399 protein-coding genes and 5 pseudogenes (2 of these 404 running past the window's edge) are annotated in these 461373 nt (G+C 66.0%); 177 read left to right on the forward strand and 227 right to left on the reverse strand.

Annotated features, from left to right (window positions below):
- The 4 genes in view from ACIBK2_RS21365 to ACIBK2_RS21380 are tightly spaced (each overlapping or abutting the next) and all read left to right on the forward strand, a layout consistent with a single transcriptional unit that may run on beyond the window.
- A protein-coding gene (locus ACIBK2_RS21365) for a hypothetical protein (RefSeq protein WP_396969287.1) crosses the window boundary here: on the forward strand, window positions 1-68 show its final stretch. The gene continues 1882 nt to the left of window position 1, outside the view; 68 of the gene's 1950 nt are visible here — the last part of the coding sequence; its start codon lies off the left edge, out of view; the stop codon is at window positions 66-68.
- Window positions 69-1568 (forward strand): hypothetical protein, encoded by a 1500-nt coding sequence (locus ACIBK2_RS21370; protein ID WP_396969288.1) that lies wholly within the window; start codon window positions 69-71, stop codon window positions 1566-1568.
- Window positions 1565-3034 carry a glycosyltransferase gene (locus ACIBK2_RS21375; protein ID WP_396969289.1) on the forward strand — a complete coding sequence of 490 codons (1470 nt, stop codon included), beginning with the start codon at window positions 1565-1567 and terminating at the stop codon, window positions 3032-3034. The genes ACIBK2_RS21370 and ACIBK2_RS21375 overlap by 4 nt, the downstream gene beginning before the upstream one ends.
- Window positions 3031-4707 carry an ArnT family glycosyltransferase gene (locus ACIBK2_RS21380; protein WP_396969290.1) on the forward strand — a complete coding sequence of 559 codons (1677 nt, stop codon included), beginning with the start codon at window positions 3031-3033 and terminating at the stop codon, window positions 4705-4707. Before ACIBK2_RS21375 ends, ACIBK2_RS21380 begins: the two co-directional genes overlap by 4 nt.
- A 4-nt stretch (window positions 4708-4711) precedes the next feature.
- Here ACIBK2_RS21380 and ACIBK2_RS21385 read toward each other — a convergent pair whose 3' ends face one another.
- Both ACIBK2_RS21385 and ACIBK2_RS21390 read right to left on the reverse strand, forming a co-directional pair.
- The gene (locus ACIBK2_RS21385; RefSeq protein ID WP_396969291.1) at window positions 4712-5857 is read right to left on the reverse strand and encodes a beta-mannosidase; all 1146 of its coding nucleotides are present in this window, start codon (window positions 5855-5857) and stop codon (window positions 4712-4714) included.
- 115 nt (window positions 5858-5972) lie between these two features.
- Window positions 5973-7133, reverse strand: a complete 1161-nt coding sequence (locus ACIBK2_RS21390; protein ID WP_396969292.1) for a PucR family transcriptional regulator — start codon at window positions 7131-7133, stop codon at window positions 5973-5975.
- Between the two features lie 152 nt (window positions 7134-7285).
- On the opposite strand from ACIBK2_RS21390, the gene ACIBK2_RS21395 reads away from it, so the two are divergent.
- From ACIBK2_RS21395 to ACIBK2_RS21435, 9 genes are all read left to right on the forward strand, one after another.
- The gene (locus tag ACIBK2_RS21395; protein ID WP_396969293.1) at window positions 7286-7663 is read left to right on the forward strand and encodes a hypothetical protein; all 378 of its coding nucleotides are present in this window, start codon (window positions 7286-7288) and stop codon (window positions 7661-7663) included.
- Between the two features lie 388 nt (window positions 7664-8051).
- Window positions 8052-9395 (forward strand): DegT/DnrJ/EryC1/StrS family aminotransferase, encoded by a 1344-nt coding sequence (locus ACIBK2_RS21400; protein ID WP_396969294.1) that lies wholly within the window; start codon window positions 8052-8054, stop codon window positions 9393-9395.
- Window positions 9392-10561, forward strand: a complete 1170-nt coding sequence (locus tag ACIBK2_RS21405; protein WP_396969295.1) for an MFS transporter — start codon at window positions 9392-9394, stop codon at window positions 10559-10561. Before ACIBK2_RS21400 ends, ACIBK2_RS21405 begins: the two co-directional genes overlap by 4 nt.
- Complete coding sequence (locus ACIBK2_RS21410) at window positions 10558-11508, forward strand: sulfotransferase (RefSeq protein ID WP_396969296.1); 951 nt, start codon at window positions 10558-10560, stop codon at window positions 11506-11508. Before ACIBK2_RS21405 ends, ACIBK2_RS21410 begins: the two co-directional genes overlap by 4 nt.
- A 4-nt stretch (window positions 11509-11512) precedes the next feature.
- A complete protein-coding gene (locus ACIBK2_RS21415) occupies window positions 11513-12352 on the forward strand; it encodes an SDR family NAD(P)-dependent oxidoreductase (RefSeq protein WP_396969297.1) in 840 nt (279 codons plus the stop codon).
- A gap of 50 nt (window positions 12353-12402) precedes the next feature.
- Complete coding sequence (locus tag ACIBK2_RS21420) at window positions 12403-13278, forward strand: family 3 encapsulin nanocompartment shell protein (protein ID WP_396969298.1); 876 nt, start codon at window positions 12403-12405, stop codon at window positions 13276-13278.
- Between the two features lie 9 nt (window positions 13279-13287).
- Complete coding sequence (locus ACIBK2_RS21425; protein ID WP_396969299.1) at window positions 13288-14619, forward strand: NAD(P)/FAD-dependent oxidoreductase; 1332 nt, start codon at window positions 13288-13290, stop codon at window positions 14617-14619.
- 10 nt (window positions 14620-14629) lie between these two features.
- Entirely contained in the window at window positions 14630-15349 is a 720-nt protein-coding gene (locus tag ACIBK2_RS21430; protein ID WP_396969300.1) for an aspartate/glutamate racemase family protein, read from the forward strand.
- 165 nt (window positions 15350-15514) lie between these two features.
- Entirely contained in the window at window positions 15515-15988 is a 474-nt protein-coding gene (locus tag ACIBK2_RS21435; RefSeq protein ID WP_396969301.1) for an SRPBCC family protein, read from the forward strand.
- Between the two features lie 76 nt (window positions 15989-16064).
- On the opposite strand, the gene ACIBK2_RS21440 is transcribed toward ACIBK2_RS21435, so the two are convergent.
- Genes ACIBK2_RS21440 through ACIBK2_RS21455 form a run of 4 tightly spaced genes read right to left on the reverse strand, consistent with a single transcriptional unit; the run spans window position 16065 to window position 54099 of the window.
- Window positions 16065-17312, reverse strand: coding sequence for a PP2C family protein-serine/threonine phosphatase (locus ACIBK2_RS21440; RefSeq protein WP_396969925.1), 1248 nt, complete (start codon window positions 17310-17312; stop codon window positions 16065-16067).
- The gene (locus ACIBK2_RS21445) at window positions 17312-18118 is read right to left on the reverse strand and encodes an alpha/beta fold hydrolase (protein WP_396969302.1); all 807 of its coding nucleotides are present in this window, start codon (window positions 18116-18118) and stop codon (window positions 17312-17314) included. The genes ACIBK2_RS21440 and ACIBK2_RS21445 overlap by 1 nt, the downstream gene beginning before the upstream one ends.
- A gap of 48 nt (window positions 18119-18166) precedes the next feature.
- Entirely contained in the window at window positions 18167-38830 is a 20664-nt protein-coding gene (locus ACIBK2_RS21450) for a non-ribosomal peptide synthase/polyketide synthase (RefSeq protein ID WP_396969927.1), read from the reverse strand.
- Window positions 38830-54099: an amino acid adenylation domain-containing protein gene (locus tag ACIBK2_RS21455; RefSeq protein ID WP_396969303.1), complete on the reverse strand. Its 15270-nt coding sequence runs from the start codon at window positions 54097-54099 to the stop codon at window positions 38830-38832. The genes ACIBK2_RS21450 and ACIBK2_RS21455 overlap by 1 nt, the downstream gene beginning before the upstream one ends.
- 479 nt (window positions 54100-54578) lie before the next feature.
- Here ACIBK2_RS21455 and ACIBK2_RS21460 point away from each other — a divergent pair, with 479 nt between their 5' ends.
- Window positions 54579-57884, forward strand: coding sequence for an AfsR/SARP family transcriptional regulator (locus ACIBK2_RS21460; protein ID WP_396969304.1), 3306 nt, complete (start codon window positions 54579-54581; stop codon window positions 57882-57884).
- On the opposite strand, the gene ACIBK2_RS21465 is transcribed toward ACIBK2_RS21460, so the two are convergent.
- The 5 genes and pseudogenes from ACIBK2_RS21465 to ACIBK2_RS21485 form a co-directional block, all read right to left on the reverse strand.
- On the reverse strand, window positions 57777-58346 hold the full coding sequence (locus tag ACIBK2_RS21465; RefSeq protein ID WP_396969305.1) for a VanZ family protein: 570 nt from the start codon (window positions 58344-58346) through the stop codon (window positions 57777-57779). The genes ACIBK2_RS21460 and ACIBK2_RS21465 overlap by 108 nt on opposite strands.
- A gap of 72 nt (window positions 58347-58418) precedes the next feature.
- Complete coding sequence (locus ACIBK2_RS21470; RefSeq protein ID WP_396969306.1) at window positions 58419-59822, reverse strand: PQQ-binding-like beta-propeller repeat protein; 1404 nt, start codon at window positions 59820-59822, stop codon at window positions 58419-58421.
- Window positions 59822-61210, reverse strand: a complete 1389-nt coding sequence (locus ACIBK2_RS21475; RefSeq protein WP_396969307.1) for a hypothetical protein — start codon at window positions 61208-61210, stop codon at window positions 59822-59824. Before ACIBK2_RS21475 ends, ACIBK2_RS21470 begins: the two co-directional genes overlap by 1 nt.
- A gap of 186 nt (window positions 61211-61396) precedes the next feature.
- Entirely contained in the window at window positions 61397-62422 is a 1026-nt protein-coding gene (locus ACIBK2_RS21480; RefSeq protein WP_396969308.1) for an alpha/beta fold hydrolase, read from the reverse strand.
- Between the two features lie 30 nt (window positions 62423-62452).
- A pseudogene (locus ACIBK2_RS21485) lies at window positions 62453-62584 on the reverse strand (DUF664 domain-containing protein); the annotation flags it as partial.
- Between the two features lie 93 nt (window positions 62585-62677).
- On the opposite strand from ACIBK2_RS21485, the gene ACIBK2_RS21490 reads away from it, so the two are divergent.
- The 3 genes from ACIBK2_RS21490 (at window position 62678) to ACIBK2_RS21500 (ending at window position 65428) form a co-directional block, all read left to right on the forward strand.
- On the forward strand, window positions 62678-63259 hold the full coding sequence (locus ACIBK2_RS21490; protein WP_396969309.1) for a helix-turn-helix domain-containing protein: 582 nt from the start codon (window positions 62678-62680) through the stop codon (window positions 63257-63259).
- Between the two features lie 96 nt (window positions 63260-63355).
- A complete protein-coding gene (locus tag ACIBK2_RS21495) occupies window positions 63356-63847 on the forward strand; it encodes an SRPBCC family protein (protein WP_396969310.1) in 492 nt (163 codons plus the stop codon).
- Between the two features lie 33 nt (window positions 63848-63880).
- Window positions 63881-65428 carry a long-chain-fatty-acid--CoA ligase gene (locus ACIBK2_RS21500; RefSeq protein ID WP_396969311.1) on the forward strand — a complete coding sequence of 516 codons (1548 nt, stop codon included), beginning with the start codon at window positions 63881-63883 and terminating at the stop codon, window positions 65426-65428.
- Window positions 65429-65446: 18 nt separating this feature from the next.
- On the opposite strand, the gene ACIBK2_RS21505 is transcribed toward ACIBK2_RS21500, so the two are convergent.
- Window positions 65447-66901, reverse strand: coding sequence for a cytochrome P450 (locus ACIBK2_RS21505; protein ID WP_396969312.1), 1455 nt, complete (start codon window positions 66899-66901; stop codon window positions 65447-65449).
- A 209-nt stretch (window positions 66902-67110) separates the two neighbouring features.
- Here ACIBK2_RS21505 and ACIBK2_RS21510 point away from each other — a divergent pair, with 209 nt between their 5' ends.
- The 3 genes from ACIBK2_RS21510 to ACIBK2_RS21520 all read left to right on the forward strand — a co-directional run bounded on the left by ACIBK2_RS21510 (window position 67111) and on the right by ACIBK2_RS21520 (window position 69714).
- Window positions 67111-67335, forward strand: coding sequence for a ferredoxin (locus tag ACIBK2_RS21510; RefSeq protein ID WP_396969313.1), 225 nt, complete (start codon window positions 67111-67113; stop codon window positions 67333-67335).
- 82 nt (window positions 67336-67417) lie between these two features.
- Complete coding sequence (locus ACIBK2_RS21515) at window positions 67418-68260, forward strand: hypothetical protein (protein ID WP_396969314.1); 843 nt, start codon at window positions 67418-67420, stop codon at window positions 68258-68260.
- A complete protein-coding gene (locus tag ACIBK2_RS21520; RefSeq protein WP_396969315.1) occupies window positions 68257-69714 on the forward strand; it encodes a cytochrome P450 in 1458 nt (485 codons plus the stop codon). Before ACIBK2_RS21515 ends, ACIBK2_RS21520 begins: the two co-directional genes overlap by 4 nt.
- On the opposite strand, the gene ACIBK2_RS21525 is transcribed toward ACIBK2_RS21520, so the two are convergent.
- From ACIBK2_RS21525 to ACIBK2_RS21580, 12 genes are all read right to left on the reverse strand, one after another.
- A complete protein-coding gene (locus ACIBK2_RS21525) occupies window positions 69674-70390 on the reverse strand; it encodes a TetR/AcrR family transcriptional regulator (RefSeq protein WP_396969316.1) in 717 nt (238 codons plus the stop codon). The two genes, ACIBK2_RS21520 and ACIBK2_RS21525, sit on opposite strands and share 41 nt — an antisense overlap.
- 69 nt (window positions 70391-70459) lie before the next feature.
- A complete protein-coding gene (locus tag ACIBK2_RS21530) occupies window positions 70460-71416 on the reverse strand; it encodes an MlaD family protein (protein ID WP_396969317.1) in 957 nt (318 codons plus the stop codon).
- Entirely contained in the window at window positions 71413-72375 is a 963-nt protein-coding gene (locus ACIBK2_RS21535; RefSeq protein WP_396969318.1) for an MlaD family protein, read from the reverse strand. Before ACIBK2_RS21535 ends, ACIBK2_RS21530 begins: the two co-directional genes overlap by 4 nt.
- Before the next feature lie 20 nt (window positions 72376-72395).
- Window positions 72396-73487, reverse strand: coding sequence for an MlaD family protein (locus ACIBK2_RS21540; protein WP_396969319.1), 1092 nt, complete (start codon window positions 73485-73487; stop codon window positions 72396-72398).
- Window positions 73487-74464: an MlaD family protein gene (locus ACIBK2_RS21545; RefSeq protein ID WP_396969320.1), complete on the reverse strand. Its 978-nt coding sequence runs from the start codon at window positions 74462-74464 to the stop codon at window positions 73487-73489. Before ACIBK2_RS21545 ends, ACIBK2_RS21540 begins: the two co-directional genes overlap by 1 nt.
- 29 nt (window positions 74465-74493) lie before the next feature.
- Window positions 74494-75492 carry an MlaD family protein gene (locus ACIBK2_RS21550; protein ID WP_396969321.1) on the reverse strand — a complete coding sequence of 333 codons (999 nt, stop codon included), beginning with the start codon at window positions 75490-75492 and terminating at the stop codon, window positions 74494-74496.
- Window positions 75489-76514, reverse strand: coding sequence for a hypothetical protein (locus ACIBK2_RS21555; protein WP_396969322.1), 1026 nt, complete (start codon window positions 76512-76514; stop codon window positions 75489-75491). The genes ACIBK2_RS21550 and ACIBK2_RS21555 overlap by 4 nt, the downstream gene beginning before the upstream one ends.
- Before the next feature lie 7 nt (window positions 76515-76521).
- Window positions 76522-77391 (reverse strand): MlaE family ABC transporter permease, encoded by an 870-nt coding sequence (locus ACIBK2_RS21560; protein ID WP_396969323.1) that lies wholly within the window; start codon window positions 77389-77391, stop codon window positions 76522-76524.
- The gene (locus ACIBK2_RS21565; RefSeq protein ID WP_396969324.1) at window positions 77391-78254 is read right to left on the reverse strand and encodes an ABC transporter permease; all 864 of its coding nucleotides are present in this window, start codon (window positions 78252-78254) and stop codon (window positions 77391-77393) included. The genes ACIBK2_RS21560 and ACIBK2_RS21565 overlap by 1 nt, the downstream gene beginning before the upstream one ends.
- Window positions 78255-78318: 64 nt before the next feature.
- Entirely contained in the window at window positions 78319-78975 is a 657-nt protein-coding gene (locus ACIBK2_RS21570; RefSeq protein ID WP_396969325.1) for a hypothetical protein, read from the reverse strand.
- A 146-nt stretch (window positions 78976-79121) separates the two neighbouring features.
- Window positions 79122-79967 carry an SDR family NAD(P)-dependent oxidoreductase gene (locus ACIBK2_RS21575; protein WP_396969326.1) on the reverse strand — a complete coding sequence of 282 codons (846 nt, stop codon included), beginning with the start codon at window positions 79965-79967 and terminating at the stop codon, window positions 79122-79124.
- Window positions 79964-81517, reverse strand: a complete 1554-nt coding sequence (locus ACIBK2_RS21580; protein ID WP_396969327.1) for a flavin-containing monooxygenase — start codon at window positions 81515-81517, stop codon at window positions 79964-79966. The genes ACIBK2_RS21575 and ACIBK2_RS21580 overlap by 4 nt, the downstream gene beginning before the upstream one ends.
- A 176-nt stretch (window positions 81518-81693) precedes the next feature.
- Between ACIBK2_RS21580 and ACIBK2_RS21585 the strand changes: the two genes are divergently transcribed.
- The gene (locus tag ACIBK2_RS21585; RefSeq protein ID WP_396969328.1) at window positions 81694-82920 is read left to right on the forward strand and encodes an FAD-dependent oxidoreductase; all 1227 of its coding nucleotides are present in this window, start codon (window positions 81694-81696) and stop codon (window positions 82918-82920) included.
- 65 nt (window positions 82921-82985) lie between these two features.
- On the forward strand, window positions 82986-83567 hold the full coding sequence (locus tag ACIBK2_RS21590; protein ID WP_396969329.1) for a TetR/AcrR family transcriptional regulator: 582 nt from the start codon (window positions 82986-82988) through the stop codon (window positions 83565-83567).
- 14 nt (window positions 83568-83581) lie between these two features.
- Here ACIBK2_RS21590 and ACIBK2_RS21595 read toward each other — a convergent pair whose 3' ends face one another.
- Together ACIBK2_RS21595 and ACIBK2_RS21600 are read right to left on the reverse strand one after the other, a co-directional pair.
- A complete protein-coding gene (locus ACIBK2_RS21595; protein WP_396969330.1) occupies window positions 83582-84043 on the reverse strand; it encodes an SRPBCC family protein in 462 nt (153 codons plus the stop codon).
- A 58-nt stretch (window positions 84044-84101) separates the two neighbouring features.
- Window positions 84102-84878, reverse strand: coding sequence for an alpha/beta fold hydrolase (locus tag ACIBK2_RS21600; protein WP_396969331.1), 777 nt, complete (start codon window positions 84876-84878; stop codon window positions 84102-84104).
- Between the two features lie 157 nt (window positions 84879-85035).
- Between ACIBK2_RS21600 and ACIBK2_RS21605 the strand changes: the two genes are divergently transcribed.
- Entirely contained in the window at window positions 85036-85311 is a 276-nt protein-coding gene (locus tag ACIBK2_RS21605) for a hypothetical protein (protein ID WP_396969332.1), read from the forward strand.
- On the opposite strand, the gene ACIBK2_RS21610 is transcribed toward ACIBK2_RS21605, so the two are convergent.
- From ACIBK2_RS21610 to ACIBK2_RS21625, 4 genes are all read right to left on the reverse strand, one after another.
- The gene (locus ACIBK2_RS21610) at window positions 85228-85620 is read right to left on the reverse strand and encodes a nitroreductase/quinone reductase family protein (RefSeq protein WP_396969333.1); all 393 of its coding nucleotides are present in this window, start codon (window positions 85618-85620) and stop codon (window positions 85228-85230) included. The genes ACIBK2_RS21605 and ACIBK2_RS21610 overlap by 84 nt on opposite strands.
- A 206-nt stretch (window positions 85621-85826) precedes the next feature.
- Window positions 85827-86177 (reverse strand): hypothetical protein, encoded by a 351-nt coding sequence (locus ACIBK2_RS21615; RefSeq protein ID WP_396969334.1) that lies wholly within the window; start codon window positions 86175-86177, stop codon window positions 85827-85829.
- A 22-nt stretch (window positions 86178-86199) separates the two neighbouring features.
- Window positions 86200-86994: an adenylate/guanylate cyclase domain-containing protein gene (locus ACIBK2_RS21620; protein WP_396969335.1), complete on the reverse strand. Its 795-nt coding sequence runs from the start codon at window positions 86992-86994 to the stop codon at window positions 86200-86202.
- A 29-nt stretch (window positions 86995-87023) separates the two neighbouring features.
- Entirely contained in the window at window positions 87024-89639 is a 2616-nt protein-coding gene (locus ACIBK2_RS21625; RefSeq protein WP_396969336.1) for an AAA family ATPase, read from the reverse strand.
- Between the two features lie 272 nt (window positions 89640-89911).
- Here ACIBK2_RS21625 and ACIBK2_RS21630 point away from each other — a divergent pair.
- From ACIBK2_RS21630 to ACIBK2_RS21645, 4 genes and pseudogenes are all read left to right on the forward strand, one after another.
- Window positions 89912-90073: pseudogene (locus ACIBK2_RS21630) on the forward strand (carotenoid oxygenase family protein); the annotation flags it as partial.
- Window positions 90074-90178: 105 nt separating this feature from the next.
- A complete protein-coding gene (locus tag ACIBK2_RS21635; protein WP_396969337.1) occupies window positions 90179-90634 on the forward strand; it encodes an ester cyclase in 456 nt (151 codons plus the stop codon).
- A 15-nt stretch (window positions 90635-90649) separates the two neighbouring features.
- Window positions 90650-91006 (forward strand): hypothetical protein, encoded by a 357-nt coding sequence (locus tag ACIBK2_RS21640; RefSeq protein WP_396969338.1) that lies wholly within the window; start codon window positions 90650-90652, stop codon window positions 91004-91006.
- A 79-nt stretch (window positions 91007-91085) separates the two neighbouring features.
- Window positions 91086-92099 (forward strand): hypothetical protein, encoded by a 1014-nt coding sequence (locus ACIBK2_RS21645; protein WP_396969339.1) that lies wholly within the window; start codon window positions 91086-91088, stop codon window positions 92097-92099.
- Window positions 92100-92106: 7 nt separating this feature from the next.
- Here ACIBK2_RS21645 and ACIBK2_RS21650 read toward each other — a convergent pair whose 3' ends face one another.
- The 6 genes from ACIBK2_RS21650 to ACIBK2_RS21675 all read right to left on the reverse strand — a co-directional run bounded on the left by ACIBK2_RS21650 (window position 92107) and on the right by ACIBK2_RS21675 (window position 96481).
- Complete coding sequence (locus ACIBK2_RS21650) at window positions 92107-92487, reverse strand: PLD nuclease N-terminal domain-containing protein (RefSeq protein WP_396969340.1); 381 nt, start codon at window positions 92485-92487, stop codon at window positions 92107-92109.
- A gap of 304 nt (window positions 92488-92791) precedes the next feature.
- Window positions 92792-93688, reverse strand: coding sequence for an aromatic prenyltransferase (locus tag ACIBK2_RS21655; RefSeq protein ID WP_396969341.1), 897 nt, complete (start codon window positions 93686-93688; stop codon window positions 92792-92794).
- 122 nt (window positions 93689-93810) lie between these two features.
- Window positions 93811-94317 (reverse strand): hypothetical protein, encoded by a 507-nt coding sequence (locus ACIBK2_RS21660; protein WP_379281599.1) that lies wholly within the window; start codon window positions 94315-94317, stop codon window positions 93811-93813.
- 323 nt (window positions 94318-94640) lie between these two features.
- Window positions 94641-95102 carry an SRPBCC family protein gene (locus ACIBK2_RS21665; protein WP_396969342.1) on the reverse strand — a complete coding sequence of 154 codons (462 nt, stop codon included), beginning with the start codon at window positions 95100-95102 and terminating at the stop codon, window positions 94641-94643.
- Window positions 95103-95229: 127 nt separating this feature from the next.
- Entirely contained in the window at window positions 95230-95562 is a 333-nt protein-coding gene (locus ACIBK2_RS21670; protein ID WP_396969343.1) for a plasmid stabilization protein, read from the reverse strand.
- Window positions 95563-95737: 175 nt separating this feature from the next.
- Window positions 95738-96481 carry a class I SAM-dependent methyltransferase gene (locus tag ACIBK2_RS21675; RefSeq protein WP_396969344.1) on the reverse strand — a complete coding sequence of 248 codons (744 nt, stop codon included), beginning with the start codon at window positions 96479-96481 and terminating at the stop codon, window positions 95738-95740.
- Between the two features lie 80 nt (window positions 96482-96561).
- On the opposite strand from ACIBK2_RS21675, the gene ACIBK2_RS21680 reads away from it, so the two are divergent.
- From ACIBK2_RS21680 to ACIBK2_RS21710, 7 genes are all read left to right on the forward strand, one after another.
- Window positions 96562-97134, forward strand: coding sequence for a CGNR zinc finger domain-containing protein (locus tag ACIBK2_RS21680; protein ID WP_396969345.1), 573 nt, complete (start codon window positions 96562-96564; stop codon window positions 97132-97134).
- Window positions 97135-97603: 469 nt separating this feature from the next.
- On the forward strand, window positions 97604-98533 hold the full coding sequence (locus ACIBK2_RS21685) for a TauD/TfdA dioxygenase family protein (RefSeq protein ID WP_396969346.1): 930 nt from the start codon (window positions 97604-97606) through the stop codon (window positions 98531-98533).
- 243 nt (window positions 98534-98776) lie between these two features.
- Window positions 98777-99421, forward strand: coding sequence for an ABC transporter permease (locus ACIBK2_RS21690; protein WP_396969347.1), 645 nt, complete (start codon window positions 98777-98779; stop codon window positions 99419-99421).
- The gene (locus ACIBK2_RS21695) at window positions 99418-100716 is read left to right on the forward strand and encodes an ATP-binding cassette domain-containing protein (RefSeq protein WP_396969348.1); all 1299 of its coding nucleotides are present in this window, start codon (window positions 99418-99420) and stop codon (window positions 100714-100716) included. Before ACIBK2_RS21690 ends, ACIBK2_RS21695 begins: the two co-directional genes overlap by 4 nt.
- On the forward strand, window positions 100713-101444 hold the full coding sequence (locus ACIBK2_RS21700; RefSeq protein ID WP_396969349.1) for an ABC transporter permease: 732 nt from the start codon (window positions 100713-100715) through the stop codon (window positions 101442-101444). The genes ACIBK2_RS21695 and ACIBK2_RS21700 overlap by 4 nt, the downstream gene beginning before the upstream one ends.
- Window positions 101441-102421 carry a glycine betaine ABC transporter substrate-binding protein gene (locus ACIBK2_RS21705; RefSeq protein ID WP_396969350.1) on the forward strand — a complete coding sequence of 327 codons (981 nt, stop codon included), beginning with the start codon at window positions 101441-101443 and terminating at the stop codon, window positions 102419-102421. Before ACIBK2_RS21700 ends, ACIBK2_RS21705 begins: the two co-directional genes overlap by 4 nt.
- An 80-nt stretch (window positions 102422-102501) precedes the next feature.
- Entirely contained in the window at window positions 102502-103371 is an 870-nt protein-coding gene (locus ACIBK2_RS21710; protein WP_396969351.1) for a type II CAAX prenyl endopeptidase Rce1 family protein, read from the forward strand.
- 2 nt (window positions 103372-103373) lie between these two features.
- Here ACIBK2_RS21710 and ACIBK2_RS21715 read toward each other — a convergent pair whose 3' ends face one another.
- Entirely contained in the window at window positions 103374-103820 is a 447-nt protein-coding gene (locus tag ACIBK2_RS21715) for a nitroreductase/quinone reductase family protein (protein WP_396969352.1), read from the reverse strand.
- A 279-nt stretch (window positions 103821-104099) separates the two neighbouring features.
- On the opposite strand from ACIBK2_RS21715, the gene ACIBK2_RS21720 reads away from it, so the two are divergent.
- Window positions 104100-104975, forward strand: a complete 876-nt coding sequence (locus ACIBK2_RS21720) for a siderophore-interacting protein (RefSeq protein WP_396969353.1) — start codon at window positions 104100-104102, stop codon at window positions 104973-104975.
- A gap of 29 nt (window positions 104976-105004) precedes the next feature.
- Complete coding sequence (locus tag ACIBK2_RS21725; RefSeq protein WP_396969354.1) at window positions 105005-105919, forward strand: NmrA/HSCARG family protein; 915 nt, start codon at window positions 105005-105007, stop codon at window positions 105917-105919.
- 19 nt (window positions 105920-105938) lie between these two features.
- Here the strand turns inward: ACIBK2_RS21725 and ACIBK2_RS21730 are convergent, their stop codons facing one another.
- The 3 genes from ACIBK2_RS21730 to ACIBK2_RS21740 form a co-directional block, all read right to left on the reverse strand.
- Window positions 105939-106397, reverse strand: a complete 459-nt coding sequence (locus ACIBK2_RS21730) for an SRPBCC family protein (protein WP_396969355.1) — start codon at window positions 106395-106397, stop codon at window positions 105939-105941.
- A gap of 316 nt (window positions 106398-106713) precedes the next feature.
- A complete protein-coding gene (locus ACIBK2_RS21735; protein WP_396969356.1) occupies window positions 106714-106914 on the reverse strand; it encodes a hypothetical protein in 201 nt (66 codons plus the stop codon).
- Between the two features lie 67 nt (window positions 106915-106981).
- Window positions 106982-107755, reverse strand: coding sequence for a GNAT family N-acetyltransferase (locus ACIBK2_RS21740; protein WP_396969357.1), 774 nt, complete (start codon window positions 107753-107755; stop codon window positions 106982-106984).
- Between the two features lie 133 nt (window positions 107756-107888).
- Here ACIBK2_RS21740 and ACIBK2_RS21745 point away from each other — a divergent pair, with 133 nt between their 5' ends.
- Complete coding sequence (locus ACIBK2_RS21745) at window positions 107889-108686, forward strand: class I SAM-dependent methyltransferase (RefSeq protein ID WP_396969358.1); 798 nt, start codon at window positions 107889-107891, stop codon at window positions 108684-108686.
- A 9-nt stretch (window positions 108687-108695) separates the two neighbouring features.
- Here ACIBK2_RS21745 and ACIBK2_RS21750 read toward each other — a convergent pair whose 3' ends face one another.
- Genes ACIBK2_RS21750 through ACIBK2_RS21785 form a run of 8 tightly spaced genes read right to left on the reverse strand, consistent with a single transcriptional unit; the run spans window position 108696 to window position 120107 of the window.
- The gene (locus tag ACIBK2_RS21750; protein WP_396969359.1) at window positions 108696-110411 is read right to left on the reverse strand and encodes a fatty acyl-AMP ligase; all 1716 of its coding nucleotides are present in this window, start codon (window positions 110409-110411) and stop codon (window positions 108696-108698) included.
- Window positions 110408-111148, reverse strand: coding sequence for a 4'-phosphopantetheinyl transferase family protein (locus ACIBK2_RS21755; RefSeq protein WP_396969360.1), 741 nt, complete (start codon window positions 111146-111148; stop codon window positions 110408-110410). Before ACIBK2_RS21755 ends, ACIBK2_RS21750 begins: the two co-directional genes overlap by 4 nt.
- Window positions 111145-111903 (reverse strand): thioesterase II family protein, encoded by a 759-nt coding sequence (locus ACIBK2_RS21760; protein ID WP_396969361.1) that lies wholly within the window; start codon window positions 111901-111903, stop codon window positions 111145-111147. The genes ACIBK2_RS21755 and ACIBK2_RS21760 overlap by 4 nt, the downstream gene beginning before the upstream one ends.
- Window positions 111900-112967, reverse strand: coding sequence for an HAD-IIIC family phosphatase (locus ACIBK2_RS21765; RefSeq protein WP_396969362.1), 1068 nt, complete (start codon window positions 112965-112967; stop codon window positions 111900-111902). The genes ACIBK2_RS21760 and ACIBK2_RS21765 overlap by 4 nt, the downstream gene beginning before the upstream one ends.
- Before the next feature lie 22 nt (window positions 112968-112989).
- Window positions 112990-114147 carry an acyl-CoA dehydrogenase family protein gene (locus ACIBK2_RS21770; protein WP_396969363.1) on the reverse strand — a complete coding sequence of 386 codons (1158 nt, stop codon included), beginning with the start codon at window positions 114145-114147 and terminating at the stop codon, window positions 112990-112992.
- Complete coding sequence (locus ACIBK2_RS21775; RefSeq protein ID WP_396969364.1) at window positions 114147-114410, reverse strand: acyl carrier protein; 264 nt, start codon at window positions 114408-114410, stop codon at window positions 114147-114149. Before ACIBK2_RS21775 ends, ACIBK2_RS21770 begins: the two co-directional genes overlap by 1 nt.
- A gap of 52 nt (window positions 114411-114462) precedes the next feature.
- Entirely contained in the window at window positions 114463-115305 is an 843-nt protein-coding gene (locus tag ACIBK2_RS21780; protein ID WP_396969365.1) for a 3-hydroxyacyl-CoA dehydrogenase family protein, read from the reverse strand.
- A complete protein-coding gene (locus ACIBK2_RS21785; protein WP_396969366.1) occupies window positions 115302-120107 on the reverse strand; it encodes an SDR family NAD(P)-dependent oxidoreductase in 4806 nt (1601 codons plus the stop codon). The genes ACIBK2_RS21780 and ACIBK2_RS21785 overlap by 4 nt, the downstream gene beginning before the upstream one ends.
- Before the next feature lie 596 nt (window positions 120108-120703).
- Between ACIBK2_RS21785 and ACIBK2_RS21790 the strand changes: the two genes are divergently transcribed.
- From ACIBK2_RS21790 to ACIBK2_RS21835, 10 genes are read left to right on the forward strand one after another with little or no spacing between them, the layout of a single operon-like run.
- Complete coding sequence (locus tag ACIBK2_RS21790; protein ID WP_396969367.1) at window positions 120704-121930, forward strand: 4-hydroxyphenylacetate 3-hydroxylase N-terminal domain-containing protein; 1227 nt, start codon at window positions 120704-120706, stop codon at window positions 121928-121930.
- Window positions 121931-121957: 27 nt separating this feature from the next.
- A complete protein-coding gene (locus tag ACIBK2_RS21795; protein WP_396969368.1) occupies window positions 121958-122980 on the forward strand; it encodes a methyltransferase domain-containing protein in 1023 nt (340 codons plus the stop codon).
- A complete protein-coding gene (locus tag ACIBK2_RS21800) occupies window positions 122973-123953 on the forward strand; it encodes an arginase family protein (RefSeq protein WP_396969369.1) in 981 nt (326 codons plus the stop codon). Before ACIBK2_RS21795 ends, ACIBK2_RS21800 begins: the two co-directional genes overlap by 8 nt.
- Window positions 123946-125064, forward strand: a complete 1119-nt coding sequence (locus ACIBK2_RS21805; protein WP_396969370.1) for a pyridoxal phosphate-dependent aminotransferase — start codon at window positions 123946-123948, stop codon at window positions 125062-125064. Before ACIBK2_RS21800 ends, ACIBK2_RS21805 begins: the two co-directional genes overlap by 8 nt.
- Window positions 125051-126193 (forward strand): acetyl-CoA carboxylase biotin carboxylase subunit family protein, encoded by a 1143-nt coding sequence (locus ACIBK2_RS21810; protein WP_396969371.1) that lies wholly within the window; start codon window positions 125051-125053, stop codon window positions 126191-126193. The genes ACIBK2_RS21805 and ACIBK2_RS21810 overlap by 14 nt, the downstream gene beginning before the upstream one ends.
- Complete coding sequence (locus tag ACIBK2_RS21815; protein ID WP_396969372.1) at window positions 126194-126871, forward strand: GNAT family N-acetyltransferase; 678 nt, start codon at window positions 126194-126196, stop codon at window positions 126869-126871.
- A 40-nt stretch (window positions 126872-126911) separates the two neighbouring features.
- Window positions 126912-128144 (forward strand): cytochrome P450, encoded by a 1233-nt coding sequence (locus tag ACIBK2_RS21820; protein WP_396969373.1) that lies wholly within the window; start codon window positions 126912-126914, stop codon window positions 128142-128144.
- The gene (locus ACIBK2_RS21825; RefSeq protein ID WP_396969374.1) at window positions 128144-129088 is read left to right on the forward strand and encodes an NAD(P)-dependent oxidoreductase; all 945 of its coding nucleotides are present in this window, start codon (window positions 128144-128146) and stop codon (window positions 129086-129088) included. Before ACIBK2_RS21820 ends, ACIBK2_RS21825 begins: the two co-directional genes overlap by 1 nt.
- A 21-nt stretch (window positions 129089-129109) precedes the next feature.
- Window positions 129110-130306 carry an MFS transporter gene (locus ACIBK2_RS21830; RefSeq protein WP_396969375.1) on the forward strand — a complete coding sequence of 399 codons (1197 nt, stop codon included), beginning with the start codon at window positions 129110-129112 and terminating at the stop codon, window positions 130304-130306.
- On the forward strand, window positions 130306-131619 hold the full coding sequence (locus tag ACIBK2_RS21835) for a cytochrome P450 (protein WP_396969376.1): 1314 nt from the start codon (window positions 130306-130308) through the stop codon (window positions 131617-131619). The genes ACIBK2_RS21830 and ACIBK2_RS21835 overlap by 1 nt, the downstream gene beginning before the upstream one ends.
- Before the next feature lie 394 nt (window positions 131620-132013).
- Here ACIBK2_RS21835 and ACIBK2_RS21840 read toward each other — a convergent pair whose 3' ends face one another.
- From ACIBK2_RS21840 to ACIBK2_RS21880, 9 genes are all read right to left on the reverse strand, one after another.
- Window positions 132014-132787, reverse strand: a complete 774-nt coding sequence (locus ACIBK2_RS21840) for an ATP-binding cassette domain-containing protein (protein ID WP_396969377.1) — start codon at window positions 132785-132787, stop codon at window positions 132014-132016.
- Window positions 132784-133602: an ABC transporter ATP-binding protein gene (locus ACIBK2_RS21845; protein ID WP_396969378.1), complete on the reverse strand. Its 819-nt coding sequence runs from the start codon at window positions 133600-133602 to the stop codon at window positions 132784-132786. The genes ACIBK2_RS21840 and ACIBK2_RS21845 overlap by 4 nt, the downstream gene beginning before the upstream one ends.
- A complete protein-coding gene (locus tag ACIBK2_RS21850) occupies window positions 133599-134495 on the reverse strand; it encodes an ABC transporter permease (protein WP_396969379.1) in 897 nt (298 codons plus the stop codon). The genes ACIBK2_RS21845 and ACIBK2_RS21850 overlap by 4 nt, the downstream gene beginning before the upstream one ends.
- Window positions 134492-135442, reverse strand: coding sequence for an ABC transporter permease (locus ACIBK2_RS21855; protein WP_396969380.1), 951 nt, complete (start codon window positions 135440-135442; stop codon window positions 134492-134494). The genes ACIBK2_RS21850 and ACIBK2_RS21855 overlap by 4 nt, the downstream gene beginning before the upstream one ends.
- Window positions 135443-135452: 10 nt before the next feature.
- Window positions 135453-136979: an ABC transporter substrate-binding protein gene (locus ACIBK2_RS21860; protein WP_396969381.1), complete on the reverse strand. Its 1527-nt coding sequence runs from the start codon at window positions 136977-136979 to the stop codon at window positions 135453-135455.
- 132 nt (window positions 136980-137111) lie between these two features.
- On the reverse strand, window positions 137112-138128 hold the full coding sequence (locus ACIBK2_RS21865; protein ID WP_396969382.1) for a TauD/TfdA family dioxygenase: 1017 nt from the start codon (window positions 138126-138128) through the stop codon (window positions 137112-137114).
- Between the two features lie 18 nt (window positions 138129-138146).
- The gene (locus ACIBK2_RS21870; protein WP_396969383.1) at window positions 138147-139325 is read right to left on the reverse strand and encodes a hypothetical protein; all 1179 of its coding nucleotides are present in this window, start codon (window positions 139323-139325) and stop codon (window positions 138147-138149) included.
- Between the two features lie 99 nt (window positions 139326-139424).
- Window positions 139425-141020, reverse strand: a complete 1596-nt coding sequence (locus ACIBK2_RS21875; RefSeq protein ID WP_396969384.1) for an NAD(P)/FAD-dependent oxidoreductase — start codon at window positions 141018-141020, stop codon at window positions 139425-139427.
- The gene (locus ACIBK2_RS21880) at window positions 141020-141451 is read right to left on the reverse strand and encodes a hypothetical protein (RefSeq protein WP_396969385.1); all 432 of its coding nucleotides are present in this window, start codon (window positions 141449-141451) and stop codon (window positions 141020-141022) included. The genes ACIBK2_RS21875 and ACIBK2_RS21880 overlap by 1 nt, the downstream gene beginning before the upstream one ends.
- Before the next feature lie 284 nt (window positions 141452-141735).
- Between ACIBK2_RS21880 and panC the strand changes: the two genes are divergently transcribed.
- Genes panC through ACIBK2_RS21895 form a run of 3 tightly spaced genes read left to right on the forward strand, consistent with a single transcriptional unit; the run spans window position 141736 to window position 144478 of the window.
- Entirely contained in the window at window positions 141736-142569 is an 834-nt protein-coding gene (gene panC, locus ACIBK2_RS21885) for a pantoate--beta-alanine ligase (protein ID WP_396969386.1), read from the forward strand.
- Window positions 142570-142597: 28 nt separating this feature from the next.
- Window positions 142598-143581: a hypothetical protein gene (locus ACIBK2_RS21890; protein ID WP_396969387.1), complete on the forward strand. Its 984-nt coding sequence runs from the start codon at window positions 142598-142600 to the stop codon at window positions 143579-143581.
- 21 nt (window positions 143582-143602) lie between these two features.
- Window positions 143603-144478: a P1 family peptidase gene (locus ACIBK2_RS21895; protein WP_396969388.1), complete on the forward strand. Its 876-nt coding sequence runs from the start codon at window positions 143603-143605 to the stop codon at window positions 144476-144478.
- Between the two features lie 16 nt (window positions 144479-144494).
- On the opposite strand, the gene ACIBK2_RS21900 is transcribed toward ACIBK2_RS21895, so the two are convergent.
- The 7 genes from ACIBK2_RS21900 to ACIBK2_RS21930 form a co-directional block, all read right to left on the reverse strand.
- Window positions 144495-145217, reverse strand: coding sequence for a LuxR C-terminal-related transcriptional regulator (locus ACIBK2_RS21900; protein WP_396969389.1), 723 nt, complete (start codon window positions 145215-145217; stop codon window positions 144495-144497).
- Complete coding sequence (locus tag ACIBK2_RS21905; RefSeq protein ID WP_396969390.1) at window positions 145214-146581, reverse strand: cation:proton antiporter; 1368 nt, start codon at window positions 146579-146581, stop codon at window positions 145214-145216. Before ACIBK2_RS21905 ends, ACIBK2_RS21900 begins: the two co-directional genes overlap by 4 nt.
- Before the next feature lie 117 nt (window positions 146582-146698).
- Complete coding sequence (locus ACIBK2_RS21910) at window positions 146699-147175, reverse strand: PaaI family thioesterase (protein WP_396969391.1); 477 nt, start codon at window positions 147173-147175, stop codon at window positions 146699-146701.
- Entirely contained in the window at window positions 147172-147981 is an 810-nt protein-coding gene (locus tag ACIBK2_RS21915; RefSeq protein WP_396969392.1) for an alpha/beta fold hydrolase, read from the reverse strand. Before ACIBK2_RS21915 ends, ACIBK2_RS21910 begins: the two co-directional genes overlap by 4 nt.
- Window positions 147978-149759: a long-chain-acyl-CoA synthetase gene (locus tag ACIBK2_RS21920; RefSeq protein WP_396969393.1), complete on the reverse strand. Its 1782-nt coding sequence runs from the start codon at window positions 149757-149759 to the stop codon at window positions 147978-147980. The genes ACIBK2_RS21915 and ACIBK2_RS21920 overlap by 4 nt, the downstream gene beginning before the upstream one ends.
- 108 nt (window positions 149760-149867) lie before the next feature.
- On the reverse strand, window positions 149868-151436 hold the full coding sequence (locus tag ACIBK2_RS21925; RefSeq protein WP_396969394.1) for an NAD(P)/FAD-dependent oxidoreductase: 1569 nt from the start codon (window positions 151434-151436) through the stop codon (window positions 149868-149870).
- 25 nt (window positions 151437-151461) lie between these two features.
- Window positions 151462-159924, reverse strand: coding sequence for an SDR family NAD(P)-dependent oxidoreductase (locus tag ACIBK2_RS21930; protein WP_396969395.1), 8463 nt, complete (start codon window positions 159922-159924; stop codon window positions 151462-151464).
- A 683-nt stretch (window positions 159925-160607) separates the two neighbouring features.
- On the opposite strand from ACIBK2_RS21930, the gene ACIBK2_RS21935 reads away from it, so the two are divergent.
- The 4 genes from ACIBK2_RS21935 (at window position 160608) to ACIBK2_RS21950 (ending at window position 165265) form a co-directional block, all read left to right on the forward strand.
- Complete coding sequence (locus ACIBK2_RS21935) at window positions 160608-161198, forward strand: hypothetical protein (protein WP_396969396.1); 591 nt, start codon at window positions 160608-160610, stop codon at window positions 161196-161198.
- Between the two features lie 701 nt (window positions 161199-161899).
- The gene (locus ACIBK2_RS21940; protein ID WP_396969397.1) at window positions 161900-162442 is read left to right on the forward strand and encodes a hypothetical protein; all 543 of its coding nucleotides are present in this window, start codon (window positions 161900-161902) and stop codon (window positions 162440-162442) included.
- A gap of 5 nt (window positions 162443-162447) precedes the next feature.
- Window positions 162448-163659, forward strand: a complete 1212-nt coding sequence (locus tag ACIBK2_RS21945; RefSeq protein WP_396969398.1) for a DUF6545 domain-containing protein — start codon at window positions 162448-162450, stop codon at window positions 163657-163659.
- Window positions 163660-163774: 115 nt separating this feature from the next.
- Entirely contained in the window at window positions 163775-165265 is a 1491-nt protein-coding gene (locus ACIBK2_RS21950) for a flavin-containing monooxygenase (protein ID WP_396969399.1), read from the forward strand.
- A 28-nt stretch (window positions 165266-165293) separates the two neighbouring features.
- Here the strand turns inward: ACIBK2_RS21950 and ACIBK2_RS21955 are convergent, their stop codons facing one another.
- Window positions 165294-166247 carry a bile acid:sodium symporter family protein gene (locus ACIBK2_RS21955; RefSeq protein ID WP_396969400.1) on the reverse strand — a complete coding sequence of 318 codons (954 nt, stop codon included), beginning with the start codon at window positions 166245-166247 and terminating at the stop codon, window positions 165294-165296.
- A gap of 182 nt (window positions 166248-166429) precedes the next feature.
- Window positions 166430-167809 (reverse strand): acyl-CoA dehydrogenase family protein, encoded by a 1380-nt coding sequence (locus tag ACIBK2_RS21960; RefSeq protein WP_396969401.1) that lies wholly within the window; start codon window positions 167807-167809, stop codon window positions 166430-166432.
- 131 nt (window positions 167810-167940) lie between these two features.
- Here ACIBK2_RS21960 and ACIBK2_RS21965 point away from each other — a divergent pair, with 131 nt between their 5' ends.
- Window positions 167941-168666, forward strand: a complete 726-nt coding sequence (locus tag ACIBK2_RS21965) for a hypothetical protein (protein WP_396969402.1) — start codon at window positions 167941-167943, stop codon at window positions 168664-168666.
- A 13-nt stretch (window positions 168667-168679) separates the two neighbouring features.
- Here the strand turns inward: ACIBK2_RS21965 and ACIBK2_RS21970 are convergent, their stop codons facing one another.
- Genes ACIBK2_RS21970 through ACIBK2_RS21985 form a run of 4 tightly spaced genes read right to left on the reverse strand, consistent with a single transcriptional unit; the run spans window position 168680 to window position 174148 of the window.
- The gene (locus ACIBK2_RS21970) at window positions 168680-169381 is read right to left on the reverse strand and encodes an SDR family NAD(P)-dependent oxidoreductase (protein ID WP_396969403.1); all 702 of its coding nucleotides are present in this window, start codon (window positions 169379-169381) and stop codon (window positions 168680-168682) included.
- 55 nt (window positions 169382-169436) lie between these two features.
- Entirely contained in the window at window positions 169437-170852 is a 1416-nt protein-coding gene (locus ACIBK2_RS21975) for a phytoene desaturase family protein (protein WP_396969404.1), read from the reverse strand.
- Complete coding sequence (locus tag ACIBK2_RS21980; protein ID WP_396969405.1) at window positions 170849-172654, reverse strand: DUF3556 domain-containing protein; 1806 nt, start codon at window positions 172652-172654, stop codon at window positions 170849-170851. Before ACIBK2_RS21980 ends, ACIBK2_RS21975 begins: the two co-directional genes overlap by 4 nt.
- 30 nt (window positions 172655-172684) lie before the next feature.
- On the reverse strand, window positions 172685-174148 hold the full coding sequence (locus ACIBK2_RS21985; protein ID WP_396969406.1) for a class I adenylate-forming enzyme family protein: 1464 nt from the start codon (window positions 174146-174148) through the stop codon (window positions 172685-172687).
- A 165-nt stretch (window positions 174149-174313) separates the two neighbouring features.
- Between ACIBK2_RS21985 and ACIBK2_RS21990 the strand changes: the two genes are divergently transcribed.
- The 4 genes from ACIBK2_RS21990 (at window position 174314) to ACIBK2_RS22005 (ending at window position 179567) form a co-directional block, all read left to right on the forward strand.
- A complete protein-coding gene (locus tag ACIBK2_RS21990) occupies window positions 174314-175612 on the forward strand; it encodes a PucR family transcriptional regulator (RefSeq protein WP_396969407.1) in 1299 nt (432 codons plus the stop codon).
- 241 nt (window positions 175613-175853) lie between these two features.
- Window positions 175854-177545 (forward strand): PHA/PHB synthase family protein, encoded by a 1692-nt coding sequence (locus ACIBK2_RS21995; protein ID WP_396969929.1) that lies wholly within the window; start codon window positions 175854-175856, stop codon window positions 177543-177545.
- Window positions 177546-177555: 10 nt separating this feature from the next.
- On the forward strand, window positions 177556-178389 hold the full coding sequence (locus ACIBK2_RS22000) for an alpha/beta fold hydrolase (RefSeq protein WP_396969408.1): 834 nt from the start codon (window positions 177556-177558) through the stop codon (window positions 178387-178389).
- Window positions 178386-179567: an acyl-CoA dehydrogenase family protein gene (locus ACIBK2_RS22005; protein ID WP_396969409.1), complete on the forward strand. Its 1182-nt coding sequence runs from the start codon at window positions 178386-178388 to the stop codon at window positions 179565-179567. Before ACIBK2_RS22000 ends, ACIBK2_RS22005 begins: the two co-directional genes overlap by 4 nt.
- A gap of 4 nt (window positions 179568-179571) precedes the next feature.
- Here the strand turns inward: ACIBK2_RS22005 and ACIBK2_RS22010 are convergent, their stop codons facing one another.
- Together ACIBK2_RS22010 and ACIBK2_RS22015 are read right to left on the reverse strand one after the other, a co-directional pair.
- A complete protein-coding gene (locus ACIBK2_RS22010) occupies window positions 179572-179766 on the reverse strand; it encodes a ferredoxin (RefSeq protein WP_396969410.1) in 195 nt (64 codons plus the stop codon).
- Between the two features lie 26 nt (window positions 179767-179792).
- A complete protein-coding gene (locus tag ACIBK2_RS22015) occupies window positions 179793-181013 on the reverse strand; it encodes a cytochrome P450 (RefSeq protein WP_396969411.1) in 1221 nt (406 codons plus the stop codon).
- Between the two features lie 28 nt (window positions 181014-181041).
- On the opposite strand from ACIBK2_RS22015, the gene ACIBK2_RS22020 reads away from it, so the two are divergent.
- Both ACIBK2_RS22020 and ACIBK2_RS22025 read left to right on the forward strand, forming a co-directional pair.
- Window positions 181042-181734, forward strand: a complete 693-nt coding sequence (locus ACIBK2_RS22020) for a TetR/AcrR family transcriptional regulator (protein WP_396969412.1) — start codon at window positions 181042-181044, stop codon at window positions 181732-181734.
- A gap of 331 nt (window positions 181735-182065) precedes the next feature.
- Window positions 182066-183337, forward strand: a complete 1272-nt coding sequence (locus tag ACIBK2_RS22025) for a metallophosphoesterase family protein (protein WP_396969413.1) — start codon at window positions 182066-182068, stop codon at window positions 183335-183337.
- Here ACIBK2_RS22025 and ACIBK2_RS22030 read toward each other — a convergent pair.
- From ACIBK2_RS22030 to ACIBK2_RS22040, 3 genes are all read right to left on the reverse strand, one after another.
- Window positions 183334-184494, reverse strand: a complete 1161-nt coding sequence (locus tag ACIBK2_RS22030; protein WP_396969414.1) for a hypothetical protein — start codon at window positions 184492-184494, stop codon at window positions 183334-183336. The genes ACIBK2_RS22025 and ACIBK2_RS22030 overlap by 4 nt on opposite strands.
- A 1-nt stretch (window position 184495) precedes the next feature.
- On the reverse strand, window positions 184496-185587 hold the full coding sequence (locus ACIBK2_RS22035; RefSeq protein ID WP_396969415.1) for a hypothetical protein: 1092 nt from the start codon (window positions 185585-185587) through the stop codon (window positions 184496-184498).
- A gap of 225 nt (window positions 185588-185812) precedes the next feature.
- Entirely contained in the window at window positions 185813-187045 is a 1233-nt protein-coding gene (locus ACIBK2_RS22040) for an ROK family protein (RefSeq protein ID WP_396969416.1), read from the reverse strand.
- A 101-nt stretch (window positions 187046-187146) separates the two neighbouring features.
- On the opposite strand from ACIBK2_RS22040, the gene ACIBK2_RS22045 reads away from it, so the two are divergent.
- Both ACIBK2_RS22045 and ACIBK2_RS22050 read left to right on the forward strand, forming a co-directional pair.
- Window positions 187147-188673, forward strand: a complete 1527-nt coding sequence (locus ACIBK2_RS22045) for a carboxylesterase/lipase family protein (RefSeq protein ID WP_396969417.1) — start codon at window positions 187147-187149, stop codon at window positions 188671-188673.
- A 61-nt stretch (window positions 188674-188734) separates the two neighbouring features.
- Window positions 188735-188923, forward strand: coding sequence for a hypothetical protein (locus ACIBK2_RS22050; RefSeq protein WP_396969418.1), 189 nt, complete (start codon window positions 188735-188737; stop codon window positions 188921-188923).
- 38 nt (window positions 188924-188961) lie between these two features.
- Here ACIBK2_RS22050 and ACIBK2_RS22055 read toward each other — a convergent pair whose 3' ends face one another.
- On the reverse strand, window positions 188962-189939 hold the full coding sequence (locus tag ACIBK2_RS22055) for a DUF1295 domain-containing protein (RefSeq protein WP_396969419.1): 978 nt from the start codon (window positions 189937-189939) through the stop codon (window positions 188962-188964).
- A gap of 179 nt (window positions 189940-190118) precedes the next feature.
- On the opposite strand from ACIBK2_RS22055, the gene ACIBK2_RS22060 reads away from it, so the two are divergent.
- The gene (locus tag ACIBK2_RS22060) at window positions 190119-190697 is read left to right on the forward strand and encodes a QsdR family transcriptional regulator (RefSeq protein ID WP_396969931.1); all 579 of its coding nucleotides are present in this window, start codon (window positions 190119-190121) and stop codon (window positions 190695-190697) included.
- A 51-nt stretch (window positions 190698-190748) separates the two neighbouring features.
- Window positions 190749-191192 (forward strand): annotated as a pseudogene (locus ACIBK2_RS22065) (SDR family NAD(P)-dependent oxidoreductase); the annotation flags it as partial.
- Between the two features lie 18 nt (window positions 191193-191210).
- Here ACIBK2_RS22065 and ACIBK2_RS22070 read toward each other — a convergent pair.
- Entirely contained in the window at window positions 191211-191747 is a 537-nt protein-coding gene (locus ACIBK2_RS22070) for a cupin domain-containing protein (RefSeq protein WP_396969420.1), read from the reverse strand.
- 124 nt (window positions 191748-191871) lie between these two features.
- Between ACIBK2_RS22070 and ACIBK2_RS22075 the strand changes: the two genes are divergently transcribed.
- Window positions 191872-192453, forward strand: a complete 582-nt coding sequence (locus ACIBK2_RS22075) for a TetR/AcrR family transcriptional regulator (protein WP_396969421.1) — start codon at window positions 191872-191874, stop codon at window positions 192451-192453.
- A gap of 86 nt (window positions 192454-192539) precedes the next feature.
- On the opposite strand, the gene ACIBK2_RS22080 is transcribed toward ACIBK2_RS22075, so the two are convergent.
- From ACIBK2_RS22080 to ACIBK2_RS22120, 9 genes are all read right to left on the reverse strand, one after another.
- Window positions 192540-193928, reverse strand: coding sequence for a dihydrolipoamide acetyltransferase family protein (locus ACIBK2_RS22080; protein WP_396969422.1), 1389 nt, complete (start codon window positions 193926-193928; stop codon window positions 192540-192542).
- A gap of 21 nt (window positions 193929-193949) precedes the next feature.
- A complete protein-coding gene (locus tag ACIBK2_RS22085) occupies window positions 193950-194933 on the reverse strand; it encodes an alpha-ketoacid dehydrogenase subunit beta (RefSeq protein WP_379281517.1) in 984 nt (327 codons plus the stop codon).
- A gap of 188 nt (window positions 194934-195121) precedes the next feature.
- Window positions 195122-196213: a pyruvate dehydrogenase (acetyl-transferring) E1 component subunit alpha gene (pdhA, locus tag ACIBK2_RS22090; RefSeq protein ID WP_396969423.1), complete on the reverse strand. Its 1092-nt coding sequence runs from the start codon at window positions 196211-196213 to the stop codon at window positions 195122-195124.
- Window positions 196214-196223: 10 nt separating this feature from the next.
- On the reverse strand, window positions 196224-197675 hold the full coding sequence (gene lpdA / locus ACIBK2_RS22095) for a dihydrolipoyl dehydrogenase (RefSeq protein WP_396969424.1): 1452 nt from the start codon (window positions 197673-197675) through the stop codon (window positions 196224-196226).
- Window positions 197676-197837: 162 nt separating this feature from the next.
- On the reverse strand, window positions 197838-199034 hold the full coding sequence (locus tag ACIBK2_RS22100) for a PucR family transcriptional regulator (RefSeq protein WP_396969425.1): 1197 nt from the start codon (window positions 199032-199034) through the stop codon (window positions 197838-197840).
- A 23-nt stretch (window positions 199035-199057) separates the two neighbouring features.
- Window positions 199058-199393 (reverse strand): hypothetical protein, encoded by a 336-nt coding sequence (locus ACIBK2_RS22105; RefSeq protein ID WP_396969426.1) that lies wholly within the window; start codon window positions 199391-199393, stop codon window positions 199058-199060.
- Between the two features lie 18 nt (window positions 199394-199411).
- A complete protein-coding gene (locus ACIBK2_RS22110; protein ID WP_396969427.1) occupies window positions 199412-200362 on the reverse strand; it encodes a hypothetical protein in 951 nt (316 codons plus the stop codon).
- Between the two features lie 189 nt (window positions 200363-200551).
- Window positions 200552-201829, reverse strand: a complete 1278-nt coding sequence (locus tag ACIBK2_RS22115) for a family 1 glycosylhydrolase (RefSeq protein ID WP_396969428.1) — start codon at window positions 201827-201829, stop codon at window positions 200552-200554.
- A 157-nt stretch (window positions 201830-201986) separates the two neighbouring features.
- On the reverse strand, window positions 201987-202613 hold the full coding sequence (locus tag ACIBK2_RS22120) for a MerR family transcriptional regulator (RefSeq protein ID WP_396969429.1): 627 nt from the start codon (window positions 202611-202613) through the stop codon (window positions 201987-201989).
- Window positions 202614-202735: 122 nt separating this feature from the next.
- Here ACIBK2_RS22120 and ACIBK2_RS22125 point away from each other — a divergent pair, with 122 nt between their 5' ends.
- A complete protein-coding gene (locus tag ACIBK2_RS22125; RefSeq protein WP_396969430.1) occupies window positions 202736-204025 on the forward strand; it encodes a YhgE/Pip domain-containing protein in 1290 nt (429 codons plus the stop codon).
- On the opposite strand, the gene ACIBK2_RS22130 is transcribed toward ACIBK2_RS22125, so the two are convergent.
- Window positions 204026-204403 carry a hypothetical protein gene (locus ACIBK2_RS22130; protein ID WP_396969431.1) on the reverse strand — a complete coding sequence of 126 codons (378 nt, stop codon included), beginning with the start codon at window positions 204401-204403 and terminating at the stop codon, window positions 204026-204028.
- Between the two features lie 175 nt (window positions 204404-204578).
- On the opposite strand from ACIBK2_RS22130, the gene ACIBK2_RS22135 reads away from it, so the two are divergent.
- Both ACIBK2_RS22135 and ACIBK2_RS22140 read left to right on the forward strand, forming a co-directional pair.
- Window positions 204579-205274, forward strand: a complete 696-nt coding sequence (locus tag ACIBK2_RS22135) for a hypothetical protein (protein ID WP_396969432.1) — start codon at window positions 204579-204581, stop codon at window positions 205272-205274.
- A gap of 86 nt (window positions 205275-205360) precedes the next feature.
- Window positions 205361-206215, forward strand: a complete 855-nt coding sequence (locus ACIBK2_RS22140; RefSeq protein ID WP_396969433.1) for a class II glutamine amidotransferase — start codon at window positions 205361-205363, stop codon at window positions 206213-206215.
- A gap of 32 nt (window positions 206216-206247) precedes the next feature.
- Here the strand turns inward: ACIBK2_RS22140 and ACIBK2_RS22145 are convergent, their stop codons facing one another.
- A complete protein-coding gene (locus ACIBK2_RS22145; protein WP_396969933.1) occupies window positions 206248-206730 on the reverse strand; it encodes an SRPBCC family protein in 483 nt (160 codons plus the stop codon).
- 3 nt (window positions 206731-206733) lie between these two features.
- Window positions 206734-207072: pseudogene (locus ACIBK2_RS22150) on the reverse strand (ArsR/SmtB family transcription factor); the annotation flags it as partial.
- 157 nt (window positions 207073-207229) lie between these two features.
- On the opposite strand from ACIBK2_RS22150, the gene ACIBK2_RS22155 reads away from it, so the two are divergent.
- A complete protein-coding gene (locus tag ACIBK2_RS22155; RefSeq protein ID WP_396969434.1) occupies window positions 207230-207622 on the forward strand; it encodes a hypothetical protein in 393 nt (130 codons plus the stop codon).
- 8 nt (window positions 207623-207630) lie between these two features.
- On the opposite strand, the gene ACIBK2_RS22160 is transcribed toward ACIBK2_RS22155, so the two are convergent.
- Entirely contained in the window at window positions 207631-209100 is a 1470-nt protein-coding gene (locus ACIBK2_RS22160; protein ID WP_396969435.1) for an APC family permease, read from the reverse strand.
- A 111-nt stretch (window positions 209101-209211) separates the two neighbouring features.
- Between ACIBK2_RS22160 and ACIBK2_RS22165 the strand changes: the two genes are divergently transcribed.
- From ACIBK2_RS22165 to ACIBK2_RS22175, 3 genes are read left to right on the forward strand one after another with little or no spacing between them, the layout of a single operon-like run.
- Complete coding sequence (locus ACIBK2_RS22165; protein ID WP_396969436.1) at window positions 209212-209943, forward strand: hypothetical protein; 732 nt, start codon at window positions 209212-209214, stop codon at window positions 209941-209943.
- A gap of 59 nt (window positions 209944-210002) precedes the next feature.
- Complete coding sequence (locus ACIBK2_RS22170; RefSeq protein WP_396969437.1) at window positions 210003-211001, forward strand: NlpC/P60 family protein; 999 nt, start codon at window positions 210003-210005, stop codon at window positions 210999-211001.
- Window positions 211002-211010: 9 nt separating this feature from the next.
- On the forward strand, window positions 211011-211706 hold the full coding sequence (locus ACIBK2_RS22175) for a peptidoglycan recognition family protein (RefSeq protein ID WP_396969438.1): 696 nt from the start codon (window positions 211011-211013) through the stop codon (window positions 211704-211706).
- Here ACIBK2_RS22175 and ACIBK2_RS22180 read toward each other — a convergent pair.
- From ACIBK2_RS22180 to ACIBK2_RS22190, 3 genes are all read right to left on the reverse strand, one after another.
- Entirely contained in the window at window positions 211703-213088 is a 1386-nt protein-coding gene (locus tag ACIBK2_RS22180; RefSeq protein WP_396969439.1) for a cytochrome P450, read from the reverse strand. The genes ACIBK2_RS22175 and ACIBK2_RS22180 overlap by 4 nt on opposite strands.
- 55 nt (window positions 213089-213143) lie before the next feature.
- The gene (locus ACIBK2_RS22185) at window positions 213144-214343 is read right to left on the reverse strand and encodes a PucR family transcriptional regulator (protein WP_396969440.1); all 1200 of its coding nucleotides are present in this window, start codon (window positions 214341-214343) and stop codon (window positions 213144-213146) included.
- A 254-nt stretch (window positions 214344-214597) separates the two neighbouring features.
- Window positions 214598-215227 carry a TetR/AcrR family transcriptional regulator gene (locus ACIBK2_RS22190; protein WP_396969441.1) on the reverse strand — a complete coding sequence of 210 codons (630 nt, stop codon included), beginning with the start codon at window positions 215225-215227 and terminating at the stop codon, window positions 214598-214600.
- Window positions 215228-215329: 102 nt separating this feature from the next.
- Here ACIBK2_RS22190 and ACIBK2_RS22195 point away from each other — a divergent pair, with 102 nt between their 5' ends.
- Entirely contained in the window at window positions 215330-216706 is a 1377-nt protein-coding gene (locus ACIBK2_RS22195) for an ABC1 kinase family protein (RefSeq protein ID WP_396969442.1), read from the forward strand.
- 32 nt (window positions 216707-216738) lie between these two features.
- Entirely contained in the window at window positions 216739-217239 is a 501-nt protein-coding gene (locus tag ACIBK2_RS22200; protein WP_396969443.1) for a cupin domain-containing protein, read from the forward strand.
- Window positions 217240-217245: 6 nt separating this feature from the next.
- On the opposite strand, the gene ACIBK2_RS22205 is transcribed toward ACIBK2_RS22200, so the two are convergent.
- Window positions 217246-218247, reverse strand: a complete 1002-nt coding sequence (locus ACIBK2_RS22205; protein WP_396969444.1) for a zinc-binding dehydrogenase — start codon at window positions 218245-218247, stop codon at window positions 217246-217248.
- A gap of 107 nt (window positions 218248-218354) precedes the next feature.
- On the opposite strand from ACIBK2_RS22205, the gene ACIBK2_RS22210 reads away from it, so the two are divergent.
- On the forward strand, window positions 218355-218882 hold the full coding sequence (locus ACIBK2_RS22210; RefSeq protein WP_396969445.1) for a PadR family transcriptional regulator: 528 nt from the start codon (window positions 218355-218357) through the stop codon (window positions 218880-218882).
- Window positions 218883-218981: 99 nt separating this feature from the next.
- Here ACIBK2_RS22210 and ACIBK2_RS22215 read toward each other — a convergent pair whose 3' ends face one another.
- A complete protein-coding gene (locus ACIBK2_RS22215) occupies window positions 218982-220292 on the reverse strand; it encodes a M14 family zinc carboxypeptidase (RefSeq protein WP_396969446.1) in 1311 nt (436 codons plus the stop codon).
- 187 nt (window positions 220293-220479) lie between these two features.
- Window positions 220480-220659 (reverse strand): hypothetical protein, encoded by a 180-nt coding sequence (locus ACIBK2_RS22220; RefSeq protein WP_396969447.1) that lies wholly within the window; start codon window positions 220657-220659, stop codon window positions 220480-220482.
- A gap of 273 nt (window positions 220660-220932) precedes the next feature.
- Between ACIBK2_RS22220 and ACIBK2_RS22225 the strand changes: the two genes are divergently transcribed.
- On the forward strand, window positions 220933-222252 hold the full coding sequence (locus ACIBK2_RS22225) for a matrixin family metalloprotease (RefSeq protein WP_396969448.1): 1320 nt from the start codon (window positions 220933-220935) through the stop codon (window positions 222250-222252).
- A 63-nt stretch (window positions 222253-222315) separates the two neighbouring features.
- Here the strand turns inward: ACIBK2_RS22225 and ACIBK2_RS22230 are convergent, their stop codons facing one another.
- Complete coding sequence (locus ACIBK2_RS22230; RefSeq protein WP_396969449.1) at window positions 222316-222960, reverse strand: TetR/AcrR family transcriptional regulator; 645 nt, start codon at window positions 222958-222960, stop codon at window positions 222316-222318.
- A 106-nt stretch (window positions 222961-223066) separates the two neighbouring features.
- On the opposite strand from ACIBK2_RS22230, the gene ACIBK2_RS22235 reads away from it, so the two are divergent.
- The 5 genes from ACIBK2_RS22235 (at window position 223067) to ACIBK2_RS22255 (ending at window position 228333) form a co-directional block, all read left to right on the forward strand.
- Window positions 223067-224101, forward strand: coding sequence for a medium chain dehydrogenase/reductase family protein (locus ACIBK2_RS22235; RefSeq protein WP_396969450.1), 1035 nt, complete (start codon window positions 223067-223069; stop codon window positions 224099-224101).
- A 53-nt stretch (window positions 224102-224154) separates the two neighbouring features.
- A complete protein-coding gene (locus ACIBK2_RS22240; protein ID WP_396969451.1) occupies window positions 224155-224751 on the forward strand; it encodes an ABC transporter permease in 597 nt (198 codons plus the stop codon).
- A gap of 28 nt (window positions 224752-224779) precedes the next feature.
- Complete coding sequence (locus ACIBK2_RS22245) at window positions 224780-225196, forward strand: Dabb family protein (RefSeq protein ID WP_396969452.1); 417 nt, start codon at window positions 224780-224782, stop codon at window positions 225194-225196.
- A gap of 141 nt (window positions 225197-225337) precedes the next feature.
- Complete coding sequence (locus ACIBK2_RS22250; protein ID WP_396969453.1) at window positions 225338-226504, forward strand: FAD-dependent oxidoreductase; 1167 nt, start codon at window positions 225338-225340, stop codon at window positions 226502-226504.
- A gap of 182 nt (window positions 226505-226686) precedes the next feature.
- Window positions 226687-228333: an MFS transporter gene (locus ACIBK2_RS22255; RefSeq protein WP_396969454.1), complete on the forward strand. Its 1647-nt coding sequence runs from the start codon at window positions 226687-226689 to the stop codon at window positions 228331-228333.
- Between the two features lie 137 nt (window positions 228334-228470).
- Here ACIBK2_RS22255 and ACIBK2_RS22260 read toward each other — a convergent pair whose 3' ends face one another.
- The 9 genes from ACIBK2_RS22260 to ACIBK2_RS22300 all read right to left on the reverse strand — a co-directional run bounded on the left by ACIBK2_RS22260 (window position 228471) and on the right by ACIBK2_RS22300 (window position 243409).
- Window positions 228471-228896, reverse strand: a complete 426-nt coding sequence (locus tag ACIBK2_RS22260; protein ID WP_396969455.1) for an acyl-CoA thioesterase — start codon at window positions 228894-228896, stop codon at window positions 228471-228473.
- A 3-nt stretch (window positions 228897-228899) separates the two neighbouring features.
- On the reverse strand, window positions 228900-234632 hold the full coding sequence (locus tag ACIBK2_RS22265) for an SDR family NAD(P)-dependent oxidoreductase (RefSeq protein WP_396969456.1): 5733 nt from the start codon (window positions 234630-234632) through the stop codon (window positions 228900-228902).
- Between the two features lie 3 nt (window positions 234633-234635).
- Entirely contained in the window at window positions 234636-235658 is a 1023-nt protein-coding gene (locus tag ACIBK2_RS22270; RefSeq protein WP_396969457.1) for an enediyne biosynthesis protein, read from the reverse strand.
- Window positions 235655-237619, reverse strand: a complete 1965-nt coding sequence (locus tag ACIBK2_RS22275; protein WP_396969458.1) for a CRTAC1 family protein — start codon at window positions 237617-237619, stop codon at window positions 235655-235657. Before ACIBK2_RS22275 ends, ACIBK2_RS22270 begins: the two co-directional genes overlap by 4 nt.
- On the reverse strand, window positions 237616-238632 hold the full coding sequence (locus tag ACIBK2_RS22280; protein WP_396969459.1) for a DUF1702 family protein: 1017 nt from the start codon (window positions 238630-238632) through the stop codon (window positions 237616-237618). The genes ACIBK2_RS22275 and ACIBK2_RS22280 overlap by 4 nt, the downstream gene beginning before the upstream one ends.
- A gap of 76 nt (window positions 238633-238708) precedes the next feature.
- Window positions 238709-240226: a hypothetical protein gene (locus ACIBK2_RS22285; RefSeq protein ID WP_396969460.1), complete on the reverse strand. Its 1518-nt coding sequence runs from the start codon at window positions 240224-240226 to the stop codon at window positions 238709-238711.
- Window positions 240223-241161 (reverse strand): hypothetical protein, encoded by a 939-nt coding sequence (locus ACIBK2_RS22290; protein WP_396969461.1) that lies wholly within the window; start codon window positions 241159-241161, stop codon window positions 240223-240225. The genes ACIBK2_RS22285 and ACIBK2_RS22290 overlap by 4 nt, the downstream gene beginning before the upstream one ends.
- Window positions 241162-241163: 2 nt before the next feature.
- On the reverse strand, window positions 241164-242363 hold the full coding sequence (locus tag ACIBK2_RS22295; RefSeq protein ID WP_396969462.1) for a cytochrome P450: 1200 nt from the start codon (window positions 242361-242363) through the stop codon (window positions 241164-241166).
- Between the two features lie 14 nt (window positions 242364-242377).
- Window positions 242378-243409, reverse strand: coding sequence for a polyprenyl synthetase family protein (locus tag ACIBK2_RS22300; RefSeq protein WP_396969463.1), 1032 nt, complete (start codon window positions 243407-243409; stop codon window positions 242378-242380).
- Window positions 243410-243516: 107 nt separating this feature from the next.
- Between ACIBK2_RS22300 and ACIBK2_RS22305 the strand changes: the two genes are divergently transcribed.
- Window positions 243517-244845 (forward strand): cytochrome P450, encoded by a 1329-nt coding sequence (locus ACIBK2_RS22305; RefSeq protein ID WP_396969464.1) that lies wholly within the window; start codon window positions 243517-243519, stop codon window positions 244843-244845.
- A 4-nt stretch (window positions 244846-244849) separates the two neighbouring features.
- On the opposite strand, the gene ACIBK2_RS22310 is transcribed toward ACIBK2_RS22305, so the two are convergent.
- The 11 genes from ACIBK2_RS22310 to ACIBK2_RS22360 form a co-directional block, all read right to left on the reverse strand.
- The gene (locus ACIBK2_RS22310; protein WP_379281463.1) at window positions 244850-245182 is read right to left on the reverse strand and encodes a VOC family protein; all 333 of its coding nucleotides are present in this window, start codon (window positions 245180-245182) and stop codon (window positions 244850-244852) included.
- 35 nt (window positions 245183-245217) lie between these two features.
- Window positions 245218-245940, reverse strand: coding sequence for a PIG-L deacetylase family protein (locus tag ACIBK2_RS22315; RefSeq protein WP_396969465.1), 723 nt, complete (start codon window positions 245938-245940; stop codon window positions 245218-245220).
- A complete protein-coding gene (locus ACIBK2_RS22320) occupies window positions 245937-247388 on the reverse strand; it encodes an aminotransferase class I/II-fold pyridoxal phosphate-dependent enzyme (protein ID WP_396969466.1) in 1452 nt (483 codons plus the stop codon). Before ACIBK2_RS22320 ends, ACIBK2_RS22315 begins: the two co-directional genes overlap by 4 nt.
- On the reverse strand, window positions 247388-248140 hold the full coding sequence (locus ACIBK2_RS22325; protein ID WP_396969467.1) for a VOC family protein: 753 nt from the start codon (window positions 248138-248140) through the stop codon (window positions 247388-247390). Before ACIBK2_RS22325 ends, ACIBK2_RS22320 begins: the two co-directional genes overlap by 1 nt.
- Window positions 248141-248156: 16 nt before the next feature.
- Entirely contained in the window at window positions 248157-249119 is a 963-nt protein-coding gene (locus ACIBK2_RS22330) for a VOC family protein (protein WP_396969468.1), read from the reverse strand.
- Between the two features lie 2 nt (window positions 249120-249121).
- Window positions 249122-249922: a VOC family protein gene (locus ACIBK2_RS22335; RefSeq protein ID WP_396969469.1), complete on the reverse strand. Its 801-nt coding sequence runs from the start codon at window positions 249920-249922 to the stop codon at window positions 249122-249124.
- Window positions 249923-249928: 6 nt separating this feature from the next.
- Window positions 249929-251011: an NAD(P)/FAD-dependent oxidoreductase gene (locus ACIBK2_RS22340; RefSeq protein ID WP_396969470.1), complete on the reverse strand. Its 1083-nt coding sequence runs from the start codon at window positions 251009-251011 to the stop codon at window positions 249929-249931.
- Window positions 251012-251024: 13 nt separating this feature from the next.
- Window positions 251025-251984 (reverse strand): hypothetical protein, encoded by a 960-nt coding sequence (locus ACIBK2_RS22345; protein WP_396969471.1) that lies wholly within the window; start codon window positions 251982-251984, stop codon window positions 251025-251027.
- 238 nt (window positions 251985-252222) lie between these two features.
- Window positions 252223-252987: an ABC transporter permease gene (locus tag ACIBK2_RS22350; RefSeq protein ID WP_396969472.1), complete on the reverse strand. Its 765-nt coding sequence runs from the start codon at window positions 252985-252987 to the stop codon at window positions 252223-252225.
- Window positions 252977-253966, reverse strand: coding sequence for an ATP-binding cassette domain-containing protein (locus ACIBK2_RS22355; protein ID WP_396969473.1), 990 nt, complete (start codon window positions 253964-253966; stop codon window positions 252977-252979). Before ACIBK2_RS22355 ends, ACIBK2_RS22350 begins: the two co-directional genes overlap by 11 nt.
- Window positions 253963-254661: a helix-turn-helix domain-containing protein gene (locus ACIBK2_RS22360; RefSeq protein ID WP_396969474.1), complete on the reverse strand. Its 699-nt coding sequence runs from the start codon at window positions 254659-254661 to the stop codon at window positions 253963-253965. The genes ACIBK2_RS22355 and ACIBK2_RS22360 overlap by 4 nt, the downstream gene beginning before the upstream one ends.
- Before the next feature lie 3 nt (window positions 254662-254664).
- Here ACIBK2_RS22360 and ACIBK2_RS22365 point away from each other — a divergent pair, with 3 nt between their 5' ends.
- Together ACIBK2_RS22365 and ACIBK2_RS22370 are read left to right on the forward strand one after the other, a co-directional pair.
- A complete protein-coding gene (locus ACIBK2_RS22365; protein ID WP_396969475.1) occupies window positions 254665-254931 on the forward strand; it encodes a hypothetical protein in 267 nt (88 codons plus the stop codon).
- A gap of 185 nt (window positions 254932-255116) precedes the next feature.
- Entirely contained in the window at window positions 255117-255512 is a 396-nt protein-coding gene (locus tag ACIBK2_RS22370) for a VOC family protein (RefSeq protein ID WP_396969476.1), read from the forward strand.
- Window position 255513: 1 nt separating this feature from the next.
- Here the strand turns inward: ACIBK2_RS22370 and ACIBK2_RS22375 are convergent, their stop codons facing one another.
- Together ACIBK2_RS22375 and ACIBK2_RS22380 are read right to left on the reverse strand one after the other, a co-directional pair.
- Entirely contained in the window at window positions 255514-256737 is a 1224-nt protein-coding gene (locus ACIBK2_RS22375) for a cytochrome P450 (protein WP_396969477.1), read from the reverse strand.
- Window positions 256738-256741: 4 nt separating this feature from the next.
- Window positions 256742-258817, reverse strand: coding sequence for an FAD-dependent oxidoreductase (locus tag ACIBK2_RS22380; RefSeq protein ID WP_396969478.1), 2076 nt, complete (start codon window positions 258815-258817; stop codon window positions 256742-256744).
- A 179-nt stretch (window positions 258818-258996) separates the two neighbouring features.
- On the opposite strand from ACIBK2_RS22380, the gene ACIBK2_RS22385 reads away from it, so the two are divergent.
- Both ACIBK2_RS22385 and ACIBK2_RS22390 read left to right on the forward strand, forming a co-directional pair.
- Complete coding sequence (locus ACIBK2_RS22385) at window positions 258997-259479, forward strand: ester cyclase (protein ID WP_379281448.1); 483 nt, start codon at window positions 258997-258999, stop codon at window positions 259477-259479.
- Between the two features lie 38 nt (window positions 259480-259517).
- Window positions 259518-260030 carry an ester cyclase gene (locus tag ACIBK2_RS22390; protein ID WP_396969479.1) on the forward strand — a complete coding sequence of 171 codons (513 nt, stop codon included), beginning with the start codon at window positions 259518-259520 and terminating at the stop codon, window positions 260028-260030.
- Here ACIBK2_RS22390 and ACIBK2_RS22395 read toward each other — a convergent pair.
- The 6 genes from ACIBK2_RS22395 to ACIBK2_RS22420 form a co-directional block, all read right to left on the reverse strand.
- The gene (locus ACIBK2_RS22395; protein WP_396969480.1) at window positions 260023-261618 is read right to left on the reverse strand and encodes a class I adenylate-forming enzyme family protein; all 1596 of its coding nucleotides are present in this window, start codon (window positions 261616-261618) and stop codon (window positions 260023-260025) included. The genes ACIBK2_RS22390 and ACIBK2_RS22395 overlap by 8 nt on opposite strands.
- Entirely contained in the window at window positions 261611-262567 is a 957-nt protein-coding gene (locus tag ACIBK2_RS22400; protein ID WP_396969481.1) for an LLM class flavin-dependent oxidoreductase, read from the reverse strand. Before ACIBK2_RS22400 ends, ACIBK2_RS22395 begins: the two co-directional genes overlap by 8 nt.
- 12 nt (window positions 262568-262579) lie before the next feature.
- Window positions 262580-263812, reverse strand: a complete 1233-nt coding sequence (locus ACIBK2_RS22405) for a cytochrome P450 (RefSeq protein WP_396969482.1) — start codon at window positions 263810-263812, stop codon at window positions 262580-262582.
- Window positions 263813-263884: 72 nt separating this feature from the next.
- On the reverse strand, window positions 263885-264913 hold the full coding sequence (locus ACIBK2_RS22410; protein ID WP_396969483.1) for a ParB N-terminal domain-containing protein: 1029 nt from the start codon (window positions 264911-264913) through the stop codon (window positions 263885-263887).
- A gap of 577 nt (window positions 264914-265490) precedes the next feature.
- A complete protein-coding gene (locus ACIBK2_RS22415; RefSeq protein WP_396969484.1) occupies window positions 265491-265985 on the reverse strand; it encodes a hypothetical protein in 495 nt (164 codons plus the stop codon).
- 187 nt (window positions 265986-266172) lie between these two features.
- A complete protein-coding gene (locus ACIBK2_RS22420) occupies window positions 266173-267291 on the reverse strand; it encodes an MCE family protein (protein ID WP_396969485.1) in 1119 nt (372 codons plus the stop codon).
- A gap of 213 nt (window positions 267292-267504) precedes the next feature.
- Between ACIBK2_RS22420 and ACIBK2_RS22425 the strand changes: the two genes are divergently transcribed.
- From ACIBK2_RS22425 to ACIBK2_RS22440, 4 genes are all read left to right on the forward strand, one after another.
- Window positions 267505-268158, forward strand: a complete 654-nt coding sequence (locus ACIBK2_RS22425) for a TetR/AcrR family transcriptional regulator (protein ID WP_396969486.1) — start codon at window positions 267505-267507, stop codon at window positions 268156-268158.
- A complete protein-coding gene (locus ACIBK2_RS22430; protein ID WP_396969487.1) occupies window positions 268155-269576 on the forward strand; it encodes a CoA transferase in 1422 nt (473 codons plus the stop codon). Before ACIBK2_RS22425 ends, ACIBK2_RS22430 begins: the two co-directional genes overlap by 4 nt.
- A 116-nt stretch (window positions 269577-269692) precedes the next feature.
- On the forward strand, window positions 269693-270541 hold the full coding sequence (locus ACIBK2_RS22435) for a hypothetical protein (RefSeq protein WP_396969488.1): 849 nt from the start codon (window positions 269693-269695) through the stop codon (window positions 270539-270541).
- 13 nt (window positions 270542-270554) lie between these two features.
- Window positions 270555-271313, forward strand: a complete 759-nt coding sequence (locus tag ACIBK2_RS22440; RefSeq protein ID WP_396969489.1) for a hypothetical protein — start codon at window positions 270555-270557, stop codon at window positions 271311-271313.
- Window positions 271314-271339: 26 nt separating this feature from the next.
- Here the strand turns inward: ACIBK2_RS22440 and ACIBK2_RS22445 are convergent, their stop codons facing one another.
- The gene (locus tag ACIBK2_RS22445) at window positions 271340-272557 is read right to left on the reverse strand and encodes an alpha/beta hydrolase (RefSeq protein ID WP_396969490.1); all 1218 of its coding nucleotides are present in this window, start codon (window positions 272555-272557) and stop codon (window positions 271340-271342) included.
- Window positions 272558-272643: 86 nt separating this feature from the next.
- On the opposite strand from ACIBK2_RS22445, the gene ACIBK2_RS22450 reads away from it, so the two are divergent.
- The gene (locus ACIBK2_RS22450; RefSeq protein ID WP_396969491.1) at window positions 272644-273099 is read left to right on the forward strand and encodes a MarR family winged helix-turn-helix transcriptional regulator; all 456 of its coding nucleotides are present in this window, start codon (window positions 272644-272646) and stop codon (window positions 273097-273099) included.
- Window positions 273100-273381: 282 nt separating this feature from the next.
- Here ACIBK2_RS22450 and ACIBK2_RS22455 read toward each other — a convergent pair whose 3' ends face one another.
- The 4 genes from ACIBK2_RS22455 to ACIBK2_RS22470 form a co-directional block, all read right to left on the reverse strand.
- Window positions 273382-274488 carry a sensor histidine kinase gene (locus ACIBK2_RS22455; protein WP_396969492.1) on the reverse strand — a complete coding sequence of 369 codons (1107 nt, stop codon included), beginning with the start codon at window positions 274486-274488 and terminating at the stop codon, window positions 273382-273384.
- A complete protein-coding gene (locus ACIBK2_RS22460) occupies window positions 274485-275318 on the reverse strand; it encodes a response regulator (RefSeq protein WP_396969493.1) in 834 nt (277 codons plus the stop codon). Before ACIBK2_RS22460 ends, ACIBK2_RS22455 begins: the two co-directional genes overlap by 4 nt.
- Entirely contained in the window at window positions 275315-277042 is a 1728-nt protein-coding gene (locus ACIBK2_RS22465; RefSeq protein WP_396969494.1) for a protein-arginine deiminase domain-containing protein, read from the reverse strand. Before ACIBK2_RS22465 ends, ACIBK2_RS22460 begins: the two co-directional genes overlap by 4 nt.
- A gap of 94 nt (window positions 277043-277136) precedes the next feature.
- The gene (locus ACIBK2_RS22470; protein ID WP_396969495.1) at window positions 277137-277718 is read right to left on the reverse strand and encodes a TetR/AcrR family transcriptional regulator; all 582 of its coding nucleotides are present in this window, start codon (window positions 277716-277718) and stop codon (window positions 277137-277139) included.
- A gap of 281 nt (window positions 277719-277999) precedes the next feature.
- Here ACIBK2_RS22470 and ACIBK2_RS22475 point away from each other — a divergent pair, with 281 nt between their 5' ends.
- From ACIBK2_RS22475 to ACIBK2_RS22490, 4 genes are all read left to right on the forward strand, one after another.
- Window positions 278000-279226: an NAD(P)/FAD-dependent oxidoreductase gene (locus ACIBK2_RS22475; protein WP_396969496.1), complete on the forward strand. Its 1227-nt coding sequence runs from the start codon at window positions 278000-278002 to the stop codon at window positions 279224-279226.
- A 110-nt stretch (window positions 279227-279336) separates the two neighbouring features.
- Window positions 279337-279720: a hypothetical protein gene (locus tag ACIBK2_RS22480; protein WP_396969497.1), complete on the forward strand. Its 384-nt coding sequence runs from the start codon at window positions 279337-279339 to the stop codon at window positions 279718-279720.
- 34 nt (window positions 279721-279754) lie between these two features.
- Window positions 279755-280723, forward strand: a complete 969-nt coding sequence (locus ACIBK2_RS22485; protein ID WP_396969498.1) for a family 43 glycosylhydrolase — start codon at window positions 279755-279757, stop codon at window positions 280721-280723.
- Window positions 280724-280828: 105 nt separating this feature from the next.
- The gene (locus ACIBK2_RS22490; RefSeq protein WP_396969499.1) at window positions 280829-281704 is read left to right on the forward strand and encodes a hypothetical protein; all 876 of its coding nucleotides are present in this window, start codon (window positions 280829-280831) and stop codon (window positions 281702-281704) included.
- Here ACIBK2_RS22490 and ACIBK2_RS22495 read toward each other — a convergent pair whose 3' ends face one another.
- Complete coding sequence (locus tag ACIBK2_RS22495) at window positions 281705-282148, reverse strand: pyridoxamine 5'-phosphate oxidase (RefSeq protein WP_396969500.1); 444 nt, start codon at window positions 282146-282148, stop codon at window positions 281705-281707. It lies immediately after the preceding gene.
- 36 nt (window positions 282149-282184) lie between these two features.
- Window positions 282185-282538 carry an ArsR/SmtB family transcription factor gene (locus ACIBK2_RS22500; protein ID WP_396969935.1) on the reverse strand — a complete coding sequence of 118 codons (354 nt, stop codon included), beginning with the start codon at window positions 282536-282538 and terminating at the stop codon, window positions 282185-282187.
- 119 nt (window positions 282539-282657) lie between these two features.
- Here ACIBK2_RS22500 and arsM point away from each other — a divergent pair, with 119 nt between their 5' ends.
- Complete coding sequence (gene arsM / locus ACIBK2_RS22505; RefSeq protein WP_396969501.1) at window positions 282658-283512, forward strand: arsenite methyltransferase; 855 nt, start codon at window positions 282658-282660, stop codon at window positions 283510-283512.
- Here the strand turns inward: arsM and ACIBK2_RS22510 are convergent.
- From ACIBK2_RS22510 to ACIBK2_RS22560, 11 genes are all read right to left on the reverse strand, one after another.
- Entirely contained in the window at window positions 283506-284303 is a 798-nt protein-coding gene (locus tag ACIBK2_RS22510; protein WP_396969502.1) for an inositol monophosphatase family protein, read from the reverse strand. The two genes, arsM and ACIBK2_RS22510, sit on opposite strands and share 7 nt — an antisense overlap.
- Before the next feature lie 23 nt (window positions 284304-284326).
- Window positions 284327-286039, reverse strand: a complete 1713-nt coding sequence (phnE, locus tag ACIBK2_RS22515) for a phosphonate ABC transporter, permease protein PhnE (RefSeq protein WP_396969503.1) — start codon at window positions 286037-286039, stop codon at window positions 284327-284329.
- Window positions 286036-286848 (reverse strand): phosphonate ABC transporter ATP-binding protein, encoded by an 813-nt coding sequence (phnC, locus tag ACIBK2_RS22520; RefSeq protein ID WP_396969937.1) that lies wholly within the window; start codon window positions 286846-286848, stop codon window positions 286036-286038. Before phnC ends, phnE begins: the two co-directional genes overlap by 4 nt.
- Before the next feature lie 5 nt (window positions 286849-286853).
- The gene (locus tag ACIBK2_RS22525; RefSeq protein ID WP_396969504.1) at window positions 286854-287801 is read right to left on the reverse strand and encodes a phosphate/phosphite/phosphonate ABC transporter substrate-binding protein; all 948 of its coding nucleotides are present in this window, start codon (window positions 287799-287801) and stop codon (window positions 286854-286856) included.
- Window positions 287802-287982: 181 nt separating this feature from the next.
- Entirely contained in the window at window positions 287983-289203 is a 1221-nt protein-coding gene (locus ACIBK2_RS22530; protein ID WP_396969505.1) for an alpha-D-ribose 1-methylphosphonate 5-triphosphate diphosphatase, read from the reverse strand.
- The gene (locus ACIBK2_RS22535) at window positions 289200-289952 is read right to left on the reverse strand and encodes an ATP-binding cassette domain-containing protein (RefSeq protein WP_396969506.1); all 753 of its coding nucleotides are present in this window, start codon (window positions 289950-289952) and stop codon (window positions 289200-289202) included. The genes ACIBK2_RS22530 and ACIBK2_RS22535 overlap by 4 nt, the downstream gene beginning before the upstream one ends.
- A 25-nt stretch (window positions 289953-289977) precedes the next feature.
- Window positions 289978-291822: an alpha-D-ribose 1-methylphosphonate 5-phosphate C-P-lyase PhnJ gene (locus ACIBK2_RS22540; RefSeq protein WP_396969507.1), complete on the reverse strand. Its 1845-nt coding sequence runs from the start codon at window positions 291820-291822 to the stop codon at window positions 289978-289980.
- Window positions 291822-292940 carry a carbon-phosphorus lyase complex subunit PhnI gene (locus ACIBK2_RS22545; protein ID WP_396969508.1) on the reverse strand — a complete coding sequence of 373 codons (1119 nt, stop codon included), beginning with the start codon at window positions 292938-292940 and terminating at the stop codon, window positions 291822-291824. The genes ACIBK2_RS22540 and ACIBK2_RS22545 overlap by 1 nt, the downstream gene beginning before the upstream one ends.
- A gap of 1 nt (window position 292941) precedes the next feature.
- Entirely contained in the window at window positions 292942-293514 is a 573-nt protein-coding gene (gene phnH, locus ACIBK2_RS22550) for a phosphonate C-P lyase system protein PhnH (RefSeq protein ID WP_396969509.1), read from the reverse strand.
- Window positions 293515-293952, reverse strand: a complete 438-nt coding sequence (locus ACIBK2_RS22555; RefSeq protein ID WP_396969510.1) for a phosphonate C-P lyase system protein PhnG — start codon at window positions 293950-293952, stop codon at window positions 293515-293517.
- Window positions 293949-294707 carry a GntR family transcriptional regulator gene (locus tag ACIBK2_RS22560; protein ID WP_396969511.1) on the reverse strand — a complete coding sequence of 253 codons (759 nt, stop codon included), beginning with the start codon at window positions 294705-294707 and terminating at the stop codon, window positions 293949-293951. The genes ACIBK2_RS22555 and ACIBK2_RS22560 overlap by 4 nt, the downstream gene beginning before the upstream one ends.
- 204 nt (window positions 294708-294911) lie before the next feature.
- Between ACIBK2_RS22560 and ACIBK2_RS22565 the strand changes: the two genes are divergently transcribed.
- On the forward strand, window positions 294912-295448 hold the full coding sequence (locus ACIBK2_RS22565) for a GNAT family N-acetyltransferase (RefSeq protein ID WP_396969512.1): 537 nt from the start codon (window positions 294912-294914) through the stop codon (window positions 295446-295448).
- A 146-nt stretch (window positions 295449-295594) separates the two neighbouring features.
- Here the strand turns inward: ACIBK2_RS22565 and ACIBK2_RS22570 are convergent, their stop codons facing one another.
- The 4 genes from ACIBK2_RS22570 to ACIBK2_RS22585 all read right to left on the reverse strand — a co-directional run bounded on the left by ACIBK2_RS22570 (window position 295595) and on the right by ACIBK2_RS22585 (window position 298757).
- Window positions 295595-296737, reverse strand: coding sequence for a DSD1 family PLP-dependent enzyme (locus ACIBK2_RS22570; protein ID WP_396969513.1), 1143 nt, complete (start codon window positions 296735-296737; stop codon window positions 295595-295597).
- A complete protein-coding gene (locus ACIBK2_RS22575; RefSeq protein ID WP_396969514.1) occupies window positions 296734-297702 on the reverse strand; it encodes an ornithine cyclodeaminase family protein in 969 nt (322 codons plus the stop codon). Before ACIBK2_RS22575 ends, ACIBK2_RS22570 begins: the two co-directional genes overlap by 4 nt.
- Complete coding sequence (locus ACIBK2_RS22580) at window positions 297699-298349, reverse strand: transcriptional regulator (protein WP_396969515.1); 651 nt, start codon at window positions 298347-298349, stop codon at window positions 297699-297701. Before ACIBK2_RS22580 ends, ACIBK2_RS22575 begins: the two co-directional genes overlap by 4 nt.
- Window positions 298350-298529: 180 nt before the next feature.
- The gene (locus tag ACIBK2_RS22585; protein WP_396969516.1) at window positions 298530-298757 is read right to left on the reverse strand and encodes a hypothetical protein; all 228 of its coding nucleotides are present in this window, start codon (window positions 298755-298757) and stop codon (window positions 298530-298532) included.
- 136 nt (window positions 298758-298893) lie between these two features.
- Here ACIBK2_RS22585 and ACIBK2_RS22590 point away from each other — a divergent pair, with 136 nt between their 5' ends.
- The 9 genes from ACIBK2_RS22590 (at window position 298894) to ACIBK2_RS22630 (ending at window position 310160) form a co-directional block, all read left to right on the forward strand.
- Window positions 298894-299817 (forward strand): LysR family transcriptional regulator, encoded by a 924-nt coding sequence (locus ACIBK2_RS22590; RefSeq protein WP_396969517.1) that lies wholly within the window; start codon window positions 298894-298896, stop codon window positions 299815-299817.
- A 72-nt stretch (window positions 299818-299889) separates the two neighbouring features.
- Window positions 299890-300390, forward strand: a complete 501-nt coding sequence (locus ACIBK2_RS22595) for a nuclear transport factor 2 family protein (RefSeq protein ID WP_396969518.1) — start codon at window positions 299890-299892, stop codon at window positions 300388-300390.
- Window positions 300391-300527: 137 nt separating this feature from the next.
- Entirely contained in the window at window positions 300528-301871 is a 1344-nt protein-coding gene (locus ACIBK2_RS22600; RefSeq protein ID WP_396969519.1) for a S8 family serine peptidase, read from the forward strand.
- 94 nt (window positions 301872-301965) lie between these two features.
- Window positions 301966-302373, forward strand: a complete 408-nt coding sequence (locus ACIBK2_RS22605) for a hypothetical protein (RefSeq protein ID WP_396969520.1) — start codon at window positions 301966-301968, stop codon at window positions 302371-302373.
- 15 nt (window positions 302374-302388) lie between these two features.
- Window positions 302389-303048 carry a guanitoxin biosynthesis heme-dependent pre-guanitoxin N-hydroxylase GntA gene (gntA, locus tag ACIBK2_RS22610; protein WP_396969521.1) on the forward strand — a complete coding sequence of 220 codons (660 nt, stop codon included), beginning with the start codon at window positions 302389-302391 and terminating at the stop codon, window positions 303046-303048.
- Between the two features lie 109 nt (window positions 303049-303157).
- A complete protein-coding gene (locus tag ACIBK2_RS22615) occupies window positions 303158-305182 on the forward strand; it encodes a hypothetical protein (RefSeq protein WP_396969522.1) in 2025 nt (674 codons plus the stop codon).
- A 35-nt stretch (window positions 305183-305217) separates the two neighbouring features.
- Window positions 305218-307344, forward strand: a complete 2127-nt coding sequence (locus ACIBK2_RS22620; protein ID WP_396969523.1) for a hypothetical protein — start codon at window positions 305218-305220, stop codon at window positions 307342-307344.
- Between the two features lie 14 nt (window positions 307345-307358).
- Complete coding sequence (locus tag ACIBK2_RS22625) at window positions 307359-308432, forward strand: hypothetical protein (protein ID WP_396969524.1); 1074 nt, start codon at window positions 307359-307361, stop codon at window positions 308430-308432.
- 45 nt (window positions 308433-308477) lie between these two features.
- Window positions 308478-310160 (forward strand): ABC-F family ATP-binding cassette domain-containing protein, encoded by a 1683-nt coding sequence (locus ACIBK2_RS22630; RefSeq protein ID WP_396969525.1) that lies wholly within the window; start codon window positions 308478-308480, stop codon window positions 310158-310160.
- 34 nt (window positions 310161-310194) lie between these two features.
- On the opposite strand, the gene ACIBK2_RS22635 is transcribed toward ACIBK2_RS22630, so the two are convergent.
- Window positions 310195-310539: an STAS domain-containing protein gene (locus ACIBK2_RS22635; RefSeq protein ID WP_396969526.1), complete on the reverse strand. Its 345-nt coding sequence runs from the start codon at window positions 310537-310539 to the stop codon at window positions 310195-310197.
- A gap of 194 nt (window positions 310540-310733) precedes the next feature.
- Between ACIBK2_RS22635 and ACIBK2_RS22640 the strand changes: the two genes are divergently transcribed.
- The gene (locus ACIBK2_RS22640; protein ID WP_396969527.1) at window positions 310734-311093 is read left to right on the forward strand and encodes a helix-turn-helix transcriptional regulator; all 360 of its coding nucleotides are present in this window, start codon (window positions 310734-310736) and stop codon (window positions 311091-311093) included.
- Window positions 311094-311103: 10 nt separating this feature from the next.
- Here ACIBK2_RS22640 and ACIBK2_RS22645 read toward each other — a convergent pair whose 3' ends face one another.
- The 3 genes from ACIBK2_RS22645 to ACIBK2_RS22655 all read right to left on the reverse strand — a co-directional run bounded on the left by ACIBK2_RS22645 (window position 311104) and on the right by ACIBK2_RS22655 (window position 314065).
- A complete protein-coding gene (locus ACIBK2_RS22645; protein WP_396969528.1) occupies window positions 311104-311970 on the reverse strand; it encodes an SAM-dependent methyltransferase in 867 nt (288 codons plus the stop codon).
- A 153-nt stretch (window positions 311971-312123) separates the two neighbouring features.
- Window positions 312124-312618 carry a helix-turn-helix transcriptional regulator gene (locus ACIBK2_RS22650; protein WP_396969529.1) on the reverse strand — a complete coding sequence of 165 codons (495 nt, stop codon included), beginning with the start codon at window positions 312616-312618 and terminating at the stop codon, window positions 312124-312126.
- Window positions 312611-314065 (reverse strand): FAD-dependent monooxygenase, encoded by a 1455-nt coding sequence (locus ACIBK2_RS22655; protein WP_396969530.1) that lies wholly within the window; start codon window positions 314063-314065, stop codon window positions 312611-312613. Before ACIBK2_RS22655 ends, ACIBK2_RS22650 begins: the two co-directional genes overlap by 8 nt.
- 112 nt (window positions 314066-314177) lie before the next feature.
- Between ACIBK2_RS22655 and ACIBK2_RS22660 the strand changes: the two genes are divergently transcribed.
- Entirely contained in the window at window positions 314178-315167 is a 990-nt protein-coding gene (locus ACIBK2_RS22660; protein ID WP_396969531.1) for an Lrp/AsnC family transcriptional regulator, read from the forward strand.
- Between the two features lie 107 nt (window positions 315168-315274).
- On the forward strand, window positions 315275-315937 hold the full coding sequence (locus ACIBK2_RS22665) for an NAD(P)-binding oxidoreductase (RefSeq protein ID WP_396969532.1): 663 nt from the start codon (window positions 315275-315277) through the stop codon (window positions 315935-315937).
- Here ACIBK2_RS22665 and ACIBK2_RS22670 read toward each other — a convergent pair.
- The gene (locus ACIBK2_RS22670) at window positions 315926-316459 is read right to left on the reverse strand and encodes a QsdR family transcriptional regulator (protein WP_396969533.1); all 534 of its coding nucleotides are present in this window, start codon (window positions 316457-316459) and stop codon (window positions 315926-315928) included. The genes ACIBK2_RS22665 and ACIBK2_RS22670 overlap by 12 nt on opposite strands.
- Before the next feature lie 135 nt (window positions 316460-316594).
- Between ACIBK2_RS22670 and ACIBK2_RS22675 the strand changes: the two genes are divergently transcribed.
- The gene (locus tag ACIBK2_RS22675; protein WP_396969534.1) at window positions 316595-317458 is read left to right on the forward strand and encodes an SGNH/GDSL hydrolase family protein; all 864 of its coding nucleotides are present in this window, start codon (window positions 316595-316597) and stop codon (window positions 317456-317458) included.
- Window positions 317459-317464: 6 nt separating this feature from the next.
- On the opposite strand, the gene ACIBK2_RS22680 is transcribed toward ACIBK2_RS22675, so the two are convergent.
- Both ACIBK2_RS22680 and ACIBK2_RS22685 read right to left on the reverse strand, forming a co-directional pair.
- On the reverse strand, window positions 317465-318106 hold the full coding sequence (locus ACIBK2_RS22680; RefSeq protein WP_396969535.1) for a hypothetical protein: 642 nt from the start codon (window positions 318104-318106) through the stop codon (window positions 317465-317467).
- 147 nt (window positions 318107-318253) lie between these two features.
- A complete protein-coding gene (locus tag ACIBK2_RS22685) occupies window positions 318254-319018 on the reverse strand; it encodes an LGFP repeat-containing protein (protein WP_396969536.1) in 765 nt (254 codons plus the stop codon).
- A gap of 172 nt (window positions 319019-319190) precedes the next feature.
- On the opposite strand from ACIBK2_RS22685, the gene ACIBK2_RS22690 reads away from it, so the two are divergent.
- Together ACIBK2_RS22690 and ACIBK2_RS22695 are read left to right on the forward strand one after the other, a co-directional pair.
- Window positions 319191-319547, forward strand: a complete 357-nt coding sequence (locus ACIBK2_RS22690) for a hypothetical protein (protein ID WP_396969537.1) — start codon at window positions 319191-319193, stop codon at window positions 319545-319547.
- A gap of 86 nt (window positions 319548-319633) precedes the next feature.
- The gene (locus ACIBK2_RS22695) at window positions 319634-320008 is read left to right on the forward strand and encodes a pentapeptide repeat-containing protein (RefSeq protein ID WP_396969538.1); all 375 of its coding nucleotides are present in this window, start codon (window positions 319634-319636) and stop codon (window positions 320006-320008) included.
- A 10-nt stretch (window positions 320009-320018) separates the two neighbouring features.
- Here ACIBK2_RS22695 and ACIBK2_RS22700 read toward each other — a convergent pair whose 3' ends face one another.
- The 4 genes from ACIBK2_RS22700 to ACIBK2_RS22715 all read right to left on the reverse strand — a co-directional run bounded on the left by ACIBK2_RS22700 (window position 320019) and on the right by ACIBK2_RS22715 (window position 323983).
- A complete protein-coding gene (locus tag ACIBK2_RS22700; protein WP_396969539.1) occupies window positions 320019-320993 on the reverse strand; it encodes an endonuclease/exonuclease/phosphatase family protein in 975 nt (324 codons plus the stop codon).
- Window positions 320993-322078: a TIGR03857 family LLM class F420-dependent oxidoreductase gene (locus ACIBK2_RS22705; RefSeq protein WP_396969939.1), complete on the reverse strand. Its 1086-nt coding sequence runs from the start codon at window positions 322076-322078 to the stop codon at window positions 320993-320995. Before ACIBK2_RS22705 ends, ACIBK2_RS22700 begins: the two co-directional genes overlap by 1 nt.
- Before the next feature lie 41 nt (window positions 322079-322119).
- Complete coding sequence (locus tag ACIBK2_RS22710; protein WP_396969540.1) at window positions 322120-323247, reverse strand: phosphotransferase family protein; 1128 nt, start codon at window positions 323245-323247, stop codon at window positions 322120-322122.
- An 88-nt stretch (window positions 323248-323335) separates the two neighbouring features.
- A complete protein-coding gene (locus ACIBK2_RS22715) occupies window positions 323336-323983 on the reverse strand; it encodes a TetR/AcrR family transcriptional regulator (protein WP_396969541.1) in 648 nt (215 codons plus the stop codon).
- 283 nt (window positions 323984-324266) lie between these two features.
- Between ACIBK2_RS22715 and ACIBK2_RS22720 the strand changes: the two genes are divergently transcribed.
- The 3 genes from ACIBK2_RS22720 to ACIBK2_RS22730 all read left to right on the forward strand — a co-directional run bounded on the left by ACIBK2_RS22720 (window position 324267) and on the right by ACIBK2_RS22730 (window position 326847).
- Window positions 324267-325211, forward strand: coding sequence for an SDR family NAD(P)-dependent oxidoreductase (locus ACIBK2_RS22720; protein ID WP_396969542.1), 945 nt, complete (start codon window positions 324267-324269; stop codon window positions 325209-325211).
- A gap of 92 nt (window positions 325212-325303) precedes the next feature.
- Complete coding sequence (locus ACIBK2_RS22725) at window positions 325304-325756, forward strand: hypothetical protein (protein WP_396969543.1); 453 nt, start codon at window positions 325304-325306, stop codon at window positions 325754-325756.
- A 98-nt stretch (window positions 325757-325854) separates the two neighbouring features.
- The gene (locus ACIBK2_RS22730; protein WP_396969544.1) at window positions 325855-326847 is read left to right on the forward strand and encodes an NADPH:quinone oxidoreductase family protein; all 993 of its coding nucleotides are present in this window, start codon (window positions 325855-325857) and stop codon (window positions 326845-326847) included.
- 60 nt (window positions 326848-326907) lie between these two features.
- Here ACIBK2_RS22730 and ACIBK2_RS22735 read toward each other — a convergent pair whose 3' ends face one another.
- The 5 genes from ACIBK2_RS22735 to ACIBK2_RS22755 form a co-directional block, all read right to left on the reverse strand.
- On the reverse strand, window positions 326908-327903 hold the full coding sequence (locus ACIBK2_RS22735) for an RNA polymerase subunit sigma-70 (protein ID WP_396969545.1): 996 nt from the start codon (window positions 327901-327903) through the stop codon (window positions 326908-326910).
- Between the two features lie 90 nt (window positions 327904-327993).
- Window positions 327994-329901 carry a M3 family metallopeptidase gene (locus tag ACIBK2_RS22740; protein WP_396969546.1) on the reverse strand — a complete coding sequence of 636 codons (1908 nt, stop codon included), beginning with the start codon at window positions 329899-329901 and terminating at the stop codon, window positions 327994-327996.
- A 72-nt stretch (window positions 329902-329973) separates the two neighbouring features.
- Window positions 329974-330831, reverse strand: a complete 858-nt coding sequence (locus ACIBK2_RS22745; RefSeq protein ID WP_396969547.1) for a hypothetical protein — start codon at window positions 330829-330831, stop codon at window positions 329974-329976.
- Between the two features lie 553 nt (window positions 330832-331384).
- Entirely contained in the window at window positions 331385-332560 is a 1176-nt protein-coding gene (locus ACIBK2_RS22750) for a P1 family peptidase (protein ID WP_396969548.1), read from the reverse strand.
- A 3-nt stretch (window positions 332561-332563) separates the two neighbouring features.
- Window positions 332564-333181 carry a TetR/AcrR family transcriptional regulator gene (locus tag ACIBK2_RS22755; RefSeq protein WP_396969549.1) on the reverse strand — a complete coding sequence of 206 codons (618 nt, stop codon included), beginning with the start codon at window positions 333179-333181 and terminating at the stop codon, window positions 332564-332566.
- A gap of 116 nt (window positions 333182-333297) precedes the next feature.
- Here ACIBK2_RS22755 and ACIBK2_RS22760 point away from each other — a divergent pair, with 116 nt between their 5' ends.
- Window positions 333298-334707: an APC family permease gene (locus ACIBK2_RS22760; protein ID WP_396969550.1), complete on the forward strand. Its 1410-nt coding sequence runs from the start codon at window positions 333298-333300 to the stop codon at window positions 334705-334707.
- Here ACIBK2_RS22760 and ACIBK2_RS22765 read toward each other — a convergent pair.
- The 4 genes from ACIBK2_RS22765 to ACIBK2_RS22780 form a co-directional block, all read right to left on the reverse strand.
- On the reverse strand, window positions 334695-335681 hold the full coding sequence (locus tag ACIBK2_RS22765) for a helix-turn-helix domain-containing protein (RefSeq protein ID WP_396969551.1): 987 nt from the start codon (window positions 335679-335681) through the stop codon (window positions 334695-334697). The genes ACIBK2_RS22760 and ACIBK2_RS22765 overlap by 13 nt on opposite strands.
- A 110-nt stretch (window positions 335682-335791) precedes the next feature.
- A complete protein-coding gene (locus ACIBK2_RS22770; RefSeq protein ID WP_396969552.1) occupies window positions 335792-337297 on the reverse strand; it encodes a sugar ABC transporter ATP-binding protein in 1506 nt (501 codons plus the stop codon).
- Entirely contained in the window at window positions 337294-338361 is a 1068-nt protein-coding gene (locus ACIBK2_RS22775; RefSeq protein ID WP_396969553.1) for a sugar ABC transporter substrate-binding protein, read from the reverse strand. The genes ACIBK2_RS22770 and ACIBK2_RS22775 overlap by 4 nt, the downstream gene beginning before the upstream one ends.
- 30 nt (window positions 338362-338391) lie before the next feature.
- A complete protein-coding gene (locus ACIBK2_RS22780) occupies window positions 338392-339420 on the reverse strand; it encodes an ABC transporter permease (RefSeq protein ID WP_396969554.1) in 1029 nt (342 codons plus the stop codon).
- Window positions 339421-339591: 171 nt separating this feature from the next.
- Between ACIBK2_RS22780 and ACIBK2_RS22785 the strand changes: the two genes are divergently transcribed.
- The 3 genes from ACIBK2_RS22785 to ACIBK2_RS22795 are packed head-to-tail and all read left to right on the forward strand — an operon-like array spanning window position 339592 to window position 341622.
- Complete coding sequence (locus ACIBK2_RS22785) at window positions 339592-340401, forward strand: SDR family NAD(P)-dependent oxidoreductase (RefSeq protein WP_396969555.1); 810 nt, start codon at window positions 339592-339594, stop codon at window positions 340399-340401.
- 10 nt (window positions 340402-340411) lie between these two features.
- Window positions 340412-341212 (forward strand): molybdenum cofactor biosynthesis F family protein, encoded by an 801-nt coding sequence (locus ACIBK2_RS22790; protein ID WP_396969556.1) that lies wholly within the window; start codon window positions 340412-340414, stop codon window positions 341210-341212.
- Window positions 341213-341226: 14 nt separating this feature from the next.
- Entirely contained in the window at window positions 341227-341622 is a 396-nt protein-coding gene (locus tag ACIBK2_RS22795) for a nuclear transport factor 2 family protein (RefSeq protein ID WP_396969557.1), read from the forward strand.
- Window positions 341623-341685: 63 nt separating this feature from the next.
- Here ACIBK2_RS22795 and ACIBK2_RS22800 read toward each other — a convergent pair whose 3' ends face one another.
- The 3 genes from ACIBK2_RS22800 to ACIBK2_RS22810 all read right to left on the reverse strand — a co-directional run bounded on the left by ACIBK2_RS22800 (window position 341686) and on the right by ACIBK2_RS22810 (window position 345766).
- On the reverse strand, window positions 341686-341868 hold the full coding sequence (locus ACIBK2_RS22800; RefSeq protein WP_396969558.1) for a hypothetical protein: 183 nt from the start codon (window positions 341866-341868) through the stop codon (window positions 341686-341688).
- 707 nt (window positions 341869-342575) lie between these two features.
- Window positions 342576-343496, reverse strand: coding sequence for a helix-turn-helix domain-containing protein (locus ACIBK2_RS22805; RefSeq protein ID WP_396969559.1), 921 nt, complete (start codon window positions 343494-343496; stop codon window positions 342576-342578).
- Window positions 343497-344245: 749 nt separating this feature from the next.
- On the reverse strand, window positions 344246-345766 hold the full coding sequence (locus tag ACIBK2_RS22810) for a GMC family oxidoreductase (RefSeq protein WP_396969560.1): 1521 nt from the start codon (window positions 345764-345766) through the stop codon (window positions 344246-344248).
- A 125-nt stretch (window positions 345767-345891) separates the two neighbouring features.
- On the opposite strand from ACIBK2_RS22810, the gene ACIBK2_RS22815 reads away from it, so the two are divergent.
- The gene (locus ACIBK2_RS22815; protein ID WP_396969561.1) at window positions 345892-346566 is read left to right on the forward strand and encodes a GntR family transcriptional regulator; all 675 of its coding nucleotides are present in this window, start codon (window positions 345892-345894) and stop codon (window positions 346564-346566) included.
- A 127-nt stretch (window positions 346567-346693) separates the two neighbouring features.
- Here ACIBK2_RS22815 and solA read toward each other — a convergent pair whose 3' ends face one another.
- Genes solA through ACIBK2_RS22835 form a run of 4 tightly spaced genes read right to left on the reverse strand, consistent with a single transcriptional unit; the run spans window position 346694 to window position 352083 of the window.
- Window positions 346694-347815, reverse strand: coding sequence for an N-methyl-L-tryptophan oxidase (gene solA, locus ACIBK2_RS22820; RefSeq protein WP_396969562.1), 1122 nt, complete (start codon window positions 347813-347815; stop codon window positions 346694-346696).
- Window positions 347816-347833: 18 nt separating this feature from the next.
- Window positions 347834-348967 (reverse strand): tyramine oxidase subunit B, encoded by a 1134-nt coding sequence (locus ACIBK2_RS22825; protein WP_396969563.1) that lies wholly within the window; start codon window positions 348965-348967, stop codon window positions 347834-347836.
- Between the two features lie 13 nt (window positions 348968-348980).
- Complete coding sequence (locus ACIBK2_RS22830; RefSeq protein WP_396969564.1) at window positions 348981-350618, reverse strand: amidohydrolase; 1638 nt, start codon at window positions 350616-350618, stop codon at window positions 348981-348983.
- Window positions 350611-352083, reverse strand: a complete 1473-nt coding sequence (locus ACIBK2_RS22835) for an APC family permease (RefSeq protein WP_396969565.1) — start codon at window positions 352081-352083, stop codon at window positions 350611-350613. Before ACIBK2_RS22835 ends, ACIBK2_RS22830 begins: the two co-directional genes overlap by 8 nt.
- 147 nt (window positions 352084-352230) lie before the next feature.
- Here ACIBK2_RS22835 and ACIBK2_RS22840 point away from each other — a divergent pair, with 147 nt between their 5' ends.
- The 9 genes from ACIBK2_RS22840 to ACIBK2_RS22880 all read left to right on the forward strand — a co-directional run bounded on the left by ACIBK2_RS22840 (window position 352231) and on the right by ACIBK2_RS22880 (window position 361858).
- Window positions 352231-353715 (forward strand): fumarylacetoacetate hydrolase family protein, encoded by a 1485-nt coding sequence (locus tag ACIBK2_RS22840; protein WP_396969566.1) that lies wholly within the window; start codon window positions 352231-352233, stop codon window positions 353713-353715.
- Window positions 353697-354392 (forward strand): GntR family transcriptional regulator, encoded by a 696-nt coding sequence (locus tag ACIBK2_RS22845; RefSeq protein WP_396969567.1) that lies wholly within the window; start codon window positions 353697-353699, stop codon window positions 354390-354392. Before ACIBK2_RS22840 ends, ACIBK2_RS22845 begins: the two co-directional genes overlap by 19 nt.
- A gap of 15 nt (window positions 354393-354407) precedes the next feature.
- Complete coding sequence (hpaE, locus tag ACIBK2_RS22850; protein ID WP_396969568.1) at window positions 354408-355934, forward strand: 5-carboxymethyl-2-hydroxymuconate semialdehyde dehydrogenase; 1527 nt, start codon at window positions 354408-354410, stop codon at window positions 355932-355934.
- Between the two features lie 20 nt (window positions 355935-355954).
- Window positions 355955-357061 (forward strand): 3,4-dihydroxyphenylacetate 2,3-dioxygenase, encoded by a 1107-nt coding sequence (hpaD, locus tag ACIBK2_RS22855; protein WP_396969941.1) that lies wholly within the window; start codon window positions 355955-355957, stop codon window positions 357059-357061.
- A gap of 11 nt (window positions 357062-357072) precedes the next feature.
- Window positions 357073-357858, forward strand: coding sequence for a 2-oxo-hept-4-ene-1,7-dioate hydratase (gene hpaH, locus ACIBK2_RS22860; protein ID WP_396969569.1), 786 nt, complete (start codon window positions 357073-357075; stop codon window positions 357856-357858).
- The gene (locus ACIBK2_RS22865) at window positions 357843-358649 is read left to right on the forward strand and encodes an HpcH/HpaI aldolase/citrate lyase family protein (RefSeq protein WP_396969570.1); all 807 of its coding nucleotides are present in this window, start codon (window positions 357843-357845) and stop codon (window positions 358647-358649) included. Before hpaH ends, ACIBK2_RS22865 begins: the two co-directional genes overlap by 16 nt.
- Window positions 358650-358675: 26 nt before the next feature.
- Window positions 358676-360088 (forward strand): aldehyde dehydrogenase family protein, encoded by a 1413-nt coding sequence (locus ACIBK2_RS22870; protein WP_396969571.1) that lies wholly within the window; start codon window positions 358676-358678, stop codon window positions 360086-360088.
- 110 nt (window positions 360089-360198) lie between these two features.
- Window positions 360199-361206, forward strand: coding sequence for a hypothetical protein (locus ACIBK2_RS22875; protein WP_396969572.1), 1008 nt, complete (start codon window positions 360199-360201; stop codon window positions 361204-361206).
- Window positions 361207-361258: 52 nt separating this feature from the next.
- Complete coding sequence (locus ACIBK2_RS22880) at window positions 361259-361858, forward strand: TetR/AcrR family transcriptional regulator (protein WP_396969573.1); 600 nt, start codon at window positions 361259-361261, stop codon at window positions 361856-361858.
- A gap of 53 nt (window positions 361859-361911) precedes the next feature.
- On the opposite strand, the gene ACIBK2_RS22885 is transcribed toward ACIBK2_RS22880, so the two are convergent.
- Window positions 361912-362265: a nuclear transport factor 2 family protein gene (locus ACIBK2_RS22885; protein WP_396969574.1), complete on the reverse strand. Its 354-nt coding sequence runs from the start codon at window positions 362263-362265 to the stop codon at window positions 361912-361914.
- Between the two features lie 133 nt (window positions 362266-362398).
- On the opposite strand from ACIBK2_RS22885, the gene ACIBK2_RS22890 reads away from it, so the two are divergent.
- Both ACIBK2_RS22890 and ACIBK2_RS22895 read left to right on the forward strand, forming a co-directional pair.
- Window positions 362399-363208 carry a helix-turn-helix transcriptional regulator gene (locus ACIBK2_RS22890; RefSeq protein WP_396969575.1) on the forward strand — a complete coding sequence of 270 codons (810 nt, stop codon included), beginning with the start codon at window positions 362399-362401 and terminating at the stop codon, window positions 363206-363208.
- A 106-nt stretch (window positions 363209-363314) separates the two neighbouring features.
- Window positions 363315-363734 carry a helix-turn-helix domain-containing protein gene (locus ACIBK2_RS22895; RefSeq protein WP_396969576.1) on the forward strand — a complete coding sequence of 140 codons (420 nt, stop codon included), beginning with the start codon at window positions 363315-363317 and terminating at the stop codon, window positions 363732-363734.
- Between the two features lie 20 nt (window positions 363735-363754).
- On the opposite strand, the gene ACIBK2_RS22900 is transcribed toward ACIBK2_RS22895, so the two are convergent.
- A complete protein-coding gene (locus ACIBK2_RS22900; protein WP_396969577.1) occupies window positions 363755-364609 on the reverse strand; it encodes an NAD(P)-dependent oxidoreductase in 855 nt (284 codons plus the stop codon).
- A 394-nt stretch (window positions 364610-365003) separates the two neighbouring features.
- Between ACIBK2_RS22900 and ACIBK2_RS22905 the strand changes: the two genes are divergently transcribed.
- Window positions 365004-365468 carry a nuclear transport factor 2 family protein gene (locus ACIBK2_RS22905; protein WP_396969578.1) on the forward strand — a complete coding sequence of 155 codons (465 nt, stop codon included), beginning with the start codon at window positions 365004-365006 and terminating at the stop codon, window positions 365466-365468.
- On the opposite strand, the gene ACIBK2_RS22910 is transcribed toward ACIBK2_RS22905, so the two are convergent.
- Window positions 365465-366673 (reverse strand): hypothetical protein, encoded by a 1209-nt coding sequence (locus tag ACIBK2_RS22910; RefSeq protein WP_396969579.1) that lies wholly within the window; start codon window positions 366671-366673, stop codon window positions 365465-365467. The genes ACIBK2_RS22905 and ACIBK2_RS22910 overlap by 4 nt on opposite strands.
- A gap of 169 nt (window positions 366674-366842) precedes the next feature.
- On the opposite strand from ACIBK2_RS22910, the gene ACIBK2_RS22915 reads away from it, so the two are divergent.
- On the forward strand, window positions 366843-367460 hold the full coding sequence (locus tag ACIBK2_RS22915; protein WP_396969580.1) for a TetR family transcriptional regulator: 618 nt from the start codon (window positions 366843-366845) through the stop codon (window positions 367458-367460).
- Between the two features lie 21 nt (window positions 367461-367481).
- Here ACIBK2_RS22915 and ACIBK2_RS22920 read toward each other — a convergent pair whose 3' ends face one another.
- Window positions 367482-368471, reverse strand: a complete 990-nt coding sequence (locus ACIBK2_RS22920) for an alpha/beta fold hydrolase (RefSeq protein WP_396969581.1) — start codon at window positions 368469-368471, stop codon at window positions 367482-367484.
- A 230-nt stretch (window positions 368472-368701) separates the two neighbouring features.
- Between ACIBK2_RS22920 and ACIBK2_RS22925 the strand changes: the two genes are divergently transcribed.
- The 3 genes from ACIBK2_RS22925 to ACIBK2_RS22935 are packed head-to-tail and all read left to right on the forward strand — an operon-like array spanning window position 368702 to window position 370420.
- Window positions 368702-369310: a TetR/AcrR family transcriptional regulator gene (locus ACIBK2_RS22925; RefSeq protein ID WP_396969582.1), complete on the forward strand. Its 609-nt coding sequence runs from the start codon at window positions 368702-368704 to the stop codon at window positions 369308-369310.
- A 22-nt stretch (window positions 369311-369332) separates the two neighbouring features.
- Window positions 369333-370085, forward strand: coding sequence for a phosphohydrolase (locus ACIBK2_RS22930; protein ID WP_396969583.1), 753 nt, complete (start codon window positions 369333-369335; stop codon window positions 370083-370085).
- 20 nt (window positions 370086-370105) lie between these two features.
- Window positions 370106-370420: a putative quinol monooxygenase gene (locus ACIBK2_RS22935; protein ID WP_396969584.1), complete on the forward strand. Its 315-nt coding sequence runs from the start codon at window positions 370106-370108 to the stop codon at window positions 370418-370420.
- On the opposite strand, the gene ACIBK2_RS22940 is transcribed toward ACIBK2_RS22935, so the two are convergent.
- The 3 genes from ACIBK2_RS22940 to ACIBK2_RS22950 all read right to left on the reverse strand — a co-directional run bounded on the left by ACIBK2_RS22940 (window position 370392) and on the right by ACIBK2_RS22950 (window position 373564).
- A complete protein-coding gene (locus ACIBK2_RS22940; protein ID WP_396969585.1) occupies window positions 370392-371822 on the reverse strand; it encodes a lipase family protein in 1431 nt (476 codons plus the stop codon). The two genes, ACIBK2_RS22935 and ACIBK2_RS22940, sit on opposite strands and share 29 nt — an antisense overlap.
- A 140-nt stretch (window positions 371823-371962) precedes the next feature.
- The gene (locus ACIBK2_RS22945; protein WP_396969586.1) at window positions 371963-372775 is read right to left on the reverse strand and encodes a hypothetical protein; all 813 of its coding nucleotides are present in this window, start codon (window positions 372773-372775) and stop codon (window positions 371963-371965) included.
- Window positions 372776-373030: 255 nt separating this feature from the next.
- Window positions 373031-373564: a CAP domain-containing protein gene (locus ACIBK2_RS22950; RefSeq protein WP_396969587.1), complete on the reverse strand. Its 534-nt coding sequence runs from the start codon at window positions 373562-373564 to the stop codon at window positions 373031-373033.
- 411 nt (window positions 373565-373975) lie between these two features.
- Here ACIBK2_RS22950 and ACIBK2_RS22955 point away from each other — a divergent pair, with 411 nt between their 5' ends.
- Both ACIBK2_RS22955 and rph read left to right on the forward strand, forming a co-directional pair.
- A complete protein-coding gene (locus tag ACIBK2_RS22955; protein WP_396969588.1) occupies window positions 373976-374881 on the forward strand; it encodes a hypothetical protein in 906 nt (301 codons plus the stop codon).
- A 701-nt stretch (window positions 374882-375582) separates the two neighbouring features.
- Complete coding sequence (rph, locus tag ACIBK2_RS22960; protein ID WP_396969589.1) at window positions 375583-378177, forward strand: rifamycin-inactivating phosphotransferase; 2595 nt, start codon at window positions 375583-375585, stop codon at window positions 378175-378177.
- Between the two features lie 4 nt (window positions 378178-378181).
- On the opposite strand, the gene ACIBK2_RS22965 is transcribed toward rph, so the two are convergent.
- Both ACIBK2_RS22965 and ACIBK2_RS22970 read right to left on the reverse strand, forming a co-directional pair.
- The gene (locus tag ACIBK2_RS22965; RefSeq protein ID WP_396969943.1) at window positions 378182-379021 is read right to left on the reverse strand and encodes a collagen binding domain-containing protein; all 840 of its coding nucleotides are present in this window, start codon (window positions 379019-379021) and stop codon (window positions 378182-378184) included.
- 24 nt (window positions 379022-379045) lie between these two features.
- Window positions 379046-381355: pseudogene (locus ACIBK2_RS22970) on the reverse strand (MMPL family transporter); the annotation flags it as partial.
- Between the two features lie 324 nt (window positions 381356-381679).
- On the opposite strand from ACIBK2_RS22970, the gene ACIBK2_RS22975 reads away from it, so the two are divergent.
- A complete protein-coding gene (locus ACIBK2_RS22975) occupies window positions 381680-382984 on the forward strand; it encodes an FAD-binding oxidoreductase (RefSeq protein ID WP_396969590.1) in 1305 nt (434 codons plus the stop codon).
- Window positions 382985-383076: 92 nt separating this feature from the next.
- Here the strand turns inward: ACIBK2_RS22975 and ACIBK2_RS22980 are convergent, their stop codons facing one another.
- Window positions 383077-383562 carry a cupin domain-containing protein gene (locus ACIBK2_RS22980; RefSeq protein WP_396969591.1) on the reverse strand — a complete coding sequence of 162 codons (486 nt, stop codon included), beginning with the start codon at window positions 383560-383562 and terminating at the stop codon, window positions 383077-383079.
- Between the two features lie 147 nt (window positions 383563-383709).
- On the opposite strand from ACIBK2_RS22980, the gene ACIBK2_RS22985 reads away from it, so the two are divergent.
- Window positions 383710-385224 carry a flavin-containing monooxygenase gene (locus tag ACIBK2_RS22985; protein WP_396969592.1) on the forward strand — a complete coding sequence of 505 codons (1515 nt, stop codon included), beginning with the start codon at window positions 383710-383712 and terminating at the stop codon, window positions 385222-385224.
- A 20-nt stretch (window positions 385225-385244) separates the two neighbouring features.
- On the opposite strand, the gene ACIBK2_RS22990 is transcribed toward ACIBK2_RS22985, so the two are convergent.
- A complete protein-coding gene (locus ACIBK2_RS22990) occupies window positions 385245-386054 on the reverse strand; it encodes an IclR family transcriptional regulator (RefSeq protein WP_396969593.1) in 810 nt (269 codons plus the stop codon).
- 98 nt (window positions 386055-386152) lie between these two features.
- Here ACIBK2_RS22990 and ACIBK2_RS22995 point away from each other — a divergent pair, with 98 nt between their 5' ends.
- From ACIBK2_RS22995 to ACIBK2_RS23030, 8 genes are all read left to right on the forward strand, one after another.
- The gene (locus tag ACIBK2_RS22995; protein ID WP_396969594.1) at window positions 386153-386656 is read left to right on the forward strand and encodes a cupin domain-containing protein; all 504 of its coding nucleotides are present in this window, start codon (window positions 386153-386155) and stop codon (window positions 386654-386656) included.
- A complete protein-coding gene (locus tag ACIBK2_RS23000) occupies window positions 386653-387531 on the forward strand; it encodes an alpha/beta fold hydrolase (protein WP_396969595.1) in 879 nt (292 codons plus the stop codon). The genes ACIBK2_RS22995 and ACIBK2_RS23000 overlap by 4 nt, the downstream gene beginning before the upstream one ends.
- Complete coding sequence (locus ACIBK2_RS23005; protein ID WP_396969597.1) at window positions 387528-388478, forward strand: hypothetical protein; 951 nt, start codon at window positions 387528-387530, stop codon at window positions 388476-388478. Before ACIBK2_RS23000 ends, ACIBK2_RS23005 begins: the two co-directional genes overlap by 4 nt.
- Before the next feature lie 186 nt (window positions 388479-388664).
- Window positions 388665-389684, forward strand: a complete 1020-nt coding sequence (locus ACIBK2_RS23010) for an aldo/keto reductase (RefSeq protein ID WP_396969599.1) — start codon at window positions 388665-388667, stop codon at window positions 389682-389684.
- A 263-nt stretch (window positions 389685-389947) separates the two neighbouring features.
- Window positions 389948-390622, forward strand: a complete 675-nt coding sequence (locus tag ACIBK2_RS23015) for a hypothetical protein (RefSeq protein ID WP_396969601.1) — start codon at window positions 389948-389950, stop codon at window positions 390620-390622.
- Between the two features lie 137 nt (window positions 390623-390759).
- Window positions 390760-391257: a MarR family winged helix-turn-helix transcriptional regulator gene (locus tag ACIBK2_RS23020; protein ID WP_396969603.1), complete on the forward strand. Its 498-nt coding sequence runs from the start codon at window positions 390760-390762 to the stop codon at window positions 391255-391257.
- Window positions 391258-391266: 9 nt separating this feature from the next.
- Window positions 391267-393849, forward strand: a complete 2583-nt coding sequence (locus ACIBK2_RS23025) for an MFS transporter (protein ID WP_396969605.1) — start codon at window positions 391267-391269, stop codon at window positions 393847-393849.
- Entirely contained in the window at window positions 393846-394667 is an 822-nt protein-coding gene (locus ACIBK2_RS23030) for a YceI family protein (RefSeq protein ID WP_396969607.1), read from the forward strand. The genes ACIBK2_RS23025 and ACIBK2_RS23030 overlap by 4 nt, the downstream gene beginning before the upstream one ends.
- 389 nt (window positions 394668-395056) lie before the next feature.
- On the opposite strand, the gene ACIBK2_RS23035 is transcribed toward ACIBK2_RS23030, so the two are convergent.
- Window positions 395057-395797: an SDR family oxidoreductase gene (locus tag ACIBK2_RS23035; RefSeq protein WP_396969609.1), complete on the reverse strand. Its 741-nt coding sequence runs from the start codon at window positions 395795-395797 to the stop codon at window positions 395057-395059.
- A gap of 26 nt (window positions 395798-395823) precedes the next feature.
- Here ACIBK2_RS23035 and ACIBK2_RS23040 point away from each other — a divergent pair, with 26 nt between their 5' ends.
- Window positions 395824-396435 (forward strand): TetR/AcrR family transcriptional regulator, encoded by a 612-nt coding sequence (locus ACIBK2_RS23040; protein ID WP_396969611.1) that lies wholly within the window; start codon window positions 395824-395826, stop codon window positions 396433-396435.
- Between the two features lie 28 nt (window positions 396436-396463).
- On the opposite strand, the gene ACIBK2_RS23045 is transcribed toward ACIBK2_RS23040, so the two are convergent.
- On the reverse strand, window positions 396464-396832 hold the full coding sequence (locus ACIBK2_RS23045) for a winged helix-turn-helix transcriptional regulator (protein WP_396969613.1): 369 nt from the start codon (window positions 396830-396832) through the stop codon (window positions 396464-396466).
- 49 nt (window positions 396833-396881) lie between these two features.
- Between ACIBK2_RS23045 and ACIBK2_RS23050 the strand changes: the two genes are divergently transcribed.
- Complete coding sequence (locus ACIBK2_RS23050) at window positions 396882-397238, forward strand: DoxX family protein (protein ID WP_396969615.1); 357 nt, start codon at window positions 396882-396884, stop codon at window positions 397236-397238.
- A 9-nt stretch (window positions 397239-397247) separates the two neighbouring features.
- Here ACIBK2_RS23050 and ACIBK2_RS23055 read toward each other — a convergent pair whose 3' ends face one another.
- On the reverse strand, window positions 397248-397760 hold the full coding sequence (locus ACIBK2_RS23055) for a hypothetical protein (RefSeq protein WP_396969617.1): 513 nt from the start codon (window positions 397758-397760) through the stop codon (window positions 397248-397250).
- A 141-nt stretch (window positions 397761-397901) separates the two neighbouring features.
- On the opposite strand from ACIBK2_RS23055, the gene ACIBK2_RS23060 reads away from it, so the two are divergent.
- Together ACIBK2_RS23060 and ACIBK2_RS23065 are read left to right on the forward strand one after the other, a co-directional pair.
- Complete coding sequence (locus ACIBK2_RS23060) at window positions 397902-398375, forward strand: GNAT family N-acetyltransferase (protein WP_396969619.1); 474 nt, start codon at window positions 397902-397904, stop codon at window positions 398373-398375.
- 32 nt (window positions 398376-398407) lie between these two features.
- Window positions 398408-398911, forward strand: a complete 504-nt coding sequence (locus ACIBK2_RS23065) for a hypothetical protein (protein WP_396969621.1) — start codon at window positions 398408-398410, stop codon at window positions 398909-398911.
- A 72-nt stretch (window positions 398912-398983) separates the two neighbouring features.
- Here ACIBK2_RS23065 and ACIBK2_RS23070 read toward each other — a convergent pair whose 3' ends face one another.
- Together ACIBK2_RS23070 and ACIBK2_RS23075 are read right to left on the reverse strand one after the other, a co-directional pair.
- Window positions 398984-399448 (reverse strand): DUF6299 family protein, encoded by a 465-nt coding sequence (locus tag ACIBK2_RS23070; protein ID WP_396969622.1) that lies wholly within the window; start codon window positions 399446-399448, stop codon window positions 398984-398986.
- A gap of 295 nt (window positions 399449-399743) precedes the next feature.
- The gene (locus ACIBK2_RS23075; RefSeq protein WP_396969624.1) at window positions 399744-400028 is read right to left on the reverse strand and encodes a hypothetical protein; all 285 of its coding nucleotides are present in this window, start codon (window positions 400026-400028) and stop codon (window positions 399744-399746) included.
- Between the two features lie 81 nt (window positions 400029-400109).
- On the opposite strand from ACIBK2_RS23075, the gene ACIBK2_RS23080 reads away from it, so the two are divergent.
- The 4 genes from ACIBK2_RS23080 to ACIBK2_RS23095 all read left to right on the forward strand — a co-directional run bounded on the left by ACIBK2_RS23080 (window position 400110) and on the right by ACIBK2_RS23095 (window position 402396).
- Window positions 400110-400760, forward strand: coding sequence for a hypothetical protein (locus ACIBK2_RS23080; protein WP_396969625.1), 651 nt, complete (start codon window positions 400110-400112; stop codon window positions 400758-400760).
- Window positions 400761-400858: 98 nt separating this feature from the next.
- Window positions 400859-401257 (forward strand): DUF4870 domain-containing protein, encoded by a 399-nt coding sequence (locus ACIBK2_RS23085; protein ID WP_396969626.1) that lies wholly within the window; start codon window positions 400859-400861, stop codon window positions 401255-401257.
- Between the two features lie 260 nt (window positions 401258-401517).
- Window positions 401518-401979: a phage tail protein gene (locus ACIBK2_RS23090; RefSeq protein ID WP_396969628.1), complete on the forward strand. Its 462-nt coding sequence runs from the start codon at window positions 401518-401520 to the stop codon at window positions 401977-401979.
- Between the two features lie 129 nt (window positions 401980-402108).
- A complete protein-coding gene (locus tag ACIBK2_RS23095) occupies window positions 402109-402396 on the forward strand; it encodes a hypothetical protein (protein ID WP_396969630.1) in 288 nt (95 codons plus the stop codon).
- A gap of 36 nt (window positions 402397-402432) precedes the next feature.
- Here the strand turns inward: ACIBK2_RS23095 and ACIBK2_RS23100 are convergent, their stop codons facing one another.
- A complete protein-coding gene (locus ACIBK2_RS23100) occupies window positions 402433-403185 on the reverse strand; it encodes an alpha/beta hydrolase (protein WP_396969631.1) in 753 nt (250 codons plus the stop codon).
- 151 nt (window positions 403186-403336) lie between these two features.
- Here ACIBK2_RS23100 and ACIBK2_RS23105 point away from each other — a divergent pair, with 151 nt between their 5' ends.
- Entirely contained in the window at window positions 403337-403714 is a 378-nt protein-coding gene (locus ACIBK2_RS23105) for a winged helix-turn-helix transcriptional regulator (RefSeq protein WP_396969633.1), read from the forward strand.
- Between the two features lie 161 nt (window positions 403715-403875).
- Here ACIBK2_RS23105 and ACIBK2_RS23110 read toward each other — a convergent pair whose 3' ends face one another.
- Window positions 403876-404790, reverse strand: coding sequence for a LysR family transcriptional regulator (locus ACIBK2_RS23110; RefSeq protein ID WP_396969634.1), 915 nt, complete (start codon window positions 404788-404790; stop codon window positions 403876-403878).
- A gap of 86 nt (window positions 404791-404876) precedes the next feature.
- Between ACIBK2_RS23110 and ACIBK2_RS23115 the strand changes: the two genes are divergently transcribed.
- The 3 genes from ACIBK2_RS23115 (at window position 404877) to ACIBK2_RS23125 (ending at window position 407090) form a co-directional block, all read left to right on the forward strand.
- On the forward strand, window positions 404877-405713 hold the full coding sequence (locus ACIBK2_RS23115; protein WP_396969636.1) for an LLM class flavin-dependent oxidoreductase: 837 nt from the start codon (window positions 404877-404879) through the stop codon (window positions 405711-405713).
- Window positions 405714-406332: 619 nt separating this feature from the next.
- The gene (locus tag ACIBK2_RS23120) at window positions 406333-406797 is read left to right on the forward strand and encodes a hypothetical protein (RefSeq protein WP_396969638.1); all 465 of its coding nucleotides are present in this window, start codon (window positions 406333-406335) and stop codon (window positions 406795-406797) included.
- The gene (locus tag ACIBK2_RS23125) at window positions 406785-407090 is read left to right on the forward strand and encodes a transcriptional regulator (RefSeq protein WP_396969640.1); all 306 of its coding nucleotides are present in this window, start codon (window positions 406785-406787) and stop codon (window positions 407088-407090) included. Before ACIBK2_RS23120 ends, ACIBK2_RS23125 begins: the two co-directional genes overlap by 13 nt.
- A gap of 93 nt (window positions 407091-407183) precedes the next feature.
- Here ACIBK2_RS23125 and ACIBK2_RS23130 read toward each other — a convergent pair whose 3' ends face one another.
- The 5 genes from ACIBK2_RS23130 to ACIBK2_RS23150 all read right to left on the reverse strand — a co-directional run bounded on the left by ACIBK2_RS23130 (window position 407184) and on the right by ACIBK2_RS23150 (window position 413696).
- The gene (locus tag ACIBK2_RS23130; protein WP_396969641.1) at window positions 407184-408026 is read right to left on the reverse strand and encodes an alpha/beta fold hydrolase; all 843 of its coding nucleotides are present in this window, start codon (window positions 408024-408026) and stop codon (window positions 407184-407186) included.
- Between the two features lie 222 nt (window positions 408027-408248).
- A complete protein-coding gene (locus ACIBK2_RS23135; protein ID WP_396969643.1) occupies window positions 408249-410051 on the reverse strand; it encodes an ABC transporter ATP-binding protein in 1803 nt (600 codons plus the stop codon).
- The gene (locus ACIBK2_RS23140) at window positions 410048-411871 is read right to left on the reverse strand and encodes an ABC transporter ATP-binding protein (protein WP_396969646.1); all 1824 of its coding nucleotides are present in this window, start codon (window positions 411869-411871) and stop codon (window positions 410048-410050) included. The genes ACIBK2_RS23135 and ACIBK2_RS23140 overlap by 4 nt, the downstream gene beginning before the upstream one ends.
- A gap of 81 nt (window positions 411872-411952) precedes the next feature.
- The gene (locus tag ACIBK2_RS23145; protein WP_396969648.1) at window positions 411953-412675 is read right to left on the reverse strand and encodes a GNAT family N-acetyltransferase; all 723 of its coding nucleotides are present in this window, start codon (window positions 412673-412675) and stop codon (window positions 411953-411955) included.
- A 133-nt stretch (window positions 412676-412808) separates the two neighbouring features.
- Window positions 412809-413696: a helix-turn-helix domain-containing protein gene (locus tag ACIBK2_RS23150; RefSeq protein WP_396969650.1), complete on the reverse strand. Its 888-nt coding sequence runs from the start codon at window positions 413694-413696 to the stop codon at window positions 412809-412811.
- Between the two features lie 321 nt (window positions 413697-414017).
- Between ACIBK2_RS23150 and ACIBK2_RS23155 the strand changes: the two genes are divergently transcribed.
- A complete protein-coding gene (locus ACIBK2_RS23155; protein WP_396969651.1) occupies window positions 414018-414980 on the forward strand; it encodes a hypothetical protein in 963 nt (320 codons plus the stop codon).
- Between the two features lie 235 nt (window positions 414981-415215).
- Here ACIBK2_RS23155 and ACIBK2_RS23160 read toward each other — a convergent pair whose 3' ends face one another.
- The 3 genes from ACIBK2_RS23160 to ACIBK2_RS23170 all read right to left on the reverse strand — a co-directional run bounded on the left by ACIBK2_RS23160 (window position 415216) and on the right by ACIBK2_RS23170 (window position 418776).
- Window positions 415216-416685, reverse strand: coding sequence for a HEAT repeat domain-containing protein (locus ACIBK2_RS23160; RefSeq protein ID WP_396969653.1), 1470 nt, complete (start codon window positions 416683-416685; stop codon window positions 415216-415218).
- A gap of 160 nt (window positions 416686-416845) precedes the next feature.
- Entirely contained in the window at window positions 416846-417541 is a 696-nt protein-coding gene (locus ACIBK2_RS23165; RefSeq protein WP_396969655.1) for an SDR family oxidoreductase, read from the reverse strand.
- Between the two features lie 35 nt (window positions 417542-417576).
- Entirely contained in the window at window positions 417577-418776 is a 1200-nt protein-coding gene (locus ACIBK2_RS23170) for an acyl-CoA dehydrogenase family protein (protein WP_396969657.1), read from the reverse strand.
- 115 nt (window positions 418777-418891) lie between these two features.
- Between ACIBK2_RS23170 and ACIBK2_RS23175 the strand changes: the two genes are divergently transcribed.
- Complete coding sequence (locus ACIBK2_RS23175) at window positions 418892-419923, forward strand: helix-turn-helix domain-containing protein (protein WP_396969659.1); 1032 nt, start codon at window positions 418892-418894, stop codon at window positions 419921-419923.
- Window positions 419924-419929: 6 nt separating this feature from the next.
- On the opposite strand, the gene ACIBK2_RS23180 is transcribed toward ACIBK2_RS23175, so the two are convergent.
- The 8 genes from ACIBK2_RS23180 to ACIBK2_RS23215 all read right to left on the reverse strand — a co-directional run bounded on the left by ACIBK2_RS23180 (window position 419930) and on the right by ACIBK2_RS23215 (window position 428138).
- Window positions 419930-420370, reverse strand: a complete 441-nt coding sequence (locus ACIBK2_RS23180; RefSeq protein ID WP_396969945.1) for a response regulator — start codon at window positions 420368-420370, stop codon at window positions 419930-419932.
- A complete protein-coding gene (locus ACIBK2_RS23185) occupies window positions 420370-421896 on the reverse strand; it encodes a CHASE3 domain-containing protein (RefSeq protein WP_396969947.1) in 1527 nt (508 codons plus the stop codon). The genes ACIBK2_RS23180 and ACIBK2_RS23185 overlap by 1 nt, the downstream gene beginning before the upstream one ends.
- A gap of 206 nt (window positions 421897-422102) precedes the next feature.
- A complete protein-coding gene (locus ACIBK2_RS23190; protein WP_396969661.1) occupies window positions 422103-422792 on the reverse strand; it encodes a hypothetical protein in 690 nt (229 codons plus the stop codon).
- Window positions 422793-422940: 148 nt separating this feature from the next.
- On the reverse strand, window positions 422941-424545 hold the full coding sequence (locus ACIBK2_RS23195; RefSeq protein WP_396969663.1) for an alpha/beta hydrolase: 1605 nt from the start codon (window positions 424543-424545) through the stop codon (window positions 422941-422943).
- A 379-nt stretch (window positions 424546-424924) separates the two neighbouring features.
- Window positions 424925-426160 carry a glycosyltransferase gene (locus tag ACIBK2_RS23200; protein ID WP_396969665.1) on the reverse strand — a complete coding sequence of 412 codons (1236 nt, stop codon included), beginning with the start codon at window positions 426158-426160 and terminating at the stop codon, window positions 424925-424927.
- Window positions 426160-426801 carry a TetR/AcrR family transcriptional regulator gene (locus ACIBK2_RS23205; protein ID WP_396969667.1) on the reverse strand — a complete coding sequence of 214 codons (642 nt, stop codon included), beginning with the start codon at window positions 426799-426801 and terminating at the stop codon, window positions 426160-426162. Before ACIBK2_RS23205 ends, ACIBK2_RS23200 begins: the two co-directional genes overlap by 1 nt.
- A 95-nt stretch (window positions 426802-426896) precedes the next feature.
- On the reverse strand, window positions 426897-427214 hold the full coding sequence (locus tag ACIBK2_RS23210; protein WP_396969668.1) for a hypothetical protein: 318 nt from the start codon (window positions 427212-427214) through the stop codon (window positions 426897-426899).
- Between the two features lie 603 nt (window positions 427215-427817).
- Window positions 427818-428138: a hypothetical protein gene (locus ACIBK2_RS23215; RefSeq protein WP_396969669.1), complete on the reverse strand. Its 321-nt coding sequence runs from the start codon at window positions 428136-428138 to the stop codon at window positions 427818-427820.
- Between the two features lie 277 nt (window positions 428139-428415).
- Here ACIBK2_RS23215 and ACIBK2_RS23220 point away from each other — a divergent pair, with 277 nt between their 5' ends.
- Window positions 428416-428601, forward strand: coding sequence for a hypothetical protein (locus ACIBK2_RS23220; RefSeq protein WP_396969671.1), 186 nt, complete (start codon window positions 428416-428418; stop codon window positions 428599-428601).
- Between the two features lie 66 nt (window positions 428602-428667).
- Here the strand turns inward: ACIBK2_RS23220 and ACIBK2_RS23225 are convergent, their stop codons facing one another.
- Both ACIBK2_RS23225 and ACIBK2_RS23230 read right to left on the reverse strand, forming a co-directional pair.
- Window positions 428668-429960, reverse strand: a complete 1293-nt coding sequence (locus ACIBK2_RS23225) for a DoxX family protein (RefSeq protein ID WP_396969948.1) — start codon at window positions 429958-429960, stop codon at window positions 428668-428670.
- A 44-nt stretch (window positions 429961-430004) separates the two neighbouring features.
- Window positions 430005-430544, reverse strand: a complete 540-nt coding sequence (locus ACIBK2_RS23230; RefSeq protein ID WP_396969673.1) for a M15 family metallopeptidase — start codon at window positions 430542-430544, stop codon at window positions 430005-430007.
- Between the two features lie 143 nt (window positions 430545-430687).
- Here ACIBK2_RS23230 and vanR-Sc point away from each other — a divergent pair, with 143 nt between their 5' ends.
- A complete protein-coding gene (vanR-Sc, locus tag ACIBK2_RS23235) occupies window positions 430688-431362 on the forward strand; it encodes a VanSc-type vancomycin resistance response regulator transcription factor VanR (protein ID WP_396969675.1) in 675 nt (224 codons plus the stop codon).
- A gap of 10 nt (window positions 431363-431372) precedes the next feature.
- Complete coding sequence (locus ACIBK2_RS23240; RefSeq protein WP_396969676.1) at window positions 431373-432434, forward strand: sensor histidine kinase; 1062 nt, start codon at window positions 431373-431375, stop codon at window positions 432432-432434.
- Window positions 432435-432460: 26 nt separating this feature from the next.
- Here the strand turns inward: ACIBK2_RS23240 and ACIBK2_RS23245 are convergent, their stop codons facing one another.
- A complete protein-coding gene (locus ACIBK2_RS23245) occupies window positions 432461-433492 on the reverse strand; it encodes an LLM class flavin-dependent oxidoreductase (protein WP_396969678.1) in 1032 nt (343 codons plus the stop codon).
- A gap of 99 nt (window positions 433493-433591) precedes the next feature.
- Here ACIBK2_RS23245 and ACIBK2_RS23250 point away from each other — a divergent pair, with 99 nt between their 5' ends.
- Window positions 433592-434059, forward strand: a complete 468-nt coding sequence (locus tag ACIBK2_RS23250) for an SRPBCC family protein (RefSeq protein ID WP_396969680.1) — start codon at window positions 433592-433594, stop codon at window positions 434057-434059.
- A 280-nt stretch (window positions 434060-434339) separates the two neighbouring features.
- Here the strand turns inward: ACIBK2_RS23250 and ACIBK2_RS23255 are convergent, their stop codons facing one another.
- The 3 genes from ACIBK2_RS23255 to ACIBK2_RS23265 all read right to left on the reverse strand — a co-directional run bounded on the left by ACIBK2_RS23255 (window position 434340) and on the right by ACIBK2_RS23265 (window position 436066).
- On the reverse strand, window positions 434340-434492 hold the full coding sequence (locus ACIBK2_RS23255; protein ID WP_396969682.1) for a hypothetical protein: 153 nt from the start codon (window positions 434490-434492) through the stop codon (window positions 434340-434342).
- Between the two features lie 4 nt (window positions 434493-434496).
- Entirely contained in the window at window positions 434497-434721 is a 225-nt protein-coding gene (locus ACIBK2_RS23260; RefSeq protein WP_396969684.1) for a hypothetical protein, read from the reverse strand.
- A gap of 178 nt (window positions 434722-434899) precedes the next feature.
- On the reverse strand, window positions 434900-436066 hold the full coding sequence (locus ACIBK2_RS23265; RefSeq protein WP_396969686.1) for a helix-turn-helix domain-containing protein: 1167 nt from the start codon (window positions 436064-436066) through the stop codon (window positions 434900-434902).
- A 250-nt stretch (window positions 436067-436316) separates the two neighbouring features.
- Here ACIBK2_RS23265 and ACIBK2_RS23270 point away from each other — a divergent pair, with 250 nt between their 5' ends.
- Together ACIBK2_RS23270 and ACIBK2_RS23275 are read left to right on the forward strand one after the other, a co-directional pair.
- Window positions 436317-436865: an acyl transferase gene (locus tag ACIBK2_RS23270; protein WP_396969688.1), complete on the forward strand. Its 549-nt coding sequence runs from the start codon at window positions 436317-436319 to the stop codon at window positions 436863-436865.
- Window positions 436866-436923: 58 nt separating this feature from the next.
- Entirely contained in the window at window positions 436924-437877 is a 954-nt protein-coding gene (locus tag ACIBK2_RS23275; protein ID WP_396969689.1) for a cytochrome c oxidase assembly protein, read from the forward strand.
- A gap of 145 nt (window positions 437878-438022) precedes the next feature.
- Here the strand turns inward: ACIBK2_RS23275 and ACIBK2_RS23280 are convergent, their stop codons facing one another.
- From ACIBK2_RS23280 to ACIBK2_RS23300, 5 genes are all read right to left on the reverse strand, one after another.
- Window positions 438023-438682, reverse strand: coding sequence for a hypothetical protein (locus tag ACIBK2_RS23280; protein ID WP_396969691.1), 660 nt, complete (start codon window positions 438680-438682; stop codon window positions 438023-438025).
- Window positions 438683-438785: 103 nt separating this feature from the next.
- Window positions 438786-439805 carry an iron-siderophore ABC transporter substrate-binding protein gene (locus ACIBK2_RS23285; protein ID WP_396969693.1) on the reverse strand — a complete coding sequence of 340 codons (1020 nt, stop codon included), beginning with the start codon at window positions 439803-439805 and terminating at the stop codon, window positions 438786-438788.
- A gap of 14 nt (window positions 439806-439819) precedes the next feature.
- Window positions 439820-440641: an ABC transporter ATP-binding protein gene (locus tag ACIBK2_RS23290; RefSeq protein WP_396969695.1), complete on the reverse strand. Its 822-nt coding sequence runs from the start codon at window positions 440639-440641 to the stop codon at window positions 439820-439822.
- Between the two features lie 29 nt (window positions 440642-440670).
- Window positions 440671-441711, reverse strand: coding sequence for a FecCD family ABC transporter permease (locus tag ACIBK2_RS23295; protein ID WP_396969697.1), 1041 nt, complete (start codon window positions 441709-441711; stop codon window positions 440671-440673).
- Window positions 441708-442724 (reverse strand): FecCD family ABC transporter permease, encoded by a 1017-nt coding sequence (locus ACIBK2_RS23300; protein ID WP_396969699.1) that lies wholly within the window; start codon window positions 442722-442724, stop codon window positions 441708-441710. The genes ACIBK2_RS23295 and ACIBK2_RS23300 overlap by 4 nt, the downstream gene beginning before the upstream one ends.
- 233 nt (window positions 442725-442957) lie before the next feature.
- Here ACIBK2_RS23300 and ACIBK2_RS23305 point away from each other — a divergent pair, with 233 nt between their 5' ends.
- Window positions 442958-444751, forward strand: coding sequence for a multicopper oxidase family protein (locus ACIBK2_RS23305; protein WP_396969701.1), 1794 nt, complete (start codon window positions 442958-442960; stop codon window positions 444749-444751).
- A 249-nt stretch (window positions 444752-445000) separates the two neighbouring features.
- Window positions 445001-445252, forward strand: coding sequence for a hypothetical protein (locus tag ACIBK2_RS23310; protein ID WP_396969703.1), 252 nt, complete (start codon window positions 445001-445003; stop codon window positions 445250-445252).
- Between the two features lie 15 nt (window positions 445253-445267).
- Here the strand turns inward: ACIBK2_RS23310 and ACIBK2_RS23315 are convergent, their stop codons facing one another.
- Entirely contained in the window at window positions 445268-445762 is a 495-nt protein-coding gene (locus ACIBK2_RS23315; protein ID WP_396969705.1) for an SMI1/KNR4 family protein, read from the reverse strand.
- 297 nt (window positions 445763-446059) lie between these two features.
- On the opposite strand from ACIBK2_RS23315, the gene ACIBK2_RS23320 reads away from it, so the two are divergent.
- Window positions 446060-446791 carry a hypothetical protein gene (locus tag ACIBK2_RS23320; protein WP_396969707.1) on the forward strand — a complete coding sequence of 244 codons (732 nt, stop codon included), beginning with the start codon at window positions 446060-446062 and terminating at the stop codon, window positions 446789-446791.
- A gap of 506 nt (window positions 446792-447297) precedes the next feature.
- The gene (locus ACIBK2_RS23325) at window positions 447298-448149 is read left to right on the forward strand and encodes an alpha/beta hydrolase (protein WP_396969708.1); all 852 of its coding nucleotides are present in this window, start codon (window positions 447298-447300) and stop codon (window positions 448147-448149) included.
- A gap of 208 nt (window positions 448150-448357) precedes the next feature.
- Here the strand turns inward: ACIBK2_RS23325 and ACIBK2_RS23330 are convergent, their stop codons facing one another.
- On the reverse strand, window positions 448358-449347 hold the full coding sequence (locus ACIBK2_RS23330; RefSeq protein WP_396969710.1) for a helix-turn-helix transcriptional regulator: 990 nt from the start codon (window positions 449345-449347) through the stop codon (window positions 448358-448360).
- Window positions 449348-449459: 112 nt separating this feature from the next.
- Between ACIBK2_RS23330 and ACIBK2_RS23335 the strand changes: the two genes are divergently transcribed.
- The 3 genes from ACIBK2_RS23335 to ACIBK2_RS23345 all read left to right on the forward strand — a co-directional run bounded on the left by ACIBK2_RS23335 (window position 449460) and on the right by ACIBK2_RS23345 (window position 452486).
- Window positions 449460-449927 (forward strand): VOC family protein, encoded by a 468-nt coding sequence (locus tag ACIBK2_RS23335; RefSeq protein WP_396969712.1) that lies wholly within the window; start codon window positions 449460-449462, stop codon window positions 449925-449927.
- Window positions 449928-450249: 322 nt separating this feature from the next.
- The gene (locus ACIBK2_RS23340) at window positions 450250-452037 is read left to right on the forward strand and encodes a HEAT repeat domain-containing protein (RefSeq protein WP_396969713.1); all 1788 of its coding nucleotides are present in this window, start codon (window positions 450250-450252) and stop codon (window positions 452035-452037) included.
- Between the two features lie 113 nt (window positions 452038-452150).
- The gene (locus ACIBK2_RS23345; protein ID WP_396969715.1) at window positions 452151-452486 is read left to right on the forward strand and encodes a hypothetical protein; all 336 of its coding nucleotides are present in this window, start codon (window positions 452151-452153) and stop codon (window positions 452484-452486) included.
- Window positions 452487-453179: 693 nt separating this feature from the next.
- Here ACIBK2_RS23345 and ACIBK2_RS23350 read toward each other — a convergent pair.
- Window positions 453180-454877, reverse strand: coding sequence for a hypothetical protein (locus ACIBK2_RS23350; protein WP_396969716.1), 1698 nt, complete (start codon window positions 454875-454877; stop codon window positions 453180-453182).
- A 236-nt stretch (window positions 454878-455113) separates the two neighbouring features.
- On the opposite strand from ACIBK2_RS23350, the gene ACIBK2_RS23355 reads away from it, so the two are divergent.
- Window positions 455114-455608 (forward strand): histidine kinase, encoded by a 495-nt coding sequence (locus tag ACIBK2_RS23355; RefSeq protein WP_396969717.1) that lies wholly within the window; start codon window positions 455114-455116, stop codon window positions 455606-455608.
- A 59-nt stretch (window positions 455609-455667) separates the two neighbouring features.
- On the opposite strand, the gene ACIBK2_RS23360 is transcribed toward ACIBK2_RS23355, so the two are convergent.
- The 5 genes in view from ACIBK2_RS23360 to ACIBK2_RS23380 are tightly spaced (at most 36 nt apart) and all read right to left on the reverse strand, a layout consistent with a single transcriptional unit that may run on beyond the window.
- The gene (locus ACIBK2_RS23360) at window positions 455668-457332 is read right to left on the reverse strand and encodes a dipeptide ABC transporter ATP-binding protein (protein WP_396969719.1); all 1665 of its coding nucleotides are present in this window, start codon (window positions 457330-457332) and stop codon (window positions 455668-455670) included.
- On the reverse strand, window positions 457329-458195 hold the full coding sequence (locus ACIBK2_RS23365; protein WP_396969721.1) for an ABC transporter permease: 867 nt from the start codon (window positions 458193-458195) through the stop codon (window positions 457329-457331). The genes ACIBK2_RS23360 and ACIBK2_RS23365 overlap by 4 nt, the downstream gene beginning before the upstream one ends.
- Window positions 458192-459202, reverse strand: coding sequence for an ABC transporter permease (locus ACIBK2_RS23370; protein WP_396969723.1), 1011 nt, complete (start codon window positions 459200-459202; stop codon window positions 458192-458194). Before ACIBK2_RS23370 ends, ACIBK2_RS23365 begins: the two co-directional genes overlap by 4 nt.
- A 36-nt stretch (window positions 459203-459238) precedes the next feature.
- Window positions 459239-460840, reverse strand: a complete 1602-nt coding sequence (locus tag ACIBK2_RS23375; protein WP_396969725.1) for an ABC transporter substrate-binding protein — start codon at window positions 460838-460840, stop codon at window positions 459239-459241.
- Between the two features lie 32 nt (window positions 460841-460872).
- Window positions 460873-461373: the 3' portion of a biotin carboxylase N-terminal domain-containing protein gene (locus ACIBK2_RS23380; protein WP_396969727.1), read on the reverse strand. The gene runs 1440 nt beyond the window's last position; the window shows 501 of its 1941 coding nt (coding positions 1441-1941); its start codon lies beyond the right edge, outside the window; it ends in the stop codon at window positions 460873-460875.

Genomic DNA, 461373 nt, shown 5'->3' on the forward strand with positions numbered 1-461373 from the left:
GCGCCGCCGTGGTGCTACTCGGGGTGCTGGCCGGGCTGGTCGTACTGGTGCGGCGCGGCAGGCGGTAGATGTCCGCCGACTCGGCAGTACGCGGACACGCCCGCGGGACCGTCACCAGAATCGCGGCGCGCCTGGTGCTGATCCTGCTGGCCACCGCCGCCGCGTTCTGGACCACCTGGGTCCGGCTGGTGCACGACACGTGGACCGGGTCGAGCATCGGGTTCGTCTTCGTCCTGCCGGTGCTCGCGATCTTCTCCGCGATCGGCATCACCCTGCGCCGCGGGCCGGAACTGCCCATTCACGACCGGCAGACCGATCTGATCGTCGGCGTGATCGGGCTCGGATTGTCCGCCTGCACACTGGGTTTGCTGACACCGCGCTATCGCTATCTGTACGAGATGTTGCACCTGGACCTGCTGGCAGCCTGGCTGTTCGTCGTCTCCGCCTGCATTCTGTTGTTCGGCCTGCGCCCCACTACTCGGTACTGGCCGTGCTGGCTGCTGCTGCTCGCCGCGTTCCCGCCGCCGTACCGGGCCATGCGCGTCATCGTCGGCGGCGGCAGCGTCTCGGCAGGCGCGACGATGCTGCTGTTCGCCGCGTTCGCCGCCGCGATCGCGGTGGGCCGCACCAGAACCCGCGCCTGGGTCGGCGCGGGGCTGGCGTTCGCCGTGGGTTGTGCGGTGCTCGTAGTGCTGCGGATCTGGTTCCCGACGGCGCGCGTACTCGTCTATCAGGCGGTTCCGTCGGTGGTCGCGGTGCTGGTCGTCGCGGCGGTGATGTACGTGGACTGGCGTCGCCGCCGCGGTATTTCACTCACCCCGCTGGACCGCGATCTGGACCCCCTCACCGCGCCGCAGGCCTGGGCCGCCGCCGGTACGGTGGCCGTCGCCGCGATTCTGATCATGATCATTCCGATTCCACCGGACTACGACCGCACCTTTCCGGAACGGCCCGGACTCGTTGTCGCACAGCCGCATACCGTGCCACCCGGCTGGGACCAACTCAGCGAACGGCAATATCCCTGGGCGCAGAACTACTTCGGCCAGGGCACCTCGATGACCAGGCAGCTGCTGCGCGCCGAGGAACCCAACCCGCTGTGGGACAACGAATCTCGCCGTCGCCGCCTCGTCATCGACACGGTGCGCGCCAAGGACCAGTACGCGATCGATCGGTACCCGGAGTTCGTGCTCTACAACATGCCCCAACCACGGATCAGCCCGCCGACCCGAATCGATCTCGGCCACGGCATCACCGCCCGATTGAACACCGTGCTCGACGATCGACGGCTGCTCAGTTGGACGTGGCTGACCTGGAATTGGAGCGGCACCGACGGTTCGGAGCGGATCAGCCTGATCGCGGCCGACAACCACGAGTCCGATGCCGCGTTCCCGCCGCCGCAGCCCTCGATGCTCGGCATCTTCGAGAACTTCCTGCATCAGTTCCTGCGCGGGAAAGCCGTGGTGCTGGACTCCGAATCCGAGGACGTCGACTCCGATGCCGAGCACAAGGACCGGGACATGCTGCTCTCCGTCGCACGGGCCATCGTGGCCGGAACCGAGGCGAAGTGACGACGGCCCGCGCCCCCGAACCAGGGTCGGCCAGTGCCCGTGCACTGCATTCCGCCGTGCACGGCCTGCGCGAATCCGACCCGATGGCGTCCGCCTCGGTGGCTTTCCTACCGTGGCAACGCAATACCGCGCTGGGCCTGGTGCTGCTGATCGCGGTGTGCGCGGTGTTCTTCCCGATGGGCACCTGCACCGTGCTCGTCGCCCTGTGCACCCTCGGCTACCTCACCGCGATGGGCGATCGAATACTGATCTTCCAACGCGGCATGGCCAGGGACGCGATCATGACCGTCAGCGATGAACGCGCGCTGGCCTTGACCGATGCGGAACTGCCGCCGTACACGATTCTCGTTCCGGCCTATGGCGAACCCGAGGTGGTCGGCGATCTGATCGGCGCGATGACGGCGCTCGACTATCCCAAGGACCGCCTGCAGGTGCTGCTGTTGCTGGAGGAGGACGACTCCCCCACCATCGAGGCGGCCCGGCGCGCCGGCATCGGCACCCTGGACAGCGTCGACCACGTCACCATTGTCCTTGTGCCGGAAGCACAACCGCGCACCAAGCCCAAGGCCTGCAACTACGGCCTGCATCAGGCCACCGGCGATATCGTCACCATCTACGACGCCGAGGACATCCCCGATCCGCTCCAATTGCGCCGCGTGGTGGCGGCTTTCGCGGATCTGCCACCCGACGTGGTCTGCATCCAGGCCAAGCTCGCCTTCCACAACGGGCGCCAGAATCTGCTCACCGCCTGGTTCACCGCCGACTACGGGCTGTGGTTCGGCTTCCTGTTACCCGGGCTCATGCGCAGCAAAGCGCCGATTCCGTTGGGCGGCACCTCGAATCACTTCAAGCGCGATGTGGTGACCGATATCGGCGCTTGGGATCCGTACAACGTCACCGAGGATGCCGATCTCGGTGTCCGCATCGCGGTATCGGGCTATCGGACCGCGGTGATCGACTCGACCACCCTGGAAGAGGCCAATCCGGATCCGATCAACTGGGTGCGGCAGCGGTCCCGCTGGTACAAGGGCTATCTGCAGACCTGGCTGGTGCACACCCGGCGGCCGATCCGGTTGTGGCGCAGCATCGGCACGGTCAGCTTCATCCGATTCACGCTGATCCTCGCGGGCACCCCGATCATCGCCTGCCTGAATCTGGTCTTCTGGTTCATCACACTGTCCTGGATTCTCGGCCAGCCCGCGGTGATCGGCCAACTCTTCCCCGCCTACGTCTACTTCCCCTCGCTGATCGCGATGATCATCGGCAACGGGGCGACCATCTACATGAATCTGCTTGCCTGCCGGGAGAACAACCGATCCGACCTGCTGGTCGCCTGCCTGACCGTGCCGCTGTACTGGCTGCTGATGAGCATCGCCGCGGCCAAGGGCTGCTACCAGCTGGTGCGCAATCCGTCCTACTGGGAGAAGACCTTTCACGGCCTCGGCACCAAGGAGGACAGCGAGTGAGATCACGCTGGATCTTCGTCGCGTCGACGCTGCTGTACCTGGCCGCGGGCACCTGGTTGAGCGCGGGCAACGGTTTCCTGATGGGCGACGCGCTCAGCCGGGTATCCGCCACCCAGGCAACGCTGTTCAGCCGGGATCCACATCTGTCGGCGATCGGATTCGTCTTCACGCCGTTGACGTCGCTGGCCCAGTTGCCGATGGTCGCACTCGCGCAATGGTTTCCGGGCATCACGGTCTGGGGACTGTCCGGTGTGCTGATGTCGGCGTTGTTCATGGCAGGTGCGGTGGTGATGGTGTTCGGCATCGGCACCGATCGCGGTGCGCCGCTGTGGCTCAGCGGTGGCGTCGCGCTGCTGTTCGCGATCAACCCGATGGTGGTGTTCTACGGCGCGAACGGGATGAGCGAGGCGCCGTTCCTGTTCTGCCTGTGCTGGGCGATACGCAGGCTCATCCGGTGGATGCGCACCGACGACGCGAACGACCTGACGGCGTGCGGTATCGCGCTCGGGCTCGCCTACCTGACCCGGTACGACGCACTGGCACCCGCGGCCGCCGCGGGCGCGCTGGTCTTCGTAGGCACCTATCGGCGTAGTCGCGGCGAGAGCCACCGATGGCATTGCGCCGTTATGGATTTCATCCTCGTCGTGCTACCGGTGGCGGCCGCGTTCGTGGTGTGGGCGGCGACCAGCTGGTTGATCACCGGGCAGGCGTTCCAGCAGTTCAGTTCGCAGTACGGAAATTCGTCGATCCTGCAGCAGTCGAGTTCTTCGGCGACCGAAACCACTGCGGCACTGGAGTACTCGACCGCCGCGACGCTCATCCTCGGACCACTACTGCCGCTGCTCGTTCCGACCGTCGGTGCGCTCGCGGTGCGCAGGCGCGACGCGCAAGTGGTGGTGCCGATTCTGCTGTGCGGTTCGGTGCTGGCCTTCCAGGCTTTCAGCTACGCGAGCGGCTCGACCTTCGCATTCCTGCGGTTCTATGTGGCGGCGATACCGCTTGCCGCCGTCTTGGCACTGCAGGTGGCACCCGTGCGGGGATTTCCGCCGAGCCGCAGGCCCGGCAGGCACGCCGCGACCGCCGCACCGGAACCGGAACCGATCTCCGGCAAACACCGCGTCCGAGTGGGCTGGGGCACACCGGCCGTCGGCATGGCGCTGACCCTCGTACTGCTGACCGGCGCGATTCCGTTGACGGCGTGGGGAATGTCGAGCCATGCCATCTCCGTGCAGGAGTACTCGCTGGGCGCGGTGCTGTTCCCGGATCCGGACAACGCGTCCGAGCGCCGGGCCGACGAACGCCGGATCGCCGCCACGTTCGCGACCGAGCGACGGCTGGCGAACTACCTCGACGCCATGGACCTGCCGCGCGGTGCGGTGCTGATGGATACCGTGTACGGCTTCGCCGTTGTCGTCGCATCGCACCGGCCCGACCAATTCGTGGTGCCCTCGGATCGCGATTTCGTCCGGGTCCTCAACCGGCCCGCCGAACGCGGCGTGAAATACATTCTCGCCGTGCCGAACAAGGGACGCGGCACCTCGGACGCGGTGAATCGACGCTATCCCACCATCTACGAGAACGGCAGCGGCATCGCGACATTGGTGCTCGAGGTGCCCAATGACGGTGCGGGTCAGCCGGAGTGGCGCGTCTACCGGGTACTCGGCGCGGACTGAGCGCTCAACCCACGGTGGTTCGCTCGGCGGCCAACGACCAGAGCGGATCATCGGGACCGACGTCGAAGGTGCACTGATCGGGTCGCGGGTCGGGCACGAATGCCCAGATCAGCGCCCCCGCCGACCCGGCCGCGCGTTGCGCGACGAACTTCGCGTCCAGGTGCGCGCGGCGGTCTTCGAGACTGCCGCAGGATCCGGCCTCTTCGCCGATCTCGGCCACCAGCAATGGTTTTCCCAGTTGGGCCGCCTGGCGCAGCCGAACACCCAAGCCGTTCCACTGATCTCCGGGCAGCGAGTCACGGGTGTAGTCGTGGTACTCGACCACATCGATCTGCGGGGACGCGCTGACCGTGCGGAACTCATCGCCCTGGGTGCCACACTGGCCGCCGCCCGCATACCCGGCGAAGATCAACCGGTGCGGATCCAGTTCGCGCACAATGGTTCCCGCGTCATCCATGAACTTGCGCAGCACCGCCGCCGCGTCCGGCGGGCAGGTTCGGGCGGGCAGATCGCAGTGATTTCCGGTGCAATTGCTGGGCTCCGGTTCGCCGACGAGTTCCCATCCGGCGAGTACCGGAACACTCTTCCACCGATCCACGGCGGCCTTGGTCCAGTCACGGAAGCTCATCACGGCCCGCCCGGGGACCGGACGGACGGTGGTCCAACCGTTGACGTACCACTGCCGCTGTTTGAACTGCTCATCCGCACAACCACCGTCCTGCGGTGACAGCACCGGCAACACGACCTGCCGGTACTTCTCGGCCGCGGCGAACACCGCGTCCGCCGCGCTGAAGTCCACTGCGCCGGTCCGCTTGTTGATCGCCAACGCTTGGAACAGGTTGAAGCGGGTCAACGAATTGGCAGGCAGCGCACCGAAGTAGCTGTCCAGGTCGGTCTGCGCGCCACACCCGAAGTTCACCGACCAGTTCGTCGCCAACTGTGGTGCGTTGAACCCGGCGGGCCACCACGGCGCACCACGCAGTCGCAACCCTTGCGGCGAGGCCGTGACCACCGCCTCCGCCGCAGGAAGCGTTGACCGCGGCGGTCGTCCGTCTTTCGGCGCGAAGGGATGATCCGAACAACCACACACCCCGAGCACCAGACCGACGACAGTCAGCAGACCGGCGAGACGAGCCCTCTCGGCAGCCACCGCCCGGCCTAACAGGCCGACTCGACTGTGAAACCCGGGCAATCGTGCGCATTACACGTGGTCACAGGCTCACGCTACGCGAATCCGACGGCCATCCGCGCTCGACACGACATCGCTACCCGTTGTCGTACTGCCAGCTGCGCAGCGCCCACCACCAGCGCAGGGTGTACTGGACGGCCCCCGGCCCAGGCGGTGGCTCGAGTGACATCCCGGTCAGTTCACGCAGTCGGCGCAGCCGATATTTGACGGTGTTGCTGTGCACGTGCAGCGCACTCGCGGCGGCGTCGAGCCGGTTGTCGTGATCGAGATAGGTGAGTGCGGTAGCGACCAGCTCCCGGTGGAATCTGTCGTCGGTCGACAACGCGTCCAGCAGTGGCGCGGCAATCAGCCGGTCGAGCTCAGGCGCGGCCTGCCGGGCAATGTCGAGGGTGACATCGGCGGCCAGATCGCCGAGCTGCACGAGTCCCTGCAAGCCGAGACGCAGTCCGGTGTCGCGTGCCGCGCTGCACAGTCCGTATGTCCCAGGCAGCTCTGCCACCGCGCACGCCGGACTGGCCACCACCAGCGTTGCGCCGACGACCTCGGCCGGCGGCAGACTGGCGACCACCCCGCAGAGCATCCCGTTGACCAGCCCGAACAATCCGCCGCGCCCGGCGAGCCGCGGTTCGAGCCGCTGCGCGGTCTGCACTCCATATTCGGCGGTAACCAGACAGTGCGCGCGACCCGCAGGATCCAGCCCGACTCGACGCAGCTCGTCGAGGTCGAGATCGGCCTCACCGAGCATGAGCTGACGAAGCAGCTGATTGCGTTGGTCACGATCGGTGCGGGCCAACCGCAATTCGGTGGCTCGATGCGCCCGGGTGGCTTGGTGTTCCTGCTCGATAGCCAACTCGTTCAGTTCGATGACCAGATCGACGAGCGCGTTCGGATCAGAGCCCGCCTTGCGCAAATACTCGACAAGGGCCGACAGCGCCACGGCAGTGCCGACATGCATGCCCTCGTGCAACGCCTCTAGAGGCACGCCCTGTTCGGCGCGGTCGGCGCCGAGCTGCCGCGCCAAATCCAGCTCTTCGACCGAGAGCGGACGTTTCTCGGCCAGCGACCGTAGCGTCGAAGTGGCCATCTTGCGCAGGTAGCCGGATCTTTCGTCTTGGGGCAGCGCCGCTAGGTGGGTGGACCCGGGCGGGATCGGCGCTACCAGTGGACCGAGCCGGTCCAGATCCGCACTCAACTCCCCGACGAGCTTCCGCAACGCTTGCTCGGCCAGGTCGCCCATCGCAGCCTCCGTTGTCGCTGATCGACAAGTTTCGGATTCAACGTTAGCCCGCACCTCACTATTAGCGGAATGGTTGCTGGAGGTTTCATTGATGCAGGCCAATAAGAGCCTCTGCACATCAATCCAGTCCCCGCCAGGAAAGTGAGTTCCGCATGAATGTTCGAACCATCGTCCTCGCCGCCACCACCGCCGCTACCGGTGCGGTCGCCGCCACCGTGATCGGTGCCGGGACCGCCTCGGCCGCCGTCCCGATCGCCGCCCCCGACGAGGGCCTCTACGGCGTCCAGCTCTCCCCCGGCGAAACCCAGGCCCTGGCCAACGGCCCGATCCCGGCCCTGATCAACCAGACCGTCCCGAAAAGCAACATCAGCGTCGGCGTCGAGTCCGACTCGAACCTGGACCAGGACGAAGGCTTCGTCTACGCCTCCCTGCGCGAGGTCATCGGTGAAGCCGCCAACCGCCCCAACGGCAAAGTCGACCTCCTGCTCGCCCCCGGCCCCGAACTGGTCATCTTCCAAGACTGGTCCTGACCCCGCCCGGCTGGATCGCGATCGTCGGAGGGGAATGCTCGCACCACAGCCGTGCTGAACGTTTCTCGGCAGCGGTCGGCGCGTAGGTCACCACGTTCGACCACCGAACGGGCCTACGCGCCGATCGAATACACAAACCTGAATCCCGAATCGATCGCTATCGATCAACATCGCACCCACCAAGGGGCCATATTTGGCCAACCGGACAAGTTGATCTCGGGCAAGCCCCAAGATCCGATGTCATTGCCGAGCAATCGATTTCGGGTATCCGGAATGAAATCTCGGTGTACCGTTTGCCCGAAACGTCCTGCCGCGTTTCGGAGGAGCGCGGCGGGCGATGCGAGCAGTAGCTCGCCGAGTTTTACGGGTAGTTGGGCAGGGAAATACAATGGCGGACAACGAAGTCGACCATTCGGCGGCAAATCGGCAGTTGACCGGCGCGCGGAATGCCGCCGATACACAACTCGCCCTCGACGGGGGAAATCCCGTTCGATTGGAACCTTGGCCGACTTACGACCGCGGTGCGGTGTGCGTCCACCCCGAAGATGAGGAGGCGGCGCTGCGAGCGATCCGCAGCCACCTCTACTTCAGGTACGACTACCGGCCCGCGCACGAGACCGAGTGCGGCCAGTTCGAAGCGGAACTGTGCCGCTATTTCGACTGCAAACACGCATTGGCCACGTCGAGCGGCACCACGGCCTTGGCGCTGGCCATCATGGCCGCGGGCATCGAACCCGGCAGCCTGATCGCTTGTCCCGGTTTCACTTTCGCCGCGACGCCGAGCGCCATCATCCTCGCCGGTTGCACGCCATTCCTGGTCGACGTGGACGAAAACCTCCACTTGGACGTGGCCGACCTACGCAGCCGGTGGACCCCGCAGGTCAAGGCCATCATGGTCGTGCACATGCGCGGCTTCGCCGGGGATATGGCCGCGCTGATCAGTTTCGCCGCGGAAATGGGTGTGCCGGTATTCGAGGACGCGGTCCCGGCACTCGGCGCCGAACTGGGCGGCCGCAAACTCGGCACCTTCGGCCTCGCCGGCGCCTTCAGCACCCAGTCGGACAAGGCGCTCAACAGCGGCGAGGGCGGTTTCCTGCTCACCGACGACAGCGCCCTGTTCGCCCGCGCCACCGTGCTTTCCGGCGCCTACGAGGGTCGGCTACGGCGCCACTTCCCGGATGGCGAACCACCGATCGCCACCGACCTCGACCTGCCGCTGCTCAGTTTCCGGATGGACGAGATCCGGGCCGCACTGCTGCGCGCCGAACTCGACAGGTTGCCGATCCGGCTGGCCGCCTTCCGACGCAACTACGATTACGTCGCAACAGCATTGGCCGATATCGCGGGCATTCATATCCGGCGGCCCGTAGCGCCCGGCGCCTACCTGGGTGAGGCGTTCATCTTCCTGGTTCCCACCGGCGCCGCGCAGTGGTTCGCACGAGCGCTGTGCCACGAGGGCATCGAAGCCCGCAACCTGGGCTCGGACGCCGACCACAATATCCGGGCCTTCTGGAACTGGCGGTTCATGTTCCCCGGCATGGACACCGCGGCCATCAAGGAGCTGCTGCCCAACGCGACGAGCTATTTACAACGGGCAGTGGACATTCCGCTCTCCTCGACGCTGTCGGAGGCGGACTGCGACCATCTCGTCGCGGCGGTGCGCAAGGTCGTCGGCGCGCTCGCGGCGACCACCGACGAAGGCACTAGTTCCGCGTGGGCCGGACACCGATGACGGCCCCCTCCGAAACGGGAGCGTTCCCACGCCTGGCCCTCGCCGGCGTGTTCGGCGGACTGTTCTGCGGATACCTCGGCCTGTCCGCGGCGATCCCGGTGCTGCCCGCCCACGTGCGGGATCAGTTCGGCGCGGGCGATCTCGCGGTCGGGCTCGCGGTCACCGCCACCGCGCTCACCGCGCTGCTCACCCGGCCGATCTTCGGCGGGCTGGCCGACCGCCACGGACATCGCACCGTCATGCGGTTCGGCGCGCTCGCCATCGCGGCGGGCGGGCTGCTCTACTTCCTGCCGATCGGTTTCGCGGGCCTGATGGTGGCGCGGCTGCTGGCCGGTGTCGGCGAGGCGGCGCTGTTCGTCGCGGGCGCGGTCTGGACCGTCTCGCTGGCGCCGCGCAGTCGGCGCGGTCAGGTGATCGGGCTCTACGGCGTCGCCATGTGGGGCGGCATCTCGCTCGGCACCGCGCTCGGAGCGGTGTTGCGGCACTTCGGCATTGACGCGGTGTGGGCGTTCTGCGTGGCGGCACCGCTCGTCGGTCTCGTGCTGATCAGCATCGTCCCACCGCAACCACACGTCGAGTCCTCGGGCGGCGGACGCGGACTGATGTTGCGGCCCGCAGTGCTGCCCGGTCTCGGCCTCGCACTCGGGGCCGCGGGTTACGTCGGCCTGGCCGCGTTTGTCATCACCGGCCTGCAGGAACGCGGAATCGACTCGGGCGTCATCGTTTTGAGCACCTTCAGTGCCGTGTACGCGGGCACCCGTCTGGTCATCGGCCACCTGCCGGACAAGCTCGGACCGCGCCGCGTCGCATCCTGGTGTGGCGCAGGCGAAGCCGCGGGACTGCTGATCATCGCCTGGGCACCGAACCTGCCGCTGGCGGTGCTCGGAGCCGTGGTGATGGGTGTCGGGTTCTCGCTGCTGCATCCCTCCTTGGCCCTGATGGTCATGAACAACACCGAAAGCTCCAAGCAGGGTGCGGCACTCGGCGCATACACCTCGTTCTGGGATCTGGGCCTGTTCGTGTGGGGCCCGGCCACCGGCGCGATCGCGGCCGGCTTCGGCTACCCCGCCGTCTTCGTGGTCGGCGCGGCCTGCGCGCTCGCGGCCTCACTGCTGGCCATGACGATCCGGCAATCGGTACTCACGGAGAAAACGGTCGATAGATGACGAACACACCATCGGGCAAGGCACCGCTGAAGGTCCTGTGCATCACCGGCTGGTGCCGCAACGGCAGCACCATCATCGGCAATATCCTCAACGAGATCCCCGGTCTCTTCCACGTTGGTGAGCTGCACTTCCTGTGGAAGAACGCGGCGGGCCGTGGCGTGAACGAGGACTGCGGCTGCGGGCGAAAGCTGGTCGACTGCCCGGTCTGGTCGACGATCCTGCCGGTCGGCCAGCCCGCGGGAACCACCTTGGTGGCGCACGCCGACACCGTCATCGGGCGTCAACTCAGCAGCGTCCGAACCCGGCACACCTGGCGGGTGCTGCGGGGCCCGCGCAGCGAGCAGCTCCGCGCGCATGCCGCCTTGATGACCGAGATCTACCAGGCCATCGCGAAACGCACCGAGTCGCAGGTGATCATCGATACTTCGAAGGTCCCCGGTGAAGCGGCACTGCTCGCGTACCTCGACGGCATCACCCCGTACTACGTCCATCTCGTGCGCGATCCCCGCGCGGTGGCCCAATCATGGAGTAAGCCAAAGGAATACGTGTACGCCATGGGGCCAGGCAAGAGCACCGGCTACTGGTCCGGCTTCAATCTCGCCTCGCACGCGATCACCAAGCGCTATCCGGAACGGTCGATGTTCCTGCGGTACGAGGACTTCATCGCCGATCCGGCGGGCACGATCGACCAACTGCTGCGACTGATCGACAGCGACACCGCGGCCAACCCGGTCACCGATCGAACAGTCGAGTTGCACACCAATCACACGGTCACCGGGAATCCGGACCGGTTCAACATCGGCGCCACCGTCGTCCGTCCGTCCGACGACTCCTGGCGGACCAAGCTGCCGAAGTCGGCCAGGCGAACGGTCGCGGCACTCTCGTGGCCGCTGGCGCGCCGGTACGGATACGAGTTCGGCACAGCGGACTCGAACGGAAAGGGCTAACCGAGTGGATCTGGGTCTGGAGAACAAGGTCGCCCTGGTAGCGGGCGGATCGAGCGGCATCGGGCTTGCCATCGCCAGGGAACTGGCCGTCGAGGGTGCGCACGTCGCCATCGGTGGGCGCGACCCCGAGCGCCTCATAGCGGCGGAGCGAGCCGTCAAAGAGGTTGCGCGGGGCCGGGTACACGCGACCAGCGTGGATATCACCGACAGCGCGGCAACCCACCGCTGGATCGACGAGGTCACCGCGGAATTCGGCGGCCTGCACATCGTCGTCGTGAGTGGCGGCACGCCGCCGACCGGCAATGCGGCCAACTTCGAGATATCCGACTACCGAGCGGCGGTCGACGGGGTGTTGCTGCCCGCCGTCGACTTGGCGCTCACCGCATTGCCCTATCTGCGGAGTGCGCGCTGGGGCAGGCTGCTGTTCGTCGCGTCGGAGACGGCGAGCGTCCCGATCAGCGGTCTGGCCATGTCCGGCGTCACCCGCGCGGCCATCGTGCGGTTCGCCCAATCCCTCGCCGCCGAGGTGGGCCGGGACGGTGTCACGGTCAACGTGCTCGCACCGAGCGCGACCCGCACTCCCCTACTGGAACGCGTTGCGGCACAACAGGCTACCGACGGCGCGGTCGAAGCACAGTTCGACGCGATGGGCACGCACACGGCCGTCGGCCGGATCGCCCGCCCGGAGGAGATGGCCGCCGTGGCCGCCTTCCTGGCGAGCGCACGGGCCTCCTACCTCACCGGCACGGTCCAGTTGGTCGACGGCGGCGCGAGCGTGCTCGGCCCGACCTCGGCGCACCTGCCCTGGGAAGCCGAAGTCACCGGCTCCGCGAAATCGGAGTGAACAGCACAGCTCTCGGCACCGTTTGCCGATGACAGGGAAGGAATCACTACATGCTGAAGACCGAAGGCATCAAAGAGACGTTGGCTCAGGTCGTTTCGGACCGAAAGAAGGAGCTGTCGCCGGGGCGGATGTTCGTCGAGGCCTGCCAGAAAGACGGCCTCGACGCGTCGGTCGAGTACGACGTGACCATCACCGACACCCTGACCAGCTCGCGGCGCAAACCGCGCTACCCGGCGCGCAATGTGCTCAAAGCCATTGACCTGTCCCGTGATCCGCGCAAGTTCTATTGGCACGAGAGCGCGCCCAGCGCGGAGGACGCCCCGATCGAAGGCGCCGAGGTCCGCCGCGAACTGGCCAGCCGGTTCCACAAGTCGCCGATCCCCGAACTACTCCCCACCACGGCCTGGGTGCAGGTGCCGCCCGAAATGTGGGAGGACCCAGAGACTTTCGAATCGTTCATCAACTATCGGCTGATCGTCCGGCTCTGCACCGCCGAGAACTACACGATTATCAGCGGCGAGGGCGGCCTGCTCAACATCCCCGGCATCGCACGGATAACCAACCCCGGCCCCTTCGCCTCGACGATCCTGTGGGCCTGCAACGAAGTCGAGCAGATGGGCGGCACCGCCGACGGGCTGATCATCAACCCGGTCGACTACTACCGCGCCTTGGGCACCAGCCGCCTGATGGATGATCTCGAACAGAACGGCGTTTTCATCTGCCGTACCCGCCTTGTCGAGCCGGGCAGCGCCATCGTCGGCGACTTCGGCCACGGTGCACAGCTTTTCGATGCGGGACGTTCGGTGATCCGGTTCGCCGAGCCGCCGCCGGGGACCTTCGCCGAGCCGGGCGACGCGGTCATGGCGGAGATCTACGAGCGGGTTGTGGTCAACCTACCCACCAATTTCTTCGTCGTGACCGTGTAGGTCGGATCCGTGACGAGTGAGGAGGCGGCTCCCGTACCCGAGGGGACGGCAGCCGGCGAAGCCGGCGGGGTGGGTGAATACAGCGACCCGGATGTGGTGGTCGTCGGCGGCGGGGTCGCCGGGTTGTTCTGTGCCTATCATCTGCGCCGCGGTGGGGCCACGGTCACAGTGCTAGAGCGTGGCGGATTGGGTGGGCCGCAGTCATGTTCGTACGGGAATACCGGTTTCGTTGGCACCCATGGTGCCGCGCCACTGGCCGAACCGGGGATGCGTTCGCTTCGTTCGCTCAGCATGCTGAGCGCGGACGCGCCGTTCTACGTCAAGCTGCGCGCGGACCGCGAATTATTGTGCTGGCTCCGGCATTTCGGGCGAGCCTGCACCCCGACTGCCGCAGCGGCCGGGTTCCGCGCATTGATCGGGATGAAGAAGCGCAGTCTCGAAATACTGCTCGAACTGTGTGAATCACCAAGTATTGCCACCACTTTCGAGTCGCCGGGCATCGTGCTGGCCTACAAGACGGCACAGGGCTTCGCCGACGCCAGCCGGGCCGTCTCGCGAACCGTGGCCAACGGAGTACCGCTGCGCGTCCTCGGCCCCAGGGAACTCGATGAGCTCGAGCCTAAGACCCGCTTCGACATCTACGGCGCCCTGTACAACCCCGAAGGTGCGTATCTGCACGTGCCGGAGTTCGTCGTCGAATTCGGCCGGACGCTGCGCGAGATGGGTGTCGAGATCTGCGAACACACCGATCTGACCGGCTTCGAGGTCAAGGCGGGGAAAATCGAACGGCTGCAAACGAATCGCGGGGATCTTCGCCCCCGCGATGTAGTCATCACCGCAGGCGCGTGGTCCACCGAGTGCGCACGCATGGCGGGGATCGACCTGACGCTACAACCGATCAAGGGTTACAGCGTCACCATGGACATGCCGCCCAGTGGCCCCAGTCGGCCGGTACTGCTGAGTGAGGGCCGCATGGCGATGGTGCCGCTGGGTGACCGGCTGCGCATCGGCGGCAGGCTCGAGCTCGCCGGGATGAGCACCGCCGTCTCCGAACGGCGCGTACGCGGAATGCTGCGTACCGTCAACGAGTACCTGCCCGACCTGGAGGAAACACCGACCCGCGAGACCTGGAGCGGCTTGCGTCCCTGCACGCCGGACGGGGTCCCGCTGATCGGCCGCACCGGCCTGCGCAACCTGCTGATCGCCGTCGGCTACGGCCACATCGGCATGGGCCTCGCACCCGCAGGCGGCGAACTCATCAGTCAAATCCTGGCCGGCCAGGATCCGACCATCGACCCCAACCCCCTACAGCCGGACCGTTTCGACAGCACCATCTCTTAAGGCGTTACCAGTGATCGAAAACCCAGGTGTCAAGGGCGACACCACCATCGGCGTCCTCTGCCTGGACACCGCATTCACCAAAATCCCCGGCCACATCCGCAACCGCGCCACCTTCGACTTCCCGGTCATCTACCAGGTAGTACACGGCGCAACCCCCCAACGAATGGTCACCGAGGCCGACCCAACTCTCCTCGAGCCATTCATCATCGCCGCCAAGGAACTGGAAGCCCAAGGGGCAGCGGCAATCACCAGCGGCTGCGGCTTCCTCGTCATCTTCCAACAGCAACTGGCCGACGCCGTCCAAATCCCGCTCTACAGCTCCAGCCTGATCCAGGTACCGATGGTGCACCGAATGCTCGCCGCGGACCGAAAGGTCGGCCTACTGGTCGCGAAAAAGGAAGCCCTCACCCAGCGTCACCTGCGGGCAGTCGGCGCCGAGTCGGTACCGATCTGCGTCGCAGGCATGGACGCGCAACCAGAATTCCGCGAAGTAATCCTCGAGGGCCGCCGCGACAACCTCGACGCCGACCGCCTAGGCCATGAGGTGCTGCACGAGATAGACCAACTGGCCGCCGCCAACCCCGAGATGGGCGCTCTGGTCATCGAATGCACGGACCTCGTCCCCTACGGGCACGCCATCCAGAGCCGCCTCCGCATCCCGGTCTTCGACATCGTCACCCTCACCGAGATGGTGCACCGCAGCCTGAGCCACCGACCATTCCGCGGTTGAGGTAGGGCCGTGCCGGCCTGATGACCGAAAACGTCTCGGAGACAACCGTGTCCCCGTAAGATTGCGCCCGCCATGCGCATTTGAATGGGGTTTGCGCAGGATACAAGTGGCACAACAGTTCTTGGCCGCACCGACGTGCGATCAGGACGATCAAGGAGGGGAACTATGTCTGCGCCTGTACAACCGTTGTCTGTGGATGTCGGCATGCTCATTCGTCGTGCGCCGCACGAGGTTTTCGAGGCCCTGGCCGACCCGGCGACAACAACCAGGTTCTGGTACACGAAGAGCAGCGGCCGCATGGTCGGGGGTGCCGAACTCGTCTGGGAATGGGAAATGTACGGTGCCTCGCGAACGATTCAGGTAGAAAAGTCCGAACCCGACAAGACCATTCGCTTCGCTTGGAACAACTATGCTCCCGACGAGTCCACCACTGTCGAATTCTCGCTCACACCGTACGAGAACGACACGACGTACCTTCGTGTCACCGAGTCCGGATTCACCGGTGACCTCGATACGAGAATCGCCAATCTTCGCGATTCCACCGCAGGATTCGCTTTCATGCTCTGCGGTTTGAAAGCCTGTCTCGAACACGACGTGACGTTGCAGCTGACCCTCGACGAGCATCCACCGAACTTGTAGGGCCGGCGGCCCGACCTGCGTCTCCAGATCGACGACGGATCCGGCAGTGCTCTTGTGGCAGTGCGTAATTCGCTGATTATGAGTGACCGCGGCCGGGCGGGATGCTCAGCGCCAGCAATGCGGTGTCGTCGTCGACGCCTTCCCCGAACTGCACCAGCAGGTCCGTCACCGCGCTGACAACTCCGGGTGCGGTCGTCGGGGCCAGCGCGCCCAGGAAGGTCAGTAGCTCGTCTTCGCTGTGGCGAACGGAGCCGTTGGTGCGTGCTTCGGTGAGGCCGTCGGTGTAGAGCAGCAGGGTGTCGCCCGGGTCGAGACGGAATTCGATGCTGGCGAAGTGGGCGTTGGGTAGTGCGCCGACCAGTTGGCCGCCGGGGATGTCGAGGAAGCGGGAGCTGCCGGTGGCGGTCAGTAGGGCTGCGGGCGGATGGCCGCCGCTGGCAAGAATGACGTTGCAGCCCTTGGCATCCGGGGTCAGCTGACCGTAGATGACGGTGCAGAAGCGGGGGTCGATGCCGTGGTATTCGTGGTTGAGCACGGTATTGAGGATGGCCAGTGCCGCTACCGGATCCGGGTCGGAGGCGGCTGCGGCGCGCAGGGTGTAGCGGGCCAGCGACGTGACTGCGGCGGCGGGGGCGCCCTTGCCGGAGACGTCGCCGAGGAAGAACCCCCACGTGTCCCCGGCCAGGGGGAACAGGTCGTAGAAGTCGCCGCCGACCTCGTCGATGGAGGCGGGATGGTAGTAGGCCGCGACTTCCATGCCGGGGATCGTCGGCAAGGTGGGCGGGAGCAGGGTTCGCCGCAGCGTAGTGGCGAGTTTCAGCACGCGGTCGCGTTCCCGGTCGGCGTCTTGGCGGGCGCGCAACAGTTCTTGTTCATAGGCACGGCGGTCGCGGGCGTCGAAGATGGTGGTGCGGATCAGCTGGGCGGTGCCGTCGGCGCCGGTCTTGACCACCGAGGTCACCAGGACCGGTAGTCGAGTTCCGTTGGCGGCCTTCAGTTCCAGCGCGAGGCCGCCGATCTCGCCGTGCATGCTCAGTGTCGGCGCGATGTGTGTCTCGTGATAGATCCGTCCGCCGACGCTCAGCAGGTCGGTGAACCGTCGTCGGCCGACCAGCTCGTCGCGCCGGTAGCCGAGCCAATCCAGCAGTGTGCCATTGATTTTGGCGATCGTGCTGTCCATCAGCGTCGAAAGATAGCCGCACGGGGCGTTTTCGTAGAGGTCTTCGGCGCTGTCTTCCAACAGCGCGGAGAACGCCGGATTCGCACCGGAATCGTCGGGGTCGCCGCAACCACCGCCGCCGCGGTCGTCGTCGGTCTGGCGGATCACGGCGTGCTCGCCGCCGCGAACTCCGTTATCGCTCGGATGGTGTCCTCGGGTGCGCTCAACTGCGGGCAATGTCCGGTCGAGTCCAGCGTCACGAGCGTGCTGCCGGAGATATGGTCGCGCACGAACCGGCCGACCTCGGGCGGGGCGATGGCGTCCTCGCGGCTCTGGATGATCAGCGTCGGCACGGTGACGTGCGCCAGATCGGCGCGGTTGTCGGACAGGAATGTGGTCTGCGCGAAAACTCGGGCGATCGCCGGGTCGGTGCGGCAGAAGCTCTCGGTCAGCTCCGCCCCGAGCTCCGGCCGGTCGGGATTGCCCATGATCACCGGCGCCATCGTCGCCGACCAGCCCAGATAGTTGCTGTCGAGCGATTCGAGCAGTTCGTCGATGTCCGAGCGACTGAACCCACCTCGGTAGTCGCCGTCGTCGATGTAGCGCGGGGAAGGCGTCAGCAGCACCAGCTTGGCGAACCGGTCGGGCTCACGCACCGCCGCGAGGACAGCGATCATCGCCGATACCGAATGCCCGACCAGCACCACATCCCGCAGTTCCAGCTCGGCACACAGGTCGACAATGTCGGCGGCGTACCCGTCGAGCGTGCTGTACCGCTGCGCGGACCAGGCCGTCAGATCCGACTTGCCCGCACCGACGTGATCGAACAGCACCACCCGGAATCGCTCGGCCAGGGCGGGCGCGACGAGCCGCCACAAATTCTGGTCGCATCCGAAACCGTGCGCGAGCACCACCGTGGGACCATCGGCTCGACCGATCACCACGACATTGTTCTTGCTGCGCACATCCACTTGTCCATCCTGCCACCTCGCGGCCCGGACAACCGACGCGGCAGCCGATCAGAGCAGGTTGTTCAGCAATCGGCCTACCAGATCCATGTTTTCCGGGCGATCGAAATCGCCGTGGGCACACTCGACCTCTAGTACGTCCACCCGGCCGCCGATATGGCCGTGCCAGGCTTGCTCGAGGTCGGCTTGGAAATCGACCTTTCGATTGCCTTCCTCGTCCAGAGCCGCGCCGAAAATGGTCATGTCGCCGTCGTAGAACGGTGAGGTGTAGCCGTCGAGCAGTTTGCTGTTGTTGATGAGCACCTTGGTCGCCTGCTCCACCAACCGTTGAATATCGGGAGATTCGAGCTGGTCACCGAATCGGTCGGCGGCCCAAGCTCGGATGCCTGCCATGGCGTCGTCTTCCGACACGTCGGCGTCAGCGGCGGACGCGACCGGCGGTTTGCTGTCGAGGATGCCGAGGAAACCAACCTGTACCCCGCGCTGCGCGAGTTCGCAGGCCAGCGCATGCGCGAGGATTCCGCCGTAGGACCAACCCAGCAGATAGACCGGGCCTTCTTCTTGGAAGCTGAGGATGTGGTCGATGTAGTCCGCCAGCATTTCCTGGAAGGATTCGGCGACCGGGCCGCCGTCCAGTCCGCGGGATTGAATGGCGAAGACCGGCCGTTCGGGCAGGTGCCGGCCGAGCTGCTGATAGAACCAGCCGAGGCCGCCGCCGGGATGCAGGCACCACAGCGGATTGCGCGATCCGGAGCTCTTCAGCTTCAGTACCGGATCGAAATCGGTACCCGCGGAAGCACCTTCGTCGAGCCTGGTCACCAATTCGGCGACGGTTGGTGCATCGAATATCACCCGTACCGGGACCTCTGCTCCCAATGTCACCCGAATCCGACTGGTGAGACGGGTAGCCAGCAGAGAATGGCCGCCCAGGGCGAAGAAGTCGTCGTCGATACCGACCCGGTCGAGTCCGAGGATTTCGGCGAACAGTTCGGTCAGCGTCTGTTCTCGCTCGCTACGTGGGGCACGGAATTCCTTCGCGGACACCAACTCCGGGTCCGGCAGGGCCTTGCGATCGAGTTTGCCGTTCGCGGTCAACGGCACCGAGTCGATCACGATCACCGTCGCGGGCACCATGAATTCGGGCAGCCGCTCGGTCAACCATCGACGCACCTCGGCGGCGAGCAGACCCGCGTGCGGGCTGTTCGCGTATGCAGCGGGATCGCCGACCGGTGACCGTGCGATGTACACGTCGGCCAGCGAACGGCCCTGCGCTGTCACGGCGTCGAGGAACACGGCATCCATGTGGCCAGGTTCCGTGGACCACGTGACCGCCGTGGTGTACCCGAGTTCCTGCCCGAGTACGTGCAGGTCTTCGGGCAGCAAGCCAACGTCCATCCGAGCGGCGTGGTCGGCGACTATTCCTTCGAAACTCACTGCAAGCGGGGCTGTTTGCCCGGCGGCGGTCACCGGCTCGCCGGTTCGGATGCGCTGCGTGGCTTCGATTTGGCCGGTCAGCCCGGCGTGCGGGATACCGGTGACCCGAACACCGTCCTGGCGTCGCGTGCGCAAGAACGCACGCAGCCAAACATGGTCGCGGAACTCGACCTTCGGTGTGTCGGTCACCGACACCGGTGACGCGGGAGCCTTGTGCAGGACTACGTCGTATCGATACCGGGTCAGCTCGTTCACCGAGAATCCGCGTTTGAGTTCGACATCGACGGCACCGAGGTCGAGCACGCGACGCAGAGCCAGGAAGTAGTCCGGTGCCAGCAGCAGTTCCTGTTCCGCGGTGATGTCGCGACGCACTCGATCAGCAACGACTGCCGGATCCTCGCCGCCGTTGCGCGCGATCTGCACGGCGGTGGTGAACTCCGCCAGCAGCGCCAGATTGCGGACGTCGCCGACGAACACCGCACCGCCAGGAGCCAGCAGCCGCAATACCTGCTCGAGGACGCGGCGCAGATACCTTTCACCCGGGAAGTACTGGATGACGGAGTTCAATACCACTGTGTCGAAATAGCTTTCGGGCAGTCCGTCAGTGTCCTCGGCGCTGCGCACACTCAGGAAAACGCGATCGGCCAACTCGCTGTCGAGGTCTGCCACCTGTTGGCGCAGCGTGGCGATCGTCGCTGCGGAGAAGTCCGACGCCCAATACTCTTCGCAGTCGGGTACCAACTGCGACATCAACAATCCTGAGCCGACACCGATTTCGAGCACGCGCCGCGGTTTCAGTTCGCGGATCCGGTCGACCGTGGTCGACCGCCATTCCCGCATCTGCTCCAGCGGAATCGGCGCCCCGGTGTAGCTGCTGTTCCAGCCACCGAAATCCGCACCGAAACCGGCACGGTCCGCGCCGCCGACCTCGACACCGGTGTCGACACCCGAATACAGGTCGTCATACACGCGACGCCACTGGCCGACGAGCTCATCTTCACCGGCCACCGGCCCGGCCTGATCCGCGACTACATATCCGACCAGTTGCTTACCGCCGGTGTCGGTGTCATGCACCACGACCACCGCCTGGGATACCGACGGATGCTGCGCCAGCACCGTTTCCACTTCACCAGGCTCGACCCGGAACCCTCGAATCTTGACCTGGTCGTCGATCCGACCGACGAACTCCAACTGCCCGGTGGTATTCCACCGCACCACGTCACCGGTGCGATACACCCGACCACCAGCCGGATCGAACGGATCGGCCACAAACCGCGCCGCGGTCAACGCCGCCCGGCCACGATAGCCACGCGCCAGCTGGGAACCGGCAACATACAGCTCACCGGCAACCCCCACCGGAGTCGGCACCAACCGCCAATCAAGCACGTACACCCGCGTATTGGCCACTGGCGTACCGATCGGCACCGCACCATCGAGTTCGCCCACCGCGTCGTAATCAGTCACGCACACCGTGGTCTCGGTCGGCCCGTAACCGTTCATGACCTGGACACCGGCACACTGCGCGGTCAGCTTCCGGACAACGGTCTCGGTCACCTCCGCACCACCGACGAGGACCCGACGCAACGTCCGCAACGGATTGTCGGGCAACGATTCAACGTGATCGATCAACGCCAACATCATCGGTGGTGTCGCGAACATCTTGGTCACCGAACGGCTTTCCACCAGCCGCGCGATCTCCACCAGATCCGAACGCTGTTCGCCGGCCAGCACCACCGTGGCGCCGCCACACAGCGCGGGCCAGATTTCATAGGTCGAGGCATCGAACGCGATCGAAGAATGCGCGAGCACCCGATCCTCGGCGGAGGTCGGCCACGCCGAAGCGACCAGGCTCACCACATTGCGATGCGTGATACCAACACCTTTGGGAATACCGGTGGAGCCGGAGGTGTAGATCACGTACGCCAGGTTCTGCGGTCCGACCGCGACAATGGCATCCGGACCCGACGCGACGGTCTCGAGCGTGTCGAGACACAGACGAGGTGCTGCCGTGTCGGGCAGCAGTTCCTCAGTGGCGGAGTCGGTCACGACGACCACCGGTGCAGCGTCGGTGAGGATGAACGACAACCGATCCGAGGGATACCCGGGATCGATCGGCAGATACCCACCACCGGCCTTCAACACCGCCAGCAACGCCACGACCAGTTCCGCGGATCTGGGCAAGGCGACCGCGACGACATCATCTGGACCCACTCCGCGCGAGATCAATACGCGCGCAAGCATGTTCGCGCGAGTATCGAGGTCCCGATACGAGAACTCGGTATCGCCACAGATCACCGCGGCCGCATCCGGAGTACGAGCGACATGGGTCTGGAACAGCTCGACCAGGGTGATGTCCTGAACGTCGACCGAGGTGTCGTTCCACCCGTCCAACAGCAGGTCACGTTCGTCAGTATCGAGCACATCGATCGACCCCACCGGCATACTCGGCTCCGACACGACCTGCCGCAGTATCCGTGCCCACCGCGCCACCATCGCTTCGACCGTGGACCGATCGAACAGCTCGGTCGCGTATTCGACGAATCCGCCCCACTGCTGACCGGCGGGCGCGTCGGCGATATTGAAGAACAGGTCGAACCGCGAGGTCGCGATGGACGCGTCGTAGGGTTCGACCCCGACTCCCGGCAGGTCCATCGTCGGCAGGGTGTTGTTCTGAAATGCCAAGGACACCTGGAACAATGGATGATGCGCCGCCGACCGCGTCGGGTTGAGCAATTCCACCAGCAATTCGAACGGCGCGTCCTGATTCTCGTATCCGGCCAGCGCTTTCGCCCTGACCTCGCCCAGAATCTCGGTAAATGATGCGGCGGGCGCCACTTTCGCTCGTAGCACCCACGAGTTGACGAAGAACCCGACCAGATCGGTCAACGCCTCGTCGGTGCGCCCTGCCACCGGCGCGCCGATCGGAATATCCTCTCCCGCACCGAGTTTGAACAGCAGCACCGCCAAGGCCGACTGCAACACCATCGACACCGTGGCACCCGCGCGAGCGGCCAATCGTTCCAGTCCCGCCCTGGTGTCGGCGTCGATGCCGAAGACAACCATGTCACCGCGATAACTGGCGACTCTCGGCCGCGGCCGATCAGTCGGCAGCCGCAGCTGCTCCGGCAGACCGTCGAGCTCACTACGCCAATAGTCGAACTGCTGCGACAGCACGCTGTCGGGATCGGTCTGCGAGCCCAGCAGGTCCTGCTGCCACAACGTGTAGTCCACGTACTGCACCGGCAGCGGTGACCACCCCGGCGCCCGATGCTCGGCGCGCGCGGCATATGCCACCGACAGATCCCGCAGCAACGGTGACATCGACCAGCCGTCACCGGCGATGTGGTGAATCAACAGCACCACAACGCACTCGTCCGTGCCGTATCGCACCACCGTGACCCGAATCGGGATCTCCGTGGACAGGTCGAACCCGTAGCGCACCGCCCCGATCACCGCCGCTTCGACTTCGGCGGGAGCCACATCGGTGACGCTCACCGGGACCTCGACGCTGCCGGCCGCGAGCACCCGCTGGGTCGGGACACCATCGACTTCGACGAAGATCGTGCGCAGACTGTCATGCCGCGCAACGACATCACCGACCGCGGCGGTCAACACCGACACGTCCACCCCACGCAGCCGCACCGCCAACGGAATGTTGTAGGTCGCCGAGGGCCCCTCCAGCCGATGGATGAACCACAACCGCCGCTGCGCGAACGACAACGGCACCACATCCGGGCGCGGCCGAGCCAGCAACGCCGGACGCATCCGCACCCCGGCATCGAGCCGACTCACCAACTGCGCCACCGTCGGTGCGTCGAAGACCGTCCGAATCGGCACCTCGACGCCGAGCACCACCCGGATCCGACTGATCAGCCGGGTAGCCAGCAGCGAATGACCGCCCAGCTCGAAGAAGCTGTCGTCGACCCCGACCTGCGCCAGCCCCAGGACCTCGCCGAACAATTCGGCCACCATCCGCTCCTGGAGCGTGCCCGGCGCCCGATACGCCACCGAGGACACCAGCTCGGGCACGGGCAACGCGGCCCGATCCAGCTTCCCGTTCGCGGTCAGCGGCACCGCGTCGATCACCAGTACCGCGGCGGGCACCATGAACTCCGGCAGCCGCTCAGCGGCGAACCGGCGCACCTGGCCGCCATCGATGCCGTCGGCGACCACATATCCGATCAGCTGCTTGCCACCGACGGCGGTGTCGCGAACCACCACGACGGCTTGGGACACCGAAGGATGTTGGGCCAGTGCGGTTTCGACCTCGCCTGGTTCGACCCGGAAGCCCCGGATCTTGACCTGATCGTCGATCCGGCCGACAAACTCCAACTCCCCCGCGGCATTCCACCGCACCACGTCGCCAGTGCGATACAACCGCCCAGCGGCCGGATCGAACGGATCGGCCACAAACCGCGCCGACGTCAACCCCGCCCGACCGCGATAACCCCGCGCCAACTGCGCACCGGCCAAGTACAACTCACCGGCGACCCCGACCGGCACCGGCGCCAACCACGAATCCAGCACGAACGCCCGCACATTGGCCAACGCGGACCCGATCGGCACCGAGCTGCTCTCGAACCGTTCCGCAGGTTCGAACGTCCGCCGGATCGCGAAAGTCGTTGTCTCGGTTGGCCCGTACACGTGCACGATGCGGGTGTCCTGGCACATCCGCAAAGCGCGCTCGAACACCTCGGTCGGCATCTCCTCGCCGCCGGTCCACGCCTGGCGAAGCCCGGCGAGCGCCTCGGGGCAGTGATCGATGAACAGCTCGAACAAACGAGTGGTGAGAAATGCCCCGGTGACCCCACTCGCCACGAGCAATCGGCCGAGCGCCGCGATGTCAGTGCGTTCCGACGGCGCGACAACTACCCGGCCACCGCCCAACAACGGAACCCATATCTCATAGGTGGACGCATCGAAGGCGACCGACGAATGCACCAGCACACTGTCGTGCGCACCGCGCCAATCCTGCTTGGTCGCGAAAGCCACCACATTGCGGTGTGTGACGGCAACACCTTTGGGCACACCGGTGGAGCCGGATGTGTAGATGACGTACGCCAGATTCTGCGGCCGCACCGCGATAATTCGATCCAGACCTGGCCCGTCCGGTGCCAGTGTTTCGAGATAGAGGTGTGGTGTTTCCGAAGCGGGCAACAAACGTGCCGTAGCGGAATCGGTCACGAGAACAACCGGGGCCGCATCGCCGAGGATGAAGGACAACCGATCCGAGGGATAAACCGGATCGATCGGCAGATACGCGCCACCGGCTTTCAACACCGCGAGCAATGCCACGATCTGGTCTGCCGAGCGGGGCAACGCCACCGCGACCACGCTATCCAGGCCGACCCCACGCGAAACCAGCTCCCACGCAAGGCGATCGGCACGAAGGTCGAGGTCTCGGTATGTCAGCTCTTCGTCACCGTAGACAACCGCGACCGCATCCGGAGCGGCGGCAACCTGCGACTGGAACTGTCCGATGATGGTGGTGTCCGGAATATCGGCGGCGGTGTCGTTCCACCGACGCAACACCAGCTCACGTTCCTCGCTACCGAGGACATCGACCGCTCCCACCGCGACATCCGAATCGGTCACGACCTGCTGCAATATCCGCACGAACCGGGCCGCCAGCGCTTCGACCGTGGTTCGATCGAAGGAATCGGTGCGGTACTCGAAATGCAGTTGCAAGGCCGGGGCGGCATTGGCCACGACCGTCAGGGGATAGTGCGAGGGTGTCTTGGGTTGTACGTCGGTGATCACGACACCAGTTGACGCCGCGGCCGCACCTATTCCGGTCTGATCGACGGGATAGGACTCGAACCCGATCAGGGTGTCGAACAGGACATTCAACCCGGTCGCCTGGTGGATATCGACCAGCCCGACATGATGATGGTCCAGCAGCGCCGCTTGGCGGGCCTGCAGCCCGGTAAGCACATCGGTGAGCGTGTCGCCGGGACCGAACCGCACGCGCACCGGCACGGTGTTGATGAACAGCCCGACCATCGAATCCACACCGGCCAGCACCGGTGGCCGGCCCGACACGGTCACGCCGGTGATCACGTCGTGGCGGCCGGTCGATGCGGCCAGCAGAATCCCCCACCCACCTTGCACGACGGTATTCAGAGTGATCCCGAGGGCCGTAGCCCGGCGGCTCAGCGCCAGCGCAGTCTCCTCCGGCAGCGGGACGTCGACCCGCGCTACCCCGCCCGCCACGGCATTCCCGGCCTTGGCCGCAAGGAGCGTGGGCTCGCGCACACCGTCGAGTTCCCGGGCCCACGCCTGGACACCCGCCTGGGAATCCTGCTCGCGCAACCACTTCAGGAACTCTTTGAAGGCGGGCGGCTGGGGCAACGCAGTGGTCGAACCATAGAGGCCGAACAGATCTCGGATCAGCAGCGGCAGCGACCAGCCATCCATCAGCACATGATGGGCGGTGAACACCAGCTCCGAGCGATCGTCGGCCAGCAGCACCAGCGTCAACCGCAGCAACGGCGGCACCGTCACCTCGAAATGCGTGTGCTGATCCTCGATCAGCAACCGCTCCGCCGCCGCACCGCGAGCGGTCTCGTCCAGCTCACGCAAATCCAGCACACGCCAGGGCAATTCAACACCGTCGACCACGACCTGCACCGGATCACCATGTGCGCCAGCGACAAAGCCCACTCGGAGATTCGGATACCGGTCCAGCAGCCCTTGACCGGCCGCCCGCATCCGCTGCGGATCCACTCGTCCGGCCAGCCCGAAAACGACCTGCATGTGATAGGCGTCGAACCCCGAGCCCGCGAATACCTGATGGAACAGCAACCCCGACTGCATCGACGTCAACGGCCACACATCCACCAGCTCGCGATACCGAGCCTCCAACACCTCGATCTCACTCTGATCCAACGGCGCCAACAGATCCGACGACGTCAGGCCACCCGCACCCGTCATAGTGGCGTGCTGGGCCAACCCCATCGCCGCGCTCCGCCACAGCTCGGCAAGCTCCCGAATCTCGTTGTCCGCCAATACTCCAGCAGGCGCGGCGAATACCGCCCGCAGTACCGGCCCCGCGTCGGTATCGACCACCAACATGTTCACAGTCAGCGCCGACATCGCGGGCATCGCCGGATCCACCGGCGTGATCAGCTGTCCGACTTCGGCCGAGGGTGTCCAGCCCGCGCCGCGCAGCCGTTGCGGCAGCAGGTCCATCGAGGTGACCCGGCCCAGGTAGTTGAAGCCGATCTGGCCGGTCGAATACTGTTGCAGCGCAGCGGCGGTCTCGGGATTGAGGTATCGAAGCAACCCGTATCCGATGCCCTTGTCGGGCACGCCGCGCAGTTGCTCCTTGACCGACTTCACCAAGGCACCCGCGGCCGGACCACCGGCGCACAGCTGCTCCCACTCCGAGGCCGACGCGGCCAATCGCACCGGGAACATACTGGTGAACCAGCCGACGGTGGTCGAAAGATCGGCGCCGGGCACGGTGTCCTCTTCGCGGCCATGGCCTTCCAACCGGATCAAGACCGAGTCGGCACGCGCACCGTGCTCGCCGCTCCAGCGAGTCACCGCGGCGGCCAACGCCGCCAGCAGCCCATCCTCGACGCCGCCATGGAACACCGCGGGCAACGTGGTCAGCAGCGGTTCGGTCACCGACGCCGGAATCTGGACCTGCACATGCTCGACAGTGGCCATCACGTCGACCGTGGGATCCAAGGCCCGACTACCCAAGATCGGATCGGGTCCATCGAGAACCGAAGACCACCAAGGCAACTCGGCTACCCGCTCCGGTCGGGTCGCTTGCTCGACCAATCCGTGCGCCCACCGCCGCATCGATGTTCCGGTCCCGGTCAGCACCGGAGGCAGTCCGGCCGACACGTCCTGCCACGCAGACGCCAAGTCCGGCAACAGAATCCGCCACGACACACCATCGACCACCAAGTGATGGGCCACGATCGACAGCCAGCCCGGCCGGGTGTCTCCGGCATCGAACCACACGAACTGAACCATCACCCCGGCAGCAGGAGCCAACCGTTCGACCGCCGCCCCCACCTGCGCCACGATCGCCTCGGCCCTAGAGCCGTACTGCTCCTCGACGGCCGCCATCTCGACACGATGCAGCAGCCGATCCACATCCACGCCGCCCGCCGGCTCGACCTCCAGCCCCGCGCCACGCTCGTCATCGACCAACCGCGACCGCAAGACATCGTGTCGATCGAGCACCGCGGCCAATGTCGCCACCAACCCCGCTCGATCGATACCCACCGGCAGATCCAGCGACATCGACTGCGTGAAACTGTCGAATCCCGCGCCGAGGTCGCGCACGAACTGCGCCACCGGCAGCAGCGGCATCCACCCGGTGCCACCACCGGCCAGCTCCGCCAACACGGGACCGGTCACCGCACGGGTGTACGCGACCGCCGCCAATGCCGCTGCCGTCCGATGCTCGAACACCTCCCGCGGACTGACCTCCACCCCCAGCTCGCGCGCCCGCGACACCACCTGGATCGAGCGGATGCTGTCGCCACCCAGCTCGAAGAAGCTGTCGTCCACGCCCACCCGAGGCACGCCGAGCACCTCGGCGAACACACCGGCCAGTACCTGCTCCTGATCCGTACGTGGCTCGCGATACGCCACCGACGAGCTCAGCTCCGGATCGGGCAGCGCCTTGCGGTCGAGCTTGCCGCTCGCGGTCAACGGCACCGCGTCGATCACCAGCACCACCGTCGGCACCATGAAGTCCGGCAGCCGCTCGGCGGCAAACCGACGCACCTCTCCCCCGTCGAGTCCATCAGCACTCGATCGGTCGGCAACTACGTATCCGATCAGCTGCTTGCTGCCAGTGCCGCGTGCCACCACTACCGACTGGGATACCGACGGATGCTGTGCCAGAATAGTTTCCACGTCGCCGAGCTCGACCCGGAAGCCGCGGATCTTGACTTGATCATCGACCCGGCCCACGAACTCCAACTGCCCAAAGCTATTCCAGCGCACGACATCACCGGTGCGATACAACCGACCACCGGACGGATCGAACGGATCAGCCACAAACCGCTCCGCTGTCAGACCTGGCTGACCGCGATAACCACGCGCCAATTGGGCACCGGCGACGTACAACTCACCGGCAAGCCCGACCGGAACCGGCATCAACCACGGATCCAACACGAATGCCCGGGTGTTGGTCACCGGGGAACCGATCGGAACCACCGCGCCGACATCCTCGGGCACGCGACAGGCGGTCACATTGACCGTCGCCTCGGTCGGGCCGTACAGGTTGTCGATTCGCTCGATCCCGCACGTGTCCTTCAGCGCGCCAACCAGTTCCGCGGTGAGCGTGTCCGCACCGGTATTCACCTGCCGCAAACTCCGCAAAGGATTGTCCGGCAACGACTCCACGTAGTCGACCAACGCCGACAGCAACGGTGGCGTCGCGAAAACCTTCGTCACCGCCAGGGTCTCCACCAGCCGCGTGATCTCCACCGGATCCGACCGCTGCTCACGGGCGACAACCAAAGTCGCGCCACCGCACAGGGCAGGCCAAATCTCGTAGGTCGAGGCATCGAACGCGATCGACGAGTGCACCAACACCCGATCCTCCGGACCGGACGACCACGCCTGGGCCACCAGGTTCACCACGTTGCGGTGCGTGATACCAACACCCTTCGGTACACCCGTGGAGCCCGACGTATAGATCAGATATGCCAGATCCGCCGGCCGCACCGCAACCGAACCGGTCCACGCCCGCGCATCGGCGGTGTCGAGTGCATCGATGTAGAGACGCGGTGTTGCGCTGTCGGGCAACACTTCCGCGGTAGCGGAATCGGTGACGACGACCACCGGCGCGGCATCGGCGAGCACGAACGCCAGCCGATCCGAGGAATAGGCCGGATCGATCGGCAGATACCCGCCACCAGCCTGCAATACCGCCACCATCGCCACGATCAGCTCTGCCGACCGAGGCAACGCGACCGCGACAATGGTGTCGGGCCCCACTCCGAGCGCGATCAGCTCATGCGCCAAATAACGAGCGCGAGAGTCGAGTTCGCGGTACGAGGTTTCGATATCAGCGCAGACGACGGCAACCGCATCCGGGTTCGCGGCCACTCGCGCCTGAAACAGCTCGACGACCGTCACATCCGGGATGTCGGCCGCGGTGTCGTTCCACCGATGCAGCACCGACTCACGTTCGTCGACGCCGAGGATATCGATCGATCCCACCGGAATAGTCGGGTCCGACACCACCTGCTGCAGTATCCGCACGAACCGCGCCGCCAGCGCCTCGACCGTGACCCGATCGAACACATCGGTGCGATATTCGAGCCGAAGTTGCAGCGTGGGCGCGGCACCCGCGACGACCGTGAGCGGGTAGTGCGTGGGCGCGTTGGGGCGAAGGTCGGTAATGGCGATGCCGCTGGTGTTCGCGGCCGCACCGATCCCCGCCTGGTCGACGGGATAGGACTCGAACCCGATGAGCGTGTCGAACAGGACAGGCAACCCGGTCGCCTGGTGGATATCGCTCAGCCCGACGTGATGATGGTCGAGCAGCGCGACCTGCCGGGCCTGCAAGCCTTGCAACACGTCACTGAGCGTGTCGCGGGGACCGAACCGCACGCGGACCGGCACGGTATTGATGAACAGTCCGACCATCGAATCCACGCCCGCGATGGCAGGCGGACGCCCCGATACGGTGGCGCCGGCGACCACGTCGTAGCGACCGGTCGATTTCGCGAGCAGGATTCCCCACGCGGCCTGCACGACGGTATTCACGGTGATCGAAAGTGCACCGGCCCGCCGCTGCAACGCCGAAGCCGTTGCCGCCGTGAGCGGTACCTCGACCTGTTCGACCTCGGCACCCGCAGCGCTGCCGGTTGTACTGGCGAGCAGTGTGGGCTCGTACACGCCGTCGAGTTCGTCCATCCATGCCTGCACACCGGCATGGGAGTCTTGCTCGGACAACCACTTCAGGAAGTGCTTGTATTCGGGCGCTTGCGCCAACGCCGAAACGTCACCACCGGACCCGTAGAGCCGCAAGAGGTCCCGCAGCAGCAGTGGCAGCGACCAGCCGTCCAGCACCAGATGGTGCGCGGTGAGCATCAGCTCCGAGCGCTGCTCGGTCATCAGCACCAGCGTCAACCGCAGCAGCGGCGGAACCGCCATCTCGAAATGCGTGTGCCGATCCTCGATCAGCAACCGCTCCAACGCCGCAGCACGATCGGACTCGCCAACATCGCGCAGATCGGCCACCCGCCACGGCAATTCGACACCGTCGACGACGACCTGCACCGGATCACCAACGGCACCCGCGACAAAGCCCACCCGCAGGTTCGGATACCGATCCACCAGCCCCTGCCCGGCCTTGCGCATCCGCTCGGGATCCACCTGCCCGGACAACCCGAACACGACCTGCAGGTGATAGGCGTCGAATCCCGAATCCGCCATCACGTGGTGGAACAACAAGCCCGATTGCATCGAGGTCAACGGCCACACATCCGCCAAACTCGGGTAGCGAGCCTCCAGCACCTCGATCTCCCGCTGCCCCAACCGCACCAACGACAGGTCCGACGGCGTCAAACCACCGGCACCCGACGTGCCGACATGCTCCGCCAACCCCAGTACTGCGCCCTGCCACAGGTCCGCCAGGTTCGCGGTCTCGGTCTTCGACAGCACACCCCTGGGTGCCGCGAACACCGCTTGCAGTACCGGCCCTTCGCCGGTGTCGATGACCATCGCGTTGACGTCCAGCGCCGCCATTGCCGACATCGCCGGGTCCGGGGCCGCAATGGATCCCGGGCCACCCTCGGCCGGGGTCCAGCCTGCGCCCTGCAGCCGTTGCGGCAACAGATCCGTGGCGGTCAACCGTCCGAGGTAGTTGAATCCGATCTGCCCGCTCGGCAGCTGTTGCAGCACAGCGGCGGTCTCGGGGTTGAGATAGCGCAGCAACCCGTACCCGATGCCCTTGCCCGGCACCGCACGCAGTTGCTCCTTGACCGACTTCACCAAAGCACCCGCGGCCGGACCACCGGCACAGAGCTCGTCCCACTCGGTTGCCTTCGCGACCAACCGCACTGGGAACATACTGGTGAACCAGCCGACCGTGGACGAAAGATCGGCACCGGGAACCGTGTCCTCTTCGCGGCCATGGCCTTCCAACCGGATCAACACCGATTCCGCGGCCACACCGTGGTTGTCGCGCCAGCGAGCAACCGCCACTGCCAGGGCCGCCAGCAATCCGTCCTCCACGCCGCCGTGGAACGCCGTCGGCAGCGCGGTCAGCAACACCTCGCTCGCCGCCACCGGAATCTGCACACTGACGTAATCCACGGTCGCCATGACATCGACGTCCGGGTCGAGCGGCCGTGCGCCCAGCATAGGATCGGGCCCGTCGAGAACCGTATGCCACCAAGGCAATTGCTCTACCAGCTGCGGCGCAGAGGCCTGTTCGACCAACCCGTGCACCCAGCGCCGCATCGACGTTCCGGTCCCCGGCAACACCGGAGACAGCCCCGCCGACACGTCCTGCCATGCGGACGCCAAATCCGGCAACAGAATCCGCCACGACACACCATCGATCACCAGGTGATGAGCCACGATCGACAGCCGGCCCGGCCGGGTGTTTCCAGCATCGAACCACACGAACTGCACCATCGCCCCCGCCGCGGGAGCCAACCGACCTACTGCCGCCAGGACTTCCTCGGCGATCACCTCTGAATGCTGTTCGGGGGCAGTTATTTCAACGCGATGCAGCAACCGATCCACATCGATCGCCCCCACTGGCTCGACCTCGAGCCCAACGCCACGCTCGTCATCGACCAACCGCGACCGCAAAATACCGTGCCGATCGATCACCGCGGCCAACGTCGCCAGCAAGCCCGCGCGATCGATTCCGCTCGGCAGATCCAGCAGCAGCGACTGCGTGAAGCTGTCGAATCCCGCACCCGACTCCCGCACGAACCGAGCCACCGGCAACAGCGGCAGCCAGCCCACGCCCGCACCGGCCAACTCCGCCAAGACCAGGGCAGGCGCCCGCCCGCAAGCCACCGTGGCCAAGGCCGCCGCCGTCTGGTGCTCGAACACCTCCCGGGGACTGATCTCGACCCCGAGCTCCCGTGCCCGCGACACCACCTGAATCGAGCGGATGCTGTCACCGCCGAGCTCGAAGAAGCTGTCGTCCACACCGACCCGGTCGAGCCCGAGCACCTCGGCGAACACCGTGGTCAGGATCTTCTCCTGGTCGGTACGCGGTGCCCGATACCGCGCCGACGAAGTGAGCTCCGGCTCCGGCAACGCGGCCCGATCGAGCTTTCCGTTGGCAGTCAACGGCACCGAGTCCAGGACAAGCACGGCCGCAGGCACCATGAAATCGGGCAGCCGCTCGGATGCGAACGCGCGCACGGCCGCACCGTCGAGTTCGGACCCGTCGGCGACCACATACCCGATCAGCTGCTTGCCGCCGTCGGTGCCGCGCGCAACGACGACGGCCTGCGATACCGACGAATGTTGCGCCAGAACAGTTTCCACTTCACCGGGTTCCACCCGGAAACCGCGGATCTTCACCTGATCATCGATCCGGCCCGCGAACTCCAACTGCCCGGCGGTATTCCAGCGCACCACATCCCCGGTGCGATACAACCGACCACCGCCGGTCGGATCGAACGGATCAGCCACGAACCGTGCCGCGGTCAGCCCCGCCCGGCCAGGATAGCCACGCGCCAACTGCGCACTGGCCACATACAACTCACCGGCGACGCCCACCGGAACCGGCATCAACCACGAATCCAGCACGAACACTCGCGTATTGGCGACCGGAACACCGATCGGCACCACCGCGGCCGACCCACCTTCGGGCGTGACGAATGCCGTCACATCGACCGTCGCTTCGGTCGGACCGTAGAGGTTATCGACCCGCACGCCGCCGCAGCTCGCACGCAGGGCCTCGACGAGCCCCGAGGTGACCGTGTCGGCCCCGGTGTTCACCTGCTGCAGACTCCGCAATGGATTGCCGGGCAACGACTCTACGTATTCGACGAGTGCCGCCAACAACGGAGGCGTCGCGAACATCTTCGTCACCGAGCGGTCCTGCACGAGCCGCGTGATCTCCACCAGATCCGACCGTTGCGCACTCGCCAGCACCACTGTGGCACCACCGCAGAGGGCGGGCCATATCTCATAGGTGGAGGCGTCGAACGCGATCGAAGAGTGCACCAGGACGCGATCATCGGGACCCGCCGCCCATGCCTGAGCAACAAGGTTGGCCACGTTGCGATGCGTGATACCAACACCTTTCGGTGTGCCCGTCGATCCGGAGGTGTAGATCACGTACGCCAGATTCTGTGGTCGCACCCGGACAGTGCGCTCCGCACCGGACCAGTCGTCGTTCGTATCGAGGCACAGGTGTGGCGCTTCGGTCCGCGGCAACGCCTGTGACGTCGCGGCATCGGTCACGACGACGACCGGCGCGGCATCGGTGAGGATGAACCCCAACCGATCCGAGGAGTACCCGGGATCGATCGGCAGATACCCACCACCCGCCTGCACCACCGCCAGCAACGCCACGATCAGTTCCGCGGACCGCGGCAACGCCACCGCGACAACGGCGTCAGGACCCACCCCACGCGAAATCAATACTCGCGCAAGCCGATCAGCGCGAGTGTCGAGCTCCCGGTAGGTCAGCTCCGTTTCCCCGCAGACCACAGCCGTCGCGTCCGGGGTCGAGGCGACCTGTGCCTGGAACAACTCGACCAGAGTGCTTTCCGCGACCTCGACGGCGGTGTCGTTCCACCTGCTCAGCACCACCTCGCGTTCATCGGCCCCGAGCACCTCGACAGATCCCACCGGTGCACTCGGATCCGACACCACCTGCCGCAGGATCCGCGCCAACCGCGTCACCATCGCCTCGACCGTGGACCGATCGAACAACTCGGTCGCATATTCGACGAACCCGCCCCACTCGTGACCAGCGGGCGCATCGGCGATATTGAAGAACAGGTCGAACCGCGAAGTCGCCATGGACACGCTGTACGGCTCGAATCGCACCCCGGGCAGCGCCAAGGTCGGCAGGGCGTTGTTCTGGAATGCCAACGACACCTGGAACAACGGATGATGCGCCGCCGACCGGGCCGGATTGAGCAACTCGACGAGCAATTCGAACGGGACGTCCTGATTCTCGTAGGCCGCCAACGCCTTCGACCGAACCTGACCCACGACCTCACTGAACGACGCATCCGGAGCGACCGCCGTGCGCAGCACCCACGTGTTGACGAAGAAGCCGACCAGATCGGACAGCGCGTCGTCGGTGCGACCGGCGATCGGCGAACCGATCGGAATATCCTCCCCCGCACCGAGTTTGAACAACAGCACCGCCAACGCCGACTGCAACACCATCGACACCGTCGCACCCGCACGACCGGCCAACCGTTCCACGTCAGCCCGCAGTTCCGCATCGATGGCGAACGGCACGACATCACCGCGATAGCTGGCCACCCGCGGCCGCGGCCGATCCATCGGCAACCGCAACTGCTCCGGCAGATCATCGAGTTCGGCACGCCAGTAGTCGAACTGCTGCGACAGCACACTGTCCGGATCAGTCGACGAACCCAACCACTCTTGCTGCCAGAGCGTGTAATCCACGTACTGCACCGGCAACGGCGACCACTCCGGCGCCCGATCCCCGAGGCGAGCGGCATAGGCCACCGACAGGTCGCGCAACAACGGCGCCGCCGACCAGCCGTCACCGGCAATATGGTGAATCAACAGGACCAGCACGCACTCGTCGGCTGCACACCGAAACACAGTGGCGCGTATCGGAATTTCCGATGAGAGGTCGATTCCGTAACGCACTGCGGCGATCACTGCCGCGTCCACCTCGGCGGGATCTACGTCAGCGACGTGCACAGGCACGTCGACACTGTCGAGCACCCGCTGGGCAGGGACACCGTCGGCTTCCACGAAGATCGTGCGCAAACTCTCGTGCCTGCCGACGACATCCCCGATCGCGGCGGCCAACACCGACACGTCCACCCCGTGCAGCCGCACCACCATCGGCATGTTGTAGGTGGCAGACGGCCCTTCCAAGCGATGGATGAACCACAACCGCCGCTGCGCGAACGACAACGGCACCACATCCGGACGCGGCCCGGCCAGCAATGCCGGACGCAGCTGCGCACGGTCGCCGAGCCGGGTCACCAACTGCGCCACCGTCGGCGCATCGAAGATCGTCCGAATCGGTACCTCGACGCCGAACACCACCCGAATCCGGCTGGCCAACCGGGTAGCCAGCAGCGAATGCCCACCCAGCGCGAAGAAGCTGTCGTCGATACCGACCCGCTCCCGTCCGAGGATTTCGGCGAAAAGCGCCGCCAGCATCTGCTCCTGGAGGGTATTCGGCGCTCGATACGCCGCCGTCGACCTGAGCTCAGGGACTGGCAAGGCCGCGCGATCGAGCTTGCCGCTCGCGGTCAGCGGCACCGAGTCGATCACCAGCACCACCGACGGCACCATGAAGTCGGGCAACCGCTCGGACACGAACCGGCGGACATCCGCACCGTCGAGTTCCGGTGCACCCGGATGCCCGTTGCCTTCGATCGAGTTGGTTCGATCGGCGACCACGTACCCGACCAACTGTTTGCCACCGTCGACCGCGCGCGCCACCACCACCGCTCGAGATACCGAAGGATGTTGCGCCAGAGCCGTTTCGACCTCACCCGGCTCGACGCGGAAGCCGCGAATCTTCACCTGATCATCCACGCGGCCCGCGAACTCCAACACGCCCGCCGAGGTCCACCGCACCACATCACCGGTGCGATACAGCCGTCCACCAGCCGGATCGAACGGGTCAGCCACGAATCGCGCCGAAGTCAGCCCGGCCTGTCCGTAGTAACCGCGCGCCAACTGCTCACTGGCGACATACAACTCACCGGGAACCCCGACCGGAACGGGCACCAACCACGAATCCAGCACGAACACCCGAGTGTTGGTCACGGGCATGCCGATCGGCACCACCGCACCCACCACATCATCGGGCACGCGATAGGCGGTCACGTCGACCGTCGCCTCGGTCGGACCGTAAAGGTTGTCGACCCGATCGACCCCGCACTTGGCCTTCAGCGCGTCGACCAGCCCCGAAGTGAGTGTGTCGGCACCGGTATTGATCTGCCGCACACTCTGGAACGGGTTGTCGGTCAACGACTCCACATGATCCACCAGCGCCGACAGCAACGGTGGCGTCGCGAAAATCTTCGTCACCGACCAGGTCTCGACCAGCCGGGTGATCTCCACCAGATCCGACCGCTGCTCGCCCGCGACAACCAACGTCGCGCCACCACACAGCGCAGGCCAGATCTCGTAGGTCGAGGCATCGAACGCGACCGAGGAATGCACCAGTACCCGATCTTCGGCACCGGCCGACCAAGCCTGAGCGACGAGGTTCACCACGTTACGGTGCGTGATACCAACGCCTTTGGGGACTCCGGTAGAGCCGGAGGTGTAGATGACGTACGCCAGATTCTGCGGCCGCACCGCACTGGTCATATCCAGACGCACTTCATCGACATCGGCGGTGTCGAGATAGAGGTGCGGTGTTGCGTTCTGTGGCAACACGTTTGCCGTCGCCGAATCAGTCACGACAACAACCGGCGCGGCATCGGCGAGCACGAACGCCACCCGGTCCGAGGGATACCCCGGATCGATCGGCAAGTACGCACCACCGGCCTTCAGCACACCGAGCACCGCCACGATCAGCTCCGCCGACCGCGGCAACGCCACCGCGACAATACGATCCGGGCCGACGCCGCGCGAGTTCAGCACGCTCGCCAACTCGTCGGATCGCGCATCGAGTTCCCGATAGGTCAGCTCGGTGCCTGCACAAGCAACCGCCACCGCGTCCGGTGTCCGATCGGCCTGCGCCCGGAACAGGTCGACCACCGTGACGTCCGGATCAACCGGTGCGGTGGTGTCGTTCCACCTGTGCAACACCAGCTCTCGCTCACCGGCGTCGAGGACATCGATCGACCCCACCGGAACATCGGCTTCCGACACCGCGAGCTGCAGTATCCGCACCAACCGCGCCACCATCGCCTCGATGGTGGACCGATCGAACAGGTCGGTCGCGTATTCGACGTACACATCCCACCCGGCCGGGGCATCGCCGACGTTGAACGTCAGATCGAACTGCGAGGTCACCGCCGCCAACGCATACGGCTCGAACTCCACGCCCGCCAACTCCAGGGTGGGCGCGGTGTTGTTCTGCAAGCTCAGCAGCACCTGGAACAGCGGATGGTGCGACGCCGACCGGGCCGGGTTGAGCAACTCGACAAGCAGCTCGAACGGAACGTCCTGATTCTCATAGGCCGCCAACGCTTTCGCCCGAACCTGGCCGACGATCTCCGCGAACGACAACTCCGGCGCGACCGCGGCCCGCAACACCCAGGTGTTGACGAAGAACCCGACCAGATCGGTCAGCGCGTCATCGGTCCGACCGGCAATCGGCGAGCCGATCGGAATATCTTCACCGGCACCGAGTTTGAACAGCAGCACGGCCAACGCCGACTGCAACACCATCGCAACTGTCGCACCCTCGCGGGCGGCCAATTCCTCTACCGCCGCGCGAATTTCGGGTTCAACCCGGACGACCACCATGTCCCCGCGATAGCTGGCCACCCGAGGCCGTGGCCGATCGGTCGGCAACCGCAATTGCTCCGGCAGCCCGTCGAGCTCACCTCGCCAGTACTCGAACTGCTGCGACAACACACTGTCCGGATCGGACTGCGATCCCAGCAACTCCTGTTGCCACAGTGTGTAATCCACGTACTGCACCGGCAGCGGCTCCCACGCGGGCACCCGCCCCGACCGCCGAGCCGCGTACGCCACCGACATATCCCGCAGCAGCGGCGCCATCGACCAGCCGTCACCGGCAATGTGGTGGATCAACAACATCACCACACACTCATCGACCGCGTATCGAAAGACGTTGGCGCGTGCCGGAATTTCCGTCGACAGATCGAAGGCATAGCGTGACGCCGCGGTCACCGCCACAACCAACTCGGCCGGATCCACGTCGGTGATCGTCACCGGCACCTCGACACAGTCGGCGGCGATCACCCGCTGACCGGGCACCCCGTCGACTTCCTCGAAGACCGTCCGCAGACTCTCGTGCCGCTCGACCACATCACCGACCGCGGCCGCGAACGCCGCCGCATCGAACGCGCCGGTCAACCGCACCGTCACCGGCATGTTGTAGGTGGCCGAGGGTCCCTCCAGCCGGTGGATGAACCACAACCGCCGCTGCGCAAACGACAATGGGATCATCACAGACCCACCTCTCGATTCATCCGGCGAAGCGCCGGTCGGCGCGATGGCGCCAGCTGGGACCAGCGACCCGCGAGCTGGGCGACCGTGGCCGCCTCGAACATCACCTTGATCGGCACCTCGACACCCATCACCGCCCGAATCCGGCTGGCCAGCCGGGTCGCCAGCAGCGAGTGACCACCCAGCGCGAAGAAACTGTCGTCCACACCGACCCGGCCGACGCCGAGTATCTCGGTGAACAACTCGGTCAAGGTCTTTTCTCGTTCGGTCCGCGGGGCGCGATATTCCCGCGCGGACACCAACTCCGGATCCGGCAGCGCCGCGCGATCGAGCTTGCCGTTCGCCGTGAGCGGCACCGCGGCGATCACCATGACCACCGCCGGAACCATGAAATCGGGCAGCCGCTCGGCCACAAATCCGCGCACGCTGGCAGGCAGGAGGGTGTCCTGCGGATTGTTCGCATATGTGGCCGGATCAGCAGACGCGGCGGACGACACGTACACGTCGGTCAGCAATCGCCCCTCGGTTGTCGCGGTGTCGAGGAACACCGCGTCCATGTGCCCCGGTTTCGTGGACCAGGTGACCGCGGTGGTGTACCCGAGCTGCTGACCGAGCAGGTGCAGGTCTTCGGGCAGCAAGCCCGCGCCCGCTCGATCCATGGTGGAGTTGAGGATTCCTTCGAAATCCGCTGCGCGCGGGTCGTTTTGCCCACCGGTCGACACCGAGTGACCGGTCTGGATTCGATGCGCGGCCTCGATCTGCCCGGTCAGCCCGACATGCGGGATTCCGGTGACGCGGATGCCGTCCGGGTGTTCCGTGTGCAGCAGCGTGCGCAGCCAATCGTCGTCGCGGAACTCGACTTTCGGCGTATCCGCCACCGACAGTGGTTTCGGTGGACTCTTGTGCAGCACCACGTCGTATCGATACCTGGTCAGCTCATTGACCGAGAATCCGCGCTTGAGCTGGATATCGATGGCATCGAACCCGGTCGCCCGGTCGCACAGGGCCAGGAAGTACTCCGGTGCCAGCAACAGTTCTTTCTCCGCGGACATGTCGCGACGGACTCGATCCTCCACCACCGCAGGGTCGTCCCCGCCGTGGCGACTCAGGTGTACCGCGGTGGTGAACTCTTGCAGCAGCGCGAAATTCCGCACATCGCCGACGAACACCACGCCACCGGGAGCCAGCAGCCCCTGCACCTGCTCGAGCACCTGACGCAGATACCGTTCGCCCGGGAAGTACTGCGCGACGGAGTTCAACACCACCGTGTCGAAGTAGCCTGCCGGCAATCCGGTGGTGTCATCCGCCGCCTGAGCGTTCAGCACGACACGATCGACCCAGCCGGCGTTCAGCTCGCCCAGCTGCTGCCGCAGTGTCGCGATGGTCGCGGCCGAGAGATCCGTCGCCCAGTACTCCGCGCAGTCGGGCGCCAGCTGCGACAGCAGCAGGCCGGATCCGACACCGATCTCGAGTATCCGCCGCGGACCCAACTCCCGGATGCGATCCACCGTGGCCGCGCGCCACTCCCGCATCTGCTCGACCGGAATCGGCGCGGCCGTGTAGCTGCTGTTCCAGCCGCCGAAGTCCGAACCGAACCCGGTGGGCCGCCGGTTGCCGTTCCCATTGCCATTTCCGTTCCCGTTGGCCGCTCCGGCGTACAGGTCGTCGTACACCCGACGCCACTGCCCCACCAGTTCGTCCTCGGCCACGACCGGTCCCGATCGGTCGGCCACGACGTAGCCGATCAGCTGCTTGCCGCCGACGTCGGTGTCGCGTGCCACGACTACCGCCTGGGACACCGAAGGATGCTGCGCCAGAACAGTTTCGACCTCACCGGGCTCGACCCGGAAACCCCGGATCTTCACCTGATCATCGATCCGGCCCGCGAACTCCAAGACTCCGGCCGACGTCCACCGCACCACATCACCGGTGCGGTACAGCCGACCACCGCCGGTCGAGTCGAAGGGGTCGGCCACGAACCGGGCCGCGGTCAAGCTCGGCCGACCGCGATAGCCCCGCGCCAGCTGCGAACCCGCGACATACAACTCACCGGCAACACCGACCGGAACCGGCACCAGCCACGGATCCAACACGAAAACCCGCGTATTGGCTACCGGCAAGCCAATGGGAACAGCTCCGTCGAGGTCATCCACCGCGTCGTAGTCGGTGACACACGCCGTGGTCTCGGTGGGCCCGTACCCGTTCATGACCTGAACATCGGCATACTTCGTGTTCAGCTTGCCGACGACATTCGCGGTCAGCTCCGCACCGCCGACGATGACCCGACGCAGCGTCTGTAAAGGCTTGTCGGGCAACGTTTCCACGTGATCGGCCAACGCCGACAGCAATGGCGGCGTCGCGAACATCTTCGTCACCGACCGACTCGCGATCAGCCCGGTGATCTCCGCCAGGTCCGACCGCTGCTCACCGGCCACCACCAGCGTGGCGCCACCGGCCAGGGCAGGCCAGATCTCGTAGGTCGAGGCATCGAACGCGACCGACGAATGCACCAGCACCCGATCGTCCGGACCGGTCGACCAGGCCGATGTCACCAGGCTCGCGACGTTACGATGCGTGATACCAACGCCTTTGGGGACACCGGTCGAGCCGGACGTGTAGATCACATAGGCCAGGTTCTGCGGCCCCACCGCGACAACCCGATCCGTACCGGACCGGTCCCACGCATCAGCGCTGTCGAGGTACAGATGCGGAGCTGAGCTGTCGGGCAACAGCTTTGCCGTGACCGAGTCGGTCACGACGACGACCGGAGCGGCGTCGGCGAGAATGAACGCCAGCCGATCCGACGGATAGGCCGGATCGATCGGCAGATACCCACCACCGGCCTGCAATACCGCCAGCAAAGCCACGATCAGATCGGCGGACCTGGGCAGCGCGACCGCGACAATGGTGTCGGGGCCTACCCCACGCGAGATCAGCACACGCGCCAATTGGCCGGCGCGGGTGTCGAGTTCGCGATAAGAGATCTCGGTTTCACCACAGACAACCGCGACCGCGTCCGGTGTCCGCGCGACCTGTGCCCGAATCAACCCCACCATCGTGTCGTCGACGACCGAAACGGCGGTGTCGTTCCACCGATGCAGCACCCGCTCGCGTTCGTCGGTATCGAGCACGTCGATCGACCCGACCGGAGCGGCCGGATCCGACACGATATGCCGCAGTATCCGAACGAGCCGGCCCACCATCGCCTCGACCGTCGACCGGTCGAACAGCTCGCTCGCGTACTCGACGAGCCCGTTCCACTGCTGACCGGCGGGCGCGTCGGCGACGTTGAAGAACAGGTCGAACCGCGCGGTCGCGGTGGTGGCGATGTACGGCTGGATCCGCGCCCCCGACAACTCGAGATCCGGCAGCGTGTTGTTCTGGAATGCCAAGGACACCTGGAACAACGGATGATGCGCCGCCGAACGAGCGGGATTGAGCAACTCGACCAGCAATTCGAACGGGACGTCCTGATTCTCGTAGGCCGCCAGCGCTTTCGACCTGACCCGAGCCAGGAGCTCGCTGAACGACGCCGCCGAGGACACCCTCGCCCGCAGCACCCAGCTGTTGACGAAGAACCCGACCAGATCGGTCAACGCCTCGTCGGTGCGACCGGCGATCGGGGATCCGATCGGAATATCCTCCCCCGCACCGAGTTTGAACAGCAGCACCGCGAGTGCCGACTGCAGCACCATCGATACCGTCGCGCCCTCGCGAGCGGCCAAACGCTCCACCGCGGTACGAATCTCGGGATCGATCCCGAACAGCACCATGTCCCCGCGATAACTGGCCACCAGCGGACGTGGCCGGTCCGTCGGCAGCTGCAACCGCTCCGGCAATTCGTCGAGTTCGGCCCGCCAGTAGTTGAACTGCCGCGACAGCAGGCTGTCCGGATCGTCCGCCGAGCCGAGCACCTCGTGCTGCCACAGCGTGTAGTCCACATACTGCACCGGCAACGGCTCCCACGCCGGTGCTCGATAGTCGAGGCGCGCGGCATACGCCTCCGACAGATCCCGCAGCAGCGGCGTCATCGACCAGCCGTCACCGGCGATGTGATGAATCAGAATCACGGCGACACATTCGTCGGCATCGCTGCGAAACACGTTGGCGCGGATGGGAATTTCGGATGACAGATCGAATCCGTAGCGCACCGCGGCGGTCACCGCCGCATCCACCTCGACGGGAGCCACCTCGGTGAGGTGCACCGGCACCTCGACGCTGTCGAGCACCCGCTGCGACGGCACCCCATCGGCATCGACGAAAACCGTCCGCAGACTCTCGTGCCGCGCGACCACATCACCGATCGCGGCGCGCAGGACCGATACGTCCACGCCGTGCAACCGCACCGCCAACGCCATGTTGTAGGTGGCCGACGGCCCTTCCAACCGGTGGATGAACCACAGCCGCCGCTGCGCGAACGACAACGGCACCACGTCCGGTCGCGGCCGCGCCAGCAATGCGGGGCGCACTTGCACTTCCGCATCGAGCCTTGGCACCAACTCCGCGACCGTCGGCGCGTCGAAGACCGTCCGGATCGGCACCTCGACGCCCAACACCACCCGAATCCGGCTGACCAGGCGGGTGGCCAGCAACGAGTGACCACCCAGCGCGAAGAAGCTGTCGTCGATACCGACCCGGTCGAGTCCGAGGATCTCGGCGAACAGATCGGCCAGGACCCGCTCCCGCTCGGTGCGCGGGGCTCGGTATTCGAGTGCGGTGCCGAACTCCGGGTCCGGCAGCGCCGCCCGATCGAGCTTGCCGCTCGCGGTCAGCGGCACGGCGTCGATCACCATCACCGTCGCGGGCACCATGAACTCGGGCAGCCGCTCGGTCACCCACCGGCGCACCTCGGCGGCCAGCAGGCCCGCGTGCGGGTTGTTGGCGTATGCGTTGGGATCGTCCACTGGTGTCGTCGCGGTGTACACGTCGGTCAGTGGTTGGCCCTGTGCGGTCGCGAGATCGATGAACACGGCGTCCATCCGGTCCGGCTCCGCGGACCAGGTGACCGCGGTCGTGTAGCCGAATTGCTGTCCCAGCTCGTGCAGGTCCTCAGGCACCAGGCCCGCGCGGTCGGTGCCGGTCTCGAGAACTCCCTCGAAATCGACGCCGAGTTCGTCGGTGGTGGTGCCGGGCAGACCCGCCCGGATTCGGTGCGTGACTTCGACCTGCCCGACCAGCCCGGCGTGCGGGATCCCGGTGACCCGAATGACGTCGGCATGTCGGGTGCGCAGCAGGGTGCGCAGCCAATCATGGCCACGGAAACCGACTTTCGGCGTATCGGCGACCGACAGTGGTTTCGTCGGAGCTTTGTGCAAGACCACGTCGTAGCGGTATCGGGTCAGCTCGTTGACCGACAGGCCGCGTTTGAGCTGGATGTCGACGGCATCGAATCCCGTTGCGTCACTGCACAACCCCGCGAAGTACTCCGGTGCCAGCAGCAACTCCTGCTCGGCGGCGATGTCTCGACGGACTCGATCTCCGACCGCGGCGGGATCATCGCCACCGTGGCGACTGATCTGGACCGCGGTGGTGAACTCCTCCAGCAACGCGAGATTGCGCACGTCGCCGACGAATACCGCGCCACCGGGGGCCAGCAGTCGCACTACCTGTTCCAGGACGGCGCGCAGGTAGTTCTGGCTGGGGAAATACTGAATGACGGAGTTGATAACCACAGTGTCGAAATGACTCTCGGGCAGCCCGTCGGAGTCGTCGCCCGCTTGGGCCCGCAGCACGACACGCTCGGTCCAGCCCGCGTCGAGTTCGGCCAGCTGTTGCTGCAGCGAGGAGATGGTCGCGGCCGAGAAGTCCGTCGCCCAATACTCTTCGCAGTCGGGTGCCAACTGCGACATCAGCAATCCTGAACCGACGCCGATTTCGAGCACGCGCCGCGGATTCAGTCCGCGAATCCGGTCGACCGTGGCCGACCGCCATTCACGCATCTGCTCGAGCGGAATCGGTGCGCCGGTGTAGCTGCTGTCCCAGCCGCCGAAGTCCGAACCGAACTCCGTTACATCACCTGAGACACGTTGGGTGCCATCGTCTTTACTGATCTCGATGCCGGAGTACAGATCGTCGTACACCCGACGCCACTGCCCAACCAATTCGTCTTCACCGACGACCGGCCCGGATTGATCAGCGACCACATACCCGACCAGCTGCTTGCCGGTGTCGGTGTCGCGTGCCACCACCACCGCCCGAGCCACCGAAGGATGTTGCGCGAGTACCGTTTCGACTTCGCCCGGCTCCACCCGGAAGCCTCGAATCTTCACCTGGTCATCGGCCCGGCCCGCGAACTCCAACTGGCCCGAGCTGTTCCAGCGCACCACGTCCCCGGTCCGGTACAACCGACCACCGGACGGATCGAATGGGTCGGCCACGAACCGCGCCGCCGTCAGCCCCGGCCGACCGTGATAACCACGCGCCAACTGGGCGCTAGCGACATACAGCTCGCCGGCCACGCCGACCGGAACTGGCACCAACCACGAATCCAGCACGAACACCCGCGTATTGGCGACCGGTGCACCGATCGGCACCACCGCGCCCACCACGTCGTCGGGGACTTGATAGGCGGTCACGTCGACCGTCGCCTCGGTCGGGCCGTACAGGTTGTCGACCCGGCCGACCCCGCACTTGGTCTTCAGCGCGCCGACCAGCTCGGTGGTGAGCGTGTCGGCACCCGTATTCACCTGCCGCAGATTCTGGAAGGGGTTGTCGGACAACGACTCCGCGTGCTCGACCAATGCCGACAGCAGCGGCGGTGTCGCGAACATCTTCGTCACCGACCGGGTTTCCACCAGGCGGGTGATCTCCACCAGATCCGAACGCTGCTCACCGGCGACTACCAATGTCGCGCCACCACACAGTGCAGGCCAGATCTCGTAAGTGGAGGCATCGAAGGCGACCGAGGAATGTACAAGCACCCGATCCTCAGGGCCGGTCGTCCACGCCTGGGCGACCAGGTTCACCACGTTACGGTGGGTGACGCCAACGCCTTTCGGAACTCCGGTGGAACCGGACGTGTAGATCACGTATGCCAAGTTCTGCGGTGCTACGACAGCCCTGTCCAGACCTGACCAGTACTCCGCGTCGACTGTATCGAGTTGCAGGCAAGGAGTTGTCGTGCGTGGCAGCGATGGCGCGGTAGCGGAGTCGGTCAAGACGACCACCGGCGCGGCGTCGGCGAGGACGAATCCCAGCCGATCCGAGGGATAGGCCGGATCGATCGGCAGATACGCTCCACCGGCCTTCAACACCGCCACCAGCGCGACGATCAGTTCCGCCGACCTCGGCAACGCGACCGCGACAACACCATCCGGCCCCACCCCACGTGAGGCAAGGACCCCCGCCAGCCTGTCGGCTCGGACATCGAGCTCCCGATAGGTCAGCTCGGTATCCGCGCAGACCACCGCGACCGCGTCCGGCGTTCTACCGACCTGGGTCTCCAACAATCCGACCAGCGTGGTGTCGGGTATCGCAACGGTGGTGTCGTTCCAATGATCGAGTACCAGTTCGCGTTCGATGTCGCCGAGCACATCGATCGACCCCACGGAAACCTCCGGGGTCGACACCAACTGCTGCAGCAAGCGCACCAACCGCTGCACCATCGTCTCGACCGTCGACCGATCGAACAACTCGATCGCGTACTCGACGAACCCGTCCCACCCGGCACCCGCGGGCGCATCGGCGATATTGAAGAACAGGTCGAACCGCGCGGTCGCGGTGGACGCCGGGTAGGGCTCGATCCGCACACCCGAAAGGTCGAGGGCGGGCAGTGTGTTGTTCTGGAACGCCATCGTCACCTGGAACAACGGGTGATGCGCCGCCGAGCGGGCCGGGTTCAGCATCTCGACGAGCAGCTCGAACGGAACATCCTGATTCTCGTACCCGGCCAACGCTTTCGCCCTGACCTGGCTCAAGAGCTCGGTGAACGACGCCGCCGGAACGACGGTCGCGCGCAGCACCCAGGTGTTGACGAAGAACCCGACCAGATCGGTCAACGCCTCGTCGGTGCGACCGGCAATCGGGGCTCCGATCGGAATATCTTCTCCGGCACCGAGTTTGAACAGCAGCACAGCCAGCGCCGACTGCAGCACCATCGATACCGTGGCACCCTCACGGCCGGCCAATCGTTCCACCGCGGCGCGGATTTCGGGATCGACGCCGAACGGCACCACATCCCCGTGATAGCTCGCCGCGCGCGGACGCGGCCGATCCATCGGCAGTCGCAACTGCTCGGGCAGTCCGTCGAGCTCCGCGCGCCAATAGTTGAACTGCTGCGACAGCACGCTGTCGGGATCGGTGGCAGAACCGAGCAATTCCCGCTGCCACAACGTGTAATCCACGTACTGCACCGGCAACGGCGCCCACCCGGGCTCCTGATCCTCGAGACGCGCCGCATACGCCACCGACAAGTCACGCAGCAGCGGCGTCAACGACCAGCCGTCGCCGGCGATGTGATGGATCAACAGCACCAGCACGCACTCATCGGTATCACGACGGAATATGTTGGCGCGCAATGGGATTTCCGACGACAGATCGAATCCGTAGCGCACCGCCGCGGTCACCGAAGCAGCCAGCTCGGTGATACCGACGTCGGTGGTCCCGACGTCGGTGGTCCCGACGTCGGTCACCGCGAACGGGATCTCGACGCGATCGGCGTCGATAACCCGCTGAGACGGCACGCCATCGGTCGCGGCGAAGACCGTACGCAGACTTTCGTGCCGGGCAACGACATCGCTGATCGCCGCACGCAACGCCGCGATATCGGCCCCGTGCAACCGCACCGCCAGCGCCATGTTGTAGGTGGCCGACGGACCCTCGAGCCGGTGGATGAACCACAACCGCCGCTGCGCGAACGACAACGGCACCACGTCGGGACGTGGCCCGGCCAGCAGTGTCGGGCGCACTTGGACACCCGCATCGAGCCTGGTCACCAACTGCGCCACCGTCGGCGCATCGAACACCGTCCGGATCGGCACCTCGACGCCGAGCACCACCCGAATCCGACTGGCCAGACGGGTGGCCAGCAGCGAGTGACCGCCCAGCTCGAAGAAGCTGTCGTCCACGCCGACCTGGTCACGCCCAAGGACTTCGCCGAACAACTCGGCCAGCACCCGCTCCCGCTCGGTGCCCGGCGCTCGATACCGCACCGAGGACACCAGCTCCGGCTCCGGCAGCGCCGCCCGATCCAGTTTCCCGTTCGCGGTCAACGGCACCGAGTCGATCACCATCACCACCGACGGCACCATGAACTCCGGCAACCGATCCGCCACGAACGCACGCACCTGGGCACCGTCGAGCGCAGTCCTGCTCGCATGGCCGTTGCTCGCGACCGGGATGGTTCGATCGGCGACCACATAGCCGACCAACTGCTTACCGCCGTCGGTCTCGACCGCTACCACTACCGCCTGGGCTACCGAAGGATGTTGCGTCAGTGCGGCTTCGACTTCGCCAGGCTCCACCCGGAAGCCACGGATCTTGACCTGATCATCGACCCGGCCCACGAACTCCAACTGCCCGAACGTATTCCAGCGCACTACATCACCAGTGCGATACAACCGGCCGCCGGTCGGATCGAACGGATCAGCCAAGAACCGGGCAGCGGTCAACCCGGGCTGATCGTAGTAACCGCGCGTCAACTGCGCACCGGCGACGTACAACTCACCGGCCACTCCCACCGGGACCGGCAGCAGCCACGAATCCAGCACGAACGCCCGCACATTGGCCAATGCGGAACCAATCGGCACCGAGGCACCGCTGTCGGATTCGCCGTCGGCCGCGAATACCGTAGTGAACACGGTGGTTTCGGTCGGGCCGTAACCGTTGAATACCCCGATACCCGCAGTGCTCGTTTGCAGTCGGTGCACCAAGCCCGAGGTGAGTTCGGCGCCTCCGACGATCACCTGGGTCAAGCTCCGGAACGGGTTGTCGGGCATGGCCTCGACCTGGTCGAGCAGCACCGACAGCAAGGCCGGTGTCGAGAACATCTTCGTGACCGACCGAGCAGCGACCAGCCGGGTGATCTCGGCAGGGTCCGAGCGCTGCTCGCCGGCCAACACCACGGTGCCGCCGCTGATCAGCGCGGGCCAGATCTCATAGGTGGAGGCGTCGAAGGCAACCGAGGAATGCACCAGGACTCGTTCGCCGGGACCGGTCGACCACGACTGGGAGGCCAGGTTCGCGACGTTGCGGTGTGTGACAGCAACACCTTTGGGCACGCCGGTCGAGCCGGAGGTGTAGATCAGATAGGCCAGATTGCCAGCCCGTACAGTGACGGCCTTCGCGCTGCTGACCGCATCGAGTTCATCGACGTAGAGGTGTGGTGTCCTGTTGCGGGGCAGGGTGTTTGCCGTGACACGATCGGTGAGGACGACGATCGGGGCTGCGTCGGCAAGGATGAACGCCAGCCGATCCGAGGGATATGCCGGATCGATCGGCAGGTATCCGCCACCAGCTTTCAGCACCGCCAGCAATGCCACGATCAACTCCACCGACCGGGGCAACGCCACCGCGACAACACAATCCGGACCCACGCCGCGCGAGATCAGCACCTGCGCGAGCCGATCAGCCTGAATATCGAGGTCCCGGTACGACACCTCGATGTCCGCATAGACGACCGCGAGCGCATCCGGGGTCGCGGCAACCTGCGCCTGGACGAGCCCCACTACAGTGACGTCCCCGTCGGCAGCGACTGCAGTGTCATTCCACCGGCGCAGCACCAGGTCACGTTCGTCGCCGTCGAGCACGTCGATCGACCCGACCGGGGCCTTCGGTTCCAGCACCAGCTGCTGCAGTATTCGCACCAGCCGCCGCGCCATCGCCTCGACCGTGGTCCGATCGAACAACTCGGTGGCGTATTCGATGTATCCGTCCCAGCCGAGCGCGGCCGGGGCGTTCCCGTTGTCCCGCACCGCGACGGCGTCGCCGATGTTGAAGGTCAGATCGAATCGGGACGTGGTGACAGGCGCGATATATGGCTCGATCACGACCCTCGGCAGCTCCAGGATGGGCACGGCATTGTTCTGCAACGTGAGCAGTACCTGGAACAGCGGATGGTGTGCCGCCGAGCGGGCCGGGTTGAGCAACTCGACCAGCAACTCGAACGGGGCGTCCTGATTCTCGTAGGCCGCCAAAGCTTTTGCCCGGACCTGGCCCAACAGCTCGGTGAACGACGCGGCCGGTTCGACGGCGGCACGCAGCACCCAGGTGTTGACGAAGAAGCCAACCAGATCGGACAGCGCGTCATCGGTGCGACCGGCGATCGGTGAGCCGATCGGAATATCCTCCCCCGCACCGAGCTTGAACAACAGCACCGCCAACGCCGACTGCAACACCATCGACACCGTCGCGCCCTCGCGACCGGCCAACCGTTCCACGTCAGCTCGCAGTTGTGGATCGATGCCGAACATCACCGCGTCACCGCGATAGCTGGCCACCCGTGGCCGTGGCCGATCGGTCGGCAACAGCAACTGCTCCGGCAAACCGTCGAGTTCACTACGCCAGTACTCGAATTGCCGCGACAGCACACTTTCCGGATCGGTCGACGAACCGAGCAATTCTTGTTGCCACAGTGCATAATCCACGTACTGCACCGGCATCGGCTCCCACTCAGGAGCACGCCCGTCCCTACGCGCGACATACGCCGCGGACAGATCCTGCAACGTGACCGTCGCCGACCAGCCATCACCAGCAATGTGGTGAATCAGCAACACCAGCAACCATTCATCGGCACCGCACCGAAACACGCTGGCCCGCAGCGGTATCTGCGTGGACAGGTCGAACCGATGCGCTGCCGCCTCGGCCACCGCAGCGTCGACCTCGGCCGGTCCCACGTCGGTCACCGTGATCGGTACCTCGACACCAGCATCGAGTACCTGCTGAATCGGGACACCATCGACCTCGACAAAGATCGTGCGCAGACTTTCGTGCCGGGCAACGACATCGCCGAGCGCGGCCGCGAAGGCCACCGCATCGAACGCGCCCGTCAACCGCGCGGCCAACGGCATGTTGTAGGTGGCCGACGGCCCCTCCAACCGGTGGATGAACCACAACCGCCGCTGCGCGAACGACAACGGCACCACGTCCGGCCGCGGCCGGACCTGCAGCGTAGGCCGCATCTGCACCTCGGTATCGAGCCGAGTCGCCAACTGCGCCACCGTCGGCGCATCGAACACCGTCCGAATCGGCACCTCGACGCCGAGCACCACCCGAATCCGACTGATCAGCCGGGTGGCGGACAACGAATGACCGCCCAGGTCGAAGAAGCTGTCGTCCACACCTACCCGGTCGAGACCGAGCACCTCGGCGAACAACACGGCGAGTGCACGCTCACCGTCGTTGCCCGGCGCCCGGTACGCCATCGAGGAGGCGAACTCCGGTGCAGGCAACGCGGCACGATCGAGCTTCCCGTTCGGTGTCAACGGCACCGAGTCGATCACCATCACCACGGTCGGCACCAGGAACTCCGGCAGCCGCTCGGCGGCGAACCGGCGCACCTCGGCCCCATCGAGCCCATGCCCAGCGTGGCCGTTGCCCGCGACCGAGCTGCTCCGCTCGGCGACCACATACCCGACCAGTTGCTTGCCACCCTCGGTGTCGCGGGCCACCACCACCGACTGCGACACCGAAGGATGTTGCGCCAGTATCGTTTCGACCTCGCCGGGCTCCACCCGGAACCCACGGATCTTCACCTGGTCGTCGGCGCGGCCGACGAATTCGAGCGCCCCGCCCCAGGTCCACCGGACCACATCGCCCGTCCGATACAACCGGCCACCGCTCGGATCGAACGGGTCGCCCACGAACCTGCTCGCGGTCAACCCCGCCCGCCCGTGATAGCCACGCGCCAACTGCGCACCGGCGACATACAGTTCACCGGCGACGCCGACGGGAACCGGCGACAACCACGAATCCAGCACGTACGCCCGTATGTTCCCGAGCGGAGACCCAATCGGGCTACCACCCCTGGTGACATGCGCAGCCGACAGCTCGAGTTTTGTGACATGCACAGTGGTTTCGGTGATCCCGTACATGTTCACCAGTGCGGGCAGGTCGCTATGATCGGTCGAATACCAAGGCTGCAGGTGAGCCGGGTTCAAGGCCTCTCCACCGAAAATCACCATCCGCAAGGCAGATTCGGTAGTGCCACAAGCTGATCGTGCCTCCGCCAGCGCATAGAACGCGGAAGGAGTCTGATTGAGGATCGTCACGCCCTTGCCGACCACCAGGTGCCACAAGTCCGCGGGCGTGCGCACCACGTCCCACGGCACGACCACCACCCGCCCGCCGTGCAGCAGCGCGCCCCAGATCTCCCAGACCGAGAAGTCGAAGGCTTGGGAATGGCACCACGCCCAGACATCATCGGCACCGAACTCACACCAGGGAGCGGTGCTCAGGAAAAGTGAGGCCGCATTGCGGTGGGTGACGGCGACGCCCTTCGGCGTTCCGGTGGAACCGGACGTGTAGATCAAGTACGCGAGATTGCCGGGTCGCGGCATAGCCGGCCGGTCCACCACGGACCTTGCCACCTCGGCCTGGTCGACAAAGATGTGGGGAACCTTGCTGTGCGGCAGCGCTTTCGCGGTTTCGACGGCGGTGAGCACGGCGATGGGCGCGGCATCGTCGAGGACGAACGCCAGCCGCTCAGCCGGATAGGTCGGGTCGATCGGCAGGTACGCGCCACCGGCCTTCGACACCGCCAGGATCGCGACGATCAGTTCCACCGATCTCGGCAAGGCTACCGCGACCACACTGTCCGGCCGCACGCCACGCGAAATCAGTGTTCGCGCAACGCCGTTCGCCCGCTCATCGAGCTCCCGGTAGGAGAGCTCGACCTGACCGGACACCACCGCCACCGAGTCCGGCGCCTGCCGCACCCGATCCTCGAACAACCCCACCAAGGTCGCATTCGGATCGACCGGTACCGCCGTGTCGTTCCAGGCCTCGACCACCAACTCGCGATCGGCACCGAGCACATCGACCGACCCGATCGGTACGGCCGCATCGGCTATCGCCTGCCGCAGATAACGAGCGATCGATCCCAGGTAACCCTGCACGTCATCGTCGGTATAGAGCTGGGCATCCCCCTCGATCCGCAGGTAGCCACCGCGAGACGACTGCCGCTCGTAGTAGAAGACGATCGTCAGATCCCCGCTGTTGCCCGCCGAATAGACCTGGAGATCGGCTGTCCCGCTCGCCATCTCCAGCGCGCCGAAGAACGACATGACGTTGATCACCGGGCCGAACGGATTCCCTTGCGTGTTCGGCATTTTCAAGTCGCGGCGGATGTCCGACAACCCGTATCTCAGGTGGTCTCGGGCGCCCGAGATGGTGCGGTGGATCCGTACTGCCAGGTCCCCGAGCGAGAGGTCCCGGCTCGACTCGACCAGCATGGGCACGGTGTCCGAGAGCTGGCACGGCGTCCTGCCTGCGACGCCGATTCGATTGGAAACCGGTATCTGCAAACAGAATTCGTCGCGCAGCGCATAGCGCTGGATCGCCGCCGCCGCGACGGACATCAACAGATAGGGCAGCTTGACGCCGACCGACTGCGCGACGCTCATCAGCTCGCCGAGCTCTGCGCCGGAAAAGCCGTGGGTACAACCGATTCGGCCCGGCGCCACGCCGTCGGCAGCGCTGCCGGGCAGTCGCAGCGGGTCGATGCCGGCCGGGATCTGGCCGCCCCAGTAGTCCCGATCCGCCGCCTGCTGGGTGCGGCGATACTCGACATCGCTGTCGATGATGTCGTCGAGGCGCGCGAAACCCGCTGCCGCGATGGGCTTTCCGGCCGCCAGCGCACCGTACACGTCGAGCACCCGCTGGGCCCAGGTGGCCACGCCGACGCCGTCCATGATGATGTGGTCGAAGCACATCGACATGATGTAGTGGTTCTCACCGACCTCGAGCACCGCGACACTCAGCAGCGCGTCGTGCTCGAGATCGAAACCGACCTCACGTTCGTGGGCCATGTAGTCGAGTGCGGCCTCGACCGGATCCCGCTTCTCGGTGAGATCCAGGTAGGACGGCGTCCAATCCGTGGTGTCCCGCGCAACCTGCATCGGCCCGTCCGCGCCGCGAACGAAATTCACCGTGAGCGCCTCGGATTCGGCGAACGCATGGCGCAGCGCGGTGAAGAAATGATCCAATGCCAGTTCGGCGCGAATGTCGACGTAGATAATGCAGTTATTAGGAATATCCGCCAGCTCGTGCGCTATCCACAGTTCTTTCTGAATAGAAGTCAGGCTGCGCAGCAGTGATTTGTTTCCCGATTGCATGGCAAACTCCCTCGCTTATCACCTTTGCCGGGCGGTACCGATCTGCAGCTGGCCGAAAGAATTCGTTTTCGGCGATACCGACCCTCGGCACGTGCATCGCCGGATAGCACCGCAACGCGCCCTACTGACCCCGACTCCGTTCCCCCCGAATCACCGTGCGCGACAATCCTGCCCGCAGCCCGCGACATCACGAATGGACACCGCAACCGGTACACCGCCTGGTCGCGCCGACAAGTGGGCGCTTGACCATAACTAGGTGCACGGTTGCGCAACCCACCGTCAGTCGACGGCCGCAGACGTCGGACCCCCCGAAACATGCTGTCGCACACTCGATCAGGATGTAGCAGGCTGCATAACTGCGGCTGTACTAGTGCGTAAATGACTGGTCAAAGTGGTAACTATCCCTCGATCCCGCGTTGAGCGAGGCCGCCGCCCCCTATGCTCATCGCTGGCAGCACATGGTTCAGGAGGGCTTGTCCATGGCGCATACACAGATCAGATATGGCGTGCTCGGCTCGTTCACGGCATGGTGGGATGACCGTGAAATCGAGCTCGGTCCTGCGAAGCAGCAGGCTGTGCTTGCGGCATTACTGCTAGAAATGAACCGTCCAGTATCGATGAACGCGATCATCGATGGCGTATGGGGCGAACACCCACCGAGTGACGCGCGCAACGGAGTACAGACTTACGTCAGCCGCCTGCGCCGGGCCCTGGCACCGCGCCGCCGGGTCGCCGAACCCGCACTGGTGCGGGCGGATACGGGATACGTGCTGCACGGCGACCCGTCGCTGTCCGACCACGTCGCGTTCGACCGGCTCATCGCGACCGCCGAACGATGCAGGCGCGACGCCGACCTCGCCGCCGCGGCCACACATACCGACGCGGCGCTGGCGCTATGGCGCGGTGAACCATTCAGCGGTCTGGCGGGTCCGATCATCGAGGCCGAACGCCGGCGCCTGCAGGAGCGCTACCTGGCCGCGCTCGAGCACCGCGCCGGGATCAAACTGGCCCGCGGCCAGCACGCCGAGGCCGTCGCCGAGCTCGCGCCGCTGGTCAGCTCCTACCCACTGCAGGAACGGTTTCGGACGCTGCTCATGCTCGGGCTGTACCACTGTGGCCGCCAAGCCGAGGCGTTGATGGTCTTCCAGGACGCGCAGCGGCGGCTCGCCGACGAGATCGGGATCGAGCCGGGGCGCGAACTTCGCGAACTGCACCGGCGGATCCTGCGCGACGAGATCGAACCGCCGGTCGAGGCGCCACCAACACAGACCGGTCGGAATGAATCCGGTTACGGTGGCGTAGATTTCACCGATCTCGACCAGAAGTCGCCGTGGCCGTCCGCCAACGTGGCCGCGGAAATAGCCCCCGCGATCGCGTCTGCCGTCGGCAGAACAGAGACTCGACCCGAGAGCCGAAACCAGTTGCCCGGCGATATCGCGGATTTCACCGGCCGGACCGCCGAAATGGGTCGGCTGCTCACCGACATACCGCCGGAGTCGGCCCGGCCGACCGTTTTCATCCAAGCCATCGACGGCATGGCCGGAGTCGGCAAAACGACGCTGGCGATTCATGCCGCCCATCAACTCAGTAACCAGTTTCCCGACGCCCAGCTGTATCTCGACCTGCATGGGCATGCCGCCGAGAGCGCGCCGATCGATCCGATGGTGGCGCTGGACCGCCTGTTGCGCGCGCTAGGGGTGCCCAGCGAGTCGATACCGCCGGACCTGGATGCCCGAGCGGCGTTGTGGCGCACCGAAATCGCGGCACTGTCGGCGCTACTCGTCTTGGACAATGTCGCCGACGCCGCGCAGATTCGACCGCTACTCCCCGGTACGCCGAGCTGCCTGGTGCTGATCACGAGCCGGCGTCGGCTCGTCGATCTAGAAGTCGCCAAATCCCTGTCGCTGGACGTGCTTTCGCCCGAGGACGCGACGGCGCTGTTCGCCACCATCGTCCATGACGATCGCGTGCTCGCGGAGCCAGATGCCGTGGCCGAGACCGTTCGGTTGTGCGGTTATCTTCCGTTGGCGATCCGCATCGCGGCCGGTCGGCTGCGCGCGCGGCCGGTGTGGCCGATCGATCGGTTGGCGGAACGGCTTCGACATCCGAGCAATCGGCTCGAGCATCTGTCCGCGGGATCGCGGAGCGTAGCCGCAGCGCTCACCGCCAGCTTTCAAGACCTGCCCACCGACCAACAGCGGGCGTTCGGACTGCTCGGACTGCACCCCGGTCGCGACTTCGATACCTATGCCACCGCCGCCCTGGCCGATATCGGCATCGATGCCGCCGAGCAGATTCTGGAGGCGCTGGTCGACGTGCATCTGCTGGAACAGGTTGTCTCCGAGCGGTATCGGTTTCACAACCTGGTGCGCGATTACGCCGCGACACTGGTCGAACCGTCCGATCTGGACGGCGGTGCGGCACTGACGCGACTGTTCGACTACTACCGGTATGCCGCGTGGGCGGTCGGCAGCAAAATCCTGCCGGATCGGATCAGTCGTATCGTCGACCTGCCGAGGCCGGTGACGCCGATGCCCGCGCTGGCCAGTCATCAGGAATGCGTGGCCTGGTTGCACAGCGAGCGGCTCAACCTGCTCGCCATCGCACGCGAGGCGACCAGGGGGCGCTGGTCCGACTACACGGGGCTGTTCTCCGAGATTCTGTGGTGGCCCTATGTGACCGGGCTGCGCTGCTCCGACGACGCCATCACCTTGCACTTCGATGCGGTCGAAAGCGCACGCACCAGCGGTGAACAGGCAGAAGAGTGCCGGCTGCTGGTCAATCTCGGCTACACGCTGTGGCGGATGCGGCATTGTCGGCAGGCTTTGGTCGTGCTCAACGATGCCGTGCGGCTGGCCCACGGCATGGGCGACTTTGCCAGTGCGGCAAGGGCTATGCACCACAGCGGGCTGGTCTACTTCCGCCTGGCCCGGTATCGGGATTCCCTGATGGGTTACCACCAAGCCCTGTCGTTGTCGCGTTCGTCCGGTGACAAGTTCATGGAGGGCTACGCGCTACAGGGCTTGGGGCAGGTCCATGAGCGGATGGGTCTCTACGATGACGCGTTCGACTATCTGCGGCAGGCGGTGCGCCTCGCCGACGAGACCGGCGATCCGTACCTGCGCTCCTGTGCGTTGATGCGGATCAGCGACACCGATATGCGGGTTGGCAGATATGACGACGCGCTCGTGCACCTGGAGGACGCGCGGAAGTCGCTGACGCCGATGCCGTCGAATACGTTGTTCCACAACTACTTTTCGATTCGACTCGGCAATGTCTATTGCGCGGTGAAGCAGTACGACGCGGCGCTCGACAGCCTGCGGACGGCATTGGCGCGGGCCGAGCGGAACAATGATCTGATCCTCAAGTGCTGCACGCATCTCGGTATCGGCGATGTCCATCGTCGGCAGGGCCAGTATCGAGAAGCGCTCGGCCACTACGAGCGGGCGCTGCACATCGCCTACGCGTCCGGTTCGCCGTATGAGGAGGTGCTCGCCTTCGATGCCATCGCGACGGTCAATTACTGCTCGGCGCACTTTTCCGTGGCCAGGCAACGCTGGAAGGCGGCACTGAAGATCGCTGCCGGTCTTGGTATTCCGGAAACCCAGCGCATCGCCAACCACGTCTCCAGCATCGACTCGACGTTCCTCGCGGTCACGGCAACGCGCGCCGCCGAACTACGCTCGGCCGAGTTCCGCCGTGCCGCGGACCTGATCCGCAGCGGTATCTCGCCCGCGCAGCGCGCGTCGGCGATGGCCGCGATGGTCGATCCAGAGGTGCACTGACAGGGCGGCCAGGTAGGCGCCGACCGCATTCAACAGCACGTCGTCGACCGAGGAGTGGCGGCCGATGGCGAGGGCGAACTGCAGCGTCTCCACCAAGATCGACGCGCCTGCTGCCACCAACAGGATGCGGTACGGGCGGGCGAACCAGGGTAGGCGCAGTGGCAGCAGGAAGCCGAGTGCGGCGAAGACCAGCAGGTTGCCGCCGAACTGTTCGATCACCCGGTCGTCGGTCAGTTGTTCGGCCAGGTCACGCAGCGGTACGAGATTCAGTGAGCGTCCAGTTCCCTTGGGCGTGAGGATCATCCACAGCCACGGGACGGTACCCAACACCATCCCGACCTCGCACAGTGCGGCTCGCCGGCCGCGCCACCGAGCGAGCCACCATGTCGCCACACCGGCTACCGGTATGGCGGCGATAGTGGCCAGCACTACCCCACCCCACGTCTCCCACGTTCCGTTCACTTGGCCAGTCTCACCCAGATCACTTGTGCAACAGGTCGCCTACACCGACCCTGCACACAATCCACACTCTTATCACTCGATGGGGCGCAGACCGATCATGGTGTGAGCGGCGGCGTAGGTGTAGCGGCCGTTGTGGTGGGCGGTCAGTTGGCCGCTGCCGGTGATGGCGTCGGGGTTCTTGTCCACCGCGCGGAATGGGATGTCCCAAGTCATGGTGCCGGATTTCGGGTCGATGGCCCACAGTCCGGTGGAGTCGGATTGGATGACTACCTGTCCGTCCCATGCGTTGATCGTGCCGTAGCGTTCGGTCTGGATCTGCCACAGCCTACGGCCGGTTCGCATGTCCAGGCCGGTCATGGTGCGTGCGTCGCTATCTCGGAGTATCGCGGTGTCGCCGACGATCGCGGTGGCGGTGCCGATCGTCGCATTGCCGTTGTCGCTGTTCGTGTTGCTGAGCTTGGTGATGAGATCGGGGCTGGTCCAGACGAGGTTTCCGGTGCGGCGGTCGTGCGCGCCGTCGGCGAGCAGGACGGGAATGGTGTCGTCGGTGGGCTGGTCGAGCGAAAGGTAGTGGGCGGCTTCGTTATTGCTGCTGGCGAGGACCTGCCCGGTGCGGTCGAGGACCGTACTGCCGGTGATGTGGTGCGCGGCGCAGTCGGAGTCGGTGCGCACGACCAACGCCGTGCTGGTCGCAGCGGTGCGGGAGCACCCACCCAGGTTCGAGGTCCAGGTGGGTTCGCCGGTGCCGAGGTCGAAACCGGCGACCTGGACGCCGAGAGTGAGCAGGCCCTGTCCGTGGGACACGTCCAGCACGTCAGGGTCGATGTCGTCCCAGCCGGTGCCCATGGCGAACGGGCGGGACCAGTTCGCATCGAGATCGGCGAGCGTGCCGGAATGCACACGCACATCGTCGGACTCGACATCACCTTCGGCGACGTACACGCGATCGGCTGTCGTCGCGAGCGCGAAAACATTCCAATCCGTGGGTGTTCGGGTGACCTTTCCGCTGGCGATGTCGTAGCCGATCACGGCGGCCGGTGCGGCGGACGGGCCGGTGAAGCAGACAAGACTGCCGTCGACCGGAGTGCGGCCACAACCAGCGAGGTCGGCGGCCGGGGTCTGCCAGCGCACCGCGCCGGTCGCGGCATCGATGCCGACCATCTTCGGATCCTGCAGGTGCATGCCACTATTCGAGGTAGCGAGCACGGTGACGAGGGTGTCGCCCGCGTCGAGGAATCCCGGGCTGCTCATATCGTATTCGGTTCCGCCCGTGGGATCACGGAACTCCGCCTTCGCGCCGCCGTGGGTGGCGGCGGCGTCGACCGACCACGCGAGACCAGGCGCCGACTCCGCGGTTCCGGTGATCTTCTTTGTGCTGTCGGCAGGCTGCATCAGGACGACAACGGCTCCGGCACTTGTTATTACGGCAGCTGTCGCGGCGATGATCAGACCACGCAAACCTGGAATTCGCGCCATCACCGCACCTCCAGACCCGGGTTCACGGCGATCGACTCCAGTTGCTCGAATGACAACGGGTCAGCGGGCCATTCGGCGGTGGAGCGCACTTCGACCCGGGTGCCCGACTTGCGGGTGGTCGTGACGGTGCGAATCGTCTCCGAAACAGGTTGTGCGTCAGGTTGATTCGGAGTCTTCATATTCCGCGACTCTCGGTTCTCGACGACTGTACCGTCCGGCAATTGCCGGGAGGTGGCGCGGTCACCACCGAACTCCGACGCCATGGCGGATTGCTCCGGCGGACGCTGTCCCACAGTGATTGCGATGCTCAGCCGCGACTGCCGCCCCGGCGTGATTATCCGAACGACCTGGCACATCCCGCTCGCCATGGTTGCCGGTCGTAGTTGCCCCAGCGGCCGATCGAGGGTGAGGCCGTCGAGCGGGATCTGCGCCAGCACGGCATTCAAGCGGTGCGCGGCGTCTTCGTCGATCTTGCCGGCGTCTTTGTCTTTCGTGCCGCCGATCTCCGGCCAGGTGCCGCAGGATTCGGGCACGTCCGGCGTACCCGATGGCACCGATGCGGTGACGCGGAGCCCCGGGGCGGTGGCGACGGCGGCGAGCTCGTCGACGGTCAGCGGCACCGTGCCGGAATGGCTGCTGCCATCGTTGCCGGCGTCGGTGGCATAGGTAGTGACGACCGTGCCGTCGGTCAGATACGCGTCAGCGGAGCGGGTGCGGGTGCGGACCTTGCCGACCTGGTACCAGGTGTCGTGCACATCGACCGTCGTGCCGTCGGCGAGGTGCCTGCGTTCGTCCAGATCGCCTGCGACACAGTGCGGCATGGGCGCTGCGGACTTCCGGACCGACACAATCAGGTCACCCGCTTTGCCGCCGCGGAGAAGTCCGCCGCTGGCCGTGGTCCAACCGCCGAAGTCGGGACGCTCACCGGACCCGGTGTCCGGATCGACGATGGGCCGGAAGAACAGCGACTGTTCGAGGGAGGCGAACGGGAAATCGACACCGTCCGGCAGCGCATCCTGCAGCGCCCGCGACATCGCGACCGCCTTCGGTCCGGAGAACCACGGATACGCGGGGTTGTCGTAGCCGAACTTGTCGATCGCAGCGTAGCCCGTCAACGTGCCGTCGCCCGGCGGATCGACCACATCGCAACCCGGAATATCCACCGGAAACACCACGGGCGGAGTGACATACGTGCGGTCCACCGCGGGCGCGGGCTTGGTCGTAGGCACCGGCGCGGTCGTCAACTCCGGCTCCGGCTTGTGCAACAACCCGCTGACGATCACGCCGCAGGCAACGATCGCCACGCAGGTCAACGCCACCGTCCACCCGGTCATCGTCCGCGACGGCTCCTTCGCCTCGCGATCCTCGCCGCTTTCCATCTGCTGCATCGCCCCTACCTGTTGATATCCACCAAACGCGGAACCCATCCAGACGCGCCCCAGCTGAGCCACTGGTCGTCGTGCAAGATAGCCCACCGGGCTGACATCCTTCCTGAGGACTACCTTCTGGCACGCGAACGACCACCGAATCAAGAGGAACGTGCAGGTCAGATGTTTGGCAGTGGCATTGGCAGATCAGCCGTCGAGGAAGCTCAGCAACTCCGCAGTCACAAACTGCGGGTTCTCCTCGACGAGCCAGTGGCCGGCATGCGGAACGTCCACAGCGCGAACGATGTTGATCATGCGAGGAGCTGCAGTGGATTTGATCGCGTCGAGTTGGCCCTGGGCGGTCATGAGCAAGGTGGGGACACTGGTCGGGGGTGCAGCCACGGTGTCTCGGACGTCCTTGTCGAGGGCGCGGTAGAGCTCGAAGCCGTCGGACAGCGTCTCGGGGCGGCTGTAAGTTCGTGCGTACTCGGTGATTTCGGCGTCGGTGAACGGGGATCGGTCCGAGGTACCACCGAAAGCTGTTCCGCCGAAGGAGACCTGGGGGTAGAACAGCGACAGGTATTCGCGGACGTCGTCACTGACTACGGCCTCGGGGACTCGGCGTTGCGAGTGGAATGCGATGTGCCAGCTCAGGGTTCGGTAGGTGGCGGCGTCGATCGCCGGGCCGGGTAGTGGCAGGTCCAGGTAGCCGAGCCGGGCGGTGTCCTCGGGGAATTGGGTGGCGTATTGGTACGCCACGGCGGCACCGAAGTCGTGGCCGATGACCCGCGCGTCCCGTATGCCGAGCTGATCGGCGATCAGGGTGTGCACGTATCGGGCCAGGGTGGCTTTGTCGTAGCCGGTCGGCGCACCGATGCTGTCGCCGAGACCGGGGAGGTCGATGGCGTAGACGGTGTGATGTTCGGCGAGAGCGGGCATGATCGGCCACCAGCCGAACCAGGTCTGCGGCCAGCCGTGGATCAATACCACCGGCGTTCCGGTGCCGCCGGTTACATAGTGCATGCGAACACCGCCGACATCGGCGAACTCGTGCCGGAAGGTCTTCTCGAACTGCGGGTCGTTCTGGGTAGCGACGGCGTAGGCGGGAACGTCGGCGGCCGATGTGGCGCAAGCCGCGGTACCGATGGCGAGCAGGAGTGCGAGCGCGATGGTCGCCACTGCCCGCGCGGATCGAAGGGAGCGGTGCGATGACGGCCGTTGTGCGGTGATCATGTAATCCTTTGCTGGAGAGAGTGTTCGGAGTTAGCGTCCGGTCGCGCCGTCGATGAGTTCGCGGAGGATGTCGGCGTGACCTGCGTGGCGGCCTGCCTCTTCGATCATCTGGACCAGCGCCCAGCGGACACTGGGAGCCGGGCTGTCCGGCCGCGGCCTCGGACGGTTGCGGCGAAAAGCGGTCGGCATGCGCCCAGCTTCGCCAGAACCACCTCGATTTGGCACGCAAACTTGCGGTTCCGGCAAGATGGTCTCGTGGACCGCGAGACCGAAGACGTACTCGACGTGGTCGGCCCGCGCCTGCGCGCGCTGCGCCGCGACCGCGGCATCACCCTGGCCGACCTCGCGGCGACGACCGGCGTATCGGAAAGCACCCTGTCCCGGCTGGAAAGCGGACAGCGGCGCGCGACCCTGGAGTTGCTGCTACCGCTGGCCCGCACCTACGACGTCCCGCTGGACGACCTCGTCGGCGCCCCACGCACCGGCGACCCCCGAATCCATCTGAAGCCGATCCACCGCCACGGCATGACCTTCATCCCGCTGTCCAGGCGACCGGGCGGCACCCAGGCGTTCAAGATGCTCATTCCCGCACAACCGAAACCGCTGGAGCCAACGCTGCAGACACACGAAGGTTTCGAGTGGCTGTACGTACTCAACGGTCGCCTGCGCCTCGTGGTCGGCGAGCGCGATCTGACCTTGCCGCCCGGTGAGGCAGCCGAGTTCGATACGTCCTTGCCGCACTGGCTCGGCAGCGCCGACGGCGGCGTGGTCGAGCTGCTCATCCTGTTCGGGCTGCAAGGAGTGCGTTCGCACGTGCGCCCCCCGGCCAAGTCCTGATCTGCCGATCGCGCGGCTTTCATTAGTTACGTTGACGTAGCTACGTCAACGTAACTAGCATGTGGCGGCAAGACACCGTCGGTAGAAAGTTCGCCCATGACTCCCCGATTCACGCTCGATCCGGTCGACGAAACGTTCTTTCGGACCGCTCCCCTGACGTGGCGTTTCGTGGTCGATCTCGCGGCCGGTCCCGACGACGTGTGGGCCGGTCTGACCGCGCGCCGACCGTTGTCGTGGTGCCGGATGCTCACCGACGTGCAATTCGCCGGTACCGGCCCCTACGACGAAACCTCCACTCGGATAGCCGAAGTCGGCAAGATCGTGACGCTGCACGAGCAGTTCTTCCGATGGAGCGACACCGACCGGCGCCACTCGTTCTACGTGACCGAGTCGAACCTACCGGTGTTCCGGTCCTTCGCCGAGGACTACCAGGTCGTGCCGACGTCGACCGGCAGTCGGCTGATCTGGACGTTCGCCATCGTGCCCCGTCGCGGCTTCGGGCCCGCGCTGCGACTCAACCGGGTGCTGTTCGCCTCGCTGGCGGCCGATACCCGACGGCACTTCGGCAAGCCACCCATCACCGCGTGACGAACAAGTCCGACTGATAGACAAAGGATCTCGATGGAAATCACGACGTCGCTGCACCGGCTGCGGCAGACCGACCCCGGCAAGGCGCACACCATCTTCGGCGACCGGGTGCGAACAGTGGCCGAATCCACCGATCGCATCGCCCGATTCGCGGGCGCGCTGCACGCCCTCGGGGTGGCCGCCGGCGATCGGGTCGGGATCATCGCGCTGAATTCCGACCGCTACCACGAGTACCTGCTCGCGGTCCCGTGGGCAGGCGCGGTGGTCAACCCTGTCAACATCCGCTGGAACCCGGCGGAGATCGTCTACTCGCTGCGCGAATCCGAGACCAGGGTGCTGCTCGTCGACGACGCGTTCGCGGCGATCCTGCCCGCCTTGCGGGCACGATGGAACGGCCTGACCCAGGTGATCTTCTGCGGTGACGGCGAATTGCCCGAGGACACAGTGAGTTACGAGCAACTCATCCTCGACACCGACCCGGTCGAGGATGCCCGGCGCGGCGGCAGCGACCTGTACGGCCTGTTCTACACCGGCGGCACGACGGGTCATCCGAAGGGCGTCATGCTCAGCCACGACAACATGATGGTGTCGGCGATGGGCGCGATGGCCACGATCGGCGGAAGCACTGATGGCGTCCGACTTCTGCACGCCGCCCCGATGTTTCACATCGCCGACATGGCCGCCTGGGGTATGGGGATGCTCAGCGGCGCGACCCACGTCATGGTGCCCGCGTTCACTCCGGCCGGCGTCCTCGACGCGATCGGCAGGCACGCCATCACCGACACCCTGCTGGTCCCGACCATGATCCAGATGCTGGTCGACGCACCGGCGGCGATCGACGCGGACCTGTCCTCGGTGCGGCGCGTGCTGTACGGCGCCTCCCCGATTTCCCAGGCGGTACTGGATCGGGCGCGAAAGGCGCTCCACGGGGCCGGATTCGTCCAGGTGTACGGAATGACGGAACTCGCGCCTATCGCGACCGTGTTGTCCCCGGCCGACCACGAGAACCCCGAGCTGCGGCGCGCGGCGGGACGTCCGGCGGCCCATGCGGAGATCCGGGTCGTCGATCCGGACGGCAACGAGGTGGCGCGCGGTGCGGTCGGCGAGGTAATCGTCCGCGGCGGAAATGTCATGCGGGGCTACTGGAATCGGCCGGCGGACACGGCCGAGGCGGTGCGCGACGGTTGGATGCACACCGGCGACGGCGGGTACATGGATGAGCGCGGCTATGTGTTCATCGTGGACCGCATCAAGGACATGATCGTCACCGGCGGCGAGAACGTCTACAGCGCCGAGGTCGAAAACGCCTTGGCCAAGCACCATTCCGTCGCCGCGTGCGCGGTGATCGGCATTCCGGACGAGAAGTGGGGCGAGCTGGTACACGCCGTCGTCGTTCTGCGCCCCGACCAGCAGGTGGCCCCGGACGAGCTCACCGCCTTCTGCCGCAACCACATCGCCAACTACAAGGTCCCGCGCAGCGTCGCGTTCGTCGATGAGCTCCCACTCTCCGGTGCCGGCAAGATCCTCAAGCGGGAGCTCCGAAACCTGCACTGGGACAACAGCAGCCGCCAGGTCTCCTGACCTCGACGCCGAGATTCGTCAGCCGAGCCGCTCGAGCCGTACCGGCAGGCCGTCGAGCGGCACCGGTACCGGCCCCGCATGCCAGTGCGGCGCGTACCCCGCGGGGACTGACCAGCGGTAGGTGCGCAGCATCTCGTGCAGCAGCGCTTTGACTTCCAGAATCCCGAAGAACATGCCGATGCACTTGTGCGCGCCACCACCGAACGGCATCCACGCGTAGCGATGCGACTTGTCTTCCCGGCGTTGCTCACTGAACCGTTCGGGATCGAAGGTGAACGGGTCGGTCCAGTATCGCGCGTCGAAGTGATTGGGCTGCGGGTTGATCGCGACCAGCGCGCCGGCGGGCAGGCTGTGTCCGAGAACTTCGGTGTCCTGCACCGTCATTCGCGCCAGCGACGGAATCGGGGCGACCAGCCGCAGCGCCTCCTTGATCACCAAATCCAACGTTTCGAGCCGGTCGAGTGCGTCGATGTCGGGTAGCTCGTCGCCGAGCAGTAGCGATTCCGCGCGCGCCCGCTCTTGCCATTCCGGATGTTCGGCCAGATAGAACGCGGCGGCGGTGCTTGCGATGGTCGAGGTGTCGTGCGCCGCCATCATCAGGAAGATCATATGGTTGATGACGTCGGTGTCGGTGAACCGCTCGCCGTCGTCGCCGACCGCGTGGCACAGGATCGAGCACAGGTCCGCACTGGCAACCGCGCGTTTCTCCGGAAGCATTGCGGCGAAATGCCTTTCGAGGATCTTGCGGCCGTTGATGCCCCTGGCCCATCGACCACCCGGCACCGGGAATCGCACGATGGCCGTGCCGCCACGTACCGCATCCACGAACGCGCGGTTGATCCGCGTCGCGTCGGCACCGGCAACTCTTCCGGTGAACGCGTTGTTCGCGACATCGAGTGTGAGATGTTTCAACGCCCAGTAGAGGCGAACGCTCGGCTTCGCGGACCACGCGGTGACGCCGTCACGCAGGGTCGGACCGAATTCCGCGACATAGCCTGCCAACCGGTCAGGGGTGAACGCCTGCTGCAAGATTCGGCGATGCAGGCGGTGCTCGCCGAAGTCCATCAGCATGATGCCACGCTCGAAGAACTTCTCCATGAAGAACTTCCAGCCTTCGGTCGAGAAGGCCTTGCCCTTGTTGACAAGCGCGGCCTGCGTGGCATCCGGGCCGGACAGGATGATGACCCGGCGACCGAAAATGCTCGTCCACGACACCGGCCCGTATTCGTCGTACTGGCGCAGCATCGCCGCGCGACCGAATCTCAGCATCTCGAGCGAATGGCCGAGCACGGGCATCCCCGCGTCACCGCGAATCGGCTCGAGACCGATCCCGTCAGGCACCGCGGCGAATTCCCGGACCGGCCAACGATGATGCAGCCATCGCTCGTCCACCGCCCGCGGCAGCGGGAACGCGGTGAACGGCACTACCCGCTCGCGGATGTCCTCGACGACCTTCTCCACCGTGCCGGTCATGGTTCCTCCTGCGCCCGCGGCCCCGCGAGATTCCCGGCGCCGATGCCTCATTCCAGTTTAGCTACGTAAGCGTAGTTACGAAGACGTACGGCAAGAATGGTCGATAACTTGCCGCGTCGCCAGCTATTGACGTGCACCGATATCATGATTGACAATCATCACTGTCATTTTGTGCGGGCTGTCGGCCCGCGGTCCGGCGAGGAGCACACGTGGGTAGCACCGTCGAGGTCGATCAGGAGCTGTGCCTTGGATCGGGCTATTGCGTGCATGCGGCACCCGAAGTGTTCGGGCTGCCCGATGATGTGGTCGAGCTGCGTACCGGCACCGGTGGTTCGGGGCCGGTCGAGGTGCCAGGCGAACTGGTCGAGGCGGTGCATTCCGCGGAATTGGCTTGTCCCGCAGCGGCGATCACGCTGCGCAACCGGGCGGGCTAGGCGGCAAACCGGCGTAATCGCCGGTACCGCAACCACTCACCGTGTCCGTGCGACCTGGCCGGTCTACGAAAGGGAACGAATCATGCACCAATACTTGGCAGGCACCTGGAGTCCGCCGCCGATCACCGAGGCCGGACCCGTCGCGGCGTGGCTGTTGCTCGGCGTGGCTATCGCCTCGGTGGTGGGCACGATCGGATCCGCGATTCTGCTGCGCAAGGATCGGGAAAACCTGCTGCTGTTGGGGCTGATCACGCTCGGCGCGCTGGTGGTGTTCTCGTTCTATGTCGAGCCGTGGCTCGATTTCATCGGCGCGACAACGTATATGACGAATGTCTTCGATCCGGTGGTGACCATCGTGGCTCGGCCGATTCCCTGGCATGTGGTGCTGACCTATACCGGCGGCATCGGAATCGCCACGCTCGGTGCGTATCTCATCATCATGAAGGGTCGCCCGGCGCGAGATCTGTTCCTTTGGGCCGCGCTGATCTCGGTGCCGGAATGCATCGGGGAGATGATCAGCTGCCACTACGGCGTGATGCTGTACTACGACAACAAGGCGTTGGTGTTCGGGATCCCGTTGCCGAGTCTGGTGCAGAACGGTGGCATGTTCGTGCTCATCGGCTGGGTGCTGGCCGCCTCGCTGCCGCATCTGCGCGGGTGGCGACGGCTGGTCGTTGTCCCGTTCATCGCGCCCGCTGTGTATTTGGCGTACACGCTCCTGTGCACCCTGCCCAGCTACTACGCGATTCACAACGACGCCTCCCCCGCTGTGTCCTGGTCGTTGGCCATCGTGTCCACAGTGCTGAATCTGGTTGCCGTGGTCTTCGCCGCATACTCGCCGACGGTGCAGCGGCTACGCGACAACGTTCAGCCCACGAGCTCCAGTCCCGAGGTCGCCGGCACGAAAGCCGAGGCGCGAGTATGACCGCCGCCGTGCCGAACAAGTTCGGGTACGCCCGCAATCCGGTTCGAGGAGTCCGCAAGACCGTGCTCGCCCGGCGCCAAGAACTGAGCCTGCCGCCGGGACCGAAGGGCCGGTTGATGACCGGGGTCCTGCGGGAGTTCCGTGCGGATCCGTTCGAGTACCTGCGCGGCTGCGTCGCGGAGTACGGCGATGTCGTGCACGTGCCGTTGCCGATCCACGACCTGGTCGTCGTGAACACCCCGGACCTGGTCAAATACATCATGGGCGATCCGACCCGGTACAGCATGGTCGGACCGTACGCGCCGATCGCGACCCGCATCATCGGCGGCACCATTCCCTTGCTGGAAGGCGACCAGCTGCGCGAGCGGCGCAAGCTGATGACGCCGATGTTCAAGCACAGCTCCCTGAACGTGCTGGCCGATGAGATCGTGGACGAGTTCGCGACGCGCATCGACAAGTGGGGTGACTGGGCCGATAGCGGCGAGGTGGTCGATCTACAGCATGAGATCGCGTGGCTGACGATGCCCGCGTTCATGCGGGCGATGTTCGGGTTCGTGCCTTCCGACGCGGAGATCGGGCAACTCGATCACGACCTGCGCATGTTGCTGTCGTCGTTCGCCGCGGCGATATTCCTCACTCCCCCACCGAAGTTCGTGCCGTTGCCCGGCCGCGACACCTTGCCGCAGGCGTGGCGGCGCATCACCACCTGGATCGAAACCAGGATCGCGCATCGCCGGGCCAACCCGATCGAGGGCACCGACATGCTGCAGGTGCTCATCGACGCGCGTGACGAGCACGGAAAGCCGCTCAGCCACCGGGATTTGGTCGCCGAGCTGGCCATCATGATCGCCGGCGGTTACGAGACGGTCGTCGCCTCGGTGTCCTGGACGCTCGCGCTGCTGCAGGACAGTCCCGACGATCGAGGCCGCTTGATCGCCGAAGTCGATGCGCTGGAAGGCAATCGGCCCACCTATGCCGACTTGAAACGGCTTACGTGGACCAAGGCGTGCTTCGACGAAGGCCAACGGCTGCAAGGACACCCGTTCCATCCGCGAATCGCCTTGCAGGACGACGTGATCGCCGGTCACTCGATTCCGAAGGGGACGCTGGTCGGGGTGTCGGTATACGCGCTGCACCGCGACGAACGGTGGTGGCCGCATCCAGACACCTTCGATCCCACCCGGTTCACCGATCGCGAGGTGATCGCCCAGCGGCCGGTGAACGCTTTCATTCCGTTCGGATCAGGTCCGCACCGGTGCATCGGTTCCCAATTGGGTTATATGAACGCCCAATTCATCCTCGCCCTGTTCCATCAGCGCTATCGGATGCACACCGAACCCGGCTGGACGCCGAAGCACGCGTCCACCTTCTCCACCACCATCGAAGGCGGCCTGCCGGTCCGGCTCGAACGGGTCAGCGCCGATTCTTCTGCCATGCCACGGTTTGGTCGATGAACGTCAGCAGATAGTCGACCATCTCCTCGGCCGATAGCTCCAACCGCTTGTCGATCCAGGCCATCAGCAGTTCGGCCGAGGCGCCGGAGATGGCGATCATGTTGATGTCGCCGACCACCGGCTCGACCGCGGCGGGGCCACCGCTCTGGTAGCGCGCGAGAAGTGGGCCTGCGATTTCGGCCAGGTCCACTTCTTGCGCGTCCGGGTTGTCGTCGAGCCACATCGTCATCAGCCAGGTGGTGGCGTAGAGCATCTGCTGACGCAGCATCGCCAGGGTGCCGCCGGCGCGCACGGTCTCCACGAACAGGATCCGCCCCACCCTGGGGTCCTCGTCCACGATCGCCACCAGTTCCTTGACCACCGTGCGCAACCGGTCCTGCCCGTCGTCGACGACGATGGCTTTGCCGAACAGCCGCATCGCGACCTGCATCGCGACCAGCTCGACCACCTCTTGCGCGAAAACGTCGAGGCTGGCAAAGCTTTGATAGAAGTAGCGTTCGGTGAGCTCGGCGCGGACGCAGACATCACGCACCTTGATATCGGTGATCCCGACCTCACCGATGACCGAGATGCCCGCCTCGATGAACACCTCGCGCCGGGCCCGGTGGCGGTCCTCCTTGCTCATGCCCGCGAAACGATGCGGGCGTCTGCTGCCTTGCTTGGGTTGCGCCGCCATGGGCCTGATTATCGTCTGGTCCCCGCGGCGTCCACCGGCACCGTCCGTAGGCCCGTGTGTCACGGCGACCTACTTCGGCCCCGCGACCCGCAGGGTGACCGAGCCGGGCACGGCGACCGCGGCCATCGCGGAGTCGAGCAGCCGGCTGACGTCGACCGAACCCATGGCCGCGGCGCCGGACTGGACGGCGGGTAGCAGCGGCGTGGACAGCTTGGCGACGTCGCCGCCCACCCGGTCCTCGAAACGCTGTAGTCCGGAGAAGAAGGCGAGTGGGCCGATCTCGACGACGCGGGGATAGTCGTTGCTGTGCATCATCTCGATCGAGGTTTCGGCCATGGCCGCGAAGCCGGTGCCCGCGTTGCGCAGCGGATCGCTGACCGCGGCGATCGCGGGCCCCGTGCCTGCGCTGCGGTCGAGCAGACTTTGACTGTCGGCGATGAGGTCACGGATCGGGCCGTAACTCATCAGCAGTGTGGTGGTGAGCAGGGTGCCGAATCGCGCGAGGTTGTTGGGCACCATCGCGTCGGCGGGCAGCGCGGACTGCAGTTCGCCGACCAACGCGTTGACCTTGTCGGGTGAGGTGTCGTTCAGCAGCCGGGTCAGCGCGGCCGACAGTTCGCCGAAGGTCGCGGGCGCGGTCGCCGTATCGGTCCGAATGTGTTGATGGTCAGCGATATACGGGCCGTGCTCGGTGTTCGGGGCGATCGCGAGATAGCTTTCGCCGAGCGCGGATAGGCTCTCGATGCGGAAGCTGCTGTCGAGCGGTATCCGGTACGCCGCACCGAATCTGAACTCGATGCCGACCTCGCGGGCCGAGGACTGGACCTGGGTCACCTCGCCGATCGGCACGCCACGCAGCAGCAGCTTAGAGCCGGGTAGCAGGCCATTGGCGTCGGCGACCGCGAGGGTGGCGTGGTGCTGATTCGACGGCGCGAACCAGTGCACGCCCTGACCGCCGATCGCGGTGACCGAACCGGCCAGCAAGGCCGCCAGCGCGACGATCGACAGGATGTTGGTGACTTTCATCGGATCGCTCCCAGCATGCGCAACAGGTTCTCGACCTCGGCGAGGTGTTCGGTGCCGTCGCCGGTGACCAGGGACGTGACGTCGACCCGGGGTTGTCGAGCGAACGGGAGCACGGTGGTGTGCAGAAAGCGTTGCAGCGCAGCGGCGGTCGAGGGCACGCCGGCACCGGTTTCGCCGACGCCCTCGGCAGTCGTCGCCAGTGCGTCGATCATCGGGACCAGCCAGAACCCGCCGGTGTAGACGCTGCCGACCGAGGGCAGCAGAATCCCGATGTGGCCGATCAGGATTCGCTGGTTTTCCCAGAATTTCATGGTCTCCGGGGCGAAGCTCTGGGTGAGGTCGGCGCTGCGGTCGTTGGCGACCTGGACGACGCCCGCAGCGTTGGCCAGTAGTCGGTCGATCTCGGCGGTGCTGGCGGCGAGGCTACGCAGGTCGATGGCGACGGTGGTGGCGACCTTGCGGGCATCGTCCGGTGTCTGCGGCAAGGCGGCGCCCACGGTGGTCATCGACGTCTGTAATTGTTGCAGCGATCCGGTACCGAGAAAGTTGGCGAGGACCGCGAGGGTGTCTTCCAAAGGTGCTGGTGCGGTGGTGTGGTCGAGGGTGATGCGGGCATTCGGTGCCAGTGCACCTGCGGTGGCGTCGGTCGGGCGGTCGATCTGCACGTAAGGGTCGCCGAGGACGGTGTCCTGCGTGATCGTGGCGCGACTGCCGACCGGGATGACGACGCCCGCGTCGACGTCGACCCGGACCGCGACCACCGCGCCGGCCAGTTCGACGCGGCGCACCGAACCGACGCGCGCGCCGTCGAAGGAGAGTTTCGCGCCCTCGGGAAGGTTGAGCGCACTGGCGAATTCGACGGTGATCGGGTAGCCACCGCCACGGCTCGGCAGCGGCAACTCGGCCGGGTTGTAGGAGCAGCCCGCCAGGACTACTGCCATCGTTGCGGCGGTTGTCATTGCGCGCCAGTGGTTTCGCGTCATCGAGGCAGGCCGCCGCGCAGGACCAGTTGCAGCAGTTCGACATCCGCGACGGCCGGTTGACCCGCGACCGTGTCGCAGCTGCCGGGGACCGCCGCGTTGAGCATGGCGCACAGCGCGCCGGGGTCAGGAGCGGCGATCTGGAATCTAGGCGGTACCACCGAGATTCCGTGGTCCGCCCCGGCCGTCAGTGCGCCCACGGACTGGGCGAGCACCGGCAAGGACGCCGCGAGCCGCTCGATGCTGTCTTCCTTGGTGGCCGCCAGATGCAAGGCGGTCGCGACCGCGTCGAGGCCGGGCCACAGGTAGGTGCCGAATCGCAGCTGGATGTCCAGGATGAGATTCATAGCGTTGGGCAGGTAGTGGAAGATCTGGGTGATGGCCGGGAAGACTACGGTCGCAGAGGATTCCAGGCCGTCGGGTGCGGTGCGCATCGCGCTGTCGATATCGCCCCACCGATCCTGAGCCGTCGCGACCAGTGGTTGAGCATCGGCGATCAGTTGGCCGAGGGTCGAGATCATCGCGTCTGGCTCGGCCACCGCGCGGGCGGCGGTCGTCAGCGCGGCTCCGGCGGCGGGCCCGTTGCCCGCCATTTCGGTGCCGACCGCGGTGAGTGCGCGGTCGACAGGATTGTCGGCACCGGAACGACCGAGTCCGTTGACGAGTGCGGTGGTTGCTGCGGTAATTTCGGAGATGCTCTTCGCGGTTGCCGTGTCGGACAGCGCGATGCACCGGCCGGGCTCCAGTCGCGGGCCTGCCGTGTAATTGCCGACCATCTCCAGTTCGCGGTCGGCGAGGATGGTCCGTGACCTCGTCACCGCCTTCACCGCCGCCGGAAGTTTCCGGTCGCCATCGATCGCGAACGTGACTCGCACGCTGGTGTTTTCGGGATCGATACGTGCCACGGTCCCGATCCGCACGCCCATCTGAGTGACGAAGTTGCCGGGATAGAGCCCGACCGCATCGGACATGATCGCGCAAAACCCTTGGGTCATCCGCGAATCGGTGCCCGTGGTCACCGTCGCCGCGACGGCGGTCACGGCGATCGCCGTGACAGTGAGCGCGAGCAGCCGGCGATGCCGTCGCCACATCAGCAGCTCCGCCCCGGGATCGGCACACACAGGTCGGTGGCCAGCACCTGGCCCGCGCCGACCAGCCGGACGCCGTCGGGACCCAGCAGGGTGCTCAGGTAGGTCATGAACTTCTCCAGATCACCGATCAAGGTCGGGACGTCGGTGCCGACGCCGCGCAGCGCCTCGTCCAATTGCGTTGCCGCGGCGAGTACTTCCTCGCGATGGTTCGCGTAGAAGGTGGTGACGGAATTGAGCGAGCCGAAGATCTGGGCCAGACCCCGATACGCCTGGGTGAACCCGACTTCGGTGTCCTGCAACACCTGCAGCACGATCGCCGCCTTGCGCAACATGTTGAACAGCTCGTCACGGTGCGCGTTGAACGTGCCCAGGTACTCCCGCGACACCGTCAGCGTCGACTCGACCTGCTGACGTTCGCGCTGCAGGACGCCGGACAACGCCTGCAGACTGTCGATGATCGACTTCACCGAACCCGGATTCTGTTCCAGACCGGTGGCGACCCGATCGAGACTGGCACCGATATCCGGCGCGTTCAGCGCGGCAACCTTCGCGGGCGCGTCACGGACCAGGTCGGGCAGGCTGTAGGGCGGGTGGACGCGCATGCGAGGAATGGTGCGGGAACCGAGCGGGGTGTCGCCCGCGGAGACGAGCGCGACGTAGTAGCCGCCGACCGCGGTGAGCATCCGGATATCGACGCTGGTGTCCGCGCCGAGGTAGATGTCGCGGCGAATCTTCACCTCGACGCGGACGTGGTCGGCTTGCAGCCGCACGTCGGCGACGGTGCCGACCGTCACCCCGGCGACGCGGACGTCCTCGCCGCCACGGACTGCGGCGGCATCGGTGATCTCGAACGCGACCGTCTGCCGCTGCGGCGGGTTCACATACAGCATGACTGCGGCGATCGCGACGATCAAGGCGGTCAGCAGGGCGAGTGCGCCGAGCAGCACCTGTCTGCCCTCGGCGCTCAAAGAACGCACGTAAGTCCTTACCCTGCTGGCGGTTTCATTCAGCGGCGACATAGCACCACCTGCTGTCCGCCGAGCAGCACCTGCACCATCGGCGGCAAGGCGGCGGGGCCGTTGCCGCAGTGCGTGTCGATGGTCTTGGTCGCGGTGACCGGCTCCAGACCGGCGATCAACTGCGGCAGTAGGCGCAGCACTTCCGGCGCGTCCGCCATGCTCGACAGGGCGGTGGACAGCAGGGCGTCGATGTCGGTGCCTTCCCGCAGACCGATGCCGGTGAGCAGCCGGTTGACGGCGCCGACGAACGCTGGACCGTACTGGGCGGTCGAGTAGAAGTGGTCCAGCACGGTCATGGTCTTGTCGATGGCGAGGTCGAAGCTCTCGATGAACTCCACGACCCGCTCCGAACTGCCCCGCATCGTCTCAGCGACCTGCGCCATGTTGGCAACCAGGGTGGCGATGACCCGCTGACGGTCGGTGGCGTAGTCGGCGATGGACCGGATCCCCGCCGCCAGGTCCGCGGCACCAGCCCCGTCGCCGTCCAAGAGCGCGACCAGGCTCGCGGCCAATTTGTTGACGTCGTCGGGTTTCAGCGTGGCCAGCACCGGTTCCAAACCGTGGAACAGCGTGGTGATGTCGAACGATGGTGTCGTCATCGCGGCCGGAACGTGGGTGACCGTCGGGCCGGTATCGGCGGTCGCGGTGAGATCGAGATAGCGTTGGCCACTCAGGTTTTGATATTTGACGGCCAGTTTCGTGCTCGCTGTCACTCGATGTTCTTGTTGCAGTAGGAATCCCACGGCCGCGGTGTTGGTCGGGCCGCTGCGGCGGATATCGATCGAGGTGACCTTGCCGATCTGCACGCCCTGGCGACGCACGTCCGATCCGACCTGCAGCCCGGAGACATCGGTGAAATCGGCAGTATACGAAGCGGTTTCGCCGGTCACCGGATTGCGCAGGATGTTCACCGCGCCCACGAACAGGACGACGGTCACGGCCGCGACGACGATCATTCGCCACAGCGATTGGCGCGTCGTCTTCATCGGCCACCCCCGGGAAGCTGCAGCCCGGCGGCGAGCACGGGGATCGACTCCGCGGCGAGCCGTACCTTCAACGACTTGTCCCCTTCCGGTCCGCTGTAGGCCGAATCCAGTCCCGCGAGTACGGACTCCAACTGCGGCATGAATTGCGCTTTTCGCATCGACGCCGACATGGCCTCGGAGAGCGTGCGAATGATTTCGGTCAGCGGCGTGAAATCCGCGGCGTGCGAACCGAGTAACGTGCCCACCGGGCCGAAGAAGCCGGTGGCGATCAACTGCATCGTCTGCTCCATCGGCCCGAATTCGTGCACCACCGACTGCGCGGAGGGCATCCCCCACATCGCGGACTCCGCGGTGATGGCGTCGTCGAGGAATTTCGGGGCCGGGTCCATGATGGCGTTGATGGCGCGCAGCTGGACGTCGGGAGTGCTGCGTTGCGCTTCGGCGATCGCGTTGGCGGTGACGAAACCCGCCTCGATCAGTGGGGCCAAAGCCGTTGCATAGTCGGCGATTCGGCCGATCACCTCGACCATGCGGTCGGTGAGTACGCCGTTCACGATCTGCGAGGAGCGCGTCAGCATTGCCGACATGGTGAAGTTGCCCTGCGCGCGACGGTCCAGGCGTTGCCCGTCCGCCAACGGTCGCCCGCCACTGCCGGGCAGCAGGTTCAGGCCCGTCACACCGAAATAGTTCTGCGGCCGGTAGTCGAAGGCCAACGCGTCGGTCAGGCCCTCGATCCGGCTGCCGCGCAATCGGATTCCGAGCTCGACGCCACCCGCACCGCTGCTGGCGACGGTATCGATCCGACCCACCGGCACGCCGCGCAACAACACTCGAGAGCCCTCGGTGATGCCCTGCCCGAGATATGGCGTACGGATGGTGATCTGGATCGAGTCGTCGGTATCGCGCTGCGGCATCCGGGCGGCGGTCACCGCGGCCAGGACCACGACCAGCACGGTGGCGAGTCCGGCGAGGACAAGGATTCGCCGCTGCCGTCGCGGCGATCCGGCCAGGAGTTCCGTCATCTGATCCTTACCCTACGAACACGAATTCCGGTGTCACGCCCCACAACAGGACGGTCAGCAACAGGTCGAGCAGGATGATCGCGACCAGGCTGGCACGGATGGCACGGCCGCTCGCGATCCCTACTCCGGCGGGCCCGCCCGTGGCGAAGTAGCCGAAATAGCAGTGGATGAAAGTGACTACCGCACAGAACAACACCGCCTTGACGGTCGAATACACGACATCGGTCGGGTTGAGGAACTGCTCGAAGTAGTGGTTGTAGGTGCCGACCGACTGGGTGTGCAGCACGGTCACCACGGTGCGGCAGGTGAGGAAGCTGATCAGCAGTGTCGCTAGATAGGCCGGAACCACGCACAGCATGCCACCGATCAGCCTGGTGCCGACGACAAACGGAATCACCCGCACGCCAAGCGATTCGATGGCGTCGATCTCCTCCGAGATCCGCATCGCACCGATCTCCGCGGTCATCCGGCAGCCCGCCTGGGCGGCGAACCCGATACCGGCGATGATCGGCGCCATCTCCCGGATATTGGCCATGCCGCCGACCACACCCGACAGCGCGCCGAAACCGATCAGATCCAGCCCGGCGAACGCCTCGATCGACACCACCGCACCGATCGCGACACCGAGGATCAGCATCGTGGAGACCACGCCGCCGTCGACGATGAGCGAACCTCGCCCCCACGCGAGATTGTTCAATGTCCGCAGCGTCTGCGGGCGATACTGGCGCAGCGTGACCGGCACGAGCCACAGTGTCCTGGCCACGAAGACGACAGCGCGGCCGATCTCCGCCAGGAAGTTACCCGCCTGCCGCGCAACCTTGTTCCTGGCCCGGGCGACTCGCGGGAACGGGCTGTATCGGGACGGTGTCGTGGACATCATGCGATCCGGCTCGGCAGAAACATCGTCTGCAGCTGAGTCAGCAACAAGGCCGAGAAGATGATCATGGTCACGCTCAACACGACGGCCGAGTTGACCGCGTCGGCGACACCGCGCGGGCCACCGCGCGCCTCCAGACCGCGCAGCCCGGCGATGATCGCGACCAGCACGGCGGCCACCGCGGTCTTGACGACTGCCACCGCGAGATCGGTCGTGGTGGCGAACGCACCGAACGACGCCCAGAAACTGCCCCGGCTGACATCGCTGACCCCCACCGCGACCGCATAGGCGGAACCGACACCCACCGTGACGATCACGATGAGCAACACCGGCGCGATCGCCAGCAACGCGAGCAGGCGCGGAACCAGCAAGCGCTGCACCGGATCAACGCCCATCACCCGCATCGCGTCGAGTTCTTCCCGGATCGCCCGCGCACCGAGATCGGCCGCGATCGCCGAGGCCGCCGCCCCGCCGAGCAGCAGGCCCGCGGCCAGCGGCGCACCCTCGCGGATGATGCCGAGGCCACTGGCCGCGCCGGTCAGCGAGGTCGCGCCGACCTGTTGCACCAGTCCGCCGACCTGCACCGACACGACCGCACCGAATGGGATGGCCATCAAAATCGCCGGCACCGCCGTGACTTTGAGCAGATGCCAGGCCTGCTGCACGAACTCGCCGAACGGAAGTCGGCCGCGCGCAATGTCATTGACCAGATAGCGCAGCATCGCCACCGACAACATGACGGATCGGCCGATCGTCGCCGTGCTGGTGCACACGGTGCCGACGAGGTGGTCGACCAAGGTGTTGGGCGCGTCGGCGAGCCGACTGCGCCGGGTACTGCCGGCGACCGCAGGAGGGTCGGCCATCGGTTCGGCGGCTACAACGTTGTGGCCGTTCAACACTGGCAATCCGTCCGCTTGTTGGCGATTACTACTTGCCGCTCAGCGCGGTATCGATGCCACCGACGTCGGTGATCTTCCACCCCGCGTTCTTGTCGACGGTGACGGTGTAGGTCGCGGTCGACTGAATCCCGTTGGGCGCCTGGGTGTTCTTGGTCAGCACGCTGACGAAGCAGTTCACCACGAACACACCGTTCTGCTCCGAGCGCACTGTCGCCGTGATCGGCGTCGGCGTCGAAATCCATTGCAGCGGGACGATGATCTGTTCCATCGACGCGGCCGCCTGCTTCAGCTTGTTCGCCAGTTCCGGCGAGGTGTTGGCGGTCAGCCGAGCCGACCAGTCGTCGAGCTTGCCGAAGTTCATATCCGCCGCACCGACCGAATAGTCGCTGGCGACCCGTTGCGCGTGCTGACGGTCGTCGGCGGCCGCGCGCATCGAACTGACCTCCGCCCGCGCCGCATCGAGCTCGGTGCCATTGCGATGCATGCCCCAGGCGAGCACACCCGCGACGACTACCAACACGGCTATCGCGGCTGCCAGCGCGACAGTGCTCAGGCGGATCGAAATGGTGCCGTCCGAGCCGGCGACGCGGTGGCGAACCGGATTATCGGCCTTCGATGGTTCGAGTTCCGGTTCGGCACTATCCGGCTGTGGCTCCTCGACATCCGCGGTTGTCGTCTGTGCCATCTCGTTCACCTTCCAACACCAGCTCGATCACTGTTCGGGTGGTCCAGAACGGTGAGTCACATATTTTGACAACCTGCGATGTCATTTCAACGGGAATCTAGCAGCTATCGAACGCGTCGGCCAGGAAAACCAGCGAACTCGCAGCCTCACAGCTCGAGCCCGCGCTTGGCCGCCTGCGCGGAGCCGAGTCTGGCCACGAACGCATTGAGGTCCTGGTACCGGCCGCCGAGCAGTCGTGGCGTCAGGTCGTACCCGTAGGCGTCGGCACCGATCAGGATGCGCGCGGAGTTGCGTTCCACGCCGCGCAGGATCACCGTGGCGGCCCGCTGCGCGGTGGTCCATGCGTACCTGTCGAAAGCGGCGGTCACTTTCTCGTGGTTGACCGCGTTCAGTCCGCGCATATTGCGGGCGATGTCGGTTTTGATCCCGCCCGGATGCACACAGCTCACACCGACCGGATGTCCGGCGATCCGCATCTCCTGACGCAACGCTTCGGTGAAGCCGCGCACCGCGAATTTCGCCGCGTTGTAGGCACTTTGGGTGGGCGTGCCGATCAGACCGAAGACACTGGAGAGGTTGACGAGGTGACCGTCACCCGAGGCGATCAGATGCGGCAGAAAGGCTTTCGTGCCGTAGGCGACGCCCCAGAAGTCGATGTTCATCACCCACTCGAAGTCTTCCCAGCTCATCTCCTCGACGCGCGCGGTCAACGCCACACCCGCGTTGTTGATGACCAGGTTCACCGCGCCGAAAGCGCCGAGCACTTCCTCGGCGTTGGCGTACACCGCGTCGCGGTCGGCGACGTCCAGAACGTAGGTAGTCGCCTGTGCACCAATGGTTTTACACAGAGTCGCGGTTTCAGCCAGACCGTCGGCGTCGATATCGGACAACGCCAGTCGCGCACCGCGCCCGGCCAGGTCCACCGCCAGCGCGCGACCGATGCCCGACCCGGCGCCGGTGATGACCGCGACCTTGTCGCCGAACCCCTTCATCGGGCTGCCACCTTCTCGCCGACCAGCTGAACGGATCCGAGCAGTTCGAAGTCGGCGGGCTCGACCCTGCGGGTCTGCAGCCAGTACTCCCAGGTGAATCCTGGCCACACGGTCCGGTTGACGCCCGCCGCGTCGAGATACCAACTCTGGCAACCGCCGGTACTCCAGACGCCACGGTTCAGCTTGCGCTGGATCTCGTCATTGAATCGATCCTGTACCGCTCGACGCACGGTGAGCGCCTCGACACCGCTGCGCTCGACCAACGCCATGGCGTCCATCGCGTACTTGATCTGCTGTTCGATCATGAAGATCACCGAGTTGTGGCCGAGACCGGTGTTGGGACCGAGCAGGAAGAAGGCGTTCGGGAAACCGGCAACGGTGATACCCAGGTGGGTTTCCATGCCGTGCTCGGCCCACTGCTCGGCGAGCTTCCCACCGTCCAGCCCGACGACGTCGAGCCGGTGGAACCCGCCGGAGATCTCGAATCCGGTGCCATAGATGATGGCGTCGACCTCGCGCTCCACCCCGTCCGCCGAGATGATGCCGCGCTCGGTCACCTCGGCGATCCCCTCCGTGATCACGGTGCTGTGCGGCTTGGCCAACGCCGGGTAGTAGTCGTTGGAACCGAGAATGCGCTTACAACCGATCCGATAGTCCGGCACCAGCTTTCGCGCGAGTTCCGGATCCTTGATCGACCGCTCGATGTTGCGCCGCGCCAGCTGTTCGAGCGGCTTCATCAGGTTGGTGTGGCCGTTGAGGCCGATGCCGAACGCTTCCCAGGACCAGTAGATCCCGTCGCGGGCCACCCGCCGGGTCGCCGGTACCGCACTGAACAGCGTGCGCACCGCGGGCGGGATGGTGATGTTGGTGCGTGGCAGCACCCACGGTGGGGTGCGCTGGTAGAGGTGCAGCTCGGCGACGTCATCGACAATCTCGGGCACGAATTGGATGGCGCTGGCACCGGTTCCGATCACAGCCACCCGCTTGCCGCGCAGGTCGTACTCGTGGTTCCACTGCGCCGAGTGGAAGGTGGTGCCCGAAAACCTCTCGATACCGGCGAGTTTCGGGGTATTGGGGACGTGTAGCCCGCCGATCCCGGAGACGAGGAACTGCGCGATGTACTCGTCGCCCTGCTCAGTGCGGACGTGCCAGCGTTGGGTGGCCTCGTCCCACGCGGCGCGGTGCACGGCCTTCCCGAAATGGGTATTGGCGCGCAGGTTGTGCTTCGCGGCACGGCCTTTGAGGTATTCGAGGATCTCCTCCTGGCCGGACCACATCTTGGACCAGTGCGGGTTGGGCTCGAAGGAGAAGGAGTACATGTGCGAAGGGATATCGCAGGCGCAACCGGGATAGGTGTTCTCGCGCCAGGTCCCGCCGTACTCGGTGGCCTTCTCCAGGACGAGGAAGTCGCGGCGGCCGCGGCGGCCGAGCTGGATGGCCATCCCCATGCCGGAGAAGCCGGCACCGATGATCAGCACGCGGGTGCGATGCACGCGACCTCGGGCCTGCTCGCCCTCTTCGGTCTGAGTCTTCGTTGAATCAGTTGTCACTATCGCGGTCCGCCTGCTCTTACCGGCTTTAGTTACGTGGACGTAGCTACGTTAGCGTAACTATTGCGAGTCGACAAGATGACATGACCACCTTTTCCCTCCATGTTGGCATAAGTACGCTACCGTAGCTACGGTAACGTACTTACTGCATGAACCCGTCAGACATGGAGGTCGCAATGGGGAATCAACCGTCGGACACCGAGCCCTGCGTCGTCGTCGGCGCCGGCCCGGTCGGCTTGATCGCTGCACTCGCGTTGGCTCGGCGTGGACTGAAAGTCGTTGTCCTGGAAGCTGAACCGCAGGATCGAGTGCGACCGGGCAGTCGCGCGATCGCGTTGATGTTCCCGACGCTACGGCGTCTGAACGAGATCCGGCCTGGGCTCGGTCAGCAGATCATCGATGCCGGAGTGCTGCCGACCGGCTACGAAGCCTATTACGGCGGTCGTCGGGTGTTCAATCAGCAGCTCGCGCCGTTGCGCAAGGCGCTCCCGCACCTCGCGAGCAGTCTGCCGCAACGCGAGACCGAGAAGATCGTCTTCGCCGAATGCCTCGCGCACGGTGTCGAATTCCGTTGGGACGCACCGGTTCAGGACCTCGACACCAGCCGCGACGGCGTGACGATCACGCTGACCGACGGCGAGCAACTCACCGCCTCCTATGTGATCGGCGCGGACGGCGCACGCTCGGTGACCCGCAAGGCGATCGGCGTCACCATGGAGGGTGTCACCGACCAGACACCGTTCATCATCGTCGACGTCGACGAACACCCCGACGGCACAACACCGATGGACGGCTACTTCCACTACCACGACCCCGCCCTCGACGGACGCAACGTCATGCACATGCCATTCGCCAGCGGCATGCGCATCGACCTGCAGTGCCTGCCCGACGATGACGTGGACTATCTGTCCAGCCCCGACGGTGTGCGCGAGTGGGTCTCGAAGGTGGTCGACCCCTGGTACGGCGACCACATCCAATGGATCTCCACCTACCGCTTCCACCAGGTCGTCGCCGATTCCTACACCGACATCCACCGCCGCGTTCTGCTGGCCGGCGAAGCAGCACACCTGTTCTCCCCCTGGGGCGGACGCGGCCTGAACTCCGGTGTCTTCGACGCCACGGACGCGGCCACCGCGATCGCACAGGCCACCGATGCCGCGACCCCAACTCGACGCCGCGAGATCATCGAACGCGCCGCCGACGACAGCAGGCGCTGGGGCATCCACAATCGCGACATCTCTTCCAAGGCCTTGCGCCAGATGCGCGGCAATGACCGAACCACGCAGGTCAAACGCGCCATCGCGGCAAGACTCGCCCCGGTCGTCTGGCCCGCGGGTGCATGGCTCGCCAATGGACCCCTGCAGGTCCCGGTGCCGCGCCCGGGTGCACGGGCCTACTACTGAGAGCCGCTGGCGTGCAACGGAGTTCATCCACCAAGCGTCCCCGCCAGCCGCGGATGCTCCTCGAAGTGCGCCGCGAACAGGTCCTCGACGCGGCGCTGCGACTGCTCAACCAGCATGGGTACGCGGCGCTCACGATGGAGGCCGTCGCGAAAGAGGTCGATCTGGCCAAACCCCGGGTATACGCGGCATATCCGGGGTTGGAGCCGCTGCTGGTCGCGTTGCTCGAACGCGAGGAGGAGCGGGCGCTGACGACGCTGGCGGGCGCGATGCCCACCTTCGAGACCACCGCCGAGTTCGACGACATCCTGATCGAGGCGATGACCAACCTCATGACTGCCGTCACCGAGAATCCTGCCTCGTGGCGGCTGCTGCTCTTGCCGGCCGACGACGCTCCCCCGCAGGTCCGCGACCGCTTCGAAACCGGCCGCCGCTTCGCCCTCGCGCAACTGACCGCACTGCTGGAGTGGGGCCGCGATCGTCGCCGTGGCCTCGCTGAACTCGACCTGGAACTGACGGCGATCTCGCTGCTGGCGATGGGTGAGCAGGCCGGGCGGATGGCGCTTTCGGAGCCGGACACCTTCACCCCGGAGCGCTATCGGCAGTTCACCCGAACCTTGCTCGACCATATGTCACCGCTGCCGAAGTAAGCCGCGGCGCGGACCTAGCGGGGATGCTGCGGGTCGTCGATGCGAATGGAAGCTATTGCGGCGTCGATGATCTGATTGAAAGTGGTCCGAATGATCGGTGCCGCCAGGGTGGTCAGCACCTCGGACGCCAGGAGCATGCGGACGGTGAACGTCGTTGTCCAGGTCAGTTCGGTGCCTTCGGCCGTTTCGCGCAGGGCGATCCGGCCTTCCTCGTGCTGGGTCGCGGGGATGGAGCGCAGGATTCGATATTCGAACGAGTGCGGCGGATCGTAGGCGGTGATCTCCTCGCGGAACCAGGCCAGGCCTGCGATGATCTCGCGGATCGCGCCGAGGCCGTAGGGTGCGTCGGCCCCAGGTTTGACCAGGGTCGAGCGCACGATGAGCGGCGCGCCGGTGTAGGTGCTCGCGTCGCTCAATGCCGCGAAGACCGCGTCGATCGGTGCGTCGATGGTCCGGTGGATGGTTACTGTGCGCATGCGGTCGTCCTTCGGTCAGTGCGGAATCGGCACTCGGAGTGAGTTTTCCGAGTGGACGTCAACCCTTTGCAGCCACTCCGGTGGTGGCGAGGATTGTCGCGGCGACGAGTGCCGGGTCGTCGATCATCGGTACGTGACCGACGCCGGGCAGGATCTCGAAGTGCGCCTGCGGTATTCGTTCGCGGGCGATCCGGCCGTTGACATCAACGGGCAAGATGGCGTCGTATGCCGACCAAGCGAGGGTGATCGGGCAGGGCAGCTCGGGCAGCGGCGCCACCTGTTCGTGATTGCCGAGTAGGTCATCGATAACCGTGCAGCCGAGGAGGTCTCGCGCCGCGTCGAGAACTTGCGCGGGCGTGATCCGATCTGCCCGGCGCGCGATGTCGCGCATTCCGATTCGCCGCACGAGTCGCGAATGTACTGCGAGAGGCTGCATTCGGTGAGTCAGGCGGGTGAGTGCGATCATTCTGCGCAGCTTCTTCACGCCCGCGGTCTGTCCGGTGGCACCCGCCTCCCAGAACCCGGCGGGCGAGAGCGCGCACACAGTGTCGGCCCGCCCTCGACGTGCCAGTTCGATGGCGATCCAGCCGCCCAACGAGTTTCCCGCCAGGTGAGCTCGCTCGAGCCCGAGGGCGTCCAGCGCGCGTTCCGCGTCGTCGACCAGATCACTGATTCGAGCAGGACGCCGGGCGACCGGTGCGCCTCCTCGGTGCCCGAGAGCGGTCAGGGCGACCACCGCACGATGTGGCTCGAGCAAGGGCGTTACGTCCTGCCACGCCTTCGCCGACATCGTGATGCCATGCAGCAGCACGAGCGGAGGTTTATCGGAGATCATCAGCGGCCCTTGGCAATCCAGTCGTGCAGCGTGCGGGTATCGCAACCATGGCGACTCACACCGGCGATTACTCCGGATCGTAGACAGTGAAGATAATGAATGCAACAAAAGAGTCGCATATCGTTGCATTCATTCAAGCCGGACTACAGTGACCTGCATGAAGCAAAGCATCGGCGGCCTCGTCGCGGCCGGGATCCTGGGCGGCGCGGCGGAGCCGACCGACCGGACGGTGGCGAAGATTCTCGATGCCGTGGTCGTGGAGGCGGCGGCGAGCGGGGTCGCGCGGTTGAAGATCGATGCGCGCCTACGCCCGACGTACGTTGGCGCCCATGATTTTCGGGCCCCGGCCCTAGTCGAGATCGACGCGGACGGTGAGCAATTCGCCGCCGATTACCAGGACACCGCCGCTGTTGATTCGCGGCAGTTCACGTAGCCGCCGTTTCGCGTCGTCAGTAGGGACCAGATGGGCGATACCTGGGTACCAGCGACCGCGGATCCGCACGCGGACAAGGGGATTCGCCTCGATGTTGCGGATGTAATCCGATCGGTGACCGAATTCGGAGACGAACCAGAACGCGTCACCGACGCGTCGGCCGCCGATCGGCGTGTGCCGCGGCAGGCCACTGCGCCGGCCGATCGTTTCGATCAGTGCCTGTCCTGGCACTCGACGGGTTATCGGGTTGGCGATATGCCGCTGCACCCACCCGACGACGTGCCGTTTGACCTCGATTCGATCACGCATCGACACTCCTTCAGCGGGATACCTGCGAGACATTCATAGTCTCTTTGTCTCAACAATAGAGATCGCGTCGACGCGTGACAAGAGGCTGTGCTTTCCACCACAAGTCACGTGCGCGAATGCGCGAAGTGGTGTCAGCGTCGGGTCCACATCGACGATGACGGCGACCGCGCTGTCCGAAACGCATTGCCTGCCAACCTTTATGAACTCTATCTCGCCCCGCGTATTTCGCCGACGGCAGCAGCGCGACCGGCGATGTCCTGGTCACCGCGGACGGCGTGAACTCCGTTGTGCGCCAGCAGTGTCTGCCGCACCTGCGGCTCGTCGACAGCGGTGTGCGGCAGCTCTACGGCAAGATCCCGATCAACGCCGAGACCCGGGGACTGACCCCCGACTATGAAACCGCCATGATCGATTACGGCTTCGCGGCCGTGCGGCAGTCCGCCGAAGCGGGCAGTGCCCACTACCACCAGGACCCGCTGCCCACCGAGGAAGACGTACCGGAACTGTCGAACGCGGGACGGCCGGGTGAGCCGAATCCCCGTGGCCGCCGCGGACATCCGTCCGCGGCGGCGACACCCGTCAGCCCACGCGGTCGACCGTGTACAGGAGATGGGTGCCGTGCAGGCCCTTCAGTTCGACCGCACGCTCGGCGACGACGGCGATATCGGGTTCATCGACGACCGCCTCGCGCACCGGCTCGCTGATCAGGATCTCGCCGCCGCTCGCTTGATCGGCGACCCGGGCGGCCATGGCCACGTTACGACCGAACAGATCGTCGCCGCGGCGGACCGACTTGCCCATATGGATGCCGATCCGCACCCGAACATGCTCGCGCCCACTGAGTTTGGCGCCGTTGCCGAGCGCGCTCTGCACGTCCAAGCCGCAGCGCACCGCCTGCTCCGGCTCGGCGAACGCGATCATGAAGCCGTCGCCTTGGCTCTTCACGATGTGCCCGTCGTGCTTGGTGACGCGGTGCCGGATCAGTCGTTCGTGGCGTTCGAGCAGTTTGACCCAGGACTGGTCGCCCAGCCGTTCGTTGAGGGCGGTGGACCCCTCGATATCGGAGAACATGAGGACGACGTGGCCGTCCGGGGTCAGTCCCGCCAGGTCAGGTCTTTCGACCTGAGCCCAGCCCGCCAGGTTTTCGATGGAGGTGAGTACCGTGCTCCGGAACCCTTTCTTGCGCAACAGGTTCGCCGTATCCCACACGGTCTTCACCGCCTCCCGACCACTGATCATCAGGAGTTGCCGGTTGTCGACCTTGCGCTGGAGCTCGTCGAACTGGCGGCGACTGCGCGTCAGCAGCACGAACAGCACGACCAGACCTACGGCCTCCAACACGACAATCGCCGCGAGTACGAGCTCGATCATCATGGACTCCACCGTAGGTAGTGGTCGACGTGCTATCGGATGGCGGGCAGGTCGCGCAATTGCCGCCGGGAGGTGATGCCGAGTTTGCGGAAGATGTTGCGCAGGTGAGCATCTACGGTACGTGGGCTGAGGAAGAGTTTGGCGGCAACCTCTTTGGAGGTGGCGCCCTCGGCCACCAGGCGGGCGATGTGTACCTCCTGCACGGTGAGGGAATCGGCGACGTCGGCGGATCGACTCCGAGTCTGCTCCCCCGTGCCGCGCAGCTCAGCGGCCGCGCGCGCCGCGAACGCCTCCGCGCCGAGCGCCGACAGTTGCTCATGGGCGAGATGTAATTCGGCCCTGGCGTCGCGGCGGCGGCCTTGGCGACGGAGCCATTCGCCGTAGACCAGATGGGCGCGCGCTGCCGCGATGGCGAGCGTCGTGGTTTCCAATAGTGCCACGGCTTGACGGTAGGACTCCTCGTCGTCATCCACCAAAGCCCTTGCGTACATTTCGATTCCGAGCCCCCACGGTTGCCCGCCCGCGCCGGCCCGCTCGGCCAAGCTCGCGAGCGCGGCGCGTGCGGTTTCCGGTTGGTGGCAGCGCACCGCCGCCTCGACCAGTTCCGGCAGCGCCTGGCCTGCCATCCCGAGGTCGCCGGTCGCGACGGCGCGCTCCGCGGCCTGCAATGCCGCGGGATAGTCGGCGAGGCCGTTGTGCAGGACGGCGGTGGCGTATTGCACGCTGAGGGTCATGTGCGGTCCGACGCCGGCGAAGAGCTCCTCGGCCTCGGCCCGCCTGCCGCGAAATCCGGCGAGGTGAATGCGCGGGTAGACGAGCGGGGCGGCGCCGGTGGCCTCCGCGATCGCCTCTTCCTCGGAGATCATCGCGGTCGCGGCGCCGAGGTCGCCCGCGTGCGCGGTGACGGTGGCGAGCATGGCCAGCCCGATCGGCAACATATGAAAAGAGCCGAGCTCGCGGCCGAACGCGGTGACCCGGGTCGCGATGCCTGCCATGGCGTCGGCGTTCCACAATTCCACGGCGAGCAGGAAGCCGAGGGTCGGCCACCGGGTCCACACCTCGTCGGCCCCGTCGGCGACGACGGGACGCAACAGCTTCGCGGCCGCCTGATGGCCCTCGACGGCCAAGGCGACCACGCCGTCCAAGATGATGTCCGCGCTGGTGTGCGGCTCCGGGTTGGCCGGCGCGGTGCGTGCGGCGGCGATCACCGCGTCGAGGCCGCCGGTCAGCGTGCCCATCTCGAGCGCGTCCACGTAGTACTCGCGCGCGCGGGCCGGCTCGCGGTCGGTCAGTCGAGCGGCGGCGCGCAGCAGATGGTCGGTCGGCCGGTCGCCACCGCGGAAGCGGGCGAAGGAGATTCGAGCGCGCAGCAGGTCGACGCGCGGATCGTCGGAGTCGAGCGTGGAGAGCAACTCGGCGGCCACACCGAAGTCGCCGACCGACAATTTCGCCTCGACCGCGGCGAGCACCCGCTCGGACCGCATGCCGGGTTCGAGCGTCAGCGCCGCCGCGCGTTCCAGGAACGCGGCCGCGGCGGCCTCGCCGCCCCGCGCCCGTGCCCGGGTCGCCGACTGCGTGAGCGCGACGGCCACGTCCTCGTCGGGGCCGACGCTGGCCAATGCGCGATGCCAAGCGACCCGGTCCGGATCGGCGACCGGGTCGCTCACCTGGGCGAGCGCGCCGTGCGCGCTGCGCCGCTCGGCGGCGGTCGCGGCCTGATAGACCGCCGAACGAGCGAGGGGATGAATGAAACGAACCCGGGTGCCGAACTCGACCATCGGCACCTCGTCGGCGGCCGCGTCCTCGACGCCCAAGAGCTTCGCCGCGGGCCACAGCAGGGCGGGATCACCGACCGGCTCCGCGGCGGCCAAGGTCAGCAGCAGCCGCGTCTTGGGTGGCAGTACCTCGAGGCGGGCGCGGAAGCTTCGCTCGGCGGCGCGTGGTGCGGGCAGGTCGAAACCGCCTGCCATGCCTGCCAATCCAGCAGACCTCGGCAGTTCCACCAGGGCCAGCGGGTTGCCGCGCGATTCGGCCAGGATGCGGTCGCGCACGCGCACGTCCAGCGAGGCGGGGATCTCGCGGACCAGCACCGCGCGGGCTTCGGATTCGCTCAACCGCTCGACGTCCACCCGGGGCAGTTGCTCCAGCCCGGGCACGCTTTCGCGCGCGGCGAAGACCATCGCCACCCGTTCGGCACCGATCCGTCGGGCCACGAACGCCAGGGCCCGTGCCGAGGCATGGTCCAGCCACTGCGCGTCATCGATGAGGCACAGCAAGGGTCGATCATGTTCGAGCAGCAGGCCGAGGGCAGCCGCGCCGGCCAGGAACGGGTCGGGGGTGCCGGTCTCCATACCGAACGCGATCCGCAGCGCCGTGCGGTGCGGGGCAGGCAGCGCATCGAGGTGTTCCAGCACCGGACCGCACAGTTGATGCAGAGCCGAATACGGCAGTTCCATCTCGAACTCGGCGCCGGTGGCTCGCATGATCAAGAAGCCAGAAGACGCTTTGGCCAGGTGTTCCAGCAAGGCGCTCTTGCCGATGCCCGCCTCCCCCAGCAGGATCACGGCACCGCCACGGGATTCTCGCGCCTCGTGCAGCAGCGCGAGCAGTCGCGCCGTCTCCTCGGATCGCCCGACCAGATAACTCACGACTCCGCCTCGCTGGCGCTCGGCTCCGTCGTGCGCTCGGGCGCGCTGTGCCTTTGGTTCGCTCGCTGACGCTCGCTCACGACTCCGCCTCGCTGGCGCTCGACGCTGTCGTGCTGTGCCCTTGCTTCACTCGCTGCCGCTCACTCACATACTCGAAATCGGCGCGGACAACGCCGCACACTAGGTATTCAGATAGGTAGGTATTACCGACGCGAGCCAATGCCTGCCGTCGCGAGACTTACTGGCATGGGAACGCGATCACTGCGCCGTACATTACCGGCCACTACGCACCAACGGCCGATGAGCTCATCGCACTCGAGCTGACCGTGCACGGCACGCTGCCGCCGGACTTGACCGGCCGCTACTTCCGTAACGGGCACAGTCCCAAACCCGTTGTGACGCCGACGCACTGGTTCCGCGGCGCGGGCATGCTGCACGGCATCCGGTCGGCCGGCTGTCGATGTGTCCAAGCCGGCTGTTGCGGCCGTCTTTTCCCCGAAATTCCGAAAACCGCACCAACACAACAAGAAAGGCTCGTCATGGAGCAGCACAGCACCACCATCGACACCAACGGCCAGGCCGCGTTCCGGCGCCTGCTCGACGGCTGGTTGACCACCTGGAACGGCGACTACTCCCTCGCCAACACCATCATCTCCCCCGACTTCCACGTGCACGCCGCACCGTTGGGTGGCGGAGATCGCACCGTCGAGGGGCCGGACGGTTTGGTCGAGTGGATCGCGCAGACCCGAGCCGCCTTCACCGAGCTGGTGTTCACCGTGGAGGTCGGGCCCATTGTCGATCGCGACCATCTCGCGCTCCGCTGGATCGCCGTCGGCACCTACGGCGGCGGATTCCCCGGCGCGACCGCGCCCGCGGGTACCGCCATCCGATTCACCGGCATCGACATTCTGCGGATCGAGCAGGACGAGATCGCCGAGTACTGGGTGAACTCGGACATGCATGTGCTGCTGGCCACACTCGGCGTCCACGCCTGAGTTAAGGAGAAGATCATGTCTGCTGGAACCCTGCTGCGTCACCGCGCAGACCACGCTCGTTACCCCGACGCTCGGTCGGTCATCATCGCCGCGTGGGCGGTGCCCGTCTTGATCGTCGGCCAGTTCGCCATGGTGGCTGTCGTCCCGGTCACAGTCGTGCTGGTCGGCACACTGTGCAAGGCCCGGCTCCGTTCGCTGCGCCCTTGGGCCGTCACGCTCGCCGCGGCTTACGCTGTGCCACTTGGTATCTGGATACTCCGACCGGACGGTGCACAGAGTCTGTCGAAGGACATGCACCCGGTCCTCGCGGGTGTGATCGTCGCCGCGAGCCTCGCTGTCGCCGGTGTCTACCAGCTGCGACGGCGGCGCTGAGCACTGATGGCAAGTCGTTGGCCACCGGGCGCTCACCGGTGGTTTAACGGTATGGCCGGAATCCGCTGTACGGTCGGGCATGACCTCCGAAGTGATCGCGAAGGCGAATTACCCAGGCGGAACTGCTGTTGCCCGGCGAACGACCGCGGACCGAGTGCGGGCGTGGGTCGTGCTGCTGTTGTCTGCGATACCGTCCGCGGCGTCGATAACGGTGTTGCTCTACGGACTCGGCCGCGCGCTCGGCGTCGGTGTGCCCGGCGCGCTGCCGGTGGCCTGGATTCTGGTGTGTATCTGCTGGTGTGTGGTGTGTTTCCGGGCGCCGGAACGGCGATGGTTGTTGCGCATATTCCGGCTGCGGCCGCCGACGTCCGACGAACAGCCCGCGCTGAGCGCCGCGTGGGAGAAGGTTGCGCACAAGGCCGGAGTGTCGGCGTCTGCCTACACGTTGTGGGTGCAGGAGGCGGATCGGCAGTTCGTGGTGCCGGACCGGATGATCACCACGACTCCGGAATGGTTGCAACGACTCCAGCCGCGGGAGTTGGAAGCTGTGCTCGCCCATCAACTCGCGCAGCGAGTGCAGGGTCGAGCGACGTTCTGGCAGTTGATATTTCGGCACTACAACCTGCCCGTCGTGTGGATCGAGCGGGCGTTGCTTTCGGGGTTGGGTCTGATCGCGGTCGGCGACGCGATCGCGCGACGGTTGCCCGCGCGGAGTTCCCAAGTTTTCGCCGTCGGCTGGACGGTGCTCAGCCGGGGCCTCGTCGCATGCCCGGCGGTCGCGGCCGCCACCGTGATCATCGGCCTCGCGCCCGCACTGTTGCTGCGGTTGATTCCCGAGCTCGCGGCGCTGGCGGTGCGGCCGATCGTTGCCCGCTGCGCGTACCGGTCCGATCGAATCGTGGTCGATCTCGGCTACGGGCCGGAACTCGGCAGCGTCTTGCAGAACGCCGACGTGCCGCATCCCGTGCAGACGCCGCTCACTCCGCTGACAGTTTCGCTGTTCGCGCCGAAAACCGCCCCCGACAAACGAATTCGGCGAATTCGCGATCGGCTGGACGAGTTGGCTCGGCGATGGAACCCGCCGTCGTCTTAGGCGGCCGTTAGACCTGTTCGCCCCGCTCCCGCCGCCGGTCCAAGTCACTCTGTCGAGCGGCTTCCTGGCGGCGGGCTTCGGCCCGCTGCTGTTCGGCCCGCTCGCGCAGGCCGCGCAGGAATGCCGCGTCGGCCTCCGGATCCTGGGCGACATAGCGGCCCGGCCGGTCGTACTCGGCGTAACTGGTCGTCGACCGCGGACCGGTCTCGTTGATCGGGCGGCCCGCAAAGAGCCAGAGCAGCGCACCGATAGTCGGCACCAAGATCACCACAACCAGCCACCCCATCTTCGGCAGATGGCGAATGCCCACGTCAGGGCAGGTAATAATGTCGATCAAACAGTAAACCCACAGCGCAAGGGTCAACAAACCCACCATCGCGTAAGGCATCGATTTCTCCTCATACGCCGGCCAGCCAACAACCCGTTCGTGTGGCGATTCGCGACGAATCTCCCCCAACCGGCCCGGACATCCGCCTGCCCGCAACTGGCACTTCCTGAACAATTCGACCGACCCCGATCAACCCCCGCGGCCGCGCCACCGCACACCCTATCCGACCCCCGAACTTTCGCACCCCGAGTGCGATGCGCATCTCATTCCACCCCAGCACGGGCTGCTACGCCGACCGGCCATCCCCACCTTCGATGCCGCAACCGAGACGCCGGTCACTCCTGCCGTAACTGCCCCGACGTGGCTAACGGGATTGGGGGACTTCGACTCCGCCGGGGAGAGTTTGGGTTGCGGCTGAGGTGTAGTCGGCTTGGACTTTGTAGTAGCGCTCGGTGGGGCCGTAGGCGGCGTAGAAGGCGAATCCGCGGGGGCCGGGGCCTGCGAAGGGGGCTCCGTTGACGAAGCGGGTCAAGGTTGGATCGAGCGGGGGAAAGGTGTCGGCGGTGTAGCGGGCGGGGAAGCAGATTCGCTGAATGGTGGGGGTGGTCCAGTTGAAGGTTGCGTATACCGTGTAAGGCCAAGCGAGGGCGGACAATTCGGTCGGGTCGGCGGCGATGAAATCGAGTTCGCGCAGGATTGTGGCGATGTCGGTGGTGGTGAGTTGGCCCGGTCGCAGGATCTGGGTGTACAGGTTCAGGGTTCGGTTGACGAAATCGGCTGCCATCAGAGCGATTTCGCCGCCGCCCCACTGATTCAACTGTTTGGCATGGGCGCGCGCCGATTCCGGTATGCCCGAAAAGTCCATTATTCGGTCCACGCTGATCAATTCCGGAAAGGCGGTCCAGATCTTCTGGACGCCGGTGTCGACGGCGAGGTCGATGCCCCAGTCCACCGGTACCTCCGCCGACACCTGCGCGAGTAGTTCTTCCATCGGGTGGCCGTCGAAATGCAGCAGCCCTGCGTTACGCAGTTTGCCGACCGGATCTGTAGCCGCAGATAGGTTCATGAACCGCGCACTGACCTGTCGCATCGGCAGTGGATGCGTGGTGGTGCGCACGGCGAGCCAGGCGTCGGCCCACACGTCGGTCAGCGCGTCCAACACCGCATCCACAACCGCGGGGTCGTAACGGGTTTCGGCTAGCCGCGCGAACTCGCGCAGATCCTGCCGGAGGATTGCTGCTGTCACGCCGGACGCGCTCATAGACCATCACCTCAAAGTGGAACAGGCAGTGCAGGTGTGGGACCTATTCACGATAGCGCTCGCCGCGGCCGCAGGGAGGCGGACCAGCAATCAACCCAGCAAACGCACCGTGCGACTCGCCCTTACGGGAACTGCGAGGTGGTGATCACGCCTTCGACGCCCGCCGGTTGGGCTGTGCGGGTGGGCAGCACGGGGGTTGCGGTGTCGCTGTACCGACGCTTGACCATCGCCGCGGCCTGCTCGGGAGTTTCCGGACGCCACGGACGGGTCGACAGCTTTTCCAGCACGCAGATCAGCAGCATCTGCCTGGTGCGGGTGACCGGGTGGCAGTTCATGCCCGCTTGGCCGAAGCCCTCGCCGGCCGGTGCGCGATCCTCCACCGGCACGGTCTCGGTGAGCAGCCAATACAGCTCGGGCCCGAGCAGCACGGATTCGCCGTTGCTGTCGTTGAACCAGCGGACCGAGTACTCGATCAGCAGTTCCGCGATCGGCCCGCTCTGGCGCAGCGCGTCGACGAAGCGCGGCAGTCCCCCGCTACCTTCGGTGTTGCGTTGGATGAGGGTCGCGATTCTGTCCGCGACCTCACGTAGCTGTGTGATGTCCTGGTCCGGCCACTGCGGCGACGTCATCAATTCTCCTAACACGTGCGATGGCGGTTTTCGCCGACTCTGCCCGTTCCCCGTCACCCGGCAAGAATTCAGCACCATTCGGCCGTTGTCAATGGCGCATCAATAGCCGAATGGTATTACTAATCGGCCCGGTCGCGTCGGTGACGAATTGCGCCGAAATCGCTTGAACCGCAACTCGCTTCACTTTACGCCCCACGAAACACTATGCTGAACCACGCATGTTTTCGTTTGTCCAGTACTAATTCGTGCACCGAGCTCGGCGACTATCACAGTTTGCCGAGCGTTGCCCGCAGCGTTCGGAGGTTTCTGCGACGCGCTTGCGATCAGGCGTCGGGGCGCGCGATATCGCCGCGCCAGGCACCCGTTTCGTGGCCTTGACTTTCGATGAACTGCTTGAAGCGCTGCATATCGCCATGTATCCGGTGCTGTAGCACACCGAACAGGTCGGCGGCGGTTTCCACGAAACCTTCGGGGTCGACGTCCATCTGGGCGGTGATCCTGGTCTGGTTGTCGCTGAGGCGGTGGAAGGTGATCACGCCGGCGTGCTGCGGGCCCGAGTCGGATTTCCACGCGACGCGTTCGTCGGGGTGCTGTTCGGTGATGGTCGCGTCGAACTCGCGGGTCGCCGGTCCGACGTGGATGCGCCAGTGCGTGTGCCGGTCGTCGAGCTGCCGCACCTCTTCGACGCCCTCCATGAACTGCGGAAACGACTCGAACTGCGTCCACTGGTTGTAGGCGGTGCGGACCGGTACCTCGACGTCTACGGTGGCGGCCAAGGTGCTCATAGGTACCCCTTTCCTCGCTCGCCCGCAGTCGCTGGGTCGAGCCCTTCGACAGTCGCTCTGGCGACTCGGTCAGAGGTCGCAATACCCGGGCGGTCCGGGCAGAAACCGCCTCGGGACTTGTCCGCGATTACTTCTTGCCACCGAGTGCCTGGGCCAGTTGATCTTTGGTCATTGTCGAGCGGCCCTTGATGCCGCGTTGCCGGGCCTCGTTGTAGAGCTGGTCGCGGGTCGGGCCTTTGGGACCGCGGCGCCCCGAGCGCTCGCCGCCGCGTTGCTGCGGCGACTTGTCCTGTAGCGATGTGCGGCTGGCGGTTTTCGTCTGACCTGCTTGCGCCCGATTCTTGTTGACCGTGCGCGCCGCGATCTCCTTTGCCCGGCGGGTGCTCGCGCCTTGCGATTTTTCCGAATCCCGCACGTGCTCGTACTGACGTTCCTGCTTGTCGGTCCATTCCTTGGGCATGATCACACCTCCTGCTCGCCGGATAACCCGAGCGGCGGACTACAAACAGGCTGCGATCACTTGCCACTCGAATTCGCGGATTAGCCGGTGAGCAGGGCTGACGGGCTGCCGAATGCTCCGACCCATCAGTCCTGCGCGCTTCCAGGCGGGATCGTGCACTATCCGAGACGGGCGGTCAGTTCACGGCGGCGATGATGCGACGACGACCGTATTGCCAGATTGATTCCGCGGTCCGGAATCCGGCCGTACGCAACGCCTGCACGTGCTGCTCGTAGGTCGCGCCGCTGTCCGCTGGATGTTCCCAGCGGCGGTTGTCGCGTTCGGCGACCGCGGTGGCCATTTCAGGCTCGGCGGTGACCGCCGCCCACCACTCCACCCAGCCTTCCCGGTCGCCGACACCTTCACGTTCGATTTGGCGCGTACCGATCGCGGTATGGAGTTGGTCGATATCTGTTGCGGCCGTGGCCATATCGTCGCCGTTGAGCAGGATGCCGCCGGGGCGGAGCAGCTTGGCGGACTGGGCGTAGAGCGCGACGAGCTGGTCGGGGTAGAGCCAGTGCAGGGCGGTGGTGCTGACGATCGCGTCGATCGGCTCGTTCGGCAGCGCGGCCGCCCAGGCCGGATCGGCGAGGTTGTGGTCGACGAGTTCGAATCCGTATGCCGTGCGGGCCAATTCGAGCAGCACAGGATCGGCGTCGACGCCGATGACGCGGGCCTGCGGCAACCGTTCGCGGATACGGGCACCGAGCGAGCCTGGACCGCAGGCCACGTCGAGCACGAGCGGGTCCGGACGGTCGGCGTTGGCGGCGACGGCATCCGCGATGACCGCGAACATGATCTCGCGGTCCGGCAGATAGCCCTCCTGCTGGCGATCCCAGCGATCGATCCAGGTCCGGGCGAGGGTGGGTGTGAGCGACATGAGCAACTCCCGTTACTGTCATACTGTTCAACGACAGTAACGACAGTAACGACTGTAGCGAAGGTGAGGTGACTGATCAAGTGCGTTTAGACAGTCACACGTTGGGTGTGGTCGAAGACGGGGTCGACCTGGTGAACGCCGCTGTGCCCGGCGAACGCCGCGGCAGGCCGTATCCGCCGGCGGCCGACAGCGCGGAACTGCTCGAACGATTGGACAACGTGGTCTCGGCGGCCTACGGCTATCACGTCCAGCCTTCCGATGCGGAAGACCTGGCCCGAGCCGCCGGACAGCTGTGGCAGGTGTTCAACGCGGTGGCCGACGATGACATGGATGCGGCCGCCACCCAGGTCAACGCGCTGATCATCGAATACGGTGCCAGGCCAACACTTTTCCGGCGCGACTCGCAGCCGTGGCACCTGCATTTCCACTCCGCGGATGCCGCGCTGACGGCCGGGATCGCCGCAGCCTGCGCCGTCGGCCTCGCGTTCGTGCTCGGCAGCGAACACGCCGACCGGCTCGGCATCTGCTCTGCGGACAATTGTGATCGCGTATACCTGGACACTTCCCGCAACGGCACCAAGCGTTTCTGTAGCACCGCATGCCAGAACCGCGCCAAGACAGCGGCTTTCCGAGCGCGCCGGGCATTGAGTTAGGCGATCTATCAGATGTACGCCCGCACCCGTTGTGCTGCTTAGTATTCGGCGTCGACGAACGATAGTCGAGCAACGGCTGCTGGTTTTCCGGCGGCACGGTGAACACATTGATCTGCGTCACGGCCGACGCGTCGACACGGATGATAGGCATGGTCTCTCCTCTATATGACGAGGCGAGCACAGCCGAAGACCTGACGAGACAACACTTTTCGAACCACAAGCACGCGTCGAGCCCCCGGCGGTCTCGCCGATTGCTTGTCGCGGGTTCGCCACCGCGGTGGCGAAACGGAGCCTCGTCAGAGGGGGTCGGGCTTACCATCGCCGACCCTGGTCCTTTTCGACCCCCGCAGCGTACCGCGCGCGATCCGCTCCTGCCCGTTTCGATCTCGGTGACCGTAATACTGGTCAAGCCCGGCCGAGGATGGTTTCGTCTGACTTCCAGCATCCGGTTGGAGCGAAAGGCCTTGGTATGTCCGTCGATTACCCATCGGAGACCGACACCGCCGTGCAGGTGGTCAAGCTCGGTGCCCACATCGGCGCACGTATCGATGGCGTCCGGCTAGGCGGTGACCTGGACGCGGAGACCATAGCCACCATCCGCGCCGCCCTCAACGAACACAAGGTGATCTTCTTCCGCGGCCAGCAGCACCTGACCGAGGACGGGCAGTACGAGTTCGCCGAACTGCTCGGCACGCCGACCACCCCGCACCCCACGCTCACCTCCGCAGGCGTGAAGACCCTCGCCATCGATTCCAACCACGGTCGTTCCAACGTGTGGCATACCGACGTCACCTTCGTCGATCGCGTCCCGAAGGCCTCGATCTTGCGCGCGGTCACGCTGCCCAGCTACGGCGGCTCGACCACCTGGGCCTCGACCGTCGCCGCCTACAACTCGCTGCCGGAACCGCTGAAACGGCTGGCCGAGCGCCTGCGCGCGCGGCACACCAACCAGTACGACTACGCCGCGGACAGCGAGGAACGCCTGGACGAAGGCACCAAGGCTTACCGCCGCGAGTTCGAGTCCACCTACTTCGAAACCGAGCACCCGGTCGTGCATGTGCACCCGGAAACCGGCGAACGCGCCGTGCTGCTCGGGTGCTTCGTGAAGCAGATCGTCGGCGTGTCCAGCAGCGAGTCGCACGCGCTCTTCCGGCTGTTCCAGGACAGGGTGACGCGCCTCGAGAACACCGTCCGCTGGGACTGGTCACTCGGCGATGTCGCGATGTGGGACAACCACGCCACCCAGCACTACGCCATCGACGACTACGACGGCAGCGAACATCGCAGGCTGACCCGCATCACGTTGGCCGGCACTATCCCCGTCGGCGTCGACGGCTCATCGAGCACCGTGATCGCGGGCAATGCGGAGTACTACTCGACCGTCGAGCGGGCGGCATAACCTTCCGACGTCGCGGAAGTAATTGTCACCACCATGGATTCGTGCACGGCCCGGTGTGAAATGCGCATCGCATTGTTTGGCGGCCGGTAGCGGGGGGAAAGCAAGCGCGGGATGGACAATCCGGCGATTCACGCGCCGCGCGTCGTCCAGAGCCGAACGTACGCCGTCGATTACTCTTTGACGGCTCGCGCCCGGTCACTACGCACAAACAGGTAACCGACTTCGCCTGACGATGGGAAACGCGTGAATTTATGGAACTACGTCCGGGGACGAGGCGAATTTCTGACGTTCCTCACGTATCAGCATGCCTCCCTGGCATTTCAGACGGTGCTGGTCGGCACCGTCGTCGCGGTCCTCGTCGCCGTCGCGGTATATCGGCTCCCGCTGGCGTCCGCCCTCACCCTGACCTCTAGCCGAGTCGCACTGACGATTCCGTCGCTCGCATTGCTCGCGCTCCTACTGGTCCCGTTCGGACTCGGCGTTGTTCCGTCGTTCATCATGCTGGCGTTCTTCGCGGCATTGCCGGTGATCGGCAACGCGATCGTCGGTCTGCGGTCGGTGCCCACCTCGGTCATCGAATCCGCGCGCGGCATCGGCTTTTCGCGCTGGCGCATTCTGCTGACCGTCGAATTGCCGATCGCCTGGCCGGTCATTCTCACCGGCATCAGGGTGTCCACCCAGATGATCGTCGGCGTCGCGGCCATCGTCGCCTATGTTCTCGGTCCGGGTCTCGGGTCACTGATCTTCAACGGGCTGTCCCGGCTCGGTGGCGCGAACGCCATCGAAATGGCGCTGACCGGCACCATCCTCATCGTCCTCATCGCGTTGGTGTTCGACGCACTCCTCGTCCTGCTCGGACGCCTCACGATCGCAAAGGGACTGCAATGAATGAAGCATCGCGTAGCGATTCCATTGTGACCAGCCGACCCGCGCCGTCCGCGGAGCGCAATGTGACCGGTGCGCCCATCAAGCTGGACGCGGTCGTCAAGCGGTATCGAGGCCAGGACGCGCCTGCGGTCAAGCGGCTCGACCTCGAGATCGAGGCGGGCGAGATCGTCGCGTTCGTCGGGCCCTCCGGCTGCGGCAAGACGACCACGCTCAAGATGATCAACCGGTTGATCGAGCCGACCGAGGGCCGAATCTTCATCGGCGGGCGCGATGTCACCCGGGAGGATCCGGACAAGCTGCGGCAGTCGATCGGGTATGTCATCCAGTCCGGCGGGCTGTTCCCGCACTGGACGGTCGCCAAGAATGTGGGCGCTATTCCGCGAGTGCTCGGGTGGGACAAGAAGCGGATCGCCGAGCGCACCGAGTACCTGCTCGATCTGGTCGGGCTCGATCCTGGGACTTTCGCCGACCGGCTGCCCAAGGATATGTCCGGTGGTCAGCAGCAGCGGGTCGGCGTCGCGCGGGCGCTCGCCGCGGATCCGCCGGTGCTGCTGATGGACGAGCCGTTCGGCGCGGTCGATCCGATCACCCGGGTTCGCTTGCAGGACAGTCTGATTGCGATTCAGCACGAGCTCGGCAAGACCATCGTCGTGGTCACGCACGACTTCGAGGAGGCCACCAAACTCGGTGACAAGGTGCTGATCCTGTCCGAAGGCGGACACATCGAGCAGTACGCGCGGCCCGAGGAGATCCTCACCGATCCGGCGACGCCGTTCGTGGAGGAATTCGTCGGGTCCGGCGCGAAGTTGGCGTATCTGACGGTCTCGCGGGTGCGGGATGTGGAGTACGACAAGGTGATTACCGCTCGGGTCGGTGAGTCGGCGCAGGCGGTGATCGGACGCGCGAAGGCCGCTGGGCACACCTGGGTGGTGGTTGTCGACGAGGCCGGGCGACCGCGGTCGTGGCCGTCGCTCACCGAGGTGGCGACGAAACCGGAGGTCTCCGACTTTCTCGATCGACGATTGCCGGTTGTCGCACGCTCCTCGACGCTCAACGACGCCCTCGATGCCATGCTCGCGGCCAGCCAGGGGGCCGCGCTGGTCACCGATGGGCGCGGCGCGGTGGTCGGGTCACTCAGTATCGGGTCGGTGACCGAGACGATCCAGGCCAAGCTCGCCGAGGTGCGCTCGGAGGAGGCCGACCTCTCGTACGAAACCTACGTCGACGGAACGGATCCGGCGCCGACACCGGTGGTGGCGGCCGACGAGGAACCCGGATCGGCGGAGCCGTCATGAGTCGCCGCGTGCCGATCGACGTATGGTTCGAGCCGATCATCATCGGCGTTATCGGTATCGGATATTTCCTCTGGTATCGGTCGACGACGCTCACGCCGACGGAGAAGGCGTCGCTCGGGTGGGACAACCTGCAGACCACGATCCTCGCGCATATCAAGCTCACCGTGGTGGCGACGCTGATCGTGGTGGTGGTCGCGATTCCGTTGGGTATCGCGTTGACTCGACCCGCGTTGCGGCGGCTCGAGCCGATCGCGGTGAACGTCGCCAACATTGGTCAGGCGGCGCCAGCGGTCGGGTTGCTGGTCTTGTTCACGTTCTGGCTGGGTACCGGATTCCGTACGGCGATAGTCGGTTTGGTGGTGTACGCGATTTTGCCGATCCTGCAGAACACGATCGTCGGGTTGCGGCAGGTGGATCACCGCACGATCGAGGCGTCGCGCGGGATCGGTTACTCGGGGACACGGACGTTGTTCCAGGTCGAGTTGCCGCTCGCGGTGCCGGTGATTCTCAACGGAGTTCGCACTGCGCTGGTCATTCTGGTCGGTACGGCGACGCTGAGCACGTTCATCGGGGCGACCAGTCTGGGCACGCTGATCACCACCGGGGTCACGCTGTTCCTGCCGAAGCTGCTCATCTCCGGCGCGATCCTCGTCGGGCTGCTCGCGTTGATCATCGACTGGCTCGGCAGGCTTGTCGAACTCGCCGCGACGCCGCGAGGTATCTCATGAAATCGACATGCGTCCAACGGGTTACGCTGGTTTCCACGCTGGTCGTCGCATTGCTCGCCGGGTGCGGTCTGGTGAGCTCGTCCGGGACGTTCCATGAGGCGCATCTCCCGGACGGTCAACAACCTCTGGATGGCGCGAAGCTGGTCGTCACGTCGAAGAGCTTCACCGAGGGCGTGCTGCTCGGCAAGATCACCGCGACCTACCTGGCCGCGGCGGGCGCGGAGGTCAAAGACCTCACCGGCGCACCGGGTTCCGCATCGTCTCGACAGGCCCAACTCAACGGTGACGCCGATATTCTCTGGGAGTACACCGGCACCGGGTGGGTCAACTATCACAACGAGACCGAGACGATCGCGGATCCAACGGAACTGTGGCAGCGGGTGCACGAGATCGAGAAGCGGGAGAACAACCTGGAGTGGTTGCCGCCCGCGAACTTCAACGACACCTACGCGTTCGGTGCGTCGACGCCGAATGCCGAACGGCTGCAAGTGAAGTCACTGTCCGATGTAGCGCGACTGCCGGTACCCGACCGGACGTTCTGCGTGGATGACGAATTCTTCAGTCGTTCCGATGGTTTCATTCCGATGTTGCAGAAATACGGGATTCCGTACAACGATCCGAACGGAGTACCGTCCGGCAACGTGACGCGCATGGACGCCGGTGTCGTCTACACGGCGACCGCCAAGGGTGCGCCTTGCAATTTCGGCATGGTCTACACCACCGACGGTCGCGTGAAGAACCTGAATCTCGTTGTCCTGGAAGATGATAAGAAGTTCTTCCTGCCTTACAGCGGCACGGCGGTCGTGCGTGGCGCCATCATCGATCGCTACCCGCAACTGCGGGACCTGATCGGGACGATCTCCGAACATCTCACCGATCAGCTGATGCAGGAGCTCAACGGTCGCGTCGATATCGACGGAGAGGATCCGGCCGATGTCGCCTATGACTGGCTGAAGAAAGAGAAGCTGGTCGCATAGGAGCATCAGGGTTGTCCCGGAGGCGAATACCGCCCTCCGGGGTGACGACCCACGCGGTAGGCGCTGCCTACTGTGGCCATATGACCGAAGATCAGCAGGTGAGAGCTGCGCTGCCGGCGCCGGACCGGCGCCGCGCGGCACGACGGGGCATCGTCGTCTTCCTCGTCGCCCTGGTCGCGCTGTCCGCCCCCGCCATGGTTTTCGCGGTCGTCGCGCGCAATGACATCGGGATTCTCTTGCTCATGTGGGCGCCGGGCCTGGCGGCGTTGATCGCCCGGTTGATCCTGCGGGAGGGGTTCGGCGACATCTCGTTGCGGCTGGGTGGCCGGCGCAGCTGGTTGGCATTCTTGATCGCCCTGGGCTATCCGGTCGCCATCGGGGCCGCCGCGTATGGCGTCGGATGGGCGAGCGGGCTCGCCGACTTCATCTCCCCCGCGGGCACTTCCAGCGGATGGGGTTCTTTCGCCGGTGAACTGCTCATCGCCACCACACTCGGTACGGCGGTCGGACTGGTGTTCGCGCTCGGCGAGGAACTCGGTTGGCGCGGCTATCTGCTCACCAGGCTCATCGAGGCCGAGATCCCTCGGCCGATCATGGTGAGTGGATTGATCTGGGCGGCATGGCATTTGCCGTTGATCATCGGCGGCAGTTACCTGACCGGCAACGGCGGGTCCACGCCGGTCATCGCCGCGCTCTTCGTCGTGCAGGTGACCGTGGTTTCGTATGTCTTCGCCCGACTCCGGCTCGATACCGGAAGTATCTGGCCGGCCGTCGTGCTGCACGCGTCCTGGAACAGCGTCATCCAAACCGCGTTCGATCCACACACTTCAGGATCGGCGGCCTGGCTGTGGCTCGGCGAACAGGGCGTGCTGACGTTGGCCGCCAACGTGATCGGTGCCGTCATCCTCTGCCGACGTCCCGGCAGATTGCTACGGCAACCGTCGACGTGACCTCAGTTCGACGAGGGATCCGCGGCCGGTGTCAGCAGCACCAGCGGGATCTCACGGGTGGTCTTCTTCTGATAACCGGCGTACGTCTTTGCCGCGGCAACCACCCGCGGCCACAGCGCGGCCCGCTCCTCGGCATTCGCGACCCGCGCGATCATCGGCACGCGCGGTCCGCTGCGCACCGACACCAAGACATTCGGATTGTCGCGAACATTCAGGAACCACGCCGGATGTTGCGGGTCACCGCCGCGCGAGGCGACAACAACGTAGGTGTCCCCGTCGATGATCGGCGCCGTCAACATCACCGCGTGCTCACGCCCCGACTTCCGGCCCGTGGTCACGAGCTCGACCGACGACATCCCGCCGAACTCATTACCCACCTTGCCGCAGGTGACCTTCAACAACACCCGATGCGCGGTGTTCATCGTCTTGAGAGCGAAATCCGAGGGCATGAGGTCCTTCTCCGGTAATCGGAACCAAGCTCTGACGTTGCCCAGCGTACCTCCGGTACCACATACCTGCGCGACAAGGCCGGGGCCTTCATTCGTGTCACCAGATTTGAAACCTAGATCAGTTATGGTTAGGCTCACCTAATATAATGGGTGATGGGTCACGCAGGCCTAAGTCGACGGGCGATGTCGATCCGGGGCAGAACGGGCGACGGGTGCTGGTATCCGTCGAGACCGAATCACGCCCGCGCTGCGCCAACTTCGACGAGAACAGTGAGAACGATGACCGGCATTCGCGAACAACTCCGCACCATGGCCGCTGCGAACCAGCCGTTTTCGATCGAGGTGCAGGTCGAGGCGGTGCAGCGGATCTCGAGCAGTTTCCGGCGGGTGACGGTGTCCGGGCCCGGGCTTGCCCAGTACGCCAACCCATCTCCCGCCGATGCCTTCAAGCTGCTGTTGCCGCCGGACGGTCACGGCCGGGTCGATTTCCCGCAGCGCGGTGACAACGGGCTACCGCTCTGGGCCGAGGATGCGCGGCGACCGGCGTTGCGGGCGTTCACTGTTCGGTCTTTCGATACGATCACACACCGGCTCGATTTCGATGTGGCCGATCACGACGGCGGTATCGCGATGGACTGGCTCGCGGCCACCACGCCGGGCGCCACGATCGGATTGGCCGGGATGCGACGGGAATTCGCCGTCGGTACCGGCATCGAAGCCTTCCTGTTCCTCGCCGACGCCACCGGTCTGCCCGCTGTCGCCGCGATCATCGAAACCCTGGACAGCACAACGCCTATCGATGTCTATCTCACGGTGCCGCACGAAAGCGACCATGCGCTCCTCCCGAAACGAGACGGGGTTACCGCGCATTGGGTGCCCGATTTGATCAGCGCTGTCGAACACCTCCCGGCCCCGACGCGCCGCACCCAGGTCTGGCTCGCGGCCGAGGCGGCGGTGGTCCGCACCATCCGCCGCCGCGTGCTCGACGAGTGGCAATTACACCGGGCCGATCTGCATGCCGCCGCATACTGGAAAGCGGGTCACGACAGCACGCAGCTGGATTCGATCAACCTGGTGCGCTACCAGCAAGCCGTCAGTGAGGGCTATGACGTCGTCGACCCCGATGTGCGTGAACGCATCGAACTGACGCCCTGAGCTGGCCGTGCACCTCCCGGAGGTGCACTATGTCCACGGATTCCGAGCCCGTGCTGGTTACCGGCGCCACCGGCAAACAGGGCGGCGCGACCGCGCGTGCGCTGCTCGCGGCGGGCGTTCCCGTCCGGGCGTTCGTGCGGGATCCCGAGCGAGCCAAGGGTATCGAGGCGCTCGGCGCCGAGCTGGTCATCGGCGATCTGCACGACCGTAATTCCGTGATCCGTGCCGCCGAGGGTGCCCGCGCGGTCTTCTCTGTGCAGCGGCCCGGTATGAGTGCGGCGGGTATCGACTTCGAAGGTGAAGTGGCTCAGGGACTCAACCTGATCGAGGGCGCGAAAGCTGCTGGGGTGCAGCAGTTCGTGCATACGTCGGTCAGCGGTGCCGGCCAGCACACCGACGTTCCCGGCTGGGCCGAAGGGCAGTGGGCGTCGATGGAGCCCTACTTCGGTGCGAAAAGCGCGATCCAAGACGGAGTGCGCGCGGCAGGCTTTCGACACTGGACGCTGGTGAAGCCAGGTTTCTTCATGGAGAACTTCCTTGTCTCCCTGCGGTTCCTGTTCCCGTGCGGCATCGAAGGCGGCTTGGTGACAGTCCTGAAACCGGAGACTCGGCTGTCGCTAGTCGCGGTGGACGACATCGGCAGGGCGGCCGCCGCGGCCCTCACCGAGCCGGAGCGATTCGACGGCGTCGAGTTGGAGTTGGCGAGCGACTACCTGTCGATGACGGAGATCGCCGAGGTCCTTTCGCGCGTGCTCGACACCCCGCTGTCCGCGCCGGACATGACCGAGGAGCAGGCCCTGGCCGCCGGAATGCCGGGCGCGGGCGCCTCGCACCAGTGGATGAACGTAGTAGGTCAGCCCGCCCGTCCGCAGTACGCGAGAGACCTGGGCGTCCCGCTCACCAGCTTCGCGGAATGGGCACGGAAGCACATGGTCGGCGGCTAGCGATCGACAACGCGGATGCCTACACGGTCTTGCCACTGGACGACTGGACCGCCGCGTAGGAGGCGAGGCCGTCGGCCATCTGCTGCATCACGCGCTTCATGATGCGCTGCAGCAGCCAGCCCAATCCCCAACGGGCGGTGTAGGTTCCGTACCAGTGGATGACCGTGCGGCCGTCGGATGCTGGGACGAGGTCGATGACTGCGCTGTAGTTGCGGAGGGCCCAGTTGAAGGCGTCCTCGTAGGTCATCCGGTTGCCCTCGTCGAGTCCGGTCAGTCGCTCGCCGGTCACCATTCGTCCGATGCGGAACGCGCGGACCGCGCCGACGGGGTCGCGGCCGTCGGGATCGAGACCGCTGGATCGTTTGGTATCCAGGGCGTCGACAACGGACCACACGGGCCAGGTGCGTGCGTCGGCGAGGAGGGGCCAGATGTCGGCCGGCGATGCTGTCGTGGTCGCGGTCGCGTCGTAACTCTGCATGACGGAAGTCCCTTCGTTCACTGCCGTACGTCCCCGTGGCGCGGTTCGCGGGCACAATGCACGCGAAAGTTATTGCGCCAGTCCGAAACTATGCGACGCGGCCGGTCAAGGGCCATGCGCTGAATTGCCGACCTTGCGGTCATATCTTGCGGTACACCGACGGGCGGACACCGATCCGACTGACGAAGGCCGACGACAGCGCTCTACGACTGGCGAAGCCGCAACGCTCGGCGATCTGTTCGATGGTAAAGGGTCCCGTTGGCGAACGGCCGCCGCGCCTGCTCGAGCCGCGGCCGAAAGAGCGTCTCGGACGCCCTTACTGAACCTTCACCAGCTTCATGGCGTCGGCTCCGTCCGGACCGGGGATGTAGTCGATGAGGACACGGTCACCCGCCTTCAAAGCAATATCGTTTTCCACCACCGGGTCCCGTGCGATGACTTCTTCGCAGTCCTCGGTGATCAGGACTCCGAAGCCTTCATACGCACCGGCATACCACTTCTCGACGACCGCCCACATACTCGCTCCCACCCGTCGTGTTAGCAGTACGCCCGACTGTAGTCGCAGGTAGAGCAACTTTTGCTGGTTAGTCGACGGGGCGTGTCGCCGCACCGATCGTCCGCAACAGGAGGTCGACCCACCGGGCGGTGCGGACGAATCCGATGTTCTCGTACATCCCGGCGGCCTGGTTTCCCGCAGTGGCCGCCAAGCCGAGGGCAGGCAGTTTCGCCTCGGCGGCCAACCACAACACGTGGCGCAGCAGGAGGGAACCGAGGCCACGGTAGGCGGGTGCGGGGTCGCGAAAGACCTCGGAGATCCACGGGCCTTCGTCGGGCGGTAGGCCGGGGCCGTCGTGGGCGAGGACGGCGGCGATGCCGAGGCCGCGGTCGGTATCGATCAACACCGTGCTAGCGGGTAGCAGTGGGCCCATGAGGCTGCCGTCCATCAAGGCTTGCAGATCCTCGAAGCTGCTCATGTCGTGGTCGGGATGGCCGACCGGGTATGCGGCGGCATAGGCTGCGTGCAATTCCGCAGGATCAACCGTTTCAGCGGCGCGCAGTTCTAGATTCGCTGACAATCGACCAGGCGCGAATGGACGCGAAACCCCTTGCAGCCCATGGGTGAAGGTGTCGAACTCGCGCTGCACCCGCGCCCCACGTTCGACCAAGTGCGCACCCAGCGACGCCAGCGTTGTCGCGCCCCAACCCGACAACTCCGCCACGATGCGATCCGCAGCCGCGGCAGGCGAAGCTTCCTCGGCAAGGCGCAGATCGTCCGCCCAGCGAACCTCCTGCCTACGCTCTTCCTCGTAGTAGGCCAGTGGCTCTCCCCCGACGCCTCGCACGACCTCGGTATTCACTCCTGGCTCCAATCTCCGAGTCACTTCGACCAACCGCGCATCGCCCACAGAGTACGGACCTCATCCCACCCGCCCAGCAACCACATGAGAATGGTGGCTGGCGGGTGGTGCGCGGAGTTGCCAGGATGGGGCCATGGTTGACAGCGGCAATCGCGAGGTACCGGCCCCGAAGAACACATTCGATTACGACGCGGAGTTGCGTCATCATCATCGGCGGCTGCGCGAAGCTATCGACGTGGGACCTGGTGACAATGTGCTCGATATCGGTTGCGGCACTGGTCAGCTCACTCGTGAGCTCGCCGGGCTTGCGCACGACGGCAGCGCGCTCGGGGTAGATATTTCGCCGATGATGTTGGCGCAGGCGCGCGAGCTCAGCGCGGCCGAGGACGTCCGCAACGTGCGCTTCGAGCAGGCGGACGCCCAGGTCTACCCGTTCCTGGAAGCACATTTCACCCACGCGGTCAGCCGGTTCGGCACCATGTTCTTCGCCGATCCGGTCGCGGCGTTCACCAACATCGGACGCGCATTGCAACCCGAAGCCCAACTGGCACAACTGGTTTGGCAGGCCGGTGACCGGCAGGAGTGGGTTGGCACGATACGTCGGGCACTCTCGGGTGCGCCGGTCGCCGCACCAACCGGCGGCGCGTTCTCGCTGGCCGATCCGGCCGAGGCGGAGGGCGTTCTCACCGCGGCAGGGTTTACCGACGTCGGCGTCACCGAGGTACCTGAGCCCGTCTATTACGGCGCGGATCCCGAGGCCGGCGTGGACTCCGTCCTCGCGCTGCGCATGGCAACCGAGGTGCTCGCCGAGTTCGACGCCGACGAGACCGCGCGGGCTCTCGACCGACTGCACGCCGTCATGACCGCCCACTGCGGCACCGAGGGCGTGTGGTTCGACTCGCGCGCATGGCTCATCACGGCTCGCCGGTAGCTGCGCCGGTCAGGGCAGCGGGGTCAGTGCGCCTTCTCGGTACTGTTCGCGGACTACGTAGCGGCGGACCTTGCCGCTGGAGGTCAGGGGTACTGAGCCTGCGGTTACCAGGACTACGTCGTCTAGGCGTAGGCCGTTGTGTTCGCCGACGGCTTGGCGGACGGCGGTGATGATCTCGGTCTTGTCGGCGGTCTCGGCTGCTCGGTCTCGGTTCAGTTCGGCGACCAGGACGAGGGTGGGTTCGTCGCCGTCGAGGACCTGGAAGGCGGCGCAGCGGTCGGGGCGTAGGGCCGGGTGGCTGTCCATTGCGGAGGCTTCGATGTCGGAGGGGTAGTGGTTGTAGCCGTCGACGATGATGAGGTCTTTGCGGCGGCCGGTGACGTAGAGCTGGCCGTCGTGGATGAAGCCGAGGTCTCCGGTGCGGAGGAAGTGGCCGGGGCGGCCGGTGACGGTGGCGTTGAAGGTTTCGGTCGAGGCCTCGGGGGCGTCCCAGTAGCCGAGGCCGATACTTTCACCGCGAAGGCAGATTTCGCCGACTTGGCCCTCCGGTAGCGGGGTGTGGGTGTCGGGGTCGGTGAGGACGAGTTCGTAGGCGTCGTTGAGTTCGCCACTGGCGACCAGGCGGCGGCCGCCGCTGGATACCGGTTCCACGCGGCCCTTGGCGAGTGCGGTCGGGTCCACTTCGACGGTGGTGAGTCCGCTTCCGGCCGGGCCGCCGGTCACCAAAAGCGTTGCCTCGGCTAGGCCGTAGCAGGGGAACAGGCTGTGCACATCGAAGCCCGCCGCGCCGAAATGCTCGGCGAAGGCGAACATCGTGTCCACGCGAACGGGTTCCGCGCCACAGAGTGCGACTCGCAGGTTCGACAGGTCGTAGCGGGCGACCTGATCGGCCGGTACCCGCCGCACCGCCAGCGCGAAGGAGAAGTTGGGGGCGACGGTGTGGGTGGCCTTGTACCGGGACATCGCCGAGATCCAGCGAGCGGGACGTTGCACAAAAGCCAAGGGGGACATGCTGATAACGGTCGAGTCGCTGTACACGGGGTAGGTGACCATGCTGAGCAGGCCCATGTCGTGGAAGGTGGGCAACCAGGCCACGCCGACCCCGGCGCCGATCTCCGAAGTCACCAGTCGGAGGTTGGCGAGCACGTTGCCGTGGGTGAGCGCGACGCCCTTCGGTTCCCCGGTCGATCCCGAGGAGTACTGCAGGTGGGCGATGGTGTCACTGGTAATGCCCTGGTCGCTGTACTGGTCGGCTTCCGCCAGATCGATGCGATCGGTCACGACTGTCTGCAGCCCAGCGAACCCGTCAGCATCCGCGAGCACCGGGCCCAGCAGCGGCTCGATATCGGCGCTCGTAAACAGCAGCCGCGCACCGGAATTGGCAACGATGGACGCGAGCCGTGCCAGGCCGTCCGCCAGTTTGCTCGGCTGCGGCGGAGCCACGGGAACCGCGATCACGCCCGCATACAGGCAACCGTAGTAGGCGACAACGAATTCCAGACCGGGAGCATAAAGCAGCAGTGCCCGCTCCCCCGGGCGCGTGAGCTGCGCCAGATGGGCGGCCACCGCACGGGCCGCACGGTCGAGTTGCGGGAAAGTCATTGCCGCAGTGGGCTCGTCACCGTCGCCGAGGTGGTGGAAGCGCACCTCGTCGGGGGTGGCGGCGGCGCGGGCGGTCAGCATCTCGGCCAGGGTGGCGGGTTCGACCGCGAAATAGGTTGTCATGCTTGCACTCCTGAGGTACGGCGGCGGAGATTCGAGTCGGCACCGGCCGATTCGGCCGGCCGCAGCGTGAAACGGGGTGGCGGTCGGCCGCCGACGAAGGCCCCGACGTACTGGGAGTGCAAGCCGAAATGATGGACGTATCCGGTGGGCCGGTCGGCACCATCTACCGGAGTGAGCACGGAGCGCCCGTTGCGATCGGTGCGCAGCTCGATGGTGTCGGGCGATATCGTCAGCCCGCTACCCAACCATTTCAGATAGCTCTCCTTGGCGACCCAGTGGTGCAGGAAGCGCCGACGGTCCGTGCCGACCCAGTCCGCTTCGCGAGCGGTGAGCACCCGTGACGCCAACCCCGCCATATCGAAATCGGCGTCGACCCGTTCGACGTCGACCCCGACCGATACCGACCCCGCGACGGCGACCACGGCCAGACCTCGGGTGTGTGTGAGATTGAATGCCGGTGCATAGCAAGGTAATTCCGGCTTACCGTGCAGCCCGGTGGTGAAGGCGAGCTCCTCGGGGGGACAGCCTGCGTAGGCCGAGAGCACACGCCGCAGCGTGGCCCTGGTGCGAATGAAGTCGCCGGCGAACTCGACCGTATCGAACCGGACGCTGCGCGCGAGTTCCTCGGGAGCCAGCACCCGGCAATCCCCGGCGGCACACTCCCCGGTCAGCCGCAGCCACCACAGTTCGACCTCGTCGGGTGCGATCGCCCGCCGCGCGGCGGTGCCGACGATCACGGCGAACCCACCAGGCAGTGGCGGACCCGGCGTAGCACGGTCTCGCGCTGGGTCACCACGAAGAAGTGTCCGCCGGGCACGAGCCGAATATCGACCCCGGCCGAGCCGCACTCGGCCCACGGCTCGAGCTCGGCCATGGTCACGTGGCTGTCGGTGCTGCCGCTGAGCACGGTGATCGGCACGTCGAGCGGCGGGTCCGGCCGGTACCGATAGGTCTGGTCGACGCCGAGATCCGCGCGCATCAGCGTGAGCACCGTCTGCCGCATCTGCTCGTCGTCGAGGATCTCGTCCGGCGTTCCGCCGAGCCTGCGCACGATCTCCAGCAGCATCGGATCGTCGGCCATCCGGATCCACGGCAGCCGCGAAGGATGTTGCGGCGCACGGCGTCCCGACACGATCAGGTGCGCCGGACGCGGCCCCTCCCCCGCGCTGAGCCGACGGGCCAGCTCGAAAGCGACGAGCGCGCCCAGGCTGTGTCCGAACAGCGCGAACGGCTCTTGCCAGACACCATCCATGGCCGCTAGCAAGTCATTGAGCAAAGGCGTCAGGTTCTCGAAGGGCTCGTCGCGCATGCGCATTTCGCGACCGGGCGGCTGCAGCGGCACCACATCGACATCGGGCTGCAACTCCTTGCGCCACGGCAGGTACGTGGAGGCACCCGCCCCGGCATGCGGCAGGCAGTACAGCGTCGTCGGCGCCCCACCGGCCGACGGGTACGGCATCCATTTGCGCGCGTCGATCGCGGGGGCGTTCACAACAGATGCCCCGCCGCGACAGTCTCGACCGTGAGATAGGACGGTGGCGGCGGAGGCGGCATCGACGAAGCCGCCAGCAGAGTCACGCCGTCCTCCTCGCCGAGTTCCGCGAAATTGGCGAATCGATAAGTGATATACATGATCCGATTCCGGTCGGTGGGCACATATTCGGCGACCAGACGCGCGCCCTCGCCATGGGCAAGCCGGACAACATGATTCAGCAACACTGTCCCCACGCCACGAGATATCACCCGGCACGACATCAGCAGCAACTTCAGCCGCCACTGGTGCACACCGCGTTTCACCAGCGCGAGACCGACCTGCCCATAGGTCCCGTACTTGTCTTCCAGCTCGGCCATCAGCAACAGGTGATCATCGGATTCGGCATGGGCCGCAAGCTCTTCGGCCGAATACATGACACCGGTCGAGTTGAGCTGATTGGTCCGGACAACGAGTTCCTCGGCCCGGCCGATATCCGCCGCACCCGCCGGACTGATCCGGAAACGCATCCCCAGGGTGGCGAGAAATTCTTCGTTGGTGCCGGAGAACCGGTCCTCGGCCGTCGAGCGTTCGATACTCGCCCGGTACATCTGCCGCCGCACCCGCGAGTCCGCGGTGACCTGCTTCGGCTGGAATTCCGGCCGGTCCGCCAGCGTCGCGGCCTCCTCGGCATCGATACAGAGCACCTCGGGATGCGCGAATCCGACCTCGTCCCGTTCGAGCTCTTGATCGTCGACAAAGGCGAGCGTGTCGAGCCCGATATCGAGCCGCGCGGCGATCGTCGCGACCGAGGCGGATTTGTTGTCCCAGCTGATTTGCGGGTGCAGAAAGTACTCCGCGAGCGCGAGTTCCTTCAGCTTCGCGACCGCCAGGTCGGGATCGTTACGGCTGGCGATGGAATGCAGAATCCCGCGTTCGTCGAGCGTGACGATGGTCTCCCGGATCCCCGGCTTGAGCTCGGTGACCGCGGAGTTCTCCAAAAGGATGCCATCCCACAGGGTGTGGTCGAGATCCCAGACCACACATTTGATGTACCGGGGACGGTTACGGATTTCAGCGTTCATCGAATTCCCTGGCCTCTGCGAATCACTGGACGTCGACGACGCGGGCCTGATTCCGGCACGCGTCGGTGGCGATCAGTACGTGTTGCAGCTGTGTGCTGCCCTCGATGATTTCCATGACCTTGGCGTCGCGCAGGTACCGGCCGACCGGATAGTCGTCGCTGCACCCGCGCGCACCGTGCAGTTGCACCGCGTCATTGGCCGCGGCCACCGCCGAGGTCGCCGCGAATTGCTTGGCGATGCACGTCGCCATGATGGTGTCGGGACTGCCCGCGTCTTTCAGCTGCGCGGCCTGCCAGACCAGCAGCCGGGCCGCCCTGGTGTTGGTGGCCATCGTCGAGATCAGCTGTTGCACGAGTTGGTGTTCGCGTAGCAAGGCCCCGCCCTGGCGGCGGGTGTTGGCGTAAGCCACGCTGGCCTGCAAACAAGCCTGCAGCAGGCCGACGCACCCGGCGGCGACGCTGAACCGCCCGATATCGAGCACCCCGGTGGCGATGGCCAACCCCATGCCCTCGGGCCCGATGATCGAATCGGCACCGATGCGGCAATTCTCGAAGACGATCTCCGCGACCTGACTACCGCGCGTCCCGGTGACCTCCGGGACCGGAATACGGCGGATGCCGGGACTAGCCGCATCGACCAGGAACACGGCGGGACCGACTGCGGTGCGGGCGAATACGAGCAGCACGTCGGCGAGCTGGCCGCCGGTGACCCAGAGCTTGTGACCGTCGATGATCCACTCGTCACCCTCGCGCCGGGCCGTCGCCTGCAGCGCGGCGAAATCGCTACCCGCCTCGGGCTCGGTCAGGCAGAACGCGCCGAGCGCGGCACCGGCGACCATGTCGGCCTTCCACCGGCTCTTCGCCGCCTCGGTTCCCCACCGATCCAGCGCGAACAACGCCATAGAGTGCACGGTCAGCAGACTGCGCATGGACGAACAGCCGCGGCCCACTTCCTCGTGCACGCGCGCGAGGGCCGTCATTCCGGCACCGGTCCCACCATCGGCGGTCGACAACACCGCACCCCACAGACCCCGCGCGGCGAACTCGGTCACCATGCTCAGATCGATCCGCGCCGCACGATCGAACTCGGCGGCCCGCGGCGCCACCACCTCATCGACGAACGCACCGATCTCGGCCCGCGAAACCGCTTGGCCTAAAACGGGTTCCGCCTGCACCGCCATCACGCCACCTCGGTGGCCGTGCCGTGGCCGTTGAGCCTGCCGACCAGGTCGGTCATCACGTCCACCGTGCGGAAGTTGTCCAGCATCAGCTCGTCGTTGGGAATCCGGCCGCCGAGGTTCTGCTCGATGAACATGACCAGTTCCATCGCGAAAAGTGAATTGACGAAGCCGCTTTCGAAGATGTCGCGATTGTCCTGCAGCCGCCCTTCGGGGAACCGCTTGGCGACGAAGTCACGGATTTCGGAACGGACATCGGAGAACATAACTACCGTCCTGTCGGTAACGGGGCAATGGTTCGGTGGTGCGGGCCTGCTCTCATGAGTACGAGAAGAAGCCCTGACCGGACTTCCGGCCGTGTAGTCCGGCGTCCACCATCTTTTTCAGCAAGGGGCACGGCCGATACTTGCTGTCCCCGTAGAACTCCTGGAGTCCCTCGATGCTGTACAGGATGGTGTCGAGCCCGATGAGATCCGCGGTCTCCAGCGGACCGGACGCGTGCCCGAAGCAGGACCGGAAGATCTCGTCCACCTCGGCCGCCGCCGCCACGCCGTCCTGCAGCAGGAAGATGGCCTCGTTGACCATCAGCATCAACACCCGATTGGAGACGAAGCCCGGCATGTCGTTGACGATGATGCCGCGCTTGTCGAGGTCGGCGAGCAGCTGCAGCGCGATGGCGATGGTGGTCTCGGAGGTGTGCCAGCCGCGGATCACCTCGACGGTGGATTTCATCGGCACGGGGTTCATGAAATGCATGCCGATCACCCGATCCGGGCGATTGGTCACCCCGGCAATCTTGGTGATCGGGATGCACGACGTATTCGCCGCGAAAACCGTGTCGGGCGCGCAGATACGGTCCAGTTCCGGATATATCTCAGCCTTGAGCGCCCAGTTCTCGGTGATGTTCTCGATCACGAACTCCGCGGCGCCGACCTCGCCGATATCGGTGGTGTAGCTGACCCGCTGGGTCAGGTCGCCGTACTTCTCGGTGTCGTGACCGAACAGGCGCCCGGTGCGCGAGTACCGGACGACCTCGCTTTCCGCACGGTCGAGCTGTTCACGGGACCGGTCCACCAGCACCACCGAAAAGCCGTGCGCCGCAAGGGCTTGTGCCAGACCGGTGCCCATGACACCGGCACCGATGACGCCGAGAAGTTTCATGGCCGTGACTTCCTTTCGTCTGCGGTGGCCGTGAGTAGGTAAGCGGCCATATCGGCGATCGTCGGCGCCTCGAACAACGCCACGGTCGGGACGATCGCGCGGAACTGTTTCTTGATCGAGTTGATCAGTTGCAGGCCGACCAGCGAATTGCCGCCGGACTCGAAGAAGTTGTCGTGCGGGCCGACCTGATCGACGCCGAGGGCCTGCTGCCAGAGTTCCGCGAGCCTGCGCTGGTACTCCTCGACGGTTCGGCCGGGTGGTGCCGTGGCGGCGGCCGGTTCCAGTGCCGACGAGGTGACCGCGCCGAACGGATCGCCGCCGCCGACCCACGTCTCGATGCGGTCGTGCAGCTGACCGGCGGAGACCACCGCGCGACGCGGGCCGCTCGCGATGAGTCGGTCCAGTACCGCGAGCGCGTCCGCGGCGGCGAACGAATACTTGTCCAAGGAGTCAGCGACACCGGGGTTTTCGCCGTGCCGAACGGTGGCCTGCCAGGTGTCCCAGCACGCCGAGCGCCAGGCAGATCCGCCGGGCAGGCCGTGCAGCGCGACGAATTGGTCCTGGAATGCGTTGGCGGCCGCGTAGGCCGCGAACCCGATGCCGCCGAGGACCGCCGACATCGAGGACAGCAGGACGACGAAGTCGGGACGTTCGCCGCGCAGTGCGGCGGCGAGGGCGATGGTGCCGTCGATCTTGGCCCGGAAATGCGCGGCGCTGATCTCCGGTGTGGTCGCCTCGATCGTGGTGAACGCGTCCGGGGACAGCACACCCGCGGCGTGGATCACGCCGTCGATCGGACCGAACCTGTTGCGGGCGTTGACAATCGCGGCGGCAGTGGCGTCGGGATCACCGATGTCACAGGTCAGCACCAGCACCTGGGCACCGGCGTCCTTCAGGTCGCGCACCGCGGTTGCCTTGGCGCGCAACGTCGCACCGGCCTGCGCGACCGCTGCCGCGTCGTCGAGATCCGGTAGCGGCGTCCTGGCCAGCAGGACCAGTTTGACCTCGGCCGCCGCGGCGGCCAGATGAGCCGCGGCCTGGAGGCCGATACTTCCGGTCCCGCCGGTGATCACATAGACACCACCATCGCGCACGTACGGAGTCGGTGCGTCGAGGGTGAGTGGCCTGAAGCGTTTCACCAGCCTGCGCCGCCCGCGACGCGCGATGATCGCGTCGGCGCCCGGCCAATGCAGTTCGGCGATAACAGCTTCGGTCAGCTCGTCCCACGAACCGTCCTCGTCGTCGACCGGTGTGACGACATCGAACGTGCGCACCGCCAGCCCCGGGTATTCCTGCCCTGCGGTCAGCGCGGGGCCCGCAACGGCGGTCTTGCCGGGATAGAGAGTGTCGTCGGGATCGATGAACTGCGCGTGATCGGTGACGACCAATATCCGGCAGCCGTCGACGCAGCGCCGACCCCACTGGCCGGCCAGCGCCATCAGACTGTCGAACCCGAAACGTCGATGCAGGGCGACACTGTCGACGGTCGCCGGGTGGTCGGTCGTACCGTGCACGGACCACAGATGAACGATGGTGCGTGGCAGCAGGTTCCGTTCGTCGAGCGCTTCGAACAGACGGGCGTAATCGGCCGGCTCGCCGGGCCGGATGCGGTAGCCGCCAGCGGTGGACGTCCCGAATTCGGTACCGGGGACCACGGTCACCAGGTCGGCACCGTCCAGCGCCTTGGCCACATGACCGGCCAGATCGGCACTGCGCGTGCCGGGATCGGCGAACAGGAGGTAGGGCCCGTACCGATCCGCCGAATCAGACGCGGGCACTGCGACCCACTGTGGTTCGAAGAGCTCGGTGGCCGCACTGTCCGTCGCGGCAGGCGTCCCGATCGGGGCGACGCTGACGCCATGCTCACTCGTCGGCCAAAACTGTTGGTGCTGAAATGAATACGTTGGAAGGGAAAGCGAACTTCCCGCTGAGCCGATACGCGACCAATCCACGTCCACCCCGCCGACCCACAGGCGACCGAGCGTGCGGGACACGATCATCTCGTCCGGATCACGCGTCGAGGAACCACGCAGTGTCGGCAACGCCACGGCGCCACTGGAATGCACCAGCGCCTGAGTGACCAGGCTGGCCAGCTGACCGGCCCCGAGGTCGAGCACCACGCACGGCTCCGAGTCGACGAGCGTGTGCACGCCGTCGGCGAACGAGACCGTCGCACACATGTGTTCGGCCCAGTACTGCGGGTCGCGGGCCTGATCGTCGGTGATCCACTTGCCGGTCAGGTTGGACACGAACGGAATTCGGGGCGCACGCAGCTCGACCCCGTCGAACAGTTCGATCAGCCGCTCGCGCAACGGATCCAGCAGGTGCGAATGCATCGCGCGGGTGGTCGGCACGCGCCGCGCGGCGATCTCGTCGGTGGCAAGGCGTTGTTCGAGCGCGGCGATCGCGGCATCAGTCCCGGCGACTACGACCGTGTTGGGGCTGTTGACCGCGGCGCAGGACAGGTCAGGGCCGAGGTATTCGGCGATGCGGTCCGCGGAGGTCGCGACGGTGAGCATGGCGCCGGGTTCGGCGGCCGCGACGAGCTGAGCCCGCCGAATCACCAGCGGCAGCGCGACATCCACGTCGAACACGCCGGACAGGCAGGCGGCGGAGTATTCGCCGAGGCTGTATCCGAGCAGACCTCGCGGCTCGATGCCATAGCTGTGCCACAGCCGTGCTGCGGCGTAGTTCAACGCGAAAACCACCGCGTGTGCCAGGTCGATTCGGGTGACCAGTTCTCCGGGGCCGGTCGCGTCGCCGCGCAACGCCGCGAAGGGATCCGACACCACCGGCGCGGCATCCGGGTACAGGGCGGTGCGCAAGTCCATGCCCAACGAGTCGGCCGCGACCTCGGCACACTGATCAATCGCGGCACGGAAGGCCGGATGCGATTGGTAGAGGTCACGTCCCATGCCGGGGAACTGATCGCCGGTGCCCGGCAACACGAATCGCACAACCGGCTGAGATCCACGCGGCACGGTCGCCACCGGCACCCGGCGGCCGACCTCGTCGAGTGCCTCTGCCGCGTCAAGCAGTGTCCGGAATGGCACCGCCGTTCGGCACGGCATGCAAGTTCGCCCCGTCCGCAGGGTGGCAGCCACCGCAGCGGGAGCGAGTCGTGGATTGCTGCGCAGGTACTCCGCGATCGCGTGTGCGGTGCTGGTCAACGTCTCGGGCGAGCGCGCGGACAACGGCAGGATGTGCCAGCGTTCCTGGTCTTCGGGATCTTGCTCGACCGGCGGCGCGGACACGATGACGTGGGCGTTGGTGCCCGACCAGCCGAACGAACTGACACCGGCCGTGGGGACGCGCTCGTCCTCGCGCGGCCACGGAATGTTCTCGTGTGGCAGGCGAACCGGGGTGGCGGACCAATCGATCGCCGGATTCGGTTGGCGCAAATGCAGATTCCGCGGGATGGTCCGGCGGTTCAGTGCGAGCACGGTTTTGACCAATCCGGCCATCCCGGCCGCACCGGTGAGATGACCGATGTTCGTCTTCACCGCGCCCACATACAGCGGCCGGGCGCCCGATACGCCGAAAACCTCGGTCAATGCGGCGATCTCGATCGCGTCACCGAGCTGCGTCCCCGAGCCGTGCGCCTCGACGTAATCGACGCTGTCGGCATTGATTCCAGCGCGCTGCTGTGCCTCGCGAATGACCGCGACCTGCGCGGCGCGGTTCGGGGCGGTCAACCCGTTGCTCATGCCGTCCTGGTTCACCGCCGACCCACGCACCACTGCGAGCACCTGATGCCGTCGAGCTTTCGCTTCGGTGAGCCGTTCGACAACGACCGCGCCGCATCCCTCGCCGAGCAGGAACCCGTCCGCCGCCGCGTCGAAGGTCTTGCAGCGACCGTCCACGGCGAGCATCCGCATCTTGCAGGCCTGCAGGTAGGTATCGGGATGCACGATCGCGCTGACTCCGGCGACAACGGCACGATCGCACTCGCCGTTGCGGATGCTGTTCATCGCCAGATGCAACGCGACCAGCGAGGACGAGCAGGCCGTGTCGACGACCAGGCTCGGCCCACGCAGGTCGAGTAGATACGAAAGGCGGCCCGCCGCAACGCTGGACGCGCTGCCCAGGCCCACGTACGGGTCATCCAATTCGGCGTGGCCGCCGTGGTCGACCAGGACGTTCGCGTAACGACTGTCGGCCATCATCCCGACGAACACCCCGGTCCGGCTGCCCCGGATCTGGTCGGCGGGGATGGCGGCGTCCTCGAACGCCGCCCAGGTCGCCTCTAGCAGCATCCGCTGTTGCGGGTCCATCCGCATCGCCTCGCGGGGCGAGATGCCGAAGAACTGGGCGTCGAAGCCCGCGATGTCGTCGACGAACGCGCCCTTCGTCGTGTAAGTCGTTTCCGGCGCGTAAGGATCGGGATCGAAGTATTCCGATGCGTCCCAACGTTGTTGCGGCACATCGGTCGCGGTGTCGATGCCGTCGGCCAGGTTGCGCCAGAACAACTGTGGTGAGTTCGCGCCGCCAGGGAATCGGCAAGCCAGGCCCGCGATGCACATCGTGTCGTCGTCGGCTGCCACCGCCCGCTCAGCGGTGTCGCCGAAATCAGCTGTGGCGCTCGCGGAATCGGCAGTCGCGCCGACCAGTGCCGCACTCAACTGCTCCACTGTCGGGTGCTCGTACAGCAGGGTTTCGGGGAGGTCGCGGCCGAGCCACTCTTCCAGCTCGCCGGACAGGCCGACCGCGTCGGACGACGTCAGCCCGTAGGCGGCGAAGGTGGTGGTCCGATCGATCGCCGCCGGGTCCATTCCGATGATCTGGCTTATCTTGTCTGCCATCCATTGTTCGATCGCCGACCGATCGAAGGCACCGGACCCCACCCGATTCGTCTCCACCAATACCACCCTTCAGACATCGGGTTCCCGGCCTGAATGCTCGAATTCATAAAGAGCTTCTGCCATACACCCGATCAGGGAGAGCTCAGCCCCTGGTGGCCCGAATCTAGCACCGTTACACCCACCTCGCAACGCCGCTTCCAGCATACTTCATATAGATACATATTTGAATGAGAGTCGTTGCAGCAGGCTGGACTTCCCACTCGACAACGACTACATTCTCGCCATTTCCGCGAAATTCGCAACCCCCCGAAAAGGGGGGTTGTCGGCGAATCCGATCCCCCCGATCGGGGGGTTTACAAACAGCCCTGCTAATGCCATCCGGATAGCGGCGAATAGGCACTGGGTGCGTGATCACGAAATGGTACAATGTGATGAGGGTCACAGGCACTGGAATGGTTACACTTCGTTAGTTCGGCTATCTTGAAGGCGGGGCAGGCTACAGGGTGTCCACACTTGGAGCTGGGGTGTTATGGATTCGGACTCCAACAATTAAAGGTGCATTTCAGACTTCCAAGTCGCAGGACTAAGGATATCCATTGGAAACTCAGCACATCAGCTGCTCGACCGAAACTATTTCGGCCACTTTTGCGGAAAGAACCAATACTCCTTTCGCCAAAACCTTGGACGGCCTGCGCACCAATCCCGAGCTCAAATTGTTCTGGGATTGCATCTGGACACCACCGGAGACGAAAGAGCAATTCCTGGAGTACGCCGGGCAGCTGCGCCGGTTCGCCGCACACAGCGGCGGGCTGCTCGGCCGCAGCCCCGATTTCCTGGCCGGCATCGTGTCCGCCTGGGCGGCCAACGCCGACCATTTCGGCGACGGCGCCGGACCGATCCGCGAGTTCCACCGTGAGTGCCGTGCCGACAATGCCATCCTCACGCACGCGATCTCCGATATCTCCGAACGCGGGCGAATCTCCGAGGATCACCTGCTCAAAGTCGTTGCGCGTGACGCCGACGGCATCTATTTGAGCGGTTTCAAACAGCTGGCCACGCTGGCGCTGTACGCCGACATGCTACTGATCTACCCCTACCGCATGCTGTCGCAGGCGGAGGAATACACCGCGCTGTGCGTCGCGATCGAACCCGACAGCGACGGGGTCACCGTGCATTCGCGCGCGGGCTTCCGCGGCGCGCACGAGCTGCCCGACCAATCCATCGACGTGCTCGACGAACAAGACGCGATCATCGAGCTGAACCGCGCATTCGTGCCCAACTCCCGGGTCTTCATCGACGGTTCCATCGAACAGTGCAATACGTTGCGGGCCCGCACCGGCATGACCCATCCGGCCTGGGTGCAGGCGCTCGCCCGGATGTCGGCGAAAGCCGAGATGTATTACACCCTGGCGCAGCGGGTACTGGACGGCGGCCAGACCTCCGTCAAGGAACCCGCGGTAATTCTGGCGAAGCTCCGCCGTTTCGCCGCGAGCACCGAACGAGACTTCACCGCCGCGCTCGACTCGGCCGCATTCGACGACCGCTACGGATTCTGGGCCGCCGATCGAAATCTGCTCCTGCAGGGTATCGGTAATTTCACCGAACGCATCGAGGGGGCTTCGACCCTGCTTTCGCAAATGGCCGGATTGGATCTCATCTGTCCCAAACCGGGCAGAACAACCCAGCACGGCCTCATTCCCGCCGCACCACAGCTCTCCGATTGGACATTGTTCACCAACCTCTCGTCGGGCGCGTACGGATATCGACAGAACAAATACGAGCTGGCATTCGTCGGTGATCCCGATCGGCTCGCCGCTGGCTGACAGGCGGAAAAGCACCGAAAGAGAGGTATGAACGACATGCTCAACCGGAAACGCCTGATCGAAGCGCTGGAGCCGTTCAGCGGGTACGTGCAGTCGGCTGTGCTGTACAACCTGATCGAGCACGGAATTCTGGAACAAATCGTGGTGAACGGAATTTCCGTTCGCAAGGCGCTGGAATCGGCCGTCACGACACCGGAGCGGGTCGACGCGCTGCAGCTCTTCCTGCGGACCGCGGGATACACCGACAACGATCGGGCCACCGACAAGCTCGTGCAGATCTGGGAGGCACGCGGCTGGTATCAGATGATGATCGGCGGATACGGCCGCACCTTCCTGGACATCGGCAGCGGGTTCACCTCCCCCGCCGCGGTGCCGAGGGACGGCCGCATGGTCGGCATCGGCAGCTGCGAGATCAGCGTGCACGACGCGATCCCGCTGATGTACCGGGTGCTCGATCAGCGCGGTAAGACCTACACCAGCGGCATCGACCTCGGTTGCGGCAGCGGTATCTTCCTGACCACGCTGGCCGAGAAGTATCCGGACATGCGGCTCACCGGGATCGAGCCGAGCCCCGAGGGTGCCGCCGCCGCAGTGGAATTCGTGTCCGGGTCGCTACACGCCGACCGGATCGACATCGTCAACGCGGATGCCATCCGTCATCTCGAGCAGACCGAATCCCGCTACGACTTCGGCATCATCAGCTTCGTCATCCACGAAATCCTCGGCCAGGAGGGCGAAGCGGGCGTCCGCACGTTCCTCCGGTCGCTGTTCGACACCAACCCCGGCCTCGAACTCCTGGTGATCGACATCGATTACTGCTGGGACGATCCGGAGAAGATGCGCGACCCGCATCGCACCAACTACTACAACCACTACTTCCTGCTGCACCCGTTCACCGACCAGCGCCTGGCACCCAAGCAGTACTGGACGGACCTGTACGAGAGCGAGGGCCTCGAGGTCGTAGTGGACGACGTCGACACTCCCGGCCTCGACGAGACCGGCATCGTGACCGCAATGCTGTTGCGGTCCAAGGGAACCCACGATGACTGACTACACCGACAGCCAGGCCGTCTCCCGGCTGAGTTCGGGCCCGCGCACCTTCTTCCGGCTCCCCTACCGGCCGATCCGGGAGCTCACCGCCGCCGACGGCGTCGACGCGGTGATCATGGGGGTGCCGATCGACGGCGCGACGGGCTACCGCAGCGGCGCTCGCTTCGGGCCCGAGGCGGTCCGCTCGGCGAGCACGCTCGGCCGATTGGGCAGCCGGGAACGCGATCTGGTCATCACCGATCTGCTCACCGTCGTCGACGGCGGCGACGTGCACATCGTGCCCGGCTACCACCTGCAGACGCTCGACCTGATCGAGCACAGCGTCAAGCTCGTGCACGACATCGGCGCGCTGCCGATCTTGGTCGGCGGTGACCACAGCCTGGCCATCGCCGAATTGCGCGCCGCCGCAAAACAACACGGTCCACTGTCGCTGGTGCAGCTGGACGCGCACCGCGACGTGCTCGACAACTACTTCGGCATGAAGCACTTTCACGGCACGGTGTACCGCCGCGCCGCCGAAGAAGGCCTGATCGATCCGACCACCAGCATCCAGATCGGTATGCGCGGCAGCGTGCCGCGCGAGGACCTGGAAGACGACGGCCTCGGCTTCACCGTGATCCAGTGCGAGGAGGCGATGGCGCTCGGCGCCAACGAGCTCGGCCGGATCGTCCGGGACAGGGTCGGCGCCAATCCCGTTGCGCTGACGTTCGATATCGACTTCGTCGATCCCTCGTGCGCCCCCGGCACCGGTACCCCCGAGGTCGGCGGGCCGTCCTCGGCGTTCGCGCTGCGGCTGTTGCGCGAACTTCAGCTGCCCGATATTCGCACCGTATCGCTGGTCGAGATCTCGCCGCCGTACGACACTGCCGACATCACCGCGCACCTCGGCGTCGCGGTGATCTTCGAAATCATGACCCTTGCCGCCGCCGCACGGCGAGCCAAGACGCAACAGGATGGTCGTTTGCATGCCTGACAACATCACCGACCTCGAAGTCAAGGCGCTGATCGACGGCGTGAACCTGTCCGATGGGCATCCGCGAATGTCGCTGTCCGACACACAGTCCGACATCGTCACCGCCTTCCCCGACGTGTTCGCGCAAACCAGGAAGTTGCCGGTCGACGTGGTCGAGCGGAATGCGCGTAACTCGTTCCTGTCGTCGATCGGGCAGCACGGCGCGCTGGCCGACGAGGTCACCTTCCGCAGCTGCTACTCCTCCTCGACCGCTATCGACATGATCGGCAAGGCGATTCGCCTCGCCGACCGCCGGGTGGCCATGGTCGAGCCGACCTTCGACAACCTGCACGACCTGCTCGCGGGCCACGGACTGACCATCCATTCCGTCGCCGAGACCGAGTTGGCGTCTGGTGCGCTCGAGAACGTAATCCCCACGCGCGGAGTGCTGTTCACCGTCTCACCGAATAATCCGACGGGCACGGTGATCGATGCGGATCGGCTGCATGAGATCGCGGCCGCGTGCGCCGACCGGGACACCGTCCTCGTCATCGATTCCTGCTTCCGGGCACAGGATCTCCGCGCGCAGTACGACATGTATGCCGTGCTTGGTCACTACGATCTCGACTGGGTGATCATCGAGGACACCGGAAAGCTCTGGCCCCTGCAGGAATTGAAGGCAGGCTTCCTGAACTGGAATGTCGGTAATCCGCTGCCGCTGGCCAGGATGTACTCCGATCACATGCTGTCGGCGTCGCCATTCATCCTGCGCATCGTCGATCTTTTCGCCGAGGACGGCAGGCACGGTGGCTACGATCGGCTGCGCGGCGGCATCCAGAGCAACCGGACCCTGGCGCGCGAGCACATCAACTTGGCGCCCGCCTATCCGGAATCCAGAATCTCGGTCGATACGTTCCGGCTGCCGGAGGGTGTCGAGGCCAGCGCGCTCTACACTGAACTCGGCGAGGCTGGTGTGCACGTGCTGCCCGGCGAGCTGTTCTACTGGGCGCAGCCAAAACTCGGCACCGATCTGATCCGTATCTCGCTGGCGCGCGATCCGGAAGCCGTCGTCACCGGCTGCCAACGCGTCGACCAGCACCTAGAGGCGTGGAGGCGTGTTGTCATCAGGTGATCGCGCAACGGTGGTCCTGCTCCAGGCGAAACAATCGCTGGGCACCGTCGGGCTGACCGAGTTCGGCTCGGCCGTCACGGCGGCGGGCGCCGACCTACGGATACTGCGGACCGGGGAGGTTCCGCTGGTTCGCGAGGGCGACGAGGCACTGGACGGGATCGGCGCGGAACAGATCGCCGACCTCGACGAATGGCGGTCGCTGATCCCCGCCGGGACCACCGCGATCGTCACCAATGACGAGTACCTGCTCGGTCTTGCGGCGCAGTTGTCCGGCGACCTCGGCTTGCCGACCCCGATCCCTGCGGGCTCCTTGGAGAACTACCGGCACAAGGGGGTCATGCGCCGGGCGCTGGAAGCCGCGGGTGTCCCGGTCCCGGAGACGTTGATCGTGGCCGACGGTAGCGTCGAAAAGGCCGGTGGCTGCACCGGATTCGCCGACGACGAGCTCGTCATCGTCAAACCCGCCGCGGAGGCGAATCTGCGCGGGATCCGGACCGAGAAATTCGGCACCGTCGATCTCCCCACCCTCGGCGACGGGCTGGTCGAACGGTTACTCGAAGGCCCGCAGTACCATTCGGAAGTCCTCGTGACGAACGGCACTGTCACACATCTGTTTTCGGGACTGTACATTCGTTCGCTGCTCGACCTGACCAAGGGCGGCGGCTCTGGTTCGGCCCGGACCGATCCCGCGACGGAGGCCAAGCTGGCCGACCTCGCTATCCGTACGTGCACCGCACTCGGCCTCGATGGCACATTCACCGCACACGTCGAATACCTCTCCAGCGGTGATGCTTTCGACGATGTCGTGGTCAGCGAAGTATGCGCCCGCGCTTCCGGCGGCGAGGTCCCGTTCCAGTCCAGGACCATCGCCGGAGTCGATCTCGAGCTGCTCAACCTGCGAATCCAGGCTGGACTCGACTGGGACGAGCCGAAGATCGATCCGGACGCCTCGGGCGGATGGATGTGGCGGGTCGGTCAACCGATCGCCGGGGCCGACCGCATCGAGCACCTGCCCGTCGCCGCGTCGTTCGATCGCATCCGCCTGGGCGGGCGGGCCAGGCTCACCGGCCGCACCGAGGCCGTCCTGGCCGCGCTCGAACTGCTGGCCACCGCGAACGAGGTGCCGTGAGTGACGAGTGAGCGACGGCCCATAGATCGGTCCCGACGGCGCGGGAAACCGTTGACCGACTTCGCCTTTCAGGAATGGAAGGTCCCGACCCTGCCGCCGCCGTGGGAACTCACCCCGGTCACACCGGCCACCGCGGCCGAGATCGACCAGGTGGTGCACTGGATGGCCCAGCCACACGTGCAGATCGCGATGCACAAGGATTGGGACCGGGGCGGCTGGCAGGACGAGATCGAATTCCAGTTCTCCGACAACAAGACTCGCCCCTTCCTCGTCGGCCAGGACGGGCAGCGGGGCGGCTACGTCGAGCTGTACCGCGTCGCGCTCGACGCGGTCGCCGACTATTACGACACGCCGGACAGCGATATGGGCATGCACGGCTGCATCGGCGAACCCGACTATTTCGGGTACGCCCTGCCGTTCTGGGTCGCGCTCATCGCCGGCGTCTTCGAGACCTACCCGGACTGCACCGGCGTGATCTCGGACCCGACCGCGTCCAATCAGCTGGTGCGCACGCTCGACCGGAATGTCTGCAAGGTCGTGGACGGCCACGAGCTCGGGGAGGTGGATCTACCGCACAAACAGGCCGCGCTGTTCCGCTTCGAGCGCGAAAACTTCTATGCCGCAATGCAACGACAAGGGGGTGTCGACGTTGTCCTCCGCGAGCTCGGTGGTCACTGATCCTATTCGCTGGTTCCTACTACACGGTCCGCTCCGATTGTTGCCGGATTCCATGCTCGGCGATGAGAACGATGTGGGCAGGCTGTTTCTCCGGCCACCGGAGAAAGGCGATCCCTATCGGGCGATCCTGACGAAGATCGGCGCGACGGCGGGCGTGCATGATAGCGCCGCGGGAATTGTCGTCACCGGATACGAGGAGAGCGAGGAGATCCTGCGCAGCAACGACTGGTCGGCCGACCAGCCCGTTGCGATTCCGCAGGCCGCCGGGGTCTACCGCTGGCTGACCAGGCGTTCGGTGCCCATCGCCCTCGACGCCCCCGCCCTGGTCTTCATGGATCCGCCCGAGCACACCAGGCTGCGGAAGCTGGTCTTCCCGATGTTCACCCATCGCGCGGTGACGAGCTCGATCGATATCATCAGCAAGCACACCGAGGCGGTGCTCGGGGAGCTCGACGGCCGGGACAACATTGATCTGGTCGCGGATTTCGCGCGCAAGATTCCCATCCGCGTGATCTCCGACTTCCTCGGCATTCCCGATCTCGGCGATGACATGCTCGATTCGCTAGGCGGCCACGGGGCCAAACTGCTCGACGTCGGCATCACCTTTCCGGAATACCGGCGCGGGATGACCGAGGCGCGTAAGTTCACCGACTTCGTGGTGGAGTGCACGAAGGATCCGGGACTGCTGCAAGAGGGATTCCTGCTGGATTGCGTGCGCATGCACGCGGCCGGCGAACTCACCTTCGCCGAGCTGCTCACCCTGGTCGGCTTCGTCTTCGCGGCGGGATTCGAGACCACCGTCAGCTTTATCGCGAATTCCATTGTGACCGTGCTCGAACACGGCCTCGGTGCCGAGGTGCTCGAGGACGGCCGCCTGACCGATCCGTGGTTCGAGGAGTTGCTGCGCTACGACTCCCCCATCCAGCTGACCCACCGCACCGCGCGGGTGGAGACCAAGATCGGTGATCGGGTCGTCGCGCCGGGCACCGGGGCGTTGATCTGGGTCGGCGCGGTCAACTACGACACCAGCGCCTACCCGAATCCGGGTCGGCTCGACGTCGAGAATGTCTCCGCGCGAACGAGTATGAGCTTCTCCACCGGTGTGCATCGCTGCCTCGGGGCGTCGTTGGCGAAGGTTCAGGGGCAGGTTGCGGTCGGCAGCTTCCTCACCGCATATCCGAATGCCCGGCTGCTGCCGGGTCGGCAATGGCGGGATTCGATTGTCCTGCACGGGCATATCCGAGTTCCACTGGCGTTGACCAGCGCACGCTGATGCGCGCCGTCACGGTGGATCCGGCGACGCTCTACTGCCTCGGGGTTTCGACCGACCCGGGCACCGTCGCCGGAGCTCTGGGCGTCCGGGTCGAGTCGGTGGCGCCGGGTACCGCGCTGGACCACAAGATGGTCGCCCTCGCCGCGCATGACCTCACCGCCGCCGAGTTGGCCGAAGCTGCCGCCGCGACAACGGATTCCTGGGTCCATCTGGTCTCGTCCGGACCCAACTATCCGCACATCCCCACGCTCGCGCGGAACAATCTGGTGACCAGAAGCGCGCGGGCTTATGCGCCGTCGCTGTCGGAATACGTCATCACCCAGCACGTATTGCACTGCGCCGCAGCAGCGCCCGACGAGATGCCGAAACCCTTCCACCGCCGCGACGCCGTCGTCGTCGGGTACGGCGCCTTCGGCCACACCATCGCGGCAACGCTGGCCGGACTCGGCGCACGGGTGACCGTGGTTCGGCCGCGCTCCCGCATTACGCATCCGTTCGGTAGCACGGAGACCACGCCAATCGATCGCCTGCCACACCGATTCGCGCACCTGATGGTCGTCGCGCTACCCGGCCTGCCCGAGCTGACGCACTTCATCGATGACGCGCTGTTCCACTGCCTGCGGCTCGACGGACATCTCATCAATCCCGCCCGCTCATCACCCGTCGACGCAGACGCGCTGCTGCACTGGCTCGCCGCGGGTACCGGTCGGCTCACCAGCGATGTCGAAACCGACGACCGGGCAGAGCTGTTGCGGCCATGGATCGATAAGGAACGCGTGACGCTGACGCCACATTCCGCCTGGCGGCCCTGGGACGGCGATCCGCTGTATCACCAGGACTGGGCGGCAATCCATGCCACCGGAACCCTTGATCAGTCGACAATAAGGGAACAGTCCCTGCGCATCGACCCGCGAACGATCGCGACGGACTACCTGATTCCCTGACCACGTGCCACTGGAGGCCCGATGCCGTTCTGGTTGATAGCGATCACCTTCGCCGTATTCGTCTTCTACACCGACGATTACATGATCGCGGGTGTGCTACCCGAACTGGCCTCGGACCTCGGCGTCTCGGAATCCACCGCGGGACAGCTCGTTACGGCCTACTCGCTGGTGCTGGTGATCGGTGCGCCGCTGATCGCGTTCGCCTCGGCCCGCCGCACCAGGCTCGGCGTTTTCGTCGGCGCCTCGGTCGTCTTCACGGTCGCGAATCTGCTGGCCGCCATGGTCGATTCGTTCTGGCAGCTGATGGTGCTGCGGGTGCTGGCCGCCGGCGCGGCCGCGGCCTGCCTGCCCGCGATGTTCGCGCTCGCGCCCACGCTGGCGCCGCCGGAGAAGCGCAGCGCTTACATCGGGATCGTGTCCACCGGCATCGTCGGCGCATTGGCGATCGGCGTGCCCTTCGGCACGCTCTGGGCGAGCCTCTTCGGCTGGCGTGGCAACTTCATTGTCTTCGCCGGTCTGTGTGTGCTGTCGATGGTGCTGCTGTTCGGTGTCCGCGAGCAGCTGCGTAAGCCCGGCGAATTGGTCTCGGCCCGAACACATCTCACGGCGCTGTCCAGCAGACCGGTGGTTACCGTGCTGCTCGGCAACACCATCCTGCTCGGTGGCGCGCTCATGATGTTCACTTATTTCGGTCCGTTCGCGGCCGACTTCTCGAATTCGTCCCTGCGGCAACGTGGTCTGTTGTTCGCGGTGGCCGGTGTCGCGGGTCTGATCGGTTCGATCGCCGGTGGCATCTACGTGGACAAGAAGGGTGCGTCGGCCGCGCTGCGCATCGGCTTCGCGTTGTTCCTCGGCACCATGGTCGTCTTCGCGATCCTGACCGTGTTCGCCCCCATCCCGTTGGCGGTGCTGGTGGCCCTGACGCTGGTGTGGTCGTTGTCCCTCTACTGGAACGCGCCCGCCATGCAGACCATGCTGCTCGACTCCGCACCCGATTCGGCAACACAGGTTTTGGCGCTCAATTCCTCGTCCACCTATCTCGGGGTCACCGTCGGCAGCATCGCCGGCGGCATCACCCTGGCGTTGTTCAGTCCATTCGCCCTCCCGATCGCCGCCGCGGCGCTCAGCGCGGTCGCTCTCCTCGTCATCGAGGTCCTCGGCCGCCGCACCGCGACATCGGAGCGGCTCGCGCACGATTCAGCAGAAAGGACAACCTGATGTCCGGCACATACCCACCGGCCTCCCGACTACCTCGACTGCTACAAACGGTGCTGCACACCAAGCGGCACGCCCAGTTCCTCAGCGCCCAAGCCCGCCGCTTCGGGGACGTCTTCACCGTCCGACTGCTGCCGCCGTATCCGGCACGCATCGTGGTGTTCTCCCAGCCCGAGCACATCAAAGAGATCTTCACCGCCGATCCGGCGGATCTGCATGCGGGCGAGGCGTATCGGGAGCTCGCGATGATCATGGGCGAGCATTCGGTGCTGCTGACCGACGGCAGCCAGCACGCCCGCGCCCGCAGGCTGCTGATGCCCGCGTTCGCCGGGGCGGCCCTCAACGGCTACCGCGCGCTGGTCGAGGACATTGCCAAGACTCAGGTCGAGCGGTGGAATGCCGGTACGACAGAACACATTCTGAGCCGGATGGAAGACCTGACGCTGAACGTGATCACGCAGGTGGTCTTCGGCGTCGCCGATGAGCGCCGCAGGGACCAGCTGACCCCGCAACTGCGTCGCATCACCGACATCAGCCCGGTGGTGTTGCTCGGCTGGAAGTGGCCCTGGCTACGGGAATTCGGGCCGTGGCAGCGGTTCAGCAAGACCCGCACCGATATCGACGAGCTGCTCTACGCCGAAATCGCCAGGCGCCGTGACCATCCGGAGATCGATCAGCAGGCCGATGTGCTGTCCCGGCTGCTCGCGGTCGGCGCGGGCGACGATCCCGGCACGGAACCGCTCAGCGACGCGGAGCTGCGCGATCAGCTCGTCACGCTGCTGCTCGCCGGACACGAGACCACCGCATCGGCGCTGTCGTGGGCGCTGCACGAATTGGCCGCCGCGCCAGAGGTTCAGGATCGAGCGAGGCAGGCGGCCCGCGACGGGGACGACAAATACCTCGAGGCGGTGGTGAAAGAGGCGCTGCGGCACCGGATGGTGATCGGGCGGGTGCAGCGCCAGCTCACCAGGGACCTGACCATCGGCGGCATACCGCTGCGGCGCGGCACCAGGGTGTCGACATCGATCGTGCTCGCGCACCAGAATCCGGCCAATCACCCAGCGCCGGAACGCTTTCAACCCGACCGCTTCCTCGACGGCACCATCGCGCCGAATACCTGGCTGCCGTTCGGCGGCGGTGTCCGCCGCTGCATCGGAGCGGGCTTCTCGCTGATGGAAGGCGCTGTCGTACTGCGCGAGGTACTGACGCGCTATCAACTCACGTTGCCGGGTACACCTGAGCGCGGACGAGTCCGCAACATCACCAACGTGCCCGCCCACGGCGCACGCATCGTCATCACCGCGCTGAGCACCTGAAGCCGCCGCCGCGCACGACTCCGTCCACCGCGCACGAATCAGCGGGCAAAATCATGCGCCGCACGCAAAATCATGCGCGGCGGGCGAACTGCTGCGCGGCGGGCGAACTCCTACGTCATTGCCGCGCTGAGCAATTGAAGCGGCCGCCGCGCACGAATTCGCCCGCCGCGCACGAATCAGCGGGCAAAATCATGCGCCGCACGCAAAATCATGCGCGGCGGGCGAACTGCTGCGCGGCGGGCGAACTCCTGCGTCATTGCCGCGCTGAGCAATTGAAGCGGGCCGCTGCGCACGAATTCGCCCGCCGCGCGCGGATCAGCGGGCGAGTTCGTGCGCGGCACGCGAGTTCGTGCGCGGGGGTCGGCACCGAGCTGGATGGGGGACGCGGGTGCGGTCAGAACGGTAGTGCGGGAACGGCGTTGAGGAGGGCCTGTGTGTACGGGTGTTCGGGGTGCTCGAGCACCTGCTCGGTGTCGCCGTGTTCGACGATTGCCCCGTCCTTCATTACCAGTAGCTGATCGCACAGTTGCTGGACCACGCCGACGTCGTGCGAGACCAGGATCAGCGATAGCCCGAACCGTTGCACCAGGTCGCGCAGCAGCTCGATGATCTGGGCTCGGGTCGACGCGTCCAGGGCGGAGAACGGTTCGTCACCGACGAGTACCTTCGGGTTCGGCGCCAGTGCACGCGCGATCGCGATGCGCTGCCGCTGGCCGCCGGAGAATTCGTGTGGATACCGCACCGCCGCATCGGGTTCCAAGCCGACCGCGACCAACAGCTCGGCTACCCGGTAGTCGTGATTGCCCGGAATCCTGAGGCACTCAAGGGGTTCGGCGATCGAATCGCCGACGATCATTCGTGGATCCAGCGAACTCAGCGGATCTTGCAGCACCACTTGGACTTCCCTGCGGAACCACGCGAGATCGCGACCCGTCACGGGCCTGCCCTGATAGTGGACCTCCCCCTGATCGGGTCGGTCGAGGGCGAGCAGCAACCGCAGCAAAGTCGACTTGCCGGAACCGGATTCGCCCACGATGCCGAGATGACTGCCCTCGCTGAGCGACAGACTGACCTCGCGCACCGCATGCCGCTGTGGCGGGCGATGCAGCAGGCTGGTGCGCGGCAACCGGAACGACCGGCTCAAACCCGTTGCCTCGAGCAGGATCACGACACCACCTCCGGCGAACCGCTGTCGACGCTGGCCGCCCGCCGGAACGAGGTGGCCCGCGCCAGCTTCAACAGCGTGCGCAGGTATGGGTCTTTCGACCCGTGCAGGATCTCGGCCAGCTCGCCGTCCTCCAGCACGCGCCCCTTCCCCAGCACCAGGACGCGCCGCGTCACCTGGGCGAGCACGGCGAGATCGTGCGTCACGAACAGCAACGCGGAGCCTTCCTCGTCCACCAAATCCTTGAGCAGCGCGAGGATTTCGGCCTGCACCGTGACGTCGAGGGCTGTCGTCGGTTCGTCGGCGATCAGCAGCGCGGGCCGCGCGGCCAGGGCCATCGCGATGCCGACCCGCTGCCGTTGCCCGCCGGAGAGCTGATGAGGAAAGGCGCGCACGGTATTCGCCGGATCCGGCAGCCCGACCCGCGCCGCCAGTTCGGTCGCCGCGGCATGTGCCTGCCGCCTGCCCATCCCCTGATGCAGCCGCAATGGTTCCGCGATCTGCTTGCCCACTCGCATCAGCGGATTCAAGGCCGACAGCGGTTCCTGGAACACCATGGCCATCCGGCTGCCGCGGATCTTCGACAGCGCGCGGTCGCTGCGGCCGATCAGCTCGACACCGTCCAGCTTGATGCTGCCTCGCACCTGCGCCTCCTCGGGCAGCAGGCCCATGATCGCCAGTGCGAGTAGGGATTTGCCGGATCCGGAGACGCCGATCAGGCCGAGTCGGGCACCGGCCTCGATGCCGAAGTCGACCTTGTCCAGCAGGACCCGGTCCCCGATCTCGACCGTCAGGTCGGTCACCTGCAGCAGTGTCATTGCGTCGGCACTCCTTTGCGCAGGCGCGGATCGGTGACGCTGCGCAGGGCGTCGCCGAGCAGATTGAAGCCGAGCACGGTGAGGGCCACCGCCAATCCGGGCCACACCACCAGCAGCGGCCGCACCTTGATGTAGTCCTGTTGCGCGCGCAGGATGCCGCCCCAGGACGGTGCCGACGGTGAACTGCCGTAGCCGAGGTAAGTCAGCGCGGCCTCGGCGAGCACGGCCAGAGCCATCACCCAGGACAACTGCACGATCAGCGTCGGCGCGATGGCGGGCAACAGGTGTTTGCGCACAATCCGTGCCGTGGACGCACCGGCCGCCCGCGCGGCGAGGACGAAATCGCTGGTCAGCACCCGCGCTACCTCGCCGCGCGCCACCCGCGCCACGGCAACGCCCGAGCTGATGCCGATGGCGACCGCCACCGTCAGCATCGATCCGCCATAAACCGCGGCGAGCACCATCGCCAGCAGCAGTGCGGGAAACGCAATCATGATGTCGATCAGTTGCACCACCACCGAGCCGACCACGTGCGGTGTCAACTGCGCGGCCAACGCCAGGATCAGACCGAGCGTGCCCGCGATCGCCGCGACCACCAGCGCCACGGCCAGGGTCTGCCACGCGCCTGCCAGCAATTGACTGAAGACGTCGTGCCCGACCCGGTCGGTCCCGAGCAGATGGCCTGCGTTGAACGGCAGCAACCACGCCTTGCTCGGGTTGGTGGCCTGCGGATCGTAGGGCGTCCACAAGAGCGACACCAGGCTGGCCAGCACCAGGGTGCCGGCCACGGCCAGCCCGAAAACCCCACTCGGCCGCCGGATCAGGGCGGCGAGCGCGACCCGCACCGCGCGGCGCCTGCGCAGCCATTTGGGCCGGTTGACGGCGTGAATCACAGCGTGGCCTCCAGCCGCGGGTCGATGAGCCGGTGCACGATGTCGACGGCGAAGCCGATCGCCAGCACCGCGCTGACGATCAACAACACCTCGCCCTGGACCTTCACCAGATCCCGGTTCGCCACATCGGACAGCAGCATGCTGCCGACGCCGGGCAGCGTGAACACCCGCTCGATCACCACGGCCCCGACGATCAGCACCGCGAACTGCAGTCCGAGGATCGAGACCACCGAGGGCGCGGCATTGCGAAAACCGTGTCGTACCAACGCTTGTGTGCGGGTCAGCCCCTTGGCTCGTGCGGTACGCAGATACTCCGAATACAGCACGCCGAGAATCGCCGAGCGCACGAAGCGGAACAGCACCGCGCCCTCGGAGATACCCAGCGTCACGCAGGGCAGGATCAGACTGCGTATCGCGGCGCCGGGGTCCGCCCAGCGGTCGGCCGGAAACCCTTGTGCTGGTAGCACTTTCAGTTCCACCGCGAACACGAGGATGAGCAGCATGGCCAGCCACAGGCCCGGGATCGCGATCCCGAGCTGGGATGCCGCATTGGCGGCCTCCCCGGTCCGGCTGCGATGCCGCACGGCGGCCCAGGTGCCGAGCGGTAACGCGAGACCCAGTGCGATGAGCAGTGATCCGAGGATCAGCGGACCGGTCACCGCCAGCTTCTGCTCGAGTTCGGCGCCGACGGACGTGCCATTCAACTGGGAATGGCCGAAATCACCGTTGAAGACCCCGCCGATCCAGGACAGATACTGCGCGGGCAGCGACCGATCCAGACCGAGGTCCGCGCGGATGGCGGCGAGCTGCGCCGGTGTCGCCTGCAGGCCGGCGACGGTGGCCGCGACATCGCCGGGCAACAATCGCAGCATCCCGAAGATGAGCACGCTCGCCACCGCGAGCGACACCAGCAGCAGCCCGGCGCGCCGGATCAGATACCAGAGCAAAACACCTCCGTCACTTCGCGACCGCGAGCTTGGTCGCCGGGAACCGGTTGTTGGTCTCGTGCTGCGGCACCCCGTACATACCCTTGCGGACCACCGTATTCAGTTCGACGAGGAACAACCAGTCACACGGTGCGTCCTCGGACACCTGCCTGGTCATCTTCTTCAGCAGGTCGTTGCGGGCCTGCTCGGTGTCCGCGGTGAGCGCGTCCCGATACCACTGCTGCACCTGCTTGTTGTCGTAGCCGAAGTAGTAGTCGGCGCGGGCGTAGTTGTTCACGTCGTGCGCTTCGGCGTGATTGACCACGCTGAGCTCGTAATCGTGGTTCTTGTACACCTTCGACAGCCAGGTCTGGAATTCCACCGAGCTGACCTTGAGCGTGATGCCGACGTCCTTGAGGTTGGAAACGAGGATGTCGCTGAGCGCGGTGACGTAGTGGTTCGGGAACTCCAGCGTCAGCTGCAGGCCGTTGCCGTACCCCGCGGCGGCGAGCAGTTTCTTCGCGTTCTCCGGGTTGTACTGATCGATCGAGGTCAGGTCCTCGTACCAGGGATCCTGCGGCGGGACCGGCCCACCGATCTGGATGCCCGCGCCGATCGCCTTGATGATGGCCTTCTTGTCGAGGGCCTGCCGAATGGCATGGCGCACATCAGGATTCGCGAAGATCGGGTTGGCCTCGTTGAACGCGAGAGTGTATTCGTCGGTGCTGTTGCCGCGCAGGATGTCGAACTTGTCGTTGCCGGTGAACGCTTGCAGCAGTGTCGGATCGGTCGCCGTCTGGATGTCGGTCTGCCCGGTCAGTTCGGCGTTGTTCGCGGTGTTCGGCTCGATGATGTAGTGGAACACCACCTTTGCCACCTTGGGCGCGGGACCCCAGTAGCCGTCCACCCGGGACAGGGTGAGGGTGGAGCCGCGATTCCACTGCGTCACCTTGAACGGGCCTGATCCGTTGTCCGCGCCGTCGAGGGCGGCGAAGTCGGTGCCGGTCTTGTAGACGATGCCGCCGCGCTGGGTCAGGTTCCACAGCAGGTTGGTGTCGCGCTGCTTCAGCTTGATCGTCACGGTGGCCGGATCCGACGCCGAGACGTCGGCGACGGAGGTGAAGTCCTGGGCGCGCAACGACTTCGAGCCGGGCGCGACCACCTGCTGCAGCGACCACACGACGTCGGCCGAGGTCAGCGGCGCGCCGTCGTGGAACTTCGCGTTCGAGACCAGGTGGAAGGTGTAGGTCAGGCCGTCGGGCGTCTGGTCCCACGATGTCGCCAGCGCGGGCACCACCTTGTCCTTGGCGTTGCCGTCGACGGTGACCATGCCCTGGTAGACGTTGTCGAGCAGCGCCTGATCGAGCGCGACGCCCGCCGTGGTGAAGGTGTTCAGGCTGACGGGTTCCAGCGCGAATCGGACGTTCGCGGTGGCGTTCAGGTTCAGCTGATCGTCCGGCGGCGTCGCGGACTGGGTCGCCTTGCTCGCGTCCGATCCCACCTCACCGCCGGTCCCGCACGCCGCACTCCACAGGCAGACCGCGAGAGTCAGCGCCATAACAGCAATCGGACGACCGCGCCTCACATCGAGCTCCCCACGGTGCGAACGATATTACGAGCCTGCAATTTACTTCTCCTGACCTCGGTTAGAGGCTGAACGAGCGAGACGTACATCCTACGATGACGCTGTTCAGCGAATCTGCTTCTGCGGCATACCCTCACGGAACGCCGCGTGTCCCGGCGGCGGGGTCGGCGCACCGAACGGGTTCAGCCAGACGCGCAGTAGCTCGCGGGCGACCTGATCGGCATCGACGAACGCGGTGCGCGCGTGCACGATGACGTTGTTGTTGAGGAATTGGATGTCACCGGGATTGATCCGCATGGTGACCTTGTGCTCGGGTCGGGCCGCGATCGCCTCGAACGTCTGCAGCGCGAGCCGTTCCACCGCGGACAGGTCGAGGTCGAAGCGTTCGGTCGCCGACTCGATGAAGTGCCGGACGTAATAGCGGCAGGTGAGTCTGCGCTCGTGCCAGGCGTAGACGGAATTGCGGTAGTACGGCCGCTCACCATCGAGTTGTTCGTCGCGTCGGTCGTAGTAGAAACCGGCGTAGTACAGGCCGAGCAGTTCCCGGTGATTGCGGAGCAGTTCGTTGTGGATGGTCACCGAACTGGCGAGGCTGCTGTAGCCGCCCTCGCCCGCCGAACGCAGGCAGAGCAGGCCGACGATATCCGAACTGTCGGTATGAAAAGGGAGCGCCTCGTTGGTCTGGTAACCGCGGGTGGCCGCGTTGAGCAGTCCACCGTTGCCGTAGTTCTTGACCGGAACCATGATTTCGCCGCGACCGTTCTGTGTGACCGCAGGGCCGAGGTGGGCGCACAGGCCCCAGTACATGAGTTCGATGTCGGAGCGGGAAATATCGGCCGAGATGGGGAAGCCGCTGAGTACGGCGAAACCGCGTCCGTCGACGAGGGCATTGGATACGGATTCGAGTTTCTTGGCGAGGTTATCGAGCGGGAAGTCCTCGCGGGTGATGTCGCCGAGTTCCTTGCCCGTCCGCCGACTGTGCTGCAATGCCGCGAACAACTCACCGATATCGTCCGGAGTCAGTGGCGTCGTCCACTGGGCTGGGTCGGTGAAGTCGCTGCTGCGCCATGCGGCCGGGCCGGTGATCGTTTCAGTGCAGACGGGAGACGATACGTTAGCCATTTCGTTCGATCAGTCCTATCACGAGCGTAGGTACGTTACCAATGGACGCCTATCGATACCGGCCGGAATCGTCATGTCCGCCCCTCGGCCGTGCGCACAGGTGACCAGCAGTTCCAGCGCGAGATCGCGTTGGACCATGCTGCCGCCCATGCCGACCACTGCGGGCAGCACGGAAATCAGTTGCCGCACTGCTTGTTCCGGGTTCGATTGGCAGTAATACAGGAAGCTTTCGGCGACGCCGACCGCGGTGCGCCGGGTCCCGGTCAGGTGTTCCGCCAGATCGGTTGCTTCCGCGCCTATTTCGGTCGCGACCTGCTTGGCCAGTGCGTGTCGATCGGCACCGATGATGGCCAGCAGGACGTGTAGGTCGATGAAGGCCGAGTTCGAGGCGTCGCGGATCTCCAGTGCCTTGTCGGCGACGGCGGTGAAGTCGTCCGGGCCCGCGATGCCCGCGAGCCGCAGTCGCCACAGCAGCGAGACCGCGTCGGTGAATTGCATTGCCGAGCACTCGGTTTCCAGCACTCCGGTGACCTCGTCGGCGAATCCGGCCAGCGCGTCGTCGTCGGCCGCGGCCATCGAGTTCAGGGCGTGGTGCCAGCTCAGATGGGTACGCAACAGGCAGCTTTCGGAGTTCCACCGGGCGCGCGTCGACGACAGCAGTTCGGAGACGGCGGTGTTGTCCCGTGTTTCGAACAGTGCGTGCGCGCAGGCGTGGACGGCCCACGGGTTGTCGTCCGGGGCCAGGACCAATGCACGGCTGCCCGCGGTGTAGGCCTTGGCGAATTCGTTGTTCTCGCCGTAGGCGAAGGCCAGCATCGCCAACAGGTACGGGTAGGTCTCGGTGGCGCCCTCGGTCAGCAGCGGGCTGGTGGACAGGCGCGACAGCAGGGTTTCCGTCGCGCCGGTCAGGAAATCGACCTGATGTCCTGCGGCCAAAGCCAATTCGTCTGTCGGGAATTGTTTGGAGATTTCCAGCAGGGTGTCTCCGGCCGCACCGTAAGCACCGTGCATCAGGTGCCGGATCGCGTCGAGGTGGGCGGATTCCAGCACGGATACCGCGGCGGGATCGATATGCCGCAGCGCGTCGACGACCTCCGTGGGCGGCTTGACGCCGCCCAGCAGATACAGATAGGCGCGGAGGATGACGATGATGGGTTGATCGGACTCGGCACGATCCAGCCCGTCCAGCGAAGTCACCATGGAACGGTCGAATCTGAGTAGCCCGCTGAGGGATCCGGACACGGCCGCGGCTACTCGGTCGCTGTACGATGACACGGCTATTGCATTCATCTACACCTAACCTTCCGAGGCGGGAAGCCCACCGAGATACAGCTCGCGAATACCGGGTCGCGCGGTGCGCGCCCACGCTACCGCGCTCGCCACCTTGTCCATATCGATGTCGAAGTACGGCTGCGACATATCCGTCAGCCCGAAGGACGGCGGCACGAAGTCGACGTGGGCGAACAGCGTGTCGAATTCCGAGACAGCGGCTTCCAGGCTGATCTTCTTGCGCCAGTAGGAGTCCATGATCTGATCGGACTTCTGGTAGAACGCGTCGATGAATCCGTCCAGCCCGGCGCCGGGCGCCACATCGATCCGCGGCAGCGGCGCGCTCGTATTGCCCTGCGCCGCAGCGAGTTCGGTCATCTGGCGCAGCCTGCTCTCGGTGCGCATGGTGCCGGTCACTTGATTGACCTGCCACACCCGGAACCACGCGTTCCAGAGCCGGTAGTCGGTGAACGAGCGGAAGGCATTGCCGACGATGAAGTCGTTCTCCTTGATCAGGCTGGACTGCATCTGCTCGATGTCGTCGAAGGTCTTGGGCGTGAAGCCGCCGCGGAACTGATCGATCAGCCGCTCGGCCAGGCGATCCACCACGACCGCGGTGTTCTGCATGCCGCGGGAGAACAGCGGATCGATGAATCCGGCGGCATTCGAGGTCAGGCACCAGCGATCGCCGACCGTCTGAGTGGCGCTGTATTGCAGCCGGCCCGCGCTCACCCATTCGCGGGCGTTTTCGGCGTGCTCGAACTGCTTGCCGATCTCCGGATAGGTCGCCAGGAAGTCGGCGAAGGCCTGTTCAGGATTCGTCTTCGGCTTCTCGTCGCCGTCGTCGATCCGCCACGTAATGCCGACGCTGCACAGCGGATTCGACGACTTCTTGTTGTTGTCGAACGGAATGACCCACATCCAGCCGCCGTCGAAGACGTGATGCAACGTTCCGGTGTGCCATTGCCGTGGCGCCTTGATGGCGGTGATGTCGTCGAACGGGGTGACGCCGGTCATGTGGGTGAAGATGGACTTCGACATGGTCTGCAGGCCGTCGGTGGTCCGCAGGCCCAGCGTCGCCGCCACGGGTGAACCGCGGCCGCCCGCGTCGACGACGTATTCGGCCGTAATCTGTGTTCCCTCATCGCCTTCGAAGAACACGCCCTGCTCGGTGATGTCGAGGCGGCGGGTGCCGACGCCCTCCAGCAGGACCGAGCCGTTGTCGCGGGCGCGCAGCGCGAGCCACTGATCGACATCAGCACGGAACAGGTGCGATTCGGTTTCCACGATCTCGGACAGCGGAAACTGGTGTGCACGATCGGCGATGCCGCCCGGCTCGTGATAAATGAAGCCGAAGTTGTCTTTCATGCCGCAGGTGCCGACCGAACCGATGAGGTTGTCGAACGACGACAACACCGCCAATTCTGGCGCACCGTATTTGATGCTCATCAGTTTGTAGAGCTTCGAGGTGTTCGGAATGGTCGATTCACCGATCGCGAATCGTGGATGCGTTTTCGGGTCGACCATGCAGGTTTTCAAACCGGACGCCTGCAGGCATAGCGCGAGCGAGCTGCCGGATAGTCCGGAGCCCAATATCAGCACATCGAACTTATCGCTCGCCACTACTCCCCCTCGACCGAACCCCGACGCAGCGGAGTTTGCTGGTGGTATTGCATGAGCCATCGATTGTTGCGCCGGGTATACACTGTCGAAATTGCGGCGTAAATTCCGTCGAGTCCCACGCGCTTCTGATACATCTCATAAAAGACGATATGTGCGGCGGGGCCCAATGCGCGCTCGTGGAATTCGAGTATCTGATACGTCTCGATCGGCGGCGCGCCGGCGACCGCGTTCAGCGCGATCTGCTTGGACAGCGAGGCATGCGGGGACGGCACCGCCAGCACCGCGTCATCGGCGAGCACGTCATCGTAGAATTCCGCGCCGGAACCGGCACTCAGGGCTCGCCATTGCTGGAATTCGATTTCGGCCGGACTCGGATCTGCCGAAATCCCGTCAACCGTGTTAGTGGCGTTTGTTTCCGCTTGTGTGACCATGAGTACCCGTCCAATTCCCACGAGGAGACTGCCGGGCCGCCAGGACCCTCCTCTGGGCCGCCGAAAGTTTATGTTCCGTTCAGAACAGTAGCACGGTTTGCGCGCCGCTTGCAACAGTTCGGAGTTTGTATAACAGGCCAAATGATGATTCATCAACAAACTAATCGAGATTCGCTCAACAGCTGCGTTGACGGCAGTGTTCGGGTACGGTCGAAGTGGTTCACGCACAATCTCACGGCAGCCGTCGAAGCGCGTTCGAAGAATTAGGGAGGGAGAATCGAGAAATGCCTGTTCATCACGATCCGGAAGCCATGTCCAGCGTATCGCAGAAGTTGCGTATGAGTGGCCGAGAGGTGGCCCTCGTGCCGACAATGGGAGCCTTGCACGACGGCCATCTGGCTTTGGTGGAGCAGGCCAAGGAAACCGAATCCGAAGTCATTGTTTCGATATTTGTCAACCCATTACAATTCGGGGCCGGTGAGGATCTGGATCGCTATCCACGAACCCTCGAGGCCGATCTCGAAATGCTCCGCGGCGTCGGCGTCGATTCGGTGTTCGCCCCCTCGCCCGCCGGCATGTATCCGGTCGGCCCGCGAACCACCGTGCACCCGGGCCCGCTCGGTTTCGAACTCTGCGGCGCGACGCGCCCGGTGCTGTTCGGCGGGATGCTCACCGTGGTGGCGAAGCTCTTCCAGATCACCAAGCCGACCATCGCGTTCTTCGGCGAAAAGGACTACCAGCAGCTGGTTTTGATCGAGGAGATGGTCCGGGACCTGAACTTCGACATCCGGATCGTCGGCGTCCCGACCGTTCGCGAACCGGACGGGCTGGCGCTGTCCTCACGCAACCGATTCCTGGAACCGGACGAGCGGATATCGGCCATCGCGCTACCGACCGCATTGCAGGCGGGCGCCCGATCGGGCAAGGCAGGCGCCGCGGCGGTACTCCGCGCCGCGCACGAGGTCCTCGATGCCAACGACGATATTCGGGTCGAATACCTCGAATTGCGCGATCCCGATCTCGGACCCACGCCCGCATCCGGCCCCGCCCGGCTCTTGGTCGCGGCACATATCGGCCACACCCGGCTGATCGACAACATATCGTTGACCCTGAACTGACGTTCATACGACGCGAAACGGAAACACCATGAGCACCTGTATGTTTCTCCTCGACAGACAGCACGAGCGATTCGTCGTCATCGAGTCCAGAGACCACTCGATCTATCGGCCACACGGTTACGATGCCGCCCGGAAACTCGGGCTGGCGCACCGCTATTCCTACGGCACCCAGTGGCTCGACAATCCGGAACTCCGTGACCGCGTCTGGACGATCCAGGCCACGACCAACCCCGCCCTGGCCGAGGTCGTCAGCGGACTCGATATCGATGGCGGCACGTGGCTCGCATTCCATCGCGGCACCGGCGTTTACAGCCGGATTTTCACCGAAGAACCTACTCCGGCCGAATTCACCTCGCCGAGCGGTCTGCCGATTGATTGCGCCACCGCCGAATCGGCGCGCGACGCCGTCGAACTGCTCGAGACCCGGCTGCTGCCCGCGCTCGGCGATTCCGCGAAGCTGCCCGGATTTCACCTGCTGATCGCCGATCCGCACGACGCGTTCGTGGTCGCGTTCGACGGCCGCGATTCCGTGACGACCACTGCCTTGGCCGACGGCCGCCCGCACGTGCTGACCGCCACCGGCCCGGCGGCCGATGATCAATTCGGCAAGCGCATCCAAGATCAGGCGGAGAAAGCCCAAGCGCCCACCGAGAAATTGATCTCGTGGGCTCCGTGGCTGTCGGCGTACACCAGCGCCGACACCGATGCCCCCGATTACGAAGACGAAAGCTGGCTCGCCGACACCTATTCGGCGATCCGGCCGCCTTACCGCGATACCCCCGACGCGGACAGGTACAAGAATGTCGCACTTTTTCCAGTGACCGACCCGAGCCAGGCGGCCTGGACGAAGAGCGTCTCGATATACGCTGCCGGAACGACGGGGGCGGAGTTGTTCGCGTACAACGAGCGGCAATTGTTCGATTATCAACCACTGCCGACCGAGGTGCGGCACATGGGCTTCCCGACGACGCCGGACGATTTCTTCGTCGTGATCGCGACGGAGAATTCCTGAACCGAGATGGCTGGGGTGGGTATGACAACTGAGGCAATAGGCATTCCGGACGTGCGGGTCGGCCACTGGACCGACCCGCTCGGCGAAACAGGCTGTACGGTCGTCATCTTCCCGCCGGGCACGGTCGCGTCCTGCGAGGTGCGCGGCGGCGCGCCGGCCAGCCGCGAATTGGACGCGCTGGCCCCGGACAAGACCGTCCCCTGCATCGACGCGGTCGTCCTGACCGGCGGCTCGGCGTTTGGTCTCGCCGCCGCCGACGGCGTCATGCGCTACCTCGAGGAGACCGGCCGCGGCGTGCCCACTCCCGGCGGCAACGTGCCGATCGTGCCCGCGCTGGCCCTGTTCGATCTGAGCGCGGGCGACCCGAAAGCCCGGCCGACCGCCGAGCGCGGCTATGCCGCGGCCCAGGCCGCCTCCGGCGAGCAGCTGCTCGCCGGACGCATCGGGGCGGGCACCGGCGCGTACACCGGACACTGGCGCGGACCCGCCGCGCGCAGGCCAGGTGGCCTCGCCTACATCGAACGACGCTGGCACGAGCTCGTTGTCGGCGCGCTGTGCGTGGTCAACGCGTTCGGCGATATCGACGACGGCACCACCGAGATCGTCCTCGACTCGGTCACCCAGCTGGACCTGGTCAACACCTCGGCACGGATGCACACCACGATCGGCACGGTGATCACCAACGCCCGGCTGGACAAGGTGGGCTGCCACATCGTCGCGCAGGGCGCGCACGACGGCTTGTCGCGGGCCCTCACACCGCCGCACGGCCGCTTCGACGGCGACGGATTCATCACCGCGGCAACGGGATCCGTCGAGGCCGACGTCGACCTGGTGCGGCTGATGGCGCTCGCGGCGGTGACCGAGACCATCCGCTCGGTCGCGGCGGCGCCCCGGTAGCGATCGCACCGATCGGCTACCAGGCGCCATCGTCGAACTCCGCCCGGACGGCGACCACCGCGGCCTCGATCCGGCTGGCCACCTTCAGTTTCGCGAGAATGCGACTGACGTATTCCTTCACCGTCTCCGGGCTGATGAACAACCGTGAACCCACTTCCCGGTTGGACAGTCCGTCGACGACCAGCCGCAGGATCTCCCGCTCTCGCTTGGTCAGCGTCGAAAGCCGCTGCCGCACCTCATAATCCATGGTCACTCCGGCGTGCACCCGGCCCGCGCGCGGTGCCATCGCCAAGACCGCGCCCGAGGCGAGCACCTCGAGCACCTCCAGCACCGCGACCACGCCGCGGTCCATCGCCACCACCGCGTCGACCCGATCGATATCCGCCTTGGCGGCACCGTCTTCCACCAGCAGCGTGATCATCGGCGCGTGCTCCACCGCGCGCAGCCGGGCCACCGTCTCGGCCAGCCCGGCCAGCCGGGTCACCGAGGCGTCGAGGACCACTACGTCGGGATGCCAGCGCACGGTCCGATCGACCACCTCGCGCCAGGTGCAGGTCCCCGCGAGCGCGAAGCTGCCAGAGGCCGTCACCGCGTCCTCGAAATCCGTTCGGGCGAAAGGCAAGTCAGAGGCGACGAGGAGGGTCCTCGGCTGGACCACACCGACAGTGCGCAACCCGACCCGACGGCGGCGGCCGTTGTGCAGCTGGTTCACCTGATCCGATCCGAAGCCGACTGTCATGGCGGACCATCGGCCACATCGACGCGCGAATGTCCCAGCACCTTCTCGGGTGTGCGGGGTTCTTCGCCCCCAGACGGCCGGACGTCGTCGAGCTCCGGCGCGCGTTCCTCACCGGAGGGTCCGAAGACGATGCCGTTCTTCCAGCCGCTGCGTTCGAACAGTCGCATCACCGGTGTGGCCACGAAGGTCGTGACGATCGCCATCAACGCGAGGATCGTGTAGAGCTGGCCGGTGATCAGCCCTGCGGTGAGGCCGATGTTGAGCAGAATCAGCTCCATCAATCCGCGTGCGTTGGCGAGCGAGCCCATCGCACCGGCTTCACGCCAGCTCATCCCCTGCCACCGCGCCGCGAGGCCGATGGCGCCGAACTTGCCCGCGAAGGACACGACCATCACGACGGCCGCGACCGCAAGCACCTTCGGCTCGAAAATCAGGCTGAGCTTGGTGTTGAGTCCGGAGTAGATGAAGAAACCCGGCAGCAGCAGGTAGGCGACCAAGGGTTCGAAGCGGTCGCGGATGGTGTCGAGGAACTGCCCGCGCGGCATCACGCAACCTGCCACGAAAGCCCCGAACACCGAGTAGATCCCGACGTAGTCGGTGAACCAGCTGCCGAGCAACACCACGAGCAACACGATCACCAGCGGAGTCACCGCCAGACCACCGGTGCGCTCGCCATCACCGGCACGCGGCGTCCAGGTATTCAGCCGCACCAGGAAGCGCCGCGCGATGACGGTCATGAAAAGCAGATAGCCCAGGCCGCCACCGATCGCGAGGAACGCACCGGACATGCTGTCCTTGGTGGTGGCCACGACCGTCGCCAGCAGCACCCAGGCGCAGGCATCGTCGAAGGCCGCACAAGACAGCGACATGGTGCCGAGCCGGGTGTTCATCAATCCCGAGGCGTGAATGATCCAGGCCAGCATCGGAAACGCGGTGATGGCGACCGCCGAGGCGACGAACAACGCGCCCTGCACACTGCCGACTTTGTCGGTGAAGTAGTCACCCTGGCCGACCATCCACCAGCCGACCGCCCCACCCAATACCAACGGAACACCGATACCGGCGAACGAGGTAGCGCCGGCCTTGCCCAGATGCGACCGGAGAATCTCCAACTTGAACGAGGCACCGACCAGGAACATGTACAGCACCAGACCGAGCTGGCCAACGACATAAATAGTGGTGAGATTCGGGTGGGTGATGGTCGCCGTGCCCACTTTGATCGTGGTCGGAAAAAGCCACTCTTGCGCCGCAGGCCACACCGCGCCCAACACCGATGGCCCCAAGACGAAGCCGGCGGCCATGATCGCCACCACCTGAACCTGCCCGAGCCGCCGGAACACCGGCCACAGCAGGCGACAGGTCACGAGAATGAATGCGACCTGCAAAAAGAAATGTGTTGCGACTTCGAGTAATGAGGGCATCGAAAACCTCTGATGTCAAAAGTGGTGTCCACCTTCGCCGTAGCGAAGGTGGACACTCGGCTACGGGGTCGGCACGGCCAGCACTTGCACGGTGGACCTCGCCGTCGCTACCAGCTTGTTGTCCTCGGTGTAGGCGTCCGCGTCGATGTAGATGGCCGATCGTCCGGCTTTACGCACGGTGGCGATCAACCGCAGCCGCTGCCCCGGAAAGGTCTGCCGCATGAAATGCGTGGTCAGTTCCAGGGTGGTGGCCGGACCGCGGGCCGTGAGGTAGCTGAGCGGGCCGATGAGGTTGTCGAACATCGCGGAGATGAAGCCACCCTGCACCAGGCCGACCGCATTCGCGTACTGCGGCGGTGCCGCCGCCGTCGCGGTCAACGACTTTCCCGGCACATACTCTTCGAATTGCATGTCCATGTCTTTCGCCGACGGCGGCGGAAGCTGGAGGGTTACTCCCGGCGGGGTAAAGCTGCGAAAGAGCTCGATGGTGTATTCGAGGACCTTGTCGTGTCCGTGAATCGTGGCTTCATCGCTCATTTAGTGGCTCCTCCATTGCTGCGACTCTGTTCCGCGGCTGTCAGAAATGTTTCCAACATCGTGTTGAACCCCGGCGCATGCTGGACGGCATGCCCCGCTCCGGGCAAGTGGGCCCGCTGCGCGTCGAGCCGCGCGGCGATGGCATCGCACACCCGCTCGAGCGCGGGGTGGTGATCTCCCGAGAACACCAGCGTCGGCACGCCGGCCTCGGTGATGGTTTCGAATCGAGGCTTGGCCTCGCGCGGCGAACGAAGCTTGCGCCCCATGTCCAGCGCCTCGCGCACGTCGTCGCCCACGTCGTCGAGCATCTTCGGATCGACACCGGCCACCGCGAAGAATTCCTTCTCGGCCTCCGCGTCGTCGGTGCTCTCGGCGTATCGATCGGACAGTTCCGCCAGCTCACGCACGGATTCGTCCTCTTCGGCGGCGTTCCACAGCGGCGCCTCGATCAGCGTCAGCGACCGAACCAGGTGCGGTAGTCGCTCGGCCGCGATGATCGCGCCGAGGCCGCCGTAGGAGAAGCCGATGAGATGGACGCCGCCCGGGATTTCCTCGATGAGCGCCGTCAGGTCGTCGGCGTCGGCGAGGAAGTCCTGCCATGGCGCGGCGGGGCTCGGGGAGAAGCCGCGTCGATTCGGCACGATCAGCGACCAATTCGCCTCGAGATCCCGCTGCGCCGCCCAGGTCATCGGCGCGGGCATCCCGCCGTGCACCAGCACGACGGGAGGTCCAGTACCCGATTTCTGAATGGCCAGCGGCTCCGTGGCCGACGAGCCGACCGGGTCGAAAGTTCCTTCTAAAGTCATAGCCTCTCGGTTCCTTCCAGAGTCATTGCTCTCTCCTCGGCCCGAACGATGGCTTCGTAACGCTCCGGCGTCAGCTCCTGGTAGGTGCGGTCCCCTGCATCGCGCACATAGATCGGCTCCCCTTCCCGCGGCGCGAAACCCTCGCGCTGCAGCGCCAACTTGGACAGTTTCAGTGTCGCTGTTGTTTCCAGCGTGGGCCGGACTCGCACGAAAACCGGTCGTGCGTAAGGCGGTAACGCCGCGTCGAGATGCGCGGCGAGCGCGTCGCCGTCGAATCGAGCGCCGTCGGCGAGCACGACGGCCGCCATGCCTGCCCGGCCTTCGCGGCCCGGAATCGGCACGCCGTACACGCTGGCCGAGTCGATGCCGGGCCAGCGAACGAGCTGTTCCTGCACCTCGGTGGTCGACACGTTCTCGCCCTTGTAGCGGAAGGTATCGCCCAGCCGATCCATGAAGAACAGATTCTTCTTGGCGTCCACGCGGAACACATCTCCAGTGTTGTACAGCGCGTCGCCATCGCGGAAGGCGTTCGTGACGACCTTCGCGCGGGTGGCCCGCTCGTCCCGGTAGCCGCCGAACGGTGTCTTCTTCCGGATGGGCCCGAGCAGCACCCCGGTTTCGCCGGGCCTGCTCTCCACCAGCCGACCGTTCTCGCGCACGAAATCGTCGCGCTCGAAGTCCCATTTCGCCAGCTTGCCGCCGAGGCGCAGCTTGCCGACCGAGCCGACCTCGCCGGACAGGTTGATGGTGGCGATATTGCCCTCGGTGGACGCGTACATCTCGACGATCCGCGGTATCGCGAACCGTGCCTGCAGTGCCGTCCAGACGTCGGCCTGCAGCCCCTGGCCGACCATCACCCGCACCCGATGCCCGCGATCGCGGTCGTCGGGTGGGGTGTTGACCAGGTACCGGCACATCTCGCCGATGTAGTTGCAGCCCGTCGCCTCGAAGCGATGCATGTCGTGCCAGAACGTGCCCGCCGAGAACCGGCGGCCCAGCGCCAGCGTCGCACCGTGCGCGAGCACGCTGGACAGGGCGATCACCAGCGCGTTGGTGTGGAACAGCGGCAGGCAGTTGTAGATGACGTCCGACGGTTCGAGCCGCCAGGCCAGCGCGCCGGTGACCCGCCCGACGGTGGTCAACCGCTGGTAGCTCATCACGGCGGCCTTGGGCAGCCCGGTCGTGCCGCTGGTGAAGATGTAGGCGCCGGTGTCGCCGAGGGCGTGCTCGGCGGTTTCGGGCGGATCGGTGGACGTCGGGCTCTGCACGAACCGCAGCAGACCCGCGGCGTCACCGGCGGGCACCTTGCGGTCCTCGTCCACCCGGCACCGTTGCAGCAGCTCCTCCGGCACCCGGGCGCGCACGGCCAGGAACGCGGGCAGGCACTCCGAGCCGACGGTCATCTGGTTCGCCCCACACACCGACAGGGCGTGCGCGAGCCCGTCACCACGGGCCCGCGTATTCACCAAAGCCGTGACGACACCGAGCTTTCCGGCCGCCAGGTAGTGCCAGACGAACTCCGGCCGGTTCTCCATGAGCAGAGCCAGCACGTCGCCTTTGCGGACGCCAGCGGCCCGGTAGGCGTGCGCGATCCGGTTGACGATGCGATTGGCCTGCGCATAGTCGAACTGCTGATCCTCATAGAGCAGGAACGGATGTTCGGCCTGCACCACGCTTCTGCGCTCGAGCTCGAGGGCCAGCGTTCGGTTGGACCCGGTGCCTTCGAGCAGGCCCCGGGCGAGGGTTCCGTACGACTGGATGCGGTGGATCAGCGACACGCTAAGCGCCCTCCGCTAATTTCGCCACACTCGACGGACTCTGCCGTCATAGCGGCAAAGTACGTTTCCCGCGAATTGGTCAAGATCCACCTCCTCGTGCTGTCGGGTCTATGCCTGCAGTGCCGCTTCGGCCTGTTCCCGCTGCGGCAGGTCGACCCGCGCGGCGATCTCCTGCTCGAACGAGTTCGCCCAGGATTCCAAGCGATCGACGTTGCGCCGCATGTCCCGGAAGGTCTGCGCGGCGGTCTTGTCGGTGAGCAGATCCAGGTGCAGCTGCGCGCAGATCGGCACCTTGCTGTACTCGACGAACAGGTACTTGTCCGGTTGCGGCGCCTGCGCTGCGAAGGCCCGCAGGTTCGCCTGCATCCGTGACTGGATGCCGAAGAACCTCGACGCGATCGGATGGAACTCCTCGGCCGCGTCCGGGCTGGTGAGCAGGCCGCGGAACAGCAGCTGCGACGGCAGCGCCCAGTAGAACGAGGTATCCCACATGACCTTGGTGAACATGGCCGGTGCGTGCCCGAAGATCTGGTAGTTGTCGTGGTACATCTGCAGGTAGTTCGGCCACAGATCCTCGAGCAGCAGCCGGTTGTACGACTGCGCGACATCGGGGGTCAGGCGGCCCTTGCGGTCGAGTTCGATCATCCGCGTCGTCATGGTGTTGGTGTACGCGATGTAGTCCGAACCCGGGCTGTAGAACGCGTCCAGGAAGACCGCCGCCTCACCGACGCACGCCCACCGATTGTGCGAGAAGGCTTGGGTAGAACCGTAACTCGCGTTGCGCAGCACCAGGAAGTCGAGCAGCTCGGCGTTCTCGGTGAACTTCGCCAGCGTCGGCTCGTGCTCGGCGATCCATTGCCGCGCTTTGGTTTCCGTCGAGTAAGTCTTGAACGGGTGGATCCGCTCATCGGTCACGATGCCGATGCTGGTGTTCCCGGAGGACAGCGGAATCATCCACACCCAGTACCCGGTACCCATCAGGTGATTGGTCGAAAACCACCGGCGCTCTTGGGTCTTCGGCATCCAGGTCGGACTGGTTGGCTGCGCCATCTTCTCCACGTCGTACTCGCCCTTGAGGCGCCACCAGGCCGCGTTGATCTTGTGCGGACTTGGCGTGCCGAGGCCGAGCTTGCGCTGGATCAGCTTGCCGCGCCCCGAGGCGTCGGCGACGAACCGGGTGCGGACCGAGCGCTCGCCGACGCCGGCGATCTCGTAGGTGACGACATGATCGTCGTCATCCTCCGACAACTCGATGTCGATCACCTTGGCCTGCTCGATCAGATCGATGCCGAGATCCTTGGCGCCGTGGCGCAGATCGCGCTCGAAGATGCCGCGGTCGATCTGATACGACGGCACCCGGGCGAACCGCCGCGCACCGATCTCGGGCCGCGCCTCGAACGGACCGTGCTGGTCGCCGAAGAACAGGCGCAGCCCGAGCTTGTGCAGGTGCTGCTTGTTGAAATATCCGGTGAGGCCGAGCTGCTCGGTGAAGTAGTGCGCGCCGCCTTCGACCGTCGCCTCCCCCACCTTGTATGCGCCGTCCGGGATGTCGCCTCCGGTCCGTTCCAGCACCAGCACGGTGAGGTCCGGCATGCTCCGCTTGAGCTGGCGCGACAGGGTCAACCCCGCCAGGCCGCCGCCGCAGACCACCACGTCGTAACGTTCGATCGGTTTCATCTTTTTTCTCCGTTCGAGCTGCTGCTCAGTGCCCATCCATCAGGCTGGTGAAGCTGGGGAATTGGTCCTCGGCGGACAGCTCGTCGGCGATTGTCCGCATCACCTGTGCACTCGGATTCTGGATGAACAGGTGGCCACCGGGAACGGTGGTGAGCTCGAACCGGCCGCTGGTCAGCTTCTCCCAACCCTGCAGCTGGTCGACCTCGAACAGCGGGTCCTCCGCGCCGCGCAGCACCGTGATCGGCGCCCGCAGCACGACACCGTGTTCGAACCGGTAGTCGCCGAGCATCTTCAGGTCCGCCCGCACCGCGGGCATCATCGGCTTGACCGAGGCCTCGTCCTCGACGGGTATCGCGAGCAGATCGTTGTCCCGCAGGACCTCGAGCACCCGGCTGTCCGTTTCGCGATCCATATCGAACCCGTCGCGAATGTGCTTGAGGTTGCGCACGTAGCTCTCGACCAGCGCCGGTGAGGGCCAGCCGCCGATGATCAACTTGAGCGGGATCTCCGCGTAGTTCTGCTCCAGGTACTTGGTGAGCTCGTAGGCCAGCAGGCTGCCCATGCTGTGCCCGTAGATCGCGAAGGTCCGGTCCAGGTGCGGCAGCATCGCATCGGCCAGTTCCGCGATGAAGTCGGGCATGGAGTCGATCGGCACCTCGTTGACGCGATCTTCGCGACCCGGGTACTGAATGCCGACGACCTCGACCGTGTCCGGCAGGTAGTTCGGCCACGGCGTGAAGACCGAGGCGCCGCCACCGACGAACGGCATCGCGAACACGCGCAGCGACGCTGTGCTGGAACGGCCCTTCACGGTATGGATCCAGCGTTGCGGGCCAGCGTTTTCCGACGATGCGGGCAGCACGCCGTTCGCCTCGCCGAAGACCTGGGCGAGCACCTCGGTGGCGAGTTCGACGAGCGTCGGCCCGCGCATCAGACCCATGGTCGGGAAGTCGATGTCGAGATGCTTGGCCAGCGAGTTACGGATCTGACCGGCCATGAGCGAGTCCATGCCGAGGTCGGTCAGCGCGACGTCGTGTGCGAGCCGGTCGATCGGCATGTCGAAGATCCGCGAGATCTGCTGCGACAGGGCCTCAACGAGCCGCGGCTGCCGCAAACCCTCTTCGAGTTCGAGCAGTTCGGCCCGCAGCCCCTCGGTGCCACCGGTGCTGGCGGAACCGACGCTGTCGGCCAGGGCAAGATGGGCGAGCCGTGGCGAACTGCGGATGATCGGCATGACCTGGTTCATCTTCGCCCAGTTGACACCGAAAACGCTGGTGCTGGTGACACCTTGGGCCAAGCAACGACCGATGAAGTCCAGTGCGTGGTCCGGCGAGATCGGTGTCCAGCCCAGCCGGGCCAGGGTGTCGAGCTTGTTGCGTGCCACGAACCCGACTTCGGCCATCGCGCCCCAGTTGATGGTCAGCGCAGGCAGTCCGAGTTCGTGGCGGTGCGTGGCGAGCGCCTCCAGGAACCCGTTGGCGGCAGCGTAATTGGCCTGGCCGGGGGTGCCGACGTTCCAGCTCATCGACGAGAACATGACGAACGCATCGAGATCGGCGTCCCGCGTGTGGTTGTGCAGGTGCCAGGCGCCATCCACCTTGGGTTGCACCGTGCGCAGGAAGTCCGCCTCGGTCATGCCCGCCAGCGGACCGTCGGTCAAAACCATTGCCGCGTGGTAGATCCCACGCAGCGGCGGCAGTTCCGCGATCCGTTCCAGCAGGCCGACCACCTCGGCCTCGATGGACACGTCGGCCCGTTCGAGCACCACGTTGACGCCGAGGGCCCGCATCGCCTCGATGGGCTCCTCGTTCTCCTCGTCGATCTGGCCGCGGCGACCGACCAACACCACTGTGCGGGCGCCCTTTTCGACCAGCCACTCGGCGGTGCGCAGGCCGAAGCCGGTGTAGCCGCCGGTGATCAGGTAGGTGCCGTCGGCGTCGACGGGCTCCTCGCCGCTCGAGGTCGGGTGGACCAGCAGCTCGGTGTCGGGCTGGTACTCGACGACGATCTTGCCGATCTGCTTCGCGGTGACCATGTACCGGAACGCCGAGGCCACCTCGGTGGCATCGAAGTCGGTGTGCGGCAGCGCGGGCAGCGTGCCCGCGACGACCGCGTCGAGCACCTTGGTCATCGACTCACGGCACAGCGCCGGGTCTTCCTTCAGCATCCGGTCGATGTCGATCGCGGAGTAGCTGAGGTTGTTGCCGAACGGCTTCAGACCCAGTTTGTAGTTGTCGTAGATGTCCTTCTTGCCGATCTCGAGGAAGCGGCCGCGCGGGCGGAGCAGCTCGAGGCTCTTCGGAATCGTCTCGCCCTGCAGGGAATTGAGCACCACGTCGACGCCGTCGAAGCGCTGCCTGATCTCCTGGGCGAAGTCGAGCGAACGGGAGTCGAAGACGTCCGCGATGCCCAACGAGCGCAGGTAGTCCCGCTTTTCGTCGCTACCGGCGGTGGCGATGACCGTCGCACCGAACGAGTGCGCGATGTGCACCGCGGCCAGACCGACGCCGCCGGCCGCCGCGTGCACGAGCACCCGGTCGCTCGGCCGCAGTCTGCCCACTTCCACCAGCGCGTACCACGCGGTCAGATAAGCCATCGGCAGCGTGGCCGCCTCGGCATCCGACAGGTTCGACGGCGCCGGGTAGACCCGGCTGGCATCGGCGACCACCAGGTTGCCGAAGCAGCCGCGAGCGAACGCGACCACACGATCACCGGGCGCGAGACCATCCACATCGGGTCCGACCTGGGTGATGGTGCCCGCGCACTCCACGCCGAGGTTGCTCTCGTAGAAGCCGCCGAAAGTCGCGCCCTCCGAAAGCAATCCGAGCGTGAGCATGATGTCGCGGAAGTTCAGGCCGGTGGCAAGCGGCCGAATGGTGACCTGACCGCTGCTGAGGACCGGCAGTTCCTGCCTTTCGTAGCGCAGCTGCTCGACGCCGGATTCGGCGGGCACCGACAACGCGAACGGAGTCTCGTCCGACACCCGGGCCGGGATCGCGACCGAGTCCTCGAACTCGGTGAGCGAGACATGCTCGAGGCGGTCGATGTATCGAGTGTCCGCGCGGAACGCGACCTCTTCGTCCGCCGTATCAACGTGCAACAGCTCGTCGAACAGCTGGGTTGCGCGCTGCTCGGTGGGCGCGGTCGGGTCGAAGTCGAAGATCTTCGCCCGCAGGCTGCTGTGCTCGCTCAACAGCACCCGCAGGATGCCCCAGCTCGGAACCTGGCTCAGCGCAATGTGTTCCGTCCGCTCGAGGACGTGCGCCCCCGAGGTCGCGATCCACAGTCGCGGTGCCTGCACCCAGTCCAGTTCCTCGACCGCCTGCGCCAGCGCGATCACACTGTAGGCGCCTTCGCTCTCCACCGCGGGCAGCGCCTCGGTGGTCAGCTCGGCCTCGGCGAAATCCAGGTTCCACAGATGCAACACACCGGCCACCTCGCCGGCGTACTCCCGCACCTGCTCCAGCACCCGCTGCAGATCAGCGCTGCTGTTCGAGCGAACCCGGTAGGTGCGGCCGTCGACCTGCTCGTAATCGTCACCGCGAGTGACGATTACGCCGGACGCACCGGCCTCGCCGAGCAGCGCGGCATAGCGTTCGCCGACACCGTCCGCGTCGGCAAGCACCACCCAGGGCGCCTGCTCGACGCGTGGCTGGTACGGCGCGAGGTCGATGGCCTGCGTCCGCGCCAGGATCACCGAGTTGCCGGTCTCCTCCGGTGTCGCCATATCGGAGAAGATCTGCACGCCCTCGAAGCCGACGGTGGGCAGGAACTCGCGCCAGGTCGCCTCCCGCATCAGCGGGTAGTCGGGCCGCAGCTCGTGATCGCTGAACGCCCACCAGCCCTCGGTCATGCCGAAGGTCAGGTCGACCCAGTGCGGTGGCACCGTCGCCTCGACTACCAGCAGCAGCCCTTGCGAGGTCAGCAGGCGCTGCACGTTGCCGAGGGTGTGGCTCAGACTCGCGGTGGCGTGCACGACATTCGAGGCCACCACGATGTCGTAGTAGTGCGGATCGAAGCCCTGGCCCTCGATGTCGTGCTCGATGTCGAGGACTCGGTAATCGATGAAGTCGTATTCGCTGAAGCGATGGCGCGCCTTGCCGAGGAACAGCTGCGTGATGTCGGAGTACACGTACTCCGCACGGTCAGCAGGCAATTCGGACAGGACGTAGGGGGTGGTGCCGCCCGTGCCCGCACCGATCTCCAGCACCCGCACCGGTCGATCGGTCGGCAGCTCGCGCACGCACTCCGCGACGACCTTGCTGACGATGCGGTTGGCTTTGCCGAACGAGAACGAGGGGCCGTAAAGGTCGGCGACCGACTGGAATTCGTCCTCGGGGAAGATCAGCTCGATGGGATTGACGTCATCGCGAAGCACCGCGTCCAGTTTCGTGCCGCACCGTTCCAGCACGGCGAGCTCGGGCACGCATTCATCGGGACGCCGCGCCCGCAGCTCCGCGAGAGCCGCGACCGTATCGACCCGCTCCGGCACCACCAGCAGCCGCCATGCGTCACCGGCCGTCTCGGTGACCCCGTGCTGCGAAAGCAGTTCCAGCACGCGAGCGAGGTATCGGAGGTGCTTGTCGGCCACCCCCATCTCGGCCGCGATCTCGTCGACGGTAAAGCTTCGGCCCACCGCGAACTGCATGCCGAGCATGTAGAAGGCCTCGGTCATGTACGCGACGCACAGCTCGTTCATCTCCGCTTCGGTCACCGCGTGGTACTCGCGGTTGACCGACCAGTGCCGCAGCTCATCGATCAGCGGCTCGACGGCGGTGTCGAGGGCAGCGACCGAGGGGAAGGTGTCGGCCGGGATGCGCGTCTTCGTGCGCACCGGCGACTCGTGCCAGCGGAACTCGTAGAGCCACTGCAGCAGGGCATCGCCGTCCTCGGTGCTCTGCGTGATCGACTTGCCCTTGAAGCCTTCGAGCTCGGCCACCAGGGTGCCGTCTTCGTTGACGATCCACAGATCGCCGTAGCAGTACGCGATGTCGTCGGTGACCTGCGCGCGGCCGTAGCAGTACACCCGGCCGGTCGCCTTGGCGTAGAAGCTGAGCCGCTTGACCTCGACCGGCAGGTAGAGGGTCTTGTCGTCGTTGTTCGGGTCATTGCCCATCGAGATGGACAGCGACTGGAAGCACGAATCGAGCACCGCCGGATGGATCGCGTGCCGGGGCGCCTCGTCCGCGAGGGCTGCCGGTGTGTCGATGCGGCCGAGCGACTTGAGTTCGGCGTAGTTGAGCTTGGTGATCGCCTTGAACGTCGGGCCGAGCATCAGGCCGTTGTTGCGGAGCTTGGCGAAAACGTGCGCGGGTTCGATCTCGTCGGGGCATTCCGCGTCCAGCTCGGCGAACGGCACCGGCAGCTCGGTGGCCGGTGCGCCGCGGCGCAGGGTGCCGACCGAGTGCAGGGTCCAGTCCTTGTCGCCGTCCTGACGGCTGTACACCGAGTAGTGCAGCGACTCGGTCAGCACCACCTGGACGACGGGAGCCGGACGATCGTCGAAAACGAAGAGCGCGCGGCGGAATTCGACGTCCTCGAGCGAGTACAGACCGGCGCCGAACGCGCTTTCCGCGCAGCCGAGGACCATGTCCAGGTACGCCGCACCGGGGAAGACGATGGGGCCCTGCACGCGGTGGTCGTCGAGCCACGGGTAGATAGCCGGGTCGAGCACCAGTTCCCAGACATGCTTGCCCGGCTCGTCCGCGACCCGGTTTACCTCGCCGACGAGCGGATGGGCCAGCGACGGGAAGCGCGCGTCGTGCGCCAACGGTGTTTCCAGCCAATAGGTTTCGCGCTGCCACGGGTAGAACGGCACTTGCACGCGCTGCTCGATCCCGGCGAAGAGGGCGTCCCAGGACGGGTCGAACCCGGCCACGTACAGCGCGGCCAGCGAGGACAACAGGGTTTCGCGATCGCTCTGCTTGCGATGCAGCGACGCGACGGCAATGCCCTCGGCGTTCCGCTGATCGAGCAGTTCCCCGATGGCGGTCCCGTGAATCGGGTGCGGGCCCAGCTCGATGAACGCCAGGTGCTGATCCTCGATGAGGCGATCGACGGTGGGCGCGAACTTCACCGGCTCGCGCACGTTGTGCCACCAGTACTCGGCGTCGAGCACACCGGTCGGCACGATGTCCGCGGTGACCGTGGAGTACATCGGCACGGTGGCCGGGCCCGAGGTGAGGCCGGACAGCGACGAGATCAGTTCGTCCTGCAGCGGATCCATGTGGTGGCTGTGGAAGGCCACGCTGACCTGGAGCATGCGGGCGAAGATCTTTTCCGCGCTCAGCTCACGCTCGATCTCTTCGAGCGCATCCGGATCACCGGCCAGGGCAATGGATTCCGGGCCGTTGAGGGCCGCGATGGACACCCGGCCGCGATACCCGGCGACCCGCTCCTCCACTTCGCTCAGCGGCAGGCCGACCGCGAGCATTTTGCCCTTGCCGGAGGCCTGCTGCTGCACCCTGCTGCGATGGAAGATGACCCGGACCGCGTCCTCGAAGGACAACGCCCCCGACACGTACGCGGCGGCGACCTCGCCGATGCTGTGGCCGACCACGGCGGCGGGGACGATGCCCCAGCTCTGCCACAGCGCGGCCAGGCCGACCTGCACCGCGAACACCGCGGGCTGGGCGATGAAGGTCTCACCGATGCGGCTGTCGGCTTCGTCGCGACCGAGCTCCTCGAGCACGCTCCAGCTGGCATGCTTGCTCAGCTCGCCGTCGACCCGCTCGACCGTCTGCCGGAAAACCTTGTTCTGCGCGAGCAGTTCACGCGCCATGCCCCACCACTGCGGGCCCTGACCCGAGAACACGAACGCCACACTCGGCGCGGCCGGCGCCTTGACGCCGCTGCGGATCGCTTCCGGCGCTGAACCTTTCGCGACATCTTGCAGTGCGTCGCGCAGCTCGTCGGTAGACGAACACACCATGGCGAGGCGGTGGTCGTAGTGTGCGCGCGTCTGCGCCTGGGTGGCCGCGAGGGTGGGCAGTGCCGCTACCGTCGGATCGTCCAGGAATTCCGCGTAGGTGTCGGCGTACGCGTGCAGCGCCTCTTTGGTCTTCGCGCTGAGCGTGAACAGCACCGGTTCATGCGCCGCGACCGTCTCCGTATTTACGTTGTCCGCGTTGGCGTTTGCCGCGTCCAGCGCGGCCTCGGGCGGGCTTTCCAGGATCACGTGCGCGTTGGATCCACCGAATCCGAAGGAGTTCACGCCCGCGAGGCGCGGCCCGTCACCCGGCCACGGCTGCCGAGTCTGGGCGAGCTGCAGGCCCAATTCCTCGAACGGGATCTCCTTGTTGGGCACCGCGCCGTGCAGGTTCGCCGGGATCTCACCGTTCTGCAGCACGAGGCAGGCCTTGATGACACCGGCGATGCCGGCAGCCGACTCGAGGTGGCCGAGGTTCGACTTCACCGCGCCGACGATGCACGGCCCGTTGCCATTTCGGCCGATGCCGAGCGCCTTGCCGAGCGCGCGTGCCTCGATCGGGTCGCCGACCGCGGTACCGGTGCCGTGCGCCTCGACGAAGCCGATGTCGGACGGACGGACGCCTGCGTCGCGGCAGGCGTCGATGATCATCTGCGCCTGCGCGTCCTCGCTCGGCACGGTCATGCCGTTGGTGCGGCCGTCGGAGTTCGTCGCGCTGCCCCGGATCACCGCGTAGATGCGGTCACCGTCGGCGACGGCCTCGGACAGCTTCTTGAGCACGATGGTGCCCGAGCCCTCACTGCGGATGTAGCCATCGCCGGTGTCGCTGAACGACTTCGAGCGACCTTCCGGCGACAGGAAGGTGCCCTGACTGAAGCCGATGGTCGCCTCGGGGATGAGCAGCGTGCTGACGCCGCCGACGAGCGCCATCGACGCCTCACCGGAACGGATGCTGCGACACGCGAGATGGATCGCGATCAGCGAGGACGAGCAGGCGGTGTCCACGATCATGCTCGGTCCGCGCAGGTCGAGCATGTACGAGACGCGGTTGGCCACAATGCAATTCGTGACGCCGGTCATCGTGTGACCGCCGATGAGGTAACGGTTCTCCGGGTTCAGCTGGATGATGCCGTAGTCATGACCCGAAACACCCGCGTAGACAGCGGTTTTGGTGCCCGCGAGGTCTTCGGGCACAATTCCCGCGTCCTGCAACGCTTCCCAGGTCGTTTCGAGGAAGAGGCGCTGCTGCGGGTCGATCCGCGCGGCCTCGTGCGGGGTGATGCCGAAGAACTGCGCGTCGAACGACGAGACGTCGTCGAGGTATCCGCCCTGGCGCGTCCGCAGATGGCCGGGCCTGGCCGCATCGCGGTCGTAGAAGGCGGCGCCGGACCAGCGGTCCTCCGGGACCTCCCGCACCGCGTCCCGCTCGTCGAGCAGGAGTTGCCAGAAATCGGCCACATCGGAAACTCGTCCCGGGAACCGGCAGCCGATCCCTACGACGGCAATGCCCTCGTTGGCGGTCGACTCGGCCTCGATCGAGGAGCTGTGCACAGAATCCATCGCATTACCTTCGTCTTGTAAACACACATCTATCGAGCTCTGCGGCAACGTCTCAGTTGTTGCCGCAGAGCCGATCAGGATCCCTATCGACCATTCGCGCGTGGCGTGGCGATGCGCGCAGGCGCGGCATCATTCCCGTCAGCGAGGCGATATCGAGCAGGCTGTTTTTCAATGCTGGCGGTCATGTTCCCCCCTCGAGGAACATGACTGTCGATATGAGATTTTCGCCAGCCGAATGACTTTCGGTCGACGGCCAGGCGAACTCGAACGCCGGGCCGTAGCCGACACCGCTGTCGGCGCTCTGCGAACGGACCTCGGCGGTCGCTCCGAGCCGTTCGAACGTCGAGCAGGCGGTGCGTCTTCGGCAATGAGCAGGGTGGACCGGTCGGCGCGGGCAAGCGTCATGTCAACGGGAGTCGTGCTGAACTTCCACATGATCGGTGCCCACCTCACGCCTAGTGCCCAGATCCGCACTCATGGACCGAATTTAACGACCACAATCACTCATGTCAACACATCGGTGTGCATTGGTGCGCATCGACGCCTCATCGATGCGCATCCTGGAGGACCGTATCGCGGCCAGAACGGTGCCATAAGGGCATGATCTTGCTATTGCGCCCTCTCGTGAGCGGACATGAGCAGTGATGCGTGTGCATGAGCAGTCAAGTGGTACGATGCTTCCCATGGGCGACGAATTGGGCGCCAGCGAGACCGTGAAGCGTAATAAAGTCGAGTCGGCTGGACAGCGGTTCGGACGGCAGCTGAAGGCGTTCCGGCAGCGAAATCTTCCCGATGACCTGGTAACTCACCAGCACATCCACGACCTGGGCGGTCCTACCCGGAATGTCCAGTCCCGCATCGAGAGCGGGCAGGTCGACACGATCAGCGCGACCACCGAGGCGAAGTACAACCGGGCACTCGAGGCCCTCGGTCTGCCGACCGGGAGCGCGACCTCGGCGCTGTACCACGGCGGCACGCTGGTCCCTCCCGCTGACGAACGACCCGCCACGGCAGTGCTGGTGGACGACGACGATGTCGAGAGTGGCGTGAGCGCGCTACAGAACCTCACGCGCAAGCATCGGTCCGTGGTGGATCTGGTGACCGAGCTCGACCGCCTCGGCATCGAGTTGAAACGGGCCCGCAGCCACACCGAGGGCTACCAGCTCATCTTCCCCAAAACGGCGATCGACCGGCTACTTCAGGCGCTGCAAAATACCGCCGACCCCGGGCATCCCGGGCACGAAGCCGGCCGAGACGACAACCCACAGACGTAGCCGGCGCCAGCAGCCCGCGGACTCGATATGCCTGGGATACAGCGGATCGGGACCGATCGCGCCGACCGGCGTCAAGGTTCCTACGTTGGGCAGGTTGCACGCCGACACCGACTGAGACACAACAGATCCCGAGTTCGCCTCCGGTCCGGTACGCGATCAGCGGCGGTCGCACGCTGTCTTCGACCGTGCGCCGGAGGGGTCGAAACCTGCGCGGCGCCGCGCCGTTTCGGCGTTCTACCTGCACTTGATCTTCCACCGCCGCTGCGGCACAAGCCGTTCCAGCACCGCCGTTATCTATATCTGACCAGGTCAACGGCACAATCAATTCCCCTTGACCGCACAATTACAAGTACGCGAAGCGCGGGTGACAGGTAGGCTATTAGCCAGCCCGGCAAGTCGACGATGAGTGACTCGACGTGTGTCGACATGCCGGCCACCTGAAGACATCCGGAACAATGGACAAGGTCGCGCTTCGGAGTTGAACCGGACGTCTTCGACGAAAACATTGCGCCGGCGGCAACGATGCCGCTGTTGTGCGCGATAACAAGGTTGAAGATCTCCAGGTGCTCGGGGGAGGAAATCGTGAACGCATACGATCCGCATTCCGACGGCCTCGACGCTGCAGCTCGCACCAGCGGTTATGCCGGCGAACCGGACACCATCGGCGCGGATCGCCTCACTCGGACGAGGAGGCAAGTGACATGTTGAGACTGTTCCGGCGAAAGGTCTCCACCCTCGGGTGGAACCCGACCCGAGGCAAGATCTCCACGCGCGCCCGCCTGCAAGCCGTGGTCGATCGTCTCGAACTTCCGGCCGACTGGACCATCGAGGAGTTCATCGCCTCGGTCGAGCGGATGCGCGGGCGGCGAATCGTGCGATTGCTGCTGCCGCCCACCGCTCCGGTCGGGCTGTGCGGACTGTGGCTGGCGTGTAAGGGCTACGACGTGATTTTTCTGCGGCAGTCCTCCGATCCGGCCGTCGAACTGCACGTGGCATTGCACGAGGTCAGCCACATGCTGCTGAATCATGGGCAGGACACGTCGATCTCCGCGGTGGAGTGGTCGACGCTGACGAGTGGGGTGCCGCTGAACCACGAGATCGACCTGTCCACCGTGCGCGCCGCCCGCGGTGCGTCCAGTTACGCGTCGATCGAAGAGTATGAGGCCGAGCTGCTGGCGACCCTGATCGGCTTCCGGGCCAGGACGGTCGGACCGCGCCGAGACCCGATGTTGAAAGAGCTGTAGCGCCCATGTGGCCGCATGACCACATGCCCGCCGGGCTCACCATCTCCGCGACGGTCTTCATCGTTGTCATCACGCTGATCCGGCTCGCGTTGACCCTGCACACGTCCATTTTCGGCCGCCTGATCAACACCCTGCTCGGCTTCGACGCGGCGGCCGCCTTCCTGCGCGAACCGGTCTTCGCCCGGCACGTGGCCAGGGTCATCCCCGGCGGCCTGCCCACCGTGTTCGACACCTGGCACTGGCTCACCGTCACCGCCTGGGCGTTCGGACTCGGGATGGCCCTGCTGCACGAGAACGGCCCGGTGCGTTACCGCATCCAGTTCCGGATGGTGCTCGGACTGTCGGCGGCCATCGGCTTGGCCTTCGTGGTGCTCAGCGCGCCGGCCCGGGCACACGGCATGGCGTCCATCGCCGAGTACGGCGGATGGCGGTACGGCATCTACATCGCGTTGTATTCGGCTCTGCCAGTGCTGGTTTCGTGCTATTACTATGTTTTGAAGATCAGGGGCACGGTGTGGCGGACGACCACGCTGTGGGAGCGCATCACGGTGGCCACCCTGGTCTGTTTCGGCATCGCCAGCTCGCTGCCCGTCTGCTTGATGGCGGTATCCGCGATCCTGGACTTCGCGGGCGCGGGCAACCAATTCACGTACAGCATTTACAACACCGTGTCCGATGGCTTCGCCTCGGGTGAGCCGGGGCTGTTCATCTTCGTCGCCCTGGTCACGGTGTTCATCCCGTCCTCGACCCAGGCCGTCGTGCAGCTGCTGCGGCTTGATGGCGAATCACGTGCCGCGCGCAGGATTTATCCGATCTGGCGGGACTTGACGTCCGCCGCACCCCAGGTGGTGTTCCAGCTGAAACGGGCGGACAGCTGGAACGTTTCACCGCAGGAGCGGCTGCACCGCAGGCGGATGGAGATCCACGATGCGGCCGAGATCGTGGCCAGATACGTGCTGCCGCTGCCGACCACGGTCGACGAGTTGATCGAGACGACGGTCGACGAGGACGACCAGGAACACCTGCGCATGGTCGCCGAACTGGTCATGGCGGCGCAGCGGCTCACCGACGGCGGTGGTGAACCGACCGGAGAGCCCGCCGCACGGGGCGCCGACCTGCCCGACGAGCAGACGATGCTTCGGCTGTGGCAGCCCGCGAAGGTGCTGCTGCACACGACCACCGTCACTGCTGCCCAAGGTACGCGCGCCTACGCATAGCTTCACTGCATGAACATTTTTCTGTACGTCATGCGCTCCCCTGTGGTGTAATCGTGTCGGTTCTATCGTCGGCATCGATGCCGTTGTCGGAGTCGGCAGCACGTGAAGGGGAACAATGGCATCCATCGATCCGGTGAGCCCGGCGCATCCGAACGTTCTCATCGTCGGCACCGGATTGGCCGGTGTCGGGATGGCAATCAAGTTGCTGGAAACGGGCGAACGCAATTTCGTCGTGCTGGAGAAGGCCGACGGCGTCGGCGGGGTCTGGCGCGACAACACCTATCCCGGATGCGGTTGCGACGTCATGTCGATGATGTATTCGTATTCGTTCGCGCCGAACACCGACTGGAGCAGGCTGTATGCCGGCCAGCCGGAGATACTCGATTACATCCGGCGCGTCGTGAAGGACTACGAGCTCGAACCGTATATCCGGTTCCAATCCGAGGTAGTGTCGTACGAATTCGAGGCCGCCAGTGACCGGTGGGTGGTGCGTACCGCGGACGGCGACGAATATCGGCCGCGCACCGTGGTCGCCGCGCACGGCGCACTGCACAAGCCCTACATCCCGGATTTCAAGGGACGCGACAGCTTCACCGGCACCGTGTTCCACTCCGCCCAATGGGATCACTCGGTGGATCTCACCGGCAAACGGGTCGCGGTGATCGGCACCGGTGCCAGCGGCATGCAGCTCGCGCCCCAGATCGCCGATGCCGCAGCACATGTCGCGGTGTTCCAGCGCAATCCGCACTGGGTGCTGCCGAAAATGGACCGTCCCGTCAGCAACGTCGAGCTGCGCCTGTTCAAGGCGTTCCCCGGCCTGATGCGGATCTACCGCACCGGCTCGTTCTTGATGCACGAGGCGCCGGTCTTCGGCTACTTCCATCCGCGGTTGAACTTCCTGCTCAAACGGCTGTCGCTGCATCATCTGCGCAAGCAGGTGCCCGATCCGGAACTGCGCGAAAAGCTCACCCCCACCTACACTTTCGGCTGCAAGCGCATCCTGTTCTCCAGCGATTTCTATCCGGCCCTGCAGCGACCCGATGTCGACCTGGTGACCGCCGACATCGACGAGTTCACCGAATCCGCCATCCGCACCGCGGACGGCGAACTGCACGAAGTAGATGTGGTCATTCTCGGCACCGGCTTCGCCACCGACAACCGTTGCGCCACAGAGCACATCGTCGGCCGGGACGGACTCACCATCCAGGAGGCCTGGCGCGATGGCACCGAGGCCTACCTCGGCATGACGGTCGCGGGTTTCCCGAACTTCTTCATGATCATGGGCCCGAACTCCGGCGGCGGCGCGGTCTCGATCCTGTTCATGATCGAAGCCCAGGTCCGCTACATCGCGCAATGTCTGCGCATGATGGACAAGAGCGGTTCGACCCGGTTCGAGGTGAACGACGGTGTGCAGCGCACTTTCAACCACTGGGTGCAAAGCAAACTCACCAGATCCGTCTGGGTGACCGGCGGCTGCCACAGCTGGTTCCTCGACCACACCGGCCGCAATCGGCAGTCCTGGCCGGGCACCGGCACGAGTTACTGGCGTGCGACTCGACACCCCGAACCCGAAGCCTTCGAGCTCTCCGGGGCGGGAAAGCCGTAATCGCGACTGATCCTCGTGAGAGCCGGTTTCAGCTCGACGGTTTCGAGTCGTCCTCGGTGCGGCGGCTCGAAACCGGCTGGTGCGCCGAAGGTTCTACTGAGGGCCGTGTCTCGACCGCATCGTCTCGCGCTTGGCGCCGGGCGACCAGCCAGCCGAAGCCTGCGGCCAGGGGGAAGATCGCGACCCCGTAAACCGCTGCGGGTATGGCCATTTCGGTGCTGTCCAACACGCTGATGGCGATCGTGATGGCGATGACGCCGTTGTGGATGCCGACTTCCATCGAGCAGGCGATCGCCTGGCGGCCTTCGACGCCGAGCACGCGGGGCACGACGTAACCGACGGTCAGGCTGATCAGACAGAACAGGATCATGGCGATCCCGACCGCCCGGATGTACGGGATGATGTCGGCGCGCTGGTCGACCATCGTCGCGGTGATCACGAGGGTCAGGGTGAGCGCGGAGCCGATGCGTACGGGACGGTCCATTCGATCCGCGAAGGTCGGCGACCACCGGCGCACCAGCATGCCGAGCGCCACCGGGATCAACACGATCGAGAACACCTGAACGACCTTGCCGAACTGCAATCCCACCGCGGCCGCGCCGTCAGGGTCGAAGTAGTCGATGGCGAGGTTCGTGATCACCGGTACAGTGCCGACCGCGATCACCGAATTGACCGCGGTGAGCGACACATTGAGTGCGACGTCGCCGTGGAACAGATGGCTGAACAGATTCGCCGCAGTCCCACCGGGCGACGCCGCGAGCAGCATCACCCCGATCGCGAGCAGCGGCGACGGATCGAACAGCAGGACCAGACCGAAGGCGGCCAGTGGCAACACCACCAGCTGACACCCCAACGCGATGGCGACCGCCTTGGGGCTTTTCGCGATTCGCGTGAAGTCGTGGACAGTGAGCGAAAGTCCGAGGCCGAACATGATTACTACCAAAACCACGGGCAGCCCGACAGAAACCAGCGCAGAGTCCATGGTGTCCTCACCATTCGATCGAATCCACCCGATCATCGCGCCTTGCGACGCTACGCGCGGAGACAATCACCGAAAACCCCCCACCAGGGGCATCCGGGTTCGGCGAATCTTGTTCAGGATCTGGCGGTTCCGGCAACAATGCAGACGGTGCATGTCTGCACGGAATGGCCCGCCGCGGCGGTTCAGCGGGGTGGGCGAAGTATCTTCAACGCGGCCTTCATGATCGGGCCGGGCACACGATCGCGCATATCCAGCGCCGCCGCCGCGGCCTTACTGCGTACCTCGGTGCCGCGGCCGAACATCTTGTTCAGCGGGCCACCCGACGGCTCCAGATCGACGTGCAGCGGCGGCCTGCCCTCGGCCGCGCCGAGCGCATGGGAGATGACGACACGCTGGATCTCGCTGGTGCCCTCGAAGATGGTGTACAGCTTCGCATCTCGATACCACTTCTCCACCGGATGGTCGGTGATGTATCCCCAGCCACCCAGCGTTTGGATCGCGCGTTCGGTGGCTTTCACCGCCACCTCGCTGGCCGCCAGCTTCGCCATCGATCCCTCGCCGCGCTCGAACGGCACACCGCTGGCCGCCATCCAGGAGGCGCGCCACGTCAGCAGCCGCGCGCCATCGATCTGGGTGGCCAGGTCCGCGATCGGGAAGGCGATGCCCTGATTGTCGATGATCGGCGCACCGAAGGCCTCGCGGTGGTTCGCGTAGGTGGTCATGTATTCCAAAGCGGCCCTGGCGATTCCGAGCGCCTGTGCGGCAACCATCGGACGCGTCTGCTCGAACGTCCCCAACGTCACCGAACCCGACCGACCACCGCTACGCGCCGCCTCCCGCCGCTTGGCCAGTGCATGCTCGAGCTTGTCCACTCCCCCGAGCAGATTCTCCGCCGGTACGCGCACGCTGTTGAATTTCAACTCCGCCGTATGCGAGGCGCGACAACCCATCTTGTCGAGCTTGCGCACCAGCTCCAACCCGGGCGTACCCCCCGGCACCACGAACAACGCTTGCCCCCGATGCCCAAGCTCCTCATCCACCACCGCGTTCACCACATGCACATTGGCGATACCACCATTGCCGATCCACATCTTGTGACCGTCGATCACCCAGTCGTCACCATCCCGGACCGCCCGGGTACGCAGATTGCGCACGTCGCTACCGCCCTCGGGTTCCGAGATGGCAAGCGCCGCAAGCTTCAAGTCCCCAGGCGTGCCGAAACATTCAGGCGCCCACTGCAACATCTGCTCCGGTGTCGCCGCCTGTCCGATCGCCGACAAAGCCAACGCGGGCATCACAATCGCCAGCCCGATCCCCGCACACCCCCAGAACAACTCCTCCATGAACATCGGCAACGACAAGCCCGACGGATCACCGATCAGGTCGCGATAAAACAACGGGCTATAGAACCCGCGCTCAGCCGCCTCCTCCAACACCGGCCACGGAAACTCCTGTGCCCGGTCATAATGGGCCGCCACCGGCCGGATGCAGTCTTCCGCAAACCCATGCGCCCGCTTGGCCAGGTCATGCTGCGCCGCGGTCGGTGTCAGATCAAAAGTCACGCCTTCGCGATACCCAGTCGGCGCCGATCGACACTGATTCGGTGTCGTCCAAATATCCGACCCGAAACTCCCACCGAGGAGTACACACTTGAAGCCTGTTTTTTCCGAAGTCGGCCATCTAGGAGACGTTGATGACTCGGACGGTCCGATGGATGCTGGTGATCAGCGCAATTGTCTTCGCGGCTGCAGTAGCCCTCATAGTGCTCTTGCCGCGCAGCGACACTCCGTCGACAGCGACCGCTACGAGCACCACTGCCGTGCCCGATTCACTGGGCAAACAAGTCGACGCCCGATCCAACACCCCAAAGATCACCACCCTCACCCCTTTTGACGCCCAAGGAGCACCAACCACAGGCTGGGAGGTCGACGACAAGGCCGGATCCCCACCCATCGATTGCTCCTACAACGAACCCTCCCCCAGCGCGACCACAGACAACATCCTCAGCTGCGCCCCCACCGCCGCCGCAGCCGACAGCTGCGTAACAGTGCCGAACAGACCAACAGCACTGTGCCTGATAGACCCCTTCACCAACCACCTGACCCGCTACGCCACCACCACCGTGCGAACCGGCGTCGTCCACGCCCCCCAAACCCCCCAGCCGATCGCCCTCATCCTCGACAACGGCACCAAATGCCGCCTCCGCAACGGCGGCTCCTGGTCCACCCCCGAAGCCAACCCCACCTACGTCGGCTACTACTTCTGCCCCGGCAACGGCTTCCAAGCAATCTGGGCCCCACCAACCGGCCCCGCCATCACCCAACAACCCACCGGCTGGACCGTCCAACTAGGCGGCGAACGCGGCCCCCTAACCCAACACCAAGTAACCGAAGCCTTCTACGTCGCCATCAGCCGCTGACGGTGCTTGAAATCTAGCCACGAGCCTCATCGTCGTCGCCGGCAACCTGCCCGTGACCTCCACCGGTCCGCGGCGGCGGGAACCGCGCTGTCGTGCGCTTTTCCGGCGCGAACCTGCGTAGCACCGGTAGACCGAAAGCCGGCGCACCGGGTCCGGGAGGTAGGCCACCGACGCCGTGCACCGAGTCACCGGCATTCTCCGAGAACAGCACGCTGCCGCACCCGACGCCATCACCTTCCCGCTGGAAGCGCCGAGCGGTGACCTTGCTACACGCGACGAAACCAGCCCCGAACGCGCCACCCACCAGCTCCAACAGCAACAAAGGCATAGCGGCACCGTCATCCAAGTCACCGTGGCTGGACACGGGCGTGATGGTCAACCCACCGGTAAAGCGCGAGTCCAGTTCCATCCGCTCCACGCCTTCGAAACAGATCTCGTCGCGACACTCGAAACCCCCAAAGCCGAGGCTGCGCAACAATAATTCACTGTGTCCGACCCCGTATCGCCAAACGCGAAAATCGTTGTCAGTGGCAAAGGGCAATGTGCTCACCCAGTCCACAATGCCACGATCGGAGACCGCGGCGGCGGCCTCCTTGTCCGTGGTGATGCCCGCGTTGTTGACCAGAATATCCAGTCGCCCATGGGCTTCGATGACCTCGGCGATGGTGCGACGGCAGTCCTCGGCGGAGCCGACGTTGCCGCGATGCGCCGACACGGACGCACCGTGCGGCGCGGTGATCTTGCGCAGCTCATCGGCGAATCGGTTGCGATCAGCGACGCAGGTGATCGAGCGCGGCCGCGGCCGCATTGGCGCCGCACATACCGTGCGCGCCGGGTCCCGGCGGGGTGGCCGCCGAGCAGATGTACCTGCCGGGCACGCCGATGCTGTACGGCGACAGCGTGATTCGCGGACCGAACACCAGCTGCCGGATGTCCTTCGACCCGGTCATGATGTCCCCGCCGACATAGTTGGGGTTGTACGCGGCCATCTGGGTGGTGCTGCGGACGGTGTAGCCGACGATGCGCTCGCGGAAACCGGGCGCGAACCGTTCGATCTGCGTGGTGATCGCGTCCGTCGCGTCACCCGTGTACCCGTTCGGCACGTGCGCGTAGGTCCACAGCGGGTGCACGTTGCCTACCGAACGCTGCGGATCGGCCAGATACTGTTGCCCGACCAGGACGAACGGCCGTTCCGGCATCCGTCCCGCGTGCACGTCACGTTCCGCGGCGGCCAATTCGGCATAGTCGCCGACGACGTGCACCGACCCGGCCCGGCGCGCCGCCGGATTGGTCCACGGCACGCCGTCCTCGATGGCGAAGTCGACCTTGAAAGCGCCCGGCCCCTGTCGGAATCGCCGGTAGGCGTTGGCAATTCGCGATGGCAACTGGTCACCGAGAATCCCGGCCACCGCGTCGGGCGCGAGGTCGAACATCGTCACATCGGCGGCGGGCAGCTGAGCGACGGCCTCGATCCGGGTGCCGGTCTCGATCTTGCCGCCCAGATCGGTGAGCAGCGCGGCGAGCGCGTTGGTGATCGACTGCGATCCGCCCGCCGCCACCGGCCATCCGTGCCGATGCCCGGCGGTGAGGATGCCGAGCCCGATGGCCGAGGACAACGGGGTGTGCAGCGGCCGAAAGGCATGTGCCGCAACGCCGCCGAACAGCGCGCGAGCCTCGTCGGTCCGGAAGATCCGCGCCAGCGTGGAAGCGGGCAGGACGGTCGGTATACCGAACCGGCCCAGCGTCAGCGGATGCCGGGGCAGCCGCAGCAACGGCTGCATGATGTCCTCGGCCAGTACGTCATAGCGGTTCGAAGGCCCCTCGAACAGCGCCCGCCACCGGGAGCCGTCCCGGCCGAGCCCGACGGCGGTGTCGGTCACGGACTGGTGCAGCACCCCCGCCCGGCCACCGTCGAGCGGGTGCACACAATCGATTTCCGCAGTGCGCCAGGCCAATCCGTAACGCTCGAGCCCGAGTTCGTTGAGGAACTGCGAGCCGACGGCCATCGGATGCGTCGCCGAGCACTGATCGTGCAGCAGGCCGGGCAGCAGCGCCTCGCGGGTGCGGGTCCCGCCGCCGATCTCGTCGGCGGCCTCCAGCACCGTCACCTGCACCCCGGCTTTGGCCAGGGCCACCGCGGCGGCGAGTCCGTTGGGCCCGCCGCCCACCACGGTCGCGGTGGTCATGCCAGTGCTCCGCGTCCGTGCTCCTGCTCGCCGCGCACCTGCTGCCGCGCCGCGCGAGTCCAGTTGACCGACAACGGGATCGGGCCGTTGGGCAGCCATGGCTGCTCCGCGACCGCGTCGGACACCCGCCAGGTGCCCCGCTCGATCACACCGAGCGCCGCGTCGATGACCTGATAATGCTGCATTTTGCTCCCCCAGGCCTGTGATTCTACCCAGACCACCACGGCCTCACCAGGTTCGAACTGCGCCTCGCGCTGCACCGCGGCGATGAAATCGGCGTTGTGCAGATGGCCGTCACCGAAGTTGAAGCCGATCAACGAGTTACACAGGAACTCACCCTCGCGGACGGTCCTGCTGTCGATATCGGGGAGGTTCTTCAGCAACACCGAGAAGAGCCCTCGTCCCTGGCTGTGCATGGTGCGCCAGGCGATGACCTGCTGCATGGTCACCTCGGCCCACTCCGGTTCGTAGCCGAACTCGACGAACTGATCGACCTGGTTCTTGGCGGTGCGCGTCACCTTGTTCAGCTTGGCCTCCGCGCCGGGCGTGAAGGCCCAGACCGCCGAGGCCCAGTTGCCCGCGTACTGCCGCATGGACGGCAGGAACGACACCTTGTCCGGCCGGAAGTTGCCCAGGATCGGGAAGAACAGCAGCGCGGCGATGAGCAGCACGGCCAACCAGGGCGAGGAGATGTCGGTGAGCGCGTAGCCGTGCCAGTTCGGGAAGCCGAGGAACAGGAAGATCGTCGCGTAGGCGAACAGCACATTCCATTCCAGCGGCACGGCAAGGGGGAAGGTGGAGACGATGAACAGGTGGAAGATCACCATCACCGCCGCCGCGGCGATGGTGAGATAGATGTTGGTCGAGAAGAACAGCACCAGCGGCGCGATCACCTCGATGGTGGTACCGCCGACATGCGCCATGATGTCGGCCACCCGCGAGGGCCGCAGGTCGCGCGGGAAGTCGCGGTAATGCGCCCGCTTGACCCAGCCGAACGGCACGGACGGGCTGTTGCTCACCATGGGCGGCACCACGAGCGAGAAGTGCTTGCCGAACTTCGAGACACCCGCACCGACCCAGACGATCAGGATCAGCAGCTTGAGCGCGATGATCATGTCCACGAACGGCAGTGCGGCGAAGAAGATCAGCGCGGGCAGATACTGCTCGCCGCGGGCGCCGAGGAAGATGGTCTTGTCGCGCAGTCCGTTCAGGATGAGCAGCACGATCGGGGCGATGAGCAAAGCAGGCCGCACCAGGCCGGAAGCGTTGTCCGGCACGGCTTCCGACAGCGAAGCACTGTGCACGCCGGGGGCGAACAGCGGGATCGCGACACTGACCAGCAGTGCCACATACAGCACGACATCGATCGGGGAACGTCGATCGCCCGCGGTGAGCGGCAGCCATTTGAACGGCCGCAACCTGATGGTGCCCGGCCGGGCCCAGAACAGAATGCCGCCGGTCATCGGCTTCACCTTGCCCGCCAGCGGCCCCCACGAGCCCGCGATGCCGACGGTCTCCAGCAGCACCGTCCACAGCACCGCCTTCTGATAGACGATCGGTTGATCCCACCACTGCGAAACATGCCAGAAGGCAGGCAGATCCGAGGTCGCGGTGGCGACGATGATGCCGCCGAGCGCGTACAGCACCACCAGCTTGAGGATATAGATGCTGTGCACCATGCGAGGTGAGCCGAATCCGTGCTCAGCCCAATGCAGGGCGAGCACGCGCATCCGCTCCATCAGTGGCTCACGCAGGAACGTTTTTGGATCTACCTGCGGCAGATCGGGTTTGGTGAATCCCATGGTCTTACTCCTTGTCGATGCGGGCGGAACTCAGGACTGGTCGGCGGCGACCCGCCGCAGGGTGGGTTTGTCGATCTTGCCGACGGGGTTCTTCGGCAGGTCGTCGAGAATCGTGATGGCAACGGGGAGCTTGTATTTCGACAGCGCCTCGCGCACGTGCGCCTGGATCTTCTCGGTGTCGAGCGCGGCGCCGGTGTTGAGCGAGACGTAGAGCACCGGCTCCTCGCCGTACACCGCGTGCGCCCGGCCGACCACGGCCGCCTCGGCGATCTCGGGCAGCTGGTAGACGACGGTCTCGATTTCCTTGGGGTAGATGTTCTCGCCGCCGCGGATGATCATGTCCTTGGCGCGGTCGACGAGCACCAGGTAGCCGTCTTCGTCGACGCGGCCGACGTCACCGGTGTGCAGCCAGCCGTCCACGATGGTGCGCGCCGTCTCGTCCGGTCGATTGAGGTAGCCGCGCATGACATTCGGTCCGGATACCAGCACCTCACCGGCCGCGCCGTCGGGGACCGGGGTGCCGTCCCGCTCGGCGATCCGAATGCGCTGCCCCGGCAACGGGATTCCGACCGTGCCCGCCTTGCGCGGGCCGTACAGCGGATTGATCGTGCTCGCGCAGGACCCCTCCGACAGGCCGTAGCCCTCGATGATCGGTATGCCGTACCGGTTCTCGAACTTGGTGAGCAGTTCGACGCTGGCCGGCGCGGCGCCGCAGACGGCGAAGCGAACCGAGGACGTGTCGGACCGCACCTCGTCCGGCAGATCCGACAGCATGGTGTAGATGGTCGGCACCGCCGAGAAGTAGGTGGCGCGACTCTGTTCGACGCGGTCGAAGAAGGTCCGCACGCTGAACCGCCCGGCCACCGTGGCCTGCCCGCCGGCCAGCAGCGGCGAAAGTGTCCCGGCCACAATGCCGTTGACGTGGAACAGCGGCAGGATCAGCAGGCTGCGGTCGGCGGCGGTGAGCGCGAACGCCTCGATCACCATGGCGCACATGGCGTTCAGGTTGGCGTGATCGAGCATGACGCCCTTGGGGCGGCCGGTGGTGCCGCTGGTGTAGATGAGCAGGGCCAGGGCATCGTCGCCGACCTCGACGGAAGCCGGGGATCCCGGTTCGGCGGTGCCGAGGTCGGCCACCGGGATGATGGTCTCGACCGGCGCGGTGAAGTCCGGGCGCTGTTCGGCGATCAGCACTTTCGCGTCCGCGTCGGCGATCTGGTAGCCCGCCTCGATCGGGGTGAGCGACGGGTTGATGGGCGTCACCGCCGCACCGAGTCGCCATGCGGCGAACAGCGATACGACGAAACCCGCGGTATTGGGGAGCATGACCGCGACCACGTCACCGGCGACGACGCCCGCGGCGCTCAGCGCGCCGGCGGCTCGGCGCACGGCCGCCAGGAACTGGGCGTTGTCCAGTGTCACGGTGTCATCGGCGAGCGCGGGCGCGGTGGGCATCGCGTCGGCTCGGCGATCGGGCAGAGTTGTCAGATTCATGGGCTGTCCTCGGGAAAGCGGGCGAGCGAATGCCGACAACGGTAGAAATCCAGGGCGTTCGCGGCTCCGTCGTGCGCCGACGAACTTCGCCGACCCCGTTGTCCTCGGGGAACAAGAACCACCGATTCGCCAGCCAACCGGCCGTGCGGCTTCTACCGTGGAGACGTGACGAGCATTCGTCGCGACGCCGATGTCGATGTGCGCCCGTATGTAGCGGGGATCGCCGCCCGCCTCAATGAGCGGGTGACGCAGATCAGCGCGAGCTTGCGACATGGCCTAGAGGACGACATCCCGGAACTGCGTGGCGATTCGCGCACCGTCGAACTGCTCGGCGCCAGCGTCGAGGGCAATGTCGACACCCTGCTGCACGCGCTGCGCCACGACATTCCGGTGGCCCGCATCCAGCCGCCCGCCGCCGCCATCGAGTACGCCAAACGCCTTGCCCAGCACGGTGTTCCGGTCACCGCGCTGATTCGCGCCTACCGGCTCGGGCAACGCCGGATGACCGATTTCGTCTTCGCCGAGCTGCGCGCGGTCGGCATCCCGCCGGAGGATCGGATCAGCGTGGTGGAGACCATCACCACCATCCTGTTCGAATACATCGACTCGATCACCCAGCAGGTCGTCGCCATCTATCAGAGCGAACGCGAGCAGTGGCTGGAGAGCCAGAACAGCAATCGGGCACTGCGGGTGCGCGAGGTGCTCGTGGGTCGCAAGCCCGTCGATGTGGATGCCGCCACCGAGTCCATCCGCTACCCGCTGCACTGGCAGCACGTCGCGCTGGTCATGTGGTTTCCGGATACCGGAGAGGACGGCGCGGCGCGCGATCAGTTGCTCGGCCTGCTGCAACGGTATCTCCGGGAACTCGCCGAAGCGGTCGGCACCGGCGCCAATCCGCTGTTCGTGGCGGCCGACCAGGGCAGCGGGTGGGCCTGGCTGCCGTACCGGGCCGCCCGCCCGGACACCGTCGCCACGATCCGGGCCTTCGCCGAAACCCGCCCGGGCGCACCGTGGCTGGCGATCGGCGAGCCCGCGCCGGGCCTGGCCGGGTTCCGGCGCTCGCACCGGCAGGCCCAGGCCGCCTGGTCGGTCGCGGTGACGAGCGGGCTTCCCGCGCAACGGATCATCGCGGCCGACGATCCCGGCGTGGCGGCCGCGGCGCTGCTTGGCGGCAATATCGCCGCGGCCAGGGAGTGGGTGGACGAGATCCTCGGCGACCTGGCCGCCGACAACGAGAACGACGCGCGACTGCGCGATACGCTACGGGTTTTCCTGCGCACCGGATCCAGCTACAAGGCCGCCGCCGTCGAACTCGACCTGCACTTCAACTCCGTGAAATACCGGGTGGGCAGGGCGATTTCGCGACGCGGCCGGCCGATCGACGCGGACCGGCTCGACGTGGAACTGGCGCTGCTGCTGTGCCATTGCTACGGCGCGGCGGTGCTGCGACCGGAAGCGCCCTGACCGTCCGGGACAAAGATCGCCACGCACTTCGTCCTCCGGGCACAATGGCACGCCGCCGATTCGGATCTACCGTTCTCCTCATCGAATTCCACCGCAGCGCGACAGCACCGCCGCCCAGCGCTCCATGGACGATCCGATGCCCGTCGACACCGCCGCCGCAGGCATCGAAGGCCGTACCGCGTGTCACCGCCGCCGCGCACCCGGCAGTCAGGCCGCCGCCGCGCCCGCGAGGAGAACCACCATGACCACCACCATCGATGATGCCGACGAACTCGCCGCTCCGCTGGATCTGCTGCTCACCAGTTCGGCCATCGGCGTCGGACGCCGCATGCTGCCGAACACCTCGTGGACCAGGCTCGGTCTCGCGCTGGCCAGGAAACCCCGCACCGTCGCCGATCGGGTCGGCACGCTCGGCCGGGAACTGGCGACCATCGCCCGCGGCGATTCCGACCGCGCTCCGGTGAAGGGCGACCGGCGCTTCGACGATCCGGCCTGGCGGGACAACCCGCTGTTCAAGCGTTCGATGCAGGCCTACCTGGCCGCCAACGGCACTGTCGACGCCCTGTTCGCCGAGGCCGAGTTGGATTGGCGCGACGCCGAATGGATGCGGTTCGTACTCGACAACGTGATGGAAGGCCTGTCACCGAGCAACAATCCCCTACTGAGCCCGCTGGCGTGGAAAGCGCTGGTGGACACCGGCGGTCGCAGCGCGGTGCGCGGGCTGCGGCACTTCCTGTCCGACATGGCCGCGTCGCCGCGGGTGCCGTCGATGGTGCGGCCCGATGCCTTCCAGATCGGCGAAACCGTGGCGGCCACACCGGGTTCGGTGGTGCTGCGCACCGAGATGTTCGAACTGATCCAGTACGCGCCGCAGACCGAGACGGTGCGGACGGTGCCGCTGCTCATGGTGCCGCCGGTGATCAACAAGTTCTACGTGATGGATATCGCGCCCGGCCGCAGCATGATCGAGTACTTCCTCCGGCAGGGCCAGCAGGTCTTCGCCATCTCCTGGCGTAATCCTGGTGCTGAGCAACGGGATTGGGGCTTCGACGCGTACGGGCAGGCGATCATCGACGCGCTCGACGCCGTCGAGGCGATCACCGGATCCGACCGTACCCACCTGCAGGCGTCCTGCTCCGGCGGCATCATCGCGGCGATGACCGCGGCCCATCTGACCGCCATCGGTCAGGCCGACCGGCTCGCCGGACTCACCCTCATGGTGACCGTGCTCGACCAGACCCGCGCCGGATTCGCGGCCGCCGCCATCGACGAGGAGACCGCGGAGATCGCCATCGCGCTGTCGGCCCGCAAGGGTTATCTGGATGGGCGAGCGCTGGCCGAGGTGTTCGCCTGGCTGCGGCCGACCGATCTGGTGTGGCGATACTGGGTCAACAACTATCTGCAGGGCCGCGATCCCGCACCGTTCGACGTGCTGTTCTGGAATGCCGACACCACCCGGATGGCCGCCGCGCTGCACCGCGACATGGTGCTGCTAGGCGTACACAACTCGCTGACCGTGCCGGGCCAGGCCCACATGCTCGGCACACCGGTCGACCTCTCGACGCTCACCGTGGACACCTATGTGGTGGCCGGGATCGCCGACCACATCTCCCCGTGGCAGTCCTGCTACCGCAGCGCCCGACTGCTCGGCGCCAAGGATCTGCGGTTCGTGCTCTCCACCAGCGGGCACATCGCGGCCCTGGTGAACCCGCCGGGAAATCCCAAGGCCTCCTACCGAATCGGCGCACCCGACGCCGCCGACCCGGCCACCTGGCTGCACGGCGAGGACAAGCAACAGGGCTCCTGGTGGCCGAACTTCACCGACTGGCTTGGTGATCGCAGCGGCGCGGAGAAGGACGCGCCGACCACGCTCGGCACTTCCGAACTGCCGCCACTGACCACCGCACCGGGCACCTACGTGCTCGAACACTGAAAGTGACGCTATGACAACCACTTCCGAATCATCGGAGCCGACCGACGAGGAGCATCTACTCGCGGTGCTCGGCCAGCAGATCAGGGTGCAGGTGCGGTGGGGACAAGGGGTGCCGCTGGTGCTGTGCAACGGCATCGGTGCCAGTCTCGAAGTGCTCGATCCGCTTGTCGCGCAACTCGATCCGGCGACCACCGTGGTCCGGTTCGACGTACCGGGAACTGGCGGTTCGCCGAATTCGCCGCTGCCGTATGGGTTTCCCTATCTCGCCGCGGCCGTGCGGCTGGTGCTGCGCAAGCTCGGCATCCGCGGCAAGGTCGACATCCTCGGTCTGTCCTGGGGCGGGGCGCTCGCCCAGCAGTACGCGTTTCAGTATCCGCGTGGGTGTCGCGCCCTGATCCTGGTCTCCACCGGTACCGGCGTGGTGATGGTGCCCGCACGGCCGACCCTGCTGCTGAAAATGCTGACCCCCCGCCGATTCCTGGACCACCACTATGCCGCGCGCATCGCCGCCGAACTGTACGGCGGCAGCGTACGCAACCACCCCGAGACCATCGAACGCCTGCTGGATCGGCAGCTGATGGCCGGGTCCCGGATCGGCTACCTGCATCAACTGCTGGCCGGTTCGGTATGGACCAGCCTGTTCGCCCTCCCCCTCATCCGGCAGCAGACGCTGATCGTGGCAGGCACCGACGACCCCATCATTCCCATTGTCAACGCCCGCATCATGCATCGGCTGCTGCCACATTCGACGCTGCACCTGCACGACGGCGGCCACGTCGACCTCATCACCAACGCCGCCGAACTGGCACCCGTCATCGAAACATTCCGGAAAGATCAGCCATGACAACCGATCCCGTCGACACCGCCGACTTCTACGCCCTCGAAGATCTGCTCGATCCCGACGAGCAAGACTTCCTGCACGGGGTACGCAAGTACATGACCACCGAGGTGGATCCGATCATAAATCGGCACTGGCAACGTGGCAGCTTCCCCTTCGAAATCGTCCCTGGGCTACGGGATCTCGGACTTGCGGGACTTCCCTATCGCGGATATGGCTGTCCTGGACGATCTTTCCTCCTCGACGGCATGGTCGCCATGGAGCTCGCGCGCACCGATCCCTCCATCGCCACCTTCGCCGGCGTGCACGGCGGCCTGGCCATGGGCTCGATCTACCTGTGCGGCAACGACGAACAGAAGCAGCGCTTCCTGCCGGAGATGGCGCGAATGGACCGGATCGGCGCCTTCGGCCTCACCGAACCGGAGGTCGGTTCGGGAGCCTCCGGTGGCCTACGCACCACCGCACGCCGCGACGGCGACAGCTGGATCCTCAACGGGCAGAAGAAATGGATCGGCAACGCCACCTTCGGCGACCTGACCGTCATCTGGGCCAAGGACCTGGACGACGGACAGGTCAAGGGGTTCGTCGTCGCCAACGACACACCAGGATTCGAGACCTCGAAACTCGAGGACAAGATCGCGCTGCGGGTGGTGCAGAACGCGCTCATCACGCTGACGGACGTGCGCGTCCTCGAGAAAGATCGCCTGCAGCAAGCGAATTCGTTCCGTGACACCGCAAGCGTGCTGCGAATGACCCGCGCGGGCGTGGCCTGGATGGCCGTCGGCTGCGCCCGCGGCGCCTACGAGAACGCCCTGCGCTACGCCTTGGACCGGGAGCAGTTCGGCCGCCCGATCGCGGGTTTCCAACTGGTGCAAGACCTGCTGGTGCGGATGCTCGGCAACATCACCTCATCCTGGGCGCTGTGTGCCCGCCTGTCCCAGCTGCAAGACCAGGGCCGCGCCGAGGACCGGCACTCCTCGCTGGCCAAGGCGTGGTGCACCGTGCGGATGCGCGAAACCGTCGGATATGCCCGAGAACTGCTCGGCGGCAACGGCATTCTGCTGGAACACAATGTCGGGCGGTTCGTCGCGGACGCCGAGGCCATCTACTCCTATGAGGGCACTCGCGAGATGAACACCCTCATAGTCGGCCGGGCCATCACCGGACTCAGCGCCTTCGTCTGACGGTCTACTCGGTGAACGCGACGGCCCCGGAGGGGCAGATGTCGGCCGCCTCGCGGACGGCGGCCGCGCTGGCCGCATCCGGGTCGGCGTCGAGCACCTTGACCAGGCCGTTGTCATCGTCCTGATCGAAGACGCCGGGTGCGGTCAGCGCACAGAGTCCGGCGCCGATGCAGACATTTCGGTCGGCGGTTACTCGCATGTGGTCTCCTATCGTGCTCGGCGCGGTCACCAGGTCACCGGGAGTTCGTTGACGCCCTGAATGGTGCTGCCGGGCCGCAGTTTCAGTTGATCGACCGGCACGGCCAGGCGCAGTGTCGGGATGCGCTCGAACAGCGACGCGAGGATTATCTCGAGTTCCAGGCGGGCCAGGTTCTGGCCGAGGCACTGGTGCACGCCGTAGCCGAACGCGATGTGATGGCGGGCCGAACGGTGCACGTCGAAGGTGTCCGGCTCGGCGAACACCGCACCGTCCCGGTTGGCGATCGAATTGCTGACGAGCACACCTTCGCCCGCCTTGATCACCTGCCCGTCGATCTCGATGTCGGCCTTCGCGAACCGGCCGCCCGCGATATCGGCGATGGCGAGGTAGCGCAGCAGCTCCTCGACCGCGCCCGGGATCAGCGTGGGGTCGGCGCGCAGGGCGGCGTGCTGGTCCGGATGCGCAAGCAGGGTGATCACCGACAGCGAGGTCATCGACGCCGTGGTCTCGTGGCCCGCGACCAGCAGCAGGATCGCGGTCGCCACCAGTTCGTCGCGGTCGATCTCACCGTGCGCCAATTGATCCGTGACCAGGGCGGACAGCAGGCCGGGGCCCGGTTCGGCCTGCGCCTTGGTGAGCAGACCGTCCAGGTAGACGGCCAATTCGTTGCGCGCGGCGATCGCATCCTCGGCGGTCGTCGACTGCACCAGTCGTCTGCTCGCGTCCTGGAACAACTCGTGGTCCTCGTACGGCACGCCGAGCAGTCGGCAGATCACCAAGGACGGCACCGGCAGCGCGAACTGGCTGACCAGGTCCGCCGTCGGGCCTGCGGCGAGCATGTCGTCGATGAAGCCGTGCACGATCTTTTCGATGTCGGCGCGCATGCCCTTGACGCGTTTCAGGGTGAATTCGCTGATCAGCATCCGTCGCTTGGCGCCGTGTTCCGGCGGATCGAGGCTGATGAAGGCCGGCGGGGTCTGCTGGAAGGTCTGGAAACGCGGCGAGGTGGCCGGGAAGTGGTCGTGTGTCCGATCGGCCGACAGCCGCGGGTCGGCGAGTAGGGCGCGGGCGGTCTCGTGCTTGGTGACCACCCAGGCCGGGCGGCCGTCGAAGAGGGTCACCCGCCGCAGCGAACCCTCTTCGTCTCTTAGTTGGGTGTACTGCTCGGGTAGGTGGTACGGGCAGGTGCGGTCGCTCGGAAAGGTGGGAGCGTTGTCGGTACGGGGTGGCGCAACAGTGTCAGTCATCGGTTCCCCTCGAGTTCGTAAGATACTCTTGGTACTCTATTTTCAGGTTAAGGTGTCTTCGCAAGTGACGCAACGTTTTTCAGGAGACCGGTTTCCAGTGAAAGTCCAGCAATCCGTCGACGCGACGGACGAATATCGCAAGGGCACGCGTCGGCGCGGCGAGGAACTGGAGCGCGCCATCCGGACGGCGACGCTGGAAGAGCTTGCCGCCGTTGGCTACCAGGGACTGACCATGGAGCGGGTCGCCAACCGGGCGCGCACCAGCAAGACCGTGCTTTATCGGCGCTGGCCCGGGCGCGCCGAACTGGTCATGGATGCGTGCAAGGTGGGCGGCCTCTCGAATGTCGATGTCCCCGATACCGGTTCGCTTCGCTCAGACGTGATCGCGCTGCTACGCCAGGTGTCGGACACCATGGACACGCCATTCGGCGGCATCATGCGCGGCCTGCTCGCCGAGATGACGCGCGACCCGGAGCTCGGCAGGCTCATCCGGGAACGGGTGCACAAGGTCGGCCCGACATCGATCCATGCCGTGCTGGAGCGCGCGGTCGAACGCGGCGAGGTCGACCGGGCCGTCCTTGGCTCGCGGCGGGCCACGGTGGCGACCGATCTGCTGCGCAATCACTTCCTGTTGTTCGGCACGCCGGTCGGCGATGACGTCATCATCGAGATCGTCGACGACGTCTATCTGCCGCTGGTGCTGCGCTCATCCGGGGAATAGGCTGGGCCACTTGATATTTGAGATCGCCGCAGGTCGGTACCGACGGATGGCGTAGCGACCGCGACCGGTCGATCTCGTCCGGCGACCACTTCCACTGTGCAATTGCCGGAAGCTGTTTTGTCATATCCGGGCTCCGGCATGTTCAACTGCCGACCGTACCGTCACAGTGGTAGTGGCGGACGGAGATCCCATGCTCGATCCACGACTCAGAACCGCATGGTTGGCGAACGTAGCGGCCGGCGCGGCCGCGGTGACCGTGCAGAGACCGTTCTATCCAGCGCCGAGACTCACCCTGATACGTGCCGATTCGGTTCGGGCACAAGGTGATTCGATGGTCGCCTCGGACCTCGAGTTGGTCACCGTGACTGATAGTTCGGCGATATTCACCTGGACGACCCGTGCCCGCGATAACGCGGGACGCTTGCGCCCGGTGCCCGCCGATACCGAGGTCCGGATCGCGCCCGCCGACGGCCTCGGCGCGGCGCGGACCCGCTATCTCGACTCCCGGGCCACCGCCTATCACTACGCGGAGATCGACGGCCTCGAGCCGGGGCGCGTCTACCGGTTCGAGGCCTACTCGAACGGCCGTCGCGCCGTGCCCGCCCGCACCCTGGTGACCAGGCGATCCGGCTCCCCCGAATCCACCGGCATCTTCACCACCGCGACACCACCGCCGGGCCGGCTGTTGCGCACCATCGCACTCGCCAACGACGTGCACTACGGCGAGCACACCAGCGGACTCATCGTCAGCGGCATCCCCACCGGCTTGCGGCACGACACCTTGCACTACCCGGAGTTCATGCTGGACGCCCTGCTCGACGACGTACGCCGCCCCGACCGCGCCGCCGACCACCTCATCATCGCCGGCGACCTCACCGACTCCGGCACCCTCGACCAATCACGGGCGATACGAGCACGATTGGACTCCTGGGGCGAACTCGGCCGCGACTACTTCGTCTGCCGCGGCAACCACGACAAACCGGAACGCCACCGCGGCCGAACCCGAGACCACTGGGGCGCCGTCTTCCACAGCCGTCAGCGACTCGTCGAATACCACCTCGGCGGCCTACGCCTCATCGGCCTCGACACCACCCGCCTCACCGGCTCCGGCGGCACCATCGTTGCGCCGCAACGAGATCGACTGCGCGAGATCCTCGCCGCCGATCCCCACCGCCCCACCCTGATCTTCGGCCACCACCCCGTGACTTCCCATGCGGCAGTGAGCAATCCAGGCGGCCCCGGCTTCGTACTAGACCCTTCCAACGCCGCCGCCCTACACACCCTGTACCGAAACGCCCCCGGCGTCTTCCTACACCACAGCGGCCACACCCACCGAAACCGCGTGAGCCGCCCCAACATCGGCATCAACGTCGAATTCCTAGAGGTAGCCGCAGTCAAGGAATACCCAGGCGGCTACCTACTCCTGCGCCTCTACGAAGGCGGCTACACCGCCAACTTCTACAAAACCCGCTCCGACGCCGCCCGCACCTGGAGCACCCGCACCCGCCGCCAATACCTAGGCCTACACCCCGACCACGCCCTAGGCAGCTGCGTCGACCGCAACCACACAACCCACCGCGACTTCTCCGGCCTGACGGGCTAGCTTTCCGGAGCGAGCAATTGTTCGAGTTCGTCCCAGCTTTCGGCGTTCGACTGTAGCCGACCACGGATGCCGTGGGCATTTTCGACTGCTAGACAGCCGATCCGAAGCAATTGCGGAACATTCACATGACGCACGGCGGTCCAGCGACGCTTGTCGTCCAGGGTGACGAATCGGGCGATCGCCTTTCCCACCGATGCGGCGCCGACGAGGGCGTTGGCGGCAAGGAGAAGTTCCTGACGCAGTGTTTGGCGTCGAGGGTCGAGGTCCGGGCTGCCGGTCGCGGTGTAAGCCCTGGCGTGCACATGTGTCCGAATCACAACCTCGGTCACCAGGACACTCAGCGATGGGGTCAAAATCCCTGATCGCATATTCAGTCCATTGCCTGCGGACGGACCGAGATAAACTGCGTGCGCGAATCTCCGAAGTTGACGGTTATCGAGCTCATACAGCAGCGACGATCCCGGCAGCGGCAGGCTCATCGGCGTGAGCAGGTCAGCAGCAAGGTGCATGGCCCACAGGACCAAGGCATCGGCCGGAGAGTCGACCTTGCGGAATTGTCCGGATACCGACACCGCCGCTTTGTCTCCGTGATCCCAACGCACGCCTCGAAATTCGCCGTTTCGGATTTGCCGCAGCGCCTCGAATGGTCGCGCGAGGTCGTGCCCGGCTGATCGGACACGATGGGCCCGGCCGCCGAATCCGGGCCCGGTGTAGTCGATCGCCAAACGTTTTCCCGCGCGTTCCCATATCCGCATCCGTTTAGTGCGCCCGATCGAGGTGAATGTTTCGGTGACGGCGTGATCAGCCGTTGCGTCGAACCACACCGCGAGGGCTCCGACGAGACCGGCGATGCCGACTGCCACGAGGTCGTCACGATCCCAGGCAATGCGCTGCCGTGCTTGCCATTGCTCGAACTGCGCGCGCTGCGCCGGTGTCAGCGCGGCGTCGAGATCGGTCTCGGACCAGCCGCGAGTGAGTCGAATACGATCGTTCAGCTCCGTCATCTCCGAATACGAGGTCGATGGCGGGGCGGCGGCAACGACCGGCAGATCGGGGTCATCGTCGACGAGGGCCCGCTCGGTGGCAGCCTCGAGTTCGGCCAGTCGCCTGCTGATGGTGTCGAGATTGCGATCGATCGCGTCGTCGGAGTTGTCCATGTCAGCTGTCCGCCGACTCCGGGATACGGTCGAGCACGACTTCGATTGCGGCGGCGGATATTTCAGCCTGTTGGCTCTGCTGTCGGAGTTCGTCACGCAACCGACGGTTCTCGGCCGAAAGTCGAGCCTTGTCGGCATTGAGCCGTCGGATCCTGGCGATCAGTACCGCACGATCCGCGATCACTTCCTCCAAGCGCTGCTGCAGCGCCAGCACCACCCGGCGCCGCATCTCGTCCTTGTCGGTCTCTTCGGCGAGAACAACCCGGTTGATCAGGTCCAGCCGCATCGCCCCCATCACGACCTGCCCTGCCGTCCATGGCGTCCACCGCGCACCGGTCGCCGCGACCCCGGCACTCGCGATACCGCCGAGGCTGGTCACCAGCGCGGTGCCACCGGCGACGCCGAATCCGCCCGCGGCGAGCGACCCTCCACCAAGAGTGGCCAGTCCGGCCGAGGTCGCCGCCGCACCGGAAAGCCCTGCGGCCGTGCCGATCGCCGTGCCGATGATCGGCGCGGCCCAGCCGGCCGTGGCGACTCCGACACCGAGCCCGACCACTCCCGCCACCGCCACTCGCCCCCAGCGAATGTTCTTGCGGCGCAGCCGACGAACAAGAGCCCTTTGCTCGGTGAGCATCGCCGCAAGATCGGATTCGCCCGCCTCAGGCAAACATGAAACCAACGCGCGCAACGACTCTTGGCGAGTCTGCGCATGCCAATGAGCCTTGTCCGGCCAAGGATCGAAGAGCACGAGGTCAACCATCATCAGCAACGAGCTCCTGCGCGAGACGAACTCCTGCAACGTCTGCCAGCCGTGATCTGCGATGCGTTCCGCAACCGACTCCGCCACATCGGACTCGACCAGCACAATCAACTCCCGAACGAATTGCGAACCCGCCATGCTGCTTTCGTCCTCAGCCAGCATCGCACGCAGCCCCGACACCGCCTCATCGCGAGCCTTCTCCTTCACCACGATGTCGTTCTCCGACCGCGTCGCCACCAGATCCGCCTGTATCATCGCGATCTGCATCGCCGCCAACGAAACCGATTCCGCCCACGCCAATACGAACTCCCCATCGCGCGACTCGTCGCCCACCCTGCCCCACCCTCTCAGCCCAGATCGGCGAACATCACACCGCGAAAAAAGCAGGCGCGCCCGTCGATCGATCGTTGCGCTGACGATATACGGCGGTTACCCGCCGCGCTGTCCGCTGAATGCTCGACAGCGGACAAAGACGGGCTAGATCCAGCCCTTTTCGCGGGCTTTGCGGGCGGCCTCGTAGCGGTGGCTAGCCCGCCCGGGTGTCCATGACAAGAGCCATCAGGACTGTACGATCGAGTGTCGGCGGGGCACGGTGGCGGGGTCGGAAAGTGCTGCTCGGCGGGCGAATTCGATGACGCCGAGCAAGGCTGCGTCCGCGCCGAGCAGTGCTCGGGTGACGTCTGGTTCCGCCGTGGGCACCAGTGCGCGTCGGCCGGAGAACTGGTGTCGGATCACCGGATCCAGCCATGGAAACCATTGCGCCAGTGCACCTCCCAGGATTATCTCGTCGAGATCGAGCAGCGAGGTAATCGAGAGTATCGCGGTGCCCAATGCCCGGCCGGCAATGTCGACTGCCGCGAGTGCTTGCGCGTCGCGGCGTTCGAGGGCCTCGACGAGCAGGTCGGCGGCGGGCCCGAGTCCGTTGCGCCGCAAGACATCGCCGAGACCGGCGGCGGTGAGTACCGCCTCGGGGCCCGCGTAGCACACCAAACAGCCGTGCGCCCCGCATACACAGGCCGGGCCATCGATGGCGACGGGCATATGGCCCGGCTCACCGGCAATGCCGTGGCTGCCGGTGTGAATATGCCCGTCCAGCACCACCCCACCACCGATGCCGGTGCCCGCGGCGATGTAGACCACGCCACGCGGGCGTCGCGGATGTGCGTGGTACTCGGCGAGTGTGGCGGCGTTCGCGTCGTTGATCACGTCGATCGGACAGGTCACCTCCGGGAGCCTGGCGGCGATCAGCGCACGCAACCGGACTGGTCGCAGCCAGCCGAAATCCGGTGCGGCGAGCACGGTTTGGGCCTCGTCGTCGCCGACTGGTCCCGCCATCGCGACCGCGATGCGCACCAACTCCGCATCGGGTGGTGCCGCGTTTACCGCTTGCCGCACCGCAGCGGCGATCGCGTCCGCCATCGATGCGGGCACTCCGGCAGCGCCGTAATGCAGTGTGGCGTCGCGCCATACAATCGTGCCCGCGAGATCCGCGACAGCCACCCGTAGTTGTTCGGAACTGATCTGCACCCCGACGGTCGACGCGCGCTGCGGGATCATCCGGAGCAGCCGACGCGGCCGACCCCGCCCGCCGCGATTCAGTACGCCGTCCTCGGACACCAATCCGCGCGCTGTGAGGTCGGCGACCATCGTGGTGACCGAAGCATGCGACAGTCCCGTGGCCGCGGCGATCTCGGTGCGCGCACACGGCCCGTGTTCGGCCACGTGCCGCAACACCAGACCCAGGTTGCGTCGCCGCACGGCCACCGAATCGTGTGCCTCTCGTATCGCCACACCATCGAGACTATGCAGGTCAAGAATTTTTTCAACCATTGACTTATTCCGGCCCGGATCGCGAACATACCGGTGATCGCACGAATCGAATCGAGGTCGCGATGCTGAATGCGCACATCAAGCGCCGAATGGTCCTGCTCGGAGCGGGTGCCCTCGCGGTGGCGGCCGCCTGCTCGACCGAGCGATCCAGCTCGGACGTCGTCCGGACGATCTACGGTCCGGTCCGTGGCAAACGCCGCGACACCGGCATCGCCTTCCTCGGCGTACCGTTCGCCCGGCCGCCGGTCGGTGAGCTGCGATTCGCCGCGCCAGCACCGCCCGCACCGTGGACCGAAACCCTGGACTGCACGGCGTACGGGCCCACCGCACAGCGCAAGCCGATGGGCGAGGTGACGACCATCCCGGAGCCGAGCATCCCGGGCGACGCCATCCTTAGCGTGAACGTGTTCACCCCCGACCCGGCCGCGCGCGGCCTGCCGGTGCTGGTGTGGATCCACGGTGGCGGGTTCGTCGCGGGCAGTCCGGCCAGCCCCTGGTATGACGGCGCGGCATTCAATCGTGATGGCGTAGTGGTGGTTTCGGTCGGCTACCGGCTCGGAATCGATGGGTTCCTGCACCTGGAAGGCGCTCCGGACAATCGGGCCGTGCTCGATTGGGTCGCAGCCTTGCAGTGGGTCCGCGACAACATCGCGTCGTTCGGTGGCGATCCCGCCAAGGTCACCGTCGCCGGTCAGTCCGCGGGCGGCGGCGCGGTCTGGGCACTGATGGCCACCCCCTCCGCGCGCGGGCTGTTCCGCGCCGGAATCTGCGCCTCGGGCGCGGTAACCCAGCCGAACGACCTTGCCGCAGGGCTCGCCGTGGCCGACCTGTTCACCCGGCGCACCGGTGTGCCCGCGACCGCCGCCGCACTGCGCGCCCTGCCCGAGAACACCGTGCTCGATATGCAGGACAAGCTCCAAGCACCTGGGCCGGGCAGCGAGACCGTGCCGATGCTCGGCCTGGCACCGTTCGCCGACGGCAAGCTGATCCCCGAAGCGACGCCCGCAATGCTGAAAAACAAGGCAGGCGGCGATATTCCACTGATGCTCGGCTTCACCCGGCACGAGTTCAACATGGCGGCAACGATGCTGGCACAGAACCCGGGCGCGGCGGCCGCCAGCCCGATCGCGCAAGCCGGGAACGGCGTCGACCTGGACACCTACCGCGCCGCCTATCCCGGCGCGGACGCCACCGAACTTGCCGGACAGGCCATCAGCGACACCATCATTCGCGGCCCCTCCTACCAGGTCGCCGAGGCGCGCGCCCGGCTGAACCAGCCCACCTGGCTCTACGAATTCGTCTGGACCTCAACGGCTCCCATGTTCAACGGAATGGCCGCGCACTGCCTCGACCTACCGTTCGCCTTCGACCTGCTGCGCGCGCCCGGCGTCACCGAGGCCGAAGGTGCCGCGCCGCCACAGGCGCTGGCCGACGCCATGCACGCGGCCTGGGTCAGCTTCATCAAAGACGCTGCCCCCGGGCCGAATTGGCCCCGCTACACGCTGGACAAGCGGCAGACGATGATCTGGTCCGACCAAAGCCATCTCGAATCCGACCCGTTCGCCCAGCAACGCCGAATCTGGAATTGATAAGACACGGTTGCTTTCACGACAACGGGGTACCTCCGGTGCACTATCAGGAGGTTTCACCATGTTGGCGATAGCTGCCGCCGTCTCGTTCGCGCTCGCTCTGCTCTTCGATCTGACCAAAACCACCCTCGGCGACACCGTCACCGTAGGCACCCTCACCACCCTCGGACTACTGCTCGTTGCCCTGCACCTGGCCGGTGTCGGCACCGGAAGCCGCTCGTTCAACTTCCGCCGCCGCAGCCGCCGGTAAGCCACTGCAATTCCGGCTCGGCACAACGCAATCGGTGATCAGTGCAGCGGTTGCTCCGCTTCGTCGTCGGCTCGCTCGACCAGTTCGGTTGGCACGAGCCGACGACGGGGTGCCGGGAAGAATCGGCTGGTGACGGCTTGGTAGCCGGCGTAGTCGGGGCGCGACTTCAGGCTGTAGTGCTCTGCGGGAACAGCACCGGTGTAGTAGACCAGCGTGGTGTAGAGCGCCCTGGAGATGCCGAACAGGCCGACCACCGTGATGATCCACGCCACGATCGAGGTGTCGGCACGCCGGTCCAGCAGCGTCGGCAACACCAGCAGGATCAGCGCGTTCCACTGCATCCACTGACCGAAGTAGTTGGGGTGCCTACTGAATCGCCACAGCCCGACATCACAGCTGCGCCGGATCCCCTGCTGTTTGCTCAGCGCGCCGAAGCGGGCCTTCTGCCAATCCGCCAGTGATTCCATGCCGTAGAACAGTCCCCACACAACCAGCGCGATGATCTCCACCGGACCGAGGGAACGCGAACTCGCGGCGGCGAGCAGTGCCGGAATCGCGAGGATGCCCATGTTGGCGATGCCCTGCAGCATGATCTCGACCAGTATCGACAGTCGTTCACTGTGCAAACCCGCTCGCGCCCAACGCCTTCGCTGATAGCGGTAGCGCGCCATCTCCTCGGTCAGTCCGCCGGTACCGATCAGCCGCACGGCCCAGATGCCCATCCGGCCGCCCATGGCCAGATAGATCACCGCGACGGCCACCGTCAGCGGGGAACTGATATCACCGAATACGAGCGTCAACACGCCGAGTGCCGCCAGACCCCACGGCCACGCCAGGTCGACATAGGTCATGAATCCGGTGCGATAGGCGGGCACACACGCCATCGCCACGAAGATCACCAGTTGCACCACCAGATTGGTCACCGCGAACGCCCGCAGATCCGACTGCCACGCCAGAGCAGTAAATACGCCCGCGGCGACAAGGTAATGCGCGATTCGCGCTTGGGTCACCGACATCGGCTTCCCCTTCCTTCCATGGATGAGACACCTATAGTTACGTGTCTCTGATAAGTGAGACACTAGATGCTTGGTGTCCCGCTTGCAAGGCGGGTGTATAACTAATCACTGGGATAAGAGCAGCCCAGGCGGTCTTCCGCTAGCCTGTCGCCAAACTTCTATGAGACACTAACTAGGTGATGTCTCAACAGCCAGCCCCTTTCGCACCGGACGATCCGCTGCTCACGGTCGCGATCGCGATGTTCGAACGTGACGGTTGGATCGACCTGCGCTTCCTGGCCAAGGCAGCGGGCATCGGCCGGGCCACGCTGTATCGCCGATACGGGGATCGCGACCGCATCCTCGGCGAAGTCGTCTGGGCCTTGGCGGCACCGAACATCGCGACGTTGCGACCAAAATTCCGGGGCCGCGGCGTAGACGGCGTCGTCGAAATGATCGGCAACCTACTGCACACCAGTGCCGCACATCACGGCATGCGCACCTTCGTCGCCCAGCACACCGACACCGCCCTGCGGGTGATGACCTCCCAGCACGGCGTCATCCAGCAGCGGTTCATCGCCGGTATCGCCGACACCATCCGCCGGGAAATCGGCGAACCACCCGACATCGACGCCACCACGCTGGCCTACGCGATCACCCGGCTCGGCGAATCCTTCTACTACCGCGAACTCATCACCGGCGACCCGCCCGATATCGACGCCGCCACAGTGATCATCCGCCGACTCCTCACCTACCCCACCGACGTGACGCCCGGCTAGCTTCGATATCCGCGGGACCGGTCGCGATGCGCTCGATGGGCCGGGTTCGAGGTCACGGTGGTCGGACGCGATGCCGAGCGCGGCGCCCGCGCGATCGATCGGATAAACGCAATGACACCAACATATTCCGCGCGTTTCCGGAGCGCCGACCTCGCCTCACTCGATGCGGTCCGCACGCTCGCCGACCAGGTCGCCGCGGACGGTCCGCTGACCGTCCTGGTCAACAACGTCGGCGCGATGTTCCCGGACCGGCAGGATTCGGTCGACGGCATCGAGGCCAGCCTCGCGGTCAACCACCTCTCACCCTACCTGCTGACCGAATTGCTGCTGCCCACACTGGAATCCGGCACGCCGAGCCGAATCGTCAACGTAACCCTTCCGCCCGGCCACCGACCCGCGCATCGCCGAATCCGTCCGCCTCCTCACCCAACGCCTCGTACCGATGACCGCTGCATAGTGGACCATCGGATTGATCGTGTTCCGCTGGCGGACTGAGGGATTCGGACCCGTGGGTTATTCAGCGCCGGGCGGCGGGAGCAGTTCGGTCTTGAATTGTGGCGCCAGCGCCTGCGCTTTGGCGACGAACTCGGCCTGAGCGGCCGCATCGAGTGGCGGCGGCGGATCGGTTCGATGCTGCACGGGTTGGCCGACGAGGGTGAAGAACTCGTCCTGTCCGGCGGGGCTGCACATGCACAGCAGGCGGGCAGCGCCGTCGCCGGAGTTGCGGAACGAGTGCGGGGCGTTCGACGGGATATTGATCGTTTCGCCGGCTCGCGCCGTCGATGTCTCGCCGCGGAAGGTCACCTCGATCTCGCCTTCCAACACCGAGAACATCTCCTCGAAGTCGTGGCGGTGCGGCGGCGGACCGCCGCCGGGCGGCACGAACATATCGATGAGTGTGTATTGGCCGTTCGTCTGGTTGCCGCTGATCAGGATGGTGTAGGTGTCGCCCACCAGACCGATGTGCGGCAGGCTCTCGTCCTGATCGGGCCGGGCGATGGTGAGCGTGCGGGTCGGATCATCGGCCGGGACTACCGTCGGTTTCGTCATGGCGCCTCCATAAGCGGACCGAGCTCACGCAACGCATGACTCCATCCAGATAAGCGGACGATTTCATCCGATTCAGTGTAGGCGAGTTCCCTCGATCCCGTGCCCGAGCGAGTTCAATAGCAGGATGAACGCTCGCGACTTGCGCCGTGACGCGCTACACAACCAGCAAGAACTGGTCCGCGCCGCGACCAGCGCGTTTCATCGCGAAGGTCTGCGCGTGCCGATGGCGACCATCGCCGCCGACGCCGGCGTCGGAATCGGCACCCTCTACCGACATTTCCCCACCCGCGAAGACCTACTGAGCCACCTGACCCACCGTTCCTTCGAACAGGTGCTCGCCAATGCCGAAGCGGCCGAACGCGAAGGCACGACTCCGGCCGACCGCCTCGAACTGTTCGTCGAGGCCGCCATCCGCCAACGCAACGAACTCGTCCTGCCGCTACACGGCGGACCACCGGTCACCGCCCCCGAGACCGCCGCCCTTCGCGAACAGATCTACCAGCACGTGCAACGGATCATCGACCAAGGCATCGCCGATGGGACACTGCGCCCGGACACCACCCCCGACGACATCATCGCTTTCGGCGCCTTGGTCGCCCAGCCTCGCCCCACCGACCCGGAATGGGACGCCACCTGCCGCCGCCTGGTCACCATCTACCTGCGCGGCATCCGCCGAGACCCGCGAGGTGACGGTGACCGCCACTGAATCGGTCGGCGACGGACCGCACGGTCTGGTTTATCTCGACCAGTTCGCCCGACCCGCACGCCCTTCGATATCCGAGGTCCGACGCCCTAAGTGACGATGCGCAGCGGGTGTTCGAGCAGCTCCTTCAGGTGTGCGAGGAACTGGGCGGCGACTGCGCCGTCGATGGCGCGATGGTCCGCGGACAGGGTGACGCGCAGGATCTTTCGGGTGACCACGTCGCCGTTGTCGAGGCGGAGTTCGTCGGTGGCGGCGCCGACGGCGAGGATCGCGGACTCGGGCGGGTTGATGACGGCGGTGAAGTGCTCGATGCCGAACATGCCGAGGTTGGAGATGGTGAAGGTGCCGCCGGACATCTCTTCGGCGCGGAGTTTGCGGTCGCGGGCACGCGTCGCCTTGTCACGGCTGTCGGCCGCGATCTCGGAGACGCTCTTGCGGTCGGCGTCGCGGATCACCGGGACGAGCAGACCGGCCGGGGTCGCGACCGCGATGCCGAGGTGGATTCCGTTGTGCCGCAGCAGCTTGTCGCCAGCGAAACTGACGTTGACCGAGGGTTCCTTGCGCAGGGTGCTGGCGACCGCTTTGACGAGCAGGTCGTTCACGCTGACCTTGCCCGCGCCTGCCGCCGCCAGCGTTTCGTTGATCTGCGCACGGAAGGCGAGCAGGTCGGTTACGTCGATCGCACTGGTCAGATAGATGTGCGGGGCCTGCTGCTTGCTCTCGGTGAGGCGGGTCGCGGAGACCCGCTGGATGTTCGTGAGCGGGATCTCCTCGTAGTCGCTGGACGCCGGGATGCCCTGGGCAGCAGAGACACTCACGGTCGAAGCGGAGCCCGTGGATGCGAAAGTCGCGGATGCGGGGATCGCGGATGCGGGAGTCGCGGATGCGGGAGTCGCGGATGCCGAGTCCGCTGGCGTGGAGGACACAGGCGCCGAGGTCGCAGGTGCCGAGGCGGTATCGCGATGGGCCGCCTCTACGTCCTGCCGTGTGATCCGACCACCGGGGCCGGTACCAACGACAACAGCGAGATCGACACCCAACTCGCGCGCGATCTTGCGCGCAAGCGGCGATGACTTCTTCCGCTCGCCCGGCTGCGCGTCCGAGTCCACCTGCACCGAATCAGGTTGCATCCCAGATGCTTCCGAGGCCGGGACGGAGCTGGCGGATGCCGTCACCTCAGCGGCAGGCGAACCGGAGCTGGCCGGACTCGGTTGCGGCACAGCACTAGCCGCACTGGCCCCACTACCGTCTCCAACAATCGCGATCGCCTCACCGATCGGAATACGCGTACCCGGCTGCGCGAGAATCTGCTCGAGCACCCCGTCCTCGTACGCCTCGAGCTCCATCAGCGCCTTGTCGGTCTCGATCTCGGCAACAACCTCGCCGCGGGTGATCTGGTCGCCGACCTGCTTCAGCCAGGCCGAGACGACGCCGTCCTCCATGGTGTCGGAGAGCCGGGGCATAGTGATTTCAGGCATTGTGTCCTCAGTTCCCGGTTCTCAGCGCCGACGGCCCACGGCCGCAAGAGTTTCCACCGCGGCGGTGTAGAGCGAATCGGCCGACGGCAGCGCGAGCCGCTCCAGCGGCTTGGCGTACGGCAGCGGAACCTCCGCCATGGCAACGCGGCGAACCGGCGCGTCGAGATAGTCGAACGCCCCGTCGGAGATGGAGGCCGCGACCTCCGCACCGATACCGTAGGTGAGCCAATCGTCCTCACCGATCACCGCGCACCCCGTCTTGCGGACGGACGCCACGATGGTGTCGCGATCCAACGGCCGCAGGCTACGCAGATCGATCACTTCGGCCGAAATACCCTCGCCAGCAAGACGTTCGGCCACCTGCGTGGCAACGGTGGCCATGCGCGAGTAGCTGATCAACGTGATGTCGGTACCCTCCCGAGTGACCGCCGCCTTGCCGATCTCGGCGGGCGGAAGATCCTCGGGCACTTCACCCTTGGTGTTGTAGAGGGAGAGATTCTCCAGAAACACCACCGGATCGTCATCCTCGATCGCGGCCTTCAGCAACGCCCGCGCATCGGCGGGCGTACTCGGCGCCACAACTTTCAAACCGGGCACGAACGCGTAGTACAACTCGATGTTCTGCGAATGCGTCGCACCGAGCTGCTGGCCGCCACCGCCGGGCATCCGGATGACCATGGGCACGCACGTCTGCCCGCCGAACATGCCGTAGATCTTGGCGGCGTGATTGACGATCTGGTCCAGCGCGAGCAGCGAGAAGTTGATCGTCATGATCTCCACGACCGGCCGCAGGCCGAGCATGGCGGCACCGATGGCCGCGCCGACGAAACCCTCCTCGGCGATCGGGGTGTCGCGCACCCGCTTCTCGCCGAACTCGGCGAGCAGGCCGGCGGTGATCTTGTAGGAGCCTTCGAAGACGCCGATCTCTTCCCCGATCAGGAAGACGTCGTCGTCGCGCCGCATCTCCTCGCGCAGGGTTTCGCGCAGCGCTTCGCGGTAGGTCATGACAGGCGCAGGGGGACGGCAGCCGACGAAGTCGGCGGGGTGGGCAAGCACAGGGGGACGGCAGCCGACGAAGTCGGCGGGGTGGGCAAGCACAGGGGGACGGCTGCCGGCGGAGCCGGCGGGGTGGGCAAGCACAGGGGGACGGCTGCCGGCGGAGCCGGCGGGGTGGGTGAGCACAGTTGGGGTCCTCAGGCGGTGAAGAGCGGATCGGCGGGCAGGCGACGGGAATCGCCGGGCACCGGGGTGGCGTAGTTGTAGTCGAACAGACTCGACGGGTCGGGATGCGGGCTCGAATCGGCGAATTCGACTGCGGCGGCGACACTTTCGGCCACCTCGCGCTCGATGTCGGCCACCGAATGCTCGGTCAGCACCCCGGCGTCCAGCAATCGGTTCTGCCACAGCACAATCGGATCGTGCTCGCGCGCCGTGGACACCGCATCGTTGCTGCGGTACTTGGCCGGGTCCACCACCGAATGCCCCTTGAGCCGGTAGCTCACCGCCTCCAGCAGCGCCGGTTTCCCTTCGCGCCGAGCGGCTTCGATGAGTTCGCTCGCCATATCGCGCACCGCGAGCACATCGGTGCCGTCCACCCGCTCACCGCGCATCCGGTAGGCGGCGGCGCGCTTCCACAGATCCGGTTCGGCCGAGGACTTTTCGACCGTGGTGCCCATGCCGGTCTGATTGTTGATCACCAGGAACACCACCGGCAGCCGCCACAGCGCCGCGATATTGAGCGACTCGTGGAACGCGCCGATGTTCGTGGTGCCCTCCCCCATCTGGCACACCACCACCTCGTCGCCGCCGCGGTAGTCGATGGCCAGCGCCGCGCCGACGGCGAGCGGAACCTGGCCGCCCACAATGGCGTAACCGCCGAGCAGGCGGGTCGCGGTGTCGTACATGTGCATCGACCCGCCCCAGCCCTTCGACGTGCCGGTGGAGCGGCCGTAGAGCTCGGCCATCACCCGGCCCGGTTCGATGCCCTTGGCCAGCGCGTAACCGTGTTCGCGGTAGTTGGTGAACAGGTAGTCGGTGGGGCGCATGGCCGCGCCGAGGCCGACGACCGTGGCTTCCTCACCGAGATTGAGGTGGCAGTAACCGCCGATCTTGGCTTGCTGGTAGCTCTGCGCGGTGCGCTCCTCGAAACGCCGGACGAACAGCATGTCGTGATAGAGACCGCGCAGAGTGTCGGGATCGGCTGCCGCGAAAGCGGATTCGGCGACGGGCTCGACAGCCTTCGCGGGCTTACGGGTGCTCTTGCGCGGTGCGGTGGTCGTTGTCATCAGCGGATCCTCAACGCTTCTTGCGCGGCGCGATGTGTACCGGCAGCCCGAGCCCGGCCAGCGCCGTCTCCATGCCGATCTCGCCGAGGGTGGGGTGGGCGTGAATGGTGTCGGCCAGTTCGTCGAGTGTCGCCTCCAGCGAGATCGCCAGCGCGCCTTCGGTGATCAGATCGCTGGCCGACGGGCCGATGATGTGCACGCCGAGCACCTCCCGATGCTGTTGCCCGGCAACGATCTTCATGATGCCCTCGGTGTCGCCGAACGTCTTGGCCCGCCCCAGCGCCGCGAACGGGAACTTGGCGGTGATCACCTCGTGCCCGGCCGCGCGGGCGGCCTCTTCGGTCAGACCGACGCTCGCGATCTCCGGGTGGGTGAAGGTGGCGGCCGGGATCACCGTGTAGTCGATGTGCGCGTCGTGTCCGGCGATCACATCGGCCGCGGTGATGCCCTGGTGCGAGGCGACGTGCGCAAGCAGCGCCCGCCCGGTCACATCACCGATGGCGTACACGTGCTCGACCCCGGTCCGCAACTGGTCGTCGACCTCGATGAAACCGCGTGTGTCCGTGCCGATTCCGGCGACGTCCAGGCCGAGGTCGGCGGTGTTGGGCCGTCGGCCGACGCCGACCAGCACCACATCGGCGTCGAGCTCCCGCTCCTTGGGACCACCCACCGATACCCGCAGCCCGTCCCCCTGCGCGATGGCGGTGACGGTGGCTCCGGTCAGTACCTCGATGCCGCGCTTGCGGAAGGACCGTCCCAGCGCCGCGCCGATCTCCTTGTCCTCCAACGGAACCAGGCTGTCCTGCATCTCCACGACGGTGACCTGGCTGCCGAACGTGGCGAACAGGCTGGCCCATTCCGCCCCGACCGCGCTGCCGCCGATGACCACCAGCCGCTTCGGCACCTCGGTCAGCCCGAACGCGCCGTCCGAAGTGACCACACCGGGCAGATCCGCGCCCGGAATCGGCAGCCGCGCGGGCACCGAACCGGTCGCGACGATCACGTCCCGCGCGCTCACCTGGCGCACGGCGGCGCCCGGCGCGGCGGCATAACGGGGGCCGCCCTCGAAGATCGGCGACGCGCCGGTCTCGTGCACCTCGACCGTGGTCGACTCGGTGAACCGGGCATGTCCCTCGATCACCGTCACCCCGTTGGCCTTCAACAGGCCCGCGACACCGTCGGTGAGCTCCTTGACGATGCCGTCCTTACGCTGCCGCACGGCGGCGAAGTCGTAGCGCACGTTGTCGGCGTAAACACCGAATTCAGCTGCGGCGGCGAGGGTGTGGAAGACCTCCGCGGAGCGGAGCATCGCCTTCGTCGGGATGCAGCCCCAGTTCAGGCAGACCCCGCCCGGACGTTCCTTCTCCACCAAGCCGACCTGGAGACCGCGCTGCGCGGCCCGGATGGCGGCCACATAGCCGCCCGGTCCGCCGCCGATCACCAGTAGATCGAATTCCGGCACTCGTGGTGCTCCTCATCTCGACGATTGCGACCCGTCCCGGTTGTGGCGTGGGTCGTTCTGATGAGTCTTGCTGGCCGGAATTGCACAAACAATCTGCCGAAAGCCCAGAAATCGGGGTTCAAAAATGGGCGCAGCGCCCAATGAGAAGTAGACCGGATCCGCTCAGTCCGATGCGGGCACGCCGAGTTCCAGCGCGGCCAGCGCCAAAGAAAGTTCCAGGTAGGAGCGTTGCCCCTCCAACGAACGGCCGAGCAACGTCGAGATCCGCTGCAGCCGATTGATCACTGTGTTGCGATGGCAGTGCAGCCGCGGCGCGGCGTTGGCGGCCGAACAATTCTCGGCCAGCCACGCGGCCAGCGTCTGCAGCAGGACGTCGCGTTCCTTGACGGGCAATGCCAGCACCGGCCCGAGCGTGCGGGCCACCATCAGCTCGGTCAGATCGGACGAGCGCAGCAGCAGCGCCTCCGGGTAGCGCTCCTCCAGTAGCACCAAACCCTTTGTCGCCGTTGGCAACGTCTCCAGCGCGAGCATGGCGAGTGCGTGCGCGGTATCGATCTGCGCCAGTCCCGGCACCGACGGCGACGCCGCCGCCTGCCCCAGCACGCGGGACCGGATCTGTTGCAGCACAACGGAACTGTCCCGCTGCTCCAGCGAGACCAGCCCGACCGTGGAATCCACCCGGTCATGCCAGACCGAGCGAATCCCCAAGGCCGCCAACGCCGTTTCGGTACCGAGCTGCATGACCGGACGGATACCGCGCACCGCCACCACCAGGTAGGCGCCGTGCGCGGGCAGATTCAGCTCGCGCGCCGCCCGTGCCGCGAAGGTCGCGTCGTGCGCGCGGCCGGCCAGCAGATCCTCGATCAGCCCGTGCCTGCGCCGCTCGTCCCGGCGCACCTGTTCCAGTTCGGTGTTGCGATAGGAGGTGACCAGCGCCGAGGACATGCCGTCGATGACCGACCAGGTGGCCACGCCGATCTCCCGGAACTCGCCGGGCGCGAGGTCGTCGGCCCCGTCGAGCAGCGCCTCCCAGACGATCTGACCGCCGAGCCGGAAGGTCCGCAGCATCACCTCCAGCGGCACACCCTGCGCCGCCCGGTTGCGGCCGATGGCCGCCGCGACATCATCGCGATCGGGCACGCTCACGTCCCCGGCCAGCAGATCCAGCACCCGCGTCAGATAGCTGCGGCATCCGTTGCGCAGTTCCTCCCGGCTGACCGGCGAGTAGTCGGTCCACTCCGGGATATCGGTGAAGATCGCCGAGATCAGCCGCCGGGTCAGCAACGGAATCTCCGCCCGGCACGCCGCGGCCAACTGCCGAATACCCGCAGTCGGACCGGTGTGCTCAGGTGCCGCCATAGCGGTAAACGCTACATAACCGCTTATTGCGGCTCGGACAGGACGAGTCCGGTCCAGGCCGCGGCGCGATGCGCCGAGACATTCATGACCTGTCCGGTAGCGAGAGCAATGATGTAAACGGTGCCTTCGGGGACCCCGCCGTTGTAGGTGCCGAACCAGGCGATCGGCCCCGACTGCGGCTTGTCACAGGTCTTGATGCTGTCGAACGCACCGGCGGGGAAATGCACGTCGGCGAGGTTGCCGGAGGTCAGGTGCGCCAGGGTGCCGCCCGCGGCATCGGCGGTGGCGGCCGCCTCGTCCTGTGACACGCATTCGGTGACGACGTAGAAGTGGCCGTTCGTGCTGGGGATGGTGGTCATGTCGCTCCGATCGGAGGGCTATCGGGTGGGCGGTTCGAAGCCATCGATGCCGAGTTTCTGGCCGATGGCCGCGATGGCGTCGACGACGGACAGACCACCGCATTGCGGCCAGCCGTCGCCGCGGGCGCCACGCAGTTGGATCCACTCCGACCGAATGCGGGCGTCGGTGTCACGCGGCAGTGGCACCTGAGTGGGGCCCGGCGGGACCGAGAATCCCGGGATACCTAGCTTGTGGCCGACCGAGGCGACGCCGTCGACGAGGGTGTGACCGGCCAGTTGCGGCCAGCCATTGCCGCCGATGCCCATGAAGTCGACCCACATGTCGGCGACCGGATCCGGCGCGACGTCGCCGACGCCGCACGCGTCGGCGAAGTCTTCGGGCGAATACCCGTCGGCCGAGTTCATGTCGCAGTTGCCGAACGGTGGCGCGCCCTCGGGCAAGCCGCCGCCGTAGCCGCGACCGTCGGTGTATTGATGGGCGATCTGACCGGGCAGGTTGGGGTTGCTGCCGTAGCCGGCCGCGATCACCCTCAGCCCGTCCGGGCGGACCCGCCACATGCTGTTGAAATCGGACCGGTTGGCGTAGCCGATCACCCGCTGGGTCGAGCCGAGCCAGTCGACCAGCCGCCAGTAGGCGCGGTTGATCCCGTCGGACTGGTCACCGCCGGGATTGCCGCCGGATTCCACGTCGACCATGGAGATCATCTTCGGATGCGGGCCGCCGGCCTGGCCGATCATGGCCCGGTGCGTGTCGACGGTGTCGAGCCAGTTCGGCCGCCAGTAGAGGTAGACGATGAAGCAGGAGATCCGCCCGACGTCGGCGGCCTCGGCGGCCCACGCGTAGTTCTCGTAGAAGTTGTGGTCCTGGTAGGTGCCGTCGTTCGAACGGAGCGAGAAGATCTGGTACGGGTAGGAATCGTCCACCGGCACCTGGTATTCGGATACGTCCGCGAATAGTGAGTCGACCATTGCTGCCTCCGCTGAAGCTCTACCGGCTCCCTAGCTGGTGCCGGATACCGCATGGCGCACACCGAATTTCAGGCTTCCGCCACCGTGCTGGACGAATAATGCGCTACCTGTGATGTCGTCGCAATGTGCGTCCGGTCCGCTATCACGTTCTATTGATGGTTCAAGTGCTGACCGGCACTTCGTATTCGATCATTGGCGACCCGCCTCACCTGGGAGGGTGACGGGATCGGTGCAGCTGCTGGGTGGGTCGACGTAGGAGCACGCGAGTGGGGGTCGAGTGGGGAGGTAGTCGGCGGGGACTCCGCCCGCTTCGATGATGGCGCGGTAGACGTCGACGGTGGCGGTGGGTGTGCGCACGAGGTCGGGATCGGTACGAACATCGACCGTATAGAGGCCGAAACGCGGTGTGTACGAACCCCACTCATAGTTGTCGGTGAGACTCCAGTAGCCGTAGCCGATCACGTTCATGCCGTCCATGCGGGCACGTTGCAGCCAGTAGACGAGATCGCGCAGATAGTCGGCGCGTTCGTAGCCGTCGGGGCGCAATTGGCCGTTCTCGGTGGCCATGCCGTTCTCCACGACATAGAGCGGCTTGTCGGGATACAGCCGGGCGTAGTGGCGCAGCGCGTAGTAGACGCCCTCTGCCTGCAACGGAAGTTCCCACAGCTGTCGCGGTCCCGGGTCGGGCTGGTTGGGATCGTCTGCGCCGAAGTAATAGTCGACGCCGAGGTAGTCGAGTTTGGCCGAGATCCGGTTGACCATCGGCTGATTGACCTCGGTCTCGTGACCGGACACATAGCCGATATTGCTGGTGACCATCGCGTCCGGCTGCACCTGATGGATGTAGTCGTAGCTCGTGTTGTGCACGGCCGCGATCCGTTCCTCGATGGTCGTGGCATCGACTCCGGTGAACCGCTCTTCGTACACAATGTAGGCAACCGGCTCATTGACGGTGACCCACAACGGATTCCGCGCCGCGTACCGATCGACCACCCGACGCATATTGGCCAGCCAGTCGTCGACCATCCCCGGGTCGTTCCACCCACCCTGATCGGCCTTCCACCCCGGATAGACCCAGTGGTCCAGGGTGATCATCGGCCGCATCCCCGCCGCGACGATCGCGTCGACCACCGAATCGTAGAAGCAGAAGCTCTCTTCGTCCCACTCCCCTGGTGTCGGCTGCACCCTGGCCCACTCGACACTGATCCGGAACACCTTCAGCCCCAACGCCCCCGCCAGCGGAATATCGGAGGTATATCGGTCGTAAAAATCGACCGAATCCGCATATGGCTCGAAGTTCTGCCGCTCGATGTACCGCAGCCAGTTGCTGTCCGGCGCGTGCCCCTCGGACTGGAATCCCGACGTAGCCACACCCCAGAGGAAATCAGGGCCCAGCGGATCGACCGTAGCGGGCGGCGCGGCGGCAGGCGTGCTGGAAACCTCGGGTGATTCACCCTCACTCGTCACATCTTGTGAATACCACTGGGCACGTCACCGAAACCAGACGGGTTCGGCCATGCCACACCCCGCGGATGCGTGCGTCGAATCGCCGCGGAAGAAGTTGCCGGTCCAGCATGACGCCCGCTCACGAACCGTCGTGGGGAGCCGATTTCCAGCGGGCCGGTTACGCGGAATTTGTTCGGCGCGCTCGGTTTTCGTGCGCCAGACGGCGTAGCAGGGGCAGGACAGGGCCGAAGAGGGCGCTGAAGACTGCCACTCGTTCGGCTACGGTCACGCTGTCGCCGGGGCTGTCCAGGTGGGTGTCGTCCAGTTCGGCGACCGATTCGGCGAGGCGGGCGTATGGGAGTAGCTCGTCGACGGCGAATTCCATGTCGAGGCGGCGTAGTACTCGCATTCGTTCGTCGAGGGCTTGACGGTGGGGGGACAGTTCCGAGATGTCCCAATCCATGCGTTCGATCACCTCGGCCGCCCACACGCTGCCGTCGTCATCGCCCGGCTGGGGATCGGTCCGAGGAAGGTCGGTGGGCATTGCGTAGTCCACTACGCCGCGTACTTGCGCGGGATTGCGTGGTTCCTCCAGTGCCGCAAGGACATCGCGCACCGCGGCGACGGATAGTCCGCCGAAACGAATCAGTGCCCGGATCAGTTTGAGCCTGCGCAGATGGTCCTCGTCGTAGTCCGCGGTGGTCGCGCCCAGTGCGCGTCCCGGTGGCAGCAGGCCTTCCCGCCGGTAGAACTTGATGCTCGCGATCGGGACATCTGATCGCTCACTGAGCTCCGACAGTTTCACCCGCGCCCTCACCTTCATCGACTGCGTGCCGAATCACAGAGGCTTCGAATGGACACGCGTTGGATACTGACACTATCCTACGTTAGATAGTTGCGGTATCCAACATGAGCAGGAGTCAAGCGATGACAGCAGCACCAACAGGGGGCGTTAGTCGCGTCACCGCAGGTCAGGTCCTGCGCTCCCGCAAGATGTGGATACCGGCGGGCGTTATCCTCGCCCTGTTCTCCTTCCTCATGTCGCTCGCCTATATGGGCGCGATCGTCAATCCGCGCGAGGCGATGCACGACATGCCGATCGGACTGGTCGACATGGACAAGGGCGCGCCGACCGCGAATCTGGGGCAGCAGATCACGGCGGGCGTCACCGCCGCATCCACCGATGGCAAGGTGGCGTGGAAACAGCTCAGCGAGGAGCAAGCCCGCGACCAGATGGCCACCGGAAAGCTCTACGCGGCGCTGGTAATCCCCGAGAACTTCACGGCTTCGGTGCTGGCACTTGGTGATCCAGCCGCCCAGGGCGGACAACGTCCGGCCGTGACCGTGCTGACCAACCCGGCCGCAGGCAGCCTCGCGTCCTCGATGTCCGCCAGCATTGCCCAACAGGCCGCACACACCGCCTCCGCCCAACTGGGCGGCCAACTGACCAAACAAGCCGCCCAGCAGCACGTCCCGACGAACACAGCCCAGCAACTGCTCCTTGCCGACCCCATCTCGATCAAGTCCGATACCGGATTCGCACTGGGCGCGAACAGCGGAATGGGTATGACCGCCTTCTTCTACGTGCTGCTGCTCATCATGTGCGGGTTCATCGGCGCGAATGTCATACACGGCCTGGTCGAGTCCGGATTAGGTTTCGCACCAAGCGATTTCGGACCGTGGCACAGTCACCGCCCCAAGGCCCCCATCGACCGTCGCCATACCTTGTTCACCGCTTGGGGATTGATCGCGGGGCTCGCGATTCCGATGGCCTCCCTCGTCATGCTCGCCTGCGTAACGGTCCTCGGCATGGATGCGGGCCACCTGCCGATGCTGTGGATCTTCTCCTACTGCGCCATCGTCGCCGTCGGCCTGAGCTGCCTTTCGATCCTGGCCACCTTCGGCACCCCGGGCATGTTCGTGTCGACCTTCGTCTTCATCGCCCTGGCCGTCCCCTCCTCCGGCGGCACCATCCCCCTGGAAACGGTGCCCACGTTCTACCACCGCATCAGCGCGTTCGAGCCCATGCGTCAACTCGTCGACGGCATCCGCTCGATCCTCTACTTCGACGCCCGCGGCGACGCCGGCCTCGACCGAGCATGGATCATGGTCGGCGTCGGCTTCGTTCTCGCCATCGCCCTCGGCTACATAGCGACCACCGTCTACGACCGCAAGGGCCTGCACCGTCACCCCACCAGTGCAACGGCCCCGCAGTAACTACCAAGGGCCGACGAAGAATTCGAGCACGGACAAGCTGATCGCGCCGAGGAGCGCAACGATCGCCGCGACGACGAGCGTACGACGCAGGGCGCGACCGGTATTACGCCCTGCGGACCGCGCCGCAATGAAACCGCCTACGGCGCCGAGGATCCCGACCACCAGGACACCTCCGAACAACAGATAGAACAGGCTGCCCAATGCGGCGTCACCGGCGCCGCCGAATCCACGCGCGTACTCCCCCAGCGGTACCGGAAACCGGTAGACGATCGCAACGACCGCCGCAGCCAGTGGTGCCAGTACGACAGCGGCAACAGCTCCCAAACACGCTGCCTTCAAGGCACCCGTGTTGTCGCCGGTCGATGAGGTATCAGCCATACCTGCACCTTATGGAGCCCGCCGCCACATTGGAGCGCCCCCCGAGGTTCCGGTGCCAATGAAAATGGGGCGTGGCAGGTGGTTGCGCCGTGGGTAGGCTCGGGATTGCTTCTGCCCCTTGGTGATAGGGGTTGCATTTTGCGCGCGGTGACGCGGTGCCGAGCCAGAGGAAATCATGGGTATCAAGAAGATTGCGGTGGTGGCGACGTTCACCCTCGCGGCCACTGGAATCGCGGGAACCGTGGCGCATGCCGAGCCGGTGTCGCCGAGCGCACAGGCGAACTCGGTGCAGGGAGCGGAGCATGACGTCGCCTTCGAGGTGGCGAAGTCGGCCGATGGAAAGAGCTTGGCCGCCACGCTGTTCGGCGGCAGGTTCACGATGACCGAGGATGCCGTGCAGGTCACCGATCGGGCGGGTGCGGTGGTGGCCAGCCTGCCGCTGACCATCGAACTCGACCAGGGCACGGTCGAACTACGTCCGCGGATCGACGCGGCCGGCACCCACCTCACTGCCGAACCGATCGGCTATTGGCGGCAAACCTCGCCGCGACAGCGCAGCATCGAAGGCGGAATGGCGATCGGGGCGTTCACCGGCGCACTCACCGGTGCCGTGATCGGCCTCGCCATCGGGATCGCGGGGGCGGGCGTGCTCGCGCTGCTCACCTTCCCGGCCGGCTTCCTCGCCGGAGCATTGGTCGGCGGCGCTATCGGCGCGGGTCTCGGTGCGGCGATACCGAATTCGGATGTCCCCGATCGTTGGGACTACGTGGACCCGAAATCCACACCCACGCCCCCGCCCTCGGATTCGCCGCCCAGGCACGATCCGTGGAACGACTGCTCCAGCATCAACCACTCCATCAACTGCCGATAAGCGGCACACCTACCGACAGCGCTGTTTCGAGCCGAACCCGCCCCGGCTGAGCAACGCATGGCCCCATCCGCAACGATCAGATGACCATGTGTCGACTATTCGGGATGACAGCGGCCCCGCGGCGGGTGAAGGCGACGTTCTGGTTGCTCGACGCCGTCGACAGCCTCGAACGGCAGAGTGAGACGAATCCGGACGGCACCGGGCTGGGTACCTTCCGCCGCGACGGGTCGCCGCTGGTGGAGAAGCAGCCGCTGGCCGCTTTCGCGGATCGCCAGTTCGCCGTGGAGGCCAAGCACCGCGAATCGACGACCTTCCTCGCGCACGTGCGGCACGCCTCCACCGGCGCGCGGACCGTGCCCAACACCCACCCGTTCACCCAGGACGGGCGCATCTTCGCGCACAACGGTGTCATCGAGGACCTACCGCGACTCGACGAAGAGCTGCGCTCCTACCGGGATTCGGTCACCGGCGACACGGACTCCGAGCGATTGTTCGCGTTGATCACCAAACACATCGACGCCCACGGCGGCAATGTCTCAGCCGGGCTCACCAGCGCAGTGCGGTGGGTCGCCGACCAACTGCCGATCTTCGCGATCAATCTGATCCTGACCACCGCCGACGAACTATGGGCCTTGCGCTACCCCGCTACACACGACCTCTACGTACTCGAACGCGCCGCAGGCCCGAATCTCGAGCACGTGGGATCCGGCGGCACGGTCCGAGTGCGATCCGGCGATCTCACCGACGCCCCGACCGTGATCGTCGCCAGCGAACCGATGGATGACGATCCCCACTGGCACAACCTCGCACCCGGCGAACTACTGCACGTCGATACCAGTCTGCGCATCGAGCGCACCGTGATCTTGCCCCAACCGCCGTCCCATCCCCTCTCGCTGTCCGACCTCGACGCCGGTGCCGCAGCCTCGCAACTCAGTCGCTAGGGCGTCGTCACCCCCGCGCCGCGCCGAACAGTTCAGGCCTCCTGCTCGACGACGTCGCGGTACCGCTGCAGGTAGTTCGGCCAACCGCTGTCGGTGCCGACGCCCGCGCGGACCGCCTGCCAGCCGTCGCCGTGCCGGTCGAGGTTGCGGTGTTCGAGTTCGACGCGAGTGCGGTCCGGACCCTCCGCGATGAAGCGGACTTCGACCTCGCTGGTCTTGTCGGGATCGGTCTCGATCTCCCAGCGCTCATTGATATCCCCGCTGAACACCACCCGGTTCGGCGGCTCGTAGGCCAGCACCCGCGCCCACCGGCACTCGCTGCCGTCCTCGCCCCGGTCGTAGATGTGTCCGCCGACCTTTCGCTCGAACACCGTCTCGGCGATCGGGACCGCCAACAGGTTGTGATCACGCGGTTTGATGACGTCGAAGCGTTCGGTGAACAGCTCGAACGCGCGCTCCAACGGCGCGTTGACCACAATCTGCAACTGCACCGGTTCGACTTGAGTTTCTGTCATGACTTCTCCTGAATCTTGTTCGACCACTTCCTGATACGTGGCGAGGGCGCGTCCCCAGAACCGGTCGAGCTGAGCACGCAGCGCGCCCATCCCGTCCGGGTTCAACTGGTAGATCCGGCGTGTTCCCACGGCCCGATCCAGCACCAGCCCCGCGTCTTTGAGCACCTTCAAATGCTGCGACACCGCGGGCCTGCTGATCGGCAACGCGCTCGCGAGTTCACCGACCGCCTGCGGCCGTTCCGCCAGGCGCTCGAGGATGGTGCGCCGCATCCGATCCGCGAGCGCACCCCATTCATCTCCTGCTTGGTAAGTATCTACGAACCGTAAGTCTCCACTTACCAAACGCGATTGTCAACCGTCGCCGTCGGGCATGGAAAAGCGGAGAAACCGGAAAAGCCGCTGGTGGTGCGGCAGGATGGGAGCGCGGTGCGAGGATCGCCGCGGTGTTTTCTGATTGTGGTCCGCGATCTACTTCCGCTACCCAGGAGGACAAAGATCCATGGTGACTATTCGGAACTACCGACGCTCCGCCCTAATGCTGGCCGCCTGCGGTGCGCTGGGACTGGCCGTGATGTCAACTGCCGCACCGGCTCTCGCCGCCAACGCGATCGACGTCAGCGGTATCGGCCCGACCACTGTGCTGGTCGACTACAGCTGTGAGGCCTCGGCGGGCGTGGTCGGCATCAAAGCGATGGTGGGCGATCCCAACGCGGACAGTCCGTCGGCCACCGGCACGCAGAGCGCCGTCAACTGCGACGGATCCAATCAATCCACCGAGGTCATGCTGGATGCGCCGCTGCTGGCGGATCAGACGGTGCAGGTTCGGGTCGCGCTCGTCGACGCCTTCGACACCGTCGTTTCCGGGCAGGCCAAGGTGGCAAAGCTGGGGTGATGTCGCGGTCAATGCGGCTCGTCGACGAACACTCGCCGCATCTGCGGCAGCCGCTCCGGGTGTCGCCGGTACAGGTAAACGAGCACGGCGACCCCGATCAGATACCAGATTCCGATGACCAGACCCGCCTGACTCGACGGGTAGCTCAGCGGCGTGACGAACTTCAGCACCGCGCCGCCGATCCCCATCGCGGTGAGCCAGGCCGGGACGAACGCCGCGATGCCGAGGATCGGAATCACCAGGTGCAGTAGCCAATTGAACTCACTACGCTGCCGTCGCAGGTAGAACATCAGGCACGACAGGTTGAACACCATGTAGACGGCGATCATGACACCCGCCAGTATCGTGGCGAGGAAGACGAAGGCCGTGGTCGGCCCGAAGTGTAGGCCGATCGGCAGACCGATAGCGAGCGTCACGAGCAACTGGACGAGCACGCCGATGTGCGGCGAGTTCCACCGCGGATGGGTACGCGACAGGGCGGCGGGCAGCAGACCGATCCGGGACATGGCGTACCAGGTACGGGTCGTCGCCAGCGTGCCGGCGTTCCCGTTGGCGAACGTCGAATTCAGGATGGCGAACAACGCCACCACCCAGCCGATCCCCCACACATCGCGGGCGAGTGTTATCCACGGACTTCCGTCACCGAGCTCGCCGAAGGTCGCATACCGGTTCGGCCCGAAGTACACGTCACCCGCATAGGTGGTGAAGACATAGAACACGCCGATGACACCGCAGGACGCCACCACCGCGATCGGAATAGTGCGGCGTGGGTTGCGGGCTTCCTCGGCGAGCGGCGCCGACGCCTCGAAGCCGATGAACGCGAGGACGGTATAGATCGACGCCGCGGCCACGCCGGAAAACCCTTGGTAGCCTTCGACTGTCGCGAAATGCAGGGTGAAAACGGACGCGGTGTTTCCCGTTCCCGCCTTGACGACAAGCCAGCCTGCCAGCACGAGAAATACCAGGATCTCGAACAGGCCCAAGACAGTACCCACCTGCGCACTGATCCGTACGCCGCGATAGTTCAGCAACGCGATCAGCACAGCGGCCATGATCATGACCACCACCCAGGTGGCGGTGAACGGCCAATCGAACTCGCTGTGCATCACCGAGCCGACCAGATAGCCGACCAGGACCGTTGTCGTCGGACCGATCAGCGCCTCGACGAGCGCGTAACCCCAGCCGACCAGGAATCCGATCACCGGGTGCAGCGCCTCGGCAGGGTAGGTGTAGATGCTGCCCGCCGACGGCAGGTGCTTGGCGAGCTGACCGATCGAGCTCGCGACCAGCAGGCACGCGACCAACGCGAGCAGGACCGCGAGCGGCAGCGCGCCACCCGCGTAGGTTGCGCCGACCGCGATCGACAGCGCGACCGCGCCCGCAGGCGCCATGGAGGTGACGGACTGAAACAGCACCTCGCGCAGGCCGATAGCGCCGCGCGCCAGGCCCGGGGTCCCGGTGGAATCAGCGGATGTCATAGCTAACTCCTATCATCTCCCCGTCTACGATGATGCAGGCTCCGGTCCGTCCCGCGCGCTCGAATCGCGGTTTCCGGCGGCTCCGCTGACGCGAGAGGACCATGCTGAGGTATGCCAGCCGATCAATCCCGTTCCCTGGCCACGAGTTTCGCCTCCTACGGCGCGACACTGCACGGAACCGTCGGGCTCGCCTATGCCCCGGTCGGCGGCGAGCGAGCCGTCACGCTCGGCGATTGGACCGGTGGCGTCGCCTGGTCGACCAGCAAAGTGCCGCTCGCGATCGCCGCGTTACGGGCGGCTCCGGAAGCCGCGAAACCCTTTGTGACACCGGCCATCACCCGCTCCGACAACGCCGCGGCCGAGCGGCTGTGGTCCATGCTCGGCTCGCCGGACGTCGCCGCCGCAGCGGTACAGGCCGTGCTCGAGGACGGCGGTGACACCGGCACCCGGGTGCAATCGCGACGGGTCCGGCCTGAGTACACGGCGTTCGGTCAGACCGAATGGAGTACCACTCGACAGGCCTTGTTCACCGCTCACCTGCCGTGCATCGAGGCAGGCGCCGACATCCTCGCGCTGATGCGCACACTCGATCCCGAGCAGCGATGGGGATTGGCACGGTTGGCCGGGGCGGCCGCCAAGGGCGGCTGGGGTCCCGACGAGCAAGGGGCACACCTGGTCCGGCAACTCGGCGTGCTGCCCAACGGATCGGGCTGGACCGCCGTGGCATTGGGCGCTCGACCGAGCTCGGGTACCTTCGCTGACGGAATCGCCTTGCTCGACCAGCTCACCCAGTGGGTCGGCAGCCATCTTCGACAATTACCCAGTGGACGCTGCCAGCAATAGCCGGATGGTAATGCGACAATTGCATTATGGGCTACCGACTGATCTGTCCAGGAATCCTCTTGTGCACACTGAGTGTCGTTGTCGGACTGTCGCTCCCGGCGCATGCGCAGCCAGCGCCGCCGCCGGAACCGCCCAGCGCCTATGTCGATGTCGCCGCGGCCACGGTCTGGACCTCGCCGCAGAGTCCCCGTCCGGTCGATCAGCCCGCCCTCACCAACCCGGTCGACATCTCCCGCTGGATAGCGGATATGACGTTGGCGGAGCAGGAAGCCCTCACCTCCGACAACCTGACACAGACTCAGGCACTGTACGGCGATCGCGTCTATATCCTGCAGCAGCAAGGTGATTGGACCGAGGTGCTGGTACCCGGGCAGCCGACACCGAAGAATGCGCTCGGCTATCCCGGCTGGATACCCAGCGTTCAGCTGACCACCAGCCCGGAGTTCGCCGCTCTGCAGGCACAAGCCCCCTTCGCCCTCGCCGACCACGACTCGACCACCTGGCTGTACCGCGACCCCGGGCTCACGCAGCGAGACATCGAAATCAGCGCCAACACAAGGCTTCCGGTGCTCAGCCGAACCGGTGACGGGATTGCGGTCGCCACGCCACGCGGCGGTCCGAAATGGCTCGACGCCGCTGCCGTCGATGTCTATCAGAAACCCACGGACATCCCGTATCCCGGCGCCACCGATCTGGTGCGGTTCGCGACCCTGTTCCTGGATCGCCCCTACCTGTGGGGCGGACGCGCCGGGTTCGGCGTGGACTGCTCCGGCTTCACCTCGACCATCTATCAGGTCCACGGGATCACCCTGCCGCGAGACGCCGGACCGCAAGCCACCGATGGGAACGGCCGCCCGGTCGACAAGAACGATCTACAACCGGGTGACCTGCTGTTCTATGCGCACGACATCAAGGATCCCGACTCGATCTATCACGTGGCGATGTCCATCGGCGGCGATCGGATGATCGAGGCCTTCGACTCCGCCACTCCGGTACGCATCACCCCGGTCCGGTTCGGCCCGGATTACTGGGGCGCAGAACGATATTTGCACGGTTAGGCTGGAGATATGGCTGGCGCACTGCCGTTCCGCGATCCCACCGAGGCGTCGTTCGCGTGGGGCTTCGCCGCAGTGACCCGGAAGGGCTGGTCGGCGGACGAGTCGTTGATGACATGGACGGACCACGAGTTCGATCCGGCTCAACTGATCACCGTCCACCACACCCTGGATTTCACCGGTAGCGATGCGACCGACTACCGAGAGGTTGTCCGCGCGGTGTACGAATTCCACGCCTCGCCCGATCACGGCGGTCGCGGCTGGGGCGATATCGGCTATCACCTGATGATCGATCCGAACGGGGTTGTGTACGCCGGGCGCGATACCGGCGACTCCGCTCCTATCTTCCGGCCCGGCGCAGTACTGCGGCCCGGCGCGGAAGTCGTTCAGGCCGGCCACGTTTACAACGCCAACCCGGGCAATATCGGGATCTGCCTGATCGGGAATTTCGATGTCACACAACCGACTACGGCGTCCGTCATCGCATTGCGTGATGTGCTCGGCACGCTGTGTGCAGGCCTGTGCCTGAATCCACTGACCCAAGTCCACTACGTCAATCCGGCCACAGGTCTCACCGTCGACAAGCCGACCATCTCAGGCCACCGGGACTGGTCCGATATCGCCGGGCTCACCGAGTGCCCCGGCGACCACCTCTACAACCGTCTCCCTCTGCTGCGGGCAGCGGCCTTGGAGCGCTTCAGCAGTTAGCTCTGTGCCGGGCTGGATCTGGACGTGAGGTTCATCCAGATGTCGTCGGCCGCCCAGAGTACGAAGCGTTCGATGGGCACCACCGGGTGGTCGGCGGCGAGTTCGAACCGGAACCGCTGCAGCAGGACGGCGAGGGTGAGTTCGGCTTCGACCATGGCGAGGGCAGCGCCCTCGCAGCTGCGCGGGCCGACTCCGAAGGGGATGTAGGCCAGTCTCGGACGTTCGGCGGCTTCGTCAGCCGCGAACCGTTCCGGACGGAAAACCTCTGGCTGCGGCCAATATTCGGGGTTAAGGTGCACGGCCCAGATCGGGTAGAAGATCGTGGTGCCTGCTGGGACTGTGTATTCACCGAGGCGGAGTTCTTCGGTGGCTTCGCGGGCGCCGTAGGGGCCCGGCGGGTAGAGCCGCATCGATTCCTTGAGGACCATGGACAGATACGGCAGGTCCTTCAGGTCTGCGTAATCGGGTGCGGGACGGTCGCCGAGCACGCTGGCGAGTTCTTCGGTGACGCGTTCGGCTACCTCGGGATGCTGCGCGAGTAGATACAGGGTCCACGAGACGGCGACGCCGGTGGTGTGGTGCGCGGCCATCATTGTCATCAGCACGGTGTCCCGGATCCGCGCCGGGGATTGGCCCGCGACGGCCATGGCGGCGATCAGGTCACTGTGGTCAGCGGGCTGTGGACCGGCCTCGTGCGCCGCGAGCACGTCATCCACGACCGCCCGCAGATACGCCAGTGCCTCCTGCGCGCGGAAAGCCCGGTCCTCCTCGGTGCCCGGCAATTCGACCTGATACAACCGGGCCAGCTGCTCGGTCAACACGTCCTCGAATGCCGACACAATTCGGTCGGCTTGTTCCGGCGAGGCCGCGCCGCGACCGAGCGCATATTCGCAAATCATGCGCAGCGACAGCGCACTTAAGTCCTGCTGCAAGGCAATTGGGCTCTGCGCCGCCGCGTCGGCCCACCGATCGGCCAGTCCGCGGGCCAGCGTCACGAACTGCTCGAAATGTGCCTCGTGCGAACGGCGTCCGGCCAGGACCGACAACAACGCCCGTCGCCATGGCGTATGTTCCGCGGCGGGAATGGTCTGGAGATTGCCCGACTCCTGCAGTGGCGCAAGGAATTCGAACAGCTTGTCCGGCCGCTCATCGATCTTCGCAGTGGCCTCCAGCAGCACCGGGTCCGCGACCGACACCGCCGTCGCCGCGCCGGGCAGCGGAAACCGGACGACGGGGCCGTACTCGGCGTGCAGTCGCAGCTGATAGTTGTGCAGCCCGCCCGCGGCCACGATCTCGGCGAGGCCGTCTCCCCCGCCACGCGGTCCGGGGATCATCGCGAAACTACCGTCTGCTCCTGGTGTCATCACAACCTCCAGGGCCATGCTCCCCATCCTCGGGACGTCTCGCAACGTATCGAGATAAGGACGGCGTAATCGGCTACGCGGAGTTCTTCGCGACGCCCAGCTGTGCGATCAATGCCGAACGCAGATACCACAATCCGTTGGCTCTGGCCGGATCGAAGCCGGTGAGCTCACCGATCCGACGCAGCCGGTAGTCGACCGTATTCGGGTGCACGCCAAGGTGTTCGGCCGAGCGGAGCCTGCTCAGATCGGTATCGATGTATATCCGCAGGGTCTCGCGCAGCTCCGGGTGCGCGTCCAGCGGCGTGAGATGGTTGCCGAGCACCTCACGGGCGACCCCGGGGCGGCTGAGTTGGTGTGCCAGTGCGAGTTCGGCGAATCGGTGCACGCCGGGCGCCAAGCCCATCCGTTGCGCAGTGTCGAGGAGTTCGTGGGCCTGCCGGGCGGCACTCGGCACCGCGTCGGGGCGTGCGGTGACCAGGGTGGCGGTGATCGGCACGCGCGCCGCGTCGGCCAGAGCTTGCACGAGTCCGTCGAGTTCGGCATCGGTCCGCGCCGTGGCCGGCACGAGGATGGTTCCCCCGTCGACAGACAGCAGCGACAGCGCTTCGCCGTCGAGTTGCGTCGCGAGCGCGGATTGCAGGCGGCGGAGCTTGCGTCGGGCGACGACCTGTCGATCGAGCCCGGGACGACGTTCGTCCGGATGCTCGGGAACGGCGACAGCGAGCACGAAATATTCTGCGGCGAAAAGCAATTCCCGTGCAGCGGGCTGGCCGCCGAGCAACGCCGAGGTCAGGTTGTGTGTCGCAGTCTGGTGTTCGGCCGCGTCGGCCTTGTACTCCCGGACGTAGGCCTTGCTCACCGCGGCGGTGACCAGCTTGGACAGGTCGACCACCCGGCCGATGCCCGTCACGACGCCGAGCGTGTCCGCGGGCTTGGGCCGAGCCAGCAGGTCGAGCCCGACCTTGAAGCCCTCGTTGACGGCGTGCAGCACCGTATCGATGGGAATTCCGGCACCGGCGCAAGCTGCCGCCGCGGCCTCGAGCCCCGCGGTCGCGGCATCGATCGGGTCACCGTTCAAGCGATGGATCAACCACTCCAGGCAGATGCGCACCACGATCCGCACCTCCCCGTGCTGCGCACCACCGGACAGCGGCTTGGCCGCCGCGACGTGGTCGATCGCGGTCCGGGTCAGCGCGTCGATCTCGCGCACCGACAACGAAATCTGTTGCCCGAGCACACCGAGCTCGGGTCGGTCGAGACTTTCGATCGTCACCGGTGGCCTCCTTGTCTGTCGTACATCGCAGCGACTGCGACGCCGACAGCAAGTACCTGAGCCGCTGCCACGCCGAGAACTTCGCTGTTACCGGTCTATTGCTCTTGGCAGCAACGGTAAACCGAGTTAGCGCTCACCTTCTACTCCTCTTTGCGCGACCGATCTCGACCGCGTCCGCAGCCGGTTACCAGGCGGTTCAACGGATCAGCGGAAGGTTCGAGCACTGCCGGGTGCGGTAGTACATAGCGAGGTGCTCACTTTTTGGTGGCCGCGAGTTCGGCGTTGACCCAGGCCGCCATCATCCGTGCCGTCATCCGGATCGACTCCTCGCGCTGCTGACTGTCCACCTCCAGTGCCGAAGCGCGAAGCACCGCAGCGAAACCGGTGTTGATCAGTACGAAGGTCATCACGTCGTACTCGTGGTCGTCGCCGGGACCGAGCATCTGGATCACCAGCACCTTCATCAGCAACCGCAGGCGAGGTTCGAACTCCGGGATGCCGCTGTTGTAGAACTGCACCCCGGCGACCAGCGCCCGCACCAGCAGGGCGTTTTCCACCAGCACGTCGGCGATGACCGCCAGGATCCGGTGGATCATCTCCTCGTTCGGCTTGTCCCCGAGGCCGAACAACCCCTGGGAGAAGCGCCGCTCGACATTCTCGAGCAGGCGCCGCAGCAGTTCTTCGACCATGACCGAACGGTCGGCGAAGTATCGGTAGACCGTGCCGATGCTCACCCCGGCCGCCGTCGCGATCCGGTTCGTCGAGGTGTTGGCGATGCCGCGTTCGCCGAACAGCTGCGCGGCGGTGTCCAGGATGTGTTCCCGGGTCGCTTTGGCCCGTTCCTGGGTCGGACGACGGCGCTCCCCCGCGGCTTTCGGCGGCATCGGGTACTCCTGCCTGCTGATGCTCGAAAATGAGCTTTGCTCAGTTTAATCCGGGTCGAGTATGCAAGAGTGAGTGTCACCGTGGCCAATGGAGGTGCGACAGTGGGCGATCGAGTGCCGAAGGGTCGCGTCGCGCGCGGTAGCAAGCTGGGCAGGCTGGCCGCGGGGCAGGCGGTGCGCGGAGTCGGCACCCGGTTGTCCATGATCGGGCGCACCGAAGAGGCCAGGCAGCGACTATCCGAACGGTCGACTTTGCAAGCGGCACAACAACTTGTCACCGTGCTCGGCGGGCTCAAAGGCGCGGCGATGAAGCTGGGGCAGATGCTGTCGGTGCTCGATGTCGATCTGCTGCCGGAGGCGCATCGGGAGATGTTCCGGGTCAAGCTGGCCGAGTTACGCGATCAGGCGCCGGTGGTGGCGTTTCCGGCGATGCGTGCGGTGATCGAGGACGATCTCGGCCCGCTGGCGCGCGCGTTCGCCGATTTCGACGAGACCGCGATTGCGGCGGCCTCGATCGGTCAGGTGTATCGGGCTCGGTTGCACGATGGACGTGCGGTCGCGGTGAAGGTCAAGTATCCGGGCGTGGACGACGCCGTCGAGGCGGATATGCGGAACCTGGCGATGTTCAGCAAGTTGTGGAAGTCCATGCTGCCCAGCGCGGCCGACGTGGACGTGCTGGACGAGATCGCGCGCAATATCGGCAGTGAGCTCGACTATGTCCGCGAGGCGCGGACGCAGCATCGGGTTGCCGCGCGCTACCGTGGTCATCCGTTCGTCACGGTGCCGGACAGTATCGAAAGCCATTGTGGCCCAAACGTTCTGGTGACGGAGTTTCTCGAAGGGCAGCCGTATCAGCACATTCGGGGGCTGCCGAACGAGGACCGCGACCAGATCGGCGAGCTGATCTATCGGTTCTACATCAGTTCGCTGTTCGCGGACTTCGAATTCTGCGGCGATCCGCATCCCGGCAACATCCTGCTCGCCGATGACGGCAGGCTCGGTTTCGTCGATTTCGGGCTGTACCACAGCATGGACCCGGTGCATGTCGAAGTCGAGCGGGCTTGCCTGCAAGCCGCGGGCGAAAATCGGGCCGACGATCTGTACGACATGTGGGTCGATCGCGGCATCATCGATCCCGACCTGGGTGTCGGCGCACAGGAATGCCTGGAATACGTGTGGGCGGCCGCAGGCTGGCATCTGATCGACGAAGAAATCACCATCACTCCGGAATTGGCAACGGGTGCTTTGATTCTCGCGATCGACCCGAGGGCCGCCGAATTCCGCGGCATGCGACAGCAGCGGCTGCCCGCGGAGCATGTGTTCTCCCGGCGGGCCGACCTGTTCACCTTCGCCGCACTGGGCCAACTGGAGACCACCAACAACTGGCATCGGATCGCCCGCGAATGGCTTTACCGCGAACCACCGGTCACCGAGGTCGGGCAGGAGATCGCGCGCTGGCGCGCCGATTGCCGGCGATAGAATTCGACATCGATCGAACGAAAGGGCGATACGTGACAACGAGTGAACCACAGCCGAATTCGTCGGCGGGCGGTGCGTGGCGGGACAACGGGGTGCGTGTCATCAAGGCGGATTCGCTCGACTCGAACACCGCCCAGACGCCCGGGATGGACCGCGCGGCGGCGATCAACGCGGCCCGAGTCGGTGCGCAGAAGATCTGGGCGGGCACCGTCACGATCCACCCGAACGCCAAGACCGGCGCGCACCATCACGGGGAGTTGGAGAGCGTCATCTACATTCTCCGTGGCCGCGCCCGCATGCGCTGGGGTGAGCGGCTCGAGTTCGTCGCCGAGGCCGAGCCCGGCGATTTCATCTTCGTGCCGCCCTACGTCCCGCATCAGGAGATCAACGCCAGCACCGACGAACCGCTCGAATGTGTTCTGGTACGCAGCGATAGCGAGGCTGTCGTCGTCAATCTCGATATCGAGCCGGTGGAGAAGCCCGACACTGTGCACTGGGTCGATCCGATTCACCGAGAGCCGGATTCGGTCTAGAACGGCCTAATGTCGAACGCGGACAACGAGTTTGCCGGTGGCACGGTCATGCTCCATGTCGTCGTGGGCCTGCGCCACCTGTTCCAGGCCGTCGTAGACGCGGTCGACCGGAAAGGCCAGCTTGCCGTCCGCGACCGCATCGAGGATCTCCTGGAAGGCAGCCTGCGGTAGGTCGGCGGCGTCGCCGAAGTAGCCCGCCAAGCGCACACCCCTGGGCAGGTACTCGTTCGGCGAAAAGTCCCGTACCGTCCACTGATTCGACAGGCTGCCGCTGAAGCAGGCCGTGCCGTGCACGCGCACCGCGCGCAATGTGTCGGGCAGGGTCGGCGTGCCGACGAGATCGAGGGCGGCGTCGACACCGTCCGGATACAACTCGCGCACGGCGGGCGCGACCTCGCCGGTATCGAGCAATGGATAGTCGATGCCGTGTTCCTTCAACGAAATTAGACGCTCGGCCCGCCGGGTGGTGGACAGCACCGTGGCACCGCGCCAACTGGCCAGCGCGGCCGCGGCCAGTCCCACCGAGGAGGTGCCGCCGCGAATCAGCACGGACTGACCGGGTTTCAGGTCCAAGCCGACGGTGAGCGAGCCGTAAGCGGTCTGCACCATCTCCGGCAGCGCACCGAGCACCTCCCAAGGCAGGTCGGTGTCGACGGGAATCACCTGAGACAGCGGCACCGAGGTGTATTCGGCATAACCACCGTCATAAGTGCGCCCCATGTCCCCCATCATGGCGACCACTTTTTGCCCGACAGCCAGACCGCTCCCGACCGGAGCCGCATCGACAATGCCGACCGCCTCGATACCCGGCACCCGCGGAAAACTCACGCCCACACTCACACCCAGCCGCAGCTTCAACTCCGAGCGGTTGAGCCCGAACGCCTCGACCCGGATCCGCACCCAACCATCCCGCTCGGGCGGCAGCGGCAGCGTGGTCAGCCGCAAGTTCTCGACCGGGCCGGGACCGGAGAGTTGAACGGCGCGCATCGTGGTCGGCGAGGACATCATGGCTTGCCTTCTTCCAGGAGCTGTACGAAGACGAAAGTCGACGTGACAGGCACTCTAATCGAGACACTCTAATCGAGGCAACACTATTAGTGGGATAGGATGACGGAGTGCTGGCCTTGAGCGTCTTGGGATTCCTGGCCGAGGAACCACTGCATGCCTATGAGCTGCGGGCCCGGATCTCCGGCTTGTCCGGCCACGTCCGCCCGGTCAGCGACGGGGCGCTCTACCCCGCACTCAACCGGCTACGGGAAGCCGGATTGCTTGACCGGCAAGAAGAACCCGGCCGCGGCGCCACGCCGCGCCAAGTGCTCTCCCTCACCGACGCAGGCCGTGCCGAGTTACTCCGCAGACTCCGCGAGCCCGCCGATGTCGAGATCACCGACCGCAATTCGTTCCTCGTGCTACTCGCTTTCCTCGGCCGTCTCCCCGATCCGGCCGACCAGGCCCGCGTCCTGCGCCGCCGCCTGGCATTCATGGAGGGCCCCGCCAGCTACTTCTATGCCGACGGCAAGCCCCTGCGCGCGACCGACATGACCGACCGATTCCGCAAGGGCATGCTCAACCTCGCCGCGACAACCAGCCGCGCGGACCGTGCTTGGCTGGAGTCCACCATCGCCGACCTCGAGCAACAGTAGGCACTTCACGTCCTTCGCTGCGCCGCAACGAGATTCAGCACAACAAAAACGCGGGTGCCGGTGGCTGAGGTTCAGCCACCGGCACCCGCGTTCAGGCGATCAGCTGGTCGGCGACTGCTTGTAGGGCGCGCCGGCGGCCAGGGCCGCGGTGGTGAAGGACTTCTTCATCTGCGGCCAGAGGGTGCTGTCCACGCAGGAGTAGCGGGGCATGAAGCCGCCACAGGTGCCGCTGTTCGGGCCGATTTCGATGGTGAAACTGGCCAGGCCGAGGGCTCCGTGCGCCTGGTCGTCGGTTGTTCCCCAGGTGGAATAGCCGACGGTTTCTTCATCGGTGCCGACGGTGAATCCGGCGGGTACGACCTTCTTGATCAAGGTGCGCAACTGTTCCCGGTTCTTCGGTGTCGCGGCGGTCGGAATGATCCCGTAATTCCCGTAGGAATGCAGGTCGATCACAACGCCTTTCGCGGTATCCGGGACATCGGTGCTGCCCGCGGGACGCTGATTGGTGAACAGGCTGGAATACAACTTCTGGATATTCTGGGTCTCCGGTTCCGAGGCGGCGCGCGTCCCCTGGAAGGTTTGCGAGCACTGGTTCCTGGAATCGCCGCCCCAGCGGACGGTGAAGTTGCGGTTCAGGTCGATGCCGGGACCGTTGCCGGAGCCGTCGACGACCGAGCAAGACGAAGGCGTGCCGCTGTTGTCGACATTCTTGCGCTGCATCTTGGGCCGGTTACCACCGCTGGCCACCACGTCGACACCGTCCGGGTTGGTCACCGGGACCACCCACACCTCGGTGCTGTCCAGGATCGAGGTCGCGGTGGCGTCGGTGCCGTAGCCGTTGGCGAGGTAATCGATCCATTTCCAAGCGATTTCGCCGGTCGCCAGTTCGCGGGCGTGGATCTGCGCGGTCAACAGGAAGCGCGGCTTGGTCGAGGTAGGCGAGAGTGCGCAGCCGCTCGGTGCGAGCGTCGTCTTGGCCGCGACTTTCTCCTGATCGGTCGCCTGCTTCGCGATTCCGGTCAGGCAGATGGCGTTCATGGTGTGGCCGCCGCTGCCTCGTCCGGCCAGCCAGGTTTTGCCGATATCCTGCGTCTGGGCGATGCCGGGAAACTTGGTGGCGACGTCCTTGGCATGGGTGAGCATGTCCGCCGAGGTGTGGTAACCGCCGTAGTACGTCGGGCCGAGGGAGCGCTGCTCGGAGGGCAGCGACTTGTAGACCGGCTCCCCCTTCTGCAGATTCAGTCCCTTGGACCGCAGCGCCTGGGCACCGGCCTCGTCGACCGCGATCGTCACTTTGCCTGGACCCGCGGGGACCATTTCGATCCCCGCCTGGTTGAGGATGTCCACCTGCGCCTGCGACGGCACCGGAACGTTCCAATAATAGGGCGTGTCATCGGCCGCGTTCGCCATCAGCGGACAGAAAACTAGCGTCGAAAAACCACCGACGGCCACCGCGGAAATGGTTGCAAGGAAATTGCGGAAACTGCTCATGGGCTTACCTGTCTCTCGCGCCACTTTCAGAGACCGCATTTCACGGCGTGGCGCCGTTGTTCGCGGATGAATTTCCGATGGTCGGAGATTAAACCGTTATGTCGGCTCAGTGAAACCCCAGTCGGCGAGTGGGGAAAAGGGTGGACCGGCCCGGCGGGTGCGCGCGGTCGCCGCGGCCGTCGGCCCGCCGTCGCGAGCCCGCCGCGCTCGGGTCGAGCGGCCCGGCGGAGTCGACCTCGAGCCAGCCGATCGCGCGCTCGAACGGCACCCGCGGCGGGCGGGCCACCAGGACGAGTGTCGCTCGGTAAAGACAACTAACAGAAATTGCAGACCAAACTTAATTGCGCTGGATTCGCACCTGCATGAAGGTTTGTTTTCAATCGTTAAGACTCGACTTACATATTGTGACTATTTCCCGTTTCCCACGTACAGTCGACCGTGCCGATCCGCAAGTGCGAAGCCCGCCCTGCATAACACGCGACTGATAGCCCTTTGGCATCAGCCGTAATCAAGGCTCGGTAAAAATATCATCTATTGCACCCCCGGAGGTCTCCGCGCAATGCCGCCCGCTGTCAACCGTCGCACCTATCGCGGAAAACATCGAGTCAAAAAGTCACCAACGAATGGCACGCCCCGACTATTCGCCGCACTGGTCGCCAGCTCACTGCTCGGACCTGCCGCGCTCACCCTGACCGCAACCGCCACCGCAACAGCCGCGGCCCCGAGTTTCGGCTTCCGCGCGAAGATCCAGGGCTACGACTCGGACGGCCGGGGGATCATTCACTACAACAACACGATCAAAGACGCCGGCATCGAGAACGCGGTCAAACACCTGAACTCGACGCCGGGCCTGAACGTCGTGTTCAAGCCCGGCACGGGCGATGGCGCCATCAAGATCACCAACGAACAGTTCCCTGGCGATGTCGCGGGCATGGGCGGCTGGGATGGCGGCCCCTTCGTCAAACTCGACCCGAAAACCCGCAACTACGACAAGGACGATCGAACCGAGGTCGCCGGACACGAACTCCTGCACTCGATCGGCCTCGATCACAACGACAGCGGCTGCAGCATCATGGCCAGCTCGGTCAACCGATGCAACAGTGGCCCGAGCCCGCTGAGCAAAGACGAGGTCGGCCAGCTCAACAGCATGTACAAAAAGGGAAAGCCGGGTGAGTCGGACCCGTCCAAACCGACAAAGCCGGGTAACTCGGCCGACCCGTCCAAACCGACAAAGCCTGGCGGCCAGACCAAACCGACCAAGCCAGGGCAAGACTCCGGCGACGATCAGCAATCCCAGCCCGGCGACGACGGCGACTCGTCCGGCGACGGCGACGGCACCTCCGACGGCGGCGACCTGCCCGGTGGCGACGACGGCGACATGTCCGACGGCGGCGACAGCAGCGACGGCGGCGATAGCAGCGACGGCGGCGATAGTGGTGACCCGTCCGGCGACGGCGACACCGGCGACGGATCCGACTGGCTCGGCGACAGCGCGGGCGACGACTCTTCCGACGGCGGCGACATGTCCGGTGGCGACAGCGGAGACGGATTCGATTGGCTCGGCGACAGCGGTGACAATAACTTCTCCGACGGCGGCGACATGTTCGGCGGCGACACCGGCGGCAACGGATCCGATTGGTTCGGCGACAGCGGCGGCAATAGCGCCTCCGACATCGGCGATATGTTCGGCGGCGATTCCGGCGGCGACCTGTTCGGCGGCGGCGGCGACCTATTCGGCGGCGATTCCGGCGGCAACGGCTTCGACTGGTTCGGCAAGGGCGGCGGCGACCAGTTCGGCGGCGGAGATCTGTTCGGCGGCGGCGGACTCGGCGACCTCGCCGACATCGGCGGCGGCTTCAACACCGGCGGCCTGTTCTAGCACAGCATCCATCCAGCACGACGAACGCCCTTGCAGTGCAAGGGCGTTCGTCGTTTCTGATTTCTAAGGCGCGGCCTTCAGATGGGCCAGCGCCGTGACCATGCGATCGGCGATACCCGGCGGCCAGGGGTAGGCGACGGTTGCCGCGCGCTGGTGGGCCAGGCCGTGCAGTCCGAGCCATACCGCGACGGTGTCGACGGGTAGATCGGTGCTGGTCGACTCGCCCGCACGGACGCACTCCTGCATGATCTCGACGAGCATGCCCATGGTCGCGTCGCCCAGGCTGGAGACATCGGCCTCGGTCAGCGTGGTTTCGTCCAACGCGGGCATCCAGACGCCGCCGAACATGGTCCGGTACCGCTCGGGGTGACGGTCGGCGAAGTCCAGATACGCGTGACACAGGGCGAACAGCCGGTCGCGCGGGTCATCGCCGGCCGCGGCCACCGCAGCTTCCAGATGCTCTACGAGCTCAGCGAACGCCTGCTGCACCACGGCCAGCATGATGGTCGGCTGATCAGGGAAGTGCCGGTAGATCGAGGGTGCGGCGATCCCGACGCGGCGGGCGACGGAACGCAGCGTCACGGACTTTTCATCGCCGGTCTCGTCGAGTATCTCCACGGCCGCGGCCACGATGTCCTCACGCAGCCGCGAGCCCTCCCCTCGACGGTTGCGCACGCGGGTGGGAGACGAAGTCGGGTTGTCTGCCATGCCCGTTAACTTACACCTGAAAACTTATCGGCGTTACCCCTTGAATCTCGGAAGCTCACATGCGTATGGTTACAGGTGTAATCATCCACTGAGCGCGGAGAACATCATGAACACCACCACTGTCACCACCACCGAGGTCGTGCTGCCGGGCAAGGTCGAAGCGAACGGCCTGCTGATCCGCACCCGTCCCCTCGCCACGCCCGGCAAGGGCCAGGTCGCCCTGCGGATGGACGCGACCGGCGTCTCCTTCGCCGAGCAGCAGATGCGCCGCGGCAAGTACTACGACCAGCCGCCCTTCCCCTTCGTGCCCGGCTACGACGTGGTCGGCACGGTCACCGCCGCCGGCCCCGAGGTGGATCCCGCGCTGGTCGGGCGCCGCTTCGCCGCGGTCGTCAAGGTCGGCGGCTGGGCCAGCCACCTGCTGATCGACGCCGCGGATCTGGTGCCGATCCCGGACGGCGTCAGCTCGGCGGCCGCGGAGACGGTGGTGGTCAACGGAATCACCGCATGGCAGATGCTGCACCGGATGGCCAAGGTGCCAAGCGGCGCAACGATCGTGGTGCTCGGTGCCAACGGCGGCGTCGGTTCCACCCTCGTACAGCTGGCCAGGCACGCGGGCATCCGGGTGATCGGCACGGCCTCGCCGCGGCATCACGAGATGATCCACGAGCTCGGCGCGATCCCGGTCGACTACCGCGACCCGAACATGTACCAGCGCATCCGCGAGATCGCGCCCGACGGCGTGGACGCCGTGTTCGACCACGTCGGCGGCGCAGGCTTGGCGCAGTCCTGGGCGCTGCTGCGCAAGGGCGGCACGCTGGTGTCCTACGGCACCGCGGCGACGAAGGACGAGGACGGCAATTCCCAACTGCCGGTGCTGAAGTCGTTCGCGCGGCTGGCGCTGTGGAACTACCTGCCCAACGGCAAGCACGCCCACTTCTACAACTTCTGGGCGGGCAAGCGCAGGCTCAGCACCTTCCGTAATCGACTGCACGACGACCTCGTTCAGGTGCTGCGGCTGCTGGCCGACGGCGTCCTCACCCCACAGATCGCCGCGCAGTTCCCGCTGGCGGACGCCGCACAGGCGCTCGCCCTCGCCGAGTCCCGCACGGTCGCGGGCAAAGTCGTCATCACCGCGTAGCCGACCACCAGCACTGTCCGATCAATCCTGTTCGAACCCTGAGGAATTCAGTCATGGCCACCATCGCCCTCTCCGCCCCGCCCACCACCACCCTCCGCGCAGGCGACGTCGACAACCGCGCCACCTACCTCAGCTTCGCGCTCGCGTATGTCTTCGGGCACGGCGCCGCCGCGCTCTCCAAAGGCACCGACCCACTGCTGAACCTGCCCGGCTGGCTGCCGATGGCGCTGCTCGGCCTCGGCCTCGCGGCAGGCACGGTCGCCGCCACCATGGCCGCACTGCGCGCCCAGCGCGGCGCCGACAGCCGAGACATCCTGTCCGGCAAGCTGCTCGGCATCTCCTGGGCCAGCGCCTTCGCCGCCCTCTTCCTCGCCATCACCGGAATCACTTCGCTGCTGGACAGATCCGACCTGCAGTCGGTGCTCTGGCCCACCGGCGCGGGCCTCGTCGTCGGCCTGCTCTACCTCGGCGAGGGCGCCGCGCGCCGCAACGTCCTGCACTACTGCCTCGGCACCTGGCTCGCCCTGGTCTCCACCGGCGCGCTGCTGTTCGACACCCCCGGCCTCTTCTGGATGCTCACCCTCGGCGGCGGCGGTGGCTATGCCATCGCGACCGTCCTCGAGCGCCGCCGCCTCGCGACCCGCCACTGAAAAACGTTCCACCGCAACCGAAGGAGTCATGATGATCTACCACGGCAACCGGATAAAGCTCCGGGAAGGCGTCACCGAGGAACAGGCCGAGGCGGCGCTGGCGAGCATGCACGAACAGGGCCGGAGCATCCCGGCGGTGCAGTCGTACATCGTCGGCCGCGAGTACGGCACCGGTTTCGACTGGGGCGCAACGTTCGTCCTCGAGGACCTCGACGCCTACTGGGAGTATCTGAGCCACCCGGCGCACACCGCGTCGGTACGAACCGGACTCCCCCTAGCCGAGAACTTCCAAGCCTATGACCTCACCGATGATCTCGATCCCGACTTCGAGGCGAAGGTCGCGCAGTTGCAGCAGCGCCACATCGACTCCGTCCCCGAACTCGCGGAACTGCTCGCGGCCTTGTCGTCGCACACCGGTACCAGCGCTCTCCCCGCCAACGAATAGCCACACCGATCCACTGTCCGGAGCCCGAAACCACACGGGCTCCGGACTTTTTGTTTCTCAGGCCGGATGTGCTGAGCCCCGCCAGCGAGACGCAAGCCGGACGCAAGGGCGGTGCAATCACCCGCCAGCAACCTCGACAGCATGACCCCTTCAGTAACGATCATCGGCGCCGGCCTCGGCGGACTCACCCTCGCCCGCGTCCTACACGTGCACGGCATCCCGGCCGCCGTCTACGAGGCCGAGCCGTCCCCGACGGCGCGTGCACAAGGCGGAATGCTCGATATCCACGACTACAACGGGCAACTCGCCGTCGAAGCGGCCGACCTGATGGACGAGTTCCGTGGCCTAATCCTCGAAGGCCGCCAGGCGATCCGGGTCCTCGACCCCGACGGGACAGTACTGCTCGACAAGCCCGACGACGGTTCCGGAGGTCGCCCCGAGGTGCTGCGCGCCGAGTTGCGACAGATGCTGCTCGCCTCACTCCCGGCCGGTACTGTCCGGTGGGGCTACAAGGCCGACAGTGTGCGCGCCCTAGACGATGGCCACTACGAGGTGAGTTTCGCCGACGGCAGCACCATCGTGACGAACCTGCTGGTCGGCGCGGACGGCGCCTGGTCGCGCGTCCGGCCGCTGTTGTCCACCGCCACACCCGAATACGCAGGCCAGTCGTTCATCGAGACCTACCTGTACGACGCCGACACCCGCCATCCGGTCGCCGCGAAAACAGTCGGCGGCGGGTCGCTGATGACACCGACGGTGGGCCCGCAGATCCACGCGCACCGGGAAAAGGGCGACACCCTGCATACCTACGTGGTGCTGCCCAAGCCGCTGGATTGGTTCGCCGCCATCGATTTCACCGATGCCGCCACGGCCAAGGCACGCATCGCCCAGATATTCGACGGCTGGGCTCCGGAAATCACCGCGCTGATCACCGACGCCGACACCGCGCCGGTCTGGCGCCCGCACTACGCGCTGCCGATCGGGCAGCAGTGGGATCGGGTGCCGGGCGTGACCCTGGTCGGCGATGCCGCTCACCTCACGGCACCGAATGGCGAAGGCGCCAATCTGGCCATGCTCGACGGCGCCGAACTCGGCAAAGCCCTTGCCGCGCATCCCGATGACGTCGAGTCCGCGATCACCGCATATGAGCTGGCCATGTTCGCTCGCAGCACCGAGATGGCCGTCGAGGGCGTCGAGTTCTTCGAGAACCTCGCCGTCGACGACAACCCGGCGCAAAACCTGTTCGCCATGCTCCACGGCACCGGACCGGACCCGGCGAGTTCGAACCACACGGATCGGCAACACTAATTTACCCAACCGCCGAACACCTCACAATGCGGCAACCGCCGAACTGACCAGTACGCCGATCACCGCATCAGGTTCATCGAATTCCGCAATGCAACAATCGATTTCGGCGCCCAGTTCGATGTTAGACTTTCGCGGTCTCACCGTTTCGCCCGCCTGTCCGTTCGCAAGGACCGGAGGTATCCGTGCGCGACCGAAGTCATTTCGCCGCATTGATCGAACATTCCGCTGACGAATCTCGCTCGGCGACAATCCAACGGCGCACCCGCGCATTCTGGTTCGGCCTCGCCGCAACCACTCTCGGCACCGCACTGCACCTCCCGATGTTCTGGGAATCCCGGCGCATGGACTATCACATGGCGGATATGCCCATGGATGCCAGCATGATCGGCGGCATGGTGCTGATCGTCGTCGGCCTCGCGGTCACCACCTACGGGCTGATTCCCGTTGGCGCACATCGTGATCGGGTGGCGAATCTGCGGGTGCGCGCGCTGGACGACGCGCCGATCAATCGCGTGCACGTCGTCCTGCTGCTGGTGATGGCCGCAGCGATCACCATCGATGTGATGAAGCCGACCACGCTGGCGTTCGTCGTACCCGGCGTCGCCAAGGAGTACGGCCTCAAAACCGCGACCAATCCCGGCGGCGGCCTGCCTGCCGCGCTGCTACCGCTCGCCGGGATCACCGGCACGGTGATCGGCTCGCTCATCTGGGGTTGGCTCGGCGATCGGATCGGGCGCAAGGCGGCGATCCTGCTGGCAGGGGTCTTCTTCGTGGCCACCTCGGTGTGCGGTGCCATGCCGAGTTTCGCGCTCAATCTGGTGATGTGCCTGATCATGGGCATCAGCGCGGGCGGCATGCTGCCGATCGCGTTCACCCTGCTGGCCGAGACGATTCCGGCGCGCCACCGCGGCTGGCTGCTGGTGTTGATCGGCGGCGATATCGCGGGCGCGTATGTCATCACCAGTTGGTTGTCGTCCACTATCGGCGACAGCTACAGCTGGCGGGTGATGTGGCTGATCGGGTTCCCGACCGGGCTGCTGACCATTCTGCTGACCCGCTGGGTCCCCGAGTCACCGCGCTTCCTGCTGGCGCTCGGCCGCCGGAAGGAGGCCGAGGAGGTGCTGCGCGCCTATAACGCGTCCATCGTTTCAGTCGAAAAGTCCGAGCTCACTGCCGAATCGGGCGTCACCGGCGGGTATCGCCGACTGCTGCAGCCGCCGTTCGGCGGCATCACCACGGTGCTCGTGCTGGTCGGCCTCGGCGTCGGCTTAGTCGTGTATGGATTCCAGCTCTGGCTGCCGACCAACCTGCGCCAGCTCGGCTACAGCGGCGTCTCGGCCGATCAGATCCTGCGCGACTCCGCATTGATCGGCTTTCCGCTCAATTTCCTTGTCGCCTACTGCTATCACCGCTCCTCGAAGTGGACAATGGTGATACTCAGTGCGCTGCTGGCGATCTCACTGTTCGGGTTCGTCGCATTCGGCGATCGGGTCGCGGACAACAAGACGCTGCTGTACGTGCTGCTCATTCCGCCGATCTGGGGCGCGAGCTCGGTTGTCGCGGTGCTCGTCGCCTACGGCGCCGAGGTGTATCCGACCCGAATACGTTCTCGCGGCGCCGGTTTGGCGGCGGGCATGAGTAAGGCGGGTGGCGTCATCGTGATCGCGCTGGTGGTGCTTGCCGTTGCGACGCCGTCGATTTCGACGACCGCGCTCATCAGTGCCATCCCGATGACCATCGCGGCGGTGGCGGGCATCGCCTTCTTGATCGAGACCCGCCGCCGCCCGCTGGAGGAAATCACCGCAGCTGAACTACGCGTGACCGCTTGATTCGCTGCCAATGGAACGGAGGACCGTGTGAAAACCCGACTTTCGTGGTTCTCCTGGCTTGTCGTTTACGTCACCCTCTGTGGCCTCGTCGTGTGGCTTCTCACGATCGGTTGGAATCACCCGTACCCATAGGCATGTCACGCGGCACGGTATGGCTCGAGTGCGCGACGCAAAGACTCCGGAACCCGGGTTGGCTCGACCTGACCTTCGTTGTCACGCAGACACGCAACCCGCTGACGGCCACGGGCGACGAGTTGCTCGGTGCCGTTGTCGGTCTGGACATAGGCGAATTCGAACTCGATCTGAGTCTGGGTGAGGTCGACCAGGGTCATCCGAATCGTCAACTGTCCGAAGGCGGTCAGCTCCGCGAAATACTCGCATTCGCACTTGATCGTGAACAGCTTGAGATCGTGACGGATCGCGTCCAGGATGTCGGGGGCATGCTCGGCGAGGAACATCTCACGGCAGCGTCCCTGCCACCGGAAGTAGTGCACGAAATAGACGTTGCCGACCAGATTCGTCTCCTCGAAGCCGACGGTGTGGGTCATCTCGTAAGCGCGCACAGCTCAGCTCTTTTCGGCGATCGAGAACACCATCGGCAGCGCCGACGGCAGGGCGACGGAGGTGGCGAAGGACCAGACCAGTTGCCTGCCGTGCCGGAAGGCCAGCCAACCGTCGGCGGCCGAATCCCGATCCAGCGTCAACCGCGCCCAGGTGACCGCCGTGCCGAGCTTCGTGACGGCCTCGCGCGCACCCCAGACCCTGGTCGCGGCGGTGTCCAACGACTCCCCCGCCATGCGGCAACAGGCCTGCGCGAGCGTCATGCCCGATTCACCGAGCAGTTCGGTCCACTGCGCCGCTGACCGCGGCGCGACCGGTTCGAGATCGCAGCCCACCGGGTACGCCGCGGCGATGGCGGCGGTGAGACCCGTTGCGTGGGAGAGGCTTACGCAACTATCCGGCGTTTCTGGTCGACCATCGGGCCGATGCCGCAGCACGGCGTCGCGGCCGACGGCGACGCTCAGGGCGCGTCGGCTCGCCTCGTGACGCGTCCTGGTGCCGTCGCGAACGACCGCGACCCGGACGGGGGCGGGCAACAGCTCGTCGAGGCGCCGCTGCAGATACGGGCCGAGCAGTTCAGGGGTCCACCCGCCGGGCATCGCAAGCGGTGCCACGGCGATCAGCTCGAGTCCCTCCCAGGCCGCGACGAGCGCGTCGCGGTCATCCTGAACGACTACGTCGTACACGTATCGCGGTCCGTCGTGGGTCCGCTCGCGGGCGGACAGCGTGACCGTTCGCACCTCGGGCGCCACCGGAAACGACCGCACCCGTTCGATTTTCGACGGTAGCAGCGTCGCGTCGGGGACGCAGACCTGGATGGCGTGCATGCAGGCGTCGCGGACCGCCGGGTCGGCCAGGACGAGCGAATTCGGCAGCAGTGGCGAGAACCACCGAGCGCCGCCGATCCGCAGCCGTGCCACGCAGTGCCGGGCGGACAGCTGCCAGTACTCCTGCACCGAGCGAAACAGCGGTCCGTGGAACATGATCCGGTCGTAGAACTCGGTGTCGACCGCCAGGTCGAGCGCTGATCCGGTGATCGCCGCACCAACCGGCGCCTCGTCGGCCCGCACCCGCTCACACACACCGCGGAAGTGGTCGAGCTGGAATCCTGTTGCCTGCGAACGAATGACGGCGTGCACCCGGTCGCCCGAGCGCACCGCCGCCACCCGGATCGTCGTCGCGGCGTCCGAGGCGACGACGATCGGCCGATGAAATTCCAGCCGGGACAGTTCGATTCCGTCGCGCGTCCCGAACAGCGCCGCGGCCGCCTGCGCCATCGCCTCCATGCCGAGCACGGCCGGGAACAGGGCGTCGCCCGCGAACCGATGGTCGGCCAGATACGGGTCGGTGACCATGGACAGGTCGGCGTCGGCGACCACCTCGATCCCTGGGAAGTGCAGCCGTGGCCGCTCCAGGAAGCGCAGCAACGGCAGTTCCACGTCCTCGAAGCGAAGCGTCGGCAGCTCGGCGGTCCGCCCGATGACGATCGCGCTGGTCTGGCCGGGCTCGGCGGCCAGCAGATCGAGCATGGCGGCCGCGCCCGCGTCGGCCGGAATGGGCTCGATTCCACTGTGCAGCAATGTGTTCAGCACACCGAGCCGTTCGCCCATACCGATGCCCGCCCAGACCGACCATTCGATGGTCAGGCAGCGGCACGACGGCAGCTCGGCGGCGAGCGCGTCGATGTCCGCGCGCAGCCAGTCGTTGGCGATCGCGTAGTGCGCCTCACCACGCAGTCCGGCACGGCCGATGATGCTGCCGAAGCCGACGACGAACCGGAGTCGCGCTCGATCGACCGGTACCAGCAGGTTGTGCAGGCCGTCGATCTTCGGCGCGACCGTGCGCGCGAACTCGTCGCTGTCGAGTGCACCGACGGCCGTGGGCGCGTTGACACCCGCCCCGTGCAGAATGCCGGTGATCGGGCCGAGCTCGTCGCCGATCGCGGCCACAGCCTCCGCGACTCGCTCGGGATCGGTCACGTCCGCAGCGAAATACGCTGCGGTGATGCCGGATTCGCGTAGCCGCGCCAGCTCGGCGACGACAACGGGATCGTCTGCGGCGGTGCGCGCGATGACGGCCAACGTGCAGCCGGTCCGCCGGGCCAGCGCGGCCGCGCATTCGACGGTGATGCCCTGAATCCCGCCGGTGACCGCGACCACGTCCCCCGCGGCTACGGGAAGTCGGGCAGGCTCCAGGATCAGCTCACGCAGCACCGGTTCGGCCCGAGTGCCTTTGGCGTCGTAGCGAACCTCGCGGAAGGCCGTCGTGGCAGCGACATCGGCGCGCACGAGGCCCGCGATCCGCTCGGCGGCCAAGCCTTCCGCCACCTGCACGACGGTGGTGCGGACGGCGGGTACCTCCAGATGCACGCTCTTGGCGAGAGCCGCCGCCGCACGGCCACGGTCGCCGTCGACAACAACCAGCCGTGCACCGGTGTCGGCGGCGGTCCGGGCCGCACGCAGCATCCGATCGATCGCGACCGAGACCGACTCTCGTTGCGGCGCAGCAAGGCTCAGCAACACGCCGGAGCCCAGGCCGATCAGCCGACTACCGATCACTGTGGCAAGCCGATCGCCTTCCGGGGCGAACACCTGCCATCGCCCCTCCTCGAGGTCGCGGTAGCCCGTGAAAGGGACCGGCCGATCAATCCACTCAACGGCGAACGGCCGCACCCAAACATCGGCCCCGACGAGCTCGTCGACCACGGAATCCGTTGTGCCGGAAGCATCCTCGATCGCATCGGCGAGCTCTGCGATAGTCGCGGTGGCGACAGCAGTCGTCGGCCCCGGCACCGACGCGCCGAGCTGCCGCGCCGTGTCGGCCACCAGCTGCGTGATCGTGATGCTGCTCAGGTGCAGATCGTCCATCGGACGCAGGTCCGGGGTGATCGCCTCGATCGGCAACTCGGCGCGGCCGGCCAGCAGTGCACGCAGCGCTTCGAGCGGCGAGCCGGGTTCCGATGGGCCGGGTCGGACGTCGACGTCCGACCGCGCATCGGACGGTGCGGAGTGCACCGGGATAACGTCTTCCGGCGCTTGCTCACAAGGGTTTTCGATAAATTCGAACCGCTTGTCCGTCGTGATCGGCCGCGAGAACCGCTCGGCCAGCAGCCCGCGCAGATCCGGACCCGCACCGAGGACATAGCACGCGCCGAGCGCACGCAAGACCCCCGCCACTGAGTCGCCGTCGGTATCCATGGCCACCACCGGAACCGCGGGACAGACATCGGCAGCCAGGGCCGTCAGCGTGCTACCTGGCCCGACCTCGACCAGCAGATCGCACCCCTGCGCCAGCTGCGTCAGCGCGGCCGCGAACCGCACCGGAGCCCGCACCTGCCGCTCCAGCAGATCCACCACGGCCGAACCCGGCTCCAGGGGTTCCCCGGTGACCGTCGACACCAGCCCAGGCCGTTTGACGTGCGACATGGCGATCTCGTCGAGGTAGTCCCGAAAGACGCGAGCCGCAGGCGCCACCAACGGCGAATGAAACGCGTGGGATACCTGCAGGATTCGGCCCTGCAGTCCGCCGGACCGCGCACTCGTCAGCACCGCCTCGACGGCCGCGGCAGGCCCGGCGATCACCGTCTGCTCCGGCCCGTTGTAGGCGGCGATCACCACCGGACCACCGGCGAGCAGCGGCGCGACCCGATCGGCCGACGCGTGGATCGTGCCCATACCGCCGGGCTCCGGCACGGTCGCCATCGCCCGTCCCCGGAATTCGGCCGCACGCACCACCGTCGACTCGTCGAACACTCCGGCCCAGTGCAGCGCCACCATCTCACCGAGGCTGTGTCCGACACAGCCGACCGCCTCCAGATCCGCGGTCGCCAACAGGCGCAACCCGGCGAGCGACGCGGTCACGATGCGCGGCTGCGCCTGCTCGGTCCGCAGGCTGTCCGAGCGGACACCGACCTGCTCATAAAGGTCCGCGACCACCGCGAACCGACGCGCGACCGCACCGCCATCCCCACGCCCCGGCGCACCCTGGCCGGGAAACAGCAGCCCGATACGCGGCCCGGTCGCGGTGTCCGCCCCCAGGAATTGGCCACGCGCGCCATCGATTCGGTGGCTCGCACCGGCCTCGAGCGCGTCGGCGAGTTCGGTGAGCGAGCGAGCGGCCTGCTCCTGGCCGGCGATGACCACCGCAGCCTTGACCGGCAGGTCGGCATCCGACCGAATCAGCTCACAAGCTAGATCGCCCAATTCAGCGAACGAGCATTGAGCGGCAAGAGCAGCTACCGTGCGAAGCCTGGCCTGCAGTTGCGCGGGCGTCGCGGCCGACAGCGTCAACAGCTCCGAGTCCTGTGCACTGTGCGCTAGACACCCGAATAATGTGCGAGACAATGGCTTTGGTGATCGGTGACTGTCCAGCGCGACATGCGTGTTGATGCCACCGAAGCCCAGCGACGACAGACCGGCGCGCCGCTGGTCGGGCTGAGGCCAAGCCCGAGCCGTGTCAGGCAGATAGAGCGCACTGTCGGCGAGCATCGGATGAGCACGCTGACTACCGGTGATCGGCGGAATCACCCCGTGATGCACGGCGAGCGTGGTTTTGATCAGCGCCGCGAGCCCCGCCGCCGCCTTGGTATGCCCGATATTGCCCTTGATCGCGCCGAGCGCGACCGGCGCACCCGCTCGACCAGCCGTCTGCAATGCCCGATCGAACGCTTCGAGCTCGGTCCGGTCACCCACCGCGGTACCCGTGCCGTGCCCTTCGAGGTAGCCAACCGTATCGATCCCGAAACCCGCCATGTCGTAAGCATTTTCGATGGCCCGCAGGTGACCGTCACGATCCGGCCGGGTGATATTGCCCCGACCGTCGGAAGAGATACCCCACCCCGCGACCGTCGCATAGCAACGTAAACCCCGCGCGACCGCATCCTCCTCACGCACCAGCACGACAACCCCACAGCCCTCACCAGGCCAGAAGCCATTCGATCGCTCGTCGTAAACACGCATCTCGGACGTCGACAGCGCATCGGTTTTCGCGAACCCGACCAGTTCGAACGGATCGATCGACACATCGACCCCACCCACGACAACCGCGTCGAGGCGACCGGCCACCAGCGCATCACAGGCATAGGTGACAGCGAGCAAGGAGGACGAGCAGGCACCATCCACGGTGAAACCGCCACCACCCAAATCGAAGTGGTTACAGACCCGCCCCGCGATCGTATTCGCCAGGCCACCGGCCAGGCTGTCCTCCGTGATCGCCGGAAACGGCGCCTTGTAGTCGGCCTCGTACTCGGCCAGGAATTCACCGATCTCGGCATCCGCCCAGCCGCGCCTACGCAGCGCGGCAGCCAACGTGCGGCGCACATACGGCCACCGCAATCGCATGCCGGTCGCCCGAGTCATGTCCCCTGTCAGGGTGTTTCCGAACACCACGCCGGTCCTGGCGCGCGCCAAGCCCTCCCCTGCCGGAAACCCGGCGTCGGCCAGCGCGGCTGCCGCAGTATCGAGCGCAAGCCAGTGGGCGATATCGGTAGACCGATAGAGCCCCGCCGAAATCCGGTGTCGCGCACGGTCGAACGTCCACCCCTCCAGCACTGCGGCATGCGTCGCGTGATGCCGATCAGGCGCGGCGGGATCGGCCGAGTAGTAGTCCGCCGCGGCGAGCCGGACATCCGGTATCGGCCGGAACGCGCGCCGACCCGCAAGGACGTTCTCCCACAGCTCGGCAGGCGTCGCCGCGTCGGGATAACGACAGGCCATCCCGACGATCACTGGGCGCGTCATCGATCAAACCCGCTGAGCACTCGGGACAGGCGAGCCGATCGGAACCGGCTCGGCCCCACGACGTCTCGCCGCGGCCACCCCCACCGCCACCCACGCGGCGATCCCGCGGATCGCGCAGACGATGGTGACAGCGAAGAACAACGTGTAGACCACCCCGAAAACCATCAGCACCCCGTACACGGCCGCGGCCGAACCGCCGAACATGAACTGCGCCTTCGCTCCGAACGGCGTCGTGCCCGGATCGGTGATCATGTAATTGGTGAACAGCAGGAACGCGGTACCGGTCATCGTGCCGATCGCCGCCACCAGCGCCACATCGAACAACGCGTGCCGCACGAGCGCCTGGATGACGAACCCGCCGAGCCAGCCGACGATCAGCGGTATCCGCCGCACGAGCGTGGCGTTCAACAGCGTGCCTGCGGTGAGCAGGACCAAGGGCACCGCGATCCGGAACATCGTGTTGATGTTCTCGCCGAACTCATACGGCGGCGCGACGCTGACCCACGCGCTGAAACACAAGAGCGCCACCGTGATTCCGAAATTCGACGGGTTCATGAAGTGCCGCATGCGCCCGCCGAACGGCGCCTGGAACACATACTTGCTCGCGATCGCCGCGACCACCCCGAACATGACCGGCCAGAACTGATTATTGGCGTAGAGCAGCATGTTCACCGCGAGGCCGGTGATGTGGGCGGGCAACAGGAATTCGTACACCCCGCGCATCCCCCGGCCGCCGTACCGTGGCGCGGTGCCGTGCGCCCACGCGCTGATCGTCTCCAGCAGCAGGTCGGTGGCGCAGGCGGTCAGCACCGCGAGGATGGGCCACAGCGGTGGCTGCTCGAAGCCGAGCAGGGTGTAACCGAAGATGTTCAACGCAGTGAGTGAAATGGCGAAGTTCCGCAGCGCGAGATAGCGCGTGTCCTTCACCGGTGCGGGTGTGGTGTCGGGCTTTCCGCCTGGACGCGCGCCGTTGGTAGTGGGCGGTGCGGCGGGCGTGGATCGGCGCTTCCGGATGAGCGTTGTCATGGGACCGTGATCTCCTTGCCGATCTGTGTTGCGGTGTCGGTCAACAGCAGTGCGTGCGTACCGGGTGCCAGTTGGAGGGTCTGGTGATGGGGAGTTCCGGTGTTGTCCAGCCAGTCGATGTCGGTGGTCACCGGACCGGTGGCGGTGCCGAGGCCGAAGTGCACGTCGAAGGCGCGTTTGCCGCCGTGACCGCTGCCGCCGTCGAGTTGGCTGCGCATGGTCCGCCCGTCCGCGGTGTGGATCGTTACGGTCGCGTTGTACGCGGGCGCGCCGAGGGCGGATGCGCCGGTGGCCGGCCGGTACAGCTGCAGTTCGAGGGGCTGGCCGAGTTCCGGCGAGTGGTTGGCGTAGAAGGCCGGGGGTCCCCACTGCCTGGCGACCGCGAAATCGAGCGTGCCGGTGCCGGTCGTGTCGGCGACCGCGATGCCGCGCGTCGGGATCGCCGCGTTGGTACCGACCTGATCGGTGATGTCGACGTACTTCCCGTCGCTGCCCTTGGCGAAGAGCGCCATGGTGTGATCCCCGGCGATGTCGTCGCCGGGCGTCACCCGCGGCCACGCCGCCGGATCATGCAGCAGCACATCGTTACTGGTGGCCAGCTCCTGCAGCCAGGGCCACCGATTGCCGCCATTACCCTGCACGAACCCGGTTGTCTGCAGCACGTCGACGGTGCCGGAGTTGCGCAGGTCGGCGGCCTTCACGTCCCAGCACCAGCCAGTCCAGGCCAGGCCGAGATCCTGGGCGTGCTGGGAGAACGGCGCGTGCCCGGCCTCGAGCTGGGCGCGCATGTCGGCGGGCGTCGCGGCGTCGTTGCGCCACACGAAGTTGCTCTCCTGCAGGCCCCACTTGGTGGTGATATTGCTGACGACCAGATCGAACTTGCCACGGTCGTACATGTCGACGAAATCGACACCCATGCCCTTGAACGAATCATTGCCCAGCACAAAGGATTTCGGCGTCGTCCAGTCGCGCTGCCCCGTCGCGGAGGCGAACCGGATCCGGCCCGGCGTCGACAGGTTGGCCAGCAGATGGTCGTGCCCGAAATCGTTGGCGATGTACAGCTCCGGCAGCAGATCGCCGGTCAGGTCCCCGGCGCCGAGCGCGAGCGTCCAGCCGGTGGCGACGTCGAACGGGATCGCGTCCTTCTGTTCCACATAGGTCGGGCGCCCGGACGGATCGTTGCCATTCCAGCGGAAGACCCGCTCACCGGCGGCGTTCTTCGCGTTCGACATCGAATCGTTCATCACGACATCGGGATGACCGTTCGGGTCGAGCACGCCGGAGTCGGGGAAGTAGTTGCCGAAGACGAGGTCTGGATGGCCGTCACCGTCGAAGTCGGCGATCGTGACGGCGTTCGTGTTCCACTGCCTGCCGTTGTAGTGACCTGGCGTGCTACCCGAGGGCACGACCTCGACCGGCTCGTATCCCGACGGCGTCAGCTCTGTGGCGGCGTTGCGCAGGAACAAGATCGGCGTACGCCCCCAGTAGTAGACGAGCAGATCCATCCGCCCGTCGCCGTTGAAATCGCCAGGGGCACACCCCATCGGGGCCATGGTGGAATCGAGTACCAGTGGATCGGGTCGCAGCACGAACGGCGTGAACCGGTCGTTCTGCGCCGCCGTCGGCGTGTAGGTCACCACCACCGCGTCGGTGCGGGTGTCGACGAGGCACATGCCGTCGGATCGGCCGTGCCCGACCAGGTCGTTGATCGCGATCGAGGCGCCGACCGAGGAGATCCACGAGCGAAGGTTCTGATAGCCCGGATTCACCTGGCGGACGGTGTTTTTCGGCAGTCCGTCGTAATCCGGCGGCATCGCGATGTCCATCGACTGGAGCTGGTAGCCCGCCGCCGCCGTGGTGGGTGATTCGGTGGTGACCTGTGCCCGGGCGATCAGAAAGACCGAAACCAGCAACGCCACCGCGCACAGCGCCGGCGCCAGCAACCTGATGCGAGTCTTCATTCGTGGACCTGCGCCTTCGTCGTGGGGTCAAGGGTCGAACTCGACTCGGACGGCAGGCACCGCTGCCGAATACGTTCCCGCCACACCTCGTAGGCGACATGACCATCGATGGTCGGCTCGGTGGGGCGGGTATCGCGGGCGATCACGGCGGCCTCGTCGGCGTCGTGGCCGGTGAGGAGCCGGGCCGCGAATTCGGTGTGTGGCTGCGGGATTCGGGCACGGGCCCTGGCCTCGGCGGCGAAAGCCACGCCCTGCCCGAGGCATCGGCGATCCGCGACCGACCGGCGCTCGAACACGCCGAGGTCGGCCGGTACGGCACCACCGGCATAGCCGATCGCCAGGCCCAGCCCGGCCAACAGGTCGCCCCTTCGGTGCGAAGGGAACTCATCGATCATCGCGCTCGCCACGCCGGGATCGGCGCCCGCGACGAACCACATCGCCCGGCCGATCCCCTGGTCGATCGCATGCTGGGCGTAGTCCGCGTGCCTGGGCAACGGCACCGGCGGCTCCGGATCGACGTACCGCCGCCGCACATAGCGATCGGTGTGGAAGTACGCCTGGTGAAATCCGTACCCGTCCAACGCGAGCCAGCTCAGCACCGGATCGGTCAACCCGGTCAGCGCCGCCCGGCGCAGCGGGCGCGGCAGCCTGGCCAACGCCCAGCCCGCGCCGACGTAGATCATGTACACGTGCTCGTCGGCGACCGCGAGGAAATCCGCGACATGATGAGAGTGACCCAGCGGCAACGCGTCTCGGATGGCCAGGGCCATCGCCGCACCCTCGAAGGTGAATCCCCGGCGTGACTCGCCGATCTCGCGCAGCACCGCGGCGGCCTCCCCCGCGGTGTCCCGCTCGGCGGCGACGGCGAATCCCTCGACGAAGGCGGTACCCGCAGCCTCCAGATGGGCCTTCGCCCTGGGATCGCGCGTCGGAAAACCACGCACCTCCAGCGACACCTGTCGCACGTCCGGAGTAAGAATTCTGCGGCGAATCCGACCTGACCACACAGACATCCGAGCGCCTCCTTCAGGGAGATGGCTCAAGATTGACACTGTTAGGCCACCCGAAGTTCTCCGGCGTTGCCATTCGCTATCCGGCGGCACCCTCGGCCGGTTCGGTCGCCGGGAGAACCCGAGCGGCGGCCGCGCTGATCATCGCGACGAACTCGTCCACGATCCGGGTCGGCTCGTAGAGTTCCTTCCCGTGCCACAGCGGTGTTTCGATAGATGGCGCATGCCGAAGGAAATCTGCTCCGGCGCGCACGGCGGCCAATCGATCGGTGTCCACGAGAATGCTTACGGCGTGGGCGGTTTCCTCACGGGTTCCTGACCAGCGGCCCCACGAGCCGTCCTCGCGCTGCTGCGCACAGGTCCACGAGATCGCCCGCTCCACCGCACGTGCGGCGGCCGGATCGCTGACGGTACGCAGGGCGAAAACCGCTGCCGCGGTGGCATAGAACGGCGAGGCGTGCCATTTGTCGAGCCAAAACCCGTCGACGGACTGGGTTTCGAGTAGATAGCCGGTTGCCGTCGCGAGGCCGCGCTGGATGTGCGCCTCGCGAGAGCCCCGGCGCCAGCGCACGGCCAGCACCTCGAGCACGTGCGCGTTGGCCGAACAGGACGCGGTCCGCTCGCCGACGAAAGTACAGAAGCGATCCGCCTGCTTGTACTGCCGTAGTTCGGCGGGGTCGCGATGGACGCCGAGGGCGGCCAGGGCGAACAGCACGATCGCGGTGTCGTCGCTGTCCGCCGCGAGGGCCGGGCCTGCGCCGCAGCCGGTCTCGCCGAGTTGCGCGGCGAGCCAGCGCGCCAACGGCCGGGCGGTCGACGGCCGGACCGAGACGCCCGCGTGCGCGGCGGCACCGATCAGCCAGGACAGTTCGAAGATCCGCACCGGTGCCACAGTCGGCCACGCGCCGTTCAGCCGATTCCCCTCCAGCCGTAGGTAATCGAGCGCTGCGGGCGCGGGTCGATCGCTCCATGCGAGTGCGGCCGCCGTCGCCGCCGGAGAACAGGCCAGTGAACCGTCGGCAGCAAGGTAGTCAGCGTGGCGGTAGTTCGCCGGAAGCTCCGCCAAGACCTCGAGGGAGTGATGCGCCGAGGGCGGCAGAGCGCCGTGGGCGGCGGCGTACCGCAGGCGGTGCAAGCCGGTGAGCTCAGCGCGATGATGATGCAGGGCTACGCGAATAGCGGGGTGCGCCAGGCGATCTGCCATCGCCTCCAGCAGGGCGGGCACGATGAATTCCACGGCGATCGTGTCCGGCAACGATCGCGGGGCAATGCGAACCGAGCCGAGGAAGTCCAGCGCGTGCGCCGCCGCGGGCCCGGCCCTCACCTCGCCGACTTCGGCAAGAGCCAACAGGGCCTCGGCGGCCGACAAGGTCGGCACCACGCGATACTCGCGCGGCGCGTACCGGTATCCCCAACTGCCGTCCGGCAACTGAGCCCGCAGCAGCCGATCGATCGCGGGCGTCACCATCGCCGCGGGCAGCGCGTCCGGTCGGCGCAACCGACTCCGGACCACCCGGGCGGTGTCGTACCAGGACGGGCCGAGCACACTGGTCGGACCCGACACGATGTCCGACAGTGCTTTCTCGAAGTGGCTCATACTCTTTGGTCCGGACGGTATTTCGCGGTGGTGGACATCCAGCGTGCGCTGGCGACGAACCAGCCTTCGTAATGGTCGAGATAGCGCTCCAGCGAATACACCGCCGGATCCGTGCGGGCCAGACCGGGAAACACCAAGCCGGGCAGTGCCTCCCGCAGTTCCACGAAGGTCCGCACTTCCTCGTTCGCCAGCTGGATCGCCCAGTCGATGGATTTCCGCCGCTCCCAGCCGAATTCGTGTTCGGCGACGACCACCAGGTTCGTACTCAACATGCCCTCGGTCTTCAGCGAGTACACGTCGTTCACCCAGCACGAATAGTTGCCGACTGCGGCATCGACCAGCTCGATGATCGGATGCGACTTCACCCACGGCGCCAGCTCCAGCTCACAGAGCAGGAAGTTCAGCTCCCTGGATGCGGGCACCGCGCCGATGTGCGGGCGCATCCGCAGATACTCCGACAGCGAGGGCACGCCGCCGGTCTTGCGCAGCCGGATCTCCCAGAGCGTGGCCCGCACGTACCTGAGCAGCTCGTGCCGGAACGGGCCGATGTCCCACCCGGGTTCGATCGCACGGATCTCGTCGAGCAGCACGGAAAGCAGCCGCAATGCGGCGTCATCGTCGCGTTGGTTCGCACCGCCCGCCGCGAGCTCGGCGACCCGGCGATGAACGGGCTCGACCGCGTCGATCCGGTCCAGCGGCAGCCGATCCGCCCACGCGTCATCGAACAACCAGAAGAAGGCGAACCACAGCGCCGCCACCCGCAGCCGGGCCAGCGAGACGAACGGGTAGGCGAGACCGGTGAGCCTGCCGAGGTCGAACCCGCGCAGCGCGGCATCGGCACCGACGGAGGCCAGCGCGTCGCGGAGGTAGCCCTCGACCTCGCCCGCGCGGTGATTCTCGCGAACGGTGAACGGGCAGTCGAGCGAAACCGTCATCGCTACCACCGGATCGGCAATCGCAACACGTCAGGCGCGATTACACCGCGCCGGAATTCGAGGGCGGATTCGGGGACGGCCAGCTCGATTCCGGGCAGGCCCCTGGCGATTTCGGTCAGCGCCACCTGGAGTTCCATCCGCGCCAGCGCCGCACCGAAGCAGTAGTTCGTGCCACGGCCGAAGGTGGTGTGATCGGGTGCGCCGCGGCCGGGATCGATCAGCTCGGGATTCGGATACCGTGCCTCGTCGTGGTTCGCCGACTCGAGACCGGCGACCACGACGCTGCCCGCCGGGATGTTTCGCCCCGCCAGCTCGACGTCCTCGAGGGTGAGGCGCGGCAGCGAGGTCGCGGCGGGCGTGGTGAGCCGCAGCAGCTCCTCCACCACCGCCGGGATCGAATCCTCGTGCTCGCGAATCAGTTCGAGTATTTCGCGCTGTCGGCACAGAATCGGCAGGCCGCGGCTCAGGGTCACCGAGACGGAGTGGAATCCGGGTAGGCAGGTCCGCATGGCCAACTGGGGAAGCCGGTCCGCGGCTATCGTCGGGGCGCTGTTCTGGTACGCCGTGACCAGGTGGCCGAGCAGATCGTCGGCAGGCTCGGCGTATCGCTTGTCGACCTGGGCACGGAAGTACTCGAACAACTCCTTCGACGCCCGAACCGATCGCTCGTCCTCGGATTCGACAACCACCAGCGGTGCGCGTTCGGCTATCCAGGACCGATCATCGACCGGAATGCCCGCCAATTCGCCCATCACCGTCATCGGCAGCGCCGTCGTCAGGGCGGCGACCGCGTCGACCGGCGGCCGCTGTGCGCGAATGGCGTCGACCAGTGCCGCGGCCACCTGCCCGGCCCGCTCCCGGAATCGTTCGACCGCGCGCGGCGTGAACCAGCGGTTGAGCAGTTCGTACGGCATCGAATGGTCGGCGGATCCGGTGTTCTCGGCGCGTTCGGGCGGCAGATAGGCGACCAGCCGGGTCGGATCGGTCTTCGACAGCGCGGCCCGGCTGAATCTCGAATCCTCCAGCACCGCACGCACATCGGCGTACCGGGTGACCAGGTAGGCCGGCACGCCGTTGGGCAGCGTCACCGCGGCCACCGGAAGCTCGCGTCGCAGCAGCGCGTACAGCGGATGTGGCCGCAACGAGGTGCCGCGGTCGAACGGGTAGTCGACCGGTTCCGGCGGCACTGTGTCGCTGCTCAATTGGGGATCCATGGCTACCGATCTCGATAGACGATCAACTCGGCGAGCGCGGAAAGACGCGCCGCGGCAACGGGTTCCGGGTCGATGCTGTGCAGGGCGGCGAGCGCCTTCTGCAGATGTTCGGCGGCCATCTCCTCGGCTAGCCTGCGGCCGCCCGCCTCCTCGACGAGCTCCCCCATCTCAACCAGCCGGTCGTCGGGAGGCGTCTGCTGTTCGGCGTAGATTCGCGCGAGCCGGTCACCCGCCGGGGTGCCCGACGCCAATGCCGCGATCAACGGCAGGCTTTTACCTGTCCGCAGATCCGCGCCCGTCGGTTTACCGGTGGCCCGCGAATCTCCCCAAATGCCGAGCACATCGTCGCGCATCTGAAACGACAGGCCTAGATGACGACCGAATTCCTCGATGGCCTGAATCTGCGAGGCCGAACCACCGCCCGCAGCGGCGCCGAGCGCGCACGCACACGCCAGCAGAGCGCCCGTCTTCTTCGCCGCGAGCTCGAGATAGTCCTCGGACGTACCGCGGCCCGCGACGACCGCCGAGTCCAGCGCCTGCCCGTTCGCCAGATCCACCATGGCCCGCGCCAGCCTGCCGACCGGATCTCCCTGTCCCCCTGCGGAATTGGCCAGCACAGTGACGGCGAGCGAGAACAGCGCATCACCGGCAAGTAGCGCGATGGGTACCCCGAAGATCGACCACACCGTCGGCCGGTGCCGCCGCGTGCGGTCACCATCGATGATGTCATCATGAATCAGCGTGAAATTGTGCATCAATTCCACCGCGACCGCCGAATCGACCGCCCGCGCGCGATCCCCGGCGACGGCCTCGGCACACAGCAGCGTCAGCGCAGGCCGAACGTATTTTCCGGAAGCGCCGACGGCGGGCCGACCTCGTTCGTCGAGCCAGCCGAAGTGGTAACCGACTACGCCACACAATGGTTCGTCGAGCCGCTGCACCTGGGCTCGTAACTGTTCGTCGACGAGGGTGTGCACGGTGCTCAAGAAGCCCCACGCACTGGACCTCGCGGAAACTTCCGTGCCATCCTTCATTTCACGATTGTGCTGGCACATGGAAGTCGGACTCTTCTTCATTGTTGCTGAACGACAACGCAATCGACGAGAAATGGCAGACCGCTCACGGCGGTAATGTCGCGAATATGCTGGACGGCCGCACGATTCCCACCGCGCCTGGTGCGCTTCCGCTGGTCGGTCATGCGATTCCCCTGTTACGGAATCCGTTGGCGTTTCTGGCCACCCTGCCCCGATACGGGAATCTCGTGCGGATCGGCGTCGGGCCGTATCGCATGCTTGTGCTCTGCGACGCCGACCTCGCCAGGGAGGTGCTCGTCGACGACCGGACCTTCGACAAGGGCGGCCTGCTCGTCGAGCGTGGCCGCGAGGTGGTCGGCGACGGTGTCGGCACCTGCCCGCACGGCGAGCATCGATCACAGCGTCGACTGACCCAGCCCGCCTTCGGGCGCGGCCGATTTCCGGGCTACGCGGCGGTGATGGCGGCGAAGGCCGAGACGATGGCAGACCGGTGGACCGATGGCGCGGTCATCGACGTGCTGGCCGAGATGCTCCGAATGACCTGCGCGACAGTGGCGCACACCATGGTGTCCGGCAACGCGCTGGACGAGCAGACCCGAGGACAGATCATCGATGACCTGGCGGTGGTGCTGCAGAACATCTATCGCAGAATGTTCATCCCGCCGCCGCTGGACCGCGTGCCGACCCGCGGCAAGCTCCGCTACGACCGGGCGCGCACGCGCCTGCGCGGCACGCTGGCCGAGCTCATCGCCGACTACCGGAACGACGGCGTCGACCACGGCGACATGCTGTCCATGCTGATCCGATCGAGCGACGAGGACCGCACGCTCACCGACGACCAGGTGCACGACCAGATCGTCACCCTCTTCCTGGCCGGAACCGAGAGCACCGCAGCGGTTCTCGCCTGGTGCTGGCATACGCTCGGACAGCGGCCGGATCTGGAAAAGCGGCTGTGGGACGAGGTGGACGCGATCCCGGCGAACCGGCTGCCGGTGTGGGAGGACATGCCGAACTTGGTATTCGCCAACGATCTGGCGACCGAGTCATTGCGGATGTATCCGCCCGGCTGGTTGTTCACCAGGGTGACCACCGAGCGCACCATGCTTGCGGGATACGCGATTCCGAAGGGCGCGACCGTCGCCTACAGTCCGCATCTCATGCAGAATTCGGAATTGTATGCCGAGCCCGCACAATTCGATCCGGATCGATGGTCTCCCGAGCGCGCGAGCGAGCTACCGCGAAATGGGTTTCTCGCCTTCGGTGGCGGCGCGCGGAAATGCCTCGGCGATGTTTTCGCACTGACCGAGGCGACCTTGACGCTGACCGTCATCGCCCGACGGTGGCAATTGCGCCCGATCACCGATCGCCCGGTCCGCACGATCGTGGACACCACTCTCCGCCCGCGTGGACTCGAAATGCGGGTCGAGGCGCGGTGACCGGTCAGTGCCGCGGTTCGTAAAGCCCGATTTCGCCGCCGCCGGGCAACCGGATGGCCGTGCTGGTGCCCCAACTCTGCGTGGTGGTCGGCTGGGTGAACTCGACGCCGTCCTTCTCCAGCTGCGCCATCGTCGCTTCGATGTCGTCGCACATCAGATGCAATTCGTGCGGGCTGCCGTCGTCGATCGGGTGCACGGCGAGCTCGGCGGGCGGCATCTCGAACATCAACCAGCCGCCGCCCGCGTCGGTGGCGGGAAATCCGAGGACATCGCGCAGGAACTCACGATCCTTGTCGGCGTCGGTGCTGTAGATGATGGCGTGCAAACCGTTGATCATGCCCGAATCCTTCCTTTTCGCAAGATAATTCGTGGTCACAACATAATTCGCGTGAAACTCTCCCCGTACTCGAAGCCATGTTCTACTCCGATGCCGCGCATCCAGTCAAGCAGCCAGGGTGGCGTCTCCTCCGGCGTGTCGCCGAGTTGACTGGTGTGACAGAGAATCGCCGCGACCTTGCTCGAAAGGTGCCGAACCGCGTCTATACAGTACTCGTCCTTGTCGCCGTAGCCGGTGAGCCAGATTTCCTCCGGCCGCCAGGCCGCGAGCGTCCTGCCCTCGAATTCGAGCCGCTCCATGGCGGATCCGGCAGTCGGATAGATCGCGGCCAGGGTGGCCTCGCCGACCGCGAGGTGGTCGGGATGGGAGGCCTCGACCGGCGCCGCGAGCACCCGGTGCGGATAGTGCGTCAGCACCACGGTCGGGCGGCGCAACCGCACCTGGGCAGCGATCGTGGTGCGTAGCTCGAGGGTCGGGACCACCTTGCCGTCAGGGAGCCCGAGGAACGTGACGTCACGAACGCCGAGCATCCGCGCCGCGGCGACCTGCTCGGCGCACCGGATCCGCGCGACCGAGTCCCGCTCGGCGGCCGGGTCCGCGCCACCGAGCGCGCCGTCGCTGCACACCAGATAGAACACCGCGACGTCGTGCTCGATCAGCCAGGCGATGGTGGCACCGAACAGGAACTCGGCGTCGTCGGGATGGGCCGTGACGACCAGGGCCACGGTATGGCGGGACGGATCGATCGCGGCGGTCACCGCGCGATCAGCTCTCGAAATAGCCGCGCCCGCTCGTCCGACAGCGGCACCGTCAGATGCAGCAGCTCGATCTTGGGTGCCGGAACCACCGGCGGGGCAACAGGTTCCAGGCCTGCGATGCCATGATCGAGCAGCACCCGCGCGGCCTTGCCCGCCACGTCGGCGACCGTCACCCACGGCACGTCCGGATGTCCGGTGATCACCTGGAATCCGGCGTCGGTGAGGGTCTCGGCGAACTCGGGCTTGCGCTGTCGAATACGTTGGCGCAGCTTGCCGAAGATGTCTCCGGCACTCAGCAGTCGAAGCGCCGCACTGAACCCCGGCTCACCAACCTGCATGGGCGCCACCGTCTCCCGCACGCGATGGGCGACGGCGGAGGAAGCGACGGCATAGGCGCACCGAATCCCGCCCCACGAGTAAGCCTTCGTAAAGCCACGCAGCACAACAATATTGGGGACGTCAGGGACGAGCTGGATAGCACTATCCGCCGCACCGAGATACGGCGCCGCCGCCTCGTCGACGACCACGATTCCGCCGTTCGAGCTCGTCGTCATGGCCAGCGTCGCCAGCTCGGACAACCCGAGCACACCGGCGGTGAAATCAGGCCGATCGAGGTGCAGGACCGCTGGTTGCCGGGTGTGGATGGCGGTTTGCAGCTGCTGCGGGGTCGCCGGATGGTCGACCAGGTGGACCTCGCCGCCGCGGCTCAGCGCCCAGGCTTCGAGGTCGGGGTGCACAATCGCGGGCGCCACGATCGGCCCGCGATCGGCCAGCCGCGAAAGTCCGTGCAGCAGTGCGGTAACACCCGCACCGAAGGTGACCTGTTCGGGAGCGAGGGCGACGCCGTAAAAGCGTCCGACCACGCCAGCGCCGCGCTGCCCGCCGAACAGGTCGTCCACCGGATAGCCACCGGCCAGGTCGGCCCCGAATCCCGGTAGCCCGGCAATGAATTCGGCCCAGATCGTGCTCGGCCGCGGGTCGAGCAACGGTTCCTCGTCCGAGGCGTAACGCAGGTCAAGCTCGACATCGGCTGGCGTCGCCCAGGTCGACACCGCCAGCGACCGCGGCGGCACCGGTTTGAGCTGAGCGAGCAGCCGCACGCCGACCGCCTCGGTGCGCAGGACATCGAACCCCGCGCGCCGCAGCGACGAAATCATCTCCGGCGCAGCATGATCGAGCAAGAGCAGGCCGGAATCGAAGAGGTGGCCGCGAATATTGCTGAGCAACCGCAATCGCTGCGCCCAGCTCAGCTCCGACCAGCCGAGACAGATCAGGGCGTCGACCGGCACCGGGGCACCGGGGTCGTCTACCGATACGGATATCACCTGATAACCGGGCAATCGCCCGATCCGGCCGCCGACCTCACCCACCCGTCGGCCGGTGCAGTACACGTCCAGCAGCCGGAGAATCTCGTCGGTGCCGCTCTCCCCCGGATCCAAGGCCGACATCAGGGAAATCCCATCGGTAGCATGCCCTCGCAGCCCGCAGAGATCTGCATGAGCTTGCGCCCGGGCGCGGTGGTCAGGAAGCTGGCCGACGGCTCGTACAGACAGAACCGATGGCCGGTCGGGTCATCGAAATGCACGGTGCGACCGAACTCCTGACTGATGATATGGCGGCTCTTGAAGGCGACACCTTGCGCCGCGAGCCGCGCGTAACAGTCCTTGATGTCGGTTGTGTGAAACACCAGCAGATACGTGCCGCGCCGGGAATCGGCACTCGCGTCCCGCCGATGCTGCAGCACGAGCGTGATCGCCCCGGCATCGAATCGCGCCTGGTGACCGTTGCGCGACAGCAGCGTCAGCCCGAGCGCGTCCCGATAGAACGCCGACGAAGTCCGCAGATCCGCTGTCGCCAAACGCAATTCGGTGACGGCGGGCCGCCGCCCGGCCGATCCCTTGACGAGCAGATAGCGGTGCCCGTCGGTATCGCAGGCGGGCAGGGAGCGCTGGACGGCCGAACTGAACGTGATCACCAATTTGTCCAGTACCGCCGGGAGCTCCTCCTGCCGCCGCGACATCAGGTTGTAGGAGATGATCAAGGTGCCCGCGTCATAGCTGACGACGCCGTGCCTGGCCTTGGGATCGGCCTCGGTGGCCAGCAGGCGAAGTCCCAATTGCCCCTCGACGATTCCCCGTTGCGCGGCCAGGTCCGCGGTATCCAGGAACACGTGCGACAGCGGGCTGAATTGCAGAGTCATCGGGCACCTCGATGCTCTACGCGGGTTCGTAGGTCGTGGCAAGCAGTTCCTTCATTCTCTCTCCGCTAGGGCTCTGCAGTGCCTCTTCTGAGGGCTCCCACAGATAGAAGACGTGTCCCGAACTGTCGGCCGACTCCGCGATCGCGCCGATGGACGAGCGATTGATCCGATCGAAACGCATGCCCTTCGCGGACAGTTCGGTGACCGTCGCGTCGAGATCGGGGGTGTGGAAGACGATCGCCTTGCCGTGCATCTGGCGCGGATTGACCGTGCGAGGCGGGCACGGATGGTCGACGATCTGTTCTTCGGGGCGGATGGTCTCCAGATGGTGCGTCGACAGGATCATGCCGCCGGTGTCGTACTTGATCACCCCGTCCTCGTCCGCCGTCGACGCGCGACTGCACGGCCCGCCCTCGATATCGCGGATACCGAGCCGGTCCGCATAGGTCAGGAAGGCATCCGCGGCATCCCGGACGAACAGGAACAGGTAGATCAGCGGCTTGTCGGCCAGGGTGAACGCGGCCAGATCGGCGGATGCGCTGTGCCCGTTGGTCTTACCGTTCAGCTTGGCCCGCACGGCCTGGATGCGATCGCCGCTGGGCCAGGTGAGCGACTCGTCGGAGGTCTCGTAGAGAGTGAACCAATGGTTGTCCGGATCGTAGAAGTCGGTGATCGCGCCGATCTCGTACCGATGCGTCTCGGTGAACTCGATCCCGCGCGCCTCGAGCGCGGCCCGCGCATGGTCGAGATTGTCGACCAGGAAGACGATGTCGGTGGAGTGATCGCGTTCGGTCGCCAGTTCGATGCCGTAGTCGTCGGCCTTGTTGAGCGCGAGAATCGCTGTCCCGCAATCATATTTGACCGAGTCGGCGTCCTCCTCCAGCACGCGCAGCCCGAGCTTGTGCTCGAACCATTCGCGCGAGACCGCCAGATCCTTGACGTAGAGGAACAAATAGACGATTCGTGAATCGGGCAGCATGGCTAGTGTCCTTTCGCTGGAGCGTGCTGACGGGGGCGCGGTGTCGAGAGCTGCACGACCTTGGGCCCGCTGCCCCAGGCGAGGCTTTCGGCTGACGGTTGGTACAGGCAGAAGGTGTTGCCGCCGGGATCCCGGAAGCGGGCCGTCGCGCCGATATCGCTGAAACCGACGTCCTGGCTGAAGGTCACGCCGCGGCCGCGCATGGCCTGATAGGCCGCGTGGATGTCCGGTGCGTGGAAGACGACGAGGTAGGACTTGCGCCGGACGAGCTGCCCGTCCGGCGCGGTGGCCGACTCGTCGAGCACCAGATCCGTTGTCCCGGTGGCCAACCGGGCGGATCGCTCGGTGCGGTCGAGCAGCTCGAAGCCGAACGCGTCGAGGTAGTAGCCGAGGCATTCGTCCAGATCCGGGACTACCAGCCGTACTTCGAGCAGATCAGTCCGTAGCCCCTCCGGCGTGCCGGGCACGAACTGGAAGTGATGGCCGTCGTGGTCGGTGAATCGCTCGTTGTCCCACTGCCCGAAGGCGTCGAGCTCGGTGCGCAGCAGCGCGGGATCAGCGGTGCGGTACACCATGGTGAGGCCGTCGGAATAGCCTGGCGCGAAACGTCTTTCCGCGAACAGGTTGAGCGACACGATGGTGCCGCCCACGTCATATTTGACGAGTCCGTGATGTTCGTGCGGCGGATGGAATTGGTTTTCGATCAGGCGCAGACCTAGGTAGTTCTCCAGTAGATCCCGACCTGCATCGACGTCGGAAACGTCGGAAAACACGAACATGAGCGGAGATTCGGCCAGCCTCATCGTTTGTCACCTCGAGAGAAAGCGATCGGGACGGAATGCACGCAGCGCCGCCGGCATGGTCCCGGTGGCGAGGTAGTCGGAGAGCGCTCGGCCTGCCCCGACCGCGCCCGGGATGCCGTGCCCGCAGAAGCCCGCGATGATCCACTGATCAGGCCGCGTCAGCCGACCGATGACGGGCTGATCGTCGGGCGTGCAGTCCATGACGCCGACCCATCTGCGGGCCAACGCGAGTGGCGGCAGGTCCGGCAGCGCCCTGCCGAGGAACTCGACGGGCGCCCCACCGAGCACCACCGTTCCGTCGGCGCACTGCCGCCAATACGCCGTGCCCCAGTCCACCGCCATGCCCGGCCCGAGCGACCGGGCGACCGGGGTGGTCGCCACCATTTCGCGCGGCTGGGGCTGCAGGAAAGGCGCGACGGAATCGAGCAGCCGAGCCGTGCCCGCCCCCGCCGCGAAAACGACGTGGTCGGCCACGACGGTGCCGCGCGAGGTCCGCACCTGCTGCCCGTCGACGTCGAATACCGCACAGCCGGAACAGATCCGGACACCCGCCTCCTGCGCCGCACGCGCCAAGCCGTGCACCAGCTTGACCGGGTGCAGGGTCCGTCCACTCGGCAACCAGCGCCCGCCGTGATAGCGCCGGCTGATCCGCATCCCGATCACCTCCTCGCATTCCTTACGCGTCAACGCGTGCAGGGCGGGCGCGCTGGACGGGCGATCGGTCACCTCGGCGCGGATGCGCTCCCACATCTGCGGCGAACTCGCCAGCGCCAGATGGCCGGTGGTCCGGCAGTCCGCGTCGATCTTCTCGTCGTGCAACACGTCGTCGACCAGGTCGGGGTTTTCGATCGGGCGCGAATTGTGCAGCGCGAGACCGGCATTACGGCCGCTGGCCGCCGCACCGAGATTGTCCCGCTCGAGCAGGACGGTGTCGATGCCCGAGCGGGACAGCCAGTAGGCGGTGGCGACGCCCATCAGCCCGCCGCCGATCACCGCGACCGTGGCCGCGGCCGGCGGTTCCGCCGGCCGCAACCAGGTCGGCTCCGGCACGTCGGCCCATACGGGCCGATCGGTGACTTGCTGACCCACGATCATCTCGTTGTCATACGGTGACGACAGGCTTCTGCGCTTGACCGTTCGTCCGCTGCAGCTGCTCGTTGAAGATCTCGAACAGGTCTGCGGGCGGGGTGTTGAGCACATCGGCGAAGATCTCGTCGTCCTTGGTGACCACGATGTCGAACGCGGTGAGCTCGCCGGGTGTGAGCGTGCCGACCCGCTCGCCGCTCTCCTCGTGGATCAGCGCGACCGGACCCGTCGGCGAGTGGAAGTGGGTGCCGACCGGCGGATAGTGGTTCACCTTCGCCGGTCCGAAGATCAGCGGCTGATCCGGATCGGTGAGCACCGCACCCAACGGGGTGTGGATGCGCCAGGAGACCCGCCAGATCGCGGTGCCCGGGAAATCGCTGCCGTCTGGGCTGTCCGACTTGACGATGCCGTCATTGGGACGCGAGAAATTCTGCTCGATCCGAATGGGTCCGAGCTGGGCCTGAATGAGCTCGCCGCCGTGCATCAGAATCTTCAGATACATTTCGTTGCGGCCGTCACCGTCGAGATCCATCCGCGGACTGCGGTGCATGAGCACGATGCCGTTCTTGACGCTCATCGGGTAATTCTCGACCACCCCGTCGACGGTCAGCAGGCACGAGCACACGCCCTTGAGCAGCTCGACGCCGCCGACGCCGGGGAAGTTCTTGTTGAATCCCCGGATCGCCTGGGTGAACGTCTCCTGCGCGGGCGGGTTCGCGGTCAGCGCGCTGATCTCGGCGCTCAGCTGCTTGTAGGTCTCGTTGTTCTGTGCGTTGACGCGGTCCTGAATGGACTTCCAGCGGAAGAGTTCGACCACCTTCACCGAATCGCCGTTGCTGCCCGGCGCGCTGCGCACCAGATCGATCGGGTAATCACCGGCGAACCCGAGTTCGCGCAGCGTCGCCCACTTCGTGCGGACCTTATCGATGAGTTCATCGGCTTTCAGTGCCGGTACTTCGTGGGTCTCCATCTGCATGAGAGACTCGTTGCGATAAATATTGACGGACATATTGCTCCCCAATGCTTGCTGGGCCTTCCCGAGAAAAGTGTCGCAGTCGGGGGCCGGGGGGCGTTCTCGCGTTTTGCCCACTCGCCGAACGGGATTCACGCCCCGGGGCGCTCGACCGGAATCACGGCGGCATCAGCACGTGGAACAGCGCCGACGGTGGCTCGGAACACGAACCACCATCGGCGCAGGCGCCGTCGGATATCGCTCAGCTGCTCTCGCGCTGGAACATCCGGATGCCCCACCACACGGTCGAGCAGCCCACCGCGAGCAGCACCAGAATCCCGACCAGCAGCGACCGCGAACCGTAGTCCCCGAGGAAGGCCGCGCGCTCGGCCTCGACGACATAGCTCAACGGATTGACCCGGGAGATCGCGTAAAGCCACTGCGGCGCAAGGACCGTCGTGACCGGAATCAGGATGCCGGACAGCAGCATGATCGGCAGCACGAGGGTGTTCATCAGTGGGCCGAACGCCTCCTCCACCTTGATCAGCAGAGCGAGCGCGTACGAGAACGACGCCATCGTGACACCGAGCAGACCCACGATGAGCAAGCTCAGCAGCACACCGCCGATCGGCGCGCGCAGGCCGAACACCAGCACCGCCACCAACACCAGCAACGCACCCTGCACCATCATCTGGACCGCGGCGACCAGCGCCCGGCCGAGCAGCAATGCGGCGCGGCTGGCCGGAGTGACCCGCATCCGGTCCAGCACCCCGCCCCGCCACTCACTGATCAGACCGAAACCGACGAAGGCGCTGCCGAACAGACCGAGCAGCACCAGCATTGCCGGGGTGAGGATCTGCCACGAGGTGCCCTCGGGGAAGCCGGGTGCCTTGGTCACGCCGTGCAGCAGCGGCCCGAACAGGAACAGATACAGCAGCGGCTGCATGAGCCCGACCAACACCCAGACCGGAGTCCGCAGCGAAAGCTGAAAACCGCGCTTGAACACCAGCCACGTATCAAGCAACATCGCTCTTCTCCTCCTCCACGATCTCCCCGATCTCGGCGTCGCGCAGCGTCCGACCGGTCAGGGTCAGGAAGACATCGTCGAGCGTGGGCTTGCGCACCTCGATATTCCGGATCGCGATGCCCGCGCTGTCGAACTTGCGCACCAGATCCGGAATCGCGGTGTCGCCGTGCGGCAATCGCGCCCGCACGGCCCGCTCGTCGAGGGTCAGCTCGATGGGCCCGGCGATATCGATGATCAGCTCGCGCGCCCGATCCCGTGCGGTGGGGTCGACCCCGATGGTCACCTCGTCGCCGGCGATGCTCGCCTTGAGCGCGTCCGGGCTGCCCTCGGCGATGAGTTTGCCGTGGTCGATCACGAGCACCTTGTCGCAGAGTGCGTCCGCCTCTTCCAGGTAGTGCGTGGTCAGGAAGGTGGTGACGCCGTCCCGGTCGCGCAGGGCCCGGATGTGGTCCCACAGGTTCGCGCGGCTCTGCGGGTCCAGGCCCGCACTCGGCTCGTCGAGGAACAGCACGGGCGGCTGGTGGATGAGGCCGAGCGCGATCTGCAATCGCCGCCGCTGACCGCCGGAAAGCGTTTTCACGTAACGGTTTTCCAGTCCCGCCAGATCCAGGCCGACCAACAGCTCGTCGATGCGCTGCCGCACCTCGTCGACGGTGAGCCGATAGAACCGGCCCTGAATCTCCAACTCCTCGTGGACTTTGCATTCGGGCGTGGTGCCACCCTCCTGTGCCACATAGCCGATTCGGCGACGCACGCCGATCGGATCCGAAAGCAGATCGCACCCGGCCACTTTCGCGCTGCCCGCGGTGGGTCGTAGCAGGGTGGTCAGCATGCGTAGCGTCGTCGTCTTGCCTGCGCCGTTGGGGCCGAGGAAGCCGACCGACTCGCCGGCCTCGACGGCGAAGTCGACCCCGCGCACCGCGTTGATCTCCTTGCCCCGCGTCTTGAAGGTCTTCGCGAGGCCGCTCGCCTCAATCATGACCACTGCCACTCCTTCGTATAGTTGGCGAATTCGGAACTGGGCGAACAGGATCGCTCCAACTCGCTCTCCATGACCAGTGGCAGCGCGAGCACCAGGGGCGGATCGATGTATCGGCGCGAGCGCAGATACATCCGCGCCGGGGAGCCGGCGACGGCCACCCCGCCGACGATCTTCACCGGGGTGCGGCTGGCCCCGACGTAGCAGAAGTCCATCGTTTCCTTGCTCAGGCTGCCCGCGACGGTGACCGACGGATCGAAGCTGATCGCCCGCAGGTGGTACTCCCCGTCCGGCAGGTCGCCGAGCGAGGCGATGCCGGGCACGCCGACCACGCCGCAGGAGTAGATCGGCCCCTGCGGAATCCCGGAGGAGAACAGGCCCACGGCAGCCACGGTGTCGCGCAGTTCGCCGTCGATCCGGCACACCACCTGCCTGCGGGCCGGTGCTGGCAGCACATCGCGCAAGCTGACCAGCGCGCGCTCGCACGAATGCTCGGAATACAACCGCGACGCGCGCCGGAACTGCCCGGGCGGCACCCCGACCAGGTAGGTGAACCGGGAGGTGAAGGTGCCGATGCTGGAGTAACCCACGTCCATGCAGATGTCACGGACGCTGGCGGAGGTGTACATCAGCCGCCGCTGCGCCTCCACCATTCGCAGCGCGGCCAGGAATTGCGCGGGGGCCGCTCCGGTCAATGCGTGAAAGACCCGATGAAAATGAAATTGACTCAATGGTGTTGCGGCCGCCAGGTCGCACAGTCGATGATTGGCGCCGACGTCGGCCTGCATAAGTCGGACTACGCTGGAAATCGCCGCAATTCGATCGCGCGCGGCCCGTTCCGCGCTGCTTTCGCGTACCGTTCGATCTACCTTCAGAGGCTCCATGACATACACAGCTCTATCAGGCGCTTCGCGGCGGGCGCGGAGCGACGAATCGGCAAATTTCATTTGGAAGCGATAGATTGATTCTAACGCACCCAGGTGATCAAACCAACGATTCGACGGCCCTCCTCTCGCCCGAGATAGCCTCGAAGAATTTGACGCGTCAGGCTTTTACATTGCGCCCGATATGTACCTTTTGTCCGACTCGTTGACATTTCCCTCTACCGATTCGACCGCGCCCTGTGGGCGGCCGTAGTACCATTCGCGCCATGCCAACCCCCTGGATCTTCCGGATCGTCATCCCGGTCGACGATATCGAGGCGGCGACCAAGTTCTACTCGGCCATTCTGAAAACTCCCGGCGAGCGCGTGTGGGTCAACCGGCATTACTTCCGGTGCGGCGAGGTGATACTCGCCTGCGTCGAGCCCGGCCCGGACTCCGGCGATTTTCACATCGACGGGGACCCGCGCATCATCTATCTCGGCGTGGACGACATCGAAGAGACGATGGAACTGGTACGTCGCGCCGAACCCGCCCGCCTCGACGCGTCCATCGAGGCGCAGGCGTGGGGCGAGCGTTCGTTCTACGCCGAAGACCCGTTCGGCACCCGGCTCTGCTTCGTCCATGGCTCCACCATCTACGAGGGCGGGGAATTCGAGGAGTAGCTCAGTACCGCAGCGGCAACTCGCGCAGTCCACGCAGATGCAGGCCGCTCGGTCGCCAGCGCAGCTCCGCGCGCGGCACGGCCACCCGCAATTCCGGCAGTCGGCGCACCAGCGCAGGCACGGCGATGCGGGCTTCCAGCCGGGCCAACGCGGCACCGAGACACGTGTGGATGCCGCGCGCGAACGCGAGGTGCGGATTGTCTCGGCGACCGATATCGAGACGTTCGGGATCGGCGAAGACCTCGGGGTCCCGGTTGGCCGCGGCGAGTGAGACGAGCACCAGATCGCCGCGGGCCAACTGCTCGCCGCGCACTGTCACATCCTCGGTGACCAAGCGGCGCCGCAGCACGACCGGACCCTCGTAGCGCAGCAATTCCTCGACGGCCCAATCGATCAGGCTCGGTTTCGCGCGCAGGCGCTCCAGTTCGTCGGGGTGTTCCAACAGACTGAGCATGCCGTTGCCGAGCAGATGCGTGGTGGTCTCGTGCCCGGCGAAGATCAGGCCGAAGGTCATCGACACCAACTCGATCTCGCTGAGCCGGCCGACATCGCTCTGCCGCACCACCTTTCCCAGCAGGTCGTCGGTCTCGGTGCGGCGCTTGCGGTCGAGCAGTGCGCGAACGTAGGTGATGAACTCCGCGACGTCGGGCGCGAGTTCCTCGGCGCTGCGTGCGCTGCGATCGAACCGCACCAGCACATCGGACCAGTGCCGCAGGCGGTCTCGGTCCTCGGGCGGGATGCCGAGCAGGCGCATGATCACCGCGATCGGCAGCGGGAACGCGAAATCGGAGATCAGATCGAAGGTGGGATCTCCTGGCCTGCGCACGATGTCGTCGATGAGTTGGTCGGTCACCTCGGTGATGAATTCCCGCAGGCCGCCGACCATCTGCGGCGTGAAGACCCGGCTGACCAGGCCGCGCAGCCGTTCGTGTTCGGGTGGATCGTTGCTCGACATGAACTGGTCGAACAGCGACATCACGTCCCGCGCGGCGGGCGACACCCCGGGTATGTCGCCGGACTGGGACAGCATCGCGCGGCTGGAGAAGCGCGCCTGGTCCTTGAGAATGACCAGTACCTCCTGGTACGGCGTCACCAGCCAGACCTCACGCCGGTCCGGCAGCGCGATCTTGCACACCGGCGACTCGGCGCGCAGGCGGCGATACAGTTCGTGCGGATCGGCGTCCAAGGCCGGATCGAACAGGTTGACGTCCACTTTCGTCACCACGGGGTCACCTCGATGCGTCGGCGGCGCGCGGAAACGCCACGGGGGGAATCGGATTGAGCAACGACTCGAAAGTCGAACGGGGCGCGTCCGGCTCGCCGAGCAGCCGGGCGAATCGCTGCCCCTCGTAGGTGGCCTCGGCCAGCCCGCGGGGTGCCAGCGCGTCACCGATGACGAATACCCGGCCGACCGTGCCGCCGAGTTTCGCCGACAGGTCGTCGGATGGTGTTCGCATCGTGGCCAATACGACGAAGTCGACGCCGGCGGCGAGGCGCTCCATGCCGGTGCGCACGTCGTACAGCGTGACCGTGTGGTCGCCGATTCGGCGCAGATAACTGTGTGGGCTCACCCGAACTCCGTACCGGCGCAGGGTGCGCGTGATGATCGGCGCGTGTCCGTCGAAGGTGAGGTTGTGCACGAGGTCGGGATGGCGGGTGACCAGGTGGACGCGCATGCCCGCTCGGGCAAGCAGTTCCGCGATGCCTGCCGCGGTATTGATGCCCTCCTCGTCGAGGATCAGCACCGATCCCGGCCGGGGTTCCCAGGCTGGGTCGAGCACTTGCTCGGGGCGCAGCACGAAGTCTCGGTCCCATCCCGGGATCGGTGATGGCGCGAAGGCGCTCTGTCCGTCGGAGACGTAGCGCGAACCGGTCGCGACGATTACGGCGTCGGATGCGAGGGCGGCGATGGCGTCCAGGGACGCCGCGGTGTCAGTGCGCACCGTTACGTTCAGCGAATCCAGTTCTCGCAGATACCAATCGACGACGCCGCCGTAGTTGTGCCGACCGGGCAGCCGGGCCCACCGCGCCAGCTGGCCACCCAGTTCCGGCTCCCGTTCCAGGAGCGTGACCTGGTGTCCGCGCAGTGCTGCCACCCGCGCCGCCTCGAGACCCGCCGGACCACCGCCGACTACCACGACCGTGCCCGGTATCGGCGCGGGGACGAATGTCCTTGTTCCCCAGCGTCTTTCCCGACCGGTGGCCGGGTTCAGCGCGCAGCCGTATCCCCCGCCCGGTCGCTGCACCGTGGCGATGCAGTGATTGCACGCGATGCAGGCCCGGCTCCGCTGCTCGCGCCCTTCCTTGGCGTTGCGCACCAACTCCGGCTCGGCGATCAGCCCGCGGCCGATGCCGACCAGATCGACCGCGCCGGCGGCGAGCACCTTTTCCGCCTCGGCCACCGAGGTGACCCGGCCGACCGAACTCAGCATCGGGACGTGCGCGGGCACCGTCTTGCGCAGGGCGGCAACGGCATTCACCATATGCAGCGGCGCGACCAGGGAGGGTGTCGTCATCAGCTCCGGCTGCTGCGGTTCCACCGCGATGTCCAGGTCGATGAAGTCGACCAGCGCCCGATCGACCAGGTCCAGCGCGATCTCCTCGACGTCCGCGGCGGTCAGACCGCCGGTCAACCGTTCGTCACAGATCAACCGGACACCCGTGGCCAGTCCGTCACCGCATTCGTCCCGGATCGCGGTCAGTGCCTCGACGAGCAGGCGCATCCGGCCCTTCGCATCACCGCCGTATTCGTCGTCGCGGTGATTGAAATACGGGGAAAGGAACTGTTCCATCAGCACGCCGTGGCTGGCGTGGATCTGCACGCCGTCGTAGCCGGCCCGCAACAGATTTCGGCTGCACCGCCGGTACAGACCGACGAGCAGTTCGATCTCGTCCCTGGTCAGCGCGTGGCAGGTGTCGTAGCGCTCGAAGCGCTGAGTTGCGACCACGCCGAACACCGGCGCGCGCGGACTTAGCGGTTCCCAGGGGCCCGCGGTGAGCGACGAGTAGTGCAACTGGCCGAAGATCCGTGCGCCGTGCTCATGCACCGCGTCGGCTACCGCGGCGAACGCGCCGACCGACTCCTCGAGTGCCGGACAGGCCAGTCCGCCGAGCAGCGGTGCCATCGCCAGGCTGTGGCCGAACAGCCCGACGCCCGCGCGTGCGCGTTCGGCGTAGTAGGCGGCGAAATCGTCGGAGGGAACGGAGAGCCCGGCGAATCCGGGAACCGTCAGCGGTATACCGTGCGGCGGCATGTAGATACGGTTCGCCACCGTCATCGGCCCGATATCAATGGGCTGGAACACGTGTGGATAATCCATTTCCATCGGCCGACCTCACGAACACTCGACGGTAGGATCGAATCGTAGCGCCGATTTCTTTCATATGATGCGGGCGCCGCTCGGACGGCAACATGCGAGAAGTCCGGCTATCGCTTCTGCCGTATTCTGGGCCGGTCTCGGCATCATTGCAAGCTGGAGGAGAAATGGCAGACTACCCGAAGCCTGTTGCGAATGAGGATCAGGTACGCGACAGCAATCAGCAGGGCGCTCGCCGTATGTTGGCCGCCTATTCGTGGGCGCAGACGGAGATGGTAAAGGAATACATTTCCCCCGACATCATCAACCGGTCGGCGCACCCGGCGGGCACCGAAGACGAACAGGAAGAAATGCGGACCGAGCACGATATCTTTCCGGATATCCACTTCCGGGAGGAACTCGTGATCACCGAGGGCGACATGGTGTTCCTCGGCTGGGTCAGCAGCGCGTCGCACACCGGCGAGCTCTACGGCAAGAAGCCCACCGGCATCAAGATCGAGCTGCACGGCGGCGAGATCCTGCGCTTCGAGGACGGCATGATCGTCGAGCACTGGGATCACTACACCAAGCCGCGGCTCGAGGCATACGTCCTGCTCGGTGTCATGGACGAGGACTCGCTGAAGAAGATGAAGGCCGAGGGACTGAGTTAGCCGAAACCGGACAACCGCACGGGTGAACAGGATTGAACATGAGCAGCATGACCGACCTCCGCGAGGCCAACAAAGTAGTGGCGCGCGAAATTCTCGCGGCCTGGAACGAACGCGGTGAGTCGTATATACCGCGTCATCTCATCAGTGACCAATTTATCCGGTACTTCCCCCACCCCGTCGGCTTCGCGGCCTACAACGGAAAGGGTGAACCCAGCGATCCGGTGCTGCCGAAGAGCGCGTTCCCGAACCAGCATTTCACCGAACAGATGATGATCGCCGACGATCAGAATGTATTCCTCGCGTGGGATCTCACCGCGACGCACCGGGGCGAATTCTACGGGCTGGAGCCGACGAACAAGGATATTCTCGTCTACGGCTCCGACGTATTCCGGATCGCGGACGGGAAGCTCGTGCAGCACTGGGACTATTACCCGAAGGCCCGGATCAACGCGCTCGCACAACTGGACGGATTGGGCCCGGATATCCAGCGGAAAATCATGGACGACGGCTATCTGCGCAGAAACCGCGTCACCGGCAAAGTATTCATCTGACGGCCGATACCGCTGCCCGCAGGAGCGTCGGATCCACCTTTCCGAGCGTAGTTTTCGGGATCTCCCGGAGCACGCACAGCTCCTCGGGCAGTTGGTAGCGCGGCAGCCGCACGGCCAGTGCCGACCGCAATGCGTCCAGCGTGCAGGTTCGCCCGGCGGCGGGCACCACGCACGCGCAGACCACCTCACCGAGCACGTCGTGCGGCACGCCGATCACCGCGGCCTCGGCCACCTCGGGGCAGCCGCGCAGCGCCTCCTCCACCTCGCGCGGATCCACCTTCTGCCCGCCCCGATTGATCTGGTCGGTCCTCCGGCCCACGACATACAGGCGGCCTTCGGCATCGAAGCGGCCGAGATCGCCGGAGTGATACCAGCCGGTGCCCAGCTCCGGTCCCGGGCCCGCAGGCGTCCCGTCGGCCGGGGGCTGCCAGTACCGCACCGGCGACAGCTCCCGCGCGAAGACGATCTCACCGACCTCCCCTTCTGGCACGGGACTCTCGTTCTCGTCGACGACACCCACGGAACCGGGCACCGGTATTCCGACCGAGCCGGACAGCATCTCGGCGCGGTCCGTGGTGCCGACCCCGATGCCCTCGCTGGCGCCGTACATCAGCATCAGCTCCATACCCATCCGATCGAGGATCGCGGCGAGCAGGGCCCGGTCGAAAGCAGCCCCGCTGGCCACGCCGATCCGTAGCGAGCTGATGTCGTGCGCACCCTCGTCCAACGCGCCGAGCAGCATGGTGAAATGCGCTGGGGAGCCGTGGAATACGGTGATTCGCTCGCGCTCGATCAGCCCGAGCACCGCCGCTCGGGAGAATCGTTCGACGGGCACGATCGCGCCGCCGCTCAGCAGCGCCGCGGTGGCGAGCATGAGCCCGAATCCGTGCGACAGCGGCAGGTGGCCCAGGTGCACGTCGTCGGGTCGGAAGTGCAGCTCCTCGGCCAGCCGGGACCAGCTGCGGGTGAGCTTTCCGTGGTATCCCATGGGCATTTTGGGTGTGCCGGTGGTGCCCGACGTGGTGAAGATCGCCGCCGGATCGGTGGCCTCGGGGCGCGAGTCGTCGGTGCCGTCGTCGGGCGCGGTAGCGAGGTCGGCGAACGACAGGGTGCCGGGCAGTGGTTCGGCACCGACCAGCACGATCAGCAGGTCGGAGTGGTCTCGCTGCACGAACTCCGCAGTCGCACGGCATGTTTCGTCATCGACCGGCGCGAACACCAGAGCGCGGGCACCTGTACGGTGCACGGCCGCCGACAACGCGGGCAAGGGCAGCTCACGGTCGAGTGCCACGTGAATCGCGCCGTGCTGCCAGGCGGCCGCGGCCGCGATCAGATGTTCCGGCCGATTGCCGACCTGGCACAGCACCGGATCGCCCGACCGAATGCCAAGTCGCTCGTACGAGGTCGATAGCCGGCGAATCCGATCCGCCAGCTCGGCGTAGGTCAGTACCGAATCGGGTGATCGCAGCGCGATCCGCGCGGACCACCGTTCGCAGGCCCGCGCCAGCGCCGCAGCCAAGGTCTCTTCGTGCCCGCCCGCCACCCGGCCACCACCCCTCATCGAATCGCTGCGCGATGCCTCAGTCATTGGTCCCTCCACCCCGCAGGATCTCGACGATCTCGGCGAACTTGCCGAGGGCTGCGAGTGTGTTCGGCGCCAGGCACACCTGGAGCTGATCGACGCCCTGTTCGCCGAATTCCCGTAGCGTGGCGGCGATCTCGTTCGGTGTTCCGGTCACCGCGCTCACCGATCGGCGTTCCCGCAGCCGAAGCGGGACATCCACGCCATAGGCGTAGGCATCCGCGAGGTCGACCAGGACCGTCGCGGTTCGCGTCAGCGTCGCCGGATCGCGTCCGACGTCCCGGCACGCGGCGTCGACGGCTTCACGCAGCGGTGCAATGACTTTCGGATGGCTCTCACCGAAAACCAGCCAGGCATTCCACATGTCGGCATGTTGCGCGGCCAGCCGCAGCATCCGCGGGCCGTGCGCGATCGCACCGACCAGAATCGGCGGGCCGCCCTCGGGTCGCGGCCGGGGTTTGAGCTCGCAATCCTCCGCGGTGTAAAAGGTGCCGTGGTAATCGGCCCGACCCGTCTTCAGCAGGGCCGAAATCACGGTGAGCGCCTCTTCGAACCGATCGACCCGATGGTCCCACGGATAGCCGAACGCCTCATGCTCCTGCGGATACGACCCCGCGCCGAGGCCGACGATCAACCGGCCGCCGCTGATCTCGTCGACCGTGTCGGCCATCTTCGCCAGCAGCGTCGGGTTGCGCAGGCTGGTCGCCGCGACCAGCGAACCGAGCTGAATGGTGCTCGTCACCGCGGCCAGGCCGGCGAGTGCCGTCCAGCATTCCCACAGGCCCTTCCACGGGCTGCCCCGGCCCTCGGTGCGCACGACCAGGTGATCGATCAACCAGATCGAATCGAGCCCGACCTCTTCCGCAAGCCCTGCCATGGCGGCGATATCGGTCCAGCGCGGGGTCGCGCCGTCCATCGCGCCCTCCATCTGCGGCAGCACCAGACCTATTTCCATGCCGCCCCCATGTCAGAAGGTCACCGGTAGTGCGGCCAGCCCACGCAGGAAGATGCCTCCGGGCCGCAATTCGAGTTCGTCGGCAGGCACCGCCAAACGAAGCTCAGGCATGCGGCGAATGAGTACCTCGAACGCGATCCTGGCCTCCAGGCGCGCGAGCGCGAGCCCGATGCATACGTGAATCCCCTTGCCGAAGCCCAGATGTCGATTCTCCACGCGGGAGATATCCAGGGAGTCGGCGTCTTTGAATGCGCCGGGGTCCCGATTGGCGCTGGCGATGCCCACCAGGACGACCTCGCCCCGGCGAATCGTGACACCGGCCAAATCCACGTCCTCGACGGCGATCCGGGCCCGCGGCACCTCGACCGGCGGGTCGTAGCGCAGCAACTCCTCGACGGCTCGGTCGATCAGCGCTGGGTTATGCCGGAGTTTCTCGAATTCCGCGCGGTGGGTAAGCAAGGCGCGCGTGCCGTTGCCGATGAGATGCAGGGTGGTCTCGTGCCCGGCGAAGATCAGCACGTAGATCATCGCGAGCAGATCGTCCTCGGACAGCCGATCCCCGTCGTCCTCGACGACGGCCAGGGCACTGATCAGATCCTCGGCGGGCGTATTCCGCTTATCCTGCACAAGTTTTCGCAGATAGTCCACGAACGCGTCGACCGAGGCGACGATCAACTCGGCCTGCGCGAGGCTGCCGTCGAACGACGCCAACGCCGTCGACCACTTCCGGATATCCGCGCGGCCCGCTTCGGGGATGCCGAGCAGGTCCATGATGATGGTCACCGGGATCGGAAAGGCATAGTCGGCAATGACTTCCATCCGCCGCTCGCCGGTGGCGCGCGCACGCTCGAAGACAGTGTCGAGCAGGTGCTCGGCCAGGTCGACGACATTCGGCCGGAGTCGTTCGACGAGTCGCGTCGTGAACGTCTTCTGCACCAGCTTGCGCAGCCGGGTGTGCTCCGGCGGATCCTTGCCGAGCATGATCTCGTTGAACAGCATGTAGACATTGCTGAGGTGCGCCGGGATCGCCGAGCCCTCCTGACCCAGAAATGACTGGGTGCTGAACCGATCTCGGTCTGTCAGGACGGATTCCACGTCGGCATAGCGGGTGAGCAACCAGGCGTCGCGACCGTCGGGCAGTTGCAGCCGCAGCGCGGGCCGATCCGCACGCAGCTCGGCATATATCGGATAGGGATCGGCTCGAAATCGCGGATCCACCAAGTCGAGTCGCTGCGGCAGCACCATGAGTCCTCCTGCGCACGTCAGCAAAGATCGTATCGACGGGGCGGGCGCCGCCTTTCTCCGCGATTGCGCCGGTTACCCGACCTTGGGTGTCTCGTCGGAAAGCCGATCGATCTGCTGGGCGAACTGATTCCAGCGCTCCGCGCACCTGCGCGCCAACTGGGCGACCGCCGCCGCACGATGGGGCGGGACGGTGCCGATGAGTTTCAGCCACATCTGCGGCGTGAGCGAGTGAACGTTCAACAGCCACAGCAGTTTCCGGCCGTCCTCGCGCGACCGCAGGGCCGGATCGCGGCTGAGCTCGCGCAGCGCGGACATCGGGTCCGGCACCGGCTCGCTCGGCGCCGCGCACTCGGGCACCTCGGTTTCGGCCGCCGGCGGTGCGGCCGGTCGATCCGCCCGCTGCTGGCGGGTCGGCACCGGGGCACGACCGTTGCGCAGCCGGTTGCGCACGTCGCTGGCCATGCTCAGCGAGATGCCCGCCTCGGCGGCGATCTCCCGCAACGGCGCGTCCGGCCGTTCGATCATCAACGCGCTGGCCAGGATTCGGCCGTCGGACGAATCGAGGCGGCGCCTGCGCCCGTCCCGGCCGAGCCGGATGTTCGTCTGCGGAATCTCCGCAGTCGAACGCCGTCGGACGGCCGCGACGGTCTTGTCCGAGATGCCGACGACAGCGGCAATGGACCGGTTCGACCAGTCCGGATGTGATGTCACGATACGCGCCGCGGCGGCCGCGCGGTCGGCCGTCGACAACGGCAACCCATGAGTAGTGTTGAGCCGCACCGACAACACGAACGCGTCCTGCTCGGAACCCTCGTAGAAGGTCACCTCGACCATGTCCTCGCCGCGCGCCTGCACCGCGCGCAGCCGGTGCATCCCGTCGACGACGCGCATGGTCCTGCGGTTGACCAGAATCGGCGGCAACGGACGTTCCGACTGGGCGAGCATGCGCACGTGCTCACCGTCCTCACCGCCGACCCTCGGTGAGTCCGCGGGCAGCAGATCGGCGATCGACACCCGCACGGATGCGGTGATCACCGGCAAGCCCTCAGGGAAATCGATTACGCAGACTTCGGATTCGGCGTCTCCCCCCCTTCCCAGCATCGAACGATCCCTTCACTCGATCCTCGCGTCTCACCCGATCACCGCGGAACCGGCGCGCAAATGAACTTGCATTTGCAATATCGCCGATGCGTCTCCCCGCGCAGAACGAAACTTACAGTGGCACAGCGAACTTCGCCAGTACCCGCGCTTAGTATCGCGCAACCGCCGCTTGTCAAGACACTTGAATTCGCCTCTTGCGCAATGCATATAGCGATGTCACAGGGCGCGATATCCGCTCGGACGCCATTCAAGATCGCGATCGTATGGTAGCCTTTCCAACCAGGCAACACCGTCGGACATTCCCTTGTCCCAGTGAGTCGTGCGAGACAATCTGAAACTCTCTCGCACCATTTCCCAATACCCCGAGCACATTGCAGCCCGCCAATTACGGGCACACCCGCCCCGCGTCCTCGGCGCCGCCTGGTACCTGCCGGTGGACCTGCTCGGCACGGGCGACGACTGTGGCTTCGCGCCGTTCGGCGACGACGTGTCCACGGCACGCGACACGGCGTTCGCAAAGATCGGCGCACAGATCGAAGGCACAGCCGCCGCCTCGACGGCGCTGGGACTGCAACCGTCAGCCGAACGACACCTGACCCCAGGTGGTCAGCGATTCCAGACCGGATTCGCAGCCCGCGTTCGCTTTCCCGTCCTTCACCACAATGTTCAACGTATCGCGCAGCAGTTGACCGTCGGCGACCTTACCGTTGGGCGACGCGCCATCGGTCCCCCAGTCGAACGCACTGGTAGAGCCGTCCGACCAGTAGACCGTGCCACGCTGATTCGCGCTGACGAGCACGCCGCACGGCGCCTCCTTCACCGGCGCGCTGGTCGCGGTGCCGCTGGCCTCGAGCTTCCCCGAAGTCCGCACCGAATGTTTACCGTTGCCCGACGCACAGCCGGTGAGCGTGCCCTGGGTGGAAATCGCCGCCTTGCCACCCGCTTTCAGCGCCGGTTTGAAGGTGGAGTCGAGCGTCATCGCGCAGCTCAGGTCGCCGATGTCGGCCTGAACGGCACTCGCGGGCAGCAGGACCAGCGCGGCGGCGGGTACCGCCACGGCGATCAGTGCCATCGATCGGAATTGTCGAAATGCCATTTCTGATCTCCTAACTCGAATTACTGCAAGCCACACGGAGAATCATTTCATGCAGAAATACTGCCCGGACTCAGGCGATAAAAGGCAATTTCCGAGAAGTTGACCGCAATTTCCGAGAAGTCTCCGCCGCGCCGATCTTCAGGCGATGCACAGGGCAGTGCGATCAGCGGTGACCCTGCACTCGCCCCTGCACGATCTGCAGGACCTGGATCAGGCTGCCCGCGAAATCCTGGATATCGCGCAGATCCTGGAATCCGCCGTGTTGCGGATCGGTCAGCGCGCTGAGATCGAGTGCGGTTGCGGAGAAGAAAATGGCATAACCCTTGCCGCGGAACGTCGCGTCGACCTTCGGCCGGATCATCCGGGCCCGATCGAGCAGGATGCCGAGTTCGTCGCCGGTGTTGGCCAGCGCGTCCATCAGCCGGTGGGTGTTGTCGAGCAGGCTGCCCAACTGCTGGCCGGAGGTATCGGCGTAGTCGCCGAGCGCGGCGCTGGTGGTGGACACCTTGGTCAGCAGATCGCCGATGGCCCTGTTGTTCTCAGCGATCGCGCCGATCATCTGCGGCAGCGTATCGGCCACCTGGCCGAGCTCGCCGCGGCGGGTCTCGATGGTGTTGGCCAGCGCGCTGCACTCGTTCAGCACGCCGTCGACCTTCGCGCTGTTGTCGTTCAAACTGCCGACCACACCGGTCATTTCCTTGATCAGATGCGACAACTCACCGCCGCGACCGCCGACGATCGAGTCCATCTCCGAGGTCAACTTACTCAGACTGGCGACGCCACCACCGTTGAACAGCATCGAGATCGAGATCAGCAGCTGCTCGACCGTCGCACCCGCCGACGTCTTGTCCAGGCCCAGAGTGTCCCCGTCGTGCAGCACGCTCGTGCCCGGTTCGGTCTTCGGCTTGGACACCGCGACGAACACATCACCCAGCGGGGTGGCCTGGCGCAGCTCGGCGGTGCTGTCCTTGGGCAGCTCGATGTCCTTGCTGATGGTCAGGTCGACGACCGCCTGGAAGTTCTTGGTCTTGATGTTGGAGACCACGCCGACATCGGAACCGCCGATCTTCACCTTCGCCTGGTCCGGCAGGTTCAGCGCGTTCTCGAAAACCGCGTGCACGGTATAGGTTTCGCCGGACACGCCGGGCTTGGGCAGCGGCAGCTTCTCCACCGTGACACCACACCCGGAGGCCACCGCCACCACGGCCACCGTGACCACTAGTGCCCGCCCCTTGATCCCCGAGACAGTGTTGATCCGCCGCGCTCGGCGCTGTGCATTCACGTCGACTCCCCTCGCCGTGGCGCGAACACTATCAGCGAGCCTCACGCACGGCTAGCAACATCGAGGGCGAGTCGAACTTCCTGGTCACGGCAGACAATCGGGCTGTGCACTTTGTCGGGGCGTCGGCATCCACCTTGTCATACGACCCAGTAACGAGTACCGTTCGGTATCGGATACCAAGCGGTATTCGTTTCTGGGATCGAGGAGATGCGGGTGCCGAAGTCGCCGACGAAGCGTCGCCCGTTGACGGTCGCGGCGTTGCTGGACGCCGCGCGAGAAGTGTTCGCCGAGAAGGGATTCGGCGCGACCTCCGTCCCGGACATCTGTGCGCGGGCCGGGCTGACCAAAGGGGCGTTCTACTCGAATTTTCCCGACAAGGAGACGCTGTTCCTCGCGTTGTTCGATCGGCACAACGAGGCCACGCTCGAGCGGGTGCGGCTGGTACTGGCCGAGTCGGCGGGGCAGTTGGTCGGCGCCGATCCACCGCGACTGCCGGAACCACAGGGCGAGCAGCGCCAATGGTTCTTGATCTCCATGGAATTCACGCTGCACGCGATTCGTCATCCCGAGGTCGCGGCGGCGCTCGCCGAACACGAGGCACGTAGTCGCGCGGCACTCGCGGATCTGCTGGCAGACGCGTTGGCGGCTATCGATCGGGCGCCCACGATCGCGGTCGACGAGCTCGTGCGGTTGGTAGTGGCGGCCTGCGAGGGCGGCGATGCGCAAACACTGACCGAGATCGCGGCGACCGGGTCCGCGCGTGCGAGTGTGCGTGCTCGTCTGGTCCCGCTGCTGCTGCGGGAGTACACCCGCCCCGTCGGCAGGTCAGATCCCGATGTGCCTGGCCCCCAAGGAGATCCGTCGTGAGCGACGCCCCAACGTTCGATCCGCTCGATCATCTCGACCGGTTGTTGGCCGATATCGGTTTGTCGCATGCCGCGGCAGGCGGCCTGGTGAGTTTCGCGGGCAGCGACCCGATCGTCGCCTCGCGCCACCGGCTGGGCGCCTGCATCGGCATCCCGATCATGGCGGGTGCGGTCGGGGCCGCGGCACTGTGGCGGCATCGCACCGGGCAAGCCCAGGACCTGCATCTCGACCTGCGCCAAGCTGTCCATGGGATCACGCCGACCGCGTTCTGGAACCCGACCCTCGCCGGTGAAATGGCACCCCACCCCCTCGTAGCGGACAACCCGTTCCTGCTCGGTTCCTACCGCACCCGCGATGGCCGGACGGTCATGGCATCAGGCGTTTACCCACACTTGGCCGCCCGCTGGTGCCGATTCCTTGATGTGCCACCGGATCCCGGCAAAGTCGCTGCGGCCATCGAGCAGTGGAACGCCTTCGAACTCGAGGAGGCCGCGAACGCCGCCGGACTCCCGCTGTGTGTCGCGCGCACCCCGCAGGAATGGCTCGCGCACCCGCAGGGTGCGTTGCTGGCCGATCAGCCGGTCATCGGCTTGACCCGCATCGGCGACGCCCCACCGCGCCGATTCGGCCCCTCGGACCGCCCGTTGGGTGGGGTGCGAGTGCTGTCGTTCACGCATGCCATCGCAGGCCCGGTCGTCGGCAGGACACTCGCCGAGCAGGGCGCGGACGTCCTGTGCGCGACCCGTCCCAACGACTACGAGCACGACTTCATCTACGACGAAGCCAACATCGGGTCACGCAGTGCCTATATCGACATGAGCAACGAACGCGGCAGAGCACGCGCGGAGTCATTGCTCGCCGACGCCGACATCGTGGTCAACAACCATCGCGGCGGCAAACTCGACAAGCTCGGCCTCGACCCGCACGAACTCGCCGAACGATATCCGGGCATCATCAGCGTGTCGATCACCTGCTACGGATCCACCGGCCCCTGGTCCGACCGCGGCGGATTCGACATGAACGGTTCCGCCGCTTCAGGTTTGATGACCCTCGAAGGCACACCCGAGCAGCCGATGCTGCCACCCACCGGCATGATCAACGACTTCATCACCGGCTACCTGGGTGCCGCAGGCGCCACCGCCGCGCTGCTGCGACGCGCCACCGAGGGCGGCAGCTGGCACGTCACCGTCAACCTGACCCGCACCGCCATGTGGTACCGAACACTGGGCCTGGTAGACCCCGAAGAAGCCAACAGCACTGAGCAACACCAACTTCGGGAACCCGCCGCCTACGACGCCGACACTCCACTCGGTGCCCTGCACACCCTGGCCCCACCGGTCACCTTCAGCAAGACACCCCCAAGATGGTCCGACCCCGCGCTGGTCCCCCGAGGATCCAGCCACCCGCGCTGGACCTGACAGTTCGATCAGCGAACCGAACGCTCGACGTCGTATCCGCGCGGTGCCAGGCTGAGCGCCATCAGTGTGGGTTCACCGAATCCACTCGCGGGGATCTCGAAACAGAGGGGTGGAAGATGAGCAATCTCAACGGCGACTCCACGGTCGCGGGCGTAACGGCGGTGGTCGGGGTGAACACCTCGCCCGCTCCGGGCGGCAACGGCGGGTGGTTCGAAAGCGCTGAGGGCGAAGGGGTTCGAGGCTGGTCCAAGAACCCCAACCACGGCGGTGTGGTCGGGGTCAACACCGGCGGCGGCAACGGCGGATACTTCGAAAGCGCTGACGGTGAAGGGGTTCGAGGCTGGTCCAAGAACCCCAACCACGGCGGTGTGGTCGGGGTCAACACCGGCGGCGGCAACGGCGGATACTTCGAAAGCGCTGACGGTGAAGGGGTTCGAGGCTGGTCCAAGAACCCCAACCACGGCGGTGTCGTCGGCGTGAACAGCGCCGGTGGTGACGCGGGCTTCTTCGAAGGCCACGTGAACGTCACCGGTAATCTCACCGTCCGCGGCGACATCTTCCTCACCGGCGCCGACTACGCCGAGGCAATGACCACCACCGACGCGGCGGTCGAACCCGGCGTGGTCGTCGTGGTCGGCGCCGACGGCGAAATCCATCCGTGCGAACGCGATTACGACACCGCGGTGGCAGGCATCGTGTCCGGCGCGGGCGGAGTGCGGCCCGCCATCGTGCTCGACCGGCACGACAACAGCGCGCACGTGGCACTGATGGGCAAGGTGTGGTGCGCCGCGGACGCGGAGGCGGCACCCATCCGGCCCGGCGACCTGCTGACGACCTCCGCGACGACCGGCCACTGCCGCCGGGTCACCGAGCCGGAGCGCGCGTTCGGCGCGGTGATCGGCAAGGCCCTGACGCCGCTCACCAGCGGCCGAGGGTTGGTCCGCGTATTCGTCAGCCCACGCTGAAACGGTCACGACCATGGGCATCTACACATTCACGCTGGAGCAGTTCCACATCGACAACACGCGTTCGCGCCACGAGGACACCGACACGGTGCAGTTCGGTCTCACCACCGGGCATCGGTCGTTCGGTTCCCAGTCGCACGACGCGGGCGATGTCAACAACGGCGATCACGGTGTCGGCCTGACCTTTTCCTCGGTGATCCTGGCCGACGCGGCGACACCCGCGATCATCAGCTACCAGATATACAACGGCGACACCGGACATTTCGAGGGCGGCTTGGCCGCTATCAGCGACCAGCTCTCGGACAAGGCCCTCGACTTCTTCGTCCAGGCGGCACAGCCCGGAAACGAGGTCACCGAACTCAACTATCTCGACGTCGGTCAGACCGTCCCGGACGATTTCAACGCTGCGGATTTCAACGACGCGTCCTGGTTCGACTTCGTCCGGCTGATCCGTATCGGCACCTTCTTCTTCCCCGATTGCGACGGCTTCGTCGCGGTGGGCACGGTCGGCATGAACAAACTCGGGTGGGATCGGGCCATCGACGCCGCGGGCGGCACCACCTATCGGAAGACGATCCGCTATCCGGGCTCGGACTCGAATGCCGGCTGCGGCAGCAATTCCGACTACACCGTCACCTGGGCGGTGACCCGGCAACGCGCGAATGGTCCCAGTCTCCGTGGTTTCCTGCGCGAGCACGGGATCGGGTTGCCCGGTGGCTTGCGTGCGCTGACGCCCAGCGAACGAATGAGTGTCCGACAGCTGATGACCTGAATCCCGTGGCCGGATGCCGCGCGGCGCTACTGCCACCAGGTGGGGGTGGCGGAGCCGGTGGTGGTGCGGCCGTCGCGATGGACGTAGTGGCGGGCGTCGCGGCCGGGGGCGTGGAAGTCGCCGGCCAGGGCTCGTTCCAGCCATTCGGCGCCGAAGCGGAATACCTCGGCCGCGACCCCGCCGAGGGGATGGAATTCGTCTTCGTAGACGCGAATCTCCTTGGGGGCGCGGACGAGTTCGTAGTTGGCGAGGGCTTGCGCGAGCGGCGTGAGCTCGTCGAATTCGCCGATGCCGTAGAGCACCGGGCAGGTGATATCGGCGACCAGAGCGTCGAGTGGCAGGTGGGCGACGAGTTCGCGATCGAAGGAGGCCTCGTCGTCGTATCCGGCCATGTACATGTAGTTGGCCTTGAACGTCGGCTGGGCACGCTCGAAGATGGTCTGGAAATCGCCGGTGGGTGCTTCGAAGGCGGCCAATGCGGCCAGTCGTTGATCCGTCGCGGCCGCGCGTGAGCCCCAGTAGCCGCTCATGCTGATCCCGAACATGCCGATCCGCTGCGCATCCACTTCGGGCAGCTCGGTGAGATAGTCGAGGTAACGACTCACTGCGCGTTCGTAATTGGTGAGGTCGACGGTCACACCGTTCGCTCGGGTCTCCCCCTGCCCCGGCCCCTCGATGGACAGCGCGACGACGCCACGCGAGGTGTAGTACCGCTCGGCCGCGGCAAGGTAGTCCTCCTTGATCATGTCCATCCCTGGCCCGAGAATCACCGCGGGCGCATTGCGCACCGGACCGGTCGGCAGGTGCAGCAGGGCGAAGATCTGCCCGCCGTCGAAGTCGAGCACCACCCGCCGCACCACACCACCGCGCAGCTCGCCCAGTCGTTCGACGCAGTGATTGGCTCGCGCCCGGAACGCGCTCTTACGCGGGTCGGCGGAGTCGAAGAAGGAGTACTGGGCCCGGCCCCACATCACCGCGGCCCGGGTGTAGAGGTCGGCGGCGGTGCGCGCGAACCCGTTTCGCTCGTGCTCGGCGGCGCGTTCCTGCGCTTGGGCCGCGATGGTCGCCCAGGCTTTCGGCAGCATCGCGCCACTCTTGACCAGGTCGAAGACCTTGTCGAAATCGGTGTGGTCGTGGCCGAGCTGCTCCATCGTGCCCTTGGCCTCCGGGTGCAGGGCATCGAACCCGCCCTGGGCCAGGGCGATATCCAGGGTCCAGTTCTGGCCGATCGAACGTGCGGTCATGGTTTGACTCCTTCCAGATAACTAAGTACTTATCTATTAAGTACTTAGGCTAAAGTGATTGTCAACCCCCGGACGACAGGAGCCCCATGCCGAAGCAGCCGGATACGGCACGCAGCGCGGCGATCGATCAGCTCGCCCGCGCCGCATACCGCCTCAGCGCGGCGGATTCCCGACTGCGCGGGCGAGCAACCCGGTCCCCCGAGGCCCTCTCCCTCACCCACGCCCGCGCGCTACGCGTCCTCGCCGACCAGGGGCCGCTCACGATCGGACAACTGGCCGCGGGCACCGAGACCACCGGCGCCGCCACCACGCAGCTGGTCAACAGCCTGCTCGCGGCCGGCTACGTCACCCGCGAACGGGATACCGAGGACAAACGTTCCGTCCGGGTCGCGCTCACCGACGTCGGCCGGACCCGCAGCCGCGAACGGATGCAGGCGATGATCGACGCCATGTCTGAAGAACTGGCCGAGCAAGACCTCGCCGCATTGCGGTCCGCGACCGAGGTGCTGGACAGTTTGATCGCGATCTACGACCGGCTGTGACGCCGCTGGTCAAAGGCGTTGACACCCTTCGGAAGTGAGTGCGGTCCAGGCCAGCCGAGTGGCGGGTGCATTTCAGCCGGATGGGGGGCTTCGCCTGCGGTCCATCGCAACTACCGTCGAAGGCGGTGATCGCCTGACCCACCAGCCACGGGTCCGACGACTTCGTCGGGTTGGCTCGGACCCGCGCTGGTCGATCATCACCCGGCCTGCCGGTCTCCCCCGCACCGCCAGGGGCTTCAACCCCGGCTCCTGGTTTGTGAGACCGGCAGGCCATTCCGGGAATCAGTTGCGGGGCAATTGGATTCGAACAGTCCAGCCTCCACCCGGCAGTGGCTGCGCCGTCACCGTGCCACCGAGCAGTTCCGCACGTTGCCGTAGCCCGCGGATGCCGGATCCCGCACTGGGCAGGGCAACCGGCGGTTCCGTGGAGGCGACGTTCGTAATCGACACTGCCACACTGCGATCCGCGCACATGGAGGTGATGGTCACGGCCGCACCGGGCGCGTGTTTGCGGACATTGGTCAACGCTTCCTGAACTGTCCGGTAGACAGCGCGCTCACCGGCTGGTGTCAGGTTCACAGGCAACGGGCCGATCAGTTCGACCGGTAAAGCGCTGGCGGTCAACAGTTCCGGCAGACGCTCGATGGTCGGTTGCGGGCTGATGTCGTTGGCCGAGGCCGGGGCGCGCAGGACCTTCACCATGTGCCGCAGTTCGTCGAGGGTGTGCACGCTGAGTTTGCGGATGACTTCGGCGGTCGAACGCGCGTCCGGGTCGGTGCTCACCATCTGCAGCGCCCCGGCCTGCACGGCGATCAGACTCACCTGATGCGAGACCACGTCGTGCATTTCGCTCGCGAGTTCGGCGCGTTCGCGCTCCCGCGCGGCGGCGATCTGCAGCCGCCGGTCGTGCGCGTAGACGCGGTCGATCTCGGCCATCTGCCCCGCCAGCCGCTGCCGGGTCGCCACCAGCCACCCGAGCGCGGCGGGCCCCGCACCCACCAGAGCGGCGAAAAGTATTTGATGAAGCAGGAATTCGAGGTCGCCGAACCCGAAACCCTCATCCGATGAGGTGAACAGACACGACAACCCGAGCACGACCGCGAAGACCGCGACAACCCACCGTCGCACCGAACTACGAGCCACCGTGTACAGCGCCGTCATCGGCGCAAGCAGCGCCCCGATCACCATCGCCGCGGGCAAGGTGAGCACGAAGGTGACGATCGGTGCACGCCTGCGGGCGAGCAACGCCGATCCGGTGAGCAGCGCGATGCCGATCTCCCACGGCGCCAACGGCAGATCGCGATTGCACCACACATCGAACGCACCGATCGCAGCGAGGAGCAGGTCGACAGCGCTGGCCACTCGCGGTCGATCGCCGAGTTCGCTCATGACAGATCGTCGGCCAGAATTCCGGCACGCTCCGCGATGAGGGCGGCTTGCACGCGGGTGCCGATGTTCAATTTGGTGAAAATGCTGCTCACGGAGTCTTTTACCGTCCCCGTGCTCAGGTGCAGGCGCACGCCGATGTCCGCGTTGGAGAGACCTTCGGCGATCAGCACGACGATATCCCGCTCCCGATCCGTGAGCAGCCGCACCAGTTCGGGCGCCCCGGTGTCGACCGTGTCGAGGTAGCCCTCGACCACCGCCTTGGTGACCTTCGGCGACAGCACGACCGCGCCGCCGGCGAGGGCCCGGACGATGGAGCTCAGATGCTGCGGCTCGGTGTCCTTGAGGATGAAACCGGAAGCGCCCCTGCGCAATGCGTCGGCGATGTACTCGTCGGCGGCGAACGTCGTCAACATCGCCACGGTCGGCGGCCGCGGCGCTTCGAGCAGTGTCGACAGAATGTGCAAGCCGTCGACCTGCGGCATCCGAATATCGAGCAGCACGACCTGTGGATCGGCCGCGCGAATCGCCGCTACGGCTCCAATGCCGTCGCTGGTGACGACGACTTCGATGTCCTCGGCGGCGCCGAGGATCAGCGTGAAGCCCGATCGCACGAGCGCCTCGTCATCCACTATGGCCACGCGAATCATCAGCACACCTTCATCACAGAAACCGCGGACGAGTTCGCACCGGATCGTCCTCGGACAGTTCACAATCCAACAAGGTTGCCCCGGCAGTTGATAACGCGCCATCGATACCGGCCGTCCGGCGCGGATATTCCAGCCGATCGGCTGGATCATCATCCGATCGGCTGACCCGGTGTCGGCGATCACGGAACGATCGGGAGATTTCCGGTCTGTCGCAGGACATTCGTCCCACAATGGATCTCGCCGCCCGCTACGTGCAGGGTCTCCCATTCGTCCACGTAGTGCACCGATACCCCGGCCGACCGATACGCCTCGGTCACCGCGGCCTCGAAGACGTCACGCCCGCCGACTATCGGGCCCCACTGCCGCGGCGCGATGTAGTTCGACGCGTTGATCAGCACGCCGTTGATCGCTCCCGGGTAGAAGCTCACGAGCGCGTCCGGTTCGTCGTCGATACCGGCCGACAGCTCGTAGAGCCCTGGGATTCGCACGAACTCCTCGGGCCTGACCCCGGTCTCCTGGAACATCCGCTCGACGTTCTCGTCGATCTTCCGGGCCGCGAATTCGTTGTCGGCGACGAACTTCTGGTCTGCCAGGACAGCGTCGATGGTCCGATCAGGCGCGCCCGGTTTGGAAAACGCCGATTCGGTGCCGTGACCGGATCGCTGCTGCTCGCGCAGGATCTCGAGTCCGCGCCGCGGATCTGATACGGCGGGCCGCCATCCTCGACCGGACGGTGTCGGCAGAAACTGGATGAATTCATCGACGTGTCCGACAACCAGCCAGGTGGTGTCCAGGATCAGTGGCGTCTGAACCCGTTGGGCGGCAAAGAACTTCTGCAGTTCGACACTCGACACGACGGCGTCGTTCCGGTTCCCGGTGCCGATGACTACGCGACCCGCCGGAAACTCTCTCCCGTTGTGGGAGTACGGCGGTATCGTCTCGACATTTCCGAACGAATCCACGTGACGATCACCGGCGCCGCCGAGCTGAATCGCTCCCATCCCCGGACCTCTGAGATCGAAAATCGCACGGCCACCTTCCCGTTCGGGCTGCGGCGAACGGATCGCGATGCGCAAGGAAACATTCCTGCCGCCCGCGCCCGGCATCGTTACGTAGCCGAACTCCACGAAATCCTGTGCCCAGGTATCGGTGGTATTCACCGTGATCAGCGGCGCGTTCAGCCCACTGGCCTGCGCGGCCGCGGTCAGGTCCGCGACAAAGCGCTCGTACTCCGGGTCGCCGCCGCTCTCGGGAACCACCAGCGCCTCCGCGCTCTGGTTGTGGTTATGCAGCACAACGGGAGCCACCCGGAGGGCAATGTCATCGGTCACGGTTCGCTTGCCATCCTGGACGGTGAAGCGAACGGTGAAAGAACCGTCCCATGCGGCCTGGTCACGCACGACATCGCGAGAGTCGATGCCAAGTGTGGCGCCATCGCGCAGCTCGGTGTCGGTCAGATTCATCTCGGGCCGCAGGCGTATCCACGAATCCTGACGTTTGACGAATATGCGGATCTTGTCGGCACCCACACCTACCGGTTCCACCCGCCCGGTCGCGCCCGCTCCCCTGACCGGCATGGTCACCATCGGCGCCAGATACTCGGGTGCGCGCGCCACATCGTCGGCCGCGTCGTGACAAGCAGCGAGCTCGGCATCGGAAACCTGGCTACGACTCGACGGACAGCGCCGGGCGACGTCACCGATATTCGGGAGCACAATCGCGCCGTATCCCGCTGTCCACTTACCTTTTTCGATGCCGGGTCCGACATCGTTTCCGTCGACGACACCATCCCGATTGCTATCGGCCCGAATATCGGCAACGAGTTGATCCGCCGTCGCTGCCGAACAACCGGCCAGCACCAAGGCGGAAACTCCGACGAACAACCAAATCTTACGATATGGATTCACACCATCGACGCTATCCACGACCGAGGCTCGCCACGACCTCCAGCAAGCTGGAATGGAGGGGCCGACAAGCTTGTCTATTTCCGCCGAACGGCTGTCAGGAGGGTGGGAGGTGACAGCGAATGAGCGCGGCGAGTTGCGCGCGGCTGTCGTCGAACGGATGACTGGATTTCAGCGCACGACTCTGCACCACGGCACCCTCGATCGCCGACAGCAGGAACCCGGCCAGCGAGCACGCCGCGGTCCGGTCGATGCCGACAGCGATGAAGCCGTCGGCGAGCCGCGCGGTCCATTCGGTGAAGGCTCGACCGGCGGCCGACTGCACGTCGAGGTCCAGTTCGTATAACGCGACGCCCATCATGAACGACCCCGCCCGGTAATCGCTGGATTCCAATGGGTGACGCCAGAATACGAACAGCTCGTCGAGCCACCCCTCCAGCGACGGGGCCCCGGCCAGGGCATCGGCCAACCTGCTCACGTGCGAATACCCCACGCGCGACATGGTTCGCGCCGCCGTCTCCACGAGCCCTTCTTTGCCCAACGGGAAGTGCCGATACAGGGAGCTCTGCGAGGTGTCGCTGCGTTCGAGCAGTTCGCTCAGCCCGGTGCCGTGCACGCCGTGCTCCTGCACGGAGGTGATGGCGTTCGCAATCAGTCGGGCGCGAGGTCCGGCAACCATGAGGACTCCCTCCAACCTGTCGTCACTCGGTATGGCCGTCCTGGAACCAGGCCATCTTTCGAACGTACGCGACCGCGGCACCGACTGTCCGCAGGCTCGGCAGATCCTCGACCAGAATTTTACCTATCCGCGTCCAACCGGCCACTCGGTGGGGATATTCATCCAGCTGGCCGGTTCCCTTGGGGCAGTAATGAATTCTAGGTTCGACCAGAACGGATTCGGGCTCGAAGTCATCGGTAGAGGGGAGTCGGCGAATCCAGCTGGATAGGAGTCAATTCTTTATGTACGACGTAATCGTCGTCGGTGCCCGCTGCGCCGGCTCGCCCTTGGCCATGCTGCTCGCTCGCCGGGGCCATCGAGTGCTGGTGGTCGACCGGAAAACCTTTCCGAGCGATACGGTTTCCACGCATCACGTCCTTCAGGTCGGCGTGGCGCGGCTGCGCGACTGGGGCCTGTTGGACAAGCTGGTGGCCTCGGGCGTGACTCCGGTCCGCCGACAGCACTTCTCGTCCGCGCTGCGCGGGTTCACCGAGGTCGAGGGCATCACCGCGACCTACGCCCCGCGCCGGACCGTGCTCGACGCGCTGCTGGTCGACGCCGCGCGGGCCGCAGGCGCGGAGGTGCTCGAGATGTTCACCGTCACCGACCTCGTCTGGCGGGACGGGCGGGTCGCCGGTGTGCGCGGAAATGCCGCGGACGGGCGCGAGCAAGAATTCCGCGCCACCTTCGTCGTCGGCGCGGACGGCCGCAATTCCACCGTCGGCGATCTGGTCGACGCCGAGTATCACCGGGTCAGGCCTGCCTCCGGCTTCTTCGTCTACAACTACTACGACGGGCTGGACTGGGAGTTCCAGCATCGAACCGGACATGACCTGCAGTGGTTCGGCGCGTGGCCGACCAACGACAATCAGCACCTGGTCACCGTGATGCGCCGGCTGGACCGGTTCGCCGATTTCCGCGCGGACGTGGCGGGCAACTTCCAGCAGGTGATCGACCAGGTCCTGCCGGAATACGGCGCGCAATTCCGCGATGCGGGCAGGCAGGCCGAACGATTCCGGGTGATGCGGTATCCGGACAACTATTACCGCCGCTCGGCCGGGCCGGGCTGGGCACTGGTCGGCGACGCCGGTTATCACAAGGATCCGTTCACCGGCTGGGGCATCACCGACGCGTTCGTCTACAGCGACCTGCTAGCGGACAAGCTGCATGCGGGCTTGTCCGGCGAGCGGCCCATCGACGAGGCGGTCCGCGAATACGAGCGGCAGCGCGACGAGCACAGCACGTCGAACTTCGATTTCACCTGCACCCTCGCCGAACTGACCGTCCCTCCCCTGTACCGGGCCGCGTACCGCGCCGCCGCAAGCAGCGAACTGGGACTGACGCAATTCTTCAGCCTGGTCGGCGGCGGTATCGCCGCCACCGATTTCTACGGCCGCGACAACCTGCAGGTCCTCTATGAGGCGGCAGGCACCCCCGCCGCCGAGCGCCTGTTCCCCGGGGATTCCTAGCGTCGGCAGTACCTGCTTCGGGGCCGTGATCATCGCAGGTCGTGGCGAAGCCAGGATTACGCGAGGACACTGGAGGCGTAGCGCCGAACTAGTCCCCCAGGAGCAGTCTGATGGCAGCCGATAAACCGTTTGGGATCGATCCGGAAGAATTCGAACGCGCGTTGCGGGATGCGGGGATCGATTTCCGTGACCTCATCGGCAAGGCCAGCGGGTACATCGATCGGACCGGCGCGAATACGCTGGCGTCGCTGCTCGGTCAGTTCGTGCAGCCGGAGCGCACGCGGGCGCCGAAACCGGATGCCGAGACCACCGGTGAGACCGGCAGCGGTGTGTGGGTCATCTACAGCATCGATGACGCGGGCGAGGCCAGGATCGAGCAGGTTTTCCCGAGCGAGCTCGAGGCCTTGCGCGCGCACCGCGACAACACCGACGAACGCCGCCGCGTCCGCTTCCTGCCCTACGGTGTCCCGGCCACCGCCCTGGACACGCCCTGACTCCTGTGCTGCGGCTACCCGGCGTCGATGCGTCATGAATCATCCGAAGGTGGGTTCCGCCGACGACTGTGCGGGGACGTTTCGTAATCCGTTGAATCCGGGGCCGGATCCGTTCCTCACGTTTTATGCGGGGAACTACTACCTATCCACCAGTCAGAACGACTCGTTGCAGATCTGGACGGCGTCGTCACTGGCGGATCTGGCTGCGGCGGAACCGATTACGGTGTGGGTCGAGCAGGATCCCTCGCGTAATCAGGATATGTGGGCGCCGTCTTTCCATCTGATCGACGGGCATTGGTACTTCTATTACACGGCCGGTGACGGTAGCAACGACAGTCATCGCCTCTACGTCTTGCAGTCGGTGGACTCGGATCCGCTGGGCCCGTACGAATTCGCGGGCCAGGTCGGCGATCCGGACGCGTGGGCGATCGATCCGGAACTGCTGTTTCTCTGCGATCGGTACTACCTGCTCTGGGCCGGCCGGAACAACCTGCTGTACATCGCTCCGATGAGCGACCCGGTGACCGTATCGGGACGAGCGGTGTATCTGCCGTCGGCGGGCGGATGTACCGAGGTGCGCGAGGCGCCTGCGATCATCCAACGTGACGGCACCACGTACCTGGTCTACTCCACCTGCGACACCGGCAAACCGGACTATCAACTGTGGATGCACTCGCTCCCGCCCGGCGCGGACCCGTTGGTGCCCGCCAACTGGTACCAGCACCCGACCGCTCAGTTCACCCGCAACGACCCGGCCGACGTCTTCGGGCCGGGTTCCAACGGCTTCTTCCAGAGTCCGGACGGCAGCGAGGACTGGCTGGTCTATCACGCCAAGGACACCAGCGAGTACACCTACGACGGGCGGACCACCCGGGCCCAGCAGTTCACCTGGAATGCCGACGGCACACCGACTTTCGGCCAGCCGCTGTCGCTGGACACCGATATCGCGCTACCTTCCGGCGATCCGCAGTCGTCGAGCGTCACCGCCGCCGATCGGGCGTGAGCCGCGCCGGTCCGCTGGCCGACACGAACCCCTGACTTAGCGAGCCGCAAAACCTACAGTCCCTCAATAGTGCTCGAACTCCGAGAATGTATTGGGGGCAAATTCATGTTCACTGGACGCACACTATGGGAGTCCAATCAGCCGATCGCCGCGCCCGCGTTGACCGTGTACAACAACAAGCTGGTGTTGGTATGGGCGACACAGGGCGGCACCATGTATGCCGCGTCGGGAATGGAAACCGACGGGCGGGTCAATGCGAAACCATTGCCGTCGGACTTCAGTCTGCAGCGCCCAGCGTTGGCTTCACATGCCCAGACCGGCCTGCTCTACCTCGGCTATACGCGCACCGACGGCAAGATGTGGCTCGCGTGGTCGAATAATGGTGTCGACTATCAGGATCGACGGGAATGGTTGGAGCCGCCGATCGGCGGTCCCGCGATGCAATCCGACAATGTGTCGCTGTGGTTGAGCTACACCGCTCAGCACAACCTGGTGCTCAGCGCGGTGCAATCGCAGAATCCACCGTTCAGTTCCTACGGGCGCTCGCCCTCACCCGCCGAGCAGAGTATCGATACGCCGGGACTGGTGATTCATCCGTCCAAGGGCGTGCTGCTGGCCTGGACCGGTATGGACAGCGCGAACAATCTGAACGCGCGCTACATCGGCCTCAACGTCCCGCCCACCAAGGCCACCTTCAGCGATCGACTCATCGGCGGCCCGAACCTGTTCACCGTCGGCGGCCGCTACGTAGCGGGCTACACCGGCAAGAACACCAATATCTACCTGCTGTTCGATATCGACAATCTCAACGAAAACCAAGCGCAGCGTTGGAAATTCGCCGATACCAGCCCCTGGCCACCCGCCGTCGCGACCATCAACGGCGTCACCTACGTCGCCTGGTTCGGCACCGACGGCCAGAACAAACTCAATTTCGCCGACCTCGGCTCCATGCCGACCATCTACCGCGGCGGCAGCGGTTAATCAGCCGTTGCCGTAAATGCGGTCCGGCACAACAAGAACAACTGCGCGCCGGTCGGCAGCCATGACCCGGTCATATTCATCCCAGTCGTCATGGGTGCCGCCCGCCGCGGTGAACACCTCCCGCAGCAACAACCGCAGCCGCTCGCCATCGATACCCGGCACCTCGTCGTCGGGACCCACGATCCACACCGATCCTTCAACGGCCGCCCAAGCCCACCCGCCCTTGGCGACAACCGTCATTCGCGAACGCACCCGCAGATTATCCAATTTGCGAGTGCCCCCGCGGATCACCATCCCCACCACCTGCTCACCCGTCTCCGGATGCGCCAACACCCCCGCGTTGACAAGCGAGGACTGCACACTGCCGTCGGCCCGCGAGGTCGAAACAACACAGAGCCCATGATCCCCGGCACACAGCCGAGCAAAGTCCGCGATATCGGTCACAGCCGAAGTCTACGGGCCACCGGAAAGTGGTCGGCCTCAGACGGGTGCTTCGACCTTGCCGGAGTCCGTGGTGGTCAGGACATCGGAAAGTCGTTGCAGGGCTGCGGGAATCGCCCAGTAGTAGACCCAGGTGCCGCGGCGTTCGCAGTCGATCAGGCCGGCTGCGCGCAGCACTTTGAGGTGGTGGGAGATCGTGGGTTGGGATAGGTCGAATTGTGGGGTCAGCTCGCACACACAGACCTCCTCGCCAGGGCGGGAGGCGATCAACGACAGCAAGCGCAGGCGGACGGGATCGGCCAGCGCCTTGAAGGCGGCCGCCAGCTCGACTGCCGCCTCGACGCCGAGTGGGGTGGCGAGGGTGGTGTTGCAGCAGTCGGTTGAGGCGATCAGTGGCGGGGCCTGTTTAGACACCTATCTATATTGACAGACTTCGATTCAGTGGCGCAAGCTGTATCGATATTCATCGATACAGCGAGGTCGGGTCGCCGACCAGTCAGGGACGTGATGACATGACAGAGCAGCAGACCGAACTCCGCGAAACCGTCCGCACGCGTTATGCGCAGGCAGCGAGGACCGTCACCGCGGGCGGAGTCGCCGAGGATTGTTGCGGGACCGACCCGATCGCCGTGGATCAGACTTTCGGCGCGAGCCTGTACGGGGCGGCGGACCGCGACCAACTCCCGATCCAAGCCGCCGCCGCATCATTGGGTTGCGGCAATCCGACCGCGGTCGCCGAACTGCGGGCAGGCGAACGGGTCCTCGATCTCGGCTCCGGTGGCGGGATCGATGTGCTGCTGTCCGCCCGTCGCGTCGGACCGACCGGCAAGGCCTACGGCCTCGACATGACCGAGGAGATGCTCGCGCTGGCACTGGCGAACAGCGCCGAAGCCGGAGTGCGTAACGTCGAGTTCCTCAAAGGAAACATCGAGGCGATCCCGTTGCCCGCCAACACTATCGACGTCGTGATCTCCAATTGCGTGATCAACCTGTCGGTCGACAAACCCGCCGTCTTCGCCGAAATGGCCCGGGTCCTCACCGCTGGTGGTCGCATCGGCATCGCGGACGTAGTCGCCGACGACGAATTGACCCCGCCTGAGCGCGCCGAGCGCGGCGACTATGTCGGCTGCATCGCCGGAGCGCTGTCGTTCACCGAATACCGAGACCACCTCACCACCGCCGGATTCACCGACATCGAGATCACCGCCACCCACGCCGTCGCCGAGGGCATGCACTCCGCGATCATCAAGGCCACCAAACCGTCCGCCGAGATGATCGGATCCGAAGAACCAGCGGATGCGTGCTGCGCTCCAGGATGCTGTCCGCCTGAGACATCAACGGCCGGAACACCTTCGGACAGCTACTGAATCTCCTGAATCAGGGCGCGTAGTTCGGCGGCGAGTTCGGGGGTGGCGGCGACTATTCCGCTCCAGCGGCGGGTGAGGTCGGTGTCGAAGACGATGGGGCGGTCGAAGGCGTCGATCACGGTGCCGCCGGAGGCGGCGACCAGGATGGTGGCGGCGATGTCCATGAGGCGGTGGGTGTCGCTGCCCGCGTCGACGAAGGCGTCGATGGCGCCGGTCGCGACGAAGGCGGCGTCGAGGGTGCTGCAGCTGAGGATTCGGATTCGGGTGGCCGACTCGGCAATTCGGGTCCAGGCGGACCAGTTGCGCGGGTGCGGGCGCAGCATCGATACCGCGGCCGTACGCACCGAACGGCAGCCGCTGGTGCGAAACTCGCTGTGATCGCGTGAGGCCCACCAGCGCTCGTCGGTGTGCAGCCACACGGTCATCGCCTCGGTGAACTCGCCGTCCACGGCCACCGCCGCGCTGAAGCAGGCCAACGGGATTCCGGCGGCGGCGTTGGCGGATCCGTCGACGGGATCGACGACCAGGGTCACCGCCGACCCGATATCCACCCAACCGCGTTCCTCGGAAAGAACATTCACCCCGGCGGCGGTGGCCGCGGTGATGATGGCGTCCTCGACCAGCACGTCGATGAGCATGGTCGGGGTGCCGTCGGCACCGTCCATCGTGATGGCGCTCAGTTCGGCGGGTGAATGGTTCGCGAGCGCGTTGCGGTGGGCGAGCACCGCGGCATCGGCCGCCGCGAGCAAGGCCGTATTCGCTTCGGAACCAACAGCATTCGAGAAGATCATGAAACCTCCGGGGACAGGGCGAACTAGGACAGGGCGCGGCGGACCCACATCGCGACACCTTCGACGGCCAGCACCACGGCGAAGACCATCAGCACGATCGTGGTGACGACGTCGAACTGCAGCACGCGCGCGGCGTTCATCAGGTAGAAGCCGATGCCGCCCGCGCCGACCACACCGAGCAGCGTGGCGGCGCGAATGTTGACGTCGAGCTGGTAGAACACGTGCGCCGCCAAGGCCGGGGCACCCTGACGCACGGTGGCCGCGAGGAACACCTGCGGCCTGGTCGCGCCGGCGGCGGCCACCGCCTGCTGCACGCGAACGTCGGACTCCTCCAACGAATCCGCGATGAGCTTGCCGAGCAGCCCGACCGCGCCGACCGCGAGCGCCAGCGCACCGGCGGGCGCGCCGAGCCCGGTGATGACGATGAAAATGATCGCGAAGATCAGGTCCGGGATACCGCGCACGACGACGATGACGATCCGGAAGAACCGCGCGATGCCCGGCGTCGGCGCGACGTTGCGGGCCGCCAGCATCCCGATGGGCACCGCGAGTACCAGCCCGAGAAATGTTGCGGCGAGCGCGATCTGGACGGTGACGAGCAGCTGCGCGAACAGTTCGCCGCCGATGCCGCCGGTACTGGGCGGGACGAACAGACCGAGCGTGGTCCACAGCGTGGAAATGCCGTCGGCCATCCGTGAGACATCGATGCCCGCTCCCCATACCGACGCGACCAGAATCAACGCCGTCAGCCCGAAGTACACCGTGCGACGAAGCCGCCCCGCCGACCACGGTGGACTGATCGGATACGGCTTGTCCGCAGCCGCAACAGGTTCGGCGGGCCCATGCGACACCCAGCCGCCTGTGACACGATGCCGGAGCTTGCTCCACCACCCGGCTCGCACCGGCGCCTGGGCACCGAGCATCGCCGCGCGCACCGCGCCGGAGATGGTCTCGATCACAATGCACAGCCCGACGATCAACAGCGCCAACGCGATTCCGCGCCGATAGTCCAGGGTCTTCATTGCCAGGGACAGTTCCATACCGATGCCGCCCACGCCGACGTAGCCGAGCAGCACCGAGGCCCGCAGGTTGATGTCGAACCGGTGCAGCGCGGTCGCGATGAACGCGGGCATCGCCTGCGGCACAACACCTCCGGTGATCTGCTGCGACCACGTCGCGCCTGCCGCCCGCAGCGCGTCCCGCGGTCCCGCCGCGGTGTCCTCGATCGCGTCGGCATACATCTTGCCGACCATGCCGACGGAGTGGATGCCAAGCGCCAAGATCCCCGCCGCGGGCCCGAGTCCGAACAACCGCAAAAACACGATGGCCAAGACGATTTCGGGCAGGGCGCGGGTCACGACAATGACCGCCCGCATACCCCAGCGCAGCCAGCCGTGCCGGTTGGTGTTGCGCGCGGCGGCCAGCGACACGGGCACACTCAACGCGACGCTCAATGCCGTTGCGCAGGTGACGATGGCGAGCGTCTGCCCGGTCATCCGCACGACCTCGCCGAACGACGGGAAGTCCAAGGGAAAGATCCGGGACACGAAATCGACGGCGTTTCCGATGCTGTCGACGAAGGTAGCGAGATTGAGTTGCAGCGAGGCCACCGACCACAGCGACGCGATCAACCACACCGTGTACACCAGGATGACGCCGAGCGCGGTCCGCGACGGCCGACGCAACGTCGCCGGCGCCTGCGCGCGCACCGGCAACCGAACAACCGTGGCGTTCATGCGAATTGCGTGGTCGAGGCGGCCACGCTCGAGTAGATCGACATGGTGTCGTTGCGATCGAGCGCGGAGACCTGCTTGTCGAGCACCACACGGCCCGAACGCAGGCCGACCAGGCGATGCGCCCAGGACACCGCCAACTCGACCTGATGCAGGCTGCACAGCACGGTCAGGTTGTCTTCTGCGGCGACCTGCGCGATCAAGGCCATCACCTGCGCCGACGACTCGGGATCGAGCGACGCCACCGGCTCGTCCGCGAGCAGAATCTTCGGTCGCTGCACCAGCGCCCTGGCCACCGCCACGCGCTGCTGCTGCCCACCGGAAAGGGTATCGGCGCGCTGAAAGGGACGGTCCGCCAGACCAACTCGATCGAGCTGTTCCATCGCCGCCAACCGGACCGACTTCGGGTACATGAACAGCCCGATCCGCGGTCCGCGCAAGGTACCGAGCGCGCCGGTGCACACGTTCTCCAGCACCGACATGCTGCCGACGAGATGGAACTGCTGGAACACGAAACCCACCCGGCGGCGCAGCGCACGCAGCTCACTGCCGCGCGCCGATCCCATATCCTGGCCGAGCACCGTGACCGTGCCCGCGCTGGGCAGATGCAGACCGTCGAGCAGCCGCAGCAGCGTCGACTTGCCCGACCCGGACAGTCCGAGCAGCGCGAGCACCTCACCGGGGTACACCTGGAGCGACACGTCGTCGAGCGCGCTGAGCCGCGGACCGAAATCCTTGCGCACATGCTCGAGGGTGATGGCCGGTCGCAGGATCCGGTCGATGGTCGCGCCCAGCGCGACGTCCGCAGGCACGCCGGTCACGACTGGCAGACCTTCGCCTTGGTGATCTGGCAGACCTTGCGTACACCGTCGTAGAGCGAATCCTGCACCACCGCATAGCCGTACGCGGCCTCGGGCAGCTGACAGCTCTTCTCGTCGGTGCACGTCCCGGCCTTGATCAGCGCGGGCTTGTTGAGCACGTCACGGAACACCGCGGTGAGCTTGGCCTGCAACTCCGGGGAGAGTGTGCTGCTCATCGCCACCGGGCTCGCGGCGATGGTCTCCGACTTCCACAGCACGTTGATCTCGCCGGGCTTGATCTGATTCTTCTCGATCAGGGTCTTGTCCACGATCGTGTCGTAGGCGAACCCCGCGTCGCACTGCCCGCTCTTGACCGCCAGCACGGACGCGTCGTGGCCGCCGGCGAAGACCGGGGTGATGTCCTTGTCCGGATCGACACCGGCCGCCTTCAGCCCGGCGGACGGGTACAGGTAGCCGGAGGTGGAGGAGGGATCGACGAAGCAGACCGTCTTGCCGCGAAAATCGGCCAGGCTCTTGATGTTCGAGCCCGCCTTGACGATGCCATAGGACAGGTAGCCGGGTGCGGCGCCCGCCTGCTTGATCGGCGCGGCGATCGGAATCGTCGGCACGCCACTGTCTTTCGCTGTGACGTAGGAGAACGGCCCGTAGCCGGCGAGCTGGATCTTGCCCGCCCGCTGGCCCTCGATCACGGCCGCGTAGTCGGTGGCGTTCTGGAATTGCACGGGATGGCCGGTCGACTTCTCGATGGCGTCGGCGACCAGCTTGTACTGCTGCTGCAGGCTCTGCGAGTTCTCCGAGGGAATCGACGCGAATACCAGCGTCTGCGGATCTGCCGATTTTCCGGCGGCGGTCGTGACGGCGCTGCTGCCGCAGCCGGCCAGCGCGAGCACGGCGACCGCCGCGAACGCGGCCGCTGCGAGCGAAGGGCGAATCTTGCTACCCATGAAGTCTTCTCCTTCATACCCCGAGGTCCGGGGCCGTGCAGAGGGGGCGGGCGAGACCGCACCGCAGGGTCGAGCGTCCGCGACCACCGTGTCCCCCGCTCCAACCGTCAGTGAATCGCTGCGAAACGACCAGCGGCTGATGGCGTGAGTTGTTCACGATGACGCGGACCACCCGACTGCTTCAGTGCGCCCGCAGCACCGATCGCACGACCGGACAGCGATGTTCGAGGCTGATCAGGACCAGATCCGCGCGCTGCCCCTCGGCCAACTCGCCCCGATCGGACAGCCCGACCGCGGCGGCCGGGCCGCTGGTGATCAACGCGACCGCGTCCGGCAGCGGCATCGTCGCGGTGTCCGCGAGGGTGAACGCGGCCCCGAGCAGCGACGAGGGCAGGTAGTCCGACGCCAGCGCCGTCACCAGGCCGAGCCCGGCCAACGACGCCGCGGACACGTTGCCCGAATGCGAACCGCCGCGCAGAATGTTCGGCCCACCCATCACCACCGACATCCCGCGGGCCCGCGCCTCGCGCGCCGCCTCCTCGGTGGTCGGGAATTCGGCGACATTGCCGCCGCGCCGGGCCAGGTCCGCGATCTCGACCGCGGATTCCGGATCGTGGCCGAAGATCCGCACCCGGCCCGTCGCCGACTGTCCGGCAAGCCAGTTCATCGACTCCTCGCGGACGGCGATGTTGCCCTGCCTGTCCCGGATGAGCTCGTCTACGGCGGCCCGCGCCTGGTCTGCGGTCATCCCGCGCATGCCGACCATGTACTTCTCGTAGAACGTCCGGTCGGCGTACTGCCCGATCCCGGGGGTGTGGTCCTCGTGCGAAATGATCGCTTGTACGTCGCGTCCGATCCGGCCCGCGGCGACCTGCTGCTCGAAATGAGCCTGCAGCGCGGCAAGACCGGCCGCCGAGCGCACGTCGAGCCGATACAGCACCCGGTGGTCAACGAGTCTGCTGCCGTTCTCGCTCCAATCCGCGATCGCCGCACACATCTGCAGGGCGGCGTCCACGCTGCGCCGATCCTTGGCCGACTCCTGATCGGAGAACGACGCGCCATGGAAGACCGTCGTGACACCGGCGGCCCGCAACTTACCCTCGAACGACATCATCGAAAACGGCCACGGCAGTTCCGCACCCGGCCGCGGCATCCGCTCGCGTTCCAGTCCGTCGGAGTGCACGTCGACCAGGCCGGGGGTACAGATGAGCCCGCCGCCGTCGACGTCGACCATGCTGCCGCGTCGCACCGGACCCACCTCGACAATTCGGCCGTCGCGAACCACGATTCGCGCGTCGTCGAGGACCCGATCGGCCAGCACGGCTCGCACGTGCCCGAGCACGTAGTCGCGTGGCGCCTGCGGCAGTGACCAGGCGCGGGGTTGTTCCAGAGTGTTCGTCATGCTGCTGCTCCCAAAACCTCGGTGGGGGTGCCCTGCTGGGCGATCCGGCCATCGCTGAAGCGGATCACCCGCGAGGCCAGCTGCCTGATCGCGGCTAGATCGTGGAAGACCGCCAGGACGGCCACACCACGCGCGGACAGCGAGGCGATGAGTTCCAGGGCGCGTTCCCGATTGCTCGGATCGAGGGCTGAGACGGGTTCGTCGAGCAGCAACAGCCGGGGCGGATGCACGGTACCCGCGGCGATGTTCACCCGTTGCCGCTCGCCACCGGACAGCACGCCACAGTCAACATCCCACAGCGCCTCGTCGAGGGCCAGCCTGCGCAGTGACTCGACCGCCGCGGCCCGTGCGTCGGCCCGATCGAGGCCGCGTCGACGGCCCGCTGCCGCAACAACTTCCAGCGGTCCGGTGCGTGGTGGTGCCGAAAGGAATTGGGAGACATAGCCGAGTTCCCGACCGCGCAGCCGGGCCATCTCGCGGTCACCGAGCGTGGTCAGCTCCACCGGCCCGGTGTCGGTGCCGAGGGTGACGGTGCCCGCGTCCGGCAGGTAGCTGCGGTGCACGCAGCGCAGCAGGCTCGATTTGCCCGCGCCGCTCGGCCCGGCCAGCGCGACGTGCTCGCCCGCGCCGACGTCGAGGTCGACGCCGCGCAACGAGATCACGGTGCGGCCGTCGATGGTGTGCAGGGTGAACGTCTTGTGCAGTCCACGGACGGAAAGCACTGGGCCGGATGGAAATTGATCGTTCATGGTCACCTCCGTTGTCACGGTCGGATCACCTGCGCGCGGACGCGACGAGGCGCTGAGTGTAGGGGTGGTGCGGGTCTTGGAACAGCTGATCGGTGAGGCCGGATTCGACCACCCGGCCGACGTTCATCACCAGGCAGCGATCGGTGAGGGCCTCGATGACGGCGAAGTCGTGGCTGACCACCACGGCCGCGGTGTCGCGTTCGGCGAGCAGCTTGCGCAGCAGATCGAGCACGCCGGCGGCGACGGAGGCATCGAGGCCGGTGGTCGGCTCGTCCAGCAGCAGCACCCGCGGATCGGTGGCCAGGGCCTTGGCGATCTGCACCCGCTGGCGCATGCCACCGGAGAACGTGTGCACGGCGTCGTCCATCCGATCGAGCGGCACCTCCACCTGCTCGAGCAGGTAGGCGGCGCGGTCGCGGATCTCGTGGTAATTGCGCCACCCGGCGGCGGTGAGCCGTTCGGCGATATTGCCGCCCGCGGAGACGCGCATCGTCAGGCCGTCGGCCGGGTTCTGGTGGACCAGGCCGAGCGTGTCGATGCGCAGTGCGCGGCGTGCGGCCGCGTCGAGTCCGAAGACGTCGGTGCGGCCGTCACCGACCGTGGTGAGGAACATCGTTCCCGCCGTTGCGGTTTCCTCGCCGACCAGGCAGCGCAGCACGGTCGACTTGCCGGAGCCGGACTCGCCGATCAGGCCGAGGGCCTCGCCCGGTGCCACGTCGAAGCTGACGTCCCAGGCCGCGACGACGGCACCGGTGCGCGGGCTGATCGCGGTGCCGGTCTCGGGACCGGTGCCGGGTACCGCCGCCGCTCCCCCGGGTCCGTGCACCTTGCCGACACCGCGGGCCGCCAGGGTCCAGCCCTCGGGGGTCGCGGGGACCGGGCGGACGGCGAGTTGTACCGCGTCGCGGCGAACCACGTTGGCGGCGGCGCGGACTCGGCGCGCCGGGTCGGGCAGGAAGCGAAGCGGCGCATGCGCGGTGTGCGCCGTGGCGTCGACGTCTTTGTCGAGAGTTCTTGTGCACCATTCGATGTCACTGCAGGACTGGCGTCCGCCCGGCGCCTCGACCAGGAAGGTGTCCGTCGAACCGCATCGGGCACAGCGCTGTTCGGCGTCGCCCTCCACCTCGAAGGGCACATCGTCGAATGTCAACGGCTGGACCGAGGTGAAGGGCGGCACCGCGAAGATCCGCTTCTCCCGACCGGCCCCGAACAGCGACAGATGCGGAGAGTCGTTGAGGCGCGGCACATCCCAGCGCGGGATCGGCGTGGTGATCATGACGTAGCGACCGTTGACGAGTACCGGGTAGCCCGTCGTCTTGGTGATCACGCCGTTGCGGACCAGGTCCTCGTATAGGCTCACCCAGATCATCGAATAGTCGGCCTCGGCGTGCATTCTGGCGCACTCGCGCACCGAAGTCTCCACGCCGCGGAGCGGTTCGGCCACCGGGACCTGCAATACCAGCGTCTGCCCCTCGACCAGCGGCTCCTCCGGAATCCGGTGCCTGGTCTGCACCACGGTGCACTCGCGGGTGTCCTGGGTTTGCGAGCAGTGTTCGCTGGCCACGATCAGCCTGCGCAGATTGGTCGCGTTGACGCCGTCGTCGTCACCCTGGTCGATGACCTTGACGGTGTCGGCAGGGCCGAGCAGGCCCAGGGTGACCTGTAGACCGCCGGAGCCCCAGCCGCGGGCCACCGGCATCTCCCTGGAGCCGAACGGCACCTGGTAGCCGGGGATGCAGACCGCGGCCAAGGTGGCGCGGCGGATCTCCCGCTTGGAGCCCTCGTCGAGGATGCCGGGCCGGATCGCCGCGGCATCCAATTCGGCGAAAACCCCTGAGATGGTGGATGTTCGGATGTCGGTACTGGTCATCAACAGGTCCTTCCGATGGCGTCCGCGGCCCGGTCACTCGGGTCACCGTCGATGTCGCGCACCGCGCGCTTGCGGTCGATCATCGAGCGGAACGTGACGTAGTGCGGCAGCTTGAGGTGTTCGAGGAAACCGCAGGAATCCAGGCCGTCCGTGGTCAGCAGCAGCACCTGCTCGAGTCCGTCGACATCGCCGAAACGGCGCCACGCGATATCGAGGTTCGCCATCGCGATGGCTTTGCGTTCGTTGTGCCCGAAGCAGAGTCCGTAGCCGACGTCGAAACGGCTGCGGTCCTCCTCCGGTCCGTCCAGATCCTCGATGGCCTCGCACTCGGAGGCGCGAATATGGCCGAGTAGCACGGGATTTCCGGTGTGCGGGTGGGCGACCCGCAGCGGCAGCCTGCCGTGCCGGACCTCACCGAGGGTGACCTCGTGCAGGTTGCCCTCGGGTCCGCGGATGGAGCGGTACCAGGTGCTGATCAGCGAACCGGTTTCCGCGCGCGCCATGCTGGCCAGGATCGCCGAGCGGGGTGCGGGCGGGCGGGCCGGATGTCTGGTGATGTCGAAGGGTTCCGGGTCCGGTGCGTCCGTGGCGGCCGGGCGGTTGTCGACCAGCAGGTCCATTTCGCGCAGCATGTCGGAGAATCGGCGCGGATGCCGTTGTCCGTCAGCGCGTTCGGTGACCGCCGGTGGGTCCGATTCGACGACGACCGGGGCCGGTTGTGCGTCGCGGTCGAGCATGCGTCCGGTGTAATCGCTGGTGCGGCCGAGCAATTGCGGACCATCCGGGGTGCGGTGCGCAGGCACGATCCGCCGCAGCACCAGCATCTCGTCGGGGTCGATCGGTTCACTCACGGCCAGCCGGGGCAGGGTCGACTGGTGTGCGCGCACCAGATGGGTGGCCTCGATGACGTCGCCCTCCGCCTGGCGCAGTGCGTCCGCGGCGGTGTCCTCGTCGTACAGTCCGCCTTCGCCCATCACCCGATCAACGGCCAGGCGCATCCGCCCGGTGATCTGCTCCGTGGTCAACCATGGTGCGGGGTCGTGGTTTCGGGCACCGTGCACCAAGGACTCGGCGGCGAGTATGGCGTCCAGACCGCCGCGTGCTCCCGAATATCCCATCTCAGTTCACCTTTCCGGTGTCGACGACGGTGGTACGCGGAATCCCGACCAGTCCGCCTTCGGCATCGATCAGCAGCAGGTCGATTCCGGCGGGAAACCCGGCGACGAGCCGTTCGCGCACTGCCCACAGCCCGGAATCCATTCCCGCCGGCGCGAATTCGATCGGCGCACGCACGCCGGGACCGGTCAGTCGGACGCCGGTCCCGCCGCTCAGCGCGGCCACCGCGCAGATCACCGTCGCCCCTGATTCCGGGCTGAGTGCGGTGCCGACACAGACATCGCCGAGCTCGGCCGCGGTGAGTGGGCGCAGCGCAGTCACGTATTTCGCGGTCTGCAGTGAGGCAGCGGGCGCGCCGGTAGCCACGGCGGCCACACTGTCCCAGCCCTCGTCGTCCAGCAGATGGATGCCGGTCTCGAGGTCGGCAAGGGAAAGAACCGGGAGCAGCGCGGGCGGAAAGTCGGTGTGGGGCAAGGTCACTGCGATTCCCGGACGGGCGAACGCGTCGAGCACGGCGCGAAAGACGTGCTGCGTCTGGTCCGGTCGCAGTGCCGCACCAAGGGCGGTCACACTCATTTAGGTCAGCTCCTCGAATTGCACGATGGTGGGGGCCAATTGGGCCCATTCGCCGCTCTCGGCCAGGTGCCGGTCGGCTTCGACCCGGGCGCACAGTCGCAGCACTCGCTCGCGCTGCGGCCGCGCGGCGTCGACCTCGGCCGCGCAGACGGCGGCGGCGAGCGTGGCCCTGCGGTTGTCGCCCATCCGCATGGCCCAGCCGCGGGTTCCGCCGAGCAGCACCTCGGCCCGGCAGGCCAGCACGGCGCCGATGAAGAAGCGGTCGTGTGCGATCGGCTCGCGCACCTGCGCGGCGATCGAGCCGACCTCGGGCGCGGTGAGCACCGCGAATTCGGCGCCGTCGGCCAGACAGGCATCGGCCAGTTCGACGAGGTCGCGCTCCGGCGCCGCAGCGAGCAGCTCGGCGACGCGTTCGCGACTGTAGGTGGGGAAACTCACTGCTGTACAACCTCTTTCATTTCGTTGGCAGAATTGGCGGGATCCGAGGAGCCGATCTCCATCACGACGCGCACCGCGTCACCGCGCATCCACGATTTGCTGTAGGTGAGAGGCCGACCGGTGTCGGCGTCGCGGTTGACCGACTCGACCACCCAGACCGGTGCGGCCGTGATCAGCTGCAACCGCTGTTGCACCTCGGGTGTCGGAATGTCGGAGGCGACCCGGCACCAGGACCTGACCGCCCGCACGTGACCCATTTGCCGGAGCACCTCGTCGAGCGACTCCTCGACCCCCATGCCCGCAGCCAGATCCGGAACAGCCTCGTAGGCAACCCATTCCGACCCACACGCGGCGACCACGTCGTTGATGAAGCTCAGCCGGAGCATGTGATGCGCGACCGTGCCGTCGGCGACCTCCAACCGCTGCGCGCACTCCGCCGGGAGCGGGGCGAGCGCCCACTCGAGCACAACGGAGCGCGGCTCGGCACCGGCCTCCAGCACCGTGCGATGCCAGGACGGCCGCCGGTCGCTGGAGATGACGTAGTCGATTCGTTCACTGACGAACGTGCCCGACCCGCGCACCCGGCGTACCCGCAGTCGGCGCTCCAATTCCTGCACCGCGGCGCGGGCGGCGGCGCGGCTGACGCCGAAGCGCGCCATCAGGGTGTGCTCGCTGTCGAGCCGAGTGCCAGGACGTAGGCCCGCGATCTCGCATTCCAACTCGTCCGCGATCGCTCGGTACCGCTGCTCCGTCATGACACGACAATGACCGCACGGGTTGTACGGACAACTGCACCGTAGGTAACCGTGGCGGAAACTCCACTGAACGCGCGGGCAAGTTGTCTGCGGAACGCGCGGTGTCGGCGGCTGCGGATCTGACTACGTCGGAACCACTGGTCGGCGCGACCGCACCGCTGACGGCACGCGTTATGGTCGATCTTGGAGTCGAAGGAGGGATCGATGGTGTCGATCGAGACACTCGCCGCGTCAGTGGCGGAGGATGCCGCGCTGGTGGCGGAGCTGACCGAACTGATCAACCGCGTGTACACGGTGGCCGAAGCGGGCATCTGGCGCGACGATTACCATCGCACAACACCTTCCGAGCTGGCATCGCTGATCAGGGCGGGCGAAATCGTCGCCGCTCGCAGTGCGGACGACCGGATCACCGGCGCCGTGCGAGTGCAGCAACTAGGCGACGGCATCGGCGAATTCGGCATGCTGGTGTGCGCCCCCGACCAGCGCGGCACCGGAATCGGCCGGGCGCTGGTGAACTTCGCCGAGCACTGGTGCGCCGAACAGGGCGCCGAGACCGTTCAGCTGGAGCTGCTGGTACCGCGCGGTTGGACGCATCCGGTCAAGGAGTCCCTGCGCAACTGGTACCTGCGCCTCGGCTACATCCTCGAGCGCAAAGGTGAACTGGAGCTGGACTATCCACACCTGGTCCCGCTACTCGCCACCCCTTGCGACTTCCTCATCTTTCACAAGCCACTGCATTGACGGTGCAGAATTCACTGCACTGTGCACCTGCACCGCCATACACAGAATGAAAGTGCTTACGGCAGTACGACGCAGGCGGGGCCGACGTTGATTCCGGTGCCGCCCGTCTACGGTTCGTCGTGGGAATAGGCGTCGTAATCGTCTTTTCACCAACCGTTGTGGCGAATCCACACTGCGTCGATGGTGGGGGTGATGGTTGGGCTCGTCGAGCTGTTGACCACGTGATAGAGGTGATGCTGGGCGGCGGTGGCGCAGGCGTGATTCGGGAGGATGCGCAGGCGAGTGCCTACGGGGAGGTCGGGGGTGGATCCGGTGGTGCCGGGGCGGCGGGACAGGATGCCGTGTTCCTGGCTGGCTCCGGTCATCAGCAGGTCCGGGATGACACGGCCTGCGAGATCGGTGACGAGGCCGTAGCCCTGGTCGACCGGTTGGCTCTGGGTGCCGCGGTCGCGCGAGGTGGCCATCCAGCCGCCGTCGGTGATGATCCAGTCCTTGGCGGGTTGATGTCCGATGACGGTGACGACTACCGACAGGGCCAGATCGTCGGGCGTGCAGACGCCGAGACCTGCCATGACGAGGTCGAAGAAGACGTAGTTACCCGCTCGGACCTCGGTTATCCCGGTGAGGTCGGTGGCACGATGGGCGGTCGGGGTCGATCCGATGCTGACAATCGGACAGGAAAGTCCTGCGCCGGTAAGGGCATTCGCCGCGGCAACCGTCACGTCGCGCTCGTTGTCGGCGGCTTTATGTAAAGCGTTGGGGGTGAAGGCGAAATAGGACTCGCCCGCGTGGCCGAGGACCCCGGCGAGATTGTCGGCGAGAATCCGGCCGATCTCGACCAAGGTGGGGTCGTTGGGTGTGATGCCGCCGCGGTGTCCGTCGCAGTCGATCTCGATCAGCGTGGGAATCCGGATGCTCTGGTCATGGGCGAACTGGGTCACGGCCTGCGCTTGGGCTGAACTGTCCAGCAGGACAGTGACAGTGACGCCGCGGCGGATGAGCGCGGCGACGCGGGGCAGTTTGTGCGGGTCGATGCCCACGGCATAAAGGATGTCGGAATAGCCTGCGTCGGCGAAGTACTCGGCCTCACCGAGGGTGGAAACGGTGATCGGCCCGGGTCCGTCGTTGTGCACGCGGCGGGCGATATCGGTCGACTTGCTGGTCTTGACATGGAGACGCAGTGGCACGCCGAGTGTTTCCAGGTGGTCGTGCAGCCGGTGGATATTGCGGTCGAGTCGAGCGGTGTCCACGACGGCGAAGGGAGTGTCGGGAGCGGTCAGCGTGATCACGAGTTTTCCTGGGTGTCGTAGGTGTACCGCCGCAGCAGTGCGGCCGCGAGGGTGAGGTCTTGCAGCGCGAAACCGGAGCTGTCGAACACCGTGATGTCCTCGGGTGCTCGTCGGCCCTCGGCGGCAGCGGTGAGCACGGCTCCCAGCGCAGTGGGTGTTGTTCTCGCGTGCTGGAATTCGCCGATCGTCCGAGACTGCTCCGGCAGGTCGCAGAACAAGCGCGCCCGGTCGTACAGCTCTGGCGGCAGTTCCTGTTTTCCGGGACCGTCGGCACCCATCGCGGAAATGTGGGTGCCCGGTGCGATCCACGCGGCGTCGAACAGCGGTTCGCGGGAAGTGGTTGCGGTGACGACGATGTCGGCGGCAGTGACTGCCGTTCGCGTCTCGGCAGGTTCGGCGGGCAGGCCCGTGTATGCGGTCACGTCTTGGGCGAAGTCGCGCGCGACGCCGGGGCGGCGGCCGACCACGAAGACCTGCTGGATCGGTCGAACCCGGGTGACCGCACGCACTTCATAGAGCGCTTGGTTGCCAGTGCCGATCACGGTCAGGGTGTGCGCGTCGGGTCGGGCGAGCGTCTCGACGGCGAGTGCGTCTGCGGCAGCGGTGCGATAGGAGTTGGCGGTCGCGGCCTCGACGACGGCGGCCAAGCGCCCGGTCGCCGGGTCGAGCAGCACGATGGTCGAGCTGTGGCGCGGTATCCCGATCTGGTCGTTGTCGGGCCAGAAGCTACCGATTTTGACGCCAACCAGGTCGCCTGCCGAGCCGGACTTCAGGGTGAACCGGTTGGCCGGCGCGCGATGCCCGATCACCACGGGAAACGCAGCTCCCGTCGTGCTCGCCAGGAAGGCCTCGCGCGCGGCTTGCAGCGCGAGTTCCTCGTCGATCAGTGACGCCGATACGGACTCGGTGATCAGTATCGGGACGTTGACAGGTGGGCGGGTTGCCCGAAAGGCGTTGTCGGTCATGGCAGTTCGCTGTCCTTCTTCACCGTGGCCAGGTCGTTGTAAAGGCCGGTTCGCGAGATGCCGAGGCGCTTGGCCACCCGCGCGGGCGCACCGCGCAGCGCGAAGACGCCCGCATCGTTCAGCGAACAGACGAGTTCCAGCCGTTGCTCGCGCCCCAGCGCCGATGCGGGCACCGCGTGGACGCGCTCGGCTCGCTCGATCAGGGAGTCGAGCACTTGGTTCAGATCCCCGGAGAAATCCGTGGCTGGCACGGGCGCCTCCGCGCCCATGGACAGCCCGAGCAGATCCGACAGCACGCCGGTGGCCCGATTGATGGCCGAGACGTCGATATTGATGCACAACGCGCCGATCAACATCCCGTCGGCGTGCAGCGGCAGCGTCGTGCATTTCAGCAGGCGCCCGTCCTGAGCGCGGGTGAGGTAGCCGACTTCATTGCGCGCATCCGCCCCAGCAGCCAACACCCGCAAACCGATTTCGCTCATGGCGCTGCCGACTTCGCGGCCGGTGACCGAACCGGCGACGGCGGCCACGGACCGCTCCGGGTCGCGGTAGTCGTGCAACACCACCTCGCAGCTGCGCCCGAAGGTGGCCGCGATGCCATCGACCAAGGGCCGCATCGCGGCGAACACCGCGTCGGCAGTGCTCACTGCGCACCCGCGCTGAGACGTGCCGCCACCATCAAGAGCGCCGCAACCATTCCGATGACTCCTTAACAAAGTGTCCAGATATGAACAAAGTGTCACACAAGAGTCGCGGCAATGCCACCCGGCGGCCGTGTTCGTGCCGACTAGCCCTTCGTCAGTTCGGCCTCCGCAGCGGCGAGCACCTCAGTGCGGGGCGCGATCCGGTGGGCCGGATACGGGTACGACGAGGAGTCCGATACCGGCCAGCGCGAGGAGCAACGCCAACAGGTGCATGCCGATCAGGAGAGCGAGCGCCGCGAGGAAGAGTGCTCGGCGGCCGAAGACCCGCAGTAGCCGTGCGAAATCGGCAGATTCATCGGCGGGCTCGGTCGGCAGCAGTCGATCGCGGTTTGCGGCAGGATGCGTCACCACGGCACCTCCATATCAGCGTTCATTGCGGCTGGGGATTCGAAAACAGCACGCCAGAAACAAGAGTCGCCGAACGGCCGGCGTCCACACAATGCGTAATCCACGCACCAAGCCTTAGGCAGCGACATAGGCTCGTGAGGTGCAATACGACCTCGTGGACCTCCGACTGTTTCTCGCCATCGTCACCGAGGGGTCCATCACGGCAGGCGCGCAGCAGATGCATCTGAGCCTGCCGTCGGCCAGTGCCAGGGTGCGCGCGCTGGAGAATCAGGCGGGCCTGCCCCTACTGATCCGCGGTCGGCGCGGCGTGCGGGCGACACCAGCGGGCACCACCCTGGCCCGGCACGCGCGAGAGGTGTTGCGGCACACGGCCCGACTGGACAGCGCGCTCGCCGGATACACGAGTTCGCCCGAGGCCTCGGTGACGTTGCTCGGCGGCGGCGGCGCGATGCACCGGATCATCCCGCAAGCCTTGATCTCGTTCCTGCGCGCGGAGCCCGGCATCGATGTCGTTGTGGCCGAACGCCGTACGCCCGAGATGGTGCGGATGCTGACCGACGGCGCGGCCGATCTCGGCGTCCTGATCGACAACGAGGCGGGCGACTGCGGCCTGGAGGTCGAGCCGCTGTGCGACGGCTCGCTGGTGGTCATCGGCCAGGCGGGCGGAATCCTCACCGGGCGAACCACTTCCACCTACCGGGAGGTCGCCGAGCACCCGCTGGTCGGCCTGGACACCAGCTCCTCGCTCCAACAGTGGATCGAGCGCAACGCAGGCACCCACGGCGGCCCGCTCCCCCGCTATCGCACCCGCGTCGCGAACCTGACCACCGTGATCACCCTCGTCTCCGCAGGCGTCGGCCTGGCCATCGTGCCGCGCAACGCGGTCGTCGCCGACCAATCCGTCGACGTGTGCGAACTCTCCGACGCTTGGGCGCGTCGCCACCACCTCTTGGCGTGGGGCGCCACGGCCAAAGCCTCATCGACCGCGCTCGCGGCCCTCGCCGACCACATCCGCCGCGCCGCCGCCGACCAGTCGAACCGTGCCACGGAGTCGGTGACCTAGGCGATGCGCGCGGACGACCGACCCATACGATGACCGATTCCCGGATGCGCGAGGACCTCTAGCGTTCCCCGCATGAGCAACAACTCCGCATCCCCCGCTGATCTCACCGCCTTGGACAGATTCGAGATCTTCGAACAGCTGGTACGCCACCAGTGCTACATCGACAACGATCCGAGCCGCGAGTCGGCGGACAAGTACATCAGCCTGTACTGGCCGGAGGCCACCTTCACGGTGCACGACCTGCGGTCACAGACCTTTACCGGACCCGAAGGACTCAAAAGCCTCTACGACTACGCGCACAGCGTCTTCCCGCTGGAAAAGTGGTTCCACGACGTCGGCTGGTTCGAGATCGGCGGCGCGGGCGACACCGCCATCGTGTCCTGGCGCTGGCGTGTCAACTGGAAAGCGGGCAACGAAGGTGTCGTGTCTACCGGCACCTACCAGGATCGGTTCGAACGGCGTGCCGGTGTATGGAAAGTGATCGACCGGGTCTCGAACATCGATCCGAATTGGCCCGCCGCCCTGTTCCAGCCCTACGTCGACCGCCAGGACGAGTTGTTCAAGGCGTCCTGACACTGCGGCGAGAAAACGAGTACCTGCCTACGCTATTTCCGGCTCTTTGAGCTACCTACGGTCGTGAACGAGAACTCGGCTTGCCGAGGCGTGATCGCACGCTTCTCGATATCGCAAGACCAGATAGGTGGATCGAAATGTCAGACGAATACGCGCCGGGAAAGGTGGTCGTAGAGCTTACTGCGGATGCGAATGCTCTTGTCTCAGACGTCATCACGGACACCGTCGAGGGGGGCGCCTATATCGGTTTCGGGATCGAAACCGTCGACGGCGTCCTGGCCTCGCTGCCCGTGGAGTCGGTCACCCGGCTCTATGCCGAGGTGGAGCCCTACGAGGTCGATCCCGACCTGCTGAGCACCATGCTCGCCACCTATGTGATCCGGCTGTCCGAGGACACCGATATCGACGCCACCATCGACACGCTCATCGAGCTGGACGAGATCGCCTACGCCGAGCCCGCCGGCCTCTGTGACCTCACGGCCATCCCCAACGACCCGAGCTACGGCGACCAGTGGGGCTTGGACATGATCAACGCCCCACTGGCCTGGGATCGCCAAAAGGGTTTGGACACAGTCAAAATCACGATCATCGACTCCGGCTGCGACAACAATCATCCCGACCTCGCGCCCCGGCTCGGCACGTCGACGCGCGGCAAGGGCTGGGACTTCTGCGAGAACCCGTCCGTCGGCTACGGACAGCAGCGGGTCGGCGACTTCACCTCGCCGGATGACGACCCCCAGGACGAGATCGGGCACGGCACATCCATGGCGGGCATCATCGGCGCCGCCACCGACAACGGCATCGGCATCGCCGGGGTGACCTGGGGCTGCCGTCTCTTCGCGGCCAGGGTGGTCTGTCGCACCACCACCCCGTCCGGCGGCGTCGGCAGCGGCTGCAATACCGACGAGCTGGCAAAGGCGATCCAGTGGGCGGGCGAGTACTCGCAAGTGGCCAACGTCAGCCTGGTCAGCCTGATCGGCGACACCAAGCACCTCAGGAACGCGGTCAACTATGCGCTGCAAGCGAATACGACCGTGGTCGCCGCCATGGGCAACGACAATTCCAACATCCTGCGCTATCCCGCCGCCTACGACGGCGTCATCGCGGTCGGCGCCGTCACCAAACTCCGATACCCGTGGCTCGCCGGTCCGGGTAGCGGGTCGAACACGGGCAATCACATGAGTGTCAGCGCACCGGGCTCGAAGATCAAGACGCTCGACCTGTACTCGACCTGGGGTTCGCCGCAATATGCGGAGGTCACCGGCACCTCCCCCGCGGCCGCCTTCGTGTCCGGCATCGCGGGCCTGCTCTACTCCTGCAACATCAATCTCACACCGCGCCAGGTGAAGCAGATCATCGAGCAAACGGCCAGTCACAACGTCCCCGACCCCAGCTGGACGTGGCCGAACGCCGTGTACGGCAACGGCATCGTCGACGCCAAAGCCGCAGTTGACCGGGCCATCGACGGCCCGCTGCCCTGACGACACGGACGAGTAGCCGACTACGCGTGTGCCGGCCTCGCCGCGAACCTAGCGTTCGTGAAGCAACACCCCTTAGTTCAACCAAGGATTCAAAATGACCACCAAAGCCACGTACACCCTGACCGGCACCGATCTCCAACTCAGTTACTCGGCCGCCACCGGCGACCTGGAAATCGTTCTCGGCGAAACCTTTTCGTTCAACGGCACCCACTCGCTGCAAAGCACCCCGGCCGACCATGAACCAGGCACCGGCACTGTGCTCACCGGCACCATCGAGCACCGCAGCGCCGGGCGCGGTGGACCGATCGTGCACACCGCACAGGTCACCGTCTATCTGCCGGACGCGCCCGAACCAGATTCGGCGGCAGTGGAATTGGCCGCGACCGGCGCCCTGGTGCTCGCCTACCCGGAGGCGGGCGGGGATGCGGCACCGCAGTATCAGGCGGTCGCACTGACCGGCACCTTGACCGTCCCCGCGGCAGCGCCCGCCGGACGGTTCTGACTCGCGACCGACGTCATGACGGCGGATCGACGGCCGACGGTACCGGCGCTGTTCCGGGAAGCCATACTGCGCGAAGGCTTTCCGTGCGTCGGTGCCAGGTCCTCGGTCCGCCGCGACCTATGCCGGATCCGGGTCTACGACGAGCTGGGCGCGGCGGACAGCGCCCGCGTGAGCTGTCGCGATCTGGGCGAATTCGCGCACGAACTGCCCGAGGAGGGGTTCGCCTCGTTCGTCGCGGCGTTCACCGGTCCACCGATTACCTCTGAAGCGCATTTCGAAGACCTGCTGTGGCGGCACCTGCAGCATCTGCACGACTTCGACATCCGCTCCTTCCCTTGGGATTCCGAGGCCAGCTCCGATCCGGCGGACCCGTGGTTCTCGTTCAGCATCGGCGGGCGTGCCTACTATGTGGTCGGCCTGCATCCGCTCGCGTCCCGGACGGCCCGCCAATTCCCTTGGCCCACTCTGGTATTCAATCCCCATACGCAATTCGCGCGGCTGCGCGAACAGGGCCTGCTCGAGCCGTTCAAACGCCGCATCAGGTCCCGTGACATCGCGCTACAGGGCTCGATGAACCCGATGCTCGATGTCGCGACCGGATCGCAGGCTCGTCAGTATTCCGGTCGCGCGGTGGCCCCGGACTGGCAGTGCCCGTTTCGCCCGAAAAGCGAGTAGTCACTACTCGCGCTAGTCCACCCGATCAGGATCACGCTATCTCCATAATCTCGCACCGGACGTCGGGGCCGAGCGGGGACCAAAGCAACACCACGGCAGGAATTTCGACATGGCAGACTTCGTTTCCGGGGTCGGACCGCTCTTCGGTCCGGACTTCGTCGTTGTGACAGCAAACGACGAGACCGGCAAAAGATACGACGTACAGGTCTATCCCGACGCACACAATCCCGAACTACGACAGGCCGGGCAGCCGACCCAATACTACTTCCAGCCATCGCGAGTTTACTTGGCGCGCAAGCACGATACGCCCGACGAGTACGACTTCCAGATGACGTTGTTCAAAGGTCTGCTCGACGAGGAATCCACCGTCACCCCGGAAGAACTGCGCGACGCGGTGACCGAGATCGGCGGCGGATTCTGCACCTTCTCCACCACCTTCGCGATTCCGGACAGCGTGATCGAGGGCGTGCTGCAGAAACTGAAGCAGCACGAGCACGGCATGCCGGGGCCCCGGCTCGCGCAGTACTTCAACTATCAGGCCAACGACCCGTCCCCTGTTCTCGGTATCGTCCCGATCACCGACAGCGCGGTGGTGTGCTCGGTGCCCGACCCCGCCGCGGTCGGCAATCTGCTGAAAATGACGGCCCAGTACAGCGGTAAGGGCAGCATCGAGCAGCACGGCATTTCCACCTTCCTGATCAGCTGCAACCTGGTCGCCGCTGGCGCGATCGCCAGTGCGCTCAAAGCGGGCACCTCGCCGCCGTTCACCGTCGCCAACACCTTGCAGGAAGCGTTCTACATCAACGGCGTAACGGTCGTGGTGAATATCGACGTGGACAAGGTGTACGACTCGTTCTCGGCCGCGGTGTCCTCGGGTTCGTTCTTCGGGATCACCGATCTCGAGGCGGAATACGCCTACAGCTCCTGCGTCACCTCGGGCGGCGTGACCACTCACATCACCCAGAACGGCGCGATTCTCGACGAGCAGACCAAGAAATGGGTCACCGAGAACGTCGACATGATGAAGAAGACGGCCATGGATCTGGTCAAGCAGGAGATCTTCGACTGGGATCCGAGCAAGACCGACAGCAAGGCGGCGGCGCACCGCGGCTGGTTCAGCCAGGTCTTCGGCGGCACCTCGGTGTCGCTGAAGTCGACGCACGAGCGACGATCCATCCATTTCAACCAGACGCTCATCCTGGACGAGACCATCGCGGTGAGCCAGACCGTCAGCGGCGATCTCAACGATCTGCTGCCCGCGGTGCGCGCCGACCTCAACAAGTATCTGTTCATCATCGATATCGGCGAGTTCTTCAAGAAGATTCAGGTGGCGTCCGTCTGCCAGATCGATTTCAACGCGCAATCGGAGCTGCGCGATCCGCTGCGGGCCGCGCAAATCGAGGTCAGCTATCCCGATTACAGCCGCCCGGTCGAAGACGGTCATCCCAATCTGCGCACGCTCGCCCAGGGCCAGCACTACATTCCGGGCCAGGTCACACCGCGCGGGCCGGTGTCGCCCGCGATCTGGACCGACGCGAATGAGGCCGACTACGTCAACATTTCCTTTCTGCGCCTGGACAATCCGGTGCCCGGCTGGCCGACGGACCAGGTCAAGGTGCGCCGCAAGCTGATCTTCGACGGTCGCGACCCGCGGGTGAATCTCTCCACCGCGATCGCACCGCACGATCCGGCGATCGCCGAAATCGAGGAGCTGACCACCAGCCACAGCCAGATTCTCACTGCCGCCGCGGTCGGCTATATCTTCGTTCGGTTCTTCCCGCACCCGGCGAAATTGCCGCCGAACATCACGGTGTCGATCACGCCGACGATCGGCGCGGATACCTACCCGCCGATCTCGGTGCATCAGGGGAATCAGGCCGACGCGCTGTGGGAGGTGTTCACCGACAAGTACGACGCCGAGAGCGAATTCAGCTACACCATGAAGGTGGTCGTCGACGGTGTGGACTTCCTCGACGAGACCATCATCTACTCCACCGCGACACCGGTGAAAGTGCCACTGCCGCTGGGGCGTATCAAGTATGTGCCGCTGCTGGACGCGCCGCTGCCCGCGGCACCGCCCGACAAGGTCGCCACCATCCGGGACTACGTCAACAGGGCTGTCGCCAGCGCCTGATCGACTGCGACACAACGGATCCCACGGAGCGTACGATGCCCGACTTCATACTCACGCCTGTCGTCCCCCGAGACTCCGGCCCCGAGATAGACAACGCCTTCGACGAATTCATCGCGACCGGGGCGACGCCGTGGCTACTCGCCCGGTTCGGCCCCGGCATCGACGACAACTGGCAATACCCGATGCCGTACCCACAGAACGGGTTCGATATCCCGTGTTTGCGCTGGGAGAGCGGCACTCCCGATCTGCTCGACAGTGTCACGGGTCCGAGCTGGTATCTGCCCGCGTTCGTGGTGCCCACCGACGATCCGACGTTCAGCTTCGCCGCGGTCCAGTCCGGTGTCGATCCGCATGGTGATCCCTTCAACCGTGCGCGACTGACGTTCTCGGTACGGGCGGACATGCCGGACAACATCGCCGCGCTCTACCGCGGAACCCCTGGCCTGCCTCCGCGATTGGTCCCCGACCTGGAGGTGGACCTGTTCACGCTGTCCTTACCCGTGACCGACTCGGACGGGAACCCGCAAACACTCACCGCGACGAGCGGCCCGATCCGCTCGCACGACGGAACCATCACCATGAGCTTCGACCTCAAAGGCGATGCGGTCGAGGCCGCCTATGTGCACCTGACCCGCAGCGGCAATGCGGTGCTGGAGATCTCGGCCCAATACAGCGTATACAAGACGACCCGGGTCACCGCCCCCGATGTCGGGTTCCCGATACACGGGCCGATCTTTCACGGCTACCAGTTCCAGGTCTTCGGCGACGGCGAACACGGCGGCGGCGAGCCCCCGCCAAACCCGTACCACCTCGGCGGGTACCGATTCATGCCGGTGTACGTGCGCATCCACCGCTCGAGCCCGCTCCGGCTGACCTTCACGACCGACTCTTACCGGAGCCGGTTCACGATCACCGCAGACGGCACGACCCGGCCCATCATCGACAGCTCCGATCTGAGCAAGTTCGCCGGCGCCCGTTCGGAATACCGAGAACTGACCTCGCTCGGCAACGTCTCCGACCGCTACCCGACGCTGCGCAGACTCTACTTCGGCCAGGTCAGCGGGACCGTGGTCGCGGTGCCCGCGGCCTACGGCATCGTCCGAGGCGCCAAAGGCGTGGCGGCAGTGTGCGATTCCATAGTCGACGACTCCCCCGGCACCCTCACCGGCTGCCGCTTCCACTTCACCTTCCTGCTCGCGCCGCTGGCCGATCCGATCGATCTCGCGCAGTTGGCCGCCGACCTCCCCGGTATTCCCGAGGCCGCGGGTCGGCAGCTGCGGCTCACCCTGCCGGTCGGACTCGATCCACACCATCCCGGGACGCTGGACGGATTCCCCGCCGCGACAGCCGTTTTCGCCGACGGCGTGGCGGCGCACACGGTGCAGATCGGGGTCGACATCACCGACGAACGGCCCACTCCGGCGACCACCATTGTCAACCTGTTCCTCCAGCAGCTCGCCACCACGGGGGCCGCACCACTGTTCGGCGCGCTCGCCATCCGGCTCGACGACGCGTTCCCCGGGCTGGTGCGGACACAGGCGACACTCAATCTGCACCAGACGGCGGACTCCGATGACCTGACCGCGGTCGTCGTCGCGGCGCCCACTCCGGCGGTACAGGTCACCAACCGGGGACCGCTCGATCTGGTGCTGCACCGATTCGCGATGCTCGGTCCGGCCCAGCCGATCGTCATCGGCTTGTCCGACCAGGTGCTGCCCGCCGGACAATCGAGCACGCTGCCCAGTCACACCTCGCAAGCGACCGCCGCAGTCGTTTCCCGCACTCTGAATGTTCCTGTGCCACTACCGAAGTCGGCCCTGCGCAACTACGTCACCTTCAATACAACCACGATCCAGCAGGTGCAGCATCCGCTCACCATCAACGCCGCGGGACTGAACTTCGACGCAACCGGCATCACCCGCATGGACATTCAGATCTCGGTCGACGACGATCCCCGGATCGCGATACCGGCCCTCAGCTTGAGCTCGGGGCATCCGATCGACTTCGTCCACGTCATGATTCCGCTCGGCTCCGCCGTCACCGGCCTGGACTGCACCGTCGTGTTCACCCTCACCACCACCGCGGGCCCACGCACAGTGAGCCGTGCTCACGATTTCGTCGACGAACCGATCTTCGTCGTCACCGGCAACACGCTCACTTGACGAAAGACGCCGCCATGCCAGACCCCGCCGGGCCCATCTTCGGACCGGATGCCCTCGTATTCCCATTCGGCACAACCGATTTCGACCTCCGCGTCTACCCCGACGCACGCAACGCCGAACTCGCCGCCGCCGACCAGCCCACCCGGTACTACTTCCAGCCCGCGACGGTCTTCCTGGCCCACCGCGACGCCGGACCCGAGCTGGACTTCTCGATGTCCGCCCTCGCCAAGCGGCCCCGCCCCGCCGCCCCGGCGGTCGAATACCTCGGCGGCACCTGCACTTTCGCCACCACCCTCGCCCTGCCCGAATCCGTGCCCACCGAGGTCCTCGGCAAGATCGTGCGCCACGATCATCCCGACCCACCCGCCCGCATCGCGCACCTGGTCAACTACCGCCCCACCGCACCGACCCCAGAACTGGTGCCGGTACCGATCACCCGCAACGCCGTGTCCTGCACAGCCGCCCACACCCGAGCCCTCTCCCGCAACATCACCCTCACCGCCCAATACAGCGCGACCGGCAGCATCGAAATCCACGCCCACAACACCTTCCTCGTCTCCTGCGACGCCGCAGCCACCGAGGAGATCGTCCGAACCCTGCGCAACGCGACCACACCACCACTCACGGTGACCAACACCCTCACCGAGCAATTCGACACCGGCACAGCATCATTCACCGTCAAGCTCGAAGTAGATCTCGACCACCTGTACGCCGCCTGCACAGCGGACGGCAGCGTCACCGCAACGGACGTCTACCGAGCAGGCCGAGCCGCCAACGCAATACAACACACAATCACCGACTCCACCGAGCACGCGATCGACGCCCCCTTGAACGACTGGCTCGACCACAGCGATGCCCTCCCAGCAACCGTTTTCGACATGGTCGCCGACCAACTGTTCGACAACGGACCGAACGGACCAACCCTGAAGCCCAACCGCGCACCTTCGAGATCCGTACTCCGGCACTCGTCGACACTGTCCGGCCAGATCTCGACGCAGCAGACCGTCCAAGCGGAATTCGACGACCTGCGCACAGCGGTGAAGGACGACATCAACAGCTACCTGACCGTCCTCGACATCGGAATCTAAACCGGGTTGCAGGTTGTGGGGTCGGTGGGGTTGGCTGGGGGTCCCATGGCGCACATAGATATCGCGGATCTCGAATACTTTCTCCCCGATGGGCGACAACTGCTCGACGGGGTCGGCTTTCGGATCGGTGAGGGGGTCAAGGCGGCGCTGATCGGGCCGAACGGTACCGGGAAGACGACGTTGCTCGGGCTTGTTGCCGGTGATCTGACTCCTGATGGTGGGGCGGTTACCCGGTCCGGGAGTCTGGGGGTGATGCGGCAGTTCGTGGGTCAGGTCGATGATGAGTCGACGGTGCGTGATCTGCTCGTCGCGGTTGCTCCCGACGCGGTCCGGAAGGCCGCGACCGCGCTCGACGACGCCGAGAACGCGCTGATCGAGCAGGACGAGCAGGCGACGCAGCTCGCGTACGCGCATGCGCTGACGGATTGGGTGGATGTCGGCGGGTACGAGACCGAGACGTTCTGGGATCGGGTCACGATGGCCGCGCTCGGCGTGCCGTTCGATCAGGCCAAATGGCGGGCCGTGCGCACGCTCAGCGGCGGTGAGCAGAAGCGAGTTGTGCTGGAGGCGTTGTTCGCCGGACCGGATGAGTTGCTGCTACTCGACGAGCCGGACAACTATCTGGATGTGCCGGGCAAGCAGTGGTTGGAACGAACGATCGCCGAATCGGACAAGTCGGTGCTGTTCGTCAGTCACGACCGCGAGTTGATCGCGAACGCCGCCACCAGGATCGTCACCCTCGAACCCGGCGTCAACGGCGCGACCGCGTGGATTCACGGCGGCGGTTTCGCCGGTTATCAGCAGGCCCGCGAGGACCGCAATTCGCGCCTGGCCGAGCTGCGCCGACGCTGGGATGAGGACCACGCCAAGTTGCGTGCGCTCGTCCTGCGCCTACGGGAGAAGGCCAAGTTCAACGACAGTGTCGCGGCCCGCTATCACGCCGCGCAGACCAGAATCGCCAAGTTCGAGGCCGCGGGCCCGCCCGAGTCGGTTCCGTTGCGGCAGAACGTCTCCGTGCGGTTGCGCGGCGGCCGGACCGGTCGGCGGTCGCTGGTGTGCACGCAACTCGAACTCACCGGATTGATGCGGCCGTTCGACGCCGAGATCTGGTACGGCGATCGCGTTGCGGTGTTGGGCGCCAACGGATCCGGCAAATCACACTTCCTGCGGCTGCTCGCCGCGGGCGGCACCGATCCCGACCTCGAACACCGGCCCATCCAGGACATCGACCTCGCGCCGGTTCCGCACACCGGCACCGCCGCGCTCGGCGCCCGGGTCCGCCCCGGCTATTTCGCGCAGACCCATTCCCGGCCGGATCTGTCGGGCCGAACACTGCTGGAGATTTTGCATCTCGGCAACGAACACCGTGACGGGATGGGCCGCGAGGCCGCCAGCCGGGTGCTGGACCGATACGAGCTCGCCCGCGCCGCCGAGCAGCGCTACGACGAGCTCTCCGGCGGCCAGCAGGCCAGGCTGCAGATCCTGCTGCTCGAACTGTCCGGAGTCACCATGCTGTTGCTCGACGAGCCGACCGATAACCTGGACCTGCACTCCGCCGACGCGCTCGAACAGGGCATCGCCGAGTTCGCGGGTACCGTCATCGCCGTCACGCACGACCGCTGGTTCGCCCGCGAGTTCGACCGCTTCCTCGTATTCGGTTCCGACGGTGCCGTTTACGAACGCGACACACCCGTCTGGGACGAGACGCGAGTGCACCGCGCGCGCTGACCGACAGCGGCAAAGCTCTGTGCCGGAATAGGATTCAAGCGACCTCCGAGTTCAGCGCGTCGTGCACAGTCTCGTACACCTCGATCACCCCGTCCAGCCCGGTCACCTCGATCGGACGCCGCACCTGCGCCGACGCGACCACCCGCAGTCCGCCGGCCGCCTCCACCGCGAACAGCAGCACGCTGAGCCCGGCCGAACCGAAGAACCGCACGCCCGACAGGTCGACCACGAGCAGCGCCGGCGCATGGCCAAGCGCATCCTCGATCCCCGATTGCAGCTCCGGCGCCGACGCCGCGTCGACCTCACCACCGACGGTCAGTACCGCCACCGAGTCGACCCAGTCCAGCTTGACCTGCAACGCGCGAGACTCGGCGCTCATCGCGCTACCGTCGCGGCGCTTTCGCCGCGCGTTTCGTTGAGTTCCGCAGGCCAGGCGTCCATCGGCGTTCCCATCTCTATCGTCGGGCCAGATAACCTATGCCATCTAGAATAGATTTGTTGTAGCACTATCGACAAGTCGGCGCAAGTGCCTAGAATAGAAAACCTGACGAGTCCCCACAGATGAGGAGAGCGATGCCCCAGGAGACCCAGCACGGATCACACCTGCCCGACCCTGGCCAAGCGGTGTACGGAATCTCGGTGGCCGCCGACCTCGCCGGCATCGGCGTGCAAACACTGCGACTCTACGAACGCCACGGCCTCCTCACCCCCGCGCGCAGCGACGGCGGCACCCGCCGGTACAGCAGCGACGACATCGCCCGCCTGCAACGCATCGCCAACCTGGCCGCGACCGGCGTCAACCTCGCAGGCATCGCCCGCATCCTCGACCTCGAAGACGCCAACGCCAACCTGCACACCGACAACGACCGCCTGCGCGGCGACAACTCAGCCTTGCGTGAGACCAGCGAAAGCCACAGCGAGACAACAGGATAACGAACGCAGTTCAGGGCTTGCGCAGAATTCCGCCGTACTCGTAGACGTTGGTGCGCCGCTCGGTGGCACCGACGTACTTGAGCAGTGGCTCCGGCACCGCTTCCAGCGGGGGCTGGTCCGGGTCGGGACGCCAGTCGACGAGATTGCGCAGACCGGGATCGACCGGTTCGAGACCGTCGAACAGTGCGTCCACCTCCGCGGGTGTCCGGCTCTGCCACGGTATGCCGGAGTTGTCGATCTTCGAGGCGAACGACTTTCCGAGCGCGGCGTCGTCGCTGACAACCTGGGAGAAGACGAGGTGGCTGCCCGGTATCGCGACGGTATCGATGATGTGCCGCAACACATGTCGCGCGCCCTGGCCGACTTTGTCGTTGTCCTTGATGTGATGGCCGACCGACAGATACAGCACCGCGACCGGCTTGGTGAAGTCGATCAGGCCTTCGACATCGGGATCGGCGAGAATCGCTTCGGGTAGTCGCATGTCGGCTGTCACGACAGTGGTGCTCGCCCGCGCGTCCGCCAGCAGTGCGCGGCCGTGCGCCAAGACGATGGGGTCGGCATCGACATAGGCGACCCGTGCCTCCGGATTGAACCGCTGGGCCACCTGATGAACGTTGTTGGCGGTCGGCAGCCCGCATCCCATGTCGAGAAACTGGCTGATGCCTGCTTCCTGCACCAGATAACGGACCGCGCGGTATAGGAATTGGCGGTTCTGCCGCGCGATGTCGACGCATTCCGGAAACCGGCCCAACATGTAGAGCAGGATGTCTTGGTCGGACGGATAAATATCCTTCCCGCCGAGCATCCATCCATACACCCGCGCCGAAGATGGGCGGTTGAACGAAACCGCCGGACCACCCCTATTACCCGAGCTCATGGGTATGTCCTCTCGCCCTGCGCCGCGCAGCCGAACGGTGGCTCCACTGTGGCTGCTGTACCACCGCTGCGTGCGCTCAACGAATATATCCGCACCCAGGAGATTTGGACGCAAACTGCCAACTTTGCATCGAGCGGATTTCTCGGCAGACAGTCATGAGCTGCGATACACCGACGGACGCGTTCCGGTGTGCCGCAGGAAGGCGGTGGATAGGGCGCCCGGGCTGGCGAAACCGCAGCGCAGCGCCACCTGGCCGATCGTCAGGCCGGTATGGCGCAGCAGCTGTTTCGCCTCTTCGATTCGGAGATGGGTCAGATATTGGTAGGGCGTCATTCCGGTCGCCTTCTTGAAGACTCGGACGAGATGGAAGACGCTCAGGTTTACTTCCGCGGCGATGTCGGACAGGCCGATCGGGTCGGCGAGGCGGGCGCGCATCATCGCGGCGGCCGCCTGGATGCGCGAGTCCTCTTGCGGGAGAGGGCGATCGGCCATCGGCTCGGTTGGCAGGGTGAGCACGGATAGGTAGACCAACTCGGCGACGAGTTCGGCGACGAGTTCAGCCAGTTCGGCGGCGACCGACCCGCCGGTGCTGGGCGCGACGGCTCCGAGACGTAGGTCGGGCGTTAGCGTGCTCAGCTGTTCATCCATGAGGTATACCGAACCAGGAGGTCAGGGCGGCTGCCAACCCGTCAGTGCTGTGGTCCCCGCCCGCGGTCCAGCACACGTAGCCGTCGGGGCGGACGAGCATCGGATCAGTGTCGGCGCCAACGCCCGTGCGGTCTACCCGATCCGACCAGGGGTCGGCGATTTCAGCGAGTTTGTCGGACGGGTCGAGCAGGATGCCGCGGCCGGAACGCAGCAGTTCGTGCAGCCGGGTCGGGCCGATATTCCGGTCCGGAGCGGGGAGGCCGACGAGTGGCCGGTCGTCGCTGCCGGGCATGGCGTAGCGGATGCCTATTCCGGAGAGCATGTCGTCTAGGTGGAACTGGACCTCGGGCAGCTGGGTCAGCGACGCGAACAAGTCCTTGGCGGCGATCACGTCCGGGTCGTGCTTGCCGTCCCAATCCATCAGCAGGCTCTGCGCCTCGACATTGCGCAGCACCGCGGCCGCGACCGGATGCCGTTCGGTGTGGTACGTGTCGAGCAGCCGCTCGAGAGCCCAATTGTGCACGGCGGCACCGAGTTTCCAGCCGAGGTTGACCGCGTCCCCGATGCCGGTGTTCATGCCTTGCGCACCGATCGGGAGGTGGACGTGGGCGGCGTCGCCGGCCAGGAACACCCGCCCGTGCCGGTACTGGGCGGCCTGGCGGGACACGTTGGTGATGCGGCGGGCATAGCGCAGCTCGAGCAGTCGCACCCGTTCGCCGAACACGCTGCGCAGGCCGACGCGGATTTCGTCCTCGGTGACGGGAACATCCCGGGACAGGGACCGATCCGGCCCGCCGAGAGCCAGCCGGTGCAGCGGCCTACCTTCCGGGTCGGTGCCCAGCGCGAACACCTGCGCCGAATATCCGTCCTCGCTCCAGGTGCGGGTCAGCATCGGGGCGTCGCCGTCGAGCCGGACGTCGGCGGCGATCGCGGTCGACTTCCCCACTCGCCCAGGGAATTCGGCGCCGAGCAGGGACCGCACCGTGCTGTGCGCGCCGTCGGCGGCGACGACGTATCCCGCCTCGATGGTGACATCGTTGGCGAAGGTCGCGGTGACACCGTCGTCGTGCTGGGTGAGGCCGATCAACTCGTGGTCGCGTCGAACGTGGATGTCGTGCGCGGCAAGGTGCTGTTCGAGGAAGCCCTCGATCACCACCTGCGGGATGGTCCGCCACGGCAGGCGATGCCGCCCGCGGGTGAGCAGCAGCGGGATGCCGGCGAAATGCGCGGTGCTGGTCTGGTGATTTCCGGTGGCCAGCAACGGTTCCAACAGACCACGCTGATCGAAGGCCTCCTGAGCGCGAGTTTGCACGCCGCCCGCCTTGGACACCGGGCTGCGCTGGGCCAGCTTGTCGACCAACGTGGTCGACACTCCCGCCACCAGTAGTTCATTGGCCAACGTCAGGCCGGTCGGTCCGGCGCCGACGATGAGCACCTCGGTGTTCATGGTTTTCTCCTTGTGTCGCAATGGATTCGGTCGGATCGACCGGGACACGGCAACGATGCGCCTGCCGGGATCGCCGAACCAGTGACCGGGCGCATTGTGTCGATATCCGACAATGACTACCGTCGCTGCGGTGGAATTCGTCATCGATGAGCTGGATCGCCGTCTCCTGCACGCTTTGCAGATCGATGGCCGGGCCGGGTTCAGCGCCATCGCCGAGGTTCTCGGCGTGTCGGATCGCACGATCGCCCGCCGCTACGCCAGATTGCGGTCGGTCGGAGCCGTGCGGGTGATCGGCGGCGTCGACCCGACCGCGCTGGGCGGAACGACCTGGTTCCTGCGGGTGCGCTGCGCCCCCGCCGCGGCGGTCCCGGTCGCCGAGGCGCTGGCCCGGCGCTCGGACACCGCATGGGTGAGCCTGCACTCCGGCGGCACCGAGATCAGCTGCGCGGTCCGCACCGAGAACGAAAATGACAGCGAGACATTGCTATTGGCCAAACTCCCGCGCACCTCCCGGGTGGAAGGGGTGACCGCGCACTCGGTGCTGCACGTCTTCTACGGCGACTCGGACAACATGATCGCCAAACTCGGTGCGCTGACCGAGGACGAGGCCGCGCTGCTGCGCCCACCCCCGGCGCCGTATCGGCCGGGTCCGGTGCCGGTGCAGCTCGACGACGGCGACCGCAAACTCCTCGCCGCCCTGGCCGACGACGGGCGGACCAGCGTCGAGCAGTTGGCCGCGGTGACCGGCTGGTCGGCGACGACCGTCCGGCGGCGAATGACCGAACTGCGCGAACACCGGGTGCTCTACCTGGATATCGACATCGACTGGCGCCAGGTCGGCCTCGGCATCCGCACCCTGCTCTGGATCTCGGTCTCCCCCGCACATCTGGCGCAGGCCGGCGCGGCACTGGCCCAGCATCCCGAAATCGCTTTCGCCGCAGCCACAACCGGGCCGACGAACCTGTACGCGACCGCGGTATGCGCTGATCAGCGGGCGCTGTATCGCTATCTGACCACCCGGGTGGCGGCCCTGCCCGCCATCACCCACGTCGAGACGGCACCGGTGATCAGGACCGTGAAAAAGGCGGCGAATCCGGCTTAGTCGGCGGCGATTCCACTGCTCGTCGCCGAAAGTCCCTGGGAATTCTCACGGAAACTCGCGCCGTTGAACCCTGAGATATGACCCACCGCACTGAAGGAGCTTCCACGATGGACGTTTTCATCATCGGCATCACCGGCGGTATTGGTGGTCTGCTCGCGCAGCAACTACAGGCGCGCGGAGACACGGTCCACGGGCTGGTTCGCCGGGATGAGCAGCGGGCCGAACTCGAAACGCAAGGCGTCAAAGCACAAGTCGGCGATCTGGCAACCCTGAGCGAAGAGGAATTGGCGGCAACGTTCGGCAAGGCCGACGTGATCGTCTACAGCGCCGGATCCAACGGCGGCACAAGGGAAGTCACAAAGGCGATCGATGGCGGCGGGGTGGTGAAAGCCATCAACGCCGCCCGCCGCGCCGGTATCGAGCGTTTCGCCCTGGTGTCGGTGCTCCCCGAATCATGGCGGGAACGGGACAACGGCGAGGAGGTCGAGTACTACTTCACCGTCAAGAAGGAGGCGGACATCATCCTCAGCCGCAGCGACTTGAATTGGCTGATCCTGCGTCCCGCTTTACTTCTCGACGGTCCGGGAACAGGCAACGTATCCCTCGGCCCGGCCGAGTTCCACGGCGAGATCACTCGCGCCGACGTGGCCGCCACGCTCGCCGAACTGCTACACGAGCCGCGCATCGGTCGGCAGATCCTCGAACTCAACACCGGCTCGACACCGATCGACAAGGCAGTCAGCGCGAATGTCCGGACCCTATTCGAGTAGTCGGCGGATGACGGCCGCGGCGGCATCGATGTCGTCGGGTTCGCCGGTGATGAGTTCGCGGAAGTAGAAGGACTCGCCGATCCGGACGATGGCGTAGGCGAGGGTGTGCGCGTCGATGTCGTCCGGTTCGCCGACCTCCTCGCGGATGAGTTGCGCGATGCTGGCCACGAACCGTCGCTGGATGACCCCGTCGCGGGAGGTCAGGACCTGGAGCGCGGTGTCGGTGTGCTGCGCGACGAACGTACGCATGGCCGGGTAGCCGGCGGACAGGTGCAGGCAGCGCCGGACGATCTCGGCGACTCCGGCGGCACCTCGACCACCGCACTCCCGACGGATGTCCTCGAACCCGGCGGTGGCGATCACCCAAATGACTTCGCCGAGAATGCGTGTGCGGTCCCCGTAGCGCCGATACAGCGTCGACCGGCCGATACCAGCGGTCGCGGCCAGCGCCCGCGCGTCGATCCAGCCGTCTCGCAGGAACATCTCCACCGCGGCGCGCAGCACGGTATCGACCGAGGTCAACTGGGGAATTGGAGAAACTGGTGGCGCAGGCATCATCGATTCTAGTGTGACATGGGACACCATTGAATGGGTGTCCCAGCCTGGCCGACCATACGAGCCATGGCACTTCGCTCTTGAATTCCACAGGAGATTTCGATGTCCAAGCGACCCGCATTTATCGCCATCCTGACCGCACTTGTCGCCGGAACCGTTGCCGCTCCGGCCGTCTCGGCCGCCCCGGAGACAACCACGTACCCGTCCTATGTTTCGCTCGGCGATTCCTACACGTCAGGATCGTTCCTGCCGTTCGTCGTCCCCCGCTGCGCCAGGTCCGCCGGCAACTACCCTCGCCTGGTCGCCGACACGATCGAACCCAGGTCCTTCACCGATGCCAGCTGTGCCGGCGCGACCACCAGGGCCATGACCAATCCTCAAGTGGCGACTGGCAATCCGCCGCAGTTCGATGCGTTGCGGCGGGATACCGCGCTGGTCACCCTCGGCATCGGCGGTAACGACGTACCGGCCTTCGACATCGTGTTCAACTGCGCGGTGCGCGACGCGGCGGTCCCACACGGCTCGCCATGCAAGGACTTCTACACCCAAAGCGGAACCGACACACTGACAGAGCAGATCCGCGCGATCGCCCCCAAAGTCGGTGCGGCACTGGACGGTATCCACCAACGATCACCCAAGGCCAAGACGCTGCTCGTCGGTTACCCGGTGGTGATGCCCGAAACCGGCGACGGCTGCTGGCCGATCGTCCCGATCTCCGACGGCGACGTGCCATTCCTGCGCGACAAAATCAAGCTGCTCAATCAAGTTCTGCGCGAGCAGGCGACTCAGCACAGCGCCACCTATGTGGACACCTACACCAGCAGCATCGGCCACGACATGTGCCAGGCGCCAGGCACGAAATGGATCGAAGGACCCATCCCCACCGACCTGGCCGCGCCCCTGCACCCCAACGCGCTCGGCGCACGGGACCAAGCCCGTCAGGTAGTCGCCGAGCTGCGCCGGTAGTACTGATCAGGCGTGGCCGCCGCCCAGTCCGGGTTTGTTCAGCTGTGGCTGGGTGCCGAAGGTGGGCCCGGTGGTGGTAACCGGTTCCGGCGCGGCGACCACGGGATCCCGCTTGTCCGTCCGGACGGTCCTGGCATCGACCTCGCGTCGCGCAAAAGCGATGTCACGTGCGGTACGCACCGACAGTCGGCCGAGTGAGGTCGCGGCGAAGAACAGGATCAGCGCGCCGAGGCCATAGAAGAAGGTCAGTTGCAGAACACTGCGTTTCAGGTCGGAGGCCGCGACGGGTTCACCGAGGGTGCCGATGTTCAGCAGATCCGCCAGGAACGGCCCGATGATGAACCAGACGCCCGCCGCGGCCGCCAGCCAACCACCGAAGCTGGCTACCAGCCGGTTGCGGCTCGCCAACATCAGGAATCCGCCGACGATCGCGGCGATGCCAGGGAGTACTTCGAGCCAGCCACGCGCCGAGGTCCACACCCACGAGTCATCGGGCGTGAACGAGAAGTCGAAGTACGGCCCGAGGAATGGAATCAGTGCGCCCCAGATGCCTAGCAAGAACACCGCGAACCCGCCGAGGGCTCCTCGGCTGCGCGGAATTCTGAGTGCCGGGCCGCGATCCGCAGAAACGTTGTCGTCGACGTTCATCAGAGCCTCCATTCGTCGAAGTAACTGCGTGTACCGCGTACCCGCCGCGCACAGACATATGCGCAAGCCGCATAAATGAGCCCACACGGGCCGCAGTGGTACCGTCCAGCCCTCGCGATGAGGTGGTGAAGTAGCGATCCGGCCAGGTCAGCGGGGCGGATGCCATTCGATGCGACCACCCTGGAAGTCCTGGGCTCGGCCGCCGTTGTAGTCGTACTCGTCGCTGATCGGATAGCCGTAGCGGCCGTTCTCCCAGTTCTGGCTCGCCCAGGTGTCCCTGATCGCCCCGGATATCACGCGGGCGCCGGTACTGGCCGACCAGTAGATCGAGCCGCCCTCGAAATGCTGCCCCGCCCCGTTGTTCTTGGCGGGGAACTCATCGGTGACCGGGAAGCCGAGTCGGCCGTCCTCCCAGGAGAGGGTGGCCCACTTGTCGCGGATCGCTCCCCAGGTGTTGTGCGCGCCGGTCGACGGCGACCAGTGGATCGTGCCGCCCTCGAACTGGTTGAACCGCCCCGGCTTTCGCGTCGGCATTTCCCTGCTGGTCGGATAACGCAACGCGCCGTTCTCCCAGCCGAGGTCGCCCCATTTGGCGCGAATCGCACCGCCGATCTCATTGGCGTGACCGTCGGATACCAGTGGATGCCAATAGATCGAGCTGTTCTTCTCGAACTCCTGCCAGCGCCCGCCGCGGGCGGCATCGGACTCCGGGTTCAGCGCGTTGCCGAAGAACGCGAAACCACCGGCCTCGTCGTATTCGGTCCGGATCGCGCCACCGATCGGGTACGGCTGCGCGGAGGCTTGAGTGGGCGTCAGCGTGAGGGTGCTGAGCACCGCGAGGACGGTGGCGGCTCGGACCACCCGGGCGGCTCGACGTCGACCGTGCTTCAGATTTCGCGGATCGGGTGACATGACCCCTCCTTGCGCCCCAGGTACTCCAGCCATTTTACTTGCGCCCGAGCGCTTTTGACAGGGTCGCGACAGCCATACCCGGGCGGGCGGACCGCATGCTCCCACGGTCGACCACCCAGCGAAAGTCCGGCAACTCTACGATTCAGCTACGGCGAGCAGAAAGTGGGCATGCATGGAGATCGAGGTAGGTCGGACGAGCACACCCACACTGTGGGCGGTGGCGGTCTGGGGTTTGCTCACCGCGGTGCTGACCGCGCCGATCGCGGCGGGCCTGGTCGGCATCGTCTACCGCTTCCCGATCCCGTTCGGTGACGACGCACGCGGCGTCGCGGAGGTCGGCAACGCCGCGCTGGCCTCGGTCTTCTATCTGATCAAAGGCGAAGGGATAGTCCTGGCGATCATTGGTGCGGTTGTCGGCTATCTCATCGCTCGTACCGTCGGACCAGGCTTGATCCGCACACTGGCGCTCGCAGTCTTGGCCGCCTTCGGCCTGGCCCTACTCGGCGCCATCAGCCTCGCCATGATGTAACTGAATTCGGTGTGCCGAACCATGATTGGCCGCCTATTTCTTTACCGCAACCGGTGACAGGCAGCGCAGCTGGACGGTCTCGATGCGTGGGATGCGATTTCAACGACGTCGATTTCACCGGATCGACCTTCTCCGGCGAGACGGTATTCGACGACAGTCGGTTCCACGGGGAGGCGCGGTTCGGCGGTGCGACGTTCCGCGGTGCGGTGTTCGGACACATCACGATGTTCCGACGCTCGGTCTTCACCGGCCCGGTCGACTTCAGCGATGCGCGACTCGAGCACTCGACTGCCTTCGACCGCGTCGATTTCGCCGACGGCGTCACCTTCGACCCGGTCCCGATGGAGCGGGCGAGCGCCGAGTGCACCCGCGCCGGCGCGCACTCGATCCGCCAACTGCCGACCGGGTGGGTGGGGTATCCGCTCGACGATCAATGGGTCGGGCTCAGACCGAACGCTTGATCCTGACCGATCAGTCGGTGAGTTGGTACGTCGCGAGTATCCCTTTGTGGTCGCTGCACCACCGCGGTGGCGAGGCGGCGAAATTGTCCTCGGTGGTCTCCTGCTGCCGAGTGCCGTGCACGATGGACCCGCGCGGACCGACGATACCGACGGTGGACAGTGTCAGGGCGGCACCGTTGGCGAAGACGAAGTCGACGCGGTCACGTTCGTCGGCCTCGGGCGCCCAAGCGAGTTCGGAGACATCCACTTCGGCGTTGTCCGAGGGCCAGGTGAGCCCGGGGTGGGTGGCCGGATCGGGGTACATCGATCGGTAGGCATCGACGAAACCGGCGGCGTGCAGGCGTCGGGTGGACTCCCACGGCACCGTGACACCGTTGTGGTCGAACATGTTCGCGGTGGCGGACGTCCAGTCCAGCACGGACGGCTCGTTCAAATCGCCACCCATGATGACCGAAGCCCCTTGTGCGATCTCGTTTTTCGCGTCGGCGAGCAGGGTGCTGATCACCTCGGGGCGCCCCGAGGCCGCGTTGACGCGCTGGATCGCTGCGGTATCCGTCACCGGGCCGCCGGGCAGCTTCTCGAAGTTGTACTCGGCGAACTCACCCGGCTCCGGGACACCGGGCCCGTAGCCGCGAGGCAAATTGGAGGCGTACCAGCGGAACTCGAGATGCGCGGAGTAGACGGTGACGCGCCTTCCGTCAATGTTCAACCGCGCCTTCACCATCCACTGCAGATCGGCCGAGTCCTCGACCGGAAACACCGTCAGAATGCCCGTGTCGTGCGAGGCGACGGTATTGAATTCGCGCCCCCGCCGCGCCAATTCGGCCGCGACGGCAGTAGTCGCGGTGGTCGCCTCCGAAAGCAGCACGATCGAAGCCCGGGTCGAGATGATGAGTTCGGCGATCAGCTGAGTGCCGTCCGCCACCTTGCTACCGCTGTGCCACACATTCAGCGCGAGCACCCGAATCTCCCGAGCCACGGGCATCACCCGAACTTTCCAGGGTTCGCCGCCACTGCCCGGCGCAGCGTAGGTCGGTCGGCTCGATAGGCGGCCACCACCGAGGCCAGTTCGTGCGGGCTCGCGCCATGCATGATCACGGAGTGACAGCCTAGGTCGTACTCGCGCGATATCTTCCGCACGCACTGCTCCGGCGTGCCGTAGGCGGCCGAGGCCAGCCATTCGTCCGGGATGAGGGCGTCGAACTGCTCCAGCACCTCGACGGAGGCAGACGCGTCGATGGGCCCGGCCGCGGCGGCGTCGAGGAAAAGTTGGGTGCCGCGGATCCGATCCCAGACCTGCGGGTCCCAGCCGTTGGCGGCGATGAGGATATCGGCGTAGGCCTGCAGGTAGGTCACCAGGCGGCCGGTCCGCCTGCGCAACTGATCCTCTTCGGAGAGTGCGTCACTCGCGGTCGCCAGGCACGACCAGATCCGGACGCTGTCCGGGTCCTTGCCGGCTCGTTCAGCGCCACGGCGCACCGCCGCAACGGATTTCACCGTGGCCTCGTCGGAGAAGAAGGTGTGCAGGACGACGAAGTCACCGATCTCGCCCGCGAGCTCGAGCGTCTTCGGGCCGACGGCGACGAAGCCGATCGGCGGCGAATCCGCCAGGCCGTTCTGGTGATACAGCACGGGCCACGAACCGGCGGGCCCATCGTGACCGACGATGGTCTCGCCCGCCCAGAGGCGGCGCAGGATGCCGACGAAGTCACGCAGTTGGGCTTCGGTCACGGCAGGCAGGCCGATCGCCTTCCAGTTCGCCGCCATGCCGCGACCGAACGCCATGGCGTATCGGCCGTCGGTGATGGCCTGCATCGTCGAACCCATTGTCGCCGTGACCATCGGGTGCCGGGTGTGGTGATTCGTGGCGGCCGCCGCGATCCCCAGGTCGGTGGTGCATCCCGCGAGTCCGCCGGACAGGACCGCGGAGTCTTTGACGGTCATCCGTTCGCCGATCATGCACGATCCGAGGCCGAGCTCCTCGGCGGTGCGCGCCTCCGGGAGGAGGACCCGGGCATCGGCGGGATGTCGGGTGATGCAGTAGTAGGCCAGTTCGTTCAGTTGGTCGATCACGAGAGTTGTTTTCCCCAGGTAGTTTTCGGGACGATGGGCTAGGCGCCGACTTCGGCGAGCAGTTCTTCGACGAGTGACTTGTGATGGAAGACCAGTTCGATATCGTCGGGACGTGCCATCTCGCCGAAGTGCACCTGACGTCCACCGGCGCGCATGAAGACGACGCAGTAGTTGAGCGCGGCGTAGAGCGTGTACCAGGTGAGATCGCCGACCGGCACGCCCGCACACTCGGCGTAGGTTGCCTTCACGTCTTCCGCGCGTAGGAAGTCCGGCATGCCGGGGAGGCCGAAGGTGTTGGCGATCGTTTGAAAGACGCGATGCGCGAACACAAGCCAGGCCAGGTCGAGCTCGCGGGGCCCGATCGTGGCGAGTTCCCAGTCGAGGACCGCGACGGGCGTGAAGTCACGGTACATGCAGTTGCCGATGCGCGCGTCGCCCCACGACAGCACGGTCTCGCCGGTCTCGGGCAGATTCGCCGTGAGCCACACCAGGATTCGCTCCACCAGCGGCGAGCTGCCACTGTCACGGGCGGCGAACTCGTACCATCCCTTGGCGCGGTTCAGAGTCCGTTCGAGTGGGCTCGAACCCGGCTGCTTCGGGTCGAGGAAGGCGAAAGTGGTTGGCGCGTCCGGGATCGCGTGCAACGCTGCGAGTGCCTCGATCGTGCTGTGCTGCAGTCGGTGTTGCTGCTCGGGGCTGGCGTCGAAGAGCCAGTTGTCGCCGAAGGTGTAGGGCATGACGTCGGGCGGCACCAACCCGTCGACGCGGTCCATCAGCAGGAAGGGCGTGCCGAGCACCGCGCCGGTCGGTTCGATGAACCGCGCTCGCGGGACGGGGACGTCGCTCGCTTCGGCCACGATGCGCATGGCGTCGAACTGATCCGGCAGGTTGTAGTGCTCCAGGATGGGGAAATCGCCTGGGGCAGGCACCATTCGAGCGATCAAGTCGGCGGCGTGCGCGACACCCGCTTCGGTCCAGGTCGCGTTGAGCACCAGGGTCTCCGCCGACATGCCGTTGCTGTCGATGCCGGTCCGCAGGACGACGCTCGGGTCGGCGTCCACCGGCAGTTGTGTTGCCAGCCAATCGGTTAGGCGCGGGATCAGCGTGCTGGTGTCGCGGCTGCTGCGCTGCAGTCGCATGCCGTTTTCGGCCCGAGGTTGAGACATGGGTCACTCCTGACAAGATGGCGAAAGCTGCGGGTAACCATCGGCCGCCGCGCCGCAATTGTCAACGAGGGTTCTCAATGAATGGGAGTTACCGCAGGTAAGCCGTGATCGCGTCGACGAGACCCTGCCGCGCACTGGCCACCTCGGCGGCGGGAGTGAGGCGGCGTTCGCTATTGATGCCGCGTATCGCAGGCGGAATCAGGCAGCGCATCCGGTGCACCTTGTCCGGATCGAGTGACAGGTCGGCCAGGGAATACTCGAACGCCCGGAGCCAGGCGTCCTCGTACCCGGCCATCGCCGCCGCGGTCTGCGGGAAGACCGAAAGGCGTTCGGCCTGATCGTTGGGCAGCCCGGCGCGCAGCGTCTCGACCGCACGTCCTTCGGGCGTGCCGAGGATGGCCCAGATGGCATCGACCATCTCGCACACCCGCTCCCGGATCGAGCCGCTGAACCGGGGCCAGCTCTCGGGGCTGTTCGCGCCGGTGCGATCGGTCAACTCGACCAGGACCGCGGCCCACAGTCCGTCGATGTCGCCGAACTGATGTTTCAACGTCCCCCAGCTGACTCCGGCGGCACGGGCCACCCGATTCGCCGACAGCGGTTCGCCCGTTCCGGCCGCGAGACAGCCGATGGCGACGTCGAGCAGTCGCTGCCGAGTCTCCCTGCCCCGTCGATTGAGGCGAGTTCCGGCTGCGGATTGCGTCGTCGGGCTCGGTCCGGCCATCAGTACTTCCATCTCGATTCTCGTCGCATTTCTCGACGGTAGCGGCGCACTATCGTCGCTGCTGATCCGCCCGGCGGCAAGGGTGCGGCTCGACGGGGTCAGTGGATCGTGGCTGCGCCCAACAGGATTCCGATCGTTGACACGTTGAACACTCTGACATACTTTGTTCAAAGCGACTACCCGTATGACCCGGCCAGCAAAATAGGTGAATAGCGATGTCTCCCAACGTGACTGACGCCCGCAACGGCGCGACCGATCCTTCGCCGACAGGCCCTCACGCTTTCGGCGGCCGGGGATGACGCTCACCACCGCGCTGGAAGTCGTCGACGGTATCGACCTGCACGGCAAGACATGTGTGATCACCGGCGCGTCGTCCGGATTGGGCCGAGAATCGGCGCGGGCGCTCGCCGCCGCGGGCGCGCGAGTCGTGCTCGCTGCCCGCGATGCCAAAGCCCTGGCCGCGACACAGCAGTGGATCGGCGCGGAGGTGCCCGACGCGCGGACCACCGCGGTCGTCCTCGATTTGGCGTCGCTGGCCGACATACGTCTGGCCGCGGCCGCGATAGCCGACGTCGCCCCACAGATCCACGTGCTGATGAACAACGCCGGAGTGATGTTCACTCCGCTCAGCAGAACCGCCGACGGCTTCGAGATCCAGTTCGGTACAAACCATCTCGGACACTTCGAACTCACCCGGCTGCTCATCCCCCAGCTTTGTGCCGCCGACGGTGCCCGAGTCGTCATCCTCTCCTCGGACGGCCACCGCATGAGCGACATCGACCTCGACGACATCAATTGGCACGACCGCGAATACGACAAATTCCGCGCCTACGGTGCCTCGAAGACCGCCAACATCCTGCACATGGTCGAGCTGGATCGGCGACTACGCGACCGCGGCGTGCGCTCGTACGCGGTGCACCCCGGCATGGTCGCAACCGCACTCGCCCGCCATATGACCCCCGAAGACATCACCACGCTCCGCACCTACTTACCTCGGCGCGCCAAACACGTCACCGAACAAACCGGCCCCAAGCCCGACACCGGCCCGAAGATCACGATGCCCGACCAGGGCGCCGCCACCCAGGTGTGGGCCGCGGTCAGCCCAGCACTCGCAGATACCGGTTCGGTCTATCTCGCGAACTGCGGAATCCGCAGCGACACAGCGCCATACGCGCTCGACGAAGACCATGCGGCAGCGCTGTGGGAAATCTCCGAGAAGCTCTGCAGCGGGGAAGGCTGACCGGGCGGTTTCGCCGATGCGCGGAGGGGACGCATCGGATGTCGTCTGATCAGCGGACAGACGTCTTGGACGCGTCCTGCGAAGCTGATCGGATGGCCGGCCTTATCGTCCCCCGGAAATGCGCGCTCAATCTCGTCGCCAAAACCAGTCACGAGCGGGTTGCCGACGCCGTACGGTGGGCTGCCACGGTGCAACCGCCGTTCGCGCAGCGGAGACTGAAATATCGTTCGACGGCGGGGATCGGCAGTTACGAGATCAAGCCGCTGGATATCAGCGCCGCGCTCGAGCTGCACAGGTCTTCGCAAATACCGACAGCTGCTTTCCGGGTGACGTTGTCGACGAACGACTATATCGATGTCCTGTTGTTCAACGACGGAAACTACATCCGTGCGTGGTTCCGCAGCATCAACCCCGGCGACCGTTCGTACAACCAAGTTGTCGCCACCTACCCATGGGCATCCGCCTTGGCAACAAGGACGTCGGAATCCCTGACCAGTGCCGGAATCATCAATTCCGTCCAGACCATCAGCTTACGAAGCTGGTGACCGATTCCTTTGTGCGGCGGTTGAGGTCTACACGATGGAGGGGCGGCCAGCGAAGCGGGCGGCCCCGATCGTGTGAGCCGACAAGAAAGCTGATTGCCTTGAGCCTTCCCACCACCATGCGCGCACTGCGGCAGATGTCCCTGGACGGTCCGCAGGACATGTGCTTGATCACTGATGTCCAAGTTCCGGTCCCTGGTACGGATGAGATCCTGATTCGGGTTACCGCCGCTGGCATCAACTTTCGCGATATCTCGCTGTCTCGTGGCATGGCGCTTGGCGGGCCGCCGCCTCCGTACCTGGCGGGTTTCGAGGCTGCCGGTGAGATTGTCGCGGTGGGCGAGGCGGTTGCCGGGCTGGAGCTCGGTACGCGCGTAATCGGTGTTGGGTATGGCGCTTTCGCCGAGTACATGGTGCTGTCCGCGGGTGCGGCGGTGCCGGTGCCCGCGGGGTGGACAGCTGAGCAGGCGCTGGGGCTGGTCGTGAACTGGCCGACCGCACTGGCCGCACTCGAGCCGCTCGGGCAGCTCGCCGCCGGACAGGTCGTGTTGATTCATGCTGCGGCGGGCGGGACCGGCCAGGCTGCGGTGAAGATGGCCAAGCACTACGGCGCGACGGTCATCGCCACGGCCTCGCCGGACAAGCACGAGACGGTGCGGGCCTTGGGCGCGGACCACGTGCTGGACTCTCGCGGTACCGATATCGCGGCCGAGGTGCTGGGGTTGACCGGTGGTGCAGGTGTCGATGTTGTTCTGGAATCAGCTGGTGGGGCCACCTTTGGTGCGAGTTTAGCGGCGGCTAAGCGGGTCAGTGGGCGGGTTGTCGTTTACGGACTGGCGGGCGGTGCTGCCTCGATCACCAACTGGGAGTTGGTGTATCGGCATCAGGTCCACATCATCGGCCTGAATATCGGCGTGTTGATTCAGGCTGCACCGCAGGTCTTCGGCGAGCTCATGGGCGAGCTGTTCGCGCTCATCGCCGCTGGCGTGCTCTCCCCCGAACAGCCCACCACGTACGAACTAGCCGATGGTGCAAAGGCGCTCGCGGAACTGGAGAGCCGAACGACCGTCGGCAAACTTGCCCTGATCCCCTGAGCGGGCCCGCCGTTCGGGACGCACCCCGACTCTGCGTGCCGATGGCACGCCGAGTCAGGGTCAGTCCGCGAGCAAGTCTGGGAAGCCGAATGTGGTTGTAACCAAAGCGGAATGGTGGAACGCGATCACGCGAGATACACCGGTGGCGGTGGGTTCCAGCACCACCGCACCGTAAGCCTGGAGCTTGCCGTCCACGTCGCGGCGATAGATCACCGCTGCGGGCTGACCGTTGGCACTGGTCGCGAACATCCGCCAGTCACCTTGCACGCCAATGACATACGCGTCGAGCATGCGGATGCACCCCGCCCGGCCCGCTCGCCAGTCGAGGAACGGCGTCGCCTCCAGCGTGGCGTCCGTGCGCAGCACCTGTTCCAGCAGACCGGCATCGGACCGTTCGAAAGCCGCGATGTAGCCGTCCAACAGCGCACGCGCCCGCTGGTCTGCCGGTTCGAGCAGTTCTGCGGGCTTCGGCTCGAGCTCGTCCAGCCGGGCACGGGCTCGCTGCAGGCCACTTTTGACCGCCGCGGTGGTCGTGCCGAGGATCTCCGCGGTCTCGGCCGCCGAGAACGCCAGCACCTCGCGCAGGAGGAGGATCGCGCGCTGACGAGCGGGCAGGTGCTGCAGGCTCGCGATCAACGCCAGCCGCACCGATTCGCGGGCGATCACCACCGCGGCCGGATCATCGTCAGCCGGGGCGAGCAATGCGTCCGGCAGCGGTTCCAGCCATGAAACATCGCCCGGTGCAACAAGATTCGGCGGACGATCGAGTCCATCGTACGGCCCTGTCAGACCCGAGGGCAGCATTCGAATCCGCCGCGGCTGCAACGCGGTCAGGCAGACGTTGGTGGCAATTCGATAGAGCCAGGACCGAATCGACGCCCGTCCCTCGAATCCGCCGTAGGACCGCCACGCCCGCAGGTAGGTCTCCTGCACCAGATCCTCAGCGTCCTGCGCCGAGCCGACCATCCGGTAACAGTGCGCCAACAACTCCCGCCGGAACCGCCCGGTCTCCGCGGCGAACCGGTCCTCGCTCTGCGCCGACAGCTTGTTCCCCATGCGCGTGCCCCTTCACCAGAACCCGTCCCGCTGGTCGGAACCGTCGCCCATTACGACTCGAGCCCGGCGCGAAAGGAATCTAATCCCAGGTCAGGACGCCGCCAACCACGCCGCGAACGCATCGAAGGTGAACGGGCGTCCGAGGAAATCGGTGACCAGATCGGCGGCGTCCTTCGATCCACCGGGCGCCAGAATTCGGTCGCGATACCGATGCGCCACCGCGGGATCGAACAGGTCATCGGTATCGAAGGCGGAGAAGAGATCCTTCGAGATGACCAGGCTCCACAAATACGTGTAGTACGCGGATGTGTAGCTCGCGAGATGCCCGAACGAAGCCTGGAAATTGGTGCCGGGCAATCTGGCGAACGGACCGTAGCGTTCCATGGTTTCCGCGACCGCTTCGGTGTGGTCGGCGGGCCGATCACGGTGCAGCAGATAGGAAATCGCGGTGTAGCCGACCTGGGTCTGGATCAGAATGCCCTTGCCGAAATCTTTTGCGGCGCGCATCCGTTCCACCAGATCGACGGGAATGTGAGTCCCGGTCTCGTCAACGGCGAAGGTACCGAGGATGACCGGATCCCATGCCCACTCCTCGAGCATCTGGGACGGCGCCTCGACGAAGTCCCACTCGGTGGCCACTCCGGAGAACCGCGCCCAGTCCTGCCTTCCGCCGAGCACGTGATGGATCAGATGCCCGAATTCATGGAACAGCGTGATGACTTCGTGGTGTTCCATCAACCCGCGGGAGAAGTTGCACACCAGTACGCCCTCCGGCAGCAGCCGATCGGTGATCCCGCCGACGAGATCGAATTGCGCGGCGTGCTTGTATTTGCCCTCGCGCGGATGGAGGTCGAGGTAGATACGGCCGCGTTGTTCACCGTCGGCGTAGACGTCGTATGCGGTGACGTCCGCGTGCCAGCGCGGGACGTCGACCGGCCGATATTCCAGCCCGAACAGCCGACCGGTGACTGCGAGCAGGCCCGCGTGTACCCGGCTGAAATCGAAGTATCGGCGCACCTCCCTGGCGTCGACGTCGTATTGTTCGCGCCGGATCAACTCGCTGTAGTAACTGAAGTCGGCGCGGTCGAAGCTAGCGGCAGGGTCGTCTTCGCGTCGTCGCGCGAGCAGCGTGTCGAAGTCGCGCCGACCCGCGGCGGTCGCGGCGGTCCAGATCCGCTCGATGAACTCGGCGATGGCAGCGCCGGTGCCGATCATCTTGACGTCGGCGTCGTAGTCGGGCCAGCTGTCGTAGCCGAGGAGCCGGGCCTGTTCGTCGCGCAGGTCGAGCATCTCGTGCAGGACAGCGTCGTTGACCGGCCAACCGCGACTCTCGAATTCGACTGTCAGGCTGTGCCGAGCAGCGCCGTCTCGGGCGTAGGCCCGAAATGGCCGGAAGTCCGGGTAGTCGGTGGTGACCGTGACCAATCCGTCCTCTGCGGGCGGATGCCCGGCGATGAAGTCGGCGGGCAGTCCGTCGAGCTGCTCGGGAGCCAACCGAATCGAGCGGACATCGTCGCGGATCGCCCGGCCGAAGTCCTGGGTGAGTTCGGTGAGTCGCTCGGAGATGTCGCGCAGCCTGGCTCGCGTCCGATCGTCGCGGTCAACGCCACTGCGGCGGAAGTCGCGCAGCACGTGCTCGCGCAGACGCAGGGCCACCTCGTCCAGACCGGTCGAGTCGGCTGCCCCGATGATGTCGTAGAGCCCACGATCGAGGCCGCGATCGGTCTTGACCCGATCAGCCTCTTGCACAAGCTTCTCGGCAAGCGCACGCACCTCCGGATCGGGATGCACCTCGACAAACAACAAGGCGGCCGACTCGGCACCGCGCAGCGCGATGTCCGCATCGTTCCACAATCTCAGCACGTCAGCGGTGTCGCGGCGGGTACCGTCTGCGAGTCGCCGCAGCGTCTCGGACACGGTCCGCAGCCTGCCACGCACATATCCGTCGAGCCATTCGGACCAGTCGTCGGACGGCAGGGCAAGCGGCTGCGGACTCATCCCACGACAGTAACCGCCGCCCCGTTCGTCGCGAATCGGTCTCCTGAAAGGAGCTATCCGACAGCGGATCGCTCAGGTGACCCGGCGCGCCGCCGATTCTTGCAGTGCCAGGAGCGAGGCGTGGGTGCGGTGGTCGGCCTTGTTGATGCCGTCGATCTCACGAACCAGGGGGTCGATGCCGTCGCCCGCCCGGCCCTCGCCGCCGATGGCGACGCCCGCGAGGCGACGATCGGCGTAACCGCAGACACCGCGTTCCCCGGCACTGCGCTTTCCTTTCGGCGGCAACGTCACATAGGCGGGCTCGGTGGCTGCCAGCAACATGAACCCGTTCGTGGCGAAGCCGTCCAGTTGTCCGAGCGACCACTCCTCGATGACGCCCGTCTCCGTGCCTTTGTCGCCGAAGCCGGTCTGCTTGTCCGCGTCCTGGTCCGTCGGCGCGGCCGTGCGGTCGGGATTCGGCTCCAATCCCCCGAATGTCTCCTGGGCGATGATCTTTCGCGCCTGGGTCGGATCGGTGCCGCGCGCGATGAAGATGTATTTCTCGGCCTCCAGTTTGTCGAGGGCCTCGCTGCTCTTCTTCGACTGGTCACGCTGCGCACCGGCGAGTTTCCCGGCCCGCTCCCGATTCTCTTTGCTGTCCATGAGCTCGACCAGGTATTTGCGGTCGACCTCGATCTGGGTCTTCCTGGACTGGGCGAGCGTGTATAGCTTCGCGTAGGCATAGGCGACATCGAGCTCGGAATACGTTTCTGACTTATCCTCGATCGCGCTCATGGCAATGATGCCGAGCAGTTTGTAGGCGGAGGTGCCCGACTTGGGCTTCGGCACGACGAACTGGACGAGCAGTTCGGTAGCCTTCAGAAAATCCTGCTGCGGAATCCCCCGCGAGGCAGTGATATCGGTCGTTGTCGGGTCTTTTATGTTCAACATCAGCTTCTCCCAGTACCGAAGGTGGCGAGCACCCTCGGTCCATGGTAAAAGCGGGTACCACACGCGGACAGTGCCTTTCGGCTCTGACTCACGCGTCAGAAGCGGGTCGTCACCCGTTCGGGTGAATCCGTTGGTCCAGGGTCGAGGTAACTCGGGAAACTCCGATCATTAGCGCAGCGAGTGCGGTGCGGGTTCCCGTGCAGCCGAGAAGATCAGTGAAGTCGGGGGCTTCGCCAGAGTAGATGCGGGCGGCGAGGCCGAGGGATGCGGCGGCGAGCGCGGCCAACGCGGCCTCCGCGCGCGGATCGAGATCGAGCAGCTCGTGGACCGGTTGGTCGGCGAAGTACAGGTGCGAAACTCGCCCTCGAATTGCTCGATCTCGAACCGGCAGACCTGACCATGGCCGACGATCGCACGGCCCCGGCAGGCCTGATCACCCCGTGCGACTGCACCGCGTGCTGTACCTGCGGGTGCTGCGTTTGTAACTGCGGCAATCGCGACGCGGGGATCCACCTCGACGGGCTCGAAGGATAGCCACCCGACCGGCCGGCGGCTACCGAAATCCGTTCGCCAGCAAGGTCTTCAGTTGGTCGTGCGGGAGGGCGGGTGAGTGGTGGCCGTCTCGGCCGGTCATCGAGGTGTTCACGATGAGCGCGTTCAGTACGGCCTCCTCGACGGCCTCGACGACGGCGGTATACATCGGATCCATCCGGTTCCACGGCAGGCGGGCGGTGGTCACCAGGTCGGCGGCGGTGGGTGTACCGATCGGAAACCCCGTGTCGGAGTGGCGATCTCCTGCAGTGCTGAAGGCCAGGAACAGGTCGCCGGAGAAGAGGCTGCCGGCGGTGCCGGTGCGGGCCAGTCCGAACGGAACTCGGCGGGCCATGGCGGTGCACTGCAACGGGTCGAGCGGGGCATCGGTCGCGACGATCACGATCACCGACCCCGCGCCACCGGGCGCGGCGGGCATTCGGTCGGGCGCGGTCCCCCAGTCGGTGGATTCCATCGGATTGCCGACCTCGAATTGAGCGCCGACACGCTGTCCGCGGATCGTCAGTTCGCGTCGGGAGCCGAAGTTCGCCTGCAGGAAGACCCCGACGGTGTAGGTGTGCGGCCCGAACTCGACCAGTCGGGACGCGGTACCGCTGCCTCCCTTGAAGGCGTAGCAGTTCATCCCGGTGCCGCCGCCGACCGAGCCCTCGTCGAGTGGCCCGGTGCGGGCCGAATCCAGTGCGGCGACAACGAGTTCCGGCGTGACGTGACCGCCGTTGATGTCGTTGAGGTATCCGTCCCAGGTTTCGGCGCAGACCGGGAGCAGCCACTCCCTGGCGAGGGCCGGATCGGTCTTGTTGATCCACTGGATCGCGCCGGTGTGGCAGGCACCGATGGCGTGGGTGTTGGAGATCGTGACGGGCATCGACAGCTGGCCGACCTCGTCGATCCATGCGGTGCCGGTCATTTCGCCGTTTCCGTTGAGCGAATAGCGCCCCGCGGCACACGGCCGCCCGACGCCGGAACGGCCGCGCGGCAGGATCCCCGTCACGCCGGTCCGCACCGGGCCCTCGCCCACCAGCAAGGGTCCGTCCCCTGCGATCAGCGTTTGATACCCCACCTCGATTCCGGCCACATCGGTGATGGAGTTCCACGGACCCGGCGTGCCGTCGGGCGCGATACCGAGGGCCCGCGCCCGGGGGCGCCCGTCGGGCGAAAACGATTGGTACTCACTCATGGATCATCCTTCCGGCAGGGTGATGTCGAGGCATTGCGTGGCCGTTCGCGCGTATGAGCAGATCAGTTCGGCGGCACGGGTTTTGGTGATCGATCGATTGCGGCTGACGATGTGCAGACCGTAGGCATCCTCCAGCGCAACCAGATTCGCGGCGACATCCAGGATCGGCGCATCGATGGTGAAGTGCCCCTGGGCGATTCCCACCTCCAGCGCGCTCAGATACACCGCGACCTGCTGCTCGAACAGCGCGGTGATCAGGTCACCGTGCTCGGCGGCGACGCTGCGATAGGCGGCCAGCCGATACAGCGCGACGACCAGTTCGTCGGCCTCCGAGGCGGGCAGTCCCGCCCAGATCAGCGCGCCGATCTTCGCGCGGGCGTCGGTGATGGTGGCGACCATGGCCAGCCGACCGCCGAAGAACCGGTCGCTGGCCTCGCGATGGACCTCACGCAGCAGGTTGTCGAGATCGTCGAAGTAGTAGTGCACCGTCGCGGGCGAGACCCCGGCGAACTCGGCGACCTCACGGATCTTGAGCTTGCCGACGCCGCGGTCGGACACCGCGGTCAGCGCCGCGTCGAGAATCACCCGGCGGGCCTTCTCCTGATCCTTGTGCCGTGCCATCCACCCCTCCTGCTGTCCCATGTTGACGATGAATTAATCATTTGTAACCTCAAAAACACAATCTTCTCAGCGACTTTAGGTCATTCTTTGACTGTACATCAAAGAAAGGACCGGCCATGGCGACCCAGACCACCGGCCAGACTGCCGACGACGACCATCAACAGCCCCACTACCGCCAACAGCTCTCGCGAGCGCTCGGCATGGGCGAAAACATCCTGATCACGCTGTCGTCGGTGACGCCGGCGTCGAGCGTGTTCATCATCATTCCGTCGATCCTGTTAGCGGCGGGCGGCGCGTCGGTCCTGACCCTCGCCATCGCGGCGGTGGCGTCGGTGTTCATCGCACTCTGCTATGCCGAACTCTCAGCGACCTTTCCGATCACCGGCGGCGAATACACCTGGGCGGCACGGCTACTCGGTCGACCCATCGGGTTCGCCCTGTTCGCGCTGACGCTGGTGAACGGGGTGCTGATCATCTCGGTCATCGCCCTCGGCACCGGCGACTACCTCGGCGTCGCGATACCTCAACTCGGTGGAAAATGGGTCGGCATCGGCGTCATCATGGTGACCACCGGCATCGCGGTGCTCAACATCAAAGCGAACGCCTGGGTCACCGGGGTCTTTCTATGTATCGAGATCGTGGCGATCGCGGTGCTGGTGTTCCTCGGCTTCACCAATGTCCAACGCGGACCGTCGGAATGGGTGCATGCGGTCACCATGACCGACGGCGGTTTGACGCCGGTGGGTGCTGGCGCGCTGGCCGCCCTCATCCCGGTGGCACTGTTCGGCTACAACGGCTACGGCGCGGCGGTCTACTACGCGGAGGAGACGAAGAACGCGACGCGCACCATCGGCCGGGTGATCATGGTCTGCCTGGCCGCCACCGTCGCGATCGAAATCCTGCCGCTGGCCGCGGTCGTCCTCGGCGCTCCGTCGATGACCGATCTGCTGACCAGCCCTGCCCCGATGAACTACTTCCTCACCGCGCGTGGCGGATCCATGGTGAACACCCTGGTGAGCGTCGGCATCGCGATCGCGATCGTCAACGCGGTGATCGCCATCATCCTGCAGATCTCGCGGCTGTTGTTCGCTTCGGCGCGCGACCGGAGTTGGCCCGAACCGATCGATCGGGCGCTGGGCAGCGTGCATTCGCGGTGGCATACACCGGTGGTCGCCACCGTTGTGGTCGGCGCGTTGGCCGCCGTCGCGGCGACCGTATTGCCACTGTCCTGGCTGATCACCGCGACAGGCGCGGGACTGGTCGTGGTCTATCTGATCGTGGCGCTGGCCGCCTTTCGGGTGCGTAGTCGTCCGTCCTCCGGCGGCTATCGGATGCCGCTGTGGCCGCTGCCGCCGATCATTGTCGTCGCGGCGATGGGCTATTCGGCGTACAGCGTTATCGACGCCTCCTGGCAGCAGATGGCGGTCGCCGTCGTCGCGATGCTGCTCGGCTGTGCGTATTACCTGATCTACCTGCGTCCGCGTCCGGACCGCTGGAAACTGCCCGATCCCATTCAGGAGTCTTGAGGCACAACGGCATTCGAGACCGGTTGCGCGCGCTGCGCGCACCGGTACTCGCACGGGCTGATGCCGTAGGCGGCGCGGAAGGTCCGGCTGAAATGCGCGGGGTCCGGGAAACCCCAGCGCGCGGCTATGGCGGCGATCGACCGGTCGCGGCGTAGCGGGTCGCGCAGGTCGCGGCGGCAGCGTTCCAGGCGCCGCTCGCGGATCCAGCCCGCGACGGTGGTCGATTGCTCGTGAAAGAGCTTGTGCAGATATCGAGTTGAGATGTAATGCGCGGTGGCGATGCGCTGCGGCGAGAGGTCGCCGTCGCCGAGGTGTCCTTCGATGTACGACATGACCTGCGTGGTCAGCGGGCGGCGCACGGCGGTCCGGGTCGAGGCGAGCAGGTCGAGGCGGCCGGCCAGGACGGTGACGAGCAGATCGATGATGTTGTCGGCCAGGCGCGTCTCGGCCGGTCCGGACACCTCGTCGAGATGGCAGGTCAGTTCGCGCAGCAACATCGACAGCAGCGCGCCCGCGCCGTGGTTGCCGGGGACCCGGCGCGCGGTGACGGCCGCGATCCGATCCTCGGGCAGGCACAGCAGCTGGCGCGGCAGCATCAGCACCAACTGCCGATAGGGGCCGTCGAACGCCATGGAGTAGGGGCGACTGGTGTCGTATATTGCGAAATCACCCTCGGCCAAGCGGGTTTCGCGATCGTCCTGGGTGAGCAGGCAGTGCCCGTGTAGCTGCACGCCGAGCTTGTAGCACTCGGGATCGGAGCGTGAAATCAAGGCCGATGTCCGGTGCACCATGTGCGGGGTGGCACCGATCTCGGTCACCTGCAGCGCGCCCAGCGCGACGCTGCGTAACCGGCCGTCGAAGGGTTCAGCCCCGACTCGCTCCACCTGTAGTGGCACGAAGGTGTTGGAGACGGCGTCGCGGAAGCTGTCGAATCGGTCCACTCGCGCGAGCCGCGGCGGCATCGCCACTGACATGTGCCCTCCTCGATGATGCGGCACTGACAGGGAGCGATCATATACGATTTCGTAGCTGAGATTCTATGCGGTGGCGGAAAATCTTCGCCCGCAACGTGTTCGGCCCGGAGTCAGGCGGCGCCGGTGTTCATGGCGTGCAGGATCGTGTGCTGATCGACGCGAATACCCTGCAGGGTCGCGCACAACCGGCCGCGATACAGCACGAGCACTCGATCGCAGAGTGCCGCAAGCTCATCGAGGTCCGTCGAGCACAGCAGCACCACCGTCGAGGCCGCCGCTGTGCGCAGCAAGGCGTGGATCTCGGCCTTGCCGCCGATGTCCACGCCACGAGTCGGGTCGTCGAGCAACAGCACGGTCGGCTCGGCTGCCAGCCATTTGGCCAACACGACCTTCTGCTGGTTACCTCCCGACAATAGGCCGCAGGCCACGTCGACATCGGCGGTGCGGATGCGTAACCGAGACACCAGCTCTCGGGCACGGGTCCGCAACTTGCCCGGAGTCAGGAGCATGCCGTCGCGGGCCAGGGCCACCGACCGGATCTGGGCCATGTTCTCCCACACCGATTTGTCGAGCATCAGCCCGATCCGCCGCCGATCGCCGGATACCAGCGCGACTCCGGCGGCAATCGCCGCGCGGAGACCGGACGGGCCGGATCGTCCGTCCGGCAAGGTGATTCGACCTGCACTGGGTGCGCATAGCCCTGCCACGACTTCGAGGATGGCGGTGTGGCCCGAACCCACCAGACCGGCGATGCCGACGATTTCCCCTGGTGCGGCACTGAATTCGAGCTCGTGCAACCGGCCTGGCACGTCGACGCCCTGCACGTGCAACGCACCGGGCAGCCGTCCCGACGGACGCGCCACCGCGACATCGGCTGGGCCGCTGGTGCGCTCGCCGAGCATGGCCGTCACCACCTGCGCGATATCCAACTCGGCGCGCGGCATCGCCGAGAGGACCGTGCGCCCGTCGCGCAGCACGGTGATCTCGTCGCACAGCGCCATGGTTTCCTCCAGGATGTGCGAGACGAACACCACCGCGACGCGGCGTTCCCGCAGTACCCGAACGATATTCAGCAACCGGCGGGTGCCCGCCTCGTCCAACGCCGAGGTCGGCTCGTCCAGGATCAGCACCCGCGGCTCGGTGATCAAGGCCTTGGCGATCTCGACCAGCTGACGCTGTGCCAGGGACAAGGTGCCCAGTTCCTGGCGCACGTCGACGTCGAGGCCCAACTGTGCCAGCACCGGCTCGGCGCGCGCGACCATGGCGGCCCGGTGCCGGAAGGGTCCGCGGGTCGGTTCGCGCATCGGATACAGATTGGCCAGCACATCGAGGTCGGGGAACAGATTCAATTCCTGCGACACCACCGCCACCCCGTGCCTCGCGGCCTGGGCGGTCGAGTTGAACGACACCGGCTGTCCGCCGAGCCGGAGGCTGCCGCGGTCGGGAGCCACCACGCCGGATACCACCTTGATCAGGGTGGACTTTCCGGCGCCGTTCTCCCCCAGCAGCGCGTGCACCGAACCCTCGCGCACGGTCAGTTCGGCATCGTGCAGCGCGGTCACGCCGCCGTAGGTCTTGCCGACGCCGTGCACCTCGAGCATTGGCGCACTTGTCATTTCGCGTCTGCCAGCGGCCGCAGGTAGCTGCCGGGGTCGGCGAGTTGACGGGCGGCGGCGTCGGCGAACCATTGACGTCTGCTCTGGTCGTTCTGCTGACGGGCGATGATGTCGTCGATATTCGCGGCGTTGATGATCAGCCCGCCCGGATTCCACCAGCCCTGCGTCAACGGTTTGCCGGTGCGTGCGTGGTCGGCGAGCAGTCGAATCGCGATGTAGCCCTTGAGCCAATGCTCAGGCGAGGCGAGCGCGGCGACGTAGCCGTCCTTCACGCCGGTCAGCGCCTGTGCGTCGGGATCGCAGGACCCGACGAGCATTCGGCGGCCGGTGTTCTTCTGGATCAAGGACAGTGACACCGCGTCGGAGGCGCCCGCACCGAGGTAGGCGACTGCGTTCGGGTGTGCCTTCACCGTGTTGTTCCATTTGTTGTAGTTGTCGGTGGGTTCGGAACCGGTGTCGAATGGACCGGCCACGGTCAGCGTCGGACGTTGTTCCTGCAGAACGGCTTTCATGCCGTCCAAACGTTGGCTCAGTAGCGCCAGCCCCGGGATGTCGTTGCCGAGGACCACCTCGCCGGTGGTGCCGACCGGAATCTGCTTGATGATCTCCGTGGCGAGGCTGCGGCCGAGCTCGGTGTTGTCGTTGCCGACGTACAGCTCCACCTTCGCGCCGACCGGCGGCACGGTGTCGACCGTGGCGAGCGGAACCCCTGCGGCGGCGGCCTGTTGGAGCGGGCGCACGAACAAATCCGGGGTCAGCGTCTCCATCGCGACCCCGTCCCGCGCGGTGCGCACTGCGGCCTGGAACTGCGACACCTCCTGCGGTCCGTTGATCGACGATGGCGCGGTTTCGTTCAGATCCACGTCTCCGGCGTCGGCAGCCCCGGCCGCGGCCCCTAATGCCATCTCCTGGAAGGGATTCTGTGAGGTTGTGGCGTAGACGAACGCCATGTGCAGCGTGCCGCTCTTCGGGCCGCCACCGCTGCCGGTACTACTGCCGCACGCGACCAGGATGAGCGCGCAGCACGCGATCGCGCCGCGCAGCCACTTGTTCGATCGATTCATTCCGATCCCTATTCCTTCGAAAGATGTTCGCTAGAGCCCGAATTCGGACCGTTTGGCGCGACGGCGGCTGCGCAGCAGGCTGTCGATGGCGACCGCGATCAGCACGACAACCCCGCTGGCGAACGCGCTCCAGTTGACCGGAATGTCGAAATACACCAGGCCACTGGACACCACACTCAGCAGCACCGCGCCCGCGACCGCGCCGACGACCGTCGCGCTGCCACCGCGCAGCGGCGTGCCGCCGATCACCGCGGCCGCGATGGCCTGCAACTCGAACCCGGTGCCGACGTTGGGGTCACCCGAGGTGAAGAACGCCAGGCCGAGCACGCCGGCCAGCCCGCACAGCGCACCGACGCCCATCAGCACCAGCAGCCGGGTCCTGGCCGTCGAGATGCCGGAAAACCGGGCCGCCTCCGGGTTGGATCCGATGGACCGGACCCGATAGCCGAACGGTGTCAGGCGCAGTACCACCGTGAGTACGGCGGTGACCACGAGCAACACCCACACGCTGACCGGCAGTCCGAGTCGATCGCCACCAACGACCGTGAAAAACGAACTGTCCAAAGGTAATCCGTTCACCTGCTGACCGTTGCTCCACGCCGCCGCCAGTCCGCGATAGACCTGCATGGTCGCCAAGGTCGCGACGATCGCCGGGATCGCGATCACCTGCACGACGAGCGCGTTGACCAGACCGAGCAACGCGCCGAACCCGATCGCGGCAGCCGCGGCCAGCCACGGGTTGAGCCCCGACCTGATCAGCACTGCCGCGGTGATCAGCGACAACCCGAACCCGGCACCCACCGACAGGTCGATCTCGCGCATCGCCAGCAGGAACGCCATCCCGGCGGCGAGCAGCCCGACGTACACCGAACTCTGCAGTACGTCGCGAATCTGGCCCGCGCTGAAGAAGTCCGGGTGCAGCACACCGATGAGTACCACCAGGGCCACGGTGGCCAGCAGGACACTGTTGGACTCGGTGTGCAGCATTTGCCGCACCATGGGTGCGATACCGGGCGGGGCGGCGGCCGGTTCACGCTGTTCGGTGTCATTAGCGGTCACGGGCGTTCCTGTCGTCGGATGTGCGAACCAGCTTCCGGCACGGGGGCCCGAGATCCCTTGTCCCTGCGTGCACAGTCCTTGTCCGCCAGAACACCCGGTGCAGGCAGCGCTCGAATTCGCCGGTTCGCGCCGGTTACCGTCGGCGCGACAACAGCGATGCGGAGATCCGGCATGGACATGACGAAACGATTGGCGGGCCAGGTCGCCCTGATCACCGGCGGCGGGACCGGCATCGGCGCGGCTGCCGCTCGGCGACTGGTTGCCGAGGGCGCGGCGGTGGTGCTGTGTGGCAGGCGGCGCGAACCGCTCGAGGCGGTGGCTGCCGAGCTGGGCGACGCCGCGCTGGTCGCGGCAGGCGATGCCGCTGACACCGCTGACGTCGAGCAGATGGTGGCCGCTGCCATCGATCGCTACGACCGCTTGGATCTGGTGGTGGCCAACGCAGGTGGGCACGGGCTCGGCACAGTGGGCGACACCGGCGATGATGACTGGCAACTCGCGATGCAGACCAATGTGACCACCGCGTTCGTCACCGTGCGTGGCGCATTACCGCACCTGCGCGCGCGGGGCGGCTCGGTCGTGGTGGTGTCGTCGCTGGCCGGGCTGTTCGCTGGCCCCGCGGTGGCCGGTTACGTCACCGCCAAGCATGCGTTGATCGGGCTGACCAAATCTTTGGCTCGTGACTATGGTCGCGACGGTGTGCGGGTGAACGCACTGTGCCCGGGTTGGGTGCGCACCGACATGGCCGACGAGCAGATGGATGTGCTTGCGGCACAACGTGGTATCGATCGTGCGGCGGCTTATCGGTTGGTCACCCGTGACACACCATTGGGTCGCCCGGTCGAACCGGAGGAGATCGCCACCATCATCGCCTTCCTGCTGTCTGCTGACTCCGCGGCGATGACCGGTTCGGTCGTGGTCGCCGATGCCGGCGCGGCCGCGGTCGACCTGCCCACGATTGCGTTCGCGCCCAACGAATGAGGAGATAACGATGGCCGAAGTACAGGATCGGTCCCCCGCTGACTGGAAGGAGATGGACGACTTCGCCGCCGGGATCGATGGCAATCGGATACCGCCCACCGATCGGCTGACCGGCCAAGGTTGGCTGCTGCGTCGGTCCGACGACGTGGTGACCGAGTTGCGGTTTCGCTCCGCCGATCAGGTGCGGTGGGCGCGCGACGCGGATTCGGGCACGGACTGGTACCAGGCGATCCAGGTCTCCCCCGACGTATTCTTCCTCGACCAGACGTTCGACGACAGGCCGTACGTCAGTGAGGTCACGGTGCTGCACCTGCCGACGGCGCGCACGGTGACGATCGAGTCGACCATCGCCGAGCAACCGACCCCTGGTGTTCCACAGGTGTCGCAGCGGTTCATCGCCGGGGTCGTCGATCCCGGCGACGGACGCGTCCCGAGCGGCGAAATCCCGGGCCCCACTCGGGATCTCGTTGGTTGGCGGGCTCTGTACCGGTACAGCCCGAACCATCTCTACGAGCACGTCTATCTGAGCTCTGAGCGCTACTGCTGGCAATGCCTGGTCGGCGAACAACGCGGCCACGGCGACGTGGACCTCGCCACCACCTGGAAACTCGCGGACGACTTCTACGTATTCACCTTCCGCGAATTCCTGATCCCCGTCGCCGCGACCTGGCTCTACGACCTCGCCGCAATGCGTTCCACCGGAAAGTTTTTCGGCATCGGCCACGGCGGCGCGGTGCGCAACGCACCCGGCGGCGCCCACATCACCGACCTCGGCCGCGTGCAGTATCCCCAAGACGGACAACCGATTTGAAGGAGAGCAACGCCATGCACCGTGACCTCCAGGTGATCACGGCCCACTACGCCGCCTCCGACCGTGGCGATCTGCCCGGCATGCTGGCCCCGCTGGCCGCGGACGTGGCGTGGACCGAGATGGCCGGGTTCCCTTACGCAGGCACCTATATCGGCCCGAACGCGGTGCGCGACAACGTCTTCGCCCGCATCGCCGCCGAATGGGACGGCTACACGGCCGCAGTCGACGAGATCGCGGGCGCCGGAACCGGCATAGTCATCGGAATCGGCAACTACTCCGGCACATTCCGAGCGACCGGCCACTGGATGACCGCCCGGTTCGTGCACGTATGGCGACTGTCCAACGCGAAGGTCGTACGCTTCGAACAGTTCACCGACACCGCCGCGGTCCAGGCGGCCATGCGACCGTAACGCCATAGTGGAGAACAGCGTCGAATCGCAACTGGGCCGCAGATACTGCGAGCCGAGTCGGACTCAGTCCGACAGGGTCCACTGCTGTTCGTCGCCGCCATTGCATTTTCCGGTGAACGGTAAGCCGCTGCTGACGGGAGCGTAGTCGAGGCAACGATTCTTTGCGTCCTTGATCTCGCTCTCGCCGAGCTCGACCGGAACCGGAGCGGCACCATAGGCGTCCATCCCGAGCGACATCGCCTTCACTCGCGGATAAGGAAGGCGTTGCGGCGGAAGTATTCTCGGTGATCCCGAGGACCGCGCCGACTTTCGTTGTTGGTTGCGTGCCGGGTGCGGGGTGCGGTGCTGCCGATGCAACACGGTCCGGGGAGATGTGCTTGTTCGGCAATGATCGAGTAGTGCTGGGCGCGTGAGGTGCGGTTCCCGGCCTTACCCTGCTGCTTCCTACGTCAAGTCGTCGTGGCTGCGTTGAGTCGAGTCAAATGGTCGTTTGCAGGATCGAGTCGAGTCAAAAGGTCGTTGTTGAAGATCAAGTAGCGACCATTTGACTCGACTCGATTCTCCGAAAGCCTCTGTCGCGCAACGGCAGCTGCCTGGCGACGCTGGAACGGGCCGATACGCACCGAACTTGGGTTCCGAAGGTCTCGATACGCCACAGCTGGCCAGCCAGGCTGGAAGTCCACGTCGCGCGCCTGACCGTGCGGGGAAGGCCGGGTACGGCAGACGACGTGCCCAGCACTATTGGGTAAATACGTGGGACGCGTCCACCTTCACGAAGTGTCTCCGCCAACAAAACCCCACTATCCCAGCGAAATCGGACACCACAGTCGTCTTCGCACACGTGCTCAATCATCGATGGCGACAGGCGTGAAAGCGTCAGCAAGAGTGTGTCGCGATGATCGACCTACCGGAGCTGTCCCAACGACGGCGATGAACCGGCATCCAAATCTGGCCTAGTCAGTATCGGCAGTCAGCGGAAAGTTGCCGATTCCGTTGAGGATTCGGTACTCGCGAGGTGGCACGCCGTAGGTCAATTTGAACAACCGGCTGAAGTGGGCTGCATCGACGAAGCCCCTCCGCGCCGCCACCGCGGCGACCGTGAGCTCGTACAAGGCGGGATCGGTCAGGTCGGCGCGGCAGCATTCGAGTCGTCGCTGGCGGATCCACCCGCACACCGTGGCACCCTCGGCGCGGAACAGCTTGTGCAGGTAGCCGAGTGACAGGTGCGCGGCGGACGCTGCCATCGCCGGAGAGAGTTCTGGGTCGTCGAGGTGGTCTTCGAGGAACGCCTTGACTCGGGGTAACACGCCGTGGGCGGTCGCCGCTGGATCCGCGCCTATATGCGCGGCCAACGCGGTCGTCACCAGGTCGATGACGGTGTCGGCCAGCCGTAGCAATTCGAGAGTGCCGAATTCGGTTGTTCTGGTGGTCATTCCGGCCAGCAATGCGGGCAGCAGGGCCGTCGCGGGGTGTCGCCGCGACAACGCGGTGGCGGTGATCGCATCGACTTCGGCCATTGGCAGCCGTAGCACGCGGTGCGGAAACACGGCGATCCGCAACCGGCAGGCGGTGTCGAACAGCACCTGGTAGGGCTGCGACATATCCAGCACCGCAACATCACTCGGGCCGAGCCGCACTTGACATCCGGCTTGGTTCAGCACGCAGTACCCCTGAACCGGCACCAGCACTTTGTAATACGCCTCGCTGCCATCGCGCACGGCACGATGCGCGATCGCGGACACCTCCGCGAACACCAACTCCCCCGCCGCGTGCCCGCGGACGCGACCACGAAAGTTCGCCGGGTCATCGACCACCAGATCCAACAGCAAGCGGCCCGCCGCGGATGCGCCGTCGACACGAGTCAGGATCGTCATCGCCCCATGCTGCCCGGCACCCACACTCGCCACTCGCGGATTCGACGACCCGTGCAGTACCGGACAACCCACCGTGCCCTGCACGACAACCAGATTCGCGCAACCACACCGACGCAATCAGATGCACCGTCGATACCCTGTCGGGACCGGCACCGCCCCATGCTGCCCGGCATCCACACCCACCACTCGCGGAATCAGCGGCCCGTGCAGTACCGGACAACCCACCACGCGCTGCGCGACAAGCACATTCGCATTACCGCACCGGCTCAATCAAACGCACCGTCGATACCCTGTCGGGACAGTCATCGCCCCGTGCTGCCCGGCGGATGCGCCGTCGATAGGAGTCGCGATCGTGACCGCCCTATGCTGCCCACCCTCGCCACTCACGGAACCGGCGGCCCGTACACCACTGGACAACACACCACATACTGCGAGACGAGCAGATTCGCGCAACCACACCGGCACAATCAGATGCACCGTCGATACCTGTCGGGACCGGCACCGCCCTGTGCTGCCCGGCGCACACCTACAACCCGTGGAGCCGCCGGCCCGTGCAGTACCGCACAACCCACCGCGCCCTGCGGGACAAGCGGATTCGCGCTACCACACCGGCATGATCAGATGCACCATTGATGCCTGTCTGGACCGTCATCCCCCATGCTGCCCACCGCAGACTCGCCACTCGCGGAATCAGCGGCCCGTGTGTGATCGGACAACCAGCTGTGCCCTGCCGGGCAGGCGGATTCGCGCTACTGGGGCGCCATTAGGTCGGCGGCTCGTTCGGCGATGACCATGGTCGGCGCGTTGGTGTTGCCCGTTGTGATGGTCGGCATCACCGAGGCGTCGGCGACCCGGAGCCCCGTCACCGCGCGTACCTGCAGGGCCGGATCTACCACCGCCTCGGGGCCGACGCCGAGCGCGCATGTTCCGCTCACGTGGTGGTAGCTGATTACTGTCTGCCGGATGTAGTCACGCAGGTCTGTGCCTGCTCGCACGCCGGGGCCTGGATACTGCTCGACCGCGCCCCAGGGCTCCAGTGCGGGTGCGGCACCGATCTTCCTGCACAGTGTCACTGCATCTGCGAGTCGGTACAGATCTGATGGTGCCGCAAGAACTTTCGGGTCGATCAGGGTCGGCCCCTCGGTGCCGGCCACGATGAGCCGTCCGACGCTGTCGGGGCGGATCAGTCCGGCCATGAGTGAGAATCCATTGGCGGGCCCCGACATCCACGGCTCGTACAGCGGGACGCTGAAATGCAGGGGCTGCACGTCGGGGACGTCCAGGCCGGGCTCGCTGCGCCAGAACAGCTGCGTCTGTGCGTGCGGCAGTCCGGGCGTGTGCACGATCTCGCGCTCGGCGCTGAAGATCACCGGCACCAGCCAGTGGTCGCGCAGGTTTCGGCCGACGCCCGGCAGATCGGCGATCGGCTCGATCCCGGCGGACCGCAGCTCATCGGCGGGCCCGATGCCCGAGCGCAGCAGCAACGCGGCCGAATCGATCGCGCCCGCGGTCAGCACTACTTCGGCCTGCGCTGATGCCTGGAACGGATGACCGTCGATGCTGCCGGTCACGCCGACGGCCCGGCCCTGCCGCACCAGGACGCGGTGCACCCGCGCGCCGGTGTGCATGCTCAATCTCGAATTCCCAAGTGCTGGTTTGAGATAAGCGTCGGCGGTGGTTCTGCGCAACCCGTCGCGGAGGGTGAACTGGGCCCGCCCCGCACCGTCTTGTACCCCGCTGTTGTAATCCGGATTGGCAGGCACCCCGGCCTGCTCGGCGGCCGCCAGGATCGCCTCTTGGATCGGATCGACCGCGTAATCGCTGAGCACATCGAGCATCCCGGCGGTGCCTTTGATTCCGGAGTCGTCGCGATCGTAGCGCTCGATCCGCCGGAACAACGGTTCGATCTCCCGCCACGACCACCCGGGATCGCCGCACTCGGCCCACGAGTCGTAGTCGGCCGGGTTGCCCCGCACGTAGATGGTCGCGTTGAGGGCGTGCGAACCGCCGAGCACCCGCCCGCGCGGCACGTGCAGGCGGCGACCGGCGGCGTGCGGCTGGGCGACGGTGAAGTAGTCCCAATCCTCGGCCGTATGCCACAGTTCGTGCATCCGCTGCGGGTCGTGAATGGCCGGATTGGTATCGGCCTGGCCCGCTTCGAGCACCAGCACGGTGGCATCCGTGCGGTCGAGCAGCCTGCGCGCGACCACCGAACCGGCCGTGCCCGCGCCGACCACGATGTAGTCGGCGTGCAAGTCGTAATCCGTCACCCGATGGATCGTCGCCGCCTGCCCGGGCCCGGCGCAGGTCCGGCCGCGACAGTGTGCGCGTGAAGTCAACGGATGGACACCGGGTGCGCGATGCCGCGCGGCGAAACGGCCGCAGAATCATGGTTATGGAAGGCGATGCCGGGTCCAAACACGAGGCCGCGTACGAGCTCATCCGGTCCCGCATCGTCGCAGGCGAGTACGGGCCGGGGTATCGCCTCGTGCTCGAACAGCTCGCCAGGGAATTCGGCGTCAGCGCGGTGCCGGTGCGCGAGGCTGTGCGACGGTTGGAGGCCGAGGGGTACGTCGAGTTCATCCGGAATGTCGGTGCCCGCGTGGCACATCTGGACACCGGTGAGTATCAGCAAGCCATGCAGACCTTGGCGGTGCTGGAAGGGTACGCGACCGCCGCGGCTGCCCCGCGGATGCGCAGGGCCGACATCGCCCGCGCCCGCTCCCTCAACCAGCAGATGTCGCAGGCGTTGACCGCCTTCGACCCGGCTGCCTTCACCGAACTCAACCATCGCTTCCACGACGTGATCCTGCAGCGCTGCCCCAACTCCCACATCCGGACGCTGGCCGGCGCCGAGTGGGCCCGGCTGGACCGGGTGCGCCGGACTTCGTTCGCGTTCATCCCCGGCCGCGCGCACGGATCGATCACCGAACACGAACACCTCGTCGACCTCATCGAGACCGGCGCCGACCTACGCGAGATCGAATTCGCCGCCAGAGACCACAAACTCGGCACCCTGCGCGCCATCGCCGAACGCACCACAACGCAGGAACGTCGAGCAAACTCTTGAGCTCACCTCGGGCGCGCGGACAGCGCAAAACTCGGATCCCAGAACACGTTTCAGGTCTCGGTGACGAGATCGGCGGCGATCTCGCCGAACACACCACGCCGCAAGACCGTCAAGCGAACTCCTGAGCTCACCTCGGATGCGCGGACAGCGCAAAGCTGGGGTCCCAGAGCTCATTCGGGGTTCCGGTGATGAGATCGGCGGCGATCTCGCCGAATACCGGCGCGAACTTGAAGCCGCGTCCTGAAAACGCGGTGAGTAGCAGCATTCCGGTGTCCTCGTCCAGATCGACGAGGGGGAGGTCGCCGGGGGCGCAGAGGTCGTGGTGCATCGAGTAGCGGACTGGCTCGGGGTTCAGGTCGGGGATGAAGTTCGTTGCCCATGTGCTGATTCGGCGTAGGTCGTCGCGACTGAAGACCGGGATGTCGTCCGGGGACGGGATCGCGGCCCACAGTGGCTCCGTGGCGACCTTCACGCTGTAGGAGTCGTGGCTGGGGGTTCCATACAGGTGCACACCGTCCTCGTCGCGGATGAACACCGGAAAGCGGTCGGCGGTGAACCATTGGGGATGATGCGGCATGAACCAGGTGAGTGACAGGGGCAGGATCTGCAGAAATCCTTTGAGATCCGGCCGGAGGCGAAGGGTCCAAGATCCCGTTGCCACCACAACTTTGGCGCAGGTGACCCGGACCTCGGGCGTCACCAACTCCAGTCGGCCGCCGCGTTCGTCGAAGTCGGTGACCTCGGCGTTGGTAATCACCCGTGCGCCATAGGCTTTCGCCGCTTCGACGGCGGCGAGGACGCTCGCCTCGGGATACAGGCTGCCCGCGTGGTGGTCGAACACGGCGACGGTGTCGTCATCGATGCGGTGTTGCGGGTACCGCGCCCGCAACGCCGCCGCGTCGAGCACCTCGTGCGGTAACTCGAACTGCTCGGCCGAGGCGATGGACTTGGCGATGCCGCCCGAGCCCGCCGTGCCGATCTGCAGCGCGCCGCACTCGTCGTAGAGGCGCCTGCCGGTCTCCCGCTCCAACTCCTGCCACAGCTCGCGCGCTCGCCGCAGCCGTGGCACGTACCGCGGTCCCTCGTGCACAGCGGACCGGAACAGTCGCGAGTCCCCGGCATACGAGCCGCGGGCGTGGCCGATGCCGAACTGTTCGATACCGATCACGTCGAGTCCGCGTTTTACCAACTGCCACAACGCCATCGAACCGGCGCTGCCCAATCCGATGACAACTACATCAGCATCCATTGTTAGACCTTTCCGCTGTCATGCCAGTGCGGGCGACTGCCACAGGTTCAGGGTGGTGCCGATCCCCCGTGCCACGGCGTTTCGATACACCACCGTTCCCCAGGCGACATCCTCGACGGGCATGCCGCCGACCGAGAGGAGCACGATCTCGTCGTCATCGCGGCGACCCACCTGAGCTCCGGCCGCGATCGCGCCGAGATCCACCAGATCGTCCTTGCGCATCGCCCCGTCATGGATCATGTCCATGAACTTGCACCCGATGATCGGAATCGTGTTGTGCGACGGGTACCCGGTTTCCTCGGCCCACGCCTCGTACAGACGCACGTTGTCGACAACCTTGCGGACATCCGGCGCCTGCATCGACTCGTCGATATTGCACGGTGCAGGCATGCTCAGAAATGCGCCCGTCCGCACCCAATCACGAACGACGGTCGGGTAACTCGCGGGATCACCAGGCACACCGGTGGTGCAAAAAGTGACGATATCGCTGTCGCGCACCGCGTCCTCGATAGTGCCCACAGTGATCGTTTCGAGCTGGGGAAACTCCTCGGCGACCCATTTGACGAAGCCGTCGATGCTCCCTTGACTGCGCCCCTTGATCTTGACGGTATCGAGCTCCGGACAGGCCGCAATGAAGGCGGCGAGCGAGGTCCGCGCCATGACACCGGGCCCGACGATGCCGACCACGCGCGAGTCCTGCCGAGCCAACAGCCGAGCACCGACCCCCGGCACCGCCCCGGTTCGATAGGCGGACAACAGATTTGCCGACATGAGCGCGAGCGGCGCACCGGTATCGGTATCGCTGAGTAGGAACATCAGAATCGAACGCGGCAATCCCTTGTCGCGGTTGGCGATATTCGATCCGTACCACTTCATCCCACTGGTGCCGAAGCTACCGCCTAGGTAGGCGGGCATCGCCATGAACCTTCGCTCCGCGGTATTGGCGGGCATATTCGGGAACGGCGAGTCGTCCGGGAAGGTGATCATCGCCCCGTGTGAATCGCTGTTCGGGCCTGCCATGCGGTAATCGCCCCGATGCAGCAGCACGAAGGTCTCCTGCATGGCGTCGACGCAGGCGGGCATATCGGTGACCCCGGCCGCGATCATGTCGGGTTCGGACAGGTAGAGAAAGTCGATCGAGGGCGTATCCATGCTGCTTCCTTGACTACTGCGCCGTGTGGACCGGATGTCCGGCAAACCAGGTTTGTACGGACTTGGTGTCGACCAATTCAGCCGGGTCGATCGCGAACGGATCGCAGTCCAGGACAGTGAAATCGGCGGACTTACCTGGCGTGAGCGACCCGGTGACAGCGCCGAGCCCGCTCGCCCGCGCGACGCCGATGGTGTACGCCCGCAGCGCCTCGGACACCGTCAGCGCTTGCTCGGCCCCCAGGGTCCCGGGGAACGCCCCGGTGGGGTCGGCCCGAGTTACCAAGCCCTGGATACCGATCCACGGATTCGGGCTCGGCATGACCGGCCAGTCCGATCCACCGGCCAGCAGCACGCCCGAGTCGAGCAGAGTCCTGTTGGGGCACATCCGAATTGCGCGATCACGCGGGAGGCACTGGCAATGTGCCTCGAAGATGACTCCCGGAAACCACAGCGGCGGTGAAAGATCCGCGACGACGTTCAACTCGGCGACCCGGGGCAGATCCGCCTCGGCGATGTACTCGCCGTGCGCGAGCTGCACGATGGTGTCCGCGTAACCCGCGGCGCGAACCTCGGCCACCGCGTCGAGCAGCATTCGGACAGCACCGTCGCCGGTGCAGTGCACCTTGGCGCCGAGCCCACGCCGGGCCACCTCGAGCAGCCAGCCGGTGAGTTCAGCGGGCGTCATCGCACTCTCCCCCACCCACTTGTCCCCGTGCTCCGCGTCGGGCAGATATGGCTCGAGGAACAACGCGGTGCGTGAGGTGGGCACGCCGTCGAGGAAGATCTTGACGAAGTCGGGCCGGTGATGGGTGGTCCGATACCGTTCGACAGCGTCGAGCAGCGGGACACCGATCGGATCGGTGCCGAAGATTCGGTCGTTGATCTGCGCCGATGTCACGACCCATGCCTTCAGGTCGCCGCGACGGTCGAGGTCGGCGAGCGCGCGGAGCATCGGCAACGACGCCGCGGCATCCTGAAAGTGCGTGATGCCGAAGCTGTGCAGCATTTCGATGGCTCTACGGCAGCCTGCGGCATCGAGTGCGGTGCTGTCGCCCAGCGACGCCGCGTACGCCCGCTCCACCGGAATGAGCGCCGATTCGATGAGCAGACCGACCGGCTCGCCGGTCACCTGATCGCGCACGATCTCGCCGTCCGCGGGGTTCGGGCTGGACGCGCTGATGCCCGCCAGTTCTATGGCCCGCGAGCTGACCCACCGGTTGTGGCAGCTGTCGTCGCGAAGCAGCACCGGGCGGCCACCGGCAGCCCGGTCAAGACGGCGCAGCACATCAGGAGTCGAAATAGCTTGCGCCAGTGTGCTTCCCCAGCCGCCGCCGACGACCCACGCTTCACTGTCGAGACCGGCTGCCCACCCCGCGACGGACGTGAGCACAGTCTCCAGCGATGCGGTCGCGTCCAACGCCAACTCGAAGAGGTCGGCGCGACCTGCCACGAGATGGTGCGTGTGCACATCACCGAGACCGGGCATGACGAACGCCCCACCATGATCCACCACGGTCTCGCGGCCGGTCAGCTCGCCGGGCGTGGGATCCACCGCGACGACGATGCCGTTCCGGACCAGGAACGCCGAAGCTTCGGGTGCCGACTCGTCGGCTGTCCACACCGTCGCATTGGCGTGCAATGTTTCAGACATAATGACGCCCCATCTCCACGTACCGCTGCGGTGATCGCGCTCGAAGAATCAGTGCCGCAACAACTCCGGCGGCGGCAGCGGCCAGCAGCAAACTCGGCAGCAGCCAGACGAGGGCGCCGCCGGCGCTGATCAGCAGGCCGAAGTTCCCGATCGCATAGCCGAGGATGGCGACCAGGGCAGCGCCGGCCACCATCGGCGCGAGGAGCGTTCGGACGAGATTCTGGTCCAGGTCCCGATTCCGGTGAAAGAACGTGACGACAGCGAACGAGCACGCGGCCATCAGCGCGATGACGCCCAGCGTGCCGAGGTTGGTCAGCCAAGTGAATAGCGCCCGCACGGGGTCCTGCCCGGTCACCGCGAAAACCGCCACCACCACTGTCGCCAGCACCGATTGCGCGACCGAGCCGACGTGCGGACTCCGGTGCACGACGTGGGTCCGGCCCGCGCGGCCGGGCAGCAGACCCTCCCGCCCGAGCGCGTAGGTGTAGCGGGCCACCGCGTTGTGGAACGCGAGCACGGCCCCGAAGACGCTGGTACAGAACAGGAACCGCATGATCGTCGAATACCAGGGACCGATATAGGAATTCGACAGCTCGAACAGGAATGTCGTTGGGTCCACCAGCTTTTCGATGAAGCCCCGGGTGCTGTCGACACCCGCGCCGTTGATCATCATGAAGGTGACGACCGTGTAGACGACGCCGATGGTGAGCACGGAGAGGAACGTCGCCCGCGGCACTGTCCGCTTCGGGTCCGTGGCCTCCTCGCTGTAGATCGCGGTGGCCTCGAAGCCGACGAACGACGCGAAGCAGAACAGCAGCGCGATCGGCAGCGAGCCGCTGGTCAGCGCGGTCGGCGTCAGCGGAGTTGCGCTCAGCGAGGTGGTCCCGAAGTCGCCGCCGCGCACCGCGATCACCACCGCAAGCACGAGGACGACGAGGAACTCGGCCGCCACGAGGATCGACAGCATCTTCACCGAGAGGTCGATCTGCCGGTATCCGAGCACCGCGACGAGGGCGATGCCGATCAGCACGTACACCCACCAGCCGACGGCGATACCGAACTCGTCGGCGAAGAACCCACCGGTCGCCGCGCCGAACAGGCCCCAGAGTCCGATCTGCATGGCGTTGTAGCTCAACAGCGCCAGATAGGCTGCGGCACCGCCGAATTGCTGGCGCAGTCCGCGCGTGATGTAGGAGTAGAACGCGCCGGTGCTGGTGTGATGACGGGCCATCGCGGTATAGCCGACGGCGAACACCAGCAGTGTGCCGACGGTCAGCAGGTAGGCCCCCGGCACGCCCGGCCCGTTGCCGAGCAGCATCGCCACCGGTGCGCCGCCCGCCATCGCCGTCAGCGGCGCGGCCGCGGAGATGACGAAGAACGTCACACCGAATACCCCGAGCGCGCCTCGCCGCAATTGATGGTCGTGGACGACCGGCTCGTTCGTCGCCGGACTGTCAGGGGTCATGGGAACTCCAGGTGCCGAGCCCGACTGCACGCCTGTCCGTTACGAATTCGGCGGTGGGGCTACGAAATGCGATCTGCGTCACTTGCGAGGCGCCTCACAGATAATATACGATTTGAGATACGATGCAAGAGCGGTTGAGGGAGGCCGATGAAGATCGACAACGATGCTGGTGATCGTCGATTTTCCGCGCTGCCGACCAGGCCGGGCAAGATCATCGCGGTTCACCTGAGTTATGCCTCCCGGGCGGACCAGCGGGGGCGTCGGCCCGCGCACCCGTCGTACTTCCTCAAGCCGAGCAGTTCGGTCGCGGCCACCGGCGGTGTTATCGAACGGCCTTCGGGCACGGAACTTTTGGCGTTCGAAGGAGAGATCGCGCTGATCATCGGGAGTCCCGCCCGTCGGGTGCCGATCGAATACGCGTGGAAGCACGTCGCGGCGATCACCGCTGGCAACGACTTCGGATTGTATGACCTGCGGGCCAATGACAAGGGATCCAACGTACGCTCCAAGGGCGGCGACGGCTTTACACCCTTGGGGCCGAACCTTATTGATGCGCGGACGATCGAGCCCACGGCACTGCGCGTGCGCACCTGGGTGAACGGCGTTCTCGCCCAAGAGGACAGCTCGTCGGGCCTGATCTTCACACTCCCCCAGCTCGTTTCGGACCTCTCGCAGCACTTCACCCTCGAGCCGGGCGACGTGATCCTCACCGGAACACCGGCGGGGTCGTCGGTCGTCGCTCCCGGCGATGTGGTCGAGGTCGAAGTCGACGCGCCAGACGCAGCGGGCGCACCCACTTCCGGGCGGCTGGCCACCATGGTCGTTCAAGGCACCAGCGAGTTCGACGCGTCCCTCGGTTCCCTCCCGTCGGTCGACGACACACAGCGCGCCGAAGCATGGGGATCCCGCTCCGCCGCAGGACTTTCCGAGGTTTCCGGGCTCTCCGACGAGCTGCGCGACAAACTTTCCCGAGTGCCGGTCGCGGCGTTGTCGCAGCAGCTGCGCAAGCGCGGCCTGAACAACGTCTCCATCGACGGCGTGCGGCCGACGCGGCCCGGAACCAGGCTCGTCGGCACCGCTAGGACACTGCGGTTCGTGCCGAATCGGGAAGACCTGTTCACCTCGCACGGCGGCGGCTACAACGCGCAGAAGCGGGTGTTCGACACCGTGGCTCCGGGCGAGGTCATCGTGATCGAGGCGCGCGGCGAGACCGGATCGGGCACGCTGGGCGACATCCTGACGCTCCGGGCCAAAGTGCGTGGGGCAGCCGGTGTGGTGACCGACGGCGGCGTCCGTGACCACGATGCTGTCGCCGAGATCGGTCTCCCGGTCTTCGCCGCCGGTCCGCATCCGGCGGTGCTCGGCCGCAGGCACGTGCCATGGGATTGCGACCTCACCATCTCCTGCGGCGGCGCCACCGTCCAGCCCGGCGACATCATCGTCGGCGACGGGGATGGTGTGCTTGTGCTACCCCCGAGCATCGCCGAAGAAGTGGTCGACGATGCTCTCGAGCAGGAGGTCCTGGACAGCTGGATCGCCGAGCAGGTCGGCGCCGGGCACCCGGTGCACGGCCTGTTTCCCCCCGATGCGGAATGGAAGGCGAGGTACCGACAGTGGCGGCAAAATCGGTGAATTCCAGTGGTACACAGAGTAAGTCGCAGGTCGCGTATCACTGGCTCAAGGAGCGGATCGCGCGTCAGGAGTACACGCCGGGGTACCGGCTGGTGCTCAGCGCCATCGCCAAGGATCTCGACATGAGCGTGGTGCCGGTGCGCGAGGCCATCCGGCAGCTCGAGGCCGAGGGCCTGGTCACCTTCGAACGCAATGTGGGCGCGCAGGTTTCGATGGTCGACGATTCGCAATATCGGCACAGCATGCAGGCGCTCAGCGTCCTCGAGGGCGCGGCGACGGCCCTCGCCGCCGGGCGATTATCCGCAGACGACCTGCGCCGGGCGCGAGCGGTCAACGATCGGATGATCGAGTCGCTGGACGATTTCGACCCGAGCGCGTTCACCGCACTCAACCACGAGTTCCATTCGATCCTGTTCACCAAGTGCGTGAATCCGCGCATCGTCACCCTCGTCGAGGCGGAGTGGGCCCGACTGGGACATCTGCGTTCGTCGACGTTCTCCTTCGTGCCGGGGCGCGCCCACGAATCCGTGCGCGAGCACGAGAACATCGTGCGCCTCATCGAGATCGGTGCGCCGCTCGGCGAGATCGAGCAGGTCGCCCGCAGGCATCGCGCGGCCACGCTGGACGCCTACCTGGCGCACGAACACCCTGACGAGCCCGGCCTGACGGCCATCTGAACCCTGGAGTCGCTCATGACGAACGCGGTGCGCACATCCGCCACTCCGCACACGCCCGCCGACCTACCGGCGCGGATCCAGCACTACATCGATGGTGCGTTCGTCGACTCGGTCGGCGGCGACACTTTCGATGTTCTCGACCCTGTCACCAACGAGGTCTACGTGCAGGCCGCCGCGGGCAAGAAGGCCGACATCGACCTGGCCGTGATCGCCGCGACCAAGGCCTTCACCACGGGACCGTGGCCGCGCATGCTGCCCCGCGAGCGGTCGCGGATTCTGCATCGGATCGCGGACATCGTCGAATCCCGGGACGCTCGGCTGGCCGAACTGGAATCGTTCGACTCGGGGTTGCCCATCACCCAGGCGCTCGGGCAGGCGCGCCGTGCCGCCGAGAACTTCCGATTCTTCGCCGACCTCGTCGTCGCCCAGGTGGACGACACCTACAAGGTGCCGGGGCAGCAGCTCAACTACGTCAACCGCAAGCCGATCGGCGTCGCCGGGTTGATCACGCCGTGGAATACCCCGTTCATGTTGGAGTCCTGGAAGCTGGCTCCGGCGCTGGCCACTGGAAACACCGTGGTGCTCAAGCCCGCCGAGTTCACGCCGCTGTCGGCGTCGCTGTGGGCCGGGATTTTCGAGGAGGCCGGGCTGCCGCACGGTGTGTTCAACCTCGTCAACGGGCTCGGCGCGGAGGCGGGCGACGCGTTGGTGAAACACCCTGGCGTGCCGTTGATCTCGTTCACCGGCGAAAGCAGCACCGGGCAGCTGATCTTCGGGAATGCCGCGGCGGCGCTGAAGGGATTGTCGATGGAGCTGGGCGGTAAGAGTCCCGCCGTTGTTTTCGCCGACGCAGACCTCGACGCCGCCATCGACGCGACCATCTTCGGGGTGTTCTCGCTCAACGGGGAGCGGTGCACGGCCGGTAGCCGCATCCTCGTCGAGCGGTCGATCTATGACGAGTTCGTGGAACGCTATGCCGCACAGGCGAAGCGGGTTGTCGTGGGGTACCCGCACGATCCGAAGACCGAAGTGGGCGCCCTGGTGCATCCGGAGCACTTCGACAAGGTGATGAGCTATGTCGAGATCGGCAAGTCCGAGGGACGCCTGGTCGCCGGCGGCGGCCGACCCGACGGCTTCGATACCGGAAACTTCGTGGCACCAACGGTATTCGCCGATGTGAAGCCGGACGCCCGGATCTTCCAGGAGGAGATTTTCGGGCCGGTGGTCGCGATCACGCCGTTCGATACCGACGAGGAGGCGCTGGCGCTCGCGAATGGTGTCCGGTACGGGCTGGCCGCCTACGTCTGGACCAACGATCTCAAGCGGGCACACACCTTCGTGCAGGCGGTCGAAGCGGGCATGGTGTGGCTCAATTCCAACAATGTCCGTGATCTACGGACTCCGTTCGGTGGTGTGAAAGCCTCCGGACTCGGCCACGAGGGCGGCTATCGCTCCATCGACTTCTATACCGATCAACAGGCTGTACATATCACCTTGGGCGCAGCCAATAACCCGACCTTCGGCAAGCAGGAACCATCGTGACCGTCTCCCCCGAACCCGTTGTGACCGACGAAGATCCGATTCACGCGACCAATCCCCTCCCCACGCCAAAGGCGAAGCCACCGGACGTACTCCGTTGCGCCTACATGGAACTCGTCGTCACAGACCTGGCGCGATCGCGTCACTTCTACGTCGACATCCTCGGCCTCGTGGTGACCGAGGAGGACGAGAATACGGTCTACCTAAGGTCTTTCGAGGAGTTCATCCACCACAACCTCGTGCTCCGCAAGGGTCCGATCGCCGCCGTCGCGGCGTTCGCCTACCGGGTGCGCGGCCCGGCGGAGCTCGACCGGGCGGTCAAGTTCTACGCCGAGCTCGGCTGCCGCGTCGAGCGGCGCGCAGCGGGCTTCACCAAGGGCGTCGGCGACTCGGTGCGGGTCGAGGACCCGCTCGGCTTTCCGTACGAATTCTTTTACGACGTCGAGCATGTCGAGCGCCTCGCGTGGCACTACGAGCTGTACAGCCCGGGCGCGCTGGTTCGGCTCGACCATTTCAACCAAGTCACCCCGGACGTCCCACGGGCAGTTAAGTACATGGAGGACTTGGGCTTCCGAGTAACCGAGGACATCCAGGATGCCGACGGCACGGTGTACGCGGCGTGGCTGCGACGCAAGTCCACGGTGCACGACACCGCGATGACCGGCGGTGACGGGCCGCGAATGCACCACGTGGCCTTCGCAACTCACGAGAAGCACAACATCATCGCCATCTGCGACAAGCTCGGCGCGCTGCGAATGTCGGACCTCATCGAACGCGGACCCGGCCGGCACGGTGTCTCGAACGCCTTCTACCTGTACCTGCGCGACCCCGACGGGCACCGCATCGAGATCTACACCCAGGACTACTACACCGGGGATCCCGACAACCCGGTGGTCACCTGGGATGTGCACGACAATCAGCGGCGCGACTGGTGGGGCAGCCCGGTGGTACCGAGTTGGTACACCGACGCATCGCCCGTCCTCGATCTGGACGGCAACCCGCAGCCGATCGCCATGCGGACCGACGAATCGGAGATGGCCGTCACGATCGGCGCGGATGGGTTCTCCTACACCCGCAAGTCCGAATCCGGCCGGGCGCAGGGTGAATACAAGCTCGGCGCGCAACTCTGAGAGGACAACCGATGCTGCCCACCAAGGACATCGCGGCGATCGCCGACGAGTTGGCTGCCGCCGAACGTGACCGTCGCACCATCCCGTTGCTGACTGCTCGCTATCCCGAGATGTCCGTGGCGGATTCGTATGCGGTGCAGAACGAATGGCGGCGACGCGGTATCGCGAGCGGACGTAAACCCGTCGGACGGAAGATCGGTCTCACCAGCAAGGTGATGCAGGCGGCGACCGGCATCACCGAGCCCGACTACGGGGCGATCTTCGCCGACATGGTCTTCGAGAACGGATCCGTCATCGAGCACGGCCGATTCGCCAACGTGCGGATCGAGGTCGAACTCGCCTTCGTGCTCGGCGCACCGATCGATGGGCCCGGCGCCACCATCTTCGATGTGCTGCGGGCGACCGAGTACGTGGTCCCGGCGTTGGAGATCCTGAGCTCGCGGATCGAACTGGCCGGACGGACCATTGTGGACACCATCAGCGATAACGCGGCGATGGGCGGGATGGTCTATGGGGGAAATCCGGTGCCGCCCAAGGATATCGACCTGCGCTGGGTATCCGCCCTGCTGTACCGCAACGAGACGATCGAGGAGTCGGGCGTCGCCGCCGCGGTGCTCAACCATCCCGCAACCGGGGTGGCGTGGCTGGCGAACAAGCTCGGCGCGCACGGCGATCGGCTCGACGCGGGCGAGATCGTGCTCGCCGGGTCGTTCACCCGCCCGCTGTGGGTCGAAAAGGGCGACACCATCCTCGCCGACTACGGACCGATGGGAACGATCTCATGCCGATTCGCCTGAATCGGACCCTGCGCGACGCGCTGGCCACCGTCGACCGGCCGATGTACGGCGGGTGGATCAGCACCGGGTCGCCGGTGGTGGCCGAGATCATGGCCGGGTCCGGGCTCGACTGGGTGCTGATCGATATGGAGCATGCACCGAATGGACTGGAATCCGTTCTGGCACAACTCTATGCGGTGTCCGGCTACGCCGTGACGCCGGTCGTTCGGGTGCCCGTCGGCGACATCGTGGTGATCAAACAGGTCCTTGATCTAGGGGCACAGAACATCCTGGTGCCGATGATCTCCACCGCGGAGCAGGCGCGCGATGTCGCTGCGGCAGCGCAGTATCCGCCGATCGGGCAGCGCGGAGTCGGGAGCGCGTTGGCACGATCCGCACGCTGGAATCGCGTCGACGGCTACCTCACCAATGCTGCCGACTACGTCTCGGTGTTCGTGCAGATCGAGACCGTCGAGGGCGTTGCCAACGCCCGTGCCATCGCCGAGACGCCGGGCATCGACGGGGTTTTCGTCGGACCTAGTGACCTCGCGGCCGCCATGGGGTTGCTCGGTCAGCAGACCCATCCGGATGTCACGGCACAGGTGCGGCGGGTCTTCGCGGAGGTCGTCGCGGCGGGAAAACCGGTGGGCGTGAACGCTTTCGACCCGGAGCAGGCGACGGTGTACGCACACCACGGGGCGACGTTCCTGCTCGTCGGCGCGGACGCCGCCCTGCTCGCCCGCGGATCGGAGGCCCTCGTCCACCGATTCATCGGCGCACCGCACGACCGGACAGCACGCGGCAGCTACTGAACTCCCCAGCACAGAAGGACTTGGCAATGACGTCGACAGTCAGCTACGAGAGCCTCCTCGCGAACATCACCGACCCCGACGGCCGGGCCATCCCGGACCCCGCGACCGGAGAGGTGGTCGGACGAGTCCGTTTCCAGCCCGTCGAGGAACTCGACGCGGCGATCGGCCGCGCCCGCACCGCGCAGGGCGGATGGGCCGCGCGCAGCGACGAGGACCGCGTCGATCTGTTGCTGCGCGCGGCAGACGCGGTCGAGGCCGCGACCGAGCCGCTCGCCGAACTACTTTCGCGCGAGCAGGGTAAGCCGCTCAACGGTCCCAATGCCCGTTTCGAGGTGGGCGCTTGCGTCGCGTGGCTGCGGGCCACCGCGGCGACGACCTTGCCCGGCGAGACACTGGTCGACGACGACACCGCCCACGCGGAACTGCACTACCGGCCGCTCGGCGTGGTCGGTGCGATCGGCCCGTGGAACTGGCCGATGATGATCACCATCTGGCAGATCGCCCCCACGCTGCGGATGGGCAATACCGCCGTGGTCAAGCCATCGGAATACACGCCGCTGAGTGTGCTCGCACTGGTCGATGTGCTCAATAGCGTTCTGCCGCAAGATATTCTGCAGGCGGTCGTCGGCGCGGGCGAACTGGGTGCTCGCCTGGCCAGTCACCCCGACATCGACAAGCTGATGTTCACCGGATCCACCCGAACCGGCCAGGCCGTCATCAAGAGCTCGGCCGACACCGTGAAACGACTGACCCTCGAACTGGGCGGCAACGACGCGGGCATCGTCCTCCCGGATGTCGATCCGCAGGCGATCGCTGAAGACCTCTTCTGGGGCGCGTTTATCAACACAGGTCAGACCTGCGCGGCCATGAAGCGTCTCTACGTCCACACCGATATCTACGACGCCGTCTGCGCGGCACTCGTCGAAGTGGCCGCGAACGCCCCGATGGGACGCGGGCTGCACGAAGCCAATGTCCTTGGGCCACTGCAGAACCGCCAGCAGTTCGACATCGTTTCCCGCTTGGTCGAGGCGGCACGAACGTCCGGCGCCACGCTCCTCACCGGTGGCAATCCTGATCTCACCGCACCCGGAAACTTCTATCCGCTGACCTTGGTCGCCGACATCGACAACGACAACCCACTGGTCTCGGAAGAACAGTTCGGCCCGGCCCTCCCGATCATTCGCTACCACGACATCGAAGAAGCGATCGCGATGGCCAACGCCCTCGACGTCGGCCTCGGCGCGTCGGTCTGGAGCGGCAACAAAGCAACCGCCCGCACAATCGCCGCCCGCCTCGAGGCAGGCACCGTCTGGATCAACTCACACGGCGGTGTCCACCCGATGATCCCGTTCGGCGGCGTCAAGAAGTCGGGCTATGGTCTCGAATTCGGCGTCGAAGGTCTCAAATCCGTGGCCGCACCGCAGGTCATCAACGGCTGAGGGCATCCCGGCCTGATGAGCTACTGATGACGGCTTGATGATTCCGATCGGTTGAGGTGGTGGTTCTCTGGAAAGCGTCTTCCACTGACGGGATGGAGTGTGCTTTCTCGATGATCAACGACGATATCCGCCCACTGAACGACGTAAGGGTCCGGGCGCTCCAGCTCGCTTCCGCACGGCGCAGGTCCCGATGGCTGCCTATCGCGGCCGCCGTGGTGATCGCGGGGACCGCCGCCTGCACCGCGACCGGTGGTGACCAATCATCCCCACCAACCCCCGGAGCGATCCAACCCCCCACCGACCCGGACCTGGGGTTGGCCCCCGGCCACTACCTCTATGTCGGGACGCGCAGCGACGGGATCTGGGATTCGCGGGGCGAAGTGGCCCACCACGTGGAGTCCACTCGGGAAATCTGGATGCCCGCGACCTGGACCGACGAATGGATGGAACGCCGCAACCATGCCCGGCCGTTCAAAATAATACCCGCCAGCGAAGACACCCCCGAGAAACAACGGTGGTTCGAGCAGGGCTCTTTCGCCGGGGAATGGCGGGCCGCCTGCGGGTCGTGGAGCTATATGGGCGAGAACGTCGACAAACCCGCGTGCCGCCCGATCGAGGGCAAGTGGCACCGGCCCACTCCAGAGTTCCTCGCCGCGCTACCACGGGACCCGGACGCGTTGCTGGCCAAACTGAAGGAAGGCCCCTCACCCGACGCCAAGATCAGCCCGGAACTCGATGCCTTCGGTGACGCCCAGGAGTTCCTCACCACCGGCATGGTGCCCAAGGACCTGCGCACCGTGCTGCACCAAGCCCTCCTGCGGCTGCCCGGCATCAAAGTCGCGGAGAACGTGGCGAACCTCGACGGACGCAAGGGCACCGCGCTCGGCTTCGTGGACGCCACCCGCGTCGTGCCGCAAGGCACCCAACTCGACGAGATCATCATCGATCCGGTCAGCGAGCAGATCATCGGCACCCGCAGCACCATGGTTCGCGACATGGTGCTCGGCGAGGGCAACCAGACCAACCCCGCGGTGGTCTTCGTCGCGGGCACGGTGATGAACCAGTCCGCGGTCACCGTCGGGGTCGTCAGCCGGCCCGGCCTCAAACCCGCCGCCTGACCCAGCACTCCACTCGCTAGATGAAACGAGCGTTCTTGTTTAAACTGCGATGATGCCGCGGATCAGCGAGGAGCTTTGGGCGCAGCGGCGCCGACATGTGCTGACCAGTGCTTGGAGTTGTTTCGCGCGCAACGGTTTTCATGCGACGTCGATGGATCAGATCGTCGCGGCCACCGGATTGTCCACCAGCGCGGTCTACCGGTACTTCGCCAGCAAGGACGACCTGATCGATGCGACCGCCGACGAGGCGCTCTCACTGATCAGCGGCCTGTTCGACGAGTTGCTGGCGGCCGATCCGACGCCGACGCCCGACCAGACCGTCACCGCGCTGGTGGCCGCCCTGCATCGACGGGGCCAGCACGAGGGCTACGACCTGTCGCAACTCGCCATGCAGGCCTGGACCGAAGCCCTGCGCCGCCCACACCTGCACGAGTTGGTCCACAACTACTACCGCGCCACCCATGCGAATTTCGCGGAATTAGCGCGGCGGTGGTGCGTCGACGGACACCTCGCCGCCACCGCCGACACCACCGCCATCGCCACCCTGCTGACCACCCTGATGCCCGGCCTGATCGTGGTCGAACACCTCGGCGACGGCATCTCCGCCGCACAACTGATCGCCGGCCTCAACGGGTTGACCAGCACTCGCTGAGCCCGATTCGACTGCGCGGCTACGTTTCCCGCGAGCACCAACGCGTTCCGCGCTCAAAGTTGGTTGTTCCACATCCGAAACATCGAGCACTTCCCCCGTTTGTCGAAGGTGACGGTCCACAGGTTGGCGAAGCTGCCGAGTTCGGCGTAGACCCCGGTGCCGCTGATCGCGACCGTATCGCCGGTGATCATCAGGATCGACCACGCGAACTCCCAGCCGCCCTGCTGCCACTCCAACCGTCCCCGCCAGCCCTCGATGATCGCGTCCCGGCCGATCCAGTCGGTGCGATACGGCCACTCGTGATACTCCGCGTCCGGGGTGAACAGGGCACCGATGTCCTTGATCGCGTTGGTCTTCCACGCATGCACGTATCCGTCGACCCACGCCTTCACCTGATCCTCGGTCACGTCGCCTCCTCGGTGTCGTCCGCGGCCGGGCCATCCGCCGCACCCGACGATCCTGCGCCGAAACGCCACCATCAGGCAGGACGCGGCTTCCTGGGTGTCGGGCACCCTGGCAGCCGGACGTAGGATTCGAAAGATGAGCCGCACCGAATTCGGCGAGTTCCTGCGCAGTCGACGCGCCACGCTGAGCCCCGCGACGATGGGGCTGAGCAGCACCGGAGCTCGCCGGGTCAGCGGACTACGCAGGGAAGAAGTCGCCGTCTTGGCGGACGTCAGCGTCGACTATTACACCCGCCTCGAACAAGGCCGCGAGCGGAACCCGTCCGGTCAGGTTGTCGACGCCATCGCCGATGCCCTGCGCCTCGACTCCGCCGCGCGCAGTCATCTGTTCCGGCTCGCCGGTGTCCTCCCGAGGCAGCCGCAGGACCGCGACACGGTGTCGCCGACGCTGCTGAACATGATGGACACCTTCGCCACCGCCGTCGCCTACATCGTCAACCGGCGGCTGGAAATCCTGGCCTCGAACACACTCGCCGACGCGTTGCTCGCACCCCTGGCCGACCGCAGCAATATGGTTCGCGCCCTGTTCGTCGACCCGGCGGCGCGCGAACTGTTCGCCGACTGGCCGACGGTCGCCCGGGACACCGTCCGCACGCTGCGGCTGGCGACCGGGCACGATCCCCGGGATCCGCAACTCGCCGCCCTGGTCACCGAACTTCTGCACAGCAGTACGGAATTCGCGACGCTGTGGCGCGAACACACTGTCGCCGATCTCGGGCAGAAGACGAAGGTCTTCCACCATCCGGTCGTCGGCCGGATCGAGCTCACCTATCAAGCCTTCGACGTCCAGGACGCGCCAGGCCAGTCGCTGCTGGTCGGCCTGGCCGAGCCGGGCAGCGCCGATGCCGAGGCCCTCGCGCGGCTGACCAAAGTGACCGGTCCGTAGTTGTCGGATCACGAAAAGCTAACGCAAACGATCGTTGTCGTTTAATCTGGCATCGCGGATCGTTGAACCGGCAAGTTCGGCTGTGGCGGAAGGACTGGGGGAATCAGTGGCCGATTTCGCGGAACGATTGAACAAACTGTTCGCCACCGTGCACCCCCAAGGACGACCCCCGCACACCAACGCCGAGGTCGCCGAGGCGCTGACGGCGGCGGGCCACCCGCTGTCCAAACCCTATCTCTCTCAACTGCGCTCGGGGCGCCGCAGCAAGCCGTCCGCCGAGACCGCCGCCGCGCTGGCGAAGTTCTTCAAGGTGAAACCCGACTACTTCACCGACGATGTCTACGCCGCCAAAATCGACCACGACCTGGCTTTGCTGGCCCAGGTGCAGGGCTACAAGCTGCGGCGACTGTCCAGCCGCGCGTTCGACCTGTCGGAAGAGTCGCAGAACCTGCTCACGGCGATGGCCGAAAAGCTGCGTGCCAGCGAGGGGTTGCCGCAGATACCGCCCGAGCCCACCGACGACTGAGGTCGAATACCGCACTGCCGCTAAGTTGTTGGCGCCTCGCGCCGGTAGAGGTCGGTGACGACGGAGATGTCGGCGTCCGGGTGACGAGACGCCGCCGTCTCGTAGAGGTGCCGCACCACCTCGGCCTCCGGCAGGTCCACACCGGCCGCGCGGGCGATTTCCAGCGCCAAGCCTGCGTCCTTCGCGCCCAGCGCGGCGGTCCACCAGCCGTCGGGTGAGCCGGTCAGCACGTTGTCGAATCGGTTGTGCAAGCCGGGAGCCACCACCGGGCTCGCGCCGAGTAGTTCGCTCATTTGGTCGTTCGTGAGGCCGCCCGAGCGGCCGACGGCGAATGCCTCGGCCAGTGCGACTACTCCAGAAAGCAACAAGAGGTTGTTGGTCAGTTTGGCGGTCAGGGCTTGTGGTGCAGTGTCGTAGCGTCGGACGGTGTTTGACAGTGACGAAATCATTGGGCCGAGCGGGTCTACGTGGTCGGCGTCACCGCCGACGAGCAGCACTGCCTGCCCGGCGCTCACGACAGCGGGAGCACCGAGCATGGGCATGGCGACGAATCGAGGAAAGGCCTCGGCGAGCTCACCGCTGAGTGTGGGAGATACCGTCGAACAGTCGACGTAGCTCGACGCCGGAGCCAGCGAGGTTCGCAACTCCCCCAGTGCCACTGCCCTGACGGCCGTGTCGTTGGCCAACATGGTGATCGCCACGTCGACGCCGTCCACCGCCTCGGCGACGCTTCGCATCTCTTCCGCACCTGCGGACACGAGTTGTCCGGCCTTGCCCATCGTCCGATTCCACACCCGCACGCGATGCCCGCCGTCGAGCAGACGACCCGCGATTGCTTGCCCCATCCGTCCCATGCCCAAGACTGCGATATCCATGGCGGCCTCCTCGGCTCACGTATCCGTGGCGATGTGACATCGCCGTCAGCGACTTCCGCTGCCACTACCAGCCTCGCGCATACCGACGGGGTAAGTCACTGCCGCTGACCAGATAACGGCGATTCCCGCTACCTGCAACCGCACCGCCCAGCTGCGGCAGCACCGGTATCTGACCATGTTTTATGCGGATCTCGAGACGCGACAAGCCGTACGACATTCGTTCCCGTCGGCGTTGCGGATGGGTGGTCATCCCGACACCGGCCGAAGCTCAGCCGATCGGAGGGCGAGATCAGCCGGTTGGGGCCTGTGCCCGACTCTTCGCAGCCCGTAATTTTCGATACGGGCGATCGAGGGGGCGGTCGCCGGTTCCCGTCAGTGCGTTCTAGGAGGCTCGGTGCTCGACATTCAGGAGATTTCAGACCGGTTGGAGATTCAGGATTTACTGGTGGCGTACTCGACCGCGATCGACAGCCGGGATTTCGATGCGCTGAACGAAATATTCGTCGACGACGCCTACATCGACTTGACCGCGTTCGGCGGTAACGCGGGCAAGCTCGCCGAAATCCAGGAATGGCTCGCGCAGAGCCTGGCGCAGTTTCCCGCATTCCAGCATCTGGTGGCCAACCCGGATATCCGCATCGACGGCGACCGGGCAACGGGTCGGGTGATGTGCCTGAATACGATCGCGATACCGGTCGAGGCGGGCGACCCGCGGGTCGCGTTTCTCGGGATGTGGTACCTCGACGAGTACGTCCGCACTCCTCAGGGTTGGCGGATTGCCCGACGCGGCCAAGAGGCCAGTTGGACACAGGGACTCAGCGAAGCCGCCGCACCTCGACCTGACTCGGGTACGTCCTAACCAGAGCGTCGAGCCAAGCCGTGCAGGTGCTCGGCGAGGAGTTGACTCGTATCGAACGAGCTGGCCGCGGTATCGATGGTGAGCTGGCCGTCGTAAGTCGTAATGACATAGGGGGCAATGGATGTCATGGGATTGTTCGGCATGACAGGGTAGAAGTCTTCGATGATGAGGTCCGCCGGGGTCGGCAGGGCCGGGATGACGCCCCAGTTCGTCGAGACAAGCATTGTCGACAGAAACCCTTCTGGGCCAGCCGAATTCCCCTGAGCGGCGGACACGAACTGGGCGTTCCCAGCGAAGACCGCGCCGGTGGCGATCCCGTCACGAAGCGTGCTGGTGACCGCACGGGCCAGTGCGAGGAGGTCGTCGTCGGCATGCGGGTCCGCTGCGAAATAAGCCATGCCGAGCACGTTGGTGCCCTCGGGATACCCGACCTGCGGGGTGAGTCTGGCGCGCATGTCGACGGGGTAGGTGTAGTGCAGGGTGTCGATGCCGACGTTGCGGCTTTGCGCGGTGGCGGCCAGCAGCGCGGCGGAGACCAGTCCATTGATCGTGGTCCCCGCGCTACGCCCGGTAGCGAGCAGTGATTGGGTGTCGGCGACGGATAGTCGAGTACGAACGCGCTCGGTCGGGCCCGACGGGATATCGGCGGAGGCGAGAGCTTCGAGCATCGCGTCGTCCGGCAATGCGGTGGGCCCAATGCCTATGCCGCGCTGATCAAGTAGATGCTCGAGCGAATGCGGGTAGTCGTGTCGACGCGCAGCGGTCGGCGCATCGGTGACGCAGGCTGTATAGAGGTGCCACAGTTCGGCCAGCAGATACAGCGAGTGGTGACCGTCGGCGATGGAATGATGGGTCAGCAGTGTGACCGTGGCTGCGTCATCGGTCCCGCGGACCGTGTGGATCGCCGCGGCGCGGTCGTCCAGATCAGGCAGTCCGAACAGTGGGTTGTCGACGGGGCCGGACACCTCATCGACCGCGGCGGATAGTTCCGGAGCGGCTTCGATAGACGGCTGACTCGCGTGGTCGAGCACCAGTCGGGAGGACAGGATCGGGTACGCCTGGCGCAGGATCGCGAACGCCTGCGTCAGCGCGGCCGAGTCGAGCTTGCCGCGCACCTGCGTGGCATACCCCACGTAGAGCCCGAACCGGAAATGCAGCACCTCACTCGGCGCGAGCGGGCGAACCAACAGCTGTGACGACGTCATGACTCGGCTCCTTCGACTTCACCTGGGGATAGAGAAGCGCGAAACCCGGCCCTTAGCGGCATTGGTAGGGGAGGTCGGCTACCCACAGGCTAAGCTCGAATGGCAGACTCTGCCATATCGTCAATGTCTGCCATATAGGTAATTTCTGCCACTTTGCTAGGCTGGAGTGATGCAGCACACAGACACCTCCGAGGGGCGCCGGAGTCCGGATCTGCGGGCGCGTCGACGGCGGCAGACCGAGCTCGAAATACACACGGCCGCAGTCACATTGGCGGTCGAGCGAGGCGCGGATCAGATCACCGTCGACGAGATCGCCGCGCGCGCCGGGGTTTCGGCGCGCACGTTCTTCCGCTACTTCGCGACCAGGGACAGCGCGCTCGTCTACGACCGGTGGGGATTCAGCACCGCCGTCGACGAGGTGTTCGCACGGATGGATCCGCACGAGGTGCGCATGCGCGATATCGAGCAGGCCTTCGGCAGCGTGCTGGCAACAGTCGACGGAGACCCCGACGTCGGCACAACGGTACGTATGTACCAGACCGTCACGTCATCGCCACAGTTGATGGCGGCGGCGACGGCCGCGACCAACGAGCGGACCGACGGATTGCTCGCCACGATTCCCGTCACGGCCCGCTCGCGGGTGCGCTTCCTGCTCGCCGTCGCCAGCACCGTCCTGTTCGCCACCTTCACCGAGTGGATCGAATCAGGCTCCCCCGCAGGCGTTTCCGACGCACCCTCCGCACTCGACACCTATCGCCGCCTCTGCGACGAGCTCCCAACGCTCTGAACAGGAGGGCGCAAACCGCCGTCAGTTGGCCGGCGCGCCCGGCTCGGTGGTGGCGATCGCCCGGTCGAGTTCGCTGCTGATCAACGGCCACGAGGTGCGGCCGAAATTGGCGTGGCCGCCTTCGATTTCGGTCACCCAGAGGTTGTTGGTGTGCCGCTCCAGGCCCGCGATCACGTCGGGGTTGTCGAGGGGAGATTGGAACACCTGCATAACCGGCACGGTGAGGTAGTCGTATTCCGGATTCAACAACCGCGCCGGTGCGTTCGCCCGGTAGATCGAAACACTGTCCAGCAGATCCTCTTTCGTCATGTGGACCGGCTGTTCGCCCATGATCGCGGTCAGCGCGCCGAACGCAGCCTCGGTGGCCCCGGCCTGGATGTAGAGTTCGGGGAGCACAGGCATCGACATCGACGCGAACCACGTGGCATACGCCAGATTCCCCGGGAGGTTCTGCGGATGGTCGACGGATTCGGCCATGGCGTAATGCTGCAGGTCCAGGCTGGGTGCGCCGATCGCGCTGAGTGAGGCGATGCGGCCCGGGTTGCGGTACGCGTACTCGGCGGCGATATAAGAGCCCCAAGCCTCGTTGAAGGTATGCACCGGACGGCCGGGTGCGGTTTTGTCGAGCACCGCGCCAAACTCGCCCGCGAGATTCTCGAGGCTGTTCGATTCCTCGGTCAATTCGTGGCCGGACTCGCCCACGCCGCGGCGGTCGTAGCGCACCACGTGATACTTCTTCGCGAGCTCGCGGGCCGCCGGTTCGAAGATCGACGAGTCACCCGGCCAACCGCCGGTGGTCACGATGGTGGGCGCCTCGTCGGCGCTCGGACCGTATTCGAAGATCGAGATCGGGATGCCCTGATATTCGGCGAAACTGTGCCGGGGCTGTTCCTCGGCGGGATCGGCCGACGCGGCAGCGATCGACAGGCCGGCCAGCGCCACGGCCGCGGCGATTGTCGCGCCGATCTGGCGCCGACGCCGACCGGCTCGGCTACGACTGAATACGTCCATGAAACTCTCCTTCGCAACTCCATCGCTCGGGCGAGAAACCCGAGACTTCGTGTCTCACCAGCGGGGCAGGCTTGCGCGCGCAACCATGCCGTCATCGCTTGCCGTCCGCCATCGATCCAGGTCAACCTGGTCTCAACTTATGTACCAGTAGGTACTAAAATCACTTTGCTCGTTGCCACAAGTGCTGTCAAGAGTTATATTTACCGATAGGTACAGAAAGGAGCTTTGACGTGGCAATCCGGGGACGCCCGCGCAATTTCGATCGCAATGTCGCGCTCGAACAGGCCATGGTGTTGTTCTGGGAACGTGGCTATCGAGGCACGTCACTGACCGACATCACCACCGCTTTGGGCATCAACCGGCCGAGCATGTATGCCGCATTCGGGAACAAGGAGACGTTGTTTCGCGAGGCCGTCGCCTTGTATTCCGACGCGCTCCGCGTCCCCGTCGAGAGAGCGTTGCGCGGTGGGCCGACCACTCGGGCTGCCATCGCCGAAACGCTGCACGCCTATGCCGAAGCATTCAGCAAGCCGGGGACACCGCTGGGTTGCCTGGTCGTGCTCTCGGCGACCGACGGGCCGGACCATGACGACCCGCTGCGGGAATTTCTCGTCGAGCTGCGTGGCTCATTGCAGGCCGGCATCCTGCTGCGCCTGCAACATGCGGTGCGCGAGAACGAGATTCCCGACACCGTGAACATCGAAGCACTCGCGGACTACTTCGGCACCGTCGTCTTCGGTATGGCCATCCAGGCTCGCGATGGCGCCTCGCACGAGGCTTTGATCACCACCGCGGACTTGGCGATGACGGTCTTGGATGCGGTGGAAACCAGGCAATAGCAGATGAATTGAGGTTCGACTGATGGGCGCACAGGACGGTTTCGATTGGAATTGGGCGAACAGCACCGGCGGCAAGCTCGATCGCCGACAGGTGGGCAAACTACTTGTCGCGGCAGCCACGCTGATGCCCGGCGCGTTCAGTAGTCATGCACTGGCGTTCCTCGGCAAGCAGGGTCCCGGCGTGCTCGATGACGTCGAGATGCGGATTCCGGACACCGCACTCGCCAAGGAAGCCGAGTGGGAGGCCCGACAGAAGTTGAGCCCGTGGGTGCTCGAGCACTCCTACCGGGTCTACTACTTCGGCAAGGTCCTCGCGAAGCTCGACCGGGTGCCGATCGACGAAGAACTGCACTTCACCACGGCGATCCTGCACGACATCGAGTTCGAACATCCCGTTCCCGGAAAGTGTTTCGCCGTTCGCGGCGCCCAGGATGCCGAAACCTTCCTGACCGGTCTCAACGTGCCGAGGGACAAGGTTGTCAAGGTACGCAACGGCATATCCGGCCACATCACCTTCGGCGTCGAAAAGGACCTCTCGGATCTGGCCGGCATCGTCTCGGCGGGATGCGAGACAGACCTCGGCGGAACTCGCATCGAAGAGATGAACCGCCAGTGGGTGGATACGGTTGTCGCACAGCACCCTCGACTCGATTTCAAGCGCCGAGTCATCGAGGCGGTCCGCATCGAATCCGAGAATGTGCCCGAAGGTCGCACCGCGGTGATGCGCGGACTCGGCTTCGAGATGGGCGTGACGAACGCGCCTTTCGCGGAGTAATGAGCCGAACGGAGTAGTGCGTGTCGAACCCTCTCGTCGTCATCGTCAGCTTCACCGCCGAGCCCGGCCAGGAGCATCGCCTGCGAACCGAGTTGGACGCGGTGGTCGAGCCAACGCGAGCCGAGCAGGGCTGCATCAGCTATCAGCCGTACCTCCATCCCAACGACCCTGGTCGGGTAATCGTGGTCGAGGAGTGGACCGATGACACGACCTTCGAGCGGCATATCGCGTTGCCGCGCTCCGAGCGTATTGCGGCGCTGGGGATCTTCGCCGAGCCGATCACCATCCGTAAATTCACCGGCGGCACTACCGGGAGCCGACCGGGAAACCGGTGACCAGCGCGGCGATCTGCGGCCACTCCTTACCGATCAGGTTGACGAAGTCGCCGTCGGTGAGTGTGTTGTACGGGCTGTCGATCGTGCAACCGGTATGTGCCGGAACGCCGTTCATCCGGTCGATGATGAACTGATAGCCCTTCGGCAACCAGCCGATGATGCCGGAGATGTGCTCCGCCAGGAACTCTCGGGTGTAGGTGATGCTGGCGGCCGGGTCCTCGCAGTATTGATTCACCACCCGGTCTACACCCGCGTTGGGGATCAGCTCATCGCTTTGCGCGTGGTACAGATACATCGGGACGTGCGGGGTGCGCTTGCCGAGTTCCGCGGCGTTGATGGCGGCGCTCACCTGCGGAAGGTCAAGGGGGTCACCGGGTCCGGTGAACGAGCCCAGGTAGTTCCAGTACGGAAACAGCACCGAGCCCTGCGGATGGCAGATGAAGCTCTTGAACGTCATCATGAATCGTCCGAACCAGTCGTACTGATTGTCCAGCACCGCTTGCACTTCGGGATATTCGGTCGCGAATCCGTGCATCGCAGGCCCGATCAGCCCGGCCCCGTAGTTGAAGTTGTTGAACCGCAACACACCCTTCAGGTCCGCGGTGGCGATACCGCCCATCGTCACGCCGACGATATTGATCTCGGGGGCATACGTGTCATGGTTCTCGGCGACCCATCCGGTCGGGATGGTGCCACCGGAGTAGCCCATCAAGCCGACCGGCGTTGCCGCGCCCGCGGTCAGTTGCAGCGGCGCGAAATTCTCCGCCGCGCGGATGCCGTCCAGGGTCGCCTGCCCACCGAGGATCGCCGCACCCCAGGCGGAGTTCGGCCCTTGATAGTCGGTGATCGCCACCGCCCACCCCTGCGAGACGCCCAAGGCGATACCCAGCGAGGTCTCGGCGGAGTTGACGAAGTCGGCCGGAATCGAACCCTGTTGCGCCACATACGACATCGCGCAGTATTGGGCGGTGGAATCCTCGGCCACCTGATAGGACAGCAGCTTGAGTCCGCCCTCCGGCGCGGGGCCGCGCGGCTTGATCAAAGTGGTCACCGTGGCCACCGCGTTGCCGTGACTGTCGTTGGTGCGGAACAACACCTGCCAAGCGTCGATGTTGAACGGTGCTACCGACAGCAGCGCAGGAGTGATCTGGCGGGCTTTGATGATGCCGCCCGGCTCGGTCGAGGCGATCACGTCCGCAGGCGCTTTGTAGAACGGATCGAGCTCCGGCGGCAACACCAGTACCGGCAGCGGCTGGATCGGGACGCCGTTGGCAGGCCCGGGCGCCGCACTCGTCACGGCCCCCACTACGACACTGACCAGCAGCATCGCCACGACACCGGTGAGAACCACGGCTCGCCGCCAGGCTCCCGCCACGCCACCCCGGAATGTTCCACGCTTCATGAGATTCCTTCCTGCGCGGGGCGCGTCGTCGCGCCGGGCACAGACATCCAAGTGCATCCGAAAATCAGAGTTACCAGTACAGAGCGTCACACTAACTTAGAAAGTGCACGTTTCCTAGACCTGATCTCAAAAAGACCCCCTCACCGGGGCTCTTCGCGCATCAGGCGGGCGAAAGCGCGCAAACCCGCGAGGATCTCCTGCTGATCGGTGATGCCGTCGAGGGCGGCGTCGAAGCGAGTAGTCATCATGGTGACGCGCTGGTCGACCGTGCTGACCCGGTCGATCAGATCCGCGTGGTCGCGGGCTACGACGTCGCGCGTGCCGCGCTGCTCTTCGCGGGCCCGTTGATCCAGGCGTCGCACCTCATCGCGCAGCTCATCGATCTGACGCGCGCCGGAGCCGGCCCGGGCATCGGCGCTCGACTGAGCCGCGTCGAACCGTTCGGTTAGGAACCGCACCTCTTCGTGCAAGGTGCGCACATCGTCCGGCGGGTAGGCCGCCTCCTGCGAGATGGCCGCGATCCGTGCCCGCAGGTAGGCGAAATACGCTGCGGCAGGCCGGATCAGCACGGTCACGAGAAAGAATCCGCCGACGTAATAGCCGATCTGGTAGCCGGTGCACAGCGCGACGACCGCGGCGATGACCGCCGACACCACGTGCGATCCGATCGCCACCAGGAGCAGCCGCTTAGCCAAGGTGCCGACTTCTTGTGCCCGCTGCTCCGAGACTGCGATCTCTCGCGCGCGTGCGGTGTCGAGCCGGTGCGCCACTTGCCGCGCACCGAAATACAGATTCCACGGCACGGTCAATACCGCGACGAACCAGAAGAGGGCGACAAACCCCAGCCCGGCTCCGATCACCGTCGATGCCGTCAGGTCGGCCCAAATCGCCAGTGCGGCAACCACGATCACCAGAACCGTGGCAACCCAGAACCATCCCCAATACTTCTGCATCGACTCAGCATCTGCGTCCCGGCTCCGTGGCGACACCGTACGACTACTCGAGTTCGCCCGGGTACCGGCCGAACGCGCAGTGCGCCGGAGCACGCGACACCGCTGGTAGCGATGGGTCGGCAACCGGTCGACCTATCGCTACCAGCGGGTCACTATTCCGCGCGCGGCTTGCAGGTTGTCAGAATACTTACCGGTCTGGAAATTCGGCTTCCCCGCCCTAATTTCCTATATGTCCGATTCGGTTACCGAGAACCTTTACCGACGCGCTCGTCCGGTGGATTGATTTGAACCCTGCCCACTGGATGTACCGAAGTCTTGCGTCCAATAAGGGGTGCCATTTCGATCCTTGGCAAATCCGACACCGATATCACGAAGACTGCAATTCAAGATATTGGCACGGTGGCCTGGACTGCGCATCCAGCCACCGACTACCTCGGCAGCGCTCGATTGCCCCGAGGCTATGTTCTCGGCCCAGGCGCGGGCACGGTAGCCCGCCGCCTTGATCCGATCACCCGGACTGCCTTTCGATGAGTTGTGATCCAAGACGCCACGGGCGGCCATGTCCACCGTATGTGCCTGTGCGGCCTGGTCAAGGTGGCTTTCTTCGGTCAAGGCGGGACATCCGGCCTTGGCGCGTTCGGCGTTGGTGAGGCTGACCACCGTGGCCGCGACGGGCTGAGCCTGCGGTGCCGCGAGAGCAGGCGGACCCCAGGCGATCAGCCAGGCGGAACACGCGGATATGACGAGACAAGTAAGTGAGGAACGGGTCAGAGCGGGAGAAAGACGCATAATTCAGACTCCACGGTTCGTATTACGTTTGAATAACATTAACATCTCGGCCGGAGCGTAGGCAAGATCTGAGCACCACTTCAGCAAGCGCTAGCGGCCTGGCGGCAATCGGGTCGCTACGGCGCGCGATATTCGACTTCATAACGTAGCGGGAAGGCGACCAGTCCGATACGATCCGTGGCATCCGAAATGGCCGCATCTCAGGACACCGGACATGTTCGATCTTCGCCTCAACCCATGCTCGGCCAAGGGCGGACCGGCGCGAGTAGCAGCGCCAGGTCCGTCGTATCCGGCGACACCGACGTGCGGGCACAACTGAATCGATCGATTCGTTACTAAGGACGACAACTGATGGGCAAACACAACGTACGGCGGAACCCTCTCGGTTCGATGCGGTTGGCCATGCTCTCGATGACCGCACTGATCGCGACCGGAATCGCCACGCAGCACGGGCCGTCGCCCGAGAATCAAGCGGCGATCCTGACCGCCACCATGACCGAGCTACCGCCCCTGGCACCGGCCACCGAGCCGGCTATCACGACAACCGACACGCAGCAGCAGGTCGCGGCCGGCCAGCCGGACCGGCCGATACATGCGGTGCGACCCGCCACCGACTCGGGCGCACGACCTGATCGGCAGGATCAGTCATCCAGCGACAAGGTAGGACCGACCGGACTCGGGTTGCCGCTCACGCCGTTCGATCCGAAGACGGAGGTGCCCGGCCGGACGAACGCGCCCAAACCCCACCATCAGAGCGACGCGCGCGAGACCGCTCGGCCCGGTGCCCAAACCGCGCTGCCGCCAATCGATTTCACCGCACTCCTGACCAACATCAGCGCGGCCCTCAACGCGGGAGCGGCCTTCGCGGAAGGCCTTCAGTCGGGCAGCGCGGGCCTCAACACCAGCGCGAGCACACCGGCCGCGCCTAGCAGCACGGATGCCGACGCCACAGCCCCCGCGAGCACACCGGCCAACAATGTCCAAATGGCCGCTCCGACAGCAGATCTCACCTCGCTGCTGACCACCATCAGCTCCGCCCTCAAAGTCGGAGCAGCGTTAGCGGACGGCCTGGAGTCCGGCAGTTCGGTCCTCGGCCCCGGCAGCGCGGCTCTCGGCCCCGGCAGCGCGGCTCTCGGCCCGGGCAGCGCGGCACTCGGCCCCGGCAGCGCGGCTCTCAGCCCGGGCAGCGCCGCTCTCAGCTCCGGCAGCGCAACCCTCGACGGCGGTAGCTCGATCGCCGGAACCGGCAGCTCGGTGCTCGGCCCGCTCGCCGCGATACTCGCTCCCCTCAGCGCCGCGGCCTTGGCCTCCGCCTGACACATCGTGGACTCCCATCGGGCCACCCGGTCCGATGGGAGCCACGCCGCAACCGGTGCAGCGCACGAATTCGCACCGCGCGCACATAACTGCCAGCAATACCGTGCGCGCCATCAAGATTCGTGCGCAGCAGCCGCCCACCACGGCTCGCGGCGGCGCTCGTCACCGTGTGCAGGCGGCGCGCGCATCGTGGTATGCCGCGTATGAATTCGCCAGCAACTTCGTGCGCGTGACGACGATCTGTGCGCGTCGGTTGCTAGGAACAGCGCGCAGTCGACTGTCAGGTGGTGTCAGGGACGGGAGGTGGACGCGCCGCATCGAGTCTCGAACCCGATGGGGGGCACGCCGACGCCAGGCCGCGACTGGCGGTATGGCGGCTTGGTCGATTCTGGTCCGATGCGGACCAGGCACAAATCTGGCGGTTCCGGCCGATGGAAGTCACGCCTACGCCGCGCCGCGACTGGCGGTGTGGCGGCTTGGCGATTCTGGTCCGATGCGGACCAGGCACAAATCTGGCGATTCTGGCCGATAGCCCAGTCGCTCAACAGGATTCGTTGAGAGCACTCCCCCGCCATGCGCGAAGGCGCCCGGCCCCGCTTCCCTCTTCTACTTTACACACGATTCCGGGGCCTCATGAGCCGCCGATTTGTGGTCCATAATCGCTCCCGAAATGCCGAAACCACCAGGTGAGGAGTGACGGGATGCCGTATGTGCTCGGCTTCGGGGAGATCGACCGGACGCAGCTGGCGATCGTCGGCGGCAAGGGTGCGAACCTCGGTGAGCTGTCGCGGGTCGACGGCGCCGACGTGCCGGACGGCTTCTGCGTGACGACCGACGCCTTCGCGCGGACCGTGGCGGGCGCGCCATCGATCGAGGATCGGCTCGACGAGTTGTCGCGCCTCGAAGCGGACGATCGGGAAGCGATCCGCGTGCTCAGCGCGCAGATCCGCGACGCGATCGAAGCTTTCGTCGTTCCCGATGACGTGGCGGCCGAGATCATCGACGCGCACGCCCGCCTCGGTGCGGACGGTGCCTACGCCGTCCGATCCAGTGCCACCGCCGAGGATCTACCCACCGCATCCTTCGCGGGCCAGCAGGACACCTATCTGAACATCGTGGGATCCGTAGCGATCCTGGAACACGTCAGCCGATGCTGGGGCTCGCTGTTCACCGAGCGGGCCGTCACCTATCGTCTGCGAAACAGATTCGACCACAAGGCAATTCAGATGGCGGTGGTCGTGCAGCGGATGGTGTTCCCGCGTGCCTCGGGCATCCTGGTCACCGCCGATCCGCTCACCTTCGACCGGACAGTCGTGTCCATCGATGCTGGCTTCGGCCTCGGTGAAGCCCTCGTCTCCGGCCTCGTGAACGCCGATGTCTACCAGGTGCGCGACGGAGAAATCATCAGCAGAACGATCGCGACCAAGAAACTCGCCATCGAACCCGCGCCGACCGGCGGAACACAGGTCCAGGAGATCACCCAAGAGCGCCGCAACGAGCCGGTACTCACCGACGCCGAGGTCCTCCGCCTCGCACAACTCGGCCGCCGCATCGAAGCCCATTTCGGCAGCCCGCAGGACATCGAATGGTGCCTCGACGGCGATGCCATCCGTATCGTGCAGAGCAGGCCGATCACCACACTGTTCCCGATTCCGGTGGCCGCCGACGAGGCGAACCACGTCTACGTTTCGGTCGGCCATCAGCAGATGATGACCGACGCGATGAAGCCCCTTGGCATCTCGCTGTGGCAGCTCACCAGCCGCGCACCCATGCGGGACGCGGGCGGCCGGTTGTTCGTGGATGTCACCAAGATGCTGTCGTCGCCGAAAACCGCCACCGGCGTGGCCGAGGCACTCGGCAAATCCGATCCCCTGATCGGCGACGCGCTGCGGACCGTGATCGACCGCGGCTTCGTTCATCAAGTGCCGGAGCAAGTTCCGGCCGCCACACCGCCCGCGGCGCCCGCGCCGATCGAGACCGATCCCGACATCGTCACCGAGCTGATCGCGGCGAGCGAAGCCTCCTTCGCCACCTTGACCCGCGACATCCAGACCGAGTCCGGACCGAGCCTGCTCGACTTCATCCGGACCGATATCCAGGAACTGCAGCGAGTCCTGTTCACCTCGAAGAGTTTACAGGTGATCAATGCCGCGATGGACGCCTCGTTCTGGCTCAACGATCGGCTGCGGGAATGGCTCGGCGAGAAGAACGCTGCCGACGCGCTCACCCAGTCGGTCCCCGGGAACGTGACGTCGGAGATGGGCCTGGCCCTGCTGGACGTCGCCGATGTGCTCCGCCCGCATCCGGAAGTGGTGGCGTACCTGCAGCAGGTCGAGCAGACGGGCGGCGATTTCTTGGACAAGCTGCCCGGATACCCGGGCGGCAACGAGGCACGCGCCGCGATCGAGGACTTCCTCGACAAGTACGGCATGCGCTGCGCCGGCGAGATCGACATCACCAGGCCGCGCTGGAGTGAAAGCCCCGCCACCCTCGTGCCGACAATCCTCGGCAATATCAAGAACTTCGGGCCGGGCGCGGGCAGGCGGCGCTTCGCCGACGGATTGCGCGACGCCGAGCAGACGAAAGAGCAACTCCTGCAACGCTTGCGCGCCCTGCCGGACGGGGAGCAGAAGGCCGACGAGACAGCACGGATGATCGACCGTGTCCGCACTTTCTCCGGGTATCGCGAGTATCCCAAGTACCGCATGGTCAGCCGCTACTTCGTCTACAAGCAGGCCCTGCTGCAGGAGGCCGGACGTCTGGTGGCGGCAGGCGTGCTGCGCGAGCCCGAAGACATCTTCTACCTGAGGTTCGACGAGCTGAGCGAAGTGGTCCGAACGCGAAGTGCGAGTGTGGAACTCATCGACGAGCGCAAGGACGCCTTCCACGCGTATCAGGCACTCACCCCGCCGCGGGTGCTCACGTCCGACGGCGAGGCGCTCACCGGGGCGTATCGGCGCGAAGACCTACCAAAGGGTGCGCTGCCCGGCATGGCGGTGTCTGCCGGGACGATCGAGGGTCGCGCCCGCGTGGTTTCCGATATCGCGCAGGCAGATCTGGAAGCGGGCGACATCCTGGTCACCGCCTACACCGATCCGAGTTGGACCCCGCTGTTCGTCGCGATCGCGGGTCTGGTGACCGAAGTCGGCGGGCTGATGACGCACGGCGCGGTGATCGCCCGCGAGTACGGTCTGCCCGCCGTCGTCGGCGTGGAGCATGCCACCGAGCTCATCCGCGATGGGCAGCGCATCCGAGTGAACGGCACCGACGGATACGTCGAGATCCTGTCGCAGTGAAAGGTCATGACAGCTCGGCGTATTCGTCGGCGTCGAAGCTCAGCCTGATGTCGTGGTCGACCTGGCTGCCGGTGATGGTCACCTGGCCGCTCACCTCCGGATAGCCGCGAGCGACGACGGTGTACTCGCCCTCCGGCAGGTCGGCCACCGCGTAGCGGCCGTCCGCGTCGGTGCGGGCGGTGCCGACGGCCGCACCGGACCAGTCGAGGACGGTGATCCGGGCGTTGGGCACCGTCCGGCCGTCGGCCCGCACCGTGCCCCACAGTATCGCCATCGGCGCGAGCTCGACGTCGAAGCGGAACCGGCCGGTGTCGGGCACGGTCAATGTCGTTGCGGCGGGCCGCATCCGCGCGGCGACCGTCACCAAGGTGTAGGTTCCGGCCAGCACGCCCGTGCAGGCGTACGCGCCGTCCGCCGTCGTGACGGCGGTACCAACCACCTCGCCACGCTGGTCGGTCACGGTGACCGTGGCACCGGCCACCGGCTCGCGCGCGGCGGTGCGCACCACACCCGACAGCTCGCCGTCCCCCTCCAGCGTGATGTCGACCTGCTGCGCGCCGTCCACCGCGGCGACGTTCACCGCGGCCGGTTGGTGCCCGTTCGCCGAGACGATCAGCACATAGCTGCCCAGCCTGGGCGACTCGATGGTGTAGCTGCCGCCGCCGTCGCCGATCGCGCGCGAAACCTGATGTCCGCGTTGGTCGATCAGCGTGAGTACCGCGTCCGGCACCGGGTGTCCGTTGTCACGAGTGATGTGCCCGTTGATCGTCCGACCGCTCGTTGCGGCGACCTTTTCGATCGTCACGCCCGACAATTGTTGCGCCGCATCGCTGTTCGTATCCACGGGTGAGACACCGGTCGAGATGAGTATCTGTTCCGGTTCAGGCTCGACATGATCGGACCGCAGCGCCCGCAACTTCGCGCCCTCGACATCGATGTCCGGCAGGATGCGATCGAGCCACTTCGGAATCCACCACGCCCCCTTCCCCATGATCACCAGCAGCGCGGGCACCAGCACCATCCGCACCACGAACGCATCGATCGCGACACCGCAGGCCAGCGCGAAACCCATGGACTTGGCGGTGGCGTCGTTCTCCAGCAGGAAGGAGCCGAACACCGAGATCATGATGATCGCCGCCGAGGTGACCACCCGGGCACCGTGGTGGTACCCGGAGATCATGGCGTCCTTGGCCGACTTGCCGTGCACGTATTCCTCGCGCATGCGGGTCACCAGGAATACCTGGTAGTCCATGGCGAGTCCGAAAACCAACCCGATCAACATGATCGGTAGGAAGCTGATGATCGGCTGCGGATCGGCGATCAGGCCGAAAGTGCCCTCCTGGAAGATCAATACGGTGGCACCGAAGGTCGCCGCCATAGACAGCAGGAAGCCGAGAGCCGCGGTGAACGGCACCAGGATGGACCGGAACACCAGGATCAACAGCACGAAGGCCGCACCGGCCACGATCGCCAGGTAGGGCACGATCTTCCCGAGCAGCACGTGGTCCATATCGGCGTAAATCGCTGTGGTGCCGGTGATTCCGTACTCGAGGCCGTACCGCTCGGTCAGCTCGCCTTCTGCCGCGCGGGCGTCGCGCACCAGGTCCTTGGTGGCCTGATTGTTCGGTCCCGATCTCGGGACGCCGTTGAGCATGACGCCGAGTTTGTTCGGACTGAACTGCGGTGTGGTGACGTAGTCCATCTCCGGGAACGCGGCGAGCCGGTCACGCAGCGCGGTAACCGCCTCCGCGCGTTCACCTTCCGGCACATTCGCCAGGTCGGCGGCCACGGTCAGGATGCCGTTGCGGCCTTCGCCGAAGCCGGCCGTCCGGATGTCGTAGGCCTGCCGGACCGTGGAGTCGGTCGGGAAGCTGTCCTCGCCCGGCAGACCCAGCTGCAGGTTGAGGGCCGGAGTCGCCAGAGCGGCAAGGGCAACCACGGCGAAAGCCAGTGCGACCCATGGCCGCTTACCGATCAAGCGACCCACCCGCATGCCGTTGGTGATGGACGTGTCGTCTTCCGGATCGTGCTTGGCGACCAGCGGCAGCTTCGGCTTGAACAGGAAACGCCCGAACGCGCCGAGCAGCGCGGGCATCAGGGTGATGGCGGTGAGTACGGCGAAGAAGGCTGCGATCGCGCCACCCAGCCCCATGAAGGTCAGGAAGTTCACCCCGACGATGCTCAGCGCAGTCAAAGCGACGATGACGGTGAGCCCGGCGAACACCACTGCGGATCCGGCGGTGCCGACCGAAATGCCCGCAGCCTCTTCGGGACTGTCCGCTACCCGTAGTTCGTGCTTGTATCGGGAGACGATGAACAGTGCGTAGTCGATGGACAGCGCGATCCCGATCATCGACGCCAGGAACGTCGTGAAACTCGGGACTTCGATGATCGAGGTGCTCAGCGAGATCATCAACATCGCGGCACTCAGGCCGACGATCGCGGTGATGATCGGCACGAAGGCTGCCACGATCGCGCCGAAGGCGATCACCATGACCACGAGTGCCACGCCCATGCCGATCATCTCGGCGTGGCCGCTCGGCTGCTCCTGCTTCTGCTCGATGGCCCCGCCGAGTTCGACGGTCAAGCCCTGCCCGCGGACAGGCGCGGCCACGTCGTAGGCGGCACGCCGTTCTTCGTCGGTGATATCCATCGCCGAGGCGATATCGAACGGCACCGACAGCACGGCGACGGTGGCCGGGGCGTCCTTGCTCAGCACATTGAGCGGCGCGCCGGAGCACACGGCCGGGTCGGCGTCGGTCAGGCAGCCCATCGCCTTGGTCACCTCGACCGGGTTCTTCAGTGCCGCAGCGTCTTTCTCGGTGACGAGCCGATGTTTGCCGTCGTCGACCGACAGCGCCTTCAGGTCGGCGATCAGTGCGTCGATCGCAGCACTGTTGTTCTTGTCGGTCAGCTTCGTACCGTCGGGTGCCTTGATGACGTACGCACCACTGACGGCATCGATACCGAACTGCTCGGACATGCCGGGGAACTGCTTGTCCAGGATTTGGGTCGCACGTTCCGATGGCAGCGCAGGCATGCTGAACTCGTTGCTCATCGGTTCGCTGAGCAAGCTACCTGCGGTGCCGAGCGCGCCCAGGAACACGAGCCACAGCGGCAGCACTATCCATTTGCGGCGGAACGCGAACTTGCCCCACCGATACAGGTATACGGACACGAATAGGTTCTCCTAGAGGTAACCGGATTGTGCTGAATTCAGGGCCCGTATACAGCACCTTCGCGGCCCGCTTTGCCTGCGAACATCTCCCCCGACCGACCGCTATCTACCTACCGCACGGTAGGGGTGTGGATCGATAGGAGGACGTAAACGGAGGAGCAACCTCTAGTTGCGAGATGCTACCGCACGATCAATCGGCACTGCCCGCGCCCCGGCGATGAACACGCTCGAACAGGTTGCGTCGGCTCGGATGTCACACTTGCTTGCCGCACGTCGTCATACATGCAGCAACGAAATAGGCACCATGGAGTGAGGGTAGAAGTAATGGGTATCGAGGATCTACGCAGCGCGGTTCGTGGGAGTGTGCTGCTGGCGGGCGACGCGGCGTTCGAGCAGGCTTCACGGCCGTGGAATGTGGCGGTGGCGCAGTCGGTTGCGGCCGTTGTCGAGGTGGCCGACGCCCAGGATGTGGCGGATGTGCTGCAGTACGCAGGTCGGGCGGGGCGTCGAGTGGTGACACAACCGACCGGGCACGGCGCGACCGGCGATATCGACGAGTCGATTCTCGTTCGGACCGGTGCGCTGAACCACCTCGAGATCGATGCCGAGCGCCGGGTGGCGCGGGTGGGCACCGGGGTGCAGTGGGGAGCGGTGCAGGCTGTGGCGGCCGAACATGGGCTCACCGGGCTATCGGGTAGCAACCCGATGGTCGGCGTGACCGGATACACCCTCGGCGGCGGGTTCGGTTGGTTCGCACGGAAATACGGCTGGGCCGCGAACGCGGTGCGCGCCTTCGAGATCGTCGACGCGGGCGGTCAGCGCGGCCGGATCACCGCCGATTCCGATCCGGAGCTGTTCTGGGCGCTGCGTGGTGGCGGCGGCGACTTCGCGATCGTCACCGAAATCGAGTTCGACCTGTTCCCGCTGCCGCAGCTGTACGGCGGCCGGGTGACGTGGTCCGCCGAACGCACCCGCGACGCGTTCGACCTGTTCACCGAACTCACCACCGACGCTCCCCCGGAGCTGTCGGTCTGGTTGCAGCGCTACCAGATTCCCGGTCTCGCGCCGACCGTCGCCCTCGACTTCGCCTACCTCGGCGATCCGGACGAAGGACGCGAGCTGACCCAGCGCCTGGACACCATCGACGGCATCCTCGCCGACACCCGCGGCGCGCTGACCCCGGCCCAGATCGGCCAGATCACCGCCGAGCCCACCGACCCGAGCCCGTCGCTGTCGCGTGGCGAGCTGCTCACCGATCTCGGTGACGCGGTGGTGAAGACGCTCATCGACGCACCGACCGCACCGCTGCTCAATATCCAGATCCGGAATCTGGGCGGCGCGCTCGCCGAGGCCCGCCCCGACGGTGGCGCACGCGGTCCGGTCAGCGAACCGTACGCGCTCTACCTGCTCGGTCTGCCGAACCCGAGTGGCGAGGTCCGGACCCGATTCGGCCAGATCATCGACGCGCTCGGCCCGCACATCACCGGGGCCAAGCCGTACACCTTCCTCGCTCCCGGCGAGTCGGCTGCCGCGGCGTTCGATCCGGAAACCCTTGCGCGGCTGCGGAACATCAAGCAGGCCCGGGATCCGCACGGCGTCATCCGCGCCAACTTCCCGGTCCACGGCTGAGCACCCGCGGTCGCCGACTCGGTCAAGCCAGAGCGCCGGTTCGGCGCAGCAGGCTCAACGCGTCGGCGACCGCGCAAGGGCTTCCGTATCGCTCATTCCGCGGCCTTGGCAACCAGCGAGAGTCCGTGTGTCCGCATGATTTCGGCGACTTTGGTCATATCGCGCGGACCCGGCGGCAGCTGGCTGAGGTCCCGGTAGTACTCCTCCAGTCCGGGGGGTGAGACGACCGCGATGATGCGGGTCTCCTCCTCGAACGGGTTGTAGAAGACGTGGGGTACGTTGCGCGGCAGCAGCATCGACGCACCGGTCACCAAAGTACGTGCCACACCGTCTAGTTCGACCACGACCTGTCCTGCGGTGCAGATGAACAGCTCGTCCTGCCGGGTATGGACATGGGTGGGCGGCCCACCGAGGCCCGGCGGCACCACGTATTCGAAGAGCGAGTACGCGCCGCCGGTGTCCGCGCCGTCCAGCCGGAGGTAGATGCCGAGGCCGATCGCCCCCATATTCTCGCCGCTGTCAGGCAGTTTCAGGGCGGGGTCGTCCTGATCGGTTCGGGTCTGCTCGTCCACGTCCACTACCGACTCCTTCGTTCGTCGCGATCACTCCAGCCTGACCCGGCACCACGTCGAGCGCAGCACATCGTCTCTCTGGGAGAGACGATCGTTTGCGGTTCGCGGGAGGGAGACCGACGCTGTGGTGACCGAAATGTCAGGGGTCAAGTCATGCGAATCGCGATCATCGGGGCCGGCGTCGCCGGGCTCACCACGGCGAAGGTGCTCACCCAGGCCGGGCACGCGGTCACGGTCTTCGAGAAGGCGCCGGATGTCGGCGGGGTGTGGAGCCGGACGCGGCGCTATCCGGGGCTGACCACCCAGAGTCCCAAGGCGCAGTACTCGTTCTCGGATCTCCCTATGCCGGAGGGCTTTCCGGAGTGGCCGACCGGCGCGCAGGTGCAAGAATATCTGGCCGGGTATGCCGCCGCGTTCGGTCTCGACGAGGTCATTCGCTTGAACACCGAAGTGACTGCCGCGCTACCTGATACCGCTGATCGTTGGACGCTCACGTCGGTATCGGCCAGCTCCGAACCTGTCACCGAGACGTTCAATCGTCTCGTAGTCGCCAATGGCGTGTTCTGTGAACCTGCTGTCCCGCCGTTCTCAGGTCGGGACGAGTTCCGCGCGGCAGGCGGAATACTCTGCGCCGGAACGGACTTCCATGATGCCGAGCTGGCGCGGGGAAAGCGTGTCCTGGTCGTCGGATATGGCAAGTCGGCCTGCGATGTCACGGTGCCGATCAGCGAGGTTGCGGTGAGCACGGATGTCATTGCCCGGCAGATGCTGTGGAAGGTGCCGCGCCGGATCGGTGGCCGGGTCAACTTCAAACTGCTGCTGCTCACCCGGCTCGGCGAGGCGCTGTTCCGCTATGCGCGGCTGCGTGGCGCGGAGAGGTTTCTGCACGGTCCGGGCAAGGGCCTGCGCGACCGGATGATCAATTCCGTTGGCACCACCTCGATCCGGCAGTTCGGACTGGATGCGCTTGGACTGGTGCCGCCCGGGCAGATGGAGGACATCGTCCGGGGCGCAATCGGTTTGGCCACCGAAGGCTTCTTCGAGAGGGTCGCGGCGGGCGCCATCACCGTGCATCGTGAGCTCACCATCACCAGGCTGCTCTCCGTCGACGGCCGACCGTTCGCGGAGCTGAGCGACGGTGCGGCGCTACCCGCCGACCTGATCGTCTGTGCCACCGGCTTCACCCAGGGTGTGCCGTTCCTGCCCGCCGGGGTGCAGGAGCGGCTGTTCGACGCGCACGGGAACTTCATGCTGTATCGGCAGATTCAGCCGGTCGACGTGCCCGGCCTGTATTTCAACGGCTACAACTCGTCGTTCTTCAGCCCGCTGAATGCGGAGATGGCGGCGGTGTGGATCGCGGCTGACCTGGCGGGTCTGCTCGCCCTACCGGACGCGCAGACCAGACGCGCGGCTGTCATCGATCAGCTCGCGTTCCTCGACTCGGCCACAGATGGACACCACTGTCGTGGCACGAAGATCATTCCGTTCTCCATGCACAATGTGGACGAGGTGCTCCGCGATATCGGTCTGGACATCCCCGCACCGGTCCGCGCCTGGCACTGGTTGGCCCCGATCGATCCGGCCGCCTACCTTCGGATCACCCCGGCACTGATCCGCCGTCAACAAGCGAGCCCGGCCGTCATGGCCGAGCACACTGTCCAGCCATGAAACCATCTGGCGCGCTGCGACTATCGCAGTGCCGAATCCATGCGTGGTGCCGCCGCGAAGTAGGCCCGCGACGAGGCGGCGGCCGCCATGCAGACCGCAGGCGCGATACGATCGGCCCGCACCGCGGCGCTGGGCCCGGAGACCGAGACGGCCGCGACGACCTCGCCCAGCGGTCCGAAGATCGGTGCGGCGATGCAGCTTACGCCGATATTGCCCTCCTCTCGCTCGGTCGCCCAGCCGCGCGAGGGAACCGCGGTGAGTTCGCGCAGAATGGCAGTCTTGGTAGTCAATGTGCGCGGAGTGCGTTGCGGCAGTTCGGCGTCCAGCACCGCGTCGACGGTCTCCCGGTCGGAGTAGGCGAGAATCGCGCGGCCCAGCGCCGAGCAGTACACGGGGACGACGCCGCCGGTCTGCGAGAGCATCGGCATCGGCCGGTGCCCGCTGATCTTCTCCACCACCAGGATCCGGTCGCCTTCCAGCACACCGAGCTGCACCGTGGTCATCGTGGCGTTGTGCAGATCGTGCAAGAACGGCAGCACGGCCTCTCGCAGTTGCAACCGGATCGGCGCCAGACTGGCGATCTCGAACAGCCGACTCCCGATCCGATAGCGAGTGCCGAACTTGTCCAGCCAGCCGAGCCCGGCCATCCGTTCCGCGGCCCGGTACACGGTGGAGCGCGGCAGCCCGCAGCGGGCGACCAGACCGGCCAGGCTCAGTTCGCGATGCGTCGCATCGAAGGCCCCGAAAATTGTTGCCGCACGTTCTAATCCGCTCATCGGAGTCTCGCGTTCGCCACGTTCGGCGTCACTCCGCGTGGTGTCGTCTCCCATGTCGATCACCGTCTCTCTCAGGGGAACGCATCGATCACATGCTGTCCCATACCAGCCAGGCTAGACCTGGAAAGCGCTCGGTGAACGGAGACCATCTGATGGCAAGCGGCGGAAACAAGTTCCACCTCGCGGACTTTCTCGGCACCCTCGCCGACACCGTGCCGCCCGGCGCGGCCAGACCGGTGGTGGTGCACGCGGCCGAGTTGACGCCACTACCCGCCGATCAGGTGCACAACCCCACCGCACTGTCGATCGCGGGGCGACTGCCCACCGTCACCTTCGAGATATTCCGGCAGACCATCCCGCCCGCCTCGAGCTCAGATATGCAGCGCCATCACCACGAGACCGTGCACTACGTCATCTCCGGCAGCGGACACAGCGAGGTCGAGGACGACACCGAGTCCTGGGCGACAGGCGATTTCATCTACACCCCGCCGTGGACCTGGCACCGCCACTACAACGACTCCCCCACCGAGCCGGTCGAATTCCTCACCATCGAGAACTCCCGCCTGCTCGGCGTGCTCGGCGTGGGGCGAAGGCAGAGCGCGGGATTGGTGACCGTCGCGGAGGCTCGCGCTCGATTCGGAAAGGAACCACAATGAACGCGCTACCCGAACACATCAGTATCTGGGGCGAATTTTCCACTACCCCACATGAATTGCGCTTCGTCGAGGTCGCCGGAGTACGCACCCGGGTGCTGCGCGCCGGGTCCGGTCCGGACCTGATCCTGTTGCACGGCACCGCCGGTCATCTGGAGGCTTACGCTCGCGATATCGCGGGTCTGGCCGAGGACTTCCGAGTCACGGTGTACGACATGGTCGGCCATGGCTGGTCCGATCTACCCGACTATCCGTACACGACCGATGTGCTCGCCGCGCACCTGATCGGGCTGATGGACGCGCTCGGCATCGAGGCCGCGCATCTGTCGGGCGAATCGCTGGGTGGCTGGGTAGTCGCGTGGGCCGCAGCGCATCATCCGGACCGGGTGCGGCGGTTGATTCTCAACACCCCCGGCAATATCGCCGACAAGCCGGAGGTGATGGTGAAAATGCGCGAGAGCACCATGGCCGCGGTGCGCGACCCGAACTCCGCCACCGTGCGTCAGCGGGTCGAATTTCTGTTCCACCACAAGGAATTGGTGACCGAGGAGCTGGTGAACCTACGCCGCGCCGTCTACAGTCGGCCCGGTTTCGTGCGAGCTGCCGAGAACATCCTGGTGCTGCAGGATCCGGTGGTACGCAAGGACTTCGCGTGGCGACCGAAGTGGGTCGGCAAGATCACCGCGCCGACCCTGCTGCTGTGGACCGACCACGATCCGACCGGCGGACTCGACGAAGCCGAGCTGCTGCTGAACTGGCTGCCCGACGCTCGCTTGCATGTCATCACCGATGCCGGTCACTGGCCGCAGTGGGAGAAGCGCGACGAGTTCCTGCACGCGCATCGCGAATTCCTGTTGCTCGGAAAGGATCCGGCATGACCGAGATCGTCGGCCTGGTCGCCATTTCCCACTCGCCGTTCGCGCAGTTGCTGCCGCCGACCGGGCCTACCGCACCCGGCGCTCGCTTCCTCGCCGACGCCGAGCGCGTCGCCGCGGCAGTGTCGGAGCTGGCCCCCGATGCCGTGATCGTCATCGGCCCCGACCATTTCCATGCCAACTTCTACGACCTGATGCCGCCGTTCGTGCTCGGCGTCGAACAGGCCACCGGATTCGGCGATTTCGGCAGTCGGTCCGGCCCCTTGCCGGTGGCGGAAAAGTTGGCCTGGTCGATCCAAGAACGGGTCACCGCAGCGGGATTCGACTTGGCCCTGTCCTACGCGCTCACCGTGGACCACGGCATCGTGCAGAGCTACGAAATGATTTGCGGCACAGCAGATATCCCCGTGGTCCCGCTGGTCGTCAACACCACCGCGCCGCCGCTGCCCACCATGCCTCGCTGCATCCAGCTCGGGCGGGCGCTCGGCAATGCCATCCGCTCAGCTGATTTCGCGGGGCGGGTACTGCTCATCGCCAGTGGCGGCCTGTCGCACTGGTTGCCGTCCGCCGATCCCCGCGATCCCGACCTCGACGGCGAGCGCCGGGCCGGGGTAATCCACGGCGGTCGTGACCCGCACGCCTTCGACGCGGCTCGCGAACCTCGCATCCGTGCCCTCGGTGGCGACCCGCACACCCAGGTCAACATCGAATGGGACACCTGGTTCCTCGATCGGCTGCGCCACGCCGACCTGGCATCCATCGCCGCGCTCGCCGAGGACGAACTCGAACGCGTCGCGGGCCGCGGCGGCAACGAGATTCGCAACTGGCTGATCGGAGCCGCCACCGCGGCAACGCCTTTCGTCTGGACCAGCTACGAACCCGTCCCCGAATGGATCACCGGAATGGGCATCGGCACCACGTTCCCGGTAGACCAGCCGAATTCGGCATAGGTCCCTGCGCTGGCGCGCTCAACTGGATGAGGTCCTGTCGGGCAGGAGTCCCGCCGCAGTAGTCGAGGCCCCCGCTTGGCAAACGGAACAATGTTCCGTATGTTGGTTATCGGAACAGCGCTCCGCTTATTCGGGATGCTGGACCAGCCAAGCCTCGTCTCACATACCTCTCCAGGAGGAACTCTCATGCAGTACCGCACCTTGGGCCGCACCGGCGTGCAGGTCAGCACCCTCGCGCTCGGCGCGATGAACTTCGGCAAGGTCGGGCGGACCACGCAGGACGACGCCACCACCATCGTCGATGCGGCCCTCGCGGCCGGGATCAATCTCATCGACACCGCCGACGCCTACAGTGCCGGCGAATCGGAGGAGATGGTCGGCAAGGCCATCGCGGGCCGACGGGACGACATCGTGCTGGCGACGAAGGCGTATCTGCCGATGGGCGAGGAGCGCAACCATCGGGGCAGCTCGCGCCGCTGGTTGATCACCGAGCTGGACAACAGCCTGCGCCGACTGGACGTCGACCATGTCGATCTCTACCAGATCCACCGGTGGGACCCGAACACCAGCGACGAGGAGACCCTCTCTGCGCTCACCGACCTGCAGCGCGCGGGCAAGATTCGCTACTTCGGATCCTCGACCTTCCCGGCGTACCGGATCGTGCAGGCCCAGTGGGCCGCCAGGGAACACCACCTGAGCCGTTATGTCACCGAACAGCCCAGTTACTCGATCCTGCAGCGCGGCATCGAATCTCACGTGCTGCCCGTGACCGAGCAGTACGGACTCGGCGTCTTGGTGTGGAGCCCACTGGCCTCGGGCTGGCTGTCGGGCGCGATTCGCGCGGGCCGCGAAATCACCACCAGCCGTTCGACATTCATGCCGCACCGCTTCGACACCACCGTCCCCGCCAACCAGGCCAAGCTCGATGCCGTCGAGCAGCTCGCCAAGGTCGCCGACGAGGCCGGTCTGACGATGATCCAGCTCGCACTCGGCTTCGTCACCGCACACCCGGCGGTGACCAGCGCGCTCATCGGCCCCCGCACCATCGACCACCTGAACTCGCAACTCGCCGCCGCGGACACCACACTCTCCGCCGACGTCCTCGACGCGATCGATGCGATCGTCGCCCCCGGTGTCGACCTCGCCGCAGACGAGAAGAACGACGCGCCACCCGCCCTGCTCGATCCCACACTGCGCCGCCGCTGACATCGGACCGCCCGATCCTGATTCCTCGCATGTCCTGAGCGACACGTGCGACAGATATCGGCGCGGCTGTTGTATTGCTGTGATCGGCGGTGCCACGATGGGCGGATGAGCACCGATGTGCGGATGTTTCTCACCGCTGCGGCCGCGGGCGTGGTCGCCGGGTCCGCGGCTGCGCACGAGGGGGACGGGACTCGGGGGCGGGCTCAGCGATTCTGGCCTTTCTAGCGATCCGTGCCGGTGATGTTCGCTCGCACCGGGCCTGGATGATGTTCATGTTCGCCATGCTGTTGAGCGCACCGTTGCTGCGCCTGTCCTGGTTTGTACTCGGCAACGTGTTTCCGTGGATGAACGAGCTGATTGCCCTGCGATTGGGCACGGTGGTGCTGGTGTTGCTCACCCCGGCGGGCGCGATCGCCGCGGGCGCACTGTCCGACCGCCCGGCGACGCCGCCGGGCACACCGGCCACACCCGTGGTCCATCCAGGCGTGTTCGGAGTCATTGCCGTTGCGGGCGTTGCCAATACGATCCTGGCGATCAACCGCATGAACGGTCTGAACACCGGACACGACACCGCATGGATCATGGTCCAGTTCCTGCCGATCGCCGCACTGTTGACGTGGTTCGGCATCGCGGCCTGGCAGGCCCACCGCACCGGCGAGTTCGTCGCCGCGCAGGACTGGCAGCTCTACTTCCTGTCCATGTGCGCCGCCCCGATTGGATTGAACGTGCTCTGGTCACTCGTCGCACCGTTCGTCGCACCGGCCGAGGCCTACCTGATCGCCGGCATGATGGGCGCCTCGATACCGCTGTTCACCGCCTACCTACTGGTCGCGCAGCGCCACGCCACCTTCTGGCAGCCGATGCTTCGACGACTGCGCACCGCCAACCATGAAGGACCCGTCGCCGGTCTGAGGCCGGTCGGGTTCAGCCGCCAGTGATCATCTCGGGCAGCAACATTGAGGTATCCGTTTGCTATCGCCCATGGCTTGTCCGGGCGCATTGAATGTATAGTTGGCAGAAGCAACTAGTTACAGGTGCTAAGCAAGTCCGTAGGTGTGCAAGAAGGTGAATCGCGATGACCGCTGCCGGTCTCGATCCCACGGCCGCCGCCGTTGCGCTCGACGACGCCGATCGACTCGGCGCCGAACTGGTCCGGTTCGTGCGACTGATCAACCGGACGAAAACGCAGCTGTCCAAGCACGGGCCGGACGGCTTGGAGCGGCTCGCCTACTCGGTGCTGTTCTGCCTCGTGCACGATGGCCCGCAACGTACCGGCAAGCTGGCCGAGCAACTGCACTCGGAGATCTCCACGATCAGCAGGCAGACCAGATCCCTGGTGGAGCACGGCCTCATCGAGCGCCGGGCCGATCCGATCGACGGCCGCGCGTGCGTGCTGGCGGCCACCGCGGAGGGCGTACGGGTCTTCGAGCGCAACCGCAGGCACCGCAACCTCTGGATAGCTCAACTCCTGGCGGACTGGCCGATCGAGGAACGGTCCGCGCTGACCGACCTGCTCAGCCGGTTCAATACCGCGATCGAAACCACCCAGCCCCGTATGACCGAACCACAATAGGTTTTGAATATGACGAATCCGACCACCTTGGCACCGCCGGACTCGACTGCCGTTGCGCGAGTGGCACTCTCGCACCGGCAGATCATGACGATCCTGTCCGGCCTGCTACTCGGCATGTTCTTGGCCGCACTGGATCAGAACATCGTGAGCGTGGCGATCGTGCGGATCGCCAACAGCCTGCACGGTTTCAACGAACAGGCCTGGGCCACCACGGCCTACCTCATCACCGCGACCATCAGCACCCCGCTGTACGGCAAACTCGCCGATATCTACGGGCGAAAGCCGTTCTACCTCACCGCGATCGGGATCTTCGTGCTCGGCTCGGCCGCGTGCACGTTCGCGACCTCGATGTACGAGCTCGCCGGATTCCGCGGCCTGCAAGGCCTCGGCGCGGGTGGTCTGATGTCGTTGGCGTTCACCATCATCGGCGATATCGTGCCGCCCCGCGAACGGGTGCGGTATCAGGGCTACTTCATGATGGTCTTCGGCAGCGCGACGGTGCTCGGCCCGGTGCTCGGCGGCTGGTTGTCCAGCTATGACAGCCTCGGCGGGATCGACGGCTGGCGCTGGGTTTTCCTGGTCAACGTGCCGATCGGCGTGATCGCGCTGGCCGTGGTGTTCCGAGTGCTCAATACGCCGCATCAGCGACAGAATCACCGGGTCGATTGGTTCGGTGCGGTGGCGCTGGCGATCTGTGTGGTGCCGCTGCTGATCGTCGCCGAGCAGGGGCGCGGCTGGGGCTGGGGCTCGAATCGCGCGATCATCTGCTACGCGATCGGGGCGGTCGGGCTGCTGCTGTTCGTCTCCATCGAATATCTGATGAAGGACGCGGCGCTGATTCCGTTGCGGCTGTTCAAGAGTTCGACGTTCAGCGTCACCATTGCCGGTGGCTTCATCGTCGGCGTCGCGATGTTCGGCGCGCTGTCCATGGTTCCGCTGTATTGGCAGGTGGTGCGCGGCTATTCGCCGACGAAGGCGGGTCTGCTGATGCTGCCGCTGGTGGCGGGCATCATGATCGGTTCACAGATCGCCGGGCGGGTCACCAAGATCACCGGCCGCTACAAGTTCCTGCCGGTGGTCGGTACCTTCGTCATCGCCTGTGGCGCAGCGCTGTACGCGCAGGTGCTGTTCGACAGTCCGGTGTGGCAGCCGCTGCTCTACAGCGGCATCATCGGTTTCGGTCTCGGCGGCTGTATGCAGACGCTGATCATCGCGGCGCAGAACGCGGGACCGCCCTCCGATATGGGGGTGTCCACCGCGTCGGCGACCTTCTTCCGTCAGATGGGTGGCACGCTCGGCGTCGCGGTATTCCTGACGATCATGTTCAACTTGTTGCCGCACAAAATCATTGACGCCTTCGGTGGGCGGCTGCCACCGGGATTCGCGCCTTCCCAACTCGATAGCCTGCAGAGCAATACAAGTGGTCTCGCCGCGCTGCCGGACGCGGTGAAGCAGCCGATCCTGATCGGCTTCACCGACTCCCTGCACGGGGTCTTCTACTCCGCTGCCGCGGTGGCGCTGTTGGCCTGCGTGGTACTGCTTTTCATGAAGGAGATTCCGCTGCAGGATGCCGGGGCGCCTGCTCCTGAGCCCAGCGAGAAGGTCGCGGCGGGCGCCGACTCGTGGGACGAGGCGCAGGTCTGGCAGGGTGCCGCCCAGGCGCTCAGCGAGCCCGAACCGGTGCTGGCCGGTGCGGTCGGGCGCAGCAACGGCAGCCGGGCGCAGCTGAGCCCGGCGGTCAGCCAACTGGCCGTGACGAATTCGGCCGTCGGATACTCCGCTCCCGAATTCGGTTCGATCGGCGGCAACATCCACCGCGAGGACGGTCGTGCGGTCACCAATGCCGCGCTGACGCTGATCGACCAACGCGGACACCAGGTTTCGCGGGCGACCGGCGGTTCCGACGGCGGCTACCGCATCGGCGCACCCGCCGCGGGCAGATACGTGCTGATCGTGTCGGCGGGCGGGCTGCAGCCCGCGGCGGTGAACGTCACCGTCGGCGAGCAGCCGCAAGCGCTGGACCTCACGCTGCTGGGATCCGGTGAACTGTCCGGCGTGGTGCGCACGGCCGGGCGCCAGGCTCCCATTCCCGGCGCGACCGTCACGCTCACCGATATGCGCGGCGAGGTCGTCGGCGCGGCGGTCACCGACAGTGACGGCGGCTACCTCTGCCACGGCGTGCTGTCGGGCACCTACACCCTGGTGGCGGCCGCAGAACGCATGCGGCCCAGCGCGATTACGCTCACCGTGCCCGACAGCGGCCTGCTGCAGCACGACATCGAGCTTTCGCCGATGTCGGTGCTGGCCGGGTCGGCCTCGGCCAATGGACGGGTGGTGCCGGACGCGTACGTCACGGTGCTCGACGCGGCCGGCGAACCGATCGCCGCTACCCGGACCGACGAGAACGGCCGGTACGTCCTGCGCGATCTACCCGAGGGGCAATACACGGTGGTCGCCCGCGGCTATCCGCCGGTGACCAGCCACATCACCCTTGCCGGTGATGAGATCACGCACGATGTGCGGTTCGGCTACGAGGAGGCGGACGGCGTGACCACGGAGGACCCAGGCTTCTCGGAGACAGCGCGGCCATGAGCGGGCTGACAGCGCGTATTCACACCGCGGACGGTTGGCCGGTGCCGGATGCGGTTCTGACGGTGACCGATATGAGCGGCCGCCAGGTCGCGCGGGCCGCGACCGATGCCACCGGAACGGCGATCACCGAGCCGCTGCCCCCTGGCACATACACCGCCGTCGTGACCGCTCCCGGGTTCCGGCCGGTGGCACAGATGGCCCGCGCCGCAGGCGACGGCTCCGGTCGGCTCGGCGAGATCACCATGGAACCGGAGGCGGGTGTGGTCGCCACTCCGCCGCCGGGACCGTGGACCATCGATCCGGTGCACTCGACCGTGATCGTCACCGCACGCCACCTGGGCATCGCCAGCATCAAGGCCCGCTTCGCCGAGGTCAACGGCCGATTGAACATCGCCGAGACTTTCAGCGAGTCAACCGGTTTCGCCGAAATCAAGGCCGCGAGCATCGACACCGGCATCGGCATGCGCGACGACCACCTCCGCTCCCCCGACTTCCTCGACACCGAGCGATACCCGTTGATCAGCTTCACCGGCAACAGTTTTCGCCGAACCGGCGGCGACACCTGGGTAATGGCGGGCGAACTCCAGCTGCACGGGCAGGTCCATCCGATCGACCTCGATGTCACCTATGGTGGTTGCGGGCCCGACCCTTGGGGCGGCGTACGTGCCGCCTTCCACGCCGAAACACTGTTACACCGCAACGATTTCGCCATCGACTACAACGTCCTCGTCCGCGCGGGCGTCGCCGCCGTCGGCACCACCGTCAAGATCGACCTCGATATCGAAGTGGTGCAGGGCGAGCAGCTGCCACAGATGTAGCGAATAGTCCTTCACATCAAGTGGATTCGTGGTTCTTGAAGCGCGGAGATGTGCTCAGGCCAGCGTGACCACGATCTTGCCCACGCCACCAACGTCCGCCTGCGGTCTAGGGCTACCGGAGCACGCACACAGAGGCTCCAAACGCCCCGTATTGCCGCTGATGTGCGGTCCGCGAGGCGAGATCGACTGCGGCGCGGAACTTCTCTGGTACCTCAATGAACCATCCACTCCCTCCGTCGAGCCCATAGACCCGCACTTGCCCCCGATCACCGCGCCGCTTGTGCCGTCCGCCACCGCGGCCACTCCACCACCGTTGCCCCGCTGAAGGGCGCGAACCGCTGATCGGTTGGCCGCCAACGTCTCTCGTCGGTATTGCCGATGAGCGTGGCTCAGCCCTGGCGGGTCGGGCGAATGGTCAGGTCGCCGATTTCGACGTCGTCGGGTTGGTCGATCGCGAAGGCGATCGCCCGGGCCACCGCCATGGGGTCGATACCGAGATCGGACATGCTCCGACTCATCTGTTCGCGCACGGCGGGATCGTCGACGGCGTTGTCGATAAGTTCGGTGCGGACGTAGCCGGGGGAAATCGACGTCGTCCGCAGCACTCCGTCGGTACTTTCTTGCCGTAGGCCCTCCAGGAGGGTGCGTACCGCGTTCTTCGTTCCCGCATACACCGCTTGGGTGGGGGTGATCTTCAGGCCGGCGGTCGAGACGACGGTGACGAGGTGACCACTGCCCTGACGGCGGAACACCGGCAGCGCCGCGGCGATCCCGTGCAGGATCCCCTTGACGTTCACGTCGACCATCGCCGACCAGCCCTCGACGTCCAAGTCGGCAACGGGGCTGATTTTGCTGATCCCGGCGTTGCCCACCAAGACGTCCAGGCTGCCGAAACGGTCGACGGCGACGGTAACGAGCGACCGGAGGTCTTCGGGATCGGTGACGTCCACGCGGGTGGCGGCCGCTTGCCCGCCGGCGGCTTCGATCTCGGCGACCAGCCGGTCCAGCCGGTCGGTGCGGCGGGCGCCGAGCACGACGTGCGCGCCGAGTGCGGCGAGGTGACGGGCTGTCGCCGCACCGATTCCGCTGCTGGCTCCGGTGATGGCGACGACCTTGCCCTGAATGGTCATGGGGATCCTCCGACTAGAGTGGACAAATGTCCGGTTACCCTGACGACCTTAGCGGACAAGTGTCCGCTTCTGTCAAGAGCGGCGGAACGCGGCGTGCGGACGCACAACGCAACCGCGAACTGATCCTGCGAGCGGCCCGCGATCTCGTCCGCGAGCCGGGAGAACTGAAACTCAACGCGGTCGCGAAGGCCTGCGGTATCGGGCAGGGCACGCTGTACCGGCACTTCCCGACACGCGAGGATCTGCTCGCCGAGGTGTATCGCCATGAGGTGGAAGAGGTGGTCGCTGCGGCTCCGCGCCTGCTGGCAACGCACCCGCCGCTGGATGCGTTGGCAGCATGGTTCGACCGGGTCGCCGCCTACGCCCGAGTCAAGCGCGACGTCTTCGCCGCCTTCGAAGCCGCGACCTGGCGCGACCTCGCCGCCCACAGCCTCGGCCCGATCGGTGAAGCGGTGGAACTGCTGCTGGCCGCGGGTCGCTCGGACGGCAGCGTCCGTGCCGACGCCGAAGCTCGCGACGTCATCGTGCTCATCAGCTGGTTGTCGCGGCTGGACGACGCCGAACTCGACGCACGAGGGCCGCGCTTGCTGTCGATCCTCATCGATGGCCTTCGCGCGCGCCGCCCCTGCGGCGAATAAGCCTGGGGCACAGCAATGTCGGCGGAATCTAGGCCGTCTGGTTCGCGGCTGCCGATTCCTGGAAGTCGACGAGTGCTTCGCCGTGCGTTTGTGCCCACTCGGTCAGCATCGCTATCGGCTCCTGGAGGGTCCGGCCGAGCGGGGTCAGGGTGTATTCCACCCGCGGGGGTGCTTCGGCGTAGCGCTGTCGATCGATGAGTCCGTTGCTCTGCAGGCGGCGCAGGGTCTGGGTCAGCACTTTCCGGGAGATCCCGCCGGACAGCGCGACGAGTTCGCTGTGCCGCTTGGGGCCGTCTTTGAGCGCGTACAGGGTGACTACGGACCACTTGTTCGCGACGATCTCAATTGCCGTGCGCGCAGGACAGTCGGACATGAACATGGTTCCGGCGGGGCTCACGGTTCGAAGGTTACCAAAGGGTACCTATCGGATCCTTAGCGTTTCCCTCATGAAAATCGCAGCTCTGATCCTGTCCGTTCTGCTCGCTCTGGCGATGCTTCAGTCCGGAGTGATGAAGTTCGTCCGCCCGGCGTGGATACGCCAGTTCGCGGAAGCGGTCCATCTCACCACTGCCCAGCTCACCGCGCTCGGGAGCCTGCAGATCGCCGCGACAGTCGGCCTTATCGGCGGTATCTGGTTCCCGGCCGTCGCGATCGCCGCCGCGATCGGGCTGGTGCTCTACTTCAGCGGCGCGATCATCGCGCACATCCGCAGCGGCGACCGAAACATGCTGGGCGCCTTGGTCTTTCTCGCGTTCTCGATCGCTACGTCAGTCGTGCTCGTTCTCGAGGCGCTTGCCGCCTGAGTTCGCGTATCACTGCGTCAGCATAGGTATCGGGCTCGGCTCGGCGACGGTCACGAGGACAACGACGTCCGCATAGCGTGCGCCGCCGCGACCGAGGCGATGGGCGAAGCGCGCCATGGGAATTCGCCACCGGTACTTCGCGGCGATCTCCGATTCGACATGCGGCAGTAGGCTGCCCGCGGTCACCAACTGGGCTTGGCCCTGCCGCTGATGGGAGCCGAGAGCGGGACTGCCGCGCCGGTCGCCGGGCTGAACGACCACCCGGCCGTCGCGCGCCAACTCTTCGGCTTCTTCAGACTGCGACGACACCCGGAAGGCGAGCTGGGTGTCGCCGATCGGAATGACCAGTCGCGGCACCGTGGTCAGCTGTCGCGGACCGCTGATCCGGGTCACCAGAACGGTTTTGGCGTCACGCCAGACGGTCGCGGCAGTCGAACTCGCTCCGCTCTGTGCTGACTGGAGCCGAGCAGCGGGTCGCGCTACCTGACTGTCGAGGGTGAGGTCGACGAGGGTATCTGTCATCGCGTTCGTTCCTTTCCCCTGAGGAATCCATCGATCGATCTGTGTCAGGTTCCCGGCGACGCAGGCGGGTCCTCGTTCATCGGCCATACCCCGCCACCGGACTCTCAATCACGTTCCCCCCTGTCGATCGGGGATGGCAGGATGCTCACCGTGGTAGAAATCAGCCTCCTGACTGAATCCGACCGCGCCAGTTGGGAATTGCTGGCACGTGGCAAAGATGTTTACTTCGCCGTCGAACGAAGCGACGCCGACTACGAACGTGCCTGGCGCCGCCTGCTCGATGACGAGCAGATACGCGGGATCGCCGCCCGATTGGACGGCAAGATGGTCGCGATCGCCCACTACCTGTTCCACGCCAGCATCTGGTACCGAGGGAAATGCTATTTGGCGGACCTGTTCGTAGACGCGGAAGTCCGGCGGCGGGGTGTAGCGACGGCAGTGATGGAGTGGGTAGCGCAGGACGCCGAAAAGCACGGCTTCCCAGGCCTTTACTGGAACACCCTGGAGGACGCCCCGGCTCGCGCCCTATACGACAACCTGGGCAAGTCTCACCCGGGACTCATCCACTACACGTACGGGCGCGCTGCCACCAGTCGCAGCGTGACAGCACGCTGATGAGTGACCGCACCCCACCCCTATGGTGGAAGTTGGCCACCGTAGCGATTGCCCTTGCGACAGTTGCCATCTGCCTCGCCCAGTTGTGGGGCCAGATGTCGATAGCGCCATTCCGCCACTGGCTCTACGGGTCGTTGTTGTTGTTGGCCGTGGGCTTGGCCTGCTTGGCAACCGGTGTGGTCGGTGCGGTGCGCTACCACACCTGGCGGCTGAGCCTCATCGCTCCGGTGGTGGCGATACTGAGCATGGCCGTGGGGTTCACCGGGATACCAGGCAAAATCGGCTGGGCTCTGTCGGAAGATGCGTTCGAGCAAGCAGCAATTACGTGTGCCCCGACGAAAGAAACCACACTCGGCGTCATTCGTGTCACCAGAATCACCAAACGTGACGGGGGGTGCCGGTTCTACACCCACCTTGGCCTCATGTCCCCCGTGGGGTTCGCCTACTTCCCCGACCGCACCCCGGTCAGCAGCAGTCCCGAGGACAGCTACACACACCTCGAGGGCCCCTGGTACCGCTTCGATGACGGCTTCTGAGCACGCGCCCCGGGCTACAACCCTGATGGTGGCTGTCCTCGGCTGCGGCGCCGGCGCGTGCAGGCTCGATCCTCACAACTGCAGGGTGACGGGGACATCGGTGAGTTTGACCTCGGTGCTTCCGTCGACGCTGTACAAATCCCAGGTGACGTCGACTGTGGCGGGGCCGAGCTGGTAGGGGAAAGTCACTGGCGCCGCGACGGCGCTGGTGTAGGGGTGGGCGGCGCCGTCACAGGTCACCATCCCCCGCCCACCAGGCGCGTCTCCCTGGACGTTGTCTTGTCGCAAGAAGCCGAACCTGGCGCTGTTGACCCGGCCGACGGCGGTGCAGGTGTAGGTGCCGGTGATCTGCGCACTGCCGTCGGCGTTGAGGTGCTGTTTGTTGTCGACCGTGAGCTTGAGGGACGGGTCCGCCATGGCCGGGCTGACCAGCATGGCCGTCCCGGCGAACGCCGCCGCGGCGGCGACCGCCAGTTTCATGATCCGATTCCTGGGCATGATGGCCCGCCGTTCGGCGGTCTGAAGATACTCGGCCATAACACGACTTCCTCTTGTGTCGGAAAGGAATTCAGAGCACGCAGCGGGTCGTCCTCAGCACGCCGGGCGTCGGGCCACATCCCCGGCCTACTTCCCGGGCGTTCCGTAACCGTAGCAACACGACTGGGGCGACGTTGTCCCCAGTTATGTTCTGCGCCAAGCCAATACCTGCCCAGACTGGTTGATTACGTTGCCCACCAATAACACTCGGCCAGTTCCTGTCGAATCCCCAGTCGACTCGACACGTGGGATAGTGACGAGAAGAATCGCCTTCGGGTGAGAGTGCGGCCCCGGATCAGTGCCGATGGCCCGTGATGTTGAACATCCAGTTGATCCCGAACTGGTCAACGAGCGAGCCTGCCTCGTCGCCCCACGCCTGCTTTTCGAGGGGCAGCGTGACGGTGCCGCCGACCGAAAGCTGTAGTCCCGAATCTGTGTCAGCCCCCGAAATGGCCGGCTCGATAGGCTGGCGGTCATGAAACGGCCAGACCTGAGCTCTCCGCCGACCTACGACGAGGCGCTGCGGTTCGCGCGCGATCAGGCGCGGGATCCCGGCACTCTCGTCCCCTACCCCCACCATGGGCTCGAGAATGCCCGCTACGGGCGAGGTTTCGCGTTCTTACAGACGATCGCAACCGATCGCGGCGATCTGGAGGGCTATGTGCTGGTGACCGCGGCTGGTTACGGCAGCGGGCTGCTGTCGGCGCCCGGACGCACCATCGACACGGTGATCGCCGATCACCTGGCGCGAGCAGAACACGCCAACAGGGACATCCCCGACAGCGAGCTCTCGGTCGCGCATCTGATAGCGCTCGAAGCCTACGATGCCGGCCGCACGCGCATCGACGAAATACCGCGGCGCACAGCGATCGATGCCGGGACAGCCGACTATGCTGAGTTCGTTCTCATCGGCCTGTTGCGCAGCCGCAACCCGGGAGACTCTGGGCGTAAAATCCTCGCCCGCAATGATTCCCTGTTGCAAGATCCGGACCCCGGACACCGATACACCCACCCCTGCCCGAGCTGTGCGCGGCCAGCGATCTACCAGGCACGTTACCCCCTCGGGGTCTGCGATCACTGCCTGAGCCGAACCACCGATCACGCCGGGCGCCGGGTCACCGGTTTCAATACCAGTCTAAGTGGCGGAATGATCGCCTACTACACCGATACGCTCGAGCATTCGGACGGCGCCCAGAAGGAAGAATGCGTCGAGGTTACCCGGACCGGCGAGTGTTTTATCGACGGATATCCCGCGACCATGCAGGAGGCACGTTTCGGTGGGATCGTCGTCCAAATGGCGTCCGGCGATTAGGTTTCGGTAGGTCGAGCGCTCGCCGATCGGCCCGCGACCAGTGGGTTCGTGCTGAAACCTGGGATCGGTAGGGGGCGCGCCCGGCATCTACTTACCCCATGACATCTTCTCAACTTCCCACGAACCAACCGCGCCCCACCGGCCTGGACAAGAAGACCAGCGCGATCCTGGCGTACGCGCTGGGGTGGCTCACCGGAATCATCTTCCTCTTTGTCGGAAAGAACGATCCCGATGTGAAATTCCATGCCTCGCAATCGATCGTCTTCTTCGGGGCGGTCTCGGTGGTCAATATTGTGCTGAGCATCGTCGGCTCGCTCCTCGGCGTCCTGGGGATCATCTTCAGCCTCGCCGGGCTCGCACTCGCGGTCTTCGCGATCGTCGTCTGGATCATGGCCATGGTCCGGGCGAACAACACCGGCGGTGTCCGCGCGGCGCTGCCCATTGTCGGAAAATTCACTGCCCCCTATGCCGATCGGTTGGCCAACTCGGTCAAGTAGCGGCGGATTCGAAGTCGGAAGATCAACGGCCCGAGGCAATCTCGGGCTGTTGGCTTCTTCCGTGCCAGAACGGATTCGGGGACATCCTCATGCCCGCTCACGTTCCCCTCCCGCGATCGCCACCACACGCGGCCCACCCGCGATTACGTAGCAAAAGCTCCCGCGTCGGCTACCTTCGTTACCAGCGCATACGTTGAATCCGCCCCGCGGTGGAAGATGTCCGACTCCACCGACCGGACCCGAACACGGAGGAATTGGCCATGCCCTATGCCGTGGACTTCGGCACCGTATCCACCGTCGGCCTGGAGTCGTCGCCGGTCGCGGACGCACTCGCCGGCCTGCGGGCGAACGAGGCTCGATACTTCAAGAACAAGTATGACCACGTCTTCACGGTCGAGCCCGCGAGCGACGCCACGTCGACGATCGACTGGGTGAATCGGATCCTCGAGGAAGAACGCGGCATCGTCATCGCCGCTCCCCCGCTCGAAGCGACCGCATTTCAGGTAGAGAACATTCGGATCGCCTACGTCTTCTACCAGAACGGCCTGTCGATCAACGTGATGTACACCGTCGACGACTCCGGCAAACGGGCGGTCGGCTTCAAGCTCTCCGACGGGATGGAAGTCCCCGCCGAACTCGCCTCGTTCAAGTTCGCTCGCCAGAAATCGAAGCTGGCCGGAACCATCCGCGGCTCCTACTTCGTCATCAAGAACGAGTACTGACCCGGTCCATTCGGAGCCGCTGAATTGCCGACTACCGAGCATGCCGCGAAACCCCTTGGCGGGACTGATAGGGGATGGAATGCTGGGTTGGCAAGGTTTGGTCAGCGGCTAGGTGGAGGGACGGTAGCCGTGACGGAGTCGGTTCTCGGCCGTGCGGCAGAAGAGGTTTGCGCGGAATTGCGTGCTCATGCCGCGGTGTGTGAGCGAAGCCCGGACGATCCGGTTGCTGTTGTCCGCCAAGGCGAACGGCTGCGAAAAGCGATGCTGCGGTACGAAGTCGCGCTCGGGGAGGTGAGTGGCTGGTCGCTTCCGTTGCGGTACCTCGGGCACCTCGAAGACTTTGCGGAGGACGACGGTGCGGAGGTATCCAACGAAAGCGATCCACGCGGCAGTCAGGACCGGAATCCCGGCTGCTGACCGAATGCGCACGTTCTTGCTGCTCCTTCAGGCGTCCTACCTGGCGGCGCAGCCCACGCCGCTGTGGCTGACCTCGAGCAGTAGTTCGCTGAGTTCGGTGGGCATGGTGATCATGCAGTCGTGGCCGGTCGGTAGTTCCCATATCTGGGACGGAGAACCGTTGGGTTGCAGGGCAGGGACGGGGCGGCGGGTGATGCCTGGTGGCGTCGCGCCGACGCAGTGGATGTGGGTGCGTGGGATTGCGGTTGTGGCGGGGTTGTCCAGGTGGGCCGGTTGTTGGAGGCAGCGCACCGGTTGATCGGAGAGCATGGTGCGTAGCCAGGCCATGTCCGCCGGGTCGGTCACGCCGAACAGACCGAAGGGCGGAGGGCGTTCCGGGAGAGGTGGGACGCGCCAGCCGGTGTCGGAATTCGCGGCGAGGTCGATCAGATGTTGGCTGATGGGTTGAACGTCGACCGCGGTCTCGCCATCCATCGGAACCATCGCATCGAGGTAGACCAGGTGTCCGATCCGGTCCGGAATCTGGTTGGCCACTGACGAAATGACCAGTCCCGCATAGCTATGGCCCACTAGGACCACCTCGCTGAGGTCCTCCTCGTTGATCAGCGTGACGATATCGTCGACGTGCGTGTCCAGCCCTACCTCGGGGCCGAGCAGATGCGCCTTGTCGCCGTAGCCGGTCAGCGAGGGCGCGAGCACCCGGTGTCCTTTCGACTCCAGCAGCGGCACCACCCGCTCCCAGCAGCGTCCACTGTGCCAAGCACCGTGTACCAGCAGAAATGTCGACATGGTTGTCACGATCTTCCTGTTCTAGGCGCGACGGCGCGCGAAACTTGGAGTTACTCTTCGTAACTCGGTACTGTTCAATAACCACCATTCATCATTCGACCTACGCAGGCAATAAGGCACATTTCGGTGCTCGGGTTCCTTGGAGGTAACCATGACCACGACCGACAGCGAGCCGGACAACGCGTGCCGGGCCCGGGTGGTGCTCGGCATCGTCGGCGATAAGTGGTCGTTGCTGGTTGTGCGCAACCTCCGGGATGGGCCGCGCCGCTTCACCGAACTCAAGCGAGACACCGACGGGATCAGCCAGCGCATGCTCACCGTCACCCTGCGCAGCCTGGAACGCGACGGGATCCTGACCCGCACCGTCCACAACGTCATGCCACCGCACGTCAGCTACGAGCTCACCCCGATGGGCAAGACCCTGCGCGAAGCCACCGCTCCCCTATTGGATTGGAGCATCAGCCATCTCGCGCGTATCGACGCCGCCCGCGCCGAATACGATGGGCGCGCCAAGCCCTCACCCGTCTAGGAACCGGTCGATGCGGCGATCGTGCCGCGCGGCGCGAAACGCCGACACGGAAGATGAACGACATGGGGCGCTGGTGAGCCCACGGTTGGCGAATGTTATTGCTCGGCAATCATATTCGCTCATCCGATGGCAACGGACCTTGGGTTGCTTCGATAAGCAGGTCATGGGTTTCCTGGTCGAAGGCGACCAGGCGGATCATGGTAGATATCTGTTGCGATCTTCGCGGCCAGTTGTGCGGCGCGGGCTGCTAGTGGCGAAGGAGTGCGGCGGGCCTGGCGCACCAGATAGATCTCGCGTGGGGCGATCGTCGGGCGCAGTGCGTGAATGCTCAGACCTTGGTCGGTGATGGCGCCGTGGATGGCGAGTCTGGGGAGGATGGCCGAGCCGAGACCTGCTCGGACCATGGAGAGCACGGTTTCGTTGCCTGCGGCGCGGAACACGAACTCGTGGTGGATGCCGCCGTCGGCGAGGGCCTGCTCGAGGGCGGGCTGTGCGCAGTCGGGCGGCCAGGCGATCATCGGCGCCCGGTCGAGTTCGGAAAGGTCAACGGGGCCAACGGGAAAGCGCCCACTGGGTGCTACGAGGTGGTACGGGTCGTCGAGGAGTTTGATGTGTTCGACGCCGTCGACGGGCAGGTCGTAGAAGAGCAGGTCGACGGTCGACAGGTCCGGGAATTCGCTCTCGTGCTCGGAGAGTCGGATGTCGCAGTGCGGGAACTCGTCTCGGAGCCTGTGGATCAGCACCGGGAGCAGCGTGTTGGACACGCTCTGGAAAGTGCCGATCGTGAGCCGTCCTTCGCCTGCTTTGAATCGCTCGACGACGGTGTGCATCGCGTCGGCCTTGGCGAGCAACTCGGCAGCGTGCGTGAGTATCACCTCGCCGAGCGGCGTGAGCTGGACTCGGCGCGGGCCGCCCGGACGGTCGAAGAGGCGGCCGCCGATCGCACGCTCGAGTGCGGCGATGTGCTGGCTGACGGTGGACTGCGTGTAGCCGAGCCTGGACGCCGCTCGGCCGAAAGACCCCTCGTCGACGACAGCGCTGAAAGTTGTCAGGTGTCGAAGTTCCACATCTGTCACACCACCAAGGTACTTCGGCAAAGCCGATCAAAACCATCGAGAATCATCGCTTTTCACGATCGATGAGCGAATCTAGCGTCAGGTACATGACTACGAACCCCCAATCCGCTTTGTGGATCCCACTTTTCGATGAACTCGCCGATCCGCTCGTAGCGGCACGGCTCGCCGCCGAGGCCGAGGAGGTCGGCTGGCACGGATTCTTCGTGTGGGACAGGCTCACCTGGCCCGCGCCGGTCTCGCGAGTCGCCGACCCGTGGATCGCCTTGGCCGCCATCGCAGCGGCAACCGAATCACTCCGGCTGGGTCCGATGGTCTCTCCGGTCGCACGTTATCGGCCCGCTGCGTTGGCTCGGCAGACCGCAGCAGTGGATCGGCTCAGCGAGGGTCGGCTGACCTTGGGCATCGGTCTCGGCGGCGACGCCTTCGGTGCGGAGTTCGCCCGTACCGGCGAGCAGGTCGATGACCGGGTGCGCGCCGAGATGCTGGACGAGGCGTTGGACATCCTCACGTCCGCCTGGTCGGGGCGGCCCGTGCGCCACCGCGGACCGCACTACGTGATCGACGATCTCACGTTCCTGCCGACACCGATTCAGCAACCGCGCGTACCGATTTGGGCCGCAGGCAACGCGAGCCTGCGCCGACCGCCGCACCGAGCGGCGCGGGTCGACGGGTACTTCCCGATGGAGGTGCGGGACCCCGAACAGCTCGCGGAGATCGGCGAGACAATCCGCGCCCTGCGCCCCGACCCCACCGCACCCTTCGACCTCGCAATGCCGTTGCCACCCGGTGCCGATCCCACCGCATACGTCGCCGCCGGCGCTACCTGGTGCTTGACCGAATTCGACCCGGACACAATCACACTCGACCAGGTACGGGGCGTGCTCAGAGACGGTCCTACTACCGTGGCGCCGGCGGGCAGGTGAGTGTGAAGACCTTGGAGTCGTTACTCGGGTTACCGTCCTGATTACCCGCCCACGTCCTGATGCTCAGTGTGTACGTTCCCTCATAGGGGTAAGGAACGCTGGCCGTACCGATCATCTTCGACTGTCCGGGTGCCAGGTAGGTCCAACCCTCATCCTTACCCGACTGCGGCTCGGGCGTACCTTTGACAGCCCAGTAGACGCCCCAACCCTGGGCCTCGACTACACCGATGTTCTTCACGATCACATGGAGTCCTGCGTTATAGCCGACATGATCCCCTGCAACGCATTCGGCAGATTCCGGGATCAAATCCACCCACGGGTAAGCGTGAGCAGGAGCAGTCGACAAGCAGCTGAGGACGGCGGCCGTCGCAACGACACACGTAACCGGCAATATTTTCATGTGAAATCTCCCCCTACCCCAGACGTACACGGCTGATCGTGTCCGTCGCATGAACGTTTTCGATCTTGCCACACCGCGCAGCTGGATGCGGCTCGTTCGGAAGCGAAACCGACGCTTGGCGAGGAAGCATCAGACCCGCTGCACCGCAAAGCATCTGACGCGCAAAGAAGTATGGGAAACAGGTTTCCAAGTGGAAACTCGTTGAGGTATGGTCAGCTCATGCAAGAGACACAGACACCGCAGCAGGCGCTGGAGATCGCGGCCGCTACTACTCGGCAGGCACGTGAGGCCGCCGCTTTGCCCAGTTGGGGACCTTTCGCGGCCGGCGTGTTCGCCGGACTGTTCGTCACACTGTTCGGCTTGGCGACGGTACTCGGATTCGACGACCCGATCGCGTGGACCGCTGTCATCGGATCAATAGCCGCGTACGCGGCGCATTTTGCGATTACGCGGTGGCTGCGGCGAGTTCGGCGGGCGCGCGGCCTCATTCCTGCCCCGCTGGCGATGTGGAAGTTCATGGTCGCGCTGCTGGTGGTGCTGGCTATTCCGGACTCCGGCTTCGGAAATCCGAGCCTGGCCGTATGGCTACAAGTGCTGGGCGGATTGATCATGGGCGGGTGGATCTGGTTCGCGGAGGCACGACCGAAGACCGCACTCTGGAAGATCCGACCGTGGCGGGCCTGAACGAGCTGTTCGCCTCCCTGCCGCGTCTGAAACTCGCCGCGTTCCTCGATGGCTGCACCGAAGCCGAATTCATGGTCGTCACCGAGCTCTGTGAGCTGAACAAATCCACCCTCTCCAAAGCGATGACCACCCTGGAAGCCGCCGGATATCTCAAAGTCACCAAGGGCTATGTGGGCCGCAAACCGAAAACCTGGCTCGCCCTTAGCTACAAGGGCCGCACCGCCTATCACGCGCACCTCGCTGCCCTCGCCGCGCTGACTCGGATGGCAAACGAGACGACGTCCGAGTCCTGAGTGAAGTTCGTTCCCATCCGAACGGGGGTCCGCGCACCACGACCATGACCGGGCCGGGGCCGGGGCCAGGGCCAGGGCCAGGGCCAGGAGCGATCATGGTTGGCCGGAGTGCTGGAGCAGCGCCGGGGCGAACACGTCCCACAGTGGCTTCGGAAGGTCGTGGCCGGCGCCTGCCAGGATCAGCAACGTCGCGCCGGGGATCGCGTCGCGCACCGAATGTCCGTGTGGGAGTGGGCAAATCGGGTCGTGGTCGCCGTGTACCACCAGGGTCGGCGCCTTGATGGCGGCGAAGTCGCGGGACGAACCGTCGAAGCTCATCGCGTAGTGGTTGACGAGGGTGGACGCGATGTCGCGGGCGCGGGCCACGTCCCGTTCGACCAGTGCGCGGGTGGCGATCTCGTCGAAGTAGGGCGAACCGCCCGAGCCCGCTTCTGCCGAGGCGACGATATAGTCCACTACCGCAGCGGAATCGGTGGGGTCCGGGTCGGGAAGGGCGAGCTCGTACGTCGACGGCGGGAGTCCGTCCTCGCCCGTCGAGGTCGAAACGAACGTCAGTGACTTCACCCGGTCGGGGTGGTCCACTCCGATGAGGAGCCCGATTCCGCCGGACATGGAACGGCAGACGATGTGTGCCCGCTCGACGTTCAATGCGTCCAGAATGCCGAGCGCATCCCCGGCCAAGTCGGTGTACCGGTATCCCGGCTCCCCCGGCGGGTAGCTGGTGGACCTGCCGGTGTCCCGGTTGTCGTAGCGAATCACGAAACGGTCGCCGCGCGAAATCTGTTCGCACAGTTCGGTTTCCCACCACAGCATCGAGGCGGTCGCACCATCGATGAGCAGGATCGCCGGGTTCGCGGGGTCTCCGAAGGTCTCGACGCACAACTCGACATCGTTGATCTCGATGAGCTGCTCGCCGTTGGAAAGGTGATTGGTCATGAACGCAACGCTAGGCCGTTCAGTCCATCGTAAAAAGCGATGATTTCTGATCAAGTCGATCGCGATCCACGATGTCAACGACTGGTATTTCCGGCTCTCATAACGCCGGGGACGTGTCGGATTCCGCACCGTCCGTCAACGGCTTCTCTGCGGATTTTCAGCTCAACTGTGCATCGCCCCCACTGCTGACCTGGGTGATTCAGCCTGTGACCAGTTGCGCACTCACGGAACTCGTACCCGGTCCGCCGAATCCTGCGACCACACCCGATGCAGTCGGGCGTAGCGGCCGTCCACGGCGAGCAGTTGGGCGTGCGAGCCGTCCTCGACGACAACGCCGTTGTGGAAGACGAGGATTCGATCGGCGGTTCGGGCGCTGTGCATCCGGTGCGCGATCGTGATGGTTGTGCGGCCTGCGGCGAGGCGATTCAATGCCTGCTGGACTCGGACGTCGGTGCCCGAGTCCACGCCGCTGGTCGCCTCGTCCAGGACGAGCAGGTCCGGATTCACCAGTGCGGTGCGCGCCAGCGCCACCAGCTGTCGCTCGCCGGCCGACAGCGACTCGCCACGCTGGCCGACGACGGTGTCCAAGCCGTCGGGCATGCCCTCGATCCAGTCGAGCAGGTCGAGCGCGCTGAGCACGTCGAGGACATCGGCCCTGGTGGCTCCGACACGTCCGAGCGCGATGTTGTCGAACACGGTGCGGTCGAACAGAAATGCGTCTTGCGGCACGACCGCGACGCGACGGGCGAGGGCGGCGTCGGCGATATCGATGAGGTCGACGCCCCACAGCGTCAGCCGACCCGAGGTCGGAACCAGTTGCCTGGTCACGAGTTTGGCGAATGTTGTTTTGCCCGAGCCGGTTTCGCCGACGACACTGACCTGCTCGCCGGGCTGGAGCACGATATCCACCCCGCGTAGCACCGGCCGGTCCGCGACGTAACAGAAGCTCACGCCGTCCAGTCGCACCGTCGGCGGTCCCTGCGGTAGATCCCGCGTCACCATCGCGACCGAACCGTCCGGGCGGTCGAGGATCTCGATCACGCGGCGCAGCCCGGCTTCCGAGTTACGGGCATCGGCCAGGCTGCTCACCGCGAACTGCAGTGGGCGAACGAAGAAGGTCGCCAGGAACAGGAACGCGACCACATCGCCCGCGCTCAACCCGGGATCCCAACCGAGCGAACCGGTTCCGAGCGCAACGCCGAGCACCAGCACCGCGGTGGTGATCAGGCCGCTGGCCGCCTCACCGATCGAGACGTTGAAGCCCATCGGCCACAGCGTTCGTTCCTGCGCCGCACACATCGCGTCGATCCGCCGGGTCACCCGGGCCCGCATACGCGCCTCGATGCCGTAGCCGCGTACGGTGTCGATACCGACGAGCGCCTCCAGCAGCCCCGAGTACACGGCGGCGACCGCGACGCGGACCGCATCGAATCGCCGCGCGACCACCCGTTGCAGCGCCCGGCCGAGCACCGGCACGCCGATGCCGATGGCCAGCGCGATCAGCGCGAGTGGCCAGGAGTACACCAGCATCACCACCAGGGCGATCAACATCTGAGAGATGTTCTGCACCAGTGTGATTCCGCCGGACTGCGCGAACAAGGTGACCACGTCGAGGTCATTGGTCACCCGCGCGACCAGCGAGCCTTGAGTTTCGGCGGGTGCGCTCGCCGGAGTCGTCCGCAGTATCCGCTCGAATGCCCTTACGCGCAGGTCGAATACCGCGTTCTCCACGGTATGCACCAAATAGCGGTTCAGCAGCGAGGAGCTGATCATCGCCGACAGCACCGCCGCGAGACCGATGGCGACCGCGACGGTAATCACCGAAGTCCTTGTCCGCGTGTCGATCTGCACCAGCAGCGCGTGGTCGAGCGCGTGCTGAATCGTCACCGGGATCACGATGCGACCGGACGCGGCCAACGCGGCGAGCACCGCTGTTACCGCGAGCGTGCGATAACCGATACCGGCCTCGGCGCGCACCCGGCGGAGCAACCCTGCGGTGCTGTATCGCGTTGTCGTGCTGGTCATTCCGTACCCTCACTGCCGTAGGCGGCAAGCAGGCCGCGATAGTCCGGCACCGCGGCGAGCAGTTCCTCGTGGGTTCCGGTCGCCACCACTCGACCGCGATCCAGCAGCAGTACGGTGTCGGCCAGAGTGATGGTCGCCGCCCGGTGCCCGACGAGCACCACGGTGGTGCGCCGGTCGTCGGCCGCGTACTCCGTGCGTAGCCCGTCGACCACCGCGCGTTCCACCACCGGGTCGAGCGCGGAGGTCGCGTCGTCGAGCAACAGCAGTCCCGGCCGCCGGAACACCGCGCGGGCCAACGCGATTCGCTGCCGCTGACCACCCGACAACTGGCTCTGCTCGCTCAGTTCGGTGTCGAGCCCGCCGGGTAACTGCTCGACGAACTCCGCCGCACCCGCCACCCGCAATGCCCGCCAGACCGCCGCATCGGAGGCCGCGGCACCGAGAGTCACGTTGTCGCGCACCGTATCTTCGAAAAGGAAGGCCGTCTGGGTGACCAGTGCGGCACGCCGCGGCACCTCACCCGCCAGCACCTGCCGGACGTCGACGCCGTCGAGCCGGACCGAGCCCTGGTCGGACTGGAGCAGATCGGCGAGCAAGGCGAGCACGGTGCTCTTACCCGCCCCGGTCCGGCCGACCACGGCGACGATCTCGCCCGGTTCGGCGCGCAGCCCGATATCACGCACCGCCGCCGCCGTCCCGTAACCAAAGGACGCCGAACGCACCTCGACCGGCACCGCGCTCTCCCCCGTCGCCAGCCGCGAAAGTCCTTGCCCCGGTGTCTGATCGACGGCCAGAATGTCGCGAACCCGGGTATATCCCGCGACCGCGAGCGGCACGCCGCCGAGGAACCGGCCGAGCACATTGAGCGGCATGGCCGTGGTGATCAGCAGGTAGATCACCTCGACGAGCGGGCCGACGCCCAGCTGCCCGGACCCGATGCGCACAGCGCCGATGGCGAGTATCACCAATGCGGCGAACGGCGGCATCAACTCGATCGTCGGATCGAAAACCGCACCGACCCGGCCCATTCGGCGGTTGGCCAGGCGGGCCGCACGCGCCGCGTCGGCGAACCGTTGCACCTCGTGATCGACGATGCCGAGCGTGCGGATCACCTGTCCACCCGCGATCGCCTCGTGCGCCATGGCACTCACCGCGGCCCGCTCGCGTTGCGCGGCTCGTGCCCGCGGTGCGAGCACCCGCTGGTAGGCCAGATTCGTCCCGAGCACCAGCGGAATCAGCACGGCCGCGACGATCGCGAGCCACAGATCGATGGTGACGATATCGATCATCACGAGCAGCAGCATCACCGTCATCCCGACCGCGAACGGGAAGTGCTGCATCGGCGCCCACGCCGTGTCGACGTCGGAGATCGCATGGGAGACGAGTTGTCCGGCGGCCCGGCGTCGGTGCCACGGAATCGCCAGCCGCAAGTATTGCGCGACAATGGATTTCCGCATTGTCGCTTGGCCGCGGAACTGGATGACCCCGGTCGCGACGCCACGCACGATGATCGTGGTGATGCGCATCAGCGACACCCCGAGCACGAAGAGCGCGGCCGCGGCCGCCGCACCGACCAGGAACCGTCCCTGCGCGAACCCGGCGACCACGACGTGCTCGGTGCTCCAGCCCACCGCCTTCGCGCCGAGCACCATGCAGGTGCCGTTGATCGCGCTGCTGCCGAGGGCGATCAGCGCCGCCACCAGGTGGTCACGACAACCGCGCACCATGATGGCGAGTCCGTTGCGCAGTGTTTGCGAATCCCGCCCGGCCGGGGCATCGACGATGACCGCCGACGGCACAGCACTACCTACCGCCGACAACTCCGCCTCCTGAACAACCCGTTAGGCCTTTAACAATCGCCAAACTGGTTGTTTGCCACAACAAACCAGATCAGCGTGATTTCAACGACCCACGTGCATCGGCGCCTGCACGATCGTCAGCTGCGAACGCTGGCGCAGGGTGAAGCCGAGCGTCTCGTACAGGCTGATCGCCGTCGTATTGTGGGCGACCGCGTGCAGAAATGGTTTCTCACCGCGCGCTCGGATGCCCGCGCCGACCGCACGGATCAGACGTGAGGCGAGGCCGCGGCCACGGAATTCGACATCGGTGCAGACGGCACTGATCTCGGTCCACCCGGGCGGGTGCATGCGCTCCCCCGCCATTGCCACCAGTCGGCCGTCGACCCGAAAACCCAAGTAGGTGCCCATTTCAATGGTCCGTGCCGCGAACGGGCCGGGTTCGGTGCGCGCGATCAGTTCGAGCATCTCGGGAACATCGGCGGCGGTGAGCACCTCGAAGGCCGGGTCCTCGGCCACCCGCAGCCCGGTGCCGTCCATCTGCACCGATCGAACATGCTGCAGCAGTGTCCAACCCGCAGGCGGCACATGCCCCTCGCCGCGCAGCGCGGTGTTGCCGCCCGGTCCGAGCAAGGTGGCCAGGTCGGCCCAGTCCTGGTCGTCCAGTACGGGCGGATGGCCGAAGAACCGGGCGACCTCCGGGTCATAGCGACCGATCCGCCCCACCCAGGCGGCGAACCGGCGGTGCTCGCCATGCAGCGAGGACCGCACCGGATCGTCGAGCGGATGCAACGAGGTATAGACATCGAGGGTCGACTCAGCGGTCACCGCACACTCCTCCACGAGAACGTTCAACCAGAGAACGTTAGCGAAGCGCACAACCATCGAACACGGTTGCACTCACCGCGATTCGGACGCGAGGTGCCGACGGCTCATCCGGTGCCGTCGAAAGGATTGCGATTCAGAGCTTCTCGGCAGCCGCCATCAGGAGCGCGCGCGACTGGTTCGGCGTTTCCGCCTGCACGGCAACCTGGTCCATCACCTCGCGGTAGACCTGCAGATCGTCGCTACGATCCAGGTAGAGCGCGCTGGTCAGCTGTTCCAGATACACGATGTCGGGCAGCTCGCGCTCGGCGAAGCGCAGCATGGTGAACGAGCTGCCTGCCGCCGGATGGCCGCCCGCCTCGTACGACAGCACCTGAATGGTTACGCCGGGCTTCTCCGACATCTTCACCAGATGGTGGATCTGCTCGCGCAGCACCTTCTTGCCGCCGATCGGGCGATGCAGCACCGCCTCGTCGAGCACCGCCCACAACCTGGGGCCGCCCGGCACGTCGAGGATCTCCTGGCGCCTCGCACGCAACTCCACCCGCCGGGTCGCCTCGGCGGTCTGGTTGCCGACCTCGATGACCGCGTGGGTGTAGTCCTCGGTCTGCAGCAGCCCCGGAATCAGTTGCCCCTCAAACGTTCTGATCGTCTGCGCGGCGCCCTCCAGGCCGAGGTAGGTCTCGAACCAGGGTGGCAGCAGATCGTTGTACCGATGCCACCAACCCGGCTGATTCGCCCGGAGGGCCAGATCGACGAACATCTCGCGCTGATCCGCCTCGGTGACGCCGTAGAGGGTCAGCAGATCCAGGATGTCGCGTTCCTTGTACCCGGTGCGGCCGAGCTCGAGGCGACTGATCTTGGCGTGCGAACCACGGATGTGCTCACCCGCCGCCAGCGGCGTGATGCCCCTCGCCTCGCGCAGCTTGCGCAGTTGACCGCCGACCGCGATGCGCAACGCCGTCGGGCCGCGCTCGGCAACCCGCGCGTCGATACCCGTGATCCGGACCGGCACCGTGACCATGACCTCATCTCCGCTTCTCGACAACCACCGGCGGTAGGTACACCGCCCCACCAGATGTTATCCCGCTCCCAGCATGGAATCCCACACCACCGATGACCGCGTGTGTGCACGGCTGTCGCCGTTCTCCGCCTGGGTTTTCTGATCAGCATGGTTGACGACTTCGCCGCATCGATGCACACTGGGCAAGCGATCAGTTACTAAGCAAGCGCTTAGTCAGCATCCGGGATTCGTATGCTCTCCGGCTCGGCCGGGATCTATTCAACGTGAAGTGGGACGCCGCCATAGCTGCTCGGCGTCCAGGCAACAGCGAAAAGGAGTCCCATGAACAGCACAGACATGCGTACGCGACCCATGCGTAATATCGGCGCGATTCAGCGGTTCCGGCACCTTCCGGGAATGGCCGCCGTCGCCTTCGTCACGTTCGTGTGCACTACCGCGCCGGCGGCGGCGATAGAGGTGGACCCGACTCCTGTCGCAGGCATCCCCAGCTGCGCCGGTGTCAAGGACACGTCGGGGATACATGATGCGACGGGCGCCGGGCCGACCAGGACATTCGCCGACAACTTCGCCCCGCCGCAGCCCGACAACTGGTGCAATATCCATTACGGCACCGACACCCTCACCGTGGATTCCGACGGCCTGACCTTCCACAACGTGCCGGACAGCGGTACCGGCGCGCAATGGCGATACGCCGAAATCGTTGGCATGCCGGCATTTACGGCCGGACAGTCGATGAACTACACCATCAAGGGAACCGACGTCAGCAACCTCAACGGCTCGATGGCGTTCGGGCTCTTCAATCGCATCGGCGACCCGACGCAAGTCAGCCTGGCCATGTTCATATACCAGCACAGTTCGAGGTTTTCGCCGATTTTGGACCCCCTCCGGCCGCTGCTCGACCCGACGACACTGGCCGCACCCGACGGCTTCTTCCTGATAGTCCACAAGGCGGGCACAGTGCAGCTGAGCCTGATTCGACTGGATGAGAGGCTGCTGAGCCAGGATCACCGGTACACGGTGCGGCAATCGGACCAGTCCGTCGAGTTCCTCATCGATGGCGAAAGCCGCGGCGTCTTCGACTACCCGCAGAATCCGGCCGACGCGGCGTATCCAGGCATGGCAAGCATGTGGTTGGACGATCAATACTGGCCGGAAGATATCGTCCTCGGCACGAACGACAAATCGGAACCGAACACCGCGGAAACCACTGTGACGTTGCGGTGTTTCGAGCAGACCGATTACGCCGCCGGTGCGACCTCGGGCACCAATTGTCCTGCGGCATAACAGGAACCTCGGGACCTACTTCAGTGCGGCAATCCGTTTTTCGAGCGTGTCCCAGGACAGGCCCGGTGTGCGAACGAAGGTGAAGTAGCTGATGTCCAACTCGTCTCGCAGAGAACGGATTCGGTCGGCCGCCGCATCGACCGAAGAGCAGCTCTACCAGGCGATGGCCCACCTGAGCGAATGAGCGACGAGCCCACCTAGAGCATGCCGCCGTCGACGGTGCGATTCATCTTGATCACACGGCGTCGAGGTCCGCGAGGGCGCCCGCTAGATGCAGATTGTCGACGGCCCGCAGCGCGTCGGCCGCAGGCGGGTGCAGACCCGATTTGGCACAGGCATCCAGTAGCTGGGCATGCACAGCCCAGGTCACCAAAGGTGGTTCGGACAGCAGAGATAGCAGCGGATCGATCTGGCCGCCCAGCTGGGATACCGCCTCCGCGCGGATGCTTTCCCGAAGATCGGTGCGCGCCAGCTCGATCAGCCGGTCGTCGAGTTCGCCGGGTGGCGTGTGGGCAGCGCAGGTGGCCAGCGCCTCGTAACCGCAGGTGCCGGCCACCGCACCGGAGGCGACCAGATCCCAAGTGAGCGTGGCGATCTCACGGGACCGTGGCACGAACCGCAGGTCGTAAACCGCGGACTTGCGGACGCCCAGTTCCGGATCATGGGCCAGCGCGAGCAGCGAATCCACCTCCTGCCAGGTAGACAGTATGGGGCAGCACAGCATTCGCACCTCCGGGTCCGGATGGCCGGACAGCAAGGCGGCGAGGCCAGGGCGATCGACGGCAGGCACACTCGTCCAGTCGTAGCGGCGCAGCGCGTCCAGTTTCGCCGCCCACGGGCCGTCGAGATCGGAGTAGGTGGCGACGATCTCCGCTGCCGGTGGCGCGGATGGCTTGGGCCGCAAGGGTTCTGACGGCCCAAGCGGTGGCGTGTCGAGCTCGGGCGGCCCGAGCAGGTCGGCGACGGGTGCGATCCACTGTCGGATCCGTAGCTGCTCGCGTTCGAAATCGTCGAGCATATCCTCCTTGGAATCCTGTGCGGCGGTGGCCCTTTCGTCGTCGCCCTGGGCGATCTCATGCAGCAACCGGAGTGTGGCCCGGCTGTGGTAGTAGCGCAGTGTGTCGATGGCGGCGCAGGCCACGTCGGTATCGCTGTCGGCGGCGGCGCGGTGCAGGGCCGGTTCGGCGGCCACCGGTTCGTCCCAGCACAGGATGTCGGCCGCAGTCCACCGCACCGTGGGGTCGGGGTGGTCCAGCCCCTGGATCTTGTACTGCTGCCAGCGCGGTTCCTCGAAACGGAACACGATGCCGGACAGTGCCTCCCGGTGCAATAGATGGTGCGGATCGCGCGCCACCGGTTCGAGTAGATCGGCTTCGCTGCGCTCGGCCTGCCGCAACACACAGGCGCGGACCAGGTCATCGCCGGTGTCCCACCAGGCGCGCAGGTCGGCGCCCTCCGGGCACATCGCCGTGTGCTCCAGGACCTGGAGTGCCGCCAGCCGCACCTCGGCCGGTCGTTCCCGGTCGCGGCCGATCTCGGTCAGCGACGCCACCGCGCGCGGGTCGCGGAGCCGACCGAGCGCATCCCGGATCTGTTCACGCGTCAGACCGCCGACAGCGGGATCGGCCAGCTGCCCGATCAACTCGAAGGTCGCCGACCGATCCTGCTGCTCGACGATCCGCTCCAAGTCCCCTACCATCCGCATTCCCCCATCCTTGCCGAGGTCCTCCGGCTGGGCCACCGAGATTCGCACAGGACCTGCATGCCCGCGCGCGTCGCAGTTCCCGCGCTGAGACTCGTCGGCGAAGCTAGAGCGTCTGCGAGCACGCGTCGAAGCCGGGCGACACCGCCTTCTGGACGTGAAGTCAGACCATGCCGCCGTCGACGGTCAGATTCACCTTGTTCACGGCCGGGTTGCGGATCAGGAAGACCGTGGCGTCGACGATGTCGGCGGTGGTGACCAGGCGGCCGGTGGGGGTGCGGGAGCGGATCGACGCCAGCACCTCGGTGTTTCCGGCCCAGGATGCGGTGTCGCTGATGATCCCGGGGTGAATGGCGTTGACGCGGACCGGCGCGAGTTCCGCCGACAAGGTGCGCACCATGCCGACCACCGCGCCGTTGACCGCCGAAACCGTCGTGGAGCCCGGATAGGGTAGGTCCTTCGCGACGCCGCCGAAGAGCACGATCGAACCGGTCGGCGCCAATGCCTCGTGCAATGCGCCGATCGCGGCCGTGTAGCCGACCAGCTTCAGTGTGGCCAGGTTGACCGCGCGATCCACCGAGTAGTCGCGCACGCTGTTCATGTCACGTTCCACCGCGGTGATCACAAGGTGGTCCACCCGCTCGATTCCGGCCAGCGCCGTCCGGACCTCGTGCGGTCTGGTCAGATCCACGGCCGCGCCACGCACGTCGTAGCGGTCAGCCGCCACCGCACGAGCGACCTTCTCGGCGCGTTCCTGGTCCCGTCCGGTCAGCAGCACGGAATCGCCTTGCTGGGCAAGGTATGTCGCGAGTTCCAGCCCAACTCCGCTGGTACCACCGATGATTACGATGTTCGCCATGTGTTCTGTTGCTCCCTCGGCCTTTCCGTTGTCGGTCAGATGATGAACGTGGGCTGCTCATCGATGCCGAGGACGCTGCGGCCGTAGATTTCCCGGCCCAGGTCGGGGTTGACCACGCCGTGGCGGGAGGCGGTGCCGATGTCGCGCCAGATCCGCTGCAGCGGATTGGACATGGCGAATCCGCCTGCGCCGTTGACGGATACGAGGCGGTCGACGGCCTCGCGGCTGCGGACCGCGGCGACGCCGGTGTCCATTCGGACGCGGGCCCGCTCGGCGACCGTGAGCTGACGACCTGCCTCGGCGGCCCGATCGAGATCGTCCGCGGCGCGGTAGGCGTGCAGGTGCGCGGTGTCGATCAACGACGCGGCGTCGGCCACGGCGAGCTGCACGCTGGGCGAGTCGGCCAGGCGCGGATATGTGGTGAGCGACATGGGCTTGCGCTGAGCCGTCCGGATCGTCAGTTCCAGTGCGGCGCGGGCCATTCCGAGCATCGGCGCGACTACGGTCAACGCGAGTTGGGATGATGTCGCGACCCGGAATCGGGCTTCCTCCGCGTGTTCCGCGTAGGCTCCGGCAAGCACGCCACCCATGTTGATGATCCGATGCGCCGGGACCAGAACCTCGTCGGCGACAAGGGTGTTGCTGCCGGTGCCTGCCATTCCCGCGACATGCCAGGTGTCTTCCACGGTCAGATCCGCCAGCGGCACAAGGACAATCAGCGGCGGTTGGTCGGCGGCCGCGGGCGCCACCGCCAGCACCGCCCACTGCGCGTGATCGACTCCCGACGCAAAACCCCACCGGCCGCTGACCGTGATGGCACCGTCGACCGCCACGCTCGACCCGGACGGGGTCAGCGTCGCCACCAGCGCGGCGTCGGAGTCGGCGCCCCAAACTTCCTCCTGGGCACGCTCATCCATCAGCCCGGCGATGAGGCTGCCACCGGTGTAGACCATAGCGATCCAGGCGGACGAGGCGTCGCCGCGCGCCAGTTCGGCGGTGACCTCCATGCAGGTGCGGACCCCGGCGCTGTATCCGCCGAAGCAACTCGGGGTGCCCAGGCGAAACATTCCGGCCGCGCGCAGCGCCTGCGCGGCTTCATCGGTTACCCGGCGGAGCCGTTCACCCTTCTCCGCCTGCTCCGCGAGGGTAGGTACGAGCCGTCCCGCGGCGGCTAGCAGATCCGGCTGTCTCGCACCGGCGGCGGTGCCGACCGGGGAGAATGGGGTGACGCTCATTTATGCTCCTGAACAAACTGAAGATCATCGCGGGACGAAGTGCTCGCGGCCTCGAGCGTATGGCGACGATGGCAGCTGCAAAAAGGAACGTACGTGCCGACCAGAGGGAACCTCAGTGCCAGTTCGACCTGATGAACCGGGGACCGGTCACCCCCGGACACTCCCCGCCCCCGGTCCGACGCCGACCGACGGTCCGCCCGCGCGCGCCGAAATCGAAGTCCCGCTGCACCATCCGCACCGACAAGACCTACTGCGCCGTGAATGGCGTCAGCAGATGGGTCACCTCCCGCACGTGCGCAACCTCACGCTCCCGCACACGAACGCCCATGGTCTCTACCGGTCCCGGGTCCAACGTCGCCTCGTCGACGATGTCGGCGTCAGCGACCAGTACACCGACGAACTCGCCGGGTCCTCGGGCGGGCACGAATCCACCGTCGGCGCACAGGTCCTCGTCCACCTCATCGGCCAGGGCGCGTTGCGGGTCGCCGACGCATCTCGGCAAGCCGACATCGGGCCGGGCATGCTGTGTATCCGCGATCTGCGCACCCCATGGGACTTCGCCTTCACCGAGCCCACCACCTGCCGGACGCTGAGCCTGCCTCGGGCCGCCCTGGTGGAGCACATCCGCACCCGGACCCTCCCCGCACTGACCGTCGTCCCCCGAACGGCCCCGGCGGCGCGGCTGCTGCTGGCACACGTGGATCTGGCGCGCGACCTGACCACTCAACTCAACGGGGCCGGTGCCACCGCTGCCCGAGATGCCATGCTGATGCTGCTGGCCGGTGTCATCACGAGCGAAACCCCGCACGATGAACCGCAACTCGCGGAATCGCTCGTCGCCGCGGCGACCCGGTACGCCGACACACACCTGCACGACCGCGACCTATCCCCTGCGGTGATCGCCCGAGCCCTGTGCGTTTCCGTGCGCACCCTGCACCGCGCGTTCGCCACCGCCGACGAATCCGCCATGGCCTATGTGCGCCGACGCCGCCTAGAAAAGGCGCACATCGATCTCACGCACGCCGGCACCGTCGCCGAGGTCGCGGCACGCTGGCACTTCGCCGATACCAGCCACTTCCGGCGCGCGTACAAGGCGCATTTCGGCCACCCTCCCCGCGGCCACGATCGGGTGGCCGTCAGCTCGTGAGCATGATTACCTGCGCCGAGGCAGGCGGGCGACCTGGGCGAAAAATTCGTCGATTTGCTTGATGGCGGCGGTGAATTGGTCGAGGTCCGCCGGTTTGGTGACGTAGGCGTTGGCGAACAGGCGGTAGCTGCTCAGCACGTCGTCCTCGGCCGAGGAGGTACTCAGGATGACCACCGGCATGTCCGACAGCTCGGCGTCGGCGCGGATCTTCGCCAGGATCTGCCTGCCGTTGTATTTGGGCAGGTTCAGATCCAGCAGCACCAGGTCCGGGCGCGGTGCGTCCAGGTGATCGCCTTGCCGGAAAAGGAAATCCAGCGCCTCCTGCCCATCCCTGGCGACATGCAGGGTGCTGCCGATCTGGTGCTCCTCGAACGCTTCCCTGGTCATCAGTTCGTCGCCCGGGTCGTCCTCGACGAGCAGGATATCGACGGGTCGGGTAGAGATCATCACAGCGGAACTCCTTCGACGGCCGGCACGGCCGGGATAGCAGGGTTGTCCTCGGCGAGGACGGGCAGGGTGAACCGGAACCGTGTTCCTTCGGTATGTGCGGTGTCGACCCAGATCTTGCCGCCGTGGTATTCGACGATCTTGCGGCACACCGCAAGACCAATTCCGGTGCCGCCGTACTCCTCTCGACTGTGCAGGCGCTGGAAGATCACGAACACCTGCTCGGCGAATTCGGCCGCGATGCCTATCCCATTATCGGTCACCGACAGCTCCCACATTCCCGAAGCGGCATCGAGTTCGCAGTCCACTCGGACCAGCGGGGCGCGATCGGGGGCACGGAATTTGATGGCGTTGGCGATCAGGTTCTGCCACAACATCGTCAGCAGCGTCGCCTCCCCCACGACCTCCGGCAACTGCGCGGGCAGTTCCACCCGGGCGCCGTTGTCCTCGATGACCGAGGACAGATCGCTCACCGCGGCATCCAGCGACGCACGCAGATCGACCCGGGTGGTGGCCTCGGCGACCCGCCCGACGCGGGAGAAGGTGAGCAGGTCGTTGATCAGGATCTGCATGCGTTTGGCCCCGTCGACGGCGAAGTCGATGTACTGCTTGCCCCGTTCATCGAACTTGTCGCCGTAGCGTTTATCGAGCAGCTGGCAGAACGACGCGACCTTGCGCAACGGTTCCTGCAGGTCGTGCGAGGCGACGTAGGCGAATTGCTCCAGTTCGGTATTGGAGCGGCGCAGCTCCTCGGCCTGCAGGTCGAGCTCGGTCTTCTGTTGGGACAGGACCGCTTCCTGCGCGCGGGCAGCGGTCAACTCGGACACCACCCGTCGGCGCATCCGCTCGACGACGTCGGCGACGGTGGCGACATCGGCCGGGCCCGCGATGTCGATGTGATGATCGAAATCGCCCTCGGCGACCCGCGACGACGCGGCCGCCAAGGCCGACAGTGGTTGTGCGACAAGGCGACGCGCCAGCCCGGTCAGGATCGCACCGGTCAGCAGGGCGACCGCGACCATGCTCGCGAGGACCCAGTTGCGCAGGGCGCGAGTGTGCTCGAGCGCGCGGCGGTCGGCGGCGATCGCGTCGGTCAGATCGGCGTTCTGCGTATCGAAATGGGTGCGCAGTTCGTCGAAGAGGGCCTTGCCCTGCGCCGAGGTAGCCGCCAATGCCGCAGGCGGGGCGTCGGTATTGCGTGCGTAGTTCACCCGCCAGTTGTCCGCGGCGTGTTGCACCGCGTCCAGATCCGCGAGCAGTTCCGGAGATCCGGCCACCAGGGTGCGGATCCGGTCGGCGGCTCTGCTCTGCTCCTGCAGCCCGTTGCTGTACGGCTCCAGGAACTGTCGATCACCGCTGATGGCGTAGCCGCGGACGCCGGATTCCTGGTTGATCAGCGCGCTCTGCAAGCGACTTGCCTGCAGTAAGGCCGGCTGCGTGTGGTTGAGCACTCGGTCGGTCGCGTTGTTGGTGTTCGCGATCACCTGCGCACCCGCGGCCGCGCCGAGCACGACCACGATCCCCATCACGCCCAACACCAGCTGAAACCAGGCTTGCACGGTGAAGCGCCCGACACCGCGCCCTCGAGCTGTCGCGGCAGTGCTCGCCACAGAGTCCTCCGTTTCCAGAAACGGGCGCACCTGGGCGCGCGTCATCGAACTCGACAGCCGTTTGCTGGACCGCGAAGTATCGAAATACTAACCGGTCCCGTCGATCCGACCGCACCGGTGGCCTAGACCGGGCGAAACATCGTGGCCTCATCGAAAACCGTCAACCAGTCGGCACCGACCGCCCGATAGCCAAACGCGTTCAATCCCTTGATCACCGCGGGCATATGCGCCGCACCGTAGACGATCGCCACGACCTCGTGTCGTTCGCGACGCTCCTGGTATATCTCTGCCAAGGCCGACACCAGGGCCTTGTCCCGGTCATGGATGAAGAACTCGTTCATGAACCGGAGCCGCACCTCAGTGTTATCGGAGATATCGAACCGGGTGCGCAACAGCCAGCCCCGACCACCGAGGGCCATCACCACGACATAGAACGGGGTCAGCAGCAGCAGGTCGAGCACGGAGAGAATCAACATCCGCCGCCGTCGATTGCTCCGCGAGTAGGCATCCGGCCACACGACCGGCACACCGAGCGCCGCGTGATCGATGTCCTGATGCACCAGACTCCGGGCCGCACGCTGAAACGTCATGCGCATCGCGAGGACGATGGCGAGACCGGTAGAGCTGGGGGTGTCGGTGCCTTCGGAGACGATCAGGTCGCACTCACGCAGTCGGTCGGCGACCTCCTGATAGAACTGCCGCTGACCGATGTGCACCATCGGAAAGAGCCGAAAGGTCAAGGGTCCGCCCCGAACCCGCAGATCGATGACCGCCGACCGCAATCCGAAAACACTGAACTCGGTGATCTGCACGGCCCACCTCCCATGGCCGGTTCCGGAGTCTCGTGCTCGCTCCGGAATGGGTACAGAATACGGCTGTGTCTCACCACTGTTGCTGCCGCCAATTCCGGTGGCACAGAAGACGAACGAACCCGCCTCGGCCTGATCTGCACAGCAATGCTCAGCCCTGTCTCGTTGGTTCAGGCAGCGGTATCCCGTTGCACGTCAGGTCCTGTGCGGGGGTGACGCCGTCGACCAGGAAGGATTCGACGATCGTGTCGACGCAGTCGTTGCCGTTGGCGTAGATGCCGTGGTCACCTTCATCGATGACAGTGAGCAGGCGGGAGTTGGCGAAGGTGCGATGTGTCTGTTCCGCGCCTTCGCGTGCGGTGCCGGGATCGTTGACCGATTGCACCAGCAATACAGGCGGAAGGCCTTGGCCGGTAGGCGTTTCGAGTTGCCCTTGCGGTCGCTTCCACGATGAGCAAGGCCAAAGGACGCTGTAGCCCCGCAGAGGGTAAGCACTGCCGAGGCGTTGCATCGTATGGAGGTTGTCCGTCCAGTCGTGCGCGGGTGTGTCGTTGCATTGGATCGATAGCCGGGTCGCCGCCCAACTGTCGACGTTCACGCCGAACGGTACCGCCCCGCCGATCAGCCGGACGAGGACCGTCTTCAGCATCGGGGTCAGTTCGGCCAATTGCGCCAGTGCGGTACCGATTTCAGGATCGTCGGCAGGGCGATCCGCCACCGTCCGCAACGCGGACAAATACTCGGCGGCTTGCGGGAAGTAGCGCTTGTCATACATCACCGTGCTCAGCGTCGAGTCCAATGCCACCGCGTCGATCGGCCCGCTCTGCGGCACTCGCACCGGCCGCTCGGCGAGCACGGCACGTACCCGCTCGTAGCTCTGCCGTACCGCGTCACCGGTCGCACCCAGGTGGTAGAGCTGGTCATATCGGGCGACCCACGGCGTGAAGTCGCCGCGAAAGCGTCGCTCGACCGCCGCCGGAGCTCGGAACTGGTCATCCTCCCAGGTACCTGTGACGTCCATGACGGAATCGAAGACGAATCTGTCCACCCGGGTCGGGAAGTAGGTGGCGTAATAGGCGCCGAGCCAGGTCCCGCCCGAGTAACCCAACCAGTTCACCTTCTGCCGACCGAGTAAGTGGCGCAACAGATCGAAGTCCTGCACGGTCTGCTCGGTGCTGATGTAGCGACCGAGCTCGCCCGACTTCGCTTGGCAGAACCGGGCATAGAGGTCGTTGGCACCGTGTAGCAGATCAAGATTCCCCTCGCTCTGGTCCCTCGGGTCCAGCGAGAAACCCGAGTACTGACCACAGGAGACGTTGGTGCTGCCACCGAGACCCCGCACATCGATGCCGATGACCTCCATGTTGTCCAGCACCGCGGTGCGAGCCGCGCGCAGCAACAGCAACGGCATGGACCGGCCGGGGATGCCCGGCCCGCCGGGATTGGTCAGCACGGTGCCCTTGGGCGCGCCGTTGGCCGGTCGAAGCCGGCTCACCGCGATGGTGAGATCGTGCTGACCGTCGGGCTGCCGCCAGTCCCGGGGAACGGTGTACGAACCGCACTCGAGCCTGCCGGATCCGGGCGGCAGATCCTTCGGCACATCCTGCGGGTCGAAGCACAGCCGCCAGTCGATCCGCTGCTCGAGATAGCGGGCCGATTCCGCCGCGATCTGCGGTTGCGCGGGCACTGGTATCGAGCTGACCAGGGTCATACCGAGGGCGACAGCCACACCGGCGGCGATGATCTTCTTGCTCATGTGGTCCTCTCACTTTTTTGCAGCGGCGATCGAGGTGCGGCGCAGACCGCCGTGTCGACGGCATTCAGCACCGCACCCGGCATTCGGTCGAAGGGCGCGTGGATGGCTCGGCGCGCGAGGGCACCGAGGTGATAGGCAGCCATTGATCGTGCACAAATGGATATTCCGACTATCCGTTAATGGGTAGTAATGCTATCCATAGCGCGACTGGGTCGACAAGGGCTGCACGGATGAACGCGGAGGGTCGAATACGTATCGCCGATGTGGATGCGGCGGATCACGTCACAGTGAGGATGCCTCGGCGTACCTGACATGCGCTGGGCCTGCTGGATTCCAGGACAGGGTGGGGAGCCCGCAGCACGCTCGGTCGTCGCACCGTTCAGGCCCGGACAAGCTCTTCGACGGCGGTGAGCACGCTTGCGGCTCCGTCCTCGTCGGCGATTCGGGCGGCCAGGTCTGCCGCTGCTGTGCGGTGGGCGGGTTCGGTGAAGGTGAGGTCGATAGCGTGGGCCAGTCGTTCCGCAGTTAGCTTGGGCCGGGGCAGTGTTGCTGAACTGACTCCGAGTTCACGGAGGCGTCGTGCCCAGAACGGCTGATCACCGCCTGGTGAGGGCACTGCGACGGCTGGCAGGCCCGCGCGCAGACCGGCGGCCATGGTGCCTGCCCCGCACGAATGCGCTACTGCCGCAACCTTTCCGAAGAGCCAATCATGCGGGACGGCGCCAACGGTCACGATGTTGTCGTCGACGACGTCGAGGTTGGCCCCGCCCGCCTGGATCACGCCGCGCAGGCCGACTTTGCGCAACGCGGCGGCGACGAGCTCCGATATCCGGGTGGCTTCGCGCTTGCTCAGCATAAGGCTGCCAAGACCGAAAAATATTGGTGTCGAGCCTGATTCGAGAAAGGACACGAGCTCACCCGGTGGCTGCCAGTCGAGTGGCCGTTGTGGCCACCAGTATCCGACCACGTCGAGACCGGCGCGCCAATCCGCCGGGCGCGGCACGACGCTTGGCGAAACACCGTGCAGGATCGGCCATTCGGCGTCGGTCCGCTGCCGTCGCAGTGTCCGCTGCGGCACTGTCGGCAAGCCCAGCTGGTCGCGAAAGCCTGCGATTGTCTTGCCGTACATCCGATCGAACAGCGCGGTGGCGAACCGGCCGGCACCGCGGTTCAGCACCGGCCCGGCCGACCACGCCCCGAGTAGTGATGGCGGGAACGCCGCGGTCGTCGAGATCGGTTGCAGGCGAACGCCGATGCTGGGGATGTTGCGGGCCTCGGCGAGTGGATGTCCGACGAGTTCGGCAAACGGGGAGAGCAGCAGCACGTCGGCGGGCACGTCGCGCAGCGCTGCGAGGAAGTTCTCGCCGAGTTTGCGCATCCCCTTCGGCAGCACCATTTCCTTGGCCGCCCTGAGCGGATTCTCCTCGTCCAGTTCGTGTTCGAGCTCGAAGTCGACCGGCACGGCCTGCAGACCGCAGCCGACTATTTCGTCGACAAGGTCCGGCGTAGCGGTCAGCACGACGTCGTGACCCGCGTTCCGCAACCGGCAGCCGATGTCGGTCAACGGGACTATGTCTCCGCGTGATCCGTAGGCCGCGATCACAATTCGCGCCATTACTGCCTCCCCCGCCTCGGGTGTCTGGTGGCCAAATCGAACGCGACGACCAGATCCTCGCCGTAGGCGACGACATCGAAGTCGGGATCCCCCGTCGAGCGCAGCAGCGCCCCGCCGATCGCACCACGCACGGCGGTAGCCATGGAGGTCGGGGACAGCGCGCGAAACTCGCCGGTCTCGATACCGAGCGTGAAGATCGTTTCGAGCTCCAGTTTCGCAAGGTCTGCCAGCTGAGCGGGCTCCAGACCCACGCCGACTTCGTGCAGGCGTTGCCCGGTACTGCTGCGGTAGTTCGAGCCGATCTCCATCAGCGCGAGCTGCTGCGAGCGATACGTGGCAATGCATTTCATGTGCGCCCTGATGTGGGCCGAAAGCTTGCCCCTCGCAGTCACTTCCGACTCGACCATGGGCAGCATGACCTCGAGCACCGACCGATACAACTCCGCGACGATCGCCGCCACCATCTCGTCCTTGTTCCCGAAGTGGTACTGCACGACGCTCATCGCCACCCCGACCCGGTCGGCGATCTTGCGGACCGACGCCTGCTGGTAGCCGAGCTCAGCGATCGTTTCGATCGCGCACCCGACGATCTGCGCGCGGCGCGCGATCTCGGTGAAGGTCGCCCCCTCGTTAGGTCGCATGACCTAACCGTAGGTCATGCGACCTAAACGCGGGGCGAAACCGCATCGATCGCTGGGGTGTCTGCCTCCAATACTTGGCCAGGTCGTGTTGACACCTACGCTTGGATGACCTCGATTCCCACCAGTGCGTTCAGTGAATCGCAACTGGCCCAGGACTGGTTCTGCCCATACTGCACCGGGCCATATTTCCAGTAGGCGAAGGGGACGGGCCACGCAACGCAGGTGAGCTTCACCTGATGCCAGGTCGGCAACTCACAATTGGCCATCCCGCCGGTATTGAAGATGTTGTAAACGTGACAGTTGGCCTGCCATACCGGCACGTCGGCCTGGGCAACGCCACCACCGGCGAGCACAGTGGCCGCGGCGGCGGTGGCAACAGCGGCGCTAGCGGCAATACGCTTCGCAGTCAGCATTCCGAACCTCCTGAATCGGTGTTGTCTAGAACACATCGCCCACGGTTCGCGCTTGTTACTCGAAACCATCAGTGACGTGCACTGTCGACCGCCAGGAGGCCAAAAAGAATACGGTGAGCACTGAGACATCGCGCGGGGCTGACGCTCGAGTGCCGCATCCTGTTCGCCGTACGTGCACAACACTTACGCACAAATTCAGCAAATTCACCGCAATGCGTTATGCGGACGCCGTGACCGAGGACCACAGGCCAAGCCACTGCTCGGCGCCGTACTCCTCGAACCGCTCCACCTCGGTGAACCCCAACTTCATCGCAAGGCGCCTCGCGCGGTCGTTGGCGGTCTGGGGCTAGCACTGGACTCGTCATGGCATGGGCAACCGAAGGATTGAGTCAGTACGTCGGTGCGCTCACCACTCAGCGATTGGTCAGGTGATCACGAGGAACTGAGGTCGGCATCGCCCGAGAGGCCAACGCCACCATTTCCTCGTGATCAATTGTCCAGCTGAGCATCTCGCATTTCGGCCAGCCGATCAAGATCAAACCGAATGGTCCTGCAGTGACCCACGTAATTTCAGCTGGCCTGTCGCCCATTCCAGGTCAAAGACTATTTGACGATGGTGCATTCGAGTGTTTTGGACGCCTTCTGGCCGTCCTGGGTGGTGATCGTTACGCCGACTTTTGCCTTCTTGCCGACCAGGTCATCAGTGGCATTGAACTGGGTCTGCTGCGCGTCTGTCGGCCACTTGTAGCCGTCGGGGTATGTGGGCAGCCAGTCCGGCCAGGTCCAGGCGTAGGTCGAGTCACTCGGCTGCACGGGCTGGTCCTTATCGTCCGTGGCAAAAGCGCTGATCATGACGGGCCGACCTACGACGAGTTCAGCTGTGTCGCCGTCGATGCCTGCGCCACCGATAAATTGGATCTTCATTATTCGCTCCGTTCATCCTTGATGGGACTGTCCCACTCCGACGCTGTGAAGCTGCTCAGATAACCGGCGAGTGTCGGTGCGTACGAAATGCCCGGCACCACTTCATGATCCACGCGACTCGGGATCAAGTCCCGGTATCCGCGAAGTTTGTTGACGCGAGCGCCGACTCGCCATGGGCGACACGCCCTGCCATGGCATTCGTCCGCAAAACGGGCGGATTCCTGGAACAATCATGTGGGACAACAGCGTTCAGATTGTCCTAGGAAGGCTTGACCTCATGGCCGAGGGATGCAAACCAGGGACGTACCGGGCGGTCGACTCCGGCAAGAGCCCGCTCTTCCAAGAATGTCAGAACGGGAAGTGGGTCACGAAGTCCTGCGGTCCAGGAACCGTCGCGTTCGAGACGGCCGACGGTCAGGTCTACTGCGGCTTTCCCGTCCGCAACCAGGACGACGACGCCTGATACCCGACTCGAGCAGAATTGAGCTGGCCGACGCACTGCCGACCGGTAGCCGGCGGTCACACTCGGCTAGCGGAAGTACGGGTAATCCTGCACCCAATGGAATCCGCGGCTCCGCAAGGTGAAGCTGTTCAGATTCACGCGTTCCAGAGTGATCACGACCGGGCGGTCATGCAATGTTCCGCGTAATACCAACCGGTCCGGGGTGGGTTGTTCAGTGGACAGCGTCGCGAATGGTGGCTGGTGCCCGGCCTTTTCGATGGTCGGGTTCGTCGTGGTGAGTTCCAGCTGTCCGTTGGGGTGGAAGTCGGCGCGCGCGGGTACCAGTTCATCGTTCATCCGTTGGTAGGTTGCTACCTCTGGGTCATCGAAAACTAGCCGTTGCCAACGATTCTCGTCGGTCGTCAGCGGCGGTATCGATTGTCCGTCGAGGCTGAAGTCTCGCACGTCCCAGATTCCGTACAGCTCGGACTTCGAGCTGCTGGGACCGTATTGGTCTTGCCAGACCACCCAGCGGTCAAAGCCGCAGCCGAACGCGACCCAGAGGCCGAGGGCCACCTGAATCCACAGCGTGATGTGGTTCTTCCGGTCGTCGGTGAACAGCGCGGGTTGCGTCAGCGGCGCGCACTCTCTTTGCAGCACAAACACATTGACCAACCGTCGAAGGTACGGGGCGAGCAGGACCAGGCTGATCAACAGCAGGTGCGAGGCGAGCAGCTTTTCCGGTATATCGAACGTCATGTTCGTCAGGAAGACTTGCGACATGCTCGCCAGGCTCAATGCGGCGCCGAGCACCGCTGTCCGTGGCACGAACAGCAGCAGCCCGGCGACGACTTCCACTGCGCCGAGCGCCATTTCGTACGGATGAGAGCTGCCGATCTGCAGCCACAGCACCGAGGCTGGGCTCAGGTCGCCATATGGCTGCAACAGCTGTGTCAGTGTGGGGCCGGGCATCTGGGTGGGGATCAGCTTGGCGAACCCGAACGACAGCATCTGCCCGCCCAGACACGCCCGCAGGAACAGCGTGAACCAAGCCAGCAGGCGGGGGTGGGAGCTACGACGGTCGAAGGCCGTCCATACGGCGGCGGTCACAACTGCGACAACCAGGATGCAGAACATCAGCACCCAGGCGGCCGCCTGGTCGCCGGCGCCGGAGTCTTTGTGCTGCACCGCGTCGATCCCGAAGACCATGCGGCCCACCCAACCGGTGATCGGGTCCGTCAGGGACATATCCGACGGCCCGTGGTACCTGCGGAGCCAGCGGTCGACGAGGCCGAGCAGCGTGAACGGGATGTAGGTGAGGAGCACACAGAACAGGCCGAAATAGCCTACGCAGAATCGTAATGCGATCTGCGCCAGCATATTTCGGTCGGTCCGAGTATCGATGTCAGCGGGCACATCCGTGATCACTGCTGCATCCTCGGATCCTCAGTGGGGTCGGCATACTGTGGCGGGCAACCGCTTTCGTTGGCTTCGGGACGAAGTTCGTAGTGCCAGGGTTCGTTGGCGTAGATCTGGCACAGCCCGTACTCGGTGCCGCGCATGGACAGCCACGCCGCGGCCTCAGTGGGCCCGACGTCGACCGCCTCCCCTGCCACATGAGCGGACGTAGTGGGGGTGGCTACCCATCGGGCAGCTTCCTTTTCCGAGCCGTACTTCGAGACCGCGTCACGCAACAGTTGTTGCTGGTATTCCGGGGAACGCCAGCCGCTGTTGACGACGAACGCGACCCCGTCGTCCGCGGCATCGGTGGCGGCTCGGCGTAGGGAACCGAGCAGATCGGGGTCGAGATTGACCACGGACGGATGTTTGTCGTCGAAGATCGACACGCCGCCGGGCACGGCGCCACCGGCGACGGTGGCCGCGGATAGTGTCTCGTGGTCACCGTGCGGAATGCCGATGGTCCAAGCGAGGACACCGATGGCAGCCGTGCTGACGACGACCACGGCTGCGAGTATGGGTAATCGGCGGGTGGCCGTTCGTACTTCGCTGTGGTTCATGCCTTCAGTCAAGGCAGCGCGGTGTTGCCAGCGCGTATGTGGTTTTCGATATGCCCGCGATATCCCCGGCCTGGGAGAATCGAGCGTCTATGCGTGTATTGATCGTCGAGGACGAACCCTATCTGGCCGAAGCCATCCGGGATGGTCTGCGCCTGGACGCGATCGCCGCCGACCTGGCCGGTGACGGTGATACCGCGCTGGAGCTGTTGAGCGTCAATGCCTACGACATCGCCGTTCTCGATCGCGACATCCCCGGCCCCTCCGGCGACGAGATCGCCCAACGCATCGTTGCGTCCGGCAGCGGCATGCCGATCCTGATGCTCACCGCCGCCGACCGGCTCGACGACAAGGCGACCGGGTTCGGGCTCGGCGCCGACGACTACCTCACCAAGCCGTTCGAACTCCGCGAACTGGTACTGCGGCTCAGAGCGCTCGATCGCAGGCGCGCCCACAACCGACCGCCCGTGCGGGAGATCGCCGGACTGCGGCTGGATCCGTTCCGCCGCGAGGTCTTCCGCGACGGCCGGTACGTCGCGCTGACTCGCAAGCAGTTCGCCGTGCTCGAAGTCCTTGTCGCGGCCGAAGGTGGTGTGGTGAGCGCCGAAGAACTATTGGAACGGGCGTGGGATGAGAACGCGGACCCGTTCACCAACGCCGTGCGCATTACCGTCTCGGCACTGCGTAAACGGCTGGGCGAACCCTCGATCATCGCGACCGTGGCCGGCGTCGGGTACCGGATAGACACCGGGGACGATCGTGAATAGGCAGCCGGGATTGAGTGTTCGCCTCAAACTCACCCTCAGTTACGCCGGTTTCATCATGGTCGTCGGTGTCCTGCTGTTCGCCGCCGTGTGCGTCTTCTACCTGTGGTTCCTGCCCGACGGTTTCATCAGCACCGACGGTAGCTTCTGGATCGATCGCTCCGCCCTGCTGCGCGCCTTCGTTCCGTTCGTCACCGTCGTGATGGCATTTCTGCTGACGTTCGGTCTGCTCGGCGGGTGGCTGCTCGCCGGATGGATGCTCACCCCGCTGACTCGCATCACGGCCGCTACCCGCATGGCCGCGAATGGTTCACTCTCCCACCGCATCCGGCTGCCGGGCCGCGGCGACGAGTTCCGCGAACTCGCTGATGTCTTCGACACCATGCTCGCGCGGCTGGAGGCACACGTCTCCGAGCAGCAGCGATTCGCAGCCAACGCCTCGCACGAATTGCGCACCCCGTTGGCGATTACGCAGACACTGCTCGAGGTGGCCCGCAATGATCGCGACCGCGACGCCGACGAATTGGTCGACCGCCTGCATGCCGTGAACACTCGCGCGATCGACCTCACCGAAGCATTGCTCCTGCTCAGCCGCGCCGACCAACGGTCATTCAGCCGGGAGCAGGTCGACCTGTCCCTGCTCGCGGAAGAAGCCACGGAAACGCTGCTGCCCCTAGCGGAAAAATATGGCGTCACCCTCGAGACGTCCGGCGACCTGACCCCAACCATCGGATCACACGCGCTGCTGCTGCAGTTGACGATGAACCTCGTGCACAACGCGATCGTGCACAACCTGCCCGAACGGGGCACCGCGTGGGTCACGACCAGGGCTTACCCCAACAGTGTTGTGCTGACGGTCGAGAACACCGGCGAAAAGCTCACCTCGCAATTGGTTTCCACGCTGGTCGAGCCGTTTCAGCGCGGTACCGAACGCGTCCGCACCCATCACGCAGGAGTCGGTCTCGGCTTGGCAATCGTCAACAGCATCACCCAAGCTCACGCCGGAACCCTCGCCGTGACCGCGCGCGCCGCCGGTGGGCTTTGCGTCACGGTGCAATTACCCACGGAGCCTTGAGGAGTGTCCATGTCGCAGAGGCTCTTTCAATCCGTGACTCCGGATTCGATCTCGATCAGTCGACGCAACGTCGACAGCTGGTGCTGGTAGTCGCCGTCGAGTTTGACCAGCAGGCTGGTTATTCCGGCGGCGCGATAGTTTGTCAGTCGCTCGGCGATCCTCGTTGGAGTACCGAGGAGGTTGGTCAGTTCGCCGAGTTCACGGGGCACGGCGCGGCGCGCGGCGGCTTTGTCGCCGGACTGCCACAGCTGGGCGACCTGCTCGACGGCCGTTCCGAAACCGAGGCGGGTGAAGGCGTCGTTGTAGAAGTTTCGACCGCCCTCGCCCATCGCGCCGATGGTGAATGCGTAGCCCTCGGCGTGTTTGTCGATCGCTTCGGCGGCCGCTTGGTCGTCGTCGGCGATCTCGACGGCGACCGGCGCGACCAGGTCAAGTTCAGACAGCTCGCGACCGGCCTGAATTGCGCCCTCGCGCAACGGATCCAGGAAAACCTCCGCCGCTTCGGGGATGAACGCGTTACCGAGCCAGCCGTCGGCCAGTTCGCCGGTCAGTCGCAGGTTTCGCGGACCCATCGCGGCGTTGTAGATCGGGACGTGCGCCGGGCGCACCATGGGTTGCAGTGCCCGCCCGGGTCCGTCCGGCAGTGGCAGCGGATAGATCTCGCCGGGATGTTCGAGCCGTTCGCCGCGACTCACCGTCCGGACGATCTCGATCGTCTCGCGGGTGGTCTGCACCGGACGGCGGAATCGGACGCCGTGCCACCCCTCCATCACGCGCGGCCCGGAAACGCCGATGCCGAGGTCGAATCGTCCGCCGGACAGCTCCTGCAGACTCAGGGCCGACGTCGCCAATAGCGCGGGCGTGCGCGAGCCGAGCTGAACTACGAACGTGCCCAACCGGATCGACGATGTCTTGGCCGCCAGATAGGCCAGTCCGGTGAGCGCGTCATAGCTCCAGACCTCCGCCACCCACAGCGACGAAGCTCCGGCCTGCTCCGCCGCGACGGCGAACTCCACCGCGCCGGGCAGCCGTGGCTCGATCAGAACACCGATACGCATACTGCCTCCTGGGCCATAGTGGCAATAGCGTATAGAGAGTTCGGATCGAAGCCGACGGGAAGGGTGCGGATGCGCTATCGAGACTGTCCCACTATCGAAGTGGCGGAACGGATTTCCTGCGACGCCGAGACCGCGTGGGCCCTGGTCACCGACATCGAGTTGCCGGTACAGTGCTCCGCCGAACTGGTATCGGTCGCGTGGGAGGGAACTGCGGACCGGGTCGAGCCGGGCGCACGGTTCCGCGGTCGAAATGAGCACTCCGCGTTCGGGTCCTGGGAAACCGTCTGCGAAGTCGTCGAAGTCGAACCCGAGCGTCGCTGGGTCTGGCGAGTACTCGGCCCCGCCGACGCCACCAGCGCCACCTGGGCTTTCGAGATAGACCCGGCCCGCGACGGCGTGATCGTCCGGCAATGGGCCCGCATGGGCCCCGCCCCATCAGGATTGACTCCCGCCATCACCGCGTCACCGGAACTCGAAGGGCGGATCGTCGCGCGGCGACTGGAGGAATGGGCAGGCGGCATGCGCGCGAACCTCGCCTGGATCCGCACCCAGGTCGATTCCCAGTAGTCCAGCTAGGCGAATCCGGATTCAGTGGCACACCATGGCGGGGCCCTCTCGACGAAGGACGCGCCGAAGCCGAGAATTTCTAGGCCGTGGCCGCACCGCGTGTGCTCACTTGGTGGCATCGACCTGCGCGCTAGGGTATTTCGGCGACACAAACGAATGAAGCAAACCGCCTCATTCCATGCCGCGACCGCGACCGGCGCAGCCGTACCTGCGGGGAGAGTGCCGCCCTGCGTCGCCTCCGCAAGGCCCGACCCGCCCTCCGCCCGCGTTGGAGGGTTTCTTACCCGTCGACGTCCCCTTCTTCGATGCGCTGACGAATTCCGCTGACACTCCGGTCTTTTGGAATCCGTTGCGGCCAGAACAGTGCCACGACGAGGACCACCAGCGGCAGGCCGATCGCCAGCGCGAGCCCGAACACCACCTTGCCGCTCATCGGCTCAGTTCTCCCACGCCCGCAGTTGCCAGTACGGCGACGGCGGCACGTTCTTGTCCGGGGCATCGACGGGTTCGACTTCGACCGTGTACGTGGGTTGCGATTTCTTCAGCGCCACAAGAAATTTCCGTATGACATCGGGCGGCGCGGTGTAGACCAGCGTCGGGTGTTTTACCCTGCCGACATCGACACTGACCAGTCGCTGCGGAAGCTTGCCGTTCGCGCCCATCGCCTGCCCCGTCCATCGTTTGGAAGGCACACGGCGGCCGGGCCGACCCGATGACTGAGGTGGAACTCTCACCGGCCGCCGCGTGCTGAGACCAGCGTCACTTTGTCCTACCAGGCAAAACAATGTCCCTTCCGGCTATGGCGGGCCGGAAGGGACATTCCTGGGACGAATTGAATTCTTAGTAATCGAGCCGGATCGCCGTGGCCATATCTCGCATCTCCCGCGTCAGCGACCTGCGCTTGCTGATCATCGAGCCCAGGATATCTCGCGAATAGCGCTGCTGCACAAGCCATTCCGGTGCATTAGTTTGCACTCGCCGCATCTCTTGGAGTGCGTCGCCGTAGTTGCCGAGTTGCACATGTGCATTCGCCAGGTCGAGTCGGTGCCGCATCCTGCTCGACCCCGTTGGCTCGAGCATCGGTAGCGGCAATTGCTTAGCCCCCGCTATCGTCAGCTCCGGTTCGCCCGCGATCACGTGCATTTCGCCGGTGATGTATCCGACCTCGAGCGGCCCGAATGTCCGCCCCAGCAAGCGTTCGACATAGACGTCGCGCCCAATGCGGTAGGCGGCGGCACGCGCCATCGACATCGCCTCGTCAGCTTCACCGGGCTGGTTGTCACGCACGGCGGCGTTGGCCACCTTCAGCCAGAGACGTCCCCACATCGCAATGATAGACAGGCTGGCTCGGCTGAATCGCGGCTCGATGGTGTCGGCAACTCCGATCGCCAGATTTCGCGCGTCTTCCAACCGCCCCTGTCGCAGGACGGCCCACAGTCGGGTGTCGGTCACCGTGGCAGCCTCGACACCGTTCTCGGCGATATCGAGCGCCCGGTCCAGGACCGTGTCCGCCACTTCGAATTGGCGAGTCTGCGCCAACAGCGATCCCACCAAATTGAGTACCCGGAATCGCACAGCTCGGGCGCGTTCGCCACCTTCGAGGCTGTCGGCATCGCGAATCAAGTTGGGCAGCAGCGCAGTTACTTCGGCATATCGGTCGGCGCTGATCATCACCTGCACGCTGTCCAACACCGACTGCACGCCTTCGACGGTCGCCGGTTCGTCGGGCTGCGAGATCTCGCCCGAGAGCGCTGGCCACACCGGCGCCCACTGGTTTTCGGTGTCGGTGTCCGGCATTTGGAAGTCCGGCTGATCCTGCAGATTCGATGTGCGCACATCCATCGCAACGGCGAAGGCGCGCAGCGTTTCCAGGCGTGGCGTGTACCGGCCCGCTTCGATTTTCTTGACCTGCGACAACGAGACACCAGACGCGTCCGCCAGTTGTCGTTGCGTCATATTGGCCCGCTTGCGGGCCGTCTTCAGCCGTTCCGCACCAACCAAACCCATATGGGCCACGCTACGGCCGTGTGGACTGGCCGTACAGGGTTTCACCGAGTCGTGACGTTCCACCCGCCGTCGACGTGCGCCGACAGCTCCTGTATCTCACAACTTCTCACAAATGCGGAGAAACCCCAGGTCGCTGCGACCCGGGGTTCTCCATAGCGGTTTCACATTACCGCACGTCGGCACAATGGGAGGGCAGCGGTCTGTCGAACATCGCGGTCGGGGTGTCGGTTCCGAGCTGAGGGGGAAACCCATGCCTATCACCTTGCCCAACAACGTTTTTCGCGCACGGAACCCACTGCCACAGCCTGCGGTGACCATTCTCGGCCTACTCACCTGCGTCATCGTGATCAGCAGCTGCGGGACTACCTCGTCGCCCCCGGCCACCAGCCGACCACCGGCACCGACCTCGACGACGGTCGTCAGCCCGCACTCCGCATCGAGATCCGCTGCCGCGCAGCCGTCGACCTCGGCACCGGGCCCGTCGAGGCAATCCGCGTCGAACACTCACCCGCCGTCCGGGACGACGTTCGCCGGTGAAGGGCTCACCGCGCAGCAAAGCAGCGACCTGCAGCAGGCGGTCGACAACGGGCATCAACCGTGGCGGCTGGATCGTGTTCAGGTCGCAAAAGTGTTCGCGCAACAGCGATTCGGCTGGTCCGACAGCCAGGCCGAGACCGGCGCCCCGACGGTCGTTTTCCTCACCGGTCCCGACGGCAGCAGAATCGCCTTGCACCTCACCCAACCGGCAACGCGCGGCGACCAGGGCATCTGGGTCGTCGACAGCGGCGTGTGGGGCTGAAACCCGTTCGCCCCATGCCCGTCGCTGGTAGGCGGTGGGCCAGGGGGATACTGCGTCTGTGGCTCTTGCACAGACTCCGTTGACGCTCTTCACCGCGCTCGATTCCTGGCAATGGGATTGGTCGACCACGCTTGTGGTGGCGGTGCTCGGCGGTGTCTACCTGCGCGGTAACGCCGCCGCGGCTCGCTCGGGCACCGCAGTGGGTAGCGCTCGGGTGTGCTGCTTTCTAGGTGTCGGCCTCGGGATGTGGGTGCTGGCGACGATGAGCTTCGTCGGGGTATACGCGGACACGCTGTTCTGGGTGCGAGCCATGCAGGTGGTGCTGTTGTTGATGGTCGTGCCGTTCGGGTTGGCGCTCGGCAAGCCGGTGACGGTGCTGCGCGAGGGTGGTTCGGCGGCCAGGCGGCAACGCGTCGATGCCATCTTGGCGAGCAAGGCGGCGCGGATCGCGACCTATCCCGCGACAACGTCGATCGCGATGCTGGCGACGCCGTGGCTGCTGTATCTGACGCCGTGGTATCGCCATGCGCTGGAAAACGAGTCGGTTGATCTGCTGACCCGGCTGGTCTTGGTCGCGGTCGGATTCGGTTACTTCTACTCCCGCGTCCAAGTCGATCCGGTACCTCGCCGTTATTCACAGGGCATCTCGCTGCTGATCACGGTCGCGGAGACGCTCGGCGATGGTGTGCTCGGCGTGGTCGTCTGGCTGGGGCCGACGATCGCGGCCGGCTACTATTCCGGCCTCGGGCGCACTTGGGGTCCGTCGCAAGCTACCGATCAGACGATCGGTGCAGGGCTCCTCTGGATCCTCGCCGACGTGCTCGGCTTGCCGTTCCTGTTCGTGCTGATGCGGGCGTTCCGGGTCGACGAACGCCGCAGCGCCGCACACGTCGACGCCGAGCTCGACAGCGGGCAAACCAAGGCGAATCCCGTTGACGCGCAACCGGTTACGTCAGCTCCGTGGTGGGAGAACGACCCGCAACTACAGGAGCGCTTCCGGCGAAACCGATAACGTGCCGACCTGCCGGTGTCCTGGGGTGGCCGCGTTGTCGCACAGCAACAGCCAGCATGTAGAGGGGCGCAGACCCGAGTCCATGACCTAGTCCAGGGTGGCCCGCCTCGTAGGACCGGCGCACCAATATTTCCCGTCGGAAGGCTCAGGCGAGGATGCGCGGCCATGGATACAAGGCCAGGTGAATGAGCAGGACAACCAGCAGGCCCGTCAGGACCGCGGCGACCGGGTGCGCCCGGCGCTCGAGGAAGCCGATCGTGCGAAACAGCGTGGGAAACGGGACATCTCGGCTGGCGAACAGCGCCAGCAGGCTGGGGACGACGACCCACAACAGCGCGATGATGCCGTAGAGGAGGTACGCGCCGAGGTAGGAGTCCGGATTCACCGCCCGGTCGGCCACCGCGTACGCGACCGCGCCGAGGTAGGCGACCGCGGCAAGCACGAGGTATCCCCCGAGACCGGCAAACCGCATACCGCCGTTGGCGCGCGTTACCCGACCACCGACGGTCACCGGCTTGCCCGCCAAGACGCTCGGCGGCATCGCCGGGTTCACCAACAGCTGCGGGATCGCGTAGTACCCGACCACCGCGATGACGAAGACAACCAGCACCCGCACCCAGTCGTGCTGGGTCTCGAGGTGGCCGATCGTCGCGGAAATGGTCGGCCAGCCCGCCAGACCGGTCGCCGAAGCCAGCTCGGGCACGGCGATCACCAGCCCCGCCGACCCCCACATCACATATCCCCAGAACTCCCCCGAGCGTCCGACCACCGTCGGCGGGGTCTCCAGATCTGCTGACTCGCCCATACCGTCCGGTTTACCCCGCCCGCTCCGATCCGAGACCAGGCGCGGCCGAGATGGCCCCGAAATGGGACCCGCCCGCGCTGCGACCCGGTCTCGACCGGAACGCTCAGGCCAGGATCTTGCCGAGGTCGTCGAGTACCCGCATCGCGCCGATCGGGCCGAGGCCGAGGAACCACACCTCGTCGTCGACCGCGATCGCGTGCCCGGCCTTGACCGCGGCCGAGTTCCGCCAGATCGGGCCCGAGGTCACCGCTTTCTGGTCCGGTGAGACGTCCGCGCCGTAACTCGAGTAGAAGATCCAGTCGGCGGCGGCCTGGTCGATGTTCTCCTTCGAGACCTGCACCGCCAGCTCGTCCACGTTCTGGTTCGCCGGTCGCGGCAGGCCGACGTCGGTGAGGATGACGCCGATGAAGGACTTGTTGCCGTACAGGCGGATGTTGCCGCTCATGAAGCGGACGAGCGAAATCGTCGGTGCACCAGGCATTTTGGCCTTCACCTGATTCGCCTTGGCCTGATAGTCGTTGAGCAGCTTCGTGGCCTGCTCCTCCGCGCCGAGCGCGGCACCGACGAGCAGGAAGTTCTCTTTCCATGGGAAGCCCGGCCGGATGGAGAACACGGTCGGCGCGATGGCCGACAACTGTGGATACAGATCGTTGGCGCGTAACTTGCTGCCCAGGATCAGATCTGGTTTCAGGGCGGCGATCTTCTCGAGGTCGAGCGTGTTGGTCGGACCGACCGTCGCGATGTTCTGCACCCGGTCGGCGAGATACGACGGCACGCCCTGCTGTCCGGCGGTGGTGGCCATACCGACCGGCGTAACACCCAGTGCGAGAACGTCATCCAGCTCGCCGGAGTCGAGAACGATTACCCGCGTCGGCTTTTTCTCGATGCGAGTCGGTCCCATCGCCTGGGTGACCGTGCGCGGAAATACCCCGGGCCCGACATCGGCCTTGAGTTTGGCGGTTTCGGTATCGGCGGTGGCGAATTGAGCCCCGCCGGTGGCGACATTCTTGTCACCGTGACCGGTATCGCCCGCGCTCGCGGGGGTGGTGGCGGGATCGGTTCCGCATGCGGCGAGCAGCGCGGCGGCGGCGACCGCGACCACCGCTTTCGTCCATCGGGCCATTGTGTGATTCCTTTCTAAGACCGGGTAGCGGGCGCGGCGGCCCGGCCGGAGCGATGTCGGCCGATCGGCACGACCATCGGGGTGCCGGACACGGGGTCCGGGATGATCTGGGACGGCAGGCCGAAGACGTCCTCGACCAATTCCGCGGTGAGGATGTCCGAGGGCGCGCCCTCCTGGGCGATGCGTCCGGCTTTCATGGCGATGAGGTGATCGCCGTAGCGGGCGGCCAAATTGAGGTCGTGCATCACGATCACCACCGTGGTGCCGTCGGTTTTGTTGAGATCCGCGAGCAGGTCGAGCACCTCGACCTGATGGGCGATATCGAGGAAGGTGGTCGGCTCGTCCAGCAGCATGATCGGGGTGCGCTGGGCCAGCGCCATCGCGATCCACACCCGCTGCCGCTGGCCGCCGGAGAGTTCGTCGACCGAGCGCGACGCCAACTCGACGGTGTCGGTGACCTGCAGGGCGCGCGCCACCGCCGCGTCGTCCTCGGGGGTCCATCGGCGAAACATGCCCTGATGCGGGTAGCGACCGCGACCGACCAGGTCCGCGACCGTGATGCCCTCGGGCGCGACCGGGGACTGCGGCAGGAGGCCGAGTACGCGCGCGACGTCCTTGCTGCGCAACGACGAAATCGGCTCGCCGCCTAGGTAAACCCCGCCGTGCGTGGGTGCGAGCAGTCGCGCCAGGCCGCGCAGCAAGGTCGATTTCCCGCACGCGTTGGTGCCGACGATCATCGTCACCCGGCCCTCGGGGATGCGCACGGTGAGGTCGTGCACGATCGTCACCGGTCCATAGCCGAGCCGCAGCTGCTCGGTGTGCAGAGTTGGTGTCACGCTATCCCTTTCAGACACGCCAAGCCCTTTCAGATTCGCCCGGCGCGGTTGGCTGCGGCGAGCAGCCACAGCAGATACGGCGCGCCGACCGCGCCGGTCACCACTCCGACCGGCAGCGAGGTGCCGAGCAGATGCTGTGCGACGAAATCGGCGATCAGCACGACCAGCGCGCCGGTGAGCGCGGCCGGGATCAATGCCGTCCGACCGCCGCCGGTCAGCCGGGTGGCGATCGGGTTCGCGACGAAGGCGACGAACGCGATGGGACCGGCCACTGCCGTCGCGAAAGCCACACTGGCGGTGGCGATCAGCAGCAACAGCAGCCGCGTGTACTCCACCCGCAGGCCGAGGCCGGCCGCGACGTCGTCACCGAGTTGTAAGCCGTTGAGCGCGGGGGCGAGCAGCGCGGCGGCGGGTATCAGTACCGCGAGCGCGAGCGCCAGCGGCAATACGTGAACCCAGCTGCGGCCGTTGAGGCTTCCGATCATCCAGACCAAAGCCTGTTGGGCGAGCGCGACATCCGCCCACGTCATGAGGTACGACACCACGCTGGTCAGCACCGCGCCGACGCCGACACCGACCAGCACGAGGCGGAAACCGTTCACCCCGCCGCGCCGCGCGAGACCATAGATCACCGCGCCGGTGCCGACCGCGCCGACGAAGGCGGCCAGCGACAACGCCGTGCCGGACAGTCCGAAGACGATCAGACCGGCGACGGCAGCCGCGCTCGCGCCCTGGGAAACTCCGATCACGTCGGGACTGGCCAGCGGGTTTCGGAGCAAACGCTGAAACAGCGTGCCGCCCATGCCGAAAGCGATACCGACCAGTGTGGCCGCGACGGCGCGTGGCAACCGCAGTTGGGTGATGACGAACTTGTCCTGCCCCGCGCCGCCACCGAGCAGAATGCCCGGAACTTCGCTCAGCGGAACCGAATACGAGCCGACGGTGAGCGACAGCGCGAAAACCAGGAGGAGTGTCAGGAACAACGCGAGCGTTACCAGCCGGGCGCGAGTGCTGCCGCTGCGTCGCGCGTGGGCGACAGCGGCCAGCGCGGCCGGGTCGATGGCGGTCATGCCTCGACCACCTTGCGGCGGCGGACCAGTATGACGAGCAATGGGCCGCCGATGACGGCGGTCACCACGCCGACCTGGACCTCGGCGGGTCGCGCGATGACGCGGCCGACCACATCCGCGACGAGCAGCAGGATCGAGGCCAGCACTGCGGCGTACGGGAGTAGCCAACGGTGGTCGGGGCCGGTGATCAATCTGGCCGCGTGCGGAATCATCAGGCCGACGAAGGCAATTGGCCCGGCGATGGCCGTTGCCGCGCCGCACAGGATGACCACCGCGAGCGCGGCGACACCGCGGGCGACCGGCACATTCTGGCCGAGCGCGCGAGCAACGTCCTCGCCGAGCGCCAGCGCGTTCAACATCCGCGCGGACAGTAGCGCGAGCAGGACGCCGACCGCGAGGAACGGCACCGCCTGGCCGATGGTCGGCAGGTCGCGCTCGGCGAGTGAGCCGACCTGCCAGAAGCGGTATTGATCGAAAGTGGTGGTGTCGGTGAGCAGCAACCCACTGGTCACCGACTGCAAGGCGGCAGTCACAGCGGCTCCGGCGAGCGCGAGTTTCATCGGCGTGGCACCGTCGCGGCCGAGCGAGCTGACGAAGTACACGACCGCGCCCGCGACCGCGGCGCCCGCGAAGCCGAACCACACGTAGCTGGTCACCGAGCTCAGGCCGAGCACGCTGATCCCGAGCACGACGAACAGGGCCGCGCCCGCGTTGACGCCGAGCAGGCCCGGATCGGCGAGCGGGTTTCGGGTCGCTCCCTGGATGATCGATCCGGCCAGTCCCAGTGCGATACCGACCAGCACGCCGATCATCGTGCGCGGCAGCCGCAGATCACGCACGACGGCGTGATCGACATCGGCGGGGTTGTAGTGGAACAGGGCGTCCACCACGGTCGGGAACGTCAACGCGCGCGAGCCGACGGCGATGCTCAGCAGCACCGCGAACGCGAGCACTGCCAGTAGCAGCACCAGCCCCATTGCGAGCGGGAGCGTCCGGTTGCGGGCGCGATCCATGTGTGTCGGTTACCTTCGATAGCGATCAATACGGTTTGCCTACCCTAATTCATGGGAGGTGAGCCGCTTGCGTCGCAATCCGTCTTGCCATCGCGGGCCCGCCGAACGCTCGCGTCGAGCCCCGGAAAGGCCACCGGCGACAGGTACGCTACCCAGCGGCAACCATCAGCTTTGCGGCTTGGAGGGGCGTCGAATTGGTCACTCGCAGGGCGGCGTTATGGATGCTGGCGAGCGTGGCCACGGCAGGCGCGATGTCGGGTCGGCCGGTCCGCGTCGCGCTCGCCGAGCCGCCGGTGTTTCCCCTTCCACCCGCGCCGATCCCCGTCCCGGACCTGCCGGCACCGCCGGTGAATCCGACGGGATTCCACTCGCCGCCGATCCGCCCGTTCGTCGACGCCTTGCCCATTCCGGAGATCCGGTCCGCCGACGGCACGGTGACAGCGCGATCGGGCTCGCACCGATTCCATCGGGACCTGCCGCCCACGCAGACATTGGGCTACGACCAGGATCACCTCGGTCCGGTTCTCGAAGCGCGGTCCGGCGAGAAGTCCGAGCTGAGCATTCACAACGGCATCGGCGCGCACCCGCTCGCCGACGATATCGACACCACCATGCGGCACGCGACGGAATTCGATCGATCCGATCCGCGAATGACGGTGCACCTGCACGGGGCGCCCACCGCACCGGCCTCCGATGGCCATCCAATGGCGAACTGGCGCAAGGGCGGAACCCAGCACAACACCTACGACAATCGCCAGGAAGCCGCGACGCTGTGGTATCACGATCACGCCATGGGGATCACCCGGCTCAACATCTACGCGGGTCTGGCCGGACCGTATCTGGTCCGCGATCAATGGGATACCGGCCGAGCCGACAACCCGCTCGGCTTACCCACCGGTGAGTTCGAAGTGCCGCTGCTGATTCAGGATCGCACGTTCAACGCCGACGGCTCACTCCAAGCGCGCACGACATTCCTACTGCCGCAAGGCTATAACCAATCAGCCACCTTCGGTGACGTAGCCTGCGTCAATGGCATCGCCTGGCCGACAATGACAGTCGCGCGCGGCCGCTACCGGTTCCGGATCGTGCAAGGCTCCAACTCCCGCACCTATCGGTTCAGGTTCTCGAACAACATGCCCTTCTTGGTGATCGGCACCGACCAAGGACTGCTGGACGCGCCGGTGCGGACGACCTCGATAAGGCTGGGTGCCGGTGAAAGAGCCGACATCCTGGTCGATTTCGGCGATTTATCGGCTGGTGAGTCTGTCGAACTGTGCAATGACGAACCCAATGCGATCGGCAACGCTATCTTCTTGGTTCCGGCGCTACCCACCATCATGCGATTCACCGCGGGAACGAGCAGCGGCCACCGCGCACCGGCGCCGACTCGATTGCGCGGCGGCACCGGGCTACCGCCGCGGCTGCCGGAACTTGCTGAGCCGGAACGGGTTCGGACGATGACCCTGCTGACCCACCTCGACACCGCACGCCCCGGAGCGGTGCTGCCCGGCATGCTGAGCCAGAACAATCTGCCCTTCACCACCGACGATGTGGAAATGATCCGGCCGGGCACCGTCGAACGATGGGACATCGTCAACATCACCGGCACCGAACATCCAATTCACCTGCACCTGGCTAAGTTTCGCGTCCTGGGCAGGCAACCGTTCTGGGCTGGGAGCTACCTCGCGGCGCACCTGCCGATCCCGGAATTCGGGACCCGCTGGAATCCCTGCGCCGACAGCTTCGTCACCGCGCCGCAGCAGGCACCGGAGCCGTGGGAGTCCGGTTGGAAAGACACCGTGCTCGCGCCGACGGACTGCATCACGCGAATCCTGGTGTACTGGCCCACAATCGAGGAGCTCGGCTTCGATCCCGACCTACCCTTCCGCGCACCCGGCGACCACGCGACGCATGGGCACCACGGCGGAACGGACGGACAGACGCTCCAGGGATACATCTGGCACTGCCACAACCTCGATCACGAGGACCACGACATGATGCTCCCGTTCCGGATCACCGACAACTGAGATTGTCGTGCGCTCCGGCTGAGCACAGCCCGAATGCCTTGTACACCAGCGGTGCCCACCACTCCGGCAGCGCTGGTCTCTGCGAGCCGTCCTTCGAGTTGTCGGCGCACGTCACGAACTTACCCATAAATTATGGCCCATCAAACAACGGTATGTACCGTTAAATGACGGCACATAGAGTGCTGATCGAGAACCAGGTCGGGTGCTGTCCGCCCAGGTGGCACCGGCTTTTTCGCGATGGAGTGCGTGATGACCACATTCAGTACACCTCCCGTTGATGCCGGAGGGGATCTCGAAAAAGCCGTGGAATTCATCGACGACCGCATGATGTCCCTGGCCGTCGTCGGCTCACCCGACGAAGTGATCGAGGGTTGCCTCCAACTACACCAACTCGGCGCCCGCCACATCTCGTTCGGTCCCCCACTCGGCCCCGATCCCCTTGCGGCCCTTGCGGAACTGGGCCGATCCGTCATCCCAGCCCTGCGTTCGATTCCTCGATAGGAGGGGCACTCGCGATCAGCTGTTCAGGTCGATGGCGATACCTCGAGCCTCCCGCTCGGCCCAGGCATAGATGTCGTCGAAGGGCGTGTCTTCACCGGACTGGCAGTCATAACACCGGCTGGACGGTTCCCGAGCCGACGTGGGGAACGCCGCGACGATGAAGCGCGACGAGGCGTTGGAGTGCGCGATCAGGACGAAGGCGTGGCCGTCGGGAGCTTTGGTGGCCGCACGACCTTCGCTGGCGAAGTATTCGGCGATGGCGTCGGTGGTGGTGACCCACAGCTCGCCCACACCGAGATCGCCGGTGCCGTAGAAGTGGCTGCTGCCGAATACCGGCCAGCCGTCGCAGGTGCGCAGCAGCTCACGGTAGGCCTCGTCGAAAAAGACGCCCAGTCGTTGCTCGGCGGCGGCGATATCAGCATCGGTCGCCGGCGGGTTCGGCGGTGCCGACCGCCAAGGTTCATCGTGTAGCGCAGCCGCGCGTTCTTGCAATTCAGCCGTGGTTGTCACGAGCTGGCTCCAGTTCCGCACTGCGTCTCCTCGGCTCCGTGTTGTCGGGTGGGTCAGGGCGGATGCCCCTCCGGTCTGCCAGCGCCCCACTGGAATTCGCGTCAAAACCGCATGCGCTTCCCCAGTCAAATCCCCAGTCGGGCGACTTTATCTGCACTGTGCATTATGCACATAATCGTTGTACCGAATCAGAAGCATCCGAATTTCGGATGGTTGGTTTGTTACTTCACTGCTCGCAGCCCACGTCCGGCTCGTTGCGGTCGTTCGTGCGCCCGAAAAGATTAACGAGGAACGGCGATGAAATCGCATTCGGCAAAATTCGTTCGTATATCCACGATCTCGGCTCTTGTCTCGTTGGCCCTTGCGCCCGCCGCACTGTTGGCCGGGCCTGCCTCGGCGGACCCGGTGACCGTCAATTTCAAGTGTCAGGCCAGGCCGCCGATCGGCGCCCCGCAAGAATCGACGATGGCCATGCAGGTCAGCGGCTCGGCACCGGCTACGGCGTCGCCCGGTTCCGCGGTCGCCATCACACTGACCTCGGGCCAGGGGCAGATTCCCAGTAATCAAGGGGGATACAAGATTAATTACGTCCGCGATCTGACATTGATCGCTCCGTTCCCGACCAACTCCACCTATGTTTCCTCGTCCCTGAGCGGTGGCACCGTCAACGCCACGATCGACACCAGCGGCGGCCGCGCCGCAATCAAGGTGACGAACCGGCTCGCTGGTGGTTCGACGTTCACGTTGCCCACGATCGGTGTGAACGTGACGGCAGGCAACTCTGGCTCGATCACAACTACGCTGGCCGGCACCAGCTACACCGATCCGGGCCTGACCATGACCGTCAACGCGCAGGCAGGCCCCTTCGCGGTGAACGTTCCGGTCTCCTGCTACCCGTCCCCGGCACCGATCTTCACCACAACCGTCATCGGATCCGGCACAGCGCCGCAGACACCCCAGACCGCCGAACCGAGCGCACCCGGCGCCTACACGCTGCTCCCCAACCTCGGCTTGGGCAAAACGAAGTAACAATCACCGCCAGGTGACGTGCGGTATCGATCGGACATACGCCGATACCGCACGCCGCCAATGGAAACCGCGCACGGAGGTGGCTGCAGAATCTCTGCACCCCACTTGATATGCGCGCTGTGCAAACTGTCGCGGATCTCGACGCCCTTTGATCCAATCGTGAAATGCTGCTGCCCATCGACACTTTGCGTGAGGGCCTAGCTGACTAATTTCGGTTTCCTTTGCGCAACAATGCATTCGATTTCGACATCGCCGTAGCGCGCGGCCTCGTCAACGAGCTACTCTCTCCGCAGCAAATTATCGAACGGGAATGCCGCACAGGCCTTCCCGCGTTTCTCCGAGGGGAGATCCCCGTCATGCGCGTCTCGATCCGAACAATTGTCGTGTCAACGGTTCTGCTTTTCGCACCCGCCGTAGCGCATGCCGAGCAGCCCGTTCCACCGGGCGGCTGCTCAGCGATTTCCTTCCCGCAGCCGCTATTAGGAAACCTGTCCGCGACCCTCTGCATGCCGGCCACCGCTACGAACACCATCACGGTATTGCTGCCGGGTTCCAACTACAATCACACCTATTGGGATTTCCCGTACCACCCGGAAACCTATAGTTTTCGGCGGGCGATGAACAACGCGGGGTACGCGACACTTGTCGTGGATCGGTTCGGCACCGGCGCCAGCAGCAGGCCACCGAGCGCGCTGCTGACCGCGACCACATCGGTGATTGCCCTGCACGGCCTCGTCGGAGCCTTGCGTCAGGGGCAACTGGGTGGACAAGCTTTCAGCAAGATCATTACCGGCGGCCACTCGCTCAGTTCCGGGATCGCCGTCAATGAGGCGAGCACCCATCATGACGTGGATGGCGTTCTGCTCACCGGCTTTTCGCACAGCCTGGACGTGGTCGGCGTGACCGCCGTCGTCGCCACCTATCAGCCGGCCGCGAGCGACCCCAAGTTCGCAGGCCAGGGCTACGACCCGGGCTATCTGACGACGCGGCCGGGCACCCGCGCCGCCGATTTCCACGGCGCGGGCGATGATCCGCAGGTGATCGCCACCGACGAGGCGACAAAGGACGTCTTCGCGCTCACCGAATATCCCGATGGACTGACCTCCACCGTGCCGCCGATCACCAACACCATCGACGTCCCGGTGCTGGTGGTCAACGGTAGCTCGGATCGGTTGTGCCTCAACGCTTGCGCGAATACGGCGACCCTGGCCGCCGAGGAGGCACCGTTCTTCAACTCCGCCGCCCGGTTGCGCACGTTCGTACTGCCGAACAGCGGGCATTCGGTCAATCTGGCCCCGAACACTGCGGAATACCAAGCCGCCGTTCGTGATTGGCTGAGCCCGACGGTCCTGCACTGAAACGGGGCGAATCCCGCTGCCACACAACAGTCCACGATCCCGCGGCGGCCGCCCAGCGGTCCGGCGCGGGATCCGGCAGACTCGGCACCTCGACGATGAGTTCCACATCCAGCCCAGTGTGACGACGGCCTTGCCGGACGCGTCGACCCAGGCGCCGCCGCGCATGTCGGTGGAGGCTGCGCGCAACTGCGGCAGCTCGGCCACCGTCCTAGCCGGTTCCTGCGGCGCGACCTGCGCGGCGAGACAGTTCGGCGAACGCGACGCGTAACTCCGGCGGGCTGATCACCTCGATCTCGGTGTCGAAGCGGGCCAGCGATGCGGCGAGGGCGGGCCAGGACCAGGATCCTGTCGTCAACTTGGTCCGGTCGGTGCCGAGTTCTTCGACGACGCCGTCGCCTGCGAACGGGGCAATCTCTGTTGCGGGCAGGTCGAGGATTACCTCGCCGCGGCAGGGCCAAGCGTCCGCGCGCTCGGAACCTTTGAACTGGGCGGACAGGAAGACGGCCACGTCGCCGCCCGGCACTTCGCGGGGTGGGAATCGCGGTCCGTTCGGGACGCGCGGCGTCATCCGGTCGGCGCGGTAGATCCGCCAGGCCGCGCGGTCGGGATCCCAGCCGACCAGATACCAGCGTCCGGTCCGGACGACGAGGTGGTGCGGCTGCACCCGGCGGGGCGGTCGCGGCTCGGTGTCTTCTGGGCGTCCCGGCGAACGGTAGTCGAACCGCAGCTCCTCCCCGGCGCGGACGGCGGCGCTCAATGTGAGCAGGACACCGGTGTCGACCTGAGGATCGGCACCGGGCCCGGCCGCGCTGATTTCCAGTGCGTCGACGCGCTGCCGCAACCGGGACGGCAAGACCTGCCGCACGGTGGCCAGCGCCCGCGCGGCCGCCTCCTCGATGCCCGCGCCCGTCCCGACTGCGATCCGCAGCGCCACTGCGAGCGCGACCGCCTGGTCCTCGTCGAACAGCAATGGCGGCACGTGGTGGCCCGCTTCGAGCCGATAGCCGCCATCGGGTCCTTTGACCGCTTGGACGGGGTAACCGAGCTCGCGCAGCCGGTCGACGTCGCGGCGCACCGTCCGGTCGCTGACGCCCAACCGCTGGGCGAGCAGACCGCCCGGCCAGTCGCGGCGGGCCTGCAGCAGGGACAGCAGCGAGAGCAGCCTGCTGGAGGTGGTCGTCGACGAAGCGAGTGGCATGCCTCCAGGCTGCCACGAGTAGCGGACGTTCTCTGACCGGTACTGGTGACACCGTGGCATTTGTCGCCGGAAGCCTCCGGCTACGAATCCACTCGCGAAGGAACGAAACACTATGTCGCTCAACGCTGTCGCCCACCTGAACTTCCACGGCCAGGCCCGCGAAGCCCTCGAGTTCTACCAGTCGGTGTTCGGCGGTCAGCTCACCATCGCCACCTACGCCGACTTCGGGATGCCCGCCGAACTGCCCGGCGCGACGAACGTCGTGTTCGGCCAGGTCGTCGCCGACAACGGCTTCCGAGTGATGGCCTACGACGTGCCCGGCCAGGACGCACTCACCGTGCCAACCACGCCCACCACCCGCCGCGAGAACGGCACCACGATCACCGCGGAGCCGTTCTTCCTCTCCGTCCGCGGCGACAGCATCGACGAGGTCACCCCGGTGTGGGAGGGCCTGGCCAAGGACGCGACCGTGATCGAGCCGTTCGGCCCCGCCCAGTGGGCACCCGCCTTCGGCATGCTGGCCGACCGCTTCGGCGTCACGTGGATCGTCGACGTCGCCGCCGAGTACCCCCAGGCCTGACCTCATGGGGTGCGGCTGCCCGGCCGCACCCCGGCAAGCAGGAGAATCCCCTGCGAATCCGCCCACTCGGCCGCACCGGTATCGAGGTCAGCGCCTACCCCCTGGGCGCGTTGATGTTCGGCCCGCACGGGAGCCGACACCCGCCTCGGCGACGTCCTCGACCGCATCGATGAAATCGTTTCGCCGGGAACATATCTCGCCCCGTCGACGTGGCCTACACCCCACCCGCGCTCGCGCAGTCGCAACTCCGCCGAAGACGCTCGGCGCACGTCCGCAAAACCACAACGACGCGCATTCACGAGATCGGGTTGAATGGGAACTTGTGGACGACAGGGGAATACGGCGGATCGCGGCGCGAATCTACGATGGCTGGCTGTGGTACGACGAACGACTGTTGTTGGCCTACGTCGAGCGAGTAACCAACGGAGCCTGCGCAATAAGCGAAGCCGGCGGGACCACGATCAGGTGGGCCGCATGGTTGTCGGCGGCACCCACCGCCGGAGTTCATGCGGCGCAGTTGCTGCGTTGGGGAGTCCCAGCCAGCGTGGTCGATATTGTGGAGATGCTGCGACAAGGGCCTCAGGAACTACCGATCGAGTACGTCGAGAGGATCTCCGTCCGGCGCGCAGCCGCAGTGATCCGGTTCGTGGAGTTGACGGAGTTGGCCGATGCCGCCCCCTCTCGATATCGGCACTGGCGTGCTGCCCACCGACTGCTCGGCGAGAAGCTGGGACTGCCGTCGCCGGACGCGCCCGCCGCCGTACCCGTGACCGCGCCGACCGGCCCGGCCGAGCACTGGCATGAGTTCGCCGGACAGGTTGCGGCTCAACGAGATCCGCAGATTCTCAACCAGCTGGTCACTGGCTACCAGACCGAACTTCGCCAGTGCTGCCACGCCGCGATCCGCGGCGCCGTCTACACCGCCAGCAGCGCGCCGCATGCTGCCTGGCTCGCCGACAAATGGTGGGATTCGCAAGACCATTGGGAGGCGATGGTTGCGACAAGAGCGACCACCGACGCCGAACGCCTCCGCAGCCGGCTCGGCGACGAGCGATCCGGAGTGGTGGCAGCCGCGATCACCGGGTTGCCACCGGCCATCACGGAGCCCGCCGAGATCGTCACTCTCGGCCAGATATTGCGGCGCTCCGAGCCGCACTGGCGCTGGTGTCGCCTCGCGGCGGCGCGCAGGCTGCGCACGGTCGGCGGATCCGCGGCCGAGGAAGCTCTTCGAGACCGTTTCCTGTCGCCGCTCGACCCGCCGTGGCACGAAGATCCGCAGTGGCTGGCTACCTACGGCGCGGCGCACATTCCGGCTCTCATCGCGAATCTCGATGAGCCCGAATGGTGGTACGAGGCACCGTATGCGCTGGGCAAACTCCGCGCGACAGCAGCCGGACCCGCGATCTGCCTCCGACTGCGCGCCCATCCGGACTGGACGCCCGGGATCGACGCTCTCGGCCGGATCGGTTCCGCCGACGCGGTCAAGACTCTGACGCAGACGGCCACCGCCGGGACAGCCGACACCCGCGATCACAGCCTGCGCGCACTCACCCGGATCAGCACCGCAGCGGCGGTGCAGGCCGCGCTCGTCGCCATCGACGACGTCGACCCCACCGTACGTGACCGAGCCGCCCGAATCCTGGTGCAGCACGGCGACCAGCGTGCCCTCGCCACACTGATCCGGCTGTGCGATACCCGGCATGCGGTGGCTGCGGCTCGGGCGCTCGGCCGTATCGCCGATCCACGCGCCGAGCCGACCCTGTGGCAGCTCTTCACCGCCGGTGCGCCGCGGGTCCGGAGTGCGGCCGGTCGTGCCCTCGCCGCCATGACCGGACCGCTGCGATTCCCGGACCATGCCGCATGGGACGCCGACCCCGGACTGCGCCGCGCCTTCATCGGGCTACTCGGCCACCGGCGCGAATGGACCATGCCACACACCATCGAACGAGTGGCGCAAGATTTCGACCCCAAGGTGCGATCGGCGACAGCGCACCTGATCGCGACACTCGGTGTCCGCACACCACGCGCAATACTCGACCGCCTGCTCGGCGATCCAGATCCCCGGGTGCAAAACGCGGCCGCCGAGGCGTTACGCCGACTCGACAGCTGAAAAGGAGGGCGGCAGCCGATCCCCGCAGGAGAACCCAGTTATCCATCCGGTTCAATGGAAATCATCAGCAGATCGACCGGAGCGGTCGTGTACTTCGAACCAGGCGGTGGAACATGAACCAGTCCAGACACGAGCTGGACAGCATGGTACGGCAAGAATTCGGTTCGGACATCGTCTTCACTTTCACCGAGTTCCCTTCGGGGGCACTGGATCTCGAGCTCCGCCGGCAGGGGCATTTTGCCGTGATCCAGGGCAAGGACAACGAATGGGGCCTATCGGTCGACATAGCCGACGGATTTGGTTTCACGGGCCACGACCACACATTCAGCTCGTTCGACGATGCTCTCCGAGCCGCAAAACCGCTGATGCTGGATCCGAGAGCGCCTCAGGATGCCGGAAGCACCGAAGGATGGCTCCGAAACCGACTGACGGACACCACTGACAACTGAGTCGCAGCACCGGCCCACCATCCGTTTGTGGCTCGCCCGTCACAGGTCTCCCAGCTTCGGATCGCGTGGCCCGGCTGTTATCCCAACCCACCCCACAGATCCCGCACTCTCTCTCGGGATCTGCACTCGGAATAGGGCCCTAGTGTCAGTGCGGATCCCGAGAGAGGGTGCAGATTCCGTACGATCCGGCCCGAACCCGCCACGAGTGGCGCTGACCGACGCCTCACCGACCCGCCCACGCCGAACCCACAGAGTTTGCATACCCTTCACAGGGTGTAGAGCCGTTGTGAGGGGTATGCATGCTCTGTGAACCCCTTCCCTACCAACGGGTTTCGGCCGCACCGGAGCTCTCGGGCCGCAACCACGGCCAGATCGTCACGCGAAAACCTATCCGTACACCCGCTGTGTGAGCCTCACCCCCGCTGTACTGGGTGTGAGGCTCACACAGCGGGGGCGCGACGGTAGCTCAACCACCCCGGAAGGCGAGATTCGCTGATTATTGAACTCTCGCAACGCAACCACAGCCAGATGACCACCTCGGGAACGCGACATCGCGCACCTGACCGATAACTAAAGCCGGGTACGGCAGGCGACGCGCCCAGCACTACTCGGTCATTCCCTTGGATAAGTACACCTATCGGATAAGTACACATAAGGACTTCCCAACGTGACCTGTCCATGAAAGCCGAAGGCCTACCCCGGTTTTCCTGTGAGTAACTCCGGCACCGCCGATCTCTGTTGTGCCAGCACCACTTCCACTGGAATGGCGACGAAACCACCGCCTATCACCACGATTCGATCGGCCGTCTGGCTCCAGTACAGGGCTGAGTAGTTGGATTTGTCGTCGAACATCTCCGGCGGCAGTGGGATGTATGTGCCGTTCTCTGGGAAGTAGAGGACACCGACGTCGCCCTCGTCGTTGCCGCCGAATTTCAGCAGCAGACCGCCGTTCGGTCCCGGACGTACCGCCATCACGTTCGTCCATGCGTCGGCATGCCGGATCGGTGTGCCGCCGCGATGGATCTCATACAGGTCGCGATCGGATAGATAGAAGAATCCGTCATCTCCTGCGGGGACCGAGGTGAAATCGACGAAGGAGCGTTGGGCGTTCATCTCGAAGGTGCGGGCGCAGGCGCTGCCGGCCGGGTTGAGTTCGTAACCGTTTCCGTCCCAGAGCAATACGGTGCTGCCGTTGGCGAGCCGGGCGGCTCCGGTCAGCGGGCGCGCGGCGTCGCCGAGCACGCTCTGGACCACGGCCGCATCGGGGATACCTGGAATCTGCTCCCACGCACCGGATTCCGTGAGCCACAGCGGGCCGGGCAGCGGGTCGCCGACATTCAGGCCGCCGTATCTCAGCAGGTGTGTCTTCACGTCGTGCAGCACCACGGGGCGGGTGCCGAGGAAGTAGCACTCGTGCGCGTAGAGGTCGGCGTCGTTCGGCCCCTTGGCGGGCAGTGCGCGTGGCGCATCTGCTGCGCCGTCCACCAGGATCGGCCCGAATACGCGCGGGCGGGCCTTGGTCTCGGCGGTGGACTGCGCGAGCCAGCCGCCGGTGGGTGACCGTGCTGCTGCTACCCAGAATTCGTTGCGCTGCAACGATAAACGTGGCGGCCAGGCGTCGAGATCCCACAGTTCCACCCGCGGTGTTCTACCGGCGCTGTGCGACAACAGGAATCCGTCGACGATGTCATCGAGCACGCTGGCGATCGGCGAGGGTGGCGCGGTCTCCACCGTAGGAGACGGAGTTCCGTCGTTGCCGAGGTACTGCGCCCACATCAGTTCCGGATCGCCCGGGAACTCACCGGCCGCGGGTACCGCGAGATCGGTTGCCTCCCAATATCCGAGCTTGCGGTCGACCGCCGCCCGAAGGGTCGCCACGATTCCCCGGTAGGTCCGCTGTTCGCCTTTCGGCAATGGCGTGAGCTGTTCTTGTACCCATGCCAGCACTTCCGCGACATGCTCGGCGGGCACATACAGGCCCGTCGAATAGTTCCCACTGAACCATCCCGACGGGAATCGCCCACTCAGTTGCGGATGCGCCGCAACGACTTCGGCGAACAGCCCGTCCGGCTGGTAGGCGGCCTTCGGTACGAACACCGCGTCCGGGAAGACCCGCCCCGCTTCGAACGCGAGGCTCAGCGCCAGTCCTCGCTCGTACCGGTACGGCAGCATCGAAGCGCTGAACATGACCGCCGCAACAGACACCGCCTCCGCCGCAGCCCGCCCGTCTGCTCCGAGCAGCAGCTCCCGCACCTGCCGCCACAGATCCTCGGCGCCAGGATGCACTCGATCCAACGCGGTCGGCTCGGTGGCACGTCCGAGCAACCTCGGCACGAACTGCTCCCGGATCGCGTCCTCGTCCACCAGGTGCAATGTGCAGTCGTATCCCATAATCCTCCGCCTCGTCCTGCACCCACATGCAACCACGGGCCGCCCGCGCGACACCACTTCCCCTGTTGCCGCACCGTTTCGATCTTGGTTCGTCCTCGTGAAATAGACTGTCCGGCCAGCAATTTCGGTACACTCACCTGAGGTGCGCGAGGTGCGGAAATAGCCTCTACTCAGCTGAGCGACGCGCCCGGATTTCCTTTATCTAACGCAGCTATTCCGAGTAAAAGGGAAGCGACATGAGCATTAGTCAAAAAATCACCGCTGGTGAACTGGACAATCTCACGTTTCACGGCAAGCTCGAGGACGGGCACCTGGTGCCCGGTGGCCTACTCGGCGACCAGGCCGCCATGGACGACATCGAGGTCGGCATCTACGTGCTGGAGAAGGACGGCACGCTGATCGCCTGCAACAAGACCGCCATCGGCGCCTGGGGCCGCAGTCCCGAACTGGGCACGAGCGAGAAGTACTGCGGCGCGTTCCGCCTGCGTTACCCGTCCGGCGAGGTCATGCCGCACGAAGCGGCCCCGCCGTCGGTGGTCATCAACAACGGCGGCACCGTCCGCGACGCCGACGTCATCTGCGAACAGCCCGATGGTTTCCGGCTGCTCGCGCTGGTCAACGTCTTCCCGATCCGCGACGAGTCCGACGAGGTGGTAGGCGCGGTCAACATCTTCCGCCACAACACCACCAAGACGGTGCCGGGACTGCTGGAGGCGGCAGGCGCCAGCTGACCGCTGCCCCGATTCTTTTGCCGTGGCTTCCTCTGCTCTCGTCCTGCGTCGGCAGGGCTTCAGATGACACCGGAGCTGGACTGCCGCGAGGGCAGTCGAGGAACCGATGCCACCAACCGGCGGGTGTAGTCGTGTTGCGGTGCGTCGAATATCGCGTCGACATCACCGGATTCGACGATGCGACCGTCCTTCATGACGACCACGCGATCTGCGGCATGATGCACTACCCCGAGGTCGTGCGAGATGAGCAGTAGCGCGGTGCCGAACTGCGCTTGCAGCACGGCCAGTAGGTCGAGTATCTGCGCCTGCACCGAGACGTCGAGGGCGGATACCGGCTCGTCGGCGACGAGCAAGGCAGGCCGGGGTGCGATGGCGCGGGCGATGGCGACGCGCTGTCGTTGCCCACCGGAGAGGGTGCGGGGATGACGATCGAGGAACTCCCGGCCGAGTTGCACCGCGTCCAGCATTTCTCGGACGCGGTTCGCTCGGGCGCGGCCTCGAATGCCGACCGTGTCCAAGCTTTCGCCGATGATCCGTTCGACGGTGTAGCGCGGGTCGAAGGAGCTCAGCGGGTCTTGGGCGATCAATTGCGCGGTGCCGCGGTGGCGGCGTAGTTCGCTGTCAGAATATTCGCTCCACGGTTCGCCGTCGACGACGATGCGCCCGGAGGTCGGCGCGATGAGTCGCAACGCGAGGCGCGCGGTGGTCGTCTTGCCGGAGCCCGACTCACCGACAATGCCGAGCGTCTCACCGGCGAACAGATCGAAGTTGACGTCATCGACCACGGTGCGGGCAGCCGGGCCAGTGCCGTACGTCTTCCGAAGATCCTGCACCGACAACACGATTCGGGTCTCGTCCACCGTGCGAGGCGGCAGCGGCGTCCGGTTCAGAACGTCAACATCGGCCGACGAGTCATCAGGGATCGACAGCGTCGTGCCGCGGGAGGCGGCCGACGGAACTGCGGCGAGCAATCGTTTCGTGTAGCTGTGCGCCGGTCGAGTCAGGACGTCGCGCATACTCCCCTGCTCGACGACCGTGCCGTCCTTCATGACCAGCACTCGATCGGCCAACTCCGCGACCACCGCGAGATCATGGCTGATCAGCAGTAGCGCGTTACCCGCAGCCTTGCGCTGCCGGAGCAACTCCAGAATCTGTTGCTGCACAGTGACATCGAGGGCGGTGGTCGGCTCGTCGGCGATGATCAAGCGCGGATCGCCCGCGATCGCCGTCGCGATCAGCACCCGCTGGCGCAGTCCGCCGGAGAGTTCATGGGGATATTGGCGCAAGCGCCGTTCGGGTTCGGGCACACCCACATCGGTGAGCAACCGCACGCTGCGCGCGGTGCGCGCCGGACCGCGCAGATCCGTCAGCGCGCGTTGCACCTGTGCGAGTGTCGCGCCGATCGTGCACAGCGGATCGAGGGACACGAGCGCGTCCTGCAGGACGAATCCGATGTCGGAGCCGCGGATCCGGCGCCACTGCCGCTCGCGATACGCGCGCGCATCGTGCCCGAAGAGCTCGAGACTGTCCGCGCGGACCGCGGCGCCCGGTCCGGACAGACCGAGCAGAGCGCGCGCGGTCACCGACTTTCCGGAACCCGACTCACCGACGAGCGCGACGACTTCACCCGGCTCGATCCGCAGATCGATGCCGTGCACCACATCGTGCCCGCCGCCCTTCGCCGGAAACCCGATGCGCAGGTTCGTGATCGAGACCAGGCTCATGATGGCCTCCCGTCGTAGTGCCGTTGCCAGTGCCGCCCAAGCGAACTCACCGCGATGACCGTGGCGGTGACCGCCACACCCGGCAGCACCGAGATCCACCAGGCGTTGCGCAGATAGTTGCGCCCCTCGGCGAGCATCGCGCCCCATTCCGGTTCTGGGGGTTGCGGTCCCATCCCCAGGAAGCTCAGGCCCGCCGCGCCGAGGATCGCGGTGCCGAGGCCGATGGTGGCCAGGATCGGCACCTGGGCCACCGCGTGCGGCAGGACGTGCCGTCGCACCAGCGTGGCCCGGGTGAGTCCGAAGGTGCGGGCCTGTTCGACATACCCGGACTCCTGGACGACGAGGGTCTGGGCGCGCACCACCCTGGCGAACCGTGGAATGGAGGCGATGCCGAGCGCGAAGATCAGGTTCGTGGTGCCCGGCCCGGTGAACGAGATCAGGACCAGCGCGAGCAGCAGATCGGGGAAGGCGGAGACCACGTCGAGGAAGCGGGTGATCAGCTCGTCGAGCAGCCCGCGAGACAACCCGGACAGCAGGCCGAGCGCCGTGCCGACCACCACCGCGATCGCGACGGCGGTGACCCCGATGAGCAGTGAGTAGCGCGCGCCGTGGACCACCCGGGTGAAGACATCGCGGCCCAGATGATCGGTGCCGAACCAGTGCTGCGCGCTCGGCGAGAGCTGGGCGGCAAGGGGATCGGCGGCCAGTGGGTCGTCACCGGCCAGCACAGCGGGAGCGATCACCGCTATGGCGACCAGGATCACCGTCAGCGCTGCGCCGACGACACCTGGCGGGACATCGAAATTCCTTGCCCGCGTCGCAATTCGATCGACGGTCGCGCGTGGCAGACCGACACTCGTCATCGTGCCTCCCCTCCTCGGGAGTCCCCGCGCAGTCGCGGGTCGAGCCACAGATACAGCAGATCGACCAGCGTGCTGATCACCACGTAGACGAACGCCGAGAGGATCGCGACCGCGAGCACCACCGGAAGGTCCTGTGCCAGTACGGCATCCACCGTTACCCGGCCGAGGCCGGGCCTGCCGAAGACCTCTTCGATGATCACCGCCCCGCCCAGCAGCCCGCCGACCAGCCAGCCGGTCAGGGTCACCGCGGGCAGCGCGGCATGGCGCAGCCCGTGCCGCAGGCGCAGCTCGGTCTCACTCACCGACCACGAGCGCACCGTCACCGCGAACGGCTCGTCGAGCGCCCGCTCCAGCCCGTCGCGCAGCACCTGGGAGACGACCGCGCCGAGCGACAGGCCGAGCGCGACCGCGGGCAGTACCAGGGCGGGCAGTCCCTTATTCGCCGCCACCGGAAATATCTTCAACTGGAAGCTGAACACCGAGAGCAGCACGATGCCGAGCCAGAACGCGGGCGTCGAGATCAACGCCAGCTCAACCGCATTCGCGATGGCGCGGGCGCGCCGCCGCCGCGCGGTGGTCGTCGCGACGACCACCGCGAACACCACGGCCACCAGCAGCGCCGCCCCGGTGAGCGCCAGCGTGGGCCCGGCCTGCGAGCCGATCACCTCCGACACCGGCCGTTGCAGGACATAGGAGCGCCCGAAGTCCCCGTGCGCCACGTGCCACAGGTATCTGGCGTACTGCACGATCGCGGGGCTGTCGAGCCCCCACTCGGCGCGGATGGCCGCCTCGACCTCCGGCGTGCGTGGCTGTTCGCCGAGCAGCACGTCGACCGTGTCACCCGGGGCGAGCCGCACGCCGATGAACGACAGCGTGGCCGCGCCCCACAGCACGCCGACACCCGAGATCAACCGCAGCAGAATCCGTTTCGCGATCCACCAGCGCGCATCGGGTGCGGTGTCGGCCGCGAGTTCCACCGTCGGCGGTGCGGTGATTTCGAGCGTCATGGACACCACGCCGGTTCAGCTCGCCCGCGCACCGTGTCAGCCACGATCGACCCATACGTCGTAGGAGTTCTCCGGAAGTTGCTTGTAGGGGCGGAAACCCGCGCCGTGTACGTGCGCGGCGGCCGCGATCTGATTCTCCGGAATGTAGAGCGGCAGCCCGTACGCCTTGTCTACCAACGCGAATCGCTGCAACTGCGCGTACTGCTTGGCGCGTTCGGTGTTGTCGGTCGTCGCGGCGGCGGCCTGCAGCCAGCCGGACAGTTCGGCGTCGCCGGCCCGGCTGTAGTTGAGGGTGCCCTTCGAATTCGATGGATACCAATGGTTTTCGATATCGATGCCGCCGGTGATGGTGTCGGAGTTGGCGATCGAACCGAAGGTGTTGTTCTTGCGAAGTTCGGCATAGGTGCCGAGATCGACGTAGGAGAGCTTCAGATCGATGCCCGCGTTCTGCTTGGCCTGCGCCTGGACCGCCTGCAACAGCACCTCACGCTGATCGCGGACGGTGGACTGCGCCTGGACCAGATCGATGGTCAGTCGCTGACCATTCTTGGTCCGGAATCCGTCGGAATCCTTTGTCGTCCAGCCTGCTTCGTCGAGCAGGCGATTGGCGGCGTCCTTGTTCGGACCGTAGGCGCCTTCGATGCTCTTGTCGTAGAACAGCGCGTCGACGCTGGAGGCGATACCCCAGCCGCGGGTCCGCTGGCCGCGATAGATCGACTTCAACACCGCGTCGACGTCGACCGAATCGTTCAGCGCCTTACGGACTTTCTCGTCGGTGGCCGGACCGAAGGTGGCATTCCAGTACAGCGTGTACGGGCTACCGTTGTTCAGCGAACGCTGGTAGGTGTAGCCGGAATCGCCCTCGAACAGCGACGCGTCGTTACCGGACACCCCCTCGATGAGGTCGACCTGGCCGGAGGTCAGGGCGCCGGTGCGCACCGACGACTCGGGCAGGAACCGGTAGGTCACCTCGTCGAGGTAGGCGGGGCCCTGATGGGCGGCGTTCTGCGGCGCCCAGTTGTAGTCCGGGTTCTTCTTGAAGTGCAGTTCCTGACCCTTGACGTAGCGATCGAGGATGAACGGACCGGTGCCCGCGATCTCGGGTCCACCGGCTTTGAGCTGGGGCTTGTCGAACGCGGCCGGCGAGATGATGTCGAAGCCCGCGGCGAAGTCGAGGAACGGTGCGTACGGGTTCTTCAAGGTGAAGACCACCGTTCGCTCGTCGCGCGCGCTCACCCCGCCGAGGTTGGACAGCGGCCCGGACGAGAACCCACCGGAGTACGCCACGTCCTGCATGGTGGTGAAGTTGCGAACCACCGCCGCCGCGGTCAGCGGATTGCCGTCGGTGAACTTCACCCCGTCGCGCAGGGTGAAGGTGTAGGTCAGCCCGTCGGGCGACACCTCGTGGCCGGTGGCCAGCCAGGGCACGTAGCCGCCGTCCTTGGTGCGCGCCAGCAGCGTCTCGTAGGTGTTGCGCAACATCATCCTGGTGTTGCTCTGACCGTTGAGGTGCGGATTGAGGGTGGTCGGCTCCGTCTCCACACCCCAGGTGAGCGAGCCCCCGCTCTTCGGTTGCGCCGAGGTGCCCGCGGTGGTGTCCGATCCACCGCATGCGGTGGCCAGTAGCGCTGTGGCCACCAGGAGAGCTGTTGCTATTCGCCGAGTCCGCATCACAGTGCGGCGCTCCTATCTTCGATGAGAAATAGTGGTTGATCGGTGGTGACGACCGCGCCTTCGGTTGCGGTCACGGTGACGATCCCGGGATGGGTCGCGGTCAACTCGTGCTCCATCTTCATGGCCTCGACCACGCCCAGCAGCTGGCCTTTCTCGACCTGCGTGCCCGATTCGACATGGAGCCGAACGACGGTGCCCGGCATGGGCGAACGGATCTCGGGGTCGGTCGCGGTGCTGCCGAACGAGCGATACTCCGCGTACCGGACTTCCCTCGATACGCCCGCGACCTGGATGGCCCAGGCCTCCCCGGCGCGTCGGACCACACAGGGTGTCGAGCCGATCGAAATCGTGTCGACGCTGGTTCGAACACACACGACACCCCCGTCGGCGGTGTCCGCGCGAACCCGCACCGCATCGCCGTCGTAGCCGTTGACGCGGACGGTGAATGGCCGTCCGTCGACCGTCAGATCGATGCTGCCGAGATCATGATCGGCGGG

Origin of the sequence: Nocardia sp. NPDC050175, from assembly GCF_044459885.1 — a bacterium.
Lineage (GTDB): Bacteria > Actinomycetota > Actinomycetes > Mycobacteriales > Mycobacteriaceae > Nocardia.

Bases quoted from the DNA above. Each gene is read 5' to 3' on its own strand.
- ACIBK2_RS23025 (WP_396969605.1), top strand. From the start codon at position 391,267: ATGACGAATCCGACCACCTTGGCACCGCCGGACTCGACTGCCGTTGCG.
- ACIBK2_RS23100 (WP_396969631.1), bottom strand. From the start codon at position 403,185: ATGTCGACATTTCTGCTGGTACACGGTGCTTGGCACAGTGGACGCTGC.
- ACIBK2_RS22530 (WP_396969505.1), bottom strand. From the start codon at position 289,203: ATGACGAACACTCTGGAACAACCCCGCGCCTGGTCACTGCCGCAGGCG.
- ACIBK2_RS23310 (WP_396969703.1), top strand. From the start codon at position 445,001: ATGACCACATTCAGTACACCTCCCGTTGATGCCGGAGGGGATCTCGAA.
- ACIBK2_RS23105 (WP_396969633.1), top strand. From the start codon at position 403,337: ATGACCACGACCGACAGCGAGCCGGACAACGCGTGCCGGGCCCGGGTG.
- ACIBK2_RS23330 (WP_396969710.1), bottom strand. From the start codon at position 449,347: ATGCCACTCGCTTCGTCGACGACCACCTCCAGCAGGCTGCTCTCGCTG.
- ACIBK2_RS22485 (WP_396969498.1), top strand. From the start codon at position 279,755: ATGAATCATCCGAAGGTGGGTTCCGCCGACGACTGTGCGGGGACGTTT.
- ACIBK2_RS21670 (WP_396969343.1), bottom strand. From the start codon at position 95,562: ATGCCCAAGGAATGGACCGACAAGCAGGAACGTCAGTACGAGCACGTG.
- ACIBK2_RS22180 (WP_396969439.1), bottom strand. From the start codon at position 213,088: ATGGCCCTGGAGGTTGTGATGACACCAGGAGCAGACGGTAGTTTCGCG.
- ACIBK2_RS21675 (WP_396969344.1), bottom strand. From the start codon at position 96,481: ATGTCGCTCACACCCACCCTCGCCCGGACCTGGATCGATCGCTGGGAT.
- ACIBK2_RS21745 (WP_396969358.1), top strand. From the start codon at position 107,889: ATGGTTGACAGCGGCAATCGCGAGGTACCGGCCCCGAAGAACACATTC.
- ACIBK2_RS22615 (WP_396969522.1), top strand. From the start codon at position 303,158: ATGGCAGACTTCGTTTCCGGGGTCGGACCGCTCTTCGGTCCGGACTTC.
- ACIBK2_RS22660 (WP_396969531.1), top strand. From the start codon at position 314,178: ATGACTACCGTCGCTGCGGTGGAATTCGTCATCGATGAGCTGGATCGC.
- ACIBK2_RS21715 (WP_396969352.1), bottom strand. From the start codon at position 103,820: ATGCCCTCGGATTTCGCTCTCAAGACGATGAACACCGCGCATCGGGTG.
- ACIBK2_RS22175 (WP_396969438.1), top strand. From the start codon at position 211,011: ATGGCTGGCGCACTGCCGTTCCGCGATCCCACCGAGGCGTCGTTCGCG.
- ACIBK2_RS22110 (WP_396969427.1), bottom strand. From the start codon at position 200,362: ATGGTCGACTCACTATTCGCGGACGTATCCGAATACCAGGTGCCGGTG.
- ACIBK2_RS22055 (WP_396969419.1), bottom strand. From the start codon at position 189,939: ATGTCGGTGACCCAAGCGCGAATCGCGCATTACCTTGTCGCCGCGGGC.
- ACIBK2_RS23350 (WP_396969716.1), bottom strand. From the start codon at position 454,877: ATGGGATACGACTGCACATTGCACCTGGTGGACGAGGACGCGATCCGG.
- ACIBK2_RS21635 (WP_396969337.1), top strand. From the start codon at position 90,179: ATGGAGCAGCACAGCACCACCATCGACACCAACGGCCAGGCCGCGTTC.
- ACIBK2_RS22125 (WP_396969430.1), top strand. From the start codon at position 202,736: ATGACAGCAGCACCAACAGGGGGCGTTAGTCGCGTCACCGCAGGTCAG.
- ACIBK2_RS22790 (WP_396969556.1), top strand. From the start codon at position 340,412: ATGGCCGAAGTACAGGATCGGTCCCCCGCTGACTGGAAGGAGATGGAC.
- ACIBK2_RS22250 (WP_396969453.1), top strand. From the start codon at position 225,338: ATGACCCCTTCAGTAACGATCATCGGCGCCGGCCTCGGCGGACTCACC.
- ACIBK2_RS22715 (WP_396969541.1), bottom strand. From the start codon at position 323,983: ATGGAAGTACTGATGGCCGGACCGAGCCCGACGACGCAATCCGCAGCC.
- ACIBK2_RS23160 (WP_396969653.1), bottom strand. From the start codon at position 416,685: ATGCGGATGGTAGGGGACTTGGAGCGGATCGTCGAGCAGCAGGATCGG.
- ACIBK2_RS21780 (WP_396969365.1), bottom strand. From the start codon at position 115,305: ATGAAACTTCTCGGCGTCATCGGTGCCGGTGTCATGGGCACCGGTCTG.
- ACIBK2_RS22345 (WP_396969471.1), bottom strand. From the start codon at position 251,984: ATGCAGATGGAGACCCACGAAGTACCGGCACTGAAAGCCGATGAACTC.
- ACIBK2_RS23170 (WP_396969657.1), bottom strand. From the start codon at position 418,776: ATGAGCGTCACCCCATTCTCCCCGGTCGGCACCGCCGCCGGTGCGAGA.
- ACIBK2_RS22600 (WP_396969519.1), top strand. From the start codon at position 300,528: ATGTCAGACGAATACGCGCCGGGAAAGGTGGTCGTAGAGCTTACTGCG.
- ACIBK2_RS22760 (WP_396969550.1), top strand. From the start codon at position 333,298: ATGGCGACCCAGACCACCGGCCAGACTGCCGACGACGACCATCAACAG.
- ACIBK2_RS22945 (WP_396969586.1), bottom strand. From the start codon at position 372,775: ATGCAGAAGTATTGGGGATGGTTCTGGGTTGCCACGGTTCTGGTGATC.
- ACIBK2_RS21975 (WP_396969404.1), bottom strand. From the start codon at position 170,852: ATGACCACCGCGACCGTGGTGGGCGGCGGGCCCAACGGACTCGCCGCC.
- ACIBK2_RS22680 (WP_396969535.1), bottom strand. From the start codon at position 318,106: ATGAACGTCGACGACAACGTTTCTGCGGATCGCGGCCCGGCACTCAGA.
- ACIBK2_RS22410 (WP_396969483.1), bottom strand. From the start codon at position 264,913: ATGCTGGGAAGGGGGGGAGACGCCGAATCCGAAGTCTGCGTAATCGAT.
- ACIBK2_RS21705 (WP_396969350.1), top strand. From the start codon at position 101,441: ATGAAATCGACATGCGTCCAACGGGTTACGCTGGTTTCCACGCTGGTC.
- ACIBK2_RS23010 (WP_396969599.1), top strand. From the start codon at position 388,665: ATGCAGTACCGCACCTTGGGCCGCACCGGCGTGCAGGTCAGCACCCTC.
- ACIBK2_RS21985 (WP_396969406.1), bottom strand. From the start codon at position 174,148: ATGAATCTGACAACTCTGCCCGATCGCCGAGCCGACGCGATGCCCACC.
- ACIBK2_RS23245 (WP_396969678.1), bottom strand. From the start codon at position 433,492: ATGCGTATCGGTGTTCTGATCGAGCCACGGCTGCCCGGCGCGGTGGAG.
- ACIBK2_RS21750 (WP_396969359.1), bottom strand. From the start codon at position 110,411: ATGACAACCTATTTCGCGGTCGAACCCGCCACCCTGGCCGAGATGCTG.
- ACIBK2_RS21725 (WP_396969354.1), top strand. From the start codon at position 105,005: ATGTCCACGGATTCCGAGCCCGTGCTGGTTACCGGCGCCACCGGCAAA.
- ACIBK2_RS21640 (WP_396969338.1), top strand. From the start codon at position 90,650: ATGTCTGCTGGAACCCTGCTGCGTCACCGCGCAGACCACGCTCGTTAC.
- ACIBK2_RS22930 (WP_396969583.1), top strand. From the start codon at position 369,333: ATGGGCGCACAGGACGGTTTCGATTGGAATTGGGCGAACAGCACCGGC.
- ACIBK2_RS22470 (WP_396969495.1), bottom strand. From the start codon at position 277,718: ATGGTTGCCGGACCTCGCGCCCGACTGATTGCGAACGCCATCACCTCC.
- ACIBK2_RS23015 (WP_396969601.1), top strand. From the start codon at position 389,948: ATGATGTTCATGTTCGCCATGCTGTTGAGCGCACCGTTGCTGCGCCTG.
- ACIBK2_RS21585 (WP_396969328.1), top strand. From the start codon at position 81,694: ATGGGGAATCAACCGTCGGACACCGAGCCCTGCGTCGTCGTCGGCGCC.
- ACIBK2_RS22635 (WP_396969526.1), bottom strand. From the start codon at position 310,539: ATGAGCGCCGAGTCTCGCGCGTTGCAGGTCAAGCTGGACTGGGTCGAC.
- ACIBK2_RS22160 (WP_396969435.1), bottom strand. From the start codon at position 209,100: ATGACATCCGCTGATTCCACCGGGACCCCGGGCCTGGCGCGCGGCGCT.
- ACIBK2_RS22815 (WP_396969561.1), top strand. From the start codon at position 345,892: ATGGAAGGCGATGCCGGGTCCAAACACGAGGCCGCGTACGAGCTCATC.
- ACIBK2_RS22000 (WP_396969408.1), top strand. From the start codon at position 177,556: ATGACAACCACTTCCGAATCATCGGAGCCGACCGACGAGGAGCATCTA.
- ACIBK2_RS22005 (WP_396969409.1), top strand. From the start codon at position 178,386: ATGACAACCGATCCCGTCGACACCGCCGACTTCTACGCCCTCGAAGAT.
- ACIBK2_RS22285 (WP_396969460.1), bottom strand. From the start codon at position 240,226: ATGAGCCACTTCGAGAAAGCACTGTCGGACATCGTGTCGGGTCCGACC.
- ACIBK2_RS23055 (WP_396969617.1), bottom strand. From the start codon at position 397,760: ATGACAGATACCCTCGTCGACCTCACCCTCGACAGTCAGGTAGCGCGA.
- ACIBK2_RS22575 (WP_396969514.1), bottom strand. From the start codon at position 297,702: ATGACCGACAACGCCTTTCGGGCAACCCGCCCACCTGTCAACGTCCCG.
- ACIBK2_RS21535 (WP_396969318.1), bottom strand. From the start codon at position 72,375: ATGACAACCGCCGCAACGATGGCAGTAGTCCTGGCGGGCTGCTCCTAC.
- ACIBK2_RS21400 (WP_396969294.1), top strand. From the start codon at position 8,052: ATGGCGGACAACGAAGTCGACCATTCGGCGGCAAATCGGCAGTTGACC.
- ACIBK2_RS23295 (WP_396969697.1), bottom strand. From the start codon at position 441,711: ATGACCGCCATCGACCCGGCCGCGCTGGCCGCTGTCGCCCACGCGCGA.
- ACIBK2_RS21955 (WP_396969400.1), bottom strand. From the start codon at position 166,247: ATGGACTCTGCGCTGGTTTCTGTCGGGCTGCCCGTGGTTTTGGTAGTA.
- ACIBK2_RS22450 (WP_396969491.1), top strand. From the start codon at position 272,644: ATGCCGAAGCAGCCGGATACGGCACGCAGCGCGGCGATCGATCAGCTC.
- ACIBK2_RS21655 (WP_396969341.1), bottom strand. From the start codon at position 93,688: ATGAGCGCGTCCGGCGTGACAGCAGCAATCCTCCGGCAGGATCTGCGC.
- pdhA (WP_396969423.1), bottom strand. From the start codon at position 196,213: ATGACAACGACCACCGCACCGCGCAAGAGCACCCGTAAGCCCGCGAAG.
- ACIBK2_RS21645 (WP_396969339.1), top strand. From the start codon at position 91,086: ATGACCTCCGAAGTGATCGCGAAGGCGAATTACCCAGGCGGAACTGCT.
- ACIBK2_RS21540 (WP_396969319.1), bottom strand. From the start codon at position 73,487: ATGTGGCGACGGCATCGCCGGCTGCTCGCGCTCACTGTCACGGCGATC.
- ACIBK2_RS22685 (WP_396969536.1), bottom strand. From the start codon at position 319,018: ATGTCACCCGATCCGCGAAATCTGAAGCACGGTCGACGTCGAGCCGCC.
- ACIBK2_RS21395 (WP_396969293.1), top strand. From the start codon at position 7,286: ATGAATGTTCGAACCATCGTCCTCGCCGCCACCACCGCCGCTACCGGT.
- ACIBK2_RS22405 (WP_396969482.1), bottom strand. From the start codon at position 263,812: ATGGTGCTGCCGCAGCGACTCGACTTGGTGGATCCGCGATTTCGAGCC.
- ACIBK2_RS23200 (WP_396969665.1), bottom strand. From the start codon at position 426,160: ATGGCGCGAATTGTGATCGCGGCCTACGGATCACGCGGAGACATAGTC.
- arsM (WP_396969501.1), top strand. From the start codon at position 282,658: ATGACAGAGCAGCAGACCGAACTCCGCGAAACCGTCCGCACGCGTTAT.
- ACIBK2_RS22675 (WP_396969534.1), top strand. From the start codon at position 316,595: ATGTCCAAGCGACCCGCATTTATCGCCATCCTGACCGCACTTGTCGCC.
- ACIBK2_RS22805 (WP_396969559.1), bottom strand. From the start codon at position 343,496: ATGACGATCCTGACTCGTGTCGACGGCGCATCCGCGGCGGGCCGCTTG.
- ACIBK2_RS22700 (WP_396969539.1), bottom strand. From the start codon at position 320,993: ATGCCCGTGGCTCGGGAGATTCGGGTGCTCGCGCTGAATGTGTGGCAC.
- ACIBK2_RS23070 (WP_396969622.1), bottom strand. From the start codon at position 399,448: ATGGCCGAGTATCTTCAGACCGCCGAACGGCGGGCCATCATGCCCAGG.
- ACIBK2_RS22870 (WP_396969571.1), top strand. From the start codon at position 358,676: ATGACGTCGACAGTCAGCTACGAGAGCCTCCTCGCGAACATCACCGAC.
- phnE (WP_396969503.1), bottom strand. From the start codon at position 286,039: ATGAACGCCACGGTTGTTCGGTTGCCGGTGCGCGCGCAGGCGCCGGCG.
- ACIBK2_RS21665 (WP_396969342.1), bottom strand. From the start codon at position 95,102: ATGAGCACCTTGGCCGCCACCGTAGACGTCGAGGTACCGGTCCGCACC.
- ACIBK2_RS21620 (WP_396969335.1), bottom strand. From the start codon at position 86,994: ATGATGATCGAGCTCGTACTCGCGGCGATTGTCGTGTTGGAGGCCGTA.
- ACIBK2_RS23270 (WP_396969688.1), top strand. From the start codon at position 436,317: ATGCCTATCACCTTGCCCAACAACGTTTTTCGCGCACGGAACCCACTG.
- ACIBK2_RS21890 (WP_396969387.1), top strand. From the start codon at position 142,598: ATGAGCACCTGTATGTTTCTCCTCGACAGACAGCACGAGCGATTCGTC.
- ACIBK2_RS23180 (WP_396969945.1), bottom strand. From the start codon at position 420,370: ATGATCTCTACCCGACCCGTCGATATCCTGCTCGTCGAGGACGACCCG.
- ACIBK2_RS23220 (WP_396969671.1), top strand. From the start codon at position 428,416: ATGGCCGAGGGATGCAAACCAGGGACGTACCGGGCGGTCGACTCCGGC.
- ACIBK2_RS22030 (WP_396969414.1), bottom strand. From the start codon at position 184,494: ATGGACAACTCCGACGACGCGATCGATCGCAATCTCGACACCATCAGC.
- ACIBK2_RS23320 (WP_396969707.1), top strand. From the start codon at position 446,060: ATGAAATCGCATTCGGCAAAATTCGTTCGTATATCCACGATCTCGGCT.
- ACIBK2_RS23210 (WP_396969668.1), bottom strand. From the start codon at position 427,214: ATGCTGACTGCGAAGCGTATTGCCGCTAGCGCCGCTGTTGCCACCGCC.
- ACIBK2_RS21910 (WP_396969391.1), bottom strand. From the start codon at position 147,175: ATGAGCGATGAAGCCACGATTCACGGACACGACAAGGTCCTCGAATAC.
- ACIBK2_RS21965 (WP_396969402.1), top strand. From the start codon at position 167,941: ATGACTCGGACGGTCCGATGGATGCTGGTGATCAGCGCAATTGTCTTC.
- ACIBK2_RS22770 (WP_396969552.1), bottom strand. From the start codon at position 337,297: ATGACAAGTGCGCCAATGCTCGAGGTGCACGGCGTCGGCAAGACCTAC.
- ACIBK2_RS21860 (WP_396969381.1), bottom strand. From the start codon at position 136,979: ATGGCGCTGACTCTCGCGGTCTGCCTGTGGAGTGCGGCGTGCGGGACC.
- ACIBK2_RS23030 (WP_396969607.1), top strand. From the start codon at position 393,846: ATGAGCGGGCTGACAGCGCGTATTCACACCGCGGACGGTTGGCCGGTG.
- ACIBK2_RS22145 (WP_396969933.1), bottom strand. From the start codon at position 206,730: ATGACAGAAACTCAAGTCGAACCGGTGCAGTTGCAGATTGTGGTCAAC.
- ACIBK2_RS22230 (WP_396969449.1), bottom strand. From the start codon at position 222,960: ATGGCAGACAACCCGACTTCGTCTCCCACCCGCGTGCGCAACCGTCGA.
- rph (WP_396969589.1), top strand. From the start codon at position 375,583: ATGCCGTATGTGCTCGGCTTCGGGGAGATCGACCGGACGCAGCTGGCG.
- ACIBK2_RS22130 (WP_396969431.1), bottom strand. From the start codon at position 204,403: ATGGCTGATACCTCATCGACCGGCGACAACACGGGTGCCTTGAAGGCA.
- ACIBK2_RS21420 (WP_396969298.1), top strand. From the start codon at position 12,403: ATGCTGAAGACCGAAGGCATCAAAGAGACGTTGGCTCAGGTCGTTTCG.
- ACIBK2_RS22990 (WP_396969593.1), bottom strand. From the start codon at position 386,054: ATGGGAGACGACACCACGCGGAGTGACGCCGAACGTGGCGAACGCGAG.
- hpaE (WP_396969568.1), top strand. From the start codon at position 354,408: ATGACGAACGCGGTGCGCACATCCGCCACTCCGCACACGCCCGCCGAC.
- ACIBK2_RS22910 (WP_396969579.1), bottom strand. From the start codon at position 366,673: ATGACGTCGTCACAGCTGTTGGTTCGCCCGCTCGCGCCGAGTGAGGTG.
- ACIBK2_RS21530 (WP_396969317.1), bottom strand. From the start codon at position 71,416: ATGAAAGTCACCAACATCCTGTCGATCGTCGCGCTGGCGGCCTTGCTG.
- ACIBK2_RS22775 (WP_396969553.1), bottom strand. From the start codon at position 338,361: ATGAATCGATCGAACAAGTGGCTGCGCGGCGCGATCGCGTGCTGCGCG.
- ACIBK2_RS21900 (WP_396969389.1), bottom strand. From the start codon at position 145,217: ATGACAGTCGGCTTCGGATCGGATCAGGTGAACCAGCTGCACAACGGC.
- ACIBK2_RS22645 (WP_396969528.1), bottom strand. From the start codon at position 311,970: ATGAGCTCGGGTAATAGGGGTGGTCCGGCGGTTTCGTTCAACCGCCCA.
- ACIBK2_RS22880 (WP_396969573.1), top strand. From the start codon at position 361,259: ATGCCGCGGATCAGCGAGGAGCTTTGGGCGCAGCGGCGCCGACATGTG.
- ACIBK2_RS22025 (WP_396969413.1), top strand. From the start codon at position 182,066: ATGGTCGCCTCGGACCTCGAGTTGGTCACCGTGACTGATAGTTCGGCG.
- ACIBK2_RS23285 (WP_396969693.1), bottom strand. From the start codon at position 439,805: ATGGCCCGATGGACGAAAGCGGTGGTCGCGGTCGCCGCCGCCGCGCTG.
- ACIBK2_RS22595 (WP_396969518.1), top strand. From the start codon at position 299,890: ATGAGCAACAACTCCGCATCCCCCGCTGATCTCACCGCCTTGGACAGA.
- ACIBK2_RS21650 (WP_396969340.1), bottom strand. From the start codon at position 92,487: ATGCCTTACGCGATGGTGGGTTTGTTGACCCTTGCGCTGTGGGTTTAC.
- ACIBK2_RS21785 (WP_396969366.1), bottom strand. From the start codon at position 120,107: ATGGCAGACAAGATAAGCCAGATCATCGGAATGGACCCGGCGGCGATC.
- ACIBK2_RS22655 (WP_396969530.1), bottom strand. From the start codon at position 314,065: ATGAACACCGAGGTGCTCATCGTCGGCGCCGGACCGACCGGCCTGACG.
- ACIBK2_RS21710 (WP_396969351.1), top strand. From the start codon at position 102,502: ATGACCGAAGATCAGCAGGTGAGAGCTGCGCTGCCGGCGCCGGACCGG.
- ACIBK2_RS21895 (WP_396969388.1), top strand. From the start codon at position 143,603: ATGACAACTGAGGCAATAGGCATTCCGGACGTGCGGGTCGGCCACTGG.
- ACIBK2_RS22265 (WP_396969456.1), bottom strand. From the start codon at position 234,632: ATGACGCGCCCAGTGATCGTCGGGATGGCCTGTCGTTATCCCGACGCG.
- ACIBK2_RS21925 (WP_396969394.1), bottom strand. From the start codon at position 151,436: ATGAAACCGATCGAACGTTACGACGTGGTGGTCTGCGGCGGCGGCCTG.
- ACIBK2_RS22205 (WP_396969444.1), bottom strand. From the start codon at position 218,247: ATGATGTCCTCGCCGACCACGATGCGCGCCGTTCAACTCTCCGGTCCC.
- ACIBK2_RS22325 (WP_396969467.1), bottom strand. From the start codon at position 248,140: ATGACTCTGCAATTCAGCCCGCTGTCGCACGTGTTCCTGGATACCGCG.
- ACIBK2_RS22370 (WP_396969476.1), top strand. From the start codon at position 255,117: ATGCCAACCCCCTGGATCTTCCGGATCGTCATCCCGGTCGACGATATC.
- ACIBK2_RS22750 (WP_396969548.1), bottom strand. From the start codon at position 332,560: ATGAGTGAGTACCAATCGTTTTCGCCCGACGGGCGCCCCCGGGCGCGG.
- ACIBK2_RS23130 (WP_396969641.1), bottom strand. From the start codon at position 408,026: ATGACCAATCACCTTTCCAACGGCGAGCAGCTCATCGAGATCAACGAT.
- ACIBK2_RS23195 (WP_396969663.1), bottom strand. From the start codon at position 424,545: ATGAGCAAGAAGATCATCGCCGCCGGTGTGGCTGTCGCCCTCGGTATG.
- ACIBK2_RS22565 (WP_396969512.1), top strand. From the start codon at position 294,912: ATGGTGTCGATCGAGACACTCGCCGCGTCAGTGGCGGAGGATGCCGCG.
- ACIBK2_RS21410 (WP_396969296.1), top strand. From the start codon at position 10,558: ATGACGAACACACCATCGGGCAAGGCACCGCTGAAGGTCCTGTGCATC.
- ACIBK2_RS21720 (WP_396969353.1), top strand. From the start codon at position 104,100: ATGACCGGCATTCGCGAACAACTCCGCACCATGGCCGCTGCGAACCAG.
- ACIBK2_RS23370 (WP_396969723.1), bottom strand. From the start codon at position 459,202: ATGACGCTCGAAATCACCGCACCGCCGACGGTGGAACTCGCGGCCGAC.
- ACIBK2_RS21880 (WP_396969385.1), bottom strand. From the start codon at position 141,451: ATGGTCACACAAGCGGAAACAAACGCCACTAACACGGTTGACGGGATT.
- hpaH (WP_396969569.1), top strand. From the start codon at position 357,073: ATGCTGCCCACCAAGGACATCGCGGCGATCGCCGACGAGTTGGCTGCC.
- ACIBK2_RS21825 (WP_396969374.1), top strand. From the start codon at position 128,144: ATGCGCGCCGTCACGGTGGATCCGGCGACGCTCTACTGCCTCGGGGTT.
- ACIBK2_RS22710 (WP_396969540.1), bottom strand. From the start codon at position 323,247: ATGTCTCAACCTCGGGCCGAAAACGGCATGCGACTGCAGCGCAGCAGC.
- ACIBK2_RS21565 (WP_396969324.1), bottom strand. From the start codon at position 78,254: ATGGCCGACCCTCCTGCGGTCGCCGGCAGTACCCGGCGCAGTCGGCTC.
- ACIBK2_RS23355 (WP_396969717.1), top strand. From the start codon at position 455,114: ATGAGCATTAGTCAAAAAATCACCGCTGGTGAACTGGACAATCTCACG.
- ACIBK2_RS21505 (WP_396969312.1), bottom strand. From the start codon at position 66,901: ATGACCGGCACGGTGGAGAAGGTCGTCGAGGACATCCGCGAGCGGGTA.
- ACIBK2_RS22190 (WP_396969441.1), bottom strand. From the start codon at position 215,227: ATGCCGCCGAAAGCCGCGGGGGAGCGCCGTCGTCCGACCCAGGAACGG.
- ACIBK2_RS22400 (WP_396969481.1), bottom strand. From the start codon at position 262,567: ATGGAAATAGGTCTGGTGCTGCCGCAGATGGAGGGCGCGATGGACGGC.
- ACIBK2_RS22155 (WP_396969434.1), top strand. From the start codon at position 207,230: ATGGTGACTATTCGGAACTACCGACGCTCCGCCCTAATGCTGGCCGCC.
- ACIBK2_RS21615 (WP_396969334.1), bottom strand. From the start codon at position 86,177: ATGTCCGCGGCGGCCACGGGGATTCGGCTCACCCGGCCGTCCCGCGTT.
- ACIBK2_RS22225 (WP_396969448.1), top strand. From the start codon at position 220,933: ATGCCGCCCGCTGTCAACCGTCGCACCTATCGCGGAAAACATCGAGTC.
- ACIBK2_RS21470 (WP_396969306.1), bottom strand. From the start codon at position 59,822: ATGGCGCGAATTCCAGGTTTGCGTGGTCTGATCATCGCCGCGACAGCT.
- ACIBK2_RS22725 (WP_396969543.1), top strand. From the start codon at position 325,304: ATGGCCGGCCTTATCGTCCCCCGGAAATGCGCGCTCAATCTCGTCGCC.
- ACIBK2_RS23085 (WP_396969626.1), top strand. From the start codon at position 400,859: ATGACATCTTCTCAACTTCCCACGAACCAACCGCGCCCCACCGGCCTG.
- ACIBK2_RS22745 (WP_396969547.1), bottom strand. From the start codon at position 330,831: ATGTTGAACATAAAAGACCCGACAACGACCGATATCACTGCCTCGCGG.
- ACIBK2_RS22045 (WP_396969417.1), top strand. From the start codon at position 187,147: ATGCTGAATGCGCACATCAAGCGCCGAATGGTCCTGCTCGGAGCGGGT.
- ACIBK2_RS21730 (WP_396969355.1), bottom strand. From the start codon at position 106,397: ATGCAGAGTTACGACGCGACCGCGACCACGACAGCATCGCCGGCCGAC.
- ACIBK2_RS22455 (WP_396969492.1), bottom strand. From the start codon at position 274,488: ATGAGCGAACTCGGCGATCGACCGCGAGTGGCCAGCGCTGTCGACCTG.
- ACIBK2_RS22795 (WP_396969557.1), top strand. From the start codon at position 341,227: ATGCACCGTGACCTCCAGGTGATCACGGCCCACTACGCCGCCTCCGAC.
- ACIBK2_RS22835 (WP_396969565.1), bottom strand. From the start codon at position 352,083: ATGACCCCTGACAGTCCGGCGACGAACGAGCCGGTCGTCCACGACCAT.
- ACIBK2_RS22330 (WP_396969468.1), bottom strand. From the start codon at position 249,119: ATGCTGCCCGATTCACGAATCGTCTATTTGTTCCTCTACGTCAAGGAT.
- ACIBK2_RS22755 (WP_396969549.1), bottom strand. From the start codon at position 333,181: ATGGCACGGCACAAGGATCAGGAGAAGGCCCGCCGGGTGATTCTCGAC.
- ACIBK2_RS21930 (WP_396969395.1), bottom strand. From the start codon at position 159,924: ATGGATTCTGTGCACAGCTCCTCGATCGAGGCCGAGTCGACCGCCAAC.
- ACIBK2_RS21500 (WP_396969311.1), top strand. From the start codon at position 63,881: ATGGAAATCACGACGTCGCTGCACCGGCTGCGGCAGACCGACCCCGGC.
- ACIBK2_RS23255 (WP_396969682.1), bottom strand. From the start codon at position 434,492: ATGAGCGGCAAGGTGGTGTTCGGGCTCGCGCTGGCGATCGGCCTGCCG.
- ACIBK2_RS22650 (WP_396969529.1), bottom strand. From the start codon at position 312,618: ATGGATGAACAGCTGAGCACGCTAACGCCCGACCTACGTCTCGGAGCC.
- ACIBK2_RS22975 (WP_396969590.1), top strand. From the start codon at position 381,680: ATGGGTATCGAGGATCTACGCAGCGCGGTTCGTGGGAGTGTGCTGCTG.
- ACIBK2_RS23020 (WP_396969603.1), top strand. From the start codon at position 390,760: ATGACCGCTGCCGGTCTCGATCCCACGGCCGCCGCCGTTGCGCTCGAC.
- ACIBK2_RS21555 (WP_396969322.1), bottom strand. From the start codon at position 76,514: ATGACGGAACTCCTGGCCGGATCGCCGCGACGGCAGCGGCGAATCCTT.
- ACIBK2_RS22275 (WP_396969458.1), bottom strand. From the start codon at position 237,619: ATGAAGACTCGCATCAGGTTGCTGGCGCCGGCGCTGTGCGCGGTGGCG.
- ACIBK2_RS22440 (WP_396969489.1), top strand. From the start codon at position 270,555: ATGGGCATCTACACATTCACGCTGGAGCAGTTCCACATCGACAACACG.
- ACIBK2_RS23215 (WP_396969669.1), bottom strand. From the start codon at position 428,138: ATGAAGATCCAATTTATCGGTGGCGCAGGCATCGACGGCGACACAGCT.
- ACIBK2_RS22355 (WP_396969473.1), bottom strand. From the start codon at position 253,966: ATGATTGAGGCGAGCGGCCTCGCGAAGACCTTCAAGACGCGGGGCAAG.
- ACIBK2_RS23000 (WP_396969595.1), top strand. From the start codon at position 386,653: ATGAACGCGCTACCCGAACACATCAGTATCTGGGGCGAATTTTCCACT.
- ACIBK2_RS22050 (WP_396969418.1), top strand. From the start codon at position 188,735: ATGTTGGCGATAGCTGCCGCCGTCTCGTTCGCGCTCGCTCTGCTCTTC.
- ACIBK2_RS21495 (WP_396969310.1), top strand. From the start codon at position 63,356: ATGACTCCCCGATTCACGCTCGATCCGGTCGACGAAACGTTCTTTCGG.
- ACIBK2_RS22665 (WP_396969532.1), top strand. From the start codon at position 315,275: ATGGACGTTTTCATCATCGGCATCACCGGCGGTATTGGTGGTCTGCTC.
- ACIBK2_RS22955 (WP_396969588.1), top strand. From the start codon at position 373,976: ATGACCGCACTGATCGCGACCGGAATCGCCACGCAGCACGGGCCGTCG.
- ACIBK2_RS21915 (WP_396969392.1), bottom strand. From the start codon at position 147,981: ATGACTTTAGAAGGAACTTTCGACCCGGTCGGCTCGTCGGCCACGGAG.
- ACIBK2_RS22785 (WP_396969555.1), top strand. From the start codon at position 339,592: ATGGACATGACGAAACGATTGGCGGGCCAGGTCGCCCTGATCACCGGC.
- ACIBK2_RS22640 (WP_396969527.1), top strand. From the start codon at position 310,734: ATGCCCCAGGAGACCCAGCACGGATCACACCTGCCCGACCCTGGCCAA.
- ACIBK2_RS21390 (WP_396969292.1), bottom strand. From the start codon at position 7,133: ATGGGCGACCTGGCCGAGCAAGCGTTGCGGAAGCTCGTCGGGGAGTTG.
- ACIBK2_RS21480 (WP_396969308.1), bottom strand. From the start codon at position 62,422: ATGATCACCGCACAACGGCCGTCATCGCACCGCTCCCTTCGATCCGCG.
- ACIBK2_RS22335 (WP_396969469.1), bottom strand. From the start codon at position 249,922: ATGAGGCTGGCCGAATCTCCGCTCATGTTCGTGTTTTCCGACGTTTCC.
- ACIBK2_RS22915 (WP_396969580.1), top strand. From the start codon at position 366,843: ATGCAGCACACAGACACCTCCGAGGGGCGCCGGAGTCCGGATCTGCGG.
- ACIBK2_RS22605 (WP_396969520.1), top strand. From the start codon at position 301,966: ATGACCACCAAAGCCACGTACACCCTGACCGGCACCGATCTCCAACTC.
- ACIBK2_RS22920 (WP_396969581.1), bottom strand. From the start codon at position 368,471: ATGGACGTATTCAGTCGTAGCCGAGCCGGTCGGCGTCGGCGCCAGATC.
- ACIBK2_RS23040 (WP_396969611.1), top strand. From the start codon at position 395,824: ATGTCCGGTTACCCTGACGACCTTAGCGGACAAGTGTCCGCTTCTGTC.
- ACIBK2_RS23090 (WP_396969628.1), top strand. From the start codon at position 401,518: ATGCCCTATGCCGTGGACTTCGGCACCGTATCCACCGTCGGCCTGGAG.
- ACIBK2_RS21660 (WP_379281599.1), bottom strand. From the start codon at position 94,317: ATGACGTCGCCGCAGTGGCCGGACCAGGACATCACACAGCTACGTGAG.
- ACIBK2_RS23345 (WP_396969715.1), top strand. From the start codon at position 452,151: ATGAACCAGTCCAGACACGAGCTGGACAGCATGGTACGGCAAGAATTC.
- ACIBK2_RS21940 (WP_396969397.1), top strand. From the start codon at position 161,900: ATGTTGAGACTGTTCCGGCGAAAGGTCTCCACCCTCGGGTGGAACCCG.
- ACIBK2_RS23265 (WP_396969686.1), bottom strand. From the start codon at position 436,066: ATGGGTTTGGTTGGTGCGGAACGGCTGAAGACGGCCCGCAAGCGGGCC.
- ACIBK2_RS22395 (WP_396969480.1), bottom strand. From the start codon at position 261,618: ATGACTGAGGCATCGCGCAGCGATTCGATGAGGGGTGGTGGCCGGGTG.
- ACIBK2_RS22510 (WP_396969502.1), bottom strand. From the start codon at position 284,303: ATGATCTTCTCGAATGCTGTTGGTTCCGAAGCGAATACGGCCTTGCTC.
- gntA (WP_396969521.1), top strand. From the start codon at position 302,389: ATGACGGCGGATCGACGGCCGACGGTACCGGCGCTGTTCCGGGAAGCC.
- ACIBK2_RS21605 (WP_396969332.1), top strand. From the start codon at position 85,036: ATGAAGCAAAGCATCGGCGGCCTCGTCGCGGCCGGGATCCTGGGCGGC.
- ACIBK2_RS22875 (WP_396969572.1), top strand. From the start codon at position 360,199: ATGATCAACGACGATATCCGCCCACTGAACGACGTAAGGGTCCGGGCG.
- ACIBK2_RS22310 (WP_379281463.1), bottom strand. From the start codon at position 245,182: ATGATCAACGGTTTGCACGCCATCATCTACAGCACCGACGCCGACAAG.
- ACIBK2_RS22900 (WP_396969577.1), bottom strand. From the start codon at position 364,609: ATGGATATCGCAGTCTTGGGCATGGGACGGATGGGGCAAGCAATCGCG.
- ACIBK2_RS23150 (WP_396969650.1), bottom strand. From the start codon at position 413,696: ATGGTCACGGTGCCGGTCCGGATCACGGGTATCGACGCGCGGGTTGCC.
- ACIBK2_RS22320 (WP_396969466.1), bottom strand. From the start codon at position 247,388: ATGTCGGCCTTGGATCCGGGGGAGAGCGGCACCGACGAGATTCTCCGG.
- ACIBK2_RS21475 (WP_396969307.1), bottom strand. From the start codon at position 61,210: ATGCAGCAGATGGAAAGCGGCGAGGATCGCGAGGCGAAGGAGCCGTCG.
- ACIBK2_RS22135 (WP_396969432.1), top strand. From the start codon at position 204,579: ATGGGTATCAAGAAGATTGCGGTGGTGGCGACGTTCACCCTCGCGGCC.
- ACIBK2_RS22240 (WP_396969451.1), top strand. From the start codon at position 224,155: ATGGCCACCATCGCCCTCTCCGCCCCGCCCACCACCACCCTCCGCGCA.
- ACIBK2_RS23060 (WP_396969619.1), top strand. From the start codon at position 397,902: ATGCTCACCGTGGTAGAAATCAGCCTCCTGACTGAATCCGACCGCGCC.
- ACIBK2_RS22290 (WP_396969461.1), bottom strand. From the start codon at position 241,161: ATGACGGTTTCGCTCGACTGCCCGTTCACCGTTCGCGAGAATCACCGC.
- ACIBK2_RS22480 (WP_396969497.1), top strand. From the start codon at position 279,337: ATGGCAGCCGATAAACCGTTTGGGATCGATCCGGAAGAATTCGAACGC.
- solA (WP_396969562.1), bottom strand. From the start codon at position 347,815: ATGGATGCTGATGTAGTTGTCATCGGATTGGGCAGCGCCGGTTCGATG.
- phnH (WP_396969509.1), bottom strand. From the start codon at position 293,514: ATGAGTGTGACCGCCCTTGGTGCGGCACTGCGACCGGACCAGACGCAG.
- ACIBK2_RS21950 (WP_396969399.1), top strand. From the start codon at position 163,775: ATGGCATCCATCGATCCGGTGAGCCCGGCGCATCCGAACGTTCTCATC.
- ACIBK2_RS21865 (WP_396969382.1), bottom strand. From the start codon at position 138,128: ATGGCTAACGTATCGTCTCCCGTCTGCACTGAAACGATCACCGGCCCG.
- ACIBK2_RS22865 (WP_396969570.1), top strand. From the start codon at position 357,843: ATGCCGATTCGCCTGAATCGGACCCTGCGCGACGCGCTGGCCACCGTC.
- ACIBK2_RS21455 (WP_396969303.1), bottom strand. From the start codon at position 54,099: ATGCAATCGGGAAACAAATCACTGCTGCGCAGCCTGACTTCTATTCAG.
- ACIBK2_RS22305 (WP_396969464.1), top strand. From the start codon at position 243,517: ATGCTGGACGGCCGCACGATTCCCACCGCGCCTGGTGCGCTTCCGCTG.
- ACIBK2_RS22995 (WP_396969594.1), top strand. From the start codon at position 386,153: ATGGCAAGCGGCGGAAACAAGTTCCACCTCGCGGACTTTCTCGGCACC.
- ACIBK2_RS22545 (WP_396969508.1), bottom strand. From the start codon at position 292,940: ATGGGATATTCGGGAGCACGCGGCGGTCTGGACGCCATACTCGCCGCC.
- ACIBK2_RS21370 (WP_396969288.1), top strand. From the start codon at position 69: ATGTCCGCCGACTCGGCAGTACGCGGACACGCCCGCGGGACCGTCACC.
- ACIBK2_RS22165 (WP_396969436.1), top strand. From the start codon at position 209,212: ATGCCAGCCGATCAATCCCGTTCCCTGGCCACGAGTTTCGCCTCCTAC.
- ACIBK2_RS22840 (WP_396969566.1), top strand. From the start codon at position 352,231: ATGAAGATCGACAACGATGCTGGTGATCGTCGATTTTCCGCGCTGCCG.
- ACIBK2_RS23075 (WP_396969624.1), bottom strand. From the start codon at position 400,028: ATGGTGGGGGTAGGGGACGAGAGTGCCGGGATCCCGCGCCTGATCGCG.
- ACIBK2_RS23300 (WP_396969699.1), bottom strand. From the start codon at position 442,724: ATGGATCGCGCCCGCAACCGGACGCTCCCGCTCGCAATGGGGCTGGTG.
- ACIBK2_RS22080 (WP_396969422.1), bottom strand. From the start codon at position 193,928: ATGCCTGAAATCACTATGCCCCGGCTCTCCGACACCATGGAGGACGGC.
- ACIBK2_RS23165 (WP_396969655.1), bottom strand. From the start codon at position 417,541: ATGGCGAACATCGTAATCATCGGTGGTACCAGCGGAGTTGGGCTGGAA.
- ACIBK2_RS23135 (WP_396969643.1), bottom strand. From the start codon at position 410,051: ATGACCAGCACGACAACGCGATACAGCACCGCAGGGTTGCTCCGCCGG.
- panC (WP_396969386.1), top strand. From the start codon at position 141,736: ATGCCTGTTCATCACGATCCGGAAGCCATGTCCAGCGTATCGCAGAAG.
- ACIBK2_RS22535 (WP_396969506.1), bottom strand. From the start codon at position 289,952: ATGAACGATCAATTTCCATCCGGCCCAGTGCTTTCCGTCCGTGGACTG.
- ACIBK2_RS22445 (WP_396969490.1), bottom strand. From the start codon at position 272,557: ATGACCGCACGTTCGATCGGCCAGAACTGGACCCTGGATATCGCCCTG.
- ACIBK2_RS22415 (WP_396969484.1), bottom strand. From the start codon at position 265,985: ATGGCACTGATCGCCGTGGCGGTACCCGCCGCCGCGCTGGTCCTGCTG.
- ACIBK2_RS23360 (WP_396969719.1), bottom strand. From the start codon at position 457,332: ATGAGCCTGGTCTCGATCACGAACCTGCGCATCGGGTTTCCGGCGAAG.
- ACIBK2_RS21765 (WP_396969362.1), bottom strand. From the start codon at position 112,967: ATGAACGCTGAAATCCGTAACCGTCCCCGGTACATCAAATGTGTGGTC.
- ACIBK2_RS21460 (WP_396969304.1), top strand. From the start codon at position 54,579: ATGGCGCATACACAGATCAGATATGGCGTGCTCGGCTCGTTCACGGCA.
- ACIBK2_RS22940 (WP_396969585.1), bottom strand. From the start codon at position 371,822: ATGAAGCGTGGAACATTCCGGGGTGGCGTGGCGGGAGCCTGGCGGCGA.
- ACIBK2_RS23035 (WP_396969609.1), bottom strand. From the start codon at position 395,797: ATGACCATTCAGGGCAAGGTCGTCGCCATCACCGGAGCCAGCAGCGGA.
- ACIBK2_RS22735 (WP_396969545.1), bottom strand. From the start codon at position 327,903: ATGGGGAACAAGCTGTCGGCGCAGAGCGAGGACCGGTTCGCCGCGGAG.
- ACIBK2_RS21805 (WP_396969370.1), top strand. From the start codon at position 123,946: ATGCCTGACAACATCACCGACCTCGAAGTCAAGGCGCTGATCGACGGC.
- ACIBK2_RS22625 (WP_396969524.1), top strand. From the start codon at position 307,359: ATGCCAGACCCCGCCGGGCCCATCTTCGGACCGGATGCCCTCGTATTC.
- ACIBK2_RS21525 (WP_396969316.1), bottom strand. From the start codon at position 70,390: ATGGCGGCGCAACCCAAGCAAGGCAGCAGACGCCCGCATCGTTTCGCG.
- ACIBK2_RS21515 (WP_396969314.1), top strand. From the start codon at position 67,418: ATGCACCAATACTTGGCAGGCACCTGGAGTCCGCCGCCGATCACCGAG.
- ACIBK2_RS23005 (WP_396969597.1), top strand. From the start codon at position 387,528: ATGACCGAGATCGTCGGCCTGGTCGCCATTTCCCACTCGCCGTTCGCG.
- ACIBK2_RS22390 (WP_396969479.1), top strand. From the start codon at position 259,518: ATGAGCAGCATGACCGACCTCCGCGAGGCCAACAAAGTAGTGGCGCGC.
- ACIBK2_RS23155 (WP_396969651.1), top strand. From the start codon at position 414,018: ATGAACAGCACAGACATGCGTACGCGACCCATGCGTAATATCGGCGCG.
- ACIBK2_RS21550 (WP_396969321.1), bottom strand. From the start codon at position 75,492: ATGAAGACGACGCGCCAATCGCTGTGGCGAATGATCGTCGTCGCGGCC.
- ACIBK2_RS21595 (WP_396969330.1), bottom strand. From the start codon at position 84,043: ATGCGCACAGTAACCATCCACCGGACCATCGACGCACCGATCGACGCG.
- ACIBK2_RS21520 (WP_396969315.1), top strand. From the start codon at position 68,257: ATGACCGCCGCCGTGCCGAACAAGTTCGGGTACGCCCGCAATCCGGTT.
- ACIBK2_RS21610 (WP_396969333.1), bottom strand. From the start codon at position 85,620: ATGCGTGATCGAATCGAGGTCAAACGGCACGTCGTCGGGTGGGTGCAG.
- ACIBK2_RS21775 (WP_396969364.1), bottom strand. From the start codon at position 114,410: ATGTTCTCCGATGTCCGTTCCGAAATCCGTGACTTCGTCGCCAAGCGG.
- ACIBK2_RS22620 (WP_396969523.1), top strand. From the start codon at position 305,218: ATGCCCGACTTCATACTCACGCCTGTCGTCCCCCGAGACTCCGGCCCC.
- ACIBK2_RS21800 (WP_396969369.1), top strand. From the start codon at position 122,973: ATGACTGACTACACCGACAGCCAGGCCGTCTCCCGGCTGAGTTCGGGC.
- ACIBK2_RS23120 (WP_396969638.1), top strand. From the start codon at position 406,333: ATGCAAGAGACACAGACACCGCAGCAGGCGCTGGAGATCGCGGCCGCT.
- ACIBK2_RS21560 (WP_396969323.1), bottom strand. From the start codon at position 77,391: ATGTCCACGACACCGTCCCGATACAGCCCGTTCCCGCGAGTCGCCCGG.
- ACIBK2_RS22300 (WP_396969463.1), bottom strand. From the start codon at position 243,409: ATGAAGGATGGCACGGAAGTTTCCGCGAGGTCCAGTGCGTGGGGCTTC.
- ACIBK2_RS21405 (WP_396969295.1), top strand. From the start codon at position 9,392: ATGACGGCCCCCTCCGAAACGGGAGCGTTCCCACGCCTGGCCCTCGCC.
- ACIBK2_RS22085 (WP_379281517.1), bottom strand. From the start codon at position 194,933: ATGACCTACCGCGAAGCGCTGCGCGAAACCCTGCGCGAGGAGATGCGG.
- ACIBK2_RS21945 (WP_396969398.1), top strand. From the start codon at position 162,448: ATGTGGCCGCATGACCACATGCCCGCCGGGCTCACCATCTCCGCGACG.
- ACIBK2_RS21600 (WP_396969331.1), bottom strand. From the start codon at position 84,878: ATGATCTCCGATAAACCTCCGCTCGTGCTGCTGCATGGCATCACGATG.
- ACIBK2_RS22525 (WP_396969504.1), bottom strand. From the start codon at position 287,801: ATGGGTAGCAAGATTCGCCCTTCGCTCGCAGCGGCCGCGTTCGCGGCG.
- ACIBK2_RS22720 (WP_396969542.1), top strand. From the start codon at position 324,267: ATGACGCTCACCACCGCGCTGGAAGTCGTCGACGGTATCGACCTGCAC.
- vanR-Sc (WP_396969675.1), top strand. From the start codon at position 430,688: ATGCGTGTATTGATCGTCGAGGACGAACCCTATCTGGCCGAAGCCATC.
- ACIBK2_RS22010 (WP_396969410.1), bottom strand. From the start codon at position 179,766: ATGCGAGTAACCGCCGACCGAAATGTCTGCATCGGCGCCGGACTCTGT.
- ACIBK2_RS22475 (WP_396969496.1), top strand. From the start codon at position 278,000: ATGTACGACGTAATCGTCGTCGGTGCCCGCTGCGCCGGCTCGCCCTTG.
- ACIBK2_RS21770 (WP_396969363.1), bottom strand. From the start codon at position 114,147: ATGGCGGTGCAGGCGGAACCCGTTTTAGGCCAAGCGGTTTCGCGGGCC.
- ACIBK2_RS22075 (WP_396969421.1), top strand. From the start codon at position 191,872: ATGAACGCTCGCGACTTGCGCCGTGACGCGCTACACAACCAGCAAGAA.
- ACIBK2_RS21695 (WP_396969348.1), top strand. From the start codon at position 99,418: ATGAATGAAGCATCGCGTAGCGATTCCATTGTGACCAGCCGACCCGCG.
- ACIBK2_RS21575 (WP_396969326.1), bottom strand. From the start codon at position 79,967: ATGAAGGGGTTCGGCGACAAGGTCGCGGTCATCACCGGCGCCGGGTCG.
- ACIBK2_RS21435 (WP_396969301.1), top strand. From the start codon at position 15,515: ATGTCTGCGCCTGTACAACCGTTGTCTGTGGATGTCGGCATGCTCATT.
- ACIBK2_RS22280 (WP_396969459.1), bottom strand. From the start codon at position 238,632: ATGTCTGTGTGGTCAGGTCGGATTCGCCGCAGAATTCTTACTCCGGAC.
- ACIBK2_RS22245 (WP_396969452.1), top strand. From the start codon at position 224,780: ATGATGATCTACCACGGCAACCGGATAAAGCTCCGGGAAGGCGTCACC.
- ACIBK2_RS21450 (WP_396969927.1), bottom strand. From the start codon at position 38,830: ATGATCCCATTGTCGTTTGCGCAGCGGCGGTTGTGGTTCATCCACCGG.
- ACIBK2_RS23325 (WP_396969708.1), top strand. From the start codon at position 447,298: ATGCCGGCCACCGCTACGAACACCATCACGGTATTGCTGCCGGGTTCC.
- ACIBK2_RS23205 (WP_396969667.1), bottom strand. From the start codon at position 426,801: ATGCGACCTAACGAGGGGGCGACCTTCACCGAGATCGCGCGCCGCGCG.
- ACIBK2_RS21830 (WP_396969375.1), top strand. From the start codon at position 129,110: ATGCCGTTCTGGTTGATAGCGATCACCTTCGCCGTATTCGTCTTCTAC.
- ACIBK2_RS22215 (WP_396969446.1), bottom strand. From the start codon at position 220,292: ATGGCGAACGCGGCCGATGACACGCCCTATTATTGGAACGTTCCGGTG.
- ACIBK2_RS22630 (WP_396969525.1), top strand. From the start codon at position 308,478: ATGGCGCACATAGATATCGCGGATCTCGAATACTTTCTCCCCGATGGG.
- ACIBK2_RS21735 (WP_396969356.1), bottom strand. From the start codon at position 106,914: ATGTGGGCGGTCGTCGAGAAGTGGTATGCCGGTGCGTATGAAGGCTTC.
- ACIBK2_RS22825 (WP_396969563.1), bottom strand. From the start codon at position 348,967: ATGGATACGCCCTCGATCGACTTTCTCTACCTGTCCGAACCCGACATG.
- ACIBK2_RS21570 (WP_396969325.1), bottom strand. From the start codon at position 78,975: ATGGCACAGACGACAACCGCGGATGTCGAGGAGCCACAGCCGGATAGT.
- ACIBK2_RS21685 (WP_396969346.1), top strand. From the start codon at position 97,604: ATGTCCGTCGATTACCCATCGGAGACCGACACCGCCGTGCAGGTGGTC.
- ACIBK2_RS22830 (WP_396969564.1), bottom strand. From the start codon at position 350,618: ATGTCTGAAACATTGCACGCCAATGCGACGGTGTGGACAGCCGACGAG.
- ACIBK2_RS22740 (WP_396969546.1), bottom strand. From the start codon at position 329,901: ATGAGTCCGCAGCCGCTTGCCCTGCCGTCCGACGACTGGTCCGAATGG.
- ACIBK2_RS22105 (WP_396969426.1), bottom strand. From the start codon at position 199,393: ATGACCACCATCCCCAGCACGAACGGCCACTTCTACGTCGTCACCGAA.
- ACIBK2_RS22060 (WP_396969931.1), top strand. From the start codon at position 190,119: ATGTCTCAACAGCCAGCCCCTTTCGCACCGGACGATCCGCTGCTCACG.
- ACIBK2_RS22985 (WP_396969592.1), top strand. From the start codon at position 383,710: ATGCGAATCGCGATCATCGGGGCCGGCGTCGCCGGGCTCACCACGGCG.
- ACIBK2_RS22540 (WP_396969507.1), bottom strand. From the start codon at position 291,822: ATGACCAGTACCGACATCCGAACATCCACCATCTCAGGGGTTTTCGCC.
- ACIBK2_RS23050 (WP_396969615.1), top strand. From the start codon at position 396,882: ATGAAAATCGCAGCTCTGATCCTGTCCGTTCTGCTCGCTCTGGCGATG.
- ACIBK2_RS23335 (WP_396969712.1), top strand. From the start codon at position 449,460: ATGTCGCTCAACGCTGTCGCCCACCTGAACTTCCACGGCCAGGCCCGC.
- ACIBK2_RS21700 (WP_396969349.1), top strand. From the start codon at position 100,713: ATGAGTCGCCGCGTGCCGATCGACGTATGGTTCGAGCCGATCATCATC.
- ACIBK2_RS21835 (WP_396969376.1), top strand. From the start codon at position 130,306: ATGTCCGGCACATACCCACCGGCCTCCCGACTACCTCGACTGCTACAA.
- ACIBK2_RS21795 (WP_396969368.1), top strand. From the start codon at position 121,958: ATGAACGACATGCTCAACCGGAAACGCCTGATCGAAGCGCTGGAGCCG.
- ACIBK2_RS22890 (WP_396969575.1), top strand. From the start codon at position 362,399: ATGAGCCGCACCGAATTCGGCGAGTTCCTGCGCAGTCGACGCGCCACG.
- ACIBK2_RS23280 (WP_396969691.1), bottom strand. From the start codon at position 438,682: ATGGGCGAGTCAGCAGATCTGGAGACCCCGCCGACGGTGGTCGGACGC.
- ACIBK2_RS22100 (WP_396969425.1), bottom strand. From the start codon at position 199,034: ATGGCGGCACCTGAGCACACCGGTCCGACTGCGGGTATTCGGCAGTTG.
- ACIBK2_RS23185 (WP_396969947.1), bottom strand. From the start codon at position 421,896: ATGGGGATCGTGGTCGTGCTCGGCGCGGCCGCGGGTGCGCAGGTGATC.
- ACIBK2_RS22385 (WP_379281448.1), top strand. From the start codon at position 258,997: ATGGCAGACTACCCGAAGCCTGTTGCGAATGAGGATCAGGTACGCGAC.
- ACIBK2_RS21845 (WP_396969378.1), bottom strand. From the start codon at position 133,602: ATGACACTGCTGCAGGTGACCGACCTGACGGTCGAGATCGGGGACCGG.
- ACIBK2_RS21995 (WP_396969929.1), top strand. From the start codon at position 175,854: ATGACCACCACCATCGATGATGCCGACGAACTCGCCGCTCCGCTGGAT.
- ACIBK2_RS21935 (WP_396969396.1), top strand. From the start codon at position 160,608: ATGGGCGACGAATTGGGCGCCAGCGAGACCGTGAAGCGTAATAAAGTC.
- ACIBK2_RS22270 (WP_396969457.1), bottom strand. From the start codon at position 235,658: ATGACAACGCTCATCCGGAAGCGCCGATCCACGCCCGCCGCACCGCCC.
- ACIBK2_RS22490 (WP_396969499.1), top strand. From the start codon at position 280,829: ATGTTCACTGGACGCACACTATGGGAGTCCAATCAGCCGATCGCCGCG.
- ACIBK2_RS22560 (WP_396969511.1), bottom strand. From the start codon at position 294,707: ATGACGGAGCAGCGGTACCGAGCGATCGCGGACGAGTTGGAATGCGAG.
- ACIBK2_RS22140 (WP_396969433.1), top strand. From the start codon at position 205,361: ATGTGTCGACTATTCGGGATGACAGCGGCCCCGCGGCGGGTGAAGGCG.
- ACIBK2_RS22015 (WP_396969411.1), bottom strand. From the start codon at position 181,013: ATGACTGACACTGTTGCGCCACCCCGTACCGACAACGCTCCCACCTTT.
- ACIBK2_RS22435 (WP_396969488.1), top strand. From the start codon at position 269,693: ATGAGCAATCTCAACGGCGACTCCACGGTCGCGGGCGTAACGGCGGTG.
- ACIBK2_RS22690 (WP_396969537.1), top strand. From the start codon at position 319,191: ATGGAGATCGAGGTAGGTCGGACGAGCACACCCACACTGTGGGCGGTG.
- ACIBK2_RS23365 (WP_396969721.1), bottom strand. From the start codon at position 458,195: ATGACGAGTGTCGGTCTGCCACGCGCGACCGTCGATCGAATTGCGACG.
- ACIBK2_RS23260 (WP_396969684.1), bottom strand. From the start codon at position 434,721: ATGGGCGCGAACGGCAAGCTTCCGCAGCGACTGGTCAGTGTCGATGTC.
- ACIBK2_RS22950 (WP_396969587.1), bottom strand. From the start codon at position 373,564: ATGCGTCTTTCTCCCGCTCTGACCCGTTCCTCACTTACTTGTCTCGTC.
- ACIBK2_RS23225 (WP_396969948.1), bottom strand. From the start codon at position 429,960: ATGCTGGCGCAGATCGCATTACGATTCTGCGTAGGCTATTTCGGCCTG.
- ACIBK2_RS21980 (WP_396969405.1), bottom strand. From the start codon at position 172,654: ATGGGATTCACCAAACCCGATCTGCCGCAGGTAGATCCAAAAACGTTC.
- ACIBK2_RS23115 (WP_396969636.1), top strand. From the start codon at position 404,877: ATGACTACGAACCCCCAATCCGCTTTGTGGATCCCACTTTTCGATGAA.
- ACIBK2_RS22765 (WP_396969551.1), bottom strand. From the start codon at position 335,681: ATGTCAGTGGCGATGCCGCCGCGGCTCGCGCGAGTGGACCGATTCGAC.
- ACIBK2_RS22350 (WP_396969472.1), bottom strand. From the start codon at position 252,987: ATGTTGCTTGATACGTGGCTGGTGTTCAAGCGCGGTTTTCAGCTTTCG.
- ACIBK2_RS22235 (WP_396969450.1), top strand. From the start codon at position 223,067: ATGAACACCACCACTGTCACCACCACCGAGGTCGTGCTGCCGGGCAAG.
- ACIBK2_RS22070 (WP_396969420.1), bottom strand. From the start codon at position 191,747: ATGACGAAACCGACGGTAGTCCCGGCCGATGATCCGACCCGCACGCTC.